The organism is Bifidobacterium reuteri DSM 23975, from assembly GCF_000741695.1.
GTDB classification, from domain to species: Bacteria; Actinomycetota; Actinomycetes; order Actinomycetales; family Bifidobacteriaceae; genus Bifidobacterium; species Bifidobacterium reuteri.
The window spans coordinates 1-329,741 of record NZ_JGZK01000002.1 but is presented as its reverse complement, the minus strand read 5'-3'; the positions used below and the strand labels follow the sequence as shown (position 1 = coordinate 329,741).

The window sequence follows — 329,741 nt, the reverse complement described above, 5'->3', positions numbered from 1 at the left end:
CGCACGGGTTCGGGGCGCATGGGCCCGTCGACGATGCGGACGTTCTCGACGACCATGCCTTTGACGTTGAGGAGCTGTTTGAATATGCTGTTCATCAGGCGCTTTTCGGTTGTGTTTTTCTTGGTCGATGAACATCCTAACCAAAAAGCGCTCTTCTCTTACCGGTTCAACGCCTCACCGGCAAACAACCACCCACGAAAACAGCAATAGCGCCTATTTTGGGAACATCCTCTTGCACATTGCGCCTGCACATTGCGCCTGCCGCGCGCCTTGATCATCGGATTCATAACCTCAAAAACAGGGAAGCCCCGCTCACCAGAGCGGGGCTTCCCGATGATAGGTGTCGATGCAGAAAATCAGCCCGTGTTCTGCAGGCCGGCAGCGACACCTGAAACGGTGCAGAGGATTAGATAGATGAATCCGGCCTGCTGGCTCTGCGAGAGCTCTTCCTTGTCCACCTTCTTGCGTAGCGACTTGAGCGCCAGCACCTGAGTGACGGACAGGGCGTCCACGTACGGAGAGCGGATGCGGATGGCCTGACCGAGCACGTGACGGTGCTGCAGCGGCCACTTGTCGCCGACGATGTCGAGCACCCACTTGCGGGTGAGCTCCATCTCGCTCAGCACCTTCTCGTTGAGGTCCTCGCGGTCGCCGAGGGCGAGGTACATCTTGGCGATGCGCTCGTCCGTCTTGGCGATGGACATCTCGATGTTGTCGATGAAGGTGGAGAACAGCGGCCATTCCTCATACGCCTCGCGCAGCGTCTGGAGATCGCCGAACTTCTCGCATGCGGTGCCCAGACCGTACCAAGCGGCCAGGTTGATGCGGGCCTGAGCCCAGGAGAAGATCCACGGAATCGTGCGCAGATCGTCCAGGGACTTCGCGCCGAGGCCGCGCTTCGCCGGGCGGGAGCCGATCGGCAGCAGACCGATTTCGGTCAGCGGCGTCACGGTGGAGAACCACTGGGCGAAATCAGGCGTGTGCAGCAGGTCGAGGAAGCGCTCGTGAGCGGCATCGTCCAGCGCGTGCGCCATGTTGGCATACTTCTCGGTCATGTCGGTGTTGCGCTTCTCCACGCTCGGGGCGGACTGCAGCAGGGTCGCCGCGGCCACGGATTCGACGTGGCGGATGGCCAGCACCGGGTTGCCGTAGCGGGCGAAGATGACCTCGCCCTGCTCGGTGAGCTTGAAGCGGCACTTCACGGAGCCGACCGGCTGGGCGAGCACCGCGCGGTTGGCCGGGCCGCCGCCACGACCGACGGCGCCGCCGCGGCCATGGAACAGGGTCAGGTCGATGTCGTGCGATTCGGCCCACTTGGCGATGCGCTCCTGGGCGGAGTGCAAGGCCAGCGTGGCGGAGGTCGGGCCGGCGTCCTTCGAGGAATCGGAGTAGCCGAGCATGACTTCGAGCTTGTTGCCGGTGGCCTTCAGACGAGCCTGCACCTCGGGGATCTTGATCATTTCCTCGAGCACATCCACCGAGTTCTGCAGATCCTCAAGCTGTTCGAACAGCGGGATCACGTCGATGGTCGGCACATCCTCGGGGTGCGCGAACGCCAGACGGTTGAGCTCGTAGACATCCTTGATGTTCTGGGCGCTCTTGGTGAAGGAGATGATGTAGCGGCGTGCGGCCTTCAGGCCGTTGCGCTTCTGGATGGAGCCGAGGGCGCGGAAGGTGTCGAGCACCTCGTGGGTCATCGGCTGCAGTTCTCCGCGTTCGCCGTGCAGGCCGTGCTCGCGGATGTCCGCAAGGGCGCGCGAATGCACGATGGAATGCTGGCGGAACTCCATCTCCACCATGTGGAAGCCGAAGGTCTGAGCCTGCCAGATGAGGTCCTGCAGCGGGCCGTAGGCGGAGCGCTTGGCACCCGCGTCGGCCAGCGACTGCTGGACGGTCTTGAGGTCGGCGATGAAGTCGTCGCAGGTGTGGTACATCAGGTCGGCGTCGCGCTCGATGGTGTAATGCAGGCGATCGGCGATCACCAGCATCACGGCGCGGTGCAGCTCCTTGGTGGAGATCAGGGCGGCCTTGTCGGTCAGACGCTCGCTCATCTCCTTCTGGTGGCTCCACAGGATACGCAGAGCGGAGCTCGGCGGCGTGGTCTCGGCCTCCATCGTGAGGTTCTTGCCCACGGTGCGGGTGGCCTCTTCAAGGGCGGCGAGCACGTGGTCGGAGAACTTGCGGGCCACCTGACGGCTGACCTTGGCGGTGACGTTCGGGTTGCCGTCGCGGTCGGAGCCGATCCAGCTGCCCGGGTGGAAGAACGCGGGGCACACCGGCGGCACGAGGCCGGCCTTGGAACCCAGGACCCAGTCGTCGAAGCGGCGGTAGACCTTGGGGATGGTGTGGAACAGCGTGTTGTCGAAGATGTCGAGAATCGTGTCCGCTTCCTCGACGGGGGTCGGCTTCTTCAGCGCGATCGGGGAGGTGCGGAACAGGGCGTCGATCTCGTTGTAGAGGCGACGCAGGTTCTCCTTCTTGTCCGACCCGCCAAGGGCCTTGTGCTCCTCGAGCAGTTCGGAGATGCGGCGGATCTTGCCTTCCACGGCCTTGCGGCGGGCCTCGGTGGGGTGCGCGGTGAAGACCGGGTGGAACTCCAGGCGGTCGAGCAGCTCCTTGGCCTTGGCCGGGCCCATCTCGTTGATGAGCTGGTGGTAGGCGGACGTCATCTCGTTGACCGGGTCGAAGGCCTGGTCGTCGGTGACGTCGTTCTCGCGCTGGCGCAGCACGGAGACGCGGTAGTTCTCCTCGGAAAGGTTGGCAAGGTGGAAGTAAGTGGCGAACGCGCGCGCGAGCAGCTGGGCGTCGTGCAGGGTCATGTTGTCGATGACCTCGACGGCGGCCTTCAGTCCATCATGGCCGGGGTTCGGATCCACCAAGCCGCCGAAGTGCTCGGCGCTGGCCTCGACCGCGTAATTGCGCACGGTGTCGAACGTGGAGAGCAGTTCGGGATTGTATTCGCCCAGTACGTCGCGCAGAATCCGCAGGCACAGATCCATGTCGTACTTCAGGTTTTCGGGAAGATCATGCTCCTCCGGACCCTTCTTGCCGGTTCCGGTGGTGACGATGGCGGCGTCAGCGGGAGTGATCTGTTCTTCTTCTGATGCCAAATTAACCTCCTTTGCTGAATATCAGGTTGCTCGGTCTGCTGGTCGTCCGCGGCTCCTCCGCGGTTGTTGAGGCCAGTCGTTGCGAGCCCACAGCCCGTATTCAACGTGGTTGTTGTGTGGGCAACAGTGTATCGCCGCATAATCGCCATTTACGTTACGAAGTCCACTGTGTGGGTACCATATGCCGGATTCGCTGCCCCGGTGTGCGCGACGGCAATGGCGCTTCCTGTGGCGCCACTTCTCTTGATTCCACATATCGAATAGAAAACGTCCAAAAAATGAAACCGCAAGCTGGGGGACTGTGCGCACGGGGAAGGGCGCGGGGTACGTTGAGTTGCTGGTGGGCCGTGAGTGTTCTAGGACGAGACGCATCTGCGGATGCATCGGTAAACCCGCGCGTGACGCCACTCGGCAGACACTGGCCGCGAATCCATCCCGGTGATACGTCCAGCCATTCGCGGCAGTGCAGACACTGTGCAATCCGCCGCGGAAGCGGTAATGCAGCAGGAACGCAGCGGGAACACTGACACAACAGTCGAGAGTCGAGAGACTAAGTTAGGGAAGTGGGGAATCGCATGCAGCAGCAGACGAATCACATCGAGCACCCGCAGACGCATCAGGAACACCGCAAACCCGACGAACACGGTGCCATCGCCGTGCAGCATTTCCACACCCACTCCATTCCTTTGGACATGGAGGACATCGAGCGCGACTGGGACAAGCCGATCACCGAAGCCGGCATCGCAGCCAAAGCCAGCGTGATCGTGCGCGTGGGCCTGCTCGACCTCTCAGCCGGCACCGGATCGTTCCGTGTGCGCGAGATGATGCACCGCATCGCCTACCCGCTCGGCGTGCACGTGCGCGCCGACGTCAACCTCACGGACATCGAAGCCGCCTGCACGGACGGCAAGGACCGCATCACCGAAGTCATCGATCTGCCTACTACCGGCGTCAATACCGAGCGCATCTGGCTGCTCGAGCATTTCGCCGACTGGTTCAGCGTGAACCTTGGCGAGGAGTCGATGTATCACAAGACCTCCGAGGTGTCTTCCGGGCTGATGCAGCATCTCGACGAGAAGGACGCCTCGCAGATATCGGCGGATCTTTCCAAGCGGATTCGCGAGGAGAAGAAGGAGCGTCAGGCGGAGGCTCAGGAAGCCGAAGTGCAGCATGAGCAGGTCGGCGCGGATGCGCGGGAAGGTCAGGACGCCGTGCTCGACGCGCTCGAGGAGGCCAGCCGACACACCGATCCGGGCCAGCCGCTGGCCGAACAGCTCAACGTGCACGAGACGGACTGGTCGCAGTCCGCGATGACCGAATCGCTGGCTGCGAGGGCGGCCGTCGCCGAGCAGGAGGAACGCCGGCGCCTTGCCCATCGCCACCGTAATGGCGATGAGGACGGGCAGGCGGATGCCGAAGTGATGGGCGTCGAGTTCGCGGAATTCGTCGACAATATGAGTGATTCCGCCGGTGCGACGAGTGCGGCTGGTGCGGCGGCCGATGCAGCCGGTGCGGCGGAATCGCCAGCCGCAGAGGATGGCACTGTCGGTGTTGCTGGCGATGTAGGTAATGCTGGCACTGCCGGTGCAGACGGCGCTGCCGCAGGGGCGAGCCGTGAAGCCCATGAATTCCGGGATATCCGCGATCAAATGCATCATGTCCACGACGTGCATGGCGGTCACGGCCATGCCGGCCGCCACGGTGCTGCGCCGGACGACGGTTTTGTCTCCGCCGCGACGACCGACCGTCATGGGAATCCGCACAAACCGCCGAAGGGCGAGTACGCCGCCCACTTCGACCATGTCGGCCAGCAGCCGGTGAAGGGGCGCCCGGGCATCACCGTGCGGCAGGCCCACCAGCGCCTCGACATGATCGAGCGTCGCAAGCCGTTGTATTCACCGGCCTTCGCGGGGCTCGCCTCGGCCATCGCTTGCGCATCCTTCGTGTTCCTGCTCGGCGGCGGCCCCTACGACATGATTGGCGCGTTCGTCGGCGCCGGCCTCGGGCACTGGCTGCGGCGCCGGCTGTTCAAACACCATCTCAACCAGTTCTTCGTCACGTTCGTATGCGTGGCCGTCGCGGCGCTCGCCTGCACCGGCACCCTGCGACTCATCGGCCTGTTCGACCCGGTGGCGCTGCAGCACGACACCGCGTACATCGGTGCCATGCTGTTCGTTATCCCCGGATTCCCGCTGATCACCAGCGGTCTCGACATGGCCAAAATCGACTTCCCGTCAGGCATCCAGCGCCTGATGTACTTCCTGTGCATCGTGCTGATGGCCACGCTCGCAGGTTGGATGGTCGCCACCATCGTGCATCTGAACCCCACCGGATTCGAGCCGTTGGGACTCAACGTCTGGGTGAATGGGGTGCTGCGCTTCATGTTCGCGTTCCTCGGTGTGTGGGGCTTCTCCATCATGTTCAATTCGCCGCAACGCATGTGCCTGGTCGCCGCGTTGATTGGCGCCATCACCGACACGTTGCGACTGGAGATCGTCGAACTGATGAACGTGCCGCCTGAAGCCGGTGCGTTCATCGGTGCGTTGCTGGCCGGCCTGCTCGCCTCCGCATGGCGTTCGTCGGTGCGCAAGGGCTGGCTGCCCCCGCACCTCGGCTATCCGCGTATCTGCCTGACCGTGCCGTCGATCGTGATCATGGTTCCGGGCCTGTACATGTACCGTGCCATGTGGTACCTCGGCAGTTTCGACACGTTGAATGCGCTGGATTGGGCGTTCCGCGCGTTCATGGTGATCATTTGCCTGCCGATCGGCCTGGCGATGGCCCGCGTCATCACCGACAAATCCTGGCGATACGACATCTAGTCGGCACCCGAGTCTCAGCATCGTGTCGATGACTGGGCATGGGGAGCCGCTATCCGCTACTATCGGGCGGATAGCGGCAAGCGTCGGCATCGCTCAATCGAAAAGTACAGCGCGCAAGAGAGCCAATAGAGCCAAGAGAGCATAGAGAGGAACGCAGTTGGCAAACGACTTCTGGATTTTGCTGGCCATGGTGCTGTATTTCGCAGCCATGCTGTCCATCGGATTCATCTACTCCAAACGGTCCAACTTCTCCTCCAAGGAATACTTCGCGGGCGGGCGTGGCGTGGGGCCATGGCTCACCGCGCTGAGCGCCGAGGCCTCCGACATGTCCGGCTGGCTGCTCATGGGCCTGCCGGGCCTGGCCTACTTCACCGGTGCAGCCGACCCGATGTGGACCTCCATCGGACTGGCGCTCGGCACCTATCTCAACTGGAAGCTCGTGGCTCGGCGCCTGCGCCGCTACTCGGTGGTGGCCGGCGACGCCATCACCATCCCGGATTTCTTCGCCAAGCGCTTCCACGACCGTCGTGGCGTGATCTCCACGATCGCCGCCGTCATCATTCTGGTGTTCTTCTGCGTGTATGTGGGCAGCTGCTTCGTCACGGTCGGCAAGCTGTTCCACGCGCTCTTCGGCTTTGACTACCACGTGATGATGATCGTCGGCGCGGCAGTGGTGTTCGTCTACACCATCGTCGGCGGTTATCTTTCGGTCGTGATGACCGACTTCATCCAAGGCCTGCTCATGTTCTTCGCGCTCGCTGTGGTGTTCATCGGCACAGTGGCGTCTGCGGGCGGCATCGGCAATACCGTGGCGTTTCTGCAGTCCATCCCCGGATTCCTTTCCGGCACCCAAGTAGCGGCTCCTCAGCTTGACCCGGTGAGCGGGGAGCAGATCGTCGAAGCGGGGCGTGCGCTCTTCGGCGCGCCGACCGACTACGGCGTCATCACCATTGTTTCGATGCTGGCGTGGGGCCTCGGGTACTTCGGCATGCCGCAGGTGCTGGTGAGGTTCCTGTCGATTCGCAGCGTCGAGGAAGTGCGCAAGTCCCGAATCATCGCGACGGGATGGTGCGTGCTGTCATTGGCCAGCGCCGTGTGCATCGGACTTGTGGGACGCGCGATGATGCCCACCCACCTGCTCACTGCGGCATCCGCTGAAACCATTTTCATCGTGTTGGCGCAGGCCCTACTGCCGAGCTTTGTGTGTGGCGTGGTGGTGTCCGGCATTTTCGCGGCTTCCATGAGCTCCAGCTCGTCGTACATGATTATCGGCGCCTCCGCCATGGGCGAGAACATCTTCCGTGGGCTGTTCCACAAGAAGGCCACCGACAGGCAGGTCATGATCGTGGCCCGATTGACGCTTGTCGTGATGTTCCTGTTCGGTGTTCTCGTGGCGTTCGACCAGAATTCCTCGATCTTCCAGGTGGTTTCCTATGCGTGGGCAGGTCTGGGCGCCTCGTTCGGGCCGCTGATGCTGTGCGCGCTGTATTGGAGGCGCACCAACCGGGCCGGGGCGGTGGCCGGCATGCTTTCCGGCACCGCGACCGTGCTGATCTGGCATAACCTCATCAAGCCGATGGGCGGGGTGTTCGCCATCTACGAGCTGTTGCCGGCATTCATCGTCTCGCTGTTGTTCATTGTGGTGGTGTCGCTCGTGACCAAGGCGCCGAGCGACCAGATGCTCTATGAATTCGACCACTACATGGACGACCCGTTGCCCGGCACCCTGCCCAACGGTTCCGTGTTGGTGGATGAGCCGATGAAGGTCATGGAGTCCGAGGTCCGCGGCGTGTGAACGGCTATCTGCCTTCAATGAGGTACATCCGGGGCTTTGCGGAAAGCTATCTGCCTTCAGTGTGGTGCCTATAACGGGATATTGCGAGTACAAGCACTGCAATAACGCCAGACATACTCTCGGTTTCCTGTTTTCGATACCTCATTGAAGGCAGATAGCTTTCCGCAAAGTCGTAAAAGTACCTCATTGAAGGCAGATAGCTGTTGCCGAGGCATGATCAGGCTAACCGTGTATGCGGATGAAGAAAACATTATTCGCGGGACCATGACGCTAATGCGTGCGCATGCCGTCTAGGAATGTCATCGCCACGTGCGTGGACAAAGCACGCATGTCCTCAGGCGTGTCAATGGAGTATGGGTCAACGTCAAGTAGCGCGAGGTCAGCCGGGTCTCCTGGTTGAACGGACTCGCGTCCCAAGGCCGTCGACGCGGACAATGCGGTGCGAATGCTCAAACGCTGCTCCGGCTGGAATGGCTCGCGATCCGAGCTTTCGGTCTCGAACACGGCGGCGGAAATGGCCAACCATGGATCGAGCGGCGCAACCGGCGCGTCGGACCCCATGCGCAACCGCGCTTGTCCGTATCGGCCGCTGCCGGGAATGCCCGTGATTCCGCGCGTGCGCGCATCTTCGGCAGCCACAGCCATGGTATCGGCGAGAGCGCGGAACGGGTAGGGGATGCCGGCGGGATGGGCCCAGAATCGAGCTATGACGTCTCGGTCGTCCATCGCATGCTGGGGCTGGATGCTCGCATCAAGGCCCAACGCCGCCAGGCGTGGAATATCCCGGGGCTTGAGCATCTGGGCATGCTCGATCGAGCCGTGGGCATGGGTGGCCTCCGCCGCGTTCAGAACAATGGTGTTTGCCTCATCTCCAATGGCGTGGCAGGCGATGTCGAAGCCATGTTCGGTGGCCAGACGCATGTAATCCTCAATCTGCTGCGGCGTGTAGCTCAGGGTGCCGTAGGTTGGGGGTTCGATGCCGGAATACGGCGTGGAGCAATACGCGGAACGTGTGTTGAGCGAGCCGTCCGCGATGAGCTTCATGGCGCCGACGCGCCCCAGGCCATGGCTGCCGGGCAACGGGTCGCCGGTATGCCAGCCTGCGTCGATAGCCTCCCGCAGACGTTCGGGATAGACGCCGGTATCCACCCGCAGGCCGTTGATGCCGGCCGAGAAACGAGCGATCCATGTGTTGATGTTCTCGGCCATTTCGTAGTCTCGGATGCCGACGATGCCCTTGCCGGCAGCGTCCTTCTCCGCCTCGCGCAACAACCGGTCGGTCTCCTCGGCGGCTCCCGGAACCGAATCGAATTGCGTGTACGCGTTGAACCACTCGAGCTCGCCCACGAGGCCGGTCTTGCCGTCCACGTGGACCCCGAGCCGGCGCGCCGCCGCGGAATTGACCCAACCACAGTGCATGTCCGCACTGGAAAGCGCCACCGGCTGCTCGCCGGACGCGGCGTCGATGGCAGCCAGCGTGGGCTGCTCGTCGTCGGCCCACAGCGAATGACGGAAACGCATGCCCACTACGAACGCATCAGGGTTGAGGGTCCCGGCCGCGCGTCGTTCATCCAGATGCGCGCGCAGCATATCCATCGCCTCGGCCGCCGAATGCGCATTGATGAGATCGAGACGCCCCAGTGTCTTGGCCCATTGCGTGAAATGCGTGTGGCAGTCCCACAGACCGGGAATGACCCACAGCCCATCAGCGTCGATGGTGGTTGTGGTTGCGCCCCCATCGGTTGTGGATTCGCCGGACGGCGAGCCTCCGCTGCGCGTCATAGCGCCACCGTTCTCCGCTGTCGGGGTCGGGCTGACGGACGCGACGCTCCCATTGCGAAGCACCACGTCCACGTGTCCCCGCGTTCCGGGAATACCTGCATTGACGATATGCACCAAGCTGCTCATACCGACATCATGCCACGCCTGTGTGAATGCTGGCTGCGGTTCCGGGAACAACTCGGGCTACCCTGTGCCATATGCGGAGTTATCCACCGGGTTATCCACCGTGTTATCCACATTTATCCACCAGAAAAACAGGACGATGGACAAGCGGTGGCGTCGGTCTTTAGACTTGCGATTATGCGGGTTCCCAATACCCGTGCTGTATGTCACAAAGGAGTGATCATCATGGGCGGGGCGGACACATTGTCGGAACTGACGGAACTCAAGTACCAGCGCATGAAAGCGTGCGCAGAGATTCAGCAGCGTAGCGGGTGGCGTCCTCCTTATGCCCTGATGACCGCTTTGGAGCTTCAGGCGATTGAGCTGCCCCGACTGTCCAGTAAATGCCGACGGCTGAAGAACACTGCCGTAGTCGCCGTCTCGCATGCGAGCCAACGATACCGTATTTATGGTGTCACGCCGGTCGTCTGGTCGTTTCCTTTGGACGAGGTCATGGTCGAACGTCAATTCCCGTGCACGTCCCCAGCTTGCACATGGGCGATGTTCGCAGCCTATCTGGATTTGGAGGAACTCATAGTGCTGGCCGATTCGATGATGCGCAGGAACGGGAGGTTGTGCCGAACGACATTGGACGAACTCGCCGCATATGTGCATGCGGCGGAATCGCAGGTTCGAACCATGCAAGGCGAAGGAAAGCGGGCCAGACTGTTCCCGGGTTATGAGAATTGCAAACGGGCATTGCTGTTGGCGAGAAGCGGCACGGACTCTTCGATGGAGAGTCGAACGCGGTTGGTGATGCTGAAATATGGTTTGGACTGCCCGCAGGTGAATTACCCGATTGTCGCAGGAAGGAATCGCAAGCCCGTGTACCTTGATTTGGCGTATCCGGAATTCAAGGTCTGCATTGAATACGATGGTTCTCATCATGCCGGACAATGGCTGAATGACACGAGAAGACGGCAGGCGATTGAAGATGAAGGATGGCAATACGTGCAGGTCACCAAACTCGACCTCGGAGACGATGAGAGCGAAGAAGCCTTGGCGAGAAGGGTGGCGAGGAGGATAGAGGAGGTAGTCGGGCAGCATGTCGAGCTGACTGCTCGCAAGACCATATTGCAGGTTTGCGATGGTCGGGGTTTGCGTCGCAAGCCGATGCATGAGAAGCTCCATTTCACGCCATTGTTGCATGCCGGCAATGGTGATGGTGCTGTTTTTGGTGCTGCCTCGGATGAGTTAGATGCCGTCGCATAGATACGTCGTATGTTGCTCGCGTATCACTACTGTGAGTGGGGAACGTCTCTGATTGCTGCTCATCCATGGGTTCTGAGGTACGTGATGTGGGTGGTACGTGTTTCATCGAGGTGACGGGCCATGATGAGTCCCATGATGGTGTTGCTTCGTCGGGAATGACGTTGTTGTGGACAAGGGTTTCCGTGGAATACTGCGCCATGCCTCGGAGATGTGGACGTGCGCTCCTCTATTTTCTTGTATCTCCGTTCAATGAGGTACATCCGGGGCTTTGCGGAAAGCTATCTGCCTTCAGTGTGGTGCCTATAACGGGATATTGCGAGTACAAGCACTGCAATAACGCCAGACATACTCTCGGTTTCCTGTTTTCGATACCTCATTGAAGGCAGATAGCTTTCCGCAAAGTCGTAAAAGTACCTCATTGAAAGCAGATAGCTGTTGCCGAGGCATGTTGCCGAGGCATGATCAGCATGATTTAATCCGGTGATGTCGATTTTCGCGGCTGTCTTATTGCGCGCGCCCGTTGCTGCACCTGCTTTTTGCGACAGTTTGAAACGCATCGCGGCGTGTTGCCGATGAGATACAGCAAATCCCGCTCATTGCACGACCGTAGTCATTGCAATGAGCGGGATTCGGATGATGGATTTGGCGGAGGCCCCGAACCGGTCGGAGCCGGTCAGTACTTCATGCCCATGGCCTCGCGCACCTGGTCGAGGGTCTCCTCGGCGATGGCGTTGGCGCGCTTGTTTCCGTCCTCGAGCACGTCGCGGATGTAGTCCATGTCCTTGGCGAGTTCCGCCCGGCGCTCGCGGTGCGGGGCCAGGAAGCTGTTCACGGATTCGATCACATACGCCTTGAGCGCGCCTGCGCCGGCGTCACCGATCTCCTCGGCGATCTCCTTCGGGTCGCGGCCGGTCACCAGACCGGCGGTGGTCAGCAGCGCCGAGACCTGCGGACGTGCGATCGGGTCGAAGGTGATGCGGCGCTCGGAGTCGGTGGGGCTCTTCTTGATGAGCTTGGCGGTCTCCTCGGCCGTGGCGCCCAGCATGATGGAGTTGCCGTACGACTTGCTCATCTTGCGGCCGTCCAGGCCCGGAATCTCCGGCGCGTCGGACAGGATGGCGGCCGGCTCCGGGAACACCGGGTGCTTCTTGGCGTAGCGTTCGTTGAAACGACGGGCGATGGTGCGGGTGATCTCGATGTGCGGCAGGTTGTCCTTGCCAATCGGCACCACGTTGGCCTTGCAGAAGAGGATGTCGCATGCCTGATGCACCGGATAGGTGAGCAGCAGGCCGGTCAGCGCGTGGCCGGACGCCTCCATCTCGGACTTCACGGTGGGGTTGCGGTGCAGCTCGGCCTCGGTGACCAGGGAGAGGAACGGCAGCAGCAGCTGGTTCTCGGCCGGCACGGCGGAGTGCGCATAGATCATGGTCTTCTTCGGGTCGATGCCGGCGGCCATGTAGTCAAGCACCAGATTGAGCACGTTCTCCTGGATGTGCTCGGTGGTGTCGCGGTCGGTGATCACCTGGTAGTCCGCGATGATGATGTTCGAATGCACGCCCTTGTTCTGCATGGCCACGCGCTCCTTGATGGAGCCGAAGTAGTGGCCCAGGTGCAGACGTCCGGTGGGGCGGTCGCCGGTGAGCATCGTGAACTTGCCAGGCTCGGCCTCGAGCTTGGCAAGCGTCTCGTCGGAACGCTTCTTCGCCGCGAGGAAGCTCGCGCTCATTTCATTGCCTGCCGCTGTCAGTTGCTGCTCGTCGGTCATGCGGATTCCTTTGAAAGTGCCTTGGAAATAAACGCTTTTATGGTAAAAGTGTGAGCCGACAACGAACATGGACATTTTAGGTGGTACTCTCTTAAGTTGATGAATCGAACAGCATAGTAATTTCAGGGGGTCAGATGGGCCGCGGACGTCAGAAGGCAAAACAGCAGAAAATAGCCCGTAAGCTGAAGTATCTGACTACCGACACCGATTACGATGAGCTGGCAAAAGAGCTGAGTGAGCAAGAGCCGGGAACAGGTTCTGTTGACCCGTTCGCCGACGTTGAAGACCAATATGCGGACACCGATGTGAAATCCGATGATTCCGCCAACAGCAAGCATGCCGCTCCCGTTGCGGACGATGATTTGGACGAGTACGCCAAGTGGGCGGCTGAGGCTGCGGCCAAGGCCACCAGCGGTGAATTCCCGAAGACGACGGCCGCCAAGCCGGTAGCTCCTCACAAGCCGATTCCGATGCCGAAGCCGCGCCCGATTCCGAGCGCGCTCAAGCCGAAGCAGTGACGGTAGTCGGTACTGAGAATCCAGTATCGAAAGCGCAGTAACGAATAAAGGCACCCGGTAGTGGGTGCCTTTATTCATTCGGGTTTGTTTGTGGATTGTTAAGTATGACTGAAGAGCCATTGATTCGGTTGTAATTGGTTGAGTGGTGCTGGTCCCGCAATTATGGACGCGCTTCGCGCGCGGTTTGCCAGCTCGCCTGTCGGCTCGCACAGCACCTACAAACAGCTCCGCTGTTTGCTTTACGGTGCTGGTCCTGCAATTGTGGACGCGCTTCGCGCGCGGTTTGCCAGCTCGCCTGTCGGCTCGCACAGCACCTACAAACAGCTCCGCTGTTTGCTTTACGGTGCTGTCCTGACAAGGAGAGCCGGAATAGAATCAGCGAGCCAGCGGCAGCAGGTCGCTCAGGTCGTCGCGTTCGCCGACCGCGCTGATGTGGCCGGCGTCCTTTTCCTCCGCCCATGTCGTGATGCCGCAGGCCAGACGCAGCCATACTTCCGGTTCGAGTTCGATGACATCGGGCGGTGTGAGATTATGCGGATCCGATGCCGGGCCGTCCAGTATCTTGACTGCACCCCACGGCGCCACGCGTACTTCCACGCCGGGGCCGGGCACCTTGCGCTCCAAAAGGAATAAGGAGTATCGCACGGCCATGGCCCATGCCGGTCGCGGCAGCGTGGGGGCGATGGCGAGACGGTCCGAGACGCTGGTCGAGTCTGCGGCGAGTGAGGCTTCATGGGCTGCGTCGCTCCACTGGTGCAGCGCCTCGGCCCCGCGTTTCAGGTCTTTTTCCAAAATGACAGCCATGCGTCCATCTTCGCACGGGACGGCGCCCGGCCGTGTCGCGGCATGGTGAACTGTGGCGAGGCGGTGCTGCCGGGGCATGGTTTTACCTGTGTCTGCAAACGATGACAGGCATGAAAGATGCACAAACTACGTAGTCATGCTAGGCTCTGTTATGCGAACGTATGCATAACGATCTTTGCCGATGCCGTTACGGAGAGTTCATACGTACGTTCATATCGCGCTACCTATTGCGCGGCATAATGAATACGGGCAATTATCCTGGAAGGAAAGTCATAATGACCGAAATCACCGCACCCAAGTCTCCCGTCACGGCAGAGCAGTTCGCCGACGAGATTCGTGAACAACTCAAGTACACCCAGAACGTCACCCCCGAGCAGGCAACTGCCGCTGACGTCTACGTTGCCGCTGCCAAGGCCGTGCGCAACCACCTCGCCGATTCCTGGTTCAAGACCCAGGCCGACACCGTCAACGGCAACACCAAGGCTGTTGGCTACCTTTCCGCTGAGTTCCTCATGGGCAAGCAGCTGGAGAACGCGCTGCTCAACGCCGGTCTGACCGAGCAGTTCGACGCCGCCGTCGAAGCGCTGGGCTTCCAGCCGAAGGACATCGTCGACGCCGAATACGAGCCGGGTCTCGGCAACGGCGGCCTCGGCCGTCTCGCCGCCTGCTTCATCGACTCCCTCGCCTCCCTGGGCGTGCCGGCGTTCGGCTACGGCATCCAGTACAAGTACGGCATCTTCAAGCAGACCTTCGACGAGAACGGCAAGCAGGTCGAAACCCCTGATTACTGGCTGACCAACGAAGAGCCGTGGGGTCACGTCGACTACAACCGCGACCAGAAGGTCTCCTTCGGCGGCGAAGTCGTCGAAGAGAACGGCAAGAAGGTCTGGAAGCCGGCCTGGTCCGTCCGCGCTGTGCCGGTGGATTACCTGGTCCCCGGTTACGCCTCCGGCCGTGTGAACACCCTGCGCCTGTGGACCGCCAAGTCCTACGACGAGTTCGACCTGCTCGCCTTCAACAAGAGCGAGTACCTCGACGCCGTTAAGCCGCAGGTCAAGGCCGAGAACATCTCCAAGATCCTGTACCCGGAAGACTCCACCAAGGTTGGCAAGGAGCTGCGTCTTGAGCAGCAGTACTTCTTCGTGTCCGCCTCCCTGCATGACGCCATCCGCGTCTTCTACCCGGGCCAGGACAAGCCGGATCTGACCACCTTCCCGAACAAGATCACCTTCCAGCTCAACGACACCCACCCGGTGATCGGTATCCCGGAGCTCATGCGCATCCTCATCGATGAGTACGACTACGACTGGGACACCGCCTGGGGCATCACCCAGAAGACCTTCAACTACACCTGCCACACCCTGCTGCCGGAGGCCCTCGAGGTCTGGCCGGCCAGCCTGATCGGCGAGCTGCTGCCGCGTCACCTCGAGATCATCGAGAAGATCAACGAGCAGTTCGAGGACGAGCTCAAGGACAATGGCATCGACGACAAGACCATCGAAGACATGCGCATCTACACCGGTGACGCCGTCCGCATGGCCTACCTCGCCACCTACGGCGGCTCCCACGTCAACGGCGTGGCCGAGCTTCACTCCCAGCTGCTCAAGGACGTCACCCTGAAGAACTTCTCCGACGCCTACCCGGACAAGTTCACCAACGTGACCAACGGCGTCACTCCTCGTCGCTTCATCAAGCTCGCCAACCCCGGCCTGTCCGACCTCATCACCGAGGGTCTGGGCACCGACAAGTGGCTGTCCGACCTCGACCTGCTCCAGGGTCTGGTCCCGCTGGCCCAGGACGACGAGTTCGTCAAGAAGTTCGCCGCCGTCAAGCAGGCCAACAAGCACGCCTTCGTGGGCTTCGCCAAGCAGCACTACGGCATCGACGTGGACGAGAACACCCTGTTCAACACCATGGTCAAGCGTCTGCACGAGTACAAGCGCCAGAGCCTGAAGATCCTGCTGGTCATCTCCCAGTACGCCGCCCTCAAGAAGGGTGAGGTCTCCGCCGAGGAGATCCTGCCGCGCACCGTGTTCTTCGGCGCCAAGGCCGCTCCGGGCTACTACCTGGCCAAGCTGACCATCGAGCTGATCAACAACGTCTCCAAGGTCATCAACAACGACCCGGACGTCAAGGGCAAGCTCGCCGTCCACATGCTCCCGAACTACAACATCGAGATGGCCCAGAACCTCATCCCGGCCACCGAGCTCGACGAGCAGATCTCCCAGGCCGGCAAGGAAGCTTCCGGCACCGGTAACATGAAGTTCGCCCTCAACGGCGCGCTCACCGTCGGCACCCTCGATGGCGCCAACGTCGAGATCCGTGAGAAGGTCGGCGCTGAGAACTTCTTCCTCTTCGGCATGACCGTTGATGAGGTCGAGAAGCTCTACGCTGAGGATTACGATCCGGCCAAGTACTACGAAGCCGATCCTCGTCTGAAGCACGCCATCGACCTCGTCGCCAACGGCACCTTCTCCAACGGTGACCGTAACACCTACGCCCCGCTGGTCGCCGACTGGCTGACCAAGGACTGGTTCATGGCCCTCGCCGACTTCTCCTCCTACGCCGACATTCAGGCCCAGATCGAGAAGCTCTACCGCGACCCGCTCGAGTGGAACCGCAAGGCCCTGCTCAACGTCGCCAACTCCGGCTACTTCAGCTCCGATCGCTCGATGGAGGATTACCTCGAGCGTATCTGGCACACCGGTCCTCTGGCCTGACGGCTAGGAACCGGCGCGCCAGCTGCGCGCGGGTTCCTGCCTCACGACTGTCGAATGATTGACAGCTGAAATCGGAAATGGAGGGGCGGGGAGTGTGTCGAGATGCACTCCCCGCCCCTCCCCGATCGGTTGTGAATCACCGGCAATAATCACACGAAAGAAGCCCCGCAACCACATCGAATGGTTGCGGGGCTTCCTGCGTTAACGCTGCCGAATCAGGCCTCGGCAGGGGCTGTTGCGGCTTCACCCTCAGCCTCGTCGCCCTTGTCCTCGGCCTTGTTCAGGCCCAGATCGACCGGCGAAGAGCTGTTCTCCCACGGCTCCTCCCACGGATCGTAATCCGGGTTCTGCTGCTTGTAGATGTACAGGCCAACAAGCGCGGCCAGCGCTGCGCCAAACAGCAGCGCGAAGAACTTCCAACCGTTAGAAGAAGAGTTGTTCTCCATGACGGCTCCTTTCCTTCAGGGATCGTCTGGTCGGCATGTCCATCCAAGACCGACTCTGCTCCCTATTCTAGGCCGATGATTGTGACGATTGGGTGGATTGAATCGCCGGGAGATTAGCCGCCGCGGCCGGCGAAGCCGACAGCGGGGTAGTTATGTCGTCTGCGGATTGCTGGGGCAGGATAATGATCAGCTTTGCCGGGCAGCTTTTCCGGACAGCTTCTCCGGCAAGGGAATTCGCTCCCAAGCTCTGATACATCGGATACAGTTGGCCCCATGCATATGCCTACCAAACAGGAAATACGTCAGCAATGGGAACGTGGCGGTCCGGTCGTCACATGGGCGTTGATCGCCATCTGCACCGTGATCTGGATGATTGAGGTGATAGCGGGGTTCCTTTCGCCGTACCTGCAGTCGCTCCTCCTCCTCGGGGGCATGTTCTCGCCCGCCTCCGTGATGCAACGCCCGTGGACTGTGGTGACGTCGATGTTCCTCCACGCGCCGAACACAATAATGCACATTCTGTTCAACATGATTGCGCTGTATTCGGTAGGTGTTGTGCTGGAGCGTCTGATGGGTCACTGGCGCTTCCTCGGCCTGTATATGATTTCCGGTCTCGGCGGCGCCATGGGATTGATGCTGTGGGGCGTGCTCGCTCCGGACGGTCAGGGGTGGCGCATGGCTGCGTATGGTGCGTCAGGCGCGATTTTCGGGCTGTTCGCGGCGATTCTGGTGGTGTATCGGCGTATTGGTGCGGATATGCGTTCGATGATGGTGTGGATGGCAATTAACTTCGCGTTGCCGTTCGTAGTCGGTGGCGTGGCGTGGCAGGCGCATGTGGGCGGATTCCTCATTGGCGGTGCGCTGACTTGGCTGCTGACCAGCGGCGTGCCTGCTTGGCGTGGCAAAAGCCTGGCATGGCGTATGCAGGTCTACGGGTGGCCGGTGACGGCGCTGGTGGTCGTCGTAATAGTGCTATGCGCCCTCGCAAACCCATATTCCTACTAGTGTCCTGTCTCGTAAATAATTGAGGGATTCAGCTTTTCTCTCCCTCAGTCAGCTTCGCTGACAGCCCGTCCTGCAATCAGGGACGCGCTCTGCGCGCGGTTTGCCAGCTCGCCTGTCGGCTCGCACGTTGCCTACAAACAGCTCCGCTGTTTGCTTCACGGCAACGGTCCTGCAATTATGGACGCGCTGTGCGCGTGTTCTGTTGGCTCGCCTGTCGGCTCGCACGTTGCCTACAAACAGCTCCGCTGTTTGCTTCACGGCAACGTCCATCAGAGGGAGCCAGCACCACTCAACCAATTACGAGGCATACCGCTAGGGCTGTCGCGTGGGTATTTCGTCGTTGGCGTTCCGGTTCCCCGGCGATTGGCGCAGCGTTATGTGCTGGGGATGGTGACTGGCAGGTAATGGTTAGGTTAACAGTGGATAGTTGTGCACAATTGTGGATAAGACGGTGGATAACTTGTGGATATGTGTCTGAGGGAGCTTCCGTGATGTGAGGAGGGGAGCTCCTGTGATGTGGGGATGTGTACAAGTCCATCAACAACAAATGTGGATAACTCATGGGAGACTTCGGCCGCGGACATATCCACAGCGGTTGTATTCGAGGTATTTCGCAGTTATCCACGTGTTATGCACCGTCGAATGGTGCTTATCCACTACTTATCCACTACTTATCCACAGAGTTTTCCACATTCGGTGGAAAACTACAGATATGTAATTCATCCACATCGTGTGGATAACCATGTGGATAACTAGTGGATAACATGTGGATAGCTGGGTATAACCCCTGTGGATTGCCTTCCCGACTGGCGCTGTTGCTGTTTTCGTGGACGGCGGTTCGTGGTTGGGCCGTTGAGCCGGTAAGAGAGAGAAGCGTTTTTGGGTTGGATGTTCATCAACCACGAAGAACAACGGCCGAAAAGCTCCTGATGGGCAGCTTGTTCAGGCGTCTTCTCAACGTGAAAGGCATGGTCATCGGGACGTCCGCGTCGTCGATGGTCCTATCTGTCCCGGGTCGTGTTCGAGAACCGGGTGCGTCCTCGTGCTGGCAATCTCCGATGATTCCGCGCAGGACGCTGGCGTGGCGCAGGACGCGCGTGGGACCGCCCGTGTGCCACGCCAGTGCAATACGGGCGATATTACAGCGGCGTGGCACGCGATTGCAGCGCCGTGACACGCGACAAGCATCCGCACCACACCTTGCTCGCCCTCGGCGAAGCGGAACGGCCGCATCGTGCCCTGATGGCTTCGCTCGGCGACATGCAGCGAAGCCAAACGGCCACCAAGTGCCCAACCGACTTCACTGAGCGGCTCGAGCGATGGGGGAAGGCCAGTACATGTCATGGTGGCTTCACTGAGCAGGCCCTCAGCGAAGTCGCTGGACGAGAACTGGCCGTCTGACTTCACTGAGCGTCCGACAGTGACGTCAGACGGCCACATGCTGGCCGGCTGACGTCGCACACAACACCCCAGCGACGCCAGAGGGCCATATACTGGCCAGCCTGCATCGCACGTAGCCTCCCAGCGAAGTCAGACGGCCAGTCAATGGCCAGTCGGTATCGCACGGTCGCGCTACGCGCGGTATTCAGCTGGCTCGCCCGTCGTATCCAGCGCGCTCAGATCCACCGTGAATGGCATCGAGGCGGGCAGCCGTTCGGGCTCGAGGAACATGGTCATGTACAGCGGCAGATAGGTGATGGCTCCATCCTGGCTTACGTTTCCCCTGCATAGCACCCAGGCGTGGTCGATGTTCCATTCGTCCACGGCGAGCACGTTGTCCAATGCCTTGTGCTTGGTCCAATCGTTGCCGGATTTCACCTCTACCGGCGTGACCCGGGTGCCCGACTGAACGACGAAGTCGACTTCGCCGTATTTCTTGGCGTCGAAGTAATGCGCGGCGTATCCATGCGCGGTTAGTTCCTGGGCCACCACGTTCTCCGCGATTGATCCGAGATTGACATCGAGCTCGCCCTGTAGGAGCGCGAACTGGACGTTGCCCATCGAGGCCGCGCACAATAGCATGCTTTATGTCACGTTTTTCTCAACTGTGATAACGCGGTTGTCACGTTTTGCGCGTTTGGAACTGTAGCGCCATATGTTGTGCATGGGGATGCGAATTACAGGCAAGCCCGCCTGAGAAGCCCGCCTGAGAAGCGGGGCTGAGGGCAGTCATGCCGATAACGCAGTATTGACACGGCATGCCAGTGGTTCGTCTCAGTGATAATCGAGAATCTCGGCTTCGCTGTCAGGTGAGCCACTGATAACCACTGATAATACACAGCGAGCCGCTGTCGCAGAAAAGCGCCAGCGGCTCACAGGGGAACTAAGGTTCAGCGCCAACCCATCGTCATCAGGAATCCGATCATGATCAGCGCGAAGCCGATCGCCAGATTCCAAGCGCCGATGTTCGGAATCGGCCAAGCGCCGGACGGGGAGAGGTAGTACACCACGCACCAGATCAGACCGATGATCATGAACGCGCAGAACACCGGCACGAACCAGCGCGGGTTCGACTTGGTGCCCTTGATGGTTTCCTCGACACGTTTCGTGTTCTCGGCCTGACGGTTCATCATGCGCTGCATCTGAGGGGTCAGCGTGGCCTTGTCTGCAGTAGCGTTCAGTACCGCCTGCACCTGATCCATATCGACACCATAGGTCTCGTCTTCGTCGGCGACCTTGTCAGTGGCGGTGTCGGCGGCGGTGTCCGCGGACTTGGTGTCATTCACGCCCTCGTCCTGCCAGTCCTTCTGGTCCTTCGAGTCGTTTTCGTGCAGCTCTTCGTCAGCCATCAGCGTATTCTCCATTCAATAGGCTAGAAGTCATAATAGTGGCTACACTCGAAACTGGTGAACACGCCGTGTGAAAAGGTGAACGCACCGGTGACAAAGGCGGGAATTGGTATGGCCAGACATCAGGGGAAGCATAGCGCACGTCGCTCCGTGCCCAGCGGGATCGCGGCGGTTGTACTGGTTGCGCTGACCGGCTTTCTGCTGAGCACCAACGTCCGCGTCAATCGCACCGTCACGGTGAACAATGACGCCGCCGACCTCGTGGAGAACAGCGTGGCCGAGGTCTCCCAGCTGCAGACCGATGTCAACGATCTGCAGAAGCAGGTGAACAACCTTACCGAGGCGCTGGGCTCCGGCAGTTCGTCGAGTTCCGATGATTCCAATGCCAGTACTGATACCAATACCGACGCCGCCAATAACGGTGGCGATGCAAGCCTGATGCTCCCGGAACTATCCGGCGCAGGCGTCACAGTGACGCTGGATGATTCGCCGCTGTGGGAGAGTGCGGTGAACGACAACGGTACCACTGCGAATATCAATGATTATGTGATTCACCAGCAGGACGTGGAATCCGTGGTGAATGCGCTATGGGCGGGTGGCGCCGAAGCCATGAAAATCATGGATCAGAGGGTACTGTTCAATTCGGCGGTGATCTGCTCGGGCAATGTGCTCTCCATCCACGGCAAGAAGTACGCGCCACCGTTCACCATTTCCGCCATTGGTGACCAGGATGCGATGCGCAAGGCGCTGAACGATTCCAAGGCCATCACCATTCTGAAGCAATACGTCAGCGCATTCGGCATAGGTTACAAGGTGGAAAACAAAGACAATCTTCAGTTCGAGGCCACCACGGCTTTGCTGCAGCAGTTCAAATATGCCACCGTCGATACGCCGAAGACCAAGGACGAGGAGTAGAGGCAGTCATGAGACACAACAGACACAGTGCTGCGAATGTGCAGACTTCGACCGATCTGAATGATTTCGCGGACCCCGAAAGCACCGCACAATTCACGCCGTTCGGCGGGAACGGCAACGGGAACGGCGGTGCTGCAGCCTTCACGGCAACGGCCGCCCAGCCCCAGTCCCGTCGCGCCCGCCGCGCTGCCGCCGCAGCCGAACGCCGTGGCCCGTTGTGGCAGGCATTGGGCATCCTCGCCGAACTGTTGCTGACCGCAGCCGCGATCTGCGCGCTGTATATCGTCTGGCAGATGTGGTGGACCGGCGTGGAGGCCGAACAGACCCAGAACGAGACCACCAAATCCATGAACTGGTCCGACCCGGCAGCCAATGGCGGCGACGTAAAGGTCGCGAAAGCCCAGGAAGGCGATCCGCCCGTGCAGCCGCAGGGCCCCAAATACGGCGATCTGATCGCGCAGATCTATATCCCGCGCTTCGGCAGCCAATGGCACCGCAACGTGGTGGAGGGCACCACGCTCGAACAGATCAACCGCCACGGTCTGGGCCATTACCAGTCATCCCAGTTGCCCGGTCAGATCGGCAACTTCGCCGTCGCCGGCCACCGCAACGGCTACGGCCAGCCGCTTGGTGACGTGGACAAGCTCCAGGAAGGCGACCCGATTATCATCCGTACGCAGGATTACTGGTATGTCTACCATTACACGCGCTATCAGATCGTGCTGCCCACCGATATCTGGGTCATCGCGCCCAACCCGGAGAACTCCGGCGTCGACCCCACCAAGCGCATGATCACACTGACCACCTGCGAACCGAAGTACTCCACCCCCACCCATCGCTGGATCAGCTACGGCGAGCTATCCTACTGGGCCAAGGTGTCGGACGGCGTGCCCAAGGAACTGGCCACCACCGACTCGTCCGGCTCGGTGAAGTTCGCGATTTCCGAAACCCCGTCCGTGGCGTCGCGCATCGGTTCGCTTGACAAGGTGGTGTACGGTGCGCTTGTCGCCTGGCTGATCATGTTCATCGCCGCCGCCATCGCCTGGCGCTGGCCGGTACTGCGCGCCATCCGCTTGGGTGAGCGCCGTCGTCCGGACGCCAGCATCTATGGACTATTGGTGCGACTGCAGCCGGGCGCGCTGCCCATTCGATGGCTGCTTCTGCTTCTGCTGCTGTTCGCCGCCGCTGCCGCGCTGTTCCAGTGGACCTTCCCCTGGGCCGCCACGAACATCCCGTTCCTGAGGCAGATGTCGAACTTCGTGGCCGTACCGGAGTAAAGGCCGCTGAGCTGAAGTAGTATGGCTCACATACATGTACATGTGAGGTTCGCGAAGGGCCGGGGCATGCCCGCAAGCCCGTCCAAGGAGAGGCAGTATGACTGATTCCGCGCGCATTCTGGTGGTGGACAACTACGACTCGTTCGTATACACCATCGTCGGCTATTTGAAGACGCTGGGTGCCACGGTGGACGTGGTGCGCAACGATGCCATCGATCCTGCCGCCCCCGGTGTGCTGGACGGCTATGACGGCGTACTGATCTCCCCAGGCCCAGGCGCTCCCGCCCAGTCCGGTGCCAGCGAGGATATGATTCGCTTGTGCGCGGCCGCCGGTGTGCCGATGTTCGGCGTATGCTTGGGACTGCAGGCGCTCGCTGAGGTGTTCGGCTGCACGGTGGACCATGCGCCCACCATCATGCATGGCAAGACGAGCCAGGTGGAGCATATCGATGACGAGATCTTCGCCGGCGTGGCCAATCCGATGACCGCCACCCGCTACCATTCGCTCGCGGTCGAGCCGGATTCGGTGCCCGATACGTTGGAAGTGACCGCGTGGACGCAGGGCGACCACATCGTGCAGGGGCTGAAGGTCAAGGGCAAGAAGATGTACGCCGTGCAATTCCATCCCGAATCGGTGATGACTCAGGATGGTTATCGTCTGCTGGCCAATTGGCTTGCCGTGTGCGGACAGGCGAACGCCGTGGCCAAGTCCGCAGGATTGCAGCCAAAGGTTACCAAGTAGTCCTGGATTAGAGTCTCTCCCCCAGTCAGCTTCGCTGACAGCCCGTCCTGCAAGTATGGACGCGCTCCGCGCGGCATCCTACTGGCTCGCCTGTCGGCTCGCACGTTGCCTACAAAACAGCTCCGCTGTTTGCTTCACGGCAACGTCCCGTCAGAGGGGGCCAACGCCCCTCAGCACGAGACAGACCACTAGCGAGAGCCGGAACCAGATGACTTTGAACGGCTACTCGCCGGCTCGTCCGTTGCTGTTGCCGGTGCTGGTGTTGCCGCCGGTACCGCCGGTGCCCGTGTTGTCCGAATCGCCGGTGTCAGTGCCTGAGGACGTGCTGGCTTTGGTGGTGATGGTGACGGTCGAGCCCTTGTCCACCTCGGTACCGGCGGCGGGATCGATGCTCACCACTACGGCGGTGCTGTCCGAAGGGCCGTTGGCGGCAGCGACGAGCCCCACGGCCTCAAGCTGCAGCTTGGCGGTGGCGAAGTCGGTGCCGGCGTTGATGGACGGCACGGTGACCTTCTCCTTGCCGGTGGACACCCAGATCGTGATGGACGCGCCCTGTTCGATGGATGTGCCGGCGGCCGGGTCGGTGCGGGTGATTGAGCCCGCTTCCACGGTGTCGGAGGACTCGCTCTCCACCACGAAGTTGAACATGCCGTTGTATTGGCTCAACACCGCATCTTTGGACTGGCCCACCAGGTTCGGCATCGCGGTCATGCCCGAAGACACGTAGATCGTGATGGTCGATCCTTTGGGCGTCGGCGTGCCGGCGGCCGGATCGGTACGGGTCACCTCATCCTTGTCGATGTCGGCGCTGTCCTCGGTCTTCACCGTGGAGCTGACCTCGAAACCGGCGTCTTCAAGCTTGGTGCGGGCCGCCTCCTGGGTCATGCCCTTGACGTCCGGCACCGCGATGGATTGTGGGCCTGCGGAGAACCACACGGTCACCTTGGAGCCCTTGGCCACCTTGGAACCCGCTTCCGGGCTCATCTTGGTGCAGGTGCCGGCGGCCTTGGTGGAATCGGTATCCTGCTTCTCCACCATCTCCAGACCCAGCGCCTGGAGCTTTGCCTCCAAGCCATCCTTGGATGTCGTGGAGGCGCATTCCGGCACGGTGACCATTTCCACGGCGTTCTTCTTCGCCGCATCCATGCCGAACACCACGCCCACTACGATGGCGATCACCGCGATGACGCCCAGCACCGAGCCGATGATGATCTGCTTCTTCCGTTTCGCCTTGGCTGCCGCCGCACGCTGTTCGGCACGGCTCTTCAGCGCGTTCTGCATGGCTGCATTCGCCGGCGGAATCTGCTCGAACTGGCCGGTGGCCGGGTTGAACGCCTGCGTGGGCTGACCGGTGCCCATCGGCACGGTCGGCTGGTCGCGTTCGGCGTCCTTGCGCGCCTTCACACCGGACAGATCGGTCAGCGGGTTGAACGCAGCCGCCACCGGCACGCCGCCGTTCATATAGGTCAGGATGTCGTTCTTGAACTCCGCGGCCGTGGCATACCGGTTCTGACGGTCCTTCGCCATGGCCTTCGCCACGATGGAATCCCACATCTTCGGCAGACCGGGCACGATGGCGCTCGGCGGCGTGGCCACTTCGGACACATGCTGGTAGGCGATGGCCACCGCGGAATCACCGGTGAACGGCGGACGGCCGGTCAGCATCTCATAGAGCACGCAACCTGCGGAATACAGGTCGGAGCGCATGTCCACAGTCTCGCCGCGGGCCTGCTCGGGGGAGAGGTACTGCGCGGTGCCCACCACGCCCTGGGACTGAGTCATGGTGGCGGCGGAATCGTCCAGAGCGCGGGCGATGCCGAAGTCCATGACCTTGACCACGCCCTGCTCGGAGATCATGATGTTGCCGGGCTTGATGTCGCGGTGGATGATGCCCATGCGATGCGAATAGTCGAGGGCGCTCAGTACGCCGAGCATCACCTGCTCGCAGTCGCGCTGGCTCAACGCGCCGTTCACCTTGATGATGTCGCGCAGGGTCTGGCCCTTCACGTACTCCATCACGATGTAGGGCAAGCGCTCGGTGTCACCGGCGTCGGTGGTGATGGTCTCCTCGCCCGAATCGTAGATGTTCACGATGTTCGGGTTGTTCATCTGTGCCACGGAACGGGCCTCGCGGCGGAAACGCGCCAGGAAGATATCGTCGTTGGCGAGTTCCGCGCGCATGATCTTCACGGCGACCGTACGGCCCAGTCGAGTATCGAGGGCGATGCGCACCTCGGCCATACCGCCTCGGCCGATGAGCTGGCCCAGCTGATATCGGCCACCGGCCAGTGCATTAGGCATGTTGCTCATTGCTTATTCCCTCCCAATTTCGAGGCAGGAGCGTCCAATACGATACGAGGTGTGCTCATGACTCGGCGCAATGGCCGGACGCTGGATGTGACCATGGTCTGATCTGCCTGTTCAGTCTGCTGGTCCAGAAGCCTTCGTTCGATGCGTGCTAGGGTACGCGATACCACCAGCGCATCCTTGGGGCGGTCGAGCGGGTCCTTGGACAGCATGGACATGACGAATTCACGAAGTTGAACGTCCACGGTGTCCGGCAGCGGAGGCACGGGATCGTTCACGTGGGCGGCGGCGATGTCGACCGGCGTGGCGCCGGTGAACGGGCGGTGCCCGGACAGGCCTTCATAGGCCACCACGCCCAACGAATAGATGTCCGACTGCGGCGTGGCCTGCTTGCCCTGCGCCTGTTCGGGGGAGATGTACTGGGCGGTGCCGACCACCATGCCGTCCTGGGTGATCTGCCCCTGGCCGGTGGAATAGCTGACGCCGAAGTCGGTGATCTTCACCTCGCCGGTATCGGAGACCATGATATTGGCGGGCTTCACGTCGCGATGGATCACCCCATGCGAGTGGGCGACGAACAGGCCGCGCGCGGTCTGGATGAGGATCGGCAGCAGGTCGATGGGGTCCATCGCGCCCTGTTCGTGATACAGGTCCGCCAACGATTTCGACGGCACGTATTCCATGATGAGGAACCCGATGCCGTCATGCTCGTAATACTCGAACAACGCCGCGATATTCGGGTGCGCCAGATTCGCGGAGTTATGCGCTTCGGCGCGAAGACGGCGCAATTTGGCCTCCGCGTTCGTGGCATCCGAGCGCAGCGCCTTGATGGCCACCGGGCGTTCGAGCTGGATGTCATAGCCCTTCCAGACCTCGCCCATGCCGCCTTGCGCCAGTCGCGCGTCGAGGCGGTAGCGGCGGTGAATGAGTTGTCCTTCGATAAGTTTCATTGCTGCAGAGCCTCCTGAATCATCGCGCGCATAATCGGGCCCGCGGCAAGCGAACCAAGCAAATCAGTATTGTGCACCAAGACCGCTACTGCAATCTGGGGATCCTCGGCGGGGGCGAATCCGATGATCCAACCATCGATGCTGGTGTTGTCCACGCCGATTTGCGCGGTACCGGTTTTGGCGGCGATTGTGATGCCGTTGATGGCCAGTGACGGGTTGGCGTCGGTGATGACGTGCTCCATCATGGTGGTGAGTTTGTCGGCGGAATCCTTGCTCATAACCTTGCTCAAGGTCTCCGGCGTCGTCTGGCTGATGACGGACAGGTCCGAGGCGCGCACGCGGTCGACCAGCGTCGGACGCATCATCTTGCCATCGTTCGCGATGGTCTGCGCCACCATAGCCATCTGCAGAGGAGTGGCCTTGGTGTCGCCCTGGCCTATTGAGGCCAGGGCGAGCTTGTCCGGCGTGGTGGCGGACGGGAATGTGGAGGCCGTGGCGGTCATCGGAATGCCGGTGGCACTGGTGCCATCGATGGTGATCGTATTGCCGAACCCGTATTTGGTGGCCATTTCCTTGACTTTGTCCTCGCCAAGGGCCACGCCGAGCTGGGCGAACGCGGTGTTGGAGGAATACGCGATGGCATTCTGCAGGGTGATTTTGCCGTCGGTGCCGTTGGCCTGCCAGACCGCGTTCGGCAGCTGTGTGGCCGTGCCGGGCAGGGTGTAGCTCTCTCCTGCGGGAATCTGCGTATCGGTCTGATAGTCGCCGGTTTCCAAGGCGGCGGAAGCGACGATGGTCTTGAACGTGGAGCCTGGCGGATACAGCTGTGAGGTGGCGCGGTTGATGAGCGGGCTGTTTTCTCCGGCTGCCAGGTCGTTGTACGCCTTGGCCGCGGCCTTGGTGTCGTGGGTGGCCAACTGGTTCGGATCGTAGCTTGGCGTGCTCACCATGGCGAGGATACGGCCGGTTTTGACCTCGATGGCCACGGCGGCGCCATCGCGTGAACTCATCTGGTCGTAGGCCACCTGCTGCAGTTTCGGGTCGATGGAGGTCTCGATGGAGGCGCCCTTGTTGGTGCTGCCGGTGAGCATAGATTTGGCGCGCTGCCAGATCAGCGAATCGGCTTCGCCGTTGAGCAGCATGCTGCGGGAGGCTTCAAGCCCGCGGTCCGCGTTCTGGTTGATGGCGAAGAATCCGGTGATGGGAGCATACAGCGGGCCGTTCGAATAGGTGCGCTGGTATTTGAACGCGTCATTGACCGGCTCGGATTGGGCCATCACCGTGCCGTCCGAAGCGAGAATCGCGCCACGATACGCGCCCAGCTGATGGTAGAGGGAGCGGGCGTTGCGAGAATCGCTGTTCAGCGAATTGGCGCGCACTGCCATGAGGATGGTCGAAGACAGCCCGAGTACCACGAACAGGCATACGACTGCGGTGAACAGCTGACGCAGGTATTTGTTCATGCGCGCGCACCTCCATGTCGTGGTCCGTGATGGGCTGGGGATTGATGGCTACCGCCTGCCGGCGGGATCGGGGGAGCCGGGATTGCCGGGGTCGGCGGTATTTGTGGCGCCGATGGCATTGCGGGGGATGGTACTGCAGAGGATGGCACCGGCGGCAGCGAGCCGGTGGGCGCGGTGTATTCCGCGAAGCCCGTGGTGGTGCCGTCGCCGTCGAAGTCGGTGCCGTCGCCGGCAACGCCATCGTTCGTAGTGACTTCGTTCACTGGAGCGCGCTTGGTGGTGTCCACGATCTCGCCGTCCGGGTCGTCAAGATCGTAGACGCGAGCGGATGCCGTGCGCGGACGGGAAACCGGCTCCGTAGCACGGGCGCGCTCCTCCAGCTCCTTGTTGCGCAGGGCCGCAAGCGCCTCATATTGGAAGGAATCGGAGGTGAGCTCCGGCTCAGGCCGGTTGGCGGCGCCGGAAATGACGATGAGCAGCGCCGCAAGAATGTAATTGGCGATGAGGCTTGAGCCGCCGGCTGCCATATATGGCAGCGTCAGACCGGTCAGCGGAATCACCAACGTCACGCCGCCCACCACGGTGAACACTTGGAACGCCATCGTGAACACCAGACCGGATGCCAGCAGTTTGCCGAAGCCGTCCTTGATCTTCATCGCGGCCACGAATCCCGAGGCGATGATGATCAGATACAGCATCAGAATGGCCAGTACGCCGGTGAGACCCAGTTCCTCGCCAAGCGCGGTGTAGATGAAATCGGAATTGGCGAACGTGGTCAGCGCCGGATGCCCCTGGCCGAGCCCGGTACCCAGCATGCCGCCTGAAGCCAGGCCGAAGATGCCGGTGACCAGCTGCCATGAGCCGCCGTATTCCTTGTTGTACTGCTCATTGCTGAACGGCTGCAGCCAGGCGTCCACACGCTGCCCCACATGGCTGAAGACGCTGGCGGCGGCCACCGCGCCTACGGCGAACGCGATAAGGCCGATGACGATCCAGCTGGTGCGTCCGGTGGCTGTGTACAGCATCGCCACGAACATGGCGAAGAACATCAGCGAGGTGCCTAGGTCATGCTGCATCACCAACACGCCCATCGAGGCGATCCACACCACGATGATCGGTCCCAGATCCTTGATGCGCGGCAGTTGCAGGCCCAGCACCTTCTTGCCGCCCACTGCCAGCTGATCGCGATGATCGAACAGATACGAGGCGAAGAAGAACGCCAGGAACAGTTTGGCGAATTCGCCGGGCTGGAACTGTCCTAGCCCGGGAATCCTCACCCAAATGCGCGCGCCGTTCACCTCCTGGCCGATCACCGGCAGCATCGGGGAGAGCAGCAGCGCCAGACCCACGACCATCGACACATACGAGAACCGCCGCAATACGCGGTAATCCCTCAGGAACACGATGATCAGACAGCTGAGAACCAGTGCCAGACACAGCCACATCAGCTGGCGCTTGGCCACCGTCGTGTCCATGCTCTGGTCGATGCGGGCGATCATCGTGATGCCGATGGCCGTCAGCAGCAGTACGCAAGGCATAATCGACTGGCTCGCGTACTGCTGGAATCGCACAGTCAATCCCCATAGCACCAAGAACAGCACTGCGACGATGCCGAACAGCATCGTATAGTCCCGCGGCATGGAGTTCGTCGTACGCTCGAACATCTGGACGATCGCAAGGGCGCTGATGGCGAGGGAGACGAGCAACAGGCCGATCTGGCGCAGACGGGTGGCTATCATTGAGTGCCTCCCGATGTGGCGTCGTTCGCGGCGCCGATGCTCGGCTGGTCGGCAGAGGCGCCCGAGCCGTTGGAATTGTCGGTACTGCCGGTGTTGGAACTGGTGTCCGAGTTGTTGTTGGAGCCGTCGCTGGAGGAATCGGACTTCTTGGCGGCGTCCTTCTCTTGCTGCTCCAGGAACTTGTTCATCTCCGAGCGGATGATACCCACATGGGACTGCGCCTCGTCCAACGAATCGACGGCGATGCCCTGATTGATCTGATCGCGCCACGTCTGCGGCAGCTCATCGATCGAAATCGTGGTGCTGCTGACCTCGTGCGAGAGCTCCATGCCGAAGATGTTCGTGGGCACACCCTGATAGATTGCCACCTTGCCGTTGCTGTTGCCGACATAGTAGCGGGACTGGCTCCACAGATACGTGCCGCCGCCGATACCGAACAGCGCGGCGACCACGATGATTACGGTGAGAATCAGCGCATAGCGGACCCTGCGCTTCCTCACCCGCGTGGCCTTGGTCTGCTGCACATGCTCATCGCGGATGGCCTGCTGCACAACCGGGTCGTTCGGATCGGCGGAAATACGGCCGTCCGGACGTTGCACGATAGGAATCTCGCCGGTATCGGGATTGGCGCGCTCGCCGGTCTCCTCACGTACGACGGACGGTTGCGCGACCCGTGCTCCGGATGGTTGCGCGTCGGTGTCCGATTTCGGAGCAGGCTCATGCGCGCTGGCCGGCTGTATCAGCGCTGCCGCGCGTTGAGCCGGGGAATTGTCGGCGCGCAGCGCGGGCGCGGCGGCCACGGGCGCGTTGACGATGTCGGCGATGGTCTCCAGGCTGTTGCTCGCCGCGCCGCCGACCAGCGGCGTCTGGTGCGGCAGATCGAACGCGTTGGCGTCCAAGGCCAGTGTGGCATCCGCGATGACGGCGGTCACGTTGTCGGTGCTGCCCGCGCGCAACGCCATCTGCACCAGATTCTGCGCGCACTCGCCCTGATCGGAGAGCGCCATCATCGTCTCTTCGATGGTGGAATCCTCGAGCACACCGCATAGGCCGTCCGAGCACAGCAGCCAGCGGTCGGCCGGGTGCGCACGGCGGATGGAGATGTCCGGATGTGGGTCGATGTCGAAGTCGCCGAGCACGCGCATCACCACATTGCGCTGCGGATGGTTCTTCGCCTCGGCAGGCGTGATGCGTCCGGTGTCGATGAGGTGCTGCACATAACTGTGATCGGTGGTGATGCGGCTCAGATGGCCGTCGCGCAGCAGATAGGCGCGCGAATCACCGATGTGCGTGAGCACCCAGTACCCGGCGACCAGCGCCACGGCGGTGACTGTGGTGCCCATGCCCGCCAGCTTGCGTTCGCGCTTGGCCTTGCCCACGATGGCGTCGTGCGCGGCCATCACCGATGTCTCCATCATCTTGGAGATGGCCTGGATGTCGCCGCCGGTATCGTCCTGCTCGATGTGGGCGAGGGACCGGATGGCGATGGTGGATGCCGTGTCGCCGCCTGCATGACCGCCCATACCGTCGCAGATGGCAATCAGATGTTCGCCGGCGAACGATGAATCCTGATTGTTCGCGCGCACCGTGCCCACGTCGGACACGGTGGTGGAGTATAGGTACAGCGGTTGTGAAGCGGCGGAATTGGGCATACGGCTACCTCAATTCAAAGGTTGTGGCGCCGATGCGCACGGGAATACGGGCGGGCAGAATCGTCGGGCGGTTGATGCGCTGCTGATTCACCACGGTTCCGTTGGTGGAATGAAGGTCCTCGATGGCCCACTGGCCGGAGGCTGCGTCGCGGTAGACGCGGGCGTGATGGGAGGAGACGAATTCGTCGTCAAGCACTACAGTGTTGGAAGCCGCGCGGCCCAGCGTGATCTCGGACTCGGCCAACGGCACCGAACTGCCGGCCAAGGGGCCGTCGATGATCACCAGCAGCGTGGGCTGCTGGGCATGGCGGCCGCCGGACGCGGCCGCATTGGACGTGCCGGCGCTGCGCACGGCCGGCGTCTGTGGAGTCTCGGACTTCACTTTATGTGCTTCACGCTCGCGCTTGCGGCGGGAACGCGAGGGACGTGGGCTGAACGTCTCGATGTCCTGGCGCAACGAACGTATCGCCAGCCATATGAACACCCACAGTAGGGCCAGAAAACCATACTTCAGCAGGGCAAAAGTTAATTCGGTCATGACGCAGGACCTTTGCGCGTGGCGACGCCTTGGCTACTCCTGCGCCTGGGCGGAGGCCCAGAACAGGATGCGCGTGCGGCCGATGGTGATCGTATTGCCGTCAAGCAGCGTGGCGGCAGGCACCTGATGGCCCTCCACATACGTGCCGTTGGTCGATCCCAGGTCGCGGGCGATGACACCGTTCGGCGTGATGTCGATTTCCAGGTGCTTGCGGGAGATGCCCGGATCGTCGATTACGATGTCGCAGCCGGAGCCGCGGCCGATCACGGTCTTCTCCTTGGTGAGCAGGTACTGGTTGCCATTGACCTCGAGAACCGGGCTGTCTTCGGTCTGGGCGTCCGTGGTGACCGGCACCGCATTGCCTTGCACGGATTCGGAAGTGAGGTTGAAGTTGCCCTTGGTGAGGTTCAGGTCCTCCTCGAAGATCACCACCACCGGGCCGACGAAGGCGTAATGCTGGCTCTTGGCGTATTCGGTGAGGTTGTCGGCGAGCTCGTTGGCGAGGGTCTCGCTGCCCCATGCCTCGATGCGATCGAAGTCCGGGGTGCTGAGCTTGAAACGGTATTCGTTCGGGGCCACCGTGCGGTCGCGGCCCACCGGCATGGCTTCGGCGTCGATCTCGCGCTCCAGGGCGCTGGAAAGATCAACAGGCTGCAGGTCCTTGGAGCCGAACTTGGCGAACACTCCGTTGACTGCACCCTCCACGCTTTTTTCAAAACGGTCGAGAACGCTCATAGTCCTCCCTTTCTAATCGTCACCTATCCTACGCGGCAGTGGGGAATACAGTGCAAAAAGGTGCCATTTGACCGTCGATGAGTGCAGAATTTCCAAAAATTCAGGGGAAAAATAGGTGCGAAGCCCCACTGGGTGTGTTGTGCGGGGTGCGCTGCGCTGGCTGGATGGGTGCTGATTGGGCCTGCGCTGACTGGACGGGCGCGTAGGTTAGAGACATGAGCGAAAACACTGATGTCAACGAAGCAATCAAGGTATTTCCCCGTTTGCGCGCGCGTACCCTGCGATTCAACGGCGGCGCCCCGCGCTCGGCGAAAGTCGTGGGCGACGGTTCGCAGGCATTGTTCCTGCGCTCGGACGGTCCCGAGGATTTGGTGACGGCGCTGTGGCTGAGCTGGTTCGATGCTGCCGGCGAGCATCATGAGACGAAACTCGCCGATCCGCGCGAACTGCTCGGTGCCGCCGCGGACAGTGAGGATGTGCCGGCCGAGGAGCGCGCCCGCCGCGAACGTGCGCGCGAAGGCGGCGCCGGCATCGTGAGCTATTCGGTGGACGAAGCCGGCGATTGCGTGGTGTTCACCATCAATGGACGCCTGTATCTGACTGAAATCGACTGGATTGCGGCATCTGGCGAGGATGCTGCGGACGTTGCGGATGCCGAGGGTGCTGCGGATGCCGAGGGTGCTGAGGGCGCTGAATCGGCGTCTGGCTATGTCCCGGTTGCGCATACCCGCGAGCTTGCCGGCGAATGGCTGGACGGCGATCCGGCCGCCTACACGCCGGTGCTCAACCCGCGTATCTCCCCGGACGGCAACCATGTGTTGTACACCACGGGCACGCATCTGATGCTGGTGGATATCGGCGATTGGCCCGAGCTCGATGCGGGCGTTGCCGGGGGCGCTGCGGACGCGCTGCGCGAGGAGCCGGCCGGCGAACTGTCCGATGGGGTCGATGTGGAGTCCGACGCCGTGGAGGAGGCGCTGAGCGAGGGGCTGTATGGCGACGCCGACGCTGACATCGACATTGACGCCGACGAATTCGAGGACGAGGAGCCGCTTGCCGACCGCATTACCGCCATCTATGGCGTGAGCGTGGAGGATGAGGACGGCAATCCCGCTGAGAACACGTGGAAGATCGGTCTGGCCGAATTCGTGGCCGGCGAGGAGATGAACAGGTATGACGGCTTCTGGTGGTCGCCCGACTCCCGCCATGTGCTGTTCGAGTCCTTTGATACCGCCAATGAGCCGGTGTGGTACATCAGCGATCCGGCCAACCCGGAGCATCCGGCTGAAGGCCGCCGCTATCCGCGTGCGCTGACCCAGAACGCCGACGTCTACCTGACGGCGATCACCCTGGCGTTCGACGATGATGGACGCTACCTCGGCATCACCGCCAACGCCGATGTGGACTGGGATCGCAAGGCTTATGAATATGTCGCCGCCGTGAGCTGGACCGGCGAGCATGACCCGCTGGTATTGGTGCAGAACCGTCGTCAAAGCGCCGATCAGGTGCTGGAAGTGGCGGTGTCTGCCGCCGAGGAATCCGCGGACTTCGCTGAAATCGAGGGCGGGCTTGCTGACGATGTTGACGAGGTTGACGACGTCGACGGTGCTGCTGCCGTCGCTGCGGATGATGCCGCCGCCGAGCCGCATCTGACATGGCCGGCGTTCGGCTCGACCCGCGTGCTTGAGGAACATGCCAACGACCAGTGGATCGATCTGGTGCCCGGTACTCCCGCCTACACGCCGGACGGTCATCTGGTGTGCTCGCTCAACGATATGGCGGCGGATACCAATCGTCTGACCGTGGACGGTCGCCCGTTCACGCCCGCAGGCTGGAATGTGCGCGAAGTGCTGCACGTCAGTGATGACGGCGTCGTGGCGGTGGTGCAGCGCGAGCCCGACCTCGCGCCCGATGTTCCGGCCGTATGGAAGGCGCAGGGCGGCGAGCACGACGCCCGCAGCTTCGACGTCGTGCTGTTCGATTTCGGTGCTGCTGATGCTGCCGGTGCTGCGGGGGTTGCTGATGCTGCCGGAACCGCCCTGCCTGTTCCGATTACCACCACGCCCGGTGTCTGGACAGCATCCTGGGGTGAGCGCGGCGGCGTGATCTCCGGCCGCGACCTCGCTCACGCCGGCGTCCAGATGACCCATGTCGTGGCACCGCAGTTCGACTCCGTGGATGAGCTGTTCGAGGCGGTAACCGCCGGCGCCCCTCTGGGAGGGGAGCTGTCGGCACAGCCGACCGAGTGCCGGCCCGGTTCCGCCGCCATCGCCAGCTACGCCGCCGAGCCCGGTTTCACGCCGAACCTGCATTTCGTGCGGTTGGGGGAGCATCGCCTCTACACGGCGATCATCGCGCCGAGCCCCGAAAGCCCGTATGCTGCCGCTGAGAAGCTACCCGTGCTGATGAAGCCGTACGGCGGCCCAGGCTTCCAGCAAGTCGTGGATGCGCAGTCCTTCTACTGGGAGGGCCAGTGGTGGGCCGACCAGGGCTTCCTGGTGGTCACCGCCGACGGCCGCGGCACCACCGGCCGCGGACCGGCGTGGGACCGCGCGATTTTCGAGGACATGAAGGACATCACCCTCGCCGACCAGATCGAGGCCGTCAACGCCCTGCCCGCGGCGGTGGCCGGCCTGAACGCCTCGATTCCCGCGCCCGACCTCGACAAGGTGTGCATGATCGGCTGGTCGTACGGCGGATTCCTTTCCGCGCTCGCCGTGCTGGACGCCCCGAACGTGTTCAAGGCAGCCTGCGCCGGCGCCCCGCCCACCGAGTGGACGCTGTACGACACCCATTACACCGAGCGTTACCTCGGTCTCGACCCGGATGTCTACTACCGCAACGGCATCATTCAGGACGCGCCCAAGCTGGAGCGTCCGCTGATGCTCATCCACGGATTCGCGGACGACAACGTCACCATCGCCCACAGCCTCAAGCTGTCCCAGGCGCTGATGGCGGCCGGCCGGCCGCACACATGCCTACCGTTGACCGGCATCACCCATATGACCAATGATGAGACCGTGGCCGAAAACCTGCTCACGCTCCAGCGCGACTTCCTCAAGGACGCACTGGCCTGAGCTGCGGTTGCCCTAAGATGGGTGGCATGCAGGTGACGATGATCGACGAGAGCACATACGCCGAGACGATGGAGCGCACGGTGGTGCCGGCGCTCCTTCAATGCCGCGAAGAAGGATGGTTCGACCCGTCCGCCGCCGAACGGTCGGCGGGGCTCGAGCCATTGCCCGGTCTGATGGACACCGGCGGCCGATCCGGGCAGCTGCACTATGTGTGCTATGACGCCGGCAAGTTCGACGCCATCCGGGAGGCGGGCGCTACGGCCACATTCCGCGGTGCCATCGTCATCAGCCACGGTTTCACCGAGTTCGCCGAAAAATACGACGAACTGGTCTGGTACTTCCTGCTCGCCGGATACTCGGTGTGCGTGCTCGAGCATCGCGGACACGGCAAATCCTCGCGCGACGTGGACAACCACTGCATGGTATGGATCGACGATTGGAAGCGCTATGTGGCCGATCTCGCCGGATTCGCCCAGACCATCGGCCAGCGGTACGCGGCCGGCATGCCGATCAACCTGTTCTGCCACTCGATGGGCGGCGGCATCGGGGCGGCGGTGCTCGAGCAATACCCGTCCTTGTTCGACAAGGCCGTGCTGTCCGCGCCGATGATCGCTCCCGCCACCGGCATGCCGCTGCCGTTGACGCGCATACTGGTGGGGGCGATCTGCGGTCTGGGCTTCGGGAAGAAGCGCGTGTTCGGCCAGAGCGATTTCACCCCCGAATTCTCGATGCAGGGCAACGAGGGGGCTTCCGAAGCTCGCGAACGCTGGTATTTCAAGCTGCGCTGCGAGCATCCGGAATATCAGACCTATTGCGCGTCTTTTGAGTGGGTGCGTCAGGCGCTCAAACTCAGCAGGGCCATTCTGAGCCCTGCGGCCTGCGCCGAAGTGGAGGCTCCGGTGCTGCTGTTCCAGTCCGGGCGCGACATCTGGGTGCTCAACAAGCCCCAGAACCGTTTCATCCAATTGATCAAGGACGGCGGCGACGAAGCTACATTGGTGCGATTCAACGAATCCCGCCATGAGATCTTCTCGATGCCGAATGCCGTGTACAAGCCGTATCTGGAGAAGATCCTCAGCTTCTACGACGATCCGATGATTGCCAGCGCCTCGTACTGATTCGGTGCCGCGCGCTGGCGCCGAAGCTGGGTTTCGACAAGAGTTTGAAATTATCCCATTGATGACGTATTGACTACGTAGCCGAATGTTGCTGTTCATCTAGAGTTCACTCTGGTGTCATCTTCATCTCCACCCGATTTTATCCGGTAGGAGAACAATGAAATTATGGGCATAATGTCTTCTCTTCGTCGCCGCGCCGCAGCGGTAGCGGCAATCGTGTGCGCCAGCGCGCTCGCGCTGGCCGGCTGCTCGTCGAGCTTCAAGGTAAATAACGGCGATTCGGGGACCTCCGACTCCAATACGCAGACGTTCACGCCGTCGGGTGGCAAATCCACCGCCACGCTGAGCATTGCGTCCGGTTCGGAGAACAAAGAGGTGGCCGCCGCCATCCAAAAGGCCGCCGACCAATCCAATGTGACCATCACCATGCATTACATGGGCTCGTTGGACATCATGAACGCGCTCAAGAAGGGCGGCGAGAACTACGACGCCGTCTGGCCGGCCTCCTCCATGTGGATTTCCATGGGCGACACCAAGCACGTCGTCAAGGATGCCACCAGCACATCCACCACTCCCATCGTGTTCGGCATCGCGAAATCCAAGGCCATCTCCCTGGGATGGGCCGACGATTCCGGCAAGACCAAGCCGGTCTCCACCGCAGACATTCTCAAGGCGGTCAGCGACGGCAATCTCAAGTTCTCGATGACCTCGGCCACCCAGTCGAACTCGGGCGCATCCGCCTATCTGGCCTTCATGACCGCCCTGCGCGGCGGCGACCAGCCGCTGAGCGAGCAGGATCTCGACAACGCCCAGCTCAAAGAGTCCGTGGCCAAGCTGCTGTCCGGCGTGGACCGCTCCTCCGGCTCCTCGGATTGGCTCAAGGACATGGTGGTGGCCAATCCGGATCGATTCGACTCGATGGTCAACTATGAATCGCTGGTCATCCAGGCCGATAAGACCCTGACCAAGAACGGCCACGACCCGCTGCTCACCGTGTACCCGTCCGACGGCATTGCCGTGTCCGATTCGCCGCTCGGCTACGTGGATCGCGGGCAGAACCTCAAGGATGCATTCGACAGCTTCGCCAAGGCCTTGAGCGCCAAGGAGACGAAGATCGAATTCGAGCGCGCTGGACGCCGTACGGGCCTGGGCGGCGCCCTCGCCTATGCGTCAGACAGTCAGGTGAAGGAATCCTTCCGCTCCGAATGGGGCGTCAACACCGATGCCTCCACGCTGAAGACCATCCCACTGCCCGCCGCATCGGTGATCAACAGTGCGCTCAACGTCTACCAGACCGCGCTGCGCAAGCCGAGTTGGACCATTTGGGTGGTTGACTACTCCGGCTCCATGTCGGGAGAAGGCAAGGATGGCGTGGTCAAGGGACTCAATGCCGCTCTCAGCCCGGAAGAAGCCAAAGCCTCCTACATCGAACCCGGCGATGAGGATGTGAACATCCTCATCCCCTTTGAATCCGAGGCGCATGCGCCCATCGTGGCCAACGGCGCCAATACCGGCACCCTGCTGAGCCAGGCCCAGAGCACTGAAGCCAGCGGTGGCACCGACATCTATCAGGGCCTTGAATCCGCACTCGGCCAGCTGCCGACCGAATCCGAGGCGTCCAAGTACACGGTGGCCATCGTACTGATGACGGACGGCCGCTCCACGACCGACAATCAATCCAACTTCGAGCGCGATTACAAGTCCTCGGGCCGCGATGTGCCGGTCTTCTCCATCATGTTCGGCGATGCCGACCCCAGCCAGCTGAAGTCGCTCGCCACGCTGAGCAATGCCAAGGTGTTCGATGGCCGCTCCGGCGACTTGGCGTCCGTGTTCCGTCAGGTCAAGGGGTTCAACTGATGCTTCAGGTGATTTGCGGATTCATCGTAGGACTTGCGTTCGCGGGGCTTGGCTTCTGGGTAGCCGGCGGTGGTGTGGTCGGTGTCGGCGTGGCTGTGGTGTTGGCCGGACTCGGCTATGTGGCCGCGTCCACGCTGACCGAGCCCGAGCGTCGCATCGGCAAGATGCTGGCCTCCGCATTACCCAACGGCCAGAAGGCGGCCGATACCATTGACGCCGCCAATGCCCGGCTGAAGTCGATCTCCGCACTGACCGCTCAGGTGCGCGATCCATATGTACGCGCCGAGGCCAACGATTTCATCGTGGCCACGCGCGATCTGGTGAACTACGTAACCCGCGACACCTCCGCCTACCAGACACTGCGCCATTACATCACCGTGTACGGCGAGCAGACCGAGCAATTGCTGCGTTCCTACATCGATGTGGAAAGCTCCGGCGCACACGATCAGATCGCCAAGGCGCGCACGGAAACCATCGAGGCGCTGCAGGTGCTCGAACGCACGGCAGCGGGCGAGCTCAGTCGTGCGGTCAGCAGCAAGACGTTGGGTATTGCGGCTGATTCCGACGCCATCCAGCGTCTGGCCCGCATGGACGGATACGACACTGAGACAGCGGCTGCGGCGGCGTCTGAAGCCACGTCAGCGCCGGCGTTGACTTCCGGCGCGAACGCTGCGGGAATCCATGGGGTTACAGGATTGCCGCAGGGGCTCGTCGGCAAGCAGCAGGCGCAACCGGTCGCGGTTCGGCCGATGGCAGCTGATCAGCGGAATCAAGAAGGGCAGCACAAGCAGCAATGAACCTATCAAAATCGAAAATCATCGGCCTAATCGCCCTGCTCGCGGTAGTGGCGATCGTGGGAGGTGCCTTCGTATGGCGCCAGGCGCAGCCCAAACCGGCGGCCCCGGTCGAGAAAGTCAGCGTCACCGGCTACCTCGGCGGCGAGAAGATTGGCCTGTTCGATGACGCCAAATTCAAGGAACTCGCAGCGGAGCAGGGGCTCAACGTCGACTATCGCAAGGCCGGATCTCTGGCCATGATGGACGCGGATGCCAATGGCATGGATTACCTGTTCCCCTCGTCGCGCGCCGCCGTGGAATATGGCAAGGCCAAAGGTGTGAAGGCCACCCAGAGCGACATCGTCTTCAACTCGCCAATCGTACTGTATACGCATAAGGCGGTCGCCGAGGGGCTGGTCTCCGGTGGGCTGATCACCAAAGACGATTCCGGCGCCTACCACATGGACATGGCCAAGGCCGTGGACGCGATGGTCAACAGCAAGACCTGGGCGGACGTCGGCTATGCGGCCGGCTACGGACAGTTCCGTATCGACTCCACCGACCCGGTGCAGTCGAACTCAGGCAACGAATACGCGGCGCTGATCGCCACCGTCTTGAACGGCGGCCAGCCGGCCACCACCGAATCAGTGGCGCGCGACGGCGAGACTATCAAGGCTATTTTCGCCAAGTCGGGCTGGATGGAGACCTCCTCCGAGGATTCGTTCAACCAGTTCCTGACACTGGGCGTCGGCTCGAAGCCGATGATGGTCGGCTATGAATCGCAGCTGCTGGACCTCGCGGTGAACCAGCCGGACGCGTTCAAGCAGATCAAGGACGACGTGGTGATCGTCTACCCGACGCCGACCGTGTGGAGCACGCATACGCTGATGGCGCTGGATGACAAGGGAGTGAAGCTTCTGGATCTGCTTAAGAGCCAGAAGGTGCAGAAACTGGCATGGGAGCGTCACGGCTTCCGCGCGGCCAACTTCGCCGGCACCGATCCGATCAAGCGGTTCGGCGTGCCCGGCACGCTCGACCAGATCCCGGCCGTCTCCGAATTGCCCAACAACGACGCCATGCAGCAGCTCATCACCGCGCTCCAAGGCGTGCAGCCGCAGCAGTAGACAATCATCGCGGTACACCATCGTCCATAACCTCTCACATCTGTCACACCTGTTACGAAAGGAATCATCATGGCCAACACAATCACCCTTGCGGACCTTGCCAAAGGCGGCACCGCGGCAGTCACCAACCCGTCGCTCGGCACCGGCGCCGGCGCTGCGAATGGCGCTCTGGTACCCACGGCCGCCGAAGCCGAGGCGGTCGCCTCGCTGACCCCGGACCAGCAGATCGCCAAGCTGCCGGCCGACGACCAGCAGTCGGTCAACCAGCTCGCCGCGCAGATCGACTTCACGCGCGACGGCATCGAATCGTCGTACGGCAAGGACGCCCAGCGCGCCACCTCCACCTTCGCCGACGAGATCCTCTCCGAAACCCGCTCCAAGGACACCGGCGAGGCCGGCGAGCTGCTCAACACCATGCTCGTGACCATCGATGAGGCCGAACTTGGCGGATTCCGCAAGATTCCGATCATCGGACAGGTGGCCGTCTCCATCGACAAGCTGCGCCGCCGCTACCAGAAGGTCGATTCGCAGATCGACGAGATCATCACCAAGCTCGAGCGCGCGCAGGCGCGACTGGTCGCGGACATCTCCATGTACGACACGATGTACGCGCAGAACGCCCAGCAGTACCGCGAACTCAAGATCACCGTGCTGGCCGGCAAGAAGGCGCTCGCCGACTTCCGCGCGACTCAGCTGCCGGCGCTGGAGGCCGAAGCGCAGAAGAGCGGCGACCCGATGCAGGCGCAGCTGCTCAAGGACTTCAAGGCCAAGCTGGACCGTTTCGAGAAGCGACTCGACGATCTGGACCGCATCTCCGTGGTGACGCTGCAGACCGCGCCGCAGATCAAGATCATCCAGAACGCCGACCAGACCATCGTGGACAAGATCGACACCACCATCTCCACCACCATCCCGGTGTGGAAGAGCCAGATGGTGATCGCGCTGGGTCTGTCCAACCAGCGCAAGGCGTTGGACCTGCAGAACAAGGCGGACGACGTGACCAACAAGCTGCTGCAGAAGAACGCGGCCGCCCTGCACAAGGGCGCGGTGGACGCCGAGAAGGCCAACCAGCGCTCCGTGGTGGAGATCGACACGTTGGAGAAGATCAACTCCGAGCTCATCGCCACCCTGAAGGAGACCGTGCAGATTCAGAAGGAAGGCAAGGCCAACCGCGAGGCCGCGCAGGTCAAGATGCGCCAGATTGAGGCCGACCTCAAGAACGCCCTGATCGAAAACGCCCAGCAGATGTGAGCCTGGCGCGTTCCCAGTATGTCGCGTCAGAAGTTCGTTGATTATCGTCGGCTCCCCTTGTCAGGGGAGCTGGCCCGCGAAGCGGGACTGAGGGGTAGTTCGTCAACGAGTTTCCGACGCGGGACACTGAGTGCATCTCCAGGAATACGCCGGCTGATGCAAAACGGCGGAATTTCGCGGATTCCAGCGTTATTTCTCTGTGAGCATAATTGTGGAATGATTGCCCGCCCAGGGAATTGGATGAAGTGAAGGTCAAAGGTTGAGAGCCCGGGAGGTTCCGGAACCGGCCACGATAGCTGTCGCCTCCCCGCCAGCGCGGGGAGTGCGGCGGCAAGCCAAGCAGGTTCTCTCCTATTCAAGGAGTACCGATTATGGCAATGTTTCCGGCTTTGATGAATGACACGATGTTCTCTGATATGTTCGATGACCCGTTCTTCGAGGGCTGGCGCAACATGGACAGTCAGGTGGCTGCGGCCATGCCGGCGAACATGATGAACACGGATGTTCGTGAGACCGCCAAGGGCTACGACGTCGATATCGACATGCCTGGCTTCAAGAAGGACGATATCAAGCTCGAGCTCAACAACGGCTATCTGACCGTGTCCGCCTCGCGCAGCAGCGAGCATGAGGACAAGGCCCCTGAGTCCGCGGACGCCTCGGCTTCCGCTTCCAAGGATTCCAGTGAGCAGTGCGCATGCGGCACGAACGAATCCGGTCGCTGGCTGCGTCGCGAACGCTACATGGGCACCTGCTCTCGCAGCTTCTACGTCGGCGACGATGTGAAGGAATCCGACATTCATGCCAGCTACAGCAACGGCATGCTGTGCATCCAGGTTCCGAAGATGCAGGCTCAGCCGCAGGTCGAGACCAAGCACCAGATCGCTATTGAGGGCTGATTCCACAGGTTGCTTCGATTCCGAGTCGTAAGCTCGTTCCGAAGCCCAGTGCCGAGAGTTGATGCCCAACGGCATACATCCGTTGGGCCGGCCTCCTGAACGAGGAGGCATCCGACTGGGTGTATGGAATGGAATAGCGACTAACGATGACCTGCTTCCTGCGCTGCCCATCCTACGTTTTCTACGCTGACTAGCCGATGGGCGGCGGGAAACAGAGCCAATGACATGCCGGACAAGGCGAATGCCTTGCCCGGCATTTTCGTATCTTGGAGCAGGTAGAGTGGCCCCGGAACCGGAAACAGAACCGGAAACTGGGAAAGGCACGGGGAGGTGCGGCCATGGCGAATGACGGCAGCAAACGAGAGAGCGCGGCGGCGAACCTCGCCGGCGGTCATGTGGTGTCCGCGCGTGCCACAGCGGTGGGCCTCATGGCCATTGTGCTGTGGAGTTTCATGGCCGGCACGGTCCGCATCGTCTCCGACGGTTTCGGCGCCACGCTTGGTTCGGCGCTGATCTATACCGTTGGCGGAGTGCTGCTGCTGATATTCCGCCGACCGGCGCCATTGAAGCAATTCCCGCGCAAGTACCTGATCGTCGGCGGTCTGCTGTTCGTGTTCTACGAGTCTTCGATTTCCTTGTCGCTTGGGCTGGCCTCGACCGACGCGTCCGCAGTGGAAGTGAGTCTGGTCAATTACCTGTGGCCCACGATGATGGTGCTGCTCGCGGCAGGTGTCTCGCATCGCCGTCACGCGATAGCCAGGGTGCTGCCGGGCGCGGTCGTGGCCACGGCTGGTGTGGCGCTCGCCGTGGGCGGTAATTCCGGGTTGGACTGGAATGCGGCGGTGGCGCATATTGCGGCGGATCCGTTGCCGTATGCGCTGGCGTTCTTCGGGGCGTTGGCATGGTCCGTGTACGCGGTGTTCACGCCGGCTTGGTCTCAGGGCGTGGACGGCACGTCGTTGTTCTTCCCGTGTGTGGCCGTGGCGTTGTGGATCATTCATTTCGCATCCGGCCAGGGTTGGCCGGAGCAGATGCCGAGCTTGGAATCATGGGTGTTCGTGGTGGTCTGTGCGGCGGTGATTGCAGGCGGCTATGCCTGTTGGGGTTACGGCATCCTGCACGGTTCGATGGAACGTCTGGCCATCGCCTCGTATGCCACGCCGGTGCTGTCCACCGCTGCCAGCGCGGTATTGCTCGGTCTGGCGCTGTCGTTGCCGTTCTGGGTGGGTGCGCTGCTGGTGGCTGCTGGCTCGGTGCTCAACTACTTGGTCACCGCGCGCAAGTAGGCCGCACGGCCGGCGCGTCCTACTTGGTGTTCCCCGTGAAACAGGCCTGACGGGTCTGGCTGGTCTGGGGGCTGCGGGCTGCGGAAGGTGGATTCGCCGGCGTACAGAGACAGTGATGGGCCAGGGACCAAGTCTGATGCAGCCGGTCGGTCGACGGTTATTTGCCGCGGCGCTCGGACGGCCGGCGCAACGGGTCAAGCAGCGTGGCCGGGTCGGAAATGCCGAACATGCTGCGCCCGCCGGTGGATTCCGGGTGACGCGCCAGAATCGCCAAAGAAATCGCTCCCGGCACCATGATGATCACCGCAATCGCGGCAAGCCCCCAACTCACGAGGAATCCGAGGGCAAGCGTAATCAGCGCCACCACGATGACAGTGCCGATGATGGTCGCCCATGCCTGTCTGCGTCCTGAGACCTTCAGCCATGAGGTGCGCGCCGGTTTCGGTTCTTGCGATGCTTGAGTCATACGTTCAGCATATGCCAGTTGTCGGTATTCGCGCGCGCCATTGTCCGTGGTGACGGAACGGATTCGCATGATTCGAGTGAAGGGCACCGGAAGGTAGTAGCGTAAGACATATGGATGAGAACGTGAATAATGCGAACGATGCGAACGCCCAGACTGCATATTTTGCAGGCGGCTGCTTCTGGGGTCTCGAACGTTACTTCCAGAATGTCGACGGCGTCATCGACACCACGGTCGGCTACGCGCAGTCGAATATCGAGAACCCCACGTATGAGCAGGTTTGTTCCGGGGCCACGGATGCGGCCGAGACCGTGAAGGTCACGTTCGACCCGGCTCGGGTGAGCCTGCGCACGCTGACGCTGCTGTTCCTCGAGGTCATCGACCCGTTCTCCGTGAATCAGCAGGGCGAGGATCGCGGACGGCAGTATCGCACTGGATTGTTCTATGCGAGCGATGCAGAGGGCGACTCCGGCGAAGCGCAGAGAGCCGCGCAGAAGGCCGTGTATATCGCGGCGCTCGAGCAGCTGGTGGACCGCCAGCCGCAGCGCCCGGCGGTCCTGGTCGAGCCGCTGCGCAACTTCTACCCAGCCGAGGACTACCATCAGGACTACCTCATCAACAATCCCGGCGGCTACTGCCATGTGCCTATCGCCGCCATCGCGAACGTGAAGCGCCGGCAGAAGTATGTGGAACGGATCTGGGACCTGACGCTCGAACAGTTCGCGGTCACGCAGCACGCGGCCACCGAACGCCCGTTCGTCAACGAATACGACCATGAGTTCGAGCCGGGCATCTACGTGGATATCGTCAGCGGGGAACCGCTGTTCTCCTCGCGCGACAAGTTCGATTCCGGCTGCGGCTGGCCGGCGTTCTCGAAACCGCTCAAGGCCTCGCTACTCACCGAGCACGAGGACCATCGCATCCCTGGGCGCGACCGTATCGAGGTGCGCACATCCGAAACGCAGATTCATTTGGGCCATGTGTTCGAGGACGGTCCTGCGGATCGCGGCGGCCTGCGCTACTGCATGAATTCCGCCGCGCTCCGGTTCGTGCCGCGCTCGCAGATGGAGGCTGAGGGCTACGGCGCCTGGATTCCGGCGGTGGACGGTGAGGCTGGCGAACCGGCTGACTATTGCGCGTAGCGCTTTAGTGGTCCGTCTCGTAGTTGGTTGAGTGGTGTTGGCCCCCTCTGACGGGATGTTGCCGTGAAGCAAACAGCGGAGCTGTTTGTAGGCAACGTGCGAGCTGACAGGCGAGCTGGCAAAACCGCGCGCAGAGCGCGTCCCTGATTGCAGGACGGGCTGTCAGCGAAGCTGACTGGGGGAGAGACAGAATATGCAGTGCTCAATTATGTACGAGACAGACCACTAGCTGCTGACGTTACCGTTGCTTGATGTAGCGCGTACTGCGTCCAGCGCCGATTTTGATGATCGCGCCTGAGTTTACCAGCGCTCGCAAAGCCCGCTCTACCGTGGTTTCGCTGATGTCCGGCAGTCGTTCGAGGACCGCTGCTTTCGATAGTGGCGAAAGCGTCTGATCGAACAGCGCTGCGATTCGTTGTTCTTTGGTCGGCTTTGCCCGCTTGGTCGGCTTTGATTGGATTGTCGACGGTGTTGAGGAATCAGAAGAAATAGAACCGAGTATGCCAAATCGCTCGTCGAATTCCTTATATGCCCTCAGGATGACGCCGAGCAGATAATTGACGAACGGCGCGTAATCGTTGGCGTTCGCAGTCCAGCCTTGCGTGCTGGCGGCCAACGCTTCGTAATATGTCTCTTTGCTGCTTTCGATAAGACGTTCGATGCTGATGTATTTACCGATTTTGTATCCTGCGCGATACGTGAGCAGCAGTGTAAGCAATCGACTCATACGGCCGTTGCCGTCGTTGAACGGATGGATGCACGTGAAGTCGAACACGAACAAAGCGATGGCGAGCAGAGGGTCGGTGCGTCCGTCCTGAATCGTGGCGGCATAGGATGCGCACGCTTGCCCGACCAGTTCCGGTGTGATGAGAGCGTTGGGCGGCGTGAAACGAACGGAACTGTTGCCTGCGGCGTCACGTTCGACGATGAGGTTGTTCGTGTCTTTGAAATGGCCGCCGAAGATAAGTGGCGTGTGCCGGAACAGGTCGCGGTGCAGTTGGAGAATGACGTTCGGCGTGAGCGGGATGTAGTCGTGGTTCTCGTGAATGGTGGACAGTACATCCCGATATCCTGCGATTTCCTCTTCGTCACGGTTGCGCGGGGTGGTTTTCGCTGTAACCAGTGCGTTGAGCCTTTGGTCACTGGTGGAGATGCCTTCGATGCGGTTGGATGCGCTGGTGCTTTGAATGCGGGCGATCGCCGTCATGGATTCCAGTGTTTCCGGATGAATCGCCGCTTGTACGCTTTGCCGTCCTTTGGCTTCGTGGATTGCGGTCAGCAGGTTGATGGTTCGTGGCGTAAGCAGCGCTTCCGCTGTGTGGGCGTAATCAAACTGCTTCATGCTGTGTCATGCCGCCTTCCTTGGACTGCAGTGTTTTCTGCCTCATGTTCCGATTTTCTGCATCATATCATGTCAGAATGATGCAGAAAACTTGCGATGATGCAGTAAATGATGCAGGAACCACGTCGGATGGTCTTTCGCATCACCCCGCCAGATGCCGGTATAGTTCCGGGTCGAGCGACCGCGCCAACCGCAGCGTGGACAGCGTGACCTTCACCGTGCCGGTCCCGTCCGCGTTTGGTTTAGTGGTCAGGCGCGGATTATCGAATGCAGCGACGTGACCCACGTAGTAGTACTTGCCGTCCTTGGCTTCCGCCTTGCGCATGACGAACAGCGGCACGAAATGCGTCCGCTGCCGTATCGATCGTAGATCGCTTGTGGATCTATGCGTTCTGCTGGCGAGAGATACGGCCTCATGGATCACGATGAGCGACGTGAGCAGCAATCGGACTGCATCGGCTCGGTCGTCGGCTTTGGCTGATGATGGACGGAAGCGGATGCCGTTCGGATTGTGCGTGATAAGGAGCAGGTGATGATGAGAATTCCCGCATGCGTGATATTCGCGATGCCGAAAGGCGAGCAGATCCGCTGGTTCACTACCGTGGTCGAAGCGACCGAGGCCGACGGCGAGACCGCAATCACATCACCGGACCGGCTGCAGCGGCTGCTGGTTTCTGCACGCCCTGAGGCCGTATCCGTCATGTTGTTGGCCGACGGCTGGGGTAAGGATGCTGGCGATCGCGAAGACGATGCGGCCTAGCCGCGCAGAGGATCGATCGCGCATGTTCGACGGTGCTGACTGTCTGAAATGTCCGTCACCGCTCGAACATGGAGGCAAGTCGCTCCAATCCGGCTGTTCTGTCTGGCTTCCCCACATACAGGCGCAGTGCTTGTTCGGGGTCCATCTCGAACAAGGCAATGGAAGATGGTACGTCTTCTCCGTATATCGCTTGGAGCTGTTTCTCCATGAATGGGAAATATGTGGCACCGCGTCTGACCAACAGCTTGCGATGCTCGCGAGGTGGAACATAAGGCTCTGTGGATTGCTCAGCATTGCGTTCTTCGGCGTTGCTCAAGCTATGAAGTTCAGGAATCAGCGGAATCTGGCCCGGCATCACGAAAGCGTTGCCCGCGATGACCGATGGCCGGGAATCGGCACTGCCTCGCGATATGCCGCCGTCCTCGTCGGACGCCGCTGCGTTCACCACGGTTCCCTCACTCATCTCCTGTGGCATCAAGGCCATCAGATAGAAATACTGCTTGACGATGTCCTTCATGCCCGGTGTGCGGTCGACTTGGCCTTTCGGCTTCTTTCCGCGTTCGGAAGGGAAGACAGGCTTATATCGTGGAATGTAGTACTTCGCATCGATGATGTAGCGTTTGCTTCCATCGCGATTAAGCGCGACCACGTCCGGTTCCAGCGGCGATCCAGCCGCATTGTGCGTTTCGTCGGAATCGTCTTCGGTGATTTCGCCGGCAGAAATCGTTGTTTTGGTTGTTGCCTGGTGATAGCTGTCGGCCCAATCCAACGGTTCGTAGTAGTCCCATTGCGGTGGCTGCGTGGCGTGCAGCGACTCCTCGTCATTGAACACCACCTTGCATGCGTCTTCCCATACCAAGTTGAACGAACATGTGCCCTGCGCGAGCAGCGGCATGATCTGCCCGCTGCTGCGCATCTCCAGATACTGGATCAACGCGCGCAACAGCAGTCGTTTTCGCGTGACGAATTGTACGCGCAGTTCCTTCCATAGCAATCGGCATAATTGATCGCGATCGCCGAGCTCGGAGAGTGTTTTCGGCGATGGCTCCGCAGTCGGCAGATGGAACAGCATGTTCAGCCCGGATGATTCCAGATAGCGTGAGATGTCTGTGATGACTGCGGCTTGAATCGAGCGGATAATGGTTGTCGTGTCGGAGGTGGATCGTGTACTGACGATGTCGACATATACGGGCTTACTCGATGCAGACCGTAATGGCACAATCTGATTGACGGTGCGGTTCCAGTCGATTTCACCGAGTCCATTTAGCTCGGTGATGCGGCGGCTGGACTGGTAGAGACCGTTCTCGGCGAAATCCTCGAGCAGGAACCGATACAGGTCGATGAGGTTGCCGCTGTTGTTGTCGGTGCTGGCCTCGTATCCGAAGCCGATGGCATCGTTCTTGTGGTTGGGATTCCTGAGATATTGACGTATCGCGTTCAGAATTGCCGCGAACTCTTCTAGCATGTGCGTTTCATGGCCGCGGATGATGTCAGGCGTGACGCCGCGATAATACTTGGGCAGCACAAGAAACATGAACTGTCCGACGTTGAGCAATCCCACGAAATTGAACCGGTAGGTATCCGCCGTGGATATTCCGGGAGTGTTTCCCGCGCGCTGTTGGAATACAGGGGAATTGTTGATGCGCAGGCTCAGCAGGTAATCGCGTAGGGTGAGCAGCGAGCCATCTGAGCCAGAACTTCCGGCGGGGGCGGTGATGGTGCTTCCATCAGGCGGCGCGATTCTGGCGCGGCACAGCTCCGCAAGCGTATACGGCTGCTGTTCGCGGAAGACGCAGTCTGCAATGATGCGATGCAATTGGGTCATACGGATGCTGCCCGCGATCACTCGTTGGACTTATTGAAGATATCGAATCGGATCTTGTCCCATGCGCTGAACAATGACTGCAGCGTCAAGCCTTCTATACTCGAGGTATTTCCGCTGCTGATTCGGGCTGCGTTGAATACTTTGTCACGGTTGTACCGTGCTGCATCCTCGAACAGGTACATGATGACCTTATTCTTAAACGCATCGTCGAATTCCGGTGTGCCGACGGCCATCTTTGGATCGCCGAGGAAGAACGGGCCAAGTAGCTTATCCTCAGACACCTTGGCCTTGGTGAGCAGCAGCTTATTGATGATGGTGCGCCACTGCTTCCATGTGGAATCTGTGATTTCATCGGCTCCGGCATCGATGTCGATATAGCGGAAACTCCAGCGACGTTTGAACGCGGTGTCCATGGGGTACACGCCCTGATCGGCGGAGTTCATCGTCGCCCAGATGAGCATGTTCTTGGGAATGGCGATGGACAGCGACGTGGGCGCAGAGCCTTCGGTCGTGATTCCAGTCTGTTTTGTGGTTTTCAGTAGCTGTTCCCGGCCGGCTGGTCCAAGTTCCTTCCACAGATAGGACTTCATGTCCTCGCTGACAGTGACGGGATAGGTGCTTACGCCGGAGCCGTCACGGTCCAAGAGCTGGAAGATATCGCCGAACACTGCTGCTGGATCGGCGCGGTTGATCTCCTCGATGACCAGTACGTGCTCGTTGTCGGGGTCCTTGAGCGCATCGATAAGCACGCGGGTGAACGGGCCGGGTGTGAACGCATAGGTGAAATCCGCGGTTCCGTCTGCGGTGGTAATGGCCTGCGGGCGGAACGAGCCAACGAACTGAGCGTGAAGGTAATCCGAATAGAACGTCACACGTTCGTAGCGTCCGTCGAACTGCTCCAATCCCTTGTTAAGCGTATAGCTTTTGCCGGTTCCGGGAGCGCCGAAGTAGATGAGATTGCGGGAAGCTGAAGGTGCTGTATTCTCTGTAAGGAATTGCGCATAATATTTGATGCCTTTGGGTGTGAATCCTTGTTCGGCGATTTCCGTATCTGTTGCAGAATATAACTTCTTGACCGGTGTCCAGTCGTCGCCGAGGCGCTGAAGCCGAGCGGCATCCACGACTTGCCATAGGTGTTCAAAAGTGGGCAGATATGCGGTTACTGGTATGTGGGCTCCGTCTGCTCTTGGAATACGGTAGGAGTCTTCAAATTTATCCAGCGCTTTAACGTATTGTGAGTAGCTCTTATCTTTCTCCCACTGTTGTTTGCGCATCCAAGCGTCGAATAAGTTGCGCCGGAATTCCCATTCGTTGATTGTCCCAGATGTGCTTCCCGCTAGGCATCGCGCATAATACAAATCCGTAAAATCAAGCAGATGGGGTGTGCTGGAAATCGGTGTCGAGGAACGATCGAGCCAGAGTGTCAAGCTGTTCTGGTTCTCGCTATAGAACTGGTCCAGGGACATCTTAGAGCCATTGAAGTGGATGGAACCTGGCCGATCATCAGCATTGTTGGAGTTGACTACGGGATGCTTGGCTGAATGGACGTCCGTGAGAACGAATTCGTTGTCGTTTTGTGTTTTCGCGAACGTGAGCACCACATCGCTGTCGCGGTATTTATCGGAATCAAACATGCCGTTCGGCAGATCGAAGGTCTGCCCTGCTTCGCAGTAGTCCAGCGAGAGCCGGCCGCGGTTGTCGTAATGGCCTCGTCCGTCGGTAGAGATGAGCAGTGCAAAAATACGCCCGCTACCCTGGGAGAACAGTTCGTGGAATTCCTTCGTCTCCGTCATGATGCCCCACCTTCGTTGTTGAGTTGATGCCATCCTATCGCATACGTTTTCATATTGCTTGAATCAACGAAGACGACATTGGGCTGCAGTTAGGGGTCTTGATCGGATGCGTAGCAGGGCCGTTTGTGAGTGTGGCATGTTCCCGGCTGCTCCGAGGTTTCGCCCCGTTGACGGGCCGTGAGCGGGGTTGTTTCTTTGTTGGCTAGAGGTATTGCCCCGCTAACGGGGATCCGCCAAGCCCCGCCAAGACTGCAGTGCGCACAGCACGGTTCCGTTCCTTATGATGGCGGCTCCGACAACGTTGATGATTTTGGTCTCTGGCTTCATGCTGCCCAGGATGCCTCGCCGCAAGATCCACAAGCGATCCACGATCTCTGGCTGTTTTGCTGAGCAGATCCTGATTCACTGAACACAGTTGAAGATCGTCGGAATGCGGGCGCTCTGAGGAAGCTTTGGCGTCTGCGGATTGAGCGGCAAAGGAGATGGCGATGACGAACGTGCCTCATATTGACAACTTGGTATGTGTGACAGACAAGGGCAGGAGAAAGCAGATTCGTAGCGAAGCCAGGGCTTGCCACCATGAGGTGTGGCATCATGCTACATCTGCGCATAGGGAACAGATCGAGCGACGAATGCACGAGTTGGACGAACGGGTCGAGGCCAAAGCGCGTGAGCAATACCGACAACGTGTGATCTATCCTCGTGACGAATGCTATCAGTTGGATGGTGCGACGTATATTTCCGCCGAAGCGTTTGAGGGGATTCTCGGCAAAGAGCAAACGCACTACATGTTGTGGAAGAACATAGGTGTCGATGATCGGACGGCTGCGTATTGGGAGTCTCCGGATGTCATGAACTATCTGTTGGAATGCAGTATTGACGACGGCGATGGAGGTGAGTGCTGTTTCACGGATGCGCAGTCGATCGACTATGCGCGTTCGTGCGCGTTCACTCCAGCCGAGATGCTGCTGCGGCAGGATGCCGATAAGTGCGTGGAACACGCTGCGGATGATGGTCTCAATTATGCGTTATGCGGCCATCCTGACGTCGATGTAATCGAATGTGCAGGATATGCCGTGTTCCTGTCATCGCGCAATCCGAGCCGGGCGGTCCGTGCCGAATATCGCGGGGATACGTGGATTATGCAGGCATTCGAACGGTATCGCCCATGGGGCATTCCCGTACGCTTCGACTGGCGTGATGCGCCGCGTGAACAATTCGATTCCGACTATCGATGTCGATTTCTGGCGGCACGGTCGGCATTCGATTGCGCGGTCACATGGGTGGATGCCGAAGCATGGTGAGCGTGCTGGATGTGTCGGACGTACCGAGAGCGTCTAATGTCCTCGTGCATCAATGACTTTTCCGATCATACTAGTAAAAGTTCCTCATTGGGATATACTTTTACTAGTATACTAGTAAAAGTGCGGAGGTGATGATGGCTGAGGCCTTGAAGGCTCGTCCGATGTATCTCGACAAACTGCTCGCGGTCAAAGACAATGGGCTGATTAAGGTCGTTACGGGTATGCGGCGATGCGGCAAATCATCGCTTCTCGCGCTTCTCTCCCAGCGGCTTGTCGACGATGGTGTGCCGGCGGACCATGTCATTTCCATTAATCTCGAATCCTTCCAATACAGTGCGTTCGACTACGCCCAGCTATACCGGCATCTTGATGGTCTCATGCAAACCGGCGGCCGATATTATCTGCTGCTCGATGAGGTGCAACTCATCGATGGATGGGAGAAGGCGGTCAACGCGTTGCGCGTCGATAAGGATGCTGATATCTATCTGACTGGCTCGAACGCGCATCTGCTATCCAGCCAATTGGCGACGTTGCTGTCCGGCCGCCACATAGAGATTCGTGTATTCCCGCTGTCGTTCAGTGAGTTTCTGCAGTACACCGGGGTGGGCGCATCTCCGGCCGATCGGGCTTCCGCTTTCGACCGGTACACCCGTTACGGCGGTCTGCCACCTGTCGTGGATCAGGGTGCCAACCAGTCACTGGCACATACGGTGCTTTCCGGAATCTACGACACGATTCTCGTACGGGATATCGCCCAGTACCTGCAGATTCGCAATCCCATGGTGTTCAATGATGTCGCTCGCTACCTAGCTGACACGGCGGGCTCGCCTGTCTCCATCAACAAAATCGAGCATCGACTCAAGAGCGCGAGGCGGACCACCGCGAACGAAACCATCGAGCGATATATCTCCGGACTGCTGGACGCATTTCTGTTCTATCGGGCCCAGCGCATCAATGTGAAGGGCGGGGATTACCTGCAGGGGCTCAATAAATACTATCCGGCTGATCTCGGCATCAAAAACATGTTGCTGGGGTACCCGGCGGGGGATTTCGGTTTTCTTCTGGAGAACGTCGTCCATAACGAGTTGCGTACGCGGGGATACGAGGTTCAGGTCGGCAAAATGGACGGCTTGGAGATTGATTTCGTTGCCACTCGCACGCGTGACGACCTTACGTTGGAGCGGCTATTCATCCAAGTCAGCGTCAGTATCCTGGACACTCACACGAGGGAACGCGAACTTGAGCCGCTGCGTCGGCTCGGCAATGCAAGGCTATCCGGGCGGCGAATCGTGCTGACGTTGGATACGTTCGGCTTGGGGTCCACGAATGACGGCGTTGATGTCATCAATGCCGTCGACTGGCTGACGATGTAGATGTAGCTGGACTGCAGGCTGGCGGCGCGTGAGTGGGGCGGGTTCTCAGCTGGTCCGAGGTTTTGCTTCGCTGATCGGTTGTAAGCGGGGCGACCTGTCGGTCGAGTCGAGGTTTTGCCGCGCTGAGGGATGATTGGCGGGGTTGTTTCTTGGGCGGCTAGAGGTTTTGCTTCGCTGACGGGATGTGAGTGGGATGAAGTGTCGGCTGGTCCGAGGTTTCGCCTCGCTGAGGGATGATTGGCGGGGTTGTTTCTTGGGCGGCTAGAGGTTTTGCTTCGCTGGCGGGCTGTGAGTGGGGCGGATGCATGGCTGGGCCGAGGTTTTGCTTCGCTGACAGGTTGTGAGTGGGGTGGAATGTCGGCTGGCTAGAGGTTCTGCCCTGCTGAGAATGGAATAGTGGAGCAGGTTGTCGGCTGGTCCGAGGTTTTGCTTCGCTGGCGGGCTGTGAGTGGGATGAAGTGTCGGCTGGGCCGAGGTTTCGCCTCGCTGAGGGATGATTGGCGGGGTTGTTTCTTGGGCGGCTAGAGGTTTTGCTTCGCTGGGAATGGGGTAGTGGAGCAGGTTGTCGGCTGGTCCGAGGTTTTGCCGCGCTGGCGGGCTGTGAGTGGGATGAAGTGTCGGCTGGCTAGAGGTTCTGCCCTGCTGAGAATGGGATAGTGGAGCAGGTTGTCGGTTGGTCCGAGGTTTTGCCCCGCCAAGACACGTAAGACACCAAGCTGCGCCAAGCCGCACCAAGCCGCACCAAGCTACGCCAAGTCGCACCAAGTCGCACCAAGCTACGCCAAGCCGCACCACAAGTCCCGCCAAGTCCCGCCAATCCCACCAAGCCCCCGCGCTACAGCGCGCACACAATCAGATAAATCGCCACGACATGGCAGACGTACCCAATGACCGTGCCCACGTGAAACACTTCGTGAAACTCGAACCATCCGGGAACGGGATTCGGCTTGCGCAGCGCGAAACATACGGCGCCGGCGATATACGCGGCACCGCCGCAAGCGATAAGTATGGTCGCCGCCGGTCCCACCGCAGGCGCCGTCCATAGCTGCGGGATGAGCGTCACCGGAGCCAGCCCCAGCACCACGTACACGGTGGTGAACACCCAGTTCGGAGCCTGAAGCCAGACGATATGCAGTATCGTGCCGATTGCGGCGGTCGCCCAGATCACCGTGAGGTACGGCCGCCGAATCGTCGGGCTGAGCGCGAACAGCACGGGCGTATTGGTCCCGGCGATGATGAGGAAGATGTTTGAGTAATCGATGCCGCACAGCACGCGGGTCACCTTCGCGCTGTGCCAGGATCCGACGTGCAGCAGCGCACTGTTGCCGAACAGCAGTATGGCCGAAGCGCCGTAGATCGCGCAGGCCGCTTTGACTGGGCCGCCCGGCGCGATGCAGATCAGTACGATGGAAGCCGCGATGCACAGCGGCAAAGTGATGAGGTGCAACCATCCGCGCAGGCGGGGCTTGCGATTGCCGAACGCGTCGACTGGGACAATCTGGCGCTTGGCCGCTTTCAGAGCCGCTTTTGCTTGACGGTAACGGTCGCGTGCGTCTTGGTAGCGCGCCGCAGCGCGTGCCAATGCGGCGGCGTCTGTTCGCGCGCGACTCCTTTGGCTCCTTTGGCCTGCGACCGCAGAAGACGCACGCGATGTGCCGGAGGCCATCGTCCGTGTGGTCGGTGCGCTGGTGGAAACGCTCATGCTCATCACCTCGATGTGGCCGGCGTCGCTTGGCCGGCCATTAACTTACGCTACCGTAACCAAGTATAGGTGCCTCGATGAGCGCGGCTGAAGGGATTCTGTGATTTCTCGAGGAGCTCAGCCCATGGAGGCGTCGCCCATGATCTGCTCATACAGCCGGGCTAGCCGCTCCTCGCGCGTGGCCTTGCCCAGCTCGCATTCCCACACCACGATGACCCGCCAGCCGGCGGCCTCCAGTTCGGCGTGCTGACGGGCGTCGCGTTCGCGGTTGCGCGTCAGCTTCGCGGTCCAGAATTCCACATTGGATTTCGGCATCGAGTACTTCGGGCAGCCCTCGTGCGCATGCCAGAAGCACCCGTTGATGAACACGATTGTGTGATACTTCGGCAGCACCACGTCCGGGTGGCCGGGGTAGCGCTTGTCGTTCTTGCGAAACCGCAGGCCGCGCCGGAATAGATAGCTGCGCACCGCCACCTCGATCGACGTGTCCTTGCCGCGGATGTGCGACATCGTGTACGACCTGGTGCCACGTGCGTACTTCTCCGGTTTGGTCGCCGGCTTGACTGATCGCTTGGCCGTTTTTCTGGATTTGCCGTTGGATTCGCTGCTGGGCTTGCGCGGGCGCGAGGGTGCCGCCATTGGTGATAGCACCCTCACTTGCCGAGTTCGAGTGGTGCGAGCGGGTTGTGCTGGTCCTACCGAGTGCGGTGTGACGCTGGGGCTCGCGGTGTTTGCGTCGTGTGCGGTCTGCCGATCTTGTGCGGTGTGCGTGGGTTGCGCGGACTCGGCTGGCGCAGCCTCGGTGCCTGAGGGTCGCGTCGGTGATGCGGAGGCGGCCGCGATGGAGGTATCAGCATTGTTCCGTATGCGCTTGCGGACGTCGTCTGCAACGTTCATCAGACCTCCCCTCTGCGTGGCAGTACCCGATAATGTGCGCACAATCGGTCGTTTGCCGGCTCTCCCACCATACTGATCCGCTCCGCCTGCAGCAACCAGTGTTTCTGGGCCAGCCGCAGACAATGCGCTCGCGAGCTCGCAAGCTCGCAAATTCATGCGGCATCTGCGAAAAGCACGCGATTGGCGAGGGCACGCTGCGGAGATTACGTTGCTTATTTCCGGCAACCGTGTGCGTCTGGAAGGACCTGCGGTGGGGGAGTCGTTGAATTCGCGACCCAAGTACCGGAGCGATGCGATGTATCTGCTCGTGGAGGATGCGGCTACGTCGTCGTCTCGGTAAAAGCTCACCTTATCCCGCCCGAGACAAAGCTTCAGCGACGCGATTTCCGACATTCCGGCGTCGCGAAATCGAGGCTGGCATATTTACGGCATCTTTCGCGTCAAGCTAACCGACGACACACCAACGGCACACGCGAGCAAGACCCTACGTTTTGACACTAAATCTGTAATCGACGCCAGTCAACAGGGCTTATCAGAGATTGTAGGGTCTTAGGTAGGGTTTCGCATTCATTACGGTTACGAAAAACCCCGGAGCGTTGGTATTCCAACGGCTCCGGGGTTATCATCTGTGTGCGAGTGGGGGGAGTTGAACCCCCACGAGCATATACTCACTGCCACCTGAAGACAGCGCGTCTACCATTCCGCCACACTCGCAGACAATCGACTAACTTACACCCGGAGACGCGATAGCACAATCTTCGGCGTGTCGCGCGCGTGGCGTGTGTGGCGCACCGAGGATTGTGCGGAAGCTATTGTGCAGAGTCGAACGCATGTCGTCATGCGCCTTGCGCTGTGTGCGGGATGGCGGGTTTCGTCGCCGTTATCCCGCACACACAGCGCAAGACGTGGCATCGCTTAACATCGCCTGATGCGGGCGGAATCACAGCCCGGGTTTGCGTGACCCGTTGCCGTAGAAGTTCGCCAGGGCCTCGTCGCGGAATTCGTTGAAATAGCCGCCGTCGATTGAGGCGCGAATGTCGTCCAGCAGTTTCACGAAGAAGTGCTCATTGTGGATCGTGGCCAGCGTGAACCCGTTGAACTCGCGGGCGCGCAACAGATGGTCCACATATGCGCGCGAATAATTGCGGCATGTGTAGCAGTCGCAGCCTTCCTCCAGCGGCCCGAAATCGAACTTATGCTGGGCACGCTTGATGTTGTATCGGCCGTTGCGCGTGAAAATCGCGCCATTGCGGGCGCAGCGCGCGGGGGCCACGCAGTCGAACGTGTCGCCGCCGTTTTCCACGCACGCGAAGATATCGTCCACGGAAGCGATGCCCAGCACGTGACGCGGACGGTTCTCCGGCATGGCATCGCAGATCCATGCGCAGGTGTCGCCGATGATGCGCTTCTCGATCGCGCCTCCGATGCCCACGCCGTCGAAGTCGAGCGAAGCGATCTGCGCTGCGGCCTTGCGGCGTAAATCCTCGTAATTCGCGCCCTGCACCACGCCATACAGCGCCTGATACGGTTTGCCGACCCGTTCGGCGGTGATGCGCTCGTGCTCGGCCACGCAGCGCTTGGCCCAGCGGAACGTGCGCTCCACCGAATCCTCCTGATAGGAGCGGGTGTTCATCAGCGTGGTGAGCTCGTCGAACGCGAACATGATGTCCGCGCCCAGCTTGTGCTGGATGCCCATGGAGATCTCGGCGGAGAAGCGGTGCGCGCTGCCGTTGAGCGGTGACTTGAACGTCACGCCATCCTCGTCCACCCAGGCCATACGCTCCTTGCCTTTGGCGATGATGTCGTCCGACTTCATGCCGGTCACGTCCATAGCCAGCGTCTTCTTGAAGCCGACGCCTAGGGACATCACCTGGAAGCCGCCCGAGTCGGTGAACGTTGGCCCGTCCCAGTGCATGAAACGGGCGAGACCGCCTGCGGCGTCCAACACGTCCTCGCCGGGACGCTCGAACAGGTGGAAGGCGTTGGCGAGCAGGCATTGCGCGCCGAGCTCCTTCATCTGCTCGGGCAGCACGGCCTTCATCGCGGCCTGCGTGCCCACCGGTACGAATGCGGGTGTGCGGATGTCGCCGTGCGGCGTGTGGATGATGCCGGTGCGGCCGTATCGCGCGCCATTCCGGCCGAGACCGTCCGCCGTTGAGGGCAGCCGGGTGATGGTTTCAAAGCTGAAGGCGCTGCGGTCGCCTGGCTGACCGGGCTCCGCGCCGAGGGGATGTTCCAAAAGACTCGTCATAGTGTTCACTTTAAGCAAAAGGGCGGGAAAACTGAAGAAATTCTGACATCCGATGGTGAGTGCTGGCAGGGTGCGCAGCATAACAGCGGGATGTGCGTGTATGGGTGGCCGGGATTTAGTGGCATTCGCTTATAACTCGTTTACGAGGGGCTGCCAAAATGACAGCCAAGCGGAAAATCGGCTTTCTCTCACCGTCATTCCGGCATTTTGCGGTTCGGCTATCTGGTCGGGTAGCCCCTTGTAACGCCGATAGACCTTCTGGAAAGCTCCAATCAGCCCCTCGTAACGTAGATACTCCGCGAGACATCCATCGGACTCCTCGAAGATTACGCATAGACTTTCAATGAACGTTCAGAAAACCTCCAGATTGAATGCCTTTACTACAGAGGTAGAGCACGAGGACGCGGCTGGTCGATGCGAACGACTGGCGCGGTGCCACGAAACATATGAACTTCATGATTAAGGAGCAGCTATGGCTGACGAATTCAACCCGCAGGGCGTCGACCAGACCCCGCAGGATCCTCAAGGCAATCCGCAACAGTTCCAGAACCCGGACGCGCAGGTCCCGCAAACCTCTGATGCCGCTACGCAGTCTACTTCGCAGGCGGCGGCGCAGTCCGTGACGCAGCCGCAGGCGCCCGCGTCCGCCAATACCGGCGTGGATGCCGCCGCCACTCAGTCGATTCCCGGCCCGGATTCTACGGCGACCGCATCGCAGGCTCCGGTGAGCGAACCCGTTCCCGATTACGCTTCCGCCAAGGGCGAAAGCACGGTGGTGTCTTCGACGCCGTCCACTGATGCGTCCGCTTCGTCCGCTTCGTCTGCGTCTTCCGGCCAATCCGCCACACAGCCGCTGTACCGCCCGGCTCCCGAATTCGGCGCCTACGGCCCTGTGCCGACCGCAAACCAGCAGGGCGCTCCGGCCGCCGGCGGTCAGCCCACGCAGCCGCTGCCGTTCGGCCAGTCCGCTCCGCAGCAGCCTGGTCAGTCCGGCCAGCCGGGCAACCGCAACCCGTACTTCACCAACAACCCGCAGCCGACCGCGCCGTCCAACGGCAATCCGTTCGCCCCGCAGAGCACTCCGAACGGTCCGGTTCCGCCGCAATCCGGCTTCCCCCAGCCGGGCCAGCCGGGACAGCCCGGTCAGCCGGGACAGCCCGGCGCGCCTGCGTCCAAGGGCCTGAGCAAGACCGCCAGCAGCATTGTCGCGGCTGTCGTCGCAGCCGTAGTCGCCGCCGCGCTGTGCCTTGGACTTGGCTACGCGGCCATCACCTACGGCTGGGTGACTGTGCCGACCACGAGCTCGCTGGCGAATGTGACCTCGAACAAGTCCGGCTCCGGCTCCGCCACCGCCAAAACCGGAGAAGCGCCTGACTGGCAGACCGTGGCCGGCGACGTCTCCGGCTCCGTGGTCTCCATCCAGACCCAGCTGAGCAACGGCACCGCCAAGGGCTCCGGCGCGATCATCAGCACCGAGGGCTACATCGTGACCAACAACCACGTGATCTCCGGCGCCCAGCAGATTCAGGTGACGCTGGCCAACGGCACGATGTACTCCGCGCAGCTCGTCGGCACCGATACCACCACCGACCTCGCCGTGATCAAGCTCGACAACCCGCCGAGCGACCTCAAGGCCGTGGAATTCGCCGATTCCGACAAACTCGCGGTCGGCGAGAACGTGATGGCTATCGGCAACCCGCTCGGCTACGACGACACTGCCACCACCGGCATCGTTTCCGCCCTCAACCGCCCGGTGACCGTGACCGACGACAACAACAACGAGATTGTGACCAACGCCGTGCAGATCGACGCCGCCATCAACCCGGGCAACTCCGGTGGCCCGACCTTCAACGCGGCCGGTCAGGTGATTGGCATCAACTCCTCGATCGCATCGACCGCCACCTCCTCCGAGTCCGCAGGCTCCATCGGCATCGGCTTCGCGATTCCGTCCAACCTGGTCAAGCGCGTGGCTGACGAGATTATCAAGGACGGCTCCGCCAAGCATGTGGCGCTGGGCGTGGTCATCAAGTCCGACACCGTCGAGGCGGACGGCGTGACCCGCGGCGGTGCGACGGTCACCAAGCCTTCCGCCGGCGGTTCCGCAGTGGTGTCCGGCGGACCGGCCGACAATGCCGGCATCAAGGAGGGCGACACCATCGTGGCCTTCAACGGCAATGCGGTGAACAACAACTACTCGTTGCTGGGCTTCGTTCGCGCCGCCGCGCTGGGCGACAAGGTGACACTCACCATCGTGCGCGATGGCAAGACCATGGACGTCGACGTGACGCTCGACAAGGAGGAGTCGTCGGTGAACGGCTCGTCCAGCTCCAACTCGAACAACAACAACCAGAACCAGAATGGTCAGAACGACCAGAACGGTCAGAATGGTCAGAACGACCAGAACGGCAACGGTTCCAACGGCGATTCGAACGGCAACAATGACGGTGGCACCGGCGACGACGGTGGTTTCACCGATCCGTTCGGCCTCTGGTAAAGCCCGGTTCCCGGCAGACCATGCCGGGGCAGCATAACTGAACAAACACACGTCACATGACGCTGGACGGCCGCCGCCGAGCATCATGTCGGACAATCAAAGGACCGTGGGGGATGATTCCCCACGGTCCTGTTGTTATATGTCGTGTGTTGTGGTTGCTGCGCTCGCTTGACCTAGTGCCTTGCGTCAGAAATGCGTTAATTATTCTGGCTCCCCTTGTTAGGACAGCACCGTAAAGCAAACAGCGGAGCTGTTTGTAGGTGCTGTGCGAGCCGACAGGCGAGCCGGCAAACCGCGCGCGAAGCGCGTCCCTGATTACAGGACGAGCTGGCCCGGCGGGTCTGAGGGGTAGTCGATTCGTTAACGGATCACCGACTCGAGACACTGGTTTCGTTCGATTCAATGCCATGTTTCATGAAAGGCTTGCCTTCTCCCGCGTTTTGACAGGCTTTCCCCTTCGCGCGGCGAAGAATCCGCCGAAAGTCCCGTGCATCAGGCAACATGGTAGGCGCAAGAATTTGCGATAACTGAATACCGATTTTTTACGCCGTGTATCGGAAAGTCGCGCGGGGCTCACAATGAGTCCGGCACAGACGCCGGTGGGTTAACAAGGCGTGACCACAGTGCCGATTACGGCTGGCCACGCACGTATACCCGCAATGCCGCCGCGATTGGTTCCGTATACCAGCGTAAGGAGCCTGAGATGAAGCATCTCATCAGTTTCTTCAAACGATTACTCACTGCCGCCGTGCGCATCTGCCGCTTGGTGCCGATGCTGCCCATTGTGGTGTTCGCGGCCATCCCATTGGCGTTGCTCGGCGATTGGCGTCCGTGGAACAGCGCGGTTGCCGCAGGGGTTGCCGGGCGTGCTGCCAATGGGGCGGCGAGCATCGATTCCAATGTGTCGTCGGCGGCCACGACTACAGCCGGTATCACGGACGGAGGTCTCCGCATTCCGGTGCTTGGAGACCCCGGCGTAGGGCAGTGGATCGTCATCGTGCTGGTGCTCGTCATCGTGGCCGACACCGTCCGCGGCATGATCGACGACATCCGCCACGGTCAGGTAGGCGTCGATTTGCTCGCGGTGATGGCCATGCTCTCCACTGTCGCCGTCCACGAATACTGGGCGAGCTGGGCGGTGACTCTGATGATTACCTCGGGCGAGGCCATCGAGGAATACGCCCAAAGCAAGGCCGAACGCAACCTGACCGCGCTGATGAACGCTGCCCCGCAAACTGCGCACGTCGTCAACCTGCCCGGCGTGGGCCGTAGGTTTGCTGCCGATAAGGGCGACGCATCCGGTGGCTTTCGGCGTGTGGGCTTGGCTCCGGCAGCGGCAGCCGCGCAGCATTATGAAACTGTGCCGGTCGGCCAAGTGCAGCCGGGCGATGTGCTCATGGTATTGCCCGGCGAAACCGTGCCGGTGGACGGTGAGCTGCTCTCCGGCGAGGCGACGCTGGATTTGAGCGCCATCAACGGCGAGCCGATGCCGCGCACGCTGTTCGCCGGCGCGCGCGTGATGTCCGGCGCGGTCAACGGTTCGACGGCGCTGACCATGCGCGCCACGCAACCGGCCGCTGACTCACAGTATCAGCGCATTCTGCAGCTCGTGGAATCCGCGCAGGAATCACGTCCGGCAGTAGTGAAGACCGCCGATCGGCTGGCGGTGCCGTTCACCGTGCTCGCCTTGCTGATCGCCGGCGTCGCCTGGGCCGTGTCCGGCGTATCGACCCGATTCGCACAGGTGCTGGTACTCGCCACGCCCTGCCCGCTGCTGATTGCCGCGCCGGTGGCGTATATCGCCGGCACCGGTCGCCTCGCCGCCGCCGGAGTGCTCATCAAGACGCAGGATGTGCTGGAAAACCTCGGCAAAGTGACACAGGTGTTCTTCGATAAGACCGGCACGCTCACCGTCAAACAGCCGCAGGTGGTGCGCGTGGAAATGCTGCCCGAAACGGGCGTCGCGCGGCCGTACGATGGGATTTCTGATTCCAGTCCGGCTTCTCTTAGTGCGGTTTCTTCTGATTCGGTGTCTTCTGATTCGGTCAGCGGCGCTTCGACCGCTTCCATGCCGCCGGCCGGTGACGCCGTGCCAGCCGAGCGCCTGCACTTGGACGAAGACCATGTGCTGATGTTCGCGGGTGTGGTTGAGAGCTATTCCGTGCATATCCTGTCCAAGGGCATCGCCAAGGCCGGAGCCGAGGCGATGAGGCGGTTGCGTGAGCGCTATGAGGAAGGCCAGCGACTCTGCCCGGAGCCGGAAGCCAGCTGGTCGGGGCATGGACGCGACTATCCGGTGGTGAAGAGCATCAAGGAGGATTCCGGCAAGGGAGTGTCCGGCGAGGTGAACGGGCACGCGGTGCGCGTCGGGCGGTTGTCGTTTGCGGCAGCGCGGGATGATGGGGTCCTGACGGCCAACCCCCTCAGTCCGCTTCGCGGCCAGCTCCCCCTGCAAGGGGGCACCGAGAAGGCGCTGCTGCGCGCTGACACCTTCACCAACCAGCTCCCTCTGCAAGAGGGCGGCAAGGAAGGCGGCGAATCGCTGCGCACGCGTTTCGGCCGGTTGCAGCCGGATGAGATGGCCTCCTATGTGTCGGTGGATGGGCAGCTGATCGCACGCATCGTGCTGCGTGACGTGCCTCGTACCAACGCTCGCGAGGCGCTCGCCCGATTGCACGAGCTGGGCGTCGCCAAGCTTGCGATGCTCACTGGTGACAAGCGTGCCTCGGCCGAGATCATCGCGCGCGAGGTCGGCATCGACGAGGTTCACGCCGAGCTGTTCCCGGAAGACAAGGTGGCCGCGGTCAAGGCCGCGACCGCAGAGAACGACGGCGTGAAACCAATCACCATGATGGTGGGCGACGGCGTCAACGACGCGCCTGTGCTCGCCGTGGCGGACCTCGGCGTGGCCATGACCGATGGCACGTCCACCGCCGCTTCGGAAAGCGCCCAGGTGGTGATCATGAACGATGACATCGCCGCCGTGCCGCGCGCCATCGCCATCGCACGGCGTACCAAGCGCATCATGTTGCAGGCTGTGGTTGCGGGCCTCGCGCTCGCCGTCATCGGCATGGTGGCAGCTGCGTTCAACTTGATTCCGGTCGTCGTCGGCGCGTTCCTGCAGGAGGCCATCGACGTGGTGAGCATCCTCTGGGCCCTCACCGCCGTCCTCGACCGGGAGTGACGCGGGCGGTGCTATGGCGTCGTCCGTGAATCCTTGCACTGACCGACACCCGGTGCAAGGATTCACGGTGCAGCCAGGGAGAAAAACCGCAATTCTACATTGGAGAAGTCCATAATCCTACATTAGAGAAAACCATAATCTGACATTAGCGACGCCCATAATCCTGCAGTTCATCTTGTTGAGACGCGTGCCGACTATGGCCAAACACACAGAATTCCCACTACTCGCCCCCTGTTGCAACGGAAGGCTTTGCGATAACCTGTAACGCGTGACTGAATCTGTGAATACCTCTGCAAACAACGCTGCGAACTCCGCAGACAACGAACTCCGCATCGCCGTGATCGGCGCTGGCCCTGCCGGTGTCTACTCGTCCGACATCTTCCTGCGCCAGCTCAACAAGCTCGGCGAGGAGCTGGGTCTGGGTGCCAAGGCGCGCATTGACCTGTTCGAAAAGCTGCCGGTGCCGTTCGGCCTGGTGCGCTACGGTGTGGCCCCGGACCACCCGTCCATCAAGTTCATCGCCTCCGCACTCGAGAAGACGCTCGACAATCCGGACATCCACCTCTACTGCGATGTGGAATTCGGCAAGGACGTCACCCTTGACGACTTGCTCGCCCGCTACGACGCCGTGCTGTTCGCCACCGGCGCGGTCAAGGATAAGCCGCTGAACCTGCCCGGTGCCGATCTCGAGGGCGTCTACGGCGCGGCCAAGTTCGTCGAATGGTATGACGGTTACCCCACCGGTGCCCGTGAATGGCCGCTGACCGCCGAGAACGTCGCCGTGATCGGCGGCGGCAACGTGGCCATGGACGTGGCCCGCGAGCTCATGCGCAACGCCGACGATCTCAAGGCCAAGACCGACATTCCGGACAATGTGTACGAGGGCATCGGCAAGAACAAGGCCAAGGTGCTGCACTTGTTCATCCGCCGTGGCGTAGCCCAGGCCAAGTTCAGCGTGCAGGAGCTGCGCGAGATGGAGAAGCTGCCGGGCGTGCAGCTCATCATCAACGAGGACGACTTCGACCTGGACGACGAGACCATCGAGGTGGCCGGCAAGGACAAGCTCACCCGCCAAATGGTCGAGGAGCTGTTCGCCGTGCGCGAGATGGCCGAGGATATGGAAGACGACGGCGACGTGGACTTCGAAGGCAATCCTGCCGACCGCAAGTACTACATCCACTTCAACTCCGCGCCCACCGAGATTCTGGGCGAGGACGGCAAGGTCAAGGCCATCCGCGTCGAGCGCACTGAAACCGGCGCCGACGGCAAAATGCACCGCACCGGCGAGTTCACCGACTACCCGGTCGAGGCCGTGTACCACGCCATCGGCTACAAGCCGGCCGAGGCTCCGGGCATCGCCTACGACGAGCACGGCGCCCATCTGGCCAACGCCAATGGCGACGGCCGCATCACCACCGAGGCTGAGGGCGGCGAAGTGCGCGAACGCCTGTACGCCACTGGTTGGGCCAAGCGCGGCCCGGTGGGCCTGATCGGCTCCACCAAGTCCGACGCGCTCGCCATCGTGACCAACATGCTTGAGGATTTGGCCAAGGCCGCCGAGGGTGGCCGCGTGGCAGCCGATCGCGACCCTGAATCCATCGACCGACTGCTCGCCGAGCGCGGCATCCGCCCGATTGACTTCGCTGGTTGGAAGAAGGTCGACGCGTTCGAGCGCGCCGAGGGTGCGAAGGAAGGCCGCGAACATAAGAAGGTCATCGAGCCCGACCAGATGCGCGAGCTTGCCCTCGCCGAGTAGCGTCTGGGCTGGGTAGCGTCGGCTGGGCTGCATAGGACCTCATCCTTCCCTCGGAATCGTCCTCGCAACCGCCCATACAACTGCAATCGCCCCTCGCGGGCGGCATCTTTCCCTTGCGGCCGCCCTTGCGACCGCAAAATGGGACGAAACATAAGTTATCGACGCCATCGGGTTATGTTTCGCCCCATTTGGGTGGTGCAAATGGGTCGAAACATAAACCCATGCCGTGAAATAGTTATGTTTCGCCCCGTTTCCTGCCTTCGGTGCCTTCGCGGCACTTTCATGACGTTCTCTTTGGCGTCCTCTTCAGCATCTTCCAAGAGTTTCTGTACCATATGCGGAGCGAAAAGCCGAGCGCTCCCAGCTTTGCTGCGCTATAGTCCGTGTTGGGCGTTTAGGATTACAGTGTTTCGGATTACAGCCGATGTATGGTCGCAAATCTGTTCTGCCCGCTTGTCCCATTCATCCAGCTGTGTAAGGAATGAAGGAATCTCGTGACTGGCAAATATCGTGCACGCTCCACCATGCTCCATCGCCAACGCATCTATCGCCGTCGCCGCATCGCGATGGCGGGGGTATGCGCGGCATGCATGGTCGCCGACCTGATCACCACGGCGCACAGCCCATGGTGGCTGAACGGCGGCGATGCCTCGATACCGGATGCCGTATCGGCCGAGATCGCCGCCGCCCGAGCCGGCACTGAGTCCGCCTCCAAATCCGCCTCCAAGGCGAAAAAGTCCAGTGCCGTACCGCTGACCCCACTGCAGAAAGCGGTACAGAACGTCGGTAGTCTGGACGGCAGCGCCCAGATTTCAGCGGTCGGCTTCCAGCTCAGCGCCGACCAGCAGTCCCAGCTCGAGCAGCAGCTGAACGCCATCGCCGCTTACGGCTATCAGGCGTCGTTCACGCTGGTCGACGTTTCGACCGGCGCAGCGCTCAGCTCCTACGGCGGCACCGCCCGCTATTCTGCGTCCGCCGCCAAGGGCCCCTACGTGCTCTCCTTGGCCGCCACCGACGCCATCGACATCAACGCGGTATACCAGTCGTCCGACACGGTCGCGGCGGACACTCACAATCTCATCGAGCAGACCATCACCGTCTCCGACAATGACGCTTACGCCGCGCTGCACGATTCCTATGGCGGCACTCCGCTCGGCACGTGGGCCAGTGGCCTCGGCGTCACCGCCGACGTGATCGACACCAAGTATTACGACATCTCCTCCAACGACCTCGCGCGCCTGTGGCTCAAGGGGCAGTCGTACCTGTTTTCCACGAACGCCAGCGACGACGGCACCGCCGATGCGCGGCAGTGGCTGGCCTCCGAATATTCGGATACGCTGAATTCCGCGATCCACATGGCGCTGGGCAATCAGTATGCCGTGAACACCAAGGCCGGTTGGATTGATGAGGGTGATTATGTCGCCCAGAACGACGCCGGCATCGTGCACTCGGGCTCCGGCGACTATGTACTCGCGGTGATGACCGACGCCTATGGCGAATATGATTTGCTCGCTGATCTGATTGTTACTCTGGATCAGATTCATTCCGCCTCGATGCACGCCTGATTCGCCGTACGGCTGACTGTTCGTGACTGGTTATGGATGGTCGGTTGCGCGGCTGGTCGACTGCGCGGCATCAGCGGCTGCCCGTCCAGCCATCGTATCTGGCTGGCCATCGTATCTGCCCGGCCGGGAATCGTCCGAATCGATTGCCGCTCCACACTTGCGCATTCCGCTGTGCACTCCTCTCGGGGCATATCCAGCAATCATCCAGCTACCGTCTTTAGGCTGGGCGTTATGAATGCCAAGGCACGGGTGCATGGCCATTTCAACGGCCTGAAGACGACGCTGCTGTTCGCCCTGATGTGGGCCATCATCATGCTGATTTGGTGGGCCACGGGCGGCAGCCGTGGCACGCTCGGCATCTATATCATGATCGGTCTGGCCACCACATTCGTCTCCTACTGGTTCTCCGACAAGCTCGCCATCGCCTCGATGGGCGCGCGCGAGGTCAGCGAGCAGGAAGCCCCCGAAATCTACCAGATCGTGCGCGAACTGAGCGCCAAGGCAGGCAAGCCGATGCCGCGCATCTACATCGCGCCCACCATGAGCCCGAACGCGTTCGCCACCGGTCGCAACGAGCGTCACGCGGCCGTTTGCTGCACCCAGGGCATCCTGCAGATCCTCAACGCCCGCGAATTGCGCGGCGTGCTCGGCCATGAGCTGATGCACGTGTACAATCGCGACATCCTCACGTCCGCCATCGCCTCCGCCATGGCGACGGTGATCACCTACCTCGGGTATTCGCTGCTGTATTTCGGCGGCGGCTCGCGCGACGATCGCGAGGGCGGCTCAGGTGGGCTCGGGTTGATCGGTGCATTGCTGAGCATGATTCTTGCGCCGATCGCAGCCTCGCTGATTCAGATGGCCATCTCCCGCACGCGCGAATACGATGCCGATGAGGACGGCAGCCTGCTGACCGGCGATCCCGAAGCGTTGGCGTCCGCGCTCAACAAGATCGCGTACGGTGCGCAGACCACGCCGATGCGGAAAACCGCGGGAACCCAGTCCGTGTCCGCGATGATGATCGCCAACCCGTTCTCCTCGGTCGGTTTTTCGCGACTGTTCTCCACCCATCCACCGACCGACCAGCGCATCGCCCGCCTGATGCAGATGGCCCAGGAGATGAACGGCGGCGCTCCGCTCGGGGCGCCGTATTCCACACGCGCGCTGCGGTAATGCATGGCGGTGCACGATACGCGCTTACCCTCGCGTGAAGGGCCCGCCACTCAAGATTGCGATATCCAAGCTATTCTGGTTCCTTTCTCTGCGAAGGTGCTGTCAGCGAAGCCGACTGAGGGAGAGCGCAAGACCGCGGAACCCGCTTCGCCGTAAGAGTCTGAGAGGTTTCGCATGGCGCGTGCTGTCTCTTCCTGATTTTCGTGGTACGATAGCTACTCGTGCGTTATCGCGGCTGGTGGTGTTCGGCCCGGCGAAACGCACACGCGGACGTAGTTCATCGGTAGAATGAAAGCTTCCCAAGCTTTAGAGGCGGGTTCGACTCCCGTCGTCCGCTCCATATCAGCGATTTCTCCTATTCCTATCATTCTTGATGATTGGCGGCGTCCGTCTTATCACGCGGAATCATCGGATTTGGCTGCACTTCCTCGAGCATGCGCGTATCGTGGGGTAACGTGAGCTTCCGCGTGTATGGTGCGGTTGCGCGTATTGTGAGGCTCGATGCATATCTCACAGGAATCCTCGAACGATGAAGCAGCGCCTCAGTCCGCGTCCACGCCTAAACGCGCTCCCACATTCGAACGCACCCCGCGGGACATCTTGATCGGTGGCGCACTGGTGCTTGTGGGCGGTCTGCTGTGGGGTGCGAACGCCACGGTCTCCAAGATTCTGATGGGTGCGTATCATGCGGATCCATTGTGGATCGCGTGCGTGCGCGAGCTTGTGGCCGGTGTGATTATCCTCGTATGCTCTGCAGTGTTCACGCCGAGGCTACTGGCCGGCGCGATGCGCGACCGTGCATCATATCCGCGCCTGCTCGCCTGTTCGCTGATCTGCGTGCTGCTGGTGCAGGTCTCCTATCTGAAAGCCATCGACTGGACCAATTCCGGCACCGCCACAGTGTTGCAGACACTGAATCTGCTGTTCGTATTGGCGATTGTCTGCGTGCGCAGCCAACGTCTGCCGCGCATCAAGGAGAGTGTGGGCGTGGCGCTCGCCTTTGCCGGGACCGTGCTGATCGCCACTGGAGGCGACCTGACCCAGCTCAGTCTGCTGCTGCCGGGCCTCATGTGGGGACTGGCGGACGCGATGAGCACCTCGCTGATGGCGATCGCGCCTCTGGCCCTGATGAACCGGTGGGGCAACTTCACCATCAACGGCATCATGTTCGTGATCTCCGGCATCGTGCTGCTGCCGTTCGTGCGCCCTTGGGCCACCGCGCCCACGTTTGATGCGCTGGGATGGGCGCTGATGGCGTTCACGATTATCGGCGGCACATTCGCCGCGTTCTGGCTGTTCCTCGCCGGCACGCAGCGATGCGGCGCGATGCGGGCCACCATGCTCGGTACCAGCGAGCCGGTCACCGCCACCATCACCGGCGTACTGTTCGCGGGCGCGGTGTTCACACCCACCGATCTGGCCGGCTTCGCGATGATCATCATCATGGTGTTCCTCATCAAGTAACCTATCATGTCTTTGGCTCCCCTTGTCAGGGGAGCTGTCAGGGGAGCTGACTGAGGGGTAGTCATAATCGAGGCGTGCAATTTCGGCAGCCAATCCGCTGAATCAGGCCGAAGGGGCCAGCAGAACCAAAGATTTACCGAGATGTGACCAAACGCACAGCAATGCGTAACCGGTGGGCCATAGGGGCGGGCAGGGCGCGAGACATAATGAAATCATGACGATTGCAACACCGGAACGCTATGCTGAAATGCTTGACGCCGCCCGCCGCGGCGGGTACGCCTACCCTGCCATCAATGTGACCAGCTCCCAGACGCTGAACGCAGCGCTCAAGGGCTTCGCGGATGCCGAATCGGACGGCATCATCCAGATCTCTGTGGGCGGCTCCGCATACGTGTCAGGTCAGGCGGTGAACGACCGCGTCACCGGCTCGCTCGCGCTGGCCGCGTTCGCACACGTGGTGGCGGCGAAGTACCCGAACATCACCATCGCCCTGCACACTGACCATTGCGCCAAGCAGTACCTTGACGAATGGGTGCGTCCGCTGCTCGCCTACGAGGCGGACGAAGTCGCGCGCGGCAAGGAGCCGACGTTCCAGTCGCACATGTGGGATGGCTCCACCGTGCCGCTCAAAGAGAACCTGGACATCGCCGAGGAGCTCCTCGACAAGTCCCAGAAGGCGCACACCGTGCTGGAGATCGAGATTGGCGCAGTCGGCGGTGAGGAGGACGGCCACTCCGCCGAGATCAACGAGAAGCTGTATTCCACCCCGGAGGACGGTCTGGAAGTCGCCCGTCGCCTCGGACTGGGGGAGCGCGGGCGCTACATGGCCGCGTTCACGTTCGGCAATGTGCACGGCTCCTACAAGCCTGGCGTGGTGAAGCTGCGCCCGGCGCTGCTCGGCGAGATTCAGTCGCGCGTGGCTCAGGCCGTGGTCTCCGGCGAACTGCCGAGCGCCGCCGGTAGCGTGAGCTTCCCCAATGGCAAGCCGTTCGAGCTGGTGTTCCACGGCGGATCCGGCTCGCGCCCGGAGGAGATCGCCGAAGCGGTGAGCTATGGCGTGGTCAAGATGAACATCGACACCGACACCCAGTACGCGTTCACCCGCCCGATCGCCGACCATGTGTTCGAGAACTACGACAAGGTCCTGAAGATTGACGGCGAGGTGGGCGAGAAGAAGTTCTACGACCCGCGTTCATGGGGACGCAAGGCCGAGGCAGGCATGACGCAGCGCGTCATCGAGGCCTGCCAGCAGCTCGGTTCCGCCGGCAAGGCGCTGAAGTAGGCTGCCGCTGAGGCACGAGTGCGGGTTCGGTGGCGCTAAAAGGCCGTATGTTCGCGTATGAACGTCGCCGCCGCGAACATACAGCCGATTCTGTGGCGCTTAGGGACCGTATGTTCGCGCGTGAACGCTACTGCCGCGAACTTGCAGCCGATTTCGCGCCGTTAATAGACCGTATGTTCGCGGCACCCTCGTTGGGGCGCGAACATACGGCCCGATTCCCGCACAATGGTGACTGGTCAAACTAGTGGTCCGTCTCGTAATTGTCTGAGTGGTGCTGGCCCCCTCTGATGAGGGGGCTGTCAGCGAAGCTGACTGGGGGAGAGACGCGAAGCCGAAATCCCCAGTTAGTAGCGAGACAAACCACTGTATTGTTGACGTATTGGCTAACGACAGTATCAAAGAAGATGATGGAGGGCCGCATGGCAACAGAAGATGACAACGACAACACCGCTCAGGCGTTGGTGGAGGAGATTGTGCGGCGCATAACGTTCGATACGCGCAAGCCTGCCGTCGCATTCGTGCCGGAAGAATCCGTGAAGCCGGACCTTCTGGGAAGCTTCCTCGGAGGGGATTCGTATTGGTCGCCGGGTGGCGTCCCGGTCACGGCGGAGGACGGCTCCCCGTTGTATCCGCTTGCGCAGATTCGTTGCTCGGATCTGGATCTCCCAGGGTATCCCACGCAGGGGTTGCTGCAGTTCCTCATAGGCACGGATAGCTTGTACGGATGCGATCTGTCCGCAAATTACGACAGCGAGGCAGAAAACGGTAATCGTTGTGTGCGTTATATTCCAACGGTTCCGGAGGTTCTCGCCTCTGATGAGGTGGTGACGCTTCCGCATATCGTCAGAGATCCGGATCGAAACATATTCACGCCGTTCGAGAAGGATTTCCACGGCTGCGCCTTGCGTGCCGAGCATATCGAAGAGGCTGTGAACAACGAATGTGATGAGTTCGATCCGGCGTATGAACGCGTCATCAGCCAGTTCGACTCCGAGATGGTCGCCGAGGCCGAGAGCGTTCTGGGCGATGTGGAGCAGGCGGTCGTCGACCGCATGTCCGCTGAGTCCGCCGCGTCATGGATTCAGGTGGGTGGCTACCCGGTCTTCACCCAGTCCGATGTGCGTGCGGATTACGACGACGAACTGGTGCTGCTGAAGGTCGACAGCTACGACGACGTGCTGATGTGGGGCGACTCAGGATGCGCGAACTTCCTCATCCGCCGCAATGACCTCGAACAGCTCGATTTCTCCCATGTGCTCTACACGTGGGATTGCCTCTGAAGATCGACCTAGTGGTCCGTCTCGTAATTGGTTGAGTGGTGCTGGCCCCCTCTGATGGGACGTTGCCGTGAAGCAAACAGCGGAGCTGTTTGTAGGCAACGTGCGAGCCGACAGGCGAGCCAGCAAACTGCCGCGCGCAGCGCGTCTGAAATTGCGGGGCCGTTGCCGTGAAGCAAACAGCGGAGCTGTTTGTAGGCAACGTGCGAGCCGGCAGGCGAGCCAGCAGGCTGCGCGCGGAGCGCGTCTGTACTTGCGGGACGGGCTGTCAGCGAAGCTGACTGGGGGAGAGAACAAGCTAAATCCCTCAATTATTTATGAGACGGGCCACCAGTGTGGGAATCGATCAGAGATTGGTCAGTGAGAGAGGCTGCCGACGAGCCAGCCGGCGGTGACGCAGAGCACCGGCACCACGATGGTGGCCAGCACATAGATCAGTGCCGTGCCGAAGTGCCGTCCGCGAATCAATGTGACCATCTCGTTGATCGCCGTGGAGAACGTGGAGAAGCCGCCCAGAAATCCGGTGACGAACAGCAGATAGGTCGATTCCGGTACTACGTGATGGGCGTAAGCGGCAGCGGCCAGTCCTGCGCAGAACGTGGCGACCACATTGATGACGAACGTGGACAGGGGGAACAGTCGCTTCCATTTCTGCTGAATGGAGGTGTTCACCACGAATCGCGCGGTGGCGCCTAGGCCGCCGCACAGGCACACCAGTATGAATGTCATCAGTGGGCCTCCCCTGTGGTCGGGTCTCCGGTAAGGGGGGATTTCGTCGGTGATGGGTGCCGGTTCAAAGGACGGCCTCATGGCGTAAGAAGCCGATGAAGCTGGAACGGACGAGGTGGCCGCCATCGATGGCACATAGGGCGATTCGGCAAGACCCGTGGCGTCAGTGGCGGTGGAGACGGATGCCGACGCCGGTTCCGTCTCCGAAGCCAGGGGCGAAGACACGGATGCGCCAAGCATGGCGGGCGCATCCACCGCCGACTGCGCATGGAACGCAGGGCCAGCGGTATTCGCGACTCCGCTGGTATCAGCACCGGTGCCAGCACCGGCAATGGCACTGACACCGGTGCCAGCTTCGCCAGTTGCGCCAACAGTACGGGTTGCATTGGTTGCACTGGAAGCACCAGCGCCGCCAATGACCGCATCCATGTGCGATTCCGCACTGAATCCGCCGGCTGCACCAGCACTGAATCCTCCGGACGCACCAGCGTTGAGTCCTCCGGCCGGCATCCCAGTGCTCCCGGCGTCAGCCACGATCACCGTCTTGCCGACTGTGACGTGACGCCCCGAACCGCCTTGCGACTGCTGGCGTTGCAAGGCCTCGGCGGCAATGCGCCCTGTTCTGCTGGCGGTCAGCATGAGACCCAGTTTGGTGCCGCATGCGGCGACGATCAGGCCGCCGGCGAAGCTGGCTAGCAGATAGAACACCGCGCCGAGAATGTGACCATCCTGCAGTGACAGCAGCTCCTCGATGGCCAGCGCGGACAATGTCGAGAACCCGCCGCACATGCCCATGCCGAACCCGCGCGAAGCGAGTTGACGTGTACGTTTGCGCATCCAGATCGCCTGCGAGAGATACGCGGACAGGCCGGCGAAGATGAAGCAGGCGGCCATGTTCGCCGTGAACGTCGGGATATGGAAGGATTGCCAGAATCCTTGCGACTGGGCGGTCGGCGGGAGTGCCAAGCTCAATCCGTAGCGCATGGCGGTGCCGAGCATACCGCCCAGGAATACGACGCAGTAGACCATGACGTCCGCCAGCGGATTGAAGCGGGCCTGGATCTTCTTCATCGGCGCGAGCGGAATCTGCGGCGGATTGGCTGCCGCAGCGGCGCCCTGCGGCAGCGGCGTGGATTGCGCGCGCACCTGGGCCGCCGAAATCTCCATCGTATTGGGCTGCGGTTCCGATACACCGTCCGCTCGGGTCGATTCGGCCATGAGTGGAAATCAGTCGATCAGCGAGTGGATGGAAATGATGTGATCGCGCTGCGGACCGGTGCCGATCGCGGAGATACGGCAGTTGCTGATCTCCTCCAGACGCTTCACATAGGCCTGGCAGGTGGCGGGCAGCTCGTCGAACGTGTGGCAGGAGGAGATGTCCTCATCCCAGCCGGGCATGGTCTCGTAGATAGGCTTGGCGGCGGCGAATGCGGCCTGATCGGTGGGCATGTCGTCGTAGCGCTCTCCGTCCACGTCATAGGCCACGCAGATCGGAATCTCCTTGAGGCCGGTGAGCACGTCAAGCTTGGTGAGCACGATGTCGGTCAGGCCGTTGACCTGGGAGGCGTAACGGTTCACCACGGCGTCGAACCAGCCGCAGCGACGCGGACGGCCGGTGGTCACGCCGAATTCGTGGCCCTGCTGGCGCAGCCATTCGCCGGACTCGTCGAACAGTTCTGTGGGGAACGGGCCCTCGCCCACGCGCGTCACGTACGCCTTGGAGACGCCTACCACGCGGGTGATCTTGGTGGGGCCGACGCCAGTGCCGGTGCAGGCGCCGCCGGCGGTCGGGTTGGAGGAGGTGACGAACGGATAGGTGCCGTGGTCCACGTCGAGCATGGTGGCCTGCGCGCCCTCGAACAGCACGGTCTTGCCCTCGTCCAGCGCCTTGTTCAGAATCAAGCCGGTGTTGGCCACGTACGGCTTGAGGCGTTCTCCGAGCTTCAGGAGCTCGTCGGTGGTCTGGTCCACGTCAATCGGGCGACGGTTGTACAGCTTGACCAGCATCTGGTTCTTCTGGTGCAGGCTGGCCTCGACCTTGTCGTGCAGGTGCTGCGCGTTGAACAGGTCGTGCACGCGGATGCCGACGCGGTTGATCTTGTCCGCGTAGGCCGGGCCGATGCCACGGCCGGTGGTGCCGATCTTATGCTTGCCGAGGAAGCGCTCGGTGACCTTGTCGAGCGTGCGGTGGTAAGGGGCGATGATGTGCGCGGCCTCGCTTACCTTCAGATGCGAGCAGTCGATGCCGCGGGCCTCAAGGCCGTCGATCTCCTGGAACAGCACCTCGGGATCGACCACCACGCCATTGCCGATCACCGGGGTCAGATTCGGGTTGATGATGCCGGAAGGCAGCAGGTGCAGTGCGTATGATTCGTTGCCGACCACGACGCTATGGCCGGCGTTGTTGCCGCCGTTGAAGCGGGCCACAAAGTCCACTTTGGTGCCGATCAGATCGGTCGCCTTGCCTTTACCCTCATCGCCCCACTGGGCGCCAATAAGAACAATTCCGGGCATGCCTGCCTCCCCGCTAGCACGTTGCGCAATGGGTTGCGCACAAGAAGTGTGTACGTTTCCGCCGGGGACTAGGTTACCGTACGGCCTCTACCCTGGGCGCGGCATGTTCCATTGTTTCGTTGCCATTCGGATGTCACGCGGGAGACGGTCGTATGACGTTGCTCAGCCGGTTCGCCCGCAAGTGGCCTACGTTCGTGATTTCGTGTGCTGCACGAGACTACCCCTCAGTCCTGCTTTGCGGGGGTGGGGGCTGAGGGGATAGTGAATTAATCAACGTACTTACGACGTGGCATATCGGCGCCGCTTGTCGCCGCGCATTGGCGCTGATGGTTGCGACATCGGTCGCCCCGCCGGTGCCGGTGGCAATCGACCGCCATCGACGGCTGAGTTTCGACATTGGTGATCGGTGACCCCAGTAACACGAACGTCCGGCGTCGGAGCCGTCGGATGTTTCCTCCACGACCTCCGTCTTCCTATTCGGGCGTGGTTTCTTATGTCCATCGCGAGGCTTGTCTCGGTCGTCGAATTGAACGCCAATCTCAAACCCGTTCGACACGCCATTCGATTGGACTGTGGGGTTCCTTTGGCGATAGTATCGAACCGGTTCGATACAGAGTGTCACCGCACAACACAGGAGTTGCCCATGAAAAACAAAGTCCAACTGATCACGTATGCGGATCGTCTCGGCAGCGGCACCATCGCTGGCATGACCGACGTTCTGCGCACCCGTTTCTCCGGCGTCTACGATGGCGTCCACATCCTGCCGTTCTTCACCCCGTACGATGGCGCGGACGCCGGCTTCGATCCGATCGACCATACCAAAGTCGATTCCCGCCTCGGCTCCTGGGACGACGTCGCCGAGCTCTCCAAGACCCACGACATCATGGTCGACGCCATCGTCAATCACATGAGCTGGGAATCCGCGCAGTTCCAGGACGTACTGGCCAAGGGCGAGGAATCCGAGTACTACCCGATGTTCCTCACCATGAGCTCCGTGTTCCCGAACGGCGCCACCGAGGAGGACCTCGCCGGCATCTACCGCCCGCGCCCGGGCCTGCCGTTCACCCACTACAAGTTCGCCGGCAAGACGCGACTGGTGTGGGTCAGCTTCACCCCGCAGCAGGTGGACATCGACACTGACTCCGATAAGGGCTGGGAATACCTGATGTCCATCTTCGACCAGATGGCCGCCAGCCACGTGAGCTACATCCGTCTCGACGCCGTCGGCTACGGCGCCAAGGAGGCCGGCACCAGCTGCTTCATGACACCCAAGACCTTCAAGCTCATCTCCCGTCTGCGCGAAGAGGGCGTCAAGCGCGGTCTGGAGATCCTCATCGAGGTGCACAGCTACTACAAGAAGCAGGTGGAGATCGCATCCAAGGTCGATCGCGTCTACGACTTCGCGCTGCCGCCGCTGCTGCTGCACTCCCTGTTCACCGGGCACGTGGAGCCTGTGGCGCACTGGACCGAGATCCGTCCGAACAACGCCGTCACCGTGCTCGATACGCACGACGGCATCGGCGTCATCGACATCGGCTCCGACCAGCTCGACCGCTCCCTCAAGGGCCTCGTGCCCGACGAGGATGTGGACAACATGGTCAAGACCATCCATGCCAACACCCACGGCGAGTCTCAGGCCGCCACCGGTGCCGCCGCGTCGAACCTCGATCTGTATCAGGTGAACTCCACGTATTATTCCGCGCTCGGCTGCAACGACCAGCATTATCTGGCCGCCCGCGCCGTGCAGTTCTTCCTGCCCGGCGTGCCGCAGGTCTACTACGTCGGCGCGCTCGCCGGCCGCAACGATATGGAGCTGCTGCGCAAGACGAATAACGGCCGCGACATCAATCGCCACTACTACTCGGTCGCCGAAATCGACGAGAACCTCGAGCGTCCGGTGGTGCGCGCGCTGAATGCTTTGGCTCGATTCCGCAACGAACTGCCCGCGTTCGACGGCGAGTTCAGCTATGAGGCCGATGGCGACAAGTCCATCACCTTCCGCTGGGTCGAGGCCGATGGCGGCAGCCGCGCCGAGCTCACGTTCGAGCCCGGCCGTGGCCTCGGCGTGGACAACACCACCCCGGTCGCAAGCCTCGCATGGTCCGATGCCGCCGGCGACCACGAGACCGCTGATCTGCTCAACAACCCGCCAGTGGTGAGCCGCTGATCGGTGAGCCACTGATCCCATCGGTTCTCGTTGGGGTCTAGGGCCGCGCTAGTGCGCGGGCTGGTGCTGGGCCGGCACGGCACGGGGGTCGAGGAAGTGATACCGCTTCCTCGACCCCCGTTTGTTGTCTTTGATATCCGGATTCCCGTCCTTTTCGCCCTCTATCCTTCGCCTTCCCGGCTGTCTTCCCGGCCTCGAGTCTCTTCGGTTTCTGCTTTTTGTCTCCTCTGTCTGGGTTCTCTTCGGTTTGGCTCCTCGGTCTTCGTCTCCTTACACTCTGTCCTCTGAGGATCCTGCGTCAGAAGTTCGTTGATTCTGGTTCTGACTCGCTTGTCGGCTGGCGTGGAATAATGCCCATGCCGATGCCTGGGCGATGGAAACTGGCCAATGGGTGGCCGTCCTACTTCGTTGGGCAGCTTGGCGGGCAGTTCGAGTGATGGGAGCTGGGCAACGCATGGCCGTTTGGCTTCGCTGAGCGGCTTGGTGGGCGGCTTGGGTGATGGGATTCGGCCAACGGGTGGCCGTTTGGCTTCGCTGAGCGGCTCGGGCGATGGGAGAAGGCCAGTACGTGTCATGGCGGCTTCGCTGGGCGGGCTCTCAGTGAAGTCGCTGTACAAGTACTGGCCGTTTGACTTCATTGAGCGTCTGACAGCGAAGTCAGGCGGCCACATGTTGGCCCGTTCGCATCACACACAGCCCTCAGTGAAGTCAGATGGCCAGTTGTTGGCCAGCTGGCATCGCGCATCATGTCACAAAGATGTCAGACGGGCACACGCTGGCCAGCTCCCATCGCATACGCGTCTCCCAGTGAAGTCAGATGGCCAGTCTTCCTTCTCGTTCTCCGTCTTTTGGCTTCCCCTTTCCATTCGCTGGCGCAATGATTCCGGGTAATAACCCCGTTCGTCCCGGATTTCTTGCGCTGAACGCGTCTGAGTGCAAGGATTCCGGGACGGGTGGGTTTGTTTCGGGGATTTTCTTGCGCTGACACCGGTTCAGCGCCAATAATCCGGGACGAATGGGTCTATCTCCCGGATTTCTTGCGCTGGATGGTGTTGTGGGGTGCCGTTGGATGGCGCTGGATGGCGCTGGATGGTGTTGTGGATGTTGGGAACGGTGATTGTCGATATAGGGCGGTGGTGAACGGTGCCGAACGGTGCCGAACGGTGCCGAACGGTGCCGAACGGTGCCGAACGGTGCCGAACGGTGCCGGAACAGTGTCGAACGACACCGAACGACACCGAGCGGTACTGGAACGGCTTTGGGATGGTGCCTCTCCGGGGGGGGGTAATGGGCGGTGGCACAGCGCGGCGCCATTGAATTCGAACCGGTTCGACACGCCGATTGAATTAGTCAATCGATTGACTTCGCGATAGAATCGAACCGGTTCGAGACATAAGGCAGACGAGTCAACGCAGAAGTTGTTTTCAGTGAGATATCGCCAGTCCTCGCTCGGAACGCCGCCGTTCGCGCCGATCTTGCCGATGCCTGAGAGCCAAACCGCACATCGTAATTATGGGCGAGCAGCAATGCACGCGCCAAGCGTCGAGAACAGAACCAGATGAGAGCTGGAACTGACCACAGACGCTCAGTGGCTGTATTGCCAGGCAGTCGCGTCGTGCGGCAAACGCAACGCATACGTCATAACACAACACAGTCTCCACCTACCAGCACAGGGAAGAAAGCCATGGAAACAAGAATCGAAGAGGCAGACGAAGCAGCCGCCACCGAGGCCACCGCAGTCGCCCCGTCGCCCCAAAACGACCCGCTGCTCGACAGCTACGGCCGCCGCCCGTCAGTCCTGGACGTGTTCCGTCTGGGCGCGGGCTTCACCGTCAGCCTGATCATCACCGGCATCGTCTGGGTGTCGCTGTCGTCTATCCTGGTGCCCCAGCTCGTCGACCAGATCGCTCCGGGGCAGCGTGAGGCGTTCATCGCCAGCATCAACTCGGTCGGCTCGGTGGTGGCGCTGTTCGCCAACATCATCTTCGGCACGTTCTCCGACATCACCCGCTCCAAGTGGGGCAAGCGCACGCTGTGGATCATCAGCGGCGGCATCCTCTGCGGCGCTTGTGTGGCGGGCCTGCTGGTCACCAAGTCGCTGCCGCTCATCCTGCTGCTGTGGTGCGGCATGCAGCTGTTCTACAACTGGATGAACGCCCCGTTCGTCGCCACCCTGTCCGACCGCGTGCCGGACAAGTTCCGTGGCTCGGTCTCTTCCTTCATGGGCGCAGGTGGCGTGCTCGGCCAGACCGCAGGCTCCCTGGTCGGCTCCCTGCTCATCAGCAACATCGACCTCGGTTTCGCGCTGGGTGCCCTCGGCTTCGCACTGGTCGGCATCATCGTGGTCGGCATCTGGCCGCGCGAACCCTCCAATGTCGACGAGGAGCGCGAGCCGATCAGCGTGAAGATGGTGCTCAAGTCGTTCATCCCGCCGCACGGCAAGGGCGCCCGCAACTTCTACTTCGCCCTCTTCGGCCGTCTGATGATGGTGGCCGGCTACCAGATGATCAACGGCTACCTGCTGTACGTGGTCAAGTACTACACCTTCTCCGACTCCGGGTACGACGCCGAGCAGCTCAAGACCGCCGCCGCCGGCGTGATCGCCACGATGTCCGTAATCACGATGGTCGTCTCCCTGATCGCCGCCCTGGTCTCCGGCCCGATCTCCGACCGTCTCGGCATGCGCAAGGTCCCGGTCGCGCTCGCCAGCGTGCTATTCGCCATCGGCGCCGCGATGCCGTGGATCTTCCACAACGCTTGGGGTATGTACCTGTTCGCCGCCATCGCCGGCTTCGGCTACGGCGTCTACAACGCCATCGACCAGGCGCTGAACGTCTCCATCCTGCCGAACCCGAAGGAAGCCGGCAAGGATCTGGGTGTGCTCAACATGGCCAACACCCTGTCCACCGTGCTCGGCTCCATGCTGACCTCCGGCGTGGTCATGGCCACCGGCGGCAACTACGGCCTGGTGTTCCCCGTGTGCATCGTGGTGGTGCTGATCGCGGCATTCCTCATCATGCAGATCAAGGGAGTCAAGTAGCGCTCCCGGCGTACACTAGGTTCATGGAAAGCAAACCGTCCGCAGTGCACTGAAGCCAGTGCGTGCGGGCGGTTTTTCGTTGGAGGCCCGCGTCGCAGGAACATTTGGACGATACCGCGGATGATACCGCGGGCGGGCTGAGCTGAAACACGAGCTGGAACACGAGCAGAAGAAGGAACAAGCCATGCTGAACCCATATGTGCGTCCGGGGATCGACGATCGCCCGGACTTGGACAAGGCCCTCAGCCCCGAAGACAAGGCGGCGGTGGCGCGACTGGCCATCAAAGGCAATCGTCGCCCGCCTGAAGCCTCCGCCGACCAGCCGGAGACGCAGGCCGTGCGCTTGGTGACGGCCGCACCCGCTTCCGTGGCCTCGTCGGCGGCCGCCGCAGCCGCAGCGGCCAGCGTGGACGCCCCCGCGCCCGACATGGCATCCGCGTATCTCGACATGCGCGACCCCGTAGTCGCAGCCAACGGCGAAAAGCCGAGCGCACGCGAGGTCAGTCGACTCAACTGGGGCTTTTTCGCGGCCTCGATGCTGGTCGGCGCCCCATGGGTGGCGCTCAACACCATCGCCATGCCCAATGCGGTGGCCCGGCTCTTCCACTACGACACCGCCATGCTGGAGGTCGTCATCAACCCCGCCACCGGACGCCCCTTCCCTGTGGCCACCGAACTGGCCATGCCGTTGGCGGTGCTGGTGATTGTCGGTGTGGTGGCCGCCGCCCTGTTCACGCCGCTGGTCTCCGCGCTGTCCGATCGCACGCGCACCCCGCTTGGCCTCCGCACGCCGTGGATGGTGGCCGGCGGATTGCTGTGCGCGCTGATCACGCTGATTCTGGGACAGGACACCAGCATGGTGGTACTGTGCTTCTTCTGGGCGATGATGCAGTTCGCCTACGCGATGCTGTCCGCGCCGCTGGCCGCCGCCATCAGCGAACGTGTGCCGGACAAGTTCCGTCCGCGCATCGAACGGTGGCATGGCATCGGGGTGATGCTGGCGCAGACGCTGGGCGTGCTGGTCGGCGCATTCGGTGTGATGTTCGGTTCGTCCGCGCCGTTCAAGGCGATTGCCTGGGTGTTTGCGATTTCCGGCATCGCCGCGGCGCTGATTCTGCCGCGCGAACCCTCCAGCGAGGAGATGCCGCGCAGGCGATTCAGCAGCGGTGAAGTCCTTGACCAGCTGCGTCCGCCGGCTGGATCCCCCGCCTTCGCCTTGGCGTTCACGGCCCGCACCTGCATGATGGCCGGCGTGGGACTGACCAGTGTGTTCCTGTGGTATCTGGTGCGCTTCTGGGTGTACGGCAAGCCGGTGCTGTTCACGTCCGCGCCGCTGACCATTCCCGCAGGCTTCCTGATCGCCGGCATGGCGGTAGCCACGCTGATCGGTGCCGCGCTCGCCTCCTGGTCGGCGGCGCCGATTTCCGAGGCGATTGAGTCGCGTGGCATCGCCACGCCCGTGGTGGTGGCCGCCGCATGCCTGACGTATGCGGTCGGCTTGGCGTTGGCGTGGGGTCTTGGCGCATGGTCCACCGGTGCCGCGCGCGAGAATGGCATGCTGCTGTTCGCGCTGATCTCCGGCTTCGCGTTCGGCCTGTACGATGCGCTCGGCCTCGAAATGGTGATGGATTCGCTACCCGACCCGCGCACTGCCGGGCGCGACCTCGGCGTCTACGCGCTCGCCAATTCCGCGGGATTGGCGCTCGCGGCCATCATCGGCGCCATTCTGGTCAATGCGTTCTCGCATTCCTTCGGTTACTACCTGCTGTTCCCCTCGGCTATCGTGATGGTGCTGTTGGCCGGCATCGTGACGTTGCGGGGAGCCGGGGACAAGGAATAATCCGAATAATCCATAATCGTAAAACCGGTTCGAGTACACTGGTGTTTCAGTGCGAACAATGCGGGGGTGTGCAGCAGATGCACGCCCCCGCTTGCGTATCGTAGGGTGATTGACGCGATGCGCAGGGCGATGAATGAACCGATGGAGGCGAACAATGGTAGGTATGCGCGACGTAGCCAAGCAGGCGGGGGTGTCCGTCAGTACGGTGTCGCTGGTGGTCAACAACGCGGGATACGTGTCGGATGACATGCGTGCCAGGGTCGAGGCGGCCATGCATCAGCTCAACTACATTCCCAATGAGCTGGCGCGCAACCTGTACCGCAATCGCACCAATACCATCGGCATCATCGTGCCGACCATCCTCCATCCGTTCTTCGCCACACTCACCGCGCATATGCAGCGCGAGCTCGCCAAGCGGGGATTGAAGACGATGCTCTGCTCCACCGCCGATGTCGCCACCGGCGAGAGCGAATACGTGAACATGCTGCAACGGCACATGATGGACGGCATCATCATGGCCGCACACACCGAACACCAGCCGGATTACTGGACGTCCATCCGCAGGCCGATCGTAGCGTTCGATCGCATTCTCGGTACCGGCATACCCGCCGTCCACTCCGACCATGAGGCCGGCGGCCGTATGATCGCGCGACAGCTGATCGATTCCGGCGTGCGTCACGCAGTGCTCGTCGGTGGCCCGCGCTCCCAATTCACGCAGAGCATGACGTTCCCCACGGTCCGCTATCACCTCACCGTGGAGCATATGCTGGCGGGGGCCGGCATCGCCTGCGATTATGTGGAGGCGGGATCCGTCACCGACGTCGTGGCCCATGAAGCCACTGCAACCGCGATCTTTGAGCGCTATCCGGATGTGGACGCCATCATCGGCTCCGATGTGGTGGCATCCGTGGCATTGCAGGAAGCCGGTCGCAGAGGCATCGCAGTACCCGGCGATTTGCAGATCATCGCCTATGACGGCACGCTTGCCGCCGATCTCGCCGGCAAGAAACTCACCGTCGTCCGTCAGGATTTCCCGGCCATCGCCGCGGCGCTCGCCGAACAGATGGACCAGCAGATCGAGGCTTTCGATACATCCAAGCGGGAGCGGCGCGGGGAGTCGGCGGATTCCTCGGCGGATTCCTCGGTGGTCGCCGATGCTGCCACTTCCGTCGATGCCGCCGACCAAGCCGGCAAAGCCGAGCCGGCGAACCGATCTGCGGAACCGGGCGTGGTCATCCCCGTGACCTTCATCCCCGGCGAAACCACCCGGTAGCCGATGTTCATAATGGGATGTTCATTATGTGAACCCCTGCTGGATTGATGGGGCTGACGAACCTATCTTCTAGTTTCAGTTCGGGTCGAACGAACCCGAGTAACACCGAAAGGAGGCCACGCGATGACTGGATTCAATGCTTCTGCGTTTGTATCCGCACGAATTATTATCCCGTCTTCGCTGGCGGACTAATTCGGCATGATGCTTGAAGCCCCGTCAACGAAGGCAGGGCTGAGGATACCGACACAATCGGTGATGGCCCTGCGATGTGCGGGGCCTTTTTGTTGCGCTCACAAGGCTTACGACAATCCCCGCGAAACGGAACTCCAGCGGACGATAACAGCAACAACCCAATACAGCAACGTGAAACACCTTCACCCTCGCGAGGTTTGTGATGATGCAGGGTGAGAACCAACAGGAGCAATAATGACTGCAGCTCTCGAAGAGACCGGTCTGGAACAGACCGCCGGTGCGGCAAGCGAGGCGGCTGGCAAGGCCGCTGCCATGGTTCGCGATTCGGTCAAGACCGTAATCGCCGCATCCATGGTCGGCACCGCCATCGAATTCTATGACTTCTACGCCTACGGCACAGCCGCGGCGAACTACTTCCCGCACATCTTCTTCTCGGCGAAGGACAACCCGACCGTCGCCCTGCTGATGAGCCTCTTGACCTTCGCCATCGCGTTCATCGCCCGTCCGCTGGGCTCGCTGGTGTTCGGCCACTTCGGCGACCGCATGGGCCGCAAGACCACGCTGGTCGTCAGCCTTATGACCATGGGTGTGGGCACCTTCCTCATCGGCTGCCTGCCCACCTATGAGCAGGCCGGCGTGTTCGCCGTCGCCGTCCTGTGCCTCCTGCGCTTCATCCAGGGCATCGGTTTGGGCGGCGAATGGTCCGGCGCCGCTCTGGTGGCCACCGAGAACGCGCCTGAAGACAAGCGTGCGCTCTACGGCTCCTTCCCGGAGCTGGGCGCCCCGATCGGCTTCTTCCTGTCCAACGGCACCTACTTCGTCCTTGAATCCTTCAACGACCAGGCTGCGATGCTTTCCTGGGGCTGGCGTGTACCGTTCCTGCTCTCCGCAGTGCTGGTGATCGTCGGACTCGTCGTCCGCGTGCACATGGAGGAGACCCCGGTCTTCCGTATGGCACAGGCCCAGAAGAAGGTCGTCAAGTCCCCGCTGACCGAAGTGTTCCGCAAGTCCTGGCGTCAGGTGCTGCAGGCCACCTTCCTTGTGGCCGTGACCTACACGCTGTTCTACACGCTCGCCACCTGGTCCCTCGCATGGGGCACCAAGGACACCGAGAACGGCGGCGGCAACCTGGGCTTCACCAACCAGGAGTACCTGCTCATGCTCATGATCTCCATCTGCGTGTTCGCCCTGTTCATCGTGCTCTCCTGCCTGTACGCGGATAAGCTCGGCCGCCGTCGCGTGCTCACTTTCTCCTCCTGCGCGCTCGTGGTCTTCGCTCTGCTCTTCCCGTTCCTGCTGGACGGTCAGCTCGTGGGCCAGAAGAACTTCGCCGCCAACATGGCCTTCCTGTGCATTGGCTTCGCGCTGATGGGCATCGCCTTCGGCCCGATCGGTGCCTTCCTGCCTGAGCTGTTCGACGCCAACGTGCGCTACTCCGGCTCCGGCATCGGCTACAACCTGGCCGCCATCGTGGGTGCCGCCTTCGTGCCGACCATCGCCACCTGGCTGTCCCACAACTGGGGCGTCCACTCCGTGGGCCTCTACCTCGGTGTGATGGCCGTGTGCTGCCTGGTCTCCGTGCTGACGTGCAAGGAAACCAAGGACGTGGATTTCACCAAGTGAAATCCACGGCTGGTTTCCGGCCCTGCTGCGGGACTGACGTCCCTCTTCTGGCCCCCTCTGACGGGACGTTGCCGTGAGGCAAACAGTGGAGCTGTTTGTGCCTCTTCTGGCCCCCTCTGACGAGGGGGCTGTCAGCGGAGCTGACTGGGGGAGAGACCAAATTAGGGCGACTATCCCTCTGACGACTACCCCTCAGTCGGCTACGCCGACAGCTCCCCTGACAAGGGGAGCCAACTGTTGGCCGCACCGGCCCCCTCTGATGGACCGTTGCCGTGAAGCGAACAGCGGAGCTGTTTGTAGGCAATGTGCGAGCCGACAGGCGAGCCAGCAAACTGCGCGCAGAGCGCGTCCATGCTTGCAGGCCCCCTCTGACGAGGGGGCTGTCAGCGAAGCTGACTGGGGGAGAGACGCGAGATGCAGTTGTTTTTTTTCAAACGAATCAAGTGTATACTTAGTATACACTTATGCTGGGAGGTTGACATGGCCACGACCACGCTGACACGATGGGGCAACGGGCAGGGCATCCGATTGTCCAAAGAACTGATTTCGCAGGCCGGTCTGCACGTGGGAGACGAGCTGGAGGTCCGCGTCGAACAGGGCGGATTGCTGGTCACGCCCGCCCGCAAACGGTTCATCGGAATCATGGATTACGCGAAACTGTTCGACGGATACGACGGCCCCCAGCCGACCGAGGACGGATTCGCGGCGGCGGCAGGACGGGAGCGGATGTGAGCGACTGGAGATACGGGGATATCGTCTGGGCCGACCTTGACCCGTCAGCCGGTCACGAGCAGAACAAGCGTCGTCCGCTGGTCGTGGTGAGCAACGACTATTACAACCGGTTCAACAACATGCCCATGACCGTGCCGGTCACCAGCGACCGTGAGTATCCGCTTCACGTCAATATCGGCGTCATTCCCACCGAAGATGGTTCCGAGATACATGGGTGGGCCGAGATCGAACAGGCGAAGTGCCTTGATCTGGACGCGCGGCACGCGGTCCGTGTCGGCGATGTGGACGAGCAAACGCTCGACAGGATCACGGAGACGTTGCTCAGTGGCCTCATGCAACCGACCATGCGCATCGAACGACTCATCTAGCGAGACGGACCACTAGCTCTGAAAACAAGCCGCACGCTCAACGATGAAGGCTCCGGCGACGGCGCAACGCGCTCAGCGACACGGCGTTGCGCATGTGGCCTGCCCCGTCCCCGCGCACGCCGAACGCCACCATCAGCACCATGACGAAGCAGATCAGCGCGGAAACGCGCAGCACCCACTGGATGCCGAAAATCGACGCGGCGACATCAGAAGCCCCGCCAGCAGCGCGCCAGGATGCGAGCACCTCCATGAGAATCACTAGCACCGGTGCGCCCACCGCGCCGGCGATCTGGCGCACCGTGTTTGTGACCGATGACCCTGCGGACACCTCGTCCGGCCCGTTCAGGCAGTTCAATGACCATGTGGTGATCGGCATCAGCAGGAAGCCCATGCCAATCTGACGCACGAACTGGCAGATCGACACCCACCAGATCCACGTGTCCATCGAGATCAGCGACATGCCGATGGTGCCCAGCGTCAAAACGCTTGAGCCGAACAGGGCGACCGGCCGTGCGCCGAACCGGTCCATTGCGCGTCCGCCGAAGAACTGGGATACGCATTGCCCGATGGCGCCGGGGAGCATAATGAGTCCGCTCATGGTGGCCGAGAATCCTCGGTCGGTCTGGATGTAGAGCGGCATGATGACCAGAATCGAGCTGAAGGCGAAGAACGCCAGCGACGCGGTGATGGTGCCGACGGTGAACGACCGATTCTTCAGCACGCGCAGGTCGAGCAGCGGCGGCTGGGGGAGCGCGGTGCCCTTGCCAGCGGCACCGGTGTTGTTGCTGCCGGTGCCCTTGCCGGCAGCAACAACACCGTTGGCTTGTGCGGTTCCGGTGATTGTGCCGGAGACGGCTGCATGACTGTTGCTGGTGATACCACTGGAATTAGCGGTACGGCTGTCCGCAGGCTCCGCGTCGGCGCCCGCAGCACCATTAGCGGCCGCTTCAGCCGCAGCCGCCGCCTTCGCCTCGCTATACCGCCGCCCATGCCGCAGATTGCGGGCCACGAACCACACGATGCCCACCAGTCCGACGACCATCGGCACCCACACCACCGGCGCCCCGAACCCGTAGGCTTCGGAGTTGGTGAAGCCGAACATCAGCCCGCCGAATCCGATGACGGACAGCGACACGGAGAAGAAGTCCGCGCGCGCCGAAGGGTCATGCGCGCCGAAGTTATGCAGTCCGAACACGGCCGCCGCCAGGGAGCCGACGCCGATGATGCTCAGCGTCAGGAAGATGGAGCGCCATCCGGTGGCGTCGGTCTGCCAGCCGCCCAGCACCGGTCCGATGGCTGGTGCCACGCTCATGGCCATGCCGACGGTGCCCATCGCGAAACCGCGCCGTGACAACGGATAGATGGAGAACACGGTGATCTGCAGCACCGGCCACATCACGCCCGTGCCTGCCGCCTGCAGTACGCGCCCGCCCAGCACCAGTACGAAATTCGGCGCCAGCCATGCCAGAACCGAGCCCAATGTGAACACGGCCATGGACGTGATCACGATCTGGCGCGTGGAGAACCGACGGGTCAGGAACGCCGTGAGCGGCACCATGACGCCCATGACCAGCTGGAACACGGAGGTGAGCCACTGACCGGTAGTCACGGAGATGCCGAATTCGGAGACGATGACCGGCAGTGCGGAGCTCAGCTGCAGCTGCGCGAAGTTGCCGACGAACGTGATGAACGTAAGTATGGCGAGAGAGATGAACGCCGCCCGGCTCAGCTTGCCATCCGCGAACGCTTCATCCTGACTCAGCGCGCTCCGCAGTTCGTCGGTACGATTCCGAATGGCGAGATTCCCAGTGTTCTGATTCCCGGTTCCATGTCCCTTGACCACACACACCCCACTTCCGGATCCGGCCGGTGTGAACAGTCATCGCTCCTATGCCTGACCGGATATCCTCAAGAAAGCACGCGTACACCCTACGCCGCAGGGTGGTCTGTTCTCGCGTGGCTGATCCGTCCACATCTTCTAGGCCGACTGCAGATTGGCCTTCACCAAACAGCCTCAGCCAGTTCCATTCCAGTGCCATGCGGAATCCGCCTCTACCCGTATGCCGTTTGCAGCCGCTATTCTCCCGTCACGCATGTCCATAATGCGGATATCGGTACAACGTTGCTATTACCGAATCCGTGAGCATGTTCATCTGATCACACATACGATTCCACTGTCCGTAACAATGCCCCATGTAATTTGTGTCCCCACCCTTGTAAGATACGGAAATAGGTTCGACCCACCGAAAAGCCGGCCCCGAGACCTAATGCCCATAGATCCGTGTAAGCGTCCAGTGCGATACCCGCCCTGCAATGCAAACAATGCGGGGGGGGGCGAGGATTCCGTGGCAGCATGTGGTATCGCATCCGATGCTGTCCAATACGGCAGGAACTGACATCGGGAATACCGTGATTGCGGCATCCGGCGGGGCTTGAACGGCAGAGAGAGCGAGTAGTAAAGAGGAATGTCGGTAATGGCATCGTTGGATAGTTCGTCACAGTGGGAGGATGGCCGAGGGCGCGCGCAGCAGCAGGATGCCTCGCAAACGCAGGCGGCTCAGAATCCTGCTCAGCAGTCTCAGGAGCCGGTGCAGTCGGTCAACGGCCAGTCCCAGCTTTCGCACGTAATGTACTGGCGGTTCTTCGTAAATCTGGCATTGATGTTCATCGATGCTGCGATGTTCGTCATCGCCGGTGCCACTGTGCTCAATATTCGAGACGAGGCACAGCCATTCTTCACTCCCCGTTTCGATTTCACGATGAATGCGACCCTGTATCTGGTCATCACCGCGTTGTTCTGGGTGTGGTCGTTGCATGCGGTAGGCGTGTACCACCGTCATGTGATGGGTGACGGCTATCAGCTCAATGCGCTGCTGTTCAAGGGCATGCTGACATGCTGGGTCATCCAGTGCGCGTTCAACTTCTTCTTCAACTTCGATCTGACGCTCACATCGTTGTGCCTGATGGTCATCGCCGGATGGGCGTTGACCACGGTCGAGCGCATCTTCACCCGACTGTTCATCACACGCAGCCGCAGCAAGGGTGAGTATGCGTATGGCACGGTGCTGGTGGGCTCTCCTGAGGGCATCGGCCGTACGCTGAAGTTCCTGAGCCGTCGTGAGCAGCTGAACTACCGTCCGGTGGCGGTTTGCCCGATTCGTCTCAACCCCGAGACCGATCTAATCGAGCCGGATCACGATATCGAAGACATGCAACGCGATATCTGCATGAACTGGGGTTCGTCGCTGCCTGTGCTGGAGTATGACGATCATGGCTTGGCGGAGAGCATCGCCGGCATGGATGCCCAGACGGTGATGGTCACCGATGAGATTCGCCGGTATTCCGACAACTTCAACATCTTCTCCGTGCGCATGGAATCATATGGCTTGGAGATCGCCATGGTGGCCTCTGCCGCAGACACCTCCAACCATGAGTTGCAGGTGCGTTCGATCCAGGGCACCACCATCATCACACAGCGCTTGGCGCAGTATTCCCCGAGCAACCGTCTGATCAAGCGTGCGCTCGATTTGGTTATCTCCACGCTGGCTATCATCTGCTCGCTGATTCTCACAATCCCGGTGGCCATCGCGATCAAGGCCACCGATGGCGGTCCGGTGTTTTACAAGCAGAAGCGCATTGGATTGCGTGGCAAGCCGTTCGAGATGCTCAAGTTCCGTTCGATGGTGGTCAATGCCGACGAACTGAAGAAGAAGCTCGCCGAGGAGACTGGCCAGACCGATCGTTTCATCTTCAAGATGAAGAACGATCCGCGTATCACCAAGGTCGGTCATTTTATCCGCCGCTTCTCCATCGACGAGTTGCCGCAGTTTCTTAACGTGTTCATAGGTGATATGTCCGTGGTGGGCCCGCGCCCGCCGCTACCTGAGGAATATGCCCGGTATAACAAGCTGTACGCCACCCGCATGCTGGTCAAGCCAGGCATCACCGGCCCGTGGCAGGTGTCCGGCCGCTCCGATCTGTCCGCAGAGGAGAGCGAGGCCCTGGATGTGGCTTATGTTCAGAATTGGTCGGTACTGGGTGATTTCGTGCTGATGTTCCGCACAGTGGGTGCCGTGCTCAGCCACAAGGGCGCTTACTGATGATTGCCGCTGTCTGCAGTTCAGATGGCTCATATCGTCATTGTTGCCGATTACGCTAATATGACAGCTTGTATATGACGCAATGATGTGTGACGGGGCGGGGGGATACAGATATGGCAGCAGCACCTGAGGATTCGGGTAAACCAGACTATGAATCGAACAGCCTTCATTATATGAAGCGTCCGATGATTCCGCGGCGAGCCAGGAACCCCCGAAGCCTCCGGTGGAGGAGCCGGGAGGGGAGCAGCATCACCGCCGGCGTCGCCGTATGAGTGCACGTCATATTCGACGGATACGGCGTCGCCGTCGAATTCGGCGGGCATTGATTGTGCTGGGCGTCTTGCTGCTGTTCTTCGCTGCAATTGCGGCATGGTTCGGATGGTCCGCCATGAAGGTCAAAAGCGAAGTCGAGCAGGCTGTGGCGGTGGCCTCGAATATGCAGGATTCGCTTTCCAGTGGTGATACGGCAGCTTTGAATGACTCCATGAATCGATTCTCGGCGCATACGAACGCTGCCTATGAGCAGACCAATTCTATGCTCTGGAGTGTGGCTGCCCGTATTCCGTATTATGGTGCAGATATCACTGCTGCGCGCACTGCAGTCACCGCAATGGAGAACATCTCTACACAGGCGATGCCTGCATTGAAGCAGGCTTCGGCAGCGCTGAATATGAGTGATGTCTCCGTCAATGACGGAACTGTCGATGTCTCTGGCCTGACCAAGTATACGGAGTCGCTTCAGACGGCCGATAACGTGATCGATGATGCCGAAAAGGATGTGATTGGCGCCCCCGATCCTCATATCGGGCAATTGGCTGAGGCCATGGAGAAGGCGCAGAATTATCTGCATACCTTATCGGGCATGGTGCATGATGCGAACGTCGCGGTGCAGGTGGCGCCGAAGATGCTTGGCAGTGATGGTTCGGCGCGCACGTATCTGATTCTGGCGCAGACCAATTCCGAGATTCGACCGGGTGGCGGTTTGCCTGGTTCATGGGGTGTGATGACCGTAAGCAACGGCAAGGTGGAACTGCAGCCGTTTGTTTCCGGTGGCAAGATCCCATGGTTTACCGATCCGGTGCTGCCGCTTACTGCTGAAGAGCGAACGTTGTACACCGATAAGCTTGGTCGTGTCGCTGTGGATACGAACTTCACGCCTGATTTCCCGCGTACTGGTGAGATATCCAAGGCCATGTGGAAAGCGCATTCCGGGCAGGATGTGGATGGCGTCATTGCCATCGACCCGGTGTTTCTGCAGAACATGCTTAAGGTGAGCGGAGGATTGACGCTGCCTGACGGTGTGACACTGGATGGTGCAAACACTGCTCAATACCTGCTTAATCAGGTGTATATCGACAAGTCGGAGGACGAGCAGGATGCATATTTTGCGCAGGCTGCCGGTTTGTCGTTCCAGCACATCATGCAAAACGCCAAGGATGGCAAGGCGTTTTTGAAGGCTGTGACCACGTCGGTGGGTCAGGGGCATATGAAGGTGTGGAGCGCGCATGAGAATGAGCAGAAGCTGCTGCTCAATACGCCGATTTCCGGTGCGCTGAAGACCGAGGCCTCTACCCCCGAGGTCGGAGTGTTCTTCTCGGATCTTTCCCAAGCCAAGATGGACTGGTATTTGAAGCGCAGCGTTAGTGTGAAGTTCGACAAGGTGGCACCTGATGGAGCCGATCAGTACACGGTGCATGTGAAGCTCACCAACATGCTCACGCAGGATGAGGTGGGACAGTTGCCGAAGTATATCGTCGGGCCGTTCCTGGATGGCTTGCAGGCCGGCCAGATTGATACGGCAATGTACATATACGCTCCGGCGGGCGGTCGTCTGGTGGACTGGAAGTCCACGGATGGCAAGAGTTATGACGGTGTCACCATGCATAACACGTTGACTGTGGGCGTCAAGAAGTTCGTGTTGAACCCGGGCGAATCCTATGAGACGACCATTCATGTGGAGCTCGCACCCGGCGTCAAGACGCCTCTTGACGTCTACCAGACGCCGCAAGTGGAAGGCCGCACCGACTGAGTCCTGTGACTATAGATTGAGCCTCCAGATTCTCTTTTGATTTTAAAATCAAAAGAGAATCAAATGGCAGGCAAATGAGATTTCGTTGGAATTCCGCCGTTTCTGCGTGCCGAGCTCCACCAAGATGCCCATCGAGTCAAAAGAAAAGCAAATGGCAGGCAAATGAAATGTCATGCCCAATACGGCAGATAACGTATATATCGTTTTCCGGCATCGGGATCCGCGATTTTGAGCAGATTCTCATCCAAACAGGCCTTGATAAGTCGGGATATCTGTGATGCGCCGCTTTGGGGGAGCGCGAATCTTTCTCGGAGACTGGTGTTGGTCATAGGCAATCTTTGCGCGTATTGCACGCAGGCATGCCAATACGCGGCATCGAGGCGTTGCTCGCGCGTCAGTTCGCGGTACGGTGTCGACCGCGTCAAGGTCACTCGCATGTTGTCTCCGGGTTCCTCTACTTCCGGGGCGGGGAGATGGTGCTGCTCGCAGTCGAGAACCACCTTGTCCCACCCCGAACCGGCCTCTTCGCACAGATGCAGGCGGCGGCATATGGCCGCCATTTTCTCATTGCGTGAATGAGGGGGATCGTTCAGCAGTCTTGCGACATCCACTAAGGAGCGTCCGGGATTAGTGAATTCGATGCGATTGTCGAAAATGCACACCATAGGGCCAGCTCCGGTGATGGAGAGGTCCTGATGGATGAGCATATTGGCGGTCAGCTCGCGCAATGCCGTATGGGGGAATGCGCGCAGGGTGATTCGGCGCGCCCCCTGAATGACTTCCTGTTCGGGAAGCAACGCTTCGATGTATTCAAGCATCTGATCCAATTTGGCGTATCCGAAATCAAATGTCTTGCTGCGCGATGGTGCGATGGGGGAAGAACCTTCGTACCGGATGACTCGCAACGCTTTACGGGAGACGGTCGGAAAATCGTTGAGATTCCGGGCGAAAAGCAACGCGCCAAGATTGGTAATGGAGTATCGGCCTGAATCCTGGATGGAGATAAAGTGTTCGCTCGCAAGCAGATGCAGAGTCTGCTCGGTGGGCGTGGTCTGTGGAATGCCGAACTCTTGTCGGTACCAGTCGGTGTCTAGTTTGCCGAGCACTTCATCGTCGGTGAGCCCGCTTAGCGCGTATTGAAGTTCAAATACTTCAGCACGCGTGCGACTCCACAGCTCCTCTTCCCGTTTCGAGCCATGCCTGAGCTCCTGTGTTGAGGATCCGGTGCGAATATAGGACAACCCTTGCCAAAGCACAGGGCGGTATTGGGCCGGCCATATGCGTAAGAGGACGAGATGCTTGCCGAATGCTTCGACGGATTCAAAACGAAACTCGGCATTGTCGGATAAGTGTTGCCGAAGCCATAGCTCCAGTTCCTGATTGCCTACTTTGGCGACTTTAGGATTGAATGCGGTGCCGATAAGCTCATGGGTGGTGTCATCAATGCCCCATATCTTGTATGCGAATGTGTGTCCCAGCAAGGCCGCTGAATTGGCCAATGCGGAGATATCGCGGCCGATCCGATTCGGGTCGGTGTTCCCGTGCTTGAACTCGAGGTATTCGTTTTCGCTGTCCTGGTTGGCGAGTGCGGTAATGAGGGTGATGAGATCTTCCGGCATGCTCGCCTCCTGTGGCTATTGATGTTCGACATCCGAGAGTCCTAAATGGCTCCTAAGAAACAATAGCCTCTTTTGATTTTAAAATCAAAAGAGAATCAAATGGCAGGCAAATGAGATTTCGTTGGAATTCCGCCATTTCTGCGTGCCGAGCTCGGTAAAGATGCCCGTCGAGTCAAAAGAAAAGCAAATGGCGGGCAAATGAAATCTCATGCTCTGATGCAGCAGTTTGGAGCTGTCGGAGCCGTTACATCGAGGTTCGTCGGTCTTGGCTCCCATTGTCGGGATGTTGCCGTGAAAAAACAGCGGAGCTGTTTGCGGATGGCGTGCGAGACGACAGGCAAGCCAGTTGGCTGGCGTGCGCAGCACGTCCATAATTGCAGGACGAGCCGTCGACGAAGTCGACTGAGGGGTAGCGGTTCACATGAAGCTGATGATCGTGTGCCACTATCTGTGCCGTAGAACACGACTCTATGTGCCGGTATAGCGTGTTCACATACTTCACTCGTCCTCCAGTCCTCCAGTCCTGCCACTTCGGTTTAGAATCTTTTAGATTCTTTTAGAATCTTTTAGATTCTTTTAGAATCCACGCAGGTTATCGAGGATTGCGGGTACGGAAAGGTGGATTTTGCGATTCCGTATTTGCGTGAGTATCTCAGAGAGCGTGCCGCTTATATCCGTATGACGCTTGGATTACCTAAGTGATAAGCGCGTCATACAGTCTCATGCTCCTTTGGGGCAGGTTCTGTCCAAAAGTTGAAGCCGTGATTTCCGTGTGCTTTTACTCGACGTTCACTTGACGCGGATAAACTGGCGGTCATTGATGCCGTATGGAGAGCTTCCGCATACTGATTTCCGATAAGGAAGAATTGGTTGGTACAGAGTACCCCCGACGGTATAGTATGAACGGATAAAGGACAGGTTTTGTGCGCGTGTAATGCGTGGAAAACGTTGGTTTGAGTAAGGATGTTCCGTGGAAGAGAGACGTTTTGCCGATAACGGCGCTTATGTCGGTTTTTGTTCTGGCATCCCGTTTTATGCAGATTCCTGCCCAGCAATGCAGACTCCTCCGAATTCAAGCCATTTAGAAAGGGGATATTGTGATGAAGGATTTTGATTCATTGAAGATTGCCGTTGCTGGTACCGGCTATGTGGGCCTGAGCTTGGCGACGCTGTTGTCCCAACACCATCAGGTCACTGCCGTGGACATCGTTCCGGCAAAGGTCGACATGATCAATAACCGCAAGTCCCCGATTCAGGACGATTACATCGAGAAGTACTTCGCCGAGAAGAAGCTGAACCTCGTTGCCACGCTGGATGGCGAAAGCGCATACCGCGACGCCGATTTTGTAATCATCGCGACCCCCACCAACTATGACAGCACCAAGAACTTCTTCGATACTTCTGCCGTCGAGGCTGTTATCGATCTGGTGATGAAGGTCAACCCGGACGCCATCATGGTCATCAAGTCCACGATTCCGGTGGGCTACACGAAGTCCATCCGTGAAAAGACCGGATCCAAGAACATCATCTTCAGCCCCGAGTTCCTCCGTGAATCCAAGGCACTGTACGACAATCTGTACCCGAGCCGTATCGTGGTGGGCACCGATCCTGAGGATGAACATCTTGTGGAAGCCGCGAAGACGTTCGCCAAGCTGCTCCAGCAGGGTGCCATCGAGGAGAACATCCATACGCTGCTGATGGGCTTCACCGAGGCTGAGGCCGTGAAGCTGTTCGCCAACACCTACCTCGCGCTGCGCGTCTCCTACTTCAACGAGCTCGATACCTACGCGGAGTCCAAGGGGCTCAACACCCGCGAGATCATCGATGGCGTATGTCTGGATCCGCGCATCGGCACCCACTACAACAACCCGAGCTTTGGCTACGGCGGTTACTGCCTGCCGAAGGACACCAAGCAGCTGCTTGCCAACTATCAGGATGTTCCGGAGAACCTCATCCAGGCGATCGTCGATTCGAATGTCACGCGTAAGGACTTCATCGCGGACAGCGTGCTCAGAAAGGCCGGCTGGTACGGCTACAGCGACAACAACGAGTACGACGCGGCCGACGAGAAGTCGGTGACGGTGGGTGTGTACCGTCTGACCATGAAGTCCAACTCGGACAACTTCCGCCAATCCGCCATCCAGGGTGTGATGAAGCGCGTGAAGGCCAAGGGGGCCACCGTCATCATCTACGAGCCGACGCTCGAAAACGGCTCCACGTTCTTCGGTTCCGAAGTGGTCAACGACATCGACGAGTTCAAGCGCCGCAGCGACGCCATCCTCGCCAACCGCTACAACAGCGTGCTCGACGATGTGAAAGACAAGGTGTACACGCGCGACCTGTTCCGCCGGGACTGACCTCCGGCGCGTGCTGAGATCCCCCTATCGTCTTATGACTTGTAGCAGGTTGGAGAATCGTTTATCGTGAGTAGACAATCACCGAAACTGTGTTTTGCGGCCTCCTCTGGTGGCCATTACGAGCAGCTGATGATGCTCAAGCCGCTGATGCAGCGGTATGACAGCTTCGTGTTGACGGAAAAGACGCAGTATCAGGCGAAGGCCAAGGGCGAGAAGACCTACTATGTAGAGCAGATCAATCGTAAAGAAAAGACGGTGCTGCTCAAGCTGGTGCTGAACGCGTTTCGTTGTCTTGGCATCTTCATCAAGGAGCGACCGGATGTGATCATCTGCACCGGTGTACTCGCCATGCTGCCGATGTGCCTGCTGATGAAGCTGTGCGGCAAAAAGCTGATCTACATCGAATCGTTCGCGAAGGTGACGTCCGCCACCGAGTCCGGTCGTCTGCTGTACCGTTTCGCCGACCAGTTCTATGTGCAGTGGGAGAGCATGAAGTCCGTGTACCCCAATGCCATCTACAAGGGCAGCATCTACTAAGGCGGTCGACTGATGATTTTCATTACCTTGGGCTCGCAGAAATTCCAGTTCGATCGGCTCCTGAAGGCCGTCGATGATTTGGTGGCGGACGGCACCATCACGGAACCGGTGTTCGCGCAGAGCGGTTACAGCGACTATCAGCCGCAGCATTACGAATTCAAGCAGTTCCTTGATCGTGACGAGTTCGCCGAACATATGGGCAAGGCCGACATCGTCATCACGCATGGCGGTACCGGTGCGATCATCGGGGCGGTGAAGAAGGGCAAGAAGGTCATCGCGGTGCCGCGTCTCGCCAAGTACGGTGAGCATGTGGACGACCATCAGCTGCAGCTGCTCAAGGAGTTCAAGCAGATGGACATCATCTGCGTATGCGATGACTGCTCCCAGCTTGCTCAGGCCTTGGATGAGGTGAAGCACACCGAATACAAGCCGTTCGTCTCCAACACCAAGACGATCATCGACTCCATCGACGGTTTCATCCGTTCGGAGGTGATGGGGGAGACTTCCGCCAGACAGTCGGAGAGCAAGAGTGGTGCGAGCAATATTCGTGTCCTCATGGTGAGTAATGATCCGTCCGTCAAGGGCGGCATCACCAGCGTGATCAGCCAGCTGCTCGACCACGATTGGTCGGCGGACGGCGTGAGCATGAAGTTCATCCCCACGTACATCGCCGCGAACCCGGTGAAGAAGATTCTGTTCTTCGAGAAGGCGCTGCGCCGGATCCGCAAGCTGTTGGCGAATCCTCAGACCCGACCGGATGTCGTACACATCCATATGTCGTACAAGGGCAGCTTCGTGCGCAAGTACGAGGTGCACAAGCTGTGTCGCAAGTACGGCGTTCCCGACGTGATCCACATGCATGGCTCCGAATTCAAGAAGTGGTATGACTCGTGCAAGCCGGCGAAGCAGGAGCGTATCCGCACGATGCTGCGCGAGGCCTCGGCGGTGGTCGTGCTGGGCGAGCAGTGGAACGAGCGTATCAAGGCGATTGAGCCTGCCGCGAATACCGTGGTGGTGAGCAATACGGTGCATATCCCCGATGCGGCCGTACGATGGCCTGCCGAAGGCAAGCGGTTCCAGGTGCTGTTCATGGGTGTGCTCATCCAGCGAAAGGGCGTGAGCGACCTGCTGGACGCGGTGGCGAAACTGCGCGAAACGGATCGTCTGGGCGACATGCGCGTGGTGATCGCCGGCACCGGCGCCCAGGAGGACGAGCTCAAGGAGAAGGCCAAGTCGCTCGGGTTGCTCGATAATGCCGTGCAGTTCGCCGGATGGACCGCCGGAGACAGGAAACGTGAGCTGTTCGAGAACAGTCAGGCGCTGGTGCTGCCTTCATACAACGAGGGCTTGCCCGTCGCCGTGCTGGAGGCCATCAGCTACGGCATGCCGGTGGTTGCCACGAATGTTGGCGACATCGCCTCCGCCGTGCATGACGGTAAAAACGGGTATCTCATCAAGCCAGGCGACGTGGATGCGTTGGCAGATGCGTTGGCGGGCATCGACGATAAGACACGGTACAAGCAGTTCTCCCTTGCTTCACGCGAACTGGCCGAGCGCGAGTTCAACGACGCGGACTACTTCCGCAGGATGAAGGATCTGTACCGTCAGGCGGCGAAGGAGGTCCAGTGAAAAAGCTGTCCAAGTACATCGAATTCGCCACCACCCTGCTGAAACAGGCTGTGCAGGAGCGCAGGTTCAAGTACGGCAACACCACGCTGAAATACATGTACCAGCCATGCAAGGGCTCCGATAGGTTGCTGGTGGTGTTCAGCGCCTGCACACGTCGGGGGATTCCCGCACGATACAATTACATGCGCACATTGAAGGACGTGCCGGTCAACAGGCTGTTCATTCTTGATGATTTCGGCGAGGACCACCGTGGCGGATACTATCTCGGCGCGTATCCCGATTTCGAGATGGAAAAGGCCACTAAGGCGCTTATCGACAAGTTCATCGCGCGCCGTGAGATCAGCAAGGTCTGCTTCGGTGGTTCCTCAAAGGGTGGTTGGGCCGCGCTCAATTTCGGTGTGCAATATGCCGGGCATGGACTCGGTGCCGAGATCATCACCGGTGCGCCGCAGTATTGGCTTGGAACCTATTTGCAAGCGCCGGGCGGCATGGTGACGCTGCGAAGCATCGCTGCAGAGAATATTAATGATTTGCCGGCTGTCTATGAGGCACTTAATAATCATCTGAAGCGACGCATCGAGGAAAACCGATTTGCTCATGAGCAGACTATATATATCCATTATTCAGAGCGCGAGCATACGTATAAAGACCATATTAGAGATCTCATAGTAATCTTGAGGAATAAAGGGTACATACTTATCGAGGATGTTCAGGAGTACGAGAACCACGGAGATGTAAGTCTTTATTTTCCTAAGTTTTTTGTAAAGGCTGTCGATGCTGTGCTCTCTATGAAATAGAGGATACGATTTGATGGTGAAATTAGCGTTCTTTACTTTTCGTGTCGTTACCAAATGATTGGGATAATATGCGTGTTGCTCATCTGGTCTTCTCTTTTAATTCTGGTGGCATAGAGCATTTGCTTGTGGATGCCCTCAATTATTGGCCGATACAAGATGAACTTCTCTTGTGTATCGTCAATGATAGTTTCGACCAGACACTTATTGACTCGATTTGCAAGCATCGTAACGTCAATATTGAGTTCCTTCATCGTCGACAGGGCAGTGGGAAATTGCCGTATTTGAAGAAGCTCAATGCGTTGCTGTCACGTTTTCGCCCCGATGTTGTGCATTGCCACAGCAACAATGTACTGCTGTTCTCACTGCCGTTAAAGTTTCTGCACCCGCGTTGGAAGTTCGTCTATACAGTACATGATACGAACATATATAACCGGCTGTCACACGTAAACATTGCGCTTCATAAGCTATTCGTCTCGCATATCACTGCCATATCCAAGTCGGTATATCAGAACATCGTCGATTCCGGATTCCCGGAATCCCGTGTCACCGTCGTACACAATGGTGTTGACCCCAGCAAATTCGGGCCTCATAAAGAACGGCATGATGGTAATGAGCCGCGGACCATCATCTGTGTCGCACGCCTGTTGCCGGAGAAGAAGGGGCAGGACATACTCATTGATGCCTTGGCGGAATTGGCTCGGGGAGGGGAAACCTATCGTTGTCTGTTCGTCGGCGCAGCCCCGGCCGAACACCCCGAATACCGACAGCAGCTCATCGATCGGGCCGGTGAGCACCAGCTCAGCGATGTTGAGTTTCTCGGGAACCGCAATGATATTCCGCATTTGCTAGCCCAATCTGATGCGTTTGTGCTGCCGTCACGCTACGAGGGGTTCGGAATCTCTATCATCGAAGCGATGATGGCCAAAGTCCCCGTCATCGCCTCGGCGGTCGATGGGCCCAAGGAAATCATCGGCGACAATACGTATGGCGTCCTATTTGAGTCCGGTGACAGCGGTCAATTGGCATCGGCGATTCATCATGTCATGGTCACGGATAATCAAGCGATGGTGGAAACCGCATATCGTCATGCCCTTGACGATTTCAGCATTGATGCGATGGTCGATGGCTTCAGAGCTGTATATCGAACCACTGTCGGACGGTAAGCCACGTAAGGATTAGCACTTATGGAACGATATTATGTCGGTGAACTCGGCAGGGTACGACTACCAGATCCCTATATCGCCTTGATTGGCCTCATAGTGTTCCTGCAGTTTGATGGACTGTATCTGCTGAATGCGGACAAGCTGCATACCTCGGATGCCTCGCTCATTCTGATTGCCGTTCTTTTTGTGACCGTATACGCGCAATACCCCGGCAGGGTGGTATACCGATACCAGTGGTTGATTCTGTTCTCGTTGGTATTGGCGGCTGTCGCATCCTACACCGCCGTAATCAACTATCACCAGCCGTTCCTCATGGGATTCAGGGCATTGCGGAGCTGGTACTGCACGATGCTGCTGTATTTCCCTATTGCCAAATTGCTGAAAGTTAGGCGGTTGAATGTCAGTCAGTTGATTAACATGATCAACGTTTTCGCTGCGTTATATGTTTCTTTGGGCTTCCTGCAGTTCTTGCTCGGCTCTAGAATGGTTTTCCTGCATATCGGTATGGGTGAGCGATATGGGTCAGTTCGCCTCTGGATGGATATGACCCTTCCGGTTCTGGCATATTTCATCGCATTGTCGAGAATCCTAAAAACAGAGAAATCGAAGATCGCTAACTACTGTATTGCAATCAGCATGCTGGTGTTTTGTGTGTTCGTTGTCAAAACCCGCATGATTATTGTGACCGTTGTCATCACGACACTCATTGCGATTCTATTGCAGCGTAATACCTTGAAGAAGATAACGACGAGTATAGGTTTCATTGCCATTGTTCTCCTGGCACTATCATCGCAGATAGGCAGCGACATTCTCGATATGGCGATGGGAAGGGAAAGTACTCAGGGAGATACGGCCTCCATACGCCAGGCCGGTCGAGAATTCTATTTGATGCACACCGTCGATTCTGTGCCGCACCTTCTATTCGGCAATGGATTTCCAAATATCGATGTAGCAGGAGTTCCTGAAATAACTGGACGTACTCAAGGATTCGCTATCAATGACAACGGTTTATATGGTTTGCTGTACGTGTATGGGCTCATGTTCGTGGTCTGGATTGTCGTGGTGCATTTTCGGTTGCTGCGTGATTCGTTCGGCATGCGTCTGATTGGCTTGCCATGCTTTCTCATCAATGGTCTGCTCGGTATGTCGACGCTATATCCATACTGCTATAGCGACTTTAGCACGGTGGTTTGTTTTCCTCTCGTGTGCGCGATAATTGAAAACATCCGCCAACAGGCATGACCCTTATCACTCAGTCGGGATTCCAAATGATGCTTGTCCTGGCATAAATACACGGAACAACACTCAATCAAAACGGGGAGAAGAGAAGCAATGACATCCGTTGTTATAGTCGACTACAAGACGCCTAGGGAATCATTCATGTACATCGGTCGTTTCGTCGAAGCCATCACAACAGATGACGACCTGCATTACGTCGTTGTGGACAATAGCGGCACGGACGACATCCGAACGTACTGTGAAGAGCAGTCCATCGAGATGGAGCATGTCGACTCTGATGAATACGACGCGTATACAGTGAACGTGGGACGGGCGACGGTGTATGTCATCGACGCGCACGGCAATTTGGGTTACGCCAAGGGGAATAATCTTGGCGTGCGGTTTAGCAACGACATGTGGCATGATCGCCGTGTCATCATAAGCAACAACGACGTGTATTTCCCCCGACATATCGATTTGGATTCTTTCGAACAGGTGCTGCGTGAGCATCCCGATGTGGCCGTGGTTGGCCCGATGGTACGCAGCATGGATGACTCCATCCAACAGAGTCCGCGATCCATGATGACGTTCTCGAAATGGGTGTTCCGCTATTGGATGTTCGGTATCGCTCCGCGCTTCGCACTGCGCATAGGGGATGCGGTGACCACAAACCGCAGCCAGTACGTGTACTGGGTCACTGGATGCTTCATGTACGTGGATGCCGAGAAGTTCAGCCAGGTAGGCATGTTCGATCCGAACACCTTCCTGTATTGGGAGGAGAAGATCCTCAGCGAACGTCTCGCCCGGCACGGCTACCGTATGTACTTCACTACCGGCGTGACCATCCATCATCAAATGGGCAATACCATCAGCAATGCGGTGGCAACCTTGAGGTCGGCGAAGTTCAACTATGACTCGGCCATTTACTATTTCACCACGTACAGGCGCATCAACAAGCTGCAGAGTCTCATCGCCTCGTTGTCCTTCCATTTCTATACGGGGGTGTTCCCAATCCGTCAGAAGATTAAGGGCGCGGTTCGTCGGAACAAATAGTTAGGATGTGGATATGCCTGTCAAAGGACTGATTAAACGTGCACTTTTCCCGGTCGTAGGTGCTCTGACATATCTTGAAATACCGTTTCGGCATCATAGGGTGGGCATCGGCAGGGAAGAAGCTGTCGCGGTCATCGATAGGGTTTCCCCGAGACCTCGCTGTTCGGTTGCGGCCCATAATGAGATCTCCCCTCAGTATGACCTTATGGTCGTCGTACCCGTCTACAACGTCGCCCCGTATCTTGAGGCGTGCATCGAGTCGATGCTCACGCAACGTACGACGCATACATTCCATATTGTTCTGGTGGATGACGGTTCCACCGATGGAAGCGCTAACATACTGAAGCGGTATTCGACGAACAGTGACGTCACCGTGCTCTCCAAGGAGAACGGGGGCATCTCCAGCGCCCGTAACGCCGGATTACGTCATATACGTGGCAGGTATGTCATGTTTGTTGACTCTGATGACATCGTGGCTCCGAATGCATTTGAAACGATGCTCGACATGGCATATCGATGGGATGCGGATGCCGTGGAAGGCAGCGTGGAGTTCTTCAATGACGACGGCGTTGTCGAAGTGCAGCGGCGGAGCCGAAGCCGGACTTCCGCTGATAAGATAAAGGATCTTAGGGGCCAGCCGTGGGCGAAACTGTATCGCGGCAGTCTGTTTGAAGACATTCAATATCCGGAGGGGTGCTTGTATGAGGATTCCATACTCGCCTACTGCGTCCATCCACGCATCACACGTGCATATGCGGTAAACGATATCGTGTATAGGTATCGGGTCAATCCGCAGGGCATCACCGTCACCAGCAGGAAACTCGTCAAGTCGTTGGACACGGTATGGATCACGGATTATCTGTTCCCCTACTTTGTGGAGCATTACTCCGATACCGGCAAGATGGAGCAACTGACCATGCTTATTGACCAGATTGCCCTCAATCATAAACGCACCGAAGGTATGGAAAAGAACGTGCGGGAAGCGGTGTTCGCAGTGAGCTGCTCTTGGCTCCATCAGTATTTCAATCGGCAGGATGCCAATCTGCTTCACGGGAAGCGCAGGATGCTGGCGGTCGCAGTCGAAGCCGGTGATTATGGCGCGTACGAGCTAGTGTGCTCCCGGTGGCGTTTTCTGAATAACTGACGTGATGTCGGAACCCTTGGTGCGGTGGCGGACCGCCGTAGCGGCTTCGACCTTGTAAAGGATGACAATTATGAGAATCGGATATGTGTCTAACGGCAGTATCTACAATCGCAGCAAATGGAGCGGAACCATAAGCTTCCTGGCGGAATCGCTGGCAAGGAACCATGAGATCGTTCCCATAGAAATCGACGAGACCGTCAGCACATCCATTGACAAGCTGCTCTCCAAACTGACATTGGGCCGTATACGCCATTCGCACCTCGCTATGGCCGTCAATAGGTTCCTGCTGACAAGGAAGCTTGATGCTGTCGGACGTGGTTTTGATATCCTGTTTGCGCCTGCGGCAAGCGAACTCGTGGCATGCGGGGCGCTACCGGAGGACGTTCCCCTCATCTACCTCAGTGATGCGACGTTCCACGCCGTCAACGGGTATTATGGACCTGCGGAAACCGGATACAACTATCGCTTCAGAGACCGCGTTGAAGCGTCTGCGCTGCGACGTGCAGACGCTGTGATCGAAGCCAGTCGCTGGGCTGGTGATGACGCCGTCGCGCATTACGGAATCGACCCCTCAAAGGTACATGTCATGCCGTTCTGCGCGAATCTGCCCGACAAATTCGAGCAGGAATCAGGGCGGAGACAGATGAAACACTTGCAGCCCCATGATGAGGTCAGGCTGCTACTGGTCGGTGTCGATTGGAAAAGAAAGGGTGTGGAAACCGCCATCAGCACGACTCGTATCCTCAATGAGTGCCAATCCGGGCATCGCTATACGCTGACTATTGCCGGATTCTCCCAGCCGAAGGATTGGAATGATGACAACGTTCGTTTCGCCGGAAGACTGAATAAGGCGAAGTCTCAAGAGATGAAGGAACTCATCCGTCTCTATCAGGAAAGTGACGTGTTCGTTCTGCCGACACGCGCGGAATGTGCGGGTATCGTCTTCTCCGAAGCCGCTATGTTCGGTTTGCCGACGGTCACGTATGCGACGGGCGGAACCACGTCATATGTGGATGATGGCGTGACGGGATTCTGTCTGGAACCGGGATCGTCGCCGGAGACGTTCGCCGATGCCGTGCGGAAGATCATCGATTCCGGCGGATTGACGGAATATTCGAATAATGCGCGAAAGAAATATGAACGGGAATTGAATTGGCCGCACTGGCTGAATCGGTTCGACGCCATCGCCCGTAATCTCGTTCAGAATCGCGGCACGAAGCATTAGAGGACAGTTACGTAGCAGTAAGGAATGCAAACAATGAAAATCGGAATCCTGACCTTCCACAATACGACGAATTACGGCGCGACGTTACAGGCATATGCGTTGAGCCGCACCCTTAAATCGAGCGGGGCGGATACGATAATCGTCGATTACCGCAATGCGGGAATCGAGAACAGGGAACGACCCCAAACCTGGTCATCGCAGCATGGAGTGAAGAACAGGGTCAAGTGGCTGATCCAAAACCCGTTCGTCTGCTCGAAATACCGTCGTTTCCGTGATTTCTCCCATAAGGAGTTCACGTTTCTTCCCGTCGATTCCGCACAGCCGCTCGTGCCGCAGCTCGAGGGCCTTGACGCTGTCGTTGTAGGCAGCGACCAGATCTGGAACACCGGAATCACCGGTGACGATTGGAATTACTTCCTTCCCGGAGACAAGCAGGGACTGAGGAAATACTCATATGCGGCAAGCTTCGGGCAGAGCGATTTTGACAATGCCACGAAACAGCGGATGGCTCCCCTGCTGAAGGATTTCGACGCCCTCAGTGTCCGTGAACAGGAAGGCACCAGACTCGCCGCCGACCTGACGGGGAAAGATGTCATCCAGGTCGTGGACCCCACTCTGCTGCTTGCGAAGGACGAGTGGATGGCCGTGTCTGAAACAGTGGATGGTGCCCCCGTCAAATACGTGCTGGTATACGCCATCGCCGAAAAGGCTAGGGCCATCGCAACCGGAAAGCGCATCGCAGCCGAACGCGGCGCGAAACTCGTCATCATCCACTCATCCGATCCTGTGATCAGCAAGCCGGTCGTGGGGGCGAAGAACTACTACAGTCTATCTCCCGCACAATTCGTCTGGCTGTTCCAGCACGCGGATTACACGGTTACGGGTTCCTTCCACGGCCTGTGCTTCTCCGTCCTTATGGAGCGCGACTGCAGCGTCATTCTGAATTCGTCCAAACGCAATGCCAATTCCCGTGTGTTCAGCCTGCTGCAGCTTTTGGGATTGGAAGACATTGCCGGGGAAGGAATCCATCATATCGACTATGCTCCTATACGAACGCGTTTGCATGACGCGAAAGAATCGTCATTGTCATATCTCAATCTTGTTCTGGGTGAATGAAATAGCGGATGGTGGTGCAGATGGGTAATTCAATCATTGATTCTCTGAAAAAAGCGAAGCGCAGGTATGTCGCACAGTGGACGTTGAGTAGCTTGGATAAGTACAGGGGCCATCAGTACTTGGACACTTATGCTGGCCCTGATACGGACGACGCTGTCGCCGTCAAAGCGCAGGTCACGTTTTATGCCCACCAGATCGAAAAAGGACTCAGCCACAGCGACTTCCGTTATGGTTTCGGCAAGAAGGCGCTCGCCAATCTCTCTCGTGCGCTGGACAAGTTGAGGAGTCTCGACGACGGGTATGCTGACAATGAGGCGTATCTTAGTGCTCTCTCCGCATTGCACGAGTACATCGTGCGCCACAATGCGGTCGGCTATGACATCACGGATGTCCGTCGATTGTTCGCCGCCGATGTATGGTCGGCCGCAGTGGAGACGGAAGGCGTCGAAGGTGGCAGTGTAGTCGTCAGCGCATCGACCAAGAACGGCAACGGCGAGAAGACTTTCCGTGAACTGGCTCATGAACGGCATGCCATCCGTGAGTATGCGGACACTCCCGTGACCCTTGTGGAACTGAGCGAAGCCATCGATTTGGCCCGTACAGCGCCCTCGGTGTGCAATCGTCAGGCGGCGCGGGTCCACGTCATCCAAGACGCTGACCTCATCGCTAAGGCGCTGAAGCTGCAAGGCGGATTCAACGGGTATCCGATGCCGCCGGCGTTGCTGTTGGTGACTGCCGACAACCGCTCCTTCCTGAACGTCTATGAGCATAACGAGGGCTTCATCGACGGCGGCCTGTTCGGCATGCAGCTGCTCATGTCCTTGGAAGCGGTCGGCCTTGCGGCGTGCCCGTTGAACACGGTCATGAGCGTGGAGACGGAAAATAAGGCTCGCACGCTACTGCATATACCTGAATCCGAAGTCTTTATTATGTATATCACGGTCGGGCATTATCCTGAGCAAATCAGGCTGTGCAAGTCTCAACGTTATGCGCTTTCTTCCATCATGAGCGTGTGCGAGTAACGGTTCGCCGGCGGTTGGAATTCAATTTGGGTAGTCGTCTGACGGTACATGGGACGACTACCCAAATGCATTGCCCTAGGCATTTTTCGTTGTACTGGAAAGTAGAGTAGTGATGGCAAGTCAAAGAAAAGCAGGCGCGCTGCTGGGATATGCGAATATCCTCACGAAGAACATCGTCAACCTCATATACGTGCCGCTGCTGCTGCACTACATCAGCCAAGGCGATTACGGCGTATACCAGATGGCCAACTCGACGGTATTCGCGCTCACATTGCTCAGCGCCGGTTTCTATGGCGCGTATATCCGCTTCTACATGAGGGCGAAGGCACAAGGCACAGATCTGGACGTGCGCCGCCTCAACGGTATGTATTTGCTGATCTACATCGTCATCTCGGTGGTGTGCGTCCTCGCCGGGGCGCTGTTGGTCATCAACGTCGACCTGCTTTTCTCAGGAGGCCTGACGGCGAAAGAACTTGTGCTGGCTCGCGAGCTGTTTTCAATCATGATTTTCAACATCGCGGTGCAGATGATGTCCATACCGTTCAACTCATATATCGCGGCGCTTGAGCGCTTCGTTTATCAGCAGACGCGACAGCTCTTCACCACGCTGTCATTGCCGTTGCTGGCCGTGGTGTTGCTCAACTTCGGCAGCGGCGCCGTCGGCGTCGCCATCTCGCAGCTAGTGGTAAACACCGTACTGCTGGTGATGAACATCAATTACGCGGCGATCAAGTTGAAGATGAGGTTTACTTTCAGTGGCATGCAGTCCGGGCTGCTCAAGAGTCTCATCGTCTTCAGCTTCTGGATTTTCCTGAATCAGATTTTCGACCTAGTCAACAATCAGGTGCCCAATTTCCTTCTGGGCGCCATGGCAAGTTCGACCGTGGTGGCGGTGTTCGCAATCGCCGTCAACATTCGGTATATATTCTTCTCTCTGTCCGGTACCATGGCGGGCATCTTCTCACCGCTGATTAACAGGATCGTTGCGACATCGGACGACAACAACGAACTGACCCGGTTGATGACCAGGGTAGGCAGATACCAGATGATGCTGTTCTGGTATGTGTTCGGTGGCTTCATCATTCTGGGACAGTTCTTCATCAAGCTGTGGGCTGGTGATGGTTTCCAGGATGCTTATTGGTTGGTGCTCATCATGGTACTGCCGATTATGATTCCCCTCACACAGAATACCGGCATCGAGATTCAGCGTGCGAAGAACCGCCATCAGACGCGCAGCGTCATCTACATTTTCACCGCCGTCCTCGATATTGTTGTCTCTGCGGTGCTGATTCCGTACATGGGGTATTGGGCCACGGCGATTGGCTACATCCTCAGCATAATGCTAGGCACCGGTTTGTTCATGAACGTCTATTATCAGAAGCGCATCGGATTGGATATGCTCTTCTTCTGGAAGAACCAATTGGGAATTATTCTCGTGTCCTTCATACCTATCATCCTCGGATTAGTCTTCACTCAGTTCCATCCGATCAGCAACCTCGTCATGTTTATCATCGTCGGTTTGGTGTATTCCATGGTATTCGCCGTACTGCTGTGGCTATTCGCGCTCAGCCGCCAAGACAAGGCAATGGTGATGAAGTCCCTCGGACGTTCTTCTCATTCATTTAAGCACGCCAGATAAGTCAGGTTTGAGGATATGGGTAATTCTGATAAGAGTGCGGGGAAAATACTGTCTTTGGATGGCATGAGATTCATTGCCATTCTTATCATAATGTTAAGTCATCTGGAGTTCTTTGGGAATGGTGATAATGGGTACATTTATACCCATTATCTACATAATGCTCAACCTGCGGTAGATTATTTCTTCCTCTTGTCCGGTTTTGGTATGATGCTTGGTTTCATCAAACGGAATCATAACCGGCGTAGCGCCCATGTGGCCTCGATTAGTGGTTCCATTCGTTTTGGTATTCGTCATATTCGTAAAATATATCCTACTTATATTTTATTTCTGCTAATAGGTATTCCATACCAAATGCAGTCTATACTGCAATATCACGATTTGCTTCATACACTTGTCATTTCTGGCGGAGAGTTCGTCTTATCCATTTTCATGCTGCAATCAGCCACTGGGATTCAGCAGTTCAGCCACGCATTCAACGGGCCAGCGTGGTTTCTTTCATCGCTATTCGTCATCTACCTGATAAGCCCTAAACTGATGGCGCTCATCCATCAGTATTTCCGCACTACCAAACGAATCGTTCTCGGTCTTATAGCCAATGTGGTTATTATTGTTGTTATTTCAGGCATGTTCATGTTAGTCGAAGTGAAAACTCCGTTCGATGATTTCAATTACAGCAGCCCTTGGAAGCGCGTATTCTATGTGACGTTGGGTATGTTCATTGCGATGCTCTATATTCATACGCATCAGATAATACGGACGGTATATGGGGACATATTGTGCTATGCCTCCTTTGCACTGTCCATTGCATGGTTTCTTGCGCGCAATACGTTGGCACCTGGATTGTCGATGTGGGTCTATGGCATCGATGTCGTACTGTGCGGAGTGATGCTTTACTCTCTTGCCGTAACCGATAATGTCGTCACCCGTTTCTTCTCGGGGAAGGGGATCGTGTGGCTTGGGGGGGCAACTGGCGATGTACCTGTACATGAGTCATTATCTGATACGAATGTATTTGGATGAAGTATTCCGGCTATATGAATTGCGTTCTTTTCCTATGATGCTTGTGGAAGTGGTACTTATTCTGAGCTTGTCGTTCCTTGTTTCAACTGGCTTGTACCAGATTCAGCATCGAATCGATAGTCAGAGGGGACAGAACAGGCCCCGTCACGGGAAGAGCTTGCTCTAATGGGATCCGATAGGATTCTTTCGTCGTATTGGCCTTATCGTCATAACCATTCGCGTGGCTCATCTAGAAGATGGTTCACACCGTACGACGTCACGGATTACTTGTTCCTGCTTGCCTTGCTTGCGCTGCCGGTGGATGGCACGGTACTGGGGTTCTATCAACCGTTTTGGACGCCGATTAGCCCATGGTTGTTCATGCTGTACGCTCTGACGAATCCAGTACATTTGGAACGCGCGATGCGTCGGTACGCCTTTTTGATGATTGCTCCGGTACTGCTCATATACCTGTCCGGCATCGGATGGGCGGTATATGGTGTGCACGCGCGTGCGATTATTATGTCGCTTACGGGTGTCATCGCCATACCGGCGACGGTCTGCGCGCTTGATATAGCCTTCATAGCCAAGCGACTCAGCACGACAGAGGCTATTCGAGCCGTTCTCGCGACTTACTGGTTCGCATTCGCAGTAGGGATTGCGCAATGGTTTGCCGTTCATCTGGATATCGCTTCGGTACAGGAGTTTTTCGGGCGCGTCATGTATCGTTCGTATCTCACTATTGGCAGCAGCTGGAGTAAAAACGGATTGCGCCCCCAGTTTTTGTTCGCCGAACCAAGCTACACCGGCATGCACGTGTTCGGCATACTACTGCCGTTGATGTGGCTGGCATATAAGCGTGGTTCCTTATATGCCAAACAACTCCGCAGCCTCATCATCGTGTTCGTCGCCGGCGGCCTACTGATGGGTGTGGGCACGCGCATCGTCCTTGACAGCATCGTTGCGCTACTCATTGTCATCGTGATGGCCGTACGCTGGCGGGACCGCAAAGGACGCCGGTTTGGCCTGCTCTTTCTTGCGGTCATCGTGGCGATAACCGCAACCGCGTTCGCTGCTAATTCACGTTTGTCTGCAATCGTGGAAAAAGGCATGAGTGGCGATGACTCATTCCTTGGACGAATCTATCAATCCCTCGGCCCATTGTGTGGCATCGTCAAACAGCCGTGGACGGCATTGACCGGTTATGGGGCCGGCAACATCGATGCGGCCGTACACCAAGGAGCGCAGCTTGCCAGAACCATACTTGAGTCGGCCGGAGCAGGCAAGGGGGCGATAGTTGCCGCTGGCTGGTATAGGATGATGACCTCGACCATGGTTTGGACGATGAGCGCCTACACGAGTTTTTCACTGAATTCGGATTCATCGGTTGTGCGCTCTCCGTTACAGCTGTCGGCATCGTCATCTCACGGTATGGGCATTGGACGAAGCCTGCCCTCTGCTGGGCCGCATTGCTCGCATACCTGTATATCCAATTCGAAGGATATGCCTTCGCGGCACTGCCGTTGTTCATCTGGAGCCTCACCCGGATGGACGACCTCACCATCCATGTGACGGAATCCCCGCAGACGGTAGGGGTTTCCCTGTAGACTTTGGGAGTATGGCTGATGAAGTGTTTACTCCTCATAACATCATTGTGACCGGTGGCTGTGGGTTCATCGGGTCGAATTTCGTGCATTACGTGTACAACAACCATCCGGATGTGCATGTGACGGTGTTGGACGCGTTGACGTATGCGGGCAATCTGGAGAACATCAGGGGGATCCTGGGTGACCGGGTGGAGTTCGTGCATGGCAACATCTGCGACGCGGAGTTGCTGGACCGTCTGGTTCCGGGTCATGACGCGATCGTGCATTACGCGGCCGAGTCGCATAACGACAACTCCATTGCCAATCCGGAGCCGTTTTTGAAGACGAACGTGGAGGGCACGTTCCGTCTGCTGGAGGCGTGCCGCAAGTACGATGTGCGCTACCATCACGTGAGCACGGACGAGGTGTACGGTGACCTGGCGTTGGATGATCCGGCGAAGTTCACGGAGGAGACCCCGTACCATCCGTCCAGCCCGTATTCGTCGACGAAGGCGTCGTCGGATCTGCTGGTGCGTGCATGGCATCGCACGTTCGGCATCCGCGCGACCATCAGCAACTGCAGCAACAACTACGGCCCCTACCAGCATGTGGAGAAGTTCATTCCCCGTCAGATCACGAACATCCTGGATGGTCTGAAGCCGAAGCTGTACGGCAACGGCTCCAACGTTCGCGACTGGATTCATACGGATGACCATTCGACGGGCGTGTGGACGATCCTGACCCGGGGGCGTATCGGCGAGACGTATCTGATCGGCGCGAACGGCGAACGCGACAACCTGACGGTGCTGTGCGACATCCTGACCGTGATGGGCAAGTCGCCGGATGATTTCGACTGGGTGAGGGACCGTCCGGGCCATGACCGCCGGTACGCGATCGATTCGACGAAGCTGCGTACGGAGCTGGGTTGGGAGCCGACGCACACGGACTTCCAGAAGGGTCTGGAGCAGACCATCCAGTGGTATACGGACAACCGCGCCTGGTGGGAGCCCGCCAAGGCCGCCACCGAAGCCAAATACAAGCAGCAAGGACAGTGAGGGGCGATGCGGGCGGTGGAATATACGCTGCCGCCCGTGCTTGTCGGTAGACAGGTGGCGAGATACACTGTGAGAGACGAAAGGGGGACGGATGACATCGTTGACTGATTTGTATGCGGTTGAGGAGGATTCGCCAGAGGGCCAGTACCTTCGCATGTGCGATGCACCTCTTCCTCAGGATGTGATGGACTACCTGCGGACGGCGGAAACGGAATCATTGGAGGATTCCGCCCGTTTGTTGTATGCCTGATTCGGAGGCGTCTCTTATGCAGGATGGGAATCCGCTCGTAGACTTCCGCTTTGTGCGTAAGGGTGATGAGCGTGGTTTCCCGTCGTTTACCTGCACGGTGCCGGTTCCGTCGAATCGTGAGATTGGTGGTAGATGGGTCAAGGGCGAGTCTTTGCACCCATATCCTTGGGAGCTTTTAGTGCAGCGGCTGATTCGTCATAGCGCCTTGTATCTGAGCTCGGACAACTGGATACGGTTGGGCGTCACCGATGAAGGTCACGTCGCCACGTATTGTGCGGTCGCGCGGAAATCGGTTGATGTGTTCGAAGTCGCCATCATTGCGGTCTCTTCGTCATATCAGGGCAGAGGTCTGGGACGTGATGCGCTGGCGGATGCGATACGATGCGCGCGTGCTCAATCGGCGAGGGATGGCGTGCAAGCGCAATTCGTGGCCTATGTCGATACCCGCAATGAGCGGAGTGCCCGTCTATTCCATGATTTTGGCTTTGAACCGGTGAAACGGCTCGATCCGGATCGACGTGGCAACGTGTTCGTGGTTTGGGCGTTGAAATGATATTTCGGTAAGGAAAGGAATTGGTAATCATGCCGTTCGAGTTTGAGAAGGATCTTCGGGTCACGGAGACGAATATCCCAGGTTTGCTGGTGTTTGATCTGCCGGTGCATGGTGACAATCGTGGCTGGTTCAAGGAGAACTGGCAGCGGCAGAAGATGATGGCGTTGGGGTTGCCGGATTTCGGTCCGGTGCAGAACAACATCAGCTATAACGCGAAGAAGGGTGTGACGCGTGGCATCCATGCGGAGCCGTGGGACAAGTACATCAGCATCGCGGCGGGCGAGATCTTCGGCGCGTGGGTGGATCTGCGTCCGGGGGAGAGCTTCGGTCAGGTGTTCACCACGCGCCTCGATCCGTCAAAGGCGATCTACGTGCCGCGTGGCGTGGGCAACAGCTTCCAGGCGCTCGAGGACGGCACCGTGTACACGTATCTGGTGAACGCGCATTGGAGCCTGGAGCAGAAGAAGACATACACGTTCGTGAACCTCGCCGACCCCGAATTGGACATCCAATGGCCCATCCCGTTGGGGGAGTCGGAGCGATCCGAGGCGGACCTGCATCACCCGATGCTCAAGGACGCCAAGCCCATGGCGCCGAAGCGGACCCTGGTGACGGGTTGCAACGGGCAGCTGGGCCATGCTATCCGCGCCTACGCGGAGGCTCATGAATTGCAGGGGTTCGAGTATACGGACATCGACGAGTTCGACTTCTCCGACCCGACAGCCTATGACAGGTACGATTGGAGCCTGTACGGGACGATCATCAACGCGGGCGCGTACACGGCGGTGGACAGGGCGGAGACCGCGGATGGCCGTCCGGTCGCGTGGAAGGCGAACGCGCAGGGTCCGGCCCTTTTGGCCCGGGTGGCGAGGGAGCATCACATCACGCTGGTGCACATCAGTTCGGATTATGTGTTCGACGGGACCGCCGAGGAGCATACGGAGACGGAGGGCTTCGCCCCGTTGGGTGTGTACGGCCAGTCGAAGGCGGCGGGTGACATCGCGGTGGGGAACGCGCCGGAGCATTACATCCTGCGTTCCTCCTGGGTGATCGGCGAGGGCCATAACTTCGTGAAGACGATGATGATGCTCTCCGACCGTGTGGCCGACGAGAATGACGCGCTCGGTCAGGTGACGGTGGTGGACGACCAGTACGGTCGTCTCACGTTCACCAGGGACATGGCGGAGGCCATCTTCCACCTGCTGGACAGCCATGCGCCGTATGGCACGTACAATCTGACCGGTTCGGGCGAGGTGAAGTCGTGGGCGGACATCGCCCGTGAGGTGTTCGATCTGACGAACGGCAACGGGGACAGGGTCAAGCCGATCAGCACCGGCGAGTATTTCGCGAACGCGAAGAACCCGGTCAGCCCGCGGCCGACGCATAGCGCGCTCGACCTGTCGAAGATCGAGGCGGCCGGCTACACGCCCGCCGACTGGGAGGAAAGCCTCAAAACCTACGTAAAGAAAGAACTGGAGAAGTAAGGGACATCATGAAAGGCATCATTCTCGCTGGCGGCTCCGGCACCCGTCTCTATCCGTTGACCACGGTCACGTCGAAGCAGCTGCTTCCCGTGTACGACAAGCCGATGATCTATTACCCGCTGAGCGTGCTCATGCTCGCGGGCATCCGTGACATCCTCATCATTTCCACGCCGAAGGACCTGCCGAACTTCGAGCGTCTGCTCGGCGACGGCTCCCACTACGGCGTGCACTTCAGCTACAAGGTGCAGCCCAGCCCGGACGGACTTGCTCAGGCGTTCATCCTGGGTGAGGAGTTCATCGCTGGAGAACCCTGCGCCCTGGTGCTTGGCGACAACATCTTCTACGGCAACGGCCTCGGCAATACGCTGCGCGCAGCCGTGAAGAAGGCCGAGAACGGTGAAGGCGCAAGCGTCTTCGGCTATTACGTCGATGATCCCGAGCGCTACGGCGTGGTCGAGTTCGACGAGAACAAGAAGGCCGTGAGCATCGAGGAGAAGCCGAAGGAACCGAAGTCACATTACGCGGTGACCGGCCTGTATTTCTATGACGAGCGCGTCACCGAGTTCGCCAAGCAGGTCAAGCCCTCCGCGCGCGGCGAGCTGGAAATCACCGATCTCAACAGGATGTACCTCGAAGACGGCACCCTCAACGTGCGCACGCTGGGCCGCGGCTACGCCTGGCTGGACACGGGCACCATGGACTCCCTGTACGAGGCCGGCGAGTTCGTGCGCACCGTCCAGCGCGCGCAGGGCCTGCCCATCGCCATCGTGGAGGAGATCGCCTATGAGAACGGCTGGATCGGCAAGGACGAGCTCCTCGAATCCGCCCAGCGCTACGGCAAGAGCCCTTACGGCAAGCACCTCAAGGATGTGGCCGACGGCAAGGTCGTGCTCATCCCCAACGACTGATTGATTCCGCGTTTCAGCTCTGCTGTTCTTCAGGCGGGTACATCTTGGGTGGCGTACAGCAGCCTAAGATGCACCCGCCTTCGTTATGCGCGCCAATAAGGTGGCAACTCTGTCGTCTGATGCCTTATTCCGTGAGCATCGTGCCATATCGTTCGGTTAGTCCGTTGTCCACGCGTTCGAATTCGGGAATGTAGCTGTCGATGATGGTGTGCACGAGTCGTTGAGCTCGATCCTCATCATAGATGTGTGCGGAATCGCTGCGATCCCGTAGCATGCGAAGCCAGAGGGACTCGTCCATGAAATCATAGTATTGGTACGCTGTCTTGATGACGTCCCGAGGGGATCCTGATGCGGATACCGGGTCGCCTTCGTATGCGAGCAATGCCTTGAGCAGCTTCCAGCCGAGTTCAAACTGAAGTTCGAATTTGTCGATGATTCCGCTTTGAATGAAGTCGTTGCTCAGGTCCTGTAAAGGTGCCGGTTTCAGGGAATCCAATGCTGAGGCGTAGTTCTCATATTTTTTCATACAGCACCTTCCCCGTGCGGGCTATTTCTGTCTTCAAAGCTTCGGAGATCGGTTCGTCGAGGTTGATGACATCGATCTTGAGCAGTGTCCATAATTCGTTGTTCAGTCTGTCGTCCAGTGCGTCGAAGTCCGGGCAGCCTGCGATGGCGAGGTCGATGTCGCTTTTGGGGCGATTGGTGCCTTTGGCTCTCGAGCCGAACAGTATGACCTTGTGTGCTCCTGCGTCGGCGGCGAATTCACGGATTTGCGCGTAGACGTCTTCGATGGGAACCATCATCCACCTCCGATCCGTCATAAGCGCTTGCTCGCCGTCTCTCAATAATCATGATACGAGGTCTGCGCGTCAAGATCGTCACCGAGCTCTAGACTCCGACGAGCGCGAGACTTGCCGCTATAACACAGCTCACACTACGCGATATTTACGGTTGCGGCTGTTCAACGGTGCCGTGGCTTGTATCTTTCCAGCGCGCAGAAGATCATTCAGAGCTCTTCGTGCGGTTTCGATAGACACATTGGCCTCTTCGGCAAGTTCGCGGGCGCTTTTCTCGCTGCCGTCATCGAGCAGTGCAAGGAACTCCTCCATTCTCTTGGTTGGTTCCACGCGTTGCTGCTTGACGACAGTATCGTCTTCTCTGACTGGACGAGCAACGATATCGGCAACATCGGGTCGATGAAGCACCACGGTGAATTGGTCGGCAGATGCCTTGAACTCCGGTTCGCGAAGTCCGCGGTCGCGCATCAGACGAACCATCATGGCGATTCCGGAGCCCTGACCCTCGACCGTCGACCCGATGCTGTTGGACACGGGGGCCTCTTCCATGAGTTGCATCAGAATAACGTTCCTGCACCTCGATGAACCGTCGGCAATATTTTCGAGTGTCTTGCCGCCCCACAAGCCGCCAGGATTGGTAACTACCACACGATCACGGAAGATATCCACCGACACTGATTGCCCGGTGAAATATGGATGGTATTCCCGGTGAATCACTGCATTGGCTATGGCTTCTCTGATTGCCGCTTCCGGTATTTCGCATTCATCGACGCGTCCCACACCTCGAACGTGCGAAACAGTTCTGAGGTTTTTCACTACGGCATGTAGAGCATCGTCGATGGCACCAGGAAGAGATCCATCACAAAGAACACGATCCAAGAAACGAGGCATACCCGGCTCAGACTTCTCCGTTCCTGGATGTGCGGCAACATCGATGAGTAATTTGGGTTCAAACTGCTGTGGGTACTTGCCCACTACCAGCAGGCCGGCGAGCTTTACGGCTCCTTGTTTGTCTACCACATTAAGTCGTTCGAGCTGTTCTTCCCGCGTGGAAGCGCCCAATAATGCTTTCGACTGACGTTTACGTTCTATGAGCGCGCTCACCAGTTGAGGATCAAGGTCGTTGATATCGCTTTCTGGAACGATTGTGTTATCTGCCTTGCTGGGGACTAAAGCATTGCGGTATTCATATATTTCCATGGTGGACAGGCGCACGTCTTTATCGTCAATACGCTTATAGCTACCGGATTCAATGCCCTTAGCCTTGATGTAGCAAGGCTTTTCCCCGATTTCATTCTCTTTGATAATGATGACCAGAATCTGCTTGCCGTCGACGTCGGCTCTATTCATCACATAGCGAGGAGGATTCCCCAATCTTGCACCGCTGACTCCGCCATCTCCGATGCCTTCAATGAACTGATCGCGCACCTTATCTATATCGAAATGCTTGGCAGGTGAAAATCCGTTGCGTTCATCCAGTCCAAGCAGAAGGACGCCGCCAGACGTGTTGGTGAACGCGCTCACCGACTCCCACACATCGGTGCTCAATCGCATATCACATGCTTTTGCTTCATAATATGCGTCGTCTGTGCCTTCCTGTCGCAATCGGCGTATTACGCTTACGATATCCAGGGTTTCGCTATCGGAGCTTTTCAACGCTGATCACCCATCTCAGTCATTATCTCAGTCATTATCTCAGTCATTATCTCAGTCATTATCTCAGCCACATGACTGAGATAAGAGATAAGCACAGTCTCTTCGCAATATAGAAAGCGCTGAAAGTGTATCAATGATACCGTTCTGTTGAGTCTGTTGCGATGTTATGTGAATAAGGCGATGTGGGGACTGCATCCTGATGATGCAGTCCCCACATCGCCTGAAATGCAGTAGCCCTCGAGAAATTCAGGCTTCTGGGGTGGCCTTCTTGCGGCCGCGGCGCTTCATGGTGCCGGAGGTGGCGGTGGTGGCGTCGAAGATCACGGTCTTGCTCTCCGGGTAGGCGGCGCCGTTCACGGAAGCGTAGGCCACTTCGTCCTCCGGGGCTTCGGGCAGGGTGAAGAACGCCTTGACGGCGTCCACCAACGTGGCCTCCTTAAGGCTCACGGACAGGGTCTGCTTGCCTTCGGGTTTGCTGAACTTCACCGCGTTGTCCGCCTTGGCGGTGGCGGGGGTCACGGCGATCTGCTTGGTCTTCTCGTTGATGAGCACCTTGGCGTATGCCGGGTACCCCAGCACTTCGGCGGTGGCCTTGTTGAAACGGATGGCGCCGTCGGTTACGGTCAGCACGGTCTTGCCGGCCGGCTTGACCAGCTGGACCTCTTCAAAGCCCTGAAGCAAGGAAGCCATGATTGTTCTCCTTTATAGTTACCTATTGCAGATAAATTGAGGAATTAGGTTACACGATAATTGTAATCAAATAAAAAACTGAAATAGCAAATGGGCTTCAATGATTACAAGGCGTCATTCAGATATTATTCTATTGCATCATCCACATGAATGAATTCATCCAGCCTTGTCAATGCCCATATCATCAAGGGAATAGCGGCGAAGGCGTATCCCTCGAATTGCACATACAGATACATCACCAATAGCAGCCAGACAATCGTCAGTTTATTCCATCGGTGATATCGGTGTATGAAGCCAAAGGAAATCGTGAGAAACAGCGCGAACCCAATCAATCCGAATTCCGTCAGGAAATTCGTATATGCGCTCATCGTCCACACGGTGTCCGCATTGATCGACCGATACCACGACAATGCTCCTGTGGGGTCGGTGTGCATGAACCGCAATATCGCCGCCGACCAATCGGCTCCATTATGCGTGGCCTCGGCGATATTTCCGGCTCCGTAGCCGGTCAGCAACGCCCAAGGATGTCTGACCAGGCCACACAGCGGTGCCAACGATTGCCAGATGCGGGCGAAGAACGAGCCATCGCCCTCCATGCCGTTATGCAAGATGGAATCAAGTCTCGAATTGGCCATAACACACACCACAGCCAGGGCCAAAGTGCCAATAAGCCGGAGAATTCCCTTGCGGCGTTCATCGGTATTGCGCCAATGCGTTTCCATCACAATCACAGCGATGAGTGCCACCAACGAATCCAATACAATACGGGTGCCCGAACCCATCAGCACGCTGCCCACGGCAAATACGATGATCAGATGCCGCAATCGTGAGGCGAAAATGCGGTCGCGAATGCGCATGAACCAGAACAGCGGCAACAGAATACCGAACAGGTGCATGCCGATATAACTCGGTTCGGCAAACAAAAACTGCGGTCGGGCACCGCTCATGCCCCATGCAGATCCCGCAATGATATACGAACGGTACATCAGATGACTGAAGTACCCCTGCACACTGCCCAAGCGCAATGTAATCGATAGCCATTGCACAATTCCGATGGCAAAAGCGAACCAATATATGGCGATAATGGCGCGCACCGACTCCTGCCAGCTGAGCCGCTTATGCACATAGGCGATATCCAGCGCGCATAACGTGGCCGGCACGGCAATCACTCCGGTGAGCGACATCACCACCGCATTATTATGCAGCCCGAATACCGCCCAACCCGGCATCGACAGCACCACGAGCACCACAGGCAGCATCACGAACGGTGCATAACGATGCATTGTTTGGCGCAGCAGTCGATGATTCGTCAAGCAATACAGCACCAGCAGCCACGGGCTCAACGGCGTCCAGAACGGCTGGAAGAAGCCCAGCACGGTGCCGTCCATCGGCAGTGCGAGCAGAGCCGCGAAGAACAGGTAATCGGAGCGATCACGCGGTGTGAAGCATCGGGGCAATGGCATCGGGGGAGTGAGTGTGCGCAGTGATGCAAAGGGTGTCGTGGGTGCGGGATCCTCGATACGTTGGCCGTGGGGTGCGAGGTTGCTTTGCGAGGGTACAGCGGTGCCGCCTGCATCCCGCATCTGAGATGGTCCGGCCGATGTCGGCATGCTGGAATCGCTCATATTCTGTATGTCCCCTTCTTTGATTGCCTCGAGTACTTTAGCAACCCAATGTGCGAGAACGGTGGCGATATGGTGACGGCTGTCTTACAGCTACGTTTCCTCAAGGGCAAGGGTACATGTGGGCTGGTAGGATACATGCTGATTGCACATATCGGGCTATCCGGGCAGTTCAAGCAGTCTGGATGTGGAGAGGGAGAAGCGGTTGGTTTCCGCAAATAACGAACAACAGCAGAATCAGAATGCTGCAGACACTGCCGTAGCACAGGCCGAAAGCGGCATCACCATCATGGACCTGATGCGAATCATCCGCAAGCATGTCATTTCGGTCATCGTGACGTTCGTGGTCGTGTTCGCCGCTGTGTGCGCGTATACATTGCTCACGCCGCCGAAGTACACGTCCACTGCGCAGATGTTCGCCACGTTCAACACGTCGACGGCTGACGCCACGCAGGACAACAATTATGGCAGCATCAACAGTGCCGGTACCTACATCGCCAACCAGATCAAGTCCTACCCGACGCTGGCCACCACCGAATCCGTGCTGCAGCCGGTCATCGACCAGCTTGGCCTGGACACGTCGGTCAGCTCACTTGCCGGTGAACTCACGGTCACCAACCCTACGGATACGGCGTTCGTGAACATCCAGGTCGAAGACAAGGATCCGAAGCAGGCGGCTGCAATCGCCAACGCCGTGGCCAAGTCTATGAAGACCGTGGTGGAGGACTCCCTGTATTCCTCTGATAGCAAGTCTCCGGTCACGCTTTCCGTGGTGCAGCAGGCGCAGGTGCCGGCTGGCCCCAGCAGCCCGAAGATTCCGATGAACATGGCCATTGGCGTTCTTGGTGGTCTGATTCTCGGCATCATCGTGGCGCTGGTCAAGGACCTCTTCTCCACGCGCATCGAGGAGGCCTTTGAGCTGCAGGAATACATCGACGCCCCGATCATGGGCCGTATCCCCGAAGACGATCTGCTCAAGGGCGATGTCCCGGTCATCATCTCGAAGCCCAGCAGTCCGATCGCCGAGGAATACCGTCGTATCCGCACGAACCTCTCGTTCACCGCTCCGGTCGAGGGCATGAACGCCCGTCTCATCGTCCTCTCGTCCACCAGCCCGAGCGAAGGCAAGACCACCAGCTCGGTGAACCTCGCCGTCGCGTTGGCTGAAAACGGTGCCAAGGTGCTGCTTATCGATGCCGACCTTCGTCACCCGTCCGTGGCCGATCGACTGGGACTGGAAGGCAACGCAGGCCTCACCCACGTGCTGTCCGGCCAGGCGGCCGTCAAGGACGTGGTGCAGCGGTACTGGAAGCCGAACCTGCACATCATGCCCGCCGGCCCGAAGCCGCCGAACGCATCCGCCCTGCTCAACTCCGCGATCATGAAGGAGCTCATCAAGCAGGCGCTCACCCAATACGATTACGTGCTGGTCGATACCTCGCCGCTGGTGGTGGCCAACGACGCCTTCGTGTTCGGCGCCATGGGCAACGGCATCGTTATCGTCTCCGGCCGTGACGTGACCGACAAGCGTGATTTGCGTGAGATCGCAGCACAGCTCGACAACTTGAACCTTTCGGTCAGCGGCTTCATCTTCAACTATGCGAAGGATTCCAAGAAGGTCGCATATAAGGGCAACTACTACTATTACGATGACGACGCCAGCACCGACGGCAAGAAGGGTAAGGCTGGCGGCCAGCGCCCGAAGCAGCGCAGCACTGCGCGGCGCGCAGCCGTCAAGCGCTGATAGGTTGGTTGGTGTTGTAAAAAGGCTCTCGCTGAGCACTGCTCAGTGAGAGCCTTTTATTACTTGCTTGGCTCACCTTGTCAGGGGAGCTGACTACGAAGTCGACTGAGGGGCCACGTTTGCGGTCAGGCAGTCGCATCAGTGATGATGCGGAGGGCTTGGCAGATCTGCTCGTAGGCCTTCTGGAAGGCCGCAAATTCACGACGATGAGGGTCGGGGATGACCATGGGTGCGGGCAGCATAGGTCGAATCAGCGACGCGTTGTCAATCACTGATTCGAGCTTCTCCTGCCGCGTCGAGCCTTCGATATAGCCCTCCTTAGCGCAGTAGACGCACATATTCGCGAAGTCCGGCAGCAGGAACGTCTTCCGGCTTGCCAGAGGCGCGATAGTGGCGATATCCTGGCGCTGCTCGATCTCAAAGCAGAGAATCAGGTCAGCGGCCGTGTCCAGTTGCGGTGTGACGCGCTTTGAGCGGAAATCCGTGGTATCAATACCCAGTTCGGAAAGGATCTTGGCGCTTGACGGGTCGATGGGATGATCGAACAACCCACGGGTTCCTGCGCTGTCCGTCGTAATGGAGGGATCATTGAAATAGCGGGGGAGCAGATACTCGCCCATGGGAGAGCGGCAGACATTGCCAGTGCACACAAAGAGAACGTTCATGGTTCGCCTCGATTGGTATTCGATTATGGGTGGATTTGTATTGTGTTCAAGGAGGAATACGGCATAGAAAAGACCCTGAGGAAGCCTCAGGGTCTTGAGTAGCTAATCAGCTATTGGAGCTGAATTCAGCGACGAGCGCTGGTCTTGCGGACAGCGAACAGAGCCACACCGGCGGCAGCCAGCAGCACAACGGCCACGGCGTACGGAGCGACGGAAGCACCGGTGTCAGCAACGGTCGGAGCAGCGCCTTCACCAGTGGCCGGAGCGGTCACAGTGTAGGAAGCCACCACTTTGCCATTAGCGTCAACGAGCTTGACGTCGGTCTTGGTGCCGGCCTTGAGGGTGATCTTGACGGTCTGAGAGGTGGACGTAGCCGTGAACTCAAGGAATGTCTTCTCGGCAGCCAACTCAACATTGGACACGACCTGATCGTCAGCCTTAACAGAGTACTTAGCGCCCTTAGTGAGACCGGTGAAGGTCACAGTGGCGACGGTGCCGGTCACGGAACCGGTGGCGCCGTAATCCTCAGCCATAGCGGTGTTGGCAGCGAAACCAAAGCCCAGCACAGCGGCGACAGTGGCCAGCAGAGCCATAAACTTCTTCATCATAATATTTCCTCCTTAACGGGGTTTCCCAACCCCCTAAGTAACCTGCTCGGAAATCGCAAACCCCCGATTTCCTTGCACGGCTTACACAATACTCGCCTGAACGACGTTCGTGACAAGAACCGTCCTCGTCTGATACGTGCCGTGTGATGCTTGCGTCACACGAGGTGATGTCCGTGTCTCATGACGTGATGTCTGTGTCACATGGCTGCTGACTGGTCGGTTTGTCAAAAAGCGTGAAAATCGTTGGAATTGCAACGTTTTGTGCGTTTCTGTGCCGTAGTTTGCCGGGAATTTACCTAGCTTGCGCCTGTTCGGGCGTGTCGTTTTCCTCGTCGTCAAAGCTGAACAACTCTTCCACTGTGGTGTCGAACACCTTCGCCAGATCCATGGCGAGCCTGAGCGATGGGCAATACTGCCCCTGTTCCAGACGTCCGATGGTCTCCCGGCGCACATTGATGAGGTCGGCCAGCTCGGATTGCTTCATGCCTCGTGCCAGACGATGAATCTTGAGACTAGTCTTCATCATCGTCCCATTCGAGCCGTCATGCTCAAGCCACAGATACTGCACGTCGGATATCGCCAAGGCGCACATGGCCAACGCGGGCAGCATCATCGGGTTGATGATGTGCAGGAACCCTGACGTGATCACCATATTCCAGATGGTGTATACGAATCCCAGAACCACCAGAGCAGTTATGAGCACGAACAGCGCGAACTGCATTGCCACCCCTTGATGCTGGTCCGAGAGCTCATCGCGGCGAGGTGACCGTTTGTTAAGCACGGTCACCACCCAGATCTCGCCACCGGCCCAGACCAATGCCACCACAGCTGTGACAATCACTCCGATGAGACTGTGTCCGATGACCACCATCAGCATGCAGGACAGCGCGCCGATGGTCTCGACCACGGCGCGAATCGCGATATACCGGTTGAACGTCATGATTCGCCTCCGAAATACCGGCATGGGGACACCCACGTGCCGTACGTCTGACTATACAGTTTGTCGGGATGACCTGTCGTAAGGTCTCACTATCAGTATGCCGCGCGCGAAGCGCGTCCACAATTGCAGGACGAGCTGGCCCGCGAAGCGCGTTCGTGATTGCAGGCTCCCCTTGTCAGGGGAGCTGGCCCGCGAAGCGGGACTGAGGGGTAGTGAATTAATCAACGAACTTACAGCGCAGGACACTAGTAAGACCTCACTAGACGTACACTGACACGTGCTCAGTGTACGTCTAGTGAGGTCTTGGCAGCGCTTGGTCGCAGCGAAAGAATCAGTAGCTCCTGTACTGCAGCCAGTGGTTGTAGGCGGCGGTCACAGAGCCGTAGCGATCGTTGCAGTAGCCGAGGAACCACTTGAACTGCGTCTGGTAGTTGGTGGCCCAGTCGGCGCCGGCGGAAGCCATCTTGCTGCCAGGCAGCGCCTGCGGCAGGCCGTATGCGCCGGACGGGTTCGCAGCGGTGGGGCTCCAGCCGGATTCATGGTTGATGATGAAGTTGGCGGCGGTGAAGTCGTCCTCGGAGTAGCCGTTGGAGATCATGTAGTCGTGCGCCCAGGTCTGCATCTCGCCCACCGGCACGGTGGTGCCGAGGCTTGCGGAGGAGCCGGACGATGACGAGGACGAAGACGTTGTGGAGCCTGTGCCCACCAGAATCACCTTGTCCACCGGGGCCTTCTTGACCCACGACGTGAACACGTTGGAGGAGACCACCTTGTCGCCGCTGCGCGTGACCAACGACGTGGTCTCCATCACACCGTTCTGTCCCTCGGTCTCCACCTTCTCGGTGCCCTTGGGCAGGCTGTCGGTCTCCTTGCGGATCTCGTTGAACGGGATGTCTGTGTCCGTGGTCTCCACGTCAGCGCCTGCGCGCTCGATGGTGATGACCGTGGACTCGGTGACCTTGCTCTTCAGCGAGGGGCTGACCGTATCGTCCGGGTCGAGTGTGATGTTGCCGGCGTCAAGCACGTCCTTGACGGTCTTCATTGCGTCTTTCTCGCCAAGCACCACGCGCGAGTCGCCGTTGATCTTCACGGTGACGAACGTGGTGTTCTTGTCCGTGGCGTTCAGTGCTCCACGGGTGGCGGAGCGGGAGGCTGCGGAATCGGTGGCGGAGAACGCGGTGACCTGATTGACGGGCTTGGCGTTGTCCGACTGGTAGAAGCTGCGGGATACGAATCCGGCTCCGGTGATCAGTCCTCCGGCGGCCACCACTGCGGCGATCTTGGCCCACTGACGCTTGCTGATGCTCAGGGACTTCAAAGGGGAGGTCTTCCTGCCGTGTCTCGTCATTACGCTCCTTGACTTGGATTTGCAGCCCGAACGTCTCGCCGAACGTGCGGCTGATGTCGGTCATCGGTTTCGGTTATGCATATTCACTTATGCATGATATGAACTACTTGCATCGTGCAGGTTTCATACGTCGAGCTGCACACTGACACTCATCATAGGTGCACCGCTGGAAGAACACCACTCGAAGAGGTCTCTCCCCCAGTCAACTTCGCTGACAGCCCCCTCGTCAGAGGGGGCCGGGTGCTTGTTTGGCTCCCCTTGTCAGGACAGCACCGTGAAGCAAACAGCAGAGCTGTTTGTAGGTGCTGTGCGAGCCGACAGGCGAGCCAGTTGAATGCCGCGCGTAGCGCGTCCGAATTTGCAGGACGAGCTGGCCCGCGAAGCGGGACTGAGGGGTAGTCCCATCGTCAGAGGGGGCCAGTGCGGAGCCAGTGCGGAGTCAGTTCTGTGCTTGGGCTGCGGCCTGAGCCTTGGCGGCGGCAAGGTCGAGCGCCTTGGCCTGACTGATGAGATCGTCCAGATCGCCGGCCTGCAGGGCGCCGGCCTGCTGGAAGATGACCTCGCCCTGCTTGGCGATCATCAGCGTGGGTACGGCCTGGATGCCGGCCGCCTGCGCCAGATCCTGGTTCGCGTCGATATCCACCTTCACAAAGGCGATGTCCTTGTTTTCGGGCTTGTCGGACGCGGCCTCGAAAATCGGGCCGAATGCGCGGCACGGGCCGCACCACGTGGCCCAGAAGTCCACGAACACGATTTCGTTGTCGGTGATGGTCTGCTCAAAATCAGCTGAAGTGATGGCCTTGGTTGCCATGGTGGTCTCCATTCTGTCGGTTGTGCTCAAGCTTGGCAGTACCACCCAACAATTCAGCCTGCGTTGCGCTGCCGGCCGAACCGAGCTGAACCGAGCCGAATTGGTGCCGCATCAACCGTACCGCTCCGTACCGGTGCGAGCCGGGCCATACTGAGCTGAACCTCCCGCGAACCTTCCACAACCCATCTGAACGTTTGCCCAGATTTTGCTGCGAGAGGAGCCCATTCGCGCGGTCGCGCGCGATAATGGGAAGCATGCCAGTCTTGAATGATGAGGTGCCCTCCGAGGGCGACTTCGACGCCAATCGCAATCGCGGTGAATTCGACAACATCACCCCCGAGGATTTCATCCACGGAGGCGGCTCCGGCCACGGCAACCCGCCGGGATGGCTGGGGCCTGCGGACATCAACCGCGCGCGTCACCAGATGCCCATCGCCTATGTGGAGATCGTGCCGGTGCGCACGGATGACATGGGCCGCATATCGCAGGTAGGGTCGCTGCTGCGCGTCTCGGACGACGGTTCTATCGAGCGCACGCTGATCACCGGGCGCGTGCTGTTCCACGAGTCGCTGCGCGAAGCCATCGCACGCAACGTGGCCAAGGACCTGGGCGACATCGCGCTGCCGATGCTTCCCGCATCCCTCCAGCCGTTCACGGTCGCCGAATTCTTCCCGACCCCGGGCCTGGGCGACTACTACGACCCGCGTCAGCACGCCATCGCATTGTGCTATGTAGTGGCGATTGCCGGAGATTGCAAGCCGCAGGACGAGACGCTCGACGTGGAATGGGTCGATCCCAAGAGCGACCTGATGGACAAGTTCATCGACCAGATGGTCAACGGGCACGGCCGCATCGTGCGTCAAGCCCTAGCCTGGGCCGGAGTGTGAAGGAGCAGTTTGTAGGCAACGTGCTGGCCGGCTTATTCAGGTTGGCTCGGGTTTGGTCTCTCCCCCAGTCAGCTTCGCTGACAGCCCCCTCGTCAGAGGGGGCCGATATTCGGAAGCCTGGTCGGCTCCCCTTGTCAGGGGAGCTGTCGGCGTAGCCGACTGAGGGGTAGTCATCAGAGGAGCCCGATATGGATCGTTTGTATATAACGAATGAAAGTGTGTAGTTATGGCAATTGAATTGGTGAATCATGTGTATCGCGAGGGTGAGGGTGTGCCGGTGGTGCTGATGAACGCCTATCCGGTGGATCACCGCATGTGGGACGTATGCGCCAAGGCGCTCGCCGACTTCGCCGATCTGGACGACGTCCCCCCGTTCCCCATCTGGGCGCCGGACATGGCCGGCTCCGGGCAGTCCCCGGTGCCGAGCGCGGAGGACTCCGGCCCGAGGCTCGCCAACGGCGCCTACACCGAGGCTCTGGACCGTCTCGCGGACGCCTACGTGGACCTGGTGAAGTCCGCAGGATACACGCAGGCCATCTGGGTGGGCCTGTCCATGGGCGGCTATGTGGCGATGGACATCCAACGCCGTCATCCCGAGACCGTGGCCGGCCTCGCCCTGTGCGACACGATGGCCGCATCCGACGGTGTGGGCGGCGAACCGCGCCTCGCCATGGCGGACGCCGCCGAACAGACCAACTCCGTGGAACCGGTGATGCATTTCGCCAAGCCGTCCGACGGCGACTCCACCGTCAAGAAATCCCCTGAGTTCATCGCCACCATGACCCAGTGGATCAGCGAACAGGACCCTGCGGGCCTCGCATGGCGTCAGCGCATGACCTACGGTCGCCCCGACATGGGCAAGGTACCCGAAACCATCACCGCGCCGACCGCCGTCGTCTCCGGCGAACTCGACCCCACCAGTAACCCCGGCGTCATGCGTCCGCTGGCCGACCGCATCACCGGCGCCACATTCACCGCCATTCCCGATTGCGGCCACTTCAGCGCCGTCGAGCATCCCGACACCGTGGCCCGTGCGCTGCTCGCTCTCGTGCGCCGGGTGCAGGATCAGGACTGAGGTAGAGCATGACCGCTGATATCCATTTCTCACCATTGGCACTGACCCGCGCGCTGCCGTTCCTGCCGCTCGCGCAAGGCGACATCGACTACCAAGTCGATCGACGGGGCGAACCGGGACTCATCGGGCATCTGCTGGAGGACCCCGCCACCAAAGTCATCCTCACGCGCAACGGACTGGTCGCCGTGCCCCGCGGACAAGGCGAGTTGGTGGATTATGAGAACGTCAAACTGCGGCTCGCCACCTTGCCGGGCGCGTACGTCGCCGCGGAACTCAAACGGTATCCGCAGGCCGTGGCCATGTTCCTCGGCTCCTATGGCGGTGTGCGCGGCGAATGCGTCGTCGCCATCGACATCTCCCGGGTGCCTGAACCGGGTGCCGTCAATCGTGCAGCCGGGGCGCCAGACGCCGTTGGTGCCGCCGCCGGTGCCAGCAGCAGCGCCGTCGGCAATCCGGCGGGCGCGTCGACCCCTGGAATCGTCGGCGTATTGGGAACCGAGGATTCCGGTACCGTCGATGGCAACCTCAGCGTCTCGGATTCCGCCGGACAGGGCGCGGATGATGCGTTCGACGAATCGGTCGGCATCGCCGGTGAGCAGCCTCGCCAGCCCAAACCGACCCTGCTGCAGCAAGCCGTCGACCGGTTCGACTGGGCGGATCTGCGCGGCTTCGCACCCCACGCCAATGCGCGCGAGGCCGGGCAGGCCACCAGCGCCGTCACCCTGAGCATCTGGCACAGTCGGCAGCGGTATTGCCCGACCTGTGGCGCGCCGGTCGAAACCGCGCTCGCCGGCTGGGCGCAGCGGTGCAGCAATGCGGCGGACGGCAACCGGATCCTGTTCCCGCGTATCGAGCCCGCCGTGATCACCGCGATTGTGGACGGCCATGACCGGTTGCTGCTGCAACACAATGCGGCATGGAAGGACGAACGGCTCTACTCCGTCTCCGCCGGATTCGTGGAGGCGGGGGAGAACCTCGAGCACGCGGCGCGGCGCGAGGCCAAGGAGGAGACCGGCATCACCTTGGGCGAGGTGCGCTACCTCGGTTCGCAGCCGTGGCCGTTCCCCGCGTCGCTCATGATGGCGTTCAAGGCGCACGCCGTCACCACGGACGTGCATGTGGACGGTTCGGAAACCGTGACCGCCCGTTGGGTCACGCGCGACGAATACACCGCCGAGCTGATCTCCGGACGCATGGCCGCCCCCGGACGTGCCACCATCGCGCGCTACATGATCGAGGAGTGGCTCGGGCGGGAGCTGTAGGCGTGTCATGTTTTGTGGCGGTTCCTACGTCAGCAGATGCTTTTCTGGCTCCCCTTGTCAGGGGAGCTGGCCCGCGAAGCGGGTCTGAGGGGTAGTCAACCTGAGGAGTGGCTCGGGCGGGAGCTGTAGGCTGCTAGGCTGGGCACTATGAGCGAAACAAGCGAAACAGAAGACAACGAACAGCCGCTGAACCTCGACATTCCCGAGCATCTCGAATACTCCGACGAACACGTCTGGGTGGATCGCTCGGATGAGGACCTTGCCATCCTCGGCATCACCGAATACGCGGCCGACCAGCTCGGCGAGCTCGTGTTCGTGGATTTGCCCGAACCTGGTTCCCGTGTGGAGGCCGGCGACGAGATTGTGGAACTGGAGTCCTCCAAGGCCGTGCAGCCCATGATCAGCCCGGTAGCCGGCACGGTGAAGTACGTGAACCGCGACGTGTCCGACGATCCCTCCGTGATCAACGGCGACCCGTACGGCGAGGGGTGGATTCTCAAGGTCGAGCTCGATGACGACGAGCCGGAGCTGCTCAGCGCTGACGAGTACGCCAAAATCATCCGCTGGACTGATGCCGACTCATAGCATGCATGGCCTATAGTGGGGTGCATGAGAAGCCCACGCGAGGATTTTGAAGCCGCTGGCAGGCGTCTGGAGTCATTGCATCTGCCGCATCACTCCAGTGCGCCTGCGCCGGCGGACGACATGCCTACCGTGCCGATTCCTGCGCGCGCGGCGACCACCACATTCGATGCGCCATCGAAGCGGGAGCGCTTTGAAGTCAAGCCGCCGTTGACCCGGTTCATCCGTCGGGCAATCACTCGTACGTTCGGCATGTGGTCGCATCTGTCAGCTGAAGTGGTGCGCGGATGGGGCTGGTTCCCGCGCGTGGAACCGTATGTGGGCTATGGAACCGGCGACTATTCGCGCCTGATCTGCCGTACCGTATATGGTCCCGCCCACGGCCAGTCCGGCGAGCTGACGCGCGGCATCCGAGGTATGCTGGCCGTGCCGGCCGGCCGCACGCATGTGCAGGCCAGCATTGATGGCACGCCGCTCAACACCGTGCAGGTCGGCGTCTCCGAAGTCTATGACAAAGTGGATCGCACCCGCGACATGAGCGGAGAATACGCGATCTCCGATTCGGCAGGATACTTGGATCTGGTGGCAGAACACCGCCTGAGCGCGGGCATCCATCGCGTTTCGTACAGTGTGCCCGGCCGCAAGCCGGTCAGCGCGAATCTGTACACCATCCCGGCCAGCGCCAAAGTGGGCATCATCTCGGACGTGGACGACACGATCATGATTACCCAGGCCCCGGTACTGTGGAAGGCCGCCTACAACCTGCTGTTCCTCGATCCCAAGAAAAAAGCCTCCGTGCCGGGCATGAGCGTGCTGTTCACCCGCATCTCCGACCTGTTCCCGGACGCCCCGTTCTTCTACCTGTCCACGTCGCCGTGGAATGTGGAGAGCGCGATTCGCAACTTCATCATCGACCACGGATTCCCGGAGGGGCCGCTGCTGCTTCGCGACCTCGATCCGAGGCCCAAGACCTTCGTTCCCACGGGTCCGCAGCACAAACTGGAATTCGCCGAACAGCTGATGGCGGATTTCCCGGACATGAAGTTCATTCTGGTGGGCGATGATGGTCAGAAGGACCCCACCACGTACGCCACTATCGTCAAACGGTATCCCGGGCGCGTGCTGGCCATCGCCATCCGTCAGCTCAGTCCGAAGGAGGCGCCCGGCCTGGCGTCCGTCGCGGGATTGACGTCGACCCAGCCGATGCCGGTCACCGAAGTGCCGGTGTTCACTGGCACCACCGGAGCGAACCTGCTCAAAACCATGCTGCCGTATCTCAAGGAGCACGCGAAGAACGCGGATTAGCGGCTTGTAACGCAGATTGGTCCGTATTCTGCGTGGTATGGGTCGTTGACGGTGCCGGTTCGTCCCTTACCGGCGCGTACAATCGCGTGATATGACTGAAATGACCGAATCAGGCGCAGCGATGACGCCGACGCCGCCAGTGGCCAAACGTGAACCCAAGCGCCGTGAATTCCACGGCGACGTGTTCAACGATGATTACGAATGGATGCGCGACAAGGAATCCGCCGATGTGCGGGATTATGTGGCCGCGCAGAACAAATACTGCGAGGCGCGCATGGCCCATCTGGCAGGGCTGCGGCGCACATTGTTCGAGGAGCTCAAGGCGCATGTGGAGGAGACGGACATGTCCGTTCCCACGCGCATCAACGACTACTGGTACTTCACGCGCACCCAGCAAGGCAAACAGTACGGTGTGCAGTGCCGCATGCCGGTGCGCGGCGCCGACGATTGGGACCCGCCGGAGGTCGATCCGCAAGGCGCTCCCGGTTCGATGCCGGGCGAGCAGGTGGTGTTCGACGCCAACGTGGAGTCCGAGGGGCATGACTTCTTCCGGCTCGGCGGCATGGATCTGAGCCATGACGGACGATGGATGCTCTACGGTGTGGATCTGCGCGGCGACGAACGCTACGATTTCCGCATCCGCGACCTCGATGCCACGCTCGCGCAGGGTGGTGAGCCGGTGGAACTGCCGGAAGTGTTTCCCGGCATCGGCGGGGCCTGCTTCACTCCGGACGGGCAGTGGGTGTTCTGGACCGAGCTCGACGACTCCTGGCGGCCGTGCGCAATCTGGCGGCATCATGTGGGCACGTCGGTCGAATCGGACGTCTGCGTGTACCGCGAAGCGGACGAGAAGTTCTGGGTCGGGGCGGGCATCAGCTTCGACGAGCGCAGCATCGTGATCGGCACCGGCTCGAAAACCAGCACCGAAGTATGGATGCTGCCGGTGGATACGCCGGATGGCGAGTTCCAGCCGTTCATCCCCCGCAAGGAAGACGTGGAATACGATGTCAGCTTCGCATGCTTCGAGGGCGCCGGCGAAGGCGGCGAGGATGTGCCTCTGGCGGTGGTGTACCACAACGCCGATAATCCGAATTTCGAAATCGACGTCATCGACATGCGCAATCATCGGCCCCCATACCGTCTGGGTGAAGGCGTATGCGTGGCTGCCGGCTCGCCGTATGGCTGTGAGCATGGCGAACCTGACCGACCGATTACCGAGGCCTATTTCAATCCGGCGAATCCCGCGATTCTGCAGGGTGCGCACGGTCTGGGCATTGAAGGCATCGGCTTGCATAGGTATTTTGTCACGCTGAGCTACCGTTCCGACGGCCAGCCGCATGTGGCGTACATGACCAAGCAGGCCGCCGCTGAGGATTTCCTGGCCGGACGCCCGTGGCGGTTCACGGAACTGCTGCCGCCGTCATTGGAGAACGATTGGGATCTGGTGGCCGCCGATCAGTCCGACCAGACGGGTGACCATGGTGAACGGCTGTGGCAGGATCTGCAGGACGACGATGTGCCCGGCGACGCGGATGGTGCCGTGCAGTCCATCGATGGCACAGAACCCACCGCCGTGCCAACGGATCACACCGCATCATTCGATGGGGCCAGCGACGACCACCTTCCCGGCGAGACCCGGCGCCTGTACACCATCGGCACCGGCGGCAATCCCTCCTATGACGCGCCTCGCATGCGGTACTCGTTCGCCAGCTACACCCGTCCGGGCGAACTGCATGAGATTGACCCTGCCACCGGGCAGGACACGTTGCTCAAACGCGCCACCGTGCTGGGTGATTTCGACCCGCGTGACTATATGGAGCGTCGCGTATGGATCACCGCGCGAGACGGGGAGTGCATTCCAGTGTCGTTGGTGTGGCGGCGCGACTTCCCTGCGCAGGATTCCCCGATGTTCATCACCGGCTATGGTGCGTACGAGATTTCCTCAGACCCGGGATTCTCCGTGGCTCGTCTGAGCATGCTCGACCGCGGTGTGCTGTATGCCGTGCCGCACATCCGCGGCGGCGGTGAGATGGGTCGCGCCTGGTACGAGCAAGGCCGTCGCCTGCATAAGAAGCACTCGTTCGAGGATTTCGTCGATGCCACGCGCGTTCTGCAGGAGGCCCGTCTGGCCGATCCGCGTCGCACAGTGGCCAACGGCGGTTCCGCCGGTGGCCTGCTGATGGGTGCGGTGGCCAATATGGCACCGGAATGCTATGCGGGTATTGAGGCGGATGTGCCGTTCGTGGACGCGCTCACGTCGATTCTCGACCCCGACCTGCCGCTGACCGTCACCGAATGGGATGAATGGGGCGATCCGCTGCATGACCCGGCCGTGTATGCGTATATGAAAACGTACACGCCCTATGAGAACGTGCCTGTGCCGGTGGTTGGGGCTGCTGGTGCTGAGGCTGCTGGTGCTGAGGATGGCGTCAGAGGTTCCGCTCAGTCCGGTGCGCCCGCTTCCCGGTTCCCCCGCATCTTCATCACCACGTCGATGAACGATACGCGCGTGCTGTATGTCGAACCGCTGAAATGGCTGGCCCGGCTGCAGTCGGCTGGCGTGGATGCGGTGGCCAAAATAGAGGTGGAGGCCGGTCACGGCGGCATTTCCGGGCGATACAAGCAGTGGGAGGAAGTCTCCTACGAGAACGCCTGGTGCTTGGGCGTGATGGGTATCGCTCACTAAGCCGCCAACGTTGTGGGCTGCGGCCGCGGACTGCGGCTGTGAACTACGGCCGTGGACTGCGGCCATGTCCACCAGCTGAGCCGGTTCGGGTCATCAGATGACCACGCGACTAGGCTCCTTGAACTATGGCAAAGACATACAAAATCGCCGTCATTCCTGGAGACGGCATCGGCAAGGAAGTCACCCCGTGGGCGCAGAAGGCCTTGGAAAAAGCCGCTGAAGGTGTCGCGGACTTCGAATACGAGCAGTTCGATCTCGGTGCCGAACGGTATCTGCGCGATGGCTCGATTCTTCCGGAGGAGGAAGAGGAGCGCATCAAGGCCAACGACGCCATTCTGCTCGGTGCGGTCGGCGACCCGCGCATCAAGGCTGGCATTCTGGAGCGCGGCCTGCTCCTGAAGCTCCGTTTCGACCTCGACCAGTACGTGAACCTGCGTCCTTCCAAGCTGTACAAGGGCGTCACCTCGCCGCTGGCCAACCCTGGTGACATCGACTTCGTGGTCGTGCGCGAGGGCACCGAAGGCCTGTACTGCGGTGCAGGCGGCGCGGTCCGTCGCGGCACCCCGAACGAGGTGGCCACCGAGGTGTCCATCAATACCGCCTATGGCGTGGAGCGCGTGGTGCGTTATGCGTTCAAGCTCGCCATGAAGCGCCGCAAGCATGTGACGTTGGTGCATAAGAAGAACGTGCTCGTCAATGCAGGCGATATGTGGCAGCGCATCGTGGACAGGGTCGCCGAGGAATACCCCGAGGTCACCCACGACTACCTGCATATCGACGCCACAACCATCTTCCTGGTGTCGAACCCGTCCCGCTTCGACGTGATTCTGACCGATAACCTCTTCGGCGACATCATCACCGACGAAGCCGGTGCCGTGGTGGGCGGCGTGGGATACTCCGCTTCCGGCTGCATCAATGCGTCCGACGAGTATCCGTCCATGTTCGAGCCGATTCACGGTTCCGCTCCGGACATCGCCGGCCAGAACAAGGCCAACCCGACCGCCGCGATTCTGTCTGCGGCCATGCTGCTTGAGCATCTCGGTTTCGACGACGCGGCCAAGAAGATCCACGCGGCTGTGGAGGCGGACATCGAGGAGCTCGGTTCCACCGTGCGCACCACCGACCAGGTCGGCAAGGACATTCTGGCCCGCATCTGACGCGCCCGTCTAGTGCTCATCCGCCCATTCCCAGGACCGGGGATGGGCGGATTTGTTTATTTGCTATGGTGGGCATCGTGGGCGAAGCGATAATGGGCCGAGGTGAAGCGAAAACGCCGGGCGGCAAGTTGGTGGCTGTCAATGTGACCTTGCAGATGAATGGCAGTGCACAATCGGATGGTGATATGCAGCCAAACGGTACTACTCATCCGAACAGTGCCCTGCCGCCAAATAGTGCTGTGCAATCGAATAGTGCTGCGCGGCCAAACGGTGCCGTGCGGTCGTGCAAACTGGATGGCGATTTCTTTGTGGAGGCGTCGGACGACTTGGCGTCGGCAGGGTTCCTGCAGGCCATCGAACAGGCGCTCGTCGCTGGAGCGTCAGTGCAATCGGTGATTGACTCTCATCCTGACTGCAATCTGATCGGTACGGATGCCAAAGCCATCGAAACCGCTTTCACCCGGGCTTTGGAGCAGATCATGCGCCACTCGGTGCCGTCAACAGCATCGCTTACCTCGGTAATGCCGCAGGCTCCTATTCGCAAAGACCCTATATATAAGGACTCTATATATAAGGACTCCGCTCAGCACTCTGCGGTACCTGGCGTTTCCGCAATGGCAGCCGGCGTTCTGCCCGACAATCAAGCGAACTACGCATCCCGCTGGGCGCAGTTGTTGCCGCAGCTCACCGTCATCCATGATCAGCCGCGACTTCCCGCTGAGCAGATGCGAATCGATGAGACCTGGGCGCGCGAGGTCGCATCCGGCCTGCGGCCTCCGACCCTGCGCATCTGGGAATGGGCGGCCTCTGCAGTGGTGATCGGGCGATTCCAGTCGGCACCCGACGAAGTGAACCTTGACATCGCCGAGCAGCGCGGGTTCAGCGTGGTGCGCAGATGCACCGGCGGTGGCGCGATGTTCATCGAGCCTGGCAACACCATCACCTACTCCCTGTATGCGCCGCTTGACTTCGTGCAAGGTGTCAGCATCGAGGAATCCTATCGGTTGTGCGACTGGTGGCTGGTCGAGGCGTTGCGGGAGTTGGGTCTCGACGTGCGATTCTCGGGACTGAACGACATCGCCTCGCAGTATGGCAAGATCGGGGGAGCGGCGCAACGCAGGTTCCCTGTTGTGCGGGGCGATGGGATACGGCAATCCTCTGAAGGAACAGGTGCGGACGGGCGGGCCGAGAGCCAGACGGTCGGCGCGGTTACCGGAGCCGTGCTGCATCATGTCACATTGGCTTATGACATCGATGCCGTGGCTATGGGCGAGGTGCTCAACACCAGTCGGGAGAAGATGTCGGACAAGGCGGTGAAATCCGCTGTGAAACGGGTCGATCCGCTCAGAAGCCAGACCGGGCTGAGTCGGGAGCGGGTCATCAATCATCTGCTCGCGTGGCTCGTCGAGCGGGGCGGTGAGCCCGGTGGCCTGCCAGATCGGCCGGGGCAGCCTCGTCAGTCACTGGTGAACAAATCCTGACGGTTCATGTGAGGCGCGTTACAATAGTGCGAGTGGCCGAAGGTGGCGTAAGGCAATAAGGACGGTGCGATGGGCGTAGAGACTCCGAACATGTTCTCCGACGAGGAGAACATTCTGCTGCAGACGGCACTGTTCAAGCAGGTTTCCCCCGCTGAGGCCGAGGAGCTCATCCCGCATCTGCAACGTGCGGTCTTCGACAAGGGCGATTACATCTTCTCCGAAGGCGATACGGATCATCGCATGTATCTGCTCGAGCGTGGCCGTGTCAAGCTGATCCGCACATCCACCGACGACCGCGTGCAGCTGCTGTCCATCCACGCCCCCGGCGAGGTGCTGGGCGAGATACCTGTATTCGACCCGAACGGTGGCCCGCGTACCGCGTCGGCCGTGGCGATGAGCCACGGCACGCGGGTGGTTTCGTTGGAGCATGATGCGTTGTTCGCTTGGCTGGACGAGCATCCGCGCGTGGCCATCGACATGCTTCAGGTCATGGCCAATCGCCAGCGGGCCAACAACGAGCGCATTTCCGATCTGGTCTTCATGGACGTGCCGGCTAGGCTCGCCAAAACCCTGCTCAACTTGGGCTCCCGCTTCGGTGAGCCGGTGGAACAGGGGCTGAAAGTGCCGCATGACCTGACACAGGAGGAGCTCGCGCAGCTGGTGGGGTCCAGTCGCGAGACCGTGAACAAGGCGCTTATGGACTTTTCGAACCGCGGCTGGATCGCGCGCGATGGCCGCTCCATCATCATCTTCCAGCCGGGCATGCTGATTCGCCGCTCACGACGCTGATTGTGCTGACGAAACGACTGCCCCTCAGTCCCGCTTTGCGGGCCAGCTCTGACAAGGGGGCCGAAAAATATAATTACGAATTAATGATGCGGGATACTAGCTGTGCACGTTGCATAGATATGCGCAGGCTCCCCTTGTCAGGGGAGCTGTCGGCGAAGCCGACTGAGGGGTAGTCTGCAAGCAAATGTCAATTTTGTTGACGAAATGATTGGCCCGGCGTATTCGGCTGATGTCCAGCAAACGTTACGCTAGTGCGGTTCTTGTGATGATTGACTGGATACGCGGGCGGGCCATTGGATTGGTACGCCGGGCCATTTAGAATGGGGCCCATGCCCAAAAAGAAGTCCCTGACAGTTCGTCGTGTGTTTGTCCTCCTGCTCGCGTACATCATGCTTGCCGTGTCTGGCGGCGTGGTGGCCAGCGTGCTGTTCGTGCCGGGCGTGTTCGGCGCGAACAAGGCCGCCAAGGCGGTCATCCCCTCGTTGAAGGTGGAGAACGTGGACTTCGACGTGACTAACCTTCCGCAGAAGTCGACCATGTATGCGAACGATGGCACGACTGTGATCGCCACGTTCTACAACCAGAACCGTATCGTGGTGCCCCTGAAGAACATCTCCAAAGCCATGCAGCAGGCTGTGGTGGCGCGCGAGGACCGCCGCTTCTGGTCACATGCAGGCGTGGATGTACAGGGCGTGATGCGAGCCTTCGTGCAGACCTACATGCTGCAGAAGTCCCAGCAGGGCGGCTCCTCCCTGACCCAGCAGTATGTCAAGAACGTGCTGCTGATGCAGGCCATTGAGGATGACGACTCCATCGCCCAGTACCATGCCACCGAGGACACCATTGCCCGAAAGATCCGCGAGATGCTCATTTCCGTGCAGATGGAGAAGAAGTACTCCAAGGCGGAGATCCTGCAGGGATACCTCAATATCGCCCAGTTCGGCAGCAACCTGTACGGTGTGGAGACTGCGGCCCAGCGTTACTTCAGCACGTCCGCTTCCGAACTGACCCCGATTCAGGCGGCGACCATCGCCTCGATCACCAAGAACCCGAACCAATACGATCCGTTGATTGAAAGCAACCAGGCGGAAAGTGAGAAGCAGCGCAACATCGTACTCGACCTGATGGCTCAGGAAGGCTACATCACGCAGGAAGAGGCCAAGAAAGACAAGGCCATTCCGCTGAAGGACACGCTGAAAGTACAGAATGTGAATGTCGGTTGCCAGGATACCGGCGACTACGCGTTCTTCTGCGATTACGTGGTGCATCGCATCCAGAACTCCGAGGAATTCGGCAAGACCCAGGAAGAGCGATACAAGTTGCTGCAGGAAGGTGGCCTGAAGATCGTCACCACGCTCGACGTGGACGCCAACTCCATGCTGATGGACACTGCGCGCAACACGATTCCACCGAACGATTCCAGCGGCATGGAAATCGCGATGGCCGCTGTCAAGCCGGGTACCGGCGAAGTGCTCGGCTTTGGTCTGAACCGGTATTATGACGCCACGCCTGAGGCAGCCAACGATCCGACGAAGACCAGCCAGAACTACGTTGTCGATCTTGCGGACGGCGGCGGCTCCGGTTGGACCATCGGCTCCTCGTGGAAGCCCATCAATCTGGTGGCGTGGATGGAGGCCGGACACTCCATCAACGACAATCTGCAGACGGCCACCGTGTATCCGACCACCGACTTCGCCTGCGACCGATACACTGGCGGCACTGATTCCTGGAAGGTGCAGAATGCATTCGGCACCACGGTGAATCCTGAAAGCCCGTTCCTTGGTCTGGTGCGTTCGCATAACACCACCCAAGCTTCGATGGGCTCCATCATGAAGCTGTGCAAGGTGGCGGACACCGCCACCGAGCTTGGCTACCATGACGCCAAAACCGGCGAGACCATCGACAAGACCGCATCCTTCACGCCGTCCATGATGATCGGTTCGGTCAACGTCTCCCCGCTGACCATGGCCTCCATCTTCGCCGTGTATGCAGCGAACGGCGTGCAGTGCAACCCTATCGCCATCTCCAAGGTGACCAATGGCGACGGCCAGGAGCTCAAGGTGCCGTCCGCCAATTGCCATCAAGCGGTAGACAAGGACATCATCCAGACGCTGGCCTACACGCTGAACCAAGGTGTGACCAGATCCGACGGTCAAGGCCGCAACTTCCAGCTCAACAACGGGCGCAAGTCGTTCGGTAAGACCGGTACCTCCGAGGATTTGGCGGTTTCCAGTGGTTCGTTCATTCCGAACCAGATCGCCACGTTCGCCGTGGTCGGCGACGCCCAGAACCCGTACGCACACCGTATCGCCAACATGAGCATCAACGGCGTGTACAACAGCTACTGGGATGGTTCCACCATCGCCGCCCCTGCACTGCGCAACTTCCTGAACGCCTATGCGGACAAGAAGCAGTTGCCGATCGACAACGACTATGGGCAGCCGGTGGCCAAGTACACGGCCAGCGGCACCACGTTGGGCATCGGTGGACGTGCATACAGTACGCAGAAGTCGACCACGAACAATAACAGCAGCAGCAACAACAGCAGCAACAACAGCAATAACAACAGCAATAACAACAACTCCGGAAACAACAGCAACAACTAGTGTGCCGCGTCAGAAGTTCGTTGAATATATTGGAGGCTCCCCTTGTCAGGACAGCACCTACAAACAGCTCCGTTGTTTGCTTTACGGTGCTGTCCTGACAAGGGGAGCCATACAAGCCGGTATCGGCCCCCTCTGACGGGACGTTGCCGTGAAGCAGACAGCGGAGCTGTCTGTAGGCAACGTGCGAGCCGACAGGCGAGCTGGCAAACCGCGCGCGAAGCGCGTCCCTGATTGCAGGGCGGGCTGTCAGCGAAGCTGACTGGGGGAGAGAAAAAGCTGAAGCACTCATTTATTTAACAGACAGACCACTAGCGGCCCGATCGAATTGTAAAGGCCAATTACATAGTTTGCGGGCGTTGCCTCAATGAGGTGACGCCCGTTTTACAATAAATGCGATACAACATACTTTGGCCGGCGGTATCCGCAATCTCAGCCGGTTAATGGAGGGGATTCATGGGCGGCGATACGTTGACGCACAACAATTTCGATTTCAGGGGATTCGATGTCCCAGAGCTCAAAGCGGTGACATTGGCGGCATCTGATTCGGATGATAGGGGTGCGGATGCGCTGAACGGCGATGCGGACAAGACGAAGGGAAAAGGCTCCGGCAAGAAGTCCAATGGCAAGGCCGGCGGCGCAGCTGCCAGGAGCGGCAAGACAGAGAAGAAAGGCAAGAACGTGGCTAAGGAATCCGATAAGGGCAAGAAGAACAAGGTCGGACTGTTCACCCCGATGGGGCTGCGCGATGTGACCGTGCGCAACCGCATCTGGCTGCCGCCAATGTGCACGTATTCCGCGTTTGCCCGCGACGGCAAGCCCACGCCGTTCCACTACCAGCATTACGTGTCCCGCGCGTTCGGCGGTTTCGGCATGATCATCGCCGAAGCGACCGCCGTGGCTCCGGAAGGCCGCATTTCGCCGTGCGATCTGGGTCTGTGGGAGGACGCGCAGATCGACGCATGGCGCTGGATTGTGGACGGCATCCGTAACGCTGGCGCCGTTGCCGCCGTGCAGCTCAATCATGCCGGGCGCAAGGCGTCCACCGGCTGCTTCCCGGTCGGATATGAGGGGAGAGCGTGCCCGAGGAAGCGGGCGCTGGCCTACCGTGCTCCTTCGCCGATTGAGTTCGGCAATCTGAACAAGCCTCGCGAACTGTCCGTCGATGAGATCCACGGCATTGTGGGAGCATTCGCGGCGGCTGCAGGCCGCGCTGTGGCGGCAGGGTTCCAGGCCATTGAGATTCACGCGGCCCATGGGTACTTGATCTCCGAGTTCCTTGACCCGCTGTGCAACGAGCGTACGGACGAATACGGCGGTGGGCTGGAAGGCCGTGCCCGCTTCCTGCTGGAGGTCGTGGATGCGGTGCGTGCCACCGTGCCGGAGAGCATGCCGATACTGGTGCGCGTCTCCGCCACCGATTGGGCTGCCGGCGGCTGGGATCTTGACCAGACCATCGTGGTCTCCAGGATGCTTAAGGAGCATGGCGTCGACCTCGTGGATGTGTCCACCGGCGGCATCATCCCCGGCGTGTCCATTCCTGTGAAGGACAATTATCAGGTGCCGTTCTCCGAGCAGGTGCGCGCCAAGGCCGGTGTGCCTACCACTGCCGTGGGCCTCATCACCAAGCCGAAGCAGGCGAACAAGATCCTGACCCGTGGCCAGGCGGACGCCGTGGAGATCGGTCGTGCTGCCTTGCGTGACCCGTATTGGCCGTTGCGCGCCGCCAACAAGCTCGGCGTTCCTGTTACCGAGGCTCCCTACCAGCCGCAATACATCCGCGGCGCGTTCTGATAGGTACTAGTGGCTACTAGTGGCTACTAGTAGCCACTAATGTCTTGCGTCAGTAGCTCGTTGATTGTGTTTTGGCTCCCCCTGTCAGGGGAGCCTGCAAGTACAGGAGCACCGGTGCCAGTTACCGTACGTCCACGCCGACGGCGTCGGACACGTGCTCGAAGCCGTCGCGGCGCAGCAGTTCGGCCAAGCCGCGCTTGAGCACGGTGATCTGCTGCGGTCCGCGATACATCAGCGAGCTGATGAACATGACCAGGCTTGCACCGGAGCGGATCCGCTCGTATGCCTGCTCCGGAGTGAAGATGCCTCCGATGCCGGCGATGACGAAGCGGTCGCCGTATTCCTGATATACCTTGCGCACAAGCGCGTTGCTGGCTGTGGTGCACGGGCCGCCGGAAAGGCCTCCCTCCCAGTCGCGCGGAATCTCGAGACCGGTCCGGTCCTTCTGCAGATTGGCTAGGGACAGGCCCTGCACATTATGCTCGGCGAGCACATCCAGCAGTTCCTTGTATTCCGCCCATGGCTTGTTGAGCGGCATCTTGACCAGCGTGGGCTGCGGTCGCTCAATCTTGTCCAAAGCGGTGAACAGTCGGTCGAGTGCTTCGGGGGAGGCGGTGAACGGTTCTCCCACGTGGGTGTTCGGGCAGGAGACGTTCACCTCGACCATGGCGGTGCGTCCGGCGGCGCGGCGCATCGAGATGCAATAATCCTCGATGCCCTCGTCCAGATCCCCGCACAGATCGTCGTTGGTGCGTGCGATGGACACGGAGATCTGCATCTGCCGCGCCTGCGTCCACGCCTGTTCTGCGCGGGCGATCACCTTGTCGGAGCCAATGTTGGCGAGACCCACGTGCACCATCATCGAATCGTATTCGGGCAGGCGATGGAACCAGGGCTTCGGATTGCCTGGGCAGGGTCGGGACGTGGTGGAACCGACGGTTTCAAAGCCGAAACCGGCGTTGTCCAGCACCACGGGCATGTCGCAGTTCTTGTCGAGGCCGGCCGACAGGCCGAACGGGTTGGAGAAGTCGATGCCCATCACATTCGTCTCCAGAATGGGGTCGGTGTAGTCGAGCATCGTGCGCTCGGCGAACAGCAGCGGCGGAAGATGCCTGACCACATGACAGAATTCGATCATCTGGTCGTGCGCCTCGTCGGGCCTATGGTTGAACACGAAGTTCGGTTTGATGATGTGCTTGTATCCGAAAGTGAACAGGTCGGTGGTGGCCTTGTTCACGGCGTCATGCCAGAAGCTGTCGATAACGTAAGTCATAACGCCCATTCTCTCACTTGGAGCGCTCCGAAGCCAGCAGGGTGTGCACAGTTGATCGTGCATGATAGGCGGGGTCTTGCCGCTGGCTCGGGTACGGAGTTTTCGGTTGGTTTCGCTGCATATGTGTCGTCGAATGTGCGATTTTGCGCGATTCGGCGGCGTTGAAGAGCCGCCAGGCCTTAAATGGAACGATGCGAACGCAAACTTTGGCGGAAAACGCTCAACACGGTTTTGTTTGTGAGCTTTTGTGTGCGATAATGTTCGTATGATTTCGTCACAACGTCAGCACCTCATCTTGAGCAGGCTGCGCACACGCGGTGCTGTGCGCATCACCGCACTATCCAAGGAGCTGGGAGTTTCGGCGATGACCATCCGCCGCGATATCGCGGAGTTGGCCGATAAGGGTCTGCTCAATCGTGTCCACGGCGGTGCCGTGACCACCAGTACCCTGTTGAGCGAGCCCCTGTTCTCCGTGAAGTCCCAAATGGACATCGGACTCAAGGACGCCATCGCCCAAGAGGCTGTGAAATACGTGGCACCCGGAGACGTGATCGCCATCGGCGGCGGCACCACGGCCTACGTATTCGCCCAGCATCTGCTTGAATCGCAGCAATCCAGCGGCATCACCATCCTCACCAATTCGATTCCAGTGGCGGAGCTCGTCCAGGCGCTTGAATCCAAGGATGTGGAGGTTATCGTCACCGGTGGTGTGATCACGCGTTCGAACTCCCTCGTGGGGCCGATCGCCGACAAGGTCGTCGCATCCCTGCGCGTCAACACCGTATTCCTCGGCACGCACTCCGTGTCGATACCCCGTGGCTTCCTCATGCCGAACTCGCTGGAGGCCGCAACCGATATGGCGATGATGGACATCGCCGATCGCACCATAGTTTTGACCGATCACACCAAGTGGAGCTGCACGTCGTTGTCGTTGTTCGCGCGCTTCGATCAGGTCGACACGGTCATCACCGACGACGGGCTCGACCCCGATTCCGCCGCCAAAACTAAAGATTTGGTTAAGGAACTCGTTCTGGCTCACCAGACCGAGCCAACTGAGGAAAGTGAGTGATCATGGCAGATTTTGCCAACTACGAACCGGGTGAATACGCGAAGGAGCACATCCGCATCACACCGACCAAGCTGGCCGATGGACGCGACTTCTTCTACCTCGACGATGATCCGGAGTACGTCTCCGGCAAGAAGACCCGCGAGCTGAACGATCCGCGTCCGCTGGACTACCGCTTCGCCCCGCACCTGGACGCCGACGGCAACGAAGTGCCGTACGCCGCCCCTCAGATGCGCCGCGACCCGCTGACCGGCGACTGGATCCCGATGGCCACCGCCCGCATGAACCGCCCGATCACCGCCGGCCCCGGCGCCACAGCCAAGGGCAACCCGCTGGCCGCCCGCAAGCCCGGCGACCCGTATCAGGACGGCGAGGTTCCGGACACCGACTACAACGTCGTGGTGTTCGAAAACCGCTTCCCCTCCATGGTGCGCGTGCCCGGAGAGGACGACTCCGTGAAGTTCGTGGACGGCAACCCGCTGTGGGAGCAGAAGCCCGCCGCCGGCCGCTGCGAAGTCATCTGCTTCGACCCGAACGAAACCGGTCTGCCGGCCGACCTTCCGGTCTCCCGTCTGCGCACGGTGGTGGAGGCTTGGGCCTTCCGCACCGCCGAAATCTCCAAGATGGACGGCATCGAGCAGATCTTCCCGTTCGAGAACCACGGTGCCGAAATCGGTGTCTCCCTGGCCCACCCGCACGGTCAGGTCTACTGCTACCCGTTCATCGCTCCGAAGATGGAGAAGGAACTGCAGCACACCGAGGCCTACCACGAGAAGACCGGCGGCAACCTGCTCAAGGACCTGATGAATGCCGAGATTGAGGCCGGCGAGCGCATCGTGATGCGCAACCACAGCTGGGTGGCCTACGTGCCGGCCGCCGCCCGCTGGCCCCTCGAGGTGCACGTGGCCCCGGTGCGCGACGTGCTCACCCTCGACCAGCTCGACGATCAGGAGCGTTGGGACCTGGCATCCATGTACTCCCACCTGCTCAAGCGCGGCAACGCGTTCTTCGACAAGGGCGACGGCAAGGGCATGGACCTGCCGTACATCTCCGCATGGCACCAGGCGCCGATCCACGACCCGCGGCGCGAGAACTACCGCTTGAACCTGCAGTTCTTCTCCTTCCGCCGCGCCGCCAACAAGATCAAGTACCTTGCCGGCTCCGAATCCGGCATGGCCGCCTGGATCTCTGACACCACCCCCGAACTCATCGCCAAGCGCTTCCACGAGCTCGGCGACGTGGACATCGCTGACTGAACCTTGTAACCATACGGCGGCTCCTCCGTATAGAGGGGCCGCCATATGTCTTCGCACTCTCATCACCATCAAGAAAGAACACCAATGACTGCTGTTGAATTTATTGAACCCATCGCCCATGAGGCAGGCGTGGCACAGGCCACCGAGCTGTTCGCCAAGACCTATGGCGGGCAGCCGGAGGGCGTCTGGGCCGCTCCGGGCCGCGTGAACCTCATCGGCGAGCACACCGATTACAACGCCGGCCTGTGCCTGCCGATCGCACTGCCGCATCGCACGTTCATCGCCCTGTCCCCGCGTGAGGACACCAAGGTGCGCGTCGTCTCCGACGTGGCTCCGGACAAGGTGGCCGAAGCCGACCTCGACGGACTCGAGGCCCGTGGCGTGGACGGATGGTCCGCCTACCCGACCGGCGTGGCATGGGCGCTGCGCGAGGCGGGCTTCGACAAGGTCAAGGGCTTTGACGCCGCATTCGTCTCCTGCGTGCCGCTGGGTTCCGGTCTGAGCTCCTCCGCCGCCATGACCTGCTCCACCGCGCTGGCACTGGATGACGTGTACGGCCTTGGCTATGGCGATTCCGACGCCGGCCGTGTGACCCTGATTAACGCCGCCATCAAGTCCGAGAACGAGATGGCAGGCGCCTCCACCGGCGGACTCGATCAGAACGCCTCGATGCGTTGCACCGCGGGCCATGCGCTGCTGCTTGACTGCCGTCCGGAGCTCACCCCGCTGGAGAACGTCTCCCAGCAGGAGTTCGATCTCGACAAGTACGGCCTTGAACTGCTCGTGGTCGACACCCAGGCCCCGCACCAGCTCAACGATGGCCAGTACGCCCAGCGCCGCGCCACCTGCGAGGAGGCCGCGAAGATCCTCGGCGTGGCCAACCTGCGCGTCGCTGCCGACGGCATCGCCAAGGCCGACGACCCGTTCCAGGCTCTGAAGGAGACGCTGGACGCGCTGCCGGACGAGACTATGAAGAAGCGTGTGCGTCACGTCGTCACCGAGATCGAGCGTGTGCGCTCCTTCGTGCGAGCCTTCGCCCAGGGTGACATCCAGGCCGCAGGCCGTCTGTTCAACGCCTCCCATGATTCGCTCGCCGCGGATTACGAGGTCACCGTGCCCGAGCTGGACATCGCCGTGGACGTGGCCCGCAAGAACGGCGCCTACGGTGCGCGCATGACCGGTGGCGGCTTCGGCGGCTCCATCATCGCGCTGGTCGACAAGGGCCGCAGCCACGAAGTCGCCCAGAAGATCGCCGACGAATTCGAGCACCAAGGCTTCCACGCGCCGCGCGCACTTGCCGCCTATGCGGCACCAAGCGCAAGTCGCGAAGCGTGACGCGACACGCGCGGTCGTACTTACGAAAAATCGAAAACCGTATTACGGTGACCCCTTGTTGTGAATAATCGCATGCCATCCGGCGTAATCCAAGCTGGATGGCATGCGATTTTTTGTTGCCGATCGTGACCCGGACGTTAGGGGTTCTCGGCACCCGCCAATGAAGTCGCACACCGTGGCCCCGCGGCGTTGACCGTCGGGGGGCGGCGGTGCGCGGCAGCATGCATGGGCGGGCGGCCGCGCGACGGCAACGACATCGATATGAAGAAGAGGATCCAGTTGTCCGATTACAAGACAACCGCGCTTAAGACAACCACACCTAAGGCGACCGCGCTTAATACAACCGAGCCCGAGCCCAAGACGACCGTACGTAAGAATCAATTGCTGGATGCGGCGTTCGTGCCGGAAAGGCCGCATCACATCGACCATCCGCACAAGGTCATGCTTGGCCTGTACATCAGCGTGTTCCTGGGCATGCTCTCGGAGACGTCCATGAACATCACCCTGCCCGACCTGATGACCGATTTCGGCGTCTCGTCCGGCACGGTGCAGTGGATGGTCGTCGGCTACATGCTCGCCATCGGTGTGGTGCTGCCGTGCGTGGGCTTTCTGCTGAAGTGGGTCAAGGCCAAGACGCTGGCGCTGTTCGCGCTCACCTGTTTCCTGATCGGCGCAATCGTATGCACCTTTGCCCCGACCTTCCCGATCCTGCTCGCCGGCCGTATCGCCCAAGGAATCAGCACCGGCATCGTGCTGCCCACCATGTATGCGGCCATCATGCGCGTGTTCCCGCCGCATAAGATCGGCGCGGCCAACGGCGTCGCCGGCTTGGTGATCATGTTCGCTCCGGTCATCGGCCCGACCATCGCGGGCGCCCTCATCGGAGCCCTGTCGTGGCGTGCGATCTTCGCGCTGTTCGCCGTGGTCGCCGTCATTGCCATCGTGTGCACGGCGCTGTTCTTCGTCACGCCGATCGAACGCACGCGGCCGTCCGTCGACGTGCTGTCCATCATCGCGTCCGCGCTCGGTTTCGGCTGCCTCGTCGCCGGTGTGAGCCTGATCAGCGACATGGGCTTCTCGCCGGTCGTGATCGGTCTGCTCATCGTAGGCGTGCTGGTGCTGGCGTTCTACGCGCATCGTCAGTTGACGATTGCATCGCCGCTGCTCGACCTGCATGCCCTCGGTATCGCGGCGTTCCGTGTACCGGCCGTCATGGTCAGCTGCTCGTTCGCCTGCACGCTGGCGTTCATGTACTTGGTGCCTCAGGAACTCCAGCGCGGTCTTGGACTGAGCTCCACGGTCGCCGGTCTGCTCATGCTGCCCGGTGGCGTCGTCAACGCGGTCTGCACGCTGATGGCCGGCCGACTCTTCGACCGTCACGGCGCAAGGCGGCTCGTATGGTTCGGCTCGGCGATGACTGTGATCGGTGGCGCGCTGTTCTTCGTCATCGGCACGGACTCGACTGCCGCACTGTTCATTGCGGCGCACATCATCGTAATGATCGGCATCCCGTTCATCCAGCAGTCCGCGCAATCCGCCGCGCTGAAATCGCTGCCTATGCACATGGCGGCGGACGGCAGCACGATCATGAACACCATGCAGCAGGTGTGCGGTGCCATCGCCACCGCAGTGGCCACCTGCCTGCTCGGCCTCGGCCAGGCGCAATACGTCGCGGCGGGTGGAGCCAACCCCGCCCAAGGTTTTGTGGACGGTTCCCGGTACGGATACGTGTTCGGTCTGGTGCTGGTGATCATGGCGCTGGCGTTCTCGTTCAGGCTTGCCGAGCATAATGATGAGCCGAAGCTGGTGCCGGTGCACGTGGACATCGAAAAGCTGGCCGCGTGACGCCGTCGCACGCCTTTTGGCGAGCGCTTCCCGATTCCCCATGAGTCACTATTTCCCATGATCCGCAATGAATGGGCCATGTGACGGCATGGACATTCCGGATGTTCGCGGCGGGTGTTTCCCTATACTGGAAACACCCGTTTTTTCGTCTTCGATCTGAATCAGGAGCGCCATGAACAAGGCCATCATCACCGTCGTCGGCCAGGACACCGTCGGCATCATCGCTCGAGTCTGCACTTACCTTTCCAACCACCATGTCAACGTGCTCGACATCTCGCAGACCATCATCGACGGTTTCTTCAACATGATGATGATCGTCGACTACTCCAATTCCGACAAGGAATTCAGCGCCATGGTGGGCAACCTTGAGGATCTCGGCGACGACATCGGCGTGCGTATCCGCTGCCAGCGCGAAGAGATCTTCACCAAGATGCACCGAATCTGATCGACGGCCTCGAAAGGAACACGCACCATGCTGAATATCATGGAGGTCCACGAGACCAATCAGATGATTGAGCAGGAGAAGCTCGACGTCCGCACCATCACGATGGGCATCTCACTGCTCGACTGCGCGGCTGGTACCGTGCAGGAGACCTGCGACAACATCTATCGCAAGATCACCACCTACGCCAAGGACCTCGTCTCCACCGGTCAGGCCATCGAACGCGACTACGGCATCCCGATTGTCAACAAACGCATCACCGTGACCCCTATTTCACTGGTCGGCGCGAGCTGCTGCAAGACCAGCGAGGACTTCGTCGCGATCGCCCACGCGCTCGACAAGGCGGCCAAGGAGGTCGGCGTCGACCTGATCGGCGGCTACTCCGCACTGGTCTCCAAGGCCATGACCCCGGCCGAGGAGCTGCTCATCAAATCCCTGCCGCAGGCCCTGTCCGAAACCGACATCGTCTGCTCCTCGGTGAACGTGGGCTCCACCAAGACCGGCATCGACATGAACGCGGTGGAGCTGCTCGGCCATATCATCAAGGACATCGCCGCGCGCACCGCTGACAACGACTCCTATGGCTGCGTGAAGTTCGTGGCCTTCTGCAACGTGCCCGACGACAACCCGTTCATGGCGGGCGGTTTCCACGGCGTCACCGAGGGCGACGCGGTGATCAACGTGGGCGTCTCCGGCCCCGGCGTGGTCTCCCGCGCGCTCGACGCCGCCAAAGGCAAGGACTTCGAGTTCCTGTGCGAGACCATCAAGCGCACCGCCTTCAAGATCACCCGTGTGGGCCAGCTCGTGGCCCAGGAGGCTTCGCGCAGGCTCGGCGTACCGTTCGGCATCATCGACCTTTCGCTGGCCCCGACCCCGGCCGTGGGCGATTCCGTGGGTGAAGTGCTGGAGAAGATCGGACTCGAGCAGGTGGGTGCTCCCGGCACCACCGCGGCGCTCGCCATGCTCAACGACCAGGTGAAGAAGGGCGGCATCATGGCGTCCAGCTATGTGGGCGGCCTGTCCGGTGCGTTCATCCCGGTATCCGAAGACAAGAACATGATCGATTCGGCGGCGTCCGGTTGCCTGACCATCGAAAAGCTCGAAGCCATGACCTGCGTATGCTCGGTGGGCCTCGACATGATCGCCATCCCCGGCGATACGTCCGCCGCCACCATCTCTGGTCTGATCGCCGACGAGGCCGCCATCGGTATGGTCAACCAGAAGACCACCGCCGTGCGCGTGATTCCGGTGGTTGGCAAGGGCGTGGGCGAGATGGCGAACTTCGGCGGCCTGATGGGATACGCGCCCATCATGCCGGTCAACCAGACCAGCTGCGAGGCGTTCGTGACCCGCGGCGGCCGCATCCCCGCCCCGATCCATAGCTTCAAGAACTGACGCTGCGGCGCGCCGCCGTCGGGCGCATCGCCGCGTACGCGCGCACGCACTACATGCGTCATATGCACAATCGTCCATTACGATGAACAACTTGACAATCATCTGCAAGATTGTTCATCGCAATGGACGATTTGGTAATAGTGAGTCGGAGCATCCTCACCGCGGGCGTCATATGTAGCATGTGAAGGCTGTTCCCCAGCGGGTTTGCAAGCCTCGGCAACAATGTACCGTGTGAATCGGCGGCGGTGCGACGCCTGACATGCGACTTGCTGTGCCGGGTTTGTTGCGGTTCGGTTGCCGATAATGCATATACGCTGTATAGGTTATATACCTGTAGTGGTAATACTCAAGGCTTTCGAGAACTATGGCGAAGAGCGAGACGATGAACATGTCTAAGACGGACCATGCGACTGGCGCGACCGGGCAACAGCCCAATATGGCAGAGGAGACGGTGGTGCTGCCGCCTGTTGGGGTGCAGGCCAATGCCGCCAATCCGAAGATCGATGCGCCCGGACCAATAGTCAAGTCTGTCATGGGACACGTGCGGAGCGAAGCCGAGTCGTCCGGCAAGCGCTCCGATGCACATTCCGATATGACCGCCGGCGAATCGGCGCGGACCTCGAATGACGCATCGGCATCGGGCTCGGCATCGGGGTCGGTATCGGATGCGGCATCAACATCGGATGCGCTTGCATCGGATGCTCAAGCCGCGGCCGCAACCGATACCCAAGCTACGGCCGCATCCACGATGTTCCCCTCGGATCTGGGCGATATCGATGGCGTGCCATGGGACATCGCACCGCTCGAATTCCCCTCAGCCACTGCCGATGACGAGCGGCCGGTCAGTCCGGCAAATGCAGCCGATACGGTTGATGCCGTCGATATCGATACAGGAACCATGCCGGCCCTTGCCATGCCTGATGCCGATGGAGACGGTTCCGCTGCCACTGCCATTGTGAACCCAGTGCATGCCGCTGCCGCTGATGATATGCCGCCGGCTCCTCCGGAAACGCAATCCGGGAATCGCCCGGTGCGCCGTATCGCCATTATCGCGGCAGTCGTTGCCGTCATCATCGCGTTGGCGGTTGGCGGATTCTTCTATTGGAGGTCTGCGGAACAGGATAAGGCACATTCCGCTGCATTCGCTGCCTGCAATGCATCCAATAGCAGCGTCGACGATGCCAAGGCATCCTTGACGAAGGCTTTGGACGGCAGCAAAAAGGCGCAGTCCGTGACGAGCTCCCAGGTTGCTGATGCGGCAACGGTCAGCAAGTTGAACAGCGCCGTCACATCCGCGCAGGATGCAGGCGATGCTTCTGAGTGCTCGGCTGATGCTTCCATTGCGCAATTGGAAAGCGCCACCGACAAGAACACCGTGCTGGCGTCCTCCTTGAAGAAGCACGCCGAGACGATTACCGCTGCCTCCAAGGCGGTCACTGAAAGTCAGGCCAAGAAGTCCATCGACGATGCCAAGCAGAAGCTCAGCGGCGAAGTCACCACCGCGCAGACCCTGCTCGATCAAAGCGCCGGCGCTGTGGCGGACGATGCGACGCGCACCGCATTGCAGGATGCCATCAGCGCCGCCAACACCGCACTTGGCAAGAGCGGAGTCACGGCAGACGAACTTGGCAAAGCGCTTACCGCATTGCAGGACGCCGAGAAGAACGTGCAGTCCTCCATGCAGGAGTATCAGACGCAGCAGACTCAGACCCAGCAAAACAGCAACGGTTATCTCGGCAACAATTCGTACTACGGCTATAACAACTATTACGGAACGAATTCGGGATCGAATAATAACGGTTCCGACAACACCGGCAATACCGGCAATGCCGGCACCGATAGCTCCGGCAACAATACCGCCGGCAACAACAATGGCGGGAATACGACCCCCACGCCAGATAATGGCGGCACGGATAATAACAGTTCCAACAACGCTGGGAACGCAGAGGGCGACAGCGGCAACGGTGCCGACAGCGGGAACTAGTGGTCTGTCTCGTAATTGGTTGAGTGGTGCTGGCCCCTCTGACGACTACCCCTCAGTCGGCTACGCCGACAGCTCGTCCTGCAATTTCGGACGCGCTACGCGCGCATTCAACTGGCTCGCCTGTCGGCTCGCACAGCACCTACAAACAGCTCCGTTGTTTGCTTCACGGTGCTGTCCTGACAAGGGGAGCCATACAAGCCGGTATCGGCCCCCTCTGACGAGGGGGCTGTCAGCGAAGCTGACTGGGGGAGAGAAAAAGCTGAAGCACTCAATTATTTAACAGACAGACCACTAGTATCCCGCGTCGTAATGGTGAAGTCGGAATTTGCCTAGCGTACGTGAGGTGGGGGTTGAGCGGCTCGGATCGGTACGAGCCGCCAGATGGTCACCTGCCGCCTTTGAACCCGAGCTGACGCCATGCCTCGTAGATGGCGATGGACGCGCAATTGGTGAGGTTCAGCGAGCGCAGGCTCGGACGCATCGGCAGCCGAACCTGCTCTGCTACATGCGGACCGGCCATGATGTCCATCGGATCGGGGATATCGCCCGGTTCCGGGCCGAACAGCAGGATGTCGGTCGGCCTGTATTCCACTTCGGTGTACAGTTTGGTCGCGTGGGCGGTGAACGCGATGATGCGCGAGTTTGGCATCGACTCCACCAGGTTCTCGAAGTTCGGGTGCAGCACCACATGTGCCATGTCATGATAATCAAGCCCTGCGCGGCGCAGCTTGGTGTCGCGCAGATTGAAGCCGAGCGGTTCCACCAGATGCAGGATCGTGCCGGTCACCGCGCACAGGCGGATCGCCGAACCGGTGTTGCCCGGGATGCGCGGGGAGTAGTAGCACAGATGCGGCGTCACGGTTTCCGCCTCGGCGGCCTTCTCGGCCGAAAGCATCGCATCCACCACGGAGATCGGATTGCCGTGCGCGTCGGTCACCAGCTCGTCCGGACCGTAGTTCGACTTGCGGTAGCCGTATTCGAACATCTTCTCGACCTTCGCCTCCGGATTTGACGGGCTGCTTGGGTCTGCGAAGGCGTCGGACGCCGCCGGACCGGGTGTTTGCGTATTTGTTGCTGCTTCGTTCGTCATAAATGCCAAGAGTAAGAACGATGAACGACACTTTGCGACATCCACGACACCTCGCCGCGGTGTTCCTGATCGTGACATGATCGCGCGCGACCACGTATCATTGTTCCGGCGACTGTTGAATTGATGTGGCTCTGATCAACACAGGAAGGTGACTCCTTGACTGAAAGCGGTGATATTGCCCTGCGTCTCGCCGCATGGTGGGAGGCCAATGCCCGAGATCTGCCGTGGCGATTCGGACGGGCCACACCGTGGGGCGTGCTGGTGAGCGAGGTCATGAGCCAGCAGACACAGATGAGCCGCGTGGTGCCATATTGGACGACGTGGATGGGGCGTTGGCCGGATGCGCGCTCGCTGGCCTCTGCACCCAAGGCGGACGTGATCACCGCATGGGGGCGTCTGGGCTACCCCCGCCGCGCGTTGCGATTGCAGGAATGCGCGCGTGTGGTGGCGGACGATTATGCCGACGAATTGCCGCATGACTATGATGCGTTGGTCGCTCTGCCGGGCATCGGAGACTATACGGCCTCTGCGGTGATGAGTTTCGCGTTCGGTGAGCGGATCGCGGTCATTGACACCAATATTCGCCGTGTGCTAAGCCGGGTGTTCCTTGGTGTGGAGTCGCGTGGGGGAGCGGCAAGCCCGGTCGAACGTGCGCTGGCCAATCGGCTCTTGCCCGACGATGGGTTCACTGATATGGCCGATATGGTGGTCCGTGGCTCAGGTGCCGTAGAAGATGCTGGAGATGCGGGAGATGCGAAGGGCATGAACAACAAGGCCCGGTCCGGCAGGCGCCCACGTGCGCGCAGACGCGAGCGCCCGTCGGTCGTGTGGAACCAGTCGGTGATGGAATTGGGCGCGGTGGTCTGCACGGCGAAATCACCGCTATGCGAGGCATGTCCTATTGCCGATGACTGCGCATTCCTGAAAGCCGGGAGACCCGGGTTGGGGGAGCGGCGCACCCGTCCGCGTCAACGGTTCCAGGGCACCGATCGGCAGGTTCGGGGGATGGTGTTGGAGGCATTGCGTGCGCTGCCGGCGAATGCCGTGCTGGCGCGGAACGAGGTGGCCGGCCTGTGGAAGGATCACGTGCAACTCGATGCCTGCATCGCCAGCCTTGACGATGATGGTCTTGTCGAGATGCTGCCTGACGGCTCGTTGCGCCTTCCTCGCTGATTACACTGGATGTTGTTATGGTTCAGCAGGTGAAGAAGCGCAAACGCAAGCGCAAGATCAGCAAGAAGCAGCAGGCGATTTATCGGCGCAGGCGGATCATGGTCGCCGTCATTCTGGTGTTGCTGCTGGCGCTGATCGTATTCTGCGTCTACAGCATCGGCCGTGGCGTCGGTGCGGTGAACACGCTGATTCACCATGACGAGGTGTACGCGATCTCCCGCGACGCCACGCCGATTCCGAAGAGCACGTCAAAGGTGAAGAAATGCTCCGCCAATGATCTGACATTGCAGCTGAGTTCGAAGTCGCAGTCCGTGGGCGTGGGCGGTTCGTTGGAATTCACCGCGACGATCGTGCACGAGGGCTCCGGCAGCTGCTTGGTGGATGGATCGGATGGCGGACGGGTGCTGACGATTACGTCCGGCACGGAGACCATATACAAGTCCGATCTGTGCTCGTCCGGCTCCCGATGGTTGCTGATGGCCAAGGGCGACAAGGACGAGCAGACGCTCACATGGAATACGGATTTCAACGCCACGCTGACGGAATGCACGGACGAGGCGAGCTGGCCCAAAGTGAATGCCGGCACGTACATCGCGCAGATCGCGTTGAAGGACGCCCCGAAGGCGAAAAGCGATCCGGTGACGTTTACAGTGGAATAGGCAAGTGCGGAGAAGCCGGGATTGTTATCGGCATGTGCAATTCGGGCAAGATGCTTCCCAGAATGGTATTCTGCGTTCTCCTGCCCCGCGGACTGCGGGAGTGATTCGATGTGATGAATCTGATTGTCGAATTCCCTGCAGTTGCGGGGTTGGCTTTAATAATCAAGACAGTGTAAAGAAGATGTGATGTATATATAGTTTTATATCTAACACATATCGTGATATCTGTTATTACATAGGAGTGAGCATGACACATCAGCCATTAGCGCCTATCCCCGTTCCTCCTATGGGTAAAGAATCGCATCTCTGGCATCCGGACAGCGATTCATATCTTTCCCGGTCTGAGCGAATGAGGGAAACCGGGGAGTATTGGTCAGCTGTTCCTCCGAAGATCGCCGATCTATCCATCGCCGTGCCGGCAGACGTCAGTGCGACATTGGAAGAATCCGCCCGTGCGTTGGGTGAGCTTGATGCTTACGCTGGTGCCAAATTCGGCATGAAAAGCCGCGTTCTTGGCCCGATGTCGTCGATTCTGCTTCGGACTGAATCCACATCATCCTCTCAGATTGAGAATCTTACAGTTGGGGCTAAAAACCTTGCGTTGCAGGAGTTGGGGGAGGGTAAGGGCGGCAATGCTGCGGTTGTGGTGGGCAATGTGCATGCCATGGAGTCCGCGCTGGCGTTGTCGGAGACATTTGACAAGCAGCATCTGCTCAGTATGCATAAGGCGCTACTGTCTGCACAGCCTGAATTACAGGCTTATGCGGGGCGTTTCCGTGATCAACTTGTGTGGGTCGGGGGAAGTTCGTCCGGCCCGGTGCATGCACGGCATGTCGGTCCTCAGCCCAATCTTGTTGAACCGTTGATTGACGATATGCTGGCGTATTTGCAACGTGACGACCTTCCGGTGATTCTGCAATGCGCAATCGCGCACGCCCAATTCGAGACCATTCATCCGTTCGTGGACGGCAATGGCAGAGTCGGTCGCGCATTGGTGCATGCGGTATTGCGGAACAAAGGATTGATTCGAAACGTGACGCCGCCAGTGTCGGCGGGTCTGTTAACGGACACGAGAGGATATTTCGATGCTTTGATGGCATATCGCAGAGGTGATGCCAGACCTATTGTCGAATGCCTTGCATACGCCTGCCGTTATGCGTCAGCTACCGGTATCCAATTGATTGAAGCATTGGATGAGCAGCTGGAACAAGCGCGAGAAAAACTGTCGGGGGTGCGAAGAGATGCAGCGGCATGGAAAGTGCTGCCGATTCTTATCGAACAGCCGATTATCAATCAGGAGTATTTGACGTCGCATCTCGGCTTGGGAATGATGACGGCTCACCGGGCTGTCGACACATTGGAAGAACGGGGAGTTCTTGACCGGATTACGGGAGGACGACGCAACAAGGTGTGGATTCACCGTGGCGTCCTGCAAGTCTTGGACGAGTATGCCGCCCAGCTGAGGAGGCGATAGCAGTGGGTGCTGATGCGCATTTTCCGATTGGGCTTTCTGAAATGACCGCTCGAGCCGCTTGAGCGCTGTCCATTTGGGCGAAAAAGCGTATATCGAAACTCCGGGGATGAACCCGAGGATGAACATTCTATGGAATGATCAGTGAGCCGAAAAAATGTGGCGAACAGAAGGCGAAAGCTTGTCCGCGCAAGACAGGCACAAAGATAGTGGTTTTGTCAGCGCTTACTGCTATTCTTTGGAATTTGCATAAGGTGTGTCATATTGCGGGCATGCCGACGACAATGAAGCGCCCGCAGAGGCATATGGTGGCCATGCGCGCGCTCCCAGGGGAATTACCACTTTTTTAGCGAGCGATAAGGAACGTCCATTGGCTAACACAGCTACGACGAACACCACTACCATCATCGCACGCGCCGACCAGCATGACATTGATCTGCACAAGGCGTCGGATCGCGTGAATTTCGGCTCCATCAAAGAGCCTATTGATGTACCCTATCTGCTGGGCGTGCAGACCGACAGCTTCGACTGGCTGATCGGCAATGAGCGCTGGAAGAAGCGCGTCGAAGAGGATGAGGCGAACGGCACCAACACCGTCGCCCATACTTCCGGGCTCGATGAGGTCTTCAACGAAATCTCCCCGATCGAGAACTTCGCGCAGACCATGTCCCTGACCTTCTCCGACCCGTACTTCGAGGAGCCGCGCCACACGGTTCAGGAGTGCAAGGAGAAGGACTACACCTATTCCGCGCCGCTGTACGTGAACGCCGAGTTCGAGAACGGCGACACCGGCGAGATCAAGTCGCAGACCGTGTTCATGGGTGATTTCCCGCTGCAGACCCCGCACGGCACGTTCATCATCGGCGGCACAGAGCGAGTCATCGTCTCCCAGCTGGTGCGTTCTCCCGGCGTGTACTTCGACCGTCAGCAGGACCGTACTTCCGATAAGGAAGTCTTCGGCGCCAAGATCATCCCGTCCCGTGGCGCATGGCTCGAGTTCGAGGTCGACAAGAGGGATCAGCCGCAGGTTCGCGTGGACCGTAAGCGCAAGCAGTCCGCCATCGTATTCCTCATGGCCATCGGCATGACCAAGCCCGAGATCGCCGAAGCCTTCAAGGATTATCCGCTGGTGCTGGATGCTCTCCAGCGAGAGACCCTGGAAACCCAGGACGAGGCTCTGGTGGACCTGTACCGCAAGATCCGTCCGGCCGACACCCCGACTCCGGAAGCCGGCAAGAACCTGCTGGATTCCTTCTACTTCAACACCAAGCGCTACGACCTGGCCCGCGTGGGCCGCTACAAGATCAACCGCAAGCTTGGTCTTGAGGCCGATTTCAATGACCGCTCCCTGCACCGGGAGGACATCATCGCCACCATCAAGTACCTGGTGGCCCTGCACGACGGCGCCAAGACCTTCGCCGGCAAGCGCAATGGCGAGGACATCGACCTGCGCGTGGACGTGGATGATATCGATCATTTCGGCAACCGTCGTATCCGTCAGGTCGGCGAGCTGATTCAGAACCAGCTGCGCACCGGCCTGAGCCGTATGGAGCGCGTGGTACGCGAGCGCATGACCACTCAGGACGCCGAGGCCATCACCCCGCAGTCCCTGATCAACATCCGCCCGGTGAACGCCACCATCAAGGAGTTCTTCGGCACCTCCCAGCTCTCCCAGTTCATGGATCAGAACAACCCGCTCTCCGGTGTGACGAACAAGCGTCGTCTCTCCGCCCTGGGCCCCGGTGGTCTGTCCCGTGACCGCGCCTCCATGGAAGTGCGAGACGTGCACCCCTCCCACTTCGGCCGTATGTGCCCGATTGAATCCCCTGAAGGCCCGAACATCGGTCTGATCGGTTCTCTGGCTACCTTCGGCCGTGTGAACCCGTTCGGCTTCATCGAGACCCCGTACCGTAAGGTCGTCGACGGCCACGTGACCGACGAGGTCGAGTACATGACCGCAGACCGCGATCTGGATCATGTCATCGCCCAGGCCAACCAGGAGCTCGACGAGAACGGCAACTTCGTGCAGAAGTCCGCTCTTGCCCGAGTCGGCGAGGAAGAGGCAGTCGATGTGCCGGTGAGCTCCGTCGATTACATGGACGTCTCACCGCGCCAGATGGTCTCCCTCGGTGCCTCCCTGATCCCGTTCTTGGAGCACGATGAGGGCCACCGTGCACTGATGGGTACCAACATGCAGCGTCAGGCCGTGCCGCTGATCGAATCCGAGCGCCCGCTGGTGGGCACCGGTTCCGAATGGCGCGCCGCCAACGATTCCGGCGATGTGATCAAGTCCGACAAGGACGGCGTGGTGACCTACGTCTCCGCTGATCTGATCCGCGTGATGAACGACGATGGCACCACCAGCTCCTACAAGCTGGCCAAGTTCCAGCGCTCCAACCAGACCACCTGCTACAACCAGCGCCCGATTGTGCATGATGGCGAGCGAGTGGAGGCCGGCTCGGTCATGGCCGATGGCCCCGCGATCCAGAACGGCGACCTGGCTCTGGGCAAGAACCTGCTCATCGCCTTCATGCCTTGGAACGGCTACAACTACGAGGACGCCGTGATCATCTCCCAGCGCCTCGTGCAGGACGACACGCTCTCCTCCATCCACATCGAGGAGTACGAGATCGACGCACGTGAGACCAAGCTCGGTGCCGAAGAGATCACCCGCGACCTGCCGAACGTCGGCGAGGACGCCGTGGCCAACCTCGACGAGCGCGGCATCATCCGCATCGGCGCCGAAGTCGAGGCCGGCGACATCCTGGTCGGCAAGGTGACCCCGAAGGGCGAGACCGAGCTGACCCCGGAGGAGCGACTGCTGCGCGCCATCTTCGGCGAGAAGTCCCGCGAGGTGCGCGACACCTCCCTGCGCGTGCCCCACGGCGAGACCGGTACCGTCATCGGCGTCAAGGAGATCACCCGCGAGGATGCCGAGGAGGACGGCGACGAGCTGCCCAACGGCGTGAACCAGATGATCCGCGTCTACATCGCCCAGCACCGTAAGATCACGGTGGGCGACAAGCTCTCCGGCCGCCACGGCAACAAGGGCTGCATCTCCCGCATCCTGCCCGAAGAGGACATGCCATTCCTCGCCGACGGTACCCCGGTGGACATCATGCTGAACCCGCTGGGCGTGCCTTCTCGAATGAATCTGGGCCAGGTGCTCGAACTGCACCTCGGCTGGATCGCCCACGCCGGCTGGGACATCTCCCTCGACCCGAACCTGGAAGCCGAATGGAAGAAGCTGGTGCCGGCAGGCGCCGAGAAGGCCGAACCGGGCACCCCGGTGGCCACCCCGGTGTTCGACGGCGTCAAGCCGGAAGTGCTCAAGGGCCTGCTGTCCACCACGCTGCCGAACCGCGACGGCGACCGCCTCGTGGGCCCCGACGGCAAGGCGACCCTGTTCGACGGCCGTACCGGCGAACCGTACACCAAGCAGATCTCCGTCGGCTACATGTACATGCTGAAGCTGCACCACCTGGTCGACGACAAGATCCACGCACGCTCCACCGGTCCGTACTCCATGATCACCCAGCAGCCGCTTGGTGGCAAGGCCCAGTTCGGTGGCCAGCGCTTCGGCGAGATGGAGGTGTGGGCCCTTGAGGCCTACGGTGCCGCCTACACGCTGCACGAGATGATGACCACCAAGTCCGATGACGTCGACGGCCGTGTGCGTGTCTATGGCGCCATCGTCAAGGGTGATAACCTGCCGCCGGCAGGCATCCCTGAGTCCTTCAAGGTGCTCCTGAAGGAAATGCAGTCCCTGTCCCTCAACGTCGAAGTGCTCAACGCCGAAGGCGTGGCCATCGACATGAAGGACGAGGAAGACGATCCGGTGAGCTCCACCGACGACCTGGGCTTCAACATCGGCGCCCGCCCGGACGCGGCCGCCAAGGAAGACCAGAAGGTCGACGAGCCCGAATACCAGTGATCCCACGGGCCGCATGCCCGATTACGATGCCCCCGGCATCGGCCGGTCTCAACGGTATGAGACCGGCCCCGGGGCAGCCCGATCGATATGCGGCTCCACACAGCGTGAACGAAACATTTTCAACAAGGAACGGATTTATAAGTGCTGGACGTCAACGCATTTGACAAGCTTCGCATCGGCCTGGCCACTGCAGACGATATCCGCGGCTGGAGCCACGGCGAGGTCAAGAAGCCTGAAACCATCAATTACCGTACTCTGAAGCCCGAGAAGGACGGTCTGTTCGGTGAGCAGATCTTCGGTCCGACCCGCGACTGGGAGTGCGCCTGCGGCAAGTACAAGCGTGTGCGCTTCAAGGGCATCGTCTGCGAGCGTTGCGGCGTCGAAGTGACCCGCAGCCGCGTGCGCCGTGAACGCATGGGCCACATCGAGCTGGCCGCACCCGTGACTCACATCTGGTTCTTCAAGGGTGTGCCTTCCCGTCTCGGCTACCTGCTGAACGTCACCCCGAAGGATCTGGAGCGCGTCATCTACTTCGCCTCCTACATGGTCACCGAAGTGAACGATGAGGAACGCCACAACGACCTGCCCGGCCTGCAGGACGAGTTCGACTCCGAGATCTCCCGTCTCGAGCAGCGTCGTGACGCCGATATCGAAGCCCGCGCCAAGAAGGTGGAGGAGGATCTCGCCGCTCTCGAGGAGGCTGGCGAGGCCAAGGGCCCGGCCCGCGCCAAGCTGCGCAACGGAGCCGAGCGCGACATGGCAGCCATTCGCACCCGTTACAACGACCAGATCGCCCGCGTGGACGCCGTCTTCGACAAGTTCAAGAAGCTCAAGCCCGGCGACATGGTCGATGACGTCGATCTGTGGCGTGAGATGCAGGATCGCTACGGCGACTACTTCGACGGCTGCATGGGCGCCGAGGCCATCAAGAAGCGCCTGCAGTCCCTCGACCTCGAAGCCATCTCCAAGGAGCTGCGCGAGGAGATCAAGGACGCTTCCGAACAGCGTAAGACCAAGGCGCTGAAGCGCCTGAAGGTCGTCAACGCCTTCCTGACCACCGGCAACAAGCCGGAGGCCATGGTGCTCGACGTGATCCCGGTCATCCCGCCGGATCTGCGGCCGATGGTCCAGCTCGACGGTGGCCGTTTCGCCACCTCCGATCTGAACGACCTGTACCGTCGTGTGATCAACCGCAACAACCGTCTGAAGCGACTGATCGAGCTCGGCGCCCCCGAGATCATGCTCAACAACGAGAAGCGCATGCTTCAGGAGGCCGTCGACTCGCTGTTCGACAACGGTCGTCGTGGCCGCCCTGTCACCGGTGCGTCCAACCGCCCGCTCAAGTCCCTGTCCGACATGCTCAAGGGTAAGCAGGGTCGTTTCCGCCAGAACCTGCTCGGTAAGCGAGTCGACTACTCCGGCCGTTCCGTGATCGTGGTCGGCCCGTCCCTGCGTATGCACCAGTGCGGTCTGCCGAAGCCGATGGCCCTCGAGCTGTTCAAGCCGTTCGTCATCAAGCGCCTCGTCGACCTGAACTATGCACAGAACATGAAGTCCGCCAAGCGTCTGGTCGACCGCGGCGACTCCGAGGTGTGGGGCGTGCTCGAAGAGGTCATCTCCGAGCATCCGGTGCTCCTCAACCGTGCACCTACGCTGCACCGTCTGGGCATTCAGGCCTTCGAACCGATCCTGGTGGAAGGCAAGGCCATCCACCTGCCGCCTCTGGCCTGCGCCGCCTTCAACGCCGACTTCGATGGCGACCAGATGGCAGTCCACCTGCCACTGTCCGCCGAAGCCCAGGCTGAGGCACGCTCCCTGATGATGGCCTCCGACAACATCCTGAAGCCGGCCGACGGCCACACCGTGACCATGCCGTCCCAGGATATGATCCTCGGTCTGTACTACCTGTCCACCGTCATCGACGGTGCCAAGGGCCAGGGCCGCGTGTTCTCCTCCCTCGAGGAGGCCGAGATGGCTCTCGACCGTCACGAGATCGACATGCAGGCCAAGGTGCTTATCCGCCTGCCCAAGACCTTCACCCTCCCGAAGAACTGGGAGCCCGGCGAAGTCAAGGTGGTCGACCCGCGCGACGGCGAGACCGGCGTGGCCAAGGAAGAGCGTCTGCACGACGGCACCGTCCTGTTCGCGACCTCATATGGCCGCATCCTGTTCAACGAGACGCTGCCGACCGACTATCCGTTCGTCAACGAGCAGGTGGCCAAGGGTCGCCTGTCCAAGATCGTCGATGACATCGCCATGCGTTACTCCACCCAGCAGGTGGCTGCGACGCTGGACGCCCTGAAGGACCTCGGCTTCACCCGCGCCCCGTGGTCCGGCGTGTCCTTCGCCTTCTCCGACGTGAACGAGCCGCCTGAGCGCGACCAGAAGATCGCCGAGTTCGAAGCCAAGGCCGACAAGGTCAATGCCAACTACGAGATGGGTCTGCTGACCGAGGAGGCCCGCCGTCAGGAGCTCATCGACCTGTGGACCGAATGCACCGCCGAGGTGTCCAAGGAAGTCGAAGACAAGTTCGACCCGACCTCCAACCTGGCCATCATCGTGCAGTCCGGTGCACGAGGCAACATGATGCAGATCAACCAGATCGCAGGCATGCGTGGCCTCGTGGCCAACCCGAAGGGCGAGATCATTCCTCGTCCTGTGAAGTCCAACTACCGTGACGGCCTGTCCGTGCTGGAGTACTTCATCTCCCAGCACGGCGCGCGTAAGGGTCTGGCCGATACCGCACTGCGTACCGCAGAATCCGGTTACCTGACCCGTCGTCTGGTGGATGTCTCCCAGGACGTCATCGTCCGCGAAGAGGACTGCGGCACCAAGGCCGGCCTCATGATCCGCGTGGCCGACCGCGACGCCGACGGCAACTTGAACCTCGTCAAGGCCGCCGACGGTGGCCCGTACTCCCGTCTGCTCGCCGCCGATGTCATCGACCCGGCCGACGGCAAGACCGTGCTGTACAAGCGTGACGACGCCCTGTCCATGGACGTGCTCAACGACCTCGTGGCCCACGGTGTGGAAGAGGTCAAGTGCCGTTCCGTGCTGACCTGCGAATCCAAGCGTGGTGTGTGCTCCAAGTGCTATGGCTGGTCCCTGGCCACCAACACTCTGGTCGATGTCGGCGAAACCGTCGGTATCGTCGCCGCCCAGTCCATCGGCGAGCCTGGTACCCAGCTGACGCTGCGTTCCTTCCACTCCGGTGGCGTCGCCGCAGCATCCGATATCACGCAGGGTCTTCCTCGTGTCACCGAGCTTTTCGAAGCCCGTACCCCGAAGGGTGAGGCTCCGATCACCGAGTTCGCCGGCACCATCAAGATCATGGAGAACGATCGCGGTCGCCAGATCATCCTGACCCCGGACGCCGATTCTGGCGCACCGAAGGAAGACGGCGTGATCAAGCCGATCACCTACCAGGTCTCCAAGCGCGTTCCGCTCAAGGTGGCCGATGGCGATCACATCAAGGTCGGCACCCAGCTGGTCGAAGGTTCCGTGGATCCGAAGAAGATCCTCACCATCCTCGGCAAGCGCGCCGCTCAGGTCAACATCGTGGAGGAAGTGCACACCGTGTACCGCTCCCAGGGTGTGGACATCCACGACAAGCACATCGAGGTCATCGTGCACCAGATGACCCGTCGCGTGACCATCATCGACTCCGGCGACACCGACCTGCTGCCGGGCGAGCTGGTGGACAACGCTCGCTTCCGCGAGATCAACCGCAACGTGGTCAAGAACGGTGGCAAGCCTGCGGTCGGCCGTCCTGCCCTGATGGGTATCACCAAGGCATCCTTGGCCACCGATTCCTGGCTGTCCGCCGCCTCCTTCCAGGAGACCACCCGCGTGCTTACCGAAGCCGCGCTCTCCGAGAAGGTCGATGACCTCAAGGGCCTCAAGGAGAACGTCATCATCGGTAAGCTCATCCCGGCCGGTACGGGTCTTGCCCGTTACCGCAACGCTGTGGTGGAGCCTGACAAGGCCATCCGCGACACCATCTACCCGAACTTCGGTCTGGGTGGTGACAACGATCTCGGCGATGCGAGCTTCTCCGACTCCGATCTGTCCGATCTGAACTTCTCCAACTTGGAGTTCGGTGATCTGAAGCTCGGTGACGACTTCAACCCTGACGATTTCTACTCCGATCAGGGCGATTTGACTGACGGTGATGATGCGCAGCAGTGAGCGCTGATTGACCGATGACAGGTCGATGACGGGTGTCGGGCGTTTGCCTGGCACCCGTCATTTGTTAGCGAGACAGACCACTAGGGTTTGTCACAGGTCTGTCACAGGTCTGTCACATTTGGGTCAGCTTGAAGAAGAGGTCGCCCAGACGGACCGTTGCCGGAATATCGAGACGCATCGGTGTGCCCGCTGGCACTTGGGTTTCATGGTTGCCCCGGATGATGTAGGTGCCGTTCAAAGAGTCACAATCCTCAATCCAAAGCCGCCCTTGGTCGTCGATGCTGAGCGTCGCATGGGTGCGGGAGGTCGTGCGCGTCGGATCGTCGATTCGTGCGATGGTGAAGCCCTGCAACGAGTTCAGCGCCGGTTTGCGTCCGAGAAGGGTATTACGGCTCACTGTGATGTTTTGACCCGTCGTGTCGTTATGCAGCACGAATCGGTGGGGTGCTTCTGATGGTTGTGCGGCACTGCTCGGTGGTGAAGTATGGTTGGGCTGTGCCGTGATGATTGGCCGCGCAGAGCTGGCTGGTTGTGCGATGCTGGCTGGTTGCGCGGTGCCGGCTGGTTGTGCGGTGCCGGCTGGTTGTGCGGTGCCGGCTGGCTGCTTCGCGGTGTTCGGCCGCATGATGCCGTTCGGCTGCACCCCGTCTGCCAGCGGGGTTTTGTTCGGCTGTTGCTTGCGTATTGGCTGGGGTAGTGGATGGCTGACATCGCTGGTCTTCACATCGTCGGCATACCATCCGGGTTCAGGTGCCGGTGGATAGGGAAGTATGGCCATGATTACTGTCCTTTGTTGTTAGCCTGTGACTGCTTTGCGGCATGTCGTCGGTGTAGTGCGCCGGCGATGAACGCTACCTCCTGGAGGCCAGCGCCGCATCGATGTCGGGATCGCCCAGTTGTCGGAGCCAATCCAGCAGTGCCGGATACGTGTTGGGATTGCGGGCTATGCAGGCGCGCAGTTCAGGCGCATATTGTGCGATCTGTGCGATGGTCATCTGGTCGGTGGTGGTCAGTGCCTGCTGCACCGTGAATCCATATGGGTTGGTGGGCACCGGCTCTTTGGCTGCTGGCGATTGAGCTTCACGCTGGGACTGGAATTCGTGAGTGGCGGAATTTGCGGCATTTGCGGCGGAACTCACGGAGGATTTTGCAGCGGCATCTGCAACGGAACTTGCAGCACCCGCAGCGGCATTCGCGGCAGCTGCAGCGGAATTCACAGCAGAACGCTCCGCCTCTTCTCGCTCGATGTCAGGTCGGTTCTGCACCGGCCCACCGATGGAATCGGCGGTAATGCCCAGTTGCGACAGCGTTTCACGGGCTCGGGCATCGCCGAACTCGGCGAGCCAACGTTTCAGTCCGGGGTAGCAACGGGGATTCACCGCCACATTGGCACCGAACTCCGGGTTCTCATAGGCGATTTTCGCCAATAGTATCGGATCGGCATCGGGATCTTGAACTGCAGCGACTGCGGTGTCATAGTCGACCATGGGACTGCCTCCTTGGAAGATTGCCTCCTTGCTCTCTACGATAATCGCGACTGTTGCCTATCCTGCCGTGTCGTTTCATGATGGGACTCAGCAGGATGGGCAGTGCGTACGCGCGTGGTACTGTCACGCCGGACTGCGTTGCGCGCAATCCCTTGTAGGGAAAGCATCGTGACGAGTCGCCTCAGCCGAGGCAACGAATGCAACAGTGCTGCACGCGCCGCATCAACCTGGTTCCAATACCTATCGGCTTGTGCCGGTGGTATGTCTTGGCCGGAGAAGGTGACATAATCTGCGTCCCGGCTCAGTTGCTGCAACAATTTCGGCGATGTATGCAGTTCGTGGGCTATGCCGTTCGCCTGTTCGCGTCTGGTGCCGCGTACGGAAACGCCGCTTTGCAAGGCCAGTGTACGGACGGCCTCCCATCCCGCGGCCACACGCGTTTTCGGAGAGCCTCGACGTCTTGCGCGGGCCAGTAGCAAAGCCTTATAGGCGAGAATCATCGTGCAGACGAGGATGAGTGCCCATAGTGGACTGCCATACACGAGTATTGGACGGGCGATGTGCCATACGCGGTCCCAAACCGAGCTGGCCGGCGGATCGGCGTCCACGCCCGACAGTGAGCTCAGCCCTTTGGCCTGCGTCTGATCGCGCAGCGGATTGGTCAGTGGCACGGGTGGCTGCCGCACCAGTGTCTGCGGCTTTGGGGGAACCAGATTCTGAGTGTCGTCGGGGACCTTGGTCTCTTTGGGGGTGGGATAGAACGCCACCCAGCCGAAGTCGTTCAGTTTGATCTCCACCCATGCGGCGACGTCATTGCCGGTGAACGCAATGGTGGTCGTATGATCCGATGTGGTGGTACGGGACTTGGAAATGCTGCCGTCGCTGTCTTTGGGCAGGAATCCCATGACCACTCGGGAGGGTATGCCCAATTCGCGTGCCATCAAAGCCATTGCCGATGCATATTGTTCGGAGTCGCCCACCATTGCCGTGCCCGTGAGCAGCGCGTTGATGCGATAGCTGCCATGTCCTGCTGCGGACGGGTAGTCGCCTTGCAGCCCGTGCGAGAACCAGCCGGAGTCTTTCAGTGCCTTGGTGATGGTCTCGGCGGCGGCGCCACCGGTGGCCTGTCCGCCGGCCACAGCGGTGGCGAACTTGCCGACGGCATCCGGTACATCGTCGGCCGGCGGCTGATCGATGTGTGCGGCTGGTGCATTGCTGATTTGCGATGCGCTGGGAACAGTGGGGAGGACGCCGGATTCGCTATAGGTCATGTCTGCACGCAGGCCGGCGGCGAAAATAGCGGAATCGGTGCCGGAATTGTAATAGAACGAATCGGCATCGTCGCTTGTGGTAAATCGAACACGGGTGGCGGCACCGGCCAAGGGTAGCCACGTGTCGCCGAGCCCTTGATGTACATGGAAGGTGGCGGTGAATGGCTTGCCCCGTTCATCTGTGGCGATGGATGAGCCCACCCGGCGATAATCGGAGGAATCCGATGCCTGGGCGGAATCGGACAGATTCCACACCGAACCATCGAAGCGGTCCATCACGGCCAGGCGCACCGGTGTCCCGGCGGGCAGGCCGGTGACGCTTAGGAGCACGTCATCCTTGTGGTTCTTGAAGTATGAACGCATCCCGCTTAACGGGCTGGTGTAGTCATACGGGTTGATCGGCGGCTCATAATGATCCCGCAGTATCAAGCGATGCTGCGGAATGGCTATCGTTCCTGCGATCGCCAGGGTGGCGGCGAGGGCCGGAATGATTAGTGAGGGAACCCATCGCTTCCATTCCAGGAATCCCACGCGCCACGACAGCCAGACAATGAGCAGTATGGCGGTTATGATGCCGCTGGTTGCACGATGCCAGCCGGTACTGGTCCCCAACAGCGCGCATGATGCCATGGCCGCAGCCAATGGCAGGGCACTGACCAGCGAGAGCCAGGCGTTGGACGACACGGCGAATGATCCCGCCAGAAAAGTCAGCAGAAGGCCCATGCTCCATACAGCCATCAAGGAGCCATCTGCGGTGCCGACGGGAGGATCGATGGAAATCAGGTATGTAAAGGAGCCAAGCATGGCATACCAGCCTTGGCTTATCGTATCAAGACTGGGGATTACGTGGGCGATGGTGGTGTGAGGAAGTGTGATGATCGGCCCGAGAAGGAACTGGGAGCCGGCGAGGAACACCAGTTGCCACCATAATCGCAATGACGGCACCAGTCCGGCGAATGTGATCACGGCGCCAAGCAGGGTGGCGGTGATTGCGGTGATGGCCCATGCCGCAGGGTCGCCGTATACGTCGATGAGATTTGACAGTGACAGCAACATCAGGATGACGATGACTGCGAGACTGCCGATGCTGGCGGTTCGCGACTGCCGTGTGGCGCTCGCCGCATGGCGTGTGCCGTTGCCGATTGTCCAGATCGCCGATTGGGGAGAGTCCGCCCATGAACCGGTGTCTGAGGTGTTGGCGGACAGGCGGGGCAAAAGACGGGTGGATAGGCGGGAGAGTATGTCGGCTGTCATGTGAGGGCCTTCATGATGAGGGGAAGGTCATCCAGTTCGCCCACCGTCGCCAGAGTGAAGCGGGCGAACCGTTCCATGGAGCGATATGCGCCTACGCTGGCTTGCAGCACCACGCACTTGGCTGATGGGGGTAATGCCTGAGTGGCTTGCTTGAGCTGATCGACGGTGATGAGAGAACCCACGACGAACATGTAGCATGAGGCGTCGGGCGAGTGCTCCAGAGTGCTCTGTACGGGATTGAGATGGTCTTGACTCTGCCGGCTCGGTGCGATGCCGCTGGCTTCGTCAAGCAGCAGCATCGCATTGCGCGGGCGGACGTGTCTGGTTCCGGCATGCGTGGAGACGGGTCTATGCTGTGCAAGACATGCGACGCCGATGGACGCATGGATGGAGACCCCCAGTTCGAATTCCTGTGCTGTGGCGTATCCATCAGGATTGACGCTGATGGTCAGCGAGGTGTCTGTGCGTTTCGTGGCCTCATACTGACGGATCATCAGGGAGCCGGTTTTTGCCGAGCTCAGCCAATGCACGTTGCGCACATCATCTCCGGGCGTATACTCACGCAACCCGTGGAAGTCGAGGTCGTCATCGACGATCTGTCCGGAAGGACGCCCTTCCAGGTCGCGGGGAATGCCCGCATTCACTGAACGCAGCGGAATTGTTTTCGGATGGATGTAGACGATGATGCGCTCGGCCAATCGTTTGTCATGGCGAATCAGTCCGAAGGGGTCCCCTTTGCGGATGTGCAACGGTCCGATGGGCAGGGCGGCGCGTTGCAGGGCGCGGAATGCCAGCTCGGTGCGTTTGGCTTGCCGTGGCGCCAGCATGGGGATGCTGAACCATTCATGTTCGTCTCCGATGGGCAGGCTGCCTTGCGCGCTGGCCGTGGCTGCGGCACTGGTGTTGTCGATATCAATGGTGATGCGTATGTCGTCACCCACGGTCACGCGTTGATTTGACGCGCTGATATGTGCGGTGAAACTGGTGTTGCCCAGGGACAGTACGACCGCGACGATGAGCATCACTGCGGCCGTGATGCCGAAAGCGAGCAGCTCATGCCATCCGAGCCATGCGAACGATCCGAGGCAGGCTGCGGCGCTCAGCCCTACCGCCCATCCGAGCGGGGAGATGCAGGCATTGACAGCATGGGCGATATGTCTGACCGCATTGACGAACATGCGCCTGGGATGTATGCGTGACGATGAATGCGGCATGGTGCTGGATCGAATACTCATGGCCGTGTCCTTCAGGTGCTCAACGTGGGCGTCGGCACATCATTGAGAATCTGCGTGATCAGACGCTCTGCGGAGGTGCCGTCGAACGAGGCTTCGGGGGCAAGCACGATGCGATGGGCCAGAACGGGTATGGCAAGTTCGGTGATGTCATCGGGTATCACATAGGCCCTGCCATCGGCTGCGGCCCAGATTCGGGCGCATCGCGCGAGCGCCAGGGCGCCGCGCATCGACGATCCCACAGCGATGCGCTCGTTATGGCGCGTCGCCTCGACCAGGCGGACGATGTATTCGCGGATGGAGTCATCGATATAGACGCTGGTGGCGGTTTCCCGCATACGCAGCACGTCATCGCCGGTGAGCACCGGGGAGACGGTCCGTGCGCGGTCGACCACGTCGATCTGCCTGAGCAGGTCCACCGATACGTCATGGCCGGGGTAGCCGATCGATGTCTTGATAAGGAAGCGATCCATTTGCGCTTCAGGCAGGGCGTATGTGCCAAGCTGCTCTATCGGGTTCTGTGTGGCAATCACCATGAACGGTTGCGGCACCTGATGCGAGACCCCATCCACAGTGACGTTCTGCTCCTCCATGACCTCCAGCAACGCCGATTGGGTTTTCGGGGAAGCGCGGTTGATCTCATCCGCCAGCACTATGGATGCGAACACCGGCCCGTTGCGGAATTCGAATTCGCCATGCTTCTGGTCGTAATAGGTGATTCCTACCACGTCGGATGGCAGAAGATCGGGGGTGAATTGGATGCGTTTGAAACTCGCGGATATGGAATTGGCCAGTCCGCGAGCCAGTTGTGTTTTACCGGTACCGGGATTGTCTTCAAGCAGGACATGTCCGCCGGCCAGAAGGGCGGTGACGCATAGTCTGATCGGCATGGTCTTGCCTACGACCACGGTGCCGATGCTGTGTACCAGCCTGTCGTAGGAGTTCTGGAACGCGGCTATCTGCGGTGTCGATTGTTCCAGCATGCTGGTCGTTGCCTCTTCGACGACCGAGGTCTGGGCCATGGTGTCTTCCGTCTTGCCTGAGATGGTTTCCGGCGTGCCGGAAGGGGTGCGCGGTGCTGTGCCGGAAGGGTTATGCGGTGCCGCGTCGGAAGGGTTATGCGGCAGTCGGCTGATCCTCGTGCTGTCCGATATCCGAGTGGCATCTGAAAGCCGTGTCTCGTCGGTGATCTGTTCGCTATGCTCGCTCATACGTTCTCCCGATGTGTGATGTGTGAAGTGTGATGTGTGAAGTGTGATGTCGTGCGGAATGAATCAGGGATTTGATGGTCTGGGGGTTGTTTTGCTCGGGGTGTCATTGGAGATGTTCCCGTCTGCGCCGACGTTTGTCGGTGTGTTCGCCAGACCGAGAATCCATGGATGCCGTGCAAGGTCGCTGACGCTGGATGAGGCACGCAGCGACAATGGTTGTTCATTCGGAGTCGCTGGTGGTCGGGTCGTATACCGCTTTGTGGCGCCATTGTGCGTGACGGTGTTGTGATCTGCATTATGGTGTTCTTTGACGCTGATATGCCGACCGATGCCGGCATGGGGGTCGTCATCGTCATCGACACCAACGGGGTTGACGGTCGGGACGGTGCCTGTATCGGCTGATGAGGCAGCGCGCATCCCTTGGATCGTGCCGCCTTGTGCCGTGTTGTCGAGCCCCTGCAGGCCATTGTCTCCGGTCACCTTGACGCTCCATACGTATGTGGTCTCCTGTGGAAGACCGGTGACATCCAACGGTTGCCCGGGAATCCATGTGAATGGTCGGTCGTTGATGATGATCTGGATGCTTGCTGCCTTGCCGAAGGTGTTCACCGAGCCTCCGGACACATTCACCACGTGCTCATTGTCTCCCCAGCGTAATTCATATGGTGCGGTGATGGCTGCGCGGACTTGGTGGACATATGGTTGTCCTGAGGATGGTCCGCCCTCTGCGGCCGCGCTCGCCGTGCCGTTCAGTTTCTGCTGCACAGATGCATGGTTGCAGGTGGCCCAAGGCTGCATAGCGAATGAATACGATGTCTCGTCCGTGGTTTCGGCCGTGCCTATACCGTCTGCCGTGACGATGAATGATTGTGCAAGTCCCTGTCTGCTCCAGCGCACGGTGCATTGGTCGGCCGCTCCCGAAGTGCTCACGTCGGAAGGTGCTTGAATGGCGTATGCCGGCGTGAACGTGGTGGTCGCGGTTGCGCCTGTGGCATCGCGTTGTGGATTGACTGTTGCTTTTATCGTATATTCGGTGGTGTTGAGTGCGGCTTGCGGCACAGTGAATGTGGCGCTGCCGCCATTGCAGTCCACAGTGGTGTCCACGAGCTGGCCGATGACGTCGATGCCTTTGCACCCCGCGTTCCGGTTGTCGTTGGCATGCGAAGTCACTGTCACTGTGGTGCCCACGTTGGACACGGTGACGGTCGGGGCATCGGGGTCTGCCCATATGCTTGCGGGATCCGAGGCTGCGGATTCCGGCCCCCAGTTGGTCGCGTTGTGGGCTCGGACCGTTGCAGTGACCGCAGTGCCGTCCGTGATGTCGTTGGTGTTGAAATCGAATGTTGCGCTGGTGCTGGTCCCACCCGTCTCTTTGCTCTGGGTGGCCCCTGCGCCAGTGACAGTCACCGTATAGTTGTCCACTGCGCTGAAGTCGCCTTGAGGAGCGGACCAAGTGACTGTCGCTTTTCTGTTGCCTCCTTCGACGGCGACGTGCGATGGGGCGTTGGGTGCCTTATCGGGTGTGGCCGTGACGGCGACGGATGGTGCGGACCAACCGACTTCGTTCCTGGCGCTCACGGTGAATGAGTATGTCGTACCGTTGGCCAGGCCGGTGATCTGGCAGGAGGTCACTGCGCCACAGGACCGTTCACCGCTTCCTCCTCCCGTCCATTGCACTCGATAATCGGTTATCGGACTGCCGTTGGCTGATCCCGCAACCCAGCTGAGGGTAACTGCGCCGTCTTGAGCGGTACCGGCGACGGGAGAGAGCAGTGGGGTGTCCGGCTTGTCCACGACAGAAGCCGTGATGCTGCCTGTGACCTCACGTTCCTTGGACTTGGTGCCGTCTTGGACGGTGATGAGCACCGTATGCGAGGAGGCGCCGATATCGGAGGCCGCAGACAGTTCGATGATTCCTGACTTGCCGCATGCGGTCACGAACAGTTTGGATGCATCGTCTGTGCGGCAGCTGACTACGGTCAACGCCGAGTGGGGGAAGGGGTTGTATGCTCCATCTAGCATGTCCACTGTCGCGGAAGCCCCGGCTTTGATGGTGATGTCCCTGTTGCCGACGTGAGCCAGCGGTTGTGTGGATACTGCTACCCGCACAGTGAGTCCCGCATGTACGACGCCTTTGCTGTAGGTGATGGTAACCGGTACGGATGCCGTGGTGCCGGGTGCCGCGTCGATGGTCGCCGTGATGGTGAGCAGACCGGTCGAAGATACGGTGGCGGTGACCGGGCCGGATGCGATTCCGCCGGAATATGAGTATTGCTTGTCGTTTTCCTCAAGACCCGTCGGCGCATGGGTGAGAGCGGTCAGGTCGATGGTCGTCGTTGTCGCACCTGCCTCCACATCAATGGTGGGGGAGGAGAACGTGGGTGGCGGGACAGTGCGCCCGAGCACTGTGATCTGCAATGTGATGACAGCCGAATTGATGATTTTCGCCTTGGAACCGTGTTTGCCGTCCACTGCGGTGAAGGTGATGGAGGCCGGGCCGGCATAGTCCTGATCTGCGGTGAACTTCAGTGTCGTGCTGTTGACATACAGGTCGGAATTCATGGATTTGGTGGCGCTTACGGAATCGGCGTTCGTGATATACGCTTCCTTGCCGGCGCCTACACGCACATAGTCATTGATGTTGATTTCAATGGTCTCACCTGCATTGACGTTGAGCGCTGGCGCCTTGGGACGCAATGTGGGCGGAAACACGCCATAGGCCGGTACCTGTATGAACGCGGTGGAAGTGATGCCGTATGTGGTGTTGGTCACCGTGTAGGGGACGGCACGAGCCTCATCAGTGAGATCGACGGAGATGATGGTCGAATGCTTGCCTCCGGTGACTCGCGCATGGTCCGAGGCGGAGGGATGTACCGCCACGGCCAGCTCGTCGGTTGTGCCCGAGGGATTGGCGATCCATTGTGAGACATCCACGTCGACCGATCGCTTGTCTATGGTGGCCGCAGAAGGAACGCGGTAATCGTATGCCGTTGGTGGCTCTATGGGGGCTTCAGGATTGACGGTGATGCTGAGCGTCGCCGTATCCGAAAGACCTGCCTTGTCCCGAACTGTGTAGGCGATGTACGCGGTGGTGGATTCGTCCGGCGTGGTGAAGGTGATGGCGTTGTCCTGAACCGTCGCGTTGCTGACGCCTTGTGCCTGTATGGTTTGATCGACAGTCAGGTCCGTATTGTCTCCGGAGATGTCGTTCTGGGCCACCGGTACGGTGGCGGTGGTATTGGGGCGCAGGGCGATGGCGTCATCTCTTGCATAGACCCCCGAATCAGAGGTTCCTTGGAATACGCCTACGCGAATCTGTGCTTGCGCACGTTGGCCGGTCCAATCCTCTACGGCATAGGAGAAGGTGTCGGTGCCAGATGAATCCGGGTACGCCTCATAGACCAGATAGTCGGACCCGATTTCCGAAATGCGTCCCAATGAGGGAGCCTTGTTCCCCAATCCGAGTAGCTGGTCGTCATCGCCGTCCGCATCGATGCCGGTCAGGGTGATGGGAATTCGGACCTTGTGACCGGCGGCCACCTGAGCTTCGGTGTTGTGCGGGGTTGGAGGCGCCTTGCTTTCGGCATTACTGGCATGCACGGTTATGGTGATGGTGGCCGATGCCGCATTGCCGCGGTTGTCTTCCACGGTATAGGTGATGGGGAAGACGCCGGTATCCTGTGATGCCTGATATCGAACGGTGTCCGCCGAGACGAAGGCCAGGCCTTTGAATGTGTTGCTGTCATATTGCAGCTTGTTCTTCAACCGTATGGTGGTTCCGTCCGGATAGTCCACATGGTCCAGCACATCCACCGACACAATGCCGCCTGTACGTACTTGGGCATTGATATTGCCGGCTTTCGGAGTGGAAGTGGCGACGGTCAGAGCAGGTGGCTGCAATACGATGGTGCCTGTGGACGTGCCTGCGGCATTCGCCGCGATATACGTGATGGGCACGGGCGAGGTGGGTATCTGACGGGCGGTGATGTATACGCGCTTATGGCTCACCAGCCCCACTTTGATGCTTGAATCTGCCGGGGCACTCACGGAGGTGACGGATAGTATGCCGCCCATGGGGTCGACATCGTTGGAGAGAGGTTCCACAATCGCCGTATTCCCGGCACTGAGCAACGCCACGTCGTTGGCGGCGACCGGTTTCGCGGCCTCTCCGGCGACAGGTCGTACATCGACGCGCGCCAGGCCGTTGGTGGTATTCGATCCTTGGGCAATCGTATAAGGCACGTAATAGGTCCCCGGCTCGGAGGCCGTGAATGCAATCGACATGTCAGCCGTGTTGGTGGTTGTCGTCGCATTGTTCGGTGTATCCACTTGGTTGAGCTGTGCAGGCTGCACGGAAGTGCCATGCACGTATGGGACAAGGTCGATGATGGTCTCTATGCCGGGGGCTGCGGTCTTGACGACTGGATCGATGATTGCCGACAGCGTGTTTGCCGGCTTGATGGTGAAATACAGCGTGCCGTTTCCGGTGGCCTCGCCGTCGGAAACAGTGACTGTGACGCCTATTCGGCCTGAGGTCTGGGAGCCGGCGTTGAACGTCAGCTGTCCGTCTGCCCGTGTGGAGACCTGCACTTGGTCGCTGTTCTGCGGGACGGCCGAAACCAACGTCAGCGGGTCGCCGTCGGGGTCGGTGAAGCTGCCCAACGCATTGGCGTTGTAAGTTGCACCTTGCTCGATGCTGACCTCGGGGGGTGTATCGGATTGCACTGGCGCACGATTGCCTTGGTCCGTGAGCTCCACGGTCACGTTGGCGTTGGAGCTTTGGCCTCGACCATCGGAGATCTCATAGGAGAATGTCGCGGTCCCGGCGGGCGTGGAGGAGGCGTCCAATTGCAGATAGCGCCCATCATAGATGGGGGCGACTTTGACAGCTGCCCCGCTGACGGCGCTCACGTTGGTGATGCTGAGCACAGAGCAGTCCGTCTGCTCGTCATTGCGCAACACGTCAAGAATCTGCCCGCTGCCGGCACGTGCGCCTATGTGGTCGTCGGCGGCGTGAATCTCCCCGGATTGCGTGGAACACGACTTTGAGAATTCACGATGATTGTCGGCGGAATCGCTGTCGCTTTTGGTCTGTTCGGTGGTCTCGGTATGGATCCTGTTCCATTGGATTCGGATGACCTTGGTATTGCGGGCGACGTTCCATACATTGCCGGTGACCACGTCATTGAGCACGATGAGCCTGTGGTTGGTGCGGAACACCAATTCCGAGGTCCCGTCGACGGATTCGAGGGACTGCATATCGCGCTGCGATCCATTGGCCGCGCATATGCGGATATAGTTGTTCGTCTGTTGGCTCCACGCCGCATATACGCAATTGTTCATGGACGCTGGTTGGGCGGGATTGCCTGTGCCGCCTGTTTTGATGAATGTCGCTTTGTGGCTGGGGCCGAGATGGACTATGGCGAGTCCCTGCGTCGATGCGGCGGCAACCCATCCGGTTTGCTTGCCGTCTATGGAAGGTGACTGCAGGGTGAGCGGGCCTTCGGCATCCACGGTGGCTTGGCCGTCAAGGAACATCATCGTGTTTCCGGATGTGATTGCCGGGGTGTTGTCGATGACGGTGAAGCTGTCGGCAGGTTGTGGTTTTCCTCCTGATAACGATCCGATTTGCTGCGCAGATAGAGCGTGTGCATCCTTCAACATGAGTACCATGCCATCTGAGGGACGATATCCGTATACCTGTCCGGTGTCGGTCACGGCTATGCGTGCGCCAGTGCCCAGCGCCATCTGCGAGGCGGTTGTGTCCGGTGCCAGTGAATCGAGGTGGTCGGACGGCCCGGCCCATACGTTTCCGGTTCGTGTATTGAGGAACGCAAGGGTGCTTCCGCCCGACACGGCAGTGATATCGGGTGACGTATCAGTGGTGACTTCGGTGCCGAGGGTGGATGCCTTGATGGCGGTAGCACGTCTCGGTTCGGTGAGGATGGTATCGCCATTATGCTGGGCGATATCAAATCGTGGAGCCGATGACGAGATGCCCGCGTCCGCTTCCTGATTCCGGACATTGAACCGTGCGGCTTTTTGCTGATTGAGCGATGTGACCCATACGGTTCCATCATCCAATTGCACATGACTTCGCGTTGCCGCATTTACGATGATGGCCCCGACGACCAGTGTGAGCAGTACGAGAAGAGCGATCACCGGAAGGGCCCAGGATTGTTTCGCCGCAGGCGTCATGCGCCGCATGAAGGCATTCTTCCGCCTGTCCTGTTGGTGCGATGATGTGGCCATTGGCTTTCCTGAACTTTCATGTCCTGTGCACTAGCGTAGTGCGGTCTATGGGCGGACTGCGCAGGCTATGGCCGGATTCGCGGACATGTGCCTGTCGCTGCGGATGATGGAGACCTGAATGCAGGTCTGGGCGCCATCTTGAGGTGCGACCGAAATCGATGTCGCCGACGTGATAGTGGCTTGAGACCCGATGTCCGATGCATCGTTCTGTACGAATGACCAGGCGTAGCTGTCTCCCTGTTGGGGGCTTGGATTCGTCCAAGTGAACGTCACCGATGAACCATCGACGGCATACTGGCCGGAGAGGTTCTGCGGAGAGGGAATCTGACCGTTCTCGGTGCCGGTGACGGTATCTTCGGCCTGATTGTTTTCCTTGCCCGGCATGTCCGCGTCCCGAGCATTCGCATGAGGTGCATGCGCCGAGGTGAACGACGGTGCCGCAATGATGACCGACAGGCATAAGGCGGCGATGACCGTGACCAGCGTGATTGCGATCGCGGTGCGTTTGCCCCAATGCCGGTGGGAAGGTCCGGACCCTTGATCGGTTGAGGTGCGACGTTGACGTGTGGTGTCGTCAGGGTATGCCGGTATGCCCTCTGCCGTTATCGCGGTGGTGTGCCCGTATTCGGTTTGCTGAACACGCTGCATTGCCTGGGCGAATTCCAGCGCGGAGTAGTACCGCTGATCAGGTTCCTTGGCCAGCGCCTTGCCCAGTACGGATTCCACATTCGCGGGGATATCCGGTCGTTGTATGGGCGGCAATGGCGAGTTGATGATCAGGTCGGCAAGCTCTGCCTGCGTACGCGGGTGATAGGTGTGCTGATATGGCGAGTTTCCTGCCAGAAGGGCATACAACGTCGCTCCCAGGGAATAGATGTCTGCGGATTCGGATCCGTTGGAACGATGCTCTATGACTTCAGGCGGCGCCCAAGGCAACGAAAACCCGGTATCGGTGTGGTCATAGGCGTCGGTCGAGATGCCGAAGTCGCTCAGCACCGGTACTCCCTGCGCCGTGACGAGGATATTGCTTGGTTTGATGTCATGGTGGATGATGTTGCTGCGGTGGGCGCAAAAGAGCGCTCCGGCAAGTTTGATGCCCAAATCGAGCACCTGATCGCAATCCATGGATCGCGATTGCACCTTGTCTCTATAGGAGCCCCCGGGCGCATATTCCATGACCATGTATCCATGTCCGTCCGGGGTGATTCCGGCGTCGTAGACGGTCAGGATATATGGATTCGAAGAAAGCCTGGCCATGAAGTTGGCCTCTCTGTGGAACGTGACCGCGGATGCAGGATCCAACGCGGCATTGCTGACCTTGATGGCGACGGGGCGTTGCGGCATCTGTTGGTTGTAGAGGAAGACCGTTGCGGCGGCTCCGGAACCCAGCCGCTGCACGACATCATAGCCTGGCAGTTGCGGTGGTGCTATGGCAATGGACATCAGAGCCTCCCCCTTGACGCTGGAATCATTGTTTCCCCCTGTGTGTTCAGGATACTGCCAGCATACGTGCATTCCTCAGGCGGGGTAAAAATTTTCCCTCTCGAAAAACAGGGCTTAGGCTTGAATCATGAATGAGAACCTGAATCCCGCAAGGCTGATCGATGAGCTCGAACGCGATGGCGCCTCGAGATTGGTGATAGGCGTGCCTGATGCGGGGAAAACGGAGTATGCCCTGCAGGTGATGCTTGAGGGCCTGCGCAGATATGGTGCATCCCGCGTGGTCATGACGGTCTCCAGCCGTGTCGTCGCCGACAGTCTGGGCAATCGTGTTATTCGCGAGTTGGGGGCGTCGGATCAGGTCAGGCCGGTCACCACGATTGGAGCGGTGGCGTTCCGTGTCATTGCATCATCGCGTGCGGCGCAAGGTCTTCCCGCGCCGCGTCTATTGAACGGAGCCGAGCAGGACGCATTGCTGAGACGGGTGCTGGCTGTGCACGTAGGTCATGCGGTCGCGGGAGATGATTGCGGCACGTGCGCGCTGTTGCGCGATTATTTCGCCCAGGCGCAATGGGCGTCCTTGGTGGTGGACGATCATGGGGCGGTGTCGGGCGGATCGACCAGTGCTGATGTGTTCACGCAGGGTATCTCGGACACGTTTGTAAGCCAACTGCGTGACATGCTGGCGCGATTGGATGAACTGGGGGTCGGGCCTCATGAGGAGCCGGCTTTGGTGGATGCGGTTGCCGCCGATGGCAGGCTGACGGTGCAATGGCGTCTGGCTTTTGCGCTTCGTCGGGAATATATCGAGGCTCAGCGTCAGGCGTATCCCGGTCAATACCGCGTGGATGCGTCATACCTGCTGGTGGATGGTGCGCGTGAAATCCGTGGAATACGCGCCTCGCATGTCAGGCAGGATGCCATGGACATTCCTCGGTTGGTGGTGGTGGACGATGTGCAGGACATCACGTTGGCCGGTCTGCGTTTTCTGGAGGAGCTGCACCAGTCCGGGGTGTCGATAGTACTGATTGGCAATCCGGATGAGGCTGTGCAGACTTTCCGTGGATCGTATCCGGAATATGTGATCCGGCGAGCCGTCACGGGCCCTCTGCAAGCGGTGGTGTTGCCCCTGCAACGGGACGTGGCTCCTGACCGGCATGAGGGCTACGCCGATGTGGTTGCATCACGGGTGTCGCTCTCCATCCCCTCTGAAGAGGAGGAAGAACTGCCGTTGTCACGACGCCCGGGCAAATTGCTTGCGGCATTGCGGGTCGCATCACAAACTGGGCTGGAGCATGACGGAACAGTACAGACCGGGCTTTATCGATCCGCGCGAGAAGAGCTTGATGACGTGGTCTGGCGCATCAAAAGAGCACATCTTGACCGACGGGTCCGATGGAACGATATGGCTGTCATCGCGCACGACAATGCCACTGTGCGGTCGTTCGGCGAACGGTTGCGGCGCGATGGCGTTCCAGTGCGTTACTCTTCGGTCACACGTCCATTGAAAGATGAATCCTTCATACAGGGATTGTTCGCCTTTATCGAGCTTGCTTATCTGCGTATGGAAGGCATGAGCGGTCGTGACGGGCGGAATGGATGGCGTGGCATGGCGCTGACACGTATGGCTGCGTATGTGCGGGCCCGCGTGAACACCATAATGAACAGCCCGCTCGTCACCACAGGAACGAGACCCGGACAAGGTGGGCCGGCTCGCCTCGCACCCGTCGAATCCGCCATGGATGCCTTGGAATCATTGGCACCGGTAGCGGATCAGGATGCCATGTTGTCTGAGTTGGTCCACGGTTGGGAATCATTGATGTCGATGATGCCGGAGGCGTCCCGGAAGGGACAAGATGAGTCTAAGACCCTGTCCGCGGGCATATCCGATTCCACTGCTGGGAGAAGCGACAGTATGACGGCGGAATCAGACGCGGTGGAGGACGCCGGTCAGACCGCCGAATCCGGACAGCCATTGATTCAGGTTGATGATGCCCTGGTCGAAGATGGTGCCGTCTCGCAGGACGAGCTTGGTTTCGGGTCTGATGCGCTGTTCGTGATGTTGGCATTGGATGATGAGTCGGCACCGGTAGCTTCAGTGCTTGCCGCGATCGACGCCGTGCTTGGTGGCAATCCACAGTCGCGTGCATTCAGCCGTGTGTGGCGGATGGTTGCGACAATATGCGCACAACTTCGCGCGTTGCCGTACGACCAGCGCGAGAATCCCGGCAACGTGCTGTCCATCGCATGGAATGCTGTCGAGGTGGCGTCTGCCTGGCAATCAACGGCACTCCTCAACACCGCAGACGGCCGTGTCGCCAATGACCGGTTGGATGCCGCCATGCGACTGTTCCAATTCGCGACGGACTCCAGTGCGAGCGCAACCATCAGGGGCTTCATGACGCAGGTCCGCACGATGCAGGTGCAGGCGGACTCCTTGGCGCACGTGGGCCCGGTGGAGGATGCGGTGACGCTTGCCACGCCTGCCGGTGCGTCCGGACGACATTGGCCGTACGTGTGGATTCCCGCTCTGCAGGAAGGTGTCTGGCCGAATCTGGCTGGGCGAAACACCATGTTCGGTGGTGAGGAACTGGTCGAGCTCGTCCTGCGCGGCGCGCTGGCAGCGGCCGATGGCACGGGTCATGACCCGCGATTCGTGACCGTGCTGTCGGGGGAGAAGAAGAGCTTCCTGGTCGCATTGACCCGAGCGTCGCGGCAAGTGACCGTAAGCGCAGTGTGGAACGACAAGTCCAGTCCCTCTGATTTCCTGTTCGGCTACTTGCCGGAGATGTATTCCCGCGACAAAGAGCAGTCGCGATTCACGGAGGTCGGCAATCGGCAAGACGGCGTTGAATCAGATGCGTGGTTCGGACTTGATGGCGATCCCCGTGGACTGGTGGCCATTGCGCGAGTGACGCTGTCATCGGCGGCGGAAGACTCCGATGAGCTGAATGACGCGGCCGCTGCGCTGGGCATATTGGCGGCGCATGGCATCGCCGCCGCTCATCCGGATGATTGGCCGTTTGTGCTGCAATGCAGTACGCCGGATGCGGCGCCATCCATATACGGGAATACCGATGATCCGACTTCGGCATCCGATCATGATCAAGACGATCACGCCAATCAGCATGCCGATGGTCGGCTTCGGTCCCCTGATGACGGCGCCCCAGTGGTGACACTGTCTCCCTCCGCGGTTGACGGTTTATGGGCTTGCCCGGTGTGCTGGATGCTTGAGCACCAGTTCGCCGGTCCGCAGCCGGGGTCGGTGAACGCCGGTTTCGGCACACTTATCCATGCTGTGGCTCAGCAGGGGAGCGAAGAACGGCTTGATCACCTCCATGACGACGACGAAGTGTTGCGTGGATTGGGATTGAACGCTTCCTCGACCTCCGAACAACGCGTTCAGGCCGTCGCCGAAAGGCTTGTCGAGATCTATCGGGGCAAACGTCCCGATCCCGATGCCATAGCGGATGTCCAGGAACGGTATCGGGCCATCCGTAAAGACGATTCGGCATCCGACATGCTGAAACACATCGCAAGCTATTTCGTCCAAGGCGCAGAGGACGCCTATCTGGAGAAGAATTCCAGCAAGTTCTCCATCGGCACATTGGTTCAGGCTGATTGCGAGCTGCCATTCAGTGCGCGTTTCGGATTCGACGATATCCTCGCTGCATACAATGCTGTGCCCGGCGTGCACGCAGTTGACCGTGACACCTTGATCGCGATGATGGGCGAGCTGGTCGGTGGGTGGCCTGAAGGCGTGGACGAGAACATGACGGTGCGACTTTCCGGCCGCATCGATCGCATGGAGACGCGTCGGCTCGCGGACGGACGGGAAATCAAGCGCCTGATTGATTACAAGACAGGCGCGGTGCCGGTTGGGAGACAGATCTTCAACGATTTGCAGCTGGTGTGCTATCAGCTGGGACTGGTATTCCCCGAAGGCGGGCCGCGTGGGGCGGCGGCATTGCGGAAAGCTCCTCGGATCGAGCAGAGCGAACTGTTCCACGTCGCCAAGAACATGGCACCTGCACAGAGCTTTGCTCCCGAAGGCATGTTCCAGCCTCCGCTGTTCACCGAGGGCAGCCTGAACGCCGAACCGTTTACCGTGCGCTATCATTACGCATCTCCGTCGGCGTGGTATGACATGCCCGTTCTTTGCGCCGAACAGCGTCCTGAGCATGTCGGTGAGGCGGCGTGGGAACAATGCATGAGTCTGAATGGCACTCAGGTCATATGGTCGCTGACCATGATCGCCCGCGTATTCTATGCTGCGGCCGCGAGCCGGTCGATTCGTCTTGACGCGCATCCCCAATCCGAACATGTCAGATTCTGCCGTATGGGCAATGTATGCCCGGCTTGCGCTCGGCAGGTCGACACCGTATTTGAAACGAGGCAAGCATGAGTACCTTCACACCAAGTGCCGAGCAGGCCGCCATTATCAATGCTCCTGCAGATGCCGACGTGCTTGTGGTGGCGGGTGCCGGCTCCGGCAAAACCTTCACCATGACGCAGCGCATCATCGCATTGATCGGTCAGGGGGTGGCTCCGGAGCGGATTCTCGGCCTGACGTTCACGCGCAAAGCCGCAGGGGAACTGTTGGACCGTGTCTCGTCCGCAGTCTCCGGCCAATCCGTCGCAAACGTTGCAACCGCAGTGAACGCAGAGAATGCCGACGCGCATCATGAGGATATCGGGCGTCCCTCGTCATGGGACAGGTCATTCCTGAAGCCGTCGATTTTCACCTATGACGCCTTTTTCCAGACGCTGGTCAGTCAATATGGACTGCTGGTCGGCTTTGACCAGAACACACAGCCGCTCAGCGAAGCGGGCGCACTGCAACTCGCCGTCGAGGTGATCGACCGACATATGGACTCGGCAATGGCGGGGGACTTCGGTTCATTCGCCAATCTCGCCAAACAGGTCATCGAGCTGTCGGGCGCCATCGGCAGCGCCATGATCGGCGCTGGGTGTGCGGATTTCGATACGGCCGTGAAGCGGGTCAAGCGTTGGGACACTGCGTTCATGGAGATTCTGGAGCGCAGTATAGGTGAGGAGCCCATACCGGAAAGCGAGCCGCGCATCCCGTCCATAACCAGACGCAAGAAAGACAGTGACGCTGATTGGCAGGCCAAAATAGAGGAACGTGCCGAACGATTGCATGCCCGATGCGTGTACCATTGCGGTGAATTGCTCGCCGCCACGCGCAAACGTGACATACTGTTGGAACTGGTACAAGCCTATGCACAGGCCAAACGCGCGCGTAATATGGCGGAATTCTCCGATTTCACGATTGCCGCATATCAGCTCATCGAACGTTTCCCCTCCATCGGCGAGCGGGTGCGACGCCGGTACAGCCATGTGCTGCTGGACGAATATCAGGACACCTCTACTACACAGGCGGCGTTGATCGCCGCACTGTTCCACCCGGACGACGACAATCATTGTGCGGTCAACGCGGTAGGTGACCCATTCCAGTCCATTTATGCATGGCGTGGGGCGAGTCCAGGCGCATTCCGCATGTTCCAGCGTGACTTCCATATGGCGCGAGACGTCGCACCGTTCCCGCTGTCCATCACGCGACGCAACAGCAGAATCGTGCTGGAGGCCGCCAACGACCTGACGCTTCCGCTGCGTTCCACGCCGTTGCGCCCTTCCAGCTCGCTGATGCATGAAGTCGACGTTCCCGCGCTCGGCGCCATGAGCGATGCCGAGGAAGGCACGATGGGCGTGCTCGGGTTCGATACGGCAGGGCAGGAGATCGATGCCGTCGTCCGGTTCTGCGCTGCAGCAGTAAGTCGGTACGGAGAGAAGCGGCAACATGGAACCGGGGCACAGGCGGAACAGGGTGCCGGACAACGGGTGCATGTGGCCGTGCTGTTCAGATCGAAAACGCGTATGCCCCTCTATCAGGAAGCCTTGGAACGTGCGGGATTGACCACATTCGTCGTCGGCTATTCGGCCTTGCTGGAACGTCCGGAGATCCGGGACGTGCTGGCGCTGCTGCATGTGGTGTCGGACCATACTGACACAGGCTCGCTGATGCGTCTATTGGCCACGGCTCGGTTCAACATGTCGGCGTCCGATCTGACTGCACTGGCCCGTATCGCGGAGAATCTCAATACGCAGCAGCGTTTCCGGGCTCTGGTGGAAGCCGGGTTGGCTGACGCCGATACGCCGGAAGCCGAACGTGCCGATGTGGTGCGCGAACATCGCGATCAGGTGGCCAATGCGGTGTTCGTCCCCGACCTGCTGTTGCGCAACGATACGCCTGCAAGTTGGGAGGGAATGAGCGAGCTGGGGCGTCGTGCCGTCCGGCAGGCGGCGCAGGCGGCGCAACAGGTGCATCGTGCCATCGGGCATCCTCTTGCGGATGTCGTCAGAACCGCCATCGAGGCTTTGAACCTTGATATCGATACGGTTGTAGCGAACGCATTGCGCGACCCCGGTCATCAGGTCAATCCCACACTGGCGCGAACGCCGATGAACACCATCGTGGATTTGGTGGATACCTATACGCAGGAACTCGCCCCTGACCAGACGCCATCATTGCGTGGATTCATCACATGGGTCGATTACCTGAGCAGCGTGGAGGACGAGGCGGCGAGCCTGCCTCCGGCTCCCGTGGATGTGGAATTGATGACCGTGCACCAGTCCAAAGGACTGGAGTGGGATGCCGTGGCCATAGTGGGCATGACTGCGGGCGGATTCCCCAGCAATCAAGGCGATCACCTTTCGGTGACATTGGACGACAATCATCCGGGAGGCACGGAACAGGGGCACTGGGTGGCCCCGGAATACCAAGAGACCGCAGACTCGTGGCTGACCAACCCCGTGGCCGTCCCGGTTCCCATGCGAGCCGACGCCGCCATCCTGCCACGATTCCCGCACGATGCCGATGTGGATGCAGACCCGGTGGAATCACTGGAATCTTTGGAAGATGTCGAGCTCATCGACGATGAGGCGTTCGGATCGATGCGTCAATACGGCGATGGGGTCGATGAGGTGGATCCGGAAGGATGGTATCTCACACAGGCCGAAGAATACGGACGAAGACTACATGCCGACGAACGTCGACTCGTCTATGTGGCATTGACGCGTGCCCGGTATGACGCCATGCTGACCTATTGCCGACATTCGAGCGAATTGGGTCGGGATGCATCGGCGGTGGGTTCTCGGTCGCGTGCCGCCAAACCGTCCAATTTCTGGCTTGAGGTCCATGATGTCCTGCACGCTCACGCGCATATGGTCGATGCCGGCGAGTTCGTGGAGCGACTTGGCGATGCCGTGGCGCTTGTCTCCGCGCAAGGAGAGCGCATGGCTCCGCCGGATGGATTCTTCGTGGGGGAGCGCGCCGAGGAATACTGCGAGACAGTGGTAGACGAGGCGTGGCGCACCCCATTGGAACAGGAAAGCCGTGTCGTGGACCTGCAATGGCCGGTTTCGTTGAGCGCAGATGTCGAACGGCGCTTACATCGCGGAACCGCTGAGGTCCGGCATGCCATCGCCATTGCCGAGTCCATGATGGCGACCGATACCAGTGCCGGTGCTGTCGGCGAGGCCTCTTTCGGGGGTGCCGCTTCTTCCGATGCGCCGTATCGGCAATCCACTGCGGCGCTGATATGCGGACCATTGTCTCAGCGTGCGCAATTGCTGGCCGACGATGTCGATTTGATGGCGGATACGTTGGAGGGCGAGGCGCTGGATCGGGCAGTCAAGGCCCGAGCGCAGCGTATCCTCGCATCCGGGCGGCAGAACGTCACCGGTCTGCAGGCCATGGTGGGTGGCATGAGCGCACGGGAGGAACGCTCCTATTGGCGTTATGTGGTGCGCCCGATCCCGCGCCTTTCCTCACCGGTTGCGCAGGCGGGCATCCGTTTCCATGACTGGGCCGAGCGCTTCATCGATGCTGCCGCGGATGGCACGCAGACGCCACCTGATCTGCCTGTGGCGGAGCATCAGGGTCTCCGGGACTGGTGCGCCAGACTTTCGCAATCACGATGGGCTATGCGCAGGCCGTTGTGGGCCGAACGTTCGATCGTCGTGGACATACCGACAATCGGCATCGTCAACGGGAAGCTGGACGCGGTGTTCGAAGGCGGCCTTGACGTCTCCGATACGTCGAAGCGTTTCACCGTGGTGGATTGGAAAACCGGCAGACGCCCCTCGCGTCCTGAGGACATCGAGCGCAAACTCGCCCAGCTGGATATGTATCGGCTGCTGCTCTCCGTGGTGGAGGACGTGCCGCTAGACGCTATCGACGCCACCCTCTACTATGTCAGTGAGCCTCAGGAAGGCTTGCGCGAGCTGCATGCCCGCGACAAAACCAAACAGGAAATCCTTACCGAGTTGAGCTCCGGAATTCCCGAACAATCTGACAACGACTAGACCTCGACACGGTCTATGACATGGGTGCATACAGGGGCGGCGGATGGACGCCGCTCACCGTATACACTGCTATGTCCGCGGGAGAAACGCGCCGCGTGACGTTGCTCGGGAACCGCTACCCTCGGTAGGCACGTGTGGGCGGGCGCACGTGCCGGAGAACCCACCAGTAAGGAGTAATACGTGTCTACGGCTCGAGCTGTTACCAAGTCGTATCCCACCCCATCGCCATATCGGCGTCTGTTCGCACTGCCTGGCACCAAGCGTTCTCGTCCTTCCGGTGCCGTGGCCCGTCTGCCGATTTCCATGATGAGCCTCGGCATCGTGCTGGCATTGAATCATCTGTACGACAATTGGACCATCGCCGGCACCATGAGCGCGGTATATGTGCTCGCCATGTCCTGTGTCACACCGTTCTACGCGCGTGCGTTCGACCGGTTCGGACAAGCTCGTGTCGGACGGCTGGCGCTCGCCGTCCAGATCGCGGCCATGCTGGGATTCGCGTTTGCCGCGCTGGTTCGGGTGCCCATTGCGCTGCTGTTCGTGCTGGCCATCATCATGGGGCTCACGCAGTTCTCATTCGGTGCATTGGTCAGAACTCGATGGTCATACGCCTTGCGCGATGTGGAGGACGGCGAGCAGCTGCTCAACACCGCATATGCCATGGAAGCCGCCATCGATGAGGTCGTGTTCATCCTGGGGCCGATCCTTGCGGCATGGCTCGCCACCTCGGTGCATCCGGTATCCCAGCTGTTCGTGCCTACACTCGCATGCGGCATCGGCGGAACCGTGTTCTTCTCGCTGAAATCGACCCAGCCTCGCCTCCTTGTGGAGACGGTGTCCATCGACGACGCATCGGACCGGCGGCGTCAGGCATCAGATGCCACGATGGGCAATGGCACCAATGGCACCGGCGGCGCCGCTGGCACCGATACCGCCGCACCGGTTGCCGACCAGCTGACGCTGCGCCAGCTGAAAATGCAAGGCGCCAAGCCCAGAAGCGCCTTGCTCTATGCGGGAGTGCTGCCGTTGCTTGCCGTGTTCATCGTGTTCAACATGAGCTTCACCTCATTCGATGTGTCGATCACCGCATCCATGAAGGCGCTTGGCCTCGAACCGTTCCTGGGCCTCCAGCTGGCCATGTTCGCGCTTGGGTCATGCATCGGCGCCCTGGTCTTCGGGTCGCGTCAGCTCAAAGGCTCGCATTGGGCGCACATGGTGATGTTCCTCGCGTTGCTCACCGTGGGATACGTGTTCTTCCGCATCACCATGGACAACCTTCTTCTGCTCGGACTGGTGGAGATACTCGCCGGACTGACCGTGTCGCCGCTGTTCGCCACAGGTAATCTCATCGTCAAGGATCTGGTACCTGCTCAATCCCTGACCGAGGGACTGAGCTGGGTGACCACGGCAGGTACCGTAGGCACTTCGATTGGATCGTCGGTGGCGGGCATCGCATTGGATGCAGCCGGTCCGCATGTCGGCATGATGCTGCCGTTCCTGTTCACGCTGGCGGCGGTGCCCCTTGCCCTTGTAGGTTGGTGGCTCGCCAGACGACGTGATTGACGACAGTGGATGACCGGTTGACATGGCGGCTTCGTTGATCTCCGGTCTGTTGATGCCGTTGCGTTCGTCGCAGCCGGTGTCGCCGCGTCCGCCATATTGGACATTCGTGTGGCGCGTACGCTGTCCGGTGATAGGCTGGTTGCCGTTTTACCGGCAATACAACGGCAATACAGCAAGCAATACGCGCCTGACCTGAAACAGGGGGATAGACATGATCAGAGTTTCCGTAGTCGGTGCCAAGGGCCGTATGGGTTCGCATGTGGTCGAGGCGGTGAACAACGCCGAAGACACACAGTTGGCCTTGGCCTTGGACGCAGGTGATGATCTGACGCAGATCGATGCCGACAACACCGACGTGGTGGTGGAGTTCACCGTGCCCAGCGTCAGCCTGAACAATGTGCTCACCCTCATCGGTCAGGGCGTGGATATCGTCGTCGGCACCACCGGTTGGACTGACGAGAAACTGTCTCAGGTCAGGGACGCCATCGCCCAAGGTCCCAAGCCTCTGACACAGAAGGTGTTCATCGCCCCGAACTTTGCTATTTCCGCCGTATTGGCCGACTACTTCGCCGTCAAAGCGGCCAAGTACTTCGAATCCGCAGAGGTCATCGAACTGCATCATCCTACCAAGGTGGATGCGCCATCCGGCACCGCCATCCACACCGCACGAGGCATCGCCGAGGCGCGCAAGGCCGCTGGATTGGCTCCGGTGCCGGACGCCACCGAAACCGACGGCGGTTCGCGCGGCCAGGTCATCGACGGCATCCATGTCCATGCCGTCCGCCTGCGCGGGCTCAATGCACATGAGGAGGTGCTGTTCGGCAATGCGGGGGAGCAGCTGACCATCCGTGCGGACAGCTTCGACCGCACCAGTTTCATGCCGGGAGTGCTGCTCGCCGTGCGCAAGCTCGCATCCGACGCCCCGGCCGGGCTGACAGTCGGGCTCGATCACTTCCTTGATCTGTGATTCGGCGGACGCCGGTTCGCAGATCATCGAACAACGCGCGTGCCCTGCCCGGCCGTTCATCACTCGGCCGTTCACAGGCACCTTGCGGCGCGGTGGCTAATCGGCCGCAGCCATAACGCAGACAATCGTAAATGAATCAATGACAATCAATGACAATCAATGATGAAGAGTCCACAACGGGAAGTACGGTGAACATTATGAGCGAGCATGATATGCATCTTCTTGACCCAGCGCCTTTCGGTCGTATTCTGCCGGCGATGGTCACGCCTATGAAGGCGGATGGCAGTGTCGATTTCGATGCGGCGGTCGCGCTCGCCAAGCATTTGGTCGAGGACGGTGCAGACGGTCTGGTGGTCAACGGCACCACCGGTGAATCGCCTGTCACCCACATGGAAGAGAAAGTCGAACTGGTCAGGGCCGTCAAGGAGGCCGTGACCGTTCCGGTGATTTCCGGAGCCGGCTCCAACGACACCGCTCATACGGTTCGCATGGTCGAGCAGACCCAGGAAGCGGGCGCTGACGCGGTGCTCGTCGTCATGCCGTATTACTCCCGTCCTTCGCAGGACGGTGTCGTCGGTCATTACAAAGCCGTCGACGAATCAGCCGAGAAGCCGATCATCGTCTACGATGTTCCCGGCCGTACCGGTTTGAAGGTCAAGGTCGAGACATACGACCGTCTGGCCGAACTCGAACACGTCAAGGCTGTCAAGGACGCCACCGGCGATCTTGCAGCCGCAGTGGAGAAGCAGCAGCGCACAGGTCTCGCCTGGTATTCCGGCGATGACGGCCTGTTCCTGCCGTTCCTTTCCATTGGCGCCGTCGGCATCATCTCCGTGATCGCCCACGTCGCCTCCAACCCCATGCAGCAGCTTGTCCAGGCATTCGACCGTGGCGATATCACCACTGCCCGTCGTCTTGCCAACCAGCTTGCGCCTCTCGTCCACGCGTTGAACGGTGACGGCTATCAGGCCGTCATGGCCAAGGCCGCGCTCAAGGTCAAGGGTTATATTCCCTCCACCGTCATGCGTCTGCCGAATATCGGGCCCGACGCCACTCAGCTCGATAAGGCTGAAGAGGGCATGCGCGCTGCCGGACTGCTGTAACGGGTTGCCAGCCCGCCGCCCCTGCATGACAGAGCAGAGGCATAACAACAGAAAATCCAAGAAGATATGGCACAAGAACACAAGAACACAACCAGAAACAGCAATTCACGCCGCCGCAGCTCCAACCGCAGGAACAACAGGAGCGACGGCGGCCGCACCCCGTCCCGCAAGATCAATCAGGCACCTACCGCTCCCCAGCAGGATGCCGTGCTGATTGCGCCTCCGAAGTACCGCAAGGGCTCCATGCGCATCACGCCGCTCGGTGGCTTGGGCGAAATCGGCCGTAACATGAACGTGATCGAATACAACGGTCACCTGCTGCTCATCGACTGCGGTGTATTGTTCCCCGAGGAGGAACAGCCCGGCGTCGACCTGATTCTGCCTGACTTCAGCTACATCAAGAACCGTCTCGACAAAGTGGACGCTCTGGTGCTGACCCATGGCCATGAAGATCATATCGGCGGCGTGCCGTACCTGCTCAAGCTCCGTCCGGACATCCCGCTGATCGGTTCCAAGCTGACGCTCGCCTTCGTGGACGCCAAGTGCAAGGAGCACCATCAGAACCCCACCAAGGTGGAGGTGACCGGCCGTGAGAAGCTCAAGGTCGGTCCCTTCGACCTCGAATTCGTCAATGTGACCCATTCCATCCCGGACGCCCTCGCCGTCTATGTCAAGACCCCGGCCGGATCGCTGATCGACACGGGAGACATCAAGCTTGACCAGCTTCCTCTCGACCATCGCATCACCGATCTGGTGGAATTCGGCAAGATCGGCGAAAAAGGCGTGGACCTGCTGATGATGGACTCCACCAACGCCGAGGTTCCCGGCTTCGTCAAGCCGGAGACCTCCATCGGTCCGGCACTGGATCAGGCGTTCGCCCAGGCCACTCGCAAGATCATCGTGGCAAGCTTCTCCTCCCACGTGCATCGCGTGCAGCAGGTGGTGGACGCCGCCCATAAGTACGGCCGCAAAGTCGTGTTCGTCGGACGTTCCATGGTGCGCAACATGTCCATCGCTGCCGATCTCGGCTACCTGCACATTCCCGAAGGCACTGTGGTCGACCTCAAGCAGGCCAACGACATCCAGGACGACAAACTCGTCTACATGTGCACCGGTTCCCAAGGCGAACCGATGGCCGCCCTCGGCCGCATCGCGGACGGCAACCACCGTGACATCCATATCAACGAGTTCGATACGGTGATTCTTGCCAGCTCCCTGATTCCCGGCAACGAGCACGGCGTCTACAAGGTGATCAACAAGCTCGTGCAGCTTGGCGCCAAGGTCGTCAACCGAGACAATGCCGCCGTGCACGTGTCCGGCCACTGCAATGAGGGCGAGCTGCTGTACATGTACAACATCGTCAAGCCCAAGTGCGCCATGCCTATCCACGGTGAGAACCGCCATCTGGTGGCCAATGGCCTGATCGCGGTCAAGACCGGTGTCGATCCGCAGAACGTGGTATTGGCGGAAGACGGCGACGTGGTCGACCTCTATCATGGCAAGGCCGCGGTCGTCGGCTCCGTGCCGTGCGGCTACGTGTATGTCGATGGTGATTCGGTGGGCGAGCTGACCGACGAAGAGCTGGAGAAGCGCCGCATCCTCGGCACCGAGGGCTTCGTCTCCGCGTTCGTGGTGGTGGACACCGACAATCGCGAGGTCGTCACCGGACCGAAGATCTATCTGAACGCCGTGGCCGAAGACGAAAGCGAATTCGACCGGGTCTGCGGCCAGATCGTCGAGCAATTGAACGACGCGATGATGCAAGGCACCAAGGACACGTACAAGCTGCAGCAGATCATGCGCCGTACGCTTGGTGGCTGGGTCGCCCGACAGCTGCACCGCAAGCCGATGATCGTGCCCGTTGTGGCCGATATCGCCCAGGATGTCGAAATCGCCGACAACAACCAGTAGTCGTCAATAGTCCATGGACAGCCATCGGCAGAAGGCCAGCAGTCACCAGTAGTTATCAGCCTCCGGCGCGTATCCCCGTGATACGCGCCGCAAGCATACCGAACAACTAATGATTCGGTTCGTCGATTTCGTACGAATCCGAACATCCGAACATCCGAACATCGAATCCGAAACAACACAGGTACGAGCATAAGGAGTATCGCACAGCATGCCCGGTTCTAATCTGACCCGCGTTGAGGCCGAGGAGCGCAAGGCGGTAGTCGAAGCGCCGATTCACTATCATGTCGATCTTGACTTGACGGTCGGCCCGAAGAACTTCGGTTCCAAGGCGCTGATCTGTTTCAATGCGCAGGAAGGCTCATCCACGTTCCTGGACCTTATCGCCGATGAGGTCACCGCCATCGAGCTCAATGGCACGCCGCTGGATCCGGCAAAGGCGTATCAGGACAATCGCATCGAACTGACCGGTCTGAAGACCAAGAACGAAGTGACCGTCACCGCCCTGTGCCGGTACTCCAACACCGGCGAAGGCCTGCACCGTTCAGTGGACCCGTCGGACGGCAACATCTACCTCTACTCCCAGTTCGAGGTCCCGGACGCCCGCCGCGTCTATGCCGTCTTCGACCAGCCCGATCTCAAGGCCACGTTCGATTTCAAGGTGCTCGCGCCGGCCAGCTGGATCGTGACATCCAACATGCCGGAGGCAAGCGTTGAGGATGATCCGCGCGAAACCCTCGATGGCACGTTGGGCGAGAAGCCGAACGAGACCAGCCGTCTGTGGAAGTTCCAACCGACCCCGGTGATGAGCTCCTACCTGACCGCCATCTGCGCCGGTCCGTACGCGCAATGGCATACCGAATATCACAACGAGGACGGCCGTACCGTGCCCATGGCCCAGTACTGCCGCCAGTCTCTGGCCGAGGCCTTCGCCAAGGATGTGGACTACCTGTTCGACATCACCAAGAAGGGCTTCGCCTTCTACGCCAAGACCTGGGGCGTGCCGTACCCGTACGCCAAGTTCGACCAGATCTACGTGCCAGAATACAATGCGGGCGCCATGGAGAACATCGGCATGGTCACCATCCGTGACTCCTACGTGTTCGAATCCAAGGTGACCGACGCTCTGGCCGAGCGCCGTGTGGTGACCGTGCTCCACGAGCTGGCGCACATGTGGTTCGGCGATTACGTGACCATGAAGTGGTGGAATGACCTGTGGCTCAACGAATCCTTCGCCGAGTTCACGTCCACATTGGCCACCGCCGAAGCCACCGAATGGCATGACGCCTGGGCCACCTTCTGCTCCGGCGAGAAGAGCTGGGCGCTTCGTCAGGATCAGCTGCCTACCACGCACCCGATCGTCGCGCCGATCAACGATCTGAACGACACCTATGTGAACTTCGACGGCATCACCTATGCCAAGGGCGCCTCCGTGCTCAAGCAGCTCGCCTTCTACGTAGGCCGTCAGCAGTTCTTCGCCGGCATCAACAACTACCTCAACCGTCATGCCTACTCCAACGCCACGTTGGCCGACCTCCTGCACGAGCTGGAGAATACCTCCGGACGCGACCTCAAGGCATGGAGCGCCAAGTGGCTGGAGGAATCCGGCATCAACACCATCGCCGCGAGTGTCCAGGAGGGCAGGAACGGCACCATCGCCGAGCTGAAGCTCACGCAGACCGCACCCGACGAGCATCCGGTATTGCGTCCGCACCGTCTGGCCGTCGGCTTCTACAACGAAGATAAGGACAGCGGCACGGTCGTGCGCACCGACCAGTTCGAGCTGGACGTGGACGGCGAGACCACACTGGTCCAGTCGGCGGAGGGCAAGAAGCGCCCCGCATTCATTCTGGTGAACGACGACGACCTGACCTACACCAAGATTCGTTTCGACGCCGAATCCCAGGCGTTCGCCGAAGCCAACCTGCATCGATTCGGTGATGCCCTGGCTCGTGCGGTGACCTGGCTGGCCTTCTGGGATATGACCCGTGACGGCGAGTTCCCGGCCGAACGGTTCGTCGACATGACGCTGCGTCTGCTGGCCACCGAAACCGAATCCACCACATTCCGTTACGCCCTCGCCTGCATGAGCACCACTGCTCACCATTATGTGGCACCGGCCCGCCGCGAGGAGGTGTTGCGCCACGTCGCTGCCGAACTGTGGACCCTGGCCAATGCCGCGGAGGCGGGGTCGGACACCCAGTTCCAGCTCATCACCGCCTACCTCGGCTATGGAGAGGAGGGCGATGCCGCATTCGCCGCCAACGCGCACGGTCTGCTGGACGGCACGGTGACGCTTGACGGCCTTGACATCGACAACAACTTCACTTGGACGATCGTCAATGCGCTGGCGTCGGTGAACGAATTCGGCGACAGCGACATCGAGGCGCAGCTCGCCAAGAGGGACACCACCGAAAACCGTGAGTTCGCGCTTGGTGCCCGCGCGGTCAAGGCCACCGCCGAGGCCAAGGAATGGGCTTGGAACGAGGCGCTCAACAACAGCGAGCTGACCAATGCGCAGCTCGAGGCCGTCGCTCGTGGATTCTCCGCCACGCCGCGCCCCGATCTCGCCGAACCGTTCGCCGCCAGGTACTTCGAGACGGTGGATTGGATCTGGGCCAACAAGACCTACCACATGGGAAGCCTGTTGAACGGGCTGTACCCCGGGTATGCCGATCCCGCCACCCTGACCAAGTTGGGCGATGCATGGCTGGAGGAACACTTCGCCGCGGACAATGCGCTGAAGCGCTTGATCGTGGAGAATGTGGCCTCCTCGCATCGCACGCTCGCAGTGCGCGACTACAACGCCGCACTCTGACACGGTGGCACTCTGACACGGCAACGCTCCGGCATTGAGATGCCGCCGGAATACGCGCTGATCTGATTGGCTCCCTTTCCTGGCTTCGCGTGAGGAAGGGGAGCCAATTGCGTTTGAAGCGGCCCATGAAGACTTTCTGCCGGGGCGCTATGCTCCTCGGTGCGTTCATGGATAGTGCGTTCGCGGCCCCCGCATGCCAAATGCAACCGAATTGAGCAGTATTGTGCAAAACGGCATGCATTCGTGGGGTCGCCCGATTACCATGGTGCACGTTATAGGACGAGACGGCATGAGGCCGCTCAAGCGAAGGATGCAATAGTATGCCGAAAATGTTTGGAACCGATGGTGTTCGCGGATTGGCCAACAAGGATTTGACTGCACGCCTGGCACTTGATCTGGGTGACGCAGCAGTGCGTGTGCTGGGTGATGCCGGCACTCAGGACGACCAGCCTGAAGGACGCCGGCGTGCGCTGGTGGGACGTGATACCCGTGTTTCCGGTGATTTTCTAGCGTCCGCGCTCGCTGCCGGCATGTCCGCAGGCGGCTTCGACGTGATCGACGCCGGCATCATCCCCACCCCGGGCGTCGCCTATCTGACCTCCGTGCTCAACGTGGAGATGGGCGCGGTGATTTCCGCTTCGCACAACCCCATGCCCGACAACGGCATCAAGTTCTTCGCCCGCGGCGGATTCAAGCTGCCCGACGAAAAGGAAGACGAGATCGAAGCCGTGCTCGGCCAGGACTGGGAGCGTCCGACAGGTGCCGGTGTCGGCCGCGTGAGCCACGACCAGACCACCGCCACCAACCTGTACATCGACCATCTCGTCTCCACCATCGCCCCTCTCAACGACGACCAGACCCAGCCGAAGCCGCTCAAGGGTCTCAAGATCGTGGCCGATTGCGCCAACGGTGCCACCTCGGTGGTGGCCCCCGAAGCGTTGCGCCGCGCAGGAGCGGACGTCATCGTGATCAACGCCTCCCCGGACGGCTACAACATCAACAAGAATGCCGGGTCCACGCATCCCGAACAGCTGCAGGCCATGGTCAAGGCCACCGATGCCGTGATGGGCGTGGCTTTCGACGGCGACGCCGACCGCTGCCTCGCGGTGGACGAGGACGGCAACATGGTCAACGGCGATCAGATCATGGGCATTCTGGCCCGCGCCAAGAAGCGCGAAGGCAAGCTCAACCATGACACCCTTGTGGTCACGGTGATGAGCAACCTCGGTCTGAAGCTTGCCCTGAAGGATATGGGCATCAAGACCGTGGAAACCTCCGTGGGTGATCGCTACGTGCTTGAGGAGATGCTCAAGGGCGGCTATTCGCTCGGCGGTGAACAGTCCGGCCACGTGATCAACCGCGAGTTCGCCACCACCGGCGACGGCACCCTGACCGCACTGACCCTGTGCAACGAAGTCGTCAAGTCCGGCAAGAGCCTCAAGGAGCTTGCTGCCGACTTCCCGCAGCTGCCCCAGACCCTGATCAACGTGCCGAACGTGGATAAGATGGCGGCTTCCACCAACCCGCGCATCCAGGCCGCGGTGAAGCACGAGGAGGAGCTGCTGGGCGACTCCGGCCGCGTGCTGCTGCGCCCCTCCGGCACCGAGCCGCTGGTGCGCGTGATGGCCGAAGCCGCCACACAGGCCTACGCCGACGAAGTCTGCACCCGTCTGGCCAAGATCGTGGCCGAGGAGCTCGCGCTGTAATGTTCGGGAAAAACGCGAAAGTCGACATCGCGCTCAACCGTGACGTTGAGCAGCTCATCAAAACCGGCGGCAAGGAGCGTATCCTGCCCATCGTGCAGGCAGGCGAGCCGGTGCTGCGTCAGCAGACCGCAGCCTATACCGGGCAGCTGTCCAAGCACACGCTCACCAAGCTCATCGATGCCATGCATACGACCATGCTCGAGGCTCCGGGCGTAGGTCTGGCGGCCACACAGATCGGATTGGGGCTCGCGCTCGCCGTGGTCGAGGACCATGTACGCGATGATGAGGACGATCCGCGCGAAATCGCGGAGTTCCCGTTCCACGTCATCATCAACCCGAAGTACACCCCCGTGGGGGAGAAGACCGCATCCTTCTATGAAGGCTGCCTGAGCTTCGATGGATATCAGGCCGTGCGCAAGCGCTGGCTCGACATCACCGCCGAATGGGACGATGAGGAAGGCAACCATCACGCGGAACAGCTGCACGGTTGGCCGGCGCGCATCTTCCAGCATGAGACCGACCATCTGAGCGGCGAACTGTACATCGACCGCGCCGAGATCCGCTCGCTGACCACCTACGAGAACCTTGAGGATTACTGGTGCAACGACCCGGTGCCCACTGAAGCCGCCGAAGAACTCGGTTTCGATTTGTGACGATTCCCGGGCAAGGCCATGACGCGACACCAGGATGCAACGGTGTTCGCTCATGGCCTTTATGTCCAAAGACGCCGATAGTCATTAATAACAGAACATTTTCGTGAACAGACAATGAAGGTATAACGATGGCAGAATTCGACTTTACCCAAGCAATAGGCGAAGCCAGGGCCAAATATGATTCCATCGCCAAGGCGTTGGACGTGGATCGGCTCAAGGCCGACATCAAGGAACTGGAGAAGCAGGCCGCTGCCCCCGGCCTGTGGGACGATCCGGAGAACGCGCAGAAGGTCACCAGCAAGCTTTCCGCGACCGAATCCCAGCTCAAGCGCCTGACCTCCGCCGGACAGCGCATCGACGATGTGGAAACTCTTGTGGAACTCGGCCGCGAGGAGGAGGACCAGGATTCGCTCGACGACGCACAGCACGAGATCGGCGAAATCAAGAAGGATCTCGACCAGATGGAGATCCAGACCCTTCTTGACGGCGAATACGACGAACGTTCCGCCGTGGTGACCATCCGATCCGGCGCAGGCGGCGTGGACGCCGCCGATTTCGCGCAGATGTTGCTGCGCATGTACCTGCGCTACTGCGAACGCAACGGCTTCAAGGCCAAGGTCATGGACACGTCGTATGCCGAAGAGGCCGGCATCAAGTCCGCCACTTTCCAGGTCGACGCGCCGTACGCCTATGGCCGTCTTTCGGTGGAGGGCGGCACGCATCGACTGGTGCGCATCTCCCCGTTCGACAATCAGGGCCGCCGCCAGACCAGCTTCGCCGCCGTGGAAGTGGTGCCGCTGGTCGAAGCGACCGACCACATCGACATCCCGGACACGGATATCCGCGTGGACACCTACTGCTCCTCCGGTCCTGGCGGCCAGGGCGTGAATACCACGTATTCCGCTGTGCGCATCACCCACTTGCCGACCGGCATCGTGGTGACCATGCAGGACGAGCGTTCGCAGATTCAGAACCGTGCGTCCGCCATGGCCGTGCTCCAGTCCCGACTGCTGGTGCTTCGCCATGAGGAGGAGGCCAAGAAGAAGAAGGAGCTCGCGGGCGACATCAAGGCCAGCTGGGGCGATCAGATGCGTTCCTACGTGCTGCATCCCTACCAGATGGTCAAGGATCTGAGGACCGGTTACGAGACCAGCCAGACGCAGGCCGTGTTCGATGGCGACATCAACGGGTTCATCGAGGCAGGCATCCGCTGGCGTCATGATCAGCGTCGCGCTGCCGAAACCGAAGAGTAAGGGTAAAGGCAAACACCCGCCCTCTGCCGGCCTGTCGCGCGACGACTCGAACCCATCAACAGCGAACATGTGGATACGCACGTGGATAAAAGGAAACGAATATGGCTTTGATCTCATTGGACAAGGTGTCCAAGATCTATCCGAAGGGCACGCGCCCGGCGCTCGACAACATCAACCTCGATATCGAGCGTGGTGATTTCGTGTTCCTGGTCGGCGCATCCGGTTCCGGCAAAACCACGTTGCTGAGCCTCCTGCTCCGTGAGGAGGAGGCCACCAGCGGCGAGATTCGCGTTGCCGGCAACGATCTGCGTCGCATTTCGAATCGTCAGGTGCCGCAGTACCGTCGTTCGTTGGGATTCGTATTCCAGGATTACAAACTGCTCAATAACAAAACCGTCTGGGAGAACGTGGCTTTCGCGCTCGAGGTGATCGGTACGCGACGCTCCACCATCAGGTCTCTGGTGCCCAAGGTGCTGGATACGGTGGGACTTACTGGCAAGGAGAAGAACTATCCTCATGAGCTGTCCGGCGGCGAGCAGCAGCGTGTGGCCATCGCCCGCGCGTATGTGAATCATCCGCAGATCCTCCTCGCTGACGAGCCTACCGGCAACCTCGATCCCACAACATCGCTGGGCATCATGGAGGTACTGGATTCCATCAACCGCACCGGCACGACGGTGGTGATGGCCACGCATAATGAGGAGATCGTCAACTCCATGCGCAAGCGCGTGGTGGAGCTGCACAACGGCAAGATCGTGCGAGACGAGGCCCACGGATCGTATGACTCCGCGCTGTTCTTCCCGGACGCCGAAGTCGAGGCGCGCTCGGACAAGGCCAACCGCATCCACGTGGCGTCGCACGTCGTCGCCGCATCCGACGCCGAGTCCGTCGCCGTGTCCGCGATCGACACGGTGGCCATGAGCAAGACCATCGAGACGGGAGCCGGCCAGTCCGAGGGCATCGCGCGATTGGCAAGTTCGGTGCATTCCGGTCGTACCGGCCGTTATGGTGAGACCTTCGCGCCCATCGAGGATACGCTGACCTGGGGCAAGGGATTGCCGTTGGACGAGCAGGCGGCCGCATTGGAACAGACGCAGGCGTTCGACCCGTTGAAGGACGAAGCCGAGTCGTCGAACGCCGATGACTCCCGGTTCGCTCCGCCGCGGGACCCGGTGCCGCCGGCTCCTCCCGAGCCTCCGATGCCTCCGGCTCCACCTGCCGGGCAGGTTCCTACGTCTTCTCAGCATCCTGAGCATGCTGAGGCTCAGTCGGATGGAGAATCGTCCGACGCGGCCGCCGCAGGCACATCGAAGACCGACGCCGAGCCGACCGACGAATCGGACGCCAAGAAGGGGAAGTAGCAAGAGTCATGCGCGCACAATTCATCCTGTCGGAAACATGGACCAATCTACGGCGCAATGTGGCCATGCTGCTTTCGCTGACGCTGGTCACATTCATCTCGTTCCTGTTCATCGGCGCCTCGGTGCTCACCCAGGCCCAGATCACCAAGGCCAAGGGCGATTGGTATGACAAGGTCGAAGTCGTGGTTTGGCTGTGCCCGGACGGTACCAGCCAATCCGCCAACTGCGCTTCGGGCAAAGCCCCTTCCGCCAAGGAGATCACCGATCTGCAGAAGACCATCCGCGATGAGCTCAACGATGTGGTGGCGAACATCAACTACGTCAGCAAACAGGACTTCTACGACAACACCTTCACCAAGCAATATCCGAACGGCGAATTCCAAGGCCGTACGCTTACCGCCGACGATATGCAGGATTCCCTGTGGCTCAAGCTCAAGGACCCCACCAAATACCAGGTGGTGGCGGAAGTGCTGTCCGGCAAGGAGGGCGTCGAGGACGTCACCGACCAGCGTCAGATATTCGATCCGGTGTTTGCCGTGCTCAACCGTGCCACTGCCGTGACCGCGGTGCTTGCAGGCGTGATGGTGCTCGTGGCCATTCTGCTCACCGGCACCACGATCCGCATGTCCGCCGCATCCAGACGTACGGAGACCGAGATCATGAGGTACGTCGGCGCATCCAACTGGACCATTAGGCTGCCGTTCATCCTCGAAGGCGCCATAGCGTCACTGATTGGTTCGGTGCTCTCGTGTCTGATGCTCTCGGTGATCGTGCGCGTGTTCATCACCGGCTGGCTCGCGCAGTCGGTCACTTGGATTCCGTATGTGAACCAGATCACGGTGCTGATGATGTCGCCGTTCCTGGTGCTGGGCGCGGTACTGCTTTCGGTGATTGCGTCCACGGTGTCTCTGAGACGTTATCTGAGAGCGTAAGTCCGGCATGGAAGTGGTTCGGCTCTCAGACTCTCATGTTATGGTGTGCTTTTGTATGGCGATAGGAAGGATTTTTCGTCCATGAATAAGACGACGAACACATGGAAGCCCGTTCTGGCAGCGTTGACTGCGGGCATGTGCTGCGTGGCCGGATTGGTGGTGGCTCCTGCCCAGCCTGCATCCGCGGACACCTATTCGAATCTGGTGAATGCGCAGAACCAGCACGCGGCTTCGGCGCAGCGCGAGGCGCAGCTCAAGGCCCAGTTGGCCGGCGTGAACAGTGAGCTCGCCAATAAGATCGTCGAATTGGATGATCTGACCAACAACAAGATCGTCGCCGCGCAGAACAAGGTGACGCAGGCCAACGCCGATGCCGCCGCGGCCCAGGACGAGGCCGATGCCGCCGCCAAGCGTCTTGAGGCGGCGCAAAAGGACAAGGAGACCCTCGAGCAGCAGATAGCGCAGACCGGTAAGGATTACGACGATGCGCATGCGGCTGTCGCCGAACTGGCACGGGAAAGCATGCACGGCTCCAGCGCATCCGAAGTGATGAGCGTGGTGACCGGTGCGAGCAGCACCCAGGACTTTGTGAACTCGATGCAGTCGCGTGACGCGCTCTCCCGTAATGAGGCCAATGCGGCATCTTCTGCGGCAAGCGAGCTGAACACGTCGAAGAATCGTGGCGAGCGGCTGGCCGCCATCGAAAAGCAGATCTCCACGCTGAAGACCCAGGCCGATCAGAAGGCCGCGTCAGCGCAGACCGCTGCCGAGACCGCGCAGAACGAGCGCAATGCGCTGGAACAGTTGCGTGTGGAGGGTGAGCAGCGCCGCAACGAGCTGACCGCCATGGTGTCCTCGCTGAAGGATCAGCAGGCCGCTCAGGCCGCGCAGACGGTGCTGCTCGCCTCGCGCGTTGATTCCTATAACCAGCAGTATCTGAAGGAGCAGCAACAGTCTTCCGGTCAGGTCAATAATGGTCAGCAGGGTACCACCCAGCCAGGCGGTGGCGGGTCCTCGACTGTGCCGCCGACCACGGGAGGTGGCTCGGGTGGCAGCAGCGGCGGTCAGGGCACTTCGAATGGTGATTACGGCAACGCGTACTATGGGGGCCAGTGCACATGGTATGCCTACAACCGTCGTAAGCAGATGGGCATCGGGACCCCTTCATATCTCGGCAACGGCGGCCAATGGTATCTGACCGCGCCGGGCTACGGTCTGCGCGTCGACCACAATCCTCAGGTGGGTGCGGCCTTGTCCTTCCCGCCAGGGGTCGCCGGTGCCGACGGCACTTACGGCCATGTGGCGGTGGTGGAGTCCGTTTCCGGCAATACGGTGACGATCTCCGAGATGAATGTGGTCGGTGAATACGTCGTGAGTTGGCGTACGCTGTCCAATGCCGGCGCCTACTGGTACGTGCACTGAGCGCATCAGGGCTATGTGACCGAGCCGGCATCCTGTGTCAGTGATTCGTGGCTATTCTTGGCTCCCCTTGGCGGACTGTTGCCGTGAAGCAGACAGCGGAGCTGTCTGTAGGCAACGTGCGAGCCGACAGGCGAGCCAGCAGGTTGCGCGCGGGGCGCGTCTGTAATTGCGGGACGAGCTGGCTCGCGGAGCGGGACTGAGGGGTAGTCTCTTTGCCGACGGGTTTGTGACGTACAGCACTACCGAAACATATCGCGTAGTACGATGATTCCCCTCTATGCCGAGGGGGATTATTGAGTATCAGGAAGGAGGAGGATATGGCCAAGGAGACCGGCGAGAAGCTCATCGTTCAGAACAAGAAGGCCCGGCATGATTATGCCATCGAAGACAAGTACGAGGCGGGACTTGCGCTGACCGGCACCGAGGTGAAGTCGCTGCGCGAAGGGCGTGCCTCGTTGGCGGAGGCGTTCGTCTCCATCGACCGTCGTGGCGAGATGTGGTTGGAAGGCGCCAACATTCCCGAATACCTGAACGGCACATGGAACAACCATGCCCCCAAGCGCAAGCGCAAGCTGTTGCTGCATCGTCAGCAGATCGCCAAGCTCGCCCGAGGCATCGAGGCCAAGGGATACACGATCGTGCCGTTGAGTCTGTATTTCAAGGACGGGCGCGTCAAGGCTGCCATCGCGTTGGCCCGAGGCAAGAAGGAATTCGACAAGCGTCAGGCGTTGCGCGAGGAGCAGGACAAGCGCGAGGCGTTGCGTGCCATGCGGTACGCCAATATGCGGCACTGATACGGGCTATGTGTCGGTTAGCGGACGCCGGCTGTGCGGCGTCTGTATGCCGGTTGGCGGTTGTTGGTTGCAGGTTGCCGGATGGGTGGCTGCTCATATCACGCCGCCGGCAACGGGCATTCTTCGCGCCAGTCTCAGCATTCCTGCCGCCGAACGTATCCGCCATATGTCCACAACGTGAACAGAATCTCGCAATGGTAATCATGCCGTAGCATTGCGGTCCTACTCTCTGAGCCAACTGGGAAATATACCCGCCCAGCCGACTTTACGGAGAGAGGAAATCCAATGTCTTTCAGCATGGGAATGAAATCCATGACGGCTGCCGCTGTGAGCGCGGCAATGCTTATCGCCGTGGCTGCCTGCGGCACCACCGACAGCGCTACCAGCGATACTTCGAATGGTGATTCCGGTTCGTCCAGCAAGACCAGCACACAGGGATTCGACACCAGCAGCATCAAGAAGGATGATGCCATCGCCGCGCTGCTGCCTGATTCGGTGGCGGGCGACGGCACGTTGACTGTCGGCACCGATACCTCGTATGCACCGGCCGAGTTCCTGGCCGAGGACGGCAAGACGCCGGTCGGCTTCGACGTCGACCTGTCCAAGGCCTTGGCCGCCGTGTTCGGCCTCAAGGAGGAGACTGTCTCCTCGACCTTCGACTCCATCATTCCTTCGGTCGGTTCCAAGTACGACATCGGCATCTCCTCGTTCACCGTGACGAAGGAGCGTCTGGATGCCGTTGATTTCGTCACCTACTTCAAGGCCGGTTCCACGTGGGTCACCAAGAAGGGCAACCCCGACAAGGTCGACACCTCGAACTTGTGCGGTGTCAAGGTGGCCGTGCAGACCGGCACCACGCAGGAGGAGGAAGTCACCGCTGCCAATGACCAGTGCAAAGCGGATGGCAAGGATGAAATCGACATCCAGTCCTCCAAGCTGCAGACCGATGTGACCACCGCCGTGGCGTCCGGCAAGGCGTCCGTGTTCTACGCCGATTCCCCGGTGGCCGGCTATGCCATCGAGCAGACCGGCGACACGTTGGCCGCACTTGGCGACGACACCGGTGTGACGCCGGAGGCCGTGGCCATCAAGAAGGGCGATTCTGCCACCGCCGAGGCGGTGCAGAAGGCCATGCAGAAGCTGATGGATGACGGCACCTACCAGAAGATTCTCGATACGTGGGGTGTGTCCTCCGGCGCCATCGACAAGGCCGAAATCAATCCTGCGGTCGACGAGTGAGCGTGGGCCAGTGCGTCTGTGGGCGGCCCGCGAAGCGTGCTGGTGCATGGCGCACATGGTGAGACGACGAAGGTTCTGAGATGACAAAAGCTCCCGACATGGGAGCTTTTGCATATGTATGCACTATAGTGTATACATATGCTTATTCGTTGGCTACGGTCTGAAGGCAGGTCATCTGCTGCGTAGGGCAAGGCCATAACGACAGAGAGAAGAAGAGACCATCATGCAGTTCAAGAAGACCAAGGCTATTGCCGCCGCTGCCGTCAGCGTCGCCATGCTGTTCGCCGTAGCGGCCTGCGGCACCACCGATGAATCCGCCACCGGTTCGGATGCCGCCAATGGTGATACCAAAGCCATCACCAGCTATGATGTGAGCTCCGTGAAGCAGGACGACGAGCTCGCCGCCCTGCTTCCGGACTCCGTCAAGGCCGATGGCAAGCTCACCATCGGCACCAACCCTTCCTACGCGCCGGCCGAGTTCCTGGACACGGACGGCAAGACCCAGATCGGCTACGATATGGATCTCGCCCATGCGCTAGGCAACATCTTCGGCCTCAAGACCGAAGTGGTCTCCTCCAACTTCGACACCATCATCCCGGCCATCGGCTCCAAGTACGACCTCGGCATCGCCGCGTTCACCATCACCAAGGAGCGCATGGAATCGGTCGACTTCGTGTCCTACTTCACCTCCGGCATGGCCTACGCCGTAGCCAAGGGAAACCCGAACAAGGTCGATGAGAACAACCTGTGCGGTCTCAAGGTCGCCGTCGAAACCGGCACCGTCGAGGAAGAGGCCATCAACGAAACCGCCAAGCAGTGCAAGGCGGATGGCAAGGAGGACATCACCATCCAGTCCTCCAAGCAGCAGACCGACGCCACCACCGCAGTGGTGACCGGCAAGGCGGACGTGTTCTTCGCCGACTCCCCGGTGGTCGGCTACGCCATCGCACAGACCGGCGGACAGCTGGAACAGCTCGGCAAGGACTTCGATTCCGTGCCGAACGCCATCGCTATCAAGAAGGGCGATTCCGCCACCGCCGAGGCCGTGCAGAAGGCCATGCAGAAGCTGATGGACGACGGCACCTACGGCAAGATTCTTGAGCACTGGGGTGTCGAGTCCGGCGCACTGACCAAGGCGGAGATCAACCCCGACGTTCAGTGACCGTCTGACTGGTTCGATGTCCATGAATGGGACGCCTGTGTTCGTCGTAACACGGACGCCCCATTCATGCGTTAAGGTGCATCGTTAGTTCAAGGCTGTGGGAAACGGCTCCAATACATCACAAGGAATCTCGAATGGCGAAGAAAGAAATCGACGGCGAAGGATTGGACATCCCCAACCGCATCAAGGCCCTGCCGGTCAAGCGTCCGGGGCCGATTGTGGCTGCGGTGATCGTGGCGCTGCTGGCAGCGATGCTCATCCAGGGCATGATCACGAACCCACGACTGGAATGGGCCATCGTGTGGAAGTACCTGTTCAACGAGAACGTGCTGGAAGGCATCCGCTACACGCTCGAGCTCACCGTGATCTCCATGGTGGTGGCGATCATCCTGTCCGTGATCCTCGCGATCATGCGCAAGTCCATCAACCCGGTGCTGCGCGGTGTCAGCTGGTTCTTCATCTGGTTCTTCCGCGGAACCCCTGTATACACGCAGTTGATCTTCTGGGGCCTGTTCTCCGTGCTGATTCCCAAGCTCAGTCTCGGCGTGCCATTCACCTCCATCGAATTCTGGAGCATCGATTCGTCCGTGGTGGTCACCGCGTTCAACGCCGCATGGATAGGCCTGGCGCTGAACGAGGCCGCTTATCTGTCTGAAATCGTGCGCGCCGGTCTTGAAGCCGTCGACCCGGGCCAGACGGAGGCCGCCGAAGCGCTCGGCATGAACCGTTCGCTGATCATGCGTCGCATCGTGCTGCCGCAGGCCATGCGCATCATCATCCCGCCTACCGGCAACGAGACCATCGGCATGCTGAAGACCACATCACTGGTCACCGCGGTGCCGTTCACCCTGGAACTCCAGTTCGCCACGAACGCCATCGCCAACCGCATCTACAAGCCTATTCCGCTGCTGCTGGTGGCATGCTTCTGGTATCTGCTCATCACTTCCATCCTGATGGTGATTCAATCCCGTCTGGAGAAGCACTTCGGCAAGGGCTTCGACGCCCGCGCCATGGGCACGCGCGGCAAGCAGCCGCCGCTGCCCGGCAAGACCGAGGGTGAACCCAAGGATGACGTGAACAAGCTCAACGAGGCCGCGTTCACCGGCATGACCGCGTGAAGCAAGGGGAGAGGCAATCATCATGACTGAAACAACTGCGTTCCAGACCGGGCTCCCGAACCAGGCCGCCGGCGTCGTCCCCGCCATCAGGGCCACCCAGGTGCACAAGGCATTCGGTTCCCTCCACGTGCTCAAAGGCATCGACCTGACCGTCATGCCCGGCACGGTGACCGTGATCCTGGGACCTTCCGGCTCCGGAAAGTCCACCTTCCTGCGTCTCGTCAACCAATTGGAGACGCTGACCGGGGGCTCCATCGAAGTCAACGGCGAACTCATCGGCTACAAGCATGTCGACAAGAACGGCCAGGACATGCTGCAGACCCTGAACGACAAGGAGATCGCCGCCCAGCGTTCCCGTCTCGGCATGGTCTTCCAGCGGTTCAACCTGTTCCCGCATATGACCGCGCTGGAGAACGTGATGGAGGCGCCGGTCCACGTCAAGCGCATGCCCAAGAAGGAGGCCCACGATCTTGCCGTCGCCGAATTGGAGCGCGTCGGCCTCGGTGATCGTCTCGACTATTACCCCGCGCAGCTGTCCGGCGGACAGCAGCAGCGCGTGGCCATCGCCCGCGCGTTGGCCATGAAGCCCGAGATCATGCTGTTCGATGAGCCGACCTCCGCGCTCGATCCCGAGCTCGTGGGCGAAGTGCTGAGCGTCATGCGTTCGCTCGCCAAGGATGGCATGACGATGGTGTGCGTGACCCACGAGATCGGATTCGCCCGTGAGGTCGCCGACCAGGTGGTGTTCATGGATGGGGGAGTCGTCGTGGAAAAGGGCGGCCCCGAGATCATCGAACATCCGACCGAGCCGAGGTTTAAGGACTTTCTACAGCATGTGCTGTAGAAAGGCTGTTCATATTACCTCAGCACTGTCGTGCTTCGGCGTCGCCTACGTACAGTCCACTGGACTGTCCGTTTTACGGCTCCGCAGCATGTGCTGTAGAAAGGCTGTTCATATTACCTCAGCACAGGATAAGTTCTTTTTCCCTCTCTTAAACGGGAAGGGGAAGGACGGATTCTGGGCATATCACCACCATAGGGATGACGTCTCTAGGCGTTCTGGGCATATACGTATCACGAAAGGGCGGTTTCGCCGTCGTTCGTGAACCGCATATGCCCAGAACGCCGTATTTTGTATCGATATGCCCAGAATAATTGGTAGGGATATGCCCGGAACTTGTGATAGTCAGTGGAGGTATGCCCGGAACTTGTGATAAGTGACAAAGGCATGCCCGGAACGTGTGCGGAGTGAGCGGGGCCGGCGGCCGGTTGAGGCCGGTGGCTCGGTTTTCCTGAGTGCTTTGAGATGTGACGATAGTATTGCAACAGGCCGGGTTGTTCGACTCAGGACATATGCGTCCGCTAGGCTGGTGAGCCATGTGTGGAATTGTTGGATATGCAGGAAATGTCGAAACCGCGTGCGGCAAGCCGCTTGAGGTGTGTCTTCAGGGTCTGGCGCGGTTGGAATACCGTGGCTATGATTCGGCCGGTGTGGCGCTGAGCGCGCCTGGTATGGATACGGTGGCCGTGCGCAAGAAGGCCGGCCGACTGAAGAACCTGGTCGCAGACATCGAGCGCAAGCCCATGCCGCTTGCCACCGTGGGCATCGGCCATACGCGTTGGGCCACGAACGGCGAGCCGAGCGATGTGAACGCCCACCCGCACACCAGCATGGACGGCAAGGTGGCCATCATCCACAACGGCATCATCGAGAACGCCTCCCAGCTGCGCCTCGATTTGCAGGCCGAAGGCTACCGTTTCGCCTCCGCCACGGACACTGAAGTGGCAGCCAAGCTGCTCGGCAAGATCGTGGACAAGATCATCGCCGAGCAGGGCAAGCCGGATCTGTTCGAGGCCGTCCGCCGCATGGCCCGTATGCTGCAGGGCGCATTCACCATCCTGGCCACCGACTGCCGCCAGCCGGACATCGTGGTCGGCGCCCGTCATGACTCCCCGTTGGTGGTGGGGCTCGGCGAGGGTGAGAACTTCCTCGGCTCTGATGTGGCCGCGTTCGTGGCCTACACCAAGCAGGCCATGGAAATCGATCAGGATCAGGCCGTATGCGTGTCCGCCGACAAGGTCGTCGTCACCGACTTCGACGGTAACGTGGTGGCCAATCCCAAGACCTACACCGTGGACTGGGACGCCTCGGCCGCTGAAAAGGGCGGCTGGGATTCCTTCATGGACAAGGAGATTCATGAGGATCCGGCCGCCGTGCAGCGCACGCTGCTGGGCCGGTTCGACGCCAAGGGCGACATCGCACTGGACGAGGTGCGCATCGACGAGCATGATTTCAAGGCCATCGACAAGATCATCGTCGTGGCCTGCGGCACGGCCGCATATGCCGGCACCGTGGCCAAATACGCCATCGAGCACTGGGTGCGCATCCCGGTGGAAGTGGAACTCGCCCATGAGTTCCGCTACCGTGACCCTATTCTGACCCCGCGTACCTTGGTGGTCGCCATTTCTCAGTCCGGCGAGACCATGGACACGCTGATGGCCCTGCGGCATGCCCGCGAACAGGGCTCCAAGGTGCTCGCCATCTGCAACACGCAGGGAGCCTCCATACCGCGTGAATCCGATGCGGTGCTGTACACGCACGCAGGGCCGGAGGTGGCCGTAGCCTCCACCAAGGCGTTCGTGGCGCAGATCACCGCCGCCTATCTGCTGGGCCTGTATCTGGCGCAGGTCAAGGGCGCGATGTTCCGCGACGAGATCCGGCAGGTGCTCGATTCCCTCAAGGACATGCCGCGCAAGATCCAGTGGGTGCTCGACACCCAGCCCAAGGCCATCCAGACAGCCGCCGAACGCATGGTGAACGCCAGCTCCTTCCTGTTCCTCGGCCGTCATGTCGGCTACCCGGTGGCGCTTGAGGGCGCGTTGAAGCTGAAGGAGATTGCCTACACGTTCACCGAGGGCTTCGCCGCCGGCGAGCTCAAGCACGGGCCGATCGCACTGGTGGACGAGGGTGAGCCGGTAGTGTTCATCGTGCCGCCGGAGCGTGGACGCAACGTGCTGCATGCCAAGGTGATCTCCGGTATCGAGGAGGTCAAGGCTCGCGGTGCCTATATCATCGCCGTGGCCGAACAGGGTGACCCCGATGTGGAGCGGTATGCGGACGTGGTGTTCTGGCGTCCTGCCTGCCCGACGCTGATGAGCCCGCTCGTGGATGTGGTGCCGTTGCAGCTGTTCGCCATGGATATGGCCCAGCTCAAGGGCTACGACGTTGACAAGCCGCGCAACCTCGCCAAGTCCGTCACCGTCGAGTGAGGCTATCGGCCGCTGCGGCGTGCTGAAGGAGCCACTAGTCGGTTAGGAGGAAACCATGCCACGTCCGCATCGATACGTGACCGAGGAGCCACATATCCCATTCGAGCTGGACGTGCTCTATGAGGACGAGCGGATTATCGTGGTGGACAAGCCGCATTTTCTGGCCACCATGCCTCGCGGTATGTGGTATCGGCAGACGGCGTTGATCCGGTTGCGCGAGCGGCTGGGGGAGCCAGACATCACTCCCGCGCACCGCTTGGACCGCATGACCGCCGGCGTGCTGGTCTTCGTGCGGGACAAGGCATCACGTGGGGCCTACCAGATGCTGTTCCAGAATAAGCAGGCCGCCAAAGTATATGAATGCCTTGCCCCTTGCCGCCCGATCGCGCGTCCCCGATACGGCACCATCGAACCGATTGCCCCGCCGCGTCCGTTCCCGCTGGTGCGGCGTTCCCATATCACCAAACTGCGTGGCACCATGGCCGCCTTCGAGGAGCCCGGCACGGTCAACGCCGAAACCCTTATCGAACGTGGCGAACGGCTCATGCCGGTGGCACCTGTACGTCTCCCATCGCATGCCCTGTATGGCGTGCGTGCTTCTGCGTGCCGCTTTGAGACCACGCCTGTGCGGCAAGACCATTCCGGTCTTCCCGGCGATGCGGGGGACGCAGACATCGCCGGTCTTGCGGGTATCTCCCGTATCGCCGGTATCTCCCGCCTCGTGGACGCCTCCCGTATCGCCGGCCTCGAGGACGGCATTCATGCCGATGCGGCAGGTTCGATGACCTGTCGCTACACCTTGCACCCGCGTACCGGCAAGACCCACCAGCTCAGGGTGCATATGAACTCGCTCGGTCTGCCCATAGTCGGAGATGATTTCTACCCGCGCATAGAGACCCGTGCGTACGACGATTTCAGCCGTCCTTTGCAGCTCGTCGCCCGTCGGCTGGCCTTCATCGACCCCATCACCGATGAGCCGCGTGAGTTCGTCTCCCGCGTTCCGCTGCAAGCCGCGTCATGCCGTCGCCATCCATAAGCCTGCAGGGCGGCACCGTATCCCCCTGAACGTCGCTGCATAATCATAATGCCTGTGCAGTGCCGTTTAGTACCGTGCAATGCTGTGCAGTACCGCGCAATACCGCGCAGCTGGGCTGTACAGCATTGCTGGGCAGCCCAGCCCAGAATCCCTCCCAAAACGGGTCGAAACATAAGTTATTGATGGCATCGGTTTATGTTTCGACCCATTCCGCACCCTCGAAACGGGTCGAAACATAAACCATAGACTGCGAAAACTTATGTTTCGACCCGTTTCTTCCAACTGCCCCGTGTGAAGCTGTATGCATTGCGGCTAGAGTGAAACGCCTGACGACTTTCCGGCGTACGATACCGGTGTAGACGCAAGGATGCGTCGACCATAATCGGCGTGTGCCGATTCAGGAAGGTCGTAATAATGAACAAGTCGTCGAGTGACAGTGTTGCTGATCAATCCGAGATCCAATTATGCATTGCGGGCGTGAATGCGGCTACGCGTAAACGAATGGTCCGTCGAATGCACAAAGGTGAGGTGGTCAGCCCATATCGTGGCATATATGCGGAGTCGTCCTATTGGAGCGGCCTGAATCCCAAGCAACGTATTCTGCATGTGCTGGAGGCATTGTCCCGTTGCCATCCAAGCTGGGTGTATGCAGGGCTCAGCGCAGCTGCGGCGATGGATTTGGATTATCCATGGTCTTTGTTGACCGATGAGAGCATTTACGTCGCATACAACTCAAGCAGACAGGGGCATATGCGGTCGCAGACGAAGCCGATTTTTGTCTCCTCGGATGCGGCGCTTACCACTCGCTTCGCTCTTGGGAACAGGACGGTGTCCGTGCTGACTACAACCGTGGGAAGGGCTCTTGTGGATTGCGCGTTGCGATATCCGTTTCGTGTGGTGCTGGGCATGTTTGATTCGGCGTTCCGACGCAAACTCGTTGATGCTGAGAGTGTTATAGAGGAATGCGATCATCTTCATAGCGATTGCGGTCCGGTGTTTCGTCTGCTCCATTACACAGATGCGCGTAGTGAAAACGGTGGGGAATCGTTGTGCCGCGCCACGATGATCGAACGCGGTTTCGCCGTTCCGCAATTGCAGCATGAATTTATCGATCCGGAGAACGCGTGGCATTCACGACGGGTCGACTTCGTATGGCATACGCCGGATGGCCGCATCATTGTCCTTGAATATGATGGGGCCCGGAAATATGTCGATCCAGCGATGACGAAACGACGTGACATACACCAGGTGGTGGCCGCGGAGAAGTCACGGGATGATATGCTGCTGCGCGCTGGGGTGACGACGGTAGTTCATGCCACCTATGACGATGTGGTAGACAGCAACGCAATTTGGGTGAAACTGATGCGGGCGCAGGTTCCTTTGACGGGTGCCAATTGGCTGTATGAGCGAGAATAGCGTGGCTGATGGCGCGAGCTGAGGGTGATGGCTGAGGTCGGGGAGAAATCATATGGAAGGGCTTGTTCGTCGGCGCGGCGTGGGCGTGGGTGTCGGCGCCAGTCGTTCGGATGACTTCTCCCGGCAGCATACGGGTCGAAACATAAGTTATTGATGGTATCGGTTTATGTTTCGTCCCATTCCGCACCCTCGAAATGGGTCGAAACATAAACCATAGACTGCGAAAACCTATGTTTCGACCCGCGCTCGGCGAAATCGGAGTTCCAGAGCGGCTCAGCAGGAGGCAGTCACTCGCTCAAATCGCGTACAGAGCCGCGTTCGACGAGTTCAGGGGGAATGACGGTTTTGATGCCGGTTGGCACTTTCTCTCCCTCGCATTGACGGCGGACCATGGAGAAGGCAGTGGCTCCGACATCCTTGAACCGCAGTCGCATGGTGGTGAGATTCAGCCGTGGCACCATGTCCGCCAACGAATCGTCGACGCCGACGACGCTGACATCGTCAGGCACGCGCTTGCCGGCGGATTGCAATCGAGAATCGCGCCATAGGCCATCTGGTCGTTGGCAGCGTAAATAGCCGTGCAGTCGGGGTCATGAGCCAAGGCGACGCCTGCCTGATAGCCGGAATCCGCGCACCAGTCTCCGATGTACATGCTGGGCACCGGGGCTCCGATCTGCTCGAGCGCCTCGCGCCATCCTCGGGCGCGGCTTTCCGCGGCTCGGGATGTGGCAGGGCCGGCGATGTGGTACACCGTTTTGTGGCCTTTGCTCATCAGATAATCCACGATGGCGGTGGAACAGCCGTATTGGTCGGTGTCCACCGTGGGACAGTGGTCTGCGGCGCCTTCGGAGATAAGTACTACAGGGAGCTCTTTTGGTGGCTTGTATCCCGCGAAGTCGGAGATGCGCTCCTCGAGCACCACGATGACGCCATCCACGGGTTGCTGCTGCATGCGCTCGATTGCGGCGGCCAGCGTGCGCTCCGAGCCGTGGCGCATGGTCTGGATGGTGATGGAGTAGTCGTCATCCGCGGCGCTCGAAATGATGGAATCCAAGATACGGGAGTTACCGAAGGATGATGTGTTGAACATGACGACGCCGATGTCCTGGAACTTGCCGCGTTTGAGCGCGCGGGCGGCGTAGTTCGGACGGTATCCGAGGCGTTGCATGACGGCTTCGACCCGTTGACGGGTCTCCGGTTTGACCGCGTCGCTGCCATTGGCCACGCGGGATACGGTTTGGGGGGACACGCCTGCGGTTTTCGCCACATCCTGCATGGAGACTTGTGAAGACTTCGCCATTATGACCCCCGGTATGGAACCTACGACTGCTGCTATGGCTTGCTGCGCCACATCGTATGATGTCATACATCATCGAAAACGGCAACGATAACATCATTGTTTTCGTGACCATTGTACCAGCATTGAGGAAAACACAGTATTCAACACGGCTGTTCGGTGATTGGACAAGATGATAAATGGTGTTATTATGATAACGCAAACATTTTTGTTAGGGATGGGTGTACCGCCGTAATGGCTTTAGTGATGTAGCCATGACGGAACACTTGTCTACAGCCTTCGAAGGAGAGGGGTTGGAATGGCCTCAGCTGATGTTGCTGCCACTTCCGTGAAAACGGACGGGGCGCGCGTGAATAAGCATAAGGCGGATTGGCGTGGTTGGAAGTTCATGTGGCCTTTTGCGGTGGTGTTCGTGTTCGTGTTCATCATCCCGATCGTGTACGCGGTTTACATCTCGTTCTTCAAGAAGCAGATGATCGGCGGCACCCGGTTCGTCGGTGTGGAGAACTATGCGCGGCTGTTGCAGGACGGCCAGTTCTGGTCGTCGGTTGGTCGTGTGGCCTTGTTCACGGTGGTGCAGGTGCCGATCATGCTGTTCCTTGCGGCGGCGATGGCGTTGGCGATCGACAGCATGAAGCTGCATGGCACGAAGTTCTTCCGTATCTCCACGTTCCTGCCGTATGCGGTGCCGGCGGTGGTGTCGACCCTGATCTGGGGTTTCGTGTATGGCGCGAAGTACGGTCTGGTGGGTTCCCTGAACGGTTTCCTGGGTACGGACATCGACATGTTCGACCCGAGTGTGCTGCTGGCGTCGATCGGCAACATCAATACGTGGGAGTTCACGGGTTATAACATGCTGATCTTCTACAGCTCGCTGTCCACGATCCCGCATTCCCTGTATGAGGCGGCCTCGATCGACGGCGCGAGCGAGTGGCAGATCGTCAAGTCGATCAAGCTGCCGGAGTTGAGGGGTTCCTTGGCGATCACGGTGATCTTCAGCATCATCGGCTCGTTCCAGCTGTTCAACGAGCCGAGCATTCTGCAGAGCATGGTGCCGGGCAATGCGATCACGACGTATTACACGCCGAACATGTACGCGTACAACCTGTCGTTCTCCGGCAACCAGTCGAACTATGCCGCCGCCCTGGCGATTGTGATGGCGGTGATCACGATGGCGATCGCGTACGCGGTGCAGTTGAGGAGCATGAAGGAGCAGATGAGGTGATGCGCCCGGTGGCTGTCTCGAGGATGATTGTGATTGTGTCTGTGATCGTGAAGGAGCGTGCGTGATGAGTGCAGCTGAGACTTCCGCCCGTGTGTCGGCGGCGGGGCTGAGGGCCCAGGAGCGGGCCGCGAAGAAGGCGGAGAGGGAGCGTCAGAGGAGGATCGAGAGGGACGAGGCCGCGGAGCGCAGGCGCGCGGCGAAGGCCGGGTTCGCGAACGTGAATAACCCGAGGCGTTCCATGCTGATGACGGTGTTGTGCGCGGTGTTCGCCGTGTACTGCCTGTTCCCGTTCGTGTACCTGCTGATCAACGCGACGAAGACGCAGGCCGACTTCACGTCGACGTTCGGCCTGGGCTTCGGCAAGTCGTTCGCCCTGTGGGACAACATCGTGACGGTGTTCACCTACCAGGAGGGGATCTTCGGCCGCTGGCTTATTAACACGCTCCTGTACGTGGTGGTGGGCGCGGGCGGCGCGACCCTGCTGGCGATTATGGGCGGCTACGCCTTGGCGAAGTTCCGCTTCCCCGGCAGGAAGGCCGTGTTCGCGGTGATCATCGGCTCGATCAGCGTGCCGGGCATCGCGCTGGCGGTCCCGCAGTTCCTCCTGTTCGCCAAGCTGGGCCTGACGAACACGCCGTGGGCCATGATCATCCCCTCGCTGATCTCCCCGTTCGGTTTGTACCTGATGTGGATCTTCAGCGAGCAGGCGGTGCCGACCGAGCTGCTGGAGGCGGCACGCGTGGACGGCGCCTCGGAGTGGCGCACGTTCTGGACGATCAGCATGCCCCTGCTGGCTCCCGGCATCGTGACGACCGCCCTGTTCACGATCGTGGCGACGTGGAACAACTACTTCCTGCCGTTGATCATGCTCAAGGACTCGAACTGGTATCCGCTGACCATCGGCCTGAACCAGTGGAAGGACCAGGCCTCGACCGCCGGCGGCCAGGCGATCCAGAACCTCGTGATCACCGGCTCCCTGATCACGATCATCCCCCTGGTCATCGCGTTCCTCATGCTCCAGAAGTACTGGCAGTCCGGCCTCGCCGCCGGCGCAGTCAAGGAGTGAATCCTCCTTATGGAGACATTCCTCCTGCTGTGCATAGTGCAGATTCCGCCCAATAAGCGGTAGCGAGCAGGCGAGTATCTGGCCGGTGAGCCGTTTCCCATGGCTCACCGGCTTCTGTTCCATCGAAGTAGATGGAATGTCGATGGAGATATCACTACGCAAGTAAGGACAAACGATACCAATGACTGAACATAGGACGTTCAATTGGCCGCAACCGCTCGAGGGGCAGAAGCCCCGCATCTGGTACGGCGGCGACTACAACCCCGACCAGTGGCCCGAAGAGGTCTGGGACGAGGACATCGAACTGATGAAGAAAGCCGGGGTCAATCTGGTCTCCGTCGCCATCTTCTCTTGGGCCAAGCTCGAGCCCGAGGAAGGTGTCTATGACTTTGATTGGCTCGACCGCGTCATCGACAAGCTAGGCAAGGCCGGCATCGCCGTCGATCTCGCAACCGGCACCGCATCCCCGCCGATGTGGCTGACCCAGGCCCACCCGGAGATCCTCTGGGTCGACTACCGCGGTGACGTCTGCCAGCCTGGCGCACGCCAGCACTGGCGAGCCACCAGCCCGGTGTTCCTGGACTACGCGCTCAACCTGTGCCGCAAGATGGCCGAACACTACAAGGACAACCCTTATGTGGTCTCTTGGCATGTGAGCAACGAGTACGGCTGCCATAATCGCTTCGACTACTCCGAAGACGCCGAGCGTGCCTTCCAAAAGTGGTGTGAAAAGCGTTACGGCACCATCGACGCCGTGAACGATGCCTGGGGCACCGCCTTCTGGGCTCAGCGTATGAACAACTTCTCCGAGATCATCCCGCCGCGCTTCATCGGCGACGGCAACTTCATGAACCCGGGCAAGCTGCTCGACTGGAAGCGCTTCAGCAGCGACGCACTCCTCGACTTCTACCGCTCCGAACGCGACGCACTGCTGGAGATCACGCCCGGCAAGCCGCAGACCACGAACTTCATGGTCTCCGCCGGCGGCACCGGCCTCGATTACGACAAGTGGGGCTATGACGTGGACTTCGTGTCCAACGACCATTACTTCACGCCGGGCGAGGCTCACCTCGATGAGCTCGCATACTCGGCATCCCTCACCGACGGCATCGCGCGCAAGAACCCCTGGTTCCTGATGGAACATTCCACCTCGGCCGTCAACTGGCGCCCGATCAACTATCGTGTGGAGCCCGGCGAACTGGTGCGCGACTCCTTGGCGCATCTGGCCATGGGCGCCGACGCCATCTGCTACTTCCAGTGGCGGCAGTCCAAGGCCGGCGCGGAGAAGTGGCACTCCTCGATGGTGCCTCACGCGGGTGCCGACTCCCAGATCTTCCGCGATGTGTGCGAACTGGGTGCCGACCTAGGCAAACTGGCCGACGAAGGTTTGTTGGACACCAAGCTGGTCAAATCCAAGATTGCCGTCGTGTTCGATTACGAGTCCCAGTGGGCTACGGAACATACCGCCACGCCTACTCAGGAGGTACGCCATTGGACCGAACCGCTTACGTGGTTCCGCGCGTTGGCGGACAACGGTCTTACCGCCGACGTGGTGCCGGTCCGCGGCCCCTGGGACCAGTATGAAGCTGTGGTGCTGCCGAGCCTGACCATCCTTTCGGAAGAGACCTCGCGCCGTGTGCGTGAATATGTGGCGAATGGCGGCAAGCTGTTCGTGACCTATTACACCGGTCTGGTCGATGAGAAGGATCACGTCTGGCTGGGCGGTTACCCCGGCTCCATCCGTGATGTGGTGGGTGTGCGCATCGAGGAGTTCGCCGCCATGGGCGACGATTTCCCGGGCGCTATGGATCATCTCGACCTTACCAACGGCGCCGTGGCTCACGATTTCGCCGATGTCATCACCTCCGTGGCCGATACCGCCCACGTGGTGGCCTCCTTCAAGGCGGACAAGTGGACCGGATTCGACGGCGCGCCAGCCGTCACCGTCAACGACTTCGGCGACGGCAAGGCGGCGTATGTCGGTGCTCGTCTGGGCCGTGAGGGGCTCGCCAAGACATTGCCGGCATTGCTGGAGGAGCTTGGTATCGAGACCCCTGCTGGAGACGACCGTGGTGAGGTGCTGCGCGTGGAGCGCGCGGACGCCACGGATGAGAACCACTTCGTGTTCCTGTTCAACCGCACGCATGAGGTCGCCGTGGTGGATGTGGAAGGTGAACCGCTGGTCGCTTCGCTGGCGCAGGTCAACGAATCCGAGCATACGGCTGCGATTCGGCCCAACGGTGTTCTGGTGGTGAAGCTGTAGCGGTAACGCCGCTGTCTGATTGATGCGCCGGCCTCTGCCTTGTGTGGAGGCCGGCGCATTGGCATAGATTGCGAACATGCGCAGCACGGATCCCATGCGATCGCCGCAGTATCCGGATGGGTCATGATTCGATTGGGGTCTGCCGGCCGGGTTCTAGTATGCCGTGCCTGTGAAATTCGTCGATTATATCGTGGCTCCTCTTGCCAGGGGAGCTGGCCCTCGCGAAGCGGGACTGACGGGTAGTCAATTTGTTGACGCATTTCTGGCGCAGCATGCTAGCGATCGTTGTAATGCTTGGCTGACCTCCGTAGTGGGGGCGGATTGTCGACTGGATGAAGACTACTTTCGCAAACCGGAATGTAAGCGCTTACGCCAATTATTCCGGAATTGTGGATAGTGTTTGCGATAACACGCCGATATTGGCGCGCTTGCGTTCGTTGGCGGAGTGTGTATACTTGCAGATGTTAACGCAATCATAGTTGTTGGAGATGGCGATTGGAGCCACATCTCAGGGTCGAGGGGAATTCCAAGGAATTTGAATCGATTGCAGCTGGTGGTTGCGAATGACATACATATGAATCGTTCTGGACGGTTCAAGGAAGGAAAACAGAACGATGAAGTTCACCGCTGCAAAGAAGGCCGTCGCCCTTACTGGCGCCGTGACCATGCTGGTATCCGTTGCCGCCTGCGGTTCCGACAGCAACTCCAGCAGCCAGCCTGCACAGGAGAGTGATGTGCAGGAGATCACCGTGTGGGCTTGGGAGCCCACGCTGACCCAGGTCGCCAAGGATTTCACCAAGGAGACCGGCATCAAGGTCGACCTGAAGAACGTCGGCACCAACACCAAGGAATACACGCAGCTAGACAACGCCATCGAGGCCGGCTCGGGCGCCCCGGATGTGGCCCAGGTCGAGTACTACGCCATCCCGCAGTACGCCATCAAGGGCAACCTGCTTGACATCACCGACAAGACCTCCGGCTTCGAGGACTTCTACACCCCTGGCCCGTGGGCATCCGTGCAGTTCGGCGGCAAGGTCTACGGCCTGCCGATGGATTCCGGCCCAATGGCCTTCTTCTACAACAAGGAGGTCTTCGACAAGGCCGGCGTTGACGCCGAGCAGATCAAGACCTGGGATGACTACTACGAGGCCGCCAAGAAGATTCACGCCCTTGGCGACAACTACTACATCACTTCCGACACTGGTGACGCAGGCTTCTACGACTCGATGACCTGGCTCGCCGGCGGACAGCCGTTCAAGACCTCCTCCGACGGCTCCGAAGTCACCATCAACCTGACCGGTGACGAGAACGTGCAGAAGTTCAACGAATACTGGCAGAAGCTGCTCGATGAGGGCCTGCTCGACACCAAGACCGCCGGCTGGTCCGAGGATTGGTTCAAGGGCATGGTCGATGGCACCATCGCCTCCCTGCTCACCGGTGCCTGGATGCCGGCCAACCTGGCCAACTCCGCTGCCGGTGGCGCCGGCAAGTGGCGCGTGACCCAGATGCCGACTGCTGACGGCTCCGCCACCAACTCCGAGAACGGCGGTTCTTCGCTGGCTGTGCTCGCCTCCTCCAAGAAGGCCGAGGCCGCCTACAAGTTCATCGAGTACGCGAACCACGGCGACGGTGTGGCCACCCGTGTGGCCGGTGGCGCCTTCCCGGCTGACAAGGCTTCCATGGAGGCTGATTCCTTCAAGAACGCCACCACCGTCAAGAACGCCGATGGTCAGGACGTCGACTACTTCGGCGGCCAGAAGTACAACGAGGTCCTCGCCCAGGCGGCTGAGAACGTGTCCTCCGACTACCAGTTCCTGCCCTTCGAGGTCAAGGCCCGCACTATCTTCGGCGACTACGTCGGCAAGTCCTACACCGGCGACCAGAAGCTCGCCGATGGTGTAGCCGCTTGGCAGAAGGCCCTGCAGGATTACGGCAAGGATCAGGGCTTCACCGTCAAGTAAGCCAATGAGGCAAAGCCTGATGATCTGACGGTTCCCCATACCGTTTCCGATTGAACGAGCCCCTGAGGTGCATGCCTCAGGGGCTCGTCGTATTTGCATTGCCCCCCTTTCGGCCGATTCAGAGGATGATAGTAGACTCTGCACCATGGGCATGATCGGACGGCGACTTTCAAGAATGGCTACGGCAGTTGTGGCTGCAATCCTTTCCGTATCCCTTGCCTCATGCGGGCAGGCCACGCAGGACAATCGCACGCAGATCACCGTGTGGAGCTGGGAACCCAGCATGGGCAAGGTCATCAGTCGATTCGAAAAGGCCAATCCGGACATCAAGGTCAATTGGACGAACATTTCCGGCTACAACAATCTCAACACCGCCATCCAGGACGGATACGGCACCCCTGACGTGGCGCAGATCGAATACTATGCATTGCCGCAGTATGCGGTCTCCGGCCAACTGCTCGACCTGACCGACCGTCTTGGCTCCGATTACGCCAACTTCTACACGGGCGGTACATGGGCCTCGGTGCAGCTTGCCGGACGAATATACGGTCTGCCGATGGACTCCGGTCCGATGGGGTTCTTCTACAATGACGACATCTTCACCCAGGCCGGCGTCGATGCCACGCAGATCAAGACATGGGATGACTACTACGAGGCTGCGAAAAAACTCAAGGACATCGGCGTTTATATCGCAGCCGATGCGGGAGACGGCAGCTTCTACGATGCGATGATCTGGCTCGCCGGAGGCCAGCCGTTCCACACGTCGACCGATGGGAAAACCGTCACCATCGATCTTGAGCATGATGCCGGAACCCAGCGATTCACCGAATTCTGGCAGCGCATGATCGATGAGGGGCTAGTCGACACCACGTCAGCCACATGGTCCGACCGGTGGAAAACACGTGTGGGCAACGGGACCATCGCATCCGTGTTCATGGGAGCCTGGATGCCATCATTGCTGCTCGCCAACGTGCCGGGCGCGGCAGGCCTATGGCGCGTGACCACAATGCCTACCTATGACGGTCAACCAGCCAACGCGGAAAGCGGTGGCTCCGCGTTGACCGTATTGCAGCTCACCCGCAAGCCGGACGCGGCATACCGATTCGTTGACTTTGTCGCCCATGATGCGCAGGGCATCAGTGCGCGCGTGGCCGGCGGCGCATTCCCCGCCGACTATGCCACGCTGAATTCCGAGAGTTTCCTGGACAAGACCACCATCACGAATGATGATGGCATCGAAATCCCCTATTTCGGGGGGCAGAAGTTCAACCGAGTACTTTCCGAGGCCGCCGAGGACGTATCCGTGGGATACCAGTATCTGCCATTCGAGGTATATGCGCGCAGTGATTTCGAATCCACCGTAGGCAAGTCCTACAAGTGGACAAGCGACTTCCAGGCGTACCAGCTTCGGCAGGCCGACATCGATCTGGGGCGGAAGGACGCCAACGGCAAGCCTTTGCAGCCTCTGACGGATCCGGGCAAGAAGATCAGCCTTGAAACGGGACTCGCCCAATGGCAGAAGGACCTGAAGGAATACGGATTCAATCAGGGCTTCACCATCAAATAGACAACATAGCCTAACCCACTACCGCATGTTGCGTGCGTAGATATGCGCCATGCCCTTGAAGATGAGATCGGGGTCGTAGACGTCGATCTCATCGGTGTCGCCCTCGAACACGCGCCCGAGACCGCCGGTGGCGATCACCGTGAAGTCCTCGCCGCCGAGCTCCTTGCGGAACTGCTCGATGGTGCGCTCCACGCCGCCCAGGAACGTGTAATACAGTCCCGCCTGCATGCACACTTTGGTGTTGGTGCCGAGGATCGTGGTCGGTCGGGTGATCTCCACCTCCGGCAGTTGCGCGGTGTCGCCCCACAGGGCCGCGGCACCGGTCCGGATGCCGGTGGTGATTACGCCGGCATCGATCACGCCGTTGGCGTCCACATGGGTGAATGTGGTCGCCGTACCGAAATCGGCCACCAGTACCGGGCCGCCATATTCGTTGTAGGCGCCCGCGCAGTCGGCCAGGATGTCGGCACCCAGGGACTTCGGGTCGTCCACGCGCACATTCATGCCGGTCTTGACGCCGGGGCCTATCACCATGGGATCGAGTCCGAAGAACTTGATGATTGAGGAGCGGAAGGAATGCATCACCTTCGGCACCACCGAACAGATGATTACATCATCCACATCATCCGGGGTGAATCCGCTCATATGCAGGAATTCCGTGAGGAACAGCCCGTATTCGTCAGACGTGTGATTTGCTTTCGACGTAATGCGGTACGTGCCCACATTCGTATTGCCCGACTTGCCATCCAAAAAACCGATGACGATGTTCGTGTTGCCGATATCGACGGCCACCAGCATGATAACCCTCCAACGTCGAGATGGATTTCAAGGGTTATTCTACTCCCGCGTCTATGATGGGGCAGCGGTGGTCGACCCGACTGGGCGGCCAACCGGCTTATTGGAACTGCATATGTTCATAACCATGCATAGTGCATATTGAATATCAAGAATCACAGAGGAATACCCATGTCACAAGACAATGGTGCACAAGATAATGGTGCGCACGCCGGCAGCGGCGCAACCGGAGCGAACGGTACCGAATCCACGACTGCGGCGACCACGGACGCCAGCCTCGCCGCACGAGCGAAGAACCCGAAGAAGAACGGTCCCAAGTGGTGGCTGATCTCCCTGATTGCAGTCATCGCGGCGATCGCGGTCGTCGTGGGCGTCACGTTCGCCTTTTCCGCGAACGACGAAGGGCAGACGGACACATCCGGCGCATCCGGCGCCAAATATGCCGACAGCGTGACCGTCGGCCTCAAGCTCGCCCCCACCAACCTCGACATCCGCACCACCGCTGGCTCCGCGCTTGACCAGGTGCTCATCGGCAACGTGTACGAAGGCATCGTGGCGCGCGACTCCAAGAACCAGGTGGCCCCCGCCATCGCCTCCAGCTGGGAGGAATCCAAGGACGGCCTGACCTACACCTTCCACCTCAACAAGAACATGACCTTCTCCAACGGCGACAAGCTGGATGCCGAGGATGTGGCCTGGTCCATCAACGAGCTCATCGCCAAGCAGTATCATGACGCCGAGGCGCTCGCCGCCGTGATCAAGGTCGAGGCCAAGGACGCCGACACCGTAGTCATGACCCTGAAGACCCCGAACTCCAACCTGCTGTGGACGCTGACCGGCCGCGCGGGTCTGGTGTTCGACAAGGACGCCAAGTACGACCTCAAGACCCAGGCCATCGGCTCCGGCCCGTACACCGTGTCCAAGTTCGTCGAGAACAGCTCGATCACCCTCAAGGCCAACGAGAAGTACTGGGGCAATAACAAGGCCAAGACGCCCACGGTGGTCATCAATTACCTGGCCGACGACAATGCTGCGGTTAACGCCCTCAAATCCGGCGACGTGCAGGTGCTCGCCCCGATCACCGAGACCCTGGCCGAGCCGTTCGCGTCCGATCCGGACAAATACACGGTCAAGGCGGGCAACGGCACCGACAAGTACGTGCTCGCCTTCAACAACGCCTCCGGCTCCAAGCTTGCCGACAAGCGCATTCGCCAGGCCATCCGCTACGCGATCAACCACAAGGAGATCATCGCCTCACGCGGCGGCGCTGACAAGGCGCTCGGCGGCCCGATCCCGTCCCTCGACCCCGGATACGAGGACCTGACCGGCCTCTACCCGTACGATCAGGCCAAGGCCAAGTCATTGATGGCCGAGGCCGGCTATTCCACCGATAAGCCGCTCGAACTGAGCTTGACCTATGCGAACATCTACGGCACCGAGCTCGGCGACCAGCTGCGCTCGCAGCTGAAGCCCATCGGCATCGACCTCAAGGTGAATGTGGTGGAGTTCTCCACCTGGCTTCAGGACGTGTACACCAACCACGACTTCGACATCTCGCTCGTGGACCACAACGAAAGCCACGACTTCTATTCCTGGGCCGATCCGACCTACTACTTCGGCTACGACAACAAGGACGTGCAGAAGCTGTACAACGAGGGCGTGGCCGCCACCTCCGACAAGGAGCGCGACGCCAAGTTCGCCGAGGCCGCGAAGCTCATCTCCGAGGACGCCCCGGCCGACTGGCTGTTCAACTACCGTGTCACCACCGCCACCGCCAAAGGGGTCGAAGGCTTCCCGTTCGACCTGAATCAGACGGTGATGCCGCTGTACGACGTGACGTACACCAAGTAGCCGCGGCTCGCGAAAACCTCGGCTCCTCTCTCCGATGGGGGCTGTCGCGATGGGAGCTGTCGCGAAGCGACCGAGGGGAGCCGTCACCATAGATGTCACCATAGGTATCACCATAGGTATCACCAAAGGTATCACTAAAGGTATCACCAAAGGTAACTGAGAAGATCTCCGAAATCATCCGAATGCCAAGGAAAGGAGACTGGCGATGCGGTTCGTGATTCACCGTCTGGCGCTGTTCGTCGTGGCGTTGTTCGGATTGTCCATCGTGATCTTTGCCGCGCTGCGCATCCTGCCGGGTGATGTGGCCTCCGTGATGGCGGGCGTCAACGCCTCGCCCGCACGTGTGGCTCAGCTGCGCGAGCAGCTCGGGCTGAACAGGTCGTTGGTCGAGCAGTACGGTGATTGGATGGGTGCTTTGGTGCGCGGCGACTTCGGCACGTCGATCCTTACCGGTCGCTCGGTGACTGCGCTGGTCGCCTCGCGCGCCGCCATCACCTTTCCGCTGATCATCGTGGGACTGTTGATAGCTCTCGCCATAGGACTGCCGCTCGGTTGCGCGGCTGTGCTGGCCCGTTCGGCCCGTGTGCGGGCGCTGTTCCATATGATGTCGATCATCGGCGGCGCGATTCCCGCATTGTGGGGCGGCCTGCTGCTGATTCTGCTGTTCGGGCGCGGCGTGGGATTGATCGGCATCCTGCCCTCGCAGGGATTCCCGCTCGATGGTTGGGCGATGCCCGGTCGCGCGCTGCTTTCGCTGGTACTGCCGGCACTGTCCGTAGGCATCATCGTGGGGGCTTCCATCATGCGGTACACGCGCGCCGCATTGGGAGGATTCGCGGATTCCGGATACGTCGACATGGCCCGTTCCTGCGGCATGACACGTACGCAGGCGGTATTGCGCGTGGGCTTGCGGCTTGCGACTCCGCAATTGGTCTCGGTGATCGGGCTCACGTTCGCCTCGATGATCACCGGTGTGATGGTCATCGAAAACCTGTTCGCCCTGCCCGGCATCGGCAATGGTCTGGTCACGGATGTAGGCAACCGCGACTTGATCGCCGTGCAGAGCGAGCTGTTCCTGCTTGCCGCGTTCTTCTTGGGAATAGGCCTGATTGTGGATGTGCTGCACCGTGTCCTCGACCCTCGCATGAAAACCGCCACAAGCCTTTCGGAGGTGAGTCAATGAGCGGGCTGAGCATCGTACTGCGCTCCATCTGGCGTCGCGCGGAAGGCAGGTTCGCGCTGATCGTTCTGGCTCTGTGGGTAGTCGTGGCGCTCGTCTCCCTGGTATGGACGCCTCAGTCGTTATGGGTCACGGACGGCTACCATGTGTGGGCCAGGCCGTCCGCCGACCATTGGCTCGGCACTGATGGCACCGGGGCGGATGTGTTCAGCTGGCTGATGGCCGGCTCGCTCACGAATCTGCTTATCGTGCTGCTCACTGTGGCGCTTTGTGCCGTGTGGGGCCTCGCATTGGTCGCCGCAATGGTGGCCCGTAGCGCAGCGCTTTCCAGTGTCGCCGTCGTGCTGGTGGATGCGCTGATTTCCATTCCCACAGTGCTTGTGGCCTTGATTCTGGCTGTGCCGTTAGGTGCTTCGATCGTGGTGGTCGTCATCGCCTGCGGATTCGGGTACGGGCTCAATCTGGCGCGAATCGCGCGGCCTGCCGCGTTGCTCGCCGCTCGTTCGTCCTATGTGGAATCGGCTTTGTCGAACGGGGCCGGCGGATGGCGGGTGCTGGTCAGCCACATCATCCCCAACATCCTGCCGGTGCTTGCCGTGCAGCTTTCCTTGTCCGCCGGCACGGCGGTACTTGCCGAATCGGGGCTCACATATCTTGGCATCGGCGTGCCCTCCGGCGTGCCGAGCTGGGGGCATTCGCTGGCCACCTCGGTCAAGCTCATCAATGTATTTCCGCTGACCGTGCTGTGGCCCGGTCTCATCGTCACTGTGGTGGTCGTGGCGCTGAACGTGTTCGGCGACGTGCTGCGTGACGCCATCGATCCCGTAGCCAATCCCGCGTTGCGTCGGGTTGAGGAAGGGGACGGCAAGGCCGGCCGGGGCTGCATGCCCAATGGCATTTTCGAAACGGATAAGGTGGTCGAGGCATCTCAGTCATGTGAAACCACGGAGAACCACGCTGGGAACGCGGCTGCTGTTGCGATTCGCGGCGGTGAGCATAACGGCGGGGAGGCATACGATGGGCGTTGATGTTCGTGGTCTTTGCGTCACCATCGGTGGCAGCCGCATCATCTCTGATGTGGATCTGCGGATCGTCGATGGCGAGCGTGTGGGGCTGATCGGTTCATCGGGCTCCGGCAAATCGATGATCTCCAAGGCCATGCTCGGCCTGCTGCCCGTGAATGCCGAACCTACCGGTTCGGTGAGCATGGGAGGCGTGGAGGTGCTGGGTGCCTCCGAACGCGCGCTCGCCGACCTTCGCGGCCGATACGTGGGCACGGTGTTCCAGAACCCGGCCGCCGCCTTGAATCCGGTGATGACCGTCGGACAGCAGGTCGCGCTTCCTCTCCGGTTACACTACGATCTCACGCGGGCCGAACGGGCCGAGCGCGTGCGCGCCATGCTCGGCAAGGTCGGCCTGCCGGGGGAGGCGTACGGCAAATACCCTCATGAACTGTCCGGCGGACAGCAGCAGCGCGTGGGTATCGCCACGGCGCTCATCACTTCGCCGCGATTCATCATCGCCGACGAGCCGACCACGGCGCTTGACTCCATCACGCAGCGGCAGATCGTGGACCTGCTCACCTCGCTGGTGGACGATGCCGGCGCTGCGATGCTGTTCATCACCCATGATTTCTCGGTGCTGGCGCGCGCCACCACACGGTGCTACGTGTTGGATGCCGGGCGTATCGTGGAGTCGGGGAATACGGTCGACCTACTCGCTGCTCCTGCCACAGCCGAGACGCGGCGGCTGGTTGGTGCCGCGCGGAGCCTGACGTTGCACGCCGGAGTCGGGGAAGCCAAGGAACCCGGGGAATCCAAGGAGCGGTCCGATGAGTGACGCATCAACAATTAACCCCCATTCCGAAGCGGGGAATCCGGGCAGTACAGAGGACCGGGGTGGCTCGGGGCTGTCTCATGCTCCGTATGCATCGTCTATGTCATCCGACTCGTCTGCATCGGCACGGTATGAGGCCCGTCATGGTGCGCTGCTGCTGTCCGCGCAAGGGGTTAATGCCTCCTTTGCCTTACGCGACATGCATCGGGGATTGTTCGGCGGTGGGCTGTTCGGGCTTGGTCGGGCGGCCAGGCGCCAGGTGCTGTTCGACGTGTCCGCCGACGTGCATGCGGGGGAGTGCCTGGCGGTGATCGGAGCATCCGGGTCGGGCAAGACCACGCTCACCCGCATCATGCTGGGATTAGGTGCTGCGGATTCCGGCGAGATTATGTATCGAGGTGCCGAGGTGAACCGGGGCTCGGCGGGCATGAAGGCCTTGCGCGCCGAGTCGTCCATCGTGTTTCAGGACCCGTACGGTTCGCTCGACCCGCGTTGGACGGTCGAGCGGTCGGTGTCCGAACCGTTGTGGCTGCGCCGGCGGGCATTGGGCTTCGCAGCCGACGAGGTGGAGGGCAAGACCGTACAGGCGCTGGCCCGCGTAGGCCTTGACCCGCGCATGTTCCTCGGACGCTACCCATGCGACCTGTCCGGCGGGCAGGCCCAGCGCGTCGCCATCGCCCGCGCCATCGTCAACGAACCGCGCGTCATCCTGGCCGACGAGCCGATGAGCGCCATCGACGTGGCAGCGCGCGTGCGGATCCTCGAGACCTTCCAGTCAATCCTCTCCGGTGAGGGTTCACGGGCCATCGATTCAGCGACCGGCGAGCCTGTCAGGCCCGCGATCATCATGGTCTCCCACGATCTGGGCGTCGTGCAGCATATCGCCGACCGCATCGTCGTGCTGAACGAAGGCCGCGTGGTCGAATCCGGACCTACGGCGGCTGTACTCGGCGACCCTCAGTCCGACTACACCCGGCAGCTCATCGCCGCCGCCTCGCTATAGTCGTTGTTCGTATGATTAAACCGGGAGTCAGACCAGGCAGCCAATGCGGCAGTTGGCAGTGGTGCTTGGAGGCAAACCGCGGTTCGATTCCCTCGCGATTCCAGCTTATGATTCGATCGTTATTCCAAGCTTTTGAGGTATGCCGATGAGTGATCAGACAGCCGTTCCGGCGGAAGAGTGTGTCCGAACGCAGACGCAGATGAAGCCGCAGGCCCGAACGGACGCTCAGAAGGATCTGGCGACCAAGCCGATTGTCCCGCTGGCGATCTCCTTGGCGGGGCCGGCGATCGTGGCGCAGGCTGCGAACGCGTTGTACACGATCGTCGATCGACTCTTCATAGCACATATCCCCGAAGTGGGCGATCTGGCCATCGCGGGCATCGGCATCTGTTTCCCAATCACTATCGCCGTGGCGGCGTTCGCGTTGCTCGTCGGGTCAGGTGGTGCTCCCTTGGCGTCTATCGCCTTGGGCAAAGGCGATGTGCGTGCCGCCGAGCATATTCTCGGCACGAGTGCCGCAATGCTGGTGGCGATTTCGCTGACGCTCACCGTGTTGTTGGAGTTCGGCAAAGTGCCGATTCTGGATGCGTTCGGTGCCAGCGCCAATACGTTGCCGTATGCCTCGGAATTCCTGGGGGTTTATCTGCTGGGTACCGTGTTCGTTCAGGTGACGCTGGGACTCAACTCGTTCATTTCGGCGCAAGGTAAAGCGAAAGTGGCGATGGTCTCGGTGCTGATTGGTGCCGGCATGAGCCTGATTCTTGACCCGGTGTTCATTTTCGTGCTCGATATGGGTGTTCGTGGCGCGGCTGTGGCAAACGTCATCTCCCAATTCCTTTCTGCCTCATGGATCGTGGCATTTCTGGCTTCATCGCGTAGCGCCATACGATTTCGCGCGACGTGGTTTAAGGTCGATGCGACGATTCTGCCGGTGCTGGCTTTAGGGGCTTCTCCGTTTGTGATGCAGTTGACGGAATGTGCCATCAACGTGGTGTTCAACACGCAGCTGGAACGGTTGGGTGGCGATGATTATGTGGCCGCCATGACCATCATCACCAGCACGATGCAGCTGATATATGTGGTGAACAATGGTCTGCAGCAAGGCGTTCAGCCCATCATTAGCTACAACTACGGAGCTCGGAACCATAAACGTGTGCGGCATGCGTACCGTCTTGGCATCGGGCTGCTACTTGTGGTGATGTCCGCTATGGTGACGGTCATCGCGATTATCCCGGAAACGATCGCGAGGTTGTTCACCGCTGACGCTGGCATCATAGCCGTCGTCGGCTCGATGATGCCACTGTTCGTGTGTGGATGGGGGATCTTCGGTATCCAATGTGGCGTTCAATGCACCTTGGTGGGGCTGGGTCTGGCCAAGCCTTCGCTGTTTTTGGCCATTCTGCGCAAAATCATCCTCCTGATTCCGTTGGCGTTCGTATTGCCGCAGTTCATGGGCGTCACTGGCGTGTTTGTCGCCGAACCGATATCGGACATCACCTCGGCGTTGGTGTCCATTGTTGTCTTTCGGCATGAGATCAGGCGTGTGCTCGGCGGACAAGACGCTGTGCTCGGCATGGAGTGATGCATCTGGCCGGGACGGAGAGTCGTGCTGTGTCGCAGTCGGTGGGCAACGATTCTGCCATGATGCGGTGGGAAGTGGCTTGGTGGCGCCGACGTGCGGTGGGCGTTGGCAGAATCGTTGCTGGTCTGGGGTTCTGGAGTGCAACGATTCTGCCGTCTTGGCTGGCGGCAGTAAGCCATTCTGTCGATCCGCCTCGCGCCTTGGCAGAATCGTTGCTGTTGCTGGATGTTGAAGTGCAACGTTTCTGCCATGATGCGGTGGGAAGTGGCTTGGTGGCGCCGACGTGCGGTGGGCGTTGGCAGAATCGTTGCTGGTCTGGGGTTCTGGAGTGCAACGATTCTGCCGTCTTGGCTGGCGGCGGTAAGTTATTCCGCTAATCTGCCTCGCACCTTGGCAGAATCGTTGCTGTCCGGAATGCGGTTACGTGCGACACGCCTATGGTGTGCCCTGTGCTATCATATGAGGCATGCAGTTCATCTCATGTTGTTGTCGCTGACCGACGCCCCCAGGGCGAGCGGTGAGTGACGCATAACTTGAGATAGAGCATTCGTAGAGCGGCGAATCGGCCGCCATTGTTGTTTCCTGATTGCCAAAGAAGCGGCAGAAGATGCCATGCAGGTGAAGTAATTAGGAAAAGCTATAGGGTACAGGTGAAGCGGGAACTCGGCCGCAACACAACCCGACGAATCTCAACATCACAAGGTCATCCACACATATCCACTCGCCTGCGGACGTCGGTTCACGACAATCAACAGACCCACCAGTCAACCGTCACCCGTACAGCAAAGGATTCCCATCATGACCGTCCACAGCAGCCTCGCGGAACTCATCGGCAACACCCCGCTCGTCAAGCTCAACCACATCCCCCAAAGCCTCGGCGTCAAAGCCACCATCGCCGTCAAGGTCGAATACTTCAATCCGGGCGGCTCCTCCAAGGATCGCATCGCCGAGCGCATCATCGATGCAGCCGAGCGGTCCGGCCAACTGAAGCCTGGCGGCGTCATCGTAGAGCCCACCTCCGGCAACACCGGCGTCGGCCTTGCCCTGGTCGCCCAGCAGCGCGGATACCGTACGATCTTCACCCTGCCGGACAAGGTCTCCGAATCCAAGCGTGCGGTGCTGCGCGCCTACGGTGCCGAAGTCATCGTCACACCCACCGATGCCGGCCCGGACGACCCGCGCTCCTACTACCAGGTCGCCGAACGCCTCGCCAACGAGATTCCCGGCGGCTTCCGTCCGAACCAGTACGACAATCCGAACGGCCCGGAAAGCCACTACTACACCACCGGTCCGGAGATTTGGGAGGCCACCGACCATAAGGTCACGCACTTCGTGGCGGGCATCGGCACTGGCGGCACCATCTCCGGTACCGGCAAGTATCTGAAAGAAGCCTCGAACGGTGCGGTCAAGGTCATCGGTTCCGATCCGGAAGGCTCTATCTACTCCGCCGATTCACTGGCCGACGTGCACCAATACGACATCGAGGGCGTGGGGGAGGACTTCTACCCCAAGGCCTTCGACCGGAACATCACCGACGACATCGTCAAGGTGAACGATGCCGAGGCGTTCGAGATGACCCGCAGGCTCGCCGGCGAGGAGGCGCTGCTGGTCGGCGGCTCGTCCGGCATGGCCGTGGCCAGCGCCATCAAGTACGCGCTCGCCAACGATCTGGACGAGAACCAGCTGGTGGTGGTCTTGGCCCCCGATTCCGGCCGCAGCTACCTGGAGAAGATCTTCAACGACGACTGGATGCGCGCCAACGGCTACGGCGACATCGTGGATCGCACCGCCAAGCCGTCGCTTGCCGAACAATACCTCTCCCAGCCGTCCCCCGACGAGACGGCCGGGAAGACCGTCAGCGAAAGCTGACTGGCGGAAAGCGGTCGATGCGGCCAGTGCGGCCAGTGCGGCCGCATCGACCGCGCATCAACAAAGGCAATTCCCGCGATAACCCGCTATCAATAACGCTGATATCAACACGCGCATTCACTGACCAACCCTGACTTACCCTCGAATACGGAATACACCGAAAGGAACAACACATGTCCGCCGAATACAACGCCAAGTTCGCATCCAATGCCCTTGCCACCCGTGCCATCCACGCCGGCCAGGAGCCCGATCCGACCACCGGAGCCGTGGTGACCCCGATCTACGCCACCTCCACCTTCAAGCAGGACGGCGTGCTCGGTCTGCGCGGCGGGCATGACTACTCGCGTTCCATCAACCCCACGCGCACCAGCTTCGACGAACAGCTCGCCTCCGTGGAAGGCGCGAAATACGCGCTGAGCTTCTCCTCGGGTCTCGCCGCCATCGACGTGCTGCTGCGTTCCACCATCAAGCCCGGCGACAACATCCTGCTCGGCAACGACGTATACGGCGGCACCTACCGTTTGCTCGCCAAGGTGTTCGTGCCGTGGGGCGTGGGGCTCGACGTGGTGGACATCACCGACCTCGCCGCCGTGGAGACGGCACTCGCCGCCAAGCACTATGCGTACGTGTGGGTCGAAACCCCCTCCAACCCGCTGCTGAACATCACCGACATCGCAGCCACCGCCGAAGTGGCGCACAAGTATGGCACCAAGGTCGTGGTCGACAACACTTTCGCATCCCCGGCACTGCAGCATCCGCTGGATGAGGGCGCTGACGCGGTGGTCTACTCCACCACCAAGTACATCGGCGGCCACTCCGACGTGGTGGGCGGTGCCGTGGTGCTCAACGACGAGGAGACTCGCGAGAAGGTGGCGTTCCTGCAGAACGCGGCCGGAGCGGTGCCCTCTCCGTTCGACTCCTGGCTGGATATCCGCGGTCTCAAGACGCTGGACCTGCGTGTCAAGCGCCACAGCGCCAATGCGCTGAAGGTGGCCGAATGGCTGGAATCCCAGCCCTCCGACGTGATTGAGCGCGTCTGGTATCCGGGCCTCGAATCCCATCCGGGCCATGAGATCGCCGCACGCCAGATGCACGGTGGATTCGGCGGCATCGTCTCCGTGCAGCTGGCCGCTGGTGCCGAGGCGGCCAAGCGGTTCGTGGACCATACCGAGATCTTCACGCTCGCCGAATCGCTTGGCGGTGTGGAGAGCCTGATCGAGGTGCCGGCGGCCATGACCCACGCCTCCGTGGCCGGCACCACGTTGCAGGTGCCTGCCAACCTGATCCGCATCTCGGTGGGCATCGAGAACGCCGACGACCTCATCGCCGACCTCAAGCAGGCGCTCGAGCGCCTGTGAATCACGCGCCCCCGTGCGCTATGGTTGTATGTCATGACGGCACGTGAGGCGGCGCTGGGGGCGCTTAAACAGTATTTCGGCTACGATTCGTTCCGGCCCGGCCAGCTCGGCATCGTCGAGGCGCTTCTGACCGGTCGGGACGTGTTGGGCGTGATGCCGACCGGCGCGGGCAAATCCGTGTGCTACCAGATTCCCGCCGCCCTGATGCCGGGACTCACGTTGGTGGTTTCGCCGCTGATCTCTCTGATGCGCGATCAGGTTGATGCGCTCAACGATCTCGGTCTGTCTGCCGCGTTCGTCAACACCACCCAGGACCCGGACGAGCAGGCCATGGTGCTGGCGCAGGCGGCAGCCGGACAGATCAAACTGCTCTATGTGGCGCCGGAACGTCTGGAAACACGAAGATTCCGTGATTTCGCCGCGCGCACTCCGATTGCCTTGATTGCCGTGGACGAGGCGCATTGCGTCTCCCAGTGGGGGCAGGATTTCCGCTCGTCGTATCTGGGCATCGGCGAATTCATTGCGGGACTGCCGCAGCGCCCGCCGATCGGCGCATTCACCGCCACCGCCACCGAAAACGTGCGCAAGGATATCGTTGGTCTGCTCGGATTGCGCGAGCCGGCGGTCACCGTCACCGGATTCGACCGGCCGAATCTGTATTTCGACGTGGTCAAGCTGGAAACCAAATACAAGGCTGCATGGGTGTCGGATTATGTGGCGGAGCACCCGGATGAATGCGGCATCATCTATTGCGCCACCCGCAAAACCACTGAGGCGCTCGCCGCCACGTTGAACCAGATGGGCCATACGGCGGTCGCCTACCATGGCGGCATGGCATCTGATGTGCGCGAACGGGCGCAGCGCGACTTCATCACCGACAAGGTGCCGGTGGTGGTGGCCACCAACGCGTTCGGTATGGGAATCGACAAGCCGGACGTCCGCTTCGTGATTCATTACAACATGCCTGAATCCATCGAGGCCTACTATCAGGAGGCCGGTCGCGCGGGGCGAGACGGCGAGCCCAGCCGCTGCACGCTGCTGTGGAACGAGTCGGACATCGTGACCAGACGCCGGCTGCTCGACAGCGATTACGAGAATGAGCGCATGACTCCCGAAGAACAGGAGATTGCGCGCCTGCGCAAGCGTCAGTTGCTCGATGGCATGGTGGGCTATTGCCGCACCACCGACTGCCTGCACCGGTATATGACACGGTATTTTGGCCAGGATCTTTCCGGGCTTTCCACTGATGCTTCTTCTGCGTCAGAGGATACCGCGAAGGCGGGCGGCGCCAAGGATGCCGTCAGGTGCGGTGCCTGTTCGAATTGCGAAAGCACTTTCGAGACCATCGATGTGACCCGCGTGGCACGCGCGATCAGCCGATGCGTGCACGATGTGCAGCAGCAGGTGGGCTCAGGCAAGATCGTCAAAATACTGCGTGGCTCCAAGGCCCAGGAATTGTCGAGTCTGAATCCCGAACAGATGCCGACGTTCGGCATGCTGAAAGATACCGACACCGCATTGATCCGTGATGTGCTCAGTCAGATGACCTCCGACGGTCATCTGACCATTGCCGAAGGCCGTCTGCCGATCGTGCACTTCGGGCCTCGCGCGGCGGAGACCACCTCTCCTGATTTCCATTACGAGATGAAAAAGCTGCGGCGCAAGGTGTCGGCAAGAGCGGCCGGTATGAGCGCTGCCGGAAGCACGGTCGGAGGCGCCGGTGAACGAACCGGCGTGCGCGGCGGGGGAGTGTACGTTGATGGGGGAGTGCCCGTCGGTGTCGCAGCGTCGAACGTATCCGGTGCGGCGCTGGGCTCGTATATTCCCGATGACGACGCCGAGGCGTTGTTCCGGAAGCTGCGCGACCTGCGCCGCACCATCGCCCAGGAGATCGGCAAACCGCCGTACATCGTCTTCTCCGACAAGACCTTGCGGGACATGGCCCTCATCAGGCCTGTCACCGACGCACAGTTTTTGGCCGTCAGCGGTGTGGGGCAGCGCAAGCTGGACCTGTACGGCAAACGCTTCATGGAGGCGGTCGCTTCGTTCGGTGCAGCCAGCGCAGCCAATGCGCGGTAAGCAGTCGCCGAATCCAGTGGCTCGCGCCATAACTATCGTCTATAGCGAACCGTGGGATGTCGATGCGTAATCCCGTTCGGCGGCGACTACGATTGCTGGCGGTACCGCGAATGCTGACAGTGGAAAGGACAACGAAATGGCAGAAGAGCAGTCCGAAAAGCCGGTCGTGGAAAGCTTCCAGCTCGACCACACCAAGGTCAAGGCGCCATACGTGCGCTACATCGACACCGAGAAGGGCCCGCACGGTGATGTGATTTCCAACTACGATCTGCGCCTGACCCAGCCGAACAAGCAGGCCATCCCCACCGGTGGCCTGCACACCATCGAGCACACGATCGCCGTGCTGCTGCGCGAGCGTATCCCGGGCTATATCGACTGCTCGCCGTTCGGATGCCGCACCGGCTTCCACCTGCTGACTTGGGGCGAGCATCCCACCGAGGAAGTGGCGAAGGCGCTCAAGGAGTCGCTGGAGTTCATCGCCTACAAGGCCACGTGGGATGACGTGCCAGCCACCACTGAGAAGAGCTGCGGCAATTACCGCGACCACAGCCTGTTCACCGCCAAGGAATGGGCCAAGCAGATCCTCGAGGAGGGCATCAGCTCCGACCCGTTCGAGCGCAAGGTCGTCTGACCGACTGGTTGCCGGTCGTCGGTTTCGAGTTTCCGATTCCTGCTTGCCGGTTGACGAGCAGGATACGTCAGATTCCGTCCTATCCCGTCCGCATCGCAACGCGGGCGGGATTTTTATGCTCGAGGCATGGTAGGTTTACCGTCAGTTATCCGTGAGTTTGCCGTTTGGCTTTGGTTATTGAGGCTGACTGCTGAGGTCAGCTGGCGAAGCTGGGCGACGGACTGGACGTTGACGGCTTGATTATTGAGAGAAGTCGGACACAACGAGTGAGAGAGGTGAAAGGTGACGCAGTCGAGTGCTGCCACTGCAGCGACAGGCCGGCGTTTCCGCCATGCCACCATGCGTGATCTGCCGCAGATGCAGACGATCTACGCTCGCGCTCGCGCGCTGATGGCTGCCAACGGCAATCCGACGCAGTGGGGCACGCAGTTTCCCCGGGAATCCGTGATCATCGATGATATCGCCAACCAGCGTACGATGCTGCTGGTGGATACGATCGGCGGACACGAGCGTATCCTGGCGCAGTTCGCGTTGTGCCCGGGCAAGGATCCCACGTATGCGTCGATTGATGGCGCATGGCTCGACAATGACACCTATGTGACCATCCACCGCATCGCCTCATCCGGGTTGGTGCGTCATGCGGCCCGCGACTGCATCAAGTGGGCCTTGAAGCATTATGGCAATGTGCGCGCCGACACCCATCCCAACAATAAGGCCATGCAGCATGTGCTGGAAAGCTCCGGTTTCGCCCGCTGTGGCCTGATTCAGCTCGTCGACCGGCCGACTGACACCACGAGGATCGCCTACCAGCGCCACGAGTGGTGAATTATCGGTGTCTGGACTTGCGCATGGCGATTATATGGAAAGGCGTACGCTGGGCATCACTCAGCGTACGCCTTTCCATATAAACGATTGCCGGCCGAGGGGTTCAGCATCGGCCGGCAATCGTTTCAGTTCTTGACTTTGGTCCGTGGCGGGGACTCAGTCCTTAGCCTCAGCAGCCTCAGCGGCAGCCGTCTCGCCGACGAGCTTGGAGCGCTTGCGGCTGTAGGCGAAGTAGACGATCAGACCGAGGCCGAACCACACCGCGAATCGCACCCAGGTCTCCCAGTTGAGGCCTGCGATGAGCACGAAGCAGAACACGATGGAGATGATCGGCGTGAACGGCACGAGCGGGGCCTTGAAGCCGCGGTGCGCGTCCGGCTGCGTCTTGCGCATCCACAGGATGCCGGCGGAGACGATGATGAACGCGGTCAGGGTGCCGATGTTCACCAGCTCGAACAGCACGTTGATGTTGATGAAGCCGCCGGCGATCGCGGTCAGGATGCCGAAGAACCACGTGCCCTTGAACGGTGTACGGTACTTCTCATGCACATGGCCGAAGAACTCCGGGAACAGGCCGTCGCGGCTCATCGCATAGCAGATGCGGGACTGGCCGTACAGCTGGACGAGCATCACCGTGGTCATGCCGATCAGGGCACCGAGGTTCACGATCACGGCGAGCCAGTTCAGGCCGGTGGCCAGAATCACACCGGCGACCGGGGCGTCGATGAACTCGGCGAACTGCTTGTAGGGCACCACGCCGGTCATGATGAGCGTCATCACGATGTACAGCACGGTGGAGATGGCCAGCGACAGCAGGATGCCGCGAGGCAGCGTCTTGTTCGGGTTGACGGTCTCCTCGGCGGAGGAGGAGACGGCGTCGAAGCCGATGAAGCTGAAGAACACGATGGATGCGGCCGGCACGATGCCATAGGGCTGGGTGGAGCCGGGCTGGAAGGTGTAGATGCCGTACGGGGAGAACGGATGCCAGTTGGCCGGGTTCACGAACCATACGGTGCAGATGATGAACAGCACGATGATGATGAGCTTGATCATCACCATGATGTCGTTGGTGCGCTTGGTCTGGTTGATGCCAATGGACAGCACCCACGTGATGAGCAGCACGATCACGAAACCGGGAAGGTTGAAGTACGTGGTCACGCCCGGCGTGGTGCCGTAGGCGGCGGTCAGTTCGACCGGCAGATGCAGGCCGAACCCTTCAAGCAGCTTGTTGAAGTAGCCTGACCATCCGGCGGACACAGTGGCCGCCTGCAGGGCGTACTCCAGAATCAGATCCCAGCCGATGATGAAGGCGATGAGTTCGCCGAACGCCAGATAGGCGTAGGAGTAGGCGGAACCGGAAACCGGTGCCATGGAAGCGAATTCGGCATAGCACAGGCCTGCGAAACCGCAGCAGATGGCGGCCAGCAGGAAGGAGACGGACAGTGCCGGTCCGGCGGTCAGCGCACCCTTGCCGGTAAGCACGAAGATACCGGTGCCGATGATCGCGCCGATGCCGAGCATCGTCAGATCAAAGGTGTGCATCGTACGCTTCAGCGGAGTGGATTCAGATACCAGCTGATCCACGCTTTTCTTGCGGAAAAGATCCATGTTCTTCTCTCATGAACTTGGTGTATGGGGCTAGACCGGACGGATTTCCGGGATCCCGGCACGCCTCAACGCCGGGAATCAGACAACGGTTCGCATCGAATAACCATGCGGAGCTCCGTATAATTCGCATAGTGTACGCCGTATGCGGGGACAATGGCGGCATGGTTCCGTGATAAGAGCCGCCTATGTGTAACTTTTGGGTTACTTTTCGTTCAATATGGCTTATCGGGGGTTCCGGATGTGCGCACGTCACATTGTCGCGCAACAATAGGGTCTCATGAGCATGAACGCAGCACCCGAAATAGATTTCTCCGGCGAGCAGGGTAAGGCCAATTATGCGGCCGCCCGTCGCCAATACCCTGCACAGGCCATCGTGGACCTCAAGGCCTTGCGGGACAACATGGCGCATCTGGTCTCCGTGGTCGGCGGCCCGGATTCCGGTACCGCGGTGATGGGCGTGGTCAAGGCGGACGCCTATGGCCACGGTCTGCTGCCGGCGGCTCTGGCCGCGCTCGCCGGTGGGGCGACCTGGCTGGGCACCGCTCAGTCGCATGAGGCGCTGCTGCTGCGCAAACTCGGCATCGGGCCCGACCGCTGCCATATTCTGACGTGGGTCTACAACGGCACCGAAGTGCCGTTCGACGAGCTGATCGCCGCGGACATCGACGTGTCCGTCGGCTCGCTGCCTGGCATCGATGCCGTGGCCGCCGCCGCGCGCAAACTCGGCAAGCCGGCCCGGGTGCACGTCAAGGTCGATTCCGGATTCGGACGCAACGGCTTCACGCCCGCAGGCTTCGACGCGGCGCTCGCCAAACTGGTGCCGCTCGCGCACGAGGGCGTGATTCAGGTTATTGGCCAGTGGAGCCACCTGGCCGTGGCCGATTCGCCGGATGTGCCCGAGTTCGTGGCCTCCACCGACCGCCAGATCGAGACATTCAAGGACTTCACGCGCCGCATGGAGAAGGCTGGCATTCCGCCGCAGATCCGCCATCTGGCGAACACCGCCGCAACCCTGGACCGTCCGGAGATCCACTTCGAGCTGACCCGTCCGGGCATCGGGCTCTATGGCTATGAGCCCGACCCGGCCATGGGCACGCCGCGCGACTGGCATCTGACCCCGGCCATGCGTCTGCAGGCCCAGCTCGGCACGGTCAAGGACGTGGAGGCGGGCCACGGCATCTCCTATGGCCGCACCTATTTGACCCCGGACAACACCTCCACCGCCATCGTGCCGCTCGGGTACGCGGACGGCATCCATCGTTCGGCCTCCGGCTTCGACATGCAGGGTGCCAAGCACATCGAGAAGGACGGCGGTCCGGTGCGCATCATGACCGCTGCCGGCCCGCGGCTGTATCGCGTGTGCGGCCGCGTGTGCATGGACCAGTTCATCGTGGATCTCCATGGTTCGGCCGCCGAGCTCGGCGTGCACGAGGGCGATACGGTGGAGCTGTTCGGCCCCGGCCGCGGCGAGGAGTACGCCGAGCCGACCGCCGACGATTGGGCCCGCGCCGCCGACACCATCAGCTACGAGATTTTCACCTGTCTGAGGAACCGCATCCCACGCCTGTACGAGCACGCCGCCGAAGTGTTGCCGCCTGAGGATTTGGCCATGCTAGACCCGGCGTCGCTGCTGTAAGGTGCCAGCCGGGCGGTGTCTCGTCCTATGCTTGAGCCATGGAAACAACGCGGGATGGGGAACCGGTACTGAGCAACGAGGGATACAGCGCCTTTGACGAGGAGCGTTGGGCCCCCGAGCCGCCCAAATCGAAGTATCGAACCGCCTTCGAGCGCGATCGCGCCCGGCTGATTCATTCCTCGGCCCTGCGCAGGCTCGGCGCGAAAAGCCAGATTCTGGTGGCAGGCACCGACGACTTCGCCCGCACGAGGCTCACCCATACATTGGAGGTCGCCCAGATTGGCCGGCAGATCGGCGCGATGCTCGGCTGCGATCCGGATGTGGTGGACTGCGCCTGTCTCGCCCATGACCTCGGACACCCACCGTTCGGGCATAACGGCGAACGGGCGCTCGCCGAAATCGCCCGTAACATCGGTGGGTTCGAGGGCAACGCCCAGACCATGCGCATCCTGACCCGTCTGGAACCCAAGATATTCCACCCGGACGGCCGTTCGGCCGGCGTGAACCTCACGCGCGCGGCACTCGACGCCGCCGTCAAATACCCGTGGACGCTTGCCGAAGCCGATCTGCATCCCAAGGGGGAGCGGTCGAAGAAGTTCTGCGTCTATCCGGATGATGAACCGGTATTCCGCTGGCTCAAGGTCAATGCGCCCAAAGACGCCAAGCCGATGGAATGCCAGATCATGGACCTGTCGGATGACATCGCCTATTCGGTTCATGACGTCGAGGATTCGATAGCCACTGGTGCGTTCGACCCGATCGTGCTCGCCGACCCGCAGATCCTCGACCACATCATCGAACAGACCCGCGCATGGTACGGGGCGAAATGGGATGCGGACAAGCTGCTCGCCGCGTTCACCCGATTCCGGCGCGAGCATGTGTTCCCTGCCCATTTCAATGGGTCGCGGCAGGCGTTGGCCCAGTTGAAGAACATCACCTCCGATCTGATCGGCCGGTTCTGCTGGTCGGTGGAGATGGCCACCAGGGACACGTACGGGCCGGGGCCGCTGACCCGGTATTCCGCGAACATCGTCATTCCCGAAGAGACGGACTACGAGATTGTGGCGCTCAAGGGCATCGCCGTGTATTTCGTCATGGCGCCACGCGAACGCGAGCCGTTCCATCAGGAGGAGCAGACCATCGTGGAGGATCTGATCGACGTGCTCATGGCCGATTCGCCGGCCCCCTCGGACGCGCTGGAAAGCCAGTTCCTCGCCGACTGGAACGAGTCCACCAACGACGACGAGCGTCTGCGCGTGGCCGTGGACCAGGTGGCCTCCCTGACCGACAACTCCGCCCTGGCGCTGCATTCCATCCTGTGCTGATTTGGGATTGGTGACCATCCGTTGTGCGGTGGTAGTGGTCTATCTCGTAATTGTCTGAGTGATGTTGGCCCCTTCTGACGAGGGGCTGTCAGCGAAGCTGACTGGGGGAGAGACAGGAGATGCAGTGCTCAATTATTAGTGAGACGGATCACTAGACAATGCCATCCTGCGGTGAAAACGGCTTTCTAACGTCGCTTTCGGTAAAAATTTACCCTGTCCTGAATCAGGCGGTACTCTTGGTTCTTATGGTCGGGATGATTAAGAAAGAAGACGTTGAGAAGGTGCGCGCCGCCGCGGATCTGTATGACATCGTATCCGCGACCGTGACGCTTAAGCCTTCCGGCACCGGCACGTTCGTGGGACTGTGTCCTTTCCACGACGAGAAAACCGGCAGTTTCAACGTACGCCCCTCGCTCGGTGTGTGGCACTGCTTCGGCTGCGGTCTTGGCGGAGACGTATTCAAATACGTGGAGCAGGCCGAGAACATCGACTTCCGCGAGGCCGTGGAACTGCTCGCGGACAAATACCACATCGAGCTTCACTACGAGAACAGCGGCAACGGTTCGGGACGGCCGGACGGCACCGGCTCCAAGCGCACGCGGCTATTGGAGGCGTGTGAAGAGGCGCAGCGGTTCTTCGTCTCCCAGATCCTCACTCAGGAGGCTCTGGCTGCTCGCAAGCTGCTCGGCGGTCGCAACTTCTCCCAAGCCGACTGCGAACGTTTCGGCTGCGGGTATGCTCCGCAGGGCTGGGATAATCTGGTACGCCACCTGGCGTCCAAAGGCTTCACTCAGAAGGAGATCCTTGATGCCGGTCTGGCGAGGCAGGGCCAGCGGGGCATCTACGACTACTTCCGTGGCCGTGTGACTTGGCCCATCCGCGATTCGACCGGCCGCACACTCGGTTTCGGCGCACGCAAACTGTATGAGGACGATCAGATTGCCGCCAAATACATCAATACCCCGGATACCCAGCTTTACCGTAAAACGCAGGTGCTGTATGGCATTGACCTGGCGAAATCGTCGATTGTCAAAAAGCGTCAGGTGGTTATCGTCGAGGGATATACGGATGTGATGGCTATGCACTTGGCCGGCATCGATACGGCCGTGGCCACCTGCGGTACCGCGTTCGGTGCCGAGCATGCCAAAATCGTCCGCCGCTTATCGCCGACGATTCTCTGGGAGCCGTTCAGCTGGTCGGCGTTGAAGGTCAAGGATCAGCCGTTGAGCTCGCGCATCGTGTTCACCTTCGACGGCGATGCCGCCGGTCAGAAGGCCGCACTGCATGCGTTCGGTCTGGATTCCGCGTTCCTCTCGCAGACGTTCGTAGCTGTGGCTGATGATAACCTCGACCCATGCGACCTGCGAATCCAGCGCGGCAACGAGGCGGTGCGGTCGTTGATCGCCAATGCCAAACCGTTGTATGACTTCGTCATCGATACGGCCATCGCCCGTTTTGACCTGACCTATACGCCCGGTCAGGTGGGGGCGATGAAGGCGGTCGCCCCATTGGTGGCACAGATTCGCGACCGGTCCCTTTGGGATGCCTATGCGCGCAAGGCCGCCGGACGGATTGGCGTGGAGCTTGAGGTGATGCGGCGTGAGGTGATGGACGCCCGTCGCCGTATGCAGGTGCGCGATGACGACGCCTACGCGCCGAAGCGGCGTTTCCAGAGCGAGGAGCCTCGATTGGAAGCCGGAGCCAATCCGTATGCGAATCCGGCTGCGCGCAAGGCGCTGGAGCGGAGGGACGCCAAGGAGCAGGCATATTTCAAGATCGACGATGCCGTATTCATCGCTGAACAGCAGTTCATGGCCACGCTGATCCAAGTGCCACGCGCCATCGACCGCACGATGTTCGGGCAGCTCACCATCGACCATTTCATGAGTCCGGTGTTCCGCACACTGTTTCAGGCGATTTCGGCGGCGGGAGGATTGCCGAATACGGATACGCCTCAAGGCTTGTGGATGCACAACCTCACCAAGGCCGGGGGGCCGATGCTCGACCAGGTCATCAACGAGCTGGCGGTCATGCCGCTGCCCTTGCCGGGAGACGACACCGGCAAGGGTGCGCAGCCGCCGCAACCGGCCACTCAGGGGATCCCCGCAGCAGAGGTGCAATTGCGCCCGCCCACCAAGGAGGAACAGCGCTATGCCTCGGAACTGCTGACCAGATTGCTGGATATGGGATTCATGCGTCAGATCGGTCTGGCTAGACGCCGTATGGCCCAACTGCCTGACGGTGAGGAGAAGATCGCTCTGCTCGGTCAGATCACCCGCATGGAGACCGCCCGCAAGGACCTTCAGGCGCAGGTCTACGGCAATACCATCGGCTAGGGTTCCGGCCGGGAGACTTCTTTTCGTCGGCCAGAGTCTTTTGCCGCCGGACAGTGAGTGTTAAGCTCGTGCATAGTGTAAGGGATATCACACTGAACATGACACTGACAAAGGTGTTTCCTGAAGCGACATTCAGAATGTAGGGGAGGCGGATCGAAGTGGAACCGCAAATGAATGATGGCAATCAGCTGAACGGCGATGAGCAGTTCAACAGTACTGAGCAGTTCAAGGGGAGCGGCCAGCAGGGTGGCAATGCCGTGCCGCAATGGCCGCAGTCGGGCCAGGGACGCCAGTTCGACCAATCGCATGGCGCCTACCCGCAGCCTCAATATCCACAATCCCAGTACCCGCAATCGAATGGTGCCCAGCCTGGACAGCAACCGTATGGGCAAGGACAATATCCTCAGTATCAGCCCCCGTACCGGCAAGGTCGCCCGCAGCCGACTGCGCAGCCATCGCCCCAGACCTCTGCGAACCAGCCATACAGGTATCAGGTTCCGCAGCGCCAGCCGCAGTACCCGGCACCGCAATATCAGGCTGCGCCTCAGCAGCCGGGATGGGCGGCGGCACAGAACCAGTACACTGCTCCGCAACCGCAGCAGCCTGGTCCGCAGCCGTATCTAGGTCAGCCGCAGTACCCAACTGCTCCGCAGGAGAGTGCTCACGGCGGTGCGCATCGGGGTAAGACAGCGAAGAACGCCAAGGTCAAAGGCAAGAGGCGCAAGCCGAAGTGGTGGGTCATCCTCATCGCGATCGTCGTTGCGCTCGCTCTGGTATTCGGCATCGCCTCGGTGGCGGGATACTACATGCTCAAGGCCGATGGCGCCATCGACGGCATCATGGCTGATTCCACTATGCCCACCAAGGAACAGGCCTATGCGGGCATGCCGAACGGCAAGTATGAATTCAAGGACCCCATCGCCGTCGATACATATTACGAATTCAAGACAATCATGAAGGATCCGGTCAAGATCCGCGACACCGTCAAGATGGGGCAGTCCCAGCTTGACGGCGTGGACCTGCAGCTTGACGATTGTGCGCGCGTCTATCAGGATTCCTCATTCGCGGTTCCCGTTCCCACGTCGACCATCGCATCCAGCCCGTTCGACGAGAAGGAAGGTGCCGGCACCCTCATACTGAGCGGTGCCATGAATCTACCGGAGAACATGCAGCACGGGGACTCCATCGGCAAGGAGTACGGCTTCCTGCCCTCCAACGGATACTATTACGTGCAGTACGTGGCCCCGGATGGTAAGAAGCTGGCGAAACCCATCGTGCAGTTCTTCCGTGTCAAGGAGCATACCGGCATCACCCGTCTGCCGCAGGTCAACAACGTCACTCCGGTGGTGAACAAGGACGGCGGCGTCGACATCTCCTGGGACAAGGTGGACGGAGCGAAAACCTATAACGTGTATATCTACACGACCCACAAGCAGATCGGCAAAGAGGGCGACGAAAACTACATGCCGGAGTCCCATGCCATCGACAAGCTTGGATCCACCGACAAGACCCAGCTGCTCTCCGCGGATTATGACAAACCGAAGTCATACTCGGACGAGACGCTTGGCACCAGTGTGCAGCAACAGAACATCGCGTTCCGCTCCCTCGCCGTGGAGCATCAGGACTCCATCGACCACTGCCAGCGGTCGATGTCCGAGAACTGCGCCCAGATCCTGCAGGATGCCGGCGGATCGTGGGATGCCGATTCCGCAGGAAGACTGTACTTCGTGGTCACCGCAGTGGATGAGGCCGGCAATGAGGGCCTCTGGCATGCGATCGACGCCAACGACCTGGTGCCGTCCATCCCCATCGGTCAGGCGGAGCAGGCCAAGATTGACCAGTGGGGCCAGAACATGAGGGGTGTATTCGGCGAGGAGAACACCGTCGAAGAGGATATGCAAACGTATATCTACACCTTCGTGGAGATGGCTAATGGCGCCACGGTGACGGTGCCGAGCACATTCAGCGATCTGAAAAGCGATGGCAAGAACGGGTGGACTTTCATCTACAGCGCACCTGGCACCAAGTTGAAGGACACCGGTCGCCTCTACTATGAAGGCGATCTCAACCCGGTGTTCGCTCAGGTCACCAAGGCAGCCACGGATGCCCTGCCCAAGGCGGGCGGCATGCTTGACCGCATCTATTCGGTGGGCAAGGTGGATTGGTCGGGGTATGACAACAAGAAGATTGATTCCGATACCAAGGAGTCGCCGCTCTTCAACTACGCATCCACCGACTTCGGCAAGTATCTGGCCAACAATCTGCTGAACGGGCATGAGGTGATCGACATCAGCAAGTACGCCAGCGACGCTTATCAGACCAGCACCTCGGATGTGATGACCGAGGTCATGTACCAGAACCCGTATATCAGCATAGTGTCCAACGGTGTGAACTACACCGTGCGCAAAAACGGCGACAAGACAGTGATGTGGGTCAAGTATCCCGACGGCTACCAGCAACGCCAGAAGGCGGTGGAAGACACTGCCAAAGCCGCGGTGGGCCAATTCCAAGGCTCCGATCGGGACAAGGCCGTCGCCATCGACCGGTTCCTGACCGGCAAGATGGAATACGACTACGATGCGTCCAACGCCTTGGGCAAGGATGGTATCGCCAATGCGTACGAGAGCAACGACGCCCTCAACAACTTCCCGGATGCGTGGAGCTCCTATGGCATGGTGAGCGGCAAGGGCGTATGCCTGTCCTACGCATACAGCTATCAGATTCTCGCCAAGGAAGCCGGATTGGACTCTCGTGTAGTGTCCGGCAATGTGGCGGGGACGAAGGCCGGGCATGCGTGGAACTATGTGAAGGTCGACGGGCAGTGGCTGCTGATCGACCCCACATGGGATGACGATGGAACGACCACGTCGGACAAGTACCAGCTCAAGAGGCCATCCGAAGTGACGGACCATTACGCCTCGTCGGATGGTTGGACCTTGGCTTCCGAGGTCGGCCAATACGCCAACTGACTGACGCCAACTGACTGACTCTGCGCGGGCCTGCGTCACGAATTGGACGGGTCAAGAACTTGCCAATTGGCCCCATCCAAATTGGACTGGTTTGGCTGGCGATGTGCTGAGGTACCTGATAATGGGCGGGACGACATCATTCGATACCGCACATAAGGGGATACCAATGGCACAGAACCGTGCAGAACTCAATCGAAACCTCGCCCAGATGCTCAAGGGCGGCGTGATCATGGACGTCACCACGCCCGAACAGGCCAAGATCGCCCAGAACGCCGGCGCCTGCGCGGTCATGGCTTTGGAGCGTATCCCGGCGGACATCCGTGCGGCCGGCGGCGTCTCCCGCATGAGCGACCCTGCCATGATCAAGGGTATTCAGGAAGCTGTCTCGATTCCGGTCATGGCCAAGGTGCGCATCGGCCATATCGCCGAGGCCCGCATCCTGCAGGCCATCGACATCGACTACATCGACGAATCCGAAGTGCTGTCCCCGGCGGACGACGTGTACCACATCGACAAGAACCAGTTCGATGTGCCGTTCGTGTGCGGTGCGAAGAACCTTGGCGAGGCGCTGCGCCGCATTGCGGAGGGTGCGGCCATGATCCGCACCAAGGGCGAGCCCGGCACTGGCGACGTGATCCAGGCCGTGCGCCACATGCGCACGATGAACAAGCAGATCCACGAGCTCGTCTCCCTGCGCGATGACGAGGTCTATGAGGCCGCCAAGCAGTTGGCGGTGCCGTACGACCTCGCCAAGTACGTGCACGACAACGGCCGTCTGCCGGTCGTGAACTTCGCCGCCGGCGGCGTGGCCACCCCGGCCGATGCGGCACTCATGATGGAACTTGGCGCCGAAGGCGTGTTCGTGGGCTCCGGCATCTTCAAGTCCGGCGATCCGGCCAAGCGCGCTGCCGCCATTGTCAAGGCCACAGCCAATTGGCAGGACGCCGATCTGCTCGCCAAGCTGTCCGAGAACCTCGGCGAGGCGATGGTCGGCATTAACGAGGACGAGATCCAGACCATCATGGCCGCACGCGGCGAGTAACGATTCTTGTGCTTCCCCTGGCGGAACTTGGTCGGTGAGGCCGCCGATTATCCGGTCGGCGCGCCTCTTCGCTCAGGCCGGTCTCCCTTGGTCGGTGAGGCCGCTGAAGCCGATGCGGCAGAACATGCGAACAATCCCATTTCCGGCCCCCTCGCCGAGAGGAGCTGTCAGCTCTGCTGACTGAGGGGAGACGAGACATCGCAAAAGAGGTAACCATGGTTGTAGCTGTTGAATACATTTCCAAAGAGGAATCGGACGGTGCCGAATCCGCCAAGCACGGCGTGACCGGCATCCTCGCCGTGCAGGGCGCCTTCGCCGAGCATGCGGCCGTGCTGGACAAGCTTGGCCCGTGGAAGCTGCTGCGCGCCGCCGAGGATTTCGATGAATCCATCGACCGAGTGATTCTGCCGGGCGGTGAATCCACCACGCAGGGCAAGCTGTTGCGCTCCACCGGGCTGTTCGAGAAGATCGACGCGCACATCAAGGCCGGCAAGCCGGTGTTCGGCACCTGCGCCGGCATGATCCTATTGGCGCGCAAGCTCGACAACGACCCGAACGTATACTTCGGCGCGCTCGACGCCGTGGTGCGCCGCAACGCCTATGGTCGCCAGTTGGGCAGCTTCGCCGCCACCGCGGATTTCGGTAAGCCGGATGCGCCGGACTTTATCACGGACTTCCCGCTGGTGTTCATCCGCGGGCCGTACGTAGTGTCGGCGGGGCCGGAGGCCACGGTGGAGACGGAGATCGACGGGCATCCGGTCGCGCTGCGGCAGGGCAACATCCTCGCCACCGCGTTCCATCCCGAACTCACGGATGACACACGGTTGCACGAGCTGTTCCTGTCGCTGTAATGGGCGTCCTGTCGCTGTAATGGGCGCTTGAGACCTTCATGCGGTCCATCGCGCCTTGCGATCTACGACTGCCCATGAGTTATGAGTCCCCATAACGGCTCCACGGTGTAGGGACTGCTCCATGATGTAGGGAAACTCCCACCGTGCAGGGAAACTCCCACGGTGTAGGGATGAAAAACGGCGGAAAACCGCCATTCCTGAAAAACGGCTCCCTACACGGTGGGGAAATCCCTACACGGTGGGCGTACGTATGGATGCGCGGCGGGCTGCAACCCCGCAAAATGTATAATTATTCGCCGGTGCGCATGAACGATATGCGTGTATAGGCACGTGCGGCGTGTATCTCATGCAGGAAGGTGGCGGGCCATGCGGCTTGAGCTCAATCGACGCAGCAATGTGCCGTTGTATCGGCAGCTGGCAGGTGAACTGCGTGAGCAGATCGTCTCCGGGGCGCTCGCCGAAGGCTACCGTCTCCCGCCTGAGCGCGAACTCGCGGTGCGGCTCGAAGTCAACCGCACTACTGTCTTACAGGCGTATCAGCAGCTCAAGGATGAGGGGCTCATCGCATCCAAGGTCGGCAAAGGCACGTTCGTGCTGCCCAAGGATCCATCGGGGCCGGCGGTGGCCGGAGAATCCGCATCCTCTCGGCAGGCGCAGGTGCGGGCAAACCTTACGACAATCTCATCCATACCGGCATCATCGTCCTCTTCGTCCTCCTCCCTCGCGGCCTTCGCGCCGTCACGAGGGTCAATCGCCATTTCGGTACAGGGACAGGCTGATGTCACAATGCGGGGCGCGTCGCCCGAATCCGCTGAGCCTACGGTCATCCGCCCACCGTGGTCGGTGCTGTTCAGTGATTACTCCAATCGGTTCACCTATCACGACATCGCCTCCGCCGAACGCGCCCAGCAGTCGAGCAACACGGTGATAGACTTCGCCACCGGTTCGCCGAATCCGGCCGATATTCCCGACGATCTATTGCGCAGGGTGAGTCTGGAAGCCTTCGCCTCACATGAATTCGACGGCCAGCCGGAGTCGCCCATCGAGGGTTTCCCGGAATTGCGCGAACTGCTCGCCGACCATATGCGCTCCCGAGGCGTGCATTGCCGGGCGCGCAATGTGATGGTGCTTTCCGGCTCCGAACAGGGCATCGATCTGATCGTACGTGCATTCGTCAATCCCGGGGACTGCGTGCTGGTCGAACAGTCCACGTTCTTCCCGGCCCTGCAGTCATTCCGTTCGGCGGATGCGCGCATCATTGGCGTGCCTATGGACGGGCATGGCATGCGTACCGATCTGCTTGAGGGGTATTGCGCGCGGTTCCGGCCGAAGCTCATCTATACCGTACCTACATTCCAGAATCCCACCGGCACCGTCATGCCGCTCAACCGCCGTCGTGAGCTCATTGAGGTGGCTCGCCGGTATCAATGCCTCATCGTCGAGGATGACGCCTATGGCGAACTGTGGTACGGGCCGGCGGAGGAAACCGAGGCGGACGACGCATCGGGATTCGCATTCGGGCCTGTACCGAGTCATGTGCAGGAGGACATGCATGAGCCCGCGGAGGACGAGGCGCTGTCGCGGCGCAGACCGGTACCGTTGGCCGGCATGGAGAACGAGGGATACGTGATGTATCTGTCCACGTTCTCGAAGACCGTGACCTCGGGGCTCAGAACCGGGTGGATTGTGGCCGACCCGCACGTGATCGGCCGACTTGCGGCGTTGCGGCGGATGGTGGACCAGCATACGAGTACATCCTCGCAACGCATCTGTCTGGAACTGCTCAAAGAGGGTCGCATCGCCGAGCACGTCCGCGCGCTGGTCGTCTCGTATCGACGACGCCGGGATACGGCGGTCGCTGTATTGCGGCGGTATGCGTCCGATGGGATGGACTGGATTGTTCCGGAAGGCGGCTATTACATCTGGGTATCGCTGCCGGAGGGGGTGCGATCGCTGGATGTGCTCGCAGCGTGCCGGGCGCAAGGTGTCACCTTCATGCCGGGAGGGGTTTTCGACGTCGACGAGATGGATGATTCCCACCTGCGTCTCAATTTCGTGCGCCCCGATGCTGTGGACATCGAGCGTGGCATCAGGGCCATCTGTGGAATCATCCGCGAAGCGCTGCGGTGACGAGGCGTACGGCGGTGCCGAGGCGTACGGCGGTATGCCATGAGACACTATGAGACTCTATGCATCATCTGTTCAAAACGTATGCTGCCTCGTGGCAACGAAAAAACGGGACGAAACATAAGTTATTGACGAGGTCACATTATGTTTCGTCCCGTTTTGGGGTGTCAAAGTGGGACGAAACATAATGCTATGCCATCAGAAACTTATGTTTCGTCCCACTTCAGCCCATGATTCGCCGGATTGGGCCAATCCGATTGTCCCGGCTGGTCAGTGCTGGTTGGTCTGATTGGGCCAGCGAATCCGCCGGATTCACGCGATCTGGGCGAGCAGGGTCGGCAGCTCGGCCATCGTGTCGATGACCGCGTCGGCACCGGCGTTGACGAACGCGTCACGGGCGGCCGAGCGGGCGGCGGCCTTGTCGGCTTCGGACAGGGCGTTGAACTCATCCTCGGACAGCGCCATCTGGGAGCTGCCTTCGGTGACGCCCACCGTGAACACGCCGGCGTTCTTGCCTTCGCGGATGTCGGAGAGGGTGTCGCCCACCTTGACGGCCTTGCGCACGTCGGTGACGCCAAGCTTCTCAAGGTTCCTGAATACCATGTACGGGTAGGGGCGGCCGAAGCCGTTCGTGCCGTCAGGGCTGATCCAGAAGTCCGGCGCGTAGCCGTTTTCGGCAGCCTTCGGCACCACGATCTCCATCATCTTATCGGTGTAGCCGGTGGTGGAGCCGATCTTGAGACCCATCGCGCGCAAGGCGGCCACGGCGTCGATCACGCCCGGCTTCGGGTCGGCGAAGCCGTCGAGGATGGAGAGCAGCTTCGGCTCGAAGTGGCTGTAGACGGCGTCCACGTCAGCGTCGGTGGGGGCGGAGCCGTGGGCGTCCTCCCATGCGCGGGCGATGCGGTTCATGTGCAGCATCGTGTTGATGTGGTCATGCTTGAGCATGCCCATCGGCTTGCGGGTCTCGTCCATGGTGGGCTCGATGCCGAACTCCTTGAACGCCTCCTGGAAGGCGCGCACCGGGGCGAAGCAGCCGTAGTCCACGGTGGTTCCGGCCCAGTCGAAAATGACGGCTTCAAAACGAGTCATAACATTGCTTTCTCTTAGTAGAACGAATGCGATTGAGGGATCTTGGTGGTACGGGTTGTGTCAGGCGGTGAGCTTCACGTTGGCGGGGGCGGCGGCCTTGATCGGGGCTCCCGCGGCGTCCATCGCGGCGATGGCGGCCGGTACGGAATCCAGTCCGGTCGCGGCAGCCAGCAGGCCGCGCTCGCCCATGTACAGGGCCAGCAGTTCGGTCACCTTCTCGATATCGTCGGTGTAGATCTCGCCGATGTTGCCGAGACGGAAAGTCTCTTCATCGGTCAGCTTGCCCGGGTAGATCGCGTAGCCGCGCTCCTTGATGAACTCGTACATGTCGTGGAAGTCGAACTGGGTGCCTTCCGGGTAGAGGAACGTGGTGATGATCGGGCCTTGGTGGTCGGCGAGGAACACGCGGAAGCCGAGCGCCTTCATGCGGGCGATGAGCAGGTGGTTGTTCAGGGCATAGCGGGCGGAGCGGGCGGGGATGCCGCCTTCGGCGAACATCTCGTCAAGCGCCTTGGAGAAGGCGAGCACCACGTGGGTGGGGGAGGTGTAGCGCCACTTGCCGTTGGCCTTCTCGAGGGTGTTCCACTGGTCCCACAGGTCGAGGGAGAGGGAGCGGGCCTTGCCCTTGGAGGCTTCGAGCTTGGACTTGTTGCAGATGATGAAGCTGAAGCCGGGCACGCCCTGGATGCACTTGTTGGCGGAGGAGACGAGGAAGTCGATGCCCCAGTCGGCCACCGGGATGTCGACGCCGCCGAAGGAGCTCATGGCGTCCACCATGAAGGTGCAGCCGTGCTTCTTGGCCACTGCCGCAACCGCCTGGATGTCGTTGAGCAGGCCGGAGGTGGTCTCGGAGTGGATCATCGAGACGTGGGTGATGGACGGGTCGGCGGCGAGGTATTCCTCCACGCGGGCTGCGTCCGGGATGCGGTCGTACGGCTCGGCGTACTGGGTGTACGTGATGCCAGCGTGCTCGCAGATCTTGACCTGACGGTCGCCGTACGCGCCGTTGGTGCACAGCAGCACCTTCTCGTCCTTGCCGATCACGGAGGTCAGCACGCTCTCAACGCCGAAGGTGCCGGAACCCTGCATGAGTACAACGGTGTAGTCGTCGGCGTTGCAGTGGGCCAGCTCAAGCAGCTGGCGACGGATCTTCTGCGTGATTTGCTGGTAGTCCTCGTCCCAAGTGCAATGGTCGAAGAGCATCTCCTCCTTGACGGTGCGGGTGGTGGTCAGCGGGCCGGGGGTCAGCAGCTTGTATTCGTTTGCCATGGTGATTGGTTCCTTTCTGGTGATGCTGCGGGTGAGTCTAGTCATCCGCGTAGTTTCTGTAATCTTCTACGTAGTCTGTCGAATGAAAACGGCGTGTTGCCTGTAGTCGACTACAGGCAACACGCCTGTGGGCGGGGATTATGCTGGATTATTCGCTTAGTCCTCGCCTTGTGCGATGCGCTTGCATTCGGACGAGAAGTCCTGATGCTGTTGCAGCAGATCCACGGTCAGCGGCTTCGGGAAGGACTTGGAGCGCTTGGAGGCGTTCGCAGGGGCCTTCTCGCCTTCGTAGAGCGGGGTCGGGTAGGTCTGCAGGAGTTCCTTGCGACCCTTGTCGATGATGATGCCGGCCATCTTCTGCGCCTTCGGGTTGGTCTTTGCGCCCTTGTCGAGCACGGCCACCGACTCGGTCAACGAGTAGTTGCCTTCGGTCGGGTCGACATAGTCGATCGGAAGGCCCTTCTTCTTGTCCGCGACCGCCTGGTGGCGCAGGCCGAAGCCGATCGCCACTTCCTTGGCGCGCACGGCCTTGAGCGGGCCGGAGCCGGACTGCTCAAGATGCGGGCCGGCGTTGCGGTAGATGTCGGTCAGGATCTGCTTGCCCTTGTCGCCGGTGCCGTAGGCGTCGACGATGGCCTGGATCATCAGCCAGCCGGTGGAGGAGCCTTCCATATCCGGCACGGAGATCAGTCCCTTGTATTCGGGCTTGGCCAGATCGGCGTAGCTCTTCGGCGCCTCGACGCCTGCGGCCTTCAGGGCCTCGGTGTTGATGATGATGGCGCCTTCCTGGGCGGTGGTCGGGGAGCGGTAGGCCGGTGCCTTCGAGTTCTCCGTGTTGCCCAGCAGCTTGGTGTGCACATCGGTCAGATCGGCGAACATGTGGTTGCGCTCCTGCGCGGAGTCCACGTAGTAGGAGCTCATCGTCAGCATATCGGCCTCAAGCGCCTTGCCTTCGGCCAGCATCTTGCCGCCGAGCTCGGAGGTGCCGAACTCCTGGATGATGTACTGGTCCTTGTAGCCGTTGTTGTCAAGCGCGTTCTCAAAGGCGGTCACGGCCTCCTCATCGGCGTTCGTGTAGATCACGACCTTGCCGCCGGCCGCAGCGGCACCAGTGGAGAAGGTACCGAAGGCCACCAGCAGCACCACGACCACTGCGGAGACGATGCCGGTGAACATGTTGCGGGTCTTGCGGTTGCCATCGTTCGGCAGCTGGAAGGCTGCGGCAGCGGCGGTCAGCTGGCTGCTCGGACGGACCGCGGCGGCCGAGGCGGCCACCTGCGGGGTCTTCACGGCGGCGCGGGCCTTCTTTGCCTCCTTGGCGCGCTCCTTCGAGCGGTCGCGGGTGGCGAGGGCGATCAGGCCCTTGACCACGAGGTTCACCACGAGGATGAGTAGCGAGAGCACGAACACGTCATCGAACTTGGCGATGTGCTGCAGGGCGGAGATCTTGGTGGTGATCACCTGCGTGCGGGCGCCGGTCAGGAAGACCACCGCGGAGATCGTGACCATCGCGTTCACGAAGTAGTATCCGAAGATCTGCAGCAGCGTGGGCCAAGCGTTCGGCGTGACCACACGGACCAGCGTCTTGAACCAGCTGTCGCCCATGAGCTTGGCCGTGGTCTCCCAGCCTGCGTTCATCTTGGTCAGCGAGTCCTTGATCATCTGGTATGGCGTGGCGAAGTAGTGGATGATGTTCGCGATGATGAGGATCCAGAACGTGTTCTGCAGCGGGGAGCCGGAGAACATGAACAGGAAGGCGATGCCGAGCACCATGCCAGGCACGGTGTTGATGATTGCGGAGATCGCGTCCACCGAGCGGCGTGCCCAGGCGGGCAGCTTGGAGCGCGAGGTCACCAGGCCTGCGGCGTAGACGAACACGCATCCGAAGATGGCGGTCATCACGGCCACGTACAGCGAGTTGGTGAACACCTGGGTCAGCTGGGAATCGGTGAACAGGTTGGCGATGTGGCTGAAGGTGAAGCCGAGGTGGTCGGGCCATTCCTGAACGAACGGGATGAGCAGGATCACCAGGAACACGGAGAGCACGCACACCAGCGTCACCACCGAGAGGATGCCGCAGATCCAGTCGCGCTTCTTGCCCTTGGGCAGGTCGACCTGGCTGATCTGCTTGTAGCGGATGGCGAAGCGCTCAAGGACGGTCATCAGGATGATCGAGATGATCGAGGGGATGAGCATGAACACGGCGATCACGGCACCACGGTTGAAGTTCGGGATGGAGCCGAGCATCTGGTTGAACAGCGTCATGGCCAGCACGTCGTACTCGCCGCCCACCGAGGTCGGGATGCCGTAGTCGGTGAACGCCAGGAAGAACGATTGGATGAAGGCCACGGCCATCGTGCCGATCAGCGGCCTCAGTACGGTGTTGAGGAAGGTGGTGAACGGGTTGTCGCCCATGATGTGGGAGACGATGATGAACTTCTTGTCCACGAACTGGAAGCTGTTGTTGATCAGCAGGAAGCAGGTGGGCAGTGTGTAGATCACATAGCCGATCAGCAGGCCGTTGAAACCGTAGATGTCGAACAGCGGGTGGCCGATGAGCTGGGTGATCAGACCATTCTTGCCGAACGAGTAGATGATGGCGAAGCCGTAGGTGATGGTCGGCAGCAACATCGGCAGCTGCGCGAGCAGGGCCACGGCCTTCTTGAAGCCGGCCGGCACGTTGGTGCAGTTGATGGTGTAGCTCAGCAGGAACGCGAGGATCACGGCCACCAGCGCGGAGACCGCGGCCACGGTCAGCGAGTTGGTGATCGACCGCATGAACTCGGGCCGGGAGAGGATCGTCGCATAGTTCTCAAGGGTGGCCGCGCCGCCTGCGGTGGTGAACGAGCGGATGATCACGAGGATCATCGGCACCACGAGGAAGCCGACGAAGCACACCGCCACGATGATGAGCAGCGTCCACAGTTCCGTCTGCTTCGGCTTGGATGGGCGGCGCTCGTAATTGACTATTTCAGGGCGGATGCTGGGCAGTTGGTTGCCCGCCTGGATGGATTCGACCGACATCGCTCAGGCCTCCTGACCTTCGGCGGCGAGCTGGGCGTTGGCCTTGGAAGCGTTCGCATCGCCCTCGTTGAACAGGGTGTAGATGTTGTTGCGCTTGACTTCGAGCTGGTGGAGGATGAACTTCTTGACGAAGTCGCTGGCCGGATGTTCGATGATGTTCTCCGGGGTGTCGAACTGGGCCACCTTGCCGTGGTTGATGATGAGCACCTTGTCGCTCATCGTGCAGGCTTCCTCAGGGTCGTGCGTGACCATGATGGTGGTGAGCTTGTACTGCTCCACGATCTGCTTGATCTTGGCCTTGATGGATTCCTTGATCACGCCGTCCAATGCGGACAGCGGCTCATCGAGCAGCAGCAGCTTCGGCTTCATCACCAGCGTGCGTGCCAAGGCCACACGCTGCTTCTGGCCGCCGGAGAGCTCGTCGATGTGCTTGTTCAGGTGCTCTTCGAGGCCGAGCAGGGAGATGAGCTCCTTGATCTCCGCCTCGGAGGAGATGCCGGGGTTGTTGCGCAGGCCGTAGGTGATGTTCTGGTATGCGGTGAGGTTCGGGAACAGCGCGTAGTCCTGGAACACGATGTTGAAGCCGCGCTTCTCCATCGGCACGTTCGTCAGGTCCTCGCCGTTGTAGAGCAGCTGGCCGCTGGTGGCGTCCGTGATGCCCAGGATGATGTTGAGCAGCGTGGTCTTGCCGCCGCCGGAGGGGCCGAGGATCGACATGATCTGGCCGTCGCCAAGGGTGATGCTGATGCCGTTCAGCACGTGGGTGTCGCCGAACGACTTGGTGATGTTCTTCAGTTCGAGCATATTTCTCAACTTGCCTTTCGTTTGGCCGCCTTTTCGTCTGTCTGACGGTGTGTGTCAGGTTTGACGCTCGGACGGTCCGAACTTGCTTGACGCCGCATGATGTGACGTCATGATCGGTGTTCCGTTATCACGGCTCCAACCTCATGCCGTACTTCCATAGTGCGTCGATGCGGGGTAGCGATTGTATTACATCGGGGAAAGCTCGGAGAAAGGACTGTGAACAGCAAGTGAAATTACATGGTTTTCGTGTAGTCGTGTAGTTTTGTGCAAACGGAGGCGGCCGGCGGAAGAGTTCAGTCACAGTTCATATTGCGGTCAATGCAAATGTCCGATTTCGCGGCGTGAGCCGGTAGGCTCGGAATCGTACAAGATGGCAATGGCAATGAACGGGAGCGTACCTGTGCAATCGTCAGTGGGAATACGGGAGCGTATCGACCACGTGTACCCTACGCTGCGTCCGGCCGAGCGGGCCGTGGCCCAATACATTCGTGACCACACCGAGGAGGCGGCCGATCTTACGGTCGGACAATTGGCGGATGCGTCGCATGTAAGCCAGCCCACCGTGATTCGGTTCTCCCGCAAACTGGGATTCGGCGGCTACCGTGAACTGCGGTATGTGCTGCGTCACCCCGCCGCCGCTCATCAGGTGACGTTCGATCCATTGTCCGGATTCGACCTGAATCCTTGGGATAATGTCGATGAGATTCCTGCCAAGGCCGCCGATGGTGCCAAAGCGCTGATCGACGAGATGCGCGGTGCCTTGGATGCCAAAGCCTACCGTAAGGCGGTCGAGATCATCGCCGAAGCGGGTTTGATTGATATTTTCGGCGTGGAGAATTCGCTGACGCCGGCCATGGATCTGTTCACGAAGTTCGAGTATCTGGGGCTCACCAGTCGCCTCAATACCGATGCGTACCTGCAGCAGATCGGCGCCGGACACCTGACTCATGGCGATGTTGCCATCGCGTTCTCCCACTCCGGAAGCTCGGCTGATACGGTCAAGGCGCTGAGGTTGGCGAAATCGCGTGGGGCCAAAACCATCGCGATCACCAACGCCATCGGCGCTCCCTTGGCCAGCTGGGCTGATGTAGTGCTTGTGACCGGGCGCGACTCGCATGCCATCTACGGCAATGCGATCTTCTCGCGCGTGGCCGATACCGCGCTCGTGGACATGCTGTACATGGGCGTGATTCTCTCCGATTACGGCCGCTTCTCCACCGCGCTGGACGAATCCGGCCGTATGATTCGCGACCGCGTCTTCGAAAGCTGAACTTCTGGATTGATTCGTTCGGCTGTGGCGACTTGCGATGTGATGGATCGCGCCACGATTGGCAATGGTCTGCGTGCCCCGCTGCTGCTCGCGGTTGCCTGTGGTGCTCGGGAGAACTGTAGTCGATTCTATAAGCGGCTGTAAGTGCGCGTCCCAACGATGATGGCGCGTACTTACGGTCTGTATTGCCGCTGAAACCGGCTGTAAGTACGCGTGACCTTCGTCGAGACGCGTACTTACAGTCCCTTTCCGCGAATCGCAGCGTATTTCATGCTCCAATAGCGCGACGGGTATTTCCTTCAGCGTCGTTTTTTGAGAGGCAAATGCATCATGGGTCGTGGCCGTCTAGTACGTTATTCCTTTGCATGCCCCTGTAGCTCAATGGATAGAGCCACGGCCTTCTAATCCGTCGGTTGCCCGTTCGAGTCGGGTCGGGGGCACGTGGACAGAGCCGGTTTTCGTTGCGTGAGTGTGACGAAACCGGCTTTTTATGCGGTCGGGTGAAGAGGCCTTTGCATGCGTGATTCGGGAACACTGTATCCGGGAACACCCTTAGGGGATGCACAAGCATGGGCAAACGCTATAGACTGGCTGCGGATGCGCTGACAGCTGGATGAATGCGACGGTCTGGAGGCCTCACGTCGAGGACCGTGCATTCGCAGGGCGGGTCTCCTCTGCGGATGTCAGTGCACGCAGCGTCCGCCAACGGCGACGAACGAGGGGAGAGGGTGCCTATGGCCCAGGATGTTGTTCGGCATGATGCCGATGACGTTGGAAATGACGATGCCCGAACCAATGACCGCAGTGCTGGTTCCGGCAGTTTTCGCACGAGTGCGCCGATTAACCGTCAATCCACTGGCGTGCCTGGTGCTCGACCCATCATCGAGGTGCGCAACCTACGCAAGGAGTATCCGGTCGAGGACGAGACCGTAGTGGCATTGGAGCGCGTGAACCTCGCCATCCCGCAAGGCCAGATTTGCTGTATCTTCGGCGAATCGGGCTCCGGGAAATCCACCTTGCTCAACCAGCTCGCCGGCATGGAGAAGCCCACGCGCGGCGGCGTCAGAATCGGCGGTGTGCCGGTCAGCAAACTCGACGAGCGTGAATTGGCGGCCTTCCGCCAGAAGCACATCGGTTTCGTGTTCCAGTCCTACAATCTGCTGCCCAATCTGACCGCGCTTGAAAACGTGGCCATGCCGCTCATGTTCCGGGGCGTTCCGAAAGCGCAACGCGAACGGACGGCGCGCGGCATCCTCAAGCGCGTCGGCCTTGGACACCGCATCGGGCACTACCCACGGCAGATGTCCGGCGGCCAGCAGCAGCGTGTCGGCATCGCCCGCGCGTTCGTGACCAGGCCCGAGGTCGTGTTCGCCGACGAACCCACCGGCAACCTCGATTCCAAGACCAAGGCCGAGGTCATGGCGATGATCTGCGCGTTCGCCCGCGACTTCAACCAGACCATCGTGCTGGTGACCCATGACCCGCAGATGGCCGCATACGCCGACCGCATCGTCACCCTGCTGGACGGCCGCATCATCAGCGATACGGCCAATCGTCCAGCAGCGGCGCAGTGGCCGGATTCAATGCATCCAACGGATGCGGCCAAATCCCAGTTGTCTGCAACCACAGCATCCCGTCGAGGCGACAACAGCACACAGCGCCTTGAGTACAACCGGAACCAATACCAGTCCCCAACCCAGCCGAACACCCAGGAGCGGCGCGAACAAGGAGCCACAAGATGACCATGCATTCCATTGAAGCCGATACCCGCAAGCCGGGTTCCGCGATCGCGCTGTCCACAATAACCCCGGACGCAATAACCCCGGACGCAATAACCCCGGACGCAACCGGGCCCTCTGCCGCTCGCCGGGGCGTCGTCCGCCTGTTCGCCGCCATCATGGCGATGTTCGTCGCACTGGCGTTGCTGGTCGCCATGCCGGCAGCCCATCGGCAGGCGTTCGCCGAAGACGGCGCCAGCGTGTCCGGCGATGGCGGCTCGGGCGAGGTCACGACCCCTGTGGCCGGACCGGTGCCGAACATCATCGTCACCAACTTCACCACCGGCGCCGACACGGTGGCAGCCGGCTCCAAGTTCGATCTGAACTTCACCTTCCAGAACAAAGGCCAGGTGGCCGTGACGAACATGGTGGTCACAGTGGACGGCGGCGAAAGCTTCGCGATCGCCGGCGGTACGAACACCTTCTACGTGGACGCGCTGTGGGCCGGCTATTCGCTGTCCCAGACCGTGCCGATGCAGGCGCTGTCCTCGGCGAAAAGCGGCGCGCAGCCCATCGGGCTGAGCTTCAAATACGAGTATCTGGACTCCGGGGCGCGCAACTCGACCCAGTCCGACATCAAGATCTCAGTGCCGATCAGCCAGCCCGACCGCTTCGAGATCGGCGAGCCGGTGCTGCCCGATCAGGTGATCGCCGGCCAGGAGGCTACGCTCACAATGGAATATGTGAACAAGGGCAAGGGCGACATCGCCAACGTGGAGGCCACGATGGAGGGCGAGGGCTTCGACGCCACGATGAAGAACCAGTATGTGGGCAATGTGGCATCCGGCGCCACCGGCTCGATCGGCTATGCGTTCACCCCGCAGGCGGCGGGCGAGCTCGACGCCAAGCTTAAGATCACGTATGAGGACTCGGACGGACAGACCAAGACCAAGGAATTCCCGGTCAAGCTCACCGTGGCGGACATGCCGCCCGTGGACGAGACGATGGTCGACGACTTCAGTGAGCCCGCCGCCGGTCCTGCCGTCCCTTGGTGGGTGTGGGTGGCAGGTGCCTTGGGCATAGTGGTGCTGATTGTGGTGATTGTGCTGTTGGTGCGCCGCCATCGCAAGAAGAAAGCGAAGAGCGATATCGATGAGGAGTGGGACGACTGGGCGGAAGGCAAGGGCGCGGATGGCACGTCCGCCGAGCGGAACGCCGGTTCGGCGGGCTCCTTGGCAAACTCCAGGACGAGCTCCCCGACAGATTTCAAGATCGGTGGCTCTGGTTCGGATGCGACGCCGACTGTGGTGATTACGCCGGCTGCCGGTGCTTCGGCTGCCGGTTCCACGGCCGCCGCCGGTGGCCCTGCCGAATCCACTGCGACTGTTGCCCCTGCGGCGGGCGCGTCGCGGTCCGAGGCACAGACCGCCATCCAGCCTTCCTCGCCTGCCCACAAGGCCTGAGCGAAAGGCCATGCCATGCGATTCGGCGATATCCTGCGGCTCTGCCGCCAGAACCTATGGAGACGCAAATCACGCACGATCCTGACCGTGCTCGGCGTGATCGTCGGCTGCTGCTCCATCGTGCTCATGATCTCCCTCGGCCAGGGCATCAACGAACAGAACGAGAAGATGCTCAAGCAGATGGGCGATCTCTCCATCGTCACCGTCTACACCTCCGGCGGAGGCAGGACGAACACCGGCTCGGGCACCACCGAGGTCAAGCTGGACGACAAGGCCCTCGAGAGCTTCCGTTCGCTGGGCAACGTCTCCGGTGTGACACCGGTGATGAACCTGCCGTACAACGCCACGCTCAAGGCCGGTTCGGGTGGGCGGTACGTGGCCGACTTCGTGCAGATCATGGGCATCGACATGACGCAGTTCGACCAGATGGGCTACACAATCAAGGACGGCTCCATGCCGGTCCGCGATGGTCAGGTCCTGGCCGGCGAGTGGCTGGCGTACGACTTCATGGACACCCTGCGCGGCGGCGAGATGCGTTACGCCAACCGTGGCGACGGCTCGTATTCCTGCACGTATAACGAGGCCACCGGCCAATGCGAGGAGCCTGAGGACCAGGACCCGTATTTCGATCCGATGAAAACGCGGCTGACGCTGGTCACCGGCACCGACTACCAGGGCAGCTCCTACAGCATGCAGATGATGGGCGGCGGTTCCGGGAGCGGCACGGGCTCCCAGTCGGAGACCGTCACCGTGGACCTCACCGTCTCCGGCATCACCAAGGCGGACCAGAGCAAGGGGTACTCCACCTCCAGCGGATTGGTCATGGACCTGAAGGACCTGAAGGCGCTGATTGCCAAAGTGGACCCGTCCACGGCCAAGAAGACCTCAACCACATACGATCAGGCGTTCGTCAAGGTCACGGATCTGTCGTCCGTGCCCGAGGTGGAATCGCAGATCAAGGCGATGGGCTTCGACACCTCGTCCTACGAGGACATGCGCAAGTCGCTGGAGGAGCAGTCGCGGGCCATCCAGCTCATCCTCGGCGGCATCGGTGCCGTGTCCCTGCTGGTTGCGGCCATCGGCATCGCCAATACGATGGTCATGTCCGTGACCGAACGCACGCGCGAGATCGGCATCATGAAGGCGCTCGGCTGCTATGTGCGAGACATCCGCGTCATGTTCCTGGCCGAGGCCGGGGCGATTGGCTTCTTCGGAGGACTCATAGGCTGCATCATCAGCGGACTGATTTCGCTGGCCATCAACCTCATCGGCATGACCTATCTCTCGTCGATGATGTACGGAGCGCCCGAGGACGCCGCATCCCTCTCGTTCGGGGAGCGGCTCTGGCAGGCGCTGGTCGGCGGCGAGGACGTGACCCGCTACTCGGTGATCCCTTGGTGGCTGTTCGGATTCGCCATCCTCTTCTCCACGTTGATCGGCCTGCTGTTCGGTTTCGGACCGGCCAACAAGGCGGTGAAGATTCCGGCGCTGGACGCCATCAAAAACAGCGAATGATCGCGTCGACGACCTGCTCCACGGTCAGGCCGTAACGTTCGTTGAGCTCGGCGAGGGGAACGCGGTCGGTGAATTCCTTGGCGGCGCCGAAGTTCAATACGCGGGGATTCGCTGGCGTGGCATTGGATGCGCCGGAGAACGCGGGATTGTTAGGGACAGAGTCGGTGCCTTGGGCTTCGGACGCCGTCCGGCTCCAATGGTTGGCATAGTAGGCGGTGATTTTCTCGCCCCAGCCGCCTTCCAGCTGACCGTCCTCAAGGGTGACGACAAGCTGGTGGCCGTTACGCAGCGACTCCAAGACGTCCGTATCCAGCGAAGTGCACTGGCGCGGATCGATGACCGTCGCGCCGATGCCGTGCCGGGCGGCAAGTTCTGCCGCAGCACGCTCCGCCAGCGGATAGGCGTTGCCAAGGCCCACAATCGCCACTCGCACACCCCGGTGGGTGATTCGCCATCTCAGCATGTCTGCCTGGGACTGCGGCAGCGGGGCCGATTGCAGATCGCGGACGGTTGCGGCGATGCGTTCGGCATCGCCGCAACCGTCGTTCAGGGTCTCCTTCGCCGTATTGAGTGAACCAGTGAGTGAACCAGCCGCTGCGCCGCCGGTCAGCGGCAGCAGGGAGGAATCATGGTCGGCTGCCAGAATCGCTTCACCCGGTACGCGAATCACCACCGCGCCCTTCGGTGCGCCGGGCTTGCCGACCGGCATCGTCGACCAGGCGAGGTCGTGAAGGAACTCGCGGCCGGACGTCGGCACCAGCATCGTGACACCGGGGATGTTGGCGAACATCGTCAGGTCATAGGCACCGGAATGGGTATTGTCCGAGCCGGACAGGCCACCCAGGAAGTCGAGCACGGTCACACGCGAACGGTTCAGGCTCATCTCCTGGAAGAACTGGTCGTAGGCACGCTGGAAGAAGGATGCCGTCGTGGCCACCACCGGCGTGCCGCCCGCACGGGCGATGCCAGCAGCGAACGCCACCGCATGGGATTCGGTGATGCCGGTATCCACGTAATGCACGCCTGCGCGCTCGCGGAAATCATGCGTGATGCCGTTGGAACCCGGGGTGGCGGGGGAGATGACCACGAGCCCCGGTTCGTGGGGGAAGCGCGGTTCGAGTGCGGCCATGGCCATCTTGCCGTAATATTTGCGCGGATCGTCCGGATTGCCCAGCGCGGAATCGGGCTTCTGCCAATGCGACGCCTCGCACTGGCCCTCATGCGGGGCAGAATCGGACAGATTGCAATGGTCGGAATGCCAAGGCTCCGTATGCAGCACGTTGTCGGTGGAAGCAATGCCCTCGGCCAAATCGCCGGGACGAGTCGTGCCATGTGACATATCGCCGGTATCCATACCCTGCTGCGTGGTGTCGCTCGCTTGCCCATTGCACTCGGGACATCCATCATATCCCGCATATCCCGCGCCTTTCAGCGTATGGATATGCACCACCACCGGATGATCGATGTCCTTTACCTCCTCGAAAGCGGCGACCAGCGCATCCACATCGTTGCCGGCCTCCACATAGCGGTAATCCAATCCGAACGCCTCGAACAGGTTCGGCTGCGCTGTGCCTCCCGAGGCGCGCAGACGGGCGAGCGGTCCGTACATGCCGCCGAAATCGCCGGCGATTGACATCTCGTTGTCGTTGAACACGATGATGAGGTTGCCGCCCTGTTCGGCGGCGTTGTTCAGTCCCTCGAACGCCACGCCGGAGCTCAGCGAGCCGTCGCCTATCACCGCCACCACGTTGCCGATCGTGCTGGATGCGCCTGTCGCGGCGTTTTCGGCGGCGGCATTCTCGGTATCGCGGGTCTTCGCGATCCCGCAGGCCAGCGAAATGGACGTGCCGGTGTGCCCCAGCACGAATTGGTCATGTTCGCTCTCCTCGGGGTTGGTGAATCCGGTCACGTCATCGAAATGGTCTGGGTCGAGGTATGCGGCGGCGCGGCCGGTGAGCATCTTGTGCACGTAGCTTTGATGGGAGACGTCGAACACGATGCGGTCGCGGGGTGAGTCGAACACGCGGTGCAAGGCCACCGTGGCCTCGACCATGCCAAGATTCGAGCCGATGTGCCCGCCGTGATGGTGCCCATAGGAGAGGAGCGTGGCACGAATCTCGTGGCACAGTTCCTTGAGTTGTCCTGCCGGCAGCGCCTTGACGTCGGCCGGGCCGGTGATGCCGCGCAGCAGGGGTGCGTCGGTGGTCGCGGGTGCTGCGCCTTGGGCGGCTGTGGCTGTGGCTGCAGTCGTAGCGGACCGGGGAACGATTGGACGCTCGCTGCTCACGCCGTCGGTGATGACACTGTCCGATTCGTTGCCCCGCACCTCGCCCATACCAGAATTCTCCCCTCGCATCAGACTTCCGAATTCGACATGCTAGCGTCACCTGTTGCCTAAGTCGTTTCGGGCGGGGCAAATACCCCCAACATCTCCGTAAATGCGGGCGGGCGTATGCCGCGTTGGTTCGGGTGTGGAAGAATGGATGCCAGCTCGTCATTGTCAGGTTATTTCGAAGGAGTCAAGCCGATGAAGGCCGTATACGCATCCACCGTCAACCATGATGATCCGCTTGCCGCGCTCGCGGTCGGAGAGCAATCCGAGCCGCAGCCGCGCCAATACTGGTCCACGATTACGACCCGTGCCGTGAGCGTGAACCATCACGATATCTGGTCCCTGCAGGGCGTGGGGCTAGCCGCCGAGCAGACGCCGATGATTCTCGGCACCGATGCCGTGGGTGTGCTGGATGAGGACATCCCCGGCAAGCATGGCCTCAAGGCGGGCAGCGAAGTGGTGCTGTACACCGTGGTCGGCTCGGATGGCAACGGTGTGGCACCGGGGGAGCGGCGTTCGATCCTGTCCGAACGATATCCGGGAACCATGGCCGAGAAGGTGGCGGTTCCCAGCGCCAACGTATTCGCCAAGCCGGCGAATCTCACCACCGTCGAAGCCGCCGCGCTTGGCACCAGCTGGCTGACCGCCTATTCGCTGCTTTTCAATGCCGCCGGCGTCAAACCGGGCGACTCCGTGCTGATTCAGGGTGCAGGCGGCGGCGTCTCCACTGCCGCCATCCAGCTCGCCCATGCGGCGGGTCTTGAGGTGTATGTCACCTCGCGCAACGAAGCCAAGCGGGCCAGGGCCTTGGAGCTCGGGGCTGACGCCGCATTGGAGACCGGCGCCCGTCTGCCGCGCAAGGTGGACGCGGTGATCGAGTCCGTGGGTGCGGCCACATGGAGCCATTCCGTCAAATCCGTGCGTCCCGGCGGCACCATCGCCATCTGCGGCGCCACCACCGGTGACCAGCCCGGTGCCGAACTGACGCGCGTGTTCTTCCAGGACATCCGGGTGCAGGGCAGCACGATGGGTTCGCGTGAGGACTTCGCACGGCTCCTGCGGTTCGTGCAGATCGCCGACATCCATCCCGCCATCGATTCCGTGTTCTCCGGTCTTGACGCCGCGCCCGAAGCCTTCGCCAAGATGGTCGCCGGAGACGTCTTCGGCAAGATCGTCATCGAGCTGTAGGAGACTCCACCGCTGGGACGGCCTGAGAAGAGCGTTGCCTGGCGCTTCAGTGGTGGTGCGACACCAAGAACTCATCGCCTCTGCCGATATGCAAGGCGTAGGAGTACAGTGGGGGCATATTCTCAATAACTAGGGAGTAAATGATAATGGCAAATGAATCCAAGCCCGAAGTCGCGGTGGTCATGGGCTCCTCCAGCGACTGGGAGACCATGAAGCGTGCCTGCGATATCCTCGACCGGTTCGGCGTCGCCTACCACAAGCAGGTCATCTCCGCACACCGCACGCCGGAGCTGATGGCTGATTTCGCGCATAACGCCCGCGCCAACGGCCTCAAGGTCATCATCGCCGGTGCCGGTGGCGCCGCCCACCTGCCGGGCATGATCGCCGCGCAGACCACGCTGCCGGTGATTGGTGTGCCTGTGCGCTCCCACGCCCTCTCCGGCTGGGATTCGCTGCTCTCCATCGTGCAGATGCCGGGCGGCATTCCGGTGGCCACCACCGCCGTCGGCAACTCCGGTGCCACGAACGCCGGTCTGCTCGCCGTGCAGATGCTCTCCGCGTTCGAGCCGGAACTCGCCGACAAGCTTGAGGATTATCGCAACGAACTGAAGGAAAAGGTGGCTGAATCCAATGCCCAGCTTGTCTGAGGAGACGCACGGCGCCACGCAGATGCTGCAGCCGGGTGCCACGATCGGCATCATCGGCGGCGGCCAGCTCGGCCGTATGATGGCCCTGTCCGCCAAATACATGGGCTTCCGCATCGGCGTGCTCGACCCGACGCCGGACTGCCCGACCGCACAGGTCGCCGACTTCCAGATCGTCGGCGAATACGACGACAAGACCGCCATCCATGATCTGGCGGAGAAATCAGACGTCCTGACCTACGAGTTCGAGAACGTCGACGCCGATTCCATCGACGAGGTGCGCCATCTGGTCGCAGCCCCGCAGGGTACCGACCTGCTGCGCGTCACCCAGGACCGCATCAACGAGAAGACCTTCATCAACCAGCACGGCATCGAGACCGCGCCGTGGCGTGAGGTCAACGACTTCGACGAGCTCGAGGCCGCCATCGACGAGCTGCGCTACCCGTGCGTGCTGAAGACCCGCTCCGGCGGCTACGACGGCCACGGCCAGCACGTGCTCAAAAACGATATGGATCTGGAGAAGATTCGCGCCCGCGGCGACCGCGGTGGCGGCTTCCCCCCGTCCATCCTCGAAGGGTTCGTCGACTTCGCGTTCGAGGCGTCCATCCTCGTCTCCGGCAACGGCAAGGATTACGTCACCTTCCCGATCGTGCGCAACGACCACCGCAACAACATCCTGCACATGACGATCGCCCCCGCCGAGGTCTCGCCCGAGATCGCACGCACTGCGCATGAGATGGCCCTGGCGCTCGCGAAGGGCTTCGAGCTCGCCGGCACGCTCGCCATCGAGCTGTTCGTCACCCGCGACAACCGCGTGATCGTCAACGAGCTCGCGCCTCGTCCGCACAACTCCGGCCACTACACCATCGAGGCGTGCTCCATTGACCAGTTCGACGCGCATATCCGCGGCATCGCCGGATGGCCGCTCATCCAACCGAAGCTCCTGAGCCCGGCCGTCATGGTGAACGTGCTCGGCCAGCATGTGCTGCCCACGCGCGCGCAGATCGCCACCCACCCCGAGTGGAACGTGCACGACTACGGCAAGGCGCAGCTGCGCCACAACCGCAAGATGGGCCACATCACCGTGCTCACCGACGACACCGCCCGCACGGTCGCCGAGCTGGAGGCCACCGGATGCTGGGACGACCTGAAACCGTATGAGCGTCCGTTCGTGCAACCGGTGTCGGCAGTCGCGTCTGACGCGGCCGGTACTGCAGCTGCGGCCAGCTCGGCGGCAGGCAGCAGGGAGGCGTGACGTTTCCGTATGGTTGAACATATCGAACGTCAGACCAAGCAGAAGGACGCCATCCGCGCAGCGCTCGCCGGTTGTGAGGAATTCATATCCGCCCAGGACCTGCATCGCAAGCTGGAGGACGAAGGCTCTAGGATCGGCCTCGCCACCGTGTACCGTCAGCTCAATGCGCTGGCGGACACGGGTGCTGCGGATACCATTCGTCTCGACGGCCAGCAGCTGTTCCGTCTGTGCGGCGACGATGGGCATCACCATCATCTGGTGTGTCGCAATTGCGGCAGGACCGTGGAGATCGACCCGCCGAACGAGGCGTGGCTGCGCAGCGTGGCCGGCAAGCATGGCTTCACCGTTGAATCGCACACGCTGGAGGTCTTCGGCCTGTGCCCCGAATGCCAGAAACGGTGATCGGCGCGGAGCGGTGAGACAAACCGGCAATAAGCATCGAGGGCATCCTGCGACAACGCGGGATGCCCTCGATGCTTATTGTTAAAAACCAAGACACGCCTGATATTCCGGTGTTTCCAACGGGTGTGAGGCGATTGTCCGGTTACTACCGATTGACGGGCGGTTACAAGGGAACTGCATCACGGTATATGCCGGGAAGCGGATTATCAAGTGACTGGCCTGACACATCGGCCAGTGGGTCTCATGGTGAGGCTCATCAGAGGAGATTGAGAAGGAGAATACGCTCATGAAACCATGCACTCAGTGTGGTACATCCAATCCGGATGAGGCGAAGTTCTGCCGTCAGTGCGGCACGCCGTTCGCATATGCCAATCCGGTGTCCGCCAATCCGGTGTCTGCCGGTCCGATTCCCGCGGGCCCTGCTCCGGCACAGGCCCCTGCGGAGGTCAAGCCTCTGATCAGTTCCGTTGACCATGAACATCCTGGTCAATGATAGCAAGCAGGAGTCGTTCTACCAGCAGTAATAGGTTGTGGCTCCACGCAACGGGTGTGGGCCGGGCGGCATGTGCCTTGGGAATGTCGACGGCTCACTCAGGAGGAACTGCAACGCAACATGCCAGGATACCCGTTCGACCGGAATCGCAACGGCAATGTAACTCTCAAGGACTTGTAGATGGTCTTGGCCGGCTTGCATTTCGCGCTGGTAGTAGACTGGCTTTGTTTCCATTCGATGGGGAGGAGTTATGCCGACAAGTTACGGTAAAGAGCTGCTGGAGGACCGTTGTTTTGCCAGACTCTATGATCTGATATACAACGCTATATCTCCGAAACTGGAATCGTCTGGATATGCGACGGGTCTTAATCCCGCCATCGTGGCGAGGTTCGGCTCCACTGATCCCGATACGTGGACCATGAAATTCATCTTTTCCAATACAAGAAAGAGCAAGGGCATGACCTCGCTCGATTATGAGGAGAAGAGCATCAATCCGCAAATCATCAAACTGCTGCACTCCTCTGGAACGGATGCTGAATTCGAGTCCGGTATTCGCGGTGAAATCAAACATTGGTTCGCTGACTTGTTTGACATGACGGAATTTGGCTTGACCAGACGCGTCATCGAACACGATATGGAGATAGCTGCAACCGTCGTTGATGGCACGAGTTTCGCGAATGTGCCGGAAACCAATCTATGGCATCTACAGACCTGCTCCCCGTTGCAGACGAGATTCTCGGAACAGGAGATTCGTTCGTTTGCATGGCCCTATAGGAGACTGATCGATTGGCCCGATGACCGGCAATATGATGATTACCGAAAGGGGAAGCGCAGTCGACGGCCATTCCTGGATCGCAAACAGATGATTGCGTGCCTCAGCGGTATCCTGCAGAAGGCTGAGGGCTCTGTGGCGATCAACGTGCTGACACGAGCCATCATCAATCTTCATCCATATATGGTTCAAGACGAATCGGACAAATACACCTATGCCGATACCGATGTGGATCTGACGAACATAACCTATGAATCCGTCGGCATGAATGACGATGATACCGACGATTATTCCATTGATGAGCACGGAGGTGAATCATGGTAGAACATGTTCAGACGCCGATGAGGCGTTCATTTACGCTTCCAGCATCTGCGATTCCAGACGAAATCTTCCGCCTCGAGAATCCGGAATACATTGCGAAGCGGCTGGAGCAGCCTGTGGCTGCCGGTCAGCTGTGGATGGCGAAAACCGAGGTCGGCGCCCAGTATGTACTGGTCGGAGGCGTGAATGATGACGCGCGTCTTATCACGGCGATTCCGATGAGCAACAATGACGCTGAGCGAACCGAAGAGGCATTGGTGGTGCGCAATACTCCATTGGGCATGACTATGGTCGCATGGCCGCAGTTGGCGACCGAAGTGCCGGTCCGCATACTGTTCAAGCCGTTGGGCGAATTCGGACAAGCCGCGTCCGATGCGCTGGTCAATGACCGCGAGGATGATGCGCTTGGCATTGAACGCGCGACAACTCCGGAGGATGCGACAACGTCTGCGGCAAAGGCGATTGTCGAGATTCGCAGATGCATGGAAGCATGGCATGCCATGTGCGCCAAGCTGCCGAAGCTGCACGGCAAGGAAACGATGGAATATCGCACGGATGATGACCTAGCCGCATATTCGGAAGCGCTGAAGACTGTATTGCATTTGACTCCAGCGCAGAGACTGGCTGTAAGCCGGGGACGAACGCTCACTCCCGAGCAACAGCAGAAAATGGCCGATGCCGGTTATGCGACACAACCTCACAAGCAGGAGACGATTGCAGACGATTACCTGATTATGGCCGAACAGCCGCAATGGTATGACGCTGCTTCCGCGATCGCCGAGGCGAATGCCCGCTCTGGCGTACAGGCTGACCCTCGTATGCAGCTTGCGCATAAGGCTCAGTTCGAGCTTGCAGCGCGAACGTCCGGTCATGGTGAGGAGGCGATACGGGGAGCATTCCGTAAAGCTGTTGAGAGCGTGATTGAAGAAAGCGGTAGATGAGCGATAGCGCGCCTGGTTCTCCTCGATATATTGAGGCCCTCAACCATCAGGTTGTCCGGATGCTTGATCTGGCTCATGATCGGCATCCGGAATTTGCCGAGGACTGTTTACATGATCCGTGGTCTCTTGCCGCGCATTGGAAGAATGAAGTATGCGTGAAAGCTGTTAATTCGGTTTTGCATAGCCATCTAGCGCAGCAAGACGGCACCGTTGTCGATGATCAGCATGACTTATTAGGTCTGTTCAGTCCTGCACTGGAGGAGCATGAAGATAATATAATTCAGGTCCAATACCGGAGAGGACGAGATAATACCGCACGTCCTAATTTCACCTTGTTACATGAGCTGGGGCATTACCTGCAGCAAACCGATGATGAGCTAGTCACTCGGTTATTCTCGATTACCGATCTGAATCTTGACAAAAAACTGGAAGAGGAAGCCTGTAATCGGTTCGCCGCGGTCGCCTTGCTTCCGACGAATTACGTCAATGACGTTCGTCGTGGAGGGGCGATTGACGCTCGCATGGTGAATTACATCTTTGAAAAAGGTCGCGAAGATCCGGATCCGAATATCGTACGGGTGTCTCGTCCGGCGATCGTCCGGAGAATGGCGGATTTTCTGGAATACCCGGGCTTTGTGGCCTTGGTTCAGGGTCGGAAGGTCAAAGTGCGCGCTCATCGTGATGGGACGGTCTCTTTTGATGACGAGCTCATGGCGGTGGAGCGCACGATGATTGATGCATTTCATAATCGCAAAAGGGTAAAAGACAATGATGTAGTGAAACTCTGGACGACCGAAGAAGGAGAACCAGTATTCTCCAGTTTGGCATTGTCCCGGTCCGGCCGGCAGATCCAATACTTCATTGTTGTGCAATTCGTGCAGTAAGCAGCGAGTGGAAGAAAAGGAGATGGCATTGATTCAGTCACAAATAACCGACAATAATCTGAAGAATCAGCAGAGCATTCTGTCTCCGGGAATGCGCGTATTGGTGCGTGGCCAGGAATGGCTCATCTCCAAGGTCGAGACAAATTCACTTGGAAATCATGCCGTGACGTGTACCGGAATTTCTCCGCTTGTCCGTGATTCACAGTCGACATTCCTCGATGATCTTGACGATATCGAGCCGGTCGATCCTGTCAAGACTCGGTTTATTCCCGACATGTCGGAACATGCGGATCGTTCCCATTTGTTTATCGAAAGCCTGTTGAGATCCACGGCTCCGACGGATCAGGAGATTCATGTCGGAGACAAGGCCGCCATGGATTCGCTGCCGTATCAGCTTGTTCCGGCCAAGCAGGCCCTTTCTCAACCTCGTCAGCGTATTCTCATAGCCGATGCGGTGGGCCTCGGCAAAACGCTGGAGGCTGGCATTCTCATGTCGGAGCTTATCAAACGGCATAAGGGCCGTCGCATTCTTGTCGTGACAGCCAAGAGCATGATGCTCCAGTTCCAGAAGGAGATGTGGGAGCGGTTTACGATTCCGCTGATCAGTTTGGACTCGTCGCGCATTCAACAAATCCGTTCCGAAATACCGGCGAATGCGAATCCATTTTCATATTACGACAAGGTGATTGTCTCTATCGACACGATCAAACGCGATATTCAGTATGGTGCGGCGCTCGATGCATCATACTGGGACATTATCGTGATTGACGAGGCGCAGAACGTCGCTGATCGCAGTAGCGGCTCGCGTAAGGCGCAACGCTCACGATTGGCTCAGCGGCTTGCCTCCCGTTCGGACACGTTGATTATGTTATCCGCAACGCCGCATGATGGTAAGGCGCGCAGTTTCGCTTCGCTGATGAACATGCTTGACCCGACCACATTACCCGACCCGGACAATTACACGAAGGCTGATATTCGCCAGCTGTATGTTCGTCGATTCAAGAAGGACGTGATTGGTGACGTATCGGGACGTTTCCCGGAACGAAAGGTCACGCAGATTCACTGCGAAGCCTCATCGGTCGAAGAGGAGGCATTCGACTGTCTGACATCCATGCATCTGCGTATGGACGTCAATCGTCGCAATGCCAATTCCGGACTGTTTCGTACGCTGCTGGAGAAGAGCCTGTTCTCGTCTCCTGCGGCTTGTATCGCGACTATTGACGCGCGACTGAAGAAGCTTAGGAAGATCGATTCCGCTGATCGAACCGGCGATGCGGCCAAACTTGAGGAGTTCCGTTCAATACTTGAGCGTATTACGCCACGGCACTTTTCTCGTTATGTCCAGCTCCTTTCAATGCTGCGGAATCCGGCGTACGGTTGGGATGGCAAGAGGCCCGATGACCGCATCGTTATTTTCACCGAACGCATCGAGACGAAGAACTATCTGGAGTCGCGCCTGCGTGAGGATCTCTCGTTGCCGAAAGGCGCCATCGTATCGATGGATGGGCAGATGAGCGACCTTGATCAGCAGAAGATCGTCGAACAGTTTGGCAAGCGAACATCGCCGATCCGAGTGCTGATTGCTTCGGATGTGGCTTCCGAGGGTTTGAACCTCCACTATTTGAGCCATCGTCTTATTCATTTCGATACTCCATGGTCACTGATGGTGTTTCAACAGCGTAATGGTCGTATCGACCGTTACGGGCAGCGCGAACAGCCGGATATTCGTTTTATGGCCATTGATTCTCATAACGAGAAAATCAAGGGCGATGCTCGTATCCTGGAGATTTTACGCGAGAAGGAACAGCAGGCGTACAGCAATATCGGCGATCCCGCGCTGTTGATGGGCAAATTCGACATCGAGGATGAGGAAGCCGTCACTCGCAACGCCATGGAATCAGACATGTCGGCCGCCGAGTTCGGCGAACTGTTGCGTATTCCCGATGAGGACATCGATGAAGACCGCACGGTAAGTCATACTGGCAACAATGACGGACGAAGCGAGGCTGTCGATAGCGAATCGGCATTCGACCTATCCGGTTATCTGCTTTCGCGAATCATGAACAACGCCGATGACGGCAACAGCGATGCTGCGGACGGTGGCGATGTGGATAGTGACCGTGCGAATACGAACCTTACGCTAATGGACGACTATTCTTACGCGTGGAAGGGCCTGAATTGCACGGAATTCAAGGATTCCACCAAGATACGGTCTCTTCAGCAACTAACGGACGCGCAAGGTTTTACCGTGACGTTTGATAAGGACAGCCCTCTACGTGCATGGTTGCGTCGGCGGGTGCCGAATACGGAGACCTTGCGTGAGGATACCGGCACTTGGAGCACTGATGCAAGCTACTGCGAACGCATGGCGCATGGCATCACCGCCCAGCTTCGTGGAGAAAATTGGAGTCGGACCCAGTATCTATGGGCATTGAATCCGTTGATGGAATGGATCAGCACCAAAGCTACGTCACTGTTGTATCGACGTGGGGAGGCGCCGATCATCGGCGTGACGAACGGCAGGTTGGCTGACGACGAGACAATCATCCTGCTAACCGGCATGATTGCGAATGAGCATGCCACACCGGTGCTGGATGAGTGGTTTGGGCTGCGATATCGCAATGACGAGTTCGTTGATCTGTTGCCGATGGAAGATGTGTGGAAGATCACCGGCTATCGTGGCCGCAAGGAGCCGAACTCGGAACGGTATGAGTATGCCAATACCGCAAATTCCGAACCGTCGGAACAGCAGGTTGAGCATGCGCAATTATTGCTAGCCGACGCGGTGCGGCGAGGCCGGAAGGAACTGTGGCAACGAGGTGACGCTTACGAGCAGAATGTTGCCCGCCCGGAGATCGATAAGCAGCTCGAGCGCATTACGGAGTGGAGGAATCGACGAAGCCTCGTTATCGCCGGTTATTCCGATCTGGCCGATCAGCAGCGCAAACTCGATGATATGTACGACGAATATGATGAGTGGGTCAACGAAACGCTGACCGCGTCAGGAGAGCCGGTAATCCGCATTGCTGCGGCGTTTGTAGGAGTGAACTAATGAGCGACAATGATCTGAACGAAACCTTTCCGGGGCTTGAATCCGTCAATGGCTTCTACACGCCGTTTTACATGCAGGAGCTTTTCCCCAAGGCCGTGCGTTCGGTAATCGCTGAACAGTGGAAGGATCTGCCGGCTGAGCGGAAGCCTGCGTATCGTGTTCGGGCGCAACGGCAAGCATATGCGGCCATCGTCAACAATGAGTCCGATTTACTCGAAGAGGAGTCAATCGGCGCATTCGTGGACGGCCTGTTGGATGCTCTCGGATACGTGCACGATGCCAGCACGGTGGTTAATGCCGGGCTAGTCGATCAGCAGTCAGGCGTGCAGATTCCTGTGCACATGCAGGTGAATGACAGCCAGGGGCGGCCGCAGGTGCAGATACTCGTGTCACTCGTCAATGATCCTGATTCCAGTATTCTGGAAAGCCCGGTCGAACAGTCGTCATATACCTGCGAGGAATGCGCACGCATGTTGCTTGCGGATTTCGATGAGCCGGCACGTTGGATAGTTGCGATCGGTTTGCATCAGGCGGTGCTGATCGACCGTCGTAAGTGGGGTGACAAACAGTGCATGCTGTTTGACTTCGACACGATTTTCAGCCGTAACGAACCACATGTCTACAATGCCGTGGCCGTGCTGCTGCACCGGACGAGCCTGTGTCCAGCCGACGGTGATTCGGTGCTTGACTCATTCGATGACGAGTCCAGCAAGCAAGCGGTGTCCGTGTCCGACAGTCTGCGCTCAGCGTTGCGCGAATGCGTGGAGATCCTCGGCAACGAGGTGATTCACGATTGGACGGTGAACAAGAGACGTCCGCTCGATGGCCCTGACGGCATTGATGCGTCCGACCTTACCGTGCAGTGCCTGCGTTACATGTATCGGTTGTTGTTCCTGCTGTTCATCGAGGCGAAGCCCGATCTAGGGTATGCGCCGATGAAATCGGAGATTTACCGTACCGCATATTCGCTGGAAAGCCTGCGCGACATCGCCGAGCAGATGCGCGGACGTATGGATGAGGCTGAAGACACCACGTACTTGGCTGATACACTGCGGAAGCTCAATCATCTGGTGTTCGATGGATACCCGATGAGCGCCAGCATGCTAAAGCATGTGCAGAATAGTGCCATAGCCGATGCCATGTTCGTGGTGCCGCCGTTGAAGGCTCATATTTTCGATCCGCAACGTACCGCATTGATCGAAAATGCGGTGCTTCGCGACAGCGTGATGCTGCAGATCATCGATCTGATGAGCGTGACGACGGCAGGCCAGTCCGATTCTGGCAAGAAGGGGAAGATTGCTCGCCGTCAGCGTATCTCATATGCCACGCTTGGCATCAGCCAGATGGGTGCCGTGTATGAGGCGCTGCTTTCCTATCGTGGGTTCATTGCCAAAGAACAACTGTATGAGGTCAAGCGCGCGCAGGACGATTTCGACCCGTTGAAGGTAGGTTATTTCGTAGGCGAAGGCCAGCTGCATGAGTATTCGGAAGATGAACGTGTACGGTACGCATCCGGGCCGCATAAGGGCGAACCTCGCACCTATGCACCGGGCACGTTCATCTACCGTTTGGCCGGTCGCGAACGGGAGACCTCGGCTTCGTTCTACACGCCGGATTCTCTTGCCGAATGTCTGGTGCGGTATGCGCTCAAGGAGATCGAGCCGCGCATTCATCAGGCCACCGACATCTTGAACCTCAAAATTTGCGAACCGGCGATGGGTTCCGCGACGTTCTTGAACGAAACGATCAACCAATTGGCTGCCAAGTACCTGTCCATGCGTGAGAAGGAGCGTGTGGCCGAGGAGGGTCCTGGAGCGGCCATCCCGGCTGAACGCCGTCAGGCGGAACTGCAGCGGGTGAAGATGTTCATCGCCGACCGCAACATCTACGGCGTGGATTTGAACCCGATCGCCGTGGAATTGGGAGAGGTGTCGCTGTGGCTGAACACGATCTGCGAGGGTTCGTTCGTACCGTGGTTCGGCACTCAGCTTCGGTGCGGCAATTCGCTGATTGGCGCACGACGTGCCGGCTACACAGAGAGCGATTTGAAGACCAAGGCGAAAAACCGGCACTGGTATGAGGTCGCGCCCAAGCGCATCGGATTTGATGCAAGCTCATCGCGCGAGAATCGTGTTTACCGGTTCTTTACCGGCGATCCGGGTATGTGTTCGTATGATGACAAAATCGTCAAGTCCGTCGAACGGAATCATCTTGATATGATCAAGCAATGGCGGAAGGCATTTACCGCGCCATATTCGGACGCGCAGGTGCATGTGATGAAACAGCTTTCCAAAGCGACTGATGAACTGTGGCGAGGCCAGATTGCAAAGCGGCAAAAACTAGAGCATGATACGCGCGATCAACTCGCCATTTATGGTTACAGCGATACGGACGAGGAAAAGCTGACGAAGTCGAATCGTCACAGCACTCAGGGCTCTCTGGACGCTCACGTCTTTGACTCGGTGAATCTCACCATTCGTGAGAAGGACGAGAAGATGGACTCAACATACAAGTCCGAACATGCGCGCAACGCCAGCGAATACGCCCGTTTGAAGCTGGCGATGGACTATTGGTGCGCCCTGTGGTTCTGGCCGATCGGCAAGGCCGACAAGCTGCCGACCCGCGCCGAATACCTGGCGGATGTGTCGATGATTCTGACAGGCGACGTGTCTAGCGAGAACTTCGACCTGTTGTATGAGGGCGGTCAGCTCACGCTTGATGAGGCTGTGGGCGACAACGAGACCCCGCACGATTACGTGACCGATCATAAGGTGAATTTGGATGAGCTGCGTAACAGCAACCGGCCAATCAACGAACGTATTCGAATGGTGGAGGAGATCGCTGCGGAACAGCATTTCTTCCATTGGGAGCTGGAGTTCGCTGACGTGTTCAAGGATGGCGGATTCGACTTCATGGTGGGCAACCCGCCGTGGGTGAAGTTGCAATGGACCGCAGCCGACGCTATTTCCGATGTGAACCCGCGGTATGCGGTCAAGGCGATCAGCGCATCCGATCTGAACAAGAAACTGCCGGATCTGCTGACGGACCAGCGTACTCATGACACGTTCGTTCACGAGTTCGAATCTGTTCAGGGTCAGTTATCGTTCTATAACTCGAAGGGCAACTATTCGCTGTTGCAAGGTCAGCAGACGAATCTGTTCCGTTGCTTCCTGCCGAACGCTTTCGACTTCACGCGGCAGCAGAACGGCGTGAGCGCGTTCGTGCATCCGGATGAGATATATGGCGACACTAAGGCTAGTATTCTGCGAGAACAGATGATGTGTAGGCTCAAGTATCACTTCCAGTTCGTCAATGAGCGGAAACTGTTCGTCGGAGTTGATCATCATACTGTCTTCAGTCTGAATGTGTACCAGAATCCTGAATTAGCAGACACGTCGGTTCGATTTGATTCGATCTGGAATCTATATGAGCCGAAGACCATTGACGAATGCTATGCATCGGACGGCTCCGGTGACATCCCGACCATCAAGGACGAAACAGCCGGTACATGGAATATCCGCGGGCATAAGGATCGCATCATTTCCGTTGACGAGCACGCGTTGAAGATGTTTTCCAAACTCGTGGGGGATGGCACCGAGGAATCATGGCGAACTACGCCCGTGGTCGGTGTTTATGCACGTGAGCTGGTCACTGCTCTGGAACGTATGGCTGAAGTGCCAAAGACTCTACGTGATTACGATAACGTCGTCACCTATTCGGGTATGTGGCATGAGACCAACTCACGCAAGGATGGCACCATCAGGGATGACGTCCACTTCCCGAGTGACGGCGAACCGGTGATCTTCTCCAGTCCGTTCATTGGCGTAGGGAACCCGCTACTGCAATCCACCCGCCGCAACTACAAGACCAACAGCGATTACGACTTCGTGGACCTGACCACCATCGGTGAGGACTACGAGCCGCGCGTCAAGTACGCGCAAGCATGCTCAGATAGCGAATACGAGCAACGCATACAGAAGATGGCGAACGGAAGCCGATTCGATGCGGTGTATAGGCTAGCTTGTCGAGGAATGGTTCCATTGTCAGGCGAACGCACGCTGCAATTAGCCGGCGTGCACCCAGGCGTAGCCTGGGTGCACGCCATAGCGGGCTATGGCGTTCACCCAGAGCGCTACGCGTTGCTTGCGCTCATGAGCGGCCTTCAGGCCGCTCTGCCGTATGATTTCTTCGTTCGTTCTATCGGCAAAATGAATATCAATGCCACGACGTTAAGCATGACTCCTATTCCAGACTCTTGCCTCTCTTCTGAAATCGCTCTCCGCGGTCTGCTCCTCAATTGCCTGACCAAACCGTTTGCGGAACTGTGGGAATCGTGCTGGGAGGATGCATACACCTCAATGGGCTGGGCGAAGGACGAACCACGTCTCACCCCGGAGACGTTCTCCGCACTTACTCGTGAGTGGAACTGGCATACGCCGCTGCGCACCGACTATGAGCGCCGTCAGGCGCTGGTCGAACTCGACGTGCTCGCCTCGATGGCCTTGGGACTCACCTTGGATGAGCTCATCGACATCTACCGTCTCACGTTCACCGTGCTCAAGGGCTACGAGGATGATACATGGTATGACGCCAACGGCCGCATCGTCTTCTCCAAGAAGAACTATGGCGATCTGATCTACAAGCGGGTCGATTTCAACAAAATCCGCAACGCGCAAGCTGGACGTGTCTTCACGCGCACGATCACTGACGACACCCAGCCCGGCGGTCCCTTCGAACGCACCATCGAATACGTAGCCCCATTCGACCGCTGCGACCGCATCGACGATTACCGCACTGCATGGGCGTTCTTCGAACACAAATACGCATCCCAACTTGCAGTAGAGCGAAGCGATCGTGCAACACGGTCAACGCAATCCGATTGACTATGGTCCGGTCCGGCGTCCCGTGGAAGCCGGACCGGCATTGGCAGCATGACTATGGGCGCTCTTTGACAATCGCGCGGTAGGGGCTCGCCTGCATCGACCATGTGGAGAACTCTTTGCTGATGGCCGACAGCACCGACAGCATATCCGTCAGACGCTTCTCCGGCTCGACTCGCAATAGGTTCTCCGCATGGGCTGCACGATTACGAAGCTTGCGAATGCGCTTCAATCGGACAGCAATACGACGACGCCCTTCATCGTCCTGTCTGCCATTGGGGAACGCCTTGCATAGCCCTTGGCTCCACAGGCGTTGTTGTATCGCGTCCTGCATGCCGCTGGCCAAGTCTGCGCCGAGCAGGAGGTCCCACGTGCCAAACGTCAACTGTGCCAACACATCATCACGATTGGGTGCACAACGGTATCGGGGATGATCTTTCGGTCTATGACGGGACTCTGCTAGCGCATGCACCCTTGCCTCCTGTATGCCTTTTCTCAACAAACCGTAGATCTCCTCGGGCGTGCTGTCAGACTCTGGGCCGATCCAGTCCTCCATGCCGAACTCGTTGTGGCACAAGATAACTAGCTGAGCGTCCAACGCGTTCCTCACCGCGATCTCCACATCGGAGCTGTGTTTAAGCACCACTCCAGTAAGTCGTTGATTCCAACGGTACAGTTCGACCGCACGTTGCATATCGTTATCGGCAGCATCCAGATATGGCTGCAAACGTGGCTGACTCAGCATCTGCTCGGCCACTGGCGATTGCGCCGCAGGAGATAACAGGTTGCCGGATTCCGTCCCCACATGCTATCCTTACCATGTTGCTTCGGCGAAAGGCTGAAGCGCTCTACGTCGATGACCCCGGTTCTCACCGGGGTCATTTGTTTGTCTCATGCTACCCCATAGCCCGTCTTTATGCTCTGTAAGGGCGCTACAATCTAGGCAATGGCCATGGTGCGTGGAAAGGACAATGATGATTCCAATCGTTTTGGCACGACACATCCGTAACGGATTGGCGGGTTATCTGGAGACCACGTTCCCCATGACCAGCAAGCCGTTCAAAGGGTCGATTCGATCGCTGGCGAATCAGGATGGAGCGCTCTCGCTCGACCCATTCGTCTCAGTCAAGTTGCCGTTCCGTGTTGCGGATGACGAGCCGTTCCCATTCAACGAATGCCTGCATCCGCAGTATCGGCCATACATGCATCAGATGGCGGCATTCAAGCGCATAGCCAACGGCCAATCCACGTTGGTTGCCACCGGCACGGGTTCGGGCAAAACGGAGTGCTTCCTGTATCCGATACTTGACTACTGCTATCAGCAACGCACCAAATATGGACGTCGCGGCATCAAGGCGATTCTTGTGTACCCGATGAACGCGTTGGCCGCTGATCAGGCAAAACGTATTGCATCGCTTATTGCAGGGAGTGTCGAACTCAACGGCAATGTGACAGCCGGCATGTACGTCGGCGAGCAAAGCCTGGGCAGCAAAAGCGCGAGCACAGTCATGACCGAGGATGCCATCATCACCGATCATGGCACGCTGCTGAGTAATCCGCCGGACATCCTGCTCACCAACTACAAGATGCTCGACTATCTGCTGGTCCGTCCTGAAGATTCACGGCTCTGGGATCACAATGACGAAGACACATTACGATACTTTGTCGTTGACGAATTGCACACGTTCGACGGTGCACAAGGCACCGATCTTGCCTGTCTGTTGCGTCGTCTCACCGACCGTCTGCATGCTGACTCCTCTAAGATATGTTTCATCGGCACCTCAGCCACCATGGGCACCGACGATTCCAAGGCTGCGGTATGCCAGTACGCGTCCGAAATCTTCCACACGGAATTTGACCCGGAACATTCAGTCATAACCGAAAACCGCATTAGTTCGGAAGAGTTTTTTGCCGGCAACGACACCGATCTGCTTGAATACGATTCAACCATTCCCGACAGGAAACAGGCAGATGAGCTTATTCGTCTCGAATCCGATGTGGAACCGGATATCTATCTTAAAAACGCCGCGCAGGCGTGGCTTAACGCGCCGGACGACGCTGACCTCGATAGCATGCAGGCTCGCATAGCGCTTGGCCAGCAGCTTCGACGCTCCCGCTTCCTTGCATCTCTTACCGCTTTGCTGTCATTGCAACCACAACGTATCGGCACGGATCTACTGAACCGGCTATCTACGCAATACGTTCGTTTCAGCCAACTTGATGCCAGACAGCAGCAGGCGGCGGTAGATGCGCTAATCGCACTTGTCTCTTATGCTCGCACGGGGAACGCCGATCATCCGCGCCCGTTCCTTGACGTGCAGGTACAGCTGTGGTCTAAGGAGTTGCGCCAGCTTACCGCGAATATCGTCCCGGCTGACGGTACGGTCCAATTCAAACCCGCCCTTGAGCTCGACAAAACAATCAGCGAACAATACCTGCCAGTCATCAACTGTCGTGACTGCGGTGGCACCGCATGGATCGGCTTTACCGGCAAAGACGGCAGAGTCACCGCTTCGGACAGGAAAGCATTCTATAATGCATACTTCTCCTTCCAGCCCAACAACCAGTTCCTGATCCTGCAACCGTATATCAAGTCGGACCAGGAACAGTTGAACGACGTGCCGGCCGCATGGTTCTGTCCACAGTGCATGCGTGGCAGCACGATGGAATCGGACGATGGCAGTGAATGCGCATGCCCGGAATGCGGTTCGCAACGGGTTCCGGTACGGGAGCGTGTTCTTGAGCTGGTGGCCCCCAACCGTCGTCATTACCGGTGTCCCTTCTGCGCCAGCGAACGTGGCCTCGCACTGGTGGGTTTGCGCTCTACGACCCAGATCGGTGTCATGCTGTCGCAACTTTTCGCCGATGCCTACAATGACGATGATAAGACCATCGTATTTTCCGACAGCGTGCAGGATGCATCATTCCGCGCCAGCGCGCTCAGCGATCATACGTGGCGCTTCGCTCTTCGCAATTCGGCAATGGACTATATCCAGCACGACGACAAGGATAACGCCACATTCGCCCAATTCCTTGATTGTCAGAACGACTACTACCGTCGTCAATACACCAACGACGCGGAATACGTTGTACGGTTTATTGCACCCAATATGACATGGATGCGTGAATATGAGTCCGTGCTCGCGGGCAATCCGGGTGGCCCTGAGCGTAGACGTCTTATCGAATGGATCGGTCGCCGTTTGCGTCTCGAATCATTATTCGAATTCGGTCTGCGTTCTCGTGTCGGCCGAACATTGGAAAAATCCGGTTGCGCAACGCTGTACTTCGATCAGCAAAAACTCAACCAGACGGCGATGCGATTCCGTGAACGGTGCATCAACGAAATCGGTGTCGACGATGCCGTGATTCATTCCGAGGATTGGGCGCGCCTGATTGTCGGACTGCTTGATCTGATTCGGTCCAAGGGTGCCTTTTTTGATATCTCTTATGAGAGATACCTTGCCGTAGACGCAAACCGGTTCTTCCTGCAATATGGCAAGAAAACCGGTAACTGGTGGAGCCCCGGATCGTATTTTGACGTACTCCCCAGATTCCTCGCGGATACGCCCCAAGGCGCGCACAAGGATTCCTACGACACGCTCGGTTCAATCGAATATGTACGTATGGCTAACCGATACATTGCGGATAACGCATTGGTCGGAGACATAGCCCACGAACTATTGAGCCGTGCTTTGGACACGTGCGTTGACGCAGGGTTCATCGCCAAACGGGAGTTTGCAGGCAAATTCGGCACAAAGCACGTATACGGTTTGAACGAAAACGAATGCCGTATCAGCACGGATGTGTCGCAATTGGTATGCTCTGTTTGTGGCCGAAACTATTCGTGCGCCACGCAAAATCTGCAGGTGCGGGAAGGCTCACGCTGCATTACCCGCCAATGCCCGGGGCGCCTGCATCTCAATACGGATGCAACCGCGGCATTGGAACTGTCATACTACGGCAAACTGTATCGTTCCAAACCGGCCGAACGTATCCGAGCAGCGGAGCATACCAGTCTGCTTGACGGCGATGATCGCACGAAGCTTGAAAAGCAATTCAAAGGCTCCGAACATACTCCAGGCGAAGTGAACGTGCTGACCTGCACTCCAACGCTGGAGATGGGTATCGATATCGGAGATCTGTCCACGGTAATACTTGCATCGATGCCGCCAAGCCAAGCACGGTACATCCAGCGTGCCGGACGTGCCGGACGTCGCGACGGCAACTCGTTAGTGTTGACCGTTGCCAACAGCAAGCCGCACGACATGTATTTTTACCAGCACCCACTAGATATGATCGGCGGGGATGTCACTCCTCCACATATTTTCCTGCATGCAACCGCTGTGCTGGAGCGCCAGCTCATTGCATACGCTCTTGACACATGGGTCCATGAGAAGCTCGTTCATGGAGAGAATCCGAGTGAGATCATTCCCACTAAATTGCGATCTTGCCTAGATAATGTACGGGAAGAGCAGCGCAATGCATTCCCATTCACTTTCCTCGATTACGTGCAGTCCCATGCTATGCTGCTGCTTGACCGCTTCTGCGAGCTATTCGAATTCGAAGAATCGGCAGAAGATGGTGCCCTTCGTGAGCAGTTGGAGCAATTCCTGCTTGGCACGAATGAACATGATGCGGATAGCGGACAGCATTCCCTGCCGCTAAGAATATATCGCGTATTTCAAAAGACGAATGCTCATATCGCCGAACTCATACGGCAGAAGCATCAAATCGAATCCATCATCACGGATCTTGACTCCAAGCCGGATGATTCGGCATACCAGCAGCAGAAGAACGAATGCCGCAGCGAGATTAGAGGCATCGACAAGATCATCAAAAACTTGAATGATCAGAATACATTTAATTTCCTCTCGGATCAGGGTATCCTACCAAACTATGCATTCCCCGAGTCCGGAGTGACGCTGCATACCATCCTCAAAGAGGATAGAATCCCCACTGAGGATGGTAAAGGCGAAGATCTTTCGCCAAGGCAGGATGGTGAAAAGACCCATGACTTCACGCGTCCGGCGGCTTCTGCCATCACGGAACTCGCTCCGGGCAACACGTTCTATGCCGCCGGCCGCAAGTATGTGATTAACCGTATCCTGTTCGCCAAAGGTGATATGGACGAAGACACAGTGATGTGGAAACTGTGTCCGAACTGTTCGCATGCGGAACCGGTCTCCTCTGTTCGCAACACGGCCAGCTGTCCGTCATGTGGTTCCGCGCAATGGGCTGATGTCGGGCAGGAAAGGCCGATGGTGCGCATCGACACCGTCATTTCGGAAGAACGGTACAGCGACAGCGTCGTTGACGGTTCCAACGAAGACCGTAGCAGCATGCTCTTTGTCAAGAACTCGTTGATCGATATCGAACGGAACGATGTGGAATCAGCATGGAAGATCGATCATGGAGACACGGATTTCGCATACGAGTACGTACCTCACGGAACGGTACGCGAAATCAACTTCGGCAAGGCCGATACCGACGGCAGGGAAATGACGGTCGCCGGTGAAAAACGCATACGCAATGGCTTCAATGTCTGCGTCCGCTGCGGTACGCTTGCCGACGATAAAGGGTATATCAATCACTCTTACTTCTGTCCGAATCGTACAAACATATTGAGTGACGAGGAACCCAGCAAGTGCTTGTTCCTGTTCCGTGAAATTCACACCGAGATGCTGCGCATCCTCGTTCCCGGTATTGCTGATGCTTCTGGCGACAGCAGTATGGCCAAATCGTTTACAGCCGCAGTGATGCTGGGTATGTCACGCATATTCGGCAATGTTGCTCATCTCGCTATGACATTGAGCAACGAGCCTCTGCGAGATGGTTCTGGATTGCGCAAAATCTACTTGGTGATTTACGATACGGTTCCCGGCGGAACCGGTTATCTGAAACAGATCGCCGATAACGGCGACAGGCTGATCGACGTGCTACAACAAGCATACGAGGCCATGAACCATTGCGATTGCGATGATGGCTGTTACCGCTGCTTGTATTCGTACCGGCAGAATCGGGATCTTGACAGCATCTCCAAAAAGACCGCATTGGCGATGATCGAACCGATTCTTGGCAACAAAGATCTGTTCGTGCGCACCACAACCGTATCGGATGTCTCGGTCAACAAGCTATTGGACAGCAAGCTGGAGGCCCAATTCCTGGAGGCGTTGCGTCGTCTTTACGCCAATCCTCTGGCCAAAGGAGCCGATGAGCGCGGACGCCGTGCCGTGGTGACCCAAGCGTACATTGATCGCGCCGGACATCATGACGGATACCTCATGATCATCGGCGACTCTCAATGGGAAATCGAGCTGCAGCAGGATGTTTCTCGGCTTGATAATGTTCCGGCAGTGCTGTCCAAGCCCGATTTTCGGCTGCACTGCGTCAGTGATGATCAACCGGTCAATGGTGCGAATGGTGTCGCCAAGCGTCGTAAAGACGTGCTCGTGTTTACGGATGGGCTGCAGTTCCATGCAGGGATAGTTGCCGAAGACACGGCTAAACGTGAAGCTCTGCGTCGATGCGGATATCGAGTGTGGTCACTGACCTACGACGATGTTGTGGGCTTCCTTGAAACGCCCGATGACAAGCGTCTTCTCGATCCAGCGCTGAATGTCAGTGATATGCCGGGCAAGAAGGCGTATAAGATGAGCGTGGAATCTTCTGCCGAGCTGGATCCCGGGCAACTTCCTGCTCTGTCGCTGCTTGGGTATTATTTGTCGAACCCTGATGCGGAACAAGTCCTTTCCTCTCAGGCGGAAGGGCTGGGAGTCGCCATGATCGACAGGCCAGACATGACGCAAGGAACAGCAAAGGCGAACACCATGGCCGCGCTGGAAAACGCGCTTATCGGCACGAGTACGGACTATATGGCGCGTGATGTATTTGATTTCCATCATGCTCAGCGTCTCAATATGTACGTTGGTATCTCACTTGAAGATGACCATAAAACCGTCAGCAACCAGTACGATCTCCTGTTCGATGACACCATCAATGGAGTCGATCTCGATGGCGATAATCCACTGACGACTCTGGACGACGAAGAACGCCAATCATTCAAGCGCGAATGGGCAAGTTTTTGGCATGTTGCCAATATCATGCAATTCGCCGATGCATTCCGTTTCGGCACGATCAGCGCCGTCGCCAGTAAGACCGTATACGCTCCGCTGTGTCAAGACGCGGTGAATAAACGCGCATCTGAGAACGAGAAAGAGCAGATCGGCGGGGACTGGTACAGGATTCTTCAGGACGATATCCTTGAGGCACAGGATCGTCATGCAGCTGAATCCTTTATCCGTGCGGGGATTCCGGCGCCGGACCTGCTTCCCGGAGATGATGTGGAAGAATCAGCTGATGTGTTTATTCCCGTAACGTTCGCATGGACGGATAAACGAATCATATTCTTGGTGCCAAATTCATATTGCGAGGACCCCAAAGCTATGTTCTCCAGTAGCGAATGGAATATCATGACAAACGAAGAAGAAGTGCTGCGGGCATTTTCCAACAAGCAGGAGGGGAATTGATGGCAAACGCAACGTACAAGCCGGAAGTGGTGTTTGGAAAGCAATTTCTAGCATCCTGCTTTGCTTTACCGAAAACGATCCAGCATAAGGTGTCGAATTTTATCACTAAGTTCCAGCGGAATCCGCAATCCACGGGTATCAACCTGGAGCGAGTTAAGAATTCAATTGACAAAAAAATGTATTCAGCTCGGATCGATCAGAAATACCGTATTATTGTGGCTTATGACGGCAGTGAATATCTGTTGTTGTATGCGGACAAGCACGATGATGCATATACGTGGGCAGTGAATAAACGCATTGAAGTCAACCCTCGTAATAACTCCATTCAGTTGTTTGATGAAATCACCGAGCATGAACGCGACGAGGCTCTGCATGAGCCTGCAGCACATGACGGGCTTGTAGCAAACGACTATTTATCATTGACTGAAGATGAGATGAGGGAGCTCGGCGTTCCCGACAGTTATGCGCCGATTATGATCCGTCAACGGACATGGGATCATTTAAATCATTGGCTGGGCAGACTTCCGGAAGATGCTCGTGTCTATCTGCAGCTTGCCGCAGAGGGACAATCGAAAACGGAAGTACTGAAAATGGCCAGGGAAAGTTCTCAGCTTGCGAGTCCTTTGCTTGGTTTGGAACAAACGGTATCGTCTTCACATGTTGGAGCGATGTCGTCGCATGCCGAATCCGACGAGCAATCGGAAACCTCATCCGTCAAACCGCACGCGACTTCATTCCGGGAGGCATTGTCTTCCTACAATACGCAGCAGTCGTTCGTGGTCGTTCAAGGCGAATCCGATCTTCAGCGTCTTCTTGATGCTCCTCTGGAACAATGGCGTGTATTCCTTCACTCCTCCCAGCGTATGTATGTTGAGCGCAATTATCATGGTCCGTTCCGTCTAACCGGTGGCGCCGGCACGGGTAAAACCGTCGTCGCCATGCACCGCGCCAAAAGATTGGCCGCACTATTGCTCAATAGCAAGAGCCGGCAGAAAGTTCTATTCACCACCTACTCATCCAACCTGGCTACCGATATTCAGGCGAATCTGAAGCTGATCTGCACCAATGACGAGCTCGATAAGATCGATGTGATCAACCTTGACAAGTTCGTCTATCGCTTCCTCCGAGACAAGGGATACGGATACAAGATTTGGTACGAAGACACTGGCTATCCGTGTCCAGATGGTCAGATGCGCAATATTGATATGGTGTGGAAGGAAGCGATACGAGATGTTGGAACTGACTCGTTGAGCGGACTGACTGCCGAATTTTTCAAGAGCGAATGGGAACAGGTGATCGTTCCACAGCAAGTTACATCCGCGGCTGACTATCTGCATGTGGTGCGCCGCGGTCGTGGTACGCGATTGGGCCGCGACCAGAAGATTGCGATATGGAAGGTTGTAGACCGTTACCAGCATCTCATGAAGGAATACCAGGCATGCGATATTGACATGGCAATGAGCATGACCGCCAACCTGCTCAATGAATCCAATCGGTCGACGAAACGATACGCACATGTAGTAGTTGACGAAGGACAGGATTTTTCCACTCCGGCATACCGAGTCCTACGCTCGCTTGTTGATGCGCACGACAATGATATATTCATCGTCGGCGATGCCCAGCAGCGAATTTACAGACGTACCGTGGTGCTGTCGAAGTGCGGCATCAATATCAGTGGCCGCGCAAGGCGCTTGAGGATCAACTATCGCACCACTGAGGAAATACGTGCTGCAGCAGACCGTATTTTTGAAATCGACACAGACGATTTCATTGACTCGGTATTTGCCGCCGCTTCCGGCACGGATACCAAGGAAACGCAGCCAGTGCTTTGCGATGATTTGGATGGCAGCACGGAACAAGCAGGTGATAGTCGCTCTCTCTTCAGCGGTCCCGTTCCGACCGTACGCAGATTTGCAACTACCGAGGATGAAATCACCTTTGTTGAGCAGTGGATTGCGGGCAAATGCGGTCTGAACAAAATTGCCAATAACGATGGCGGGGAATCCACGCCATCAGAAGCATATGCGGATGCTCGTAACATCTGTATTGTGGCAAGGACCGGCCCCCGCGTAGAACATTGGGCGTCTACCCTTGATCGAGATCTGCCGTATGGAGTGTATCAACTTAGTCGCGAAGAAGAGGATCGGCAACGTCGCGGCATTCGCATTGCGACCATGCATCGAGTCAAGGGCCTGGAATTTGACTACGTTATCATCGTCGATGTAGAGAAAGGCGCGTGCCCTCCAGAGAGGGCCGTCGAGTCCGCTCCGGACAAACTGGCGCTAGCTGAACTCTACAAACGGGAGCGTAGCCTCATCTATGTGGCATTGACTCGTGCTCGCAAAGAGGTACTGTTGTTGGGGCGTTCGTGACAGCTGGTTCCTTTTCCCGCTGGCCGGCCGGCAGCTGAATCAGAATTGCATCAGGGGTGTAACCGGCGGATATGTCGGTTACACCCCTGATGCGGATTGACGTTGCTTCAGTCGAGTTGAGCGTCTTGTCTTACCGGGAATCAGGCAATCACATCAGGTCGGTTCAGATCAGTGCGCCAGAATCTCCGTGGCGATCTCCTCGCCGCTCATCGATGCCGGGTAGTAGGTGGGCCAGTTGTCCATCTCCTTCAGGGTCTCCTTCTGGGAGGCGTCACCCATGAAGATGTGGAAGTGGGCGGACTTGCCCGGTGCGATACCGTGGTCGGAGAACTGCACGATCTTCGGCGCGCCCTCGGGCACGTCGCCGGTGGCGGTGAACAGGAACCGCACGCCGCGGTTGCCCTTAGCGTAGTCGAGGATCTTGAATCCGTCGTACTTGTAGGTGGCGGTCGCGGTCTTGCCACCGCGGGTGAAGCTCATCTGGTCGCCCTTGATGACGATCTTCTCCACGTCGGTCTTGTAGCCGGTGTCGTAGTACTGCTTGTACTCCTCGGCGGTCTTCGAGTTCTCGCCTGCCTTGGTCACGTAGGCGTCGTTGATTGCCTCGGCGGCCTTGAGCACGCCTTCGGGGCTGAACCACACATGGGGGTTGGTGGAGCCGTGATGGTGATGGTGGCCTTCCTCGCCTTCCTCATGCTCGTGTGAGTGCTCCTCAGTGGCGGTGATGCCCATGAGGTCGCCCACGTTCACGATGGTCTGCTTGTCCGGGTTAAGCTGAGCCTTTTCCGCCCAGCCGTCGTATCCGGCGCCGTTGAGCACGACGATGTCGGCCTTAGCGAGCTTCGCGAGGTCCGAGGCGGTGGCCTCGTAATCATGCGGGTCGGCGGAGGTCGAGTTGATCAGCGAGGTGACTTCGGCACAGGAGCCGCCGAGTTGCTCGGCAAGCGAACCCCACTGATTCACCGAGGCGACCACGGTGAATGTCGTGTCGCAGGAATCCGCAGCCGTCGTCGTGGTGCTGCCGCCGGGTTCACCGCCGGACGTCTGGCCTTGTCTTGCGTAGGCGAATCCGCCGACAATGCCGCCGGCGAGCAGCGCGCCGACGCAGAATGCGGCGATGGCGGCGATAACCGGTTTGCGACGATCGCCGATGGATGCGTGAGTGCTGGGATTGGTTTCCGGTGTGGGCTGGCTAGCGTTTGAGTTAGTCATGGTTGGGCTTTCTACCTGATTGTTCTTATTGTTCTGATTGCTCAGTTTCTGGGTGTGCTCTGCTTGTCAACACATTTCCGACGCGGGACACTATGGCTTCATATACCCTTTCCGTACGGCTGCGGCCAGATTCTGGGGAACTTGGACGACTTCGCCTTCCGGCGTGGTCACCGTGGCCAACTGTGGGACTTTCGCCTTCCAATTGGCTCGGCGCGAGCGGGTGCGTGACCGTGAGGTCCGGTATTTCGGCAGTGCCATCAGCCTTGCCTCGCTTTCCAATGCGGATTCTTCTTATTGATGACGTACAGATGTCCGCGGCGCCGGACGAGGTAGGAGCCGTCCTTACGGGCCAGCGATCGAATGGAGGATTTGACTTTCATGGTGTTGCTTCTTATCTACGGTTTGTGGGTCACCAGCTTGATTTCACTACGCCGGGCAGCTCGCCCCTATGCGCCTTCTCGCGCAGGTTGATGCGGGACAGACCGAACTTGCGGTTGAATCCGCGCGGCCGTCCGTCGATGGAATCCCGGTTGCGCAGTCTGGTGGGGCTGGCGTCGCGCGGCAGGGCGTGCAGCTTGCGCATCGCCTCGGCACGCTCCTCGGCGGTCAGGTGCGGGTTGACGCTGTCCCGCTTGTATTGTGCTCGCCGTTCGGCATATTTCGCCACGATGCGTTCGCGCTGCATTTGTCGGTTGATTTTGCTGGTTTTGGCCATTGGTGGCTCCTCCTGTTCAGCGCGATTCCCGGAAGACGACGCGCCTGCGCACCACCGGGTCGAACTTCAGCAGTTCGAGTCGGTCCGGCGTGTTGCGTCGGTTCTTGCGGGTCGTGTAGGTGAAGCCGGTTCCCGCCGTGGATTTAAGGGTGATGACCGGTCTGATCTCCGATGATTTGCTTGACATGATGCTTCGACTGCTTTCTATTGGTTGTCTGTTGGTTGCATCTCAGGTATCTGACGGATGGCTGTTGGGTGCCTAATGGTTTCCTGCCGAGTGCGCATCGCAGGGCTGATGAGCGTCGCCCGCGTCGAGCAGCCAGTGTCTGCCGAGCGAGTATCGGGCGCGAGTCATCGGTTGACGTTCTGGTTGCGGCGGATGCGAGCGAGCGCCGCTTCGATGCCGATGCGGTCGATGGTCTTCATGCCTTTGGCGCTCACGGTGAGTGTGATGGTGCGTCCCAGAGACGGGGCCCAATACCGCTTCGTTTGCAGATTCGGCGAGAAGGTTCGTTTGGTTTTTCGGTGCGAATGGGAGACGCGATTGCCGGTGGAGGCATGCGTGCCCAGAATTTGACATTGTTTGGACATGATTGCAGACTATACACCATAATGATAACCATTATCAAAAAGGAAGGTTGTTATGATTCATCCGGTATTGCAATCATTGGGAAACGCGGAACGCGGCGCTGGCGTGCCGGTGGTGCTGCTCACAGGGGCGGATCGGCTCAGTCTTGATGCCGTGGCGTTTTCGCTGGCCGACTCCTGTCCGTCCGTGTGCTCGATCGCGTACGATGTGCGGCCGAATGCCGCCGTTGAGTCCGGGCTGGACATCGTCCGCACGGTCGCGCGTCCCCGCGCGGACGGTCTGACGTTCGGCGAGTCGGAGTCGTTCGCCTTGGAGGAGTGCTGCATGAGCTGCACGGTGAAGCATGACGTCGGACGTGTGCTGAAGTCAATATGCTCGGCGTTTGCAGCGGGTGTCGGGGTGGGATCGGAAGTGCCGCCAAGGATTGAGTCGAATGGGTTGTCGGATGCTATGGGGATTTCCGCGTCCGCATCGCCGGAATCCCTGTCGTTTACCATGCCTGAGGCGTTCCTTGTCTCGTTGCCGGTCGGTTTGGAGGGCTCTCTGGTGGCGCAGTATCTGACGGATTTGTTCCGCCTTGATGACTGGAGTATGCCGTTGTTCGTCGGTGTCGTCGCCAATGCGGTGGGTCTTGACGAGTTCGAGGAGCGGTTCTTCGACGACGATCGGCTGTGTCTCTATGGCTTGGGTGAGGAGGATGGCGTCTATGATGAGCGCTCCACTGGTGCCGTGGTCTCCCGCCTGATTCGAGAGTCTTCGTGCGTATTGGAGCTGCCGGTGGTCGGAGCCGGCTGTTTGGCGCGTCATCTGGATGCGGATGGTGAGTGCCGGTGCCGTGACATCATTCGCGCTATAGCCGACTGCGATGCGCTGATATGCGAGGACGCCCATACCGTAAGTCTGATGGAGCTGGTGGGTGCGGCGTCCGGTGCAACGGTGCCACGTGTCTGAGTGCGCGCTGATGCAGGGCTGATTGGAATTGGGTGAATAGGTCAGGTGGATGAGAGCATCGCGATCTGTGTCGTTCGGCATTGCTTGGTCATGCTGTGTTTTGCTGTATTGCTGCGTTACGGAGGGCCGGGTGTTGAAGATTGTGACGGGTCGCGCGGCCGAATGAGAACACGCCGAAACAAATGCAAATGATAATAGTTCTCAATATGTGTTATTCTGTCGTGTTGGTGGCCGGTCGATGTGCAGCAACAGCAACATCGCCCGGCCAAACAGCTGAATTAGAGAGGAAAATCCAATCATGTCCATCATGTCCAACGCCAAGCGCGTGCTTGCCGTCGCAGCTGCTGCAGCGACCCTGTTCTCGATGGCCGCCTGCGGTTCCAGCAACGCCGCCAGCAGCACCGGCTCCGATGCCGCCGCATCCTCCGGCAAGATCGAGGTCGTGGCATCCATTAATCAGTGGGGTTCGGTGGCCGCCGACCTCGGTGGCGACAACGTCGAAGTCACCAATATCATGACCAAGACCAACGTGGAGGCGCACGACTACGAGCCCACGGCCGCAGACGTGGCCAAGTTCGGCTCGGCCAAAGTGGCCGTGGTCAACGGCGCCGACTACGACCCGTGGGCGTCCAAGGCCGCCGAATCCACCCAAGCCACTCTGGTGGACGCCGCCGAAACCGCCGGCATCAAGGAAGGCGACAACCCGCACGTCTGGTTCTCCGCCGAGGTCCGCTCCGCCACCGCCGACGCCATCACCGCCGCCTATCAGAAGGCCGACCCGGACAACAAGGACGACTACGCCAAGCTCAACGAGGATTGGCACGCCAAGGAGGACAAGCTCGAGTCCAAGATCAAGGAGACGTCCGCCAAGACCGCGGAACTGCCCTATGCCGCCACCGAATCCGTGGCGTGGTATCTGGCCGACGACCTCAAGATGAGCGATGCCACGCCGAAGGGCTATGCGCAGGCCTCCGCCAACGAAAGCGAGCCGACACCGGCCGATATCAAGGACTTCCAGGACGCGCTCAAGGGCGGCTCCATCAAGATGCTGGTCTTCAATTCTCAGGAGGCCAGCTCCACCACCGATCAGATCACCGGTGCGGCCAAGGATGCCAACGTGCCGATCGTGGAACTTACCGAACAGATGCCGTCCGAATACGACAACCTGCTCGACTGGATGGATGCCCTGGTCGATCAGTTCGCCGCCGCAGTGAAGTGACTTGGCGACAGGCGGTAATGCGCAACAGACACAACGGCGCGTGATCATAATCAATAAGCTGATCGAATAGCGCGGTTCGCATAGGGATAGTGAGAACGCGAGCTATTGGGGAAGGCTCCTTGTATACGGGTGCTTCGGTTATGCCGAGGCACCCTTTGCACTATTCTGAGGAGTCAGAGAACCGTAAAGAATCGTCGCATGATCATGATTCCCCAAGGTTGTGCGGTAACAATAGCCCTTTGGAAATATTGAAGAAACAATAGGTAAACTGCAGGCGAATGAGCGAAAACACCAGTAACACCACATCGAAGTTCCGTTGGCGGCTCTGGGAGAACCGGGCCGAGGCGGACGAAGTCACCCCGAAGCACCCGCACAAGCCGTTCCCCGGCTGGTTGTACGGCGTGCTGTTCCTCGTATTCGACATCATCGCCGTGGCGGCGCTCGAAGTGGGTGTCTCCTCCAGCTCCACGCGTGTGCAGCTTTCCAGCCCCACGGTCGGCTTCGGATTCGTCAGCAAAATGTGGACCGACGGCAATTTCGTGTTCCTGCTGAACGTGATATTGGTCGGGTTGCTGTATCTGGCGCTGCTCATGCTGTTCAACCGGTTCTGGACGGCAAGCATCGTGATCCTCGCGGCCGGCATCTTCGTGGCCGCGATCGAGCATTTCAAGGTGGAGATCCGATATGAGGCGATCCTGCCCGCCGATCTCGGATTCCTCGGCACCAACACCGGCAACATGCTCACCTTCATCCCGGCCGGGGCCCACGTGACCATTTTGGTGGCGCTGGGCGCATTCATCGCATTGGTGGCGCTGATTCTGGTGCTGCGTCATTTCGATGGGCGCCAAGGCCGTATGATCCGCACCAGGAACATGGGGCTGAACTTCGCCTCCCGATTGATTCTGCTGTTGCTGCCACTGCTTGCATTCTCCCTGTACTGCATGCAGGTGAGCACCACGGATTCATGGGCCAACAAGCTTTCCTTGGGCATGGGCGACAAGCCCTCCATGTGGGATTCGGTCTATGATGCGCAGCGCAACGGCCCGCTCGTGGCCTTCACCCGCCAGGTCAACCCCAAGATCATGGATAAGCCGGACGACTATTCCGAGCAGACCATGAAGGAGGTGGCGGCGCGCTACGAGCAGGAGGCGAAGCAGATCAACGCCTCCCGCGCCAACAATCTCAACGATTCCACCGTGGTGTATGTGCTGTCCGAATCATTCTCCGACCCGAGCCGTGTGCCCGGGCTGAAGGTCAACAAGGACTCCATGCCCAATATCCGCAAGATCAAGGAGAACACCACCTCGGGTCTGATGCTCTCCTCGGGCTATGGCGGCGGCACCGCGAACCTCGAATACATGGGGTTGACCGGCCTGTCGATGGCCAACTTCGACTCCTCGCTCACCAGCCCGTACCAGCAGCTGGTGCCCGGCGCTCATTGGGCGCCCACCATCAACCAGATGTGGGGCGCGCCCGCGAATTCGCTCGGCTACCACCCCTACGAGTCGAGCATGTATTCGCGTGCCACGAACTACAAGAAGTTCGGATTCTCGCACTTCTATACGCTGACCGGCCCTGATGTGATCAAGTATCAGGACAAGATCGACGATTCGCCCTATGTCTCCGACAAATCCTCGTACGATTCGGCGCTTGAGGGCATCAAGGACGGCACCGCGAACAAGTTCATCCAGATCATCACGATGCAGAACCACATGCCCTACCACGAGTGGTACAAGGACAACGACTTCACCGTCGAATCCACCACCGGCACGCCATTGGAGAAGGATGAGCAGGAGTCGATCGAGACCTATCAGAAGGGCGCGTCGATCACCGATCAGGCCACGAAGGAATTCCTGGACGAATTGGACAAGCTGGACAAGCCGGTCACCGTGGTGTTCTACGGCGACCACCTGCCCGGCATCTATTCCTCGGCCGGCCAGGATGACGGCAACTCCTTGGCCCTGCATCTGACCGATTACTTCATCTGGTCGAACAAGGCGTCCGGCACCCAGGGCGTCAAGGCGGATGACGCCGCCTATTCCTCACCGAACTTCTTCGTGGCCCAGGCCGCCGAGCATATGGACGCCAAGGTGTCGCCGTATCTGGCGTTCCTGACCGAGATGCACGCGAAGATCGCCGCTATGGAGCCGCCGGTAGTCAACCAGATTCAGGGCTGGGAGCGCATCCCCGAAGGCCAGAGCATCTATCTGGACCAGGATGGCGAGCCGATGTCCACCGAGGACTTCGACGAGGAGACCGAGCAGCTGCTCGCCGACTACAAGCTCATCCAATACGACATCACTGCTGGCAAAAACTACCTCAAAAACACCAATTTCATGACACTGCCGTAAAGCGGACAACCCGGTGGGTTGTCCGTAGGCAGTGTGGCGAGCCGTGAGGCGAGTCAGCAGTGTGCGGGCGTAGCCCGTCCGAAGTTGCTGTAGCACTGCCGTAAAGCGGACAACCCGGTGGGTTGTCCGTAGGCAGTGTGGCGAGCCGTGAGGCGAGTCAGCAGTGTGCGGGCGTAGCCCGTCCGAAGTTGCTGTAGCACTGCCGTGAAGCCCACAGCCCAGTGGGCTGGTTTTTCGGGAATTGTTTGTGCTGAGGTTGGTTCAGTGCAAGGTTTTCTCGGCGATTGGGTTTGTTTCGGGAATTTCTTGTGCTGACGTCTTTTCAGCGGTGGTTGTTTCTGCTGCAATCGTGCGCATCGCGCATATTCAGTGCGGCAGGCCTACAATAAGGCTATGCGGCGCGTCGATATCAATTCCCAGTGGCAGTTTCGGAGCATTGGCGGCAAAGGATCCGGAGTGTGGCAGTCGGTCACGTTGCCTCATGACGCGATGATTCACGAGCATCGCGATCCGGATACCGCGAACGGATACAATACCGGTTACTATCCGGGCGGCACGTATGAATACCGCACCACGTTACGTTTCGACGGTCGTCCGCCAGCCTCATGCCTGCTGGAATTCGAGGGCGTGTACCCGCATGCCACGGTGATGGTCAACGGTACTTTGGCGGGCGAGTTGACGTATGGATACGGAGATTATCATCTCGATATCGCGGCATCGCTGAAGCCCGGTGCCAATACGCTGACCGTGGTAGTGGACAACTCCGATATTCCCAATTCGCGTTGGTATTCAGGCTCGGGAATCTACCGGCCGGTGTGGCTGTGGACCGCCGAGAGCGCGGATGCGATTCGACCGGATGGCGTGCATATCGAGGCCCTTGTCGTTGGTGATACGGCCGAGGCACCGACCGGTTGCCACGTCAAGGCCAACGTGGCAATTGCCCTTGACAATCCACTCATCCTCGGCCAGTATCTCGATGTCACCATCGTCGATGCGCAAGGAGAGGTCGCGGCCCAATTCCAGGAGGGGAGCGGCACCATTGGCGCCATTGAGGATGCTCGACTCTGGTCGCCGGATTCGCCCACCTTGTATACCGCACTCATCGAATTGCATGCCGATGACGGCACATTGCTCGACACCCATGCCGAACGGTTCGGCATCCGAACCCTGACCTGCGACGCCACGCATGGCTTGCGACTCAACGGCAGACGCACACTGCTCAACGGTGGCTGCGTGCATCACGACAACGGCATCCTCGGCGCCGCCACCATGCCACAGGCCGAATACCGTCGTGCGCGCATACTGAAACAACAAGGCTTCAATGCCGTTCGTTCGGCGCACAACCCATTGTCCAAGGCGTTCCTCGACGCCTGCGATGAAGTGGGACTCTTGGTTATGGACGAGGCGTTCGACATGTGGTGGATGCACAAGACCAGCTACGATTACGCCAGTGATTTCCGCGACCATTACGCCGACGATCTGGCGTCGATGGTCCGCAAGGACCGCAACCATCCCAGCGTGGTGCTGTATTCCATAGGCAACGAGATCGCGGATACCAAGTCACCGCGTGCCGCCGACGCGGCGCGATCCATGCGCGCCATCATCCGCTCTCTGGACACCAGCCGCCCGATCATCGACTGCGTGAACCCGATTTCGCTGTCCATAGCTGCGAAAACCAAGGCCGGCATGGACCAGCATGACATCACGGTGGAAGGGGAACCGGGGCTCAACACCACACTCGAACACGCCTCGGGGCCGATCATGCTGTCGATCATCGACAGGCTCATGCCGGCTGCGCTCGCCACCGGCATCATGGATCGGCAGAGCAATGCGGTGTTCGATGAAGTGGATGTGGCGGGGCTGAACTATTGCCGCCAGGGTCCCGAATGGTTCCACCGCAGGCATCCCAATCGGGTGTTCTGCGCCAGCGAGACCTATCCGCAGGAGATCATCGATACGTGGCCCACCGCCCAACGGTTGCCGTACATGATTGGCGACTTCGTGTGGACCGGCTGGGATTACATCGGCGAAGCGTCGGTGAGCGCATGGGCTTATTCGAATCCGGAGCCATACGGTTGGATGCGCCAATACGGCGACCATATGGCTTTGCGCGGCCATCTGACCGGCCCATACCGGCGTTATCCGGGATTGTTGGGCGGCTCAGGGCTTATCGACATTACCGGCGAGCCGACCGGGCAGATGCTGTACCGGCAGATCGTCACCGGTGTGCGGCGCACTCCGGCCATCACCGTACGCCCCATGCAGCTGTTGTATGGAGCGGGTTCATCCTCATCCCGCGCTGGCCGTACCGCGCGGTTCATAGAGCGAGGGCATGACGGCATAGCCAGCTGGTCATGGGCCGGATATGAGGGTCGTGAAGCCATAGTCCAGGTGTATTCGGGTGGCAGAAGCGTGGAGCTGTCGCTGAACGGACGTCACGTCGGACGTGCGCCGGTGCGCCGGTGCATGGCGGAATTCCGGGTCCCGTATGAGCCCGGTACGCTCACCGCGACGGCCTATGACAGCGGAGGACAGCCGATCGCCGATAGTTCGCTGACCTCGGCCGGTCGGGAATTCATGGTCACCACGGTATTCGAACGGGTCCCCAACCCATATCCGCGAGACGATCCTCGGTGGAACGGCGAGGAGCTGGTCTATGGATCCATCGCCCTTACCGACGCGAAAGGCGAAGTGCATGTCACCGACGATCGCGCCATCACCGTGCTTCAGGATGGCAGTGTGCTCGTAGATGCACCTGAGGGGAAGCCGGTGGGCGGCAGCGGTCGAGCGTATGTTTCACAGAGTGTTTCACAGCATGAGGGCGGCGTGCCAACCCATGTGTCGAACGCCGATGCGGAACTGAATGCCGTACTCGCCCATGCCACGTTGCTCGGGGCGGCCAGTGCCAATCCCATCACCTTCGATGAACTCGCCGGCAACACCTGCACCACGTACTTCGGTCGGGCGCAGGCCATATGGCGGGCCGAAAACAGGACGTATGAATCGTATGAACCGTGATGCGCGATGCCGATGACGCGCACTTATCTGAAAGGCCTTGACATGACCACTGGAACCGATGCCTTCGCCAATCTCAAGCGCGCATATGCCTCCGGGCGCACGCGTCCGCTTGCCTGGCGCCGCGCGCAACTCGATGCGTTGCGACGCCTGATTGACGAGCACCGTCAGGATTTCGTGGCTGCACAGACCGCCGATCTGGGCAAGCCCGCCGTGGAGACTGTGCTGATGGAGCTTGACTTGATAGTCTCCGAAGCGCGTTTCGTACGCAATCGGATGGGGGTCTGGTCAGCCCGACGCCCGGTGCCGATGCCGTGGGCTCTGCAGCCCGCCGCAGGGTGGACGATCGCCGAGCCCAAGGGTGTGGTGCTGATCATCGCACCGTGGAATTATCCGGCGTTGCTGGCGTTGGAGCCATTGGCCGATGCGCTCGCTGCGGGCAATGCCGTATGTGTCAAGCCGTCGGAGCTGGCGTCCAACACGTCGAAACTCATCGCGCAGCTTCTGCCGCAATATCTTGATGCGGAAGCGGTCGCCGTGGTGGAAGGGGGCGCCAAGGAGACCGGTGAACTGCTCGACCAGCCGTTCGACCATATCTTCTACACCGGTGGCGAGCGTGTCGGAAGAATCGTGATGACTGCGGCGGCGCAGCACCTGACGCCGGTCACGTTGGAGCTCGGCGGCAAATCGCCATGCTTCGTGGATGGTTCCGTCGATCTGAACGTGGCGGCCAGACGCATCGCGTGGGGCAAATTCTCCAATGCCGGGCAGACCTGCGTTGCGCCGGATTATGTGCTGGCTACACCGGATATCGCCGAGGTGCTGGCCAAACGCATCGGTGTGGCGATAGGCGAATTCTTCGGCAAGGATCCCGCTGTGTCGTCGGACTATGGGCGGATCGTCAACAATCGCCATATCGAGCGGCTCTGCAAGCTGCTGCCGGCCGGTACCGTGCCAGCTGAGGAGCCGAGCTCTCCGCTGGTGCAGGTGGCGTCAGTGGTCGGTGCTGCAGTGGACATGGTCGGTCGTCGTATCACCGCCGCCCGCGCGGATGAGACGACCGATGGGGAAAAGGCGAAACGTGACGGGCATGCCGACATCCTTACAGTGCCCGGCGTTATGGATCCGGCGGGTCGTGTGATGTGCGGTGGCGTGGTCGACCGCGCCACAAGGTATATGGCACCCACGGTGCTGTTCGGCACGCAACCGGATGCGGCTGTGATGGGGGAGGAGATTTTCGGTCCCATTCTGCCGATTCTGGTGGTCAAGGATGCGCGTGCGGCCATTCATTTCATCAACAGCCGTCCACGCCCGCTGGCTGCCTATGTGTTCTCCCGTAACCGGTCTGTCCGTCTGGCGTTCGAGCGTGAAACGTCGTCCGGGTCTCTGGGATATTCATTGACGTTGGCGCAGCTGCTGTCCAGCCGATTGCCGTTCGGCGGCGTGGGGGCCTCGGGCATGGGTTCCTACCATGGCAAGGCCGGGTTCGAGACGTTCAGCCATATCAAGACGGTGGTCTCCAAGACTCAATGGCCTGATACGATGCAGGCGGTGTATCCACCGTTCAATGCTTGGCGTACCCGGATCGTCGATTGCATCATTGCATTGAGCTGAGTTCGAGTCGAGGCCATAGCTGGATATGGAAGGATATGGAATGGGGGATGTATGTCATCATGCATCCCCCATTCCTGTGCGCGAACGTTGTGCTGATTACTTCAACTTACTTCAGCACACGGTAATAGCTCATACCGCTCATCACCGCAGTGACCTGCGTGCCCTGCGCCGGCGTCATGGCATGAATCATCAGACCGTTGCCGATGTAGATGCCGGCGTGCGTGGCGCTGATCATCAAATCGCCGGGCTGCGGATCGGTGACCAGCGTGCCTGCGGAACCTTGGTCCGCAGCGATACGAGGCAGACTGATGCCGAAGTGGGCGAACACGTACTGGGTGAAACCGGAGCAATCCCAGCCATCGGGGGTGGTGCCTCCATAGACATATGGGGCTCCCTGGAACTGCAATGCGAACGCGACGAGATCGGTGGCATTTCCGGAGACAGGCACGTCATTGGCTGCGACGGCGGTGCGGGATGCGCTGCGGCTGGCTGCCTCGGCGGCGGAATCCGCAGCTGCCTGAGCTGCCTGAGCGGCCTGGGCTTGCTCTGCGGCTGCGTCCTTCTCGGCTTGGGACTGAGTTTGAGGCACATTCAATGATTCGACATCGCCCCAGTCGCCGTTGCTGTCGGTGGACGTCGATTCCACGCCGACGGTGATGCGCTTGGTGGATTTGTAAGCAGGAAACGCACGAGCCGAAGAGACAGCTCCGGAGGCACTGTCTGCTGCGTTGGCCATGGGGACAAAGCCCAGCGGAAGTGCGAGAGCAGCGATGCAGGCAGCTGATGCGGCGAACGTGCCGACGTGATTGATGGTCACCATGGATGCAATGATTCCTTCCACACAAACTGCCTACCAATATAGCGTTGCCCCTGTACCTCACGCGAAAGGTACAGGGGCAACGCCGAGGACGCTCCGTAATCAGTCATTCAGGGCTTTGAAACCGATGTCGTGGCGATAGAACATCCCCCGCCAATCCAGTTTGTCGATGATCGAGTACACCTTGTCCTGCGCGGACTTGATGTCAGGGGCGGAGGTCTCGACGAGGAGCACGCGGCCGGAATCGGCGACGAGTCCGCCCTTGCCGTCGGAGACGACGCCGGCATAGTAGACGTGGGAGTCCTCATCGACGGGGAGTTCAGGGACGCGCGCGCCCTTGATGACATGCTCCGGATATCCCTTGGATGCGAGGACGACGCCCAAGGTGGCATTGGTTTCATCCCAAGTGAATTCCGGAGTCCCGCCGTTGAGGATCTCGCTGATGCCGGCACCGAGGTCGGAGGTGAGCTTGGGGAGCACGACTTCGGTTTCCGGGTCGCCGAAGCGGGCGTTGAATTCGATGACTTTGGGGCCGTTGGCGGTGGCGATCAGGCCGGCGTAGAGGATGCCGGTGAACGGGGTGCCTTCCTCGGCCATGCCTTCGACGGTCGGACGCACGATGGTGTCGATGGCCTCGTCGATGACGGATTGGGGAATCTGCGGCACGGGGCTATAGGCACCCATGCCGCCGGTGTTCGGGCCTTCGTCGCCATCGTGGGCGCGCTTGTGGTCCTGGGAGATGGGCATAGGCCAGAATTCGGTGCCGTTGACGAAGCTCATCAGGGAGAATTCCTGGCCTTCGAGGAAGTCCTCGATGACGACTTTGGCTCCGGCGGAGCCGAAACGATGGTCGACGAAGATGTCTTCGAGCGCTCGGATGGCGGTGTGCAGGTCCATGGCCACGGTCACGCCCTTGCCGGCTGCGAGACCGTCGGCTTTGATGACGATGGGGGCGCCATGTTCGTTGACGTATTCCTTGGCCAGTTCCAGATCGCTGAAGGTCTGGTACTTGGCGGTGGGAATGTTGTGACGCGCCATGAGCTGCTTGGCGAAGTCCTTGGAACCCTCGATCTGGGCGGCGGCCTTGTTCGGGCCGAATGCTTTGATGCCGGCCTTGGCGAAATCGTCCACGATGCCTTCGATCAGCGGTACTTCAGGGCCGACGAACACCCAGTCATACCCGTTCTGCTGCACGAACTCGATGAGCGCGGCGTGATTCGACTGGCTGAGCTGCGTGATGCGGATACCATCGCCGACCATGCCCGGATTGCCCGGAGCCACGGTGACCTCATCGACGCTGGAGCCCTTGAGCAGGGTGTGGGCGATGGCGTGTTCGCGCGCACCGGAACCGATGACCAGAACCTTCTGACCCATCCTTATTGTGTCCTTTCCTGATTCTGCTGAAAGTCTGTACGGGGTTATGCTCGCGTGTGCGAGAATGCTAGGGTCCTGGAGTCTTTGACTTTACTCCAGGACCCCCAGTGATCACATGCCTTTGTGCAGCTGCACGCGGGTGCCGTCGATGTCCTTGACGATCTTGCCTACGGTGTAGTGTTTCTCGTTCTCAGCGTCAAGCACTCGTTCGACTTCGGCCACCTTGTCGGGGGCGACGATGAGCACCATGCCGATGCCCATGTTGAAGATGTTGTACATTTCGAGTTCATCGACATTGCCGAGGTTCTGCAGCAGACGGAAGATCGGCGGGACGTCCCAGCTGGTGATATCGAACGCGGCGGCGAGGCCTTCGGGGATGATGCGCGGCACCTTTTCCACGAACGCGCCACCGGTGATGTGCGCCACGCCGTGCAGCAGGTCGTCGCCGGCGAACAGGGGCTTCAGCGGCTTCGCGTAGATGCGCGTGGGCTTCAGGATCTCCTCGCCCAGCGTCTCGCCGCCCAGCTCTTCGGGCTTGGAATCGACGGTCAGATTGTGGTCCTTGAACAGGATCTTGCGCACCAGGGAGTAGCCGTTGGAGTGGATGCCAGAGGAGGGCAGGCCGATGAGTACGTCGCCTTCGGCGATGGTGCTGCCATCGATGATCTTCGACTTTTCCACGACGCCGACGGTGAAGCCAGCCAAGTCGTATTCGTCGGCATCGTACATGTCGGGCATTTCCGCGGTCTCGCCGCCGACCAGTGCGGCGCCGGCGTCCACGCAGCCGTCGGCCACGCCCTTGACGACCTGCTCGAGCAGGGCCGGATCGTTCTTGCCGCAGGCGATGTAGTCGAGGAAGAACAGCGGCTCGGCGCCCTGGGCGAGGATGTCGTTGACGCACATGGCCACGCAGTCCTGACCGATGGTGTCATGCTTGTTCATCATCTTGGCCACCATGAGCTTGGTGCCCACGCCATCCGTGCCGGAAACCAGCACCGGTTCCTTGTAGCCGAGGGAGGCGAGATCGAACAGACCGCCGAAACCGCCGATGCCGCCTGCGCCGGGACGTGCGGTACGTGCCACATGCGACTTGATGCGGTTGACGACTTCGTATCCGGCTTCGACGCTTACGCCGGCGTTCTCATATGCTTTTGGCATGAATGGGCCTTTCTAGTATTCCGGCTTCCTTGATGGGGAAGCCGTCTGCAGAGCTGGTTTCATGTATCAGGTTCTCCTGTCAAGGAGATCTGAAGATCGGTTCCGTTATCATCCGGTTCCCCTTGTCAGGGGAGGTCTGAAGAGATTGGTTTCGATATTATCCGGCTCCCCTTGTCAGGGGAGCTGTCAGCGGAAGCTGACTGAGGGGTAGTCAGGTAGTTCAGGTAGTCAGGGCGATGGCGCGCGGCAACGAGGCTACACGGCTTCAGGCTGCACGGTGTTGTATTCGTTGCCGACGTACTTGCTCTTGTACAGCGCGAATTCTGGCAGCCGCACGCGATCTTCCGGGGTGAGCGACTTGAGGAAATCGGCCTCGTAGTCATCGAGGGCGGTGGGGTAGTCGCCGTTGAAGTAGGCGACGCACAGACCGCCGTAGGGCGCGTCGGCGTTGAGCCCGATGGATTCCACCAGACCGTCGAGCGACAGATATGCCAGGGAGTCGGCGCCGATGTAATCGCGGATCTCCTCCACGCTCTTCTTGGCGGCGATCAGCTCCTTGGTGGTGGAGATGTCGATGCCATAGAAGCACGGGTATTTGAGCGGCGGCGAGCTGATGCGCATATGCACTTCGGCCGCGCCGGCCTCCTTGAGCAGCTGCACGATGCGCTTGGAGGTGGTGCCGCGCACGATGGAATCGTCGATGACGATGACGCGCTTGCCCTTGACCACGCCTCGTACGGCGGACAGCTTCATCCTCACGCCCTGTTCGCGCAGCTCCTGCGTGGGCTGGATGAAGGTGCGTGCCACATACTGGTTCTTGATCAGCCCCATTTCGTTGGGCAATCCGGCTGCCTCCGCGTAACCGGATGCGGCGGAGAGCGAGGAGTTCGGCACACCGATCACCATGTCCGCATCCACGGGGGCCTCGGCGAAGAGGCGCGCGCCCATGCGCTTGCGGGCGGAGTGCACGTTGATGCCGTAGATGTCGGAATCCGGGCGGGCGAAGTAGATGTATTCCATCGAGCAGATGGCCAGCTGCGTGTTGTGGGTGTACTGGATGATCTTGTAGCCGTGGTCGCTGACCACCACGATCTCGCCGGGGCGTATGTTGCGCACCAGCTCGGCGCCGACCACGTCCAACGCGCAGGTTTCGGAGGCGAGCACGTAGGCGCCGTTCTTCATCTTGCCGAGGGAGAGCGGGCGGAAGCCGTTCGGGTCGAGTGCGCCGATCATGGCGTCCTCGGTCATGAGCAGGTAGGCGAAGCCGCCGTGCACGGTGTTGAGCGCTTCCTTGAGCTTGTCCATGAAGGTGCGTTGCAGGGATCGACGGATGAGGTGCATGAGCACTTCGGTGTCGGAATTCGAATGGAAGATCGCGCCTTCATCCTCGAGCTTGCGGCGCAGCGACGGGCAGTTGGTCAGGTTGCCGTTGTGGCACAGTGCCACGTCGCCGTCATGGAAGCGGAAGATGAACGGCTGGATGTTGTCCGTGGTGCCGGAGCCAGCGGTGGCGTAGCGCACGTGGCCGATGGCGCGGTTGCCTTTGAGTCGCTCGATTTCCCGCTCGTCGCCGAACACCTGGGTGAGCAGGCCGAGGCCGCGGTGGCCGATGAGATGGCCGTTGTCATTGGAGACAATGCCGGCGCCTTCCTGGCCGCGATGTTGCAATGCGTGCAAGCCGAAATAGGTGAGCCGGGCGGCGTCAGGGTGTCCCCACACGCCGAAGATGCCACATTCCTCATGAATGTCTTCGAGTTCAGCCGACAAGCCAAAGCTCCTTTTTCAAACAGGGGGTTAACTATCTGTCAACCCTACCAATCGGCGGCTACATCGCCGTGTTGTGGGGTGCATGGTCTTCTTTTCTTCCTCCTCGGGTCGAGTGGCGCTGTCCCGGCGCAAGGATTTCGGGGAATCGTCCCCATCATCCCGGATTTCTTGCGCTGGAGCTGGCGTAGTGCAAGGATTCCGGGACGAGTGGGATGATTTCCGGGATTTCTTGCGCTGAGGTGGGTGGGTTCGGGAGGTTGGTTGGGGAGGTTTGGCGCGGGTCGTCTGATTCTCGGGTTCGACACGAACATATCGAACAAATGTTCGACTGTTTTGGTATCATGGGCGTGCCTGGAAATCATAAGGGATGCGACCGAAGGGAGGCGGATGATGGTTCGGGAGACACATACGTATCTCGCAATCGATCTCAAATCCTTCTATGCTTCCGTGGAATGCGCGGCGCTGAATCTGGACCCATTGACCACGCACCTGGTGGTGGCGGACGAGAGCCGCACCGACAAGACCATATGTCTGGCCGTCTCGCCGTCGCTCAAGGCGTATGGCATTCCGGGGCGCGCGCGTCTGTTCGAGGCGAAGCAGCGTCTGGCGGCGGTCAATATGGAGCGCGCCCTCCATACGCCTACGGGCCGATTCATCGGAGAGTCCTGCGACGCCAATGATCTGGCGGCATGCGCATCGCTCAAGGCCTCGATGATCATCGCCAAACCGCGCATGGCGCATTACCTGCAGGTGAGCGGGAAGATCTACGGCATATACCTGAAATACGCGGCTCCCGAACACATCCATGTGTATTCGATCGATGAGGTGTTCATCGATGCGACGCCATACCTGCGTGCCTTGAAGATGACGCCGCATGAGATGGCTATGACCATCGTGCGGGAGATTCTCGCCGAGACGGGTATCACCGCCACGGCGGGCATCGGCACCAACCTGTATCTGGCCAAAATCGCCATGGATATCGTGGCCAAGCATATGCCGGCCGACAAGGACGGCGTGCGGGTGGCGGAGCTTGATGAGATGTCGTATCGTCGATTGCTCTGGAACCATAGGCCGCTCACTGATTTCTGGCGGGTGGGGCGAGGCTATGCCCGCAAACTCGAGCATGCCGGCCTGCTGACCATGGGGGATATCGCCCGTTGCTCGGTGGGGCGGGCTTCGGATTACTACAACGAGGATTTGCTGTACCGCATGTTCGGCGTGAACGCCGAGTTGCTGATTGACCATGCGTGGGGCTGGGAGTCGTGCACCATCGCGGATATTAAGTCATATGAACCGGATGGGCACAGCACCAGCATCGGGCAGGTGCTCACCGGGCCGGCCGACTGGCGTACGGCCCGACTTATCGTCAAGGAGATGGCGGACGCGCTGGCGCTTGATCTTGAGGCCAAAGGTGTCAGGACCAATCGCCTGACATTGGCCATCGGCTATGACATCGGCAGCCTGAATCCCCGGAAACTTGACGGCTGCGAGGACAAATCGATGCGACGGATGGCGGAGTACGCCAAGAATCACTATCAGGGTGACGTCTCCTATGACCGTTATGGGCGTGCGGTGCCCAAACCGTCGGTCGGTTCCATCGGATTGGAGGGATTCACGTCATCCGCGGCCAGCATCCGGCCGTCCATGGCCTCCTTGTTCGAGCGCATCGCCAACCCGATGCTGTTGGTGCGTCGGCTGACCGTTATCGCCGATGATCTGGCCACGCTTGATGAGCTGGCGGTCGGCAAGCGGTATGAGCAGCTCGATCTGTTCGCCGACGAGCCGTCGGGCGCTGGGTTGGGCGGCGATGGGGCGAACGACGACGGGCGTTCCGGTGGAAGGCGTGGACGTGATGATCGTCCCGATTGGCATGTCGCTTCCGCGGATGACGGCGGTGACGGTTCAGCGGAACAATCGGAAGACGGCTCCGGAGGGAAAGGAGAGCAGAACATCCAACGCACACTGCTTGATGTGAAGCGACGCTTCGGTCGCAATGCCGTCATCAAGGCCATGGATCTGGAGGACGGCGCCACCGGCATCGCGCGCAATACGCAGATCGGAGGCCATAGCGCATGACGCTGCAGGAGACTCACCGTTACGACGACATCATCGATTTGCCGCATCATGTCTCACGCCGGCATCCGCAGATGTCCCGTCACAACCGCGCCGCCCAGTTCATGCCGTTCGCCGCCTTGACCGGCTATGACCAGGTCATCGAACAGGTGGCGAAAAACGCCGAAATCCGCATCGCCAAGGCCGAGGCCCAAGGCGATACGGATTTCGGAGCCTGATGTGGGCTGGCTGAGACGGAATCAGCCCACGTGGCGTTCGAAGCGGTGGAAGCCGGTGATCTTGTCGATTTCGGCCATCGCGTCGGCGGGGATCACAAAGCCGGAGGCCTTGATGTTGTTCTCCAGCTGGCTCGGCTTGGAGGCACCGGCGATCACGCAGCTGATCTCCGGGTGCTGCAGGATCCACGCCATCGACAGCACCGGCAGGTTCGTGCCGAGCTCCTCGGCGACCTTGCGCAGACGCTCGACCTTGTCGAGGTTCTCGTCGGTGAGCAGGTCGTTGATCTGGTGATCGGACTGCCAGGTGGCGCGCGAACCGGCCGGCAGCGGCTGACCCTTGCGGTACTTGCCGGTCAGCAGGCCCTGTGCGAGCGGGGAGAACGTGGTGATGCCGATGCCCAGTTTGCGGCAGGTGCCCATGATCTCATGCTCGATGTAACGGTCCTGCAGGTTGTACTGCGGCTGCACCACGGTGATCGGGTAGAGGTTGTAGCGGTCGATGATGCGCTGTGCCTCCTCGAGGCGGGCGGAGCCCCACTCTTCGGAGACGCCATAGTAGAGCACCTTGCCCTGCGCCACCAGATCGCTCATGGCGCGCAGCGTCTCGGTCAGATCGGTGGTCTCGTCGAAGCGGTGGCAGAAGTACATGTCCAGATAGTCGAGCTGCATGTTCTTCAGCGTCTGGTCGATGCTTTCGAAGATATGCTTGCGGCTCAGGCCGCGGTCGTTCACGCCTTCGCCGGTGGGGAAGAAGACCTTGCTGGAGATGACCAGCTCCTTGCGGGGGTATTCCTTGAGAACCTCGCCGAGGAACCGCTCGGCCGCGCCGCCCGAATAGGCGTCCGCGCAATCGAAGAAGTTGACGCCCGACTCATAGGCGAGTCGTACGATGTCTCGCGCCGTGTCCAGCTGCGCGTCGTTCGTCAGCTGCGTCACCCAGCTTCCCAGTGCGATCTCGCTGATCTTTAGTCCGGACTTGCCCACGCTGCGGTACTTCATTGATGCTCCTTCGTTTGCAGCTCCTGCGGTTCCGCGTTCCACGCGCCGATCGGGTGTCTCCGTCGCAACCGGCCGTGAACGCTAACACGTCCATGGAAACACCTCAACCGCACTTGAACGCAAACCCGCACCGCGTCACCTCGCGTGTCGCAAGGCGCCGTTGGAACAATACAGTATAAAAAACTATCTATATATTAATAATAATGCTTCTAATAACTGGAAATTGCTAATATGTTGGTATGTTTACTTTGCTGGATGAAGTCATGCCGGGTGATGTGTCCGCCGGTATCGCACGTCGCATGGTCGCGCGCCGCAAGGAGCATGGCATGTCCCAAACGGCGTTGTCCTCCAAGTCGGGTGTCAGCCTCTCGTCGCTCAGACGGTTCGAGCAGTCACATGAGATTTCATTGACATCGTTGATCAACATAGCCTTCGCGTTGGGATGCGAGGGCGATTTCGAAGGACTGTTCGCACACCCGTACTACAGGGACATCGACGCCGTCGTCGCCGCACGTGGCGACTCCGGCAAGGTGGTCGGCGGGAAGGTTGGCGAGAAAGGCAGAAAAGCGCAGTGATGATGTCTCGCGATGAACTGGGAAACCTGGACGCGACCGTGGATCGTGTGCGCGTGATCTATGACGGGATGACCGTGGGATGGCTCACAATGGCTCCGTCCCGCACATTGGCATTCGCCTACGACCATGATTGGCTGACTGCCGGATTCAGCATCAGCCCTCTGTCGCTGCCACTGCGATCCGGCGTGTTCGTGGCCAAGCGAGACCCGCTCAACGGCATGTTCGGGGTGTTCGACGACAGCATGCCGGATGGTTGGGGAAGATTGCTGACCGATCGCATGCTACGGGAACGCGGTATTGATCCGTTCTCGGTCGGCCCGTTGACCCGATTGTCGATCGTGGGCGCCGGCGGCATGGGAGCGCTTGAGTACGAGCCGGCCGCATCGATGGATGACAGCGTATTCCCGACGGATCTGGACGACATAGCAGCGGAATGCGCCAGCCTGTTGGAAACGGATTTTTCGGATGATCTAGACACACTGTTCGCCCTCGGCGGTTCGTCCGGAGGTGCGCGTCCCAAGATCCTGACGGAAATCGACGGCGAGGAATGGATCATCAAATTCCCGTCCTCCATGGATCCCGCGAATATCGGCGAACAGGAGTATGCGATCTCCCGATTGGCGGTCGCCTGCGGCATCGACATGCCGGAAACACGGCTGTTCCCATCGAAGCGGTGCGCCGGGTATTTCGGTACTCGGCGGTTCGACCGAGTGAGCGGGCCGAACCACTCACGAACGAAGATTCATATGGTTTCGGCCGGAGGATTGTTGGAGACTTCCCACCGTCTCGCCAACCTCGATTACGGTCTGCTGATGCGGCTTACCATGCGCCTGTGCAACAGCGTGGAGGACTGCGAGCGTCTCTACAGGCTGATGTGCTTCAACGTATTCATCGGCAACCGGGATGATCATGCCAAGAACTTCTCATACCTGTATGACCGAGACAAAGGGGAGTGGCATCTGTCTCCCGGCTACGATCTGACCGAAAACCCCGGAATCAACGGCGAACACACCACCGCCGTGAACGGTAAAGGGCGGGGAATCACGATTGATGATCTGACGATGGTCGGCACACGCTCCGGCATCGCCCGTGCGCGGTGCATCTCCATAGCCAAGGACATCCGTGAGCGTGTGGCCGATGCGGGATTCATGGCAAGTATGGGATGAACGCCTCACGGTAGACGGCGATGAGGTGGTCGAGGCTCATCGAGGCGTTGGCCGGGCTGGTCGAGGGCAGCGGCGTCATCGGCACGTCGATGCCGTCCGCCGCCAACGTCGGAGCGATGAGACGGCGATACAGTTGCGCGGCCTTGGCACCGGTCGTGACGATGCGTGTGATCGGCGCGGTAGCGAGGATTGGCGCCGGATCGTTCGGCACGGCGTTGCGGATGCTCGCGTCGGACGCGCCCATGATGTCGCACGAGGCAATCACGTCCCACAACGCGACGTGATGCCGCAGGGCGAACCCGCGTCGCGACTGTGGCGTATCGCCCGCGACGTCCGTCGGATTGGCCGGGTCGGTGAATATCGCCTCCATCACAGGCCAGAACCGGTTGCGCGGATGCATGTAGTAGAACGACTCCTCGCGCGACTTCGGACTCGGCATCGATCCCAGCACCAGCACACGTGACGTGCCGTCCCACACCGGCCCGAATCCATGCTCCACATGTTTCACATGATGTTCCACACGGCTGTCCATGGCTGTACTGCGTTTCACAGGCATACGAACACGGTCGGGGAGCCGGAGGGAAGATCGGCGACCCGTGTCGGCTCGCCGTCCGAAGCCAGATGGAAGACCGTCAGGCCGTTCGACACCTCGTTCGCCACGAGCAGGAGGTTTCCGACCGGCAGGATGTGCCGCGGACGGCTGCCGCCGCAGTCGACGCCGCGCCCGCGCCAACCCGGCTCGTCCTCCGGCGCAAGACGGGACAGGCGCTCACCGTCCCATGCCAACGCCACGATACGTTCCGAGCCGCGCAGACCCACATAGGCGATTCCGGAGATGTCGTTGTGCTGCGAGATATCGTGCACGGCAGCAGCCACCGCCGCATTGCCGGCATCATGTTTGTTGTCGTCTCCGTCTCCGGAGCCTGATGCATTGCCGTCCGCGTCTCCATCCGATTCGCCGCGCCGCAGAGCAGACCACGGTACGAAGGCCAAAGAAGCCGCCTGATCCAGCGGATCGCCACCAAGATCGACGGTCTGCAACACCTTGATGCTGGCGGTGTCGTCATTCGTGTCGAGTGCGCCGGTGGCATTCTCCGAGCCGAGTAGCGTCACCGTATTCGCCCACTCGCCGACCACGGCCACACGCCAATCGGAGCCGTTCGCCGCAGCATCCGCCGCGCCCGGAACGGGCAGCAGATGAAGGTCGCGCGGACCGGTGCCGGATGCCATCGGTACCTCGCCGGTTCGCTCAAGCCTGCCATGCTCCCAACGATGCACATAGATGCGATCAGCACCCAGATCGGTGGACAGCACGTGGCCGTCCTGTAAGGGCAGAATCCAATGCGCATGGGGGCCTTCCTGAGCGGGAAGCGGTCCGCGCCCTTTACCGGCAAGCACCTGTGTGGCCTCGAGCACAGAGCCGTCGGCGGCGATGGGATGCACGCACACATGGCCATCGGCGTAATTGGCCACGATAAGATGCTTCCCACCCAGATCGTCCACAGCTACCGCCGCGTGGGTCGGGCTGCTGCCCGGAGTCGGCACACGGGACAGCTCAGTCAAAGACAGCGCGGTTGTACGCGGGCCGGCGACGGTATCGGTGTCAACGGTGTCGGCATCGGAGACAGTGCCGCCATCCCAATCGATGCGGAATGACGCCACCTCATTGGTGTCCTCCAATACGGCATACAATGTGTCACCGTCACGCGTAATCCACGTGGGGGAGGGCACGTCGGCCAGAACTCCCTCCTTGTGCAACGACACTGCCTGCGTCATGCCATCGTCGTCAATCGATGTGTGCAACGTCAGCGCCTCGATGCCGGGGCATGATGAGCCGCGAAGAGCGCCAAACCCGCCGACTGCAAGTGTCATATCCCCATTACGGGTATCCATGTCATCCACGTCATGAGCCATGACATTCAATCTACTCCACTGCGACCCTGAGCCAAGGGGGAGTCCGAAATATCTGGAAAAACGGAAAGGCTGTTGCCTGCCGGAAACTCAGTCTCTTCCGGCAGGCAACAGCCTTTCCGTATTCATCTGGCGGATATCAGATGCGCATCAGGCGGTGAAGTACTCCACGCCGGCCTCGAAGATCGGCTGGACCTTGTCGCCGGGCACGTTGGCGTACAGGCCGTTGCCGGAACGCTCCGAATGACCCATCTTGCCGAAGACGCGGCCGTCCGGACTGGTGATGCCCTCGATGGCGAGCAGTGAACCGTTCGGGTTCACGGCAAGATCCATGCCCGGCACGCCGGCCTCGTCCACGTACTGCGTGGCGATCTGGCCGTTGGCCTTGAGCTTGGCCAGCACCTCGTCGGAGGCCACGAAGCGGCCTTCGCCATGGGAGATGGCCACGGTGTGCACGTCGCCGACCGAGGTCTTGGCCAGCCACGGGGACAGGTCGGAGGCCACACGCGTACGTACCAGACGGCTCTGGTGGCGGCCGATGGTGTTGAACGTCAGCGTCGGGCATTCGGCGGTCATCGGCACGATGTCGCCGAACGGCACCAGACCCAGCTTGATCAGGGCCTGGAAGCCGTTGCAGATGCCGAGCATCAGACCATCGCGGTTCTTCAGCAGGTCGCGCACCGCTTCGGTCACGGCCGGGGAGCGGAAGAACGCGGTGATGAACTTGGCGGAGCCGTCCGGTTCGTCACCGCCGGAGAAGCCGCCAGGAATCATCACGATCTGGCTCTTGTTGATTTCCTCCACCAGCGCTGCGGCGGATTCGGCCACGGCCTCGGGGGTGAGGTTGTTGACGATCAGCGTGTGCGCTTCGGCACCGGCGCGCTCGAAGGCGGCGGCGGAATCGTACTCGCAGTTGTTGCCCGGGAACACGGGGATGATCACACGCGGCTTGGCCACGGAAGCACCCGTGTACACAGTCTTCTTCACGCCGGATGCCTCGGTGTGGAAATCGATGGTCTCCACAGTCTGGTTCTTTTCCGCGCCCTTGGACCGGTACGGGAACACGGATTCGATGCCGCCCTCCCATGCGTTCTGCAGGTGAGCCAGATCGATGGTCTCGCCGGCGGCACGGAAGGCATAACCCTCCGTGGTCACACCGATCTCACCCACCTCGACCAGGTTGGAGACCGCCGGAATCTTCTCGTTGTCCGCAAGCTCCACGATGAACGAACCGTATGCGGGAGCGAACAGGTCGTCCACGGCGATGCCGTCGTTGAGGTCCACGCCGATGCCGTTGCCCACGGTCATCTTGAATAGGGCCTCGGCGGTGCCGCCATAGCCCGGTGTGGAGACGGCCAGCGCGGTGTGGTGCGACGGGTCGGTCAGCTCCTCGACCAGCGCGAACGCGTCGAGCAGCGCATCCTTGTCCGGGGTCAGGCCATCAGCCAGATAACGCGGCGCGATACGCACGATGCGGTGGCCGGTACCCTTGAACTCGGGGGAGGTGGCGCGTTTCATGTTGCCGACGGCCACGGCGAAGGAGATGAGCGTAGGCGGCACGTCCAGATCCTCGAAGGAGCCGGACATGGAATCCTTGCCGCCGATCGCGCCGGCGCCAAGGTCCACCTGGGCCATCAACGCGCCGAGCACGGCCGCGGTGGGCTTGCCCCAGCGTTCCGGCTCATCGCGCAGCTTCTCGAAGTACTCCTGGAAGCTCAGGTATGCCTTCTCGTGTTCGAAGCCGGCTGCCACAAGCTTGGCCAGCGATTCGACCACGGACAGGTATGCGCCGGTGAACTGGTTCTTCTCCATGATGTACGGGTTGAAGCCCCAAGCCATCGCGGAGGCGGTGGTGGTCTCGCCGAACACCGGGAACTTGGCCACCATGGCCTCGTTCGGGGTGAGCTGCTTGACGCCACCGAACGGCATGAGCACGGTGCCCGCGCCGATTGTGGAATCGAAACGCTCGGAGAGTCCCTTGTTGGAGGCCACATTGAGGTTGGTGACGAGCGCGTGCATACGCTCGGCGAGCGAGCCGGAACGCCATTCGGCCGGCACCTCGTACGCCTGCTGCGCCTCGACGTGCACGACCTGATGCTTGGATGCGCCGTTGGAGGCCAGGAACTCGCGGGAGAGGTTCACGATCTCGTCGCCGTTCCAGGTCATCACCATGCGCGGGTCCTCGGTCACGGTGGCGATCACCGTGGCTTCGAGGTTCTCCTCGCGGGCATAGCCCAGGAACTCGTCCACATCGGCGGCGGCCACGTCCACGGCCATGCGCTCCTGCGATTCGGAGATGGCCAGCTCGGTGCCGTCCAGGCCCTCGTACTTCTTGGGCACGGTGTTGAGATCCACATACAGGCCGTCCGCCAGTTCGCCGACCGCCACGGACACGCCGCCCGCACCGAAGTCGTTGCAACGCTTAATAAGGCGGCAGGCGTCACCGCGACGGAACAGGCGCTGCAGCTTGCGCTCGACCGGAGCGTTGCCCTTCTGCACTTCGGCGCCGTCCAGCTCCAGCGACTCCACGTTATGTGCCTTGGAAGCGCCGGTGGCGCCGCCGATGCCGTCACGGCCGGTGCGACCGCCCAGGAGGATGATCTTGTCGCCGGGGGCCGGGGTCTCGCGGCGCACATGGTCGGCCGGGGTGGCGGCCACGACCGCGCCCACCTCCATACGCTTGGCCACGTAGCCGGGATGGTAGATCTCGTCCACCTGACCGGTGGCCAGGCCGATCTGGTTGCCGTAGGAGGAATAGCCGGCGGCAGCGGTGGTCACCAGCTTGCGCTGGGGCAGCTTGCCTTCCAGCGTCTCAGACACCGGCACTGTCGGATCGGCGGCACCGGTGACGCGCATGGCCTGATACACATAGGAGCGGCCGGATAGAGGATCTCGGATGCAGCCGCCGATGCAGGTGGCAGCGCCACCGAACGGCTCGATCTCAGTGGGGTGGTTGTGCGTCTCGTTCTTGAACAGGAACAGCCAGTCCTGATCCTCGCCGTTCACATCCACCTTGACCTTGACGGTGCAGGCGTTGATCTCCTCGGACTCGTCGAGACCGGTCAGGATGCCGTTCTTCTTGAGCCACTTGGCGCCAATCGTGCCCATGTCCATCAGGCATACGGGCTTGGCATCACGGCCCAGCTCATGGCGCATCGCCATGTAGCGGTCGAAAGCGGCCTTGACCACGGCGTCGTCGATGTCCACTTCGTCCAGCTCGGTGCCGAACGTGGTGTGGCGGCAGTGGTCGGACCAGTAGGTGTCGATCACCTTGATTTCGGTGATGGTGGGCTCGCGGCCCTCCTCGGTGAAGTACCGCTGGCAGAATTCCAGATCGGCCAGATCCATGGCAAGCCCGCGTTCGTCGATGAACCGCTGGCCCGCGGCCGCGTCCATCTCGTTGAATCCGGCGATGGCCTCCACCTTGCCCGGCATAGGTACCTGGGTCTTCAAGGTCGCCTTGGTGTCCAGACTGGCCTCGCGCGCCTCGACCGGGTTGATGACGTACTTTTTGATGGTCTCGATGTCCGCATCGGTCAGATTGCCTTCGAGGGCGTACAGCTTCGCGGAACGCACGGTCGGACGCTCGCCTTGGGAGATGAGCTGGATGCATTCGGCCGCCGAATCGGCGCGCTGATCGAACTGTCCGGGCAGGAATTCGGTGGCGAACACCTTGGCGTCGCCGAAATCGGGCAGATCGTAGGACACGTTATCCACCTGCGGTTCGCTGAACACGGTGGGCACGGTCTGATTGAACAGGTCTTCGGAAATGCCTTCCGCATCGTAACGGTTCACGATGTGCAGGGCCTTCAGGCCGCTGATGCCCAGGATGGTGCGCAGCTCGCCGGCAAGCTGCTGCGCCTCGACATCAAAGCCGGGTTTCTTCTCCACGTACACGCGGAAAACCATGGGGTTCCTTTCTCAACAAATCAAAGCTGGAATGGATTTGGCTCCCTTCGATGAGGGAAGCTGACGTGGTAGATGACCGATGGGAGCCGTGGCTGCGAGACCATTGGTCCTCCCCTCAAATCAGCGTCACTGACAGCTCCCTCACCGAGGAGAGCCAAATGCGGTATGTTGCAGCGTGTGCGTCACTCGGCGACTTCGATGCCTTCGGACTTGGCCAGCTCGGCCAGACGCTCCTCGATCTCCTCGTAGGCCGGGATGATCGAGCCGAGGCCGCGGCGGAACAGGTCCTTGTCCAGGTGCTCCACCTTGCCGGAATGGTCACGCTGGTCCCACAGGCGGCAGGAATCCGGGGTGATCTCGTCGGCCAGCAGCAGCGTGCCATCGGAGGCGCGTCCCATCTCGATCTTGAAGTCCACGAGCTTGACGTCGATCTTGGCGAAGATCTCGATCAGGGCCTCGTTGATCTTGCGGGCCAGCGGGGCGATCTCGGCCAGATCCTCGCGGGTGCAGACGCCCAGAGCCACCAGGTCATCGTCGTTGACGAACGGATCATGCAGATCGTCGTTCTTCAGGAAGTACTCGAGCACCGGCTCCTTGAGCGGCAGGCCCTCCTCCACGCCGAGACGCGAGCAGAAGTGACCGGCGGCCACATTGCGCAGCACGATCTCGAGCGGGAACATGTTCACCTTGCGCACCAGCTGGCCGGTGGCGTTCACACGCTTGACGAGGTGGCTGTCAATGCCGCGCTTCTTGAGCAGGTCGAAGATGATGGTCGTGATGAGGTTGTTCAGACGGCCCTTGCCGGTGAAGTCTTCCTTCTTCTCACCGTCGCCGGCGGTGGCGGTGTTCTTGTATTCGACCCACAGAATCTCGGGATCGTCGGTTGCGTACAGTTGCTTGGCCTTGCCTCGTAGAGCTTTTCCAGTTTCTCCATGACTGCCTTCCAAATCGTGCTGAAGAGCGGATTTCTGGGTGAACTAACGGTAAAAAGGGTACCAATCGCCGGGGATATCCGACATGTACGGAGCGCCTGTTCCTGGCGTCCGTGGTTGAGATGAAGGAATCTTGACCTCTGAGACGAATTATCGGCGAATCGCGGATATCAATCACGACAAAGGCGATAATGGGAAGTGACGTAATGATACAAGGAGGTTCGTCATGATCGATCACATTGGACTGTTCGTCAAGGACGCTAACGAGCGTGCGGAATTCTACGGGAAGCTGCTGGCCCCGCTCGGTTACGTGAAGAAGGCCGAATACCCGGGTGCCGTGTGCTTTGCCAACGACGAGGATGGCGACAGCGTCTGGCTGGAGTCTCCGAAAGGCGACAATCCGGTCGTGCCGACGCACGTGGCCTTCCGCGCCGAGAATGAGGACACCATCAAGGCATTCCATGCGGCGGGGCTCGAGGCCGGCGGCACGGACAACGGCCAGCCCGGTCCTCGTCCGAACTATGGCCCGACCTACTACGCCGCCTTCATCCATGACCCGGATGGCAACAACATCGAGGCCATGCTGAGCTGATTGGTTGCTACTCCACGGTAATCGTCAGTGCGTCGGCGACGTGTGCGGCTTTGGCGCGGGCATCGGCTTCACTGGTACCGATGGCCAGCGCAACGGCCATACGGCGGTGGCCGTGTACCTCGGGCTTGGCGAAGATGCGCAGATCAGTGTCAGGCTCGGCCAGCGCATCGGCGACGTTCGTGAATACCGCCTCGCCTTCGCCTTCCACCACGATGGCGTGGCTGGCGGCCACCTGACCGTTGCGCAACGTCAGCGCCACATGCTCGGGCGTGACCGGCAGGCCCAGAATCGCCCGGGCATGCAGCGCGAACTCGCTGAGCCGTTGTGAGGCCATCGTCACCATGCCAGTGTCATGCGGGCGAGGGGAGACCTCGTTGAACAACACGCGACCATTGGTCAGCACGAACAATTCCACACCAAACACGCCCCAGCCGGTCTCGCCTGCGGTCTGTGCTCGGGCCACAAGCCCCTCCACGGCGGCGCGGGCGATGTCATGAGCGCGGTCAAGTACAGACAGATCGGCATCGCCGTTTACCGCCACGGCCGGCTGCCATGATTCGCGGTAATCCCCTGATTCCTGACGCTGGCCGATCGGCGCGCACGTCACGATCCCGGCCGACGAGCTCACCGTAAGCACTGTCAATTCATAGTCCAGCGGAGCCAGCGCCTCCACAATCACGCGCGACACATCCCCCTCGCCGGCGGCGCGACGGCCTTCCTGCGCTTCAGTCCATGCTGCGTCAATCGCGTCGGCGGAACGCACCACGGACTGGCCGTGACCGGACGAGCTCATCACCGGCTTGACCACACACGGATAGCCGACCTCCAAAGCACCTGCGCGCAGCTCCTCCAACGAGCCGGCGAAACGATACGGGGTGGTCGGCAGGCCAAGCTCCTCGTGGGCGAGCACGCGCAGACGCTCGCGGTCCATGCAGATCGCCGCGATCTCGGCACTCGGCACTACCTGTGCGCCGGCCTTGGCGGCACCCGCCAGCACATCAGTGGCGATGGCCTCCACCTCGGGCACGATGATGTCCGGCTTCACCTCGTCGAACAGAGCCTGCAAATCGGCGGCGCTCGCCATGTCCAATACACGATACTCATGCGCCACCTGCTGGGCCGGCGCGCCTGCATAGGAATCGGCGGCGCACACCCAGGCACCCAGACGCATCAGTTCGATGGTCACCTCCTTGCCCAGCTCGCCCGCGCCGAGAAACAGTACGCGGGTGGGGCGCTTGCCCAGCGGCGTGCCCAGCGGGCGGCCGACAGCGGGGGCGTTGGCGGTCGCGGGGGAGTCGAGGTTTGCGGAATCGTTCACGGCATGCTCAGTCATACCCCACATTATGCCATGCCGCGATGATTTCCCTCTTGAGTCCCACGACGGTTGCAGACTGTAACCTGCTATAAGCATCACGTATAGGCGCGCCATTGCATATGGAACAAACCTCCCGTACCGTATGAATCACCGGCCGATTTGTTCAGCGCGGTCGGGCCAACGTTATAGGGGATGCTCGGCTGGCCTTATAGGTTCATACGCCCAACAGGCGGCCAGCCTGAGCAGTTCAGGCGGTTTGACGGCTAAGTGGTTCGATGACCGAAGGTTCGCCAGGATTCAGGCGGTCAACACGACAGACAAAGGGGGATGCGGTATGTCGGCGCAGGACGCTGCACTGGTTTCTGAACTGATTTCCAGAAGAGCGGTGGGACTCCCCGGCAACCCTTTCGCCGAAGCCGACGCACGCGCCGCGGCCGCCATTGCCGCAGGACATGACATCATCGATCTGAGCAAAGGCAACCCGGATGGTCAGCCGCCTGTGTTCGTGCAGGACGCACTTGCCCAAGCCGCCCATGACCCAGGGCTGTTCCGGTATCCGCCGTTCGATGGCGTACCGCAATATCTGAACGCCATCGCCGGCTGGTATGAGCGCGAGCATGGTGTGACTGTGGATCCCGCAACACAGCTGCTTGCCACATCCGGTTCGTCGGTGGGCATCGCCACTGTGATTCAGGCGCTCATTGACCCGGGCGACACCGTGGTCGCAGTAGACCCTTATTACCCGCAGTATGAGGGGTCAACCTCCGTCGCCGGAGGCAGATTCGAGACGATTCCAGCCGACGCAGGACACGGTTTTCTGCCGGATTTGGATGCCGTGGATGCCGGATTGTGGGAGCGTGCCAAACTGCTGATACTCAACTATCCGAACAATCCCACCGGTGCCGTGGCGTCGCCCGAACTGTATGCATCGGCGGTTCGGCTGGCGAAGCGATACGGTTTCATCGTGCTCAATGACTTTGCCTATGCCGGTCTTGAGTTCGGTGAGGCCCATTCCCTGAGTCTACTGGAGACGCCGGGTGCGCTGGATGTGGCGGTGGAATTGGGGTCGTTGTCGAAGATGTTCATGGTGGCCGGGTGGCGAGGCGGCTTCGTGGCGGGCAACGCCGAGGTGCTGGGCGCGGTCAAGGCGGTGCACCGGCAGACCGCCGTGCTGGCATCCAGCGTCATCCAGCAGGCCGGGGCGATCGCGTTGAATTCCGACCAGTCCACCGCGAAAGACTTGGCGGTGCAATACCAGCACCGGTTCGAGGTTGTGCGCGACGGATTGGACGGCAGTGGTCTGGACGTCGCCCAATCGCACGGTGGATTGTTCGCATGGGCTCGCATACCGGGGCAGCGGGGTCGGGTGGACGATACAGATGCTGGTGGTTCAGGCGCTGGTGACTTGCCGAATGCCGAAGTTGAGGGAGCGGTTACGCATGCCGCAGTCGGCGTATCGGATGCATTCGTCGAATGGCTGCTCAACACCGCTGGGGTGGCGCTGATGCCCGGTACGTGCTTTGGCGAGAACGGCGAAGGCTGGGTGCGTATCAGTCTGCTCAAGCATACGGCTGATCTGTATCAGGCGGTCTCTCGCATACGCCGAGTGTTGGATGATCTGCGATAAGCCATCGGCTGGGTTGCCTAGGTAATTAGACAATTCGTTATACGCCACACCATTGTTCACGGTACGTCCCCGTTGCATCATGATTGCGGGTGGGCCATGGAGCGCATGGGGCTTACACTAAGGCAATGCACGAAAACGGAACTGGTGAAGAGAGCATCGACAGGCCGCTGACCATCGCTTTGGTGGTGGATACCGTCGGCAATCAGGGCAACGGCACGTCGAACTCGGCATTGCAATGGGCCGCCGAACTTGAGCGACAGGGACATCATGTGCGGCTGGTGGGCATCGGCGCTCCCGAATACCCTGCACGCGTGAACAAGGTGCCGTTGGTCTCCTGGGTGGCCTCCAAACAGCTCATGCAGTTCGCGCAGCCGAGCGACACCCTGTTCCGCACCGCATTCCGCGGCGTGGACGTGGTGCATGTCTATATGCCGTTCAAATTCGGCCGTCATGCCGCCAAAGTGGCCCGTCAGATGGGCATCCCGGTGACCGCCGGGTTCCATCTGCAGCCAGAGAACGTCCTGTATTCCGCAGGGCCGCTGCGTCATATCCCCGGCATCTCCGGATTTCTGTATTGGTTGTTCAAGCATTGGCTGTACAAGCGCATCGACCATATCCACGTGCCGACCGAGATGACGGCGAGCCTGCTGCGCTCGCACGGGTATCAGGCGAAGCTGCACGTGATCTCCAACGGGTACTCGCCGGTCTACACGCCGAAGCCCCCCGCCGAATCGTCAGAGGACCCTGATGCGGCGTCGCCGGTGCCTTTCCGCATCATCGCATCCGGGCGCCTCGCGCGCGAGAAGGACCAGATCACGTTGATCAAGGCGGTGTCCATGTCCCGCCATGCCGCGGACATCCAATTGGTCATCGCCGGCACCGGCCCGCTGAAGCACTATCTGAAGTTCCGCGCCGGCAGGTTGCTTGCGCGCAAGGCGGACATCGGATTCCATAAGCATGCCGACATGCCGGAATTGCTGCGATCCGGCGACCTGTTCGTGCATTGCTCCATAGCGGACATCGAATCGGTGAGCGTCATCGAGGCGATGGCCTGCGGCCTGGTCCCGGTGATCGCCGCGTCCGAGCTGTCTGCCGCAAGCCAATTCGCACTGCTTGATGAGTCACTGTTCCCGGTGCGGGACGCGGCGTTGCTGGCCCGACGCATCGACTGGTGGATCGCCCATCAGCGCGAACGGGTCGCATGGGGTGCCAGGTACGCCCAGAACACCAAGGAGCACTATTCCGTAGAGGCGTCCGTGCACAAGTTCGTGGACATGGAGCGCGAGGCCATCGAGGAATGAGATAGCGCTATGTGAATAGATGAAGCATGGGATATATGCAAATCAACTATGTGGACGATTTTTGTTAGCGATACTACGTTGTGCTTTGTGGTAACTTACATTTTTTCCATGTTGATAATGTTTAACTGATGAATACTACGTGGATAAAGAAATAACAACTACATTCCATTCAGTGCCACCCGCTGTGCCGCTAGGGTTAAAAACGCGCTCAGGATTTAATCCTGACAGTTCGGCTCGCCCTACTGGATTGTTGTTCTTCGTTAATGGGGAGAAGCAGGGAGCCTGTACAGCTTCGCTTGTTAATAGTAGTTCTAAGAAATTGGTGATGACAGCTGCCCATTGTTTACATGGGGGAAGTGGGAGTGGTTGGTATACTAAGTTTATGTTTGTACCTAATGCGTCACCGTCTGGCGGAAACACGCAGATGTATGCTATGGGTACTGCTCGAGTATTTACAGACTGGATTAATAATGCCAATACTCAATCGTTATCTGTATATGATGTTCCTAATGATATTGGTTTTATTAGTGTGTCTTCTGTAATGCCCGATTATCTGGGCAAGCCGGTTGAAGTTTTTGGTGGCCATGGTTTTGGTCATTCGAATCTTGGTAGTTTTACTGCTCGAATTGTTGGATATCCTAAGAATCCAGGAAACAATAAAGATCCGCAGTCGTGTGTGACAAAAGTTGAAACTTTGTACCCGTTCAATATGGGTGACGTGTTGAAGGCTTCAGGGTGCTCTTTTGTGGATGCGCATGGTGCGTCAGGCAGCCCCTGGCTTGAGCTTTATGATGAGAATACAGGTATAGGTTGGGCGAATGGGGTACTGTCGGCTGTTCCTAGCCAAGAACATACACTGTTAAGCCCAAGGTTTAATGATCGTGTTTATAAGCTATATAACGAAGCGAATAACGATGGGTTACAATAAGAAATATCGTTCTTTCGGAAATAGTGTTATTAATATCATTTTTTTAATTATTATTATTATTATTCTTGCTTCTGTTTCTCTTTTATATTTTTTTAAGAATGAAATGATTTCCGATGTTACAGTTACTGTTGTTGATGATAGCGATGTTCCCCAAAGCGGCTATTCTGTGAGCTTCACTCCCCTTGACAGTAATCAATTAATGACATTGGTTGCTTACTATACGAATAAAAATGGTCAATATCATGGTAATCTGCATTACGGGGAATGGAGATTGGATGTATCTTGTAGCGATTTATTTCGCTCATGCAAATATGATAACCATGAAGTGAGAGTGATTAATGTAGATCAATCTGTCACTAATATTGTAATCAAAGTTGATTCATGAAGTCTCGAATTACGTTAGTGGTATATGTCTGATTGGTATCTGAGTATTACTGTCTGGCATATACCACCGGTTTTTGTTTTTTACAGCAGCGCGATGAGCTGATCGACCTCTTCGGACGTGGTCGCCCAGCTCGTGCAGATGCGCATGACGGTATGCATATCGTCGGCCTTCTCGGTGAAGCCGAGCTTCACATGCTGCGTCAGGCGGTCGATGGTGGGCTGGTCCATCGTCACGAAGATCTGGTTGGTCGGCGCTTCGAACGTGAGCTGATAGCCCTTGGTCTTGAGCGCTTCGCGGATACGGTCGGCGGCGATGTTCGCGTTGCGTGCGATCGTGAAATACAGGTCATCGGTGAACAGCGCATCGAACTGCGCGCCCAGCACAAAGCCCTTGGCAAGCAGGGCGCCATGCTGCTTGATGCGGGTCAGGAAATGCTTCGGCGTGTTGTGTTTGGTGAATACCACCGCTTCACCAAACAGCGCGCCCACCTTGGTGCCTCCGATGTAGAACACGTCAGCGATATTCGCCAGATCCTCCATCGACAGGTCGCCGCCGGTGACGGTCAACGCATAGCCGAGACGCGCGCCGTCCACGAACAGCGGCATGTCGTAGCGGTGCGCGACTTCGGCGATCGCCTCCAATTCGGCCTTGGAATAGATTGTTCCGTATTCTGTGCTCTGCGAGACGTACACGGAACCGGGGAAGACCATGTGCTCATAGTTGCCGTCGGCATAGAAGGTCTTGCAGAACTCGTCCAGTTCGTGCGCATCCATCTTGCCATTGTGGTGGGGGAGGGTGAGCACCTTGTGCCCGGAGAACTCTATGGCGCCGGCTTCATGCACGTTGGGGTGTCCGGATGTCACTGCCACAACGCCTGCATAGGCCGGGGTGATGGTGTCGATCACCACCTGATTGGTCTGGGTGCCGCCCACCAGGAACCAGACATCCGCATCCGGCTTGCCGCAGGCTTCGCGGATCTTGGCCTTGGCCTGTTCGGTGAGCTCATCGGAGCCGTATCCGGAGTACAGATGTTCGTTGGCGCGCGCTATGGCGTCGATCACCGACGGATGCGCGGCGCGAGAGTAGTCGTTTTCAAAAGACAGCATCAGGAGTCCCTCTCTAGGCGATAGTCCCGAGTCTACATTGTGTGGGAATCAGCTGTATGTTCGCGTCCGAACGAGGATGCCGCGAACATGCGGTCTCTTAGTGGTGCGGAATCGGCTGTATGTTCGCGTCCGAACGAGGATGCCGCGAACATGCGGTCTCTTAGCGGCTCGGAATCGGCTGTATGTTCGCGTCCGAACGAGGATGCCGCGAACATGCGGTCTCTTAGCGGCTCGGAATCGGCTGTATGTTCGCGGCTGTTGCGTTGATGCGCGAACATACAGCGGAAAACCTGATAGCTGATAGTCCGAAACCGGGTGGTGGTACTACCGATAAGCCAGGAAAGGACCCTTAGCCTAGGAAAGACGTACGCTTGTTGAGAAAAACAAAACCCCTCCGCGCAATAAGCAGAGGGCTACTGGGGTGGCCAACGAGGCTCGAACCCGCGACCTTCTGAACCACAATCAGATGCTCTACCAACTGAGCTATGGCCACCATGCTTGTTTCCCAGCAGGACTGGAAGACAACAGATGGATACTATACACAACTTTCGGCCGGCGTGCTCGTCGGCGTGTCGCATGTGCGCCCCGTCGGCGTCGCTCTCTGTGTCGGCTGTGTCGGGGGGGTGTTCCTATGTTTTTGTCAACCTTGTGAGGGGTTGTTGTGTCGTGTCGGGGTTGGTTGTGGTGGGCGTGCTTCGCCTTGGCCTTGGCGGTCGGCTGCCGTGGCCTGTGTCGGTTGGTTTCATGCGGCGAGGGTTTGTTCCTGGTAGAGGGTGCCGTTCTTGAGCATGCTGTAGATCACGTCGCAGCGGCGTCGGGCGAGGCAGATGACGGCGGCGTTGTGGTGCTTGCCTTGTTCGCGTTTGCGTTTGTAGTAGGCGATGGACGGCGGGTGTTTGGTGGAGGCGACGCG

The 329,741-nt window shown here is 60.0% G+C and carries 222 protein-coding genes, 4 tRNA genes and 8 pseudogenes; 158 read left to right on the top strand and 76 right to left on the bottom strand.

Annotated elements, in window-relative coordinates; translation table 11 throughout:
- Positions 1-356 precede the first annotated feature (356 nt).
- Positions 357-3,110, bottom strand: a complete 2,754-nt coding sequence (locus BREU_RS02755; protein WP_044090680.1) for a phosphoenolpyruvate carboxylase — start codon at positions 3,108-3,110, stop codon at positions 357-359.
- Between the two features lie 692 nt (positions 3,111-3,802).
- On the opposite strand from BREU_RS02755, the gene BREU_RS12275 reads away from it, so the two are divergent.
- Together BREU_RS12275 and BREU_RS02745 are read left to right on the top strand one after the other, a co-directional pair.
- Positions 3,803-5,932, top strand: a complete 2,130-nt coding sequence (locus BREU_RS12275; protein WP_238566986.1) for a threonine/serine exporter family protein — start codon at positions 3,803-3,805, stop codon at positions 5,930-5,932.
- 157 nt (positions 5,933-6,089) lie between these two features.
- A complete protein-coding gene (locus tag BREU_RS02745; protein WP_152598635.1) occupies positions 6,090-7,727 on the top strand; it encodes a sodium/proline symporter in 1,638 nt (545 codons plus the stop codon).
- 270 nt (positions 7,728-7,997) lie between these two features.
- Here the strand turns inward: BREU_RS02745 and BREU_RS02740 are convergent, their stop codons facing one another.
- On the bottom strand, positions 7,998-9,635 hold the full coding sequence (locus BREU_RS02740) for an amidohydrolase (protein WP_044090683.1): 1,638 nt from the start codon (positions 9,633-9,635) through the stop codon (positions 7,998-8,000).
- A 222-nt stretch (positions 9,636-9,857) separates the two neighbouring features.
- Here BREU_RS02740 and BREU_RS02735 point away from each other — a divergent pair, with 222 nt between their 5' ends.
- Positions 9,858-10,883, top strand: coding sequence for a hypothetical protein (locus tag BREU_RS02735; protein ID WP_044090684.1), 1,026 nt, complete (start codon positions 9,858-9,860; stop codon positions 10,881-10,883).
- A gap of 673 nt (positions 10,884-11,556) precedes the next feature.
- On the opposite strand, the gene trpS is transcribed toward BREU_RS02735, so the two are convergent.
- Entirely contained in the window at positions 11,557-12,648 is a 1,092-nt protein-coding gene (gene trpS / locus BREU_RS02730) for a tryptophan--tRNA ligase (RefSeq protein WP_044089524.1), read from the bottom strand.
- Positions 12,649-12,782: 134 nt separating this feature from the next.
- Here trpS and BREU_RS02725 point away from each other — a divergent pair, with 134 nt between their 5' ends.
- On the top strand, positions 12,783-13,166 hold the full coding sequence (locus tag BREU_RS02725) for a DUF3073 domain-containing protein (protein ID WP_044089522.1): 384 nt from the start codon (positions 12,783-12,785) through the stop codon (positions 13,164-13,166).
- A 375-nt stretch (positions 13,167-13,541) separates the two neighbouring features.
- Here the strand turns inward: BREU_RS02725 and BREU_RS02720 are convergent, their stop codons facing one another.
- Entirely contained in the window at positions 13,542-13,970 is a 429-nt protein-coding gene (locus tag BREU_RS02720; protein WP_044089521.1) for a sterol carrier family protein, read from the bottom strand.
- Between the two features lie 275 nt (positions 13,971-14,245).
- Between BREU_RS02720 and BREU_RS02715 the strand changes: the two genes are divergently transcribed.
- Positions 14,246-16,690, top strand: a complete 2,445-nt coding sequence (locus BREU_RS02715; protein ID WP_044089520.1) for a glycogen/starch/alpha-glucan phosphorylase — start codon at positions 14,246-14,248, stop codon at positions 16,688-16,690.
- A gap of 215 nt (positions 16,691-16,905) precedes the next feature.
- On the opposite strand, the gene BREU_RS02710 is transcribed toward BREU_RS02715, so the two are convergent.
- Positions 16,906-17,136, bottom strand: coding sequence for a hypothetical protein (locus BREU_RS02710; protein WP_044089519.1), 231 nt, complete (start codon positions 17,134-17,136; stop codon positions 16,906-16,908).
- 273 nt (positions 17,137-17,409) lie between these two features.
- Here BREU_RS02710 and BREU_RS02705 point away from each other — a divergent pair, with 273 nt between their 5' ends.
- Entirely contained in the window at positions 17,410-18,141 is a 732-nt protein-coding gene (locus BREU_RS02705) for a rhomboid family intramembrane serine protease (RefSeq protein WP_044089518.1), read from the top strand.
- A 1,572-nt stretch (positions 18,142-19,713) separates the two neighbouring features.
- Here the strand turns inward: BREU_RS02705 and BREU_RS02695 are convergent.
- Positions 19,714-20,163: a DUF4143 domain-containing protein gene (locus BREU_RS02695; RefSeq protein ID WP_238566983.1), complete on the bottom strand. Its 450-nt coding sequence runs from the start codon at positions 20,161-20,163 to the stop codon at positions 19,714-19,716.
- Between the two features lie 308 nt (positions 20,164-20,471).
- Positions 20,472-20,930 (bottom strand): cell division protein CrgA, encoded by a 459-nt coding sequence (crgA, locus tag BREU_RS02690; RefSeq protein WP_044089516.1) that lies wholly within the window; start codon positions 20,928-20,930, stop codon positions 20,472-20,474.
- A gap of 111 nt (positions 20,931-21,041) precedes the next feature.
- Here crgA and BREU_RS02685 point away from each other — a divergent pair, with 111 nt between their 5' ends.
- From BREU_RS02685 to BREU_RS02675, 3 genes are all read left to right on the top strand, one after another.
- A complete protein-coding gene (locus BREU_RS02685) occupies positions 21,042-21,845 on the top strand; it encodes a DUF881 domain-containing protein (protein ID WP_044089515.1) in 804 nt (267 codons plus the stop codon).
- Between the two features lie 8 nt (positions 21,846-21,853).
- Entirely contained in the window at positions 21,854-23,122 is a 1,269-nt protein-coding gene (locus BREU_RS02680; RefSeq protein ID WP_081886509.1) for a class E sortase, read from the top strand.
- 97 nt (positions 23,123-23,219) lie between these two features.
- Positions 23,220-23,864, top strand: a complete 645-nt coding sequence (locus BREU_RS02675; RefSeq protein ID WP_044089514.1) for an anthranilate synthase component II — start codon at positions 23,220-23,222, stop codon at positions 23,862-23,864.
- A gap of 222 nt (positions 23,865-24,086) precedes the next feature.
- On the opposite strand, the gene pknB is transcribed toward BREU_RS02675, so the two are convergent.
- Genes pknB through BREU_RS02640 form a run of 7 tightly spaced genes read right to left on the bottom strand, consistent with a single transcriptional unit; the run spans position 24,087 to position 33,248 of the window.
- Positions 24,087-26,174, bottom strand: a complete 2,088-nt coding sequence (gene pknB / locus BREU_RS02670) for a Stk1 family PASTA domain-containing Ser/Thr kinase (protein ID WP_414133013.1) — start codon at positions 26,172-26,174, stop codon at positions 24,087-24,089.
- Positions 26,171-27,121, bottom strand: a complete 951-nt coding sequence (locus BREU_RS02665) for a serine/threonine-protein kinase (RefSeq protein WP_044089513.1) — start codon at positions 27,119-27,121, stop codon at positions 26,171-26,173. Before BREU_RS02665 ends, pknB begins: the two co-directional genes overlap by 4 nt.
- On the bottom strand, positions 27,118-28,584 hold the full coding sequence (locus tag BREU_RS02660; RefSeq protein ID WP_044089512.1) for a peptidoglycan D,D-transpeptidase FtsI family protein: 1,467 nt from the start codon (positions 28,582-28,584) through the stop codon (positions 27,118-27,120). The genes BREU_RS02665 and BREU_RS02660 overlap by 4 nt, the downstream gene beginning before the upstream one ends.
- Entirely contained in the window at positions 28,581-30,323 is a 1,743-nt protein-coding gene (locus BREU_RS02655; protein ID WP_081886508.1) for an FtsW/RodA/SpoVE family cell cycle protein, read from the bottom strand. Before BREU_RS02655 ends, BREU_RS02660 begins: the two co-directional genes overlap by 4 nt.
- Positions 30,320-31,975, bottom strand: coding sequence for a protein phosphatase 2C domain-containing protein (locus tag BREU_RS02650; protein WP_044089511.1), 1,656 nt, complete (start codon positions 31,973-31,975; stop codon positions 30,320-30,322). The genes BREU_RS02655 and BREU_RS02650 overlap by 4 nt, the downstream gene beginning before the upstream one ends.
- Before the next feature lie 4 nt (positions 31,976-31,979).
- Entirely contained in the window at positions 31,980-32,513 is a 534-nt protein-coding gene (locus BREU_RS02645) for an FHA domain-containing protein FhaB/FipA (protein WP_044089510.1), read from the bottom strand.
- Positions 32,514-32,546: 33 nt separating this feature from the next.
- The gene (locus tag BREU_RS02640) at positions 32,547-33,248 is read right to left on the bottom strand and encodes an FhaA domain-containing protein (protein WP_044089509.1); all 702 of its coding nucleotides are present in this window, start codon (positions 33,246-33,248) and stop codon (positions 32,547-32,549) included.
- Between the two features lie 215 nt (positions 33,249-33,463).
- On the opposite strand from BREU_RS02640, the gene BREU_RS02635 reads away from it, so the two are divergent.
- From BREU_RS02635 to yddG, 9 genes and pseudogenes are all read left to right on the top strand, one after another.
- Positions 33,464-36,325, top strand: coding sequence for a prolyl oligopeptidase family serine peptidase (locus BREU_RS02635; RefSeq protein WP_044089508.1), 2,862 nt, complete (start codon positions 33,464-33,466; stop codon positions 36,323-36,325).
- A gap of 26 nt (positions 36,326-36,351) precedes the next feature.
- Positions 36,352-37,443: an alpha/beta fold hydrolase gene (locus tag BREU_RS02630; RefSeq protein WP_044089537.1), complete on the top strand. Its 1,092-nt coding sequence runs from the start codon at positions 36,352-36,354 to the stop codon at positions 37,441-37,443.
- Between the two features lie 174 nt (positions 37,444-37,617).
- Positions 37,618-38,568: pseudogene (locus tag BREU_RS12575) on the top strand (substrate-binding domain-containing protein); the annotation flags it as partial.
- Between the two features lie 132 nt (positions 38,569-38,700).
- A pseudogene (locus tag BREU_RS12570) lies at positions 38,701-39,300 on the top strand (vWA domain-containing protein); the annotation flags it as partial.
- On the top strand, positions 39,300-40,097 hold the full coding sequence (locus BREU_RS02620; protein ID WP_238566981.1) for a hypothetical protein: 798 nt from the start codon (positions 39,300-39,302) through the stop codon (positions 40,095-40,097). The pseudogene BREU_RS12570 and the gene BREU_RS02620, both read left to right, overlap by 1 nt.
- The gene (locus tag BREU_RS12080; RefSeq protein ID WP_044089506.1) at positions 40,094-41,200 is read left to right on the top strand and encodes a substrate-binding domain-containing protein; all 1,107 of its coding nucleotides are present in this window, start codon (positions 40,094-40,096) and stop codon (positions 41,198-41,200) included. The genes BREU_RS02620 and BREU_RS12080 overlap by 4 nt, the downstream gene beginning before the upstream one ends.
- 69 nt (positions 41,201-41,269) lie before the next feature.
- A complete protein-coding gene (locus BREU_RS02610) occupies positions 41,270-42,451 on the top strand; it encodes a toxic anion resistance protein (RefSeq protein ID WP_238566980.1) in 1,182 nt (393 codons plus the stop codon).
- Between the two features lie 371 nt (positions 42,452-42,822).
- Positions 42,823-43,347 (top strand): Hsp20/alpha crystallin family protein, encoded by a 525-nt coding sequence (locus BREU_RS02605; protein WP_044089505.1) that lies wholly within the window; start codon positions 42,823-42,825, stop codon positions 43,345-43,347.
- Positions 43,348-43,685: 338 nt separating this feature from the next.
- Complete coding sequence (yddG, locus tag BREU_RS02600) at positions 43,686-44,633, top strand: aromatic amino acid DMT transporter YddG (RefSeq protein WP_044089503.1); 948 nt, start codon at positions 43,686-43,688, stop codon at positions 44,631-44,633.
- A 157-nt stretch (positions 44,634-44,790) separates the two neighbouring features.
- Here yddG and BREU_RS02595 read toward each other — a convergent pair whose 3' ends face one another.
- The gene (locus BREU_RS02595) at positions 44,791-45,099 is read right to left on the bottom strand and encodes a hypothetical protein (RefSeq protein ID WP_238566979.1); all 309 of its coding nucleotides are present in this window, start codon (positions 45,097-45,099) and stop codon (positions 44,791-44,793) included.
- 110 nt (positions 45,100-45,209) lie between these two features.
- On the opposite strand from BREU_RS02595, the gene msrB reads away from it, so the two are divergent.
- Positions 45,210-46,238: a peptide-methionine (R)-S-oxide reductase MsrB gene (gene msrB, locus BREU_RS02590; protein WP_044089502.1), complete on the top strand. Its 1,029-nt coding sequence runs from the start codon at positions 45,210-45,212 to the stop codon at positions 46,236-46,238.
- A 238-nt stretch (positions 46,239-46,476) separates the two neighbouring features.
- Here msrB and BREU_RS02585 read toward each other — a convergent pair whose 3' ends face one another.
- A complete protein-coding gene (locus BREU_RS02585) occupies positions 46,477-47,580 on the bottom strand; it encodes a Fic family protein (protein ID WP_044089501.1) in 1,104 nt (367 codons plus the stop codon).
- A 142-nt stretch (positions 47,581-47,722) separates the two neighbouring features.
- Entirely contained in the window at positions 47,723-48,004 is a 282-nt protein-coding gene (locus BREU_RS02580) for a DUF3427 domain-containing protein (protein WP_269147448.1), read from the bottom strand.
- A 108-nt stretch (positions 48,005-48,112) separates the two neighbouring features.
- On the opposite strand from BREU_RS02580, the gene BREU_RS02575 reads away from it, so the two are divergent.
- Complete coding sequence (locus BREU_RS02575; protein WP_044089499.1) at positions 48,113-48,340, top strand: hypothetical protein; 228 nt, start codon at positions 48,113-48,115, stop codon at positions 48,338-48,340.
- Positions 48,341-48,395: 55 nt separating this feature from the next.
- Here BREU_RS02575 and BREU_RS02570 read toward each other — a convergent pair whose 3' ends face one another.
- A complete protein-coding gene (locus BREU_RS02570; protein WP_152598596.1) occupies positions 48,396-50,165 on the bottom strand; it encodes an LlaJI family restriction endonuclease in 1,770 nt (589 codons plus the stop codon).
- 17 nt (positions 50,166-50,182) lie between these two features.
- Positions 50,183-51,958: an AAA family ATPase gene (locus tag BREU_RS11160; protein ID WP_052381995.1), complete on the bottom strand. Its 1,776-nt coding sequence runs from the start codon at positions 51,956-51,958 to the stop codon at positions 50,183-50,185.
- 632 nt (positions 51,959-52,590) lie between these two features.
- Between BREU_RS11160 and BREU_RS02560 the strand changes: the two genes are divergently transcribed.
- A complete protein-coding gene (locus tag BREU_RS02560; protein ID WP_052381994.1) occupies positions 52,591-53,262 on the top strand; it encodes a hypothetical protein in 672 nt (223 codons plus the stop codon).
- Positions 53,263-53,393: 131 nt separating this feature from the next.
- Entirely contained in the window at positions 53,394-54,635 is a 1,242-nt protein-coding gene (locus BREU_RS02555) for an ATP-binding protein (protein ID WP_044089497.1), read from the top strand.
- Between the two features lie 835 nt (positions 54,636-55,470).
- On the opposite strand, the gene trhA is transcribed toward BREU_RS02555, so the two are convergent.
- From trhA to tgt, 4 genes are all read right to left on the bottom strand, one after another.
- Positions 55,471-56,337 carry a PAQR family membrane homeostasis protein TrhA gene (gene trhA / locus BREU_RS02550; protein WP_044089530.1) on the bottom strand — a complete coding sequence of 289 codons (867 nt, stop codon included), beginning with the start codon at positions 56,335-56,337 and terminating at the stop codon, positions 55,471-55,473.
- A 117-nt stretch (positions 56,338-56,454) separates the two neighbouring features.
- Positions 56,455-56,976 carry a very short patch repair endonuclease gene (locus BREU_RS02545; protein WP_081886505.1) on the bottom strand — a complete coding sequence of 174 codons (522 nt, stop codon included), beginning with the start codon at positions 56,974-56,976 and terminating at the stop codon, positions 56,455-56,457.
- Between the two features lie 889 nt (positions 56,977-57,865).
- Positions 57,866-57,948, bottom strand: a tRNA-Leu gene (locus tag BREU_RS02540).
- Between the two features lie 226 nt (positions 57,949-58,174).
- The gene (tgt, locus tag BREU_RS02535) at positions 58,175-59,485 is read right to left on the bottom strand and encodes a tRNA guanosine(34) transglycosylase Tgt (RefSeq protein WP_044089496.1); all 1,311 of its coding nucleotides are present in this window, start codon (positions 59,483-59,485) and stop codon (positions 58,175-58,177) included.
- A 472-nt stretch (positions 59,486-59,957) separates the two neighbouring features.
- On the opposite strand from tgt, the gene BREU_RS02530 reads away from it, so the two are divergent.
- The 9 genes from BREU_RS02530 (at position 59,958) to BREU_RS02490 (ending at position 73,683) form a co-directional block, all read left to right on the top strand.
- Positions 59,958-61,979: a S1C family serine protease gene (locus tag BREU_RS02530; protein WP_044089495.1), complete on the top strand. Its 2,022-nt coding sequence runs from the start codon at positions 59,958-59,960 to the stop codon at positions 61,977-61,979.
- Positions 61,980-62,682: 703 nt separating this feature from the next.
- Positions 62,683-65,163 (top strand): HAD-IC family P-type ATPase, encoded by a 2,481-nt coding sequence (locus BREU_RS02525; protein WP_044089494.1) that lies wholly within the window; start codon positions 62,683-62,685, stop codon positions 65,161-65,163.
- Positions 65,164-65,431: 268 nt separating this feature from the next.
- Positions 65,432-66,919, top strand: a complete 1,488-nt coding sequence (locus tag BREU_RS02520) for an FAD-dependent oxidoreductase (RefSeq protein ID WP_414133012.1) — start codon at positions 65,432-65,434, stop codon at positions 66,917-66,919.
- 494 nt (positions 66,920-67,413) lie between these two features.
- Positions 67,414-68,484 (top strand): serine hydrolase, encoded by a 1,071-nt coding sequence (locus BREU_RS02515; protein ID WP_052381993.1) that lies wholly within the window; start codon positions 67,414-67,416, stop codon positions 68,482-68,484.
- Positions 68,485-68,715: 231 nt separating this feature from the next.
- Complete coding sequence (gene htpX / locus BREU_RS02510) at positions 68,716-69,657, top strand: zinc metalloprotease HtpX (RefSeq protein WP_044089492.1); 942 nt, start codon at positions 68,716-68,718, stop codon at positions 69,655-69,657.
- Between the two features lie 266 nt (positions 69,658-69,923).
- Positions 69,924-69,997: transfer RNA gene (locus BREU_RS02505), tRNA-Gly, on the top strand.
- Positions 69,998-70,158: 161 nt separating this feature from the next.
- Positions 70,159-71,121 carry a DMT family transporter gene (locus tag BREU_RS02500; RefSeq protein ID WP_044089491.1) on the top strand — a complete coding sequence of 321 codons (963 nt, stop codon included), beginning with the start codon at positions 70,159-70,161 and terminating at the stop codon, positions 71,119-71,121.
- A 214-nt stretch (positions 71,122-71,335) separates the two neighbouring features.
- The gene (gene fbaA / locus BREU_RS02495) at positions 71,336-72,403 is read left to right on the top strand and encodes a class II fructose-bisphosphate aldolase (protein ID WP_044089490.1); all 1,068 of its coding nucleotides are present in this window, start codon (positions 71,336-71,338) and stop codon (positions 72,401-72,403) included.
- 419 nt (positions 72,404-72,822) lie between these two features.
- Positions 72,823-73,683, top strand: coding sequence for a YwqG family protein (locus tag BREU_RS02490; RefSeq protein WP_044089489.1), 861 nt, complete (start codon positions 72,823-72,825; stop codon positions 73,681-73,683).
- Positions 73,684-74,037: 354 nt separating this feature from the next.
- Here BREU_RS02490 and BREU_RS02485 read toward each other — a convergent pair whose 3' ends face one another.
- The 3 genes and pseudogenes from BREU_RS02485 to BREU_RS02475 form a co-directional block, all read right to left on the bottom strand.
- A complete protein-coding gene (locus BREU_RS02485; protein WP_044089487.1) occupies positions 74,038-74,409 on the bottom strand; it encodes a fluoride efflux transporter FluC in 372 nt (123 codons plus the stop codon).
- Positions 74,410-75,075: 666 nt separating this feature from the next.
- Positions 75,076-75,438, bottom strand: a pseudogene (locus tag BREU_RS12270) (fluoride efflux transporter FluC); the annotation flags it as partial.
- 198 nt (positions 75,439-75,636) lie between these two features.
- Positions 75,637-76,923 (bottom strand): adenylosuccinate synthase, encoded by a 1,287-nt coding sequence (locus BREU_RS02475; RefSeq protein ID WP_044089486.1) that lies wholly within the window; start codon positions 76,921-76,923, stop codon positions 75,637-75,639.
- A gap of 643 nt (positions 76,924-77,566) precedes the next feature.
- On the opposite strand from BREU_RS02475, the gene gtfA reads away from it, so the two are divergent.
- The 7 genes from gtfA to BREU_RS02440 all read left to right on the top strand — a co-directional run bounded on the left by gtfA (position 77,567) and on the right by BREU_RS02440 (position 88,158).
- Positions 77,567-79,090 carry a sucrose phosphorylase gene (gene gtfA, locus BREU_RS02470; protein ID WP_044089485.1) on the top strand — a complete coding sequence of 508 codons (1,524 nt, stop codon included), beginning with the start codon at positions 77,567-77,569 and terminating at the stop codon, positions 79,088-79,090.
- Positions 79,091-80,774: 1,684 nt separating this feature from the next.
- On the top strand, positions 80,775-82,130 hold the full coding sequence (locus BREU_RS02465) for an MFS transporter (RefSeq protein WP_081886503.1): 1,356 nt from the start codon (positions 80,775-80,777) through the stop codon (positions 82,128-82,130).
- A gap of 184 nt (positions 82,131-82,314) precedes the next feature.
- On the top strand, positions 82,315-83,970 hold the full coding sequence (locus BREU_RS02460) for an MFS transporter (protein WP_044089482.1): 1,656 nt from the start codon (positions 82,315-82,317) through the stop codon (positions 83,968-83,970).
- A gap of 154 nt (positions 83,971-84,124) precedes the next feature.
- Positions 84,125-85,243, top strand: a complete 1,119-nt coding sequence (locus BREU_RS02455) for a LacI family DNA-binding transcriptional regulator (protein WP_044089480.1) — start codon at positions 84,125-84,127, stop codon at positions 85,241-85,243.
- A gap of 426 nt (positions 85,244-85,669) precedes the next feature.
- The gene (locus tag BREU_RS02450) at positions 85,670-87,058 is read left to right on the top strand and encodes an MFS transporter (RefSeq protein WP_044089479.1); all 1,389 of its coding nucleotides are present in this window, start codon (positions 85,670-85,672) and stop codon (positions 87,056-87,058) included.
- Between the two features lie 480 nt (positions 87,059-87,538).
- Positions 87,539-87,790, top strand: coding sequence for an AbrB/MazE/SpoVT family DNA-binding domain-containing protein (locus BREU_RS02445; protein WP_044089544.1), 252 nt, complete (start codon positions 87,539-87,541; stop codon positions 87,788-87,790).
- A complete protein-coding gene (locus BREU_RS02440) occupies positions 87,787-88,158 on the top strand; it encodes a type II toxin-antitoxin system PemK/MazF family toxin (protein WP_044089542.1) in 372 nt (123 codons plus the stop codon). Before BREU_RS02445 ends, BREU_RS02440 begins: the two co-directional genes overlap by 4 nt.
- 37 nt (positions 88,159-88,195) lie before the next feature.
- Here BREU_RS02440 and BREU_RS02435 read toward each other — a convergent pair whose 3' ends face one another.
- Complete coding sequence (locus BREU_RS02435) at positions 88,196-90,001, bottom strand: MDR family MFS transporter (protein ID WP_052381992.1); 1,806 nt, start codon at positions 89,999-90,001, stop codon at positions 88,196-88,198.
- Positions 90,002-90,785: 784 nt separating this feature from the next.
- On the opposite strand from BREU_RS02435, the gene BREU_RS02430 reads away from it, so the two are divergent.
- Positions 90,786-92,258, top strand: a complete 1,473-nt coding sequence (locus tag BREU_RS02430) for a sugar transferase (RefSeq protein ID WP_238566985.1) — start codon at positions 90,786-90,788, stop codon at positions 92,256-92,258.
- Between the two features lie 328 nt (positions 92,259-92,586).
- A complete protein-coding gene (locus tag BREU_RS02425) occupies positions 92,587-94,287 on the top strand; it encodes a DUF4012 domain-containing protein (RefSeq protein WP_052404683.1) in 1,701 nt (566 codons plus the stop codon).
- A gap of 170 nt (positions 94,288-94,457) precedes the next feature.
- Here the strand turns inward: BREU_RS02425 and BREU_RS02420 are convergent, their stop codons facing one another.
- Positions 94,458-95,906 (bottom strand): ATP-binding protein, encoded by a 1,449-nt coding sequence (locus BREU_RS02420; protein ID WP_044090694.1) that lies wholly within the window; start codon positions 95,904-95,906, stop codon positions 94,458-94,460.
- 84 nt (positions 95,907-95,990) lie between these two features.
- Positions 95,991-96,278 carry a hypothetical protein gene (locus BREU_RS11835; protein ID WP_156100213.1) on the bottom strand — a complete coding sequence of 96 codons (288 nt, stop codon included), beginning with the start codon at positions 96,276-96,278 and terminating at the stop codon, positions 95,991-95,993.
- 746 nt (positions 96,279-97,024) lie between these two features.
- Between BREU_RS11835 and BREU_RS02415 the strand changes: the two genes are divergently transcribed.
- The 19 genes from BREU_RS02415 (at position 97,025) to rfbA (ending at position 117,641) form a co-directional block, all read left to right on the top strand.
- Entirely contained in the window at positions 97,025-98,263 is a 1,239-nt protein-coding gene (locus tag BREU_RS02415) for a nucleotide sugar dehydrogenase (protein WP_169740242.1), read from the top strand.
- Between the two features lie 66 nt (positions 98,264-98,329).
- Positions 98,330-98,800, top strand: a complete 471-nt coding sequence (pssD, locus tag BREU_RS02410; RefSeq protein WP_044090608.1) for a PssD/Cps14F family polysaccharide biosynthesis glycosyltransferase — start codon at positions 98,330-98,332, stop codon at positions 98,798-98,800.
- A 12-nt stretch (positions 98,801-98,812) separates the two neighbouring features.
- Positions 98,813-100,429: a PssE/Cps14G family polysaccharide biosynthesis glycosyltransferase gene (gene pssE, locus BREU_RS11445; RefSeq protein ID WP_081886500.1), complete on the top strand. Its 1,617-nt coding sequence runs from the start codon at positions 98,813-98,815 to the stop codon at positions 100,427-100,429.
- Positions 100,426-101,226: a hypothetical protein gene (locus tag BREU_RS02395; protein ID WP_052381990.1), complete on the top strand. Its 801-nt coding sequence runs from the start codon at positions 100,426-100,428 to the stop codon at positions 101,224-101,226. The genes pssE and BREU_RS02395 overlap by 4 nt, the downstream gene beginning before the upstream one ends.
- Before the next feature lie 68 nt (positions 101,227-101,294).
- A complete protein-coding gene (locus BREU_RS11440; RefSeq protein ID WP_081886499.1) occupies positions 101,295-102,389 on the top strand; it encodes a glycosyltransferase family 4 protein in 1,095 nt (364 codons plus the stop codon).
- Positions 102,390-102,410: 21 nt separating this feature from the next.
- A complete protein-coding gene (locus BREU_RS02380; RefSeq protein ID WP_044090605.1) occupies positions 102,411-103,631 on the top strand; it encodes a hypothetical protein in 1,221 nt (406 codons plus the stop codon).
- A gap of 90 nt (positions 103,632-103,721) precedes the next feature.
- Positions 103,722-104,660 carry a glycosyltransferase family protein gene (locus tag BREU_RS02375; RefSeq protein WP_081886498.1) on the top strand — a complete coding sequence of 313 codons (939 nt, stop codon included), beginning with the start codon at positions 103,722-103,724 and terminating at the stop codon, positions 104,658-104,660.
- 205 nt (positions 104,661-104,865) lie between these two features.
- Complete coding sequence (locus BREU_RS11155) at positions 104,866-105,804, top strand: glycosyltransferase family 2 protein (RefSeq protein WP_052381989.1); 939 nt, start codon at positions 104,866-104,868, stop codon at positions 105,802-105,804.
- Between the two features lie 70 nt (positions 105,805-105,874).
- A complete protein-coding gene (locus tag BREU_RS02365) occupies positions 105,875-107,029 on the top strand; it encodes a glycosyltransferase family 4 protein (protein ID WP_044090603.1) in 1,155 nt (384 codons plus the stop codon).
- A 33-nt stretch (positions 107,030-107,062) separates the two neighbouring features.
- Entirely contained in the window at positions 107,063-108,145 is a 1,083-nt protein-coding gene (locus tag BREU_RS02360) for a polysaccharide pyruvyl transferase family protein (RefSeq protein ID WP_044090602.1), read from the top strand.
- Between the two features lie 119 nt (positions 108,146-108,264).
- Positions 108,265-109,167: a nitroreductase family protein gene (locus BREU_RS02355; RefSeq protein WP_161788323.1), complete on the top strand. Its 903-nt coding sequence runs from the start codon at positions 108,265-108,267 to the stop codon at positions 109,165-109,167.
- A 112-nt stretch (positions 109,168-109,279) separates the two neighbouring features.
- A complete protein-coding gene (locus BREU_RS02350; RefSeq protein ID WP_044090600.1) occupies positions 109,280-110,806 on the top strand; it encodes a lipopolysaccharide biosynthesis protein in 1,527 nt (508 codons plus the stop codon).
- Positions 110,807-110,821: 15 nt separating this feature from the next.
- Complete coding sequence (locus tag BREU_RS02345; RefSeq protein ID WP_044095778.1) at positions 110,822-111,826, top strand: acyltransferase family protein; 1,005 nt, start codon at positions 110,822-110,824, stop codon at positions 111,824-111,826.
- A gap of 267 nt (positions 111,827-112,093) precedes the next feature.
- The gene (locus BREU_RS02340) at positions 112,094-113,377 is read left to right on the top strand and encodes a hypothetical protein (protein WP_052381988.1); all 1,284 of its coding nucleotides are present in this window, start codon (positions 112,094-112,096) and stop codon (positions 113,375-113,377) included.
- Positions 113,378-113,423: 46 nt separating this feature from the next.
- Positions 113,424-114,446 (top strand): dTDP-glucose 4,6-dehydratase, encoded by a 1,023-nt coding sequence (gene rfbB / locus BREU_RS02335; RefSeq protein WP_044095776.1) that lies wholly within the window; start codon positions 113,424-113,426, stop codon positions 114,444-114,446.
- 91 nt (positions 114,447-114,537) lie between these two features.
- A complete protein-coding gene (locus BREU_RS11830) occupies positions 114,538-114,696 on the top strand; it encodes a hypothetical protein (protein ID WP_156100212.1) in 159 nt (52 codons plus the stop codon).
- A gap of 16 nt (positions 114,697-114,712) precedes the next feature.
- A complete protein-coding gene (locus BREU_RS02330) occupies positions 114,713-115,249 on the top strand; it encodes a GNAT family N-acetyltransferase (RefSeq protein WP_044095774.1) in 537 nt (178 codons plus the stop codon).
- A gap of 29 nt (positions 115,250-115,278) precedes the next feature.
- Complete coding sequence (locus BREU_RS02325; RefSeq protein ID WP_044090499.1) at positions 115,279-116,733, top strand: sugar nucleotide-binding protein; 1,455 nt, start codon at positions 115,279-115,281, stop codon at positions 116,731-116,733.
- A gap of 8 nt (positions 116,734-116,741) precedes the next feature.
- A complete protein-coding gene (gene rfbA, locus BREU_RS02320) occupies positions 116,742-117,641 on the top strand; it encodes a glucose-1-phosphate thymidylyltransferase RfbA (protein WP_044090497.1) in 900 nt (299 codons plus the stop codon).
- A gap of 124 nt (positions 117,642-117,765) precedes the next feature.
- Here rfbA and BREU_RS02315 read toward each other — a convergent pair whose 3' ends face one another.
- The 5 genes from BREU_RS02315 to BREU_RS02295 all read right to left on the bottom strand — a co-directional run bounded on the left by BREU_RS02315 (position 117,766) and on the right by BREU_RS02295 (position 122,160).
- Entirely contained in the window at positions 117,766-118,167 is a 402-nt protein-coding gene (locus BREU_RS02315; protein ID WP_044090495.1) for an HI0074 family nucleotidyltransferase substrate-binding subunit, read from the bottom strand.
- A complete protein-coding gene (locus BREU_RS02310; protein ID WP_044090509.1) occupies positions 118,154-118,441 on the bottom strand; it encodes a nucleotidyltransferase family protein in 288 nt (95 codons plus the stop codon). The genes BREU_RS02315 and BREU_RS02310 overlap by 14 nt, the downstream gene beginning before the upstream one ends.
- Positions 118,442-118,570: 129 nt before the next feature.
- Entirely contained in the window at positions 118,571-119,992 is a 1,422-nt protein-coding gene (locus BREU_RS02305) for an ATP-binding protein (RefSeq protein ID WP_081886494.1), read from the bottom strand.
- 348 nt (positions 119,993-120,340) lie between these two features.
- The gene (locus tag BREU_RS02300) at positions 120,341-120,784 is read right to left on the bottom strand and encodes a hypothetical protein (protein WP_044090494.1); all 444 of its coding nucleotides are present in this window, start codon (positions 120,782-120,784) and stop codon (positions 120,341-120,343) included.
- 125 nt (positions 120,785-120,909) lie between these two features.
- On the bottom strand, positions 120,910-122,160 hold the full coding sequence (locus tag BREU_RS02295; RefSeq protein WP_156100211.1) for a hypothetical protein: 1,251 nt from the start codon (positions 122,158-122,160) through the stop codon (positions 120,910-120,912).
- Positions 122,161-122,593: 433 nt separating this feature from the next.
- Here BREU_RS02295 and BREU_RS02290 point away from each other — a divergent pair, with 433 nt between their 5' ends.
- Positions 122,594-124,150: a tyrosine-protein kinase domain-containing protein gene (locus BREU_RS02290; RefSeq protein ID WP_414133011.1), complete on the top strand. Its 1,557-nt coding sequence runs from the start codon at positions 122,594-122,596 to the stop codon at positions 124,148-124,150.
- A gap of 125 nt (positions 124,151-124,275) precedes the next feature.
- Here BREU_RS02290 and BREU_RS02285 read toward each other — a convergent pair whose 3' ends face one another.
- The 5 genes from BREU_RS02285 to trxA form a co-directional block, all read right to left on the bottom strand.
- Positions 124,276-124,815: an arsenate reductase/protein-tyrosine-phosphatase family protein gene (locus BREU_RS02285; protein WP_044090491.1), complete on the bottom strand. Its 540-nt coding sequence runs from the start codon at positions 124,813-124,815 to the stop codon at positions 124,276-124,278.
- Positions 124,816-124,940: 125 nt separating this feature from the next.
- Positions 124,941-125,423: a hypothetical protein gene (locus BREU_RS02280; RefSeq protein ID WP_044090489.1), complete on the bottom strand. Its 483-nt coding sequence runs from the start codon at positions 125,421-125,423 to the stop codon at positions 124,941-124,943.
- A gap of 292 nt (positions 125,424-125,715) precedes the next feature.
- The gene (locus BREU_RS12700) at positions 125,716-126,363 is read right to left on the bottom strand and encodes a helix-turn-helix transcriptional regulator (RefSeq protein WP_238566977.1); all 648 of its coding nucleotides are present in this window, start codon (positions 126,361-126,363) and stop codon (positions 125,716-125,718) included.
- Between the two features lie 331 nt (positions 126,364-126,694).
- Positions 126,695-127,711 carry a G5 domain-containing protein gene (locus BREU_RS02265; protein ID WP_044090486.1) on the bottom strand — a complete coding sequence of 339 codons (1,017 nt, stop codon included), beginning with the start codon at positions 127,709-127,711 and terminating at the stop codon, positions 126,695-126,697.
- Between the two features lie 439 nt (positions 127,712-128,150).
- Positions 128,151-128,522, bottom strand: coding sequence for a thioredoxin (gene trxA / locus BREU_RS02260; RefSeq protein ID WP_044090485.1), 372 nt, complete (start codon positions 128,520-128,522; stop codon positions 128,151-128,153).
- A 254-nt stretch (positions 128,523-128,776) separates the two neighbouring features.
- Between trxA and BREU_RS02255 the strand changes: the two genes are divergently transcribed.
- From BREU_RS02255 to BREU_RS02205, 11 genes are all read left to right on the top strand, one after another.
- Positions 128,777-129,409, top strand: a complete 633-nt coding sequence (locus BREU_RS02255) for an NUDIX hydrolase family protein (RefSeq protein ID WP_044090504.1) — start codon at positions 128,777-128,779, stop codon at positions 129,407-129,409.
- A 226-nt stretch (positions 129,410-129,635) separates the two neighbouring features.
- The gene (locus tag BREU_RS02250) at positions 129,636-130,484 is read left to right on the top strand and encodes an alpha/beta fold hydrolase (RefSeq protein ID WP_044090484.1); all 849 of its coding nucleotides are present in this window, start codon (positions 129,636-129,638) and stop codon (positions 130,482-130,484) included.
- Positions 130,485-130,492: 8 nt separating this feature from the next.
- A complete protein-coding gene (gene nudC / locus BREU_RS02245) occupies positions 130,493-131,746 on the top strand; it encodes an NAD(+) diphosphatase (RefSeq protein WP_044090482.1) in 1,254 nt (417 codons plus the stop codon).
- A gap of 147 nt (positions 131,747-131,893) precedes the next feature.
- Entirely contained in the window at positions 131,894-132,331 is a 438-nt protein-coding gene (gene gcvH / locus BREU_RS02240) for a glycine cleavage system protein GcvH (protein ID WP_044090480.1), read from the top strand.
- A gap of 120 nt (positions 132,332-132,451) precedes the next feature.
- Positions 132,452-133,633, top strand: a complete 1,182-nt coding sequence (locus tag BREU_RS02235) for an App1 family protein (RefSeq protein ID WP_375137550.1) — start codon at positions 132,452-132,454, stop codon at positions 133,631-133,633.
- 91 nt (positions 133,634-133,724) lie between these two features.
- Entirely contained in the window at positions 133,725-136,319 is a 2,595-nt protein-coding gene (locus BREU_RS02230; protein ID WP_044090478.1) for a S9 family peptidase, read from the top strand.
- A 125-nt stretch (positions 136,320-136,444) separates the two neighbouring features.
- Complete coding sequence (locus BREU_RS02225) at positions 136,445-137,476, top strand: 3-isopropylmalate dehydrogenase (protein WP_044090477.1); 1,032 nt, start codon at positions 136,445-136,447, stop codon at positions 137,474-137,476.
- 185 nt (positions 137,477-137,661) lie between these two features.
- Complete coding sequence (locus BREU_RS02220) at positions 137,662-138,957, top strand: lipoate--protein ligase family protein (protein ID WP_414133015.1); 1,296 nt, start codon at positions 137,662-137,664, stop codon at positions 138,955-138,957.
- 69 nt (positions 138,958-139,026) lie between these two features.
- A complete protein-coding gene (locus BREU_RS02215; protein WP_044090476.1) occupies positions 139,027-139,746 on the top strand; it encodes a Crp/Fnr family transcriptional regulator in 720 nt (239 codons plus the stop codon).
- 320 nt (positions 139,747-140,066) lie between these two features.
- A complete protein-coding gene (locus BREU_RS02210) occupies positions 140,067-142,352 on the top strand; it encodes a transglycosylase domain-containing protein (RefSeq protein ID WP_044090475.1) in 2,286 nt (761 codons plus the stop codon).
- 453 nt (positions 142,353-142,805) lie between these two features.
- Complete coding sequence (locus BREU_RS02205) at positions 142,806-144,143, top strand: NADH:flavin oxidoreductase/NADH oxidase (RefSeq protein WP_044095773.1); 1,338 nt, start codon at positions 142,806-142,808, stop codon at positions 144,141-144,143.
- A gap of 121 nt (positions 144,144-144,264) precedes the next feature.
- Here the strand turns inward: BREU_RS02205 and BREU_RS02200 are convergent, their stop codons facing one another.
- Entirely contained in the window at positions 144,265-145,416 is a 1,152-nt protein-coding gene (locus BREU_RS02200; RefSeq protein WP_044090092.1) for a quinone-dependent dihydroorotate dehydrogenase, read from the bottom strand.
- A gap of 265 nt (positions 145,417-145,681) precedes the next feature.
- Between BREU_RS02200 and BREU_RS02195 the strand changes: the two genes are divergently transcribed.
- From BREU_RS02195 to BREU_RS11150, 7 genes are all read left to right on the top strand, one after another.
- Positions 145,682-146,485, top strand: a complete 804-nt coding sequence (locus tag BREU_RS02195; protein ID WP_044090093.1) for a DeoR/GlpR family DNA-binding transcription regulator — start codon at positions 145,682-145,684, stop codon at positions 146,483-146,485.
- 2 nt (positions 146,486-146,487) lie between these two features.
- Positions 146,488-147,738: a galactose-1-phosphate uridylyltransferase gene (gene galT / locus BREU_RS02190; protein ID WP_044090130.1), complete on the top strand. Its 1,251-nt coding sequence runs from the start codon at positions 146,488-146,490 to the stop codon at positions 147,736-147,738.
- Positions 147,739-147,822: 84 nt separating this feature from the next.
- Entirely contained in the window at positions 147,823-149,073 is a 1,251-nt protein-coding gene (gene galK / locus BREU_RS02185) for a galactokinase (RefSeq protein ID WP_044090094.1), read from the top strand.
- 261 nt (positions 149,074-149,334) lie between these two features.
- Positions 149,335-150,918, top strand: a complete 1,584-nt coding sequence (locus BREU_RS02180; RefSeq protein WP_081886510.1) for a DHA2 family efflux MFS transporter permease subunit — start codon at positions 149,335-149,337, stop codon at positions 150,916-150,918.
- A gap of 172 nt (positions 150,919-151,090) precedes the next feature.
- A complete protein-coding gene (locus BREU_RS02175) occupies positions 151,091-151,363 on the top strand; it encodes an ACT domain-containing protein (protein ID WP_043165110.1) in 273 nt (90 codons plus the stop codon).
- 27 nt (positions 151,364-151,390) lie between these two features.
- Positions 151,391-152,755 (top strand): PFL family protein, encoded by a 1,365-nt coding sequence (locus BREU_RS02170; RefSeq protein WP_044090096.1) that lies wholly within the window; start codon positions 151,391-151,393, stop codon positions 152,753-152,755.
- A gap of 364 nt (positions 152,756-153,119) precedes the next feature.
- Positions 153,120-154,739, top strand: coding sequence for a hypothetical protein (locus BREU_RS11150; protein WP_052381986.1), 1,620 nt, complete (start codon positions 153,120-153,122; stop codon positions 154,737-154,739).
- A gap of 385 nt (positions 154,740-155,124) precedes the next feature.
- Here the strand turns inward: BREU_RS11150 and BREU_RS02160 are convergent, their stop codons facing one another.
- On the bottom strand, positions 155,125-155,829 hold the full coding sequence (locus tag BREU_RS02160; protein WP_081886492.1) for a tRNA (cytidine(34)-2'-O)-methyltransferase: 705 nt from the start codon (positions 155,827-155,829) through the stop codon (positions 155,125-155,127).
- 156 nt (positions 155,830-155,985) lie between these two features.
- Between BREU_RS02160 and BREU_RS02155 the strand changes: the two genes are divergently transcribed.
- The 5 genes from BREU_RS02155 (at position 155,986) to BREU_RS02135 (ending at position 167,254) form a co-directional block, all read left to right on the top strand.
- Positions 155,986-157,002 carry an HhH-GPD family protein gene (locus BREU_RS02155; RefSeq protein ID WP_044090098.1) on the top strand — a complete coding sequence of 339 codons (1,017 nt, stop codon included), beginning with the start codon at positions 155,986-155,988 and terminating at the stop codon, positions 157,000-157,002.
- Positions 157,003-157,019: 17 nt separating this feature from the next.
- Positions 157,020-157,661 carry a hypothetical protein gene (locus BREU_RS02150; protein ID WP_044090100.1) on the top strand — a complete coding sequence of 214 codons (642 nt, stop codon included), beginning with the start codon at positions 157,020-157,022 and terminating at the stop codon, positions 157,659-157,661.
- A 247-nt stretch (positions 157,662-157,908) separates the two neighbouring features.
- Positions 157,909-159,135, top strand: a complete 1,227-nt coding sequence (locus BREU_RS02145; RefSeq protein ID WP_044090101.1) for a Fic family protein — start codon at positions 157,909-157,911, stop codon at positions 159,133-159,135.
- Positions 159,136-159,502: 367 nt separating this feature from the next.
- Entirely contained in the window at positions 159,503-163,066 is a 3,564-nt protein-coding gene (rpoB, locus tag BREU_RS02140) for a DNA-directed RNA polymerase subunit beta (RefSeq protein WP_044090102.1), read from the top strand.
- 141 nt (positions 163,067-163,207) lie between these two features.
- On the top strand, positions 163,208-167,254 hold the full coding sequence (locus BREU_RS02135; protein WP_044090103.1) for a DNA-directed RNA polymerase subunit beta': 4,047 nt from the start codon (positions 163,208-163,210) through the stop codon (positions 167,252-167,254).
- Positions 167,255-167,366: 112 nt separating this feature from the next.
- Here the strand turns inward: BREU_RS02135 and BREU_RS02130 are convergent, their stop codons facing one another.
- The 7 genes from BREU_RS02130 to BREU_RS02100 all read right to left on the bottom strand — a co-directional run bounded on the left by BREU_RS02130 (position 167,367) and on the right by BREU_RS02100 (position 181,404).
- Positions 167,367-167,978: an FHA domain-containing protein gene (locus tag BREU_RS02130; RefSeq protein ID WP_238566976.1), complete on the bottom strand. Its 612-nt coding sequence runs from the start codon at positions 167,976-167,978 to the stop codon at positions 167,367-167,369.
- A gap of 127 nt (positions 167,979-168,105) precedes the next feature.
- Positions 168,106-168,741: a variant leucine-rich repeat-containing protein gene (locus BREU_RS02125; protein ID WP_044090105.1), complete on the bottom strand. Its 636-nt coding sequence runs from the start codon at positions 168,739-168,741 to the stop codon at positions 168,106-168,108.
- Positions 168,742-168,776: 35 nt separating this feature from the next.
- On the bottom strand, positions 168,777-171,266 hold the full coding sequence (locus BREU_RS02120) for a transglutaminase TgpA family protein (RefSeq protein WP_044090106.1): 2,490 nt from the start codon (positions 171,264-171,266) through the stop codon (positions 168,777-168,779).
- Positions 171,263-172,501: a DUF58 domain-containing protein gene (locus BREU_RS02115; protein ID WP_375137548.1), complete on the bottom strand. Its 1,239-nt coding sequence runs from the start codon at positions 172,499-172,501 to the stop codon at positions 171,263-171,265. The genes BREU_RS02120 and BREU_RS02115 overlap by 4 nt, the downstream gene beginning before the upstream one ends.
- A gap of 11 nt (positions 172,502-172,512) precedes the next feature.
- Complete coding sequence (locus BREU_RS02110) at positions 172,513-173,709, bottom strand: AAA family ATPase (RefSeq protein WP_044090107.1); 1,197 nt, start codon at positions 173,707-173,709, stop codon at positions 172,513-172,515.
- Between the two features lie 63 nt (positions 173,710-173,772).
- Positions 173,773-179,961 (bottom strand): Ig-like domain-containing protein, encoded by a 6,189-nt coding sequence (locus BREU_RS02105; protein WP_081886491.1) that lies wholly within the window; start codon positions 179,959-179,961, stop codon positions 173,773-173,775.
- 45 nt (positions 179,962-180,006) lie between these two features.
- Entirely contained in the window at positions 180,007-181,404 is a 1,398-nt protein-coding gene (locus BREU_RS02100; protein WP_044090108.1) for a serine/threonine-protein kinase, read from the bottom strand.
- Positions 181,405-181,531: 127 nt separating this feature from the next.
- Here BREU_RS02100 and BREU_RS02095 point away from each other — a divergent pair, with 127 nt between their 5' ends.
- The 21 genes from BREU_RS02095 to BREU_RS01995 all read left to right on the top strand — a co-directional run bounded on the left by BREU_RS02095 (position 181,532) and on the right by BREU_RS01995 (position 215,510).
- Positions 181,532-185,806: a PD-(D/E)XK nuclease family protein gene (locus BREU_RS02095; protein ID WP_044090109.1), complete on the top strand. Its 4,275-nt coding sequence runs from the start codon at positions 181,532-181,534 to the stop codon at positions 185,804-185,806.
- Positions 185,803-189,789: a UvrD-helicase domain-containing protein gene (locus tag BREU_RS02090; RefSeq protein ID WP_044090110.1), complete on the top strand. Its 3,987-nt coding sequence runs from the start codon at positions 185,803-185,805 to the stop codon at positions 189,787-189,789. Before BREU_RS02095 ends, BREU_RS02090 begins: the two co-directional genes overlap by 4 nt.
- A 180-nt stretch (positions 189,790-189,969) precedes the next feature.
- Entirely contained in the window at positions 189,970-191,352 is a 1,383-nt protein-coding gene (locus BREU_RS02085; RefSeq protein WP_044095771.1) for an MFS transporter, read from the top strand.
- 211 nt (positions 191,353-191,563) lie between these two features.
- Complete coding sequence (gene dapB / locus BREU_RS02080) at positions 191,564-192,319, top strand: 4-hydroxy-tetrahydrodipicolinate reductase (RefSeq protein WP_044090112.1); 756 nt, start codon at positions 191,564-191,566, stop codon at positions 192,317-192,319.
- A 197-nt stretch (positions 192,320-192,516) separates the two neighbouring features.
- A complete protein-coding gene (dapA, locus tag BREU_RS02075; protein WP_044090136.1) occupies positions 192,517-193,422 on the top strand; it encodes a 4-hydroxy-tetrahydrodipicolinate synthase in 906 nt (301 codons plus the stop codon).
- Positions 193,423-193,488: 66 nt separating this feature from the next.
- Positions 193,489-195,333, top strand: a complete 1,845-nt coding sequence (locus BREU_RS02070) for a ribonuclease J (RefSeq protein ID WP_044090113.1) — start codon at positions 193,489-193,491, stop codon at positions 195,331-195,333.
- A 208-nt stretch (positions 195,334-195,541) separates the two neighbouring features.
- Complete coding sequence (pepN, locus tag BREU_RS02065) at positions 195,542-198,148, top strand: aminopeptidase N (RefSeq protein ID WP_044095770.1); 2,607 nt, start codon at positions 195,542-195,544, stop codon at positions 198,146-198,148.
- Between the two features lie 320 nt (positions 198,149-198,468).
- Positions 198,469-199,854, top strand: coding sequence for a phosphoglucosamine mutase (glmM, locus tag BREU_RS02060; protein ID WP_044090115.1), 1,386 nt, complete (start codon positions 198,469-198,471; stop codon positions 199,852-199,854).
- Positions 199,854-200,507 carry a peptide deformylase gene (locus BREU_RS02055; protein ID WP_044090117.1) on the top strand — a complete coding sequence of 218 codons (654 nt, stop codon included), beginning with the start codon at positions 199,854-199,856 and terminating at the stop codon, positions 200,505-200,507. The genes glmM and BREU_RS02055 overlap by 1 nt, the downstream gene beginning before the upstream one ends.
- Before the next feature lie 128 nt (positions 200,508-200,635).
- Positions 200,636-201,760, top strand: a complete 1,125-nt coding sequence (gene prfB, locus BREU_RS02050; RefSeq protein WP_044090118.1) for a peptide chain release factor 2 — start codon at positions 200,636-200,638, stop codon at positions 201,758-201,760.
- Positions 201,761-201,861: 101 nt separating this feature from the next.
- A complete protein-coding gene (gene ftsE, locus BREU_RS02045; RefSeq protein ID WP_044090119.1) occupies positions 201,862-203,121 on the top strand; it encodes a cell division ATP-binding protein FtsE in 1,260 nt (419 codons plus the stop codon).
- 8 nt (positions 203,122-203,129) lie between these two features.
- The gene (gene ftsX / locus BREU_RS02040; protein WP_044090120.1) at positions 203,130-204,053 is read left to right on the top strand and encodes a permease-like cell division protein FtsX; all 924 of its coding nucleotides are present in this window, start codon (positions 203,130-203,132) and stop codon (positions 204,051-204,053) included.
- Between the two features lie 81 nt (positions 204,054-204,134).
- Positions 204,135-205,475: a CHAP domain-containing protein gene (locus tag BREU_RS02035; protein ID WP_044090121.1), complete on the top strand. Its 1,341-nt coding sequence runs from the start codon at positions 204,135-204,137 to the stop codon at positions 205,473-205,475.
- A 317-nt stretch (positions 205,476-205,792) separates the two neighbouring features.
- Positions 205,793-206,269, top strand: coding sequence for an SsrA-binding protein SmpB (gene smpB / locus BREU_RS02030; RefSeq protein WP_044090122.1), 477 nt, complete (start codon positions 205,793-205,795; stop codon positions 206,267-206,269).
- 285 nt (positions 206,270-206,554) lie between these two features.
- Positions 206,555-207,508, top strand: a complete 954-nt coding sequence (locus BREU_RS02025; RefSeq protein WP_044090123.1) for an ABC transporter substrate-binding protein — start codon at positions 206,555-206,557, stop codon at positions 207,506-207,508.
- Between the two features lie 223 nt (positions 207,509-207,731).
- The gene (locus tag BREU_RS02020) at positions 207,732-208,670 is read left to right on the top strand and encodes an ABC transporter substrate-binding protein (protein ID WP_044090124.1); all 939 of its coding nucleotides are present in this window, start codon (positions 207,732-207,734) and stop codon (positions 208,668-208,670) included.
- A gap of 134 nt (positions 208,671-208,804) precedes the next feature.
- Complete coding sequence (locus BREU_RS02015) at positions 208,805-209,788, top strand: amino acid ABC transporter permease (protein WP_044090125.1); 984 nt, start codon at positions 208,805-208,807, stop codon at positions 209,786-209,788.
- 22 nt (positions 209,789-209,810) lie between these two features.
- The gene (locus BREU_RS02010) at positions 209,811-210,632 is read left to right on the top strand and encodes an amino acid ABC transporter ATP-binding protein (protein ID WP_044090126.1); all 822 of its coding nucleotides are present in this window, start codon (positions 209,811-209,813) and stop codon (positions 210,630-210,632) included.
- Between the two features lie 533 nt (positions 210,633-211,165).
- Positions 211,166-213,058: a glutamine--fructose-6-phosphate transaminase (isomerizing) gene (glmS, locus tag BREU_RS02005; protein ID WP_044090127.1), complete on the top strand. Its 1,893-nt coding sequence runs from the start codon at positions 211,166-211,168 to the stop codon at positions 213,056-213,058.
- Positions 213,059-213,164: 106 nt separating this feature from the next.
- Positions 213,165-214,094, top strand: a complete 930-nt coding sequence (locus tag BREU_RS12260) for a pseudouridine synthase (protein WP_414133014.1) — start codon at positions 213,165-213,167, stop codon at positions 214,092-214,094.
- Positions 214,095-214,508: 414 nt separating this feature from the next.
- The gene (locus BREU_RS01995; RefSeq protein WP_052381984.1) at positions 214,509-215,510 is read left to right on the top strand and encodes a hypothetical protein; all 1,002 of its coding nucleotides are present in this window, start codon (positions 214,509-214,511) and stop codon (positions 215,508-215,510) included.
- Positions 215,511-215,797: 287 nt separating this feature from the next.
- Here BREU_RS01995 and BREU_RS01990 read toward each other — a convergent pair.
- Positions 215,798-216,786 (bottom strand): annotated as a pseudogene (locus BREU_RS01990) (LacI family DNA-binding transcriptional regulator).
- Between the two features lie 319 nt (positions 216,787-217,105).
- Between BREU_RS01990 and BREU_RS01985 the strand changes: the two are divergent.
- The 5 genes from BREU_RS01985 (at position 217,106) to BREU_RS01965 (ending at position 224,889) form a co-directional block, all read left to right on the top strand.
- Positions 217,106-218,032: a carbohydrate ABC transporter permease gene (locus tag BREU_RS01985; RefSeq protein WP_044095769.1), complete on the top strand. Its 927-nt coding sequence runs from the start codon at positions 217,106-217,108 to the stop codon at positions 218,030-218,032.
- A gap of 64 nt (positions 218,033-218,096) precedes the next feature.
- Positions 218,097-219,098, top strand: coding sequence for a carbohydrate ABC transporter permease (locus BREU_RS01980; protein ID WP_044090617.1), 1,002 nt, complete (start codon positions 218,097-218,099; stop codon positions 219,096-219,098).
- Positions 219,099-219,279: 181 nt separating this feature from the next.
- Positions 219,280-221,361, top strand: a complete 2,082-nt coding sequence (locus BREU_RS01975) for a beta-galactosidase (protein ID WP_044090618.1) — start codon at positions 219,280-219,282, stop codon at positions 221,359-221,361.
- 614 nt (positions 221,362-221,975) lie between these two features.
- A complete protein-coding gene (locus BREU_RS01970) occupies positions 221,976-223,322 on the top strand; it encodes an ABC transporter substrate-binding protein (protein WP_044090619.1) in 1,347 nt (448 codons plus the stop codon).
- A gap of 145 nt (positions 223,323-223,467) precedes the next feature.
- The gene (locus BREU_RS01965; RefSeq protein ID WP_044090620.1) at positions 223,468-224,889 is read left to right on the top strand and encodes an ABC transporter substrate-binding protein; all 1,422 of its coding nucleotides are present in this window, start codon (positions 223,468-223,470) and stop codon (positions 224,887-224,889) included.
- Positions 224,890-224,907: 18 nt separating this feature from the next.
- On the opposite strand, the gene BREU_RS01960 is transcribed toward BREU_RS01965, so the two are convergent.
- A complete protein-coding gene (locus BREU_RS01960) occupies positions 224,908-225,687 on the bottom strand; it encodes a type III pantothenate kinase (protein ID WP_044090621.1) in 780 nt (259 codons plus the stop codon).
- A gap of 168 nt (positions 225,688-225,855) precedes the next feature.
- Here BREU_RS01960 and BREU_RS01955 point away from each other — a divergent pair, with 168 nt between their 5' ends.
- From BREU_RS01955 to BREU_RS01905, 11 genes are all read left to right on the top strand, one after another.
- Positions 225,856-227,535: an ABC transporter substrate-binding protein gene (locus BREU_RS01955; RefSeq protein ID WP_044090622.1), complete on the top strand. Its 1,680-nt coding sequence runs from the start codon at positions 225,856-225,858 to the stop codon at positions 227,533-227,535.
- Positions 227,536-227,740: 205 nt separating this feature from the next.
- Complete coding sequence (locus BREU_RS01950) at positions 227,741-228,718, top strand: ABC transporter permease (protein ID WP_044090623.1); 978 nt, start codon at positions 227,741-227,743, stop codon at positions 228,716-228,718.
- Positions 228,715-229,743, top strand: a complete 1,029-nt coding sequence (locus tag BREU_RS01945) for an ABC transporter permease (RefSeq protein WP_081886490.1) — start codon at positions 228,715-228,717, stop codon at positions 229,741-229,743. Before BREU_RS01950 ends, BREU_RS01945 begins: the two co-directional genes overlap by 4 nt.
- Positions 229,733-230,554 (top strand): ABC transporter ATP-binding protein, encoded by an 822-nt coding sequence (locus BREU_RS01940; protein WP_044090624.1) that lies wholly within the window; start codon positions 229,733-229,735, stop codon positions 230,552-230,554. Before BREU_RS01945 ends, BREU_RS01940 begins: the two co-directional genes overlap by 11 nt.
- A gap of 196 nt (positions 230,555-230,750) precedes the next feature.
- Positions 230,751-231,554: an ABC transporter ATP-binding protein gene (locus tag BREU_RS01935; protein ID WP_044090625.1), complete on the top strand. Its 804-nt coding sequence runs from the start codon at positions 230,751-230,753 to the stop codon at positions 231,552-231,554.
- 145 nt (positions 231,555-231,699) lie between these two features.
- Complete coding sequence (locus tag BREU_RS01930; protein ID WP_238566975.1) at positions 231,700-233,136, top strand: MATE family efflux transporter; 1,437 nt, start codon at positions 231,700-231,702, stop codon at positions 233,134-233,136.
- Between the two features lie 798 nt (positions 233,137-233,934).
- Entirely contained in the window at positions 233,935-235,005 is a 1,071-nt protein-coding gene (locus BREU_RS01925; RefSeq protein ID WP_044089996.1) for a pyridoxal-phosphate dependent enzyme, read from the top strand.
- Positions 235,006-235,178: 173 nt separating this feature from the next.
- The gene (locus tag BREU_RS01920) at positions 235,179-236,363 is read left to right on the top strand and encodes a cystathionine gamma-synthase (protein WP_044089995.1); all 1,185 of its coding nucleotides are present in this window, start codon (positions 235,179-235,181) and stop codon (positions 236,361-236,363) included.
- A 33-nt stretch (positions 236,364-236,396) separates the two neighbouring features.
- Positions 236,397-238,442: a RecQ family ATP-dependent DNA helicase gene (locus BREU_RS01915; RefSeq protein WP_044089993.1), complete on the top strand. Its 2,046-nt coding sequence runs from the start codon at positions 236,397-236,399 to the stop codon at positions 238,440-238,442.
- A gap of 136 nt (positions 238,443-238,578) precedes the next feature.
- Entirely contained in the window at positions 238,579-239,073 is a 495-nt protein-coding gene (locus tag BREU_RS01910; protein ID WP_044089992.1) for an S-ribosylhomocysteine lyase, read from the top strand.
- A gap of 282 nt (positions 239,074-239,355) precedes the next feature.
- Positions 239,356-239,898 (top strand): GNAT family N-acetyltransferase, encoded by a 543-nt coding sequence (locus BREU_RS01905; RefSeq protein WP_140463299.1) that lies wholly within the window; start codon positions 239,356-239,358, stop codon positions 239,896-239,898.
- Between the two features lie 156 nt (positions 239,899-240,054).
- On the opposite strand, the gene BREU_RS01900 is transcribed toward BREU_RS01905, so the two are convergent.
- Positions 240,055-241,506 (bottom strand): APC family permease, encoded by a 1,452-nt coding sequence (locus BREU_RS01900; RefSeq protein ID WP_044089991.1) that lies wholly within the window; start codon positions 241,504-241,506, stop codon positions 240,055-240,057.
- Positions 241,507-241,783: 277 nt separating this feature from the next.
- Here BREU_RS01900 and alr point away from each other — a divergent pair, with 277 nt between their 5' ends.
- From alr to BREU_RS01865, 7 genes are all read left to right on the top strand, one after another.
- Positions 241,784-243,142, top strand: coding sequence for an alanine racemase (gene alr, locus BREU_RS01895; protein WP_044089990.1), 1,359 nt, complete (start codon positions 241,784-241,786; stop codon positions 243,140-243,142).
- 38 nt (positions 243,143-243,180) lie between these two features.
- A complete protein-coding gene (locus tag BREU_RS01890) occupies positions 243,181-244,467 on the top strand; it encodes a deoxyguanosinetriphosphate triphosphohydrolase (protein WP_044089988.1) in 1,287 nt (428 codons plus the stop codon).
- Positions 244,468-244,721: 254 nt separating this feature from the next.
- Entirely contained in the window at positions 244,722-246,803 is a 2,082-nt protein-coding gene (dnaG, locus tag BREU_RS01885; protein WP_238566974.1) for a DNA primase, read from the top strand.
- Positions 246,804-246,973: 170 nt separating this feature from the next.
- Complete coding sequence (locus BREU_RS01880; RefSeq protein ID WP_044089985.1) at positions 246,974-249,772, top strand: transglutaminase domain-containing protein; 2,799 nt, start codon at positions 246,974-246,976, stop codon at positions 249,770-249,772.
- A 166-nt stretch (positions 249,773-249,938) separates the two neighbouring features.
- A complete protein-coding gene (gene pdxS, locus BREU_RS01875; protein ID WP_044089984.1) occupies positions 249,939-250,814 on the top strand; it encodes a pyridoxal 5'-phosphate synthase lyase subunit PdxS in 876 nt (291 codons plus the stop codon).
- A gap of 215 nt (positions 250,815-251,029) precedes the next feature.
- Entirely contained in the window at positions 251,030-251,665 is a 636-nt protein-coding gene (gene pdxT, locus BREU_RS01870) for a pyridoxal 5'-phosphate synthase glutaminase subunit PdxT (protein ID WP_044095767.1), read from the top strand.
- A gap of 366 nt (positions 251,666-252,031) precedes the next feature.
- Complete coding sequence (locus BREU_RS01865; protein ID WP_044089982.1) at positions 252,032-253,795, top strand: aminotransferase-like domain-containing protein; 1,764 nt, start codon at positions 252,032-252,034, stop codon at positions 253,793-253,795.
- Between the two features lie 309 nt (positions 253,796-254,104).
- On the opposite strand, the gene phnX is transcribed toward BREU_RS01865, so the two are convergent.
- The 4 genes from phnX to BREU_RS01845 all read right to left on the bottom strand — a co-directional run bounded on the left by phnX (position 254,105) and on the right by BREU_RS01845 (position 259,981).
- Positions 254,105-254,884, bottom strand: coding sequence for a phosphonoacetaldehyde hydrolase (gene phnX / locus BREU_RS01860; RefSeq protein WP_044089980.1), 780 nt, complete (start codon positions 254,882-254,884; stop codon positions 254,105-254,107).
- A gap of 60 nt (positions 254,885-254,944) precedes the next feature.
- Positions 254,945-256,153: a 2-aminoethylphosphonate--pyruvate transaminase gene (locus tag BREU_RS01855; protein ID WP_081886489.1), complete on the bottom strand. Its 1,209-nt coding sequence runs from the start codon at positions 256,151-256,153 to the stop codon at positions 254,945-254,947.
- Between the two features lie 156 nt (positions 256,154-256,309).
- Entirely contained in the window at positions 256,310-259,177 is a 2,868-nt protein-coding gene (locus BREU_RS01850; protein WP_081886488.1) for an ABC transporter permease subunit, read from the bottom strand.
- 3 nt (positions 259,178-259,180) lie between these two features.
- Positions 259,181-259,981 (bottom strand): ABC transporter ATP-binding protein, encoded by an 801-nt coding sequence (locus BREU_RS01845; RefSeq protein WP_044089962.1) that lies wholly within the window; start codon positions 259,979-259,981, stop codon positions 259,181-259,183.
- Between the two features lie 400 nt (positions 259,982-260,381).
- Between BREU_RS01845 and BREU_RS01840 the strand changes: the two genes are divergently transcribed.
- From BREU_RS01840 to BREU_RS01820, 5 genes and pseudogenes are all read left to right on the top strand, one after another.
- Positions 260,382-261,251, top strand: a complete 870-nt coding sequence (locus BREU_RS01840; RefSeq protein WP_044089978.1) for a MurR/RpiR family transcriptional regulator — start codon at positions 260,382-260,384, stop codon at positions 261,249-261,251.
- A gap of 367 nt (positions 261,252-261,618) precedes the next feature.
- Positions 261,619-261,691 (top strand) — tRNA-Arg (locus BREU_RS01835).
- A 420-nt stretch (positions 261,692-262,111) separates the two neighbouring features.
- Positions 262,112-262,834 (top strand): annotated as a pseudogene (locus BREU_RS01830) (ABC transporter ATP-binding protein); the annotation flags it as partial.
- 314 nt (positions 262,835-263,148) lie between these two features.
- On the top strand, positions 263,149-264,432 hold the full coding sequence (locus BREU_RS01825) for a COG1361 S-layer family protein (protein WP_238566984.1): 1,284 nt from the start codon (positions 263,149-263,151) through the stop codon (positions 264,430-264,432).
- A 15-nt stretch (positions 264,433-264,447) separates the two neighbouring features.
- Positions 264,448-265,947, top strand: a complete 1,500-nt coding sequence (locus BREU_RS01820) for an ABC transporter permease (RefSeq protein ID WP_044089960.1) — start codon at positions 264,448-264,450, stop codon at positions 265,945-265,947.
- On the opposite strand, the gene BREU_RS01815 is transcribed toward BREU_RS01820, so the two are convergent.
- Complete coding sequence (locus BREU_RS01815; RefSeq protein ID WP_081886487.1) at positions 265,931-268,282, bottom strand: 1-deoxy-D-xylulose-5-phosphate synthase; 2,352 nt, start codon at positions 268,280-268,282, stop codon at positions 265,931-265,933. The two genes, BREU_RS01820 and BREU_RS01815, sit on opposite strands and share 17 nt — an antisense overlap.
- A 192-nt stretch (positions 268,283-268,474) precedes the next feature.
- Here BREU_RS01815 and BREU_RS01810 point away from each other — a divergent pair, with 192 nt between their 5' ends.
- The 10 genes and pseudogenes from BREU_RS01810 to BREU_RS01760 all read left to right on the top strand — a co-directional run bounded on the left by BREU_RS01810 (position 268,475) and on the right by BREU_RS01760 (position 283,114).
- Positions 268,475-269,467, top strand: coding sequence for a zinc-binding dehydrogenase (locus BREU_RS01810; RefSeq protein ID WP_044089959.1), 993 nt, complete (start codon positions 268,475-268,477; stop codon positions 269,465-269,467).
- 146 nt (positions 269,468-269,613) lie between these two features.
- Complete coding sequence (purE, locus tag BREU_RS01805) at positions 269,614-270,114, top strand: 5-(carboxyamino)imidazole ribonucleotide mutase (RefSeq protein WP_044089958.1); 501 nt, start codon at positions 269,614-269,616, stop codon at positions 270,112-270,114.
- Positions 270,098-271,264: pseudogene (gene purK / locus BREU_RS01800) on the top strand (5-(carboxyamino)imidazole ribonucleotide synthase); the annotation flags it as partial. The gene purE and the pseudogene purK, both read left to right, overlap by 17 nt.
- A gap of 111 nt (positions 271,265-271,375) precedes the next feature.
- Positions 271,376-271,768 (top strand): Fur family transcriptional regulator, encoded by a 393-nt coding sequence (locus tag BREU_RS01795; protein WP_044089957.1) that lies wholly within the window; start codon positions 271,376-271,378, stop codon positions 271,766-271,768.
- Between the two features lie 286 nt (positions 271,769-272,054).
- Positions 272,055-272,261: a zinc-ribbon domain-containing protein gene (locus BREU_RS01790; protein ID WP_044089956.1), complete on the top strand. Its 207-nt coding sequence runs from the start codon at positions 272,055-272,057 to the stop codon at positions 272,259-272,261.
- A gap of 250 nt (positions 272,262-272,511) precedes the next feature.
- Positions 272,512-273,357: a hypothetical protein gene (locus BREU_RS01785; RefSeq protein ID WP_044089954.1), complete on the top strand. Its 846-nt coding sequence runs from the start codon at positions 272,512-272,514 to the stop codon at positions 273,355-273,357.
- A complete protein-coding gene (locus BREU_RS11145) occupies positions 273,351-274,295 on the top strand; it encodes a hypothetical protein (RefSeq protein WP_052381983.1) in 945 nt (314 codons plus the stop codon). Before BREU_RS01785 ends, BREU_RS11145 begins: the two co-directional genes overlap by 7 nt.
- The gene (locus BREU_RS01770) at positions 274,292-275,179 is read left to right on the top strand and encodes an ImmA/IrrE family metallo-endopeptidase (protein ID WP_052381982.1); all 888 of its coding nucleotides are present in this window, start codon (positions 274,292-274,294) and stop codon (positions 275,177-275,179) included. The genes BREU_RS11145 and BREU_RS01770 overlap by 4 nt, the downstream gene beginning before the upstream one ends.
- A gap of 22 nt (positions 275,180-275,201) precedes the next feature.
- On the top strand, positions 275,202-278,231 hold the full coding sequence (locus BREU_RS01765) for a DEAD/DEAH box helicase (protein ID WP_052381981.1): 3,030 nt from the start codon (positions 275,202-275,204) through the stop codon (positions 278,229-278,231).
- Positions 278,231-283,114 carry an Eco57I restriction-modification methylase domain-containing protein gene (locus BREU_RS01760; RefSeq protein WP_052381980.1) on the top strand — a complete coding sequence of 1,628 codons (4,884 nt, stop codon included), beginning with the start codon at positions 278,231-278,233 and terminating at the stop codon, positions 283,112-283,114. Before BREU_RS01765 ends, BREU_RS01760 begins: the two co-directional genes overlap by 1 nt.
- 52 nt (positions 283,115-283,166) lie before the next feature.
- Here BREU_RS01760 and BREU_RS11140 read toward each other — a convergent pair whose 3' ends face one another.
- Positions 283,167-283,916 carry an Abi family protein gene (locus BREU_RS11140; RefSeq protein WP_052381979.1) on the bottom strand — a complete coding sequence of 250 codons (750 nt, stop codon included), beginning with the start codon at positions 283,914-283,916 and terminating at the stop codon, positions 283,167-283,169.
- Positions 283,917-284,082: 166 nt separating this feature from the next.
- On the opposite strand from BREU_RS11140, the gene BREU_RS01750 reads away from it, so the two are divergent.
- Together BREU_RS01750 and BREU_RS01745 are read left to right on the top strand one after the other, a co-directional pair.
- Positions 284,083-290,637: a DEAD/DEAH box helicase gene (locus BREU_RS01750; protein ID WP_044089950.1), complete on the top strand. Its 6,555-nt coding sequence runs from the start codon at positions 284,083-284,085 to the stop codon at positions 290,635-290,637.
- A complete protein-coding gene (locus tag BREU_RS01745; protein WP_044089949.1) occupies positions 290,637-293,009 on the top strand; it encodes a UvrD-helicase domain-containing protein in 2,373 nt (790 codons plus the stop codon). The genes BREU_RS01750 and BREU_RS01745 overlap by 1 nt, the downstream gene beginning before the upstream one ends.
- Positions 293,010-293,177: 168 nt before the next feature.
- On the opposite strand, the gene BREU_RS01740 is transcribed toward BREU_RS01745, so the two are convergent.
- The 6 genes from BREU_RS01740 to rpmB all read right to left on the bottom strand — a co-directional run bounded on the left by BREU_RS01740 (position 293,178) and on the right by rpmB (position 295,527).
- Complete coding sequence (locus BREU_RS01740) at positions 293,178-294,221, bottom strand: metal ABC transporter solute-binding protein, Zn/Mn family (RefSeq protein ID WP_044089948.1); 1,044 nt, start codon at positions 294,219-294,221, stop codon at positions 293,178-293,180.
- Between the two features lie 90 nt (positions 294,222-294,311).
- Entirely contained in the window at positions 294,312-294,479 is a 168-nt protein-coding gene (rpmF, locus tag BREU_RS11430; protein ID WP_081886484.1) for a 50S ribosomal protein L32, read from the bottom strand.
- Positions 294,479-294,601, bottom strand: a complete 123-nt coding sequence (locus BREU_RS01735) for a 50S ribosomal protein L36 (RefSeq protein ID WP_044089947.1) — start codon at positions 294,599-294,601, stop codon at positions 294,479-294,481. Before BREU_RS01735 ends, rpmF begins: the two co-directional genes overlap by 1 nt.
- A gap of 29 nt (positions 294,602-294,630) precedes the next feature.
- Positions 294,631-294,936 carry a 30S ribosomal protein S14 gene (gene rpsN, locus BREU_RS01730; RefSeq protein ID WP_044089946.1) on the bottom strand — a complete coding sequence of 102 codons (306 nt, stop codon included), beginning with the start codon at positions 294,934-294,936 and terminating at the stop codon, positions 294,631-294,633.
- Positions 294,937-294,952: 16 nt separating this feature from the next.
- The gene (gene rpmG, locus BREU_RS01725; protein WP_044089945.1) at positions 294,953-295,123 is read right to left on the bottom strand and encodes a 50S ribosomal protein L33; all 171 of its coding nucleotides are present in this window, start codon (positions 295,121-295,123) and stop codon (positions 294,953-294,955) included.
- A gap of 164 nt (positions 295,124-295,287) precedes the next feature.
- Entirely contained in the window at positions 295,288-295,527 is a 240-nt protein-coding gene (rpmB, locus tag BREU_RS01720) for a 50S ribosomal protein L28 (RefSeq protein WP_044089944.1), read from the bottom strand.
- A 52-nt stretch (positions 295,528-295,579) separates the two neighbouring features.
- Between rpmB and BREU_RS01715 the strand changes: the two genes are divergently transcribed.
- The 5 genes from BREU_RS01715 to BREU_RS01695 all read left to right on the top strand — a co-directional run bounded on the left by BREU_RS01715 (position 295,580) and on the right by BREU_RS01695 (position 304,675).
- The gene (locus tag BREU_RS01715; RefSeq protein WP_044089943.1) at positions 295,580-296,476 is read left to right on the top strand and encodes a hypothetical protein; all 897 of its coding nucleotides are present in this window, start codon (positions 295,580-295,582) and stop codon (positions 296,474-296,476) included.
- Between the two features lie 298 nt (positions 296,477-296,774).
- Positions 296,775-297,695, top strand: coding sequence for a metal ABC transporter solute-binding protein (locus tag BREU_RS01710; protein ID WP_044089942.1), 921 nt, complete (start codon positions 296,775-296,777; stop codon positions 297,693-297,695).
- Between the two features lie 278 nt (positions 297,696-297,973).
- Positions 297,974-300,046, top strand: a complete 2,073-nt coding sequence (locus BREU_RS01705) for an LTA synthase family protein (RefSeq protein WP_044089941.1) — start codon at positions 297,974-297,976, stop codon at positions 300,044-300,046.
- Positions 300,047-300,502: 456 nt separating this feature from the next.
- The gene (locus BREU_RS01700; protein WP_162178913.1) at positions 300,503-303,064 is read left to right on the top strand and encodes a glycoside hydrolase family 2 TIM barrel-domain containing protein; all 2,562 of its coding nucleotides are present in this window, start codon (positions 300,503-300,505) and stop codon (positions 303,062-303,064) included.
- Between the two features lie 42 nt (positions 303,065-303,106).
- Positions 303,107-304,675: an aldehyde dehydrogenase family protein gene (locus tag BREU_RS01695; RefSeq protein ID WP_044089967.1), complete on the top strand. Its 1,569-nt coding sequence runs from the start codon at positions 303,107-303,109 to the stop codon at positions 304,673-304,675.
- Positions 304,676-304,781: 106 nt separating this feature from the next.
- Here BREU_RS01695 and BREU_RS01690 read toward each other — a convergent pair whose 3' ends face one another.
- From BREU_RS01690 to purF, 4 genes are all read right to left on the bottom strand, one after another.
- Entirely contained in the window at positions 304,782-305,495 is a 714-nt protein-coding gene (locus BREU_RS01690) for a C40 family peptidase (protein ID WP_044089938.1), read from the bottom strand.
- Positions 305,496-305,594: 99 nt separating this feature from the next.
- On the bottom strand, positions 305,595-306,866 hold the full coding sequence (purD, locus tag BREU_RS01685; protein ID WP_044095765.1) for a phosphoribosylamine--glycine ligase: 1,272 nt from the start codon (positions 306,864-306,866) through the stop codon (positions 305,595-305,597).
- Between the two features lie 111 nt (positions 306,867-306,977).
- Complete coding sequence (gene purM / locus BREU_RS01680; RefSeq protein WP_044089936.1) at positions 306,978-308,024, bottom strand: phosphoribosylformylglycinamidine cyclo-ligase; 1,047 nt, start codon at positions 308,022-308,024, stop codon at positions 306,978-306,980.
- Positions 308,025-308,279: 255 nt separating this feature from the next.
- Entirely contained in the window at positions 308,280-309,791 is a 1,512-nt protein-coding gene (gene purF / locus BREU_RS01675) for an amidophosphoribosyltransferase (RefSeq protein WP_044089934.1), read from the bottom strand.
- Between the two features lie 390 nt (positions 309,792-310,181).
- Here purF and BREU_RS01670 point away from each other — a divergent pair, with 390 nt between their 5' ends.
- Together BREU_RS01670 and BREU_RS01665 are read left to right on the top strand one after the other, a co-directional pair.
- Positions 310,182-311,867 (top strand): Y-family DNA polymerase, encoded by a 1,686-nt coding sequence (locus tag BREU_RS01670; protein ID WP_044089966.1) that lies wholly within the window; start codon positions 310,182-310,184, stop codon positions 311,865-311,867.
- A complete protein-coding gene (locus BREU_RS01665; protein WP_044089933.1) occupies positions 311,864-312,082 on the top strand; it encodes a hypothetical protein in 219 nt (72 codons plus the stop codon). The genes BREU_RS01670 and BREU_RS01665 overlap by 4 nt, the downstream gene beginning before the upstream one ends.
- Positions 312,083-312,103: 21 nt before the next feature.
- Here the strand turns inward: BREU_RS01665 and BREU_RS01660 are convergent, their stop codons facing one another.
- The gene (locus tag BREU_RS01660) at positions 312,104-313,081 is read right to left on the bottom strand and encodes an aldo/keto reductase family protein (protein WP_044089932.1); all 978 of its coding nucleotides are present in this window, start codon (positions 313,079-313,081) and stop codon (positions 312,104-312,106) included.
- 239 nt (positions 313,082-313,320) lie between these two features.
- Here BREU_RS01660 and BREU_RS01655 point away from each other — a divergent pair, with 239 nt between their 5' ends.
- Both BREU_RS01655 and BREU_RS01650 read left to right on the top strand, forming a co-directional pair.
- Complete coding sequence (locus BREU_RS01655; RefSeq protein ID WP_223847915.1) at positions 313,321-313,656, top strand: helix-turn-helix domain-containing protein; 336 nt, start codon at positions 313,321-313,323, stop codon at positions 313,654-313,656.
- Positions 313,656-314,822: a type II toxin-antitoxin system HipA family toxin gene (locus BREU_RS01650; protein WP_238566972.1), complete on the top strand. Its 1,167-nt coding sequence runs from the start codon at positions 313,656-313,658 to the stop codon at positions 314,820-314,822. Before BREU_RS01655 ends, BREU_RS01650 begins: the two co-directional genes overlap by 1 nt.
- Here BREU_RS01650 and BREU_RS01645 read toward each other — a convergent pair.
- From BREU_RS01645 to purC, 4 genes and pseudogenes are all read right to left on the bottom strand, one after another.
- On the bottom strand, positions 314,803-315,342 hold the full coding sequence (locus BREU_RS01645; RefSeq protein WP_238566971.1) for a DNA-deoxyinosine glycosylase: 540 nt from the start codon (positions 315,340-315,342) through the stop codon (positions 314,803-314,805). The genes BREU_RS01650 and BREU_RS01645 overlap by 20 nt on opposite strands.
- A gap of 26 nt (positions 315,343-315,368) precedes the next feature.
- Entirely contained in the window at positions 315,369-316,694 is a 1,326-nt protein-coding gene (locus BREU_RS01640) for a lactonase family protein (RefSeq protein WP_044089963.1), read from the bottom strand.
- Positions 316,695-316,883: 189 nt separating this feature from the next.
- On the bottom strand, positions 316,884-320,642 hold the full coding sequence (locus tag BREU_RS01635) for a phosphoribosylformylglycinamidine synthase (protein ID WP_044089928.1): 3,759 nt from the start codon (positions 320,640-320,642) through the stop codon (positions 316,884-316,886).
- A 182-nt stretch (positions 320,643-320,824) separates the two neighbouring features.
- Positions 320,825-321,576: pseudogene (purC, locus tag BREU_RS01630) on the bottom strand (phosphoribosylaminoimidazolesuccinocarboxamide synthase).
- A gap of 224 nt (positions 321,577-321,800) precedes the next feature.
- Between purC and BREU_RS01625 the strand changes: the two are divergent.
- Positions 321,801-322,166, top strand: a complete 366-nt coding sequence (locus tag BREU_RS01625; RefSeq protein WP_044089926.1) for a VOC family protein — start codon at positions 321,801-321,803, stop codon at positions 322,164-322,166.
- A 7-nt stretch (positions 322,167-322,173) separates the two neighbouring features.
- Here BREU_RS01625 and purT read toward each other — a convergent pair whose 3' ends face one another.
- Complete coding sequence (purT, locus tag BREU_RS01620; RefSeq protein WP_044089924.1) at positions 322,174-323,499, bottom strand: formate-dependent phosphoribosylglycinamide formyltransferase; 1,326 nt, start codon at positions 323,497-323,499, stop codon at positions 322,174-322,176.
- 316 nt (positions 323,500-323,815) lie between these two features.
- Here purT and BREU_RS01615 point away from each other — a divergent pair, with 316 nt between their 5' ends.
- The 4 genes from BREU_RS01615 to BREU_RS11815 all read left to right on the top strand — a co-directional run bounded on the left by BREU_RS01615 (position 323,816) and on the right by BREU_RS11815 (position 327,722).
- Positions 323,816-325,108, top strand: coding sequence for a pyridoxal phosphate-dependent aminotransferase (locus BREU_RS01615; RefSeq protein WP_044089923.1), 1,293 nt, complete (start codon positions 323,816-323,818; stop codon positions 325,106-325,108).
- A gap of 125 nt (positions 325,109-325,233) precedes the next feature.
- Entirely contained in the window at positions 325,234-326,409 is a 1,176-nt protein-coding gene (locus tag BREU_RS01610) for a glycosyltransferase (RefSeq protein WP_044089922.1), read from the top strand.
- 139 nt (positions 326,410-326,548) lie between these two features.
- Positions 326,549-327,337: a trypsin-like serine peptidase gene (locus tag BREU_RS11820; RefSeq protein WP_152598616.1), complete on the top strand. Its 789-nt coding sequence runs from the start codon at positions 326,549-326,551 to the stop codon at positions 327,335-327,337.
- Positions 327,324-327,722 carry an Ig-like domain-containing protein gene (locus BREU_RS11815; protein ID WP_140489222.1) on the top strand — a complete coding sequence of 133 codons (399 nt, stop codon included), beginning with the start codon at positions 327,324-327,326 and terminating at the stop codon, positions 327,720-327,722. Before BREU_RS11820 ends, BREU_RS11815 begins: the two co-directional genes overlap by 14 nt.
- Before the next feature lie 80 nt (positions 327,723-327,802).
- Here BREU_RS11815 and BREU_RS01605 read toward each other — a convergent pair whose 3' ends face one another.
- From BREU_RS01605 to BREU_RS12075, 3 genes and pseudogenes are all read right to left on the bottom strand, one after another.
- Positions 327,803-328,828: a threonine aldolase family protein gene (locus tag BREU_RS01605; RefSeq protein WP_044089921.1), complete on the bottom strand. Its 1,026-nt coding sequence runs from the start codon at positions 328,826-328,828 to the stop codon at positions 327,803-327,805.
- A 417-nt stretch (positions 328,829-329,245) separates the two neighbouring features.
- Positions 329,246-329,321, bottom strand: a tRNA-His gene (locus BREU_RS01600).
- 249 nt (positions 329,322-329,570) lie between these two features.
- A pseudogene (locus BREU_RS12075) lies at positions 329,571-329,741 on the bottom strand (IS110 family transposase); the annotation flags it as partial.

What these genes read in the sequence shown, in the direction of transcription:
- BREU_RS12275 (WP_238566986.1), top strand. Translation starts at nt 3,803, where the DNA reads ATGGAGGACATCGAGCGCGACTGGGACAAGCCGATCACCGAAGCCGGC.
- BREU_RS02740 (WP_044090683.1), bottom strand. Translation starts at nt 9,635, where the DNA reads ATGAGCAGCTTGGTGCATATCGTCAATGCAGGTATTCCCGGAACGCGG.
- BREU_RS02735 (WP_044090684.1), top strand. Translation starts at nt 9,858, where the DNA reads ATGGGCGGGGCGGACACATTGTCGGAACTGACGGAACTCAAGTACCAG.
- trpS (WP_044089524.1), bottom strand. Translation starts at nt 12,648, where the DNA reads ATGACCGACGAGCAGCAACTGACAGCGGCAGGCAATGAAATGAGCGCG.
- BREU_RS02725 (WP_044089522.1), top strand. Translation starts at nt 12,783, where the DNA reads ATGGGCCGCGGACGTCAGAAGGCAAAACAGCAGAAAATAGCCCGTAAG.
- BREU_RS02720 (WP_044089521.1), bottom strand. Translation starts at nt 13,970, where the DNA reads ATGGCTGTCATTTTGGAAAAAGACCTGAAACGCGGGGCCGAGGCGCTG.
- BREU_RS02715 (WP_044089520.1), top strand. Translation starts at nt 14,246, where the DNA reads ATGACCGAAATCACCGCACCCAAGTCTCCCGTCACGGCAGAGCAGTTC.
- BREU_RS02710 (WP_044089519.1), bottom strand. Translation starts at nt 17,136, where the DNA reads ATGGAGAACAACTCTTCTTCTAACGGTTGGAAGTTCTTCGCGCTGCTG.
- BREU_RS02705 (WP_044089518.1), top strand. Translation starts at nt 17,410, where the DNA reads ATGCATATGCCTACCAAACAGGAAATACGTCAGCAATGGGAACGTGGC.
- BREU_RS02695 (WP_238566983.1), bottom strand. Translation starts at nt 20,163, where the DNA reads ATGCTATTGTGCGCGGCCTCGATGGGCAACGTCCAGTTCGCGCTCCTA.
- crgA (WP_044089516.1), bottom strand. Translation starts at nt 20,930, where the DNA reads ATGGCTGACGAAGAGCTGCACGAAAACGACTCGAAGGACCAGAAGGAC.
- BREU_RS02685 (WP_044089515.1), top strand. Translation starts at nt 21,042, where the DNA reads ATGGCCAGACATCAGGGGAAGCATAGCGCACGTCGCTCCGTGCCCAGC.
- BREU_RS02680 (WP_081886509.1), top strand. Translation starts at nt 21,854, where the DNA reads ATGAGACACAACAGACACAGTGCTGCGAATGTGCAGACTTCGACCGAT.
- BREU_RS02675 (WP_044089514.1), top strand. Translation starts at nt 23,220, where the DNA reads ATGACTGATTCCGCGCGCATTCTGGTGGTGGACAACTACGACTCGTTC.
- pknB (WP_414133013.1), bottom strand. Translation starts at nt 26,174, where the DNA reads ATGAGCAACATGCCTAATGCACTGGCCGGTGGCCGATATCAGCTGGGC.
- BREU_RS02665 (WP_044089513.1), bottom strand. Translation starts at nt 27,121, where the DNA reads ATGAAACTTATCGAAGGACAACTCATTCACCGCCGCTACCGCCTCGAC.
- BREU_RS02660 (WP_044089512.1), bottom strand. Translation starts at nt 28,584, where the DNA reads ATGAACAAATACCTGCGTCAGCTGTTCACCGCAGTCGTATGCCTGTTC.
- BREU_RS02655 (WP_081886508.1), bottom strand. Translation starts at nt 30,323, where the DNA reads ATGATAGCCACCCGTCTGCGCCAGATCGGCCTGTTGCTCGTCTCCCTC.
- BREU_RS02650 (WP_044089511.1), bottom strand. Translation starts at nt 31,975, where the DNA reads ATGCCCAATTCCGCCGCTTCACAACCGCTGTACCTATACTCCACCACC.
- BREU_RS02645 (WP_044089510.1), bottom strand. Translation starts at nt 32,513, where the DNA reads ATGACCGAATTAACTTTTGCCCTGCTGAAGTATGGTTTTCTGGCCCTA.
- BREU_RS02640 (WP_044089509.1), bottom strand. Translation starts at nt 33,248, where the DNA reads ATGAGCGTTCTCGACCGTTTTGAAAAAAGCGTGGAGGGTGCAGTCAAC.
- BREU_RS02635 (WP_044089508.1), top strand. Translation starts at nt 33,464, where the DNA reads ATGAGCGAAAACACTGATGTCAACGAAGCAATCAAGGTATTTCCCCGT.
- BREU_RS02630 (WP_044089537.1), top strand. Translation starts at nt 36,352, where the DNA reads ATGCAGGTGACGATGATCGACGAGAGCACATACGCCGAGACGATGGAG.
- BREU_RS02620 (WP_238566981.1), top strand. Translation starts at nt 39,300, where the DNA reads ATGCTTCAGGTGATTTGCGGATTCATCGTAGGACTTGCGTTCGCGGGG.
- BREU_RS12080 (WP_044089506.1), top strand. Translation starts at nt 40,094, where the DNA reads ATGAACCTATCAAAATCGAAAATCATCGGCCTAATCGCCCTGCTCGCG.
- BREU_RS02610 (WP_238566980.1), top strand. Translation starts at nt 41,270, where the DNA reads ATGGCCAACACAATCACCCTTGCGGACCTTGCCAAAGGCGGCACCGCG.
- BREU_RS02605 (WP_044089505.1), top strand. Translation starts at nt 42,823, where the DNA reads ATGGCAATGTTTCCGGCTTTGATGAATGACACGATGTTCTCTGATATG.
- yddG (WP_044089503.1), top strand. Translation starts at nt 43,686, where the DNA reads ATGGCGAATGACGGCAGCAAACGAGAGAGCGCGGCGGCGAACCTCGCC.
- BREU_RS02595 (WP_238566979.1), bottom strand. Translation starts at nt 45,099, where the DNA reads ATGACTCAAGCATCGCAAGAACCGAAACCGGCGCGCACCTCATGGCTG.
- msrB (WP_044089502.1), top strand. Translation starts at nt 45,210, where the DNA reads ATGGATGAGAACGTGAATAATGCGAACGATGCGAACGCCCAGACTGCA.
- BREU_RS02585 (WP_044089501.1), bottom strand. Translation starts at nt 47,580, where the DNA reads ATGAAGCAGTTTGATTACGCCCACACAGCGGAAGCGCTGCTTACGCCA.
- BREU_RS02575 (WP_044089499.1), top strand. Translation starts at nt 48,113, where the DNA reads ATGATGAGAATTCCCGCATGCGTGATATTCGCGATGCCGAAAGGCGAG.
- BREU_RS02570 (WP_152598596.1), bottom strand. Translation starts at nt 50,165, where the DNA reads ATGACCCAATTGCATCGCATCATTGCAGACTGCGTCTTCCGCGAACAG.
- BREU_RS11160 (WP_052381995.1), bottom strand. Translation starts at nt 51,958, where the DNA reads ATGACGGAGACGAAGGAATTCCACGAACTGTTCTCCCAGGGTAGCGGG.
- BREU_RS02560 (WP_052381994.1), top strand. Translation starts at nt 52,591, where the DNA reads ATGCACGAGTTGGACGAACGGGTCGAGGCCAAAGCGCGTGAGCAATAC.
- BREU_RS02555 (WP_044089497.1), top strand. Translation starts at nt 53,394, where the DNA reads ATGATGGCTGAGGCCTTGAAGGCTCGTCCGATGTATCTCGACAAACTG.
- trhA (WP_044089530.1), bottom strand. Translation starts at nt 56,337, where the DNA reads ATGAGCGTTTCCACCAGCGCACCGACCACACGGACGATGGCCTCCGGC.
- BREU_RS02545 (WP_081886505.1), bottom strand. Translation starts at nt 56,976, where the DNA reads ATGGCGGCACCCTCGCGCCCGCGCAAGCCCAGCAGCGAATCCAACGGC.
- tgt (WP_044089496.1), bottom strand. Translation starts at nt 59,485, where the DNA reads ATGACGAGTCTTTTGGAACATCCCCTCGGCGCGGAGCCCGGTCAGCCA.
- BREU_RS02530 (WP_044089495.1), top strand. Translation starts at nt 59,958, where the DNA reads ATGGCTGACGAATTCAACCCGCAGGGCGTCGACCAGACCCCGCAGGAT.
- BREU_RS02525 (WP_044089494.1), top strand. Translation starts at nt 62,683, where the DNA reads ATGAAGCATCTCATCAGTTTCTTCAAACGATTACTCACTGCCGCCGTG.
- htpX (WP_044089492.1), top strand. Translation starts at nt 68,716, where the DNA reads ATGAATGCCAAGGCACGGGTGCATGGCCATTTCAACGGCCTGAAGACG.
- BREU_RS02500 (WP_044089491.1), top strand. Translation starts at nt 70,159, where the DNA reads ATGCATATCTCACAGGAATCCTCGAACGATGAAGCAGCGCCTCAGTCC.
- fbaA (WP_044089490.1), top strand. Translation starts at nt 71,336, where the DNA reads ATGACGATTGCAACACCGGAACGCTATGCTGAAATGCTTGACGCCGCC.
- BREU_RS02490 (WP_044089489.1), top strand. Translation starts at nt 72,823, where the DNA reads ATGGCAACAGAAGATGACAACGACAACACCGCTCAGGCGTTGGTGGAG.
- BREU_RS02485 (WP_044089487.1), bottom strand. Translation starts at nt 74,409, where the DNA reads ATGACATTCATACTGGTGTGCCTGTGCGGCGGCCTAGGCGCCACCGCG.
- BREU_RS02475 (WP_044089486.1), bottom strand. Translation starts at nt 76,923, where the DNA reads ATGCCCGGAATTGTTCTTATTGGCGCCCAGTGGGGCGATGAGGGTAAA.
- gtfA (WP_044089485.1), top strand. Translation starts at nt 77,567, where the DNA reads ATGAAAAACAAAGTCCAACTGATCACGTATGCGGATCGTCTCGGCAGC.
- BREU_RS02465 (WP_081886503.1), top strand. Translation starts at nt 80,775, where the DNA reads ATGGAAACAAGAATCGAAGAGGCAGACGAAGCAGCCGCCACCGAGGCC.
- BREU_RS02460 (WP_044089482.1), top strand. Translation starts at nt 82,315, where the DNA reads ATGCTGAACCCATATGTGCGTCCGGGGATCGACGATCGCCCGGACTTG.
- BREU_RS02455 (WP_044089480.1), top strand. Translation starts at nt 84,125, where the DNA reads ATGGTAGGTATGCGCGACGTAGCCAAGCAGGCGGGGGTGTCCGTCAGT.
- BREU_RS02450 (WP_044089479.1), top strand. Translation starts at nt 85,670, where the DNA reads ATGACTGCAGCTCTCGAAGAGACCGGTCTGGAACAGACCGCCGGTGCG.
- BREU_RS02445 (WP_044089544.1), top strand. Translation starts at nt 87,539, where the DNA reads ATGGCCACGACCACGCTGACACGATGGGGCAACGGGCAGGGCATCCGA.
- BREU_RS02430 (WP_238566985.1), top strand. Translation starts at nt 90,786, where the DNA reads ATGTACTGGCGGTTCTTCGTAAATCTGGCATTGATGTTCATCGATGCT.
- BREU_RS02420 (WP_044090694.1), bottom strand. Translation starts at nt 95,906, where the DNA reads ATGCCGGAAGATCTCATCACCCTCATTACCGCACTCGCCAACCAGGAC.
- BREU_RS11835 (WP_156100213.1), bottom strand. Translation starts at nt 96,278, where the DNA reads ATGGACGTGCTGCGCACGCCAGCCAACTGGCTTGCCTGTCGTCTCGCA.
- pssE (WP_081886500.1), top strand. Translation starts at nt 98,813, where the DNA reads ATGATTTTCATTACCTTGGGCTCGCAGAAATTCCAGTTCGATCGGCTC.
- BREU_RS11440 (WP_081886499.1), top strand. Translation starts at nt 101,295, where the DNA reads ATGCGTGTTGCTCATCTGGTCTTCTCTTTTAATTCTGGTGGCATAGAG.
- BREU_RS02380 (WP_044090605.1), top strand. Translation starts at nt 102,411, where the DNA reads ATGGAACGATATTATGTCGGTGAACTCGGCAGGGTACGACTACCAGAT.
- BREU_RS02375 (WP_081886498.1), top strand. Translation starts at nt 103,722, where the DNA reads ATGACATCCGTTGTTATAGTCGACTACAAGACGCCTAGGGAATCATTC.
- BREU_RS11155 (WP_052381989.1), top strand. Translation starts at nt 104,866, where the DNA reads ATGGTCGTCGTACCCGTCTACAACGTCGCCCCGTATCTTGAGGCGTGC.
- BREU_RS02365 (WP_044090603.1), top strand. Translation starts at nt 105,875, where the DNA reads ATGAGAATCGGATATGTGTCTAACGGCAGTATCTACAATCGCAGCAAA.
- BREU_RS02360 (WP_044090602.1), top strand. Translation starts at nt 107,063, where the DNA reads ATGAAAATCGGAATCCTGACCTTCCACAATACGACGAATTACGGCGCG.
- BREU_RS02350 (WP_044090600.1), top strand. Translation starts at nt 109,280, where the DNA reads ATGGCAAGTCAAAGAAAAGCAGGCGCGCTGCTGGGATATGCGAATATC.
- BREU_RS02345 (WP_044095778.1), top strand. Translation starts at nt 110,822, where the DNA reads ATGGGTAATTCTGATAAGAGTGCGGGGAAAATACTGTCTTTGGATGGC.
- rfbB (WP_044095776.1), top strand. Translation starts at nt 113,424, where the DNA reads ATGGCTGATGAAGTGTTTACTCCTCATAACATCATTGTGACCGGTGGC.
- BREU_RS11830 (WP_156100212.1), top strand. Translation starts at nt 114,538, where the DNA reads ATGACATCGTTGACTGATTTGTATGCGGTTGAGGAGGATTCGCCAGAG.
- BREU_RS02330 (WP_044095774.1), top strand. Translation starts at nt 114,713, where the DNA reads ATGCAGGATGGGAATCCGCTCGTAGACTTCCGCTTTGTGCGTAAGGGT.
- BREU_RS02325 (WP_044090499.1), top strand. Translation starts at nt 115,279, where the DNA reads ATGCCGTTCGAGTTTGAGAAGGATCTTCGGGTCACGGAGACGAATATC.
- rfbA (WP_044090497.1), top strand. Translation starts at nt 116,742, where the DNA reads ATGAAAGGCATCATTCTCGCTGGCGGCTCCGGCACCCGTCTCTATCCG.
- BREU_RS02315 (WP_044090495.1), bottom strand. Translation starts at nt 118,167, where the DNA reads ATGAAAAAATATGAGAACTACGCCTCAGCATTGGATTCCCTGAAACCG.
- BREU_RS02310 (WP_044090509.1), bottom strand. Translation starts at nt 118,441, where the DNA reads ATGGTTCCCATCGAAGACGTCTACGCGCAAATCCGTGAATTCGCCGCC.
- BREU_RS02305 (WP_081886494.1), bottom strand. Translation starts at nt 119,992, where the DNA reads ATGCGATTGAGCACCGATGTGTGGGAGTCGGTGAGCGCGTTCACCAAC.
- BREU_RS02300 (WP_044090494.1), bottom strand. Translation starts at nt 120,784, where the DNA reads ATGGCTTCCTTGCTTCAGGGCTTTGAAGAGGTCCAGCTGGTCAAGCCG.
- BREU_RS02285 (WP_044090491.1), bottom strand. Translation starts at nt 124,815, where the DNA reads ATGAACGTTCTCTTTGTGTGCACTGGCAATGTCTGCCGCTCTCCCATG.
- BREU_RS02280 (WP_044090489.1), bottom strand. Translation starts at nt 125,423, where the DNA reads ATGATGAAGAAGTTTATGGCTCTGCTGGCCACTGTCGCCGCTGTGCTG.
- BREU_RS12700 (WP_238566977.1), bottom strand. Translation starts at nt 126,363, where the DNA reads ATGACGTTCAACCGGTATATCGCGATTCGCGCCGTGGTCGAGACCATC.
- BREU_RS02265 (WP_044090486.1), bottom strand. Translation starts at nt 127,711, where the DNA reads ATGACGAGACACGGCAGGAAGACCTCCCCTTTGAAGTCCCTGAGCATC.
- trxA (WP_044090485.1), bottom strand. Translation starts at nt 128,522, where the DNA reads ATGGCAACCAAGGCCATCACTTCAGCTGATTTTGAGCAGACCATCACC.
- BREU_RS02255 (WP_044090504.1), top strand. Translation starts at nt 128,777, where the DNA reads ATGCCAGTCTTGAATGATGAGGTGCCCTCCGAGGGCGACTTCGACGCC.
- BREU_RS02250 (WP_044090484.1), top strand. Translation starts at nt 129,636, where the DNA reads ATGGCAATTGAATTGGTGAATCATGTGTATCGCGAGGGTGAGGGTGTG.
- nudC (WP_044090482.1), top strand. Translation starts at nt 130,493, where the DNA reads ATGACCGCTGATATCCATTTCTCACCATTGGCACTGACCCGCGCGCTG.
- gcvH (WP_044090480.1), top strand. Translation starts at nt 131,894, where the DNA reads ATGAGCGAAACAAGCGAAACAGAAGACAACGAACAGCCGCTGAACCTC.
- BREU_RS02235 (WP_375137550.1), top strand. Translation starts at nt 132,452, where the DNA reads ATGCCTACCGTGCCGATTCCTGCGCGCGCGGCGACCACCACATTCGAT.
- BREU_RS02230 (WP_044090478.1), top strand. Translation starts at nt 133,725, where the DNA reads ATGACTGAAATGACCGAATCAGGCGCAGCGATGACGCCGACGCCGCCA.
- BREU_RS02225 (WP_044090477.1), top strand. Translation starts at nt 136,445, where the DNA reads ATGGCAAAGACATACAAAATCGCCGTCATTCCTGGAGACGGCATCGGC.
- BREU_RS02220 (WP_414133015.1), top strand. Translation starts at nt 137,662, where the DNA reads ATGCAGCCAAACGGTACTACTCATCCGAACAGTGCCCTGCCGCCAAAT.
- BREU_RS02215 (WP_044090476.1), top strand. Translation starts at nt 139,027, where the DNA reads ATGGGCGTAGAGACTCCGAACATGTTCTCCGACGAGGAGAACATTCTG.
- BREU_RS02210 (WP_044090475.1), top strand. Translation starts at nt 140,067, where the DNA reads ATGGGGCCCATGCCCAAAAAGAAGTCCCTGACAGTTCGTCGTGTGTTT.
- BREU_RS02205 (WP_044095773.1), top strand. Translation starts at nt 142,806, where the DNA reads ATGGGCGGCGATACGTTGACGCACAACAATTTCGATTTCAGGGGATTC.
- BREU_RS02200 (WP_044090092.1), bottom strand. Translation starts at nt 145,416, where the DNA reads ATGACTTACGTTATCGACAGCTTCTGGCATGACGCCGTGAACAAGGCC.
- BREU_RS02195 (WP_044090093.1), top strand. Translation starts at nt 145,682, where the DNA reads ATGATTTCGTCACAACGTCAGCACCTCATCTTGAGCAGGCTGCGCACA.
- galT (WP_044090130.1), top strand. Translation starts at nt 146,488, where the DNA reads ATGGCAGATTTTGCCAACTACGAACCGGGTGAATACGCGAAGGAGCAC.
- galK (WP_044090094.1), top strand. Translation starts at nt 147,823, where the DNA reads ATGACTGCTGTTGAATTTATTGAACCCATCGCCCATGAGGCAGGCGTG.
- BREU_RS02180 (WP_081886510.1), top strand. Translation starts at nt 149,335, where the DNA reads ATGAAGAAGAGGATCCAGTTGTCCGATTACAAGACAACCGCGCTTAAG.
- BREU_RS02175 (WP_043165110.1), top strand. Translation starts at nt 151,091, where the DNA reads ATGAACAAGGCCATCATCACCGTCGTCGGCCAGGACACCGTCGGCATC.
- BREU_RS02170 (WP_044090096.1), top strand. Translation starts at nt 151,391, where the DNA reads ATGCTGAATATCATGGAGGTCCACGAGACCAATCAGATGATTGAGCAG.
- BREU_RS11150 (WP_052381986.1), top strand. Translation starts at nt 153,120, where the DNA reads ATGGCGAAGAGCGAGACGATGAACATGTCTAAGACGGACCATGCGACT.
- BREU_RS02160 (WP_081886492.1), bottom strand. Translation starts at nt 155,829, where the DNA reads ATGACGAACGAAGCAGCAACAAATACGCAAACACCCGGTCCGGCGGCG.
- BREU_RS02150 (WP_044090100.1), top strand. Translation starts at nt 157,020, where the DNA reads ATGGTTCAGCAGGTGAAGAAGCGCAAACGCAAGCGCAAGATCAGCAAG.
- BREU_RS02145 (WP_044090101.1), top strand. Translation starts at nt 157,909, where the DNA reads ATGACACATCAGCCATTAGCGCCTATCCCCGTTCCTCCTATGGGTAAA.
- BREU_RS02125 (WP_044090105.1), bottom strand. Translation starts at nt 168,741, where the DNA reads ATGGTCGACTATGACACCGCAGTCGCTGCAGTTCAAGATCCCGATGCC.
- BREU_RS02120 (WP_044090106.1), bottom strand. Translation starts at nt 171,266, where the DNA reads ATGACAGCCGACATACTCTCCCGCCTATCCACCCGTCTTTTGCCCCGC.
- BREU_RS02115 (WP_375137548.1), bottom strand. Translation starts at nt 172,501, where the DNA reads ATGAGTATTCGATCCAGCACCATGCCGCATTCATCGTCACGCATACAT.
- BREU_RS02110 (WP_044090107.1), bottom strand. Translation starts at nt 173,709, where the DNA reads ATGAGCGAGCATAGCGAACAGATCACCGACGAGACACGGCTTTCAGAT.
- BREU_RS02105 (WP_081886491.1), bottom strand. Translation starts at nt 179,961, where the DNA reads ATGGCCACATCATCGCACCAACAGGACAGGCGGAAGAATGCCTTCATG.
- BREU_RS02100 (WP_044090108.1), bottom strand. Translation starts at nt 181,404, where the DNA reads ATGTCCATTGCCATAGCACCACCGCAACTGCCAGGCTATGATGTCGTG.
- BREU_RS02095 (WP_044090109.1), top strand. Translation starts at nt 181,532, where the DNA reads ATGAATGAGAACCTGAATCCCGCAAGGCTGATCGATGAGCTCGAACGC.
- BREU_RS02090 (WP_044090110.1), top strand. Translation starts at nt 185,803, where the DNA reads ATGAGTACCTTCACACCAAGTGCCGAGCAGGCCGCCATTATCAATGCT.
- dapB (WP_044090112.1), top strand. Translation starts at nt 191,564, where the DNA reads ATGATCAGAGTTTCCGTAGTCGGTGCCAAGGGCCGTATGGGTTCGCAT.
- dapA (WP_044090136.1), top strand. Translation starts at nt 192,517, where the DNA reads ATGAGCGAGCATGATATGCATCTTCTTGACCCAGCGCCTTTCGGTCGT.
- BREU_RS02070 (WP_044090113.1), top strand. Translation starts at nt 193,489, where the DNA reads ATGGCACAAGAACACAAGAACACAACCAGAAACAGCAATTCACGCCGC.
- pepN (WP_044095770.1), top strand. Translation starts at nt 195,542, where the DNA reads ATGCCCGGTTCTAATCTGACCCGCGTTGAGGCCGAGGAGCGCAAGGCG.
- glmM (WP_044090115.1), top strand. Translation starts at nt 198,469, where the DNA reads ATGCCGAAAATGTTTGGAACCGATGGTGTTCGCGGATTGGCCAACAAG.
- BREU_RS02055 (WP_044090117.1), top strand. Translation starts at nt 199,854, where the DNA reads ATGTTCGGGAAAAACGCGAAAGTCGACATCGCGCTCAACCGTGACGTT.
- prfB (WP_044090118.1), top strand. Translation starts at nt 200,636, where the DNA reads ATGGCAGAATTCGACTTTACCCAAGCAATAGGCGAAGCCAGGGCCAAA.
- ftsE (WP_044090119.1), top strand. Translation starts at nt 201,862, where the DNA reads ATGGCTTTGATCTCATTGGACAAGGTGTCCAAGATCTATCCGAAGGGC.
- ftsX (WP_044090120.1), top strand. Translation starts at nt 203,130, where the DNA reads ATGCGCGCACAATTCATCCTGTCGGAAACATGGACCAATCTACGGCGC.
- BREU_RS02035 (WP_044090121.1), top strand. Translation starts at nt 204,135, where the DNA reads ATGAATAAGACGACGAACACATGGAAGCCCGTTCTGGCAGCGTTGACT.
- smpB (WP_044090122.1), top strand. Translation starts at nt 205,793, where the DNA reads ATGGCCAAGGAGACCGGCGAGAAGCTCATCGTTCAGAACAAGAAGGCC.
- BREU_RS02025 (WP_044090123.1), top strand. Translation starts at nt 206,555, where the DNA reads ATGTCTTTCAGCATGGGAATGAAATCCATGACGGCTGCCGCTGTGAGC.
- BREU_RS02020 (WP_044090124.1), top strand. Translation starts at nt 207,732, where the DNA reads ATGCAGTTCAAGAAGACCAAGGCTATTGCCGCCGCTGCCGTCAGCGTC.
- BREU_RS02015 (WP_044090125.1), top strand. Translation starts at nt 208,805, where the DNA reads ATGGCGAAGAAAGAAATCGACGGCGAAGGATTGGACATCCCCAACCGC.
- BREU_RS02010 (WP_044090126.1), top strand. Translation starts at nt 209,811, where the DNA reads ATGACTGAAACAACTGCGTTCCAGACCGGGCTCCCGAACCAGGCCGCC.
- glmS (WP_044090127.1), top strand. Translation starts at nt 211,166, where the DNA reads ATGTGTGGAATTGTTGGATATGCAGGAAATGTCGAAACCGCGTGCGGC.
- BREU_RS01995 (WP_052381984.1), top strand. Translation starts at nt 214,509, where the DNA reads ATGAACAAGTCGTCGAGTGACAGTGTTGCTGATCAATCCGAGATCCAA.
- BREU_RS01985 (WP_044095769.1), top strand. Translation starts at nt 217,106, where the DNA reads ATGGCCTCAGCTGATGTTGCTGCCACTTCCGTGAAAACGGACGGGGCG.
- BREU_RS01980 (WP_044090617.1), top strand. Translation starts at nt 218,097, where the DNA reads ATGAGTGCAGCTGAGACTTCCGCCCGTGTGTCGGCGGCGGGGCTGAGG.
- BREU_RS01975 (WP_044090618.1), top strand. Translation starts at nt 219,280, where the DNA reads ATGACTGAACATAGGACGTTCAATTGGCCGCAACCGCTCGAGGGGCAG.
- BREU_RS01970 (WP_044090619.1), top strand. Translation starts at nt 221,976, where the DNA reads ATGAAGTTCACCGCTGCAAAGAAGGCCGTCGCCCTTACTGGCGCCGTG.
- BREU_RS01965 (WP_044090620.1), top strand. Translation starts at nt 223,468, where the DNA reads ATGGGCATGATCGGACGGCGACTTTCAAGAATGGCTACGGCAGTTGTG.
- BREU_RS01960 (WP_044090621.1), bottom strand. Translation starts at nt 225,687, where the DNA reads ATGCTGGTGGCCGTCGATATCGGCAACACGAACATCGTCATCGGTTTT.
- BREU_RS01955 (WP_044090622.1), top strand. Translation starts at nt 225,856, where the DNA reads ATGTCACAAGACAATGGTGCACAAGATAATGGTGCGCACGCCGGCAGC.
- BREU_RS01950 (WP_044090623.1), top strand. Translation starts at nt 227,741, where the DNA reads ATGCGGTTCGTGATTCACCGTCTGGCGCTGTTCGTCGTGGCGTTGTTC.
- BREU_RS01945 (WP_081886490.1), top strand. Translation starts at nt 228,715, where the DNA reads ATGAGCGGGCTGAGCATCGTACTGCGCTCCATCTGGCGTCGCGCGGAA.
- BREU_RS01940 (WP_044090624.1), top strand. Translation starts at nt 229,733, where the DNA reads ATGGGCGTTGATGTTCGTGGTCTTTGCGTCACCATCGGTGGCAGCCGC.
- BREU_RS01935 (WP_044090625.1), top strand. Translation starts at nt 230,751, where the DNA reads ATGCATCGGGGATTGTTCGGCGGTGGGCTGTTCGGGCTTGGTCGGGCG.
- BREU_RS01930 (WP_238566975.1), top strand. Translation starts at nt 231,700, where the DNA reads ATGAGTGATCAGACAGCCGTTCCGGCGGAAGAGTGTGTCCGAACGCAG.
- BREU_RS01925 (WP_044089996.1), top strand. Translation starts at nt 233,935, where the DNA reads ATGACCGTCCACAGCAGCCTCGCGGAACTCATCGGCAACACCCCGCTC.
- BREU_RS01920 (WP_044089995.1), top strand. Translation starts at nt 235,179, where the DNA reads ATGTCCGCCGAATACAACGCCAAGTTCGCATCCAATGCCCTTGCCACC.
- BREU_RS01915 (WP_044089993.1), top strand. Translation starts at nt 236,397, where the DNA reads ATGACGGCACGTGAGGCGGCGCTGGGGGCGCTTAAACAGTATTTCGGC.
- BREU_RS01910 (WP_044089992.1), top strand. Translation starts at nt 238,579, where the DNA reads ATGGCAGAAGAGCAGTCCGAAAAGCCGGTCGTGGAAAGCTTCCAGCTC.
- BREU_RS01900 (WP_044089991.1), bottom strand. Translation starts at nt 241,506, where the DNA reads ATGGATCTTTTCCGCAAGAAAAGCGTGGATCAGCTGGTATCTGAATCC.
- alr (WP_044089990.1), top strand. Translation starts at nt 241,784, where the DNA reads ATGAGCATGAACGCAGCACCCGAAATAGATTTCTCCGGCGAGCAGGGT.
- BREU_RS01890 (WP_044089988.1), top strand. Translation starts at nt 243,181, where the DNA reads ATGGAAACAACGCGGGATGGGGAACCGGTACTGAGCAACGAGGGATAC.
- dnaG (WP_238566974.1), top strand. Translation starts at nt 244,722, where the DNA reads ATGATTAAGAAAGAAGACGTTGAGAAGGTGCGCGCCGCCGCGGATCTG.
- BREU_RS01880 (WP_044089985.1), top strand. Translation starts at nt 246,974, where the DNA reads ATGAATGATGGCAATCAGCTGAACGGCGATGAGCAGTTCAACAGTACT.
- pdxS (WP_044089984.1), top strand. Translation starts at nt 249,939, where the DNA reads ATGGCACAGAACCGTGCAGAACTCAATCGAAACCTCGCCCAGATGCTC.
- pdxT (WP_044095767.1), top strand. Translation starts at nt 251,030, where the DNA reads ATGGTTGTAGCTGTTGAATACATTTCCAAAGAGGAATCGGACGGTGCC.
- BREU_RS01865 (WP_044089982.1), top strand. Translation starts at nt 252,032, where the DNA reads ATGCGGCTTGAGCTCAATCGACGCAGCAATGTGCCGTTGTATCGGCAG.
- phnX (WP_044089980.1), bottom strand. Translation starts at nt 254,884, where the DNA reads ATGACTCGTTTTGAAGCCGTCATTTTCGACTGGGCCGGAACCACCGTG.
- BREU_RS01855 (WP_081886489.1), bottom strand. Translation starts at nt 256,153, where the DNA reads ATGGCAAACGAATACAAGCTGCTGACCCCCGGCCCGCTGACCACCACC.
- BREU_RS01850 (WP_081886488.1), bottom strand. Translation starts at nt 259,177, where the DNA reads ATGTCGGTCGAATCCATCCAGGCGGGCAACCAACTGCCCAGCATCCGC.
- BREU_RS01845 (WP_044089962.1), bottom strand. Translation starts at nt 259,981, where the DNA reads ATGCTCGAACTGAAGAACATCACCAAGTCGTTCGGCGACACCCACGTG.
- BREU_RS01825 (WP_238566984.1), top strand. Translation starts at nt 263,149, where the DNA reads ATGGCGATGTTCGTCGCACTGGCGTTGCTGGTCGCCATGCCGGCAGCC.
- BREU_RS01820 (WP_044089960.1), top strand. Translation starts at nt 264,448, where the DNA reads ATGCGATTCGGCGATATCCTGCGGCTCTGCCGCCAGAACCTATGGAGA.
- BREU_RS01815 (WP_081886487.1), bottom strand. Translation starts at nt 268,282, where the DNA reads ATGGGCGAGGTGCGGGGCAACGAATCGGACAGTGTCATCACCGACGGC.
- BREU_RS01810 (WP_044089959.1), top strand. Translation starts at nt 268,475, where the DNA reads ATGAAGGCCGTATACGCATCCACCGTCAACCATGATGATCCGCTTGCC.
- purE (WP_044089958.1), top strand. Translation starts at nt 269,614, where the DNA reads ATGGCAAATGAATCCAAGCCCGAAGTCGCGGTGGTCATGGGCTCCTCC.
- BREU_RS01795 (WP_044089957.1), top strand. Translation starts at nt 271,376, where the DNA reads ATGGTTGAACATATCGAACGTCAGACCAAGCAGAAGGACGCCATCCGC.
- BREU_RS01790 (WP_044089956.1), top strand. Translation starts at nt 272,055, where the DNA reads ATGAAACCATGCACTCAGTGTGGTACATCCAATCCGGATGAGGCGAAG.
- BREU_RS01785 (WP_044089954.1), top strand. Translation starts at nt 272,512, where the DNA reads ATGCCGACAAGTTACGGTAAAGAGCTGCTGGAGGACCGTTGTTTTGCC.
- BREU_RS11145 (WP_052381983.1), top strand. Translation starts at nt 273,351, where the DNA reads ATGGTAGAACATGTTCAGACGCCGATGAGGCGTTCATTTACGCTTCCA.
- BREU_RS01770 (WP_052381982.1), top strand. Translation starts at nt 274,292, where the DNA reads ATGAGCGATAGCGCGCCTGGTTCTCCTCGATATATTGAGGCCCTCAAC.
- BREU_RS01765 (WP_052381981.1), top strand. Translation starts at nt 275,202, where the DNA reads ATGGCATTGATTCAGTCACAAATAACCGACAATAATCTGAAGAATCAG.
- BREU_RS01760 (WP_052381980.1), top strand. Translation starts at nt 278,231, where the DNA reads ATGAGCGACAATGATCTGAACGAAACCTTTCCGGGGCTTGAATCCGTC.
- BREU_RS01750 (WP_044089950.1), top strand. Translation starts at nt 284,083, where the DNA reads ATGATGATTCCAATCGTTTTGGCACGACACATCCGTAACGGATTGGCG.
- BREU_RS01745 (WP_044089949.1), top strand. Translation starts at nt 290,637, where the DNA reads ATGGCAAACGCAACGTACAAGCCGGAAGTGGTGTTTGGAAAGCAATTT.
- BREU_RS01740 (WP_044089948.1), bottom strand. Translation starts at nt 294,221, where the DNA reads ATGACTAACTCAAACGCTAGCCAGCCCACACCGGAAACCAATCCCAGC.
- rpmF (WP_081886484.1), bottom strand. Translation starts at nt 294,479, where the DNA reads ATGGCACTGCCGAAATACCGGACCTCACGGTCACGCACCCGCTCGCGC.
- BREU_RS01735 (WP_044089947.1), bottom strand. Translation starts at nt 294,601, where the DNA reads ATGAAAGTCAAATCCTCCATTCGATCGCTGGCCCGTAAGGACGGCTCC.
- rpsN (WP_044089946.1), bottom strand. Translation starts at nt 294,936, where the DNA reads ATGGCCAAAACCAGCAAAATCAACCGACAAATGCAGCGCGAACGCATC.
- rpmG (WP_044089945.1), bottom strand. Translation starts at nt 295,123, where the DNA reads ATGTCAAGCAAATCATCGGAGATCAGACCGGTCATCACCCTTAAATCC.
- rpmB (WP_044089944.1), bottom strand. Translation starts at nt 295,527, where the DNA reads ATGTCCAAACAATGTCAAATTCTGGGCACGCATGCCTCCACCGGCAAT.
- BREU_RS01715 (WP_044089943.1), top strand. Translation starts at nt 295,580, where the DNA reads ATGATTCATCCGGTATTGCAATCATTGGGAAACGCGGAACGCGGCGCT.
- BREU_RS01710 (WP_044089942.1), top strand. Translation starts at nt 296,775, where the DNA reads ATGTCCATCATGTCCAACGCCAAGCGCGTGCTTGCCGTCGCAGCTGCT.
- BREU_RS01705 (WP_044089941.1), top strand. Translation starts at nt 297,974, where the DNA reads ATGAGCGAAAACACCAGTAACACCACATCGAAGTTCCGTTGGCGGCTC.
- BREU_RS01695 (WP_044089967.1), top strand. Translation starts at nt 303,107, where the DNA reads ATGACCACTGGAACCGATGCCTTCGCCAATCTCAAGCGCGCATATGCC.
- BREU_RS01690 (WP_044089938.1), bottom strand. Translation starts at nt 305,495, where the DNA reads ATGGTGACCATCAATCACGTCGGCACGTTCGCCGCATCAGCTGCCTGC.
- purD (WP_044095765.1), bottom strand. Translation starts at nt 306,866, where the DNA reads ATGGGTCAGAAGGTTCTGGTCATCGGTTCCGGTGCGCGCGAACACGCC.
- purM (WP_044089936.1), bottom strand. Translation starts at nt 308,024, where the DNA reads ATGCCAAAAGCATATGAGAACGCCGGCGTAAGCGTCGAAGCCGGATAC.
- BREU_RS01670 (WP_044089966.1), top strand. Translation starts at nt 310,182, where the DNA reads ATGGTTCGGGAGACACATACGTATCTCGCAATCGATCTCAAATCCTTC.
- BREU_RS01665 (WP_044089933.1), top strand. Translation starts at nt 311,864, where the DNA reads ATGACGCTGCAGGAGACTCACCGTTACGACGACATCATCGATTTGCCG.
- BREU_RS01660 (WP_044089932.1), bottom strand. Translation starts at nt 313,081, where the DNA reads ATGAAGTACCGCAGCGTGGGCAAGTCCGGACTAAAGATCAGCGAGATC.
- BREU_RS01655 (WP_223847915.1), top strand. Translation starts at nt 313,321, where the DNA reads ATGTTTACTTTGCTGGATGAAGTCATGCCGGGTGATGTGTCCGCCGGT.
- BREU_RS01650 (WP_238566972.1), top strand. Translation starts at nt 313,656, where the DNA reads ATGATGTCTCGCGATGAACTGGGAAACCTGGACGCGACCGTGGATCGT.
- BREU_RS01640 (WP_044089963.1), bottom strand. Translation starts at nt 316,694, where the DNA reads ATGACACTTGCAGTCGGCGGGTTTGGCGCTCTTCGCGGCTCATCATGC.
- BREU_RS01635 (WP_044089928.1), bottom strand. Translation starts at nt 320,642, where the DNA reads ATGGTTTTCCGCGTGTACGTGGAGAAGAAACCCGGCTTTGATGTCGAG.
- BREU_RS01625 (WP_044089926.1), top strand. Translation starts at nt 321,801, where the DNA reads ATGATCGATCACATTGGACTGTTCGTCAAGGACGCTAACGAGCGTGCG.
- purT (WP_044089924.1), bottom strand. Translation starts at nt 323,499, where the DNA reads ATGACTGAGCATGCCGTGAACGATTCCGCAAACCTCGACTCCCCCGCG.
- BREU_RS01615 (WP_044089923.1), top strand. Translation starts at nt 323,816, where the DNA reads ATGTCGGCGCAGGACGCTGCACTGGTTTCTGAACTGATTTCCAGAAGA.
- BREU_RS01610 (WP_044089922.1), top strand. Translation starts at nt 325,234, where the DNA reads ATGCACGAAAACGGAACTGGTGAAGAGAGCATCGACAGGCCGCTGACC.
- BREU_RS11815 (WP_140489222.1), top strand. Translation starts at nt 327,324, where the DNA reads ATGGGTTACAATAAGAAATATCGTTCTTTCGGAAATAGTGTTATTAAT.
- BREU_RS01605 (WP_044089921.1), bottom strand. Translation starts at nt 328,828, where the DNA reads ATGCTGTCTTTTGAAAACGACTACTCTCGCGCCGCGCATCCGTCGGTG.